Origin of the sequence: Aliiglaciecola litoralis, assembly GCF_039523355.1 — a bacterium.
GTDB classification, from domain to species: Bacteria; Pseudomonadota; Gammaproteobacteria; order Enterobacterales; family Alteromonadaceae; genus Aliiglaciecola; species Aliiglaciecola litoralis.
Window position 1 is genome coordinate 288,357 of record NZ_BAAAFD010000001.1, and the last position, 461,373, is coordinate 749,729.

Here is a 461,373-nt window from a genome sequence, read left to right on the forward strand (position 1 = left end):
TTAAGCTGCCAACCTTGCTCGAGTAAGGTTTCCTTAATCGGTTGCGCAGCCACATGCTGTTGATTAAAAAAGGTGAGATTATTGCCGGTTTGCATCAATTCGATTAAACGAAACGTCACCGGCTTGTGTTTTATCCAAGCCAGAAACGAATCAATATCGTTACCATTATATTGGCGCATCAAAACGCCATTAACTTTCACTTTGATACCAAGAGAAATCGCAATATCAATGCCTTGTAAAATGGTATCGAGTTTGTCGTTACCGGTAATGCTGGCAAACTGCCGAGGGTCCAGACTATCAATACTGACATTCAAAGAATTTAGTCCGGCATCAACCCAGCGGTGAATTTGCTGTGGAAGTCGATAACCATTAGTGGTCATTGCCACGTGTTTTATGCCGGGTGTTTTGGCACAAATTTCAATAATTTCAGGGAGGTCTTTACGTAACGAAGGCTCACCACCAGTAAGGCGAATTTTACTGGTGCCAAGGCGGGCAAAACCAGTACAAATTCGCTGTATTTCTTGTTGACTCAGAAAGTCACGATCAGAGTCACACTGATAGCCATCAGGTAAGCAGTATTCGCAACTAAAGTTGCACACATCAGTAATAGACAGCCGCAAATAGTGGAAGCGACGCCCAAATTTGTCTTCTAACACAATAAACACCTTTCCAAAGTCACAATTGCCAAAATGGCACTTGTGTAACGGGAGGCAAATCGGTTTCCCTTTTTACCCTGGCGACACACTTATGTCGCGGCCACACCACCCTATAAGGTTACTTAGGTGAAGAGGCTCGGAGTTTGCTAATCGCTAGTAATGTTAATAAAACTAACTAGCACCTTTGCATTTAACCTCAGTTGCCACCCAAAACGCAACAGGCGCTCGCGTATATCAGATAAAATTTAACAGGCTAACATTCTCCAAATTGTTCGTACCATTGCCAAAATTAGTATTGGCATGGATGTTGATGGTCTACTTTTAAACTCATGTATAAAGATAACGTTCAAAAGGTTAAATTTGCATACTCATCCTGCAACAAAGCGTTTAATTAGCGATTTTATCGAGCAACATCAGTTGGACAGTCAGTTTGCGACCATTGCGCTAAATTGGTTCATCCCTGTCGCTGAAACACTTTATGTGCACCATGAGCGTGCAAATAACCCGCTTTTTGTCGGGATAAACGGTTGCCAAGGTTCAGGAAAATCTACGTTAAGTCAGTTTTTGCACCAATACCTTGAGCAATGCAAAGGTTTGTCTGTTGTGAGTATGTCACTTGACGATTTTTATCTCAGCCACAGTGAACGGATGGCGTTGTCGATTAAAATTCACCCTTTACTCGCCACACGCGGTGTTCCGGGCACTCACAATACTGATTTAATTCAAACCGTATTGTCGGCTTTGAGCACGCAACAATCAGCAACCATACCAAGGTTTAACAAAGCGACCGATGATCCCTGCCCTACATCTCAGTGGCAGTCAGTCACCGGTAAAGTCGATATCGTGTTATTTGAAGGCTGGTGTTGGGGGGTATTACCTGAGCAGTCGAGTGCATTGCTGGCGCCGATGAATGATCTAGAAAAGGAACATGATCCTTTAGGTGTTTGGCGGGGTTATGTGAATCAACAAATTAAAGAGCACTATGTGCCCTTATATCAACAAATGCAGTTTTGGATGCAATTGAAAGCGCCCTCGTTTAACTGTGTTTACCGTTGGCGACTGCAGCAAGAACAAAAGTTAGTTGATGCGTTTACGCAAGATGGTGTTCTTCCTTGTGAAGCTACAAAAGGTATAATGCAAGCTCCACAAATCGCGACTTTCATTCAACATTATCAGAGATTAACCACTCATAGTCTAAACAGCATGGCAAAAACCTGTGACTTGGTTTTAGAGCTTGACGAACTACGCAACATCATTGCATCTAAGGGGCTGATATGAATAGTCAGTACCTAATTTTTACCGATATGGATGGTACCTTATTGGATCATCACACTTACAGCCATGAACCTGCTAAAAACACGTTGAAGACTTTAAAGCGGCTTCAAATACCGGTTATCCCTAACACCAGTAAAACCTTTGACGAAATGCTCGTACTCAGAGAGCAAATTGGCCTGACCGGCCCTTTTATCGTCGAAAATGGCGCCGCTATTTTTATTCCGCATGCTTTTTTTAAACACAAGCCCGCAAATACCCAATGGATAAACGAACATTGGCTACACCAATTTACGTCAAAAAGATCCCATTGGCTGAACTTGCTAAATCGTTTAGAGCATGATTTTTCAGGGCTATTTACCCATTTTGCGAATATGGATATCAATGAAATTTGCGAGGCCACAGGACTTTCTCCAGAGCAAGCCCAACGAGCAGCGAATAGGCATTACGGAGAACCTGTATTGTGGTTAGGTGACGAACGACAAAAGCAACTCTTTATTCAGGCAGTTCGAGCGATGGGGGCCTCCCCACTCATTGGTGGTCGGTTTATTCATATCTCGGGGGAATGTAATAAAGGCATCGCTATGCGATGGCTATGCAACGAATATAGACGTCAACATCCAGATAAACTATGCACCAGCATTGCATTGGGTGATGGTAACAATGATACAGCCATGCTAGATGCTGCTGATGTTGCTGTAAGAATAAAATCACCTACCCATGACTTTCCCCGCCTAAATAGGACCCAGAACACCCTTGACTCAATTTCTGAGGGACCTAAAGGATGGTCTGAAACGGTGACCCACATTTTAAATTTAACTTCATAGGAGGCGCGACATGGCTGATTTTTATCAGAACGGCATAACCACGACCTTACATAATTTATCTAACCGCCCAGTTGAAGAGATTGAATCCGAATTACTGACCTTTTCAAAAAAGCGTCCATTAGGCTTGCTGTTGCCATCGTTATTTTCTGAATTAGAAGGTAAAGCGATGCCGAAGATTACAGAGCAGATAAAACAGGTACCTTATCTCAATGAAATAGTCATAGGATTAGACCGTGCAGATTTAGCCCAATACAAACATGCTCTGAGGTTTTTCAAAGATTTACCACAACATCATCGCATCTTATGGAATGATGGCCCACGACTTAAAGCCTTAGATGCTGAACTCGCCAAAATGGGACTGGCGCCCAAAGAGATGGGCAAAGGCCGAAACGTGTGGTATTGCATGGGTTATATACTTGCTACTGGTCGATCAGAATCCATTGCTCTGCACGACTGTGATATTTTAACTTATGATCGTAGCTTACTCGCAAGGTTGATTTACCCGGTCGCGAACCCGCTCTTTAACTACGAGTTTTGCAAGGGTTTCTACGCACGCGTTGCCGATGGAAAAATAAACGGCAGAGTGTCTCGATTACTTGTGACTCCTTTACTTCGAGCGTTAAAGCGCACTGTTGGTAACAATGAATATTTAGAATATATGGACAGCTTCCGCTATCCATTAGCGGGGGAATTTTCGTTTCGCCGCGATGTACTCAATGACATCAGGATCCCAAGCGATTGGGGATTGGAAATCGGGGTACTATCAGAGATGCACCGTAATTACTCTCACAACCGCTTATGCCAAGTGGATATTGCAGACAATTACGATCACAAGCATCAAGATCTGTCTTTGCACAATGATCAAGGTGGCCTCTCAAAAATGTCAATTGACATCACTAAGGCATTATTTCGAAAATTAGCGACACAGGGATTTACCTTTTCTACCGAGTCATTCCGTACTCTCAAAGCCACCTACTTTCGAATCGCCTTGGATTTCATTGAAACCTACCACAATGATGCGTTAATGAATGGTCTGGTATTGGATATTCATAGTGAAGAAAAAGCCGTCGAAATGTTTGCGCAGAATATAATGAAAGCAGGTCAGAGTTTTCTAGATAATCCTATGGAGACACCCTTTATTCCGAGCTGGAACAGGGTTAGCAGTGCCATCCCTGACTTTTTAGACAGGCTTAAAGATGCCGTTGAATTGGATTACCAAGAGCACAAACAGTAAAGGAGCGGTTAATGACCCCAGTACAAACACACTTGTATGACAAAGTCTGTCACCACCTTAATGTGATCTATGATCAGGTAGACACCGCGCAGCCGTTAACCGAAGTTGCACAAACATTACTATCGAAAATGGGCTTAGATCAAGATGATGTAACTCTGCCCGCGCCGCATCAAAATCACTGGACCGAGCAAGATGTGGTATTAATCACTTACGGCGATAGTATCGTAACAGCGGATGAAGCTCCCCTTGCGACTTTGCATCAGTTTCTCAAGCAGCATGTTAATAACACCATTAACTCTGTGCACATTTTACCGTTTTTTCCGTACAGTTCAGATGACGGATTTTCGATAATGGATTACTCGACTGTCAATGAAGGATTAGGTACTTGGCATGATATCACTGCCATCGCTAGCGACTTTAGACTGATGTCTGATCTCGTCATTAACCATTGCTCATCTCGAAGTGCATGGTTCAACAACTTCACCAAATCTGAGGGCGTGGGTAGTGATTTTTTCTTTACGGTAGACCCTAGCTTTGACACTTCTCAGGTTATTCGGCCTCGCACGTCCGAGTTAATCAGAGCAACGGAAACGGCGCAGGGCGAGCAACACGTATGGTGCACGTTCAGCCACGATCAGGTGGATTTTGATTTTCGCAACTCTAAGGTGCTTGAGAGTTTTATTTCAATCATTCGACAATATTTAGATAACGGTGTACGTCTGTTTCGTTTGGATGCGATTGCTTTTTTATGGAAACAATCCGGCACCAGCTGTATCAACCTCGAGCAAACTCATGAGGTCGTTCGCTTGCTACGCACGCTTATCGAATGTGCTCAACCCGATGCAATTATTATCACCGAAACCAATATACCCAATCGAGAAAACCTTACCTACTTTGGCAATGCCAATGAAGCGCACGCGATCTATAACTTTTCATTACCACCATTGTTAGTTAACACGCTCATTACCGGAGATTGCGAATATTTAAAAAACTGGCAAATGCGAATGCCACCGGCCCAAAACGGCACGACCTATTTTAACTTCATAGCGTCACACGATGGCATTGGTTTGCGTCCTGCTGAAGGCTTATTAGATGAGCGTGAATTAAATACCTTGCTCAATACCATGCAATCATTCGGCGGTTTGGTATCTTGGCGATCAACCCCTGATAAGAAGCAAAAGCCCTATGAAGTGAATATTACGCTGTTTGACGCACTACAAGGCACGGTCAAAGGTCCAGACAAATGGGGCATAGAAAGATTTATGTGTGCCCACGAAATTATGCTGGCGATGGAGGGTATCCCAGGTATCTATATTCATAGCTTGTTGGCTACCAGCAACGATTACGAAAAAGTAAAAAACACCAGTCAAAACCGATCCATTAATCGTCATCGCTGGGATCATTTAAAATTAACTGAGCAACTATCTGACAAACGCAGCCAACACAGTAGAGTATTAACCAAGCTTAATGCCATTCTCGCCATTCGTATCAAACAAAAAGCCTTTCATCCCAATGCAACCCAATTTACCTTGCAGTTAGGTTCAGGCATTTTTGGCTTTTGGCGACAAAGTATCGACCGTAAACAAAGTATATTTTGTATTAGCAATGTCGCCGATATTGAACAGCAGATATATTTATCCGATATTAATTTAATCAGTACTCATGATTGGTGGGATTTGCTTAGCCAAGAGCCCATTAACATGGACCAGCCATATTTAACACTGACGCCCTATCAAAGCGTTTGGATAAGTAACCTGAACTGAAGAACACTTATAGTCCTTCAGTTCAGGTTAAGTTATCAATCGTGCGACTAGTCTCGCACAAGGTTGCTCAAATACCTCAAAATTCAATTTTTCGCCTAATGTTGCGAAATGGCTTCACTCTAACCTCCTGATTATTCTTTAAAAAAATTCATTGTGCCGATTTGCGTAGGCGAATGCCCACACATTTCATGCCTTTTAGGATGTTAAACCCACAACCGGTTACGCATAACTGATACAACTCTCTTTAACTCATTGTTTACAAATGATTTTTCAATCTTGGCACGCTAAGTGTAATAGCCATGGTATGCGACCTTTTAATTTGTTGCATCAAGTGTGATTTACCGGTTCTTTCTGGTAGAGAAAAAACCTTAAACGACAATAAATGGAGAAACAAAATGAAAAAGACAATCTTAGTAAGTGCATTGCTTTTAGCTGCTAGCTCAACTTTTGCTCAAGAAGATAAATTAGCTATTCTTGATGTTGACGCAGATGGACGTATCAGTGTTGAAGAAGCCGCCAGTGATCCCGCACTTTCTGCCATGTTCGCTGAATTAGATGTTAACAAAGACGGTTACCTAACAGCCAACGAACTCGCTGAATCATAAAAACAGAAACCTCGATGAATTGAAAACACCCGCTCTTGCGGGTGTTTTACTGTGTAAAGCCCAATAATAAAAGTCACTCGATGAAGATAATGCTATTTATACCTGCAAGCTGCTCCCCTCTCTCGTAAATCACGAAACCCTCCATTCTTTCATGCTAATTTTTTTAACCCTGTATCACAGGTCTACTACTTACCTAATCCAATATAACGAGGCATAATAGTGACTTAATAAATCAATTGCCCCACACAAGGAATGGTTAGTATGTTCAGAATTTCTCTCATATTGGTGTTTATTAGTTGCTTGGTAATCCAAGAAAGTTTTGCGGCACCGGTGTGGAAAGTAACTAAAGCTAACCGCACAGTTTATATCGGGGGCACGGTTCACATTTTGCGTGAAAACGACTTTCCGTTACCCAATGCTTTTGAAATTGCCTATCAACAGTCAGATGAATTGGTGTTTGAGACAGACATATCGGTGTTTGGCTCTCCTGAGTTCCAACAGTTAACCATGCAATACATGCTGCGCAAAGATGGCAAAACCCTCAGCGATATCCTTTCTAAAGAAACTTATCAGGCGCTTGAGAAGCATCTGCAGGCGCGTAGTTTAGATATCCAAAATTTTGCAACCTTTACGCCAGGATTTATAACCATTTCATTGTCATTGATGGAGCTTCGTATGTTAGGTGCTACTAGCGAAGGTGTGGATGCGTTTTACGAGCAAAAAGCCCGCCATGACAGCAAATCAATATCCTGGCTAGAAGAGCCTGAACAGCAATTGTTGTTTTTATCTCAGATCGGCAAAGGCAATGAGGATGAAGTAATTTCTCATACCTTAAGTGATATTGGTTCGTTGCCAGATTACATGACTGATATGATGGAAGCTTGGCGGAGCGGTGATCGCAATGCGCTGCGCAAAATCGGTATAGAGAGTCTACAACAAGATTACCCTAAGGTTTATCAACGCCTGATAGTCGATAGAAACGAAGATTGGTTACCCAATATCGAAGCCTTGTTTGATGATGCCGAGACCGAATTCGTGTTAGTTGGCACATTACACCTTATTGGCGAAGATGGTGTGTTAACACATTTAGCTAATAAAGGTTATTTAGTTGAAGCATTAGAAAATTGATAAAGGAATACCACTGCGTGGCAAAAACCCCCTCTAATAATCCAAGCTTGATGCCGCTATCACAAGCGGTCTTGGCAATGACCACTAATTGTGACTCAATCACCGAAACCGATAGAGTCGCAACCATAGACGCTTTTGGCAGAGTTTTGGCGGCGCCTGTATTATCCAATATCAATGTACCGCCGTTTGATAATTCCGCTATGGACGGCTATGCCTTTGATGCGCAGCAAATGGTTTATCAAGGTACTTCATTTGCTTTATGTGGGAGTGCACTGGCTGGGCGACCATATACTGGCACTGTCCCTACAGGCAGTTGCGTCAGGATCACCACAGGTGCGACCCTACCTGAGGGCACCAATACAGTGATGATGCAAGAAAATGTCAAGGTCACGGATCAGCGCATCACCCTCAATAACGATGTCATGCCAGGCAATAGTGTTAGAAAAGCAGGAGAAGACATTGCCATTGGTGAGCAGATCATCGCCGCTGGAAAAAAATTAACGGCGGCAGATTTAGCACTATTGGCTTCAGTTGGTGTTGCACAGGTTAATGTCGTGCGAAAAATAAAGGTCGCCATTATTGCTACCGGTGACGAGTTAATCGAACCAGGTAAAGCTCTTGAGTTTGGCCAAATCTACGAAAGCAATCGTTACGCATTGCACGGTCTATTGAGTCAGCATAGTGTCGAAATTCAACATTGTGGGATCGTCGAAGACAATCTAGAAGACATTCAAAACGCATTGTTGAAAGCTGCACAAAGCGCAGATGTGCTCCTAACCTGTGGCGGTGTTTCGGTTGGTGATGCGGATTTCGTCAAGCAAGTATTGGCTAGAATTGGGCAAATAGACTTCTGGAAAGTGGCGATCAAACCAGGAAAGCCTTTTGCTTTTGGTAAAATCGGAAACGCTATTTTTTGTGGTCTGCCCGGCAATCCTGTGTCGTCATACGTGACCTTTGAACAACTGGTGGTGCCTTTGCTCAATAAATTACAGGGTATCCCAGTCAACAATGAGATAAGCCTAATCGCTAAGTGTTCCACCCCTGTTTACAAACGTCCCGGTAGAGCAGATTTCCAACGTGGTGTTGTGACCCAAGATGAACAAGGCACTTTGTGGGTAACACCACACGCGAAACAAGGTTCAGGGGTGATGACGTCTATCGCGAATGCAAATTGCTACCTGTTGCTCGAACAAGATCAAGGTAACTTGCCCGTTGGAGCTGACGTTAGGATAGAGTTGTTTTGACCTTGTTTAAAATTGAACTCAAAAATTTGGTTCGCTTAGCCTGGCCATTGTTAATAGCGCAGGTCACACAAACGTTAATGGGTGTCTCTGACACGATCATGGCAGGACGTTTTTCAGCTGTCGATATGGCGGCGGTGGCGATTGGTTTTAGTATTACTTTCCCTTTACTAAGTTTTATACAGGGACTTGCCATGGCAATCCCGCCTATCGTCTCGAATTACGATGGCGCTGGCAAAACGGCAAAAATTAGCGAGGCAACACAGCAAGCGGCCTATCTTATTTTGCCTTGTACAATCATGGTTGTATTAGTCAGTCTGTTCGTGCCCTATTGGTTTTCACTCATCGACATGGAAGAATCACTGCGTAAAATCACCGTCGATTATGTGCTATTTATTTTGTATTCATCACCTGCGTTTGCTGCTTATCAAGTGTTGCGGAATTATTGTGAAGGTTTAGGTAAAACCAAGCCCACCATGGTGATCATGGGAGTGGGATTATTGGTTAATATTCCAGCTAATTATCTTTTGATTTACGGTAAATTAGGCTTACCTGCGATGGGCGGAGTTGGTTGTGGTGTCGCTACAGCACTAGTCTATATCGCCATGATGATTGCTACGGCCTTGTACGTACATCTCTCTCCTACACTACGAAAATATGGTTTGTTCACACAGCTCTTCTCCCCTCAATTAAAACAAATTATGGTGATTGCCAAATTAGGGACTCCGATCGCTTTAACCATTTTGTTCGAAGTGACCTTATTTGGCGTAGTTGCGTTGTTATTGTCTCCATTAGGCGCATTTACAGTAGCAGCACACCAAATTGCGTTGAACTTTTCGTCATTGATGTTTATGTTTCCATTGAGTTTGGGTATGGCAACGTCAATTCGAGTAGGCTACTTTTTAGGCCGCGAAGATCTTGCCGGCGCCAAAGTGGCTACCTTAACAGCCATAGCGCTTGGTCTTTGCATTGCTGTTATCACCGCTGGATTAACCATATTTGGCAGTACTCACATTACCGAATTGTATACCACTGATCCCGTGGTCAGAGATTTGGCCATAAGTTTAATGACACTCGCTGCCATGTTTCAGTTATCAGATTCAGTGCAAGCTATCTCTGCAGGTGCGTTAAGAGGTTACAAAGACACCAATGCCATGTTCATTATTACGTTTTTAGCCTACTGGGGCGTAGGATTACCCACAGGTGTCATATTGGCCCTAACGGACTGGATCGTGTCTCCTTTAGGTGCTCCGGGTTTCTGGATAGGATTTATCTGTGGATTAACCAGTGCTGCGGTTATGCTTGGCTTAAGACTACGTTTTATACAGCAACGCCTTGCTTAACACTTTAATATATAACCTGATGAGGTTTGAATGAAATTAGTTGGAATTGCAATCAGAGAGCGCAATCAAGCGCCGATGAAAACTAGAGAAGAAGCCATAGTTACCCTATCTGAAGGCGTGGTTGGAGACTTTAAGCGTCGTCCAGGTAAACGCCAAGTTACCGTATTAAGCCTGCAACAATGGCAACACGCCTGTGCAGAACTGGAAACTACGTTACCCTGGACGACCCGCAGGGCAAATTTGTTAGTCAATGATATTGAGTTCACCGCGCAAATGGTTGGTAAAACATTGAAGATTGGTGATCTTGAGTTGTTGATTACCGCTGAAACCGAACCCTGTCACAAAATGGACCAACAATGTCAGGGGTTAAGAGCGGCATTAACGCCGGATTGGCGAGGGGGAGTCTGTTGTAAAGTGATTGCTGGTGGAGAAATAAGATTAGGTGACGCACTCACATTAATTTAAGCGCGCCACTTGTCGATCGTTAAAGGCTGAATTACCGGTCAACGCAGTAATAAATCGCTATTTATTTTGCTAAAGACTTAGCACCCTCTACTGCTGCTTTTGCCAACGCAGTTATTCTATCCCAATCCCCAGATTCAACCGCATCATCAGGTGCTAACCAAGAGCCACCGGCACACTGCACGTTTGGCAAAGCCAAATAATCTAAATAATTATTAGGTCCGATCCCCCCAGTAGGACAAAAGGTGACATCAGGAAAAGGACCGCCAATGGATTTTAGCGCTTTAATCCCGCCAGACGCTTCAGCAGGGAAGAATTTAAAATGGGTGTAACCCAAATCAAGACCGTTCATTAACTCTGAAATCGACGAAATACCCGGGATCAGTGCAATGGAACAACGCTTACCGGCCTCTAAAAGGCTGGTTGTTTGTCCTGGGCTAATCGCAAATTTTGCCCCAGCCGCTTCAACTTGTTTTAATTGCGCCTCATTGGTCACCGTACCCGCACCAATCATTGCCTCAGGAACTTCGTCAGCTATTTTTTTTATGGCTTCAAGAGCGACCTCAGTGCGCAGTGTCACCTCAAGAACATTGATCCCCCCTTTCATAAGGGCCTTAGCTAAAGGGACGGCATGAGCAACATCATTGATCACTAATACGGGCACCACAGGACCTTGTTTAAAGACGGTTTCAGAGCTTACTTTCCAATTCGAAGACATGATGTTAATCCTTATGATTTTGTTCTAGATAGGCGGCTGCGCCAATCAAGCCATGGTCAGGCTCAGTAATAATGAATGTGGGAATAGTGGCAACATAGTGGCTAAAACGCCCTTTGTCCTCGAAACGAGCACGAAAGTCACTGTTTTGGATAAAGTCGACAAAACGCGCGGCTATTCCACCGCCGATATAGACTCCGCCTGCAGTGCCTAAATTCAACGCTAAATTGCCTGCAAAGCTGCCCATTATTTTGCAGAACTGTTGCAAGGTTGCTAGACACAACTCGCATTCCTGATCGACCGCTTTTTGGGTTATTTGCGCGGGCTGTGTCAGTGTCGCTGGCAATTGTCGATGATCAGCTAACCCTTGATATATATGTAATATGCCGCGACCAGAAAGCACTTCTTCGGCAGAGACATGCCCTAATTTTTTCTTTAAGAAGTGCCATATGGCAAATTCATTTTCATCTTGCGGCGCAAAATCTACGTGACCACCTTCGCCATCAAGTGCTTTCCAGCCTTTGTCAGTGAAAGTAAGATGATCAACGCCCAACCCCGTACCCGGGCCAAACACGGCTATATTGGCTTTTTCTTTAACCGTGCCAGTACCGATTTGAATTTTTTGTTCGTCACCCAAAACCGGCAGCGAATGTGCCACAGAAGTAAAATCATTGATCACTCCGAGCCAATCAAGACCCAATGCTGCAGTGAGTTTTTCGATAGAAAACTCCCAAGAATGATTGGTCATTTTGACCCAATCACCTGACACTGGACAGGCAATGGCGATACATCCGTAACTAAAGCTCACATCGGGATAGTGACTAAAATAATGCTTGATAGCTTCTTCGATAGTGGCGAAATCATTACACAGATACTTTTTGATGTGCGACAGTGAAGAACTGCCCTCGATTTGAGCAATTCTTATATTGGTGCCGCCCACATCAGCGACGAATCTAGCTGTCATGTTGGTTCCCCTGACCAGCGAACAAGGAACAAGCGCCCTGCTCTGCGCCCGTCAGTGAATTACGCATGCCCGCGAACATCTCGCGTCCCATGCCAACTTGATGCTTGTCAGTCTGGGCTATTTTGGCTTTACGCTTCGCGAGTACTTCACTGTCGACATGCAAACACATTTCACCGGTTTCTGTGTTAATTTCTATAATGTCGCCGCTTTGTACTTTGGCGAGCAAGCCGCCATGATAGGCCTCAGGTGTAACATGGATTGCAGCAGGTACTTTACCCGATGCCCCAGACATACGGCCATCAGTGACCAAAGCCACTTTATAGCCTTTGTCTTGCAGAACCCCTAAAGGTGGGGTCAAACTGTGTAGTTCTGGCATGCCTATCGCTGCCGGACCTTGGAAGCGAACAACCACGACACAATCCTTATCTAACTCGCCGGCCTTAAAGGCATCAGACAGTTCAAATTGATCTTCAAATACCACTGCAGGTGCTTTGATACGACAGTGAGTTTCGCGCAGTGCAGATGTTTTCATTACCGCACGGCCTAAATTACCGTGTAGCACTGAAAGGCCGCCATCAGGTTTGAACGGTTTAGCCACAGATGCTACAACCTCAGTATCGTAACTTTCTTGAGGGCCATCGACCCAAGTTAGTTCACCGTCTTTAATCTTCGGCTCTTGTGTATAACGCTCTAAACCGTCTCCACAGATGGTTTTAACATCATTGTGTAACAATCCGGCATTCAACAGCTCTCTAAATAGCAACGACATACCACCGGCAGCAGTAAAGTGATTGATATCGGCAGAGCCATTAGGGTAGATACGCGTCAACAAGGGTACGGCGTCAGAGATATCTGAAAAGTCGTCCCAATTTATTTCATAACCTGCGGCTCGCGCCACTGCCACTAAATGCATGGTGTGATTGGTTGAGCCACCAGTTGCTAACAGCCCTACTAAGCCATTAACAATGGATTTAGCATCGACAATGTGACCTATGGGCGTGTAGTTATCGCCTAAATCTGTTAAACGGGTTACCTGTCGTGCTGCCGCTTTAGTCAGCTCATCACGCAACACCGTACCTGGATTCACAAAAGAGGAACCGGGTAAGTGTAGTCCCATAATCTCGACCACCAATTGGTTACTATTAGCGGTACCATAAAAAGTACAAGTACCCGCAGAGTGATAACTTTTTGATTCCGCTTCGAGTAATTCTTCGCGCCCTACTTTACCCTGAGCATAAGCTTGACGGACTCGTGCCTTTTCTTTGTTCGGTAAGCCAGAGGGCATAGGACCTGCAGGAACAAACACCGTAGGTAGGTGACCAAAACTCAAAGAGCCTATCAACAAGCCAGGCACGATTTTATCGCAGATACCCAACATCAAGGCACCATCAAACATATTGTGTGATAAGCCAACGGCAGCGGATAATGCGATGACATCACGACTCATCAAGCTTAGATCCATACCTGGATTACCCTGCGTCACGCCATCACACATGGCTGGCACGCCGCCAGCGAATTGAGCGACACCGCCGCAGTCTTTTATTGCTTGTTTGAGAATAGCCGGATACTGCTCATAAGGCTGATGCGCAGACAACATATCGTTATATGAAGACACTATAGCAATATTAGATTTCGTGAGGCTGGTAAGATCACTCTTCTCTTCAGTGCTACAAGCTGCAAAACCGTGAGCAAGGTTACCGCAAGACAATACCCCACGATGTGGGCCCTGACGTCGCGCAGTATCAATTTTTTCAAGATATTGCTTACGAGACTGACGACTTCGCTCGATTATCCGTTCGGTTACTTCATTGATCACAGAATTCATATCTTTCTCCTAAGGTGCCCACATTAGTTCGACGTCTGTTTGATTGATTACAGCGCGAATTGGCATTTCCAATGGGTCATCGTTTTTAAGTGCTTCACTAAGTACCGCTTTTTTTGCCTCACCGGTTAGATGCAGAAACACTTTTTTACTTTGCAATAAGCGTTTAAGCGTCAATGACATACGTTGGTTTGGCGCGGTTGTAGGGGTTACCGCAATGTAATCACTGGGCTCCTGCGTATCTAACCCTTGTTTAATTTGCTCTGAGCAGGGAAATAAAGACGCGGTATGCCCGTCTTCACCCATGCCTAAAATCAGAACATCAAAGGGCGTTCTCATTTTTTCTAACTGCTGATTTAACTCTTCAACAGCGTTGTTAGCATCACTTGCTGAGGTTTTGAGCCCATAAAAATTAGCCCGATTGGCTTCATTGATGAGCAGTTCACGCTTTACCATAGCTTCGTTGCTTGCTGCGTCGTCCTGATCAACCCAGCGCTCATCTGCTAGTGTTATGTCTACGTTCTGCCAGTCAATTGGTTGTTTGGATAATTGATTGAACATAGCGGCCGGAGTGCGCCCGCCTGACACGACTAAACTAGCTCTACCGTTTTGTTGGATACCCTGTGACAAACGCTGGGCAACATCTTTAGAAAACGCCTTATTTAGCGCTTCAACAGAATCAAAATTGGTTTCAATTAACGCCATTATTTTTTTCCTAAACGTGATTCATACCAAGCGCGGTTATCTCTGGCTAATAAAGCAATTGAGGCTACTGGTCCCCAAGTACCCGCCTGATAAGGCTCTGGTGTGTCATTGTTGGCATCCCATGCTTTAAATATTCCATCGACCCAAGACCATGCTTGCTCTACTTCATCACGTCTGACAAATAACGCCTGATTACCTCTCATTACTTCGAGCAGTAATTTTTCATAGGCATCGGCAATACGTTCATCTTTGAAGGTTTCAGAAAAACTCAAGTTAAGTTTAGACTTTTGTAAATCCATTGAGCCGCTGCTGGTTAACCCAGGCACTTTATTCATAACCGTCACTTCTACGCCCTCATCAGGCTGCAGTCGGATAGTCAATTTGTTAGGAGGTAACTGAGCAAAGCTCTCTCCAAACAAATTATGCGGCTGGCGTTTAAAGAAGATATTAACTTCGCTAGTTTTACTCGGTAATCGCTTACCTGTTCGAAGATAAAAAGGAACGCCTGCCCAGCGCCAATTATCGATATGTACTTTTAACGCCACAAAACTTTCAGTCTGTGATTCGGTATTAGCTCCCTCTTCTTCAAGGTAGCCAGGAACTTCTTTACCTTTAACAAAACCACTCACATATTGGCCTCGAACGGTATCACTTTGCACGTTTGAAGAGGTGATACGTCTTAGCGCTTTTAATACTTTGAGCTTTTCATCACGAATACTGTCAGCATCAAGTACCGCAGGTGGCTCCATCGCGATCAAAGTAAGAATTTGCAACAAATGGTTTTGCACCATGTCTCGCATTTGTCCAGCTTCGTCAAAATAGCCCCAACGACCTTCAATGCCGACAGATTCAGCGACCGAGATTTGAACATGATCGATACAATTATGATCCCAGTTGGTGGCAAAGATAGAATTAGCAAAACGCAAAGCCACCAAGTTGAGTACCGTCTCTTTGCCTAGATAATGATCGATACGATATATTTGTTTTTCCGAGAAGAATTCAGCCACCTGATCATTAATCACTTTTGATGAAGCTAAATCATGGCCGATTGGTTTTTCCAACACCACGCGAACGCTATGATCAATAATGCCTGCGCTATTTAAACCTCTACATATGTCACCAAAAATTGATGGCGGTGTGGCTAAATAGCACACCATTGTGCGTGACTTGTCCACATGGTCTTTGAATACTTGATAACTTTTTTCATCTTTCATATCGACACAAACATAGTCTAGTTTTTCAGAAAACCGTTTCCATGTGTCGAGACACAAGGTTTCGCCACCAAATTCTTCAATGTTTTGTTTTACTTGCTTTTTATAAGCAGCATTCGTTATATCTTGTCGTGCCACACCAATTACGCGTGACTCTTCATGAAGCAAATTTGCTTTTTCCAACTGAAATAAAGAAGGGAGTAGTTTGCGACGAGCTAGGTCCCCTTTTGTGCCAAATAGGACGAAGTCGCAAGGTTCGGATGTCTTTTCCAACGCCATTTTATTAACCTATATTGTGAAGAAAGATAATTAGTTAAATGTAATTACACCAAACTAATTTCGTTCTATTATGACAATTGTGCTAAAATTTAACACTTAATGTAGTAAAATTACAACTTTTTAAGTAAGTCTTACTTTAAGATTGTTAACGGTTATTTTGCTAAAGCAACAAAAAGTACTGGCTAAATTGTTAAAAAGTTACAACAATTGCTGTCTCAAGCAAAATAATAGACTAATAAAGTCTGTCAACGCGAGTTGATTTAAAAACAAAAAGATTTTTGCAACTATGAATATCCTTGAAAAAATTACTCAACACAAAGCTGCTTTTAGCAAATCAGAACGAAAAGTTGCAGAGGTTATCTTAGATAATCCTCAAACAGCAATCCACTCTAGTATTGCGACTTTGGCAAAGATGTCTGATGTTAGTGAACCTACCGTCAACCGCTTTTGTCGGCGGCTTGATACTAAAGGGTTCCCTGACTTTAAGTTACATTTAGCGCAGAGCCTGGCCAACGGAACCCCATACGTTAACAGGCATGTAGAAGAACACGACGGTCCTGAGGAATACACCAAAAAGATATTTGAATCGACGATGGCATCTTTGGAAGTGGCGAGACAATCTATCGATATCAATACCATTAACCGTGTTGTAGATTTGCTTACCCAAGCCCAGAAAATTTCATTTTTTGGACTAGGCGCCTCCGCATCTGTGGCACATGATGCATTGAATAAGTTCTTTCGCTTTAATGTTCCAGTTGTTTATTTTGAAGATATTCTAATGCAGCGTATGAGCTGTATGAATAGCAACGAAGATGACGTTGTGGTGTTAATCTCGCATACTGGGCGCACTAAGAGCCTAGTTGAGATAGCACACATAGCACGAGCCAATGACGCGACTGTTGTTGGGATCACATCTAAAAACAGCCCGCTAGCGAAAGAGTGCAACTTAGTGTTATCGCTTGAAGTGCCTGAAGATACAGACATGTATATGCCAATGGCTTCACGCATCGCTCAACTAACCTTGATCGATATATTGGCAACCGGTTTTACCTTGCGTCGCGGTGGCAAGTTCAGAGAAAATTTGAAGCGAGTAAAGGATACACTGCGTGGTTCTCGCTTCGAAAAGCCCACAGACTGAAACAATAAATGTGAATTAATTTGTTAAATTAATTCACATTTTCCGGCCAATGAACTAATATTTTGTAATAAAATTACAAAATGGTGTGTTCACGAACAGAATTACGACTGTTTTTACAGATTACAGTATGAGTTTTTTCGTTGTCTCACTGTGCATTCATCAACTTATCCGGATAACCACCTATGTTACGACGCACAAAAATTCTCGCTACGCTAGGACCCGCAACAAATACACCTAAAATGATTGAAGGTATCATTAACGCTGGCGCTAACGTAGTTCGGATGAATTTCTCTCATGGCAGTGCTGAAGATCACATAAATCGCGCGAAAATAGTTCGCGAAACGGCGAAAAAGCTAGGTAAGTATGTCGCCATATTGGGTGATCTACAGGGACCTAAAATTCGAGTTTCAAAATTTATCAATGGTTCAATCAAACTTAATATTGGTGACCCATTTATTTTGGACGCTGAGATGGGTAAAGAAGACGGTACCCAGCAGGCCGTAGGCATAGATTATAAAGCCCTGCCCGATGATGTTCATGCTGGAGACTTGTTACTGTTAGATGATGGACGTATTCAACTGCGTGTTGAACGAGTCGAAAACAGACAGGTGCACACGACCGTTACGGTGGGCGGTAAATTATCTAATAACAAAGGTATTAATCGTCTTGGTGGCGGTTTATCCGCAGAAGCGCTTACGGAAAAAGACAAAGAAGATATTAAAACCGCCGCATTGATGGGCGTTGATTACTTAGCGGTTTCCTTCCCGCGTAGTGGTGAAGATCTTCACTATGCTCGTAAACTGGCAGTCGCTGCTGGTTGTAATGCGCTTATTTGTGCCAAAGTCGAACGAGCAGAGACGGTCGCTAGCGATGCTGCCATAGACGACATCATTGAAGCATCAGACGCGGTTATGGTTGCTAGAGGAGACTTAGGTGTCGAGATAGGCGATGCCGAATTAGTGGGCGTTCAGAAAAAGCTTATTGCAAGGTCCCGTCAATTAAATCGAGTCGTGATCACAGCAACACAAATGATGGAATCGATGATCAATAGTCCTATGCCGACGCGGGCAGAAGTAATGGACGTAGCCAACGCCGTGCTCGATGGTACCGATGCAGTTATGTTATCGGCTGAAACCGCAGCAGGCGATTACCCAATCGAAACGGTCGAAGCAATGGCCCGGGTTTGTGAAGGTGCCGAAACACACCCGAGTGTAAAAATTTCCAAACATCGCGTCGATGAGAAGTTCACCAATATCGGCGAAACTATCGCTTTGTCTGCAGTGTATGCCGCAAATCACTTGCCATCAGTAAAGGCCTTAATTGCATTGACTGAAAGCGGAAAAACATCAAAATTAATGTCACGGATCACCACGGCTTTACCTATTTACGCGATGTCTAGACATGAGTCGACACTCAACACTATGGCATTATTTCGCGGTGTTAAACCGGTCTATTTTGACTCTAGGGGCAGTAAGCCGGGTCAATTAAAGCACGATGTGATTGAGGTATTAAAAGAAAAAGGCATAGTGGAAAGCGGTGACGTATTAGTCATGACCTATGGTGACGAAATGGAAACCATCGGCTCAACCAATGCTTGTAAAATCGTTACCGTGCCCTAATTACTAGGTTAGAAAACTAAATCCGTAACCAAGCCAACAATACAGCATTGTTGGCTTTTTTATTGTTAACTATCAATTAAATGAGTATTTATCCTATCTATAGTCTTGTATTCATCTAGAAAACTCTTGTTTTCCTCCGATTGTCGCTAAGCTTAGAACACCTATTACAAGTAAACAGAGAACTTCTATGTTAAGCACTCAATTTGATGTCATTGTCTATGGCGCGAGCGGATTTACCGGTCAACTGGTCGTCGAATATCTTTCCCAACATTACCCTAATAGTAAGTCACTGAAGTGGGCTATGGCGGGAAGAAGCGTTGAAAAGCTGCAACAGATCAAGCAGCAATACCAAGTGGATGAATCCATCGAACTGGTAGTCGCAGATGCCGAAGATATAGACAGCTTAAAATCAATGGTAGCCAGTACCAAGGTTGTACTTACTACCGTTGGACCATATCAGCTCTATGGCAATGAATTAGTAGAGCTTTGTGCAACTATGGGGACCGATTATGTTGACCTGTGTGGGGAGCCTGCGTGGATGCATGAGATGATCAGCAAGCATCAAAAGGCAGCCCAACAAAGTGGCGCTCGGATCGTCTTCTCTTGCGGTTTTGATTCGATTCCCTTTGATCTTGGGGTGTATTATTTACAGCAACAAGCAAAACAGCAATTTGGCCATCCTTTCGAGCGCGTCAAAGGCCGAGTTAGAGCGATGAAAGGCACCTTTTCAGGCGGTACCGCAGCCAGTCTAAAAGCCACAATGAAAGCGGCACATCAAGATCCCGCGGTAATGAGAGTGTTATTAAACCCTTTTTCTTTAACTGAAGGTGTCGAAGGGCCTGCTCAACCTCATGGTAATAAGCCGCTCTACGAAAAAGAATTTAATAGCTGGTCTGCGCCCTTTATCATGGCCGCCATCAATACTCGTAACATTCACCGTTCAAATTACCTACTAGGCCATGAATACGGTGAGAACTTTGTTTATGACGAAATGATATTTACCGGTCCAGGCGATGAAGGTGAAGCAGCAGCCAATGCAGTTGCCAATGATAAAAGTATGTCTGGCGATAAAGGACCAAAACCTGGCGAAGGTCCTAGTAAGGAAGAGCGCGAAGCAGGATTTTTCGATATTATTTTTCATGGTTCAGAAAATGGCAGAACACTAACGGTATCGGTTAAAGGCGTTATGGACCCTGGTTATGGTACAACCTCTAAAATGATTGCTGAGTCTGCAATATCTCTAGTTCAAGACAACTTAGCTACCAAAGGTGGAATTTGGACCTCTGCGCCTGCGATGGGTAATAAATTGATAGATAGGTTAATTGCCAGAGCTGGCATGTCTTTTACCCTAGAGTAGAGTGTGCTTGTTTCAAATACACTTGGGAGTTTGGGAGATCCTCGATCAAGAGACCTCGAGGATGACAGTAAATTTAGACCTCGAGGATGACAGTAAATTTGGACCTCGAGGATGACAGTAAATTTGGACCTCGAGGAAGACAGCGTATTCGGTCATCCCCACAGGTCCTTAGTGGGGATCTCATCAATAGTCTGTTGGTTAACTAGCAGCCGCTTAAATCCGAGAAATAATGCGTACTTAGCATTCGTTGGTTACTCGTTGATGCGAGAATCAGGCTCAAGTACCCAGCAACGTGGATTATGATCAAAGCCAATATGTTGGTAATACTCGTTGGCTGCAGGGGCTGCAAGCAAAATAAGCTTACATTTGGGACCAAGCTGCGCTTGCGTGAGACTTTGCAGACGTTTACCAATACCCGATTTTTGATGTGTTAGGCTCACCGCCAGATCTGACAAATAACAGGCGTAATGAAAATCGGTAATACTTCGAGCAAGTCCTACAAGCTTATCATCATACCAAGCACTGACAATCAGATTACTGTTGCTAATCATACCCTGCATACACTCTCTATCTTCAATTGGACGACGTTCCGCCAAATTTGACGCTTGCAACAATTCCACAAACTGTTCGGTGCTTATCGTTTGATTAATTTTATATTCGATATTCATGTGTTTCTTTAGCCCCCACATAACGGCTATAAAGATTGTCTTTAATTGATTGAATTTATAGTTCAGTTACTTTACTAATCTTGTCGCTTGCGCGTTCTAAATGAATGAAATGGGATGGATACTAAATAAGAAATAATTAACATCATTATGAATGCATTAATCACCGCGTCTAAGGTAAAAGGATCAATCTCATCATACACAAAATAGTCAATCAACGGTGTAATGAACGGAACCACTATGGTGGGGATTAGAATCGCCCAAATGCGTTTATGGATCCAATAGTGAAATCCTGCTGAGATTGCCGTAAGCACCAAGATAACCAATAGAAACACGATTAATTCATTCATATACACTCCCTATCCTCTTGAAACTAAGACTTTACTTGGTAATGCAAGCAGCGCGAACCAGTGGAAGAAAGCCGCCATAAGCCATTCGATTAGCATCAAACCCAGAATTTGAAGACGCAACTAAATCTTCCATTCGTGGGTCTGCCGCGACCTTAGCGTTAGCGAGATCACGTGCTTCACGTGACTCAAACACTACCCATCCAAAGACGACAGTATCCGTTTTTTTAGCTGCAACAAGATCTGAAAACGAACGAGTTCCTTGCAACATCATGTCATCACCAACATATTCTCGATAGTCGAGTGCGCCATGCTCTTTCCATATCTGTGCAACCGTTTCAGAAAGTTGCTTGTAGTCATCCAGACGGTCGCTTGGAATGGGAAGTACGAATCCATCAATGTAATCTGCCATGGGTGTCCTTATTGTGATATTTAGAACTGTTATTTGCAGTGGGTTAAAGAATTAACTCTCTGGCGGTGCAAAATGCGCAAAGGCTTCTTCACCTGTCATTTCTTTGGTTTTATTTCCGAAATGATAGTAAGAAGGTTTGGCTTCAATAAATATTTGGTGGTCAAACACCAAGGGAATCTCGGTATCGAATAAGCCTACCGGCATAATGTGTTGATTGGCTTCTTTTAAACGATAATACAAATGGCTTCCACATTTGTTGCAAAATGCCCGTTCAGCCCATTCGGATGAATCAAATACCGCAATATTGTGTTGCCCGTTAAATGACACTTCAGTTCCGCAATCAAGTGCCAGCAATGGCCCTCCCGTCCACTTCTTACACATGTCGCAATGACAAGCCCCTACCTCATTACTGATGTTCTTGACCAGAACCTTCACTGCACCGCACAGACAACTGCCTTTTCCTTCACGCATATCGGTCATGATTGACTCCTTAATTTAATAAAACTTTTTTAATTGTAGCGTAATAATTTGTTAAAAACGCTTGACCGAATGACCTAATTAAAGTGTTCAAACACCCATCAGGTTAACCAACAGATTTGCATCGACTACTGACGAAAATACCAAAGCGCGATAATGACTAAAGTGAGATAAAATAAAAATAGACCTACGCTTGATACTGCAGTGTTGTTGGCAACACCTTGTTGCGAAATGCGGTGTTCGTTGTCCTCATATTGATTAAATTTATCAAAATCAATAGCGCTAACATTAAGCGGGGAGCCAGTATAAAGCTTGATATCACTTGCACCGGCACCAAGTGCAAGTTCTCTAAATGCGCGCTTTTCAATCATTGTAAGGCCACCTTCGATTTTTTCCATAGGGTGAAGTATGACTTTCGGTTTAGGCCGCCAAAATCCAATATTACTGAGCTTTCTAAACGCATGCTGGAGCAATTTTTCAGCGATATAAAAATCATTAAACAGTACTCTTGGATGAGAAAAGGGGTTAATTGCTATCTCGTTGCGTTGTAGTGACTGGCTCGCATTTTTGCCGATGCCAGAGATTGTTTTTTTACCCTTATCAGATGTTTGAATAACAACCATAGGGGAATCATCGAAACATTGATTGTTGGTTATGTCGGTAACTTTTATCCTATTTTCCCAGATTTGTACGTAAAACACCGAAGCAAATCGAGACATAATACTGCTTAACATCCACAACTCCTTTAGCAACTAACACTTTTAAGTAACAAAAAACATGACGGTTTTGTACAACAATTCAGTATTTAACCGCGGCTTAAGTTTATTATCTTTACCCGACTCAGCTTTTCTCATTGTCGGGCAGATCATTACAGATAGAGCAGTTTATATTTTTGCGGAAATTATAGACACGCCTCAGTGCAAATACAGTCAACGATAGAGTTGACCATAGGAGGCCAAACTCGATTGACTCTTCAAGCGAGCTCCCTTTTAGATATTGCACACTTGCAAACAAGGCAAATAGAAGCGGTAACGCCACACTATACTGAATAATCCATTTCTTTATTGGCATCATTGACCTCCCTTACTAAATATAAATTACATACTTTGAAAAATGGCTAGTGACTAAACTCCTGCACTCACGATGAGTGCGAGCAAGCCATCTAATTGGCGTAATTAAATTTGATTATTCTATGATTCAACGCGTTACCATGTATGGCTCGACGACCAAGAACCACCCTTTGTTCGCCATACACTCCACCATAAACGCAAACCTAATATCTTTATTGGGAGTGTGATGATCTATGTAACGGGTCATACTCTGTCTTTTACACGCGGAAAAGTCATATTCCGCGACTTTTAGATCACTGACGGCAGAAGGCGTACCAAGTTTTCGAGTCCACGCGGTGATATAGCCGAAATAACTGAAATGTTGTTGATGAGAGAATTGAATTTCAGTTTTATTTTGCGGTTTAGTAGCGCAGCCAACAATAACTGAGGTTAAAAACAGTACGATGCATATTCTCAAAATATTGAGGCCGCCTTCCGCAAAATAACTGGCTAAAACAGTGAACTATAATGAACTAAGGCTGCTCATCCACAGCGAACTCTTTTAAGCCCATTAACTCCAAAACTCAAAATAGTCACTGCTATTACGGGTAGGTGCTGGCATAGGTTCCACTGTTGGCGTTCCTAAATACAAGAAGCCGACAATTTCGTCTTTTTCTTGAAGATAAAAGGCACATTTCACATCTTCGTTTTGTGAATAACTTCCGGTGCGCCATACACCACCGTAGCCTTGTGCCAGTGCGGCCATTTGCATAGCCTGTACAGCACAAGATGCAGAGGCCACTTGTTCAACCCAAGGCACCTTGGGGTGTTCTTTATAGTTGGCAATCGCTACGATCACCATAGGCGCTCGCAGTGGAAGCTGCGGAGCTCGCTCTATTTGCTTCTCATCCATGTCAGCGTTGACTGCCGCTTCTTCAAAAATTTCGCCTAATTTAACCAGCCCTCGCCCCTGACAAACAATAAACTTCCAAGGAGTAAGGCAGGCGTGGTCAGGCGCCCTAAGCGCGGCTTGCATAATATTTTCTAACTCTTCACCCTGCGGCGCTGGACCTGTTAAGCGAGGCTGAGAACGACGGTTCAATAACAAATCTAATGCTTGCATGACGCTGTACTTTTAATAATTAACAATGCCCAAAGTATGCAAAGATAACAGCCACTGTGCAACCGTAAACTTAGTCACACCAAAGATTTTCTATAGGTCTATTTATGTTGTTTTATCCATTTATCAATATAATGATCGACACTGGTATAACGACCGCCTCCCGTGAAAAGCAGTACCAGTAACATAATGAAATAGGTCGCTGCGAACTCAATACCATTTTTCAAAATCGTAATAGCACCATTTTCCGTTAACCAACTGTAATTGCCATATTCCCTTAGCAATGACTTGGCCGCATCCTTACGCTCATTAGCCCCTTCAATGAGATCCATTCGCCACTCCCATGGCACGGTTAAGGTGCTTTCAGGTAAGGTATGCCAACCATACTGCCAATGCGCCGTGACTGCGGCTACGAGCATAGTTAGCATCAAAGGTAGCGCGATAAAACGCGTCGCTAAGCCAAATAACAGCAACCATCCCCCTATTAACTCCGTACCTCCTGCCAGTGCCGTCATCAATTCAGGAAAAGGTAAGCCCAGTCCCCAGTCAGGGCTGCCAAAATAAGCGGCAGTGTCGTCAAAAGCGGCTAATTTTCCATATCCTGCCTTGATAAAAATGGGCGCTAAATATACACGCAACAATAAGGGAGCTATTCCCTCAATCGCTTGAATTTTGCTAAAAACCTGTTGAATGGAGTGGAGTTTGGTGGCTAACGTCATCATTTACTCTGTATTGGTTACTTTTATCGATAGAAAGACATTTAACGTAAATCATTTCAAAAAATCGTGAGTTTGCATTTTTACTGATGCAACTGACTTTAGCGCCTAACCACCTAATCAAAAAATCTTGCAACTAGAGGCTTACTCCACCAAACGTAAAAAGCCCCGTAAACAGACCGCAGCACGCGATAACAACAATACTATTTTTTAAGTTAGGTAAAGAAGGGAAACTGCTTTATTCATAAAAAATTACATTTGAATATTAGCTATATTTTTGAAATTAGTTAGGATACCCAATGAAATTAATTCAGGTGAGTAGGTAGTATGGCAAATGGAACCAGTTGGACTAAATCCTTTTTTGTTGGGATTTGGAAAGTTCTCAATTTCTGTCGCAAAGTATTTTTTAATATCATTTTCATTATTTTAGCCATTGGCTTAATCGCAGTCTTAATGAAAGACGATGGCAAAGTAATAGTGCCGGATAGCGCCGCATTGGTGCTGAACATCGAAGGTGAGATCGTCATAGAAAAAACCTATGTTGATCCCTTCGATGCCTTTCTTCAACAAGCATTTGATTCAGAAGACGAAAATCCAGAAGTGCTGCTTCGTGATATTTTGTTTGTATTGGAAAATGCTAAGCATGATAAGCGAATCAAATCATTGGTTTTACATTTAGAAGGCATGCACAACGCCGGCATGGATAAGTTGAAACAAGTTGCAACCGCTATTGATAGTTTTAAACAAAGTGGTAAGCCCGTTTATGCCATAGGTGATTACTATACCCAAAGCCAATATTATCTGGCCAGCAAAGCAGATAACATTTACCTTAATCCAATGGGCCGAATGATGTTTGATGGCTATGGACGTTATGGCCCGTACTTTAAATCAGCATTAGAGAAGCTGAAAGTCAGTACTCATGTATTTAAAGTGGGCACCTATAAATCTGCAGTGGAGCCTTTTATTCGTGATGACATGTCTGAAGAGGCCAAAGAAGCAAACAAAGCGTGGTTAACCAGTTTATGGCAATTATATAAGCAAGATGTCGCAGCGCAAAGAAACCTTCCAATCGATAGTTTCGACGAAGATGTTGATGTTTTCCTTACTAAATTTGCGCAAGTTGACGGTGATTTCGCAGCCTATGCATTAGAAAATGGCTGGGTAGACGCTCTGAAAACACGAGAGCAGATCCGTGTGCAGATGATTGACGAAGTCGGTGAAGACTCCTCTACAAATAGTTTTCAACAAATCTCCTTAGCAAGTTATTTACGCGTGGTTAAAACGCCTTTTGACTTGGCGCCAGAAAATACGGATAAGGTTGCCATTGTAGTTGCTAAAGGCACTATCCTAAACGGTACTCAAAAAGCCGGGCAAATCGGTGGAGACAGCACTGCGGTGCTGCTAAGAAAAGCGCGCCTTGATGATAAAGTGAAAGCCGTGGTGTTACATATCGACACCCCTGGGGGCAGTGCTTCCGCCTCTGAGGTGATCAGGCAAGAAATAGAAAACCTCAAGGCGGCCAACAAACCCGTGGTAGCCTTGATGAGCACATACGCGGCATCTGGCGGCTATTGGATTGCGGCAAGTGCAGATCAAATCTGGGCTGCACCTAGCACCATCACCGGCTCAATAGGCGTCTTTGGTATGTTCATGACCTATGAAAATACCTTGGATTATCTGGGCATTAACACTGACGGTGTTGGCACCACAGATTTCGCGGGGTTAAGTCCTGCGAGAAAGTTAGATCCGCGCATCGGACAAATCATTCAAATGAGTGTTGAAAATAGCTACGATCAGTTTCTTAATCTAGTGGCTCAAGCGCGCAATATGACCGCGAGTAAGGTGGATAGTATCGCTCAAGGTCGAGTTTGGATAGGCAGCACGGCTCAAGAATTAGGTCTTGTCGATAACTTGGGATATCTTGACGATGCGGTCAATGCCGCGGCTAAACTCGCCAGTTTAGAGACCTTTGATACTAAATATATAGAGCGCGATCTCAGTCCGGCAGATAAGTTTTGGAAGGAGTTTTTTGGACAAGCGGCGGTGACATTTGGTAAAGCTAGCTTTGCCCAAAGTGATTCAAGATTAATGAGTCTGGTCAAACAGTTAGTCCAAGATTTTGATGCAGTGGCTCGATTCAATGATCCAAGAGGCACGTATGCGCATTGCTTAGTTTGTGAAATTTACTAACACCTAGAGGCGCAGTGGCATTGTTGTCACTGCGCTCCAATTCGTCCCGGCAATGACTCACCTATTTTATGCTCAGTAAAGAACACCAGCGGTTAGCGCAACAACGATTAGCGGATTGCATATCGGCCGCCGAAGGTTTTTTCGGTCGCCAGTTTAACTCCCCTGCACTGTTGTTTAATCAACGAGGCAAAATCGCAGGCACGGCTCACTTACAAAAGAATCTAATCAAGCTCAATGCGGTACTTATGGCCGATAACTTAGATCAATTCTGCCAAGCCGTTATCCCTCACGAAGTTGCCCACATATTGGTTTTTCAACTGTACGGACGGGTAAAACCTCATGGCAAAGAATGGCAAGGGATAATGACAGGTGTGTTTGGATTAGAGCCAAAGGTTAGGCACCAAATGGATGTTACTAAAACACAAGGGAAAACGTTCGACTATCACTGTCGTTGTGGAACAATGAAACTGAGTATTCGTCGACACAACAAAATCGTGCGAAAACAACAAACCTACTTATGTCGCCAATGTAATCACGTGTTACACCAAGTCGAAAACAATAACTAAAACCATTGCTTGGTAAATACTTTATCTAATTCATTGAACGCCGTTTTCAGCAAGATTGCTAACTCTTTATAGCGTGGAATTGAACGCTGTTGTGAGACCACCACGCCTTCGAGACGCATTTTATGTTGAATTTCTTGATACCAAGCTCGCATTGCAGGAGGTAGGGTTTGCTTAGAACGGTAGCCCAACCACATTAATCCCTGTAATGGTAAGCTAAGAAAGAACGCCCCCACTGCGATAGCTTGTGGGATGAAGTGCTCGCCATTGAAGTTAACTAAAGCAAACACACTCAATACCGCAACAGGCGGCATAACGGAGATCGAAAATTTAGTCGCACTGATCACTCTCCCTTCGGGAAAAAGCGAGTTGAGTTCCTTTTTCATTGGCCAAATTTTCATATAATCTTGACCATCTCTAAAAATGTCGGTGATAGTTTGTGACATGACCCACCTTCTAAAGCTTTCAATACAACAGACACTAAGACTAATCTTTTTTGCCCCAATTTGCCAAAACCAATTAGCTATATAGTGTAAGTAAATATACCCTATCGCGTTCTAATAGATCACAATATTGATCGACTCAGCGCTAAATAGACTATTAAAATCATAGCTAACTTGGTGTTACGCATTTTTCGTATCGATCAATGAATAAATTATACAGTGAAACATTGAAACTTTAATAATCAACCCAATGTTTAGAAAAACTAAAATTTACTATAGAGCTGCCGTCGGCGGCGAGCTCAATGTCGAAATCAAATGGAGTAAAAAATGTCAGAAACCAGACACGTTCGTCTTTTAATTTTGGGTTCAGGTCCAGCGGGTTATTCAGCAGCGGTTTATGCAGCCAGAGCGAACCTTAATCCAGTGTTAGTGACTGGCATCCAGCAAGGTGGTCAGCTTACCACCACCACTGAAGTAGAAAATTGGCCAGGTGACCCTGAAGGTCTTACTGGTCCAGACCTCATGATTAGAATGCAAAAGCATGCTGAAAAATTCGACACTGAGATTGTATTTGACCACATTAATGAAACCGATTTATCGAAAAGACCTTTTACCCTAAAAGGTGACAACGGTACTTACACCTGTGATGCATTGATTATTGCAACAGGTGCGTCGGCGAAATACTTAGGCATGGAATCTGAAACTGCGTTCATGGGTAAAGGGGTTTCTGCCTGTGCTACCTGTGATGGTTTCTTTTACCGCAATCAAAAAGTCGCCGTGGTGGGTGGTGGAAACACCGCCGTTGAAGAAGCGTTGTATTTATCTAACATCGCCTCTGAGGTACATGTTATTCACCGTAGGGAAACCTTTAGATCGGAAAAAATCTTGTCCGACCGTTTGTTTGAAAAAGCCAAGAACGGCAACGTTGTGATGCATTTAAATAAAACCTTGGATGAAGTTCTCGGCGACGAGATGGGCGTAACAGGTATCCGTATTAAAGATACCGAATCTGCCGACACGGAAAACCTCGATATCATGGGATTATTCATCGCCATTGGTCACAAACCCAATACCGATATTTTTGCTGGTGAACTGGAAATGAAAGATGGCTATATCAAGATCCAAAGCGGCTTAGAAGGCAATGCCACACAAACCAGTGTTAAAGGCGTTTTTGCCGCGGGGGATGTGTGTGACCATATCTATCGTCAGGCAATCACGTCAGCAGGTACAGGCTGTATGGCAGCGCTTGATGCAGAAAAATATTTGGATGCATTAGGCGAGTAATTTAACCACAGTGACCGGAGGAGGTTAAAAGCCAAATAGGGCTTTGTACTTCCTCATACTGGCCGTTGTGAGCATAGGACAGTATGATTTCACTACCCAAACTAGACGCTAAAATCGCGTTTCCAAATACAGAGCAAGCGCTGGGTGATCCCAACGGTTTGCTCGCCTTTGGCGGTGATTTATCGGTTAATCGTCTACTGCATGCTTATCAACTCGGTATTTTCCCTTGGTTCAGCGCAGGTGAGCCAATCTTATGGTGGTCACCTGATCCGAGGGGAGTCATCTATTTAGACGATTACTCTTCTAGCAAAAGTCTTAACAAATACATTCGTAAAACCAAACCTAAAGTGACTATCAATCACAGTTTTAACGAAGTGATACAGCAGTGCGCCATGATCCCAAGGACAGACAGCGGCACTTGGATAACCAAACACATGATCGAAGCTTACCAACAACTGCATATTGACGGACATGCTCATTCGGTGGAAGTGTGGGAGCAAGATGAACTTGTGGGAGGTTTGTATGGTGTTTTTGTCAAAAATACTTTTTGCGGTGAGTCCATGTTTAGCCTGCAAAGCAATGCCTCAAAAGTTGCGTTACATTATTTAATCGCATTTTTGAAACAGTATGATGTGCCTTGGATTGACTGTCAGATGCAGAACCCGCATCTACAATCCCTGGGCTGTGTAACCCTCCCCCGAATTGAATTTACTCACGCTTTGGCACAACAGCAAAATAACGATGCGATTTGTTGGGAACCGGCGGTGATTTCCTGATGAACATGAAATTTGGTATCACCCAAGCCTTCGATTGTAGCTATTTAGACAATCAACAAGAGCAGCTTTTAGTGTTTGTGGGAGAATCTAATCAGTGTTCGGCGTCACAGTACAATTTATTATTAGATGCTGGTTTTCGACGCAGTGGTGATCAGGTTTATCGTCCTCATTGCGCAAATTGTAATGCCTGTCATTCTATTCGCGTGATCAGCAATCAATTTACGCCGAGCAAAAGCCAACGACGTATTATTAACAAAAACCAAGATATTCAAGTTTTTACCAGCACCACAGACAAACCTGAATACTTTCCTATTTACCAAAGTTATATCAATCAACGCCATCAAAATGGATCGATGTTTCCCGCATCTCGGCATCAATATGATGGATTCATTAATTGCGACTGGCTGGACTCGCTGTTTATCGAATTTTATCATGATGACAAATTGATTGGTGTGGCGGTTACCGATGTCTTACCAGATGCACTTTCGGCTTTGTACACCTTTTTTCTGCCCGAATACGAGCATCGTTCACTGGGGATTTATGCGATTATTCAGCAAATTGAGCAAGCCAAACAACAAAACAAACCGTTTTTATATTTGGGATATCAAATCGATGCCTGTCAAAAAATGCGCTATAAAGCTAATTTTTACCCACATCAGCGCTTTATTAACCTTAAATGGCAATTAATATCGAAAAAAACAAGATAGTTCCTTTACACTGGCGCGCTTATTGGGCAAAATCTGCGCGGCATTTTTTATACTTATTTGAGGTAAACAACTTACATGGCGAAAGAAGACTGTATTGAAATGGAAGGCACTGTGTTGGACACACTTCCAAATACTATGTTCCGTGTTGAATTAGAAAACGGGCACGTCGTCACTGCGCACATTTCTGGTAAAATGCGCAAGAACTACATTCGAATTTTGACTGGCGACAAGGTTACAGTTGAGATGACTCCTTATGATTTATCAAAAGGTCGTATCATCTATCGCGCCAGGTAATTTTCAGGTAGGCGAACTATGAATAAAAAAGCCCAGCATTGCTGGGCTTTTCTTTATGTCTAACACACCAATGAATGATTACACTTTACTGGCCTGTTTATCTTTGGCATTGGTATAGTCGAAATGCAGCTTTTTCTTTTTCATGGTGATTTTGACACTACCGCCATTTACCAATTCACCAAACAAGAGCTCATTGGCAAGTTCCTTTTTAATATGTTCTTGCATCACTCTGGCCATAGGTCGTGCACCCATTGAGCGATCATAACCTTTTTCAGACAGCCAGGCCCTTGCGGCTTTGTCGATTTCCAGTGATACGCCTTTATTATCCAGCTGCACTTGAAGCTCAACAATAAATTTATCGACCACTTGCAAGATAACGTCCGTTTCTAAATGGTTGAACCAAATAGTGGCATCAAGGCGGTTTCTAAATTCAGGCGTGAACACTTTATTAATTTCGCTTAATGCATCGGTGCTGTGATCTTGTTGCTTAAAGCCAATAGACTTGCGCACGGTTTCCTGTACGCCAGCATTAGTGGTCATTACCAGTACCACATTACGAAAATCCACTTTGCGTCCGTTGTTGTCGGTCAAGGTACCATGATCCATGACCTGCAATAGAATGTTATAGATATCACTGTGCGCTTTTTCTATCTCATCCAACAGTACGACGCTGTAGGGGTTTTTGATAACAGCATCCGTTAACATGCCGCCTTGATCAAAACCTACATAGCCTGGGGGCGCGCCAATAAGTCGACTCACTGCATGACGCTCCATGTATTCAGACATATCGAATCGTACCAACTCTACGCCCATGATCTTAGCGAGCTGTTGAGTCACTTCGGTTTTACCAACGCCCGTTGGACCTGCAAACATGAAGTTGCCTATCGGTTTGGTTTCATTGCCTAAGCCGGAACGAGAGAGGCGAATCGCATCGGATAAGGTTTCGATTGCTTGGTCTTGACCAAACACCACCAGTTTCAAATCACGAGTAAGGTTTTTGAGGGTTTCTTTATCTGTAGCAGATACCGATTTCTCTGGGATCCTCGCCATCTTGGCAATAATGTGCTCAATATCACCGACACCAATTGTCTTGCGACGTTTGGAAACCGGAAGAAGCCTCTGAGACGCTCCAGCTTCGTCGATCACGTCAATGGCCTTATCAGGCAAGTGACGTTCATTAATGTATTTAGCTGATAACTCTGAGGCCGCTTTAATCGCTTGATTAGTGAATCGAACACTGTGGTGTTTTTCATAGCGACTTTTCAGTCCCATTAAAATTTTAGTGGTATCAGCAACACTAGGTTCAAGGACATCTATTTTTTGGAAGCGACGTGCCAACGCTCGGTCTTTTTCAAAAATACCTTGGTATTCTTGATAGGTGGTTGACCCTATACAACGTAATTCGCCACTGCTTAACTTGGGTTTAAGTAAATTTGACGCATCCATTACGCCACCAGATGCAGCTCCGGCGCCAATGATGGTATGAATTTCATCAATAAATAATATGGCGTCATCGTCTTTGCTCAGTTCTTTCAAAATACCCTTCAAGCGTTTTTCAAAATCACCTCGATATTTTGTACCCGCTAACAGACCACCTAGATCCAAAGAGTAAACGGTTGAATTAGCGATAACCTCTGGCACTTCTTCATTAACAATTCGATACGCTAACCCTTCAGCAATGGCTGTTTTACCAACCCCTGCTTCGCCGACTAATAACGGATTATTTTTGCGGCGGCGACATAAAATTTGAATCGTACGTTCAAGCTCAGCATCACGACCAATCAACGGGTCGATTTTGCCTTCTTTAGCTAACACATTGAGATTGCTCGAATACTTATCTAGCACCGAGGTGTTTTCTTCACTTTCTGTGGTTTCTTCGGGATGTTCTAAACTGCCTTCATCGTCGTTTTTACTGACACCATGAGAAATAAAATTGACCACGTCTAACCGGGTCACATCGGCTTTTTTAAGAATATATACGGCTTGCGACTCTTGCTCACTGAAGATCGCGACTAAAACATTTGCCCCAGTCACTTCATCTTTGCCAGAAGATTGCACATGAAATACTGCCCGTTGCAGTACGCGCTGAAATCCTAACGTCGGCTGAGTTTCACGATCGCCTATTTGATCTTCAAGTAATTGTGGGGTGGTATCTTTGACGAAGTCGATAAGTTCTGCCTTGATCGACTCAATATTGGCACCACAGGCTTTTAACGCCTCTCTGGCGGCTTTATTATCAACTAGTGCTAACAATAGATGTTCTACTGTCATAAACTCGTGACGATGCTCTCTAGCGAATATAAACGCTTCGTTAAGGGTCTGCTCTAAATCTTTATTCAACATACCTATACCCTCATATCTATTTGGTTAACACTAAGCTTGCTCCATTGAGCACATCAATGGATGTTGATGCTTCCTAGCGTATTGATTAACTTGCATCACTTTTGTTTCAGCTATCTGTGCAGTATACACCCCACACACAGCTTTGCCTCGGTAGTGAACCGTAAGCATAATCTGATTAGCCTTTTCTGCGTCAACATTAAAAAAGCGCATCAACACTTCAATGACAAAATCCATTGGTGTGTAATCATCGTTATTCAGCAAAACCTTGTACATTGGCGGTGGCTGAACTTTCTTTTTCACCGCTTCTAGATACTTATCGTGATCTATGCTGATGGTATTATCTTTGCTCATAATGAAATAATAGTGCCGTTTTAATAGAAATTGTGGCGTTTTTATCAATTTTTGTCGATTAAATTAAATTGACCTTGACATTACTAGGTTAAAATATCTACATTTTACGTAAGACAAAACGTTGAGTAGTCGATTTGTCCCGTTCTTACAATTACATTGTGGGGACTCTGAAGTGTCAGTTCAAGGGATTAAGAGGAAGCAGAAGTATGGCGATTGGAAAAGTCAAATGGTTTAACAACGCAAAAGGGTTTGGATTCATTATCCCTGATGATGGTGGCGAGGACATATTTGCCCACTACTCCACTATTAAAATGGATGGTTATCGTTCGCTTAAAGCTGGTCAGGAAGTGACTTATGAAGTACAGCAGGGACCGAAAGGTCTGCATGCTGAAAACATTGATATTAGTGATGAGCCTGAAAGATAGTTAAACTCGACTTACTACGTTTTAATAAAAAAGCAGGCTCATTAGCCTGCTTTTTTAATGTCTCATATTCCGTGAACACCTGGTGTTCACGGAATAATATTGCCAAACGCTTAATTTAAAATTTTATTTAAGGTTTCGCTTGGACACATTGCTTTAGTGGCGAGCGCATCAACGGGGTAGTAGTAGCCACCAATTTCTGTCGGTTTCGACTGAGTCGCATCAATTTCGGCAATAATCTGCTGTTCATTATCACTCAGGTTTTGGAACACCGGCTTAAATTCTGCAGCGAGTTGCGTATCATCAGTTTGATTTGCCAACCCCTCAGCCCAATATAACGCCAAATAAAAATGACTACCACGGTTGTCAAGTTGGCCCGCTTTACGCAGTGGCGATTTGCCATTGTTTAATAGCTTCTCGGTTGCCGTGTCCAAAGTTTTAGCCAGTATTTTCGCTTTGGCATTGTCATTTTTGATCGCGAGATCTTCAAGTGACACTGCCAGCGCTAAGAACTCACCAAGTGAATCCCAACGTAAGTGACCTTCTTCAACAAACTGTTGAACATGTTTAGGCGCAGATCCGCCAGCACCGGTTTCAAAAAGTCCGCCACCGGCCATCAAAGGAACTATAGATAGCATTTTGGCGCTGGTACCCAATTCCAAAATAGGGAATAAATCGGTCAAATAGTCACGCAACACATTTCCGGTTACCGAAATGGTATCCAATCCTCGGATCGCACGCTCCATGGTGTAACGGATCGCTCTGACTGGAGACATTATTTCGATTTGCAAACCGCTGGTGTCATGATCTTTAAGGTATTGAGTGACCTTATTAATCAACTGCACGTCGTGAGCACGTTCGTCATCTAACCAGAAAATGGCAGGCATGCCAGATTGTCTGGCGCGAGTTACAGCCAGTTTTACCCAATCACGAATCGGAGCGTCTTTAGCCTGGCACATGCGCCAGATATCACCTTCTTCGACATCATGCTCAATCAGAACATTACCGTCTTGGTCGATTATCTGTACTTTACCATCCGCTTGCATCTCAAACGTTTTGTCGTGCGAGCCGTACTCTTCGGCTTTTTGCGCCATCAGTCCAACATTAGGCACGGTTCCCATAGTGGTAGGATCGAATGCGCCATGGGTCTTACAGAAGTTGATCACTTCTTGATAGATGGTTGCATAGGTACTTTCAGGGATCACCGCTTTAGTATCCTGAGGCTTTCCATCTGGCCCCCACATTTGACCTGAACTTCTGATCATTGCAGGCATTGATGCATCAACAATGACATCACTGGGCACGTGCAAATTAGAAATACCCTTGTCGGAATTAACCATCGCCAAGGGCGGGCGATCTTGATAACACTTATTAATATCGCGCTCAATTTCAGAGCGTTGAGACGCAGGCAAGCTAGAAATTTTATCGTAAACACTGCCTAAGCCATTGTTTGGGTTCACCCCCAACTCATCAAACAGGCTTTGATATTTCTTAAACAGATCTTTGTAGAACACTTTGACACAGTGTCCAAATACAATGGGATGCGACACTTTCATCATGGTCGCTTTAACATGTAATGAGAACAACACACCGCTGTTTTTAGCGTCTTCAATTTGTTCTTCGAAGAATTGACATAAAGCTTTTTTGCTCATGAACATGCCGTCAATAACTTCACCGGCAAGCAAATCAACGCGCGATTTTAACGTGGTTTTCTTACCCGTTTTGTCAAAGAATTCAATACTAACGTGACCAGCCTTTTCAACTGTGACTGACTTTTCACCAGAATAGAAATCGCCACCACGCATGTGTGCCACATGAGTCCGCGATGCTTGGCTCCACTCGCCCATTGAATGCGGGTGTTTCTTCGCGTAGTTTTTAACCGCAGTCGGTGCGCGGCGGTCTGAATTGCCTTCACGTAGTACCGGGTTAACCGCACTACCTAGGGTTTTGCCATAACGCGCTTTGACATCTTTTTCTTCATCTGTTTGCGGGTTTTCGGGATATTCAGGTAGATTAAACCCTTTACTTTGTAATTCTTTGATCGCCGCTTTCAACTGAGGGATTGACGCGCTGATGTTTGGAAGCTTGATAATATTGGTATCTGGAGATTGAGTAAGGTCACCTAAGATTGATAAAGCGTCTGGCACTTTTTGCTCATCTGTTAGGTAGTCAGGAAAATTGGCTAGAATTCTCGCTGCGAGCGAAATATCACTGGTCTCTACTTCAATGCCAGCCGCCGCAGAAAATTTCTTAACGATGGGCAACAACGAATACGTTGCCAGTGCCGGAGCTTCATCTGTTTTAGTGTAAATTATTTTAGACTTGGATGTAGTCATTATATACCTCAGTAGTGGCGCAATCGCGCCTGGTTAGTCCTAATCGCATTGGAAGCGGCCATGAGCCATTGATGAGCTCGCACCATCACACTTTGGGTTAATGTCACAGCAGATTTTAGTCAATCCTTTCAACTTCACCAGCAATTTTTCGAATTACATTAATTATCAATAATATATGGGGTAAACTTGCATTACCAGTACTCGTCAGAGCAAAATTGCACGCAATTGAAACTTATGAAGCATAACCAAACCGCGAAAAACAAAATAACTGCGCAAGAAACACGTGTTGTGTTATTCAATAAGCCTTTTAACGTACTTACCCAGTTTACCGATCAAGCGGGTCGAAAAACACTGAAAGACTTTATCGATATTCCAGGTGTTTATGCCGCTGGTCGATTGGATAGAGACAGTGAAGGACTATTGGTGTTGACCAATGATGGAAAACTTCAACATAAATTAGCCGATCCTAAGCATAAAACCACAAAGACCTATTGGGTGCAGGTTGATGGTCAAATAACGCCTCAGGCAATAGCGCAACTTGCCGCTGGCGTTGAGCTCAAAGATGGCATGACCTTACCGGCAAAAGTATCCGAAATAGCCGAACCTCAGGTATGGCAACGTGATCCACCGGTGCGGTTTCGCGCCAATATACCCACTTCATGGATATCGTTAACCATCAGCGAAGGTAGAAATAGACAAGTAAGGCGAATGACCGCGGCAGTCGGCTTCCCTACTCTCAGACTGATCCGATACCGTATAGGTAGCTGGACCATCGATGGCATCACCAACGGGGAATACCGACTTTTAAATAAACGGTAAGCGCCCGTTTAATTGTATTTTGTTTAAGACTTGCATGTTCCACTAAAGTGTTTATTTTGCTAGACTTAGCCGCCCTTTTGCCAGTGAGATTAATTCAGCAATATGTCTGTCACATCAAGTACATCTGATTCACAAAACGCTAACAAAAAAGTCATCGTTGGGATGTCTGGAGGCGTTGATTCTTCTGTGGCCACTTATTTGTTATTGCAACAAGGTTATCAGGTCGAAGGTCTTTTCATGAAAAACTGGGAAGAAGATGACGACGATGAATATTGTGCCGCAGCAGAAGATTTAGCCGATGCTCAAGCTGTCGCCGACAAATTGGGTATTGAACTGCACACGATTAATTTTGCAGCCGAGTATTGGGACAACGTGTTTGAATACTTTTTAGATGAGTATCGTGCCGGGCGAACGCCCAATCCCGACATCATGTGTAACAAAGAAATCAAATTCAAAGCCTTTTTAGAATTTGCTGCCGAAGATCTCGGCGCGGATTACATCGCCACGGGTCATTATGTTCGTCGTGCTTATCAAGACGGTCATTGGAAAATGTTACGTGGTCAAGATGACAATAAAGATCAAAGTTACTTTCTCTATACGCTGGGTGAACATCACATTGCCAAAACGTTGTTTCCGGTAGGTGAGATTGAAAAGCCCAAAGTGCGCGAGATTGCCCAACAACAACAATTGATCACCCACGATAAAAAAGACAGTACTGGCATCTGTTTTATTGGTGAACGTAAATTTAAAGATTTCTTATCACGCTATCTTCCGGCGCAACCGGGTAAAATTGAAACGGCCGAAGGCGTTGAAATTGGCGATCATGAAGGACTTATGTTTCATACCCTAGGCCAACGTAAAGGTTTGCACATTGGTGGCATGAAAGAATACGGTGACGAGCCTTGGTATGTGGTTGATAAAGATGTGAAACGCAATGTCTTAATCGTCGGCCAAGGAGCGGATCACCCTGCCCTTTACTCTAAAGGCTTAGTTGCTAACCAATTACATTGGGTTGATAGAACTGGACCTACAGCAGATTTGCGGTGTACGGTAAAAACCCGTTATCGCCAACAAGACATCGACTGCACTTTAACACCTGAGGCAGACGGTACCGTCAAGGTTATTTTTGACCTCCCACAAAAAGCCGTTACCCCCGGTCAATCCGCTGTTTTTTATAACGGCGAAGTTTGTTTGGGTGGCGGCATTATTGAACATTACTTACGCTGAGAATATGGATAACGAATCTGAAAAAAGCATTGCCTTAGCAGGTGTCTGTCAGGCTGCAGCATTAGTGCAATTATACGCAAGAAAAGGACAAGCTCCTGAAACGGCATTTGCGGCTAGCTTGGGTAGTATTATTAACACCAATCCAGCGAGCACCTTAGAGGTATTTGGCACCCTAGCCGATATAGAGCTAGGCATGTCAACTTTGGTTAGCCAATTGGGTAACACACCACTGGAAAAAGATGCCGAAATTACGCGCTATGTTGCCAGCATATTGGGTCTGGAACGCAAGCTAAGCAGACAGTCAGCGAAAATGAATGAACTGGGAGAGCGCATTTCTCAGGTGAACAGGCAATTGGCTCATTTTGATTTATTTGATGAACAAATGATCCAAAACCTTGCCAGTATCTACGTTGATGTCATTAGTCCTGTAGGTCCTAAAATTCAAGTGGCGGGACTGCCTGCCATGCTGCAACAAAACGCGAACCAACACCGAGTTAGAGCCCTACTGCTCGCCGGTGTACGTGCTGCTGTGCTGTGGCGTCAACTGGGCGGGCAACGTCGACAAATTCTATTTGGTCGCAGAAAAATTGTTGCCAACACTCAGGCTTTACAACAACTTATTCATCAATTTTAATAGGAGCGTTTTCATGGAATTGTCTGCATTGACTGCAGTGTCACCCGTAGATGGCCGCTACGGCGAAAAAAGCAAAGCACTAAGGCATTATTTCAGCGAATACGGTTTGCTTAAATACCGCGTATTGGTTGAAGTTCGTTGGTTGCAAAAATTAGCATCGACACCGCAAATAACAGAAGTTCCTGCATTTTCTCCTGACGCAATCCAAAAGCTCGATCAAATTGCCGCTAACTTCAGTGAGCAAGATGCCCTGCGGATTAAGGAGATTGAACGCACTACTAATCACGATGTGAAAGCGGTCGAGTACTTTTTAAAAGAACAAGTGGCAGATCATAGTGAATTACATGCGGTCAATGAATTCATTCACTTTGCATGTACCTCTGAAGACATCAATAACCTATCCCACGCACTGATGCTTAATGAAGCAAGAGAGCAAGTTTTACTGCCTTATTGCGACAAGTTAATCAGTGAAACCAAGCGTTTGGCGATTGATTATCAGCACATTGCCATGATGGCAAGAACTCACGGCCAGCCTGCGTCTCCTACCACTATGGGCAAGGAAATGGCGAATGTGATGCAACGCTTAGCACGTCAACGTCAACAAATTGCCGATGTTAACATTATGGGCAAAATAAACGGCGCTGTGGGCAATTACAACGCGCACATATCGGCTTACCCAGATGTTGACTGGGATGCCTTTTCAGAGTCGTTCGTTACCAGTCTAGGTATTCATTGGAATCAATTTACCACTCAAATTGAGCCCCATGATTATATTGCTGAGCTGTTCGATGCCATCGCAAGATTCAACACCATTTTGATCGATTTTGATAGGGATGTGTGGGGCTATATTGCGTTGGGACATTTCAAACAGCGCACCGTTGCTGGCGAGATTGGCTCATCGACCATGCCACACAAAGTCAACCCAATTGACTTTGAAAACTCTGAAGGAAATTTGGGCTTATCAAACGCTATGTTGCAGCACCTTGCAAGTAAATTACCGGTTTCAAGGTGGCAACGGGATTTGACCGACTCCACGGTATTAAGAAATCTCGGTGTGGGTATGGGGTATGCAGTGATCGCCTATGAATCTACGCTAAAAGGGATCAGTAAATTAGAAGTCAATGAACAAAGCTTGCTTGATGAGTTGAATAACAATTGGGAATTACTCGCCGAGCCTATTCAAACCGTAATGCGTCGCTACGGGATTGAAAAACCCTATGAAAAGTTAAAGGATCTCACCCGCGGTAAAAAAGTCAATCAGGATGCTATCGCGCAGTTTATTGACAACTTAGAGCTGCCTGAAAACGTTAAGCAGCAATTGAAACAGCTCTCCCCAGCCAATTATATTGGCGATGCCATCGAACTTGTCGAGCAACTAAAATAGCGCCCCATTCACTTTACAATAGTGAATAGTTAAGTGCATACGCAGTTATTGCGTATGCACTATGCTCGACGCATGTTGCAGCGCTGTTGTACGACTCTCTGTAAGGTGCTCATGCCCAATCAATTCATCGATTCCCATGCGGGACAGCTTTTCTTTTGTCGCTTTGGACTGCACGACAATAAACACTTCCTTTTTCAATTCCACGGCTTCTTTTATCGCATTCTCAATCGACAGTGAAATTGTATCGTCAAGCATCGAGACGTCAGACAAATCGATAATAAATACTTTGTGATCGGCAATTTGCGCATGTTCTCGGCTTAATGCTTTGGCAACGCCAAAAATCATCGGGCCACTCAAATACACCATGAGTATCTGCCCCTGGGATTCGCGAATGAGTTGTTTTTGTTGCTTGGTTAGCGGGGTTTTATCATCCATGTCGCTGATGGCTTTGATGTTCTTTTCTTGGGTACGGCTGAGCTTGTCGATAGTGATCAGGTTTGCGATAAACACCCCCACCCCAACTGCCACGATCAGATCCACAAATACCGTTAATAACATTACCGCAAACATCACGCCCGTGGATTGAATGGATACCCGATGAGAACGTTTGATGAAACTCCAATCGAGTATATTCATGCCAACCCGAATGGCTATACCCGCTAGCACCGCTAGGGGTATTTGCTCAATTAACTGAGACGCACCAAATACCGCAACGATTAGGAATACAACACGAAATACGCCAGAAAAGGCCGATTTGGCGCCACTTTGAATGTTCACTACCGTGCCCATTGTTGCCCCGGCCCCCGGTAAACCACCGAACAGGCCAGAAAATATATTACCGATCCCTTGACCGATAAGCTCTTTGTCGGATTTGTGTTCGGTGCGAGTAAGGTTATCAGCAATAACAGACGTTAACATTGAATCAATACAGCCAAGCATGCCCAACACCATGCCTTCAATCAGCATTGTTTGTAGTTGCGCACTCGAAAATTCAGGCAGTACAATCGACGGTAAACCAATATTTATTGCCCCGATGCGTTGTATCTCAAACGACGAAAAAAACCAAACCGAAACCAAAGAGACAAGGATTAATGCAATTAAATGTGGCGGAATAACTCGTGTAAATCGCTTCGGCGTAAACAGCAGAATAATCAGCGTAAACACACCCAAAAATAATTCTACTGGATGCCAGTTTTGAAGAATTGAATCAAGCGAAGAAAGTGTTCCCACTACCCCTCCGGGTGGGGCTGCAGAACCGGTAAATGGCGCTAATTGAATTATGATTAATATCAAGCCAATACCTGACATAAACCCCGATATCACGCTATATGGCATTTGGGTAATATAGCGTCCTAACTTGAGCGCGCCAAAGAGGATTTGAAACAAACCGGCCAGCATCACAACAGTGAAGGCCATTGCCTTACCATTTTCTGGATTTTCACCAATCAAAGTGGTCATGACCGTCGCCATCACGACTGTCATCGGTCCAGTAGGCTCAGATATTAAGGTGGAAGTACCACCGAAGATTGCTGCAAACAAGCCAACTAATAAGGCACCATAAATCCCCGCTTCGGCACCAGCACCTGACGCCACACCAAAGGTCAGTGCCATTGGTAGAGAAACGATAGCGGCGGTCATGCCACCAAGTAGATCACCGCGTAAAGAAGCTCGATTAAATTGATTAAATAATGCCACGAAAAATCCAACCAAAATAAAGTTAAAAGTTGGGACGCTTTATACTGATAATGTCTTTATAAGGCAACCAAGAACTGACCTTACCAGTGGTATGCTCAACATCAGCGCTACTTACGCCATCATTCCCCCATCAACAACCACTGTGGTTCCAGTCGTGTAGCTGGATGCATCTGAGACTAAATACAATACCGTTCCAGCCATTTCGTCAGGATCTGCGACACGGCCAAGTGGGATAATTTTAAGCGCTTTTTTAAGAATATTTTCATTGCTGGTTAACGCCGATGCAAATTTAGTATCCGTTAAACCAGGCAACAACGCGTTGCAGCGAATATTAAGACTACCGCACTCTTTCGCAAAGGCTTTGGTCATGCTGATGACGGCAGCTTTGGTTATTGAGTAGATACCTTGCATGTCGCCGGGCGAGAGTCCATTGACCGAGGCTGTATTTAAGATCACCCCACCACCTTGTTGTTTCATCATTTTGCCTGCCGCAATTGACATAAAGAAGTAACCGCGCACATTGACGTCGACCGTTTTTTCGTAAGCTGCCAGGTCAGTATCTAAAATATGGCCAAAGAAAGGATTTGCAGCGGCGTTATTGACCAAAATATCGAGACGCCCAAATTGCGCTTGAATGTGCGCAAAAGTCGATTCAATCTGAGCAAGTTCACCGACATGACAGGCCAGAGCGTGAGCCTTACCGCCGTCATCTCTTATACTTTTAGCAACGGCTTCACAGCCATCAATTTTGCGACTTGAAACGATAACTTCCGCGCCATAGGCGGCCAATAATCTAGCAATTGATTCACCAATACCGCGGCTGGCACCTGTCACCAAGGCAATTTTACCGGTTAAGTCGAATAGATTTTTGTTCATATTACCTCCTTTGCTCAAGCCGTTAATCCGCCATCTAACACCACTGAATGGCCGGTCATAAAACTTGATTCGTCGCTACACAACCATGCTATCGCGCTGGCAATTTCTTCGGGTTTACCTAATCGTTTCATTGGATTAGCAGCCACTAATGTCGCCTTTTGTTTGTCATTCATCTGTGACATGACGTGTTCCACCATGGGGGTTTGGACAAAACTAGGACATACCGCATTTACTCTTATATTTGACTTTGCATACTCAATAGCAACTGATTTGGTTAGCCCAATCACACCGTGTTTTGAAGCACCATAAGCAGATATAGAGGGTGCTCCAGAGGTACCGGCAACGGACGCCAAATTGATAATATGGCCGCCACCGCTTTCCATCATATTGGTTAATAGTTGCTTCATGCAGTACCACACGCCGGTTAGGTTAACGGCGATATTTCGATGGTAGTCTTCATCGGGCACTTCAAGCATGCGCGCTGGGGTGTGATCCACGCCGGCATTATTCAAACCCACATCAATGTTACCAAAAGTCGCAATTGCCGCATGATAAAAGGTCTCTACCGATTCGACATTTGTCACATCGAGCTCATGAAAGGAAACGGTGAGTCCTTGCTCTAATAACGATGCTGCTAACGCTAAACCAGCCTGTTCATTAAGATCACCAAAGAATACTTTGGCATTTCGCGCCGCTAATAGCCTCACAGTGTGCTCACCGATACCAGAGGCGCCACCGGTGATCACAATGTGTTTTTCTGTTACGTCCGCGGCAATCATGATGTGTGATCCACTTTAATCACCAACTTGCCAAAGTTTTCACCGCGGAACAGCATAAGTAAGGTATCGGGAAAAGTCGCTAACCCTTCAACAACGTGTTCTTTAGCAATCAGTTTACCCTGTGCAATCCAGCCCGCCATTTCAGCCGCGGCTTTGGGATAATCCTTGATGTTATCGAATACCACGATCCCTTCCATTCGCGCACGGTTTACCAACAGTGAAAGATAGTTGGAAGGGCCTTTTACTGGCATTGTGTTGTTGTATTGGCTTATTGCGCCACACACCACAATACGCGCTTTCATATTTATTTTGCTGAGCACATCATCAAGAATATCACCACCTACGTTATCAAAGTAAACATCAACACCATTGGGACAGGTCGCCTTTAAGCCTTTTTTAACATCTTGGTTTTTATAATCAATCGCCCCGTCAAAACCCAGTTGTTCGATTAAATATTGACACTTTTCAGTACCGCCGGCGATACCAACAACGTGGCACCCCTTTAATTTTGCTATCTGCCCTACCACAGTGCCCACTGCTCCCGCCGCTCCGGATACCACGACGGTTTCGCCTGCTTTTGGTTGTCCCGTATTAAGCAGCCCAAAGTAAGCCGTCATACCTGGCATACCTAGCACACCTAAATAGCGCTCAAGGGGAGCGAGTTTAGGATCTACTTTGTGCACACCTTTGGTGTCGATCACCGCAAAATCACAAACGCCAAATCCACCAGACACAAAGTCGCCAACGGCAAAATTAGGATCACTGGATTCCAATACTTCGCCCACGCCGCCAGCTCGCATCACCTCTCCAATAGCAACCGGTGGTATATATGACCTTCCCTCGTTCATCCAGCCTCGCATTGCCGGATCAAGTGAGATGTACAGTACTTTTACTTTAATCTGACCGACTGAAAGTGGCGGCAAATCAGTTTCCACATAATCCCAATTATCAGCGGTAGGCGTACCTACAGGTCGTGATGCGAGTAAAAATTGTCTACTTTTCATGTTCCTTTCCTTTTAAAACCAGTCTGCTTGCATGCCACTGCAACTGTCATCAAGTTCGTTCAGTAAAGAGATATCCCGTTGAATAAGAGGAAGCTCCCAATGTATGTAATATTTGGCGGCTTGAATTTTGCCTAAATAATAGTGTTTATCTGCCTGTTCGCAATGTTGTAAGGCAGCCTCCGCAACATTTGCTTGTCGGATCCAAATCCAACTGATCACAATGCTAGAGAAAATGTTCATAAAACACTGGGCATTGGCCAGCAAAGTAGGCTGGTCTTCACTGTGCAATCCCTTAGCGAGCTTCGGGATAAGTCCTTGCAATTCGTTTAAGTAAGGAGACAACGCTGTCACTAATGGTAAACAAAACTCGCCATCAGCCTTGCTGAAGTCCTGCTGCATACGATGTTGCAGTGTGCGCAATCCTGCCCCATTTGCTTGCCACAATTTTCGCGTCAGTAAATCCAAAGCTTGAATCCCATTTGTTCCTTCATGAATCGGATTGAGCCTATTGTCTCGCCAACATTGCTCTACTGGATATTCACGGGTGTATCCAGCGCCACCTAACACCTGAATGGCTAAATCGTTAGCTTTAACCCCAAACTCAGAAGGCCATGCTTTAACCACTGGCGTTAATAAATCGAGCAATTCTTCTGTACTGCGCTTTTCATCTTCAGCGTTCAAGGTGTTAATGTCATCAACTAATCTGGCTGCGTATAGACATAATGAGATTGCCCCTTCGACATACGACTTTTGCGCAAGCAACATGCGCTTAACATCGCCATGATTAATAATCTCAGTCGCCGCATCAGTGGGTGAATTGTGAGGAGGTAGCCGCCCTTGCGTGCGCTCTTTTGCGTATGCTAATGAATATTGATAACCACTGTATCCAATCATTGCGGCGCCAAACCCCACACCGATACGTGCCTCATTCATCATTAAAAACATATAGCGCAAACCTTGATGAGGTTCGCCAACTAAATAGCCATAACAATCGTCGTTCTCTCCAAATGTCAGCGCCGTTGATGTGGTACCTCGATAGCCCAGTTTATGGATGAGACCAGCTAAGGCTACGTCATTCTTCGTCTTTGGGTTACCCTGTTCATCCAATCGGTATTTGGGTACGACAAACAAAGAAATGCCTTTTACTCCGGCTGGCGCCCCTTGTATTTTAGCCAGCACTAAATGCACAATATTTTCAGACAATTGGTGCTCCCCACCAGAGATATAAAGCTTACTGCCTTTCAGTCGGTAACTGCCATCATCAGCAGGTGTAGCCTGAGTGCGAATATCGGCGAGTGATGAGCCTGCGTGAGGTTCAGTTAAGGCCATTGTGCCGGTAAATTCGCCACTTAACATTCGCGGCATAAATTGTTCGACTAACGTTGGTGAAGCAAAATTTCGGATCACATTGGCTGCCGCTACGGTCAAAAAAGGATAGCCTGCTGTAGATGGGTTAGCGGCCATGAAAAAGCCTGAACAGGCCATCATGATACTTTCTGGAAGCTGCATACCACCTTCATCAAAATCGTAGCGACCGGCCATAAAACCAGCGGCAGAATAAGCATCAAAGGCATGCTTAACTTCTTCAATCATGTGGACATTTTGACCATCATATGTCGGCTCTTGACTGTCCGCTTTGGCATTATGATTTGCAAACTTTTCAGTAGCGATCTTATCTGCTGTATTCAAAATGGCATCAAAGGTGTCTTTACTATGTTCCGAAAACCGCTCGCGGGCGAGTAAGGCTTCTGTATCTAAAACCTCATACAGTTGAAAAGGTAATTCTTTGGGGTTAATCAGTGGTTGGATCATCGACAAAGCCTTCAGCAATTAGATTAATACAGGTTTAGGATCACATATTTATACCTGACCGCTAATTGTCTCTATCGACATTATAATGGTGAATATCGCCACCCATTCATAACTGTGATAACCTCCAAACACTGTTCTTTATTGGTCGGTTATATTCTATGCATGTGGTGACAATTTTAGGCTTTGATCAGGCATACGCCAGTGCCATTACAGGCGCCTTAGATTTGTTTGCATTAGCAGGCGTGACTTGGCAACGAATGCAAGGTCAAGCGCCACAGCAAATATTCAAAGTACAATTGGCTTCAATCGGCAATAAGCCAATTGAATGTATCAATCATGTCACCATTCAAAGTCAATTGGCGATTGAAAATGTTGACCATACTGATATTTTGATTGTCCCCACTATAGGCGGCAAGCCTGAAGAAGTGCTCAGCAACAATCGCAATTTATTGCCTTTTATCCAACATTTTTATGACACCGGAGCTGATATTGCTAGCAATTGCAGTGGTGCATTTTTTCTTGCCGAATCAGGCATTTTGGATAATAAACAAGCCACAACCCATTGGGGATATGCTGAATTGTTTGAACAGCGCTACCCTTGTGTGGCACTCAATTCTAACCAGTTGATTACCCAAGATGGCTCGATATACTGCTCTGGTGGTGGCATGGCTTGGTTTGATCTAACCTTGCTTTTAATTGAGCGTTATTGTGGCCATGATGTTGCCAGTAACACCGCAAAAGCGCATGTGATGGATTTATCAAGAGGCAGTCAGGCGGCTTATGCACAACTACGGAGTAAAAAATATCATCAAGATCAGGAAGTGTTGTTACTGCAAGAATGGTTAGAAAATCATTACTCACAAGCTATCACATTGGCGCAATTGGCTAAACGCGTAAGTATGACCCCTCGCACGCTTTTGCGCAGATTTAAAGCCGCTACTGAACAAACGCCTTTTGCCTATTTACAGTCGATAAGGGTGGAAGCCGCGAAAAAGATACTAGAGACTCAGAGCGTCTCATTGGAAGCGATGACTAACGCGGTGGGTTATGAAGATCTCAGTTCCTTTACCCGCTTATTCAAGTCCGTCACGGGATTATCGCCTAGTCAATATCGTAAAAAATTCATTCGATAATGCATTTTAGATTTTAAACTGTGTCAACTTTGTTAAGATACACAAGTTAGTGTAAAAACGATAATCGACAACACTAATCTGGACCTTTAAAAGGTTTGATATAGGACACATACACGGTGCTCACTTCCCCACGATGAGAAGTAGCACTGACAACACACATACGATCCAAACTTTATCGGTGAAACTATGACAACGTTTAACAAAGCCGCGCTAGCGATATGCATTAGTACCGCACTGTGTGGGCAAACCGCCTTTGCACAAGAGTCTGCCACTCCACAAAACAAAGATCGTGGATTAGAGCAAATTACAGTTACCGCACAAAAAAGAACGCAAAGTATCCAAGAAGTTCCGATTTCGATTGCCACGCTAAGTGGTGAGCGATTCGAAAGCATGTTTGCAGGTGGAGAAGATATTCTTGCTCTGGCGGTGCGTGTTCCTGGTTTATATGCAGAAACATCCAATGGTCGTGTTGCTCCTCGATTCTATATTCGTGGTCTGGGGAATACCGACTTTGATTTGGCCGCATCACAGCCTGTCTCTATTGTGATGGATGATGTCGTTAAAGAAAACGTAATTTTAAAGAGCTTCCCACTATTTGATGTTCAACAAGTAGAAGTTATCCGTGGTCCTCAAGGCACCTTGTTTGGTCGTAACACCACCGCTGGGATCATAAAATTTGATTCTGTAAAACCTTCTGACGATTTTGATGCTTATGTCAAATTAGGGGTAGGTAACCTAGGTACACTGAATTTTGAAGCTGCAGTGGGCGGTGAATTGGCGGATAATCTTTCAGGTCGATTCTCAGTTTTATCTCAAGATAGAGATGATTGGATTGACAATGCCTACACAGGTGAAAACGACGCCATGGGTGGCTTTGATGAAAAAGCGTGGCGTGGTCAATTATTATTTGCTCCAAGCGACGACTTTTCAGCACTGTTAAATGTGCATGGTCGTGAACTAGACGGCACAGCCTCAATGTTCAGAGCGAACGTGTTTACCAAGGGCAGCAACAACCTCAACGGCAATTTTGACCGTGATGTGGTTTATTATGATGGAGACCTCCAAGGTGACGGTCCTGATAACAACCCTCAATCATACGAAAACTATGGCGCTTCATTGAAATTGGAGTTCGGTCTGGACGGTATGTCGTTGACCAGTATTACCGCCATTGAACAAGCAGAAGGTTCTAGTTTAGGTGATATCGATGGTGGTGTTGTGCTTAATGAGCCTGCTGACATCAATGGTGATGGCAGTCTAGAGACAACCTTCCCTGGTAACATCGCGTTCCCTGCTGTGACCCAAGATAATCTAGATGATTTAGAGCAATTCACACAAGAAATTCGATTAGCCAGTGAAACCGGCGATGCCATGAGTTGGCAAGTAGGTTATTTTTACTACGACTCTTCGTTCAATGTGACCAGCATCGATGGTTTCTTTGGTGCTACAACAGTATTCCATGAAAACACAACTTGGGCAGTATTTGGTCAAACATCCTATGACGTTAATGACAAATTAAATATTACTGGTGGACTACGTTACACCTACGACGAAAAAAGTCTCATGGTGGGTGAACAAAACGTAGATGGATTTGCCTTGGTAATTGGCGCTGCGTCGGTTCAGGATTACGAAGATATCAACGTTGACGATGGACAAGTTAGTTGGGAATTAAGCGCAAATTATAAATTAGACGCTGATACCTCTGTATTTGCCCGTTTGGCCAATGGCTTTAGAGCGCAGACAATTCAAGGTCGTGATGTCGCCTTTGAAGGTAATCCTTCGGTAGCAGAAGCGGAAACCATTAACTCGTTTGAATTGGGTTTTAAATCAGACTTACTTGATGACACTTTACGCTTAAATGCAGCTATGTTCTATTACCAAATCGACGACGTACAATTCTCGGCTATCGGTGGTGGTGCTAACAATACTGCTCTGGTAAATGCGGATAAAGGTGTAGGCTACGGGTTCGAAATTGACGCTGAGTATTTAGTCAATGAATTCGTTACTCTGACAGCCGGATATAGCTACAACAATACCGAGATTCAAGACGATACACTTACCGTATTGCCTTGTGGCAGCAATCCTGACTTTGCATTTACAGGAAACTGCACAGTCAATGATCCACGTCCGGATGGATACCGCGCGGTTATCGATGGTAACCCTTTCCCACAAGCACCTGAAACCATCTTCAACTTCACTGCGCGCTATGCAACTCCAGTTGGCGATGATGGAGAATTCTTCGTATTTACCGATTGGGCATTCCAAGGTGAGACCAGCTTGTTTTTGTACGACTCAATTGAATATACCGTCGACGATAACTTCGAAGGTGGGCTACGAATTGGTTACGAAAACTATGCACACAATTACAGCATTGCCTTTTTCGGTCGTAATATAACCGATGAAGAAAATGTCAAAGGTGGTGTCGATTTCAATAACCTAACCGGTATCGTCAATCAACCTCGCATCTTCGGCATTGAGGCGAAAGTTAGCTTCTACTAATCCTAGAAACTCCCCCACTGCCAAGCGAAATCGCGTGTGCAGTGATGACATATCAAAGGCTGGGAAATTATTCTCAGCCTTTTTTTATGTTTAAAAAACATACCCAAATATAACTTCGAGGCTTTGTTATTCGAATCGATGAAATGCATCCTAAACTTAAGAAAAAAGCCCCGTCCAGCAAAACCCAAACAGGTTATCTACGCTTGCTTTGTGGTGCAAATAACATTTAACTATTGTATGTTTATTGCACACAACATCACTTTAATTAACAGTGATGGCCAAGCAGGGTGTTGTGGAAATAGCCAAAAATAATAAAGGAGTCATTATGGTGTCTTACTCAAGCACCCAAGCTAGACGGTCTTTTCTTAAGCATTTAGGCGCAGGTGCGGCCTTGATTAGTGCGCTTCCATTAAGCGCGATGGCAACGACAGGTAACGCCACTATCTTGCCATTTCGCCAAGGTGCTAAGTCGTTATCACTGCATTTCAATGAAAACTCATTGGGCATGTCTCCCAAGGCTTTATCTGCAGCGCAACGTGCTGTAGCGCTTTTGGGTAACCGTTACCCTGATGATGCTTATGATAATTTCAAATTAAAACTCGCTAAACATCATCAAATCGCTCCTGATCAACTGCTCTTTGGCAATGGCTCTACTGAGGTTATCCAAGCTGTGGTAACTCACATGGCACAACAAAATGCAGTGGTAATAGAGCCTACACCTACATTTGGAGCTTTACGTTTTTATGCCCAAGCTGAAAACCTAAAGGTGATCCAAATTCCTCTAGTAAAACATTTCGAAATGGACATAACTGCGTTAAAAAAAGCGGCTTCTGCGGTTAAAGGGCCCGTGCTGATTAATTTGTGTAATCCGAACAATCCGACTGGCAACATCGTGCATCATCAGGTGTTAACCGAATGGATCACATCAGCTCCCGAACACCACGTTTTTTTACTCGATGAAGCTTATTACGATTACGCAAAAAACCATCCCCATTATCGCAGCGGCTTAGAGCTTATCAAAAAAGACATGGATAACGTTGTGATTAGTCGTACTTTTTCAAAGGTCCATGGCATGGCTGGCATGCGGATCGGCTATGGCATTGCCACTCGTAACATGGCTACTCAGATCAATCCCTTTGCGGCTCGCTTTAATTTAAATATAGGCGGATTAGCAGCCGCCGATGCAGCCCTTGACGATAAAACCTTCTATCAGCAGAGTCTAGAAGCTAATGCACAATCAAAACGCCTTCTCACTCAAACCTTGCTGGAATTAGAGTTGCCCTATGTTGATAGTCATACCAATTTTGTGTTGCATAAAATTAATACACCACTGGCTGAATATAGCAGACGCATGGGCCGCAATGGCATACGAGTGGGTCGAAAAATGACTGAAAATGATCATTGGAATCGCATTTCTTTGGGCACACCTGATGAAATGCTAGCATTTTGTAAAACCCTGCGCGCGTTTAGACAGCACAAATGGGTCTAATTAACCTAAAACCTGGATAGTTAACCTGAACTCTGGATAATAAGGACCCTTCAATAACGCCCTTTTTCGCTTATCTGACTTTACGTTTTCGCACGTAAAAGACTAGCTATTACGTGCGAAAACTCGCCTTGATAATCACAAAAATTGCATCATTGATGTGCTTTTATGATTCGTTTTTACTTATTCTTACTAACACCTTGAAATACATATGTAATATCTAGTTGCTCGACACATCTTATTTTTCAGCTAAGGTTAATAATATTTAAACCCTAATCCACATATAAAAAATCCCGCCGAAGCGGGATTTTGTATATCAATTCTATACGCTTATTTTCGCGAATAACGCACCAAGCCGATCAACCCAACGAGCATTAGTAATGCCGTGGGTACATTGGGAATGGTCACTTGGGTATTATCGATAAAACCGATAGTGACATAGCCGCCAAACGCCCAAACGGTATTGTTAAAATCAAATGCTAAAGATTCACCGTCAAAACCTAAATCGGTATTTTCAACACCTGTCACATTTGAAATAACAGTAAATGCGACTTCATCAAACAGTCCAGCTAAGAAAGTAAGATCTAAATACTCTCCCGCTTCTGCAAAGAATACGTCTCCACCGATATTTTCAATTTGGACCGTATTTGCACCAATTCCAACTTCAAACCGATCACTACCCATTAACTGTAATAAAAACTCTTCAGAGTTATCTACGACCGTAGTAGTGCTAGCATCACAATTGTATATAAACGACGGTTCAATACTGCAGGAAACATCCGTTCCGATAAAGGATGCATGAGCATTGATGCTCATGAACGCAATACACACCGCACTTAACCACTTTTTCATTACTACCTCGATAGACTAATTCCCACGGTTGCCACAATAGCAAATTATCAACATTTATCCCAGCATGAAAATGTATACCTATGTATAAATCATTGTTATTTCTCCCCTATTTGTTACTTGGTTGCAAGACCTTTAATGCGCTGAACGTCTTTACTCACCTGTGATGGGTCGAACATGCACTTTGTTATAAAAATGTAAATCGATTTGCTTTGCTAAATAGTGTTTAGCATTGTTTCATCTATACTAAGGATAGGATTTAGTCCTAATTGAGGCTATTCGATATAGGTTTGCAACCGCTCAATCTCAATTAAGGCTCAAAATATATAGTCATACTCAGGATCTGAATCGGCCCCATAATTGCTATAACGTTAGTTGGGCCTTCAATATCGCAGATGAGTCTGAGTAAAACAGGGAACACAAAAGCGAAAATGCCCGTATGAGTGCAAAACCTGCTGAATATCAAGATAAATGCCCACTTATGGTGAAACTAAATACACTATATTATGTAATTTTATTACATAAAATATTCACACGCAGGAGGTAACTGCTGTATAATTGAGCAATTACTGTAATTTAAATACCTTTTAACCGCCTTTTAGGAGGACCCATGAGCTTCAAAAAACTTTATCTTAAATCTAAACCTGTATGCAAAGTAACCTTTAAACTTTCCAAAGAGGAAGCTAAAAACGCTGAAAAAGTGCGTGTCATTGGTGACTTCAACGATTGGGATTTATCATCAGCGCCGATGAAAAAATTAAAAAATGGCAGTTTTTCAGCGACAGTCGAACTTCCAAAAGATGCTGAATACCAGTTCCGTTATTTACTGGATGATGAAAAGTGGGAAAATGATTGGAATGCTGACGCCTATGTTACTTCCCCTGTATCTTTTGACGATAATTCAGTGGTTGCGGTATAAGCATTATTGAGGTGCTAACGAACTCGCATAAACAAAAAAGGCAGCATAAATTTGCTGCCTTTTCATTTCTATCCAGCCCTTACAAAGCGGCTTCAAGCTGCGGAAGAATGTCAAACAAATCTCCCACCAGGCCGTAGTCAGCGACTTGGAAAATGGGGGCTTCTTCGTCTTTGTTGATTGCGACAATAATTTTCGAATCTTTCATGCCCGCCAAATGTTGTATTGCACCGGAGATCCCCACAGCGATATATAACTGCGGAGCGACAATTTTACCGGTTTGCCCCACTTGCATATCGTTTGGCACAAAACCAGCGTCTACTGCAGCGCGTGACGCTCCAATGGCAGCACCTAGCTTATCAGCGATACCTTCAAGCAACGCAAAGTTCTCGCCATTCCCCATACCACGACCACCAGAGATTATAACTTCAGCAGCGGTCAGTTCTGGTCTTTCTGATTTTGTCAGCTCAGCACTGACAAACGCTGAATTTTCTAATGGTTTAGTAATATCACAGTTAACAACGTCGGCAGCGCCGTTTTCTTCTGCCGCATCAAAAGCAGACGCTCGCACTGTAATAACTTTCTTAGTATCGCTGCTTTGCACAGTGGCAATTGCATTACCAGCATAAATAGGACGTACAAAGGTATCTGCAGATTCAACTGCAATCACATCGGAAATTTGCGCTACATCTAATAACGCCGCAACACGGGGCATGAAGTTTTTACCCGTGGTAGTTGCTGCCGCTGCGATATGGGAATAATCGCCAGCAAGTTCAACCACAAGCGCGCTGATGTTTTCCGCTAATTGATGTTCATAATCGGCATGATCTGCAAGCAAAACTTTACTTACACCGTCAATTTTTGCCGCCTGAGCTGCCACTTCTGAACAGCCACTTCCCGCCACAAGTATGTGAACGTCTGAAGCCAACTTGCTGGCCGCAGTGACCAATTTATGAGTCTCAGACTTTAAATGCTGATTGTCATGCTCCGCATAGATTAAAACTGCCATTAGATCACCTTCGCTTCTGATTTTAATTTCTCTACAAGTTCAGCAACATCTGCTACTTTTACGCCACCTTTACGTTGTGCTGGCGGTTCGACTTTGAGTGTTTTGACATTTGAGGTTAAGTTGACGCCATAATCGGCCGCGGCTTTAACATCCAAAGGTTTGCGTTTCGCTTTCATGATGTTAGGCAAGGTTGCATAACGCGGCTCATTCAAGCGCAAGTCAGTGGTGATAACCGCTGGCATTGAAAGTGATACCGTTTGCAAGCCACCGTCGATTTCGCGGGTAACCTGCACTTTGCCGTCTGCAACTTCAACAACAGAGGCAAAGGTTCCTTGCGGCATGCCTGTTAGCGCAGCTAGCATCTGTCCTGTTTGATTATTATCAGAATCAATACTTTGCTTACCAAGGATAACCAGTCCAGGTTGCTCTTCAGCAACGACTTTGCTCAATAATTTTGCTACTTGCAATGAATCTAAAGAGTCCGCCGTATCAATTTGTAAACCGCGATCAGCACCTAAGGCAAGCGCGGTACGTATTTGTTCCTGACAGGCTTTGTCACCTATAGAGACCACTACGATTTCAGTGGCGATGCCTTTTTCTTTTAATCTCACCGCTTCTTCCACTGCAATTTCGCAAAACGGGTTAATTGACATCTTGGTATTGGTTAAATCAACAGCCGTGTTATCTGCCTTCACACGCACTTTAACGTTGTAATCGATGGCGCGTTTTACCGGCACTAAAATTTTCATATTTACCTCTATCGGATAGTAAGTGTCGATGACAAAAAGCGATCTCGTTGAGGTCACTTTTGTAGGGTGGCGTAAATTTACTGGGTGTTGACGTAAGCGTCAACCAACACAACGCAACTGATATTTTTTTATGCGCCAACATTTGTCTACGGATCATACGTTATAAAATCCATTTAAGGTTAGTTTTTTGTGTGGTAGGGTTGGCAAAATTTTATGATTATCCGGCATCTTAGGCAATTCGCTTGTACCAAGTTTATAGCGCACTACAATATTGTTTTATATACTATTTTCAGTAGTTTATTAGTGGTTATAATGGGGTTAAAAAAATTCGAACCGTCTATATAAACTATGAATGTATATATAGCTTTATGGTAAGTGTCAGTGATAGTTGTTGTAACGTTTATTTCTTTAATTAATAGATCACTATAAGGGGAGAAACCTGTGGAACGCGAATCGATGGAATTTGATGTAGTAGTAGTCGGTGCAGGACCCGCCGGGCTCTCAACCGCATGTAGAATCATGCAACTGGCGCAACAAAATGAACAAGAATTAATGGTATGCGTGGTTGAAAAAGGGTCAGAAGTTGGCGCACATATTCTCTCTGGAGCCGTATTTGAACCTAGAGCGTTAGACGAACTCTTCCCTGATTGGAAAGAAAAAGGCGCGCCATTAAATACGCCTGTGACCGAAGACCATATTTACTATTTAAACAATGAAACATCGGCGCGCAAGTTGCCAAACGCCATCACGCCAAAAACAATGCACAATAAAGGTAATTACATTGTCAGTATGGGCAATGTATGCCGCTGGCTTGCGCAACAAGCTGAAGAACTAGGAGTCGAAGTATTCCCAGGATTTGCCGCGGCAGATGTGATCTATAATGAAGATGGCAGTGTGGGTGGCATACTTACTGGCGATATGGGCATCAGCGAATCGGGTGAACACAAAGATAGCTATATGCCAGGTATGGAATTACGAGCAAAATATACCGTCTTTGCTGAAGGCTGTCGTGGTCATCTAGGCAAGCAATTAATCGAAAAATATGCGTTAGATGCAGACAAATCTCCACAGCATTACGGCATTGGTTTTAAAGAAATCTGGGATATTGATCCTGCCAAGCATCAAGAAGGCTTAGTCGTGCATACTGCCGGTTGGCCGCTGTCTAAAGAAACCGGTGGCAGTTATCTTTATCACGCAGAAAACAATCAAGTATTAGTGGGTATCATTATTGATTTGAATTACAAAAACCCGCATTTAAGCCCATTTGATGAGTTTCAGCGTATGAAACACCATCCGGTATTCAAACAATATCTTGAAGGTGGCAAGCGGGTTTCTTATGGCGCGCGAGCAATTGCCAAGGGTGGCTACAACGCACTTCCTAAAATGACCTTCCCTGGCGGCATCATGGTCGGTTGCGATGCAGGCACACTTAATTTTGCCAAGATAAAAGGCAACCACACCGCAATGAAGTCTGGCATGTTGGCAGCTGAAGTCATTGTTGATGCCATTAAAGCTGATAAGGTGGCGGCAGACTTAACTGATTACGCTCATAAATTTGAGCAATCATGGTTGTTCGATGAATTGTACAGTTCTAGAAACTTTGGTGCAGCGTTACATAAATTTGGGACATTCTGGGGAGGAGCATACAATACCTTCGAGCAGAATATCCTCGGTGGTCGAGCAATGATGACACTAAAAGATGAATCAACCGACCATGAGTCTTTAGAATTAGCCAATAAACATGTCAAAATTGATTACCCCAAACCTGATGGTGTGTTGAGTTTCGACAAATTAACTTCGGTGTTTTTGTCAAATACCAATCATGAAGAAGATCAGCCTTGTCATTTAACCTTGCGTGATCCTGCTGTGCCTATTCAGGTCAATCTGGCTAAGTATGACGAACCAGCTCAACGATATTGTCCCGCCGGAGTGTATGAAATCATTGATGATCCGAATGGCAACAAGTGCTTGCAAATTAACGCTCAGAACTGCGTTCACTGTAAGACCTGTGATATCAAAGATCCAACCCAGAATATTGTCTGGGTGGCGCCCGAAGGCGCTGGTGGTCCAAATTATCCAAACATGTAATAAGGTACTAATCAGCTGGTGTGAATAATCGCCACACCAGCTGGCTTTTTAGTTAAATTGGATAACCTATGACACAACTTAATTACCAATTAACATCACAAGATCCATCCAAACCTTATTTGATTTTACTGCATGGATTATTTGGCAACTTAGATAATCTTGCCATGGTGCGCCGTGAATTTGTCGATTCTCACAATGTATTGAGTGTGGATTTGCCCGATCATGGCAAATCCATGCGATCCACGGAATTCTCGTTTCAACACTATGCGCACTCCATCGTCAGTTTAATAGATGAATTGAGTATTGATAAATCGCAAATACTAGGCCATTCTCTGGGTGGTAAAGTGGCAATGCAAGTTGCCTTACAGTTTCCCCATAGAGTAGAAAAGTTAGTGGTAGCCGACATAGCACCAGTTGCTTATTCGCCGCGACATCATAATGTGTTTAGTGCGCTTAACTCGGTTGATCTGAACACCCTAACCTCGCGCACTGAGGCCACCGAGATTCTCTCTAAACATCTTAAAGAACCTGGCGTAAGTCAATTTTTATTGAAAGGTCTAACGCAAGTGGACGGTAAATGGCAATGGCAATTTAACTTGGCCATGCTGGAACGAGACTATGCACAGCTTTCTCAAGCGATCGACACTCAGCCTCCCTTCATGTCCCCTACTTTATTTGTTAAAGGTGGAAAGTCAGACTATATCTTAGCGGAACATCGAGATGCCATTATGGCATTATTCCCCAACAGTCAGGCAAAAATCATTGGTTCTGCGGGCCATTGGTTACATGCAGAGAAACCACAGATATTTAATCGTTTGGTCAGTGAATTCTTAGCGAATACGTAAATCAAAGCCCTATATTTGGCTGCTAACTTAGGTCAGATCGGCGTCTTCTTTGATCACTTTGCTAAATCTCTAGGTATAAAACACCGAATCCCTACATTGTGGATTCGCTTAGAAGGTGTTTTGTGCTATATTCTGCGCGTTTTTGTGAACTGAGGGGTAATTGTGTTTAGCGACTATTATGAGCAAATCGAAGCCATAGTGCTTAATTTAACACTTCTCGTATTGTTCGCAGTGATGGGATACGCAATCCACGATGTTTTAAAGAAGAACGATGTCCCTATGGTGGGTCGTGCAGTAGTATATTTAGTATTGTTTCTGGGAGCAGCCGGTTTTCTCGCGAAAGGATTAATTCAAATCTTTTATGAAAGCAGCGGTGTCTAACAAGCCCCAGAACGAGATTTTTAAAGGTAAGGAATAAAACAATGGCAAGTGTAGGTTTGTTTTTTGGTAGCGATACGGGTAACACAGAGCACGTCGCCAAGATGATCCAGAAAGAATTGGGTAAAAACCTTATTGATGTGCATGATATTGCCAAAAGTAGCAAAGAAGAAATTGCTGAATTCGATTTACTTCTTTTCGGTATTCCCACTTGGTATTACGGTGAAGCCCAATGTGACTGGGATGACTTTTTCCCAGAGTTAGAAGAAATTGATTTTACTGATAAATTAGTTGCGATATTTGGCTGTGGTGATCAAGAAGATTATGCCGAGTATTTCCTTGATGCAATGGGCATGGTCAGAGATATCGTTGAAACGCGTGGCGCTATCCTAGTTGGTCAGTGGCCAACCGAAGGATATGACTTCGAAGCATCAAAAGGCATGGCCGATGAAAACCACTTTGTCGGTTTAGGTATCGATGAAGATCGTCAGCCTGAATTAACTGAAAAACGCGTTAAAGACTGGTGTAAGCAAATTCACGAAGAGTTATGTTTGGCTGAATTAGCCTAAAGATCACTTGCATTAAATAACCGGTGGAACACCATCAAAAAACATGGTTTCACCGGTATTCTTAGCTATCACAAAAGGTTAAGTGAATAAGTCGCTATTTCAACTTCTCAGATAAACAAGGATCACACAGCATGAAAAACACGTTGTTTCAGTTTTTAGCGGGTTGTTTTTTTACGGCAATATCACTTAGCACACAAGCCTCTGACACGGTCGAACATTCACCGTTAGCAGACTTAAAGAATTATCAAGTGAATACAGCTCGAATGGTGAGTTCAGGACTTCCAAATCGGCAGCATTTTGAAACCCTTAAGTCTCAAGGGGTAACGCACGTAATAGACTTAATTCCTGGCGACAGAGCCGATGAAATTGCCATGATGGAAGCATTAGGGCTTGGCTATCACAATGTACAAGTGGATTGGGAAAACCCTACCCTAGCCAATTTTGACGATTACGTGTTGTCGATGCAACAAAGCCTCAGTAAAGACGGGAAAACCTTGACTCATTGTCGTTTAAATTGGCGGGGAGCCGTATTTACCTATTTATATCGCGTAACGCAACTTAATGAGTCTGAGCAAAGTGCTAGACAAGACATGTTAGCGATCTGGCAGCCCAATGAAACATGGCAGGCATTTATTGACCAAGTGAAGGCCAAATACCAACAACACTAACCTTCAATCCTTAGCCGTGTTAGATGCAGAAAAACACCCAATGAAGCGATAAGCAAAGCGGTACTGCAAATTATCGCGACGGGATAATATAAGTTTCCAGCAAGGTCTAGTTGGCTATACTTAATAACCATGATCAATCCCTCCAAAGATAACGCGATACACACGGTGCCAATAAACCGAGGGAGGGTTCTTCTTAAGCTAACAACGGCATCTTCATCTTCCTCTTTGCCTGAGTACTCCTTGTTAATAACCAATGCTAGTTCAAACACCGCCAACGCGATGATTCCGGTATTAATACTGCGTAAGAATATCTGCATGATATCCTCACCACCGGTCAGCCCTACATAAAGCGTACTGATTAATGAGGCAATAATGGCGATTGCCAATCCAAAGAAAATAAAAGTAAACAACTTGGCAAAGGCAGTGCGTACCAAAGAATTGATTCGATTATTCATAATTTCCTAATCGTAGTTCAGTATGACTTAGCTATAGCTGTGCTTAAAACAATGCTAAGCGCGAATGGCCTAGTAATGCAAAACTCAGCAAATCACCCTTGCGATTGCTGAGCATCAGAATAGCGATCATTTAGATTTACAGGGTAAATCGACTCACGGCTTTCTTCATTTCAATCATGAGTTGATCTAGCTCTTTAGTGGCTTGAGTGGAGCTATGTGTGGTATCTGCACTTTTCTCAGCTAACTCGACAATACTTTCCAGACTGTTAGCCACATTTTCAAACAAACTGTCTTGTTCAAGGGTCACAGAAACGATCTCTTGATTCATTTTGCGCAAGCTACTAATGGTTTCGCCAATCTCAGCCACTTGCTGATTGACCTCTTGAATTTGCTGTTCACTTTGTTTGGCATATTCACTGCCTACACTAATGGCTTTAACCGCTTGCTCGGCATCAGACTGCAAGGTCGCAATCATAGATTCAATTTCTTCAGTTGAATTGTGCGTTCGGTTTGCTAGGGTGCGAACTTCATCGGCAACCACTGCGAAGCCTCTGCCTTGCTCTCCGGCTCTAGCGGCTTCGATAGCGGCATTGAGAGCCAACAAATTAGTTTGCTCAGCAATGGTTTTGATCACATCTAAAATAGTCCCGATCTTTTTACTATTTTCATCGAGACGATTAATGATCGCTGATGATTGCTCAGCTTGTTCTGCTTGTTCAGAAATTTGTTTGTGGGTTTTTTTCACCAATGTGGTTACTTGCGCACTTTGCTCGCTGACTGATTGTAGATGCTGCATACCAATTTGAATTTGTTCTGTATTGCGCTTACTTGCCACCCTGATTGAATGCGTGTCGGTAGCGGTTGCACTGACCTTCTCTTTTTGTTGTTCAACTTGCATTAATGTCTGATTACCCAGTCGAGCACTGGTTTCAGTGGCTAACTCTAAAGCCGACTCCTGAGTATGAATCTGACTAACCACATTATGTAAGCTTTCAGTTAATCGATTGACGTTTTCCGCCAACACCGCAAATTCATCATCATTAGTGGAATAGGCTTTGTGGGTCAAATCGCCGCTACTGATGATCGCTAAGCTACGATTTATCCTGGTGATTGGCTTGGCGATACTGCGAGCAGCTACCCCACCCAACACGATGGCTATTACCAAGGCAATGATCGCGATCACGACCCCTTTTAAAATATTCGATTGGACGGTATCAATAATGTCATTTTGACCGCTTAGGGTATCGTCGTTAACCTTAGAAAATACCTGAGCAAACTCTTCAATCGCAGTGTTAAGTTGAGTCGCTGCCACTTGATGATGTTCTTTGGCCTCTATAATCAGCGAAATCTTTCTTGTCTGTAATTCAAACAATCCACCAGGTTGAGAAAGTCCATCTGACAACAGTTTAAACTGTTCATTAAAAGAAGCGACATAACCATCTGTCTCAATGGTTTCGGCCAGGCGATTAATGTAATCCAAATCAACTTGGATATTACTCATCACAAACTCAATATCACCTTTGATTGTTTCGCTTAACTCGCTGTCGGTCACATTGGTGTATTCTTTTAAAGAGTTAATGATATTAGTGATTTTATTGTCGACGTTTAGTCCAGAGCCTATTAAGGTTTCCAAATAGGGGTCGTCACTTTCTAAAAACGACAAATCTAGCATGAGAGCACTGCCCTCATCTGCAATTGCGAGTAATTCCGACGCCTTTGCTTTGATCTGTATATCGAGTTCTAATTGGGTCAATCTCGCTTGGTACATCAACTGAGATTGTTCAATGTATTGCTCTGCCCCCAGCGCGCCTTGTTTAAACGCCGTGTTGTTTTGACTGATAATCTTATTCAATCCAGCCAAGTTTTCAGTGAACTGAGCGGATAACTCATCGAAGGTTTGTTTATTCGTAGCCAAGCCCGCTAACGAATCATCATAGTACCCATTGGTTGATACGCGTGCTAGCGATAGGATCCCCGTTTGGACTTGCAACATCTTTGCCTGAACAGGCATTTTCTGTTGCACCACACTTTGCGCTGAGTCGCGTATTTCTGCTAATCCCCAATAAGAAATCACATTGGTGATGATGATGATACAACCAAAAAATGCAAAACCAGCGATTATTCGATTGACTACATTGTTCAAATTCATACTAAATTCCGAGTTCGAGTTAATCCTTTATCGTCAACATACCAAAAATAATGAGCAAAAACAGAGAGTAAATGTCGATCAACTTCCAGAGTATAGAGTAAGTCTATTGTGACTAAAACGCCAGTTTAACAAATACCTTCAATTCTTTTAAAACTGCACGTTCTTTGGCCATTAAGTGCTCAGGCTTTGATCATTTAGCGAAGTGAATGCCACTGATACCCCGCTAGACCTTTCAAATTAAAATTACTTCCCTATAATAAGGTCAACTATTTATTGTCAGATATGAAGATGGACCAAAATAAAGAACTTAAGAAAGCCGGACTCAAAATCACTCTGCCTCGACTCAAGATCCTCGAAATTCTTCAAGAGCCTAGCAATCAGCATATAAGTGCTGAAGATGTGTACAAACTTTTGATTGAACAAGGCGAGGAAATAGGTTTAGCGACGGTTTACCGCGTATTAAACCAGTTTGACGATGCGGGCATTCTTAACCGGCACCACTTTGAAGGTGGTAAATCGGTTTTTGAGATGAGCCATAAAAAGCACCACGATCATCTCGTCTGCCTAAAATGCGGAAAAGTCATTGAATTTGAAGATCCGGTGATTGAAACCCGACAAGATGAAGTGGCCCAACAAAACAATATGAAGCTTACCCACCACAGTTTATATCTTTATGGTGAGTGTACCCTTGAAGACTGTGAAGAAGACACCGAGTAATTACCGCTAGCGGGCAAAGTGACTCAGTCACTTTGCCCTATTCTCCTTGATAATCGTTTTGGCATACGAGTAACCAGTTCATAGCCAATAGTGTCAGCATATTTGGCCACTTCATTGGCATTAAGATTTTTTCCCCAAAGCTCTACACTGGAACCAATCTCTACATTTTCTAAATCTGTTACATCCACAGTTATCATATCCATAGACACTCGCCCGCAAAGCTGCGCGCGTTGACCATTCACTAATACGGGTGTGCCAGACTTGGCATTGCGCGGATAACCATCACCATATCCAACCGCGATAGTCGCAATTGTAGAGGCACGTTTAGCTGTCCAAGTATTGCCATACCCGACGCTTTGTTGGGCTTGGATTTGACGTAACGCTATCACCTTTGACGTTAGCGTCATTACCGGTTGCAGGGGTTCAATCAGGTCCTTAGGTTCGGCAAAGGGAGACAAGCCATAGAGCATGATCCCAGGTCGGTTCCAATCGCCATGGCTGTTAGGCCAAGCTTGCACTGCCGCAGAGTTGGCAATGCTGACGGTAACAGGCTGTGAACTGATTTGTTGGATCTGCTTAACACATCGGTTAAATATACCAAGCTGCTCTTGAGTTGCTATATTTTTAACCTCATCCGCTACTGACAAATGCGTCATTAGGACTATCTGATTGACGCTTTGGCTAGCAGAGAGGTCATCAAACACGCTGGCTACATCACTTTCATTAAACCCTAAACGATGCATGCCTGTATCAACTTTCAACCAAACAGTAAGACCTTTTTGTTGTTGCAATTGGGCGAGCATGTCAACCTGCTCACGGTTATGCATAACCACATCAAAGCCTTGTATTACGGCACATTCTAACTCTTGTTGGGAAAAGCACCCTTCTAGCAACAAAATCGGAATTCGGATCCCTGCCATCCGAAGTTCCATCGCCTCTTCGATACTTGAAACAGCGAACATGGCCACCTGAGACTGCAACGCCTGAGCTATGTCAATCGCACCATGGCCATAGGCATCGGCTTTGATAACCGCTACCGTTTTACTGTTTGGAGCGAGCGATTGTGCAATGCGACAGTTGTGTTTGAGTGCGTCTAAATCGATGAGAATTTCCGTTGGCCGGCTCATATACTGTGTCATTACCCTTGTTTAAATAGCATTGTGGTTGTTTGATCTTCAATAGCTAAATTTGAGTCGATCAAATAATTGTTGTGCGATATCACACCACTTTCCTTTAGCACCATTCCCTACAGCGACACCATCAAGCGTCACCACAGCACTGACTTGTTTACTCGAACTTGTCAGCCAAATTTCATCAGCAGTCCGTGCATCGCTGAGCAATATGGGCTTTTGCACAACCTCAATTTGTGTGTGTTTAGTTAACATATCAATCAGCATGGCGCGAGTAACACCGGGCAAAATTTGATTATCTAAAGGTGGGGTAAATACACGCCCCTTTTTCACCACAAACACATTACTGGTTGAGCCCTCAGTTAACTGCTGCTGAGCATTGTACAACAAGGTTTCATCTACGTGTAAGCGTTGCGCGTGCTGAAAATGCAAAACATTGGCTAATAACGAAGTCGCTTTTATATGACAATTGCGCCATCGCTGATCCAGTTGTGTCATAACCTGTAGCTCAGGGCTATCAACAGCAGCTAAATAAGCAGAGCTGGCCATTGCCTGACACATGACAAATATGGTGGGGCTGATATCTTGCGAAAATCCATGTTGCCTGATGCGATCGGTTCCCCGACTCACCTGAATATACACGCTGACATCTTTTGCTTGATTGCGCTTCATTAACGATTCGATTATGTCTTGCCACTGTTGATAGGACCAATCAAGTGAGATACTAATACTGTCCAGCCCAGCTCGTAATCGTTGAATATGCAATTCAAAACCGATTAGTTTGCCCGCTTGGCAAGGGATAACTTCATAGATGCCATCACCAAATAAAAAACCTCGATCCAGTGGTGAGATCCTTGCCTTTTGCTTATTTAGAAACTGGCCGTTCAAATAGACGGTGTCATTAGCCATTGTGCTCCTTCCCCTCCTCAAACCATCGTTTAAGTCGAGCATGGTGTAACGATAAAATATTATGCGCGTCTTGAATGTCTATCGGTTCAAATGACACTGTAACGCCAGCAGCACTCTGTGCCAGTGCATCACAATCGAGTGACAATATACTACCAATTTTAGGATAGCCCCCCACTGTCTGTCGATCGTTGAGCATAATTATCGGTAGCCCTTGCGGTGGAATTTGCACTGCACCGCGTGTGATCCCTTCTGAATACAATGAGCGCGAGGGCGCAATTATAGCATCGCCTTCTAACCTCACTGCCATGCGACTTGATTGTGCAGAGACCGTAAAAGTGCGGCTAAAAAGCTGTTGTAACTGAACAGCGCTAAAGTCATCGATTTGATATCCCTTTATTACTCTTAAGCTAAGATGCGTAGACGTTTTCTCACTAACTTCTTTGGGGATTGTTCGATTAACCGACGCTAAGGAATGGTTGGAAAACGGCAATTGGTCACCATCGGCCAGCTTAGTCCCTTTACCATCTAATCCGCCTAGTCCATCTCGAGTGACAGTAGTGCAACTACCAAACACTTGCTGAACGTTAAATCCGCCGGCAATCGCCAGGTAACTTCTCAGACCAAATCTGTTTTCGGCTATACACACCTTGTCACCCGCTCTTAACCTGTGACTTTGCCGCACATTCATAGTGTGTTGATTGATCTTCAACACAGACACCCCACCGGTAAGTGCGATAGTACAAGGCTGACTGGTAGTAAAAACAACGTCACTTGCGAGTATTTCTACACTCGCTAAAATTGTCTGATTACCCACTAGCCAATTTGCCCACAAGCAACTGCTTTGATCCATAGGGCCACCTTGAGTCACGCCGATGTTTTGGAACCCTTGCCGACCTTTGTCAACAACAAGCGATAGCACACCTGCACGAATAAATGTCAGCATCACATCGTTCCCTCGTTTTCACGCAACAAGGAATGATACTGTTGACTATCAATCGGGCTAAATTTAACCAAATCCCCTACGGTAAAAAGACAAGCAGGTTGTTTGTTAGGATCAAATAATGAAATCGGACATAAACCAAGGATGTTCCAACCGCCGGGTGACTCATTGGGATAAATTGCCGTTTGCCTATCTGCGATCGCAACGGCCCCCTTAGGCACCACTTTTCGCGGGGAATCTAATCTTGGGGTGGCAATCTTTGGATCGGTCTCCCCCATAAAGGCAAAACCCGGAGCAAAGCCTAAGCTAAAAACGCGATATGTGACATCACAGTGAAGCGTGATCACGTCATTGACACTGATCTCATTATGCATCGCGATACGAGCCAGATCGTTGTCTTGTGGTAATTCATAACAAACCGGCAAGGCTATTACCTTGTTCTCATCATTTGTCAGTTTATGGTTTCCTTGCGATGCGATTTGACCGCAAAGTTTAATCCGTTGTTGCATTTGGTAGTGATCCGTTTGAGTAAGATCAAATACCACTAACAACGATTGATAAGCAGGAATTAATTCAAGGATTTCATTAATTTGCTGCGCTAGAAGCGCCTCGCTAAGGGCAGTAATGGCTTGATTATTCTGCAGCAACGAATAGCTCTGACTATACACAATCAATGCATTTTCACTGGCTATCTGTATGTTAAAGCTCACGGCTGCTTTGCGTTGGCTGAATTGACTTTTGGCAATAACTGGCGAATTTGGCGAACCGCATCCAAAGCGTGCACCGAATCACCGTGCACACATACGGTATCAATGCTCAGGGTCAGTCGTTTTCCAGTTTGGCTTATTACAGTACCGTTGTTGATCATTCCTTGTACCTGCTGCAATGTTTCAGCTAAATTTAGCACCGCATGTGGCTCTCGACGAGAGAGTAATTGACCGTCATCGCGATAACGTCGATCAGCAAAAGCCTCAAACAGTAGTTTTATGCCATATTGCTTAGCAATATTCTGCAACGGTTGAGTTTGCGGCAGTGCTTGGATCACCAATGGCAAATCAATCGAATAGTCAGCTATCGCTTTAACCACAGATTCGAAAAGCGTCATATCCCTCATCATGTCATTGTATAGCGCGCCATGAGGTTTTACGTAATCCAATGTCTTTCCTTGTACCTTTGACATGCCTTCAAGTGCAGCAATTTGATAATGCAACATAGGGATCAGTTCTTGTTGAGTAAACGCCATATGTCTACGCCCAAAGCCCTGTCTATCGGGATAGGAAGGATGCGCACCGATACTGACATCACATTGCTTAGCCCAACGAATTGCACTTTGCAGGACAGACGGATCACCGGCATGGTACCCACAGGCAATATTGGCCATATCAATGTGCGGCATGATGTCTTGATCGTGAGGCATCTGCCATGTGCCAAAACCTTCCCCCAAGTCGCAATTAAGTTTTATCAAGCGCTTATAGCTCCCGCTTTTTTCAGATACAATGGCGTAATCATTGTATTTGTTGAAAGTGTATTCTGTCACTAGTTTACGCATTTCAAATAAAAAGTCAGGCCTATGCTAAAAATTGGAAAAATTAATCATCTCGAAGTAGTAGATGAACTACCGTTTGGATTTTACTTAGACTCAGGGCAACAAGAACGTATCTTGCTACCCACCTCATCCGCGCCTAAAGACTGCGAGATAGGACAGTTCTTAGATGTGTTTGTTTATCACGATAGTGAGGATCGGATCATCGCCACCACCAAGACCCCCTTGGCTTTAGTGGATGAAGTGGCGGTGCTACGGGTTAAAAGCTTAACCAGTGTCGGCACTTTTATGGATTGGGGTTTAGAGAAAGACCTGTTAGTGCCTTTTAGCGAACAAGAAAAACCGATGTCAGAAGGCGTTAACTACGTTGTCTATGTTTTTCAAGATCCTGAAACTTCTCGCTTAGCCGCATCAACCAAATTGAAAGACTTTCTTAGCGAAGATGGACATGATTTAAAAGCAGGTAAAGCTGTCGAACTCATCATCGCTGGCCGCACCGACATGGGTTATAAGGCCGTAGTGGATGGTACTCATCTTGGTTTGTTGTTTAAAGACGAAGTGTTTAAAACCATCCGAGTTGGTGATAAAACGCAAGGCTTTATTAAGCGCATTCGCGACGATGGCAAAATTGATTTATGTTTTCAGTTTCACAGTCAACGAGCTAGAAAGTCTTTATCAGATCAAATCATAGAAGATTTAAAAGCCCACGGTGGTATTTCCACGTTGACCGATAAAAGCTCACCACAAGATATCTCACAGCGTTTTGGCGTGAGTAAAAACGAGTACAAAAAAGCCCTAGGCGCCTTGTTTAAACAAAAACGCATCCTATTGGCCAAAGACAAAATTTCGTTGTTGGAAGAGTAAGTAATAATAAAGGAGTTTCCATGAAAGCAACCGTGACCTGGCAACAGGATCTAAAGTTTGAGTGCACCACTGAATCAGGTAAATCGTTAGTACTTGATGGCAATGGTGAAGGTATGTCACCGATGGAATCGGTGTTGTTAAGTGTGGGAGCTTGCTCGTCTGTGGATGTGGTGGAAATTATGAAAAAAGCCCGTCAACCGCTTGAGCATTGTCATTGTGAGCTAACCGCTAAGCGTGCTGAAGATGCCCCCAGAGTATTTACCGACATTCATGCTGTGTATGTGGTTAAGGGAGACAACATCAGCGAGAAACACTTGGCGCGAGCAGTACAATTATCTTGTGAGAAATATTGCTCGGTGATGTTGATGCTCAATGCAAAGGTCAATATCACCACCGACTATCGAATCGAATGAAATTAAAAGAGTCCATGTATCAGTTGCCATTTTGCTTTTGATACATGGACTTATTGTATGAATAACGCTGTTAACGTTTAACTATTCGCTGATAGTTGCTGCTTTGCTTAGGTTAACCTCTGTTGTGTCCTGTTCAGCTAACGCTTGGATATCTCGCACATTCTTTTGTACGGTAACTGCAGCAAAAAGAGCTAGCGTATAAGCCATGCCAAAGAATCCTTTTTCGCTTAATAATAAGTCTGCGTTGATCAAGCCAATAACTAACATCGCTATTGCGATAGCAGATGATCCCCATGATAAAATTCCGTAAAGTGCTGAGGTGGCAATTCCTTCCGCTTTGTCACGGATCGTTTTTTGCAGTGATACCATCGAAAACAAACCATAAAGTAACGTTATTAAGTAATAGCCTTTTTCATTTAGCTCCATTGGAGCATTGAACAGCCCTATGCCATAAGCGCCTGCACCTATTAACAAAGCGGCAATCGCTGCTAGGCTAAATGATTTGGTTGGCCCTTGAATCTGAATTGATGGTGTTTGTTGCATGTCCATAATATTCTCACTTATCTTAGTTTGTTTTCTTAAAGCTTGGTGATTAACAGCATATTGATTGTTGTAACACCTAATTAAAAATAATGTTTTATTACGCTTTTCTCGATGAATTAACCTAATAGGTCAACTAAAGTGATTGAATTTCACCTTTACTGTTTAATGTCAAAAACTCATCTGCCAATTGGTTTTTCTGTAAGTATTTTCCGATAGTGGTAAATGTGGTGGTGTAGACCTTTCCTTTGTGATCCTTAGTGGTCACGTCATCCATCAGCATCGATCCAAACATTAATTTAACACGGCTGGTGTTAACTCGTTGTGGACTGAAATGCGCGGCAGCATTGGCTTTCAAACGTGCAATATCTAAAGTGTCATAGATAGCTGCATTGATTAAATCCAAAGTGTATTCGGTACAGTTTTGAAACTGAGAATTAAACGGGTTCGCTATCACCGAATACTTTGGATTGTGGAGTGCTTGATCATTACCCGCAGCAATCAGCGCAATCAATTTCTGTTGGAGTTGAGTATCTGGAATTACAATCCCTGCTTTAAGCTCATGGGCTCCCCAAAAGAAATCAACAGGATAGTCAACCACCAGTTCACTTTTGTCTGGGCTACCCGCAGTTTGATACAAGTTATGGATCGCATAACCTTGCAGCACTTCACCGCTATTCAAGGTAATATTTGAATACACAGCGATAGCGGTATGGGTAAACATAATACCGTCGGGTAGATCTTTTTCAGGCCGTCCCATTCTGGCAATAATAAAAGCTCGCGCACCTTTGGAGGCCGCATATTTTTCTACATCTTTGGCAAACTTAATAATTTCTGCAGGCTCATGCTGAGGTTCAGCCTGACTTTGGCTACCAGCCCAAGCATTAGGAACAGCGAGGATGACAAAGATAATAATTAAACGTAATTTCATTGGTTAATTTCCCTATCGTTAATTACAGGAAAAGCCGCTGCGACGCAGCGACTTACTTTTCATCCTGTTGTTGCTTTACCACTTGATTCGGAGCCGGATCAGCGGTGATGGTACGCTCAGTGATCACTAAGGTATGCTGGTGACTATGGCTGCTGGCATGTGAAGCTTGTGCACTGTCAGCCATGGATGTACCCACTTCAGATATTACAGAACCAGCTACAACACTGGTACCAGCTACTACGATAACAGGTACAGCGACAGCAGCACTTGCCACTGTAGCGGTTGACGCAAGCCCTTCTGAGGCAGCAAGTGCAGAGTGTTTACTCGCTTGCCCACTGTGATTAACAGAATCTTGAGCAAATACGCTGGTAGAGCCTACTGATAGCAAAATGAATAGTGCTTTAGTATATGGTTTCATTGTTCTTCCTCGTTGGTTGCGAACGAGATGAAGATTAAATCCAGGTATACTTACTGTAAACATCATTCGATGATGTATACTAATTTTGTACGTATGGTTTATTTTTTTAATACTATCGAGGTATTTATGAGTCAAATTGGTCAGGTGGCAACTACCTTAAAGGGCTTACTTAAGCAGCAGCAACTCACCTATAAAAGTCTGGCCGAAAAACTGTCAATGAGTGAAGCCAATGTTAAACGTATTTTTTCGACCAATAGCTTCACCTTAGAACGACTTGAAGAGATATGCACAATATTGAGTATCAGCCTTACTGATTTGTTTTATCTTTGCCAACAGAACACTGAAAAACTAACCCAACTGACTGAAGAGCAAGAAAATCAACTATTAGCCAATCCCAAATTACTGTTAGTTGCAGTATGTGTACGAGACAGTTGGACTTATAAAGAAATCATCGAACACTACGACATTGATCAATTCGAATGCACACGACTATTAGCCAAATTAGACAAGTTGAAGATTATTAATTTGTTGCCGAATAATCGCTACAAACTGTTAATCGCACAAGACTTCAGATGGATCCCCAAGGGCCCGCTAGAAAAATTTATGGAGCAAGAAGTCATGGTGAAGTTTATGGCACCTAAAAAGGATGAAAAATGGAATTTCCGACTTTACATACGTGGGCGGTATTCTCAGTCTTCGGTAGAGATCATCCAACGCAAGCTCAACCAACTAACAAAAGAAGCCTCAGCACTTAATCAAGAAGATGCCTCGTTGCCACTAAGCAAACGAGAGCACATGGGTATTTTAATGGCCATGCGTCCTTGGGAGCCGTCCTTGTTCGAAAATATGCGTCGTAAACCCAATCTCTAAACTAGACACCCACTTTAAAGTCCAGTTTTACTGAGACACCCACATTAAGAATGGTTAAACAGCCATTTTGTTCTATGCTTTAGGGCAATCAAACAACCAAGGATGGTCTGTTATGCCCCAACCACGTAAAAACCAAATCAGTTTAATTGATACTCCTTACTACCACTGTGTTTCACGCTGTGTTCGTCGCTCTTTTTTGTGCGGTGAAGATAGCCTGACGGGACAAAGCTTTGAGCATCGCCGGGCGTGGGTGGAAAAACGTTTGTTATTTTTAGCGTCAGTGTTCGCCATTGATATTTGTGCGTATGCGGTGATGAGTAATCATACCCATGTGGTGCTGTGTGTGGATAAAGAAACCGCGGATAGCTGGTCGATGACTGAGGTGATTAGGCGTTGGCACCAGTTGTATCAAGGTACTTTGTTGAGCCAACAATATCACAAAGGCGAGCCGCTCAGTGATGCTGAGCTTGTAAGTCTTGAGCAAACGGTGAACATTTACCGTCAACGCTTATACGACATCAGTTGGCTGATGCGCAATCTGAACGAGCACATCGCCCGTGAGGCGAACAAAGAAGATGACTGTACGGGGCGATTTTGGGAAGGACGCTTTAAATCTCAAGCCTTGTTAGATGAAAGTGCGCTAGTAGCCTGTATGGCCTATGTCGACTTAAACCCCATACGAGCCAACATGAGCAGCACACCTGAAACCTCAAAGCACACCAGTATTCAAAGGCGTATTCACGCGCTTATCAAGGGTGAACAACCCCGCACCTTAATGCGGTTTATAGGCAATCACAAAAAAGACATGCCCAATGGTATCGCGTATAGCCTAATTGATTACTGTGAACTGATTGAGAGCACGGGCAAGTGTATTCGTCAGGATAAAGCCGGTCATATCAAGTCGCAACACAGCTCCATTCTAAACAGTCTTGGTCTTAATGCAGAGCAGTGGTTAACCCTAACGACCGAGTTTGAACAACACTTTTACACCGCCGTAGGTAGTGAACACATGCTTCAACAATTCAAACAACACACAAAGCATCAACGCATACGAGGGATGGCAAAGGCCAGAGCCTTATTGCAACACGCCTAGAAACAATCCACTCCAAAATAAACCCCCATCAACTCAATGTTGCTAAATCTGGCTGCTTGCTATTTGAGAATTAAGGCGATTTTCAACATACATCTCAACCAAAATATAAAAACAGCCATTCTAAGCGGGATTTAAGGCGTAGAAACGTCATTAATTTCTATTTAGCAGAGAAGTTGGGGATTCTAATATAAAAGTGAGTGTCTATTTTATTAAAGTGGGTGTCTACCATTTTGTTCTAACATTAACCGCTGTTTTGTCGAAAGGTTTCTTAGTTATTTGCATGAAAAAGAATTAGTTGGTTGGAAGAGATCCTCTCGAGCAACATGTGTAGATAATACTGAAAGAAGCATGATTACGCGTTAAAAATTCAGTATGGCACTTTGAGAATATGGAATGTCATAAAAAGATCGCTTTTATCGTGCCACCTTCGCTCGTTGTTCAGGGGTCAGTAAGTTCAAATAATCTTGGTCAATTTGCAATTGTGGATTGGCTGTTTTTTGCAATAACAAATAGTCGATTAAATCCTGTTGTAACGATGCGATTTTGAGCCGTTGTTGTTCATCAGGTGCTGATAGCAGTTGTAGACGTTTAAGTTTGTCTGCAACATCTAGTAAATAGCTACTTTGAAGTGGAGCAGTTTGGGATTGTTGCAGTCGTGCACCTGTGACCACTATTTCCGTCATTGCTATTTGGTCATCCGCATTTGTCTGCGCATCCAACAGTACCTGCACATTAGATTGCATGCTCATTTCTAACCCCTGCATCAATTCATCTTCATTGCTGACAAGTCTAGGTTCAATCTTAGTTAAATTATCAATTTGAAACTCTTCAGGATTGATGTCCAATTCAGCATTCTGGATCGCCTTGGCTGCTAATTCTTGCGCTTCTTGTTCCGCATAGTTCGATTTTTGAGGCTCGCTAATTTCCGATTCGGCAACCTCTTGTTGTTTAAAGTCTTTTAATTCCGGTGCCATCCTTAAGAATTCTTGTTGTTGACTAGTTTGTTGCCTTTGTGCTGCTGATGCTTTGGTCTCCAGCACGGCCCTTTTTCTAGCGGCAGATTCATCTAAAGTAGCTTGGTCCGCTATGGCATAAGAATCAGCGGGAATGAAATCAGGTTGAGCTTGCTTAAGATCAAACTGCCCATATTGGGTGTAGACTATGACACTAACAAAAATGACTGACGCTGCGATAGAAGTCGGCCATTGCCACTTACGCCATTGGCTCGGGCTACTATCAGGTGCCAATGAACGCTGCTTAACCTGCAATTCAGCCAAAGCTAAGATGGCCTCATCGGTAGATTTGCAGGGCTGCTCATCAGATAACTGCGCGTAAACTTGACTTAGTTTAGCTTGTTCAAGTTGTTCGCTTGTTGTTTGGTTATCATTACTCATTGTGCATAACCTGATTTTCAGTCAGTCCTAATTTAAACCGTAAACAATCTGCCAACTGCTGAGATGCATAACGCAAACGGCTTTTGGTCGCTTCACGAGATGCACACACCACCTGCGCAATTTGCGCGGCTGTCATGTTGGCATCTTCTTTTAATACAAATACTTCTAATAAATGCACTGGCAGCTTATTCAAGCATGATTTCATTGCTTGTCGATTTCGTTGGCTTTCATACTCAGCATCGACAGCACTACTGCCAATGATATGGTTGCACGCTACTTCAGATTCAAGCTCTGCTGTGTCTTCCACTACACGGTTATAAACCTTTAAGTGACGTACGTGATCAATGACTTTATTGCGAGCTATGGTAAACAGCCAAGTCGTAAACTTAGCCGTAGGCTGAAATCCTTTACCATGCGTAATCACTTGGCTCCACACTTCTTGTTGCAGATCCTCAGCTAAAACTGCGTCTCGCGTTTGACGTAACAGGTAGCGAAAGGTTGCCGCTTTGTGACGCTGATACAACACAGAAAACGCCCTCACCTCCCCTTGTACATACCGGGCTAACAGCGCTTCATCCTGTTCCACGTCTGTGTATATTGGTGGTTCTGTCTCACTCAATCTAGCGGCCTCATTAACCCTTGTCACTAACCTAAGCGCTAGGTTTGGGCGCTTAGGACCATTAAAATAGACAACCTGCACTTTATATTGGTTGGAGCGTTTTAGTCATTCGAATCAAACTAACAAACTCTGCTCGATAGCCATAATCATCTAGACCTTTGTTTTGATTGGCAAGTGTTAGTATCGAATCAAGGTCGAATTTGCTTGAATATTGGCTATTTTTCAGAATCTGAGCAAAGCCAACCACCGCAGTTGCAAATTTAAAGTCGCTATTTTGTTGAGCAAACTCCGTTATTTGAGACTGTGCAACGGCATGGCTAATTAATTGACTGGTATCGGAATCAATGGGTTTGTATCTAAGCTTAACAAATGCCAATTCATCGCCTGCGGATTTCGAAGGTGTAGCCTGTGCTTGATAGCGCAACGGGTCAACTTGGGTTGCACTGCCTTGCAATACCAATTCATAAAATGCCGTTACTGTATGACCTGCTCCAATTTCACCAGCATCCACCTTATCATTATTAAAGTCTTCACTATTGAGGGCGCGATTGTCATAACCAATCAGTCGGTATTCAGCCACAGTATCAGGGTTAAACTCAACCTGAATTTTAACGTCTCGTGCGACCGACTGTAAGGTTGCCTCTAATTCTTCAACCAACACTTTGCGCGCCTCGCTAAGGCTATCGATGTAGGCATAGTTGCCATTGCCTTTATTCGCTAATTGTTCCATTAAGTGATCATTGAAGTTACCTTGTCCAAAACCTAAAGTGGTCAATTCAATACCTTTTGAACGTTGTCGTTCAACCAATTCAATCAGTTGATTGTGATCAACCATGCCCACATTAAAGTCACCGTCGGTGGCGAGAATAACGCGATTTACGCCGCCTTTTTGAAACGATTGAGCTGCCAACTTATAGGCCAATTCAATCCCCTGCCCGCCATTGGTTGAGCCACCGGCCGAAAGTTGTAACAAAGCCTGTTCAATTTTAACTTTGTTGTTGCCCGATGTCGGCTCAAGCACCACACCTGAAGCCCCGGCATAGACAACTATAGCGACACGATCATTCTCGCTAAGCTGTTGAGTTAACATACTTAACGCCCGCTTAACTAAAGGCAGTTTGTCTGAGGAATTCATCGAGCCTGAAACATCCAACAAAAACACTAGGTTCTTGGCAGTACTACTAGATGCTTCAGGTTTAGGTGCTTTTATGCCAATTCGCATCAACACACGATGTTTATCCCACGGTGATACCGCTAACTGAGTATCGATTGCAAAGGGATGGCTATTATCTGGTGCCAATTGATATTGATAGTCAAAATAATTCACCAACTCTTCGATACGCACCGCATCCGCTGGCGGCAAATAGCCTTGGTTAAGCATTCGCCTTACATTGCTGTAGCTGGCCGTATCAACATCAATGGAAAAGGTTGATAGTGGATTGGTATGGGGGGTGAACACGCCATTTTCTGGGGTGTGGTGGTATTGCTCGGTGTAGGTTGGATTATCATGCATCCTAGCTGCTGGAGCCATTAGAGTGGGTGTCTCGATAAGCTTATTAAAAGTGGGTGTCTCAATAAGATCGGACGCTAAGCTCTGAGCAATCTCACCTTGGCTACTTTGCTGCTTAGCTATCTTTGCTCCGGTCACTACAATCATATGTTGTTCAGATTCACGTCTTTGTCTTTCTTGATTATTCCTTTGTGTAACCAATTGTTGCGCCTGTTGCTTTGCTTCGTCGCTTTCTTGTCTGGCTTGCTCATTGGATGTTGAACAGCCACCTATCACAGCCATGGCTAACAGCCCTAGAACAAGCTGTTTGCGCTTTGCAAACGCGAATTTAACGGCGTCGGATTGCGGAGTTGTTGTGATCAATTTAGCTTTCATGATTTTGCCTTTTTGTTGATTGTTTATCCTTACCAACGGCCTAACTCAACAAAAGGGTTATTTATTTTTAAGCCACCAACTAAGACCAGTCACAGCCAGTAACATTTGAACTAAGAAATAGCGTAATTCACCAATTATACTGGCCAAATAAAATAACGCACCTCACCGACAACCGCTAACGTATTGTTTTTATGAAATATTTACGACTGGCACAGTGAATGCAATAGATAGTAAAAATAACTAACCATTACTGGGAATTAATCATGGACAACTACAGCAGACCGCTAACTTATTCTTCTGTCACATCAAAATGGAAACTTGTTGGAAGCGCATTGCTACTGGCCAGTACATTGCATTTAGCTGGATGCGGTCAGGCTGATGCCAGTAAACACGAGCAAGCCAAAACAGAAAAAGCCGAAGTGCTACCCATTCCTGTGGAAGTGCAATCTGTCGCTAAAGGAAGTATTTCATCCAACTACACCACGACCGCGGTGCTTGAAGCCAAAGAAGAGGCTTTTGTAGTGGCCAGGGCATCTGGCATTATCGAGCAAATTTTGGTCGAAGAAGGTGATTATGTTGAAAAAGGTCAGGTACTCGCCAAACTAGAACCTGAACGTTATCAGTTAAACCTTAGACGTGCGACCGCAGACTTGGAGGGTATCAAGAAAGAGCTCGACAAGGTCAATAAAGTATACAGTCAAAAGCTAGTCAGTGATGACACCTACGATAAGCTTACAGCCCAATATGAATCTGCTAAAGCTACTTTATCGCTCGCCCAACTCGATCTAAAAGAAGCCACTATCGTTGCACCTATCAGTGGCTATATTGCTGAACGAAATGCCAAAGTGGGAAATTTAACCGAGTCTTTTCAACGCGAACGCATGTTCCACATTGTGCAGCAAAAAGAGCTTTATGGGATTGTACATTTACCTGAAAAAGAACTGGCGAAAGTCCACAATGAGCAATCTGCGAAATTGATCGTCACAGCGTTAGGCGACAAGCAAATTGATGCTTTTGTAGAGCGCATCAGTCCAGTCATTGACCCCAAAACCGGTACCTTTAAAGTGACTTTACGCGTGCCCAACCCTGATAACCTGTTAAAGTCCGGCATGTTTACGCAGGTAAATCTTAATTACGATACTCATTCACTCGCCACCTTATTACCGCGCAAAGCATTGCTGGCGATTGACGATAAAACCAATGTGTTTGTGGTCAATGAGTCAGGTATAGCAAACAAAATCACCATTAAAACAGGTTACCAAGAAGGTGATTTCATTGAGGTACTCGAAGGCTTAATGGGCGACGAAAAAGTGGTTATCACCGGTCATCACAATCTTAAAGACAATGCCTTAGTCGATGTAGTCAACGGCTAGTTGGGGAATCAATCATGAATTTAATTGATATCGCCGTAAAGCGGCCGGTTACTGTATGGATGTTTACCTTAGCAGTGTTGTTGTTTGGATTTGTATCATTATCACGATTATCGCTAAACCTGTTACCAGAACTATCCTACCCTACGCTAACGATCCGTACTGATTATGTTGGCGCAGCTCCCGGAGAAGTCGAACAATTAGTCAGTAAACCGATAGAAGAAGCCGTAGGGGTAGTAAAAGGCGTACGCTCTGTTACATCAGCCTCAAAAGCCGAACAGTCTGACGTGGTACTGGAGTTTGATTGGGGCACAGAAATGGATATGGCCAGTTTGGAGGTGCGCGAAAAACTCGACGTACTGATGCTGCCCTTAGATGTTAAACGTCCTTTGCTACTGCGCTTTAACCCCAGTCTAGATCCGATCATGCGCTTTGGCTTAGGCGCATCAAACACAGGGGGAAGTTCTGAGGTTAGCGATGAGGTGAATGTCGGCAATATGAAGCGGGTTCGTACTTATGCCGAAGAAGATATCAAACGCAAGTTAGAATCCGTCGAAGGGGTCGCTTCGGTGCGCATCGGCGGTGGACTTGAAAACGAAGTTCATATTTTAATTGATCAACAACGCGCCAGCCAGTTGAACATCTCCCTAGCAGAAATCATCAAACGAGTTAAAGATGAAAACGTCAATGCCTCTGGTGGTCGCGTAGAAGACGGTTCGCAAGAGTATCTGGTCAGAACGATCAATCAATTTCAATCACTAGACGATATGCGTGACTTATATATCGCCACTCGTGAAGGGCGACACATCCGTCTCAAAGATCTGGCACAAGTGATAGATACATACAAAGAACGCAACGCCATCACCCGTTTCGACAGTTTAGAAGGGGTTGAAATTGCGATTTATAAAGAAGGTGACGCCAACACAGTGAATGTCGCCAATGCCGTAAAACAACGCTTGCAAAACATCGATGAGAGTTTACCTTCGGGGTACCAATTACAGATGGTTTACGACCAATCGTTGTTTATTGCTAGTGCCATCAACGAAGTAAAAACGGCTGCCATTATTGGTGGTGTGCTGGCGATGTTTATTTTGTACTTTTTCCTTAAAAATATCTGGCCTACACTGATCATTTCAATCTCTATCCCAGTGTCCATCATTGCCACCTTTAATCTTATGTACAGCTATGATATCAGTTTAAATATCATGAGCTTAGGGGGCATTGCACTAGCAATTGGTTTGCTCGTAGACAATAGTATTGTGGTATTAGAAAACATTGATCGCCACAAACAAAATAACGTCAAACCGGTGCAAGCAGCCTCAGCCGGAACCGCCGAAGTTTCCATGGCAATTGTCGCTTCTACGTTGACAACCATGGCGGTCTTTTTTCCGCTGGTTTTTGTTGATGGGATCGCGGGACAATTGTTTAGTGATCAGGCCCTCACTGTCACCTTTGCATTGGCAGCTTCTCTGGTAGTCGCACTGACGCTGATACCCATGCTTGCTGCGCGAGAAAAGTCAAGCCAAGCCGACAAACCGCTCGATTTAGGCCCCGTTTCTCAACGCACAAAACCTAAGAGCAAAGCAGGCCTTGCACTGCATTATGCGGTGTTACCTTTTAGCTGGCTGATTAGGGGCGTTTTCTATTATCTACCGTTGTTTATCAGTACATTACTACTAGCCAGTTTTAGCGTTCTGTCAAAGTCATTACAGTGGCTATTTAAACCGATACTCTGGGTATTTGACAAATCCTATCAATGGCTATCAAAAATTTATTTTAAATTATTAACCATCGCTTTACAGGCCCGCTTATTGATAGTGGCTGCAATCGTTTCGGTTTCACTGCTATCGATACTGGTATTACCTAGATTAGGTATGGAATTGATACCGCCGATGGCGCAAGGTGAATTCAACGTAGAAGTTACCTTACCCACAGGGTCGCGTTTAGAGAATACCGACAAAGTGATAGCTGAGTTGGCGCACTTCACCCAACAACAAGCGGGTGTCAAACGCACCTATTCTTTGGCTGGAACCGGAAGCTTGATGAATGCATCACCTGCGCAAGGTGGTGATCATTGGGGTAAATTAAATGTGGTGATGGTGCCAAATTCTACCCCTGAACAAGAACAACAAGTGATGCAAGCAATGCGCACTTATTTAGATAAGCAAGCTGGGGTGCAAAGTAAGTTTGGCACACCTGAACTATTTAGTTTTTCAACGCCTGTTGAGATCCAGATTGCAGGTTACGATTTGGCCATGCTTAAACGTTACGGTGACAAACTCGCAAGCGAATTGTCGAATAACCCTCGTTTTGCTGATGTAAAAAGCTCATTGCAACAAGGTAATCCCGAATTAAAGATTTTGTTCGATCATCAAAAACTTGCTCAATTGGGCTTAAATGCACCAGACGTTTCTAAGCTAATCGCAGCCAAAGTCGGCGGTGAAGTCGCCAGCAAATTCAGTGTCGATGATCGCAAAGTCGATATCTTAGTGCGTAACCAAGAAGATCAACGCAACTCAATTGAAGATATTGGCAATATCGATGTGAATCCAGGCATGCGTCCATCAATTCCATTATCTGCAGTCGCAAATATTGATATGTCCGTAGGGCCGAGCGAAATTACCCGTGTTGGCCAACAACGGGTGGTATTAGTTACCGCGAATCTAAGCTACGGTGATTTAGGTATCGCGGTCACTGAAGCCCAACAAGCAATCGACAATATAAAGCTTCCTATTGGCTTAAAAGCCAAAGTGGCAGGGCAATCAGAAGAAATGGATGCCAGTTTTGAATCGTTGTATTTGGCACTGGCCTTGGCGATTTTTATGGTTTATTTAGTGATGGCCTCACAATTTGAATCACTGCTACATCCATTTTTAATTCTATTCACTGTACCCATGGCCTGTGCAGGCTCGATTTACGGACTGTTCTTAACGGGCACTAATCTTAGTGTAGTCGTGTTTATTGGACTTATTATGCTGGCTGGAATTGTGGTCAATAACGCCATCGTATTAATTGATCGGATTAATCAGCTGCGCGCTAAAGGAGTGCAAAAAACCGCGGCTATAATTGAAGCTGCTCACAGCCGCTTGCGTCCGATTCTAATGACCACACTCACCACTGTGCTTGGTCTACTGCCGATGGCTATTGGTTTGGGCGATGGTGCAGAGATCCGCACCCCAATGGCAATTACCGTAATCTTCGGTTTGCTATTTGCCACCCTACTCACGCTGTTTTTGATCCCCGTATTATACAGTTTGTTTGATCGCAAAGTATTTCAAAACGAGCCGCAAACGGCACAACAGTTAGCGAATTCGGAGATAGTGTATGGATAAGTTCGCCCATGCAGGAGCGGCGTTAGCCGCCTTTGCAATTCGCCGTCCGGTAACCATTTCCATGCTGTTCTTTTCTTTGCTGATAATGGGGTTAGGAGCAAGTCGCTTATTACCATTGGAAAAATTCCCAGGTATTGATTTCCCTGAGATATATATTCAAGTGCCGTACAAAGATTCAACCCCAGCAGAAATAGATAAGATGATCACCCGTCCGGTTGAAGAAGCACTGGCGACTATGTCAGGTATCAAGCGACTGCGCTCGGTATCAAATGAAAACAATGCTGAGATCCAAATTCGCTTTGACTGGGATGCCAATATCAAAGCGAAAAGCATTGAAGCACGTGAGAAAATTGACGCTATCCGACACTTGTTACCTGATGATGTAGAAAGGGTAATGGTGTTTAAGTTTAACCTTAAAGACATGCCGGTATTTCAGCTGCGCTTGTCAAGTGATCGCGATATCTCAAACTCATACGATTTATTAGAGCGCAGTTTAAAAATGCCGATTGAGCGTATCCAAGGGGTTTCAAAAGTCGAGCTCTATGGCGTGTTAAAAAAACAAATATCGATTCGCTTAGATCCAGATCGCATTGCGGCGCTGCACATTGATATTAATAGCCTATCAAAAACCCTAAACGACGCTAACTTTTCCATGACCGCTGGGCAGTTTTTTGACTTAGAACAGAAAATCACTATCAATCCAGTAGGCGAATTTCGCAGTAAACAAGAAATAGCCGACCTCATCGTCACCCGCAACGTACGCCTTAGCGATATCGCTGAAATCAACTACGAAACACCCCGTCCAACCGAAGGCCGACATTTAGATAAAACCCACGCCATTGGATTAAATGTGTTTCGTGAATCCGGAGCAAACCTAGTCCAAGTGTCTGAAGCGGTTATGGCCCATATCGAAGAAGTGCGCGCTAGTTCAGAGTTTAACGGTATCAACCTGTTTATCATGCAAGATGAAGCCAATAGCGTAACCACTTCTTTGCAAGATCTGCTAAATTCAGGAATGATTGGTGCGCTGCTATCGATCATCGTTTTATATTTATTTTTACGCAACCTAGCCACTACGTTAGTGGTCGTTTTGTCTGTGCCCTTTGCCATCTGTATCACCCTAGCTTGCATGTATTTCTTGGGTTATACGCTGAATATTCTCTCCTTAATGGGCCTGATGTTAGCGGTTGGCATGCTAGTTGATAATGCGGTGGTGGTGACTGAAAGCATTTTTCAAGAGCGAGAACACACCGCCGACCCAATAGAGGCAACGAAAAAAGGCGTTGCTTTGGTTAGCTTAGCGGTAATTGCCGGTACAGCCACAACGGCAATTGTATTTTTACCTAACATAGTTGGCGTAAAAGCCGAGCTAACCGTGTTTCTTGAGCATGTTGCGGTGTCTATTTGTATTTCGCTGTTTGCATCCTTGTTATTGGCACAAACCCTAATCCCACTGCTTGCCACTAAATTGAAAATTAAAGCTAAACCTAAACAGCTTAAGCCGAGCAAATTAACCGCTTTGTATGAGCGCATTTTACGTTGGACACTGGCACACCAAGGTAAAACCGCACTCATTGCCATCGCTATTTTACTCAGCACCGCAGTGCCATTGTCGATGCTTAAAAGCCATGAAGACAACAACGGCAATCAAGGTCGAATCTGGCTAAATTACGATATTCAAGGTAATTACAGCCTCAAAGAAGTCGAAAAAGCAGTCAGCAAGATGGAAGACTACCTGTATGCCAATCAACAGGAATTTCATATTAAACAGGTATACAGCTACTTTACCGCAGGGTTTGCCGTTTCGGGGATCACGATGGAAGAAGATTTGCCCATTACCGTATCTGAATTGAAAAAGAAAATTCGCGATGGATTCCCAACCTTTGTGCGAGCCAAGCCTTCCTTTCAATGGGACCAGGGCTCTGATGGTGGCGTTCGCGTCACATTATTTGGGCAATCCTCTGAGAATCTGATGCGCATTGCCGACCAAATTGTGCCCATCTTAAGCAGCGTTGATGGCTTAGCCGATGTAAAAGCCGACGTAGATGGACTGAATTATGAATTGCAAATCAACATCGATCGACAAAAGGCATTTCGTTTTGGCCTAAATAGCAATGATATTGCTGCGGTGGTAAGCACTGCTCTGCGTGGTGCCAATCTGCGCACATTTAGAAATGACAGTGAGGGCGAGATTGCTATACGCCTGATGTATGACGAGTCGTTGCAAAGCTCAATGGAAAAATTAAAAAACCTCACAATTTCGCGAACCCAAGGACAGAACGTGACGCTTGATATGGTGGCTAAGATGCAAATAAAGCCACGGTTATCTCAAATTCAACGTTACGCCAGACAAACCTCGTTGAGTATCGGCGCCAATTTAGAGGATGAGTTAACCGTAGAAGAAGCGAAAGAGCGCATCGAGTCCATCATGCAAAACATTACATTACCCAATGGTTATTCATGGTCATTGGCAGGTAGTTTCCAGCGCCAAGACGAGGACGAAGCCATCATGCTTACGAATATGATGTTAGCGATCATCATGATTTATATTGTGATGGCGGCGTTATTCGAATCGTTACTGCTACCAACGGCGGTGCTGACGTCGCTGATCTTTTCATTTACCGGTGTGTATTGGGCATTTTTATTAACCGGGAATCCCATGACGGTAATGGGCATGATCGGCATGCTCATTCTAATGGGTATTGTAGTGAACAATGGCATTGTGCTGGTGGATCGGATCAATCAACTGGTTAACACGGGTTTGAAAGTGCACGACGCTATTATCCAAGGTTGCTTAACCCGTATAAGGCCCATTCTTATGACTGTACTCACCACCGTGCTAGGGTTGGTTCCTTTGGCCGTAGGAGATGTCAATATTGGCGGGGATGGACCTCCCTATTCACCGATGGCTATAGCGATTATTGGAGGATTACTATTCAGTACGCTCACCAGCTTATTTTTAGTGCCGCTGACCTATTTGTTGCTGCTCAAACTACGGCGCAACACGCAAGATATGCTGTCTAATAGTAAGTTGTTGGTATCACGCATCATTCGCACGTGAATATAGAAAAAATCATAGAAGATGACGAGTTTATACTGAGGAATAACGCAACGGATGATAAATCATCCGTTGCCGCTTAGACGCTAATTTTTATCGAATATCTTTTAGCTTGGCCCGTAAGAAATCCAATGCCGATTGTTCTCTGGCATCAACATCACCATCCGCGTTAGCAATATCTTCGGCCAATTTTAACGCATTTTCCTTCATCCAAGGATCGGATAATAACGACGAACGATGGGCTAAAAAGTCCTCGACTTCCGATGCTGCAATAGCGTGATCAATTTTACTTTCTAATGTTTTGTAATAGTCCATTTTAGCAACGTCACTATCCCAATCTAAGGATTTTAACCAGTCTTGCATATAAACCAGCTCAGACTCTTCTACGACATCGTCAATTTTCACGAACATAAGACCGATATCAAACAGTGCTTGTCTTTGTATTTGATCCTTGCATTGCCCCATGTCCAGCGCTTGAAGAAAATTTTCAAATCGCATTTTATGCACTCCAACGTGTTTTTATGATTAATCTACCGTATCCTAGTCCAAAGTCCTAGTCCATGCTAATTCAATATGTCAATTCCAATAAAAAGTCTCTCTCCAGCCCAATGTTACATTGGCTTAATTAACCCTAAGAGCCCAACGAATGTAGGGGCAGTTTTACGTGCGGCTGGCTGCTATGGTGCGAGTAGAATAAATTATACGGGGCAAAGATATGATAATGCGCGGCGATTTAGCACAGACACCAAACACGCTAGCCAGCATATCCCATTGCAGCGAGTTGAAGACGTATTCGATAACATTGACGACTCTGTTAGGAAGGTGGCAATCGAGTTAGTTGAGGGGGCAGTTCCATTACCACACTATCAACATCACGATGCGACTATGTATGTGTTTGGCCCTGAAGACGGAACCATCCCACAAAGCGTGTTAGATAGATGCGATGATATTTTGTATGTACCGACTAAAGGGTGTATGAACCTTGCTGCTACGGTAAATGTTTTACTATATGACCGCATGGCAAAATCTACCGACACGCAATATTGCGACAGTGTTATTCGTGCTAGCAGAGACACTAACAATCGTACAGCTGTGGCCAAAACCAAACGTTCGGATTAACGAAACATTCACAAATAAAATACGGACTTCTATTGTCATCGTAACTCAACCATGTATAAATTAGATTTCCGTCTATAATCAGGTAGTTAATGTGCCTGCCTAAATCAGGGCAGATATACAGCAAGAGGAAAGCTAATAATGTCAGATGATACTCGTATCCCCCGCAGTTCAGAGAATGATCACACCAGAGAAATGGCTGCCAAACGTCGAGAGTTTATACAGCAAAAAACTGGAGCTGACCTGAAATACACGGGTGAATACAGCATTGATCCAAGTGTTTTACCCGGTAATGTGGAAAACTTTATCGGCATAGTGCAAATGCCAGTTGGTGTTGCAGGACCAGTACAGATAAATGGTGAACATGCAAACGGACAGTTTTACGTCCCATTAGCGACCACAGAAGGTACCTTGGTTGCCAGTTACAGTCGCGGAATGCGTGTAATCAATGAATGTGGTGGGGTAAAAACCACGGTAGTCGAAGGCTGGATGCAAAGAGCCCCCGCTTTTATTTTCAATGATGCCAGAGAAGCCAGAGACTTTGGTGAGTGGGTTACTGAGAATTTCGACAAAATCAAAGAACAAGCAGAGTCCACTACCAGCGTTGGTAAACTTGAGCATATTCAGCAATGGTCTGTATCAAAAACCCGTTATTTACGATTTAACTACACTACTGGCGATGCAGCAGGTCAAAACATGGTCGGCAAGGCCACTTTGGTAGCTTGTGAATGGATTAAAGCTAACTCCCCTATTCCCTGTATGTACTTGTTGTCGGGCAACATGGATACCGATAAAAAGCACTCGCACTTAAATATGCTGCATTCCCGTGGTAAGCGGGTCATTGCGGAAATTGTGTTGAAAAAAGAAGTGCTTGCTCGCGTAATGAAAGTCGACACTAAAATATTGGCAGGCGCAACCGTACTGGCTAACACAGGCGCGCTCATGGCCGGAGCTGCCTACAACGGCCCCCATTCAGCCAATGGTATCGCGTCGCTTTATATTGCAACGGGTCAGGATGAAGCTAACGTAGTGGAGTCTCATGCTGGGATGCTATCTCACCAATTGTTAGACAACGGTGACTTCTATATTTCCGTGACCTTACCTTCACTGATTGTCGCGACTTTTGGCGGTGGTACTGGATTGCCCACGCAAAACGAGTGTTTACAAATGCTCGGTTGTGTTGGTAAGGGCAAAGCTAATAAATTCGCTGAAATTGTTGCCGCAACCGTATTGGCCGGTGATATTTCATTAGCTTGTGCGGTTATCGCTGGGCACTGGGTAAGTAGCCACGACAAAATGGGCCGCAACCGCTAGACGGTTATCAAAGGTTTAATAATAGTCATTAAAAAACCCGCAAAAGCGGGTTTTTTATTGCGCCAAGCCAAATACCTAGGCACTGATTGTCACCGGAACGCCGTTTAGTACAGCATTGCCTGACAACTCATCTAGCACCATCTCATCGGTAAGCTCATTAACACTTACCCCTGCTTGTTGTTTAGCGTGTTGCCACCCGACTCCTTCTTTATCGTGTCCCCAGCCGTGGGGAACGGCTATCACCCCTTGCATGATTTTTTCTGTGACTTCCGCGGATATTTTTATTTGTCCTACCCGAGAGGTGATGGTCATGAGTGAGCCATTTGCAATACCGTGTCTATCGGCATCAAAAGGATGTATCTGTGCCGTACATAGGCGGCTATCCTTAGTCATTCTGCGGCTATTATGTGACCACGAATTGTTGGTTTTCAAATGTCTTCGGCCAATCAATAATAACGATTCACTTTGATCAATGGGTTCAAAAAAGTACTGTTCAACCCGCTCTATATCAGGCATGAAATAGTCAAAGCCCAGATCAATTTTTTTATCCGAATGATATATCGCCTCTGGCAATTGGGCTTGTAAAGGCCCTAAATCAATGCCAGGTGGAGTGGCAATGAGTTTATCAATAGACAAACTGTGTTCACCTTTGCCATAACGTCCAGAAGTGAGCAAGTCATCTACCACACCCAGTGGTGTTTTTTGTCGCAATGCTTGATACAACTCCGTGTTATTGCCTCTTTTGGCTTCCAGCTTTTCAGCGAGCGCTAAATATATTTGCCAATCGGTGCGTTTATTTTCGCTCAATGGAAATACCGCCGGCGAAAACTTAGCGAAATTTCGGACCGCAAATTTATGAAATACAAGATCGTAATGATCTCGTTCCAAGGCTGTCACAGGAGGCAATATCACGTCAGCATGGCGAGTACTTTCAGTGACATAAAAATCCACAGCCACCATAAATTCTAAACTTTCAAAAGCACGATCTAACTGCGGCCCATTAGGGGTAGTTAACACTGGGTTTCCTGCTCCTAACACCATGGCTTTTATTTGCCCCTCTCCCTCGGTAAGGATTTCTTCGGCTAATGCTGATACGGGATACTCACCGCCAAAAGACGGTAATCCTCGAACCCGAGTTTTGCCCTTACCAATGCTACCTCGCCCTGAATGAGGCAGATAATCCGCGGCGGGCTGAGTAAACATCATACCGCCTGCTTTATCTAAATTATCGGTTAACATATTGAATAACATGATCAGGTACTGATTGAGAGTACCAAAACGCTGCACACTGGCTCCCATGCGTCCATAGCATACCGCAGAATTGGCAGTCGCAAATTCTCGTACCATTCTTTCGATATCTACGGCACTGATGCCAACGTGATCAGCGACACGGCTAGGTGGATACGCTTTTACATAATCAGCGACTTGGTGTAGATCTGATGTAAACTCAGCTAACCGCTCTACTTTGGATAATCCTTGAGCAAACAGACTGTTGATCATGGCCAGCAATAACAGTGCGTCTGTTGCCGGTTTGATAAAGTGATGTTCGCTGCTTATATCTGCAGTTTCAGACCTTTTAGGGTCTATTACCACCACTTTACCGCCTCTTTGCTGGATCGCTTTAAGCCGTTTTTTAACATAAGGCACTGTCATGATACTGCCATTAGAGGCCAACGGATTACCGCCGATGATCATGAAATAATCGGTGTGATCAATATCAGGTACAGGAATTTGATTTTGGTGCCCAAACAATTGTCGACTAACAATATGATGCGGCAGTTGATCCACTGAGGTTGCAGAATAGCGATTGAACGACTTTAATGCTTTGTAAAAGTAAGGGCCAAAAAGTATTGCACCAAAATTATGCGCATTCGGATTACCTAGATAGATCCCCACTGGATTATGTGAATAACGGTTTTGGATATCGTGCAATTTCTCCACGGTAAAATCGAGCGCTTCATCCCAAGAGATAGGTTGCCACTTGCCCGCCACTTTTTTAACTGGTTGACGAAGTCGATCAGGATCATCATATAACTCTTTTAAGGTCGCCGCTTTAGGACACACGTGACCTTGACTAAACGGGTTTTGCTTATCACCCACAATGGCAGTGATGTTATCGCCTTCAGTCGTTACCTCAATGCCACACATTGCCTCACACAAGGTGCAGGTAGAGTGATGCTTTTTCATAATGTTATCTTTAAGTCGCGTTTACTGTAGTGCAACGTTAGCCAACAAGGCGTTTATACACAAGTATCACGATTTGTTATTGGCGCTCGTAAAATCTTTTTTCGATTAGATTAAACCTTTTACTCTCTCCTTTCGACTTACTCTGTGATTGTTCACATATTTCAGGGTAAAAGAATGCAAATTGAAGATACCAGCGGTCAAGATGTGGTGTTAGTCAAAACGAAAAATCGAACGCCGTTACTGGTGACCATAGGAGTACTCATTGTTGGGTTGATCGGATATTTCAGCTTAGCCCCAGCGTTAAGTAATTGGTCAAACTCAGATCAATCCGTGTCGGCACAACGATTACGCCTAGCCACCGTGGAAAAAGGCGACTTGGTCAGGGACTTGTCCGTACAAGGCCGAGTGGTAGCTTCTGTTAGCCCGCGTCTTTATAGCCCGGCGCAAGGTACTATCACGTTTGAAGTAGACGCTGGAGACTCAGTCACCATCGGACAGGTATTAGCGAGAATCGACAGCCCTGAACTTACCAACGAATTAAAACAGGAAGAATCCAGTTTACAGCGCTCGAAGATGGAATTAGATCGAGAAAAAATACAAGCCAAGAAACAAGCGCTGGAAAATCAAAAAGCGGTGGATTTAGCCCAAGTTGCCTTAACAGCCGCCGATCGTGAAAAACGTCGAGCGGATAAAGCCTATCAAAGTCACTCCATCAGCCAAATAGATTTTGAAAAAGCCCAAGATGATTTGGAGAATGCCAATTTAGTGCATCGACATGCAGTAACAGACGCAGAGCTCAATCAAGAAAGCCTCGCCTTTGAGATCCAAACCAAACAACTGCAATTAGAGCGTCAAGCCCTGCTGGTAGATGAGCTCTCACGCAAAGTCGATGAACTGGTGATGCGCTCGCCAGTAAATGGCATAGTCGGTAATCTCGCCGTTCAACAAAAAAATCAAGTCACCCAAAATCAACCTATCTTGTCGGTTGTTGATTTATCTGAATTTGAATTAGAAGTCGATATTCCGGAAAGCTATGCCGATGATTTAGCCATTGGCATGCAAGCTGAAGTCTTTCTCAATGGCGAAACGCACTTAGCCACTCTGGTCACTATCTCACCTGAAATTGAGAACAATCAAGTGATTGGTAGAGTGCGCTTTGCCACCCATAACCAAGCCGGTGAAGTCTTATCGCAACCCACCGGCTTGCGCCAAAATCAACGCTTAACTACACGGATTCTAATGGAAAACAAAGCCAATGTGCTGCTAGTCCAACGCGGTCAATTCCTCGACAGTGGCAGCGGCAGATTGGCCTATGTAGTGCGTGATGGTATGGCTCATAAAACCACCATTACGACCGGAGCCAGAAGCTTATCCAGTGTCGAGATTGTCAGTGGCCTTAACGTTGGTGACAGCATCGTCATCTCAAGTACCGAGCAATTTAACGGCGCAGATAAAATTTTAATAACCAATTAAAAAAGGTCGCGCCAGGCGCCACCGCAACAATAAGGAAGAACCATGCTAATCATGCAAGACGTTAAGAAAATATTTCGAACTGACCTGATAGAAACTCATGCACTCAGGGATTTCAACTTACAAGTCACCGAAGGGGAATTTGTTGCGGTTACTGGCCCGTCAGGCTCAGGTAAAACTACATTTTTGAACATTGCTGGCTTGTTGGAGACTTTTGAAGGCGGCCGCTATGAGCTAGACGGTCAAGATGTCAGTCATCTAAACGATAAGAAACGAAGTCAATTGAGAAACGAAAAGATCGGTTTTATTTTTCAAAGTTTTAATCTGATCCCGGATCTGAATCTGTTTGATAACGTCGACGTGCCGTTGCGCTATCGTGGTTTCAATGCCAGTGAACGCAAAAAACGCATAGAAGAAAGTCTAGAACGAGTCGGCCTAGCTAATCGCATGAAGCACCTGCCCTCGCAGTTATCTGGTGGTCAACAACAGCGGGTTGCCATCGCCCGCGCATTAGCCGGTGATCCACGTTTTCTGCTAGCCGATGAGCCTACCGGTAATTTGGACACTAAAATGGCCTTAAGTGTGCTGGAGCTCCTCAAAGATATAAACCGCAATGGCACCACTATTGTAATGGTGACTCACGATCCCGGCTTAGCGCAACAAGCGCAGCGCAATATTTATGTGCGTGATGGTAAAGTTAGTGAAATGGGTGATGTAGTTGAGTTAGATCAGGCCGCCAACGGCTAAGGAGAGCGGTATGTTTACCTATTATCTGCGCCTTGCGTTCAATAGCATTAAACGCAATCCCATTTTGAGTGCCTTGATGATCACCGCCATTGCTTTGGGAATAGGCGCCAGTATGACCACCATTACGGTCAATTATCTGATGTCATCCAATCCCATACCGCATAAGAGTGAACAACTTTATTATGTGCAGCTAGACAGCTGGAGCCCTTACGAGGCGGCCAATGATCAAAATGAGCCACCGGATCAAATCACTTGGACCGATGCCACTAATTTGATGAAGGCCAAACAAGCCTTTCGACAATCCGCCATGGCCTCCACGGGCGGTGTAATAGAGCCGGCAGGCCAAGATGAAAAGCCATTTATGGCCAGTATCAGATTGGCATTTTCAGACTTTTTTCACCTGTTTGATACGCCCTTTTTGTACGGTAGCGGCTGGTCTGACAGCGCCGATAGTAATCGCGAATACGTCGTGGTCATCAGCAAAGCCACTAATGAGCGTTTATTTGGCGGGGAAAATTCCATTGGCCGCACGGTACGTGTCGTCGGTAAAAACTTTCGTGTTGTCGGAGTATTGGATGAATGGGTTTTAGTGCCACGTTTTTATGACGTGACCACGGGTCCTTTTCACGAGACCGAAGAAGTCTTTATGCCGTTTTACATGAAACAGGAATTGGAATTAACCAATGGCGGCAATACCAACTGTTGGAAATCCCCCGAGGGCGAAGGGTTCATGGCATTTCTGCAGTCTGAATGTGTTAACTATCAGATGTGGGTAGAACTGCGAAATGATGATGAACGCGCCCAATACATGGATTTTTTAAATAACTATGTCACTGAACAAAAAGCCCTTGGACGATTCGCTCGCCCGCTTAACAATCGTTTATCCAATGTCATGCAGTGGATGGAAAACCAAGAAGTGGTTGCCGATGACGCGCAAATTATGATGTGGGTGTCTTTTATGTTTTTGCTGGTGTGTTTACTCAATACCATAGGCTTATTGCTGGCCAAATTTACCGGCAAAGCGGCCGAAATTGGTTTGCGGCGCGCTGTTGGGGCATCTAAAACAGACTTATTTAATCAACATATCGTCGAAACTGCCATCATCGGTGTAGTCGGAGGCATATTAGGCTTAGGACTGGCCTATTTGTGCCTAGAGGGAATTAAGTCCTTGTACGGCGAATTTGTGCAAAACCTAGTGGGACTGGATCTGGTTATGGTGGCCTGCGCGATTGGTTTAGCCATTGTGTCGAGTATTCTTGCTGGGCTATACCCCACATGGCGTGCGTGCAACATCGCTCCTGCCAGTCAACTGAAAAGCCAATAAGGAGAGCGTTATGAGTCAATGGGAAATCGGACCGATATTTCGCGCGATGATGCGCAACAAAGTGGGCGCTGTGCTGATCGCGATTCAAATAGCGATGACTATGACCATAGTGGTAAATTCTATTTTTATTATTAACCAGCGCGCGGCGTTAATGGAACGACATAGTGGTATAGATGAAGCCAATAGCTTTTATCTCACCAGCACCGGTTTTGGTGAAAACTTTGATCCCAAATCAACCACTCAAAATGATTTAGCGCTTATTCGCAGCACACCAGGTGTTGTTGATGCCATTCAGATCAATGCCATCCCCACTACAGGTAGTGGTTGGTCAATGAGTTTCCAAGTTGAACCAGGTGAAGACAAGCAAGACGAAGGTGCCGCTATATACATGGTTGACGAGCATGGGGTTAACGCTCTGGATGTAAACGTCATCGCTGGTGAAAACTTCAACGCTAACGATATTCGCTGGCGACCAAAAAGTAGCCGTAATTGGCCAGATATAGTGTTAATTACCAAAGCCATGGCCCAATCGTTGTTCCCCGATACGCCATGGCAAGAAACCGTAGGTAAAACCATTTATATCAGTCAAACTGAGCCCATGATCATCAAAGGAATAGTGGATCAAATCCAAGCGCCTTGGGTTGGATGGGACGATTTAGAACATGTGGTTATGACCCCTGAAATTACTCAATTTTCATCGACTCGCTATTTCATTCGTGCCGAGCCTGGTCAACGTGATCGCTTAATGCCGCTGATTGAAGAGGCTTTGGCCAGTTCTAATAAGCAAAGGATCATCAGAGGATTACACAGTATTGAAGAGACCCGCGAGCGCAGTTATCGCGGCGATGCGGCTATGATAAAAATCTTATCCACCATCATGGTAGTGCTCACCATAGTGACCGGATTAGGTATAGTTGGGCTTGCTAGCTTTAGCGTTAATCGCCGCAAAAAGCAGATTGGGACGCGTCGTGCATTGGGTGCTAGCCAAGGTGCCATAGTGCGTTACTTTATGCTTGAAAACTTCTTAATCAGTACCGTGGGGGTGGTGATAGGCGCGGCACTAACAGTGGGATTAAATATGCTTTTGGTGAATCTGTTTGGCCTTAATGCCATCGACTGGTATTACATTCCATCGGGCATGCTAGTGTTGTGGTTGGTTGGACAGATTGCCGTATTGGGTCCGGCCAAGCGCGCGGCGAACATCCCGCCAGCATTGGCAACGCGTACCGTTTAACTCTTGTGTCTGATGCTCAAGGATGAGCATCTACTAAGACAGCGCAACCGATTTCACCTGTACAAACATCTCTTGCTCTTTTTTAAGCGCCAAATGCGCAAACGACTTATCGGTAATTTGACCTAACAAAAATGTCTCACCAACCGCAATTTTCAGTATCGTTTTGCCCTTCCCTGCATGACGAAAATCAACGATTTTTGCAGGCAAAATATTCAAAATGCTACTATCTGTTTGTTTACTCAATGTGACGCTGACATCTTTGGCTTTGATCACTAAGTTAACCGTGGTATTGATGGCACTTGGCACAAGACTTACCCAGATTATCCCTGCTTGCGTGTCGATCTGGGTAATATGGTGGTGTTTGTCGTGAGCGATGATCTTCCCATGCAATGCACTTTTTGCATCCTCTTCTAATGCCAAAGGGTGAGATAAATCGGTTAATACCTGTTGGGTTGCTCCTTGACCGATACAACGACCGTTATCAAGCAACACCAATTGACTGCAAAGGCGCGCGACTTCAAGCTTGGAATGGGTGACATAAATCACCGGTATCGGCACTTGCCTGAGCAGCGCTTCAAACGTCAACATGAATTCAGATTTCAGTGAATCATCGAGTGATGCCAAGGGTTCATCCATCAACAACAATTGCGGATCCGCGGCGAGTGCTCGGACGATGGCAACCCGCTGCTGTTCGCCACCTGAAAGCGTTTGAGGAGCGCGTTTGAGGAGCGAGCGTAACTGTAAGGTGTCGATGAAATCCTCGACCGGAAAGGCAGAATTGGCGGGTTTTGTTGAAAATCGTCTGGCATAGTAGATATTTTGCTCAACGCTCATGTGCTCAAACAAACTAGGCTGTTGAAAAACCATGGCTAATTTGCGCTCGTGAGCGGGTAAGAACCGTCCCTTATCTTGCCAAACTTGAGCGTTAAAGCGTACCTTCGCACCGTCAATCTCGTCCAATCCGGCGATCACTCTTAGTAAGGTGGACTTACCCACTCCTGAAGGACCAAACACGGCGGTCACGCCTCGATTTGCTAGATTTAAATCGAGATCAATTGCACAATTATCAAATGTTTGACAAAAACTTACCTGTAAGCTCATTGCACACCTAATCGAAACCGTTTGTTGGCTGCATAAACGGCCAATAAGAGAACAAAGGAAATTACTAACAAGGTCCCTGCCAACCAATGTGCTTGAGCATATTGCAATGACTCAACATGATCATAAATCGCAATAGACACCACTTGGGTCTCATTAGGAATGTTACCGCCAATCATCAAAACCACACCAAACTCGCCCATGGTATGTGCAAACCCAAGCACTGAAGCACTAATTAAACCAGGCTTTAAGAGGGGTAAGGTGATGCTGTAAAAACGTTGAAACGGTGACGCGCCTAAGGTTGCCGCCACTTCAAGTGGCCGAGACTGTATCGATGAAAAACCATTTTGCAATGGCTGAATGACAAAAGGTAACGAATAAATACAGGAGCCTAGCACCAAGCCCGAGAAACTAAACACCAAGTTATCCACTCCGACAGTCGCTAACATACCGCCCACAATCCCATTGGGACTTAACAATACAAGTAGATAGAAACCTAAGACTGTCGGTGGTAACACCAACGGCATGGCCACAAATGCTTCAACCACAAATTTAAAGCGCCAGCGTGATTTAGCCAACCAATATGCTACCGGCAGGCATAAAACCAGCAGGATCAGGGTTGACACTGTTGCCAGTTTAAATGTCAGCCATAGCGCATTTAGATCAGCTTGAGATAACATCAAGGTAGCCTATAGCCCAGTTGCGCAATGCGCTGTTGGGCACGAGCCGATTTTAAATAATGGATAAAACTCAAGGTATTTTGCTCAACGTTTAAGTGTACCGCCTGCTGTTCGATGGCGGGATAACTGTCGGTATCTAAAACAGAGTAATCTGCGCTTGCCAATCTCTTCAAATCAGACAAAGCAACGAAGCCTATTTGGGCGTGTCCAGATTGTACGAATTGCAACGTTTGGGCGACATTTTCTCCGCGCACCATCTTTTGTTTTATCGCGTCAGTCCATTGCCCCTGAGATGTAAGCCATTGCTGAGCCGCTAGACCATAAGGCGCAATCTTAGGGTTCGCTATGGCAATTCGCACTATATTATCAAGCGCTAACATTGAAACATTAAAGCTGTTCGGCTGGATATTCGGATGCCAAACAACCAATTGACCAATGGCGTAGGTAAAACGACCATGGCCAATTCCCGATTGCGCTAAACGCTCAGGGCGCTCCTTATCTGCAGAAAGGAATACATCATAGGGTGCACCATTGACAATTTGTGCGTAAAGCTTGCCCGATGATGCACTGCTTATAACTAATTGAATATCGTGCTTTGCTTCAAAGTCAGCTTTTAGCTGCTTCAAGGTTGTGGAAAAATTACTCGCAACAGCCACATGCACTGACTCCATCGCTTTAACATTAGCAACCAAGAGTGCTGATATTACCGTGACTGATGCGATTAGCCTTTTTACAAAAGGGCTTACTAATGTGTTACGCAACGCAGTTCCCTGAATGGAAAACCTACCAAGGAAGTACTTCCCCGTTGGCATGCCAAAATGTGCCACTATTTTCAATATTAAGATCGCTGATCCGCGCAACTAGCCTTGCCGCAGCGTCTGTCGATGAAATGTCGCCGCCATAACTGACCATTTCGGTTTGCACATACCCTGGATGCAAGAGCGCTACCGCGATCCCTTGTTTCTTAAGGTCATTCGCCATAGATTTACCTGCGGCATTAAGCGCCGCTTTGGACATGCGATAACCATAATAACCACCAGAGGTATTATCTTCCATTGAGCCCATACGACTCGTAATGTGGGCCACTTTACTGCCTTGTGAAAGCTGCCCCAGTAAACATTGTGTCACCAACAACGGTCCCAGTGCGTTCACTCTAAATTGATGTTCAATTGTATGCGGGTCCCACTCATCCAAACTATCTCGACCTAACACGCCAGCGTTGTTAATTAACACGTCTATTTTAACGGATTTTAGCGACGCCAATGCAGATGGCAAGGATTCAGGGTTGCCCACATCAACTTTCTTAATCACCTTTGCCGTTGTACTGTCAAGTTCATCAGAGCTGTTTCGACACAAGGCATACACCTCCCAATTTTGTGCAAGGTAGTGTTTGGTTAATTCAAGACCAATTCCTCGATTTGCTCCGGTGATCACAGCGACAGGCATTATTCATCTCCTTGGTTAAGTGTTGCTATTAGTCTCTCAAGATCTTCAGGTGTATCAATTCCCGTTGGCGGCGCAGCTTGTGCAATATCCACATGAATACGTTCTCCGTGCCACAACACGCGCAGCTGCTCCAAGGATTCTATTTGTTCCAAACCTGAAGGAGACATGTTCACATATTGTTTTATAAAACCGGCACGATAAGCATAAATACCAATATGTCGTAGATAAAAGTCGCCAATTTCGTCGATCGTGTCTGCATCCATAAATCGTGAGCGATCATACGGGATAGGCGAACGAGAAAAATACAACGCGTAGCCCATTTTATCCGTTACCACTTTTACCACGTTAGGATTAAATGCATCTTCAACATCGTCTATCTTCACTGCCAGAGTCGCCATTTCTGCTTGTTTGTAATTAAACAAATTCTCGGCGACTTGACGAATATTTTGCGCTGGAATAAAAGGCTCATCACCTTGCACATTCACCACCAGTTCGTGTGCTAATAGGCCTTCTACATCCACAACTTCAGCCAAACGTTCTGTACCTGACTCATGATGTGCTGCAGTCATACAATAATTGCCGCCAAAATCGGTGACCGTTTTGGCAATTCGAGCATCATCGGTAGCCACAATGACCCGTGAAGCACCTGCTTCTAGCGCTCTTTCATACACGTGTTGCACCATGGGTTTGCCATTGATGTCCGCTAACATTTTACCGGGAAAACGAGTGGATGCGTAACGAGCTGGGATAATAACAGTAAACTTCATGGTAATTACTTAGGTATATTTTCGAGATCGGAGGCTGACAGCTCCCTAGCTTCGTTTTCGAGCATCACCGGAATATTGTCTTTTATCGGATAGGCGAGTCGGTCAAAGCGACAGATAAGTTCGGATTCTTTACTTTGATATTGCAGCGCACCTTTACACACTGGACAAGCCAAAATTTCCAGCAGTTTTTTATCGAAGGCCATAATTATTCTTTTTCCTTATTAAGGGTATCGAGTCGTTGTTTTAACGCCATTAAAAACGTATCAGGAAGCGTTGCTCTTATGGGCAAAAACCACCAATCTTCATGCGCAATTGCGCGACATTTTACCGCGTCTTTTTCAGTCATTACCACTGTCCCGTCAGGAATATCTTGCGCTTTAAACTGATAATGGTCAATAAAGGACAAACGTTGTTTCAACGTCACATTGTGGTGGTCAAGCAAACTAAAAAATCGCTCTGGATTACCAATGGCCGCGACTGCTGTCGCTTCACTTAAGTCACTTAACGGCATGCTTTGATTGACATTTTTCACGTTGATTAAATCATCGGGCTCGATTTCCATCAACACTTCGTCTTTTCCAGCTGGACCACCATTATTAACCACAAAATCGACCGATTTAACTCGACCTTCAGATTCTCTTAGCGGCCCCATGGGTAACAGCCAACGGTTGCCGTAACGACGGCTACCATCGACTACAACAATTTCAATATCTCGCTGCAATGCATAGTGTTGTAGGCCATCATCACAAAGAATAATATTGCATTGATATTTATCCTTCAGATACTTGGCTCCTCGGGTACGTTTAGGGTCGACTACCACGGGACAACTAACACGCTGTTTAATTAAAATAGGCTCATCGCCCACTTTTGCAACGTCACTTTGTGAGTCAACACCGGCAGGATAAAAAGAAGACTTGCCGCCATAACCGCGGCTGAGAATGCCGGGTTTATAGCCCTGCTCGACCAACCAGTTCGCCAAATACACTACCAGCGGTGTTTTGCCATTACCACCTACAGAAATATTACCGACAATAATGACGGGCACATCAACACGCCAGCTTTTAAGCCAGCCATTACGATAGCCAATGCGCCTGATTGATGATAAACACCAAAACACCCACATAAGCGGAAACAATAGCCACTTTAAAATAATAAATGTAGGTGTTGGTTGGTACCACACCTTCTCAATAAGGGTCACTTACTCTTTTATCCCTTCACTAAATTGCAATTTGTGCAACTGGGCATAAGCACCATCTTGTTGCAGTAATGTTTTATGATCGCCACTTTCGATAATCTCACCTTGTTCAATCACCAAAATTTTATCGGCATTTTCAATTGTCGATAACCGATGGGCAACCACAATACTGGTGCGTCCTCGTTGCAGTTTTTCTAACGCATCTTGGATCAAGCGTTCTGACTCAGTATCCAATGCTGATGTTGCTTCGTCTAGGATCAGAATAGGCGCATCTAAATATATCGCTCGGGCGATAGCAATACGTTGCCTTTGACCACCAGACAAATTAGCGCCATCTTCGCCAATTACAAAATCATAACCATCGGGATAGAGATCAACAAACTCATCGACATGAGCAATTTTAGCTGCTTCGATGATTTTTTCACGGTTAACATGTTTAGACGCATAAGCAATATTATTGGCGATTGTGTCATTAAATAAAATGACATGTTGCGATACCAAGGCAAATTGTTTTCGCAAGTTTTGTAATTTAATGTCTTGAATGGGTATGCCATCCAGCCGTATTTGGCCTTGTTGGTTATTGTAAAAACGGGTCAACAAACTGGATATAGTTGATTTCCCACTACCAGAGCGCCCAACTAATGCCAACGTCTGTCCCACTTCGGCAGTAAAACTGATATTTTTTAATGCTGGGCTAGCAGAGTTAGGATACGAAAAGGTCACATCATCAAATTCAATTTTACCCGCCAGTCGCTCTACTTGCGTGTCACCGGTATCTTTCTCAATTTGTTGATCCAATACCTCAAACACACTGGCACAGGCCGCCATACCACGTTGAAACTCGCTATTAACCGTCGTCAGTTCCTTTAACGGTTTTAGCAGCATGGTCATACAGACCACCACAGTCGTGAAAATGCCAGGCGTTAACTCTTCGACCATGTAGGGCAAACTTGCTATATACAAGACCACGGCAAGTGCAATAGATGCCAACACTTGAATTGAGGCAACGCTGAGGATCCTAGCAACAATCAATTTCATGTTTTGCTGACGATTATGATTGTTTTTTTGATTAAAGCGGTTTTTTTCCTGACTTTGACCGCCGAACATTAAAACAACTTTATGACCTTTTATGACTTGTTCAACCGATGACGTGAGATTGCCCATTGATTGCTGAATGCTTTTGCTGACTTGACGAAATCGTTTGCTGACCACAGAAACAATTACCGCAACCACGGGACCGATAAGTAGAAATACTAGCGATAACTGCCACGAGTAATAAAACATCACAATCAGCAGGCCAATCACGAAGGCACCTTCGCGCACTAACGTGAGCAACGCTTTACTGGCAGCGGCAGAGACTTGTTCGGTATCGTAAATCACTTTTGAAATAAGCCCGCCTGAGGCGTGATTGTTATGGTATTCCACTGGCAAATAAACATACTTTTCAAACAGCTCTTGGCGCATATTCATCACAACCTTGGTACCGATCCATGACAAGGTGTAGCTGCCCATAAAACTGCACACGCCCCGAAGAATAAAGATTGGGACGACAAAGAATGCGGCTATGCGCAAATTTTCGTAATTCTGTTTGCCTAAACTATCATCAATAATTGGCTGTAATTGAGAAAAAACCCACGCATCCACCGAGGCATAACCAATCATTCCTATTATTGCCACCACAAATGCCAATTTAAAATCTTTAAGATAGACTGAAAATCGCCGAAATAATGGCTGTGTGGGAATGCTTTCATTCATGCTTTGGATCACTTCCTAATTAAGTATGTTTATCATTGTAACTGTTCCCGAGAAATTCCCCAACTATCAAAGACCTAATAAATTAGTGCCACAAATATCGGTTGTACCAGGTTGGCAGCATATTTTGTCGAAAACGATCGGTTTCAATTTGTTTGCGCTCAGGGTCAAACACAAACGATATTTGCCCTGACGAGGCAGTCGAATAGAGTGTAACATCTGACATCACAAAACGGGTGACAACCGGTTGACGTGGAAAGTCCCAGCGATTTAAGAACCCTTGACTAAAGACCGCGAATTGCGGTTTAACTGCGTCAATGAAATCCTGTGATGACGAGGTATTGCTGCCATGATGAGCTGCAATAAGTACATCGGCTTTGAGCAGTTTACGATCAGTTTTAACCAAGCGTTTTTCCACATCCCCTGAAATATCCCCTGTCAATAAGACGGCGTGTTGACCATCACTGATACGAAGCACACAAGAATTGTCATTTCCGCGTCCCTCACTTTCAGCTGGCGGCCAAAGGGCTTCAATGTGCAATGCTTGCCAATTCAGTTGCCACCCCCTACGACAAATATCTTGGTTAGATGCAAAGTGAATCACCTTGATACCTTGTAACACATTGGCCAAGCTACCCGCATGATCACTGTCAAAGTGACTAATTATGAGCCAATCAATGTGTTCTAGCCCTTGGTGTTGCAAAAACGGCAATAACACCGCATCGGCCATATTAAAGCCACTGGGAAACCGATTCCCCACATCATACACAATCGCCTTACCCTGTGTTTCAAGCACATAAGCCGATCCTTGACCGACATCAAGCACATGTAACTGCCATTTTGAATTTTGCGATACCAGCGCATAAGAAAGTAAAGGTAAGACTAACAGGCTTGAACACAGTTTTTTGCGCAAGCTAATAGGCATACACCATAGGACGATTGCAGCCAAACTCCACGCCCACACAATAACCGGTATACCGGGAAGTTGCACACTGGCAAGCGCTGAGTTTTGGCTATCAGGCAAGGCGTTTAAACAACTTTCCAATAGCCAATCTATCCACTCAAATACTACACCGGCTGCGCTTCGATCAATCAACATTATTAAGGCCGCTAATAGACACAGAGGTACTAGACAAAAGGTAACTATTGGGATCGCGATCAAGTTTACGATTGGAGAATGAAAGGAAATGAATGCAAATTGTGATGCCACTAATGGCAACATCAAAAGACTTAACATTAACTGCAAAATGCACATTGCTTTAACGGCTATCAGCACAGGCGTCACTATTGCACTAATCTGCGTTTGTTTCGATAACGCATTATGGTTATGACTAGGCCAGCGCCACAGAATAAATCCAATCGCGGTGATAGCACCGAAACTTAACCAAAAACTAAGACTGAGTACGCTCATAGGTTGGACCAATAAAAAGCCACCCAAACTCAGCAACACAAAATGTGCAGGATTAACCACTCGTTGTAACAAGATCAGGACACTGAGCAGCAACAACATCAACCATGCTCTGACTGTCGGCAAACTAAACCCCGCAAGGTAGGCATAATACCAAGTGACGCCAACTACCATGGCCAACATTAATGACCGGTAGTTATAAGCCTGTGATAGCGCCATCGTTCGACTAACTAACCACAAAAGACAGCGACCTATTAACAGGGTAAGTAATGCCACAACCCCTAGATGCAAACCGGATATCGCAACTAGATGGGCGATGCCATTAGTTTGAATCAAATTCCACTGCTGGGTTGAGAAATGTGATTTATCGCCAAAGGTTAACGCTGCAATCCACGCATTGTGCTTGAGCGGCAAAGAATACAAATGGCTTAACCAGATTTGACGTTGAGAAACAACTGGATGCGCTGTAGTTAAACTCGCTGACTTTACGTAGCCTGTTGCCACTATCCGTTGAGAAATCAACCATTGTTGATAACGAAAGCCGCCTTGATTAGCCAATCCATGGATCGGCTTTAATTTCACCGTAAAAGTGGCGGACATGCCTTGCTTTGGCATCCACGTTGGCATTCTCCAGCTCAGTCGAATACGTGGCGAAGTCAAAACAGTTCTGCCATCAATAGAGGTTACCGCGAGATTAAAACGTGGATTATTCCCGTCAGTGACCACCGTCTCTATAACACCTGTAACCTGACGGATTTTAACGATTTCATCATGCGGGAGTTGCCAATTCACCTGCCAATGACCTACACTCGCCATCCAGACCACGCCTATCAGTAAACCTGAACACCAGGGTCCGTAACGGCAAGGGTAAATTAATATGGCAAGCGGCGCTAACACGAGAAGCCAAAAGGGATGGGGCAGTATAGGCCAGACCACTGACGATAAAGCGGCAGTTACAAAACTGGCAAGCCATTTGGATTGGTTCCCGTGTATAATGTTCAGCAATTCCTTTGCCTCAACAGTAGTAATAATGTCGGTAATGTATGTTAAAACAGATTATTAAACGCTTTTTACCTGATCACCAAACGATCAAACGTCAAAAAGCCCTAAAAATGTTCGGAACTGTACTTCACGACCCCAATTTATGGCATTTGAATCGAAAATCTGCCTCAGGCGCTTTCGGTATAGGACTATTTTTCGCTTGGTGGCCAGTTCCTTTCCAAATGTGGTTAGCCGCTGCGTTCTCTATCCCTCTTCGCGTTAACCTACCTTTATCCGTTGCGACTGTGTGGATCACCAACCCATTCACCATGCCACCGATGTTTTATGGTGCCTACCTGCTAGGTACGACTATTTTAGGAGCACCTGAACAACATTTTAAGTTTGAACTGAGCTGGGGATGGGTGGTGCAAAGTATGGGTACTATCGGTCCTGCATTTTTATTGGGGTGTGCTATTTGCTCTGTGGTATTCGCACTGGTGGGTTATTTTGGCCTCAATGCCATGTGGCGCTATTCGGTAAGCGAAGCTTGGCGAAAACGACAAGAACGCTATAAGCAACAGCAATCATAAAATCCCTATTTAGAAATATTAAGCGGGATAACGTTGGTTCATTACCTCTAGGTCTGTTTGAATAATTTGTTCAAGAACGGCCATATCAATGTCAGCTAACTTATTGATATATAAACATGCTTTACTAGTTTTATGTTTGCCTAATGAGGTTAACAAATGGGGATGCTCTGACATCCCTGCCCCCACATAAATACTCAGATTCTGTTTACGCGGTGAAAAGCCCGAGCGAAGAAACGTTTGTTGCGAACCATTAGCAAGCGCATAGGTGTAAGTGCCAAAACCGATGATACTGTCGCCCCAGATTACAGCGGGTTGCCCGGTGACATTTGCAAACAGATTAAGTAGCACTAAGGCATCATCTTTTCGTCTGCTATTTTTGACTCGATCAATAAAATCCAAGACCGACTTATCAGTAGGTTGGGTTTTTAATTCTGTCATTTTCACACCCGTTTCGACGCTGATTGGGGATTTTGCCGACTATTTTGCCTAACAGTCGACACCATCATAGTTACTTATCGGCCATACATTGTTATTAACCACTATGTATAACCGCACTCAAACCTTTATTTAATTAAAACTGAATCATCAGCGCTTAGGTGTTTTGATGAGATTCAATCAACGCAATCATCGCCTGCTCATCAAGAATTTCAATTCCCAAATCTTGTGCTTTAGTTAATTTCGAACCGGCTTTTTCACCTGCTACTAAATAATCTGTTTTGGCCGACACACTACCTGAAACTTGGGCCCCAAGCGCTTGTAGTCTTGCTTTTGCGTCATTTCGTGACCAGGTTTCTAAGGTGCCCGTTAACACAAATGTTTGTCCTAACAAGGGCTGTTGGTCTTCACTAGGCTTCTCAATGTCAGGCCAATTCAAGCCAACGGCAACTAAATCGTTAATGACATCCAGATTATGTTGTTCGTGGAAAAAATTAAAAGCGTGTTGCGCCACAATCACCCCCACATCTTTAACCTCTTGCAAATCCTCTAAACTTGCCGATTTTAGCGCATCGAGTGATCTGAAATGCATCGCTAAATTAAGCGCGGTTGTCTCTCCCACTTCCCTTATCCCAAGTGCGAATAAAAACTTGGGTAACGTGGTTTGTTTCGCATCCATCAACGCATTAACTAAATTGGCTGCCGATTTTTCCCCCATCCGTTCCATATTCGATAATTGAGATACGTCTAATCTGAAGAAATCAGCCGGACTACTCACCATGCCTTGGTCAACTAATTGCTCGACTAACTTATCGCCTAAACCATCAATATCCATGGCTTTACGTGATGCAAAGTGTTTCATTGCTTCTTTGCGCTGTGCCGCACAAAACAATCCTGCACTACAGCGAACGACCACCTCGCCCTCAACTTGTTCTACTGCGGATTGACACACTGGACATTGCTTAGGAAACACAATGTCTTGTGCATCTTGTGGACGTTGTTGAAGCACAACAGACACGACTTGAGGGATCACATCCCCTGCGCGTCTCACGATCACCGTATCGCGCTTTTTAACACCTAAGCGATTAATTTCATCTTGATTGTGTAAGGTCGCGTTGGATACCGTCACACCACCAACAAACACCGGCTCTAGCCGAGCTACCGGTGTTATTGCCCCCGTCCTACCCACCTGAAATTCAACATCAAGTAGTTGGGTCATTTGTTCCTGGGCAGGAAATTTTTGTGCGATTGCCCAACGAGGTGCTCGTGATACAAAGCCTAATTGGTTTTGCAAATCGATGCTGTCAATTTTAAATACCACCCCATCTATCTCATAACTCAACTGAGAACGAGCTTCGCCGATTTTTGCAAAATAGGCGTGGCATTCATCAATACCTTTTGCCGTTGAGGCTTCTTTACAGATCGGCAGTCCCCACTCGCTCAGTTGCATTAATCGTTGACTATGACTATTGGCCATTGCCGTTATCTCGCCTTCAACTAATCCCATGGAATAGGCATAGAATAACAACGGCCGCGAAGCAGATATCTTAGGGTCGAGCTGTCTTAGGCTGCCGGCCGCGGCATTACGAGGATTGGCAAAGACTTTTTTACCCGCTTCTTTTTGGCTGAGATTCAGCTGCTCAAACCCCTGTTTAGGCATGAATACTTCACCTCGCACTTCAAGTCGTGCAGGGAAGTCATTGCCGCGCAGGCTCAAAGGTACGTTGGCGATGGTTTTGACATTGTTGGTAATATTCTCCCCGACACGGCCATCGCCACGAGTAGCCGCTTGTACCAATTGACCTTGTTCATACAAAATACTGACTGCTAAACCATCTAGTTTAGGCTCACAACTGTAGTCTAGGCTCACCTGCTGATTTAGGCGGTCTTGAATTCGTTTATCAAATGCCTTTAATTCCTCGTCATCAAACGCATTATCAAGCGACAACATGGGTACCTGATGTTCTACCTGAGTAAAGGCGCGAAGTGCTTCGCCCCCAACTTTTTGACTAGGGGAGTCATGTTCAACTAACTCAGGATGATCGTTTTCAATGGCTAGCAATTCGCGCATTAAGCGATCATATTCAGCATCCGGTACGCTAGGATCATCTAGCACATAGTATTGATAATTGTATTCATTGATCTGAGCGCGAAGCTGCTGTAATTGCTCTTTGATATTGACGGCTTGGGTCATAGAGAAAACCTGTGGAACTTAATATGCGGAAGTTAAAGGGAGTCAATTCGACTCCCTTGATTCATTTAGTATAGTGACTTATCGAGCAATCATCCGTTTTCGTTCAAACTCGCGAATTTTTTCAACATATTGTTGCAAACTCTGTTTGGTCAAGGCACTGCGACGTCCATCGAGCACTTGGGCGGAGAATTCTTCCGCGATTTTTCGAGCGGCATTGTGCATCATATTGAACACTTGATGGGGATCACCTTCAATTGGCAGCATCATAAATAAAGACACGCCTAAGGTACTGAAGTTTTCCAAATTATCGATATCAAACACGCCAGGTTTAAGCATATTGGCTAAACTAAACAACACCGGCCCTTTGCCATTGCTATTGACATGCCGGTGGAATATATCCTGATCGCCAAATTTAAAGCCAAGCGTCAGTAACATCGGCAGTAACGCTGCTCCTTGAATGGGGTTATCGTCGCTAGCCCTGACATTCAACACTAAGACTTCTTGAGCTGGCGCGGCCTGCTCGGCCGCTTGCGTCGATGCTTTGTTAACATCAGCGGCGGTGTTTTCATTTGTAGGTCTGGACTCTGAAGGCTCATCAAAATCAATTCGCATCTGATCTTCGCCAATTTTAGGCTCTCTGCGTTTACGTGATTTTGGTTTGGCCTCGGCTTTACGCTTGACAAAATTGCGGGCTTGTTCAGCCAGACTCACCTTAGACGACTCTTCGGCCATTTCTGGCTCAGCAATGCTGGTCGCACGCAAGGTATCTGACTCGACCGTGTTTTTGCTATCGGTATTTGTTAGTGTTTGCGACGCATGCGTATCGCCGATTGCGCCCATGGATGATGACGCATCGGCTTGCTTGTGCGGCGCATTTGGTTGCTGTGGATTAGCAGAGCTGGTTGCTGCTCCAACAGTTTCGCTCTTTTGGTCGTCGCCGGTTTTTAATAAAAACGGCGGAGGTTCCGGAATATTATGTAATTCACCATCGGCTTGGGTCGCCGTTCTACTGCGCATGGCATGTACTTGCTGCGCGGCATACTCAGGCTTTGGCTGGGTTACCACCGATGAATAAATTTTCGGTTTCGACACTGGTGCTGGTATGGCTTGGTCTTCTTTGAGCAGCGCTTCGGCATCTTTAGATAAATCCGTTTCTGAACTCGCTTGCACCTCTTGGCTTTTTGCTTCCAGATCAGAATCGCCAGCGCTATCGTCATTGGCATTTGGCGCACTAGCAACAACGCGCACAGCGCCTAAGCCAAGATCATCAAAATTTTCACCGGCACTGACACGTGGTTCTACTTTGTTATCTTTTGATTGTGGGTCGATGATTAGGACATCGTCATCTAAGTCCACGTCCTCAGCATCATCAAAATCGTCCTGCCAATCGGCAGTTTCCAGATTGGCGTGTCTGGATTCTTTTGAATTTTTACGCACACTCCACATGCCGTGCAACAGAATGCCGACAATCGCGATTGCGCCTATGACTAAAAATGCTAGTCGTAATTCTTCCATATTACCGTTACTACCCTTTTTTATTATGCTTGAGCAATGGCGACGGCTTCTTCCACATCCACTGAAACCATCCGTGAAACGCCTGGTTCAGCCATAGTAACACCAGTTAGGTGCTTAGCCATCTCCATTGCTATTTTGTTATGGGTGATATAAATAAACTGCACTGTTTTAGACATCTCTGACACTAATTTACAGAAACGTCCGACGTTTGCATCATCCAATGGTGCATCCACTTCATCTAATAAACAAAATGGTGCAGGATTCAGTCTAAAAATAGCAAAGACTAATGATAAAGCGGTTAACGCCTTTTCTCCACCAGAAAGAAGGTGAATTGTGCTATTTTTCTTTCCAGGAGGCCTCGCCATAATAGTCACACCTGTTTCGAGTAAATCTTCACCGGTAAGTTCCAAATAAGCAGAACCGCCGCCAAACACCTTGGGAAATAATTCTTTCAGATCCTGATTGACCCTGTCATAAGTATCCTTAAACCTTGAACGTGTTTCTTTGTCTATTTTTCGAATAGCTGACTCAAGCGTATCCAGTGCAGCAACAAGATCATCATTTTGAGCATCCAGATGTTGTTTACGTTGCGACTGTATTTCATATTCTTCAACGGCAGCGAGATTGACCGCCCCCAATCGAGAAATCGACGCAGCTGTATTTTCCAACTGTTGCTGCCAACTAACCTCATCGGTTTGCTCTGGCAAACTTGCCAAAATGGTTTTTAAGCTGAGATTTTGTTCATCCAGCTGCTCCAGTGTGCTGTTGGCTCTAACCCGATAGCCTTCACACTCCAATTTGCTGCTTTGCAATTCAGTGCGCATCTGTTGAATTTTTTCAGTTACGCCTTGTTGGCCTTTTTCTGCATTCGTCAGTAACTCTTGCACTTCCGCTAATTGCTCACTCACCGATGTCTGCTGTATTTCCAGCTGCGCTCGTTGTTCCAACAATTCAGCTAATCGTGACGCTTGTTGCTCAAAGGGCTCGGACAATTGCGCTTTTTCAGCCTCTAGTTGATGTTTTCGAGCTGCTAAGGATTGTAGCATTTGTTGAGTGCGTTTAGCGGTTTCAACCAGCGCATGATACTGGCTTTTAACATCTTGCAGGGTAAGCGCCAACTGGTGAGATTCGGCGGTATATTGTTCGACTTTGTGCTTCATTTCACTGTCTTTTTGCTGCCATGCTACTTTTTTAGTTTCAAACTCCTGCTGTTTACCCTGCATTTCCTCAAGTCGTAATTCCAACTCTTGCACTTGCTCAGCGAGTTGTTCTGACTGCATACGTTCATCTTCTAAAAGCTGCGTTTGTCTAGCGAGTTCTTCACTGAGTTTTGTCTGGCGCACAAGGGTTTGTTGATGCTGCATTTCCAACAAATTTAATTGGTTCTGCTGCTGGGTAAGAGCTTGCTCTGCCTGTTTGTAATCGGCTTGGCAACTTGCAACCACGCCTTCACTTTTTGTTATTTGCTGTTCGAGTTGCGCTAGGGGGTGTTCAATTTGTTGTTCTAATTGCGCGATTTGTTGCTGCTTTGACGCGGCAAGTTGTGACATAGTCGCGGCGCGTTCAATCAAACCATTTTCAGATGATTGCCCTCCCCAATCAATCCAGTCAGCGCCCAAACAGTCACCATTTTTGGTGACAATTTGTTGGTTGTCTTTTAATTTTGGCAACAAGCTGACGGCCTCTGCCCAGTCATCGGCAATCAAGGTCGCAGTAAACCAAGCTGGCACGCGATCGTTTACTATTTTTTCTGCTAATGATCCTTTCGGCTTAACTGCGCTCATATGCGCTTCAATGAGCACTTTACCGGTGAGTTCAACCTCTTCGAACTGAGTAAGGCTTGCCTGTTTGATCCACAATCCCTGTTGCCAACCACGGGTCGCTGCTGCTACCGCTTTTTCCCAACCAGGAGCAACTTGCAACACCTTCCAAACCGGTGCAAATTCAAGGTTTTGCGATTGTAAATAATCAGACAATGTATCCTGACTGGGAGCCCCTGCCTGCAAACTTTCTAACGCCGCTAATTGTGCACTCAATTTTTGGATTTCACCTTTTGCCTCAAATTGGCGTTGGTTCAAAGACGTTTTTAACTTCAGCTGGTCACGCAGTTTTTGTTGTTCCGACTCAAGATGTTGTTTGGCATGGGTAAATCGCCCTTTAGCTTGCGCCACTTGATGTTCAAGGCTATCAATTTGCTGGGCCAATACATCTTGCTCTAACTCACCTTGCTCTTGTTGGATCTCTGAAATCCGCTGCTGGGTGCGCATTTGCATATTCACGGTTGCTTGAATTTGGCTGTGGCAGCTTTGTACTTGCTGTTTGCAAAGTTGATATTGCTGGTCGTGCTCGCGCCACTGACTGTCTAATTCCAACATGGCTTGTTGAATATCATAAGAAGCTTCCTGCGCCACAAGCAATTGCGCCTGTAGTGTTTCCATCTGCGGTTCACCGGCAGCTAAGCGCTCAGCCAATTCTTTTAAACGTTGCTCTTCTTGTTTTTCAAACTCCTGAGAATCTTTCTGAGACGAGATGACCTCGGTCAACTCTTGCTCTATTTGCGATTCACGTTGTTTTGCATGCAGTCGGTTTTGTTCGAGTTTGGTTATTTCGGTTCCCACGGTGAACATTTGATGCTGCACATCAGAAAGCTGCTGCTTAAGGTTTTGCTGCTGCTCTTTATATAAAGTAATGCCCTTTTCATCGCCGCGCTGTTGCGCAACAAAGGCTTCGATATCGTTTTCTTGTTGTTGGATCTGAGATTCCAGTTGCGCTAAGTGCTCACTGTGTTTTAACCAACGAATAGCGGCCAGTTCGGCTTTTAAGCGACGTTCTTTAGCTTTTAAGTCTTTGTATTTGCGCGCCGCTGTTGCCTGGCGCTGTAGTTTCTCAATTTGTTGGCCTAATTCGGCTCGCACATCTTCGAGTCGTTCCAGATTGTCGTTTGTATGGCGAATTCGATTTTCAGTTTCTCGACGACGCTCTTTGTATTTAGAAATACCGGCCGCTTCTTCAATAAACACGCGCAGTTCTTGGGGCTTAGACTCGATTAAGCGTGAAATCATCCCTTGCTCGATGATCGCATAACTGCGTGGCCCCAAGCCAGTACCAAGAAAGATATCGGTCACATCTCTGCGCCGACACTTAGTAGCATTCAGATAGTAATTAGATTGCGCATCACGGGTGACAACGCGCTTTACCGACAATTCAGCGTAATTGGCGAACTCCCCTTGTATACGACCTGAGCTGTTATCAAACACCAATTCAACGCTACATTGCGATACAGGCTTGCGTGCTGTAGAGCCATTAAAAATGACATCGGTCATAGCATCACCACGCAAATTTTTAGCCGAACTTTCCCCTAACACCCACCTAACAGCGTCAATGACATTGGATTTGCCACAGCCATTCGGGCCGACTATGGCAGTCATGTCATCAGGAAAAGGAATATTGGTAGGATCCACAAAAGATTTGAATCCCGCCAAACGGATTTTTTTTAAGCGCATGTTGCCGACAAGGTAATGTTCTTATAATTTGTATTGAATGTACCAAATGTCATCAAGTGTAACAATTGGCGATTTGTAAAGCTTCATCACTAAGTGATAATGTTGCCCACAATATCGCAGCACTTGCCGCGACACAGGCACTGAATTAACCATACTCTATAGGGGATCCTCAACACAATGCAAAGCAATACCGGCGCAGGTTATTTTTTCCAAGGGTTTAGTCTCATTCGTACCAAAGGACTGAAGCGATTTGTATTTATTCCGTTAGCGATAAATCTGATTTTATTTTCTATTGCACTGTATTTTCTGGTCGGGCAAATAGAGGGAGGCATTGCCTATATCATCAATCTGATCCCGGATTGGGAATGGTTAGCATGGTTTAAACAAGGGATAACCTTTATTCTTTGGCCTTTGGCGGTGATCAGTATATTGCTGGTTTTTGCGCTTGTCTTTGGTACTTTGGCCAACTGGATTGCGGCGCCATTTAACGGGCTATTGGCAGAAAAAGTGGAGTTACACCTGACAGGGCAAAGTTTAGGTGACACTGGTTTGCTTGATGTGTTTAAAGACCTCCCACGGACGTTAGGGCGAGAGTTAGCAAAGCTGGGATATTACATTCCACGGGCCATCGGTTTTTTGCTGTTGTTTTTCCTTCTACCCGTCATTGGTCAGGTTTTATGGTTTTTGTTTTCAGCTTGGATGATGGCGATTCAATACTGTGATTACCCGTTTGATAATCATAAAATTGGCTTTAAAAAAATGCGTTACACCTTAAATCAGAGTCAAGGTCATAGTTTTTCATTTGGTATACTGGTTAGCGTATTTTCGATGATCCCAATCATCAACTTTCTGGTGATGCCAGTGGCCATCTGTGGTGCTACGTCAATGTGGGTACACGAATTACGCCACAAAGTACCCGCATAGACACATCTTATTCTTCCGTTCAGGTTATCTAACATCACTCCCCCAGTAAACTAAGGCTTGTGAGCAAGCTTTAGTTTGCTGGGCGTCCAGCACTAGGTTGAATTGCACTAGCACAGACATTCGTTGTTAAACAATAGACTCATTGTAGCTTACAAAAAAAGACTCAAATTCTTCGGCTGGCAACGCTTGGCTAAAGAGATAGCCCTGCATCACAAAACACTGGTTTTCTGTCAAAAAATGGGACTGTGTTTCGTTTTCGACCCCTTCGGCCACAACTAATATATCGAGTGTTTGTGCCAATTGAATGATTGCTTTAACAATGACTTTATCATGTGGGTTGTTGTCCAAGTTACGCACAAATGAACGATCAATTTTAATGATATCCACTGGTAACTGCTGTAAATAGCGCAACGATGAATAGCCGGTGCCAAAATCGTCCAGCGTAATACTAAAGCCAGCCAATTTGATCTTCTTTAACCGTGCGACTAAATCTTCATGACTGTCTTGTAGTGTGCTTTCGGTCACTTCGATTCGAATCGCGTTATTAGATAACCCCCCTTCTTTCATTAAATTCTCAATTAAATCAAAAGTATGCTGCTGATAGAATTGATTGCTTGAGATATTTATCGACAGTGGAATGGTCAAATCCCATTGCTTAGACCAGATGTTTAAATGCTCTATAGCGTGGCGCAACACTTGTTCAAACACATCTTGAAGTAGCCCGGTTTTGGTCGCGATTGGAATAAATTCCATGGCTTCCAGTACGCCACGTTGGGGGTGACGCCATCTAGCCAAACATTCGATGCCCACAACGGATTTTGACTGTTGGTCAATAACCGGCTGGAAAAACGGTTCAAATTGATGTTCGGCTAATCCCACTTCTAATTCTCGTTCGATTAATCGAATATCTTGCAGTTCCTGATTCAACGCATCACTAAAGTAACAATAATGATTGCCACCTTGATGTTTAGCCCGATACATTGCAGCATCAGCTTGTTGCAACAACACCTCAGCACTATCGCCATTATCGGGATAAATGCTGATGCCGATACTGCAACCAACATTCATCACATTAGCACCACTTTTTACTGGCTTTTTAATCTCTCGAATAAGCTTTTCAGTTACCTTAGCGACGGTTTCAGAATCTTTTATATTATTCATGATCACCGCAAACTCATCACCGCCCATTCGCGCCACTATGTCACTTTTACGCAATGACTTTTGCAAACGCTCTGAGATAGTGCACAGCAATGCGTCGCCAACGTCATGCCCCATTGAGTCATTGACTATTTTAAACTTATCTAAATCGATGAATAGTGTGGCAAAGCGCATGCCCAACCGTTGCGATTGGCTAATTTCATGGTCAAAAAGTTGGCTAAATAAAGATCGGTTAGCAAGTCCAGTTAAGCTGTCTTTGTACGCCAGTTTCGCTAAGGTTTCATTACTTTGGATCTGATCATAACTTGGATTTAGCTTTACTAATAAACAGTGATTTTGGTCTTCAAGATCAATCAGTGACAGCTCAATGGCACATAATTGCAATTGGTTATTTGCTTTGGCGATCCCCACCAAACCACTCCACTGTGTCTGTGTGGCTAGCTTGAACACATGCTGCCACTGAAAATCTCCGGCTTCATGCAGCATTAAATAATCATGAATTCTATCATCACAAGCGATCGCTGGTGTATTAGGGAACAACGCATTAAAGGCTGGATTAGTAAAATGAAAGTGGCCGTCGAGATCAATTAATGCGATAGGATCGTTGAGATATTGATAGGCTGTCTTCAAGTGCGACAATTGTATCGGTACTGACATGTTGGTTTCTCAATTGATTTTATTATTATTTTTTAACACGTCCGTGTGATGCTTATTCTCAATCAAAAACCGTGGTTTTCCAATAGCAATCGACACAATATCGTTAAACGTCTGTTTTATAACAGATAATTATTGTATCTATGCCACCAGTATTGAGCTCGTTGAGTTTCCCCCCGAGCATCAGACCACTGAGCAAAGTTTACATAGACGGGGGTTAAGCCATCTGAATACACGAGCCTGTCACGCCATATCCTTAAATACACATCAGGCACTTCTCCAATGTCATGATGCTCTAAAAAGGTTATCTCAGAAACCGGTTTAAACGCGCGAGTACCTACGTTTTGACAGGTTAGTGTTTCGGTGAGCTGTAAATTAGGTGATTCTTGCAGGTAAGGCGCAAAGTGCGTGTCTTTGATATCCGGCGGCTGTGATTCAAAAACCAGATTAGGGGCCTGTTGTTGTGCACAGAATTGGGCTGCCATTAAAGACGAAATCGGGTATTCGTCGACAAAACCAGCAAAGTGGGCAAACTCATGGACAAAAACATCATAATCATCCTGTAAATCCAGATACATTAAACCATTGTGCACGTTTGCTATGCCATTTTGACCAATGACGATGACATGCGTAAATGCAATGTCTGTACTGAGTTCCATTAAAGGTTCTATGCGACAGCTCATACGAGTATTAGGATCGTTACTGCAATCCAAAGCGCTAAACTCCAACCACAGCGGCGGATTTATGCATACCGGAAAGTCGTTAAAGCGAGGATCTTGTGAAAATTGATTTGCTAACTGCAGCGCTTGAGAGACACCTTGGATAGTGGATGCCACCATTTGTAATTTGACAGAACAACTTTGCTGATAACCCGATATAGCAGCGCTTGCCACTAAATTTGCGTTGGACTGTTCGAGCATTACAAGGGCTTGTTTAACTTTAGCCATGTCGGCATATTTCTCGGCACGCAAATAATCCAGTGCTGCAGCCGAGCCTTGTTGCTGCCACAGATAATCAGCGTAAACCAATGCAAGCTTTTCATCGTAATTCGCCGCTTCAGTTAACCAGGTTTGCGCGACAGCCGTGGCATCAAGTGCTGATGCTAAGTGGTAGCTTGCCAATATCGATTGAACGTGGCCTTGCTCCGCTACCTTAGTCAATAACCTCAAACGACGTTGTGGATCATCAATCATAAGTGCATATTGAAATTGACTATTTAAATGGCCACGATCTGCTAGTTTTGAAAAAAGTTGCCTTCTATACTGCGCATCGTCTACTAAGGTCACCAATTGATACGCTTGCTCAATACTCAGCAACTCGATACTTAACGCCAACCAATGGTGATTTTGCCTTGCAATAACTTGTTGTTGCAACAACGCCAAGGCCATGGCGTTATTTTGTTTAGCCGCTTGAAACAGCATAGGAAATGGATTCACAACCTGTTGCGCCTGTGCAACGAGGCGAGCAGGATAAGTGCAGCGGTCACCGGATAATAGCAGGATCAGTACTATTAAAACGGTGCCGATGATCATTCTCATTTTTGATGACCTATAATGCTAGGAATTATCAGCGTATTGATTGCGCAACATATCGATTTCAATCCGCGAGTATCGATGTTCTACATACTCATAAACATTGGTGCTCAATACCATCTTGAAATAGTTGAGCGCCATTCCTTTCTCACCGCGTTTACCATAGTGTTTGCCCATATAGAAATAGACCTCGCACATGCGTTGATTCAATTCATTGACGTTCTTGACGCCATTTACAAATTCATTCAACAAGCTACCTCGACTAATATTACCCAAGTAAAAATCAACAATAATGCTCGCCCAATTATTTGGGTCAAGGTGCGCTCTATTTTGTTTTAATTGTTCGATGGCCAAAGTAGCATCGACTTCTCGTTGTGCTAAGTAAAGCCAAAGTGCTGCGAAAGGGTTGGCCTTGTCTTTCTCATAAAAGCGTGTCAAATCATCGACCGCAAGTTCATTACGCTGACCATAATAAAGTGCAATGCCACGGTTCAACAATGCAAAGTCTAAACTGGGATTGATTTCTAATGCTGAATCAAAGGACTCATAGGCTTCATTAAAATCCATTTGCTGGGTGTAATGAATGCCGATGGAATTATACGCTTCAGCCATATCCGGCTTTAATTCTTTGGCGCGACTGAAATCGTATTGAGCTAAGCCTGCCAACCCTAAACTGTCATAGTGGGTACCGCGCAGGAATAACAGTTCAGCTCGCTCTTCGTTGCTGAGCGACGCCTGCCCCAAAATTTGATTGTATCTTGCCACAGCTAACTGGGAACGAAAGTTCATTGGCTGAGGTTCGGGGATAAGTATACTTTCAACTTTCGAATTCAATGAAGAAGCTGGATAAATAGTACAGCCCGTTGTCGCTAACAGGGTACAAAGTAAGAAGAAATGGACGCGAATGTTCATAATAATAGTGACAATGCTTAAAGTAGAAAAATGTAAAAAACGCAGACTAGGGTCATCATTCCTTGTTGAGGCTACTAAACGAGCCTGCTAGCTTGCTCGACAAGTCGTATAAACAATGAGCAACAGCCTCATTTGGACTCGAATTAGGGTCGCTTATTTACTCGTAAAAGTAAAGAAATTGCCCAAACTGGCATTGAAAATCAGGATTCACTTGAAAAGTAAGTCGTTTTTGTCGCAAACTGTTCGGCCGTTTTGAATCTTGGAGTTCTTTTTGGACAACACAATGCTGAAATTGTTGCAAGCAGCGCAACAATCACAAAAGAATGCTTATGCCCCCTACTCTTCTTTTCAGGTTGGCTCTGCTATTTTGACAGACTCGGATCACATTTTTACTGGATGTAACGTGGAAAACGTTGCCTACCCCTTGGGGCAATGCGCTGAAGCCAGTGCTATTTCTGCGATGATAAACGCGGGAAGCAAAAAAATACAAAAGATTTTAATCGCCAGCCCCAACGAAGAATATTGCCCTCCCTGTGGCGGCTGCCGGCAAAAAATCAAAGAGTTTTCAGATCAGAACACGCAAATTATCATGGCCAACAATCAAGGGAAGACAAAGTCGGTCACGATAGCCGAGCTGTTGCCGCTAGCATTTGATATGCCAGAGTAGCCGCTTCGTTTTTATCACACTTGGCAATGACGCCTAGTCAATGAAAAGCACGGTGGCGCTCGTTGAATAACGTCTAGTTTTTCAACACGTAACCTAAAACTGTACGGCTTCAACATATCGGATAGTTGGTTATCTGATAAGCTTAAGTAACTCAAGCAATGGCAAAGGAATGCTTATGCTAAAATCCCTCTACAGCCGCATCGCCTTTATGGGCATTACCACAAATGGTCATGACAATATCAGTCAAATTAAGATAATCAATTGCCTGGCGTTGATGATTATACTGATGTTGTTGGCGCAAATTCCGCTGATCATGGTATTTTGGCAATTCGCTGGATTGGTGGTTGCCTTGGTTTGCAGCCTACATATTTTACTATTTATAGCCGTGCCAGTTCTCAATCGCCTAGGACATTTCCATAGTGCCAGAAGCCTGCTGACCTTGGGTTACATCAGCTTTATTGGATTTTCCAGCATTGCTTGGCAGATAAACTTGCACTTCCAGTATTTTTTCATTATCGCGCTCTTTGTTAGCCCGTTTTTGTACCGGGCTTGGGAGAAACCATCAAAAGTACTGAGTATTTCAATGTACCTCCTCAGTTTTGGCGCCATCGAGTGGTATTGGTTAAGCTCTGCCGATATAATATCCAAGGGTTCACAACCCCTGTTGCTGTCTGTCTCCAACCATTTCTTTTTATTTATCGCGGCGATCCTCGCTAGCCAATTGATTTACACTAACCACCGCCAACTTCAAACTAAAACGGAGTTGCAAAAACGTCGACTTGAAAATCTTTTACAGCAAACCTTACCGGCCCCCATTATCAACGAACTAAGCCAACGCAGTGCGAACAAATTGACCTCCTTACCGATAGAGCAACACTGCGGCTGTGTGCTGTTTGCCGATATGCAACGTTACACAGAGCTTTGTGCGCAAAAAAGTAGCGCTGAAGTAATGTGCCTATTGAAAGACTTTTTTCAAGCGATGGATGATATAAGCCGACGTTGGGGGCTAGAAAAAATTAAAACTAACGGTGATCAATATATTGCAACCAGCGGTGTACTGGCACCGGTTGAGTTACCCGCTTTACCGTGTTGCCAAGCGGCTATTGAAATGTTGAAACGCACTGCGCAACTTTCTAACAAAGCTGGCGTTGAACTGCACCTTAGAATAGGCATTGCAAGCGGCGAAATCACTTCAGGCTTTGTTGGTAGTCATGCGACGAGTTTCGATATTTGGGGCGAAACTGTCAATTTGGCATCTCGATTAGAAAGTCACGGCCAAGCAGATAATATTCAGGTTTGTAAAGCAACTTACGCACAGTGCAGGCCGTATTTTCAATTCCATTCGCAAGGCAAGATAAAATTAAAAGGACTTGGTACACTTAGCGCATTTAGGTTGCAAATAAACTGAGCCTTTGGCGTCATATTAGGAAATTTAAATTTGAACAGTTACGTTCTTTCAATGATGAACAAACAAGAGTTTGTTGAGTACTATTGGCAAAAAAAACCGTTGGTGATCCGCCAAGCTTTTCAAAATTTTGTCGACCCAATTGATCAACATGAATTAGCTGGTTTAGCCCAAGAGGCCGACATTGATTCGCGTATCATTACCAACCATCAAAGTCGTTGGACCGTTTCTCACGGTCCATTTGAAGATTTTAGCCCGCATTGTGTGGGAGCTTGGACATTATTAGTACAGGCTGTTGATTGCTATAGTGAGCAGGCTAAAGCTCTGTTGGACAGCTTCGACTTTATTCCTAAATGGCGGGTAGATGACCTTATGGTGAGTTTTTCTACTGCTGGGGCTGGCGTGGGTCCACACCTCGACCAATACGATGTGTTTATCGTTCAAGGGACAGGGTCAAGACGCTGGCAAGTGGGCGAAAAGAAAGATTATAAAACGATTGTTCCAACCAAAGACTTAAAACAAACCGAGCCTTTTGAGCCGATCATCGATGAGGTTTTACTGCCAGGCGATATGATCTATATCCCTCCGGGTTTTCCGCATAATGGTGTGGCGTTAGAAGAGTGTTTGAATTATTCAATTGGATTTAGAGCCCCAACCCAACGTGAGCTGCTTTGCGCGCTTGCTGATTACGCGCAAGATTTCGAACTTTTCGAGACACGGTATAGCGATCCGAATCTACAACTACGAGACAACCAATTCGAAATTAACTTACATGAAAAGCAACAGTTCAAAGAACTTTTGTTACAAATGATCAATTCCTCACAATTTGATGATTTTATCGGCCACTTTCTCAGTGAGCCTGTTTCAAGCGGTGAATATGATGCTGAATTTGAAGAAAATTATTCAACTGAAACGGTAGCTAATATGCTTGCAGAAGGCACCCAGTTTGTTGCGCAATCCGATGCCCAAATAGTCCAATCAAAAGTCAAATTAGGTGATAAATATCAATATGTTACTTGGATAAACCAGCATAAACTTATAGTCAACGACAGGGATATTGACGACTTCAATGAAATGCTTACAGCCCCCTTGCTTGATAAAAATCAGAAAATTTATCACCAAAATGGTTTATTTTTTGTCCAAACATTGTCTAGACTTATAAGTACAGGGGGATTTATCCCTGTGTAAAAACACACTTTGAGGAGTCTGATAGTGACGTTTACTGTAAGAAACGTCGACTGGAAAAACGCAAAACATAAGCTCAGCGAGCTAAGAGAAAAGGTATTTGTTTACGAGTGGCGCATTCCTAAAGAATGCGAATTCGATCAACACGACTACGATGCATCTCACGTACTTGTGCTTGACGAACGGCAACAACCGATTGCGACAGGACGTTTAACCCACAAAGGAGAAATTGGTCGCATCGCGGTTGTACCAGAACACCGCAAACCAGCTGTATACCAAGCGCTCTTTCATGCACTTATTAATAAGGCGAACCTAATTGGTCTGCAAAAGGTATTTGTGCAGTGTGAGCTAGACGGAGTTGAATATTACCAGCATCAAGGATTTGAACCGGTCGGTGCCGTGTATATGGATGCCGGTATAGCCAGACAAAAAATGGCATGCTGTACATCCGATTTCTCTCTTAATAGAGTAGAATTAACCCATTAAAAACAGCACTTAAGTGCTGTTTTTTTTTGCAAAATAACTCGATAAATTATACCTAATTGCTCGACACATCTAATCCCGAGTTCAGGTTAATTTATTCAGGTTTGCCACCTTGAACTTCTTGCCAAAGCTCTTTTTGGTTATAAATTCGATACAAACCTTCCGCTCTAGTAACCAGTAGGTCGATATAATCTTGTTGGGCTTTATCCAAATCAGTTCCTTTAGATAAATTTTCCGCTTTTAATTGCCACATGAGTGAAAAGTGACGAATTGCATCTCGGGCCGTTTTTTCATTTTCATAGGCAATGAAATCACAAGGCACATCGCCACTTATTACCCAATAATACTTTTTTTCTAACGATTTAATTTTCCACACAGCTACAAAAGGCGCTAAATAGCGGCTTTCTTCGGTGATAACAGAATCAAAAATTACGCCATTTTCAGCCAGATGCTTATTTGCACGTTGAAACTGCTCTCTTACCCAAGTCGTTAATTGTTCTTGGCTCATTGGTGTTGTTTGTTGTGTCATATCGATCCTTTATCTAATGTTTTGTGTTGCTGGCCGTCACGAGTTGCAATAACGCCTGCACTGGATGTTTGGGTTTGTTTCCGGCGAAACGAGCTACCTGACTTCGACAAGAATACCCTGTAGCAAGCACAGTTTCCGCTGCCGTATTGTCAATGACCGATTGCCAGCTCAACTGATATATACCTTGTGAGTTCTGATAATTATTAAGTTCATGCCCATAGGTGCCAGCCATGCCACAGCAACCAACGGCAATAGGATTAAGCGTTGCACCAAAGTGTGCAAATATGTTCTTCCACTGTTCGTCATTGGCAGGTACTGCGGTTTTTTCAGTGCAATGCGAAAGCAAAGAATAAGTTGGGTTTGATGCTGTTTGTTTCACTAATATTTGCTGCAAATTTGCCGGCAGTTTTTGTTCAACAAGCCATTCATTTACTAATTTTACGGTAAAATCGCCGCGTTTTTCGCCTAAGGCCTTGTTATATTCATCGCGGTAGCAAAGCACTAATGAGCCATCAACTCCGATCATCGGAATATTCAATTCGCTGACTTGATTAAGAAACTCGGCAGTATTAGCGCAAGTTTTTGCAAAACGCGCTAAAAACCCTTTCACATGCTGTGCTTTACCATTGGGCTTAAAGGGCAACACCACTGGGTTATAGTGCAAATTTTGCAGCAAATTCACTAAATCATCGACTAGCTCAGCCTCGTAAAAGCTGGTGAATGGGTCTTGCACAATTAACACTGTGTTACGCTTTTGCTGCTCATTCAATGCGCGTAGCGCGGACATATTAAATGGCATTACCGAACGCTTAGCCAATCGTTTGCTCAGCGGCGGACTTGACAGCAGTGGCGCATCAACGTAACCAATCGTCGATTTGAGCAAGCCCTTGAACCATTTTTGGTTTTGGAAAAAATTAACAAAATCAGGCATCTTAGCCATGATTGGCGCCATGGATTCTATATTTGCGACTAGATGATCTTTAGCCGGACGCAAATAACGTTGATAGTAAATCGCTAAAAAGCGTGAGCGGAAACTGGGGACATCGACATTAACCGGGCATTGGTTGGCACACGCCTTACATGCTAAACACCCTTCCATGACTTCCAAGACTTCATGGGAAAAGTCAGTGTTCTTATGTTTGAAACGGGTGTTTTGCAGACGCTCGAACCAAGATGCGCTGGATTGCCCTTTCTCTAAATCAATCACATCAATATTTTGCTTGCTCAGGAGTCGCAACCACTCTCTGATCATACCCGCGCGTCCCTTGGGGCTATGCCGTCTGTCTCGGGTTATCTTACTTGAGGGGCACATGGGTGAACTAGTATCATAGTTGTAGCATAAGCCATTGCCATTGCAGCTCATCGCTGGCTCAAAGGAATTCCTAACTTGAATTGGAATTTGCGCATCAAAATCCCCGCGCTTCGGATCGGAGACTTTAACCAACTGCTGGTTGGAATCAATTGGCGTACAAATTTTACCCGGGTTCATTTTGTTGAGTGGGTCAAACGCAGCCTTGATTTTGCGTAACTCGGTAAACAATTCTTCGCCGAAAAAGGCTGGGCCAAACTCACTGCGGTAACCCTTTCCATGTTCGCCCCACATTAAACCGCCGTAGCGGGCCACCAAGGCAACCACTTCGTGAGAAATCTGCTGCATGATCTGCTGCTGATTCGGATCACACATATCCAGTGCAGGACGTACATGCAAAACACCCGCGTCAACATGCCCGAACATACCGTAGTCCAAGCCTTTAGCGTCTAGTAGAGCGCGAAACTCCATAATAAAGTCGGCTAAGTTTTCGGGAGGAACGGCTGTGTCTTCAGCGAAGGCGATAGGTTTCTTCCAGCCTTTCGCTTTACCCAGCAACCCCACGGCCTTTTTACGCATTGCATAAATTCGGCTTATGTCTTTTTTGTCGTAGGTTAATTGAAATCCGATCACGCCATGCTCACCCTTTTCAGCGGCATTTTGAAGGGACACACTTAACTGATTAATTTTTTGTTCGATTTCAGCCTGATCATTACTGTTGTATTCGACCATATTCAAGCCCAACACATCCTTATTGGGCACATCTTGAATAAGGTCTTTTACCGAGTGCCAAACAATATCCTGTTTAGCTAAGTTCAACACTTTACTGTCAACTGTCTCAACCGAGGTTGCTTGCGCCGCGACCATATGCGGGGCGTGTCGTAGCGCTGATTCAAAGGAATCGTACTTGATGTTGACCAGTGCGGTATGTTTGGCAATGGGGGTAATATTGAGTTTTGCTTCGGCGACAAAGACTAAGGAACCCTCAGATCCTGCAATGATGCGGCTGACATCAAGCTGTTTAAGATCATCCGATACCGTGTGTTCCAAATCATAACCAGTTAGGAAACGATTGAGTCGTGGGAATTTTTGTAAAATTTGCTGACGTTTATTAACGCAGGTGGCGACTAACTGCCGATAAATTCCCGCTAACTTTGCTGGCGTATCATCAGATGCAAGCAATTGTTCGATTGCGGCTGGGTGACTGCGCAGCACTGTGCCGTCAACTAAAACACTGGTTAATGCTAAAATGTGATCACTGGTTTTTCCATAGACCAGTGAACCTTGACCTGAGGCATCGGTACTGATCATGCCACCAATAGTCGCGCGGTTACTGGTGGATAAATCGGGGGCGAAGAAGAATCCCAGTGGTCGTAACGCATCATTTAACTGATCTTTTACAACCCCAGCCTGCACTCTTACCCAAGCCTGTTCAGTGTTAATCTCCAGGATCTGATTCATATGTCGTGACACATCGACAACTATGCCGTTGGTTAACGACTGTCCATTAGTACCCGTGCCACCGCCTCTAGCACTAAATTTCACCTCGTCATACCCTGACGCTATTTTACCTATCAGGATAAGATCATCGAGCGAGCGCGGAAAAATCACGGCTTGCGGAAGTGCTTGATAAATTGAGTTGTCCGTAGCCACTGCCAATCGGCTCGAATAGCTGTGTTCAATCTCGCCATGAAAATCAGCGCGCGTTAATGCATCAAGAAATGCTTGGTAATGAGTTTCCAGAATTGATTGGGGGTCGAGATTGGGTAACATTGTCACTGCTTGAAGTTTAAATTTAGCTGGGGATTATACCTGCTAGCGGGGGCAAAATGCCAAAATGATTCAATATATTTAATACATCTTACACATATTATCGACGCTTTAGTTTCACTCTTGCAACACACTTAGCCATGCTGGCATGATTTCTTGATAATAGGCCATGGATGCATTGACTAATTGCTCTCTGTCAGCAACATTGACCATTTGTGATGGTAACCAAGGATCATTGGACAGATATTCGACCAAAAAGCGGCCGATAGCAAAGCTACGGACAAGTATGTCTTGGTCTTTCATTTCTTTGATCTTATGTTGCTCGTCAGTAATAAAGGTAAGCGCCTCTTGATAAAACGTATTAAGTTTGGCGGTTGGCCATGCTTTCATAAACTTATCTTGGCGGGTGACGGATAAGTCCGACAAGGTGCCCATAATAAAATCACTTTGCCCTGTTACTTTCTCAAAATGAAACACAACTTCGCTGTTTAAATCGGTTAAATTGTTTGGTCTAACCCAACCAATGGAGGGTAAATGGGCAAGGCCCAAAAGCTCCGCTTTGCGTGACAATCTGCGCATGATGGTCGGTGAAAACTTATGTTCACCTAGATTAAGTAAAAACCAATCGCCCTTCCAGCTGATGCTACGGTGACGAATATCTAACCAAAAGCGCGGTAATCGGAAAGGCTGTTTTAAACTGGCGAGAGTATAGCGACCGCTTTCGCGAATTAATTTGCCTTGTTTGGTTTGCCGAGATAACGCCATGCGAACCGAGGCTTCGGTGATTTCAAGACGATTCGCAACAACTAGCAGCTGTTTTGCACTTAAATTCGTTAAGTCATCAATCTGGAACCCTTTGATTGCACTCAATAATTCCAAGACTTTCTTGTCTGCACTATCGGCTTTTAGTTTTTCCAATGCAATATCGTAATTGATCAACATAACAAATCTATTTTCATTCATTCATTTGTTGTTATATAGTAAGTGAAGATACATGTCACTTACTGACTTGGGAAATCATTTTGCTCCGACTGGCTGAATACGTATCCTCTGAAGAAATAAAAGATTTGTGTCAAACATCCGATGCATGGGGATGGTATCGCGTTTCAATTAATTATGCATTGATTTCCTTAGCTTTTTCATTGTTTATTATCACTCCTAATTTACTAACATTATTACTTGGCAGTTGGTTAATGGGGGGCCGCATTTTGGGGGTAGCGGTACTGGCTCACGATGCAAGTCACGGCAGCTTATTTCGTTCTGCGAAGCTAAACAAAATTGTTGGGCGTTGGTTACTGGGAGGTTTCGTATTTGTCGATTTTGATGAATTTAAAGCCAGCCACCTTGCCCACCATCAGCTCGCGGGCACAGTTCAAGATCCTGATCGCTTGTTTGTGCAAGGTTATCCCGCCACGCCGAATAGTATGCTACGCAAACTTTTACGTGATGTAACCGGGGTCAACGGAGTAAAAGAACTGCTCTATCAGATTAAAACCTCTAATTGGCAAAAACGTTTGCGCAACCTCGTGATCCACAGTGTGGCATTGTCATTATTAATTGCCTTTCAAGCACCTTGGGCATATGCGATATTTTGGCTAGCTTACTTATTTACCTATCCGCTACTTAGCCGCATGAGGATTATGGGAGAGCATGGCAACGTCTCTGACAGTCTAAAGTTGGACCCTAGGCTAAACACGCGAACTACCTATGCCAACTTTCTGGAAAAATTAATGTTGGCACCAAATCAGGTCAATTATCACTTGGAACATCATATTCATCAAAATATTCCGGCTCACAATTTAGCTAAGGCTCATAGGCTGTTTAAAGATCGCGGTATGTACCTTGATTTTGACTGTATCGAGCAAAACTATTGGGCAGTTCTCAAACGCAATATCAGTAAATCCCACGGAAAATCAAACCTAAAGCGCCACGCTGCGTCATCTATCAGTGAAGTCTAATCAGCGTAAGGTCGCCGTTACTTTTCCTCGTTTAATATAGTTCACATACTTTGTTACAAGCTGACACAACTCTAGACATTGATTCACCCTATACTTATCACTAAGTATAAAAAATATGGAAATTGTCATGCGCTGGATTTTACTTTGCTTAATGATCGTTGCCGCTATCGGTTGCTACTTGATTGGTAGTGCAACAGGGATGGTTGTATTGATTATTTTAGGTGTGTGTATTGAATTGGCTTTTTGGATTGGCATTTTGAATACTAAACGCAAAAAAACGGAGAATAATGTTTGAAAACAATTCGCATAATTATCGGCGCAACCTTGGTATTACTGGGCATAGTCCTAGCCATACTTCCAGGCTCAATTCTGTTTCTGCTTGCTGGCTTAGTAGTTCTAAGTATTGATTTCCCCATTGCTAGAGTGTGGCTAAAAAAATGTCAGTCGGCCATGGCCATAGGAGCAAGAAAACTAGATCGTTTAATGCTTAAAAGACGCCTAAGACGCTACTAGTCGTTGTTTAAATAATTGATATAAAAAAATATTTATAAACAAGATAGCTTCCTAAACCGTTCTAAGCAAAAAAAGGCGAATACTGAGTATTCGCCTTTTTGCGGTCACTAATACAAATCTTAGCTACCGTGCTTTTCGCCTAGGTACAACCATGTTTCAACCACAGTGTCAGGGTTAAGCGAGACACTATCAATGCCCTGCTCTACTAACCATGCAGCTAAATCTTCATGATCTGAAGGACCTTGGCCACAGATGCCAACGTACTTACCACGCTTCTTAGCGGCCTTTATCGCCATGCTTAATAATGCTTTTACCGCAGGGTCCCGCTCATCGAACAGATGCGCAATCAAACCTGAATCTCGGTCTAGGCCCAAGGTAAGCTGAGTAAGATCGTTTGATCCGATAGAGAAACCATCGAAGATATCCAGGAACTGATCAGCCAATAACGCGTTAGATGGCAGTTCGCACATCATGATCACTCTTAAACCATTTTCGCCTTTTACCAAACCTTGCTCGGCGAGCAGTTCAATGACTTTTTCGCCTTCACCTAAGGTACGTACAAAGGGGATCATGATTTCTACGTTAGTCAGATCCATCTTGTTGCGAACACGTTTAATGGCTTCACATTCAAGGGCAAAACATTCACGGAAGTCATCAGAAATGTAGCGACTAGCACCACGGAATCCCAACATAGGATTCTCTTCATCTGGCTCATATTGATATCCGCCGACCAAATTAAAGTATTCATTGGATTTGAAGTCAGACATGCGCACAATCACTTTCTCAGGAGAAAATGCAGCTGCAATTGTCGAGATCCCTTCAACCAATTTTTCAATGTAGAATTCGACTGGCGAAGCATAACCGGAGATCATCTCCGAGATTTCTTCTTTTAACTCATCAGGCTGATTGTCGAAATCCAGTAGTGCTTTTGGATGTACGCCAATCATGCGGTTGATGATGAACTCCAAGCGCGCTAGACCCACACCTTTGTGTGGCAAACGAGCAAAATCGAAGGCACGATCTGGGTTACCCACGTTCATCATGACTTTAAGCGGAATATCAGGCATTGAATCAATTCGAGAAGTCACAACATCAAAGTCTAACTGAGCGTCGTAAACGTAACCGGTGTCACCTTCAGCACAAGAAACGGTAATGTTGTCTCCGGTTTCAATTGAGTGTGTTGCGTTGCCACATCCTACTACCGCTGGTATCCCTAACTCTCGGGCAATGATAGCCGCATGACAGGTTCTACCGCCGCGATTGGTGACAATAGCAGAGGCTTTTTTCATGATCGGTTCCCAATCAGGATCCGTCATATCCGTTACCAGTACATCACCTGGTTGGATCTTGCCCATCTCATCAATAGAGCCAAGCACTTTGGCAACACCAGCACCAATTTTGTGACCTATAGCGCGTCCTTCAGTAACAACCTTGGCTTTACCTTTTAACTGGAAATTCTCAATAACTTGAATATCTTCGCGAGAGCGAACCGTTTCAGGACGAGCTTGTACGATGTAAAGTTTTCCATCAGTACCATCTTTGGCCCATTCAATGTCCATTGGACGTTGATAATGTTTTTCGATGATTTGCGCTTGACGTGCTAAGTCCATGATTTCTTCATCATTGATAGAAAAATCCATGCTTTGCGACTTATCCACATCTACGATTTCGACTTGTTTGCCATGCGCTAAATCATCTGAGTAAATCATTTTGATTAATTTACTGCCTAAATTGCGTCGTACGATCGCAGGTTTGTTTTTATTTAAGGTTGGTTTATGGACATAAAACTCGTCGGGATTGACCGCTCCTTGAACAACCATCTCACCTAAGCCGTAGGATGAGGTGATAAAGACAACATCCTCAAAGCCAGACTCAGTATCGATGGTGAACATAACACCAGAGGAAGCAACATCACTGCGGACCATGCGCTGTATGCCGGCAGACAATGCCACACCTTTGTGGTCATACCCTTGGTGTACGCGATAGGAAATTGCACGGTCATTAAATAGAGATGCGAAAACGTGTTTGATTGCTACCATCACGTTATCGTACCCCTTCACATTTAAGAAGGTTTCTTGTTGTCCGGCAAAAGACGCATCCGGCATATCCTCTGCCGTCGCTGAAGAGCGGACTGCAAAGGAAGCATTATCACCCGCATCGCCTTGCAACTTATCAAATGCCGTTTTAATTGCCTCTTCTAATGCTGCTGGGAAAGGCGTTTCAATAACCCAGTTACGAATGTTCTCGCCTGCTTGATTCAATGCAGCAACGTCGTCAACATCTAGGTTATCTAACACCTCATGAATGCGCGCTTCAAGCCCACTTTGTTCTAGAAATTCGTTAAACGCATCCGCCGTAGTGGCAAACCCTCCTGGTACTTGTACTCCTGCACTAGCAAGATTTGAAATCATTTCCCCAAGTGATGCGTTTTTACCGCCAACGCGATCTACATCACTCATGCCTAATTGCTCATACCAAAGTACATATTCTTGCACTACGTTTATCCTCATAATTGTAGTCAGCTGTTCGCTCAAATAAGCGTATATTTTTTCCGACTTAGCCAAACTGAATTTTATAACTAAAAATAAAAACCGTGATTAACCGCGTCGTTTTGTGCAAAGTAAGTCTTCAGATGGGTGCGAAACTGTTATTTGTGTTCACCTTCTGGCTTTTTGCGTCAGGGATTTTAGAATGGGGCAAAGATGAAAGTAAAATTTAATTTAATTCTGTAATTAAATTACAACATTGTTAAGGAAATGTAGTGCGCTCAGCTTTTTATATATCAGACGGTACAGCCATTACCGCAGAAGTATTTGGCCACGCTTTACTGTCACTTTTCACGGTAGAATTCAAACATCAAACGGTTCCTTTCGTAGAAACTGAACAACAGGCCAAAGATGTGCTCAACAAGATTTCTGAAAGTTTTCAGGAAAGCGGTCAACGTCCATTGGTGTTTTACACCATCGTTAACACTGAAATCAGAAAGATGATTTCCAAGTCTGTGGGGATCAATTATAACTTCCTAGATCAGTTTGTCGCTCCTTTGGAAAAAGCCCTGGGTGTTTATTCCATGCCGGAAAAACATCGCACCCACAGTATTCATGAGAAAACCTATGACATCCGAATTGATGCAGTGAATTACGCCTTAGCCAATGACGACGGTTCTAATATCAAAGATTACAATGAAGCGGATATTATTCTATGTGGTGTGTCTCGTTCCGGTAAAACCCCCACTAGCCTGTACTTGGCCTTACAGTACGGTATTAAAGCTGCAAACTACCCTTTTACCGAAGAAGACATGGGTGACGTATTGAAGCTTCCTCCTGCCTTAAAACGATTTAAGAAGAAGTTGTTTGGCTTAACCATCATGGCAGAGCGGTTACATCAAATTCGTTCTGAACGGCGCGCCAACAGTCGCTATGCATCTATGCAACAGTGTCGTATGGAGCTACGTGAGGTTGAAAACTTGTATCGAAAAGAAAAAATACCTTTTCTCAATAGTACCAAATTCTCGATTGAAGAAATGTCGGCAAAAATACTTGCTCAAACGGGATTACAAAGACGCAAATACTAATTACTGTTGGTCGTCACGAATTGTGTAAATAATGTCTTCATTTATCCTTATCAATACCATAAGATGTTGTTGTTTAGGTTGTTTTTATGGTTGAAAACACCTCAAATGCGCACATAAATTGCTTAGTTAGTATTCTGCATCTAAGCTTGTGTAAAGGTGTGAGTGAAAAGTTAAATGAAAACCATAAATAAGGTGACAATGACAGACAACGAAAAGGCCCTTGGACTTATCAATCTTTTCACCCACCCCGTGATTGTGGTGAACAAAGATTGTCAATTGGTTGCTGTAAACACGACGTTTGAGCAAGACACTGAATTGTCTGAAAACCTAGATTCGTTATTAACCAAGCTCACTCCTTTAATTTCCAGCCAAGAAGAATTAGTTTACTGGCAAAAAGGCGGTCGCGAAAAGTGTCTGACAAGGATGCCAATGCATGACGAGTTGTGCATGATTAAAATTGCCAACTCGAAACCGCTTGCACTAGCGAAGCGTTATCACAACCTCGTTAATGCCATTAATCAGATGTCAGATGCCATTATTATCATCGACCATCATTTCAAAATAGACCTCATTAACGATCAGTTTATTGAAATGTTCCCGTTTGTAACGAAACATCACCAAGGCAAGCTGAGTGCATTTGAATTAATTGAAAAAATAGCGAATTTTCTGAGCCCAAATGATCCCGTTTATGAGCGCAAGATTTTTCGTTTTTTACGTTTCAAATTGTCTAACCATCACGAATGTAATCTGGCTTTTTCTCTACCAAATGGCGAGTTTTTTTCTTATCGCGATAACTTGACCCACGGCAATGAGCGCAGTGGATTATGTATCAATGAATCACAATTTAAAGAGTTAAACGAACAATTAGAAAGTGCGTTTAACGAAGCCACAGAACTGAGTGACGCGAAAAGTAATTTTATGGCGGCAATGAGCCACGAAGTGCGCACACCACTTAACGCAATCATTGGCTTGGTTGATTTATGCATGCTAGAGCCAACCTTGCAAAAACATGAATACATCAAGCGCATGCGCAGCAGTGCTACTGCTCTATTACACTTAGTTAATGATGTGTTGGACTTTACCAAGTTCGATGCGAATAAAGTTCAGTTAACCCTCGTCAATATTCAATTAAGAGAGTTCTGTGAAAAAGTGATCGACAGCTTTGCAGGGCAAGCGCAATCTAAGAATACTGCACTGATGTTATTTGTTGATCCCAATTTGCCCCAATACGTGATTGCAGATGATGTGAGATTGAGCCAAATTCTCTACAATCTCATTAGTAATGGCCTTAAATTTAACAACAATTCGGCCCCTGAGCTTTGGTTACATGTTTCGCAGGACAGTTTAACCGGCTACACTCGTTTTAGTGTCAAAGACAATGGTATTGGTATTAAAAAGTCTCAACAAACCTCTATTTTTGACCGTTTCTCCCAAGCTAACCACAACATACATCGCCAGTACGGCGGGACGGGGATTGGCCTGAGTCTGTGTCAAAAAATATGCAATATGATGGAAGGCGATATTTATGTAAAAAGCCAAGAGGGAGAAGGCTCTGAGTTTATCGTGCAACTGCCACTGCAAAGTAGTGGTGAATCTGAAATCTCAAAAATTGATTTTGCTAAATTGGCCAATAAAACGCTGATCACTAACGATCGCACCTTCTATCAAGTCATGGAGCTGTATTCCCAGTCATTAAAATTTGAAATTACCTATGTAAAAGAAGTTCCTGGATCTTTGTCTCCCGACGCTATTCTGTGCATTGACAAGACGTTAATTGACGACCCCGCGATGCTAACTCACTATTCAGCGGAACAAGTTGTGTTACTGATGGATGCTTTAATAGAAGGTGCTTGCGAAGAATTTCGAAAAATCCACCGCACGCCAGTAAGACTGAAGCAAATTTTAAAATTAGTCCAATCACCAGATCCTTTAACAACAAGCAATACCAGCCAACAACCAGCTGACGATCTCATTAAAGTAAATCAACGAGTGCTGGTAGTTGAAGATAATAGCGATAATATGTTTGTATTGAAAAAACAATTCCAAACCTTAGGAATAGACGCAAGCTTTGCACTAACTCCCGAGGATGCGGTTATATTTTTCGAACAACAAAAATTTGATATTGTCATTAGTGACTTTCAAATGCCAGCCGTTAGCGGTGCAGAATTGTTAAAAATTCTCAGAGAAACCGAGAAGTTCGAAGAGCGCCCCCCTGCATTAATGGTGATATTGACGGCAGACAAGACCAAGCGCTGCACTGAAGCCTGTTTTGCCGCAGGTGCGAATAGGATCATGATGAAACCTATGACGGTTGATGAGCTTGTTAGCCTAATGAACGATAATGCCGAAACCGCGAAACGAAACCAGCAGTTAAACATGGAAAATAAAGCGAAGAAGCAAGATGCCGATTTAAAGCCTTATTATTTCGAGGACACCGATATACAAAGTGAATTGGAAGATGAGGGTATTTTTTACGCAGATAATATAGGTATACTTGAGGATGCAACAGATTCTGAGCAGATAATGCAGATAGAATGTTTGCGCTCTATCTTAGGCTATACAGATGAGCACGAAGAACACCAATATTTGCAAGGTTTTGCGCAAAGCCTGCTTGAAAGTGCAAAAGATATGGAACGGGCATACCTCGCTCGAGACATCAAAACTTTAGGAAAACTCGTTCATAGCCTGAAAAGTAGCGCCTTAATAATAGGGGCGTCACAACTTAGTCAGCAATGTGAAATTTTGGAGACTATCTGTTCACAAAGCGACATAGACATGCAGCAAATAAACACCAGTTGGCAGCAAACCCTGAAAAACATTGAGCAACTGATTAACCACATTGGCGAGTACTGTTCTAATGACAGCTGATAAAACCAGCAATATTGTTTTATTTGAAACCAGTCCTGAGGCTGATGCACTGGTATTGGAAATCCTCAAGAAGCATGCCCTTTCGGTGATCGTGTGTACCGAGTTAAAAGAAGTTTGTCGTTTGTTGGTTGATAAGTCTGAAAAAGTCTTTTTAATGACCGGTGACACCTTAGAGAAAAGCTTACACCCCTACTACCGCTCGCTAGATGCGGTTAAGAGTTATGATATATGTGAGCATCGCGTGGTGAGCCTAATTCCTAGGCAAAGCGAGCCTCAAGCCTATGAAGCCTACAAAGCTAGAATCATTGACGATTATATGGTTTCTAGACCAATTTACGAAATGCATCGTATCGTTATGATATGCGAGCATTTGTTAATTGAGTTAGGCGTAAATAACCTTTCTGCAGAACAGTTCAACGCCAAACCGATTAAACAAGTAAATCTACAAGACGAAATTTTAGAAGAGATCGTAAAGCAAGGGATGGCGCGTAAAGATGAAATTCAGCACGCATTTGAAGACAGCATCATAGAAATAGATAATGCTTTGGAATCAGCTGCGCAAAAAGTGCAGAATAATCAACCCGTTAAGCTGGATATTGAGAAGCTAAAAGAAACACTTGCCAGTATTCGCTCAAATGAAATTAGGCCTGAATTGATTAGGCTACAAGAAAAAGCCATAAAATTGCTTTCTCAGTCGCTCAATATTCAACAACAAGAAGAGCCTGTTGCGGAAGCCAGTGCAACAGCGGAAGACAAACCTGCGAAACCAAAACCTAAAGAAACCTATGCGTTCAATCGATTGTACCAACAGAATGTCGATCCCGATGCATTGCTAAAAGAAGCAGAACAAATCCCCACTATTTTATTAGTTGAAGATGATGTAATAAGTGTCCATTTAACCCGAAAGTTACTGGGAACTTATAAGTTTAATATTGAAACCGTGGCTAATGGTCGGCAAGCCTATGCCTGCTTAACGAGCAAAAAGTATGACCTTGTGTTAATGGACATTAGCTTGCCAGATACCAATGGCATATACATTGTGGATCAAGCGACAAATGGTGATAGTCTGAACAAAGAAACACCGATCATTATGTTGTCAGGCAATAAGAGTAAATCAATTATAAGTAAAGCCTTAGAGCGCGGTGCTAAAGGCTATGTGATAAAACCTCTGAATAAAACGACGGTTGACAAACTTATCGCTAAATACTTTAAAAACCGAGTCACGGCTAGTTAACGTTTCCCCTTAAGCGTAAGTCTATTACCTTGGTTTAATACTAAGAGTAATTATCAATCTGTTACCTTAGTTTAATACTAAGAGTAATTATCAATCTGTCACCTTGATAACAACGAGGGACGACTTCCACACATTATTTTGTCTAAGGTTATTTGCGCTTGTTTTGGGTTATCAGTATCACCCGGCTCAAGCATTTCACAATGATCATCAACCATTTGCTGTATGGTCACCGGATAGTATTTGCAATCATCTGGACGGTCTTCATAGATAGCACAGCTATAACGAGCAACGTTAGGCTCTTTGCGTAACCAAGGGCAGACCGATAATTGATGACCGGTTTGCGGATGCATCCATATCCTGCCATTTTTAACGTATTCGCTGACTTCAGGACGAAACAACGACCACATTTCAATTTCCTGCTGAGTTGCCGACAACCCGCCGTCACTGTACTTGGTGCAACATATTCCACAGGAGTTACATGCTTGCATAATCGTTACTCGATTCAGCGCAGAAAAGCGGCATTACCTGCGCTTCTTCTTGCCACCGGTTAGGTTTTTCTGCTCTTTTAAGTCACGTTTTGTCGGCGTCGCAGAGCCATCTTTAAATTTTTGTTTTTTGGCGGCTTTTTCAGCGTCCTTTTTAGCTTGCGCTGCTGCAACCTCCTGCTCTTCCACTTCCACCATTTGTGGCGACTCAAGGGTAATTTGGCCTAACTGGCCTGAGCGAAGTTCATTAATCAGCACTTCACAAATTTTATGTAAATTCACTCTCCCACCGGCACGTAAAGCCCCTCTTTTGGCGGCAGCAGCCTCTAAGAAAGCCAATTCAGTATCCGGTAACTCATCCAAGCCAAATCGTTCTTGCATTAATTTGGGATAGGCTTTGATCAAATAGTCTGCGGTAAAAAAGCCCACATCTTCGTAATCCATTGCGGTATCTTTAATTGCACCCGATGCGGCCAGCCGGTAACTACTATTTGGGTTTTCAATTTTAGGCCACAGGATCCCGGGCGTATCAAACAACACGATTCCACTGCCTAAATTGATCCGTTGTTGAGATTTGGTCACCGCTGGGACATTGCCGGTTTGGGCAATTACCCTGTCAGCTAAGGTGTTTATTAGGGTTGATTTACCGACATTGGGAATGCCCACAATCATGGTGTTGATCGACTTTATGCTGGCGTCTTTATCAGGCAGCATCTTGCGACACAAATCGACAATCTGTTTAATTTTTGCGGGTTGTTGAGTTGTCGTCGGAAAGGTTTTAACGCCCTGTTCTTGTTCCAAATAAGTCTGCCACAGGGCAGTCATTTCTGGATCGGCTAAATCCGTTTTGCTCAGTACTTTTATACAAGGCTTGTCACCCCTTAGCTTGGCAATAGCTGGATTTTCGCTGGAATAAGGGATCCGCGCATCAAGTACTTCAATCACCAAGTCGACACTGGGTAACACTTCTTTTATTTCTTTTTGGGCTTTATGCATATGCCCGGGGTACCACTGGACCGCCATATTTTTATTTACCTTTAATTTGTCGAGATATCACCAAGTATAGATAACTGAGTGTTTAATCGTTTTAATTGTGACAAAAGCAAGCTAACGACTTTGTTCATATAGTTCATGCTTGTCTGGTTTCATCGCAGCAGACCCGTTTTAGCATGTTAAGTAGAAGATTTAACTCGGCCACCGGTGACTTTATCTGCACGCCCTTCCACCTTGGCTTTTTCCGCACGTAAACGTCTCACTTCTTTGGGATCAGCGATTAAAGGTCGATAAATTTCCACCCGATCTCCCTCACGGGGTTGATCACTCAACTTACAGGTCCGATTCCAAATGCCGACTTTGTTTTGGGTCAAATCAATTTCTGGGAAACGACGTAAAATACCTGATGTTTTAATCACATCTTCTACCGTATCACCTTGTTCTATAACCACTTTAAGCAAGGATTGTTTGTCGGGCGTGCCGTACACCACCTCAACCGTAATTTGTCGTTCGGTCATAAATACACTTCCTTCGCCCGCGCGGTAAATGCGTTTACCATGTTAGTTGCGATTGAATTGAACACCCGCCCAAACGCCATTTCAGCCAGCTTACTGGAAAAGGTAAAATCCAATTTCAATTCAATTTTACAAGCGTCATCAGACAGTTTGGTGAACAACCAGCCCCCGGATAAATGAGAAAATGGACCTTCGATTAAATTCATTTGAATTGATCGCCCACGATCAAGCTCGTTGCTCGTGGTAAACCACTGCTTTACGCCCGCTTTAGAAATTAAAATAGCGGCTTTCATAGTGTCTTCACTTTGCTCCAACACCTTTGTTTGTGCACATCCAGGCAAAAATAAAGGATAAGATTCAACATCATTAACCAGATCAAACATTGACTCGGCACTGAAGGCAACCAATGCACTTCGGTGAATACTCGCCATTCACGCTCCTAACAACCAAAAAATAACGGTGAAAGTCTATCACGATTCCCATTAATACCAAGCCTGTAGTTCTCATCTACCAAGCTCAAGCGATTAATTTACAACCCTTTTTATGGAATATATCATTTTCTACTACCGACACATTCGTTAGGCCTGATATACTGAGCATTATGAGTAAAAAGAACGCAAAATCGAACCAAAGCAATACCATTGCTTTAAATAAAAAAGCCCGCCATGAGTTTCACTTGCAAGACAAAATCGAAGCAGGTATTGAGCTACAAGGATGGGAAGTAAAAGGTATCCGTGCAGGCAAGGTCAACTTGGTTGATAGCTACGTGATTATTCACCAAGGCGAAGCTTACCTGCAAGGTTGTAAGATCACGCCACTTAATCAAGCCTCATCCCATGTGGTTTGCGATCCCGATCGGCAAAAGAAATTGCTTATTCACAAACGTGAAATTGATCGTTTAATGGGTGCTCGTGAACGCCAAGGTTATTCAATTGTGGCCACCGCCATGTATTGGAAGCAATGTTGGGTCAAAGTTGAAATTCACCTTGCCAAAGGTAAAGATTCCCATGACAAACGCGATGCCGTGAAAGACCGTGACTGGGCGCGTCAAAAAGAGCGTATGATGAAACACGCCGGATAAGTCTATTCGGCGCTTGTGTTTGTTCCGGTGCTGCAAATACGGTTAAGTCACCTCATCGGCGTAGCGTTTTCGATAGCGCTTAGTGAGTTTCGCTGAACGAAGCTGATCTACAATCAATGAATAAATCGGTGATGCATCTAACTTAACGGGTTTGCCGTCTCCTAACCTGCGTAGTTGACGCTTAACTAATGCCATATTTGCTAAACCGCTGAGGGTTTTATCTTTCCAACTTACTTGCGGGATCATTCCTACCAAACCTGGCACACGCTGCCAATGATTAGGCAGCTCGGGGTTAAACGCCAGTGCCGACGCCATGCCCACCAACGCAACCCCGGAATCCAATACTTGCTGTGCCACAGGTAATCGTTTTATGCCACCGGTGGTCATGATGGGTATCTTAGTTTCATTAGCGATTTTAGCCGCGAACTCCAAAAAATACGCTTCGCGGGCAAGTGTACGAGCATTCCCCGAACGGCCTTGCATTGCAGGCGCTTCATAACTTCCCCCCGACAATTCCACCATATCCACGTGCAAGGGCTCGAGCATTTTCACCACCGCTAATGCATCATCAACATCGAAGCCCCCTCGCTGAAAATCAGCTGAATTTAGCTTAACAGCAAGTGCAAAATCCTCACCGCATTGGCTACGAACTGATTTAACCACTTCTAATAATAATCGAGCACGGTTATCTAAACTGCCGCCCCACTCATCATCACGTTTATTGGTTAAAGGGGATAAAAACTGTGCGATGAGATAGCCGTGCGCAGCGTGAATTTCTACGCCGTCAAACCCCGCCTCTTTGGCGCGAGTGGCTGAGATAGTAAAACGCTCAATTACGTCTTTTATTTCGCTGTGGGTCATAGCTTTAGGCTTGGCAAATAAACCGCTGTGCTTGCCCATATTAAGTGCCACATCTGAAGGTGATAATACTTTGCCGCCCATCTTTTTAAACACCTGTCGGCCAGGGTGATTAAGCTGCATCCAAATTTTGGTGTTATTTTGCTTAGCCAACTCAGCTAGCTTTTTAAATGCATCTAAGTCCGAGTTTACTTCCAAAGCCACTCCACCAGGCCCCGTCATTGCCAAGTGATCAATCATCACGTTTCCAGTGATAATTAACCCCACACCACCTTTAGCCCAGGCTTCATAAAGTTTAAATAAGGCCGAATCCGGCAACTGTTCACCATTTGCGAGATTCTCTTCCATTGCCGCTTTAACTAAGCGATTTTTCAATACGCCGCCGCTTGGCAAGGTATAACTATCAAATATATTCACGCTCATGTATCAACTCAACCTCATTGACCGCCCCACTTCACTAGTGGCAACCATACTCTGTAATGCATAATAAATGGTAGCATTGCACTTAGTATTCAAGTGTTCAATGCAAAGCGTGCCCAAAATCAAAAGTACAAAAAAATAAACTAACAAGCTTGATGAGCACTCATCTGATACTTTCGATTCATTCACCTATTGAAAACTATTTTTACAACCCAATATTATATCTATCTGGGATTGTGTTATGATCACAGCGTGTTGCAGAGTTTGCACTGCAACACACATTTGGGGCTGATTTTGGATTCGACAGGAATCGGGATGCCTTAGGTGCATGCAGAGGTGCGGTTTGCCTCTTTAAAAAGCCGCAAAAAAATAGTCGCAAACGACGAAAACTACGCACTAGCAGCTTAATAACCTGTATAGGCCCTTCCACTTCAGCCGTCGTCTATTCGTGAAGGTTTGGAAGGTCATACTAATAGACTAGCGAGGGAAACTTGTCCGAGGTTGAACCGCGAAATAGTATCGGGACAGCTACGAGGAATCCTGTTTGTCGGAGTCCAAAATAGTTAAATAAATGACAAAATAAGCATGTAGTACCGACGGTTGAAGCTTTCTGGACGCGGGTTCAAGTCCCGCCAGCTCCACCAAATAAACTTAAAAAGACGTCGTATGACGTCTTTTTTTGTATCTTAACATCTCACCACCACAGGCTATCCTTTTTAATCGTTAGCAATGTTATTACTAGGCTGACAACTGGACTTCTTAATAAAGCAAACCTATGCTTCTGGGAATTATGTGAATCTAGGATGTCACTTTGAATGCTGATCTTCTACAAGGATTTTACCTCGGAGATATGCTCGTTCAGCCCTTAAAGGGTGAAGTAAAAGGAAAGTCCGGAACTCAACATTTACCTCCCAAAGCGGTGGAAGTGTTATTATGTCTGGCCTCATCATCAGGCGAGCTAGTTACTCGAGAGCACTTAATTAATGAAGTATGGGGACAAGACCAAGGCAGTCAAGAAGCGCTGAGTCATGCTATTAGTGAAATTCGCCACGTTTTCAATGATAACCGACATGATCCTATTTTTTTACAAACACTTCCCAAACGTGGCTATCGCTTATTAATCAAGCCACAAATCCAAGAACACGACCCTGCCGCTAGTGTATTTGACGTTAACAATAACGTTGACCTTATTGACATCGGATTATTTGAAAATCTCAAACAGCGCGGGATTTTTGAAACCGCTGTGGCCTACATGATTTTTGGCTGGCTATTAATTCAAATCGCAGACATTGTATTTGGACAATTACACTTTCCTGCTTGGGTAGGTACTTTCGTTACTTTGCTAGTGATCGGCGGCTTCCCCATCGCATTGATCCTGTCATGGTTTCTTGAGATCCGAATTGAGCGAACTAAACAGCAACTGCCGGCAAAGTTTAATGCGCTGAAATGGCGTATTAGCCGAACTTATATTTCTATTTTAGGTGCCTTGGGCTTAGCGGGTCTATTGGTTTTTGCATACGATCAGAACGTTGGCTTGCCAGAACCGGTTACCCCTGAAGAGATAGAATTAGCTAAATTACCACCCATTGTAGAAAATTCCTTTGCCGTTTTACCCTTTTTTAATTTAGACGGCAGCGAAAGAACGGGCGTGTTCGCCAATGGGCTAGTCGATGACGTTATCACCCGCTTGGCCATGATCCCTGGATTGAGGGTGTCTTCACGGGGTGATTCATACACACTTAATCCAAATACGTCTTCTCAACGCGTGCGCGAACGATTGCGGGTTGAAATGTATTTAGCAGGCAGCGTCGAGTTAGCAGAAGACGTAATTAAAGTGAAAGTACAAATGATTGACTCGGAAACGGGCTTTCAAGTATTGTCTCGGCAATTCGCTGGTCCTAGTGATGACTTTTTCACTATTCGCGACCAAATAACCAGTTTAACCGTCGCCAATTTGCGAGTTGCGCTGCCGCCTGATACTCGCTCAATTGCTTTGCTGGATCATTCTAAACCGACGATAGACGCTTATATTCTCTATCGTCGTGGAGTAGAAGTATCGCGTTTACCTATGTCAATTTCGAATATCAATACCGCTTTAGAGTGGTACAACCAAGCACTAATCATCGATCAGGATTATGCCGCGGCCCATGCAGGTAAGTGCGATTTGTTCGTTTCAGCATTTAGAGAGGTAAATGACATCACTTATATGCAAAAGGCTGAATCCAGTTGCGGCATTGCCCTTAACTTAAATCCAAACCTAGACGTGGTTCATACGTCTTTGGGTCGTTTGTATGCGGCATTAGGTCGTTACACTGATGCTGAAACCTCATATCAAAAAGCCTTGGCCATAGATCCCTACAGTGTTTCTTCTTTAGTTGGCTTAGGTAACGTTTACCGATTATTAAACGAACCACAAAAAGCGGAACAAAATCTTCGTAATGCCATTGGTCTTAAGCCAGGGGATCCTATCGCGTATTTTCAATTGGGCAGGTTTTTGTTCAGTTCAGGCAAATTTGCCGAGGCCGCTGAACAATATCAACATGTTGTCGCGCTGCAAGCTGATAACATGAATGCCTACAACAATCTTGGATCTGCCTACATGATGGCGGGAAAGTTTGAATTAGCCGCCCCCGCATACGAGCGTGCGCTTAGCATAGAGCCCACAAGAAATGGCTATAGTAATTTGGGACTCATGTATTACTATCTTGGAAATTTAGATGCGGCAATTTTTAATCATAACAAAGCGGTAAAACTCAGTCCCTTGGATCATTTAGCTCGATCTAATTTAGGCGATGCTCTGTATATCGCTGGACGCAAAAAACAGGCAACAGATGAGTTTAAGCAAGCAGAGGAATTAGTCCTTAACGCCCTACAAGTAAATCAAAATGATCCGTTTTTGATGATGGACTTGTCGTGGATTTACACCATGTTAGGTAAGTTAGACTTGGCCAATGTGACCATTCGCCGTGTAATAGAGTTGGCACCTGATGACCCCTATTCACATTATTACAGCGGATTAGTATCCCTTTATTCAGGAGATCGCAAAAGCGCAATTCAGGCATTGAAGCAGGCCGTGGACTTAGGTTACCCCCCGCGAATGATAGCGGTAGAACCTCATCTGAAGAGTTTACACAATGACTCGGTCTTTTTATCACTTGTAAAATTTAATGATGACATGTTTTAGTTACGCAACTGCTCACTTTTTGAACTAAGATTAACATCGTTGTTTTCAACAAGGACAAAGACAATGAATAAAATCATAATGTTAGTCATCACTTCTTTTATCCTAACCTCATGTGCCAATAATAGAAATAATTTTGCAAGAGTGACCACTTGCGATGACGATGAAAATAGCCCCGCTAGAGCTGAAATTAGTTACAAGTACAAAGTTGATTCAGAATTAGAAATGGGTATGAGGCTTAAATTTTCTGGTAAAGCTGGTAATAGGTTTGAAATCAAATTAAAGCCTAAGGGATCCGGTTCAAATGATGTCAAAGTGCACACAATCGGGGTAAGTGGGACTTTACCCAATGGTGACCCAACGGATTACACCTGGCTCAACGGTAGCGGCAGTTACAATTCGACCAGAGGGGATGGCAATAACATAGTGCTATGTGTGCCAAGCGACATCCCTGAAGATACAGTGTATAAGTTTGACGTTAAGGTAGATACTATCGGCACTATTGATCCGCGTTTTCGTGTTAGCGGACGCTAATCGCATATACAAAGTTAAAAGGAATAATGCTGTTAGAACAATACGTTTTTGCAAGCGGTCTCGTTTTTATTCAAACGCTCTAGTTGTTTTTCTAACAGCTTAATATCAGTGGCAACATTGGTTTCAGCCCAATACCAAGCAGCATTAAGGCCGAACATTTTCATCCGATAATTAAGACTTAACTAGTTACATTTATTCTGTTCTATTAATTAAGGATGAATTGAGTTCTAAAGGAAAAGCCCATGTTAAGAAACATCAAAGCAATCATGATATTAACCGTTGCCCTGTGGGGCTTTGTAGGGGCATCGCATAATTTATTAGATTGGAACGGCACCTTAGGTGCGGTGGGTGCGGCGACTTCAATGAGCACCTTTGAAGGGGGTGCAGAGAGTTGGCAAGCGACCTCTAGCCCAATTGTTATTTGGTGCGGTGCGCTATTCATTATGTTGTCAAAAATAGCTACGGGAATTTTGTGCACCTATGGCGCAATTGGCATGTGGCGTAATATTGGATCAAATCAAGTTGCTTATAATTCGGCTAAGCAAATTGCACTAACAGGATGTGGTGTTGCGATAACTATGTTGTTTTTGGGCTTTATCGTTGTTGCCGAAAGTTGGTTTGAGTTATGGCGTTCCCAAGCCATGATCGGACCGGTACTGCAATCTGCGTTTCGATATGGTGGCATGATTGGCGTAATTGCGGTGTTTGTGGCGTCAAAAGAGTGAAGTATTTGAGAAAAAGCCGCTTTTTAGCAATCAGTTCAGATGGGCCAACACACCGCTATTTAGCAGCTATTGCGGAAATGTATCTGTAAATATTGCTGTCAGTATTATTATTACGCCAGCCCATATCTTAGATGCGAGCTCTTGACCTCTTTTTAACTCTTCCTTAGCTTGGGGATTCCCAAACCGCCTAAAAATGAAAAAATACTCGATGAAAAACCAAACTGGAGGGCCGATTACCCAAAATGTTCCAATCATATAGGCCATGTCTTTATGCTCCGCGCCCCGATGCGCATTCAGCCAAACTGCGCAGCAAAAAAATCCTATGAAAACAGCAGCACCAAAAATCATCAGACCACGACCAAGGAATCGGTTGCTATATATATATGGCAAAGCTTCTTTATTACTCATATCTAGTGACTCCTAATTATCTTGACCTACATATCACCGTCAAGTTGACGCTCAGCTTCGATTGAAGATGTTACGCGAACCCATAAGAACACCGACTGTCAATATTACTATTTTCCGGATTTCACCTCGGTAATGAGATAAGACATAATCATTGAATGGCACAGATTATCTCTTCAGAACAAGTAGGAATAACAAACACTTAGGACCCATAAGGCGTTAATTCCGGTTTTAAGTATTTGAGTTCCCCCCTTTTCTTTAAGGGACATCTTGGTTGTTTACCTACAAACGACTAAGCGATCACCGCTAAATAGCCTGAGTGACAGTAGCCGTCGGCCAATCCATCACCTTCTAAATCTACCTGACACCAGTCTCCATCGGTTTTCATCACATCGACTAACTGATTGCTGCGCAAGGTAGCAACTACAGGGAAACCGGTACCTGGCCCGCCGCGCATGTTCAAACCATTACGCGCTGTGACTTGATAACGGGGTCGGTTTGACACTGTTGCAGAAGATAGTGACGTGTCATTGGGCCGCTCGGTTGTGTTGATTGGTGGGCGGCCCATACTGAGCTCTGGCGAGGGTGGCGTTGCCGTTTTTGTCCACTTTATAATATGTGCATGCATGTTTTCAGACCATGATTCGTCACCGCCTTGAGGGTATTGACCTGCTTGCAATTGCGCTAAACTGATGCCTTGCAGTTGTAAGTGAGGGGTTTCCCAACTCAGTGGCTCTAAGCCAACCTCTCTCGCCAACTCATGCAGTCGCTTCCAGTATTGCTTGCGTTTGCCTTTGTCATCCCAACTCCATTTACCATCAATATATAAGACAAAATCCCCCGCCACACCATACTGGTGATAGGAACTCCATGCTTTGGCATTGGTGACTTTATTGCCTGCTTTGGTTCGGCCTTGGGCATAAAGTTCATGTTGGCGATCAGGCGTCCTAAAGCCTTCAAATAAACGAAACGGCAGTTCTTCTGATGCAAATCGGCTTATTAGAGTTTGTATTTTTTCGCGCACCACAGGGTGCAGGTGGGAAAGTTCGGTGTCACGAGCCATGGCATTAATCCTTTTGCGTTTACGTTACTGCTCATGTGCAGCTCAAAGAGTATAGAGCACTATGGACCAAATTGAGCAATTTTTAAGCTTGCCAATGCGCCTTTACCGTATGAGTAGCTCGTCAAGTATTGGAATATTTCTCTAACAGTGAAACTCGCGATATTAAAGGATGGGAAGCATGACAAAAGGCGTTAAGTATCAGTGTTGTATTATGTTTTTCGTGGAGTTTAATAGGCCCCTGAGTCAGCAAATGACTCAAGGGCCTGTTAAGTTTAACGGTTTAGTTTAATTCGCTGTCTTTCCAGAATTTGGTGCCTTTAACAGTGGCTTGGAATGCTAAGCCACTTTCGGTAAAGGTATAAACAGTGACATCACCATAGTAGGCCTCGCCTTCTACAGAGCCGCCCTTGTCCCCCGCTTTAGCTGCAGCATCTGCATTGCCACCAAAGGTCCACCCTTTGTTGATAAAATCGGTCATTGCTTTGGCAGTGTGAAATACCATGATGATGCGATAATCTTTTACGCCTAATCCAAGCCCTACTCCCCCTTCTGCCATATTCATATAGGTCAAGGCACCAGACGCGTTATCAGTGACTACGCCATAGCCTGTGCCAGCTGCCATAAAAATCAGATTGACGTTAGCATTTGAAAAAACAGCGTATCCTGGAGCGGCGGCGATTTGTTGTCTCGTGTCCGGTTTCTTCGCATACAACTTGGTCATAACCTGCTCTTTCATGTCCAAAATATGCTGTCGTTTTTCTGATTTGGTGCCACTTCCCATCGATGCACAAGCAGTCAGGATGAAGCTTAAAAGCAAAACGGTGATACTTCTTGAATACATGGTTATTCCTTAACGGTTATTTGCAGCAATACTATGCCTGTTCATAACCATCAGCAACTAGATTAGAAGCGATTTTGTTTGAATATTCATCAGCGTTGACCAAGTAGATCGTTTTCGCACAACGAATTGAAATCACTTAAATGGTGAAATATTATTACCGTACTGGTATACAATATACTGGTGGTAAATAACCGTTTTGGGGGCGTTTTGAAAGAGCACGGTGATTACACAGTGGGTGAAAGTGGCCAGGTAGTACTACTTTCTGGGCGCGGGCCTTGGAATGATGAGACGCTCAAGCAAGGTGCTAGTGACACGAGCAAGATCATTGTCAGTGTATCTAAGCGAGGCCCATGGGGGCAGTTGAGCTATTTGAGCGGTGAAAGTCTTATGCCTCCGTCCACCTTTAAAACCTTTATTGAACGAACTCAAGAGCGCAAAAACCTTGGAATGCAAGCCTTAGCAATAGTCATCACAGATTCCGATATAGTGAATACGATTAAGGCGCAACTGACTCAAGCGTACTTACCTTTAGGTGTTACACACCAGTTTTTTAATGAAATTGATGATGCCATCACGTGGTTGCAAGGGCGTAATTTAACGCTGAGCGTATCTGAGGTTCATGAGTTTTTTCAAAAAAATGCATTTCACAAACAAAGCACCAAGTAAAATAAAGCCCCTAAAAGTACACATTAAAGCCATTATTTATAATTAAGTACCATTATCGGCACTTAAAAAATCAAATAAAACTCTATTTATTGTCCCCTTTTCGTTACTTTATTGGATTTTTGTGATTTAATGTCCTGAATATAGGCCATTGTGAAAGCTGATGTCAGTTAGTGAAATCGTAGCACAATTAGGACAGCGTCTTAAACAAGCAAGACTTAATGCTGATCTTACACAAGAAGATATTGCCGCTATGACCGGGTTATCCCGAAAGGTCATTATTCGCGCTGAAAAAGGAAAAGCCAACCTCGAAACCTTAGTGGCAATATTAATTGCCTTGGGATTGGAAAAACAACTCGACCTATTTATTCCCGCGCTGCCTCCATCGCCCGTCCAAATGGCTAAACGAAAAGCCGCTAAACGCCAACGAGCTTCCGGTAAACGCGTTGTCAAACCGGACACCTCTTCACCATGGTAATGGAGGTGATCAAAGTGCATTACCAACAACATGAGGTTGGCGCACTTAGCTACGATTCAGAGCGGCGCTTAGGCGCTTTTGAATACGATCGCAATTTCCTGCAAACGGGGATCCAGTTATCCCCTTTAAAAATGCCGCTGTCTCAACAGATATATAGTTTCCCTGAAATAGACTTTGCCGCATTTAAAGGGTTACCAGGGCTAATCGCAGACTCTTTACCTGACGATTTTGGCAATGCGGTGATGAATGCGTGGGTTGCCGCTCAAGGCAGATCCCCCGAAGATATCACTCCCCTTGAGCGACTAAGATATACCGGTAGTCGTGGTATGGGCGCACTCACCTATGCACCTGCCACTCGACTTAAAAATTTAAATGCCTCAAATCAGTTAGCGGTTGAAAGTTTAGTAGAAATTGCTCAGGAAATTATCAATCAACGCAACCAATTTACGATTTCATTATCAAATCCAGGCGCGGAAGACAAAGACGCGATGATGGCTCTGATGTCTGTGGGTATGAGTGCTGGCGGCGCTAGACCTAAAGCGGTATTGGCCTTTAATGATAATTTTACTCAAGTTCGTTCCGGACAAACCGACGCGCCTGAAGGATTCACCCATTACCTGATGAAATTTGATGGTGTGAATGAACACAACACCCAACAAGAAACTTTTGGCGATCCCATGGGATACGGGACAATGGAATACGTATATTCGTTGATCGCAACCGCATGTGGCATTGATATGATGCCCTGTCATTTGCTTAACGAAGGGCCAAGGCGGCATTTTATCACGGCACGTTTTGATCGAATTGGAAATGCAAAACGCCATGTTCAAACACTCAATGGTATTGCTCATGTCAGCTTCAAGCAGGTCGGGATTTATTCTTACGCAGAGCTATTTGACGTTGCCAGAAAGCTCAAGCTCAGTGCGCAAGAAGCAGAACAAATATTTAAACGAATGATCTTTAATGTTGTTGCGCGCAATCACGATGACCACGCGAAAAACTGGGCTTTTATGTTTGATGAAAATCAGCAGTGGCGGCTCTCCCCTGCTTACGATTTAGCCTACAGTTACAAACCAGGTAGTCGATGGGTTAACAGTCACTGGATGTCAATCAATGGTAAGCGTGACAATTTTGAGCGTGCAGACTTTTATGCTTTCTCCAAGCTCAGCCCTATTTTTAATAAACGAAAAATTGATGGCATCATCGATAATATTCTTGAGCAGGTATCGAATTGGCCTAAGCTTGCTAAACAACATCAAGTCCCTAAAACACTCATTGACGAAATTACGCGGCATCACCGACTCTCATTGTAACCTTTTTAAACCTTTAGAATCAGGTCTTAGCGTTAAGCAAAAATCAACGTTAATTAACAACAAATTAAGCGGTTATGGCTGTTAGTGCTGCGCAATTATGTTTAGACTAGATGTTGACTATCTATCACTCTAGCTAGGGACCCATTATGCGTCGTGGTTTTTTTATCCTGTTTTTTATCAGTTGGGGATTTGTTATTTGGTTAAGCATAATGGCAAGCCAGATCCACTGGTTAGCGTTTGTGTTACTGCCCATTAGTATTTTGGGACTGTATGACGTCTTTCAGACCAAGCATGCGCTGCTTAGAAACTTTCCAATTGTGGGTCACGGCCGCTGGCTCATGGAGGATATCCGTCCCTTTCTTCGCCAGTATTTCTTTGAATCAGAAACCGATGGCACGCCAATTAATCGCATGTTCCGCACGGTTATTTATCAACGGGCCAAAGGCCAATTAGATACGGTACCCTACGGCACCAAAATCGATACTCAGAAAGTAGGATACGAATGGGTAAGTCACTCTATCAGCGCCATACACCATGATGAATCAATACCTGAGCCAAGAGTTAAGGTAGGCGGGCCAGATTGCCTACAACCTTATCAAGCTAGCGTTTTTAACGTTTCAGCAATGAGTTTTGGCTCATTGAGTGGCAATGCGATAAAAGCGCTAAATCACGGCGCCAAACTGGGTCAGTTTTATCACAACACTGGCGAAGGCAGTGTCAGTCCATATCATTTAGAGCCAGGTGGTGATCTAGTATGGCAAATCGGCACAGGCTATTTTGGCTGTCGAACTAAAGAGGGGAAATTCTGCCCTGATAGTTTTGCGAAGGTTGCCTCACATGACAGCATAAAAATGATTGAAATTAAACTTTCACAAGGGGCTAAACCAGGCCACGGAGGGATCCTGCCTGCTCATAAAAATACCGCAGAGATCGCTAGAATAAGATTAGTTGAAGAAGGCACACGGGTAGACTCCCCCCCTTCTCACAATGCCTTTGCCACACCGATTGAAATGATGCAGTTCATTAAGCAACTGCGTGATCTGTCGAAGGGGAAACCCATTGGGTTTAAATTGTGTATTGGCAATAAAAGTGAGTTCATGGCTATTTGTAAAGCGATGGTTCAAACCGGTATTAAACCCGATTTCGTAACCGTTGATGGTGGCGAAGGCGGTACTGGTGCAGCCCCGTTGGAATATTCAAATTCGGTGGGCATGCCCCTTCGCGAAGCACTTGTTTATGTGTGTGATGTGCTTAAAGGGTTTAATCTTAAAAAAGATATTAAGGTGATCGCCAGCGGCAAAACCTTTACAGGCTTTCATGTGGTGCGCAATATCGCTGTCGGTGCGGATATTTGTAACAGTGCTAGAGGTATGATGATCGCTTTGGGTTGTGTGCAATCCTTAGTCTGTAACACCAACGAATGTCCCACGGGCATTGCCACCCAAGATCCCGAACTGGAAAAAGGCTTAGTAGTGGAAAACAAAGCCCAGCGGGTGGCCCGCTATCATCATGAAACCGTTCATGCGGCCCTAGATATAGTGTCATCAGCAGGCTTACGAGACCATTCGCATCTCAATCGAGGACACATTTTTAGACGTATCAGTGAAACTCAAATTAAACGATTTGATGAGATCTACCCCAGTATGGCGGTTGGTTGTTTCTTGACTGACAATTACCCAGACGAATACAAAAAAGAAATGCAGGAATCTTCTGCCGAGTGCTTTATGCCACGTGCGTATGTGGTGGAGTGCACCAGCGGATTAAAAAGTATTGCAGAAAATAGAGCTTAAAGAGGAGTTATCGTGTCATCCAAAAAACATCCTTTAAATATTGCCTTTATCGGCCTTGGCGTAATGGGCTTTCCGATGGCCGGTTATCTGGCTAACGCTGGGCATAATGTGACTGTGTATAACCGTACTTCCGCTAAAGCGGATGCCTGGTTGCAACAATATCCAGGCACTAAAGCAGACACACCTGCTGACGCCGCTCAGGACAAAGACGTCGTTTTTGCTTGTGTGGGTAACGATCACGACCTAAGACAGGTGACAATTGGCGAGCACGGTGCTTTTGCTACCATGCCAGAGTCGAGTATTTTTGTCGATCACACCACAACCTCTGCCAGTGTTGCCACTGAGTTAGCGGCGATCGCTGAGAAACGCCAAATTGGTTACATTGACGCGCCTGTATCGGGTGGACAAGCCGGTGCTGAAAAAGGTGCGCTTACGGTGATGATTGGTGGCGCAGATGCTCATTATCAAAAGATCGTTCATTTGATCCGCTGCTACGCAAAAATGCAAAAACATTTGGGCCCCGTTGGTAAAGGTCAAATGTGCAAAATGGTCAATCAGATCTGTATCGCTGGAATAGTGCAAGGATTATCCGAAGCGCTACATTTTGCTAAGCGCAATGATCTTGATACCGACGCGGTGGTCGAGGTTATCTCAAAAGGTGCTGCACAATCATGGCAAATGGATAATCGAGCCAAAACTATGAGCCAAGGAGAATTTGAGTTTGGCTTTGCGGTAGATTGGATGCGCAAAGATTTGTCAATTGTACTTGAGCAGGCTCGCACATCCGGCGCTCACCTCCCCTTAACCGCATTAGTAGATCAGTTTTACAGCCAGGTTCAAGCGCAAGGAGGTGGACGTTACGATACCTCAAGCTTGATCAGTTTATTGGAAAAACCCTCAGGTAAATAATATCAACGAGGTAGGACGGTCAACATCTGTCCTATCTCGAACATATAAGTTCCATTACTTTGCGGCATAGATCTTTGCCTAAATTGGATTCATTTACTTCATTTTGAAAACGAACTTAACCTAAGCTGATGATATCTAAGCTAATATTTTAGCCAAATACTAGTGTATTTAACTAACACGGCATCATTCCCTCACATCTGAATAATAGAAACATTATATTTTTCAATGAGATACCTAATTGGCCTAAGTTCTGCTTAGTAACAAATCTAAACAGCAATAAATACATTGCGGCTCTGTGAGCTGGCTCTAACTAAAATAACAAGAACTTAAAGGATTTTTATGCACACACTATCTACACCTCTGACAATGGCTCGTTTAATGATCCTAGGTGCAACGCTAATTAGTCTATCGGGCTGTATCATTCATATTGGCGGCGGCAGTAATGATTATGAAGGTAATAGTGTCAGCAGCGTATTTGGCGGTTTATCCGTTTCAAGTGGCAAGCAGGTTACCAATATCAGTTCTGTAAATGGCAGTATTGATCTTGAAGACAAGGTTTCGGCTCATCATGTTGACACGGTGAACGGCAGCATTGATATCGGCAATCATGTGTCGGTGCGAAGTGCCAAAACGGTCAATGGTAATATAGAAACGGGGCATCATTTTGTCAGTAAGGGAGATGTAGAAACGGTTAACGGTGACATCAGTATCCAAACCTCCTCAACAATCAACGGCAATGTAGAGACCGTTAACGGAGACATTGTTCTTGATCAGATTGAGGTTAAATCTAATGTGCAAACTCACACTGGCGATATTTCGCTAGCGCAGAATACGCAGGTCCACGGTGACATTATTTTTAATGCAAATAAGCAAAATCGTGGCGCAAAAACCATCCCAACCTTAACCATTGATAATACCTCCATTGTGCATGGTCAGATTATTCTGCATCGTCAGGTGACACTGGTCATTGAAGATGCTGAATTGTTAAGAAAAGTACAATATTACTATAAAAATGCCCAATAATATGGACTTGTGAATGCGCCGGTTTAACTCTCGTTAGAGATTTGAACGGGCGCGCCTCAATGCAGCCATTTGCTGGTAAATCAATTTACGAACCTGATTAATCCTGCCCAGCGGACGATGTTCAGCTAAGCTCTGCCAAGGGTTGAAACTGGCATTTTCGCAACGAGATAACGCCTCATCACTGCTGAAATCTTGCTGCGTAAATTCAATATCCGCCACGGTAACAAAAGGTGATACCTCTTCGTCCCACTCTACCGTTGCATCTTCAATAGGCATAGCCGTTGCGTCCGATTGCTGTTGCAACATGAATTCAAAACACACGGGCGTCTTGGTTAAATGCTTTTTCATGGCTTGGCGTAAGTAATCAGCGGAATATTCATTAGGCTCGGAACTGGTATAGTCAGAACACGGCTTAACACTGTATTTAACCGCGAGTTCATCACGACCTAAACGATATGCGGTAGTGCTCCAGTAACGAATATCAAACACACTATTAGGCCGCTCTCTTGCCTGCAACAAAATCCGTAACGCCTTAAGGTGCGAGTCAAAAGGATTGAGGAAAAAGCCAACCAGTCCATCATCATGTTGTGCCTGTATAAATTGGTAAAAGACTTCTGGAGATTGCGCAAAAAGCACCGGATAACTGTTCATTAAAAAGTCCTGCCTCCCTTGCACTCCCCACACTGGCAGACCTTGAACATCAAACACTCGCAACGACAACCCTCGCAGATCTTTTTCGCTATCATCCATGGTGCTGGCATTAGCGAATCGAGCGTATACAGGGTAACGGCGAGCGTGGGCAAACAGCCCTTGTTTGAAATGTTCAGGTATGTCGTTACGCACGGTAAAGCTGCCATTAAAACAACCTTGGGTTTTAACCTGATTGAGACGCTTTACCGGTCCACTAGGATCACGCTCTAAGCTCACTTGTGTAATTAACTTGAGCATCTCCTGCGCTAATTGCTGTTCGTTACCTTGCAGTGACTCTTGCCCCAACTGCTGGGCATCACTAAATGACGCATAGCCTAACATCAAGCAAACTGTAAACATTAGGGGGAAATGGATTGTCATTAAAGCCTCTGAATAGAATACAAAGTAGGCTAAGATTGGCTGCTTATGTACTATTTATCAAGCGCCTAGGTTTAAAACAACGCTATATGGAGAAACTATGACCATTATTATTTGCCTGATCATCGCCACCGCAATGCCGATTTTATTTAAAGCACCACTGGCCGTCGCAATGAATAAATTGGGAGGCTATGATAATCGCCATCCAAGAGCACAACAAAGCAAACTCACTGGGTTTGGCGCCAGAGCGAAAGCCGTTCATGAGAACAGTTTTGAAGCATTGATCATGTTTACACCCGGTGCTGTTACAGCAATTGCAACCGGAACCACTGGCTACTTAGCTGATACGCTAGCCATCACTTTCGTCGTGGCTAGAATGATGTATGCCTTGTGTTATTGGTTTGACATCCATGTATTGCGCAGCGCCGTGTGGTTTGTCGGTTTTGGTTGTTCAATTGGCTTGTTACTGTTGTCACTTTAAAAACCAACAATGTGATTGTTCAAAAAATAAACTAACCTATTGAGTACAGGTGCATACGTTGTGTGCCTGAGATAAGGAGATTAATATGAAATTGGTTAGAGGATTCATTTTTTGTGTAATTAGTTTACTCGCTATTCAAATCGTTCACGCAGATGATCACGAGCCGCCATTTATCGGTGGGCAGTATTGGGAAGTTACTGGGATCAAATTATCTGATGGTGCCGGATTGAAATATGCAAAATGGTTAGCCCAAGAGTGGCGCAAAGATCTTGATTTTGCCGTCTCTAAAGGGTGGCTAACAAGTTACTCGGTCATGAGTAATGTCCATGCTAGAGCGGATGAACCCGATCTGTACCTCATTCGGGTTTTCGAGAATATGGCGTCTGTTGCCGAAAACGAAAAACGCCGCGAAACCTACATGGCGTGGGTTAAGAAAAGCATGGAAAAAATGCAAAGTGAAAGTGGCGATCGCGCAGAGTACAGAACCGTCATGAGCACGTCTTTACTGCAAGAGTTGAAGTTTAGAAAATAAGCTATCTCAAAACGCGAATTTAAGGTTTTCAGATGCGGGCAGATTAACTCGATCCTTCAAGATCAATTTAATCTGCCCTTTTTACTAGGATGTTAACTGTCTTTTTTACGGTTTTTATTAAGCTTGTGCTTTTGAACCGAACGGCGCATACGACTGATGCGTACGTGATCTAGTTTATTGCGTTTCTCATCTACAAAGGTTTCGGTTTCATTGGGCAACTGCACTGACTTTCTGAGTTTATTAACATCTTCTAGTGCCAATTCAATCCAGCCACCTTGGGGTAAACGTTTCTGCAACTCAAGGCCACCATAATTAACGCGGATTAAGCGGCTGACTTGCACATCTTGCGATTCCCACAAGCGGCGCACTTCGCGATTACGGCCTTCGGCTAAGGTCACATTAAACCATTGGTTGAGACTTTCCTCGTCACCTGGTTTACGTTGAATGGTCATGAATTTTGCCACACCATCTTCTAATTCAACGCCCTTTTTCAACAAGGTGATCATCTTGTTGGTCACCTCACCAAAGACTCTCACCGCGTATTCTCGGATCACTTCATGGCGTGGGTGCATTAAGCGATTCGCTAGCTCGCCGTCATTGGTAAATAACAACAATCCACTGGTGTTGATATCCAAACGCCCAACGGCTATCCAGCGGCCATTTTTAATCACCGGCAGGCGATCAAATACGGTTGCCCTGCCCTCCGGATCTTTGCGGCTGCATAACTCACCTTCCGGTTTGTTATACATCAGTACCCGGCAAGCCGGTTTTTCTTGATCGACACTCAACAAATTGCCATCAACGCGAATTTGATCGGTGTTTTCGACGCGATCGCCTAAGGTGGCAATCTTGCCATTGACCGAAATACGCCCTTGCTCGATCCATTTTTCCATCTCGCGACGAGAGCCCTGTCCGGCATTCGCCAATACTTTTTGTAATTTTTCACTCATTAATGTAATTGCTCTTTGTTGGATCCAGAACGCGGAGTCCTATCTGCCTCTTCGGCAACAGACTGCTCTGGATTAAATAACGGTGCGTCTTGGGTTTGCGACGCTAGCTGGTCGGAAACTCCTTTCAAACGCTGTTCAACTTGTTCATCTTGCTGTTCTTGAAGCATCGCATCGCTTAGGCTTTCGATTTGCTCAATGGGTGGCAAGTCAGCCAGACTTTTCAGCGAGAAATAATTTAAAAATTCTTTGGTTGTGGCGTATAACGCCGGGCGGCCTGGCACTTCTTTGTGCCCTACCACTTTGATCCAGTCTCGTTCGGTTAAGGTTTTAATAATGTGGCTGCTCACAGCCACGCCGCGAACATCCTCAATTTCGCCTCTGGTGATTGGCTGGCGATAAGCAATTAGAGACAAGGTCTCTAACAACGCTCGCGAATATCGCGGCGCATGCTCTTGCCACAGTTTGCCTAACCACGGGCTGAGACTGTCCATAGATTGAAACCGGTAGCCTGACGCCACTTCCACCAGCTGTATTCCTCTAGGCGCGTAATCTAAAGTTAGCTCATCTAAGCACTGATCGAGCTTTTTGTTTGACACTTTCAAGCCATCTAATACTGAGGCCTGTAATTTTTCTTTAGACAAAGGTTCATCGGCAACAAATATGGCTGCTTCGACTAACTGCTTAAGTTGTTCGTTACTTATTCCTGCCACGCGTCCTCCACTACAGAGCACAATTTTACATGAATTTGACTCATCGGTTGAACCTGTACCAAGTCCACTAACCGCTCTTTAACTAATTCCAGAATAGCCAAAAACGACACCACAACGCCAGCTTTGCCTTCTTTAACGGTAAATAATTGTTCAAATTCGGTATAAGTTTGATGGTTTAACCGCTCTAAGATACGACTCATTCGCTCTCGAGTTGATAATGCTTCACGTTCAATTTGATGGTGCTCAAAGGCTTTGGCTTTTTGCATCGCACTTTGAAATGCTAACACCAGTTCTTGCAGCGCAATCTCAGGAACGATCTTGATTGGTGTGACACTGTCTGCGACTTGTGCATGGGCACTAAACAAATCGCGTTCTTGACGCGGAATGCTATCTAGGTCTTGTGCGGCTAATTTAATGATCTCATATTCTTTGAGGCGCCTGATCAAATCGGCACGAGGATCGTTTTCATCGTCTTCGTCGTCTTGGCGCTTTGGCAATAGCAATCGCGATTTTACTTCAGCTAGAATTGCCGCCATTAACAGATATTCAGCAGCCAGTTCGAGCTTTAATTCCATCATCACATCAACATATTCCATATACTGTTGCGTTATCTGTAAAACGGGTAAATTGACGATATCAAACTTTTGTTTACGGATCAGGTACAGCAGTAAATCTAGCGGTCCTTCAAAGGCTTCGAGGATCACCTCAAGCGCATCCGGTGGAATATACAAATCCTCAGGCTTTTCAATAATCGCCTCACCATTAACAAATGCTAAGGGTAAGGGTTGTTGAACGGGATGTTTAGCCTGTAGGTTTTGCTCACTCATAATGTTATCCGAACACGCTCGTATCGCCACTTCCTTGACGAATAACCACAGCGCCACCTTCGGACATATCTATCACTGAGGTGGGCTGCTCGCCCAAAAATCCGCCGTGAATAATCAGGCCCACCTGACGTTCCAATTTATCGCGGATATCATCAGGGTCAAACTCGGCTTGGCTTTCACCGGGCAAAATTAAGGTGGTCGACATCATAGGCTCACCTAACTCTTCGAGCAGTTGCAAGGCGATGACGTTGTTGGGCACACGAATACCGATGGTTTTACGTTTTGGATTTTGCAATCGTTTCGGTACTTCTTTGGTTGCTTTGAGAATAAACGTATAAGGCCCAGGCGTATTGTTTTTAATTAATCGAAATGCGGTATTGTCCACGCGGGCATATATAGACAGCTCTGACATATCACGACACATTAACGTGAAATTATGGTCTTTACCGATATCTCGTATCCGGCAAATTTGCTCAAGCGCCGATTTATCCTCCATTTGGCAACCAATCGCATATCCAGAGTCAGTAGGATAAACAATTACGCCGCCTTGGCGAATGATTTCACAGGCTTGGCGCAACAAACGCTGTTGCGGGTTGTCTGGGTGTACGTAAAAGAACTGACTCATAATATTTCGCTGTTACTCCAAGCTGTTAATTTGTGATCGGTTGCCAATCGTGCCAAACCGGCGTGAGTTTATCGGACATTTTTAGATTTTTACCTAATTCCGTCCAGCGACTGGGAAAATGGAAGTCCGAGCCCGACGACGCCAAAAGGCCGTGCTCAATACTTAATTCTTCAATGATCGCGCGTTTTGCCGGCGCTAAGTGGGGATGATTGGCTTCGATACCATCACCACCAGCCTGACTAAACTCAGCCACTAATCGACGCAACCACTTGCTGGTCATATCATAATGGCCAGGATGAGCAAGGACGGCTCGTCCACCAGCGTCATGGATCCAAGCAATGGCTTCTTGCATGGTTATCCATTCGGGTTTGACATGGGCTTTTTTTCCCTTGCCTAAATATTTTTTAAAAGCAGCCTCGTTATCACTAACTACCTGCTGTTTTACCATGGCACGTGCAAAATGGGCACGGGTTATTTGGCCCACACCGGCTAATTCCTTTGCTACCTCTAAGATACCATGCACGCCAGCTTTGGCTAATTTACTGTCAATTTTTTGCGCGCGTATTTCACGGCGCTGAGTTTGTTGTTGCAGTCGTTGCAAAAACGTTTGGTTATGATGATCGACCTTTAGTCCGATGATATGGATATCAAAGCTATGCCAAGAAGTAGATATCTCCACCCCTGAAATTATCTCAAGCGACCTTTTATACTTTTGTTGCTCTTCGATTAATGGCTGGATGCCAGCTACCGTATCATGATCGGTCAGGGCCAACACATCTACCTGCATGTTGTGCGCACGGGCAAGCAACTCTTGGGGCGTGAGTAAACCATCCGAATGATAACTATGGCAGTGCAAATCAATTTTCATGGACTTTATGTTTTTCACCTCTAACTTATAACGACTTAATTCGCGAAATTTGTACTTTTTATCGCCCTTTGTATTGACACAACTAACGATTTGTTTTCTTCTATATAGGTCAGAACATTATATGACAAACACTGACAAAGATTCAGATTAATTGAGTTTGAGGCATAACAAAGGCCTTGAGCGACGAAACAAACGGATATAGGCAGCATATGAACGCGCTAAATCAACACTCAACTAAGCAAAACTGGTGGTGGCACATCCCTAACTAACGGGCTGTGAGCGTTTGTATGTGTGCAAATTAGTAATCAGAGGCCCGTTTAACGGGCCTTTTTCGTTTCTGCCCGCGATAAATAATCAAAACGCGCCATTAATATCAATTATACAGAGACAACAAGCATGAGTTTAACGCAATTAAGCGAACAACCCGGAATAGCTGAAACCCTAGTCAAACAAGCTCCTTATGTAGCCGATCCACTTGAAGTGTATCAACAGCTGTGTGCCAATAAAGCCAATACGTTATTGCTTGAATCTGCTGAAATAGATAGTAAAGACAATCTCAAGAGCCTGATATTACTGGATGCAGCTATAAAGTTGGAATGCACAGGGCTTAATGTCACTATCGATGCGCTAAACCCGAACGGTGAATCATTATTACCCTTATTCATTGAGCACGCTCCTAACGGGGTGACCGCTACGTTAGCCGCACCTACGAAAGTCAACATGGTGTTCCCCCAGCCAGACACCGACTTAGATGAAGATGCCAGACTCAAAGCGCCGGCCGTTTTCGATGCGCTTAGGCTGTTAGTCAATCATATTCACTGCTTACGAGAGCACCCACAGAACCTGTTTCTTGGCGGCGCCTTCGCCTATGATTTGTTAGCGAGTTTCGAGTCACTTCCTGAGGTTGCGGAGAGCGAAAACAGTTGTCCTGATTTTGTCTTTTACTTAGCTCAATCACTGTTAGTTATTGACCATCAGCAACAAACAACCGAATTAGTATCCACCGTATTCAGTGGTCTCCATGTCAGTACCAGTTATTTCACTGTCAGCCAACAAATGGAGCAGATTATTACTGATTTGAGCCGCCCTACGGACTTTGCCCCCATCGAAAATCTGAATAGCTACTGTGATAAATTAACCATCGATAAAGATGATGAGGATTTTAAAAAGGATGTTCTGGATTTAAAAGAGCATATTCTGGCGGGCGATATTTTTCAGGTAGTGCCCTCGCGTACCTTTAGCCTTTCGTGCCCGGCCCCGTATTTAGCCTATGCAGAGTTAAAACGTCAAAACCCTAGCCCCTATATGTTCTTCTTACAAGATCAAGACTTTTGTATGTTTGGAGCGTCCCCCGAGTCTGCATTAAAATACGATAAACAGTCTAACCAAGTCGAAGTCTACCCGATAGCAGGCACGCGTCCTCGCGGTAAAAACCCAGATAACAGTATAAACCTCGATCTCGACAGTCGATTAGAGCTTAATCTGCGCGAAGACCAAAAAGAAAAAGCAGAACATTTAATGTTGGTCGATTTAGCTCGTAACGACGTAGCTAAAGTATCGCACCCTGGCACACGATTTGTGCGCGAGCTATTGAAAGTGGATCGTTATTCTCATGTAATGCATTTGGTATCACGTGTAGTTGGACAATTAAGAGACGATCTTGATGCTTTACATGCTTATGCGGCCTGCATGAACATGGGTACCCTAGTAGGCGCCCCCAAAGTCAGTGCGGCCAGTTTGATACGAGAAGTGGAGAAGAAACGACGTGGTAGTTACGGCGGCGCAGTGGGCTATATAAATGGCAATGGCGATATGGATACCTGTATTGTGATCCGTTCAGCCTTTGTAAAAAATCACACGGCTTATATTCAAGCAGGTGCAGGGGTAGTTTACGATTCTGATCCACAGGCCGAAGCGGACGAAACCCGCGGCAAAGCCCAAGCAGTAATCAATGCCATATTAACCTCACAAAACGCGCTTGTGGGTGGGGAGCAATAAAGATGAATGCACTAGAGAACATCAAAGTATTTTTGTTAGATAATTTTGACTCCTTCACATATAACTTAGTTGATGAGCTTCGCGGGCTAGGATTAGAGCTGGTGATTTACCGTAACTCAGTAGATGCGCAAAAGATTTTCCAGCGCATGCAAGCCGCAGCCAAAAGCCATCAGGTTTTACTACTACTATCCCCTGGGCCAGGGACGCCGTCGGATGCTGGGAGTTTATTACCCCTGCTCGAACTGGTAAAAGGCCAATTCCCGGTGCTCGGTATATGCTTAGGTCATCAGGCTATCGTAAAATCTTATGGAGGCGACGTGGTGCGGGCCAATGAAGTCATGCATGGAAAAGCATCTTATATAAACCATAATGGCAGTAGCTTATTTGATAATTTACCCAACCCTTTGCCAGTGGCACGCTATCATTCGTTGGTCGCCAGCAATACACCAGCGGAGTTACAGATCATCGCCCAATATCAGACGGTGCCAATGGCGGTGTATCATCAAGACGACAATATGTTGGGGTTTCAGTTTCACCCTGAATCAATACTGACCTCACACGGCAGTCAATTACTCAGCCAGAGTATTCGCTTTTTGACGGAAAAGGCATGACCATGGACACACTCACATTTTCATATTTAGACACCCTGTATCAAGGACAAGATTTAACCCAAGCCCAATGCCAAGCATTATTTGATCAGGTGATCAAAGGTAAGCTCGATGACATTGTCATATCATCCATGTTAACGGCGCTTAAAATCAAAGGCGAAAGCCCAGCTGAAATTGCCGGTGCTGCTGCGGCGTTAATTAACAATGCCGCGCCTTTTCCTAGGCCAGATTATGCCTTCGCCGATATCGTTGGCACGGGTGGCGATGGTCACAACACCATTAACATCTCATCCGCTGCCGCCATAGTGGCCGCCAGTTGCGGCGTAAAAGTAGCCAAACACGGGAATCGCAGTGTCTCGAGTAAGTCTGGCTCTGCCGATTTATTTCGTACTTTTGGCATGGACTTGACCATGAGCGCAGCAACAGCTCGACAATGTTTAGATGAAACTGGATTATGCTTTTTGTTTGCGCCTAACTACCATGCAGGCATTAAACACGCGATGCCCGTTAGAACCACGCTAAAAACCCGTACCCTATTCAATTTATTGGGCCCCTTGGCGAATCCCGCAAAGCCCAGCCATATGATGATTGGCGTCTATGCGCCTGAGCTTGTCAGACCGTTCGCCGAAACCCTGAAATTATTAGGTTATCAACATGCCATGGTGGTCCATGGCAGCGGTTTGGATGAACTGGCATTGCATGGCCCTTCGAAGGTAGCCGAGTTACAGGGTTCAGAGATCCATGAATACCAAGTAACCCCTGAGGACTTTGGTTTGAAGCCCTACTCCTTGGATTCGATAAAAGGAGGCGAGCCAGAAGAAAATAAAGCCTTAATCGAAAACGTGTTGCGCGGCCAAGGCGACATTGCCCATCAGTCGGCAGTGGCCATTAATACCGCAGCCTTGCTTAAACTCACCGGAATTGCCGCGGATTTCACAGAAGGCACAGCGATAGCGTTAGCGGCGATGAACGGTGGACAGGCCTACCAAACAATTTTAGCAGCAGCAAAAACCAGTCAGCGAGGAACTCACTAAGTGGCTAATGTATTAGAGAAAATTGTGCAAGATAAGCGCGCTGAGTTAGTTGAGCGTAAAAAGCAATTGCCCCTAGCATCGTTCAAAGAGCAACTAACACCATCAGATAGAAGCTTTTATGATGCTCTAAATCAACCCAACGCCGGTTATGTTTTTGAATGTAAAAAGGCATCGCCTTCAAAAGGCCTGATCAGAGAAGATTTCAACCTCGATGATATTATTGCTGCCTACGGACCTTATGCTGCTTGCATCTCGGTATTAACCGACGAAAAGTACTTTCAAGGCAAGTTTGAGTATCTTGAATATGTGCGGGCCAGAGTCACTCAGCCGGTACTCAATAAAGACTTTTTTGTGGATCCCTATCAGATTTATTTGGCTCGTCATCATCAAGCTGACGCCGTGTTGTTGATGCTCTCAGTACTTGATGATCAACAATACACTGAGTTAGCCACACTGGCCCACCAATACCAGCTAGATGTGTTGACCGAAGTCAGCAACGAGCAAGAAGTGCGTAGAGCATTAGCGTTGAAAGCCCGCATAATCGGCATCAATAATCGTGACTTACGAGATTTAAGTACCAATTTGGCCACCACTGAAAAACTAGCACCATTGATCAGTGCGGCTGAGCATGAGTGTGTGATCATTTCCGAGTCAGGAATTTATACCAATCACGATGTGCGACGTTTAGCCCCTTATGTCGATGGGTTCCTAGTGGGAAGCTCGGTTATGGCCGAGCCGGATTTGAAAATGGCGGTCAAAAAACTGATTTATGGCACTACCAAAATTTGCGGCATTACCCAAATAGATGATGCGCAAATCGTCAAAGACTCAGGGGCGTGTTATGCCGGATTGATTTTTGCTCAAAAATCACCGCGTTGCGTCTCGTTAGCTACCGCCAGCAGCATCGTAAAATCAGTGCCATTTAACTATGTCGGCGTATTCGTTAACGCAGATTCGATGCAAATAGTCCACTATGCTAATGAACTAGGCTTACATGCGGTACAATTACACGGTAATGAAAATCAGCGCTACATTGACGCATTAAGGCAAGAGCTCCCCCATGACTGTCAGATATGGAAAGCGGTGGGTGTCGAACAGCAGCTCCCCGATCTGCAATATCAGCAGGTTGATCACATATTATTAGACGCTAAAGTGGGGGCGCAATTAGGCGGTACCGGTCAGCAGTTTGATTGGCAGCTGTTATCCCAATTAGCCGCCGATAATACGATTTTTTTGGCGGGCGGGCTGAATCCAGAGAATATTGCCAGCGCTGCAGACACCGCGGTTGCAGGGCTGGATATCAATTCCGGTGTGGAGTCATCACCGGGAATAAAGAATAAACATAAAATACAGCAAACGTATCAGGCGTTACGCGCGTATTAATGCAATCAGTTATGAAAAAGAGAGCACAATGAATCATTTAGACAGTAAATTTGGCGAGTACGGCGGCATGTATGTGCCAGAGCTATTAATCCCAGCACTGGATCAGTTAGAGCAAGCCTTTATTGACGCCCAGCAAGATCCCAGCTTTCAGGATGAGTTCAATGGGTTACTAAAAGATTATGCTGGTCGCCCTACCGCGATGACATTAAGCCGTAATTTAGTCAATAACCCTAAGGTAAAGTTGTACCTAAAGCGTGAAGACCTGCTGCATGGTGGCGCACACAAAACCAATCAGGTGCTAGGACAAGCGATATTGACCAAGCGCATGGGCAAAACTGAAGTCATCGCCGAAACAGGAGCAGGACAGCACGGAGTTGCAACCGCACTGGCCTGTGCCTTGATGGGACTCAAAGCGCGGATCTACATGGGTGCCAAAGATGTTGAACGTCAAGCACCTAATGTATTTCGAATGCGTCTGATGGGCGCTGAGGTTATTCCCGTCAATGCGGGATCAGGTACACTCAAAGATGCCGTCAACGAAGCAATGCGTGACTGGTCAGCAAATTACGACAAAGCCCATTATTTATTGGGTACCGCAGCGGGTCCCCATCCCTTCCCCACCATTGTGCGCGAATTTCACCGCATGATCGGCGAAGAAACCCGAGCGCAGATAATGGAAAAAGAAGGCAGACTACCCGATGCGGTCGTGGCGTGCGTAGGCGGAGGCTCTAATGCCATTGGCATGTTCGCCGATTTCATTGATGAGCCAAGCGTCAGACTCGTTGGGGTCGAGCCCGCTGGCAAAGGGGTTCACACCCCCGATCATGGCGCGGCCATTGGTAAAGGTAGCAAAGGTATACTGCACGGCGCATACAGCTATATAATGCAAAACAGCGATGGCCAAATTGAAGAGTCGTATTCGGTCTCAGCCGGTCTTGATTACCCTGCGGTCGGGCCACAACATGCTTACCTACATGATATTGGCCGAGCAGAGTATGTGTCTGTGACAGACGATGAGGCGCTCAATGCATTTCAATTACTCGCCAGAAAAGAAGGGATCATTCCCGCACTAGAATCCGCTCACGCCCTTGCGCATGCGCTTAATATGGCTGAAGAAGCCGAGGACGGTACCATCATAGTATTGAATTTATCCGGTCGTGGAGACAAAGATTTAGCTCACGTCCACAGTATTCTAGGAGATCAAAAATGAGTCGTTATGCCAACATGTTTGCCCGCCTAGATAACTGCAATCAAGGCGCTTTTGTGCCTTTTGTGATGCTTGGCGATCCCGACAAAAAAACCTCTTTTGAAATTATTAAAACCTTGGTCGATAGCGGCGCTGATGCTCTAGAACTAGGGATACCCTATTCCGATCCCATTGCCGATGGCCCTACTATTCAACAAGCCAGCATTCGAGCGCTGGCGAACAAGATAACACCTGCTGATTGTTTTGATGTGATCAGTCAAATTCGCCAAGCTTACCCTGATATTCCCATTGGCTTGTTGCTGTATAGCAATTTAGTGATCAAAAAAGGCCTAGACGCCTTTTACCAACTTGCGGCTGATTCAGGCGTTGACTCCATATTGATTGCGGATGTACCGCTGCGCGAATCGGATCGTTTTATTCAAGTAGCTGAGACTAAAGGCGTACAACAGATTCTGATCGCACCGCCTAATGCCAGTGATGAGACCCTAAAGGAAATAGGACAAAAGTCAAAAGGCTATACCTATTTGCTTGGCCGTGCGGGAGTCACGGGGGCAGAAACAGCAGCGGCCATACCGGCAAGTGCGTTAGTGGCAAAACTAAAACAATATCAGGTTGCCCCACCGTTACTCGGGTTTGGCATTTCCAAACCTGAACAGGTCAAAGAGGCTATCAAAGCGGGAGCTGCTGGGGCAATTTCAGGATCTGCGACGGTCAACATCATTGCCCAGCATTTAGATGAACCTGAGATCATGTTAGAAAAATTAGCGAATTTCGTGGTTGATATGAAAGCCGCAACCCATAAGTAATTAGCCATTATTAGGAATTATCATGTTGTATTTGATTTATTCACAGGATGTAGAAAATAGCTTACCGCTGCGCAAAGTAGCGCGGCCCGCTCACTTGGAGCGAGTGGAGCGCTTAAAGCAACAAGGTCGTTTAGTGATTGCCGGTCCCTGCCCGGCCATTGATAGCGACGATCCCGGTGAAGCGGGCTTTACCGGTTCATTGATCATTGCCGAGTTTGATAGTCTTCACGACGCCCAGAAATGGGCCGATGAAGACCCTTACGTGCTTGGTGGAGTGTATCAAAGCGTGACCGTAAAACCGTACAAACAAGTGTTACCTTAGGGATTATTAGCCATGGCACGGATAACAATTACCAACACAGTCGATATCGACGAACAAGAATTTGAAATGACCGCCATCAGAGCACAAGGAGCCGGTGGCCAGAACGTCAATAAAGTCTCTAGTGCCATTCATCTGCGCTTTGATATTGCGGCCAGCAGTCTTCCTGAGTTTTATAAATCTCAACTACTCAACAGTAAAGACAGTCGTATTACTAACGAAGGTATCTTGATCATCAAAGCGCAAAATTATCGAACTCAAGAACAAAACCGTGAGGATGCCATAGAGCGCTTAGTGGAGATCTTGAAAAAAGCCGGTGATAAGCCCAAACCCAGACGTGCGACTCGACCAACGCGTTCCTCACAAATAAAGCGTGTGGAAAGCAAGAAGAAACAAGGCAAGACAAAGTCGATGCGCGGCAAAGTCCAAATAGAGTGATTCAATCAACTACAGTGTATTAGAAAACGGTAACCGGCTAGATTGTCCGCGCATCAAAGCCTCATGCTAATCTGCATAGTATTGCTTTCATCTTGGGTGAAAGCAGCCCTGATTATCCCCTCCCCTTATCAAGAAATCGTGTTTACTGCCGATAACTTTATTCAGGAGCAGAGGGGTTGTCATGTACAAAGTGTCACATTATTTAAAGACCAACAACATCAAGAGAGTCGCAATCATACTTGCGCTGATAATTGGTGTGAGTGCGTGTCAGCAGCTTTTTACCTTTGAGATCGTCAGGTTTGCAGATAGATCAACCTATATGGTGACCGAGCAAACCTTGCGTAGCGTAGATAGAAGCTTTTACGGCAGCTTTCATTATGGAGAATGGCGCTACAAGGGCGCACAAGCAAAGTTCGGCGAAGTGAATGCCTTTATTCAAATACCTAAGCAGTTGGATATGGACAGTTCGGTACAACAGCAATACATCATTCAAGTATTGTGTCCTGATCAAGATAACTTGGAGCTTTGGTACCAACTCAAGCACGTCAATTTACAACTGCATTTATACAGCCACAGCAAGCACAGCAGTGTTTCTGCCACCTGCTATAACCCGTTAAAAAATCAAGCAAACCGCCAAGCATAGTGTTTTAGCTTATTAAGCTGAACTAAGACTTAAGTTTAGTTCAGTTATAGTTCAGATAGACTTTCTTATGATGACCGCACGTTCAAAGAAAGGAAAATCAAAATGCTAACACTAAAACGACTCTCTTTCGCTGCGATCACCGCAACCATGACGCTAACCAGCACCTATGCCTCAGCAAATAGCTACTATGATTATGCCCGTGTAGTGAAGGCCAAGCCGGTATACCAATATGTCAAAGTTTCCCAACCGATCAAACAATGCTATCCCACTGAGCGCAGAGTGCGCCAGCAACGTAGACACCATCATGATAATGCGAGCTCGACAATTGCCGGCGCAGTGGTGGGCGGAATCATTGGCGGTGTGATTGGAGACAATCGAGAAAGTACCTTAGCCGGCGCCGTTATCGGCGGAGCAATCGGTCACTCTCAGCAACGTCATGGTCACCGTTCGCATGCCAGAACAGAGATCATAGAGCGCTGTGAAACTGTCTATGGACCAGCAAAAAAAGTCAGAAAATTAACAGGTTATAAAGTAAAATACCGTTATCAAGGGCAAGCTTATAAAACATTTATGCGCACGCATCCCGGAGATTCTGTAAAAGTGCGTGTAAGCCTATCACCGGTAGGTTACGATTAATTCGTTGCGTGATTCTCTAACATACATTAACAGGTACTAACTTTGATTAAGCAGTCATTTCGTGGATTAACAATATTGATGCTAACGTTTGCCCTACTAAGCGGGCAAGCGTCAGCGCAAGATACACGTCCGACTATCTCCCCTGCGCAAGCGGCGCAAAATGCTCAGAAACAGGTGAACGGTAGAGTGCTGCGCGTAGATCAAAGTAAAAATACCTATAGAGTCAAAGTACTGCAAAAAACTGGCAGAGTGGTTACCGTTGATGTGGACAAGCGCTCAGGTCGGGTTACCAAGCAACGAAGCAAGGACAAATAATGCGTATTTTAGTTGTAGAAGATGACAGCCGATTGCTAACCCAATTAGATCAGCTATTACAAAAAAATGGCTACAGTGTCGATTTAGCCGACGACGGACAAAAAGCCAACTTTCTGTTAGCCGAACACCCCTATGATCTCGCCATTATCGATATTGGTCTGCCGGTACTTGACGGTTTTGAAGTGATTAAACTCGCTCGAAAAAATAACGTTTCCTGTCCTATTCTGATCTTAACGGCGCGAGATCGCTGGCAAGAAAAAGTAGAAGGACTAGACGCTGGCGCAGATGATTACTTAACTAAACCATTCCATAACGAAGAACTACTAGCCCGAGCTAAGGCGCTAATACGCAGAGCGTCAGGACAAGCCAATCCACTGATAGAAAGAGGTCCTATCGTATTAGATACTACCGCCGAGGAAGTGTCGGTCAATGGTCAGTATCTAGAGCTCACCGCCTACGAATACAAAGTACTGGAATATTTACTGCTTAACCCACAAAAAATTGTCTCAAAAACCGAGTTGACCGAACACATATACGATCAAGATTTTGATCTGGATAGCAACGTAATCGAAGTCTTTGTGGGTCGCCTACGCAAAAAACTCGATCCTGAGGGAATTTACAAACCCATAGAAACCTTGCGCGGACGAGGCTATCGAATTAATCGAGAACTATGATCAGACTCTCGTTACGACTTCGCAGTTTCTTGGCCGCCGTACTGGCCTTACTGTTTTTTATTCCATTGACGGCCATCACCATTGAGCAGGCATTCACCCGCAGTCTGAGCCAATCGATGTTAGAGCAAATGAGATTACAAAGCCTCACGTTAATTTCAGAATTCGAATTTAATGACAATGCCCCTCAAATGCCGCAACAATTATTTAATGACAAGCTAAACATTCCCGGCTCAGGACTGTATGCATTTATCCAAGCGGATAATCAAATCGTCTGGCAGTCGCTCTCCACGCTCGACTGGTCGCAGCAACCTACGCTCAATGCCCCAGAGATTGGCCAAGAGGTTTTTGTTCCTGATTTCACCATTGGCACTGATTATTTCTTGTTTTCTTACACCGCTGAATTTGACAATAGCGGCAATTTCGTTCCCGTTAGCTTCTTTATCATTCAAGATAAGCGCCTTTTCGAGACAGAACAAAAAACCTTCGTTAACACGCTTTGGTATTGGCTGGGCTTTGTGGCGCTGCTGTTATTGGTACTGCTGATCATCAGTTTGAACATGGCACTTAGTCCAATTAATACCTTAATAACCCAGATAAAAAAAGCCGAAGTAGGCGATCTTGAACGCTTAGAGAAAACCTATCCACCGGAGCTGGAAAAACTAAAACACAGCATTAATCACTTGCTCGATACCGAGCAACAACAACGCAGCCGTTATAAAAACGGTTTAAGCGACTTAGCGCACAGCTTAAAAACGCCGCTAGCTGTGCTATCTGGTAACACCGAATTACCAAGCTCTGCTAGGGAGCCACTAAACCAAATCGACAGTATCATTCAACGTCAATTAAAACGTGCAGTGGCAGGCGCAGGCAGTGGCTGGGAGCAAGCCGAGTCAGTGGCGCCCGTTGCAAAGAAACTACAATCTGCCATGCACAAAGTACATGCAGATAAACACTTGAGCATCCAGCTTGATATCCTTCCTGAGTGTCTTTTTAGGGGCGATAAAACTGACTTGATGGAAATACTTGGAAATCTGATTGATAACGCCTGCAAAGCAGCTCAAAAACGCGTGCAAGTAAAGGGCTATCGTCAGGGCAAGTATTTGGTGTTACAAGTAGATGATGATGGTCCAGGCATCGCTAAACAGCATCGCGAAGCGCTACTACACCGCGGCACGCGATTGGACAGTTATCAAGAAGGACAAGGCATCGGCTTGGCCGTGGTGGCCGACCTCACCTCTGCCTATAACGGCCAACTGATCATAGATGATGCGCCGCTAGGCGGTGCATCAATCAAAGTACGTTTTATCATGGAAGAGTAAGTTGCCTATCGTAAACTAGTCTTTTGTTAGACGTGCGTTATCCCAGCTTAAATGCAATCGTTACAACATGACTGGCGCAATGCGGAGCGTCAAAATATCTACTTCGATGATCCGCAATTCCCTAAGAGAGAAATAGTTAGTGTTAGCTTCGATAAGTTAGCTTTGACAAATATTCACTATAAGTTTGTACAGGCAGCCGCCATGCTCCGTAAACAAAAAACCTCACCGAAGTGAGGTTTCAAAAACTTCGAGTTAGGCCTTCTTGCGTCGAGCATAAATAACATCGAATAACATGAACGAATAACATGGACACCCACTCTTAATTTGCGAATAACATGGACACCCACTTTTAATTTGAATACTTAGCGTTAGTGAATAACATGGACACCCACTTTTAATTTGAATACTTAGCGTTAGGAATAACATGGACACCCATCCTTAATTTGCATACTTAGGGGGGTGTCCATTTAAATCACATATCAAAAACGATGAAAAAATTAGAGTTTAAATGTTAGCAATTTATTCGCACCAGCTTACATTAACGATTCACCTAACTTTACTTGAAAATCATACTATCCTTAAGATTTTGTAGCGTAGTTAAGGTTCTTCCAATTTGTTTAGAAGTATTTGAAGCCGCCGTTATTGGATTAACTGCGTAACTCATCTCACTTTCTAACATGTAAATAAATCCTTTCTTATCGAAAATGAGCAAACCTCTAACAGAATCAAGCCGTTTATTCGTCTTTACATCCACAGTGACCGAGCCATTTGGAATATTGACGATGGCAAAATAATTTCTGCTACTACTTTCTCCTAAAAATTCTTCGTGGATAATCTCCGCTTCATTTGAAACGCTGCGGAAAAGTACGGGCATAGCGTATTCACTGATAAAAGTACGATAAGCCTGATCTCTTGTTTCTGTGGCAGTGAACATTGCAGAATCTGCTGCAGGAATCCTTACATAAGTAATGGCTTCGAGATAACCCCAATCATCAGGGAATGACACTCTGCCGCCATCGGCGTCGTTTTGGTCTTGTATTCTCAAGCCCATTGCTTTTCTTAATGGCACGCTGAAATTGTTAAGTGGAGAATAGTAATGCCCATCTTCGACTTTTCCTTTTATCGAAATCCCTGCGCAGCTAATTACCATTAAATTTAATAGCAAATAAACGAATATCCGATGTGAAGTATTCATTGAAGTCACTTTAACCTGTGGTGATTATTCTATGAGTATAATTATCCCCAAATACTTACATAGTTTTTATTTTCATATATCTTACCCTTTTAATATGATTTTAATCATTACTAAAACACCGACATCAAAGTTGAATTATCCAGTGCCTAAATAGCGAGTCTAAATACTTTAAATGTTGGTCAAAATGCAAACAAAATAAATTTATTAATGAAGAACCTTTTCGCACAGGTTGGGCTTGAAATCGTAGGTCGCTTCGTGCCAGTTGCGGATCGTCGCAAGACCAAGTTTAACTTATTAGTTATAGCAGGTTACGAAACTTTAGAAGTTAGCGGTATAAGAAGTGTATAAATGAAAAGCAGGTGGTGAGTGTATTAACAAAATTGATAGCAGCAGTGTTCACAGGATGGATGAATACAGCTCAAGCCACACTGATTTTCGATTTCGAGCTACGAGATGATACATACTTTTTATATGGTTCAATTCACGGATTAGTAGATAACTTAGCTAATCAGCAAGCGATGCATGTTTTTAATGGGGGTGTTACGGATTATGCTATTGATACGTACCCTATACGTCAAGGTGATAGCTTTACTGAAAGTTTGGCATTTTTTAAAGATAGACCAAACTATGACGGTCAATGGGCAAGTGCTAGTTCATATTGGCCTATCTATTTTGCGGATTCGGACGGTGACGCTGAGATCATATTGCGGGTGGGCGTGCTTGAACCCCATACGGCTTTGTTGGTTATATTAGCTCTTGCAGGCCTTGGGGTCTCGCGTTACAAAAAACAACTTTAACTTTCTTTCCCACTATTCCTGAATTTACCCAACGTAATCAGGGAGTAATATAGTCATTAAGAACGGCGGCTCTTTTTGGAGCCGTTTGCTTTTGCTCATAAAGCCTACGCACTTTATTCACCGCGTTAGTTATCGTTTTTTCTGCTTAGGCTAAGTCTAAGTCTGGCAGGCCAAATCTATAACAAAAAAATCGAATGTTTTAACAATCTTTCCAATAAATGTTTTATCTGGTGCCTGAGCTATTTCTAGCTTTGAAAGTGTTGATTCAATCCGCACGTAAGTGCCAGAGTGTTTTAGCTGATACAATGACGAGCTTGGCTTTTAACATGGCTTAAGGATAAGTGAATGACTGCTTAGAGGGCAACAGTGAATTTGTGGTAAGGGTGCAGAACGCCTGCTCACTCAATACGTTTGCAATAGAATTTGACTCAGCTAAACGGCTGTTGATCGCTCTCAGCCCTCATGCAAAACAAAATATGCCCTCATATTCAGAGGGCATTAAATATCGTATTTCCTAAAGAAAACTTATTAATTCTTAGTAAAAACGCAGTTATTGGAAAATTAGCTTACACCGATTTTTCTTCAACGACGGGCTCAGGCATGTCTTCGCTGTCTAGTAACATCGCAATCCACTCGGTGTCGGGATTAGATTCTAAGGCTATTTTGACGATCATGGTCAAAGGTACAGATAGCAACATACCGACTGTGCCGAGCAGCCACCCCCAGAAAATCAGAGACAAAAATACCACCAAGGTTGACAATCCAAGTCCCCTGCCTAAAAACTTCGGCTCTACCACATTGCCCATCACCGTATTGCTTACCACATAACCTAGGGCTGCTAAACCGGCAATTGCAGGGCCTAATTGCACAAAGGCCAATAGTACCGCTGGCACTGCCGCAATAATCGAACCGATATTTGGAATGTAATTAAACAGAAACGCCAGCACCGCCCACAACATGAAGTGATCGACCCCCAAAATATACAACCACACGCCAATGATCGCACCGGTGGCGATACTCACCAGCGTTTTGATCACCAAGTAATTTTTCACCGACAGTAAAAACTTGTCGATTTTTTGTATTTTCATCAACGGATCATCCAGTGCGATATGGATCTTTTTAGGCACTGACTCTGCTTCAAATAACATAAAAACAACGGTTAATAAGATCAATAGAAAGTTTGTCAGCACACCGCCTAAACTGGTAAGCAGATTGGTCGCCAAGTTCATAGCGACACCGGGATCAAGATAGGAAACCAGCATTTCGGTATTGAGCTCTAAATTAAATAGCTGCTCCAGTTTATCGGTTATCCAAACCAACTCGCTGCTTAATTGCTGTTTGTATGTTGGTAGGTTCTGCCGGAATTCAGCCATTGAATTACCCACCAGCCCAGCCATCATAAATCCAAAAATAACAATCATCAGTATAACTAGTATCACCGACAACCATCTAGGAACGCGATATTTAGAGGCCCAAGTGATGATCGGATTGCACGACATGGCAATAAACACTGACAATAAAAAAGGCACTACAATTGCGCTGGCTGATTTTATGCCCGCAAGTACAATAATCAGGCAGGCACTTACTAATAGGGCTTTAACAGCAGTGGGCGATTTAATATCCATTTAGGCTCGCATTGATAAACTAAAACGATGAGCACAAACTAGCAGATAATCATGCAATTGAAAACGTAACAGCAACGATTAAATCGCTATTCATATTATAGTTAGCTAATCTATCAACAGCGGTGATAAAACGGACTGATGAGTCTCTCTATCCCAAGGAGCTTTGAACAATGCAACATATATTAATTACCGGCGGTACAGGATTAATAGGTCGAGCGCTGATAGACAAATTGACTGGTCCGGATTATAAAATTACGGTGCTGACACGCCATCCCAAGGCGGCTAAAAGCAGCTTGCCTGCTTCGACTAAACTCATAACGAGTTTGCAAGAATTATCTAACTTAAACGATGTGGATGCGGTTATTAATTTGGCTGGCGAACCCATTGTAAACAAACGTTGGAGTACTGCGCAAAAACATAAAATTGAACAGAGCCGATTTGCCACAACCGAGTCATTGGTTAATTTAATCAACAAAAGCAACCCCCCTCCGAGTGTGTTTATCAGTGGCTCTGCCATTGGTTATTATGGCCGGCAAGATGAACACCCAATCGATGAGAGTTTCGATTCTCCGCATCCAGAATACAGCCATACATTGTGTAAAACCTGGGAAAACATTGCCTTTCAAGCTCAATCGGAGCGAACTCGGGTTTGCCTGTTGCGCACGGGGATAGTGTTATCTGGCCAAGGTGGTGCATTGAGCAAAATGGTGTTGCCATTCAAATTAGGCTTAGGCGGACCAATCGGCGATGGCAAACACATTATGTCGTGGATCCATATTGATGACATGGTCGATGGCATTTTATTTTTATTACGTCAAAAAAAATGCCAAGGGGTGTACAACTTCACCGCGCCTAATGCCGTATCCAATCGCGTATTTTCTAAAGCATTAGCCAGTGCAGTGAATCGCCCATGCGTACTATTCACGCCCAAATTGGTGTTAACACTGGCGATGGGAGAAATGGCAGATTTACTGATCTACGGACAAAATGTGGTGCCAAGACGATTGCTTGAAGACGGTTTTACTTTTATCTACACCGATATTGATGAGGCATTCAATAGCCTGTCATTGTGAGCCTAAGCTCGGCAAAGCCTTAATTTACACAAAAAAATAGCGAAGCAGCACGCTTCGCTATATGAGAATGAATGAGCGCCTTCGGCGGTTAAACCATTTTGCGCAGCAACTGACTTGTATTGAGCGTTAACAATCGCCAACAGCCCGCAGCGCCTAATATACCCACGACTAACGCGCCAACCACAGGAGCAATTATCCAGTACGCATAATGTAGTGAGCCTTCCATCTGAAAGATTTGGGTTTGTAACAGGTATAAGGTCAGTTCATTAGCTAGCGCTGCCATGGCGCCTGCCACTACTCCGATGATAACAAACTCGTATACCACGCTTGCTCTGATCAAACTGCCCTTAGCCCCCAAGGTACGTAATATCGCGAGTTCTTGTTGGCGTTCATCCATGCTTGCCTGAACTTGAGCAATGAGCACTAATGAGCCTGCGACCAACACCAAGATCAAAATAAACTCAACTGCCAAAGACACCTGATCCACGATTGCCCGCAATTGATTTATACGCGCGTCCACATCGAACAAAGTGATACTGGCGTAGGGTCGCATCAAAGTCGAAATCTTAGCTTTTTGATCCGACGGCAGATTAAAGCTGGTGATGTAGGTCGGCAAAAAAGATCCCATCACTTCTGGCTGCAGCACAAAAAAGAAATTGGGCTGCATGGTTTGCCAATTGACTTCGCGCAAACTGGTCACTTTGACATTGATCACTTCACTGCCAATATTAAACGTCAGAATATCATCTAATTTTATGTTCAACCGATCTGCAATTCGCTCTTCAACTGACACCCCAAAAGGTTCTTTCGTTGTCGAACCGTCAAACCATTTTCCGGCGACAATGCGATTGCCATTTTGCAGCGTATTACTCCAAGTTAAATTCGCTTCTCGACCTAATCCATTGCGTCCTTGTGATGGTTTATCGTCGTCTTCTTTGGTCACTTCGGTACGGATTTTTTCATCGTTAATGGCCACAAAACGCGCTCGCACCACAGGGTAAAAAACGTCTGTTTCTACGCCATTTTGAGCGAAATGATCTTGCAGTCCTGGGCGCTGACTTTCAGTGATATTACTGAGGAAATAATTCGGTGTACCTTGGGGTAATTGATCCCGCCACTGAGACACCATATCGTTACGCATAACCAACACAACCAGCAGCAGCATTATGGTTACAGAGAAACTGATCAACTGCACACTGTTACCCATTGCACGTCGTTTAATGCGCGCCCATGCCAATTGCCAAGCCCCCATTTTGCCTTGTCCAAGCTTACGACCAAGGGCAATCAAACCGTAAGTAATAGCCAAGAGTGCGCACACCAAGACAATGCCAGAGACAAACAGAATAAGGCTGATTTTGATGTTCTGACTGTAAGCCCACATGAGTAGCAAAATAGCTGAACCAGTGGCACCAAACTGCACAATTCGCGAACTCATGCCTGCGCCTAAGTCGCGTCGCAATACCCTAAGTGGAGGAACGGAAAATAACTTAAGCAGCGGATATAGAGAAAATAATACTGCGCAAATCACGCCGGTAAACACAGCAATGAATAACGGACGCCAATGCCACACGTCGAGCGACACTGCGACTTTATCCGCAATGGCACTGACCACAATCTGTTGAATGATCAAGCCTGCGATCGCACCAAGCACAATACCTAATAAGGTGATAAAGGAGATTTGATAAAGATAAACCCGTTGCACCATAGACTTGCTGGCACCCAAGGTTTTCATGATCGCCACGGGATCATAATGACGTTGACTGTAACGCTGTGCGGCCACCGCTATGGACACAGCAGCTAATACTATGGCAAGAAGACTAGCGAGCAAGAAGTATTGCTCTGCGCGTCCTACAGAGCGCCCTATGGGGGAATCATCGTCCTCGACTGACATCCAGAAATGAAGTTCACGATCAAGTTGTGGTTCCAACCACGCGTAATAATCATCCAACACAGATGACTCGCCGGTGAAAAAGTAAGTATAACTGACACGACTGCCAGGCCCGGTGATATTAGTCGCTTCAAGATCACCATAGCCGATCAATACTTTAGGGTTGCCGCCAAACACACTAAAACCAGAGTCAGGCACTTCGGTGAGCACCCGAGTTAAGGTAAACTCGCTATCCCCTACTTCTATGCTATCGCCAAGTTTCACGCCTAATGCTTGAAACAAGCGAGATTCAGCCCAAGCTTCACCTGCTGCCGGTAACTCCTCAGTCACTTGTCCTAATCCAAAGGGTTGCAACGAGGTTTTGAGTTCTCCTTTTAACGGATAGCCTTGATCTGCAGCGCGTAGATTGGTTAGCGTCATTTGCTGATTACCGAAGGCCATTGAGCGTGCATAAACCTGTTTGGTGGTGTTAAGTCCCATTTCAGTGGCTTTGGATATCCACTGTGGGTCCACCGGTTTATCGGCGTCTAACAATCTATCTGCGGCAATAAACTCTGCGGTTTGGTCAGTCAGCGCACTTTGTAATCGTTCGCTAAATAACGACAATGACAAAACCGAAGCAACTGACAATACGATGGCGAACAATATGATCGTTAATTCGCCGCGTTTAGCTTCATGTTTAAATAATCGCCAAGCTAAATTAAATGCGTTATTCATGTTAGCTTGCCTGCTGTTGCTGAGCGTCATTTGCCGAGGCGCCTGTTGACTCCTCACTAGTGATTTCAGTTAACTCACCGGCATGCATATGCAACTGCCGTTGACACTTGCTCGCCAGCTCAGGATCATGGGTGACTAATACCAGTGTCGTGTCTGACTCGCGATTCAATTCAAACAACAACTTCTCGACCTTGTCACTATTGGCGGCATCAAGATTTCCGGTGGGTTCATCGGCAAACAGTATTTTGGGTTTGGTTATAAACGCGCGGGCGATGGCTACACGCTGCTGCTCACCACCGGAAAGTTGATTCGGGTAATGGGTACCACGATGTCCCAAGCCGACTTGCTCTAAAATCTGCTGTCCCAATTGCTTAGCATTGTCTAAACCTGCGATCTCTGCTGGCAACATAATATTTTCCAACGCCGTAAGACTTTGCACCAACATAAAGCTTTGGAATATAAATCCTACTTTTTCGCCGCGCAGTCTGGCACGTTGCTCTTCGTCCATGCTATGCAGCCCTGCTCCATCAAGATAGATTTCGCCCTCACTGACCTGATCCAGACCAGCAAGCAAACTCAGCAAGGTTGATTTTCCGGAGCCTGACGCACCTACAATGGCAACTGACTCACCCGCCTTGACATTGAAGCTAATAGGCTGAAGGATCTGAAGTTGCCCTTCACTCGTATTAACTGTTTTACTGATGTGTTTGGTTTCTATCATTACATTTGGAGTCGTTGTCATAGTGCACTTATGGTTACAAAGAGACGTGTTTCGTCTATTAAAATTAATATTACTGTTTATACCGCTGATTGCTTTTTCAGATCACATATTGGCACAACAAGCCGAGAAGGAAAACCGCCCAAAAATTCTTGTGTTAGGTGACAGCCTAAGCGCTGCCTATGGATTACGCCAAGAACAAGGTTGGGTTAGTTTGTTACAAAATGCGTGGCAGCCACAAGGTATAAGCGTTGTAAACGCCGCAATAAGCGGTGAAACAACCGATGGCGGTCTTGCCAGACTACCTAGATTGCTGGAACAGCATTCACCCACGCATTTATATATCGAGTTGGGTGGAAATGATGGGTTGCAAGGGCATCCCGTGACAAAAATGCAAGCCAACATCCAATCGATGATCGATATGGCTAAGCAACAAAATATCCAAGTGGTATTGCAACAAATGCAGATCCCTAGCAATTACGGCAGGCGCTACAATCAGATGTTCACGGGTATGTATGATGATTTGGCGGCAAAAAATGGGGTACCACTTGTGCCGTTCTTTTTACAAGATATTGCACTGGATAAATCCTTGATGCAGCGTGACGGCATCCATCCTGGATTGGCAGCGCAATCGATGATTGCTGAATTTATGCAAAAGCAGTTTAAACCGATTTTAGCGGAATAATCCCAAACGAGTAAATTAACGGTAAGTTATTTCGATAGCCGATTTTTTGAGCTATATTTAAACCAACGTCATAGCAATAAGCGAGGTCAAGTAGCATGGAAATCGGCACTACAGCCAACAGTGCAGTGGCACAGGTAGCAGCAGAGCAACAGTCTAGGCAGGTGGAAAATAATTCGCGCCAGACTAATCTCGAAACACCTAGCACGCAACCTACGGCACAAAATAACCCAACACAGGATTCACGAGTTGGGTCGGTCATCAATACACAAGCGTAGATTGGGCAGTGAATACCGCTGTCAGTAAAATTAAAAGCGAATGATCATCACGGGACCTTGAGGTCCCGTTTTGCTTTTATATAGCTCAATGCAAGAATAATCTAATGAATGTTCAAGCCATTGCGCGTCGCAAATTAATGCAATATTTGGCTGCCAGTCCTTTGTTAGCCCCCCTTATTCCGGCAAAGGTTCTAGCAGCAACTCGGCTGATACAAGGTCCCGGTAAAGCTGCATTATCTGATCAATCACTGTTTAGTTTAATTCAAGATCCCTTGGTAGCGCTCGATGCGTTTGTGTTTGAAAGAATCGACAAACAAAGACTGACAACGTAATTGGCGTTGTCGTAGCTTACTACTTTTATAAAGACACTCACATTTCCAACCTTATATTTAATCAGGAGAAAAAGTATGAACATCAGAAAACATGGACTATCAATCGGTATTGAGAGAGTTGGAAGTGATTTTTTTCTTTCGTTTAAGGCGATTGGCAAGCTTACTCATGAAGATTACGAAATAATTACTCCGATGATTGACTCTGCATTAACTGGGATCAGAACGCCAAAAATAAAAGCATTGATTGACGCTACTGAGTTAGAAGGATGGGAATTAAGAGCTGCATGGGATGACTTTAAGTTAGGGTTAAAATATGGCGCTGAATTTGACAAAGTCGCAATTTTTGGAAACAAAAATTGGCCTAAAATCACTGAAAAAATTGGCTCTTGGTTTATTACCGGTGAAGTCAAATACTTTGAAAATCAGGAAGATGCATTAGATTGGTTGGATAAATAACCTAACAACGTCACTTTACATCGACATTTTGTTACCTTCTACAAACTGCCCGTTTTAGCGCTTGCTAAAGTCTGACCGCAACGTGTAATGAGAGTAACAAGGGACAGTGAGCTTTAGCACTTAACATGATCCCTGTTTGTTAAAACTTGTTCAACAAATCACAAAGCTACGGCCACAAAAAATGGAGGATATGCGAAACAGATCCTCCATTAGATATCAACCCAAGCAAATGCTCAGTTTAATTGTCAAACGACACGCCTTAAAGGTAATCAAGGGCGCTGGTAGTGGACCGTTTTATCCGTCGCGACCTTAAGGTACCTATCTCGCAGTTTAGACTGACGCGAACTCATATCGGTAATTTCGCCATTAATTAACACCATTTCAGCATTATGTGTCACTTCCAAAGGATCGCCCGACCAAATCACCACATCGGCACGTTTACCAGTCTCAATACTACCTATGCTTTCACTCACGCCATAGATTTTAGCGGGGTTAATGGTTAAAGCTGCAAGGCCTGCATCCCAAGGTAAACCGTGAGATACCGCATTACCTGCGTGTTGCTTAGCGAGTCGAATATTGTGAGTATTCATGCCAATCGCAACCGTCACGCCGGCTTCATGCAGTCGTGCCGCATTTTGCAAAGTGGCCGCAAGTTGATCAAACTCATAGGGTAAATTAGATTCAGGATTCAAAATAACCGCAATATTGGCTTGAGCCAGTTGCTTGGCTACCTTCCAGCCTTCAGTGGCTTTCAATATAACGATCTTTAACGTTGGGCGGCGTTTCTTTAGCGCAATGATTTGCAGCAAATCGGCTTGACGATGCGCTTCGATTAACAATGGCACTTCGCCTTTCACTACGCCTGCAAGCGCCTGAGCATCAGCAACGGATGTGATCCCATGCCAATCGGTTTGTGGCGTAAAGGTTTTACCCAGTGCGTAGTCGGCTTCCGCTAGAGCCTGCTCTAAGGATACCCACAAGCTTGCACGAGAGCCGCCAGTGTCATCTGCACCATTGTTGTCGACGCCTGTGGTCACAAATGCCGTCCCCTTAAGAATAGGATCAGTATTATCAGCCAAGCTAATAATCGCGCCTTGACCGCGGAAAAGCTGGGACGTATTTGCCATACTGGTTGCCGCTGAGGTGATCCCTTCAACTCGTGAAATCGCCATTAAGCTTGATGCGGGGTTAACTGCGTAACTTACGTCAAGTGCTGCGCCCGTATGCGAGATAGCAGTTGCCTCAGAACGACTATCTACTGTGCCCGCCGAAGCGCCAACTTCAACCAATCCCAATGACGTGTATGCGCCAAACAAACCCGGCGTCACCACTTTGCCTTTTGCATCAATTACCTGATATCCCGCCAAAGCAGGTGTAGGCGACATCACTTGTTGAATTTTGCCATCTTTTATCAACACAGTGGCGTTTTGCACACTACCTTGATCAGACATGGTGTGCACTGTCGCGTTAATAATAGCGATATTAGCTGCCATAACCGGCAAACAAACTAGCCCTGCAAGGGATGTAGCTAACTTTAATAAGGTTCTCATTTGCTGTCTCCTTCACCTGGTTGTCCCAATTCAAAATCACTCACCGGCCAGCTACTGGGATCATTTCGATCAAAGGCTAACGCACCGTCAATATAGACATGTACAGGTTTAGCATAGGTCGAGAATGGATCTGAGCTCCACAGCACAACATCGGCATTTTTACCCACTTCGAGCGAGCCTGTTTGTTCAAAAATACCCAATGATTTGGCAGGGTTAGCCGATAACCATTGCCATGCATCAGCTTGCGAAATGTCCAAGCCTACGCGTTTACCATCAGCCCATGCTTTGGCAGCTTCTTGATTAAGCCGTTGAATTCCTTGATCACTATCGGAGTGGACAATGGCACAAGCACCGGCTGCATGAACCATTGGAATATTTTCCTTGATGCCATCATAGGCTTCCATTTTGAATCCCCACCAATCTGCCCACATAGATGAGCAGACATTGTTTTCTGCCAATAAGTCGGCAATCTTGTAGGACTCAACCGCGTGGTGGAATGAACCAATTTGATAATTGAACTCTTTCATCACGTCAAGCATGGTGCCCATATCGTCAGCTCGGTAACAATGCATATGCACTATTATTTCACCGTCGAGCACTCCAGCCAGTGTTTCGAGTTTTAAATCTCGTTTGGGGGCTTTGGGATCTTTTCCAGCTTCGTGATCTGCATAATAGCGATCCCAATTCTGTTTATAATCCTGCGCGTCAGCCCATGCCTGGCGATAACCGGCGACATTACCCATTCGAGTGCCCGGCCCGCCCTTTTGACCATAAACACGTTTAGGGTTTTCACCACAGGCCATTTTCATGCCATAAGGTGCGCCCGGAAACTTCATATCTTGAGCCGTACGATTAGGTACGTTCTTCACTGTCACAGCACGTCCACCTACCAAGTTTGCTGATCCTGGTAGTAATTGCATACTGGTTACGCCACCGGCCAATGCCCGATTAAATCCCGGGTCTTGTGGCCAAATCGAATGCTCGGCCCAAACTTGTGCTGTCACCGGATTGGTGGCTTCGTTGCCATCAGAATGAGAGGCGGTTTCAGGCGTTGAATACACCCCAAGGTGACTGTGCACGTCAATAATACCTGGGGTTACCCACTGTCCCTTACCATTGATCACAATAGCGTTATCGGGTGCGCTTAAATCTTCCCCTAACGCTTGGATTTTTCCATCAACCATGAGAATAGCCCCTGAGTCTATTTTACCGCCAATACCATCTAATATGGTCACATTAGTGATGAGGGTCGGCTGGCTTTTCATCGGTTTGTAAGTGCTTGGGAAAGGGTCTTTATTGATCACAACAGGCGCATCTTTTGGCGATTCCGATTCGCTGCAGCCTGTCAAAAACAATCCGCCCATCACGCTAACAAGTAGCGCAGAGGTATAAGTTGGTATTTTCATTGTTTCCTGCCAAGTAGTGGTATGTTTATCTTTGTTATTTTTTCGCATTAATCGCTTAAAAATCAACGTTAAGCATACCAGTTGACGGCAGGAGTTCAATTATCGACGCTGCAGTTCCTCCCATGGGATCTGGCATTCACCTTTTGCAGTCGCAATATAAGCTGACTGGTCAGCAATGGTCACCGAAAGATCCATGGTTCTATCCACCAAACTAGCCAGGTCTGTTATGTGCGACCAATCAAATTGATAAACCTGCACGTTCAGTTGTTCTAGCTTGCTTTTTGCTTGTTGATACCACACCGATGATTTCGTATTAAAGCTATAGACTTTAACCTCGTCTGCCAATCTGGTCGCTTTTTTTATGCGTTCAGGATCAGGTTCGCCGATCTCGATCCAAAGGCTCGTTTGCTCGTCTGGTGTGCGCACCCAAATATCGGGTTCGTCAGCAGTGCTCAATCCTTTGGTTAACGCCAGATCCAGTTGCGCATTTAAGCAGTACGCTAATATCCGCGCCATCATCCTTTCCAAAGTTTCGGATGGATGCTGCGCTACGGTCAGGTTCAAGCTGTCATAATAATCTCGGTCCATATCGGACAAGGCAATGCGAAACTTGTATATAGTTGGTTTAAGCGCCACTGTGTTCTCTTATCGGCAAAGGGTTATTGGATTCAGATGCGTGCTCAGTATCTGGCTGAGCCAAGACTGCAACGATATCTTCAGAGCGCGTCATTGAGCGTATCGTTAAAAACAAACTTTGTGCTTCGCTATATTGTACTTTTAAATAACCAAGCCATTGTTTAATGCGATTGGGATAGTAACGCCCTTTGTCACCAAATATCTCGTAACCCGAGTAATCCAAGAGAAGTTGTTTCACTTGCTGCCAAGACATGGGTTGTTGGTTACCTCGAATCACTTGAGCGAGATTTGGCATCGCCAATGCTCCTCGTCCGAGCATAATATCTTGGCAATGTGATTCTAACTGACACTGTTGCGCATTGGCCTTTGTCCAAATCTCACCGTTGGCGATGATCGGAATTTGCGTATGCGCTTTGATCAAGGCAATGTGCTGCCAATACGCCGGTGGCTTATAGCCCTCAACTTTGGTGCGAGCGTGGATCGCTAAACTGTCTGCGCCCGCTTGTTCAATTGCTTGGGCATTTTCGATTGCCAATGACTTATCATCAAATCCAAGTCGCATTTTGGCAGTAACCTGATGACCTTGCGGTACTGCTTTTCTGACTGCACTGACAATGCTGTACAAGGCGTCGGGCTCTTTTAATAACACCGCCCCGCCCTTGCTTTTGTTCACGGTTTTTGCCGGACAGCCAAAATTTAAATCGACACCATGGGAGCCTAGCTCAATAGCCCTGACCGCATTTTCAGCCAACCAATCGGGCTCTTGGCCAAGTAATTGCACTTTCACCGGCACACCCGACGGCGTCAGACCTTGATTTCTAAGCTCTGGACAAAGGCGGTAATACACTTTTTGCGGTAACAGCTGGTCAACAACTCGTACGAACTCTGTCACACAGTGGTCGAAGCCCCCCACTTGCGTCAACATATCACGCATTAAATGATCAACTACCCCTTCCATCGGGGCTAAAACAATTTTCATATAAAATTAGACAAAGGTTTGAATTGGTAAATGGCCGCGAATTGTAGCAAAAATATGCCAAGGGGATCGGCTAAATTAAGCGCTTAATTAGCGGCTAGAGGTATAACTGGGCTTTCGATTTTTAACGCAGTTTAAAATATGGCGCTTTTGATCTGGGGTTGCGGCTCCCCATTGCAAAATCTCTTCTAGGGTGCGAAAGCAACCGACGCAAATATCCTCATCGTTTAAACAGCAATTACGAATACACGGCGATTCAATCAATAGGTTGCTGTCATTATTCATGGATATTCTCAAGTACCTTTACTTGCTCAACAAACGCTTTAATTTGTTCAGTACTAAACTGCGATCTAATCCGCTCACAAGACGCTGGGTGATGGGCTAAACTGACACCCGTACGATGAGCAACACTAAGGCGAATAGGACGACTTACAAACTCACCACCACAATTGGAACAGACGTTTTTTAGGATCGCATCAACGCACGTTCGACAAAATGTGCATTCGTAACTGCAAATACACGCCTCATCACTATCCGCCGGTAAATCTTTGTCACAAAGCTCATAATTTGGGCGTAGCTGCAGCATTGGACTCTCCTAAATTTAAATGATTTGGAGGTGATATTTTAGACGAGTTTTTCTCATCAATCATATCAGTCCATGCAATGCCGTATGGATCAAATTGTTGCTCGATAGTAGGTTTGATTATTGCAAAGTAAGGAGAGAGATCAAAATCTCTAGGTACAAATAAACTGTGATGGCGGGATTGGAAAAACCAACCTTTTTGTTCCTCTGGATGAGCAATTTTATCCGGCAAAATAGGATACTTAACACTTTGAAAACACTGAGCAAGCAAAGATGAGCAAATAGCCCGGGTGGGATCGCCACTCCCCAAAGTTAACATGCGCTTGCGCCAACCAACCGGTACAGGCGGGGTTTGTATCAAAAAACGGGCCAGATCAATCACATTTTTGGTGTCGTATTGATCACCAAGTTTAGTTTTGGCAAATTCAACTACAGCGTCGATGTCTACAGGTTTAAGTCCCACAGGACGACACAGACGCGTACCCTGATCACTGTAAAAACTGAGAGGTACAGTACGTACCCCTTCTACGACATCTGCTTCGAGTAATAGAATTTGGTCGCCGTTAGGAGCATCATTATCCCGTTGGTCGTTGATACACAAAGTAGCGTGAGACCAAGTTGATTGCGTTAGATATTTAATTGCGGTACTGACACGACTTACCCCATCAATCAATAAGACGTCACCTTTTCGAATCGTTTTCGCTAAGGCATGAGGCTCACACGTTGTTTTACTTTGGTAAGTAGCGCTGGGCTTTTGTAGATACTTTGCTATTTGCTTGCCCAGCCAATTCATCGGGTTCAATGACAACATCTCGATATATTGGTGAAAGTGATAATATGCAACAGCAAGCGCAGCTCTGCAAATTTACCTTCTCCAATGTCATCAACAAAGGTTAACTATTAATACTTTACCGTATCGGATCTTCATTACGCACTTGCAATTTAACGGTGAGGTAATGAGGACACCCATGTTAAGAAGCTGTTATGAGGACACCCATGTTAGTGTTATGAGGACACCCATGTTAGAGCTTTGCAGCTGAAAAGGGAGGTAATGAGGACACCCATGTTAGAGCTGTTATGAGGACACCCATGTTAGGGAGCAGTTATGAGGACACGCATCTTAGAGCTTTGAAGCTGAAAAACATGGATGTCCTCTTAAAGACCTCTTAAAACTTTGGAGTGGGTGTCCTCATATAGACTTCAAGAGTGGGTGTCCTCGTAAAGACTTCCTCTTAGAGACCTCAGGAGTGGGTGTCCTCGTTAAAACTTTATTCTTTTCTAACACCCATAAAAAAAACCGCACTGATGTGCGGTTTTTTCAATTGGCGTCCCCAAGGGGATTCGAACCCCTGTTACCGCCGTGAAAGGGCGGTGTCCTAGGCCTCTAGACGATGGGGACAGAAATTTTGTCACTAAAGCTTCGCTTTAGTAAATTTCTGTTAGGCGAAGTGAGCTCGCGAACTGAGCGACCTTACTTGTCTAACTAATCCATCTATGATTCTGTAAATCGAGCCATCTCTAAAAAGAAATAACATTAACCGTTTTACAAAAACCAACTTTTCTATCTAACTATCTACTTAATCCGCCCAGGAATGTGAATTAAGTGTTCCGTGTTACCGATTAACGGTGACCAAGTACATCCTGTACTGGTTTGTATATGGCGTCCCCAAGGGGATTCGAACCCCTGTTACCGCCGTGAAAGGGCGGTGTCCTAGGCCTCTAGACGATGGGGACAGAAACTTTGCCACTAAAGCTTCGCTTTAGTAAATTTCTGTTAGGCAAAGTGAGCTCGCGAATTGAGCGACCTTACTTGTCTAACATATCCATCTAAGTTCTTGTACAACGATTGGAGCAATATATTTCATTGTTCCTCGTCTTACACAAACTCTAAATTCTTCTTATCATTTGCTTACTGGCCTAGGGGTAGTAAACAATCCATGATATTGGTGGAGCTAGGCGGGATCGAACCGCCGACCTCTTGCATGCCATGCAAGCGCTCTCCCAGCTGAGCTATAGCCCCGTGCTTAATGTCACTAGTTGCATAGCTTTGTCGCTAGCTACCATTCCCTGACAGCGGGGCGCATTCTAGGCATCCCTCCTTTTCATGTCAACGATTTTTTTACGAATTTTCTCTGTTCGCTATATATTTAAGCGCTTTGTCGATTCGTTGTTCAACTTGGGGCTTATTTAATAGGTTTAAGGTTACGTCCAATGACGGCGAGTTACCTGACCCAGTGACAGCAACACGTAGCGGCATTCCCACTTTCCCCATGCCGACATCTAATTCTTCTGCCGTTTGGTTAATTGCATTTTGAATTGATTCTGGATTCCACTCATTTAATGCAGACAATTTGTTTTGCACTAATAAAAGCGCGTCTTTCGCAACAGGGCGTAAATGCTTTTTCGCTGCGTTGGCATCAAACTCGTCGTATTCTTGATAGAAATAGCGACTGATCTCAGCTAATTCTTTTAAGGTTTTTACTCGATCAGCTTGGATCTCAATCACCGCTTCTAAAGACGGGCCATTGCTTATATCGATTTGCTGTTGCTCAAAGTGCCATTTGGCATGTTCGGCAACTTCTGAAGCGGGTAATGATTTAATATAATGCTGGTTTAACCAAACGAGTTTATCGGTATTAAATGCCGAGGCTGACTGCCCTATCGCATCTAAATCAAATAACTCAATCATTTCATCCACAGAAAATATTTCTTGATCGCCGTGAGACCACCCTAGCCTCACTAAATAATTCAATAACGCTTGAGGCAAGTAACCGTCATCTCGATATTGCATCACGCTGACTGCGCCGTGACGTTTTGACAGTTTTTTCCCATCATCGCCTAGGATCATCGACACATGTGCGTATTCAGGCACCGGAGCACCCAGTGCTTTGAGGATATTGATTTGACGTGGCGTGTTGTTGATGTGATCTTCGCCACGCACTACGTGTGTAATGCCCATGTCCCAGTCATCCACGACGACGCAGAAATTATAAGTTGGAGTGCCGTCACTGCGTTGAATGATCAAGTCATCAAGCTCAGCGTTGTTAATTTCGATTTTGCCGCGAATATGATCATTAATAACCACAGTGCCACTCAACGGATTTTTAAAGCGAATCGCATAGGGTTGGTCCGTAGGATGGTCAGTTCTGTCTCTCCACGTTCCCGGATAACGAGGCTTCTCACCATTTTCCATTTGCTTTTCGCGAATAGCATCCAACTCATCAGATGGCATAAAGCACTTGTACGCTTTTCCTTCATCTAACAATGTTTTGATAAGCGCTTTATAGCGATCAAACCGCTGCGTTTGGTAATAAGGTCCATCGTCATGATCCAAACCTAACCATGCCATGCCTTCTAATATAGCGTCTATGGCTTCCTGAGTGGATCGTTCAATGTCCGTGTCTTCGATTCGAAGTACAAATTTGCCACCTTTGCTTTTCGCGTACAGCCAAGAGTAAAGTGCTGTTCTTGCGCCACCTACGTGTAAATAACCAGTGGGGCTAGGTGCAAATCGAGTAGTGATAGACATTAACGTGTTTCCTCAGTAAAAAATGTCGGCAGAGTTTACCAGTCACGAGGGCGGATTCAAAAGGTTTATCGGTAAAATAGGACTTAATTAAGCGTGAAAGTAAGCTTATTTTTAGCTGCAATCGAACTAACTACACTACGATTGGCTTAATTAAATGAAAAATCTGTGTTATTTTCGATTTCAATACATTGCTATTTTTCGACAACGCTGTTGTCGTTTTTTCAGCGTCAAGGATCTCGATGTTTCGTTTTTTACCTGCGCTATTATTATCAACTGTAATGTCTTTATACTCCTACGCTATGCCAAATACCGTAGGTTGGCATGCTTACCAAACAGACCACTTTGTTTTATATTCCACTAAATCTAAACAGGCTGTGGAAAAAATTCTGTATGAATTCGAAATATTCCGCGCTTCTGTTCATAACGCATTGGATTTAAAGCAGCAGAAAACCTTGGTGCCCGTCGAAATCTATATATTGGATGATCCTGCCGACTTCACTTACTTTGCACGCAACAACGCGGGTTACTTTCACGATACCGTCTATGGCCCCAAAATCGTGGTTGGCCCTGAACGATTAGATAGTTTATCTGGCCAAACAATTTTATTTCACGAGTACGTGCATTATTTGATGCGCAGCGGCTCAGGATTCCGATACCCGACTTGGTATAACGAAGGTATCGCTGAATATTACTCAACATTAGAGATTAAAGATGATCACGTTGTTGTAGGCAAAGGTACGATTAGAAAGTCATTAAATCAGGGCTCTATTGCGAACATAAACGCGACCATGCAACAAATCGGAACCCATAACATTGGCGATAACAGAAAACGTGATGAATATTATGCAGCCTCTTGGTTACTGGTTAATTTTTTCAGCTTGAGTGCGGTCAACGACTTGCCAGATTATCGCGATCAGCTGATTCAATACCTGATCGCCTTCAATCAAGGTACAAATCATGACACCGCCTTTGCCTCGTCATTTGATATTAAAATGTCTGATTTGAAATCCCAATTAAAAAAATACACACGTAAAAGACGACTTAATCTGGCAAGACTGCCGTTGCCTAGCGTTACTGTCAAAGCGATTGAAAGTGAAGTTTCACCCGCTGACATTAGTCGCGAACTGGCATTTTTAGCGAACCCAAGCTCGGATACTGGCGCTGAGTTAATGGCAAACGCAGTTAGTTTGGATGACGGGGATGCAATGGCCTATATGGCTATCAAATCAGCAGGAAGTAAAGCAGCCGTGACGCAACAATGGATAGATAAAGCGTTATTATCTGATTCGCTAAGTGCTGAAGGTCTTGCTTCAATTGCTATCGCGTATTCAACCTTAGCCAAATACTCGCCAAAGAGCTCGCCAGCGTTATTGACGCAATCTAAACAGTATTTTGAAAAAGCTCTAGCAATTCATAAATTACCGCAAATACACTTCTTTTATCCTGATGTTTTGTGGAAGCTTGGCTTACAACAACAAGCGATTGATCACATAGGCGCAGCCATTATTGCAATGCCAGCCAATATTGCGGTGAACATGAAAGCCGGTGAGTACATGGTTAGAATTAACAATTATCCCTACGCTAGACACTTTATCGGTAACGTGATTAATTGGTCAGAATCTTCGCAAGTCGCCAAAATGGCGCAAGCGTTGTTGAATTTACTGCCAAAAAAATAGCCCATTTATTAGCCAAACAACGATTTTTTCACTATGTAAGGATAGAAACTGACCAGTTAACCAATATTTTTAATTTTTCGGTTGACAGTCAAGAGCGCATATCTATAATAGCGCTCCACTTGCCAAGCACGGCAGGCAGATTTGAAGAAGGACGCTTAGCTCAGTTGGGAGAGCATCGCCCTTACAAGGCGAGGGTCACTGGTTCAAGCCCAGTAGCGTCCACCACTTCTTCAAATCACATTGTTATATATATGGACGCTTAGCTCAGTTGGGAGAGCATCGCCCTTACAAGGCGAGGGTCACTGGTTCAAGCCCAGTAGCGTCCACCACCTTCCCCATGTTTAAATTTTTGTAGCGAGTGTCACTGGTCAAGTCTTTCAGACCGAGCCAGCAGTAGCGTCCACCACTTCTTTTTATAAATCAAAATCTCCATGTTCAAATCCTTGTTGCGAGTGTCACTGGTCAAGTCTTTCAGACCGAGCCGGCAGTAGCGTCCACCACCTTTTTTTTAAACAGCTCCCCTATTCTCTTTGCCCAATATATAAATCGATATTGTTGATATAAATACAGACAGGCGCCTAAAAATGACTTTTATCTGCCATATCAGGTAACTAACCATGCGCTAAATCTAAAAAACCGCTTATCAAAATAGCCAGAAGTACGATAACCTAGTCATCTATTCGATAATACACTGGCTTATGAATCCACAAATATCCAAAGACACCAAAGTCCTGATCGTTGATGACCATGTTCTGGCTAAGGGGTACATGAAGTACTCGTTAGAAGAATTAGGGTTTTCGGATATTACCTATGTGGATAAAGCGCAGCATGCACTATCGCGAATTCGCCATGATCAATTTGACCTGATTATTTGCTCTTACAATCTCCAAAAAGATCACGATGGTTATCATTTGTACGATCAGCTCAAGCACGAAGGAGAATTAGATCCCAGTACCGCGTTTATTTTTATTAGCGCCGATACGACCTCCGATCTTGTGCACAGTATTGTCGAACTTCAGCCTGATGACTTTCTAGCGAAACCTTTTACTGTCAACGAATTAGACAAACGCCTTACTAAAGTGCTGCTGCGAAAAAAAGCGTTAAAGAAAGTTTATCGTCACATGGGGGATGGACAACTTTCTAAAGCTTTGGCTGAAGTTGAATTATTTTTATCTAACCCTAAAAACTCTGAATTCTTCCCTTTGGCCCTGAAAACGAAAGGGGAATTGCTGCTCGCCTGTGGACATCACGAACAGGCACAAGAATTTTATCAAGCCATTATCAATGTGCAGCCCTTTACTTGGGCACAATTGGGCTTGGTTAACGCGTATTTGCACCTCAACAATGATGACGAAGCAGAAAAGTTGGTGCTGGAATTGGCCTTCAAGTCAGATTCTCAGCTGGCAGCTTATGATCTGTTGTCTGCGTTACAAATAAAACAAAAAGATTTTAATGCCGCGCTGGAATGTGTAGTGATGGCAACGGAGATTTCACCGCGCAATATACGCCGGCACAAAACCGCATTGGATTTGTCGCGTATTACCCATGATTACGAAACACAATTCGAAGCGGCCAAGAAAATCGTCAAATTTGCCAAAGATTCCATTCACGACAAGCCTGAAAATTATTTAAATGTCGCGCGAGCAGGAATTGATTTCGCCATGACCGCGGACGAAAGTGAGACGTTTAAACTGCTCAAGCAAGCCAATGAATATGTAAAGCAATTTAAAGCCGCATTTCCAAAAGCTGAATTGCATGATCAAATTAAAGTCATAGACGCTCGCTTACTGTACCTGCAAGACGAAAAAGAAAATGCCAAAGCCCTGTTAGATCAACTTGCCGAAGAAAATTGGGAAACGGAAGGAATGGACGCGCTGCTCGATAAAGCCAAGGCGTTTCATGAGCTAGGTCTGTATGACAAGTCCAGTAGTATTTTGGATGTGATCGAACGTCGTTGTAAAAAAGACGATCAACAAGGCAGTTTGTTTTTACATTATGTTCGCCAAGAAAAACAAGAACGCTCAACCATAAAACAAACGCCAAGAGAGTTGAACAACTCTGCCGTGTCGTACTATAAACGCGGTGATCTTGATGATGCCTTTAGAGTATTCAGGCAGGCATTTGTGGTAATGCCTAAAAATGTCTCTATTGCGTTGAACCTGATGCAATCCATTGCTATGAATAAAGATGCGGATACCCAAGACGAAAGTACGCAACAGTTGATAAAAAATTGTATCCGTGTAATTGAAAACAGTGAATTAAACGATGAACAATTCGAACGCTATCACAAAGTCAGAGAGCTCATACAAGAACCCGTTTAATAGGCTATACTGGCGTTTTATTCTCGCTAAAAGAGCCCAAACATTCGCTATTTTATCCTTGTGAACTCGAACTAAATTGAAATCCTGATAGACTCCTCAACACTTATGTTTTTTATTGCTAGGTAGTATGCGCTCTTCACGAATTCCAGTTGATCCTAACACCCCTGTTAATTGGCGCGTTTTAAAACAACTCTGGCCATTCTTGCTGGAATTTAAACAACGTGTATTGCTTGCATTTTTATGCTTGATTGCAGCCAAAGTGGCTAGCGTGGGCTTACCCTTTGTACTGAAATATACAGTTGACGAACTCAACCTCACCACCACCGCAGAAAAAGTCATGGTCGTTCCCATCGCGCTTATCATTGCCTATGGCGCATTACGACTTGCTAATGTGCTACTTGGAGAAATACGTGACACCTTGTTTGGGCGAGTCACTGAGCGAGCAATGCGGCGAGTGGGCTTGCGGGTATTTGATCATCTGCACAAATTGGATCTCGACTTTCATTTGAATCGTCAAACCGGTGGCTTGTCCAGAGACATCGAACGCGGCACCAGCGGGATCAGTTTTTTAATGCGCTTTATGGTATTTAATATCGGCCCTACCCTGATTGAAATCGGCATGGTCGTGGGTTTGCTTTTCTATAATTACGGCGCCAGCTTCGCGCTAGTCATTCTCTCGTCTGTAATCATCTACGTGACCTTTTCAATGAAAGCGACTGACTGGCGCACCCGATTCGTCCGTGAGGTCAATTTAGCGGACTCCAGTACCAATTCTCGCGCAATCGACAGCTTACTGAATTACGAAACCGTCAAATATTTCAACAACGAAAAGTATGAATCCAATCGCTATGATACCGATTTAGCAGGATGGGAAACGGCTCGGCGTAAAAATCGCCTGTCATTGTTTGCGCTTAATAGCGGCCAAGCCTTAATTATCGCTTCCGCCATGACCGCCATGATGGCCATGGCCGCGTATGGTGTGGCCCAAGGGAAAATGACCATTGGTGACTTTGTATTGATCAATGCGTTTACCATGCAAATTTTTATGCCGCTGAATTTTTTAGGCTTTGTATATCGTGAAATCCGCGGCTCATTAGCCAACATTGAAAACTTATTTTCGTTATTAGATAAAGCCCCCAAGGTGTCAGATAAACTGGGCTCCCCTGACTTGCAAGTCAGCAAAGGGAATATTAGATTTACACAGGTGGCATTTCACTATCGCCCTGATCGCCCAATTTTAGAGGATCTTAGTTTTAGCATATCTCCGGGCGAAAAAGTCGCGGTAGTAGGAGAAAGCGGCGCTGGTAAATCGACCATAGTAAAGCTGTTGTTTCGATTTTATGATGTAACCCAAGGCAGTATTCAGATCGATGGACAAGACATCAGTGAGGTGAATCAACAATCGCTGCGCAAAGCCATTGGCATAGTTCCCCAAGATACGGTGTTGTTCAACGACAGTATTTTGGAAAATGTTCGATACGGGCGACCCGATGCCAGCGACCAAGAGGTGCAACAAGCAATCGATTTAGCCCACTTGCGTAGCTTTATTAATAGCCTACCTGATGGTGAAAATACCCAAGTGGGTGAACGTGGATTAAAGCTCTCCGGAGGCGAAAAACAACGAGTGGCTATCGCTCGTACGATTTTAAAGCGACCGCCTATTTTAGTGTTTGATGAAGCCACATCGTCACTCGATAGTCAGTCAGAAAAAGCGATCTTAGATGCCCTGAAAGAAATATCTCAAGGACACACGAGTTTGGTGATTGCCCACCGATTATCCACCATAGTCGATGCCGACAAGATAGTCGTTTTGGATGAAGGTAGGGTTATCGAACAAGGCTCTCACCAAACATTATTAGATCAACACGGTGCCTATAAAAAATTATGGGACACCCAGCAAAATAAGCGTACATAATGGACCCAATACTCTTAAAGCAAGCCATCAATCAGACCATGCCGTTTGGCAAATACGCTGGCAGGAAGCTGCTAGATCTTCCCGAACCTTATTTAGTATGGTTTAATCAAAAGGGCTTCCCGCCCGGTAAATTAGGCGAGCAATTGGCATTGATGTACGAAGTGAAATTAAATGGGCTGGAATCTATGCTAACGCCGTTGTTGGATAATAATCGCTAAAACTATTATGAGAAGTACTGCAAACATAATCGATGCACATTTGTTAGCCATTCACTGCCGAATCGGGGAAAAACTCATTCAACACCCGGAGTTGGTTTCCCTTGCCGAACAGAAACTCGAGAGTCGATTTAAAGCGGGCATGATTTATCGCAGTGTGTATTTGAATTGGTGGGCAATCATTGAAATGAAAGATGACATGTCTATGTTAGTCGCCCAAATGTGTGAAGACAGTGAAAAGATGAATAAACTGCGCCGACATTCACCTTTTACCGGCATATTGACGGCGCAAGAACGAGAAGCATTTTTCAACGATTTGGAGTCTAAACCTTAGCTGCATTTTCTTAGCTGCGTACAAGTGTTTTGGAGATCCCCGATCAAGAGACCTCGGGGAAGACGGTGTAGATTCGACCTCGGGGAAGACGGTGTAGATTCGACCTCGGGGAAGACGGTGTAGATTCGAACTCGGGGAAGACGGTGTAGATTCAAACTCGGGGAAGACGGTGTAGATTCGACCTCGGGGAAGACGGTGTAGATTCGACCTCGGGGAAGACGGTGTAGATTCGACCTCGGGGAAGACGGTGTAGATTCGAACTCGGGAAAGACGGTGTAGATTCGAACTCGGGGAAGACGGAGTAGATTCGACCTCGGGGAAGACGGTGTAGATTCGACCTCGGGGACGACAGAGAAGTCAGTCATCCCGGCAGTGTTCTTAGATGCGCGCACGCAGTGCAGGATCTTCTTAACCCCGGCTTGTACTTTACTGCTTAACGCTGTTGATGTGCCCCTTTACCAAAAAACTTTGGGATCGCAGTATGGCTTTAACTTTAGGAGTGCCAGAGGATATTAGCAAAGTCTAAGATAAACCCGCATCACTCGCCTAACATCGTCATATTCTCATCGAGCAAATGGGTCAACAGCACTTCGCCGTCCTTATTTAACTTAAAAGCTCCATAGCGAGCATCCCGAAAAACAGGCTCAAGTCCTTCTTCAAAAAAGTACGCATTAGTAGCAAATTTTACCACAGAGCCTCTGACTCGATATTGCAGCTTTCGCTGGGTTTCTAATAGCGGCTGGCCATCATCAAGTCGCACAAATTTGGCGACCTGATTTTCATCTAGCGCAACAATTACATAGCCATCATGTGCATCTAGCGCAGTGTCACTAAGTATTTGGCTAATTTGATTATCAATGTTGCTGCTGGGTTTGCCAGATAACTGGCTGCGTATCTTTCGACTTAATTGATAATCTAAGCGCATATAATCCCCTTGCATGATTGAGCGAGGATCGACCGGCGCTAGCTCTAAAACAATTTCTTCACCTTTGGTGAGATGATTTTGTTTTTGCCAAATAGAAAAGTTGATCAGCACGACAATGACAATACCAGTAACAACCACGGTCACTTTACTCAACATGCGGCTCTCCTTGGCTTGAAAGTCGTTGTTGTATAAAGGCAAGTAACACCCCTGCACCACCAAGACCAGCCAAAATGAATGACTTGTGCAGCAATGAAATATCCAACAAATAATAGTATGAGGATAAGTTCATTAAGGTCGCGAGGATACCGAGTATCAACAGCACTCTGTTTTGAATAGCAAAGCCAATGATCATGATCAGAATGCCGCAAACAATGCCATTAGCGAACAAAGTACCTGCGCCAATTAATACTAATAAGGCAATGGCAAACCATTTTTGCTCACCAGCCAGTACTAACTTTCGGTGTTTAACTAGATGATGCAGAACATACAACATCACTAAAATATTCAAGCCTTCGTCAAGCCAAGGAACCACAGTAGGCATCGAATTCTCTAGCCAGGTAGTGCCGCCAGAGGCAAACAATATTGAGGTTTTAAATTGAATCAAACCAATTACAGCGCCGTAACCTACCGCCTGCAATTTGCGAACATGCCGACTGAAAGTGAACTCGTTTAGCCATAACAGGGCAACGACCAGCAGAACAATAGCACTGTAGTAAGATGATAAATGCATTACCATCATAAATAACGAAAGACTTACTGTGGCAAAATAGGCGGACATCATTCGATGAATATAATTAGGCATTAAATAAGCTAAAATACATTGCACTATTGCCAATATAAACCAGCTAAATGACTCATCTACGGCGCTATTAAAGAACAACGCAAAAGCAACGAGTGACTGTCCCGCTAGACTCACCGCCAAACCAAGGTGTTCAACAAACTCCGAATCAGATGACACAAGTAAAAAATAAGCGCCGGTGATTAACGCGATGCCGACAATACCTAACGCCACAGGATTATCAAAAATACTCGCCATTGCCGCGGCGATAAAACCCAATATGAAGATTGCGGCCAGCCAACCACATAAGCCCATTAACGTTTTGATATACCATGGCGAGCTCACTTCTTGAGCTTTGTTAAGCTCAATATCCCCAATAAGATGTTGCTGTTTAAGCAACAACAGCAGCTGACTGGCATTTTTCATGGCAAGTCCTTCTCGAGTAAACTCTTTAACCAAAGAGTGGCATAGGTACCCGCCCCTATAGTCAATGCACACAATACAACAAAGAAAAAGCCATCATAGCTACTTGGCAAAGTCTTAATTAATAAACTATTTGCAGCAATGATCAGCGATAAACATAACCCGGACAGCATAAAGACATTCAGCGTGCGATATCGATACACGTAAAAAATGGCGATTGCCCAGATAACCCACAATGCAATTCCAATGAATTGCTCATCGAACAGGCCGATAAAAAACACCCACATCGCGAAAAAGCCACTGGCAAAGCCAATTAAGTTAATTGCCCAAGGCGTATTAAGCCACTCAAAGCGGCTTGCTGAGAACTGCCACACAGCCAAAGCCAGTGAATTTAGTACGAAGATCGCATAACTGTGATCGAGGAAGCCACCAAATGCATCGTAGAACAAGCTCACTGAAAGATTAAGCAACCCCAGCCATAATAACCACATCACATTGAAACGACTCACCAGCACCCAAGGTAAGGTCAGTACTGCCCAATTGAAAAATAATTGCCATGGATCAGCGCCAGTTTGGTACGTCTGCCCAAATAATGCCATTAAGGCGCCAACCGATAGCATGGCAACTAACAGACAACCGTTTCTGATGGTTTGATTCGTATCGTATTTGCAAAATCCAATAACTGATAAGGCGATTAGGCCTTCAACCAATCCAAACTTAGCGAAACGCCCTAACTCTTGCCAATTGGCGGCAACAAAAAAGATCACGGCAAAAGTTAAGCCTAGGATCCCCGACCAAAACAACAGTGTGTGAATAAAAGAGTGCCATTGCGATGGCCTTGGGGAAAGCTCAGCTAAATTAATAGCATTGGGCACATCACTTTCCTTGAGGTGCTGCTGCTCAATTAAATCAGCAAGCGTTTGACGCGCAGCAGTGCTTTGTGGATTTAACATCCTGCCTCCTGCGCATAGCTAACAAGTAGCAATATAAAAGTGACACAACTCAACAGAAACTCCCTTCTTTTATCACCTGAGTATTGACTCATATTTTTATGGGGTTCATCCAACTGAATGAATTAGGTTTGGCTTACCTTAACCGCAATGTTGGTTAATTTCACTCATTTTAAGCAGGTTCCGCTTTATGGAGCATATTATGGATAGGCAGGATCAAAAAAGGCGCCATTTAGGCGCCTTTTGCATATTTACGTCTTATCGAATTAACGACGTAGACCTAAACGCTTGATAAGATCTTGATAACGTTCAACGTTTTTGCCTTTCAAATAGTCTAGCAATTTACGACGTTGACTTACCATACGCAACAAACCACGACGTGAGTGGTGATCTTTCTTGTGATCAGCGAAGTGACCTTGAAGTTTGTTGATGTTATGCGTTAGCAAAGCAACTTGTACTTCAGGTGAACCTGTATCGCCTTCTTTAACGCCATATTCAGCAATAAGTGTTGCCGTTTCTTGAGTAGTTAGTGACATAATATTCTCCAAGTGAGTGAAGACTCGCCGATCACTAATTCAGCTGAGCCAAAAAGAGCGCGTATTATAGCCATGCGCCACGGTTTTTCAAGGGTTATCGTCAAATATCCTGTCTTTCTAGCATAAATCGCAGCTGACTCAATATCTCCACAACAGAAACCCTCAGTAAATTGGTAACTTATTGATTTTACTATAAGCTGTGTAAATCGAAATTTGGAGAGTATGTAAATGGCTGTTAATAACAATCGAGCGTCAAGTGTTGTGAGTTTCTTGGTTACCTTGATCATTGTATGTTCTATATTTGCGACTTGGTTAGCACAACTTCCGGCAGAAGATGAGCACTTTTACATTGGCACTGCCCCATTTTCGCTAAAAAACACCCAATCCCATATCGCTACTATTGCACAGCAAGCGCATTACACAGGCGCAAAGCCACATGCTGGTGTTAGAGACTACATTACAAATCAACTAAGGCAATTGGGATTACAGGTTGAAATTCAGTCTGAGCTGGCAACATCCTCTAAATACTTCGTCGCCAGTAAAATCCACAATATTGTCGCCAAATTACCTAACACCGCCAGCCGTGCCGATGGATTAGGTTTAGCTTTGATGAGTCATTACGATTCGGCCAACGTATCTGCGCGTGGCGCAAGCGATGCAGGTCACGGTGTTGCCATCATCATCGAAGCCATACGCACCTTAATTGAAAGTGGCGTATCACGCCAAAACGACATTTACGTGATAATCACAGACGCAGAAGAGCAGGGATTGCTGGGCGCAGAGGCGTTTATACGGGATCATCGTTGGGCGAAACATATCGGCTTAACACTCAACTTTGAAGCGCGAGGCTCGGGTGGCGTTAGTTACACTTTGTTAGAAACCAATACAGGTAACAAAGCACTTATTGACGCTTTTTCACAGGCCGATGTAAATTACCCTGCGGCGAATTCGCTGATGTATAGCATTTATAAAATGTTGCCCAATGATACCGATCTGACTGTGTTTAGGGAGCAAGGAAATATCAAAGGCTTCAACTTTGCCTTTATCGATGATCATTTTGATTACCATACCGAGCAAGATACCCTTGAGAGGTTAGACACTAACACGCTCAATCATCAAATTGATTACCTCACGGCCCTACTCCCCCATTTTGCAAACTATGATCTGACGTCATTAAACTCAGAGAGCGATCAGGTTTACTTCAATTTGGCTAGCCTTGGAATGATAGATTATCCCTTTAGTTGGGTAATACCCATGGCGGTCCTTGCAACGCTCATTTTTATTATCTTGTGTGTTGTTGGGTTAAAACGTGGCTCATTAACCCTGAAACACCTGTTTATCGGTTTGCTACCAGCGGGTCTAAGTGTCGGAATTGCCATTTTTGTGGGTGTTGGCGGATGGGCGCTACTTACGTGGCTGTACCCTCAATTCAACGATATTCCTCAAGGATTCACTTACAACGGTCATTCCATTATTGTCTCTGGCATCTTACTCACTTTGAGTCTTGGGGCTTGGCTATATCGTTGGATGATGGCCCGCTTTTCTAAAGTATCCTCCGCAAGCTGGTATGTCGCAGTCGTTCTAATCTGGTTACTGATTAACCTTGGTATTGCGCTTTATTTAACCGGAGCTGGATTTTTTATCTTAGTTAGCTTTGCCAGTCTGGCAATTTTTGCGCTGGTAATCTTTAACCGCAGTCATTCTAACCTAAGTGCAATATGCATTACCTTATTGAGTATTCCAACCTTAGTCTTACTCACCCCACAAATTCCAGTATTTGTAATTGGCTTGGGGTTGTCGAGCCTTTATATTGCCACTACTTTGAGTATGTTAGTGTTAATGACGCTTTTGCCACTGTTATTCGTACTTAAGGGGGTACGCAGTATCCAGTTATTTATGCTAGCCGGTGCCGTAATCAGCTTAATAGGCGTGGTGCAAACTGCCGATTATTCAGCCGATCGTAAAAAGCCCAGTAGCGTAAATTATGTTTACGACACGCAATCAGACCAAGCTTACTTGTTTTCCTTTAATCAACGATTGGATGAATTTAGCCTGCAGTTTTTCGAGCAGGTGGACCGCTCAAACGAAGCCTTAAAAGGGATATATCCGATAACTCGTTGGCGCTACCCTCACTATGTAAAAGCCGTTCCTGCACTCACATTACAGGCAACAAGTTATTTGGTGAAACGCAGTAGCACGGTTGATGGCAAACAAAAAGTGACCTTGACGGCCATACCAAATCGAGATTTAACAAGCTTGCAAATAAGTAGCGACAGGCCCATTCAGATAGACTCAATGCGCATCAATGATGAGGCTTTCACCGCCCAGCAAACCCAACCTAGAGCGGGATTTGTGATGCGCTATGTTGTCACGGATCGCGAGCCCGTTAAAATCGAATTGGTGTATTCCAGTGATTTACCAGCACAATTGAGGTTAATAGAAGCTTCACACGATTTCCCTGCACGTTGGCCAAAGTTCATCGGTCGCGCTGAACATATTATGCCGACGCCATTTCGACCTTCCGATCTGACCTTTATCAGTCAACCCATTTTATTTGAGTAAGTTTATTTGAGCAGGGTTGTTTGAATAGAGTTGCTTCATTCATAAAGCAGGAGGGAACTGGCGTAATCAAATGCGCGTTACTATGCGCGCACTACCACTCTTTTCGGTGCGACTTTACCGTCGTCATCAATGACACCCACACCTAGCAATAGATTATCAGCATAGACTCTCACGTGGGTCTGAGCTTCTAGTGCTGCAGCTTGTTGTGAGAAAACCGGATTGCCATTGCCAAAATAACCAGCCGAGATGGTGTCTAGGGTAAGCTCAGGTAAGCTCTTAATCGCCGAATCCATGGGTAACAACAAGGCATCTAACTCAGTAAATGAAGCATCATCGAGTAAGTCTGCTTCATTAGCATCTATCTTAGCCCGCATGTCTCTTAATGCATCAAGGGTAACTACTTTGTCAGCCGGATAATCAGTGACTTGACTACGATGTAGGCGGCTCACATAAGCCCCACAACCTAATATTTGTCCAATATCATCCACCAAAGAACGTATATAAGTGCCTTTACTGCAATGCACGATCATGTCAACTTCATCACCTTCTATGCGCTCTATGGTGAGCGAAAACAACGTAATGTCGCGGGCTTCACGAGGTACTTCAATTCCTTGTCGCGCATAAGTGTATAGGGGTTTGCCTTGATACTTTAAGGCAGAAAACATCGATGGAACTTGTTTAGATTGGCCGATAAAAGACAAACAGGTTGCGCGTATTTGTGCTTCATCACAGTCTACCGGTTTGGTTTCCACTACTTCACCGTCGGCATCAGAGGTAGTGGTGCGCACGCCTAGTTTAGCGGTCACAGAATAGGTTTTGTCCGCGTCGAGCAGAAACTGGGAAAACTTAGTCGCTTCCCCTAAACAAATAGGCAACATACCCGTGGCGAGCGGATCCAGGGCACCGGTGTGCCCCGCTTTAGCCGCATTATAAAGGCGCTTTACTTTTTGCAATGCATCATTGCTAGACAAGCCCAAGGGTTTATCCAACAAAATGATGCCGTCAATTAAACGACCTTTACGTTTACGTGCCATTAATCTTGCTCGTCCTGCTGTTGGTTTTCTTTATCGATATCACGTCCCGCCTTGAGTGCACGTTCTTTATCGTCATTCAGTGTTTGCGAGACCAATGTGGATATCCGCACACCTTCAGTGATAGAAGTATCTTCATGAAACTTCAACGCGGGTACTGCGCGCATTCTCATACGCTTAGCTAGCAAGGTACGAATAAAGCCTTTATTGTCTTCTATGATTTGCTTATACAACTTTAACTTTTCTTGGTCGTTCTCATAGAAGGTCAGGTAAATTTTGGCATGCGCCAAATCTCTTGACACTTCAACACTAGATACCGTCACCATGCCCATACGTGGGTCACGATTTTTAAATTCGTTTTGAAAAATGCTAGCTACTTCTTTGTGGACTTGTTGCCCCACTCTATCTGTGCGAGAAAATTCTCTGGCCATACTAGCTCCTCAGTCAAACTAGGATTACAGTCAAAAACGGAGGCTCAAGCCTCCGTTTTTATCGATTGATAAGAAACGGGATTAAATTTCGCGTTTCACTTCAACGGTTTCAAATACTTCGATTTGGTCGCCAACTTTTACGTCGTTGTAGTTCTTCACGCCGATACCACATTCCATACCATTTCGTACTTCTTGCACATCGTCTTTGAAGCGACGTAAAGATTCGAGCTCACCTTCGTAGATAACCACGTTTTCACGAAGTACACGAATAGGCGCGCTGCGTTTAATATTACCTTCAGTTACCATACAACCGGCGATTGCACCGATTTTGGGTGACTTAAACACATCTCGAACTTCAGCCAAACCAATGATTTGTTGTTTGAACTCAGGCGCAAGCATACCGCTCATGGCCTGTTTCACTTCATCAATCAAGTTATAGATAACGCTGTAGTAACGAAGATCAATCTCTTCTGCTTCGATAATACGTCGAGCAGTGGCATCAGCACGAACGTTGAAACCAACCACAATCGCACTAGAAGCCGCCGCTAAACTTGCATCGGTCTCGGTGATCCCACCGACACCGCTACCGACAATGTTTACTTTCACTTCATCAGTTGACAATTTAACCAGTGATTCAGAAATCGCTTCAACAGAGCCCTGCACGTCTGCTTTTAATACTACGTTCAGTTCACTGACGTCGCCAGCTTCCATGTTAGCAAACATGTTTTCAAGCTTGGCTTTTTGTTGTTTAGCTAATTTCAAGTCGCGTTGTTTGGTGTTTCGCTTGCTGGCAACTTCACGAGCTTTACGCTCGTCTTGCACCACTAGAGCATCTTCACCGGCAATAGGCACACCTGATAAACCAAGTACTTCAACCGGGGTGGAAGGTCCTGCTACATCAACTTCTTTGCCGTTTTCGTCACGCATCGCTTTCACGCGGCCGTATTCAATACCACACAACAAGATATCGCCCGCTCTTAACTCACCTTCTTGAATAAGTACTGAGGCAACTGGGCCACGTCCCTTATCTAGGCGAGATTCAATGACGATACCCTTCGCTGGACCAGTAGGAACAGCTTGTAGATCAAGTACTTCGGCTTGCAGTGTAATAGCTTCGAGTAATTCATCGATGCCCATGCCTGTTTTAGCAGACACATGTACGAATTGATGATCACCGCCCCACTCTTCTGAAATAACTTCAATCTGAGAAAGCTCGGTCTTCACACGATCTGGATCAGCTGACTCTTTATCCATTTTGTTTACCGCAACAATCAGCGGCACACCAGCAGCTTTAGCATGCTGAACAGCTTCTTTGGTCTGCGGCATTACACCATCGTCAGCAGCAACAACTAAGATAACGATGTCCGTTGCGACGGCTCCACGAGCACGCATTGCAGTAAACGCGGCGTGACCAGGAGTATCCAAAAAGGCGATACGGCCATTTTCAGTTTCAACGCTGTAAGCACCGATGTGCTGAGTAATACCACCGGCTTCGCCATCGGCAACCTTTGCAGCACGAATATAATCAAGCAGTGACGTTTTACCGTGGTCAACGTGACCCATAATAGTTACTACTGGAGCACGATTAGTCTTTTCACCAGTCGCTTTACCCGCCAACAATTCATCTTCAAGTGCATTGTCGTTTACGAGTTCATACTTGTGACCCATTTCTTCAATCACGAGCACCGCAGTGTCCTGATCCAAGACTTGGTTAATGGTAACCATTTCACCCATTTTCATCATCGTCTTGATAACTTCAGTGGCTTTAATGGCCATCTTGTTGGCAAGTTCGCCAACACTGATGGTCTCGCCTACACGGACGATACGTTCTACGGGTTGAGCTGGCATATTAAATCCATGTTTAAGGTCAGCACCGGCATTTTTCTTAGATTTCTTACGACGACGTGAGCCACGCTCTACTTGAGCATCCTCTTCATCCTCGGCTTCCTGTGCATAACGATTAGAGTGAAGGTGAACTTCTTCTTTCTCTTCTTTCTTACGACGTTCTTCTTCTTCTTTCCAACGGCGCTCATTTTCTTGGGCAAGGCGTTTTGCCTCTTCTGCCGCTTTCTTAGCGTCTTCTTCTAGCTTACGCTGAGTTTCTTCTTCTTGTTTCTTTTGAAGAAGCTCTGCTTCAGCGCGCGCTTGTTCTTGTGCCGCTTTTTCTTCCGGCGTCAGTTTGATTTCTTCTTTCTTACGTGCTTCTGCGTCTTTCTTAGCTTGTTCAATGCGAGCGGCTTTATCGGCCTCGGCCTTAGCTTTAGCTTCAGCTGCTTTTTTCGCTTTTTCTTCAGCGGCTTTTTTCGCATCCTCAGCGGCTTTGCGCTCAGCCTCAAGTTTTGCTTGTGCTTCTTCTGCTTTGCGTTTGGCTTCTTCTTCAGCCAAACGTGCTTCTTCAACGTCGGTGCGTTTCACGTACGTGCGTTTTTTACGCACTTCAACTTTAACTGCCTTCGATTTTCCAACGCTTAACGTACTGGTCGTTTTGCGCTGTAACGTCATGCGCTTAGGTCCTTCAGAACCATGTCCACCATGAGCTTTACTCAAGTGATCAAGCAATCGACGCTTCTCATCTTCGGTGATCATGTCACCGGCTTTTTTAGTTAAACCCGCGTCAGCAAATTGCTGCACTAAGCGATCAACTTGAGTGCCTATGTCGGAGGCTAGTTTTTCGATGGAGACTTCTGCCATATAGCTGTATTCCTCTTGTTGATCTTACTTATTCTTCACTAAACCAAACGATGTTACGAGCGGCCATAATTAGCTCGCCGGCTTTTTTCTCGTCTAGTTCTTCAATATCACTTATTTCATCTGTACCCTGCTCTGCAAGGCCTTCTAAATCAGTTATCCCGCGGCTAGCAAGCACGTATGCTACGTGTCTTTCCATGCCTTCAAGGTTAAGCAATTCTTCTTTAGGCTCTGCCGCTTCCAATGATTCCTCATTGGCTAGGGCTTGAGTGGTCAATGCTGCGCGAGCGCGTTCACGAAGCTCTTCAACCATATCTTCGTCGAAGCCTTCAATAGCTAACAGCTCATTCACCGGTACATACGCAATTTCTTCTATCGTACTGAAACCTTCATCAACCAATACGGTTGCAAAATCTTCATCAATGTCCAGTGCATCGATAAACACACTTAACACTTTAGAGTTTTCTTCTTCGTGTTTCTTATTGAGGTCTTCAACCGTCATGACATTTAACGTCCAACCTGTGAGTTGGCTCGCTAAGCGTACGTTTTGTCCGCTGCGTCCAATAGCTTGCGCTAGGTTGTCAGCTTCGACCGCAACGTCCATTGAATTTGCGTCTTCATCGACCACAATCGATGCCACTTCAGCAGGTGCCATAGCATTGATAACTAATTGAGCTGGATTCTCATCCCACAACACGATATCAACACGCTCGCCACCTAGTTCGCCAGAAACGGCTTGCACACGTGAACCTCGCATACCAACACAAGCACCGACAGGATCAAGACGTTTGTCATTGGTTTTCACTGCAATTTTTGCACGCGAACCAGGATCACGAGCCGCCGCTTTAATTTCTAATGTCTCTTCGGCGATTTCTGGTACCTCAATGCGGAACAATTCAACCAACATGTCAGGGTGAGTTCTGCTGATAAACAATTGTGCACCACGCGCTTCAGGACGGATGACATAAAGTAGACCACGAACACGATCACCTGGTCTGAAGGTTTCACGCGGCAACATGTCATCACGGTAGATAACGCCTTCAGCGTTGTTACCTAAATCGACAATGACATTATCGCGATTCACTTTTTTCACCGTACCGGTAACCAAATCACCAACACGGTCTTCGTATTCAGCAATCATTTGAGCACGTTCGGCTTCACGTACTTTTTGCACGATAACCTGTTTTGCCGTTTGCGTGGTGATACGGTCGAAGGTGATCGATTCGATCTGATCTTCAACAAAATCGCCGAGTTGCGCTTCTGGCTCATCAACCTGAGCAGCAGATAAGGTAATTTCTGCGTACGGGTTTTCTTGTTCCTGATCATCAGGAATAACTAGCCAGCGACGAAAAGTATCGAAATCACCGGATTCACGGTCTATTGCAACGCGTACTTCAATTTCGCCTTCATTTTTCTTTTTAGTGGCGCTGGCGATTGCAAACTCAAGTGCTTCAAAGATTTTCTCTTTGGGAACTTGTTTCTCATTTGATACGGCTTCAGCCACTAACAAAATTTCTTTATTCATTGTTGCCTCACTGATTGCTTCCTTTGAGAAGCCCTAATACAAATCTCTTTTAAAATGATGGAACTGATTTCTTCTAAAACGAAGGAACTAAGTTACCTTTTTCGATATTTGCAATAGCAAGAACATATTGCTGACCATCGATTTCCATCGTCAAATTGCCATTTTCCAATGCCAGCAGCTTGCCTTTAAAATTTCTGCGATCATCCATTGGCATTCTCAGCCTAACTGATATCACTTCACCCACACATTGCTGGTAATGTGCTTCTTTAAATAACGGTCTATCCATACCGGGTGAAGAGACTTCCAAGTTATATTCAGTATTGATGGGATCTTCCACATCCAACACTGCACTGGCTTGCAAACTCACGTCGGCACAATTGTCTACGGTAATACCATCAGCATGGTCAATATAAACTCGTAACGTAGAGTGTTTGCCTGCTCGGACAAATTCCACTCCTACAAGTTCAAAGCCCAAGGCCTCGACCGGGGCTGTTAGCATCGCTGTTAGTTTTTGTTCAAGTTGTGACAAAAATAAAGCTCCAAATACAAAAAAAGGGCGAAAAGCCCAGATACAAAAAACCAAAATTATCAACAAAAAGCCCCGTACAAGCGGGGCTTTTTTGTTTCTGGACCCTTGTCCACTTTCTCTCAACCCATGACCATCATCATGATGTTAGAAAGTGGTCGCAAGCACCTATTTAGGGTTTCAATTGAATGTACTCAAAAACAGGTAATTGTCTTGCAATTCTTTAACAAACTGAAACGTTACTATCCAAATCAGAGGGAGCCCGTCTCAAAAGATGCTGCATAGTATACGGTTCATGCTCGATTGTTGCAAGGCAAACCATGAGTGATGAACTGTTATTGTTAACTATTTCGCTTACACGCCCATATTATGTAATGCAAATCCATAAATATTGGCATATTGGTCGATTGTTGTGCTTATGGGTGTACCGGCCTAGGAGAACAACTCAATGGAGTCTGTCAACTAAATCAGCGCCAATGCCTCAGGGTAGCTAGTGGCAATTTGAATATGCCAATCTTTGGCCCTGATTGCATCACACAATGCTGTTACGCGTTCGCTGGAGGTTGGGTCGAATGGGATAATGATAGCGGTTAATTTCTCAGTGAAATTGGACTCAATATTTGATAACACGGCCAGCTCTCGGATGTCAGCAAAGGCCATGTTAACGTTTTTAGCACCTGAAAAGTCGTGTATTACAGCTTGTAATGTTCTGAATGACGTAATGAAAAGCTGATCCGAGAAAAGTGCAATGACATCTAATGCCGTCACTTCATCGCTATATTTGACATAGACATGATCACTTTTGATTTCGACTAAATACGTCACGACTCACCTTTTATTAGAGCATTCAACTCCGTTCGGTGTTTCGTCACCTCGGAGCACAAGATTAATCATAACGTATTTTAGCGGATTACGATTACAGGTTTCTCGCTGGCATCACATCATTCAGCGACTCATATTTGCCTACACTTCATTCTTACGTGCGTTTTCGCAACCACAAAACTTGAGCGCTAAAACCGACAACATAGGCAATTAAAAAGACAAGATAAAACGCTTTTAGCATGGGATCTTCAATGTGAGTCACCACAGGATCACTCACCGGTAAACGCATTAAGCCATCAGTTATCGCTGGGATCATATGAAACAACAAGGTTGCCGAGTAGCACAAAGCTTGGGCATATGGCGATAGTTTACCTAGGACTTGCGTTTTTTCTGCAATAAAACCGGCCGCTAATGCTAATAAGGTTAATATTGCCAACGCATGGGCTATATTAAACTCGCCTCTGGCATAGATCCCTAACGCTGAAGCAGCTGCCAGCAAAGTCGTTAATAGATAGATTTTACCTGTTAGATTTTGCAAACTGATCACTTTATATTTGACCAAAGTGTAAAAACCAGTTAGTAACGCAATGATCCCCATAATGGTATGAAACCATCCAAACGCTGATATTTCCGGCATAACATTTCGACTCTTAAAATTAACTTGGGCTGCAGAATAAACTGTTGCGTAAACAAATACCGCTCATTTTAATGAATACTATTCAATACGTTAGGTGAATCTATAAATTACATTAACTGATCGGTGAAACAGCTCTAGATTGCCGTGGCGCCACCATCGACAGGTAATGATATTCCAGTCGTAAAACTTGCTGAATCTGAACATAAATACAAAACCGCCGATGCCACCTCTTCTGGTTGCCCTATTCTACCAATAGGATGCATGCGGTTGATGGCGATTTCCTTTTTTGGATCACCATCTAAAGCTCGTCGATACATTTCGGTGTCAATCACTGCCGGACACACGGCATTTATTCTAATACCACTTTTGGCGTATTCAACAGCGGCGGATTTGGTTAGCCCTATCACTGCATGTTTACTTGCACTATACACACTCATAGTTGGCGCGGCCCCCAGGCCTGCAACAGATGCGGTGTTTACAATGACACCAGCTTCTGTTTTCAACATCATATTAATTTCTTGTTGCATGCATAGCCAAACACCTTTGACGTTGACATCCATTATTTTGCTATAAACAGACTCGCTACCCTCGGCAAGTTTGCAGTTTTCAATATCAACCCCGGCATTATTGAATGCAATATCCAATCGATTGAAATGAACGCGGATGAATTCGAAAAGGCGCTTTACTGAATCAATACGACTAACATCGCAAGTCTTAAATACCGCTTTATAGCCTTTTTCGCTCAGTGCTAGCGCCACTTCTTCAACGGCGGGATCATTGTCAGACAACACCACATTGGCGCCCTGGGCTGCAAAGGCTTTTGCGGTTTGCGCACCTATAGCGCCGGCCGCGCCTGTGACTAATACCACTTTGTCTTTAAATTGCATTTCGCGTTTCATCTTCATTGAATCCCAATACGTTGTTATCTTTGCAAACATAGCAATAGCTGGTTACAAACCTAATGATGATTTTGCATGAGTAGATATTGAATATCTGAATATAACTAAACCTTCACCATCAATCACTTATTAATTGACTAACAATGCAACAAGGTGTTTTACCAGCCATTCACTCTGTGCCAAACGTCGCTAATTGTGACGCCATCGTCAGTCACATAGTATCGATCGTGCATTGCAGCAGTCGCACACGCATGATTAGGAAATACATGTAATAACGTACCTACAAAAAGCAATCTAAATTGACTGGCCTGTTGTGATTGGCATTCAATAATGCCATGTTCCTGATTTGTGCTGTTTACACTAAGGCAGCGTATTTGGTTATAGTGCTCATCTGCCACAGCGCCATAGTGATAATCGACAAGTTGCGAAGCGGTGCCACGATCACGAGATAACGCCATCCAGCCCGCATCGACCAACAACCGTTGTTTTGCAGTGTGCCGCCCCATCACACTGGTAAGCACGGTCAGCGCAATATCATCAAAATGGCACACGCCTAGTCCGGCCATGACCAAATCATTAAACATAAAAACCCCAGCCCGTACTTCCGTTATCCCTTCTAAGTTTTCTGCAAACAGGGCAGTTGGCGTAGAGCCAACGCTGATCACCTCAGTGTGTATTCCTAAGTCGGTTAATCGCTGGGCACTTTTCACCGCGGCGGTGCGCTCTTGTTCAGCCATTTGGATCATTTGCTCTGGCGTTTTACAGTGATAAGAACCACCAGCATGGGTCATGATCCCAATTGGTGTAACGCCTGGTGCCGCTATTAATGCACGTCCTACAGCGAGCAGTTGGTCATCATCCCAAGGGATACCCGCCCGTTCGCCGTCACAATCTATTTCGATCAACACCTTTATATTGAGATCATGTTGCGCAGCGTATTGAGATACAAATACCACCTGTTCAATTGAATCTAGGATTATTGTAAGCTGCGCTCCTTGCTCAATTAGATTTTTAAGCCGAGGTAATTTGCTCGGTGTTATCCCTACGGCAAGCAAAATATCAGTGATGTCATGACTGAAAAAATATTCAGCTTCTTTTAACGTAGAAACCGTGATGCGCTTTTGATGCTGCGGAGCAAGCATCCTGATCACGTCAATACACTTGGCCGTTTTACCATGTGGCCTCAAACTCGCCCCAAGCCTTGCCAAGCGTTGCTCTATTGTGGTTATGTTACGCTGTACTTTGCTTCTGTTCAGCACCAGACAAGGGGTTTCAAGTTCCTTAATTTTCAACACTTAGACTCCTAGCAAGTTAACCTGAACTGAAGGATAATAAGTGCCCTTCAATGATGCGTGTTTTTGAAGTTTCGTTTTCACTGATCCTCACTAATACTTTGATATAGTTAAGTTATATATATTTGCTCGACACATCGTATCCAGATGTTCAGGTTAGTTAAATAATACTCGATGGTGAGCTTTATGTTACATATTTTAGTATCAATAAACTCAACATACTGGTCGGCAGCAAAGAACCTCTATTAGCACATACGTTAAGCCAGCTGCATAACGAATAAATGTAAAACAAACGAGGCTCCATTGAATTTATTTAGTTATTCAAATTTACATAATTTTATCTGGTTTCAAGGGATCTGGTTTGCCGCTATCTTTGGCGGAAACCAAGGTCTTTGGCTGACATTAATTGCATTTGCGATTGTTGGCCACTTTTTCTGGGTTGAGAATTGGCTCCAAGAGTTAAAACATATTCTCGCTTGCTGCGCTGTTGGTCTCACTGTAGACACCTTACTGACCTTAAACCACATTTTTGAATTTCCGGAACACGCGACAATACTGCCAATACCAATCTGGTTAATTGCTATTTGGATTGCATTTACCGGCACCTTGAAACATAGCTTAAATTATCTTGTGAAAAAACCGATTCTGATGACGTTTCTTGCCGGCCTGACAGCCCCTTTAAGTTACATCGCGGCAGCCCGCGTAGGCGTAGTCAACTTTCCATTAGGCTATCTAAACACTTTTTTAATCGTTGGCGCATCATGGATGCTCATGGTGCCGATTTTCTATTGGTTGCAAACACACTTTGATAAGAATTCAAATAAAACGGGTAACTGACAATTCGGGTTTAGTCTGCCACTACAAACTCACTGAAATTTCAATTTTAGTAATTAGACATAAAGCTAGCCTTAACTTGTGAAATTAACAGGCTAAAAATTAGCGCCTTTTACGATTGTCTATTGCTGTTTTGCATTCACGGTTTTGAAGATTGAAGACAAGCAAAACAAGCTGAATATATTCCCACACTGCTCTGACCAATTGTTAAAATTATGTTGAATAGGTGAAAACCCCTATTCCCTCTTTATTGATTAATCGCCAATCTGTCGCGGTCTTAACTTTTAGTTGTGGCGATCTCATGTTTGCCGCACCGACAGGAAACCATTATGAAAGTAATCAATAAACACAGTATCAAAGTAGGCCTTAGCCTTTTGGCGTTAAGCTGCTCCTCATTACTGAGCGCAAAAACACTTGATCCAGATTTGGCCAATACTATGCAATTGGCATCTGCTGATGCATTGCACGAAGTCATTATCAGTTTTGATGGTCAAAGTGCCGTGAGCCAAGCTCAACTAGATGCATTATCCGCAGCGGGAATTAACACCGCCATCAGCATGCGTAGCTTGCCTATCGTCGGTGCGCTAGCGACTGCTGAGCAAATTAATGCCATATATGCACGCGATGATGTGGTTTCGGTTTGGGAAAACGAACAACTAAGTTATGAAAATTATGACGCCACGGCCTTAACAGGTGTACAACAGTTGCGCAAAGATAGCACTATGCGCATTGGCGGCATCCCCTATTCTGGACGCGGTGTTGGCGTAGTGATAAACGATTCTGGTATCGATGGTAACCACGGTGATCTGAAATTCCCACAGCATGTGGTGCAAAATGTCGCGGCACAAACGAATTTGCGCAGTTGGTCAGATGTAGCTCCTATTTCGTATTTAGAAAATGTCTCAAACACGGATTTAGGCGGTGGTCACGGTACTCACGTCGCGGGAACCATTGGTGGTAATGGCGCAATGAGCCGAGGTCGTCACGCAGGTGTAGCCCCCGGTGCTGATCTGATCGGATATGGTTCAGGCGCAGGCTTGTTTATCCTCGATACTATCGGTGGTTTTGATTACGCACTGACTAACCAATACAGCTACAATATTCGGGTTATTTCTAACTCCTTCGGAAGTACCTCAGATATCGGCAACGATTTTCAGCCCGATCATCCCACCAACATTGCCACCAAAGCGTTGAGCGACAATGGCGTTATTGTGGTCTTCTCAGCAGGTAACTCCGGACGTAACGGTGAACACACAATCACCGGCAACTTTAAGAAAGCACCTTGGGTCATTGCAGTGGGTGCAGGAACTAAAGACGGAAATCTAATCGACTTTAGTTCTCGTGGCTTGCGCGATCACGGCGGAGAAGCCAATGTTGATGGTGAAGTATTTACTTGGGAAGATCGTCCGACCGTGGTGGCACCTGGTGTAGCTATTATCTCTGCTCGCGCGAGTACTTCTAGCCTACAAGCATTGAGTGCTGATGAAGATGTGCCTCTCAGCCCAGCGGAACTGCCCTACTATACGCATATGCAAGGTACTTCCATGGCAGCCCCTCATGTTGCCGGTATAGTCGCATTGATGCTAGAAGCAAACCCGTCGCTCAATTGGCGTGAAGTGAAGCAGCTCCTACAAGATACCGCAACCAATATGCCCGGTCGTGAGGCCTGGGAAGTGGGTGCGGGTTACGTGAATGCGCATGCAGCGGTGAAAGCGGCGGCAGCGATGGCTGAGTATGGCAGCGTGGTTAAAGTAAATCGTCAGTTTAATGCTAGCGCCAATGTGGTACTTCGCAATAAAGTATCAGAGCAATTAAGCTACTTACCAGCTGGCGACAACAGTGTTGAATTCAACGTTGGAGCCGATGTGTCTGTTGTGGTTGCGCAAACTTGGATGGATCGGAATGTTGGTGCAGCCGGTGAAACTGTTGCCAATACCTTAGCCATTTTATTGATTGATCCTCAAGGCAATCGTTATCGCTCAAGCACAGGCACACCGGTATTGACTAACTTTGTTGGCGTTACTGCACCAGGAATGGCTGGTACTTGGACAGTACAAGTGGTAGGCACGCAAGACGGTATTTCTAGTAGCTTTAATGGTGTTGCGGCGCCTGACACCGTAGATGTAGATGTGAAGCAATATGCGGTTGAAAATTTTGATAATTTAGCCGATGTTGCAGGCCATCCGGGTCAAAAATTTGTGGAGTATGCAGTCGCAAAACAATTGATCGACGGTACTTCTAACGGCTTTATGCCAGATGCCTTAGTCACTCGTATTGAATTGGCCGACGCTTTAAGCTTAGCTGGAAGCTTACGTCAATCTACCATGGGTGATACCCAACAGTTTAACGACGTAGCTGTTGAATTTTCAGGTGCCGCCAATGCAGCAGCACAATCTGGTGGTAGCTTGAAAGATAGATTCTTTACTCAAGACCCACTGCTACCGGCAAGTTCTAGCGACAACTTTGGCTCACATGATTTAGTGAATCGCGGCTCTTTGGCGTACAGCATGGTGCAAGCATTAGGCCTGCAATCTGACGCTCAAGCATTCGATACTAACAGCAAGGTTCAGGCCTGGGTGTTTGGAGAGCAAGTAGACGTGGCGGATAGCGATGCTATTCCTGCACAACTGCGTGGATACGTACAATTGGCACTTGATTTAGGCTTGTTGCGCGTTAATGTGAGCTTGGAGCAAGGTCCATTCGATTTAGAGCCACGCGTTATCGCAACCTTTGCACATGACAACAGTGTAACTCGTGCACAATTAGCCATGAGCTTGGTGCAATTACACGTGCAAATGGAAAAATAAATCGGTCTAAGACGTTAATCAGGTCAGTGCATATAGAGTGAGCTGATTTGTCTAAACTTACTCGACTGATCGAGTTTAGAGAACTTAAAATCCATAATCAGGCCCTCTGGTTATGGATTTTTTATATCTGCGGGAGAAGTCTTAACCTATGACCTCCCCTTTATCACTAACATTTCTTAAAGCACTTCACGGCTCCACCTTGAAAATACTGATTTAACACTTTTTTTAAAAAACACTTGCACACATTGATTACAGATGTAATTATTAAATCAAGATTACACTTGTAGGCGATAACATGATTGAACTTTCTAAAGCTGAATTTGAAGTACTAGACGCCCTTTGGATTGACTATCCAGCTACTGCCAGTCAAATTATCGATCGCTTGAGCGACGATAAACAATGGCATGAAAAAACCATCAAAACCTTGTTGGGGCGTTTAGTCAAAAAAGGCGCACTCACGTTTGAAAAAGACGGTCGTCAATATATTTACACGCCCAGCATAGACCGTGCTGACTACACCTTAAAAGAAAGCCAAAGCTTTGTAGAACGATTTTTTAGTGGCCGCATCGCGCCTTTAGTCAGTGGCTTTGCTAAGTCACAACAGCTTTCTGAGCAAGACATCAATGACTTAAAAAAGGTTATCGATGAGTGGGAAAAAGATCACAAATAAGGATGTGTTATGACACTTCAAATAGTTTTTAATTGGCTGATAGAACAGCAATTGCTGTTAAGTTTTCTATTCGCAGGGTTAATTTTACTAGAGCGATTTGGGCTACCGGCATTGGGCGCACGCTTTGTTTACAAACTGGTGTGGTTACTGCCCATTTCATTAATTGTCGCAAACCTGCCAAATTCTCTGAACCCCATGCCAATAACGACAATTACCCACTATTTAGTCACGCCTAATCAAGCTTTCAGCAGTGACTTGAACCTAAGCTGGGCATTGTTGTACCTGCTTATTACAACAACACTCATTGTGTTTGTGTTTACACTGCATTTTCGCTTTGTTAAGTCCTTGCAGTTGATGGCATTGCCAACTTCATTACCCGCCTCTGTGGATAAATCCGTTAAGGTTTACCTGAGCAACAATGTGACGACCCCGATGGTCATTGGGATCCTCAACAGTAAACTGGTATTGCCCTCTAACTATGCCTCACAATATGACAACAACAGCTTGGCGCTTATTTTAGAGCACGAACAGGTGCACATAAAACGTAAAGATAACCTCATCAACAGCGCATTATTAATCAGCACGCTTATGCTGTGGTTTAATCCACTTGCCTGGCTTGGTTACACCAGTATACGCCGTCTACAAGAGCTTACCTGTGATGAACGAGTATTGGCTAACAAAAGCGCGCAACAACATATTTTATACAGCAAAGCCTTAATTCACTGCGCCACTAATGGTTCTGCAGGCTTAATGGCTTATTCACACTACGGAGATAAAAAAACCATGTTACAACGACTCAATAATATTAAACGAAATGGCGGCCGTTCACGCTTAGCCAAGGGCTCATTATTACTTGTTGCTATGTGCATGATCGGCGGATTAGCCATGGCAAAACAGTCAGATAATGAGATGAAAAAAACCAGCAGCGTAACGCCCATCAAGCGCGCCGAGCCACTATACCCAGTGCAGGCAGCGCAGCAAGGTATCTCGGGTTCAGTGGTATTGAAATACGACATCACAGCAACTGGCAACACCAGCAATATCCGAATTGTGAGTGCCACGCCTGAAAACACCTTCGAGAAGAATGCCAAAATTGCACTTTCGCAATGGCAGTACAAACCGTCTGCTGATGGTTATAAAGATGTTCTGGTACAACTGGATTTTGCCTTAGGCAACGAAACTGAAGAGGCAGGATCGATAGAGCGATTAAAGGTTTCGCACTAAACTAACCCAGTACTATGAGACTATAAAGCAAGCGCCTTAACTGCCGCTTGCTTTGTGGTTTTAGTCAATAAATTGCAATAGTGTCAGTCCTAATTGCAACGCCTAACTTGGACTTTATGCAGTTGGCAATGCTTAAACTGACCGATTTATCACCACAATTTAAGCTAGCTTGTTATACATCACTATTAAGGAGTCTATCTCGTCTTTTTAACAGTGAGTTAATCTGTCTTGTAGTTAAATACGGAGATAATACTGATAGGTTTTCATGGTTTAAGCTCTCCAGCTTAACTTTAAATTCTGGCGTGACGATCACATCCGCTCTGCTCATCATTTTAGGTCGTTGTAGGGAAGTGTTAAACGCTCTGGTGTGATCAATAAACCACAATTGCCAATCGTCTCTGGTAAACGTTATGTTACTTTGATTTCGGTCTTCGTTGTGGATCAGATAATCAAACACATCCATCATTCGCCGTTGTCGTTGGTAATCACAAAATCCATCATATTCAATATTTTCCTTTTCCATTTTTTTATAATTAATGAGGCCGTCTATCCACACCTGAAGCGCTCCGGTAGTGCCTGACACCTCTCTTTTTACTGCCACTGGTACCAAGTTGAGCCCCATCAACCGATCTAATTTATAGGCCGCAATATCATATTGAAAGCGGTCTTCTTGGCCATTAGAAAAATTACTACGCCGGTTTTTTTTGCCGGAGTCGAAATATTTAAATACCGCATAAAGGGTTCTGCCATCTTTTTCGAGCGTGACTTTAAGGGGATTGGTGATCCCTTCTCCTAATTTACGGGTTTCAGTGATTTCCGCTGTTAATAAAAACGCTTCGACTTGTTCATCACTCATATTGTAAGGGTGGACATTGGGCCTTGATGGAACGTCACTAGGGGATACCTTCTGACCGGTTTTGGCATTGATAAAATGCCACGGAGCGCCATTTTCTGTCCTTGTATGTTTGCTAACTATTTGCGCATAGATGGGGTGCCCGCGATATACGCTGTTAAGCATGCCGGTATCCATCAAGAAGAGAGCCTGGTCAAATCGTTGTCGAACCGTATTGGCGGTCGTATGCCCTACCCACAAATGCTCAGCCTGCCATTGACTCAATACTTGCCTTAGCAGCTGTGCTTCAAATAGCGGGTGGCATATAGCATTGCCGCGATACCAATTAGGGCTGTTCATCGAATACAATAAGGCGTCCACGGTTTTCAAAAAAACTTTGGTGATTGAGTTTTGGCTGAGTTTTTGAACTAACGGATAGCGCGCAGAGAAGTCTGCAGTTGCAGCCAATCGTCCACTTTTAATCAATTTTTGCCAATTATTGGTATAAGCCCAAAGCTCACTTTTTAATTGTTGATTTAGGGTCTCCAGTGGAATATCTAAGGTCTTAACCGACAAGCCACCATGAGTGAAAACATGTTGATTAATCTTAATCACAAAAGGCAGCGAATGAAGCCAAGCGCCGTAAACACCATCAGGCATAAAGGCTTCGAGCCGTGCAAAAAAACCTTTAGGAAAGCGTTGGTTAAAACCCGTTAAAAGCTCCGCTTGCGCGATATTAGCTTGATTATCGCTAAGTTCGGAAAAATAATTAGCCCGCATCTCATCGCTTTCATCATCGGCAAACTCGCCATATTCTTGGGTGGAAATATAGCGCCAATCTCCGGTCAAATTTAGCACTTCATGATTGCCCAATAAAACATGTACTCTGCCGTTTTGTTGTAGGGCTTGTTGTTGCAACTTAATCAGCAAATCCATGATTTTTCGTGACGATGGGCCTCGGTCCATCAAGTCACCTGTGCTGACAAAGTGGCTTGCCCCACCCTGCCAATTTAGCGATTCATCAACCAAGCCAGCATGCTTGAGGATAGATACCAGCTCGGGATAAGCACCGTGTGTATCCCCCACCATAATGATATCGGCCTCAGTGTTAAAGCTAACCGGCTGTTGATTAGCTCCATAGGAACAATGTGCTAACAATGTCAGCCACACAACGGACAAAGTTTTAAGAAATAAGTAGTTCATCAGTTTTCCTAATTAGGTATTGGGCCGTAATTGACGATTAATTTGCTGCTGACTGCCAGACCATCAAAATCTTCTGCTATTACGATGATTTCTTCTCGTCCTGTACTTTCCGGTGGAGGTTTAAAAATAAAGGTACGACTGTATCGATCGAACACGATCCAGCGTGGTAAATTCTTACCAGATGCACGCTGAGCTCGAAATTTGAGCGCATCACCAATATCCGGGTCGATAAAGGTTTGTTCACTGATGGTAAATTGAGAAACAACCCCGGCTGAGATATTTAAGCCGGGAATTTCAGCCGCCATTCTTGGTGCTGAGTTGCCTAAATTTTTGCGAACTTGTTGGCGATTAAAGTCACCAATGCGCCAAGCAATGAACAGCAATAGCACGGCACATAACACGTTACTGGCAATAAAGGCACTGAGAGGTAAATCCAACCAAGTGATACCGACAAATACAAAGCCACCGTAGATCAAATCTCCGAAGCGAAAGAAAAAGGTGTCTATGGTCATTTTGCCTATGTATTTTTGATCTCGCGGCACTGGCAAGAACAACACTTGTTGAATGGTATTTTGAATTGAGTAATTGGCGCTTTTTTCACTTATCATGGCGATTTTTATGATCGCTAGCACAGGCATAAACAACATCACACCATAGCTTAGTAACATGATCAGCGGCAAAATTAAGATCGAGCCTTTTATGCCAATCCATTTGAACAATCTTGAGACCAACAATATCTGCACGAGGAATGACAGCGACGTGATCCACGTATTGTAATCAGAATAAAACTGCCCTTGTAGGGTAGTCAGGCTAAGCGAGCTTTGCATTGTCGCGACGAGATTTTCAGTATACTGCACCACCACACTCGCTAGGATAAATTCACCGGTAGAATTGACGAAGTTCAGTAGCACTACAAAGATCGCGATATAGACTAAATATTGGTTTTTAAATACCACGCTGAACCCTGCTAACCATGCATTGTCTGTGTGGCTGGGAGGCTCTTCAGATAGACTTTTTGCGTAGGAAGGAACCCATGCGACGGCCCGATTTGAAAACAGCAGTATTAAAATGAGCATCAAGGCAGCCAGCACCATGATCCCTGCCACCCCTATAAAAGGTAATAATAATCCCGTTATTCGAGCACCCACAAGGGAGCCTAAAGCCGCACCAACAGCAATAATGACAAACAACCGCTGACCACTGCGCACATTGTAAGTGTCGGCCACAAATGCCCAAAATTGCGCCAGCAACATCACGTTAAAAATGCCCAGCCACACATAGAAGATGACAGCGATATTGACTCCGCCCATTGTCAACAAAGCGAACAGCAGCAAATTAGTAATAAAAAACATCAGCAGCCTGTTAATAAAAAAGGTGCGCGAATGTTTGCTAGCATGTTTGTGATAAAAAGCAGAAAACGCCGGAACGATAAACATCAGCAGCCCGGCTTGCAATGCAGTAGCATAACTTTTCAGTTCAGCGCCACCTTGCGTTAATATCAGCGGTTCTCGAATGACTTTGAGCAAGTAAAAGCATGCCATGATCAAACAAGCATTAAGGCTTAATATAAGGCAGCTTTTTCCTTCTCCAGGTCTAACATGGCTGAAGAGGTTAAGTAACTTTTCGTACCACTGGTGGTTTTTGTTGACCAACTCCAATTTGGTCTCTACTCCTTCAGTTAACCTGTACAAATAATAGACAACAACGCTACTATCCGCAATGAAGGAGGTCGCGAAACACAAAGTCTCTGGTTTATCACCATAGGGTGCAAAGTTGACGTGCTGGTTTTTAACTATTTAAAGCAAAACACAGCTGAAAAGCGAAAGGCTAACGAGCGACAAGGACATCATTTTACGATCTTCAAAACCTGACAAAGCTCTATTTTCAAAAGTAACCGTGAATATTGAGAAATGAGCACAAAGTGCAATCAAATTAATCTAGTGTCATGGTGTAAAACCAATCAGGGGAAATCGCAATTTCAAACCATCAAAGAAAGACGATACGCATGGGAATAGGTTTGTTTTAAAACAAAAAAGGCCTCGAATAATCGAGGCCTTGAATGTGGTTGCGGGAGCAGGATTTGAACCTACGACCTTCGGGTTATGAGCCCGACGAGCTACCAGACTGCTCCATCCCGCGTCTGAAATCTGTATTGATTGGGGAGCGATGTATTTGCTGTCCCTCTCAAGTGGTGCGTATTATACATAGCCTTCTTTGCGGCGCAAGCGCTTATTTGAAATACTGCCATAAAACTTACAATTTAATGACTAAGTGGTCAATATTCCAACCAAGCGCTCAAAATACACACTATCAGCTAAACAAATCCATCTTGTTGGCCAGTTTAAAATCGAGATCACTGATGCCGTCGACATCATGGGTGGTCAATTTTACGTCGACTCGGTTGTACACATTAAACCATTCCGGATGATGATTGAGTTTTTCCGCCCAAATGGCAATTTGTGACATCCAGCCAAAAGCTCGGATAAAACTTTTAAACTTAAACGTTTTTACCAACTTGTCGCCCTCTATTTGCCACTGTTGTTCGGGCTCTTTTCCGTCATTGAGTGTCGCTAAGGCGTCGCTGATTTGTTGCGCTGAGTATTTCTCTGCCATGTTACTTAAGCTCCGTTATGTAAACTAAGATGTGCCACTAGTGTGGAAAATAATTGAGGTTAAAGAAAGTGTAGCAACGATATTAACTAAGCATGTAGGCGGAATCACTAGTTTACACAAAGATCCCCAGACAAGCTGGGGATCCATTACCGTATGGTTAAATGTCGAAAAGAGCGATTAGAACTCGATCGCTAATCTGGCATAGATTTGTCTGCCTCGGGGATCATGTACCTTGGAATCAAAGCCGGCGTTAGTAAACACCTGAGGTGGATCTTCATCGGTAATGTTGGTACCGCCAATAGTCAATACATAGGTCGCATCTGACTCGAAAATCGCTCCTAAGTCGATGTTGTATTGCGCATCAATGGTCACATGGCTATCCACTTCTTTAAAGCCTGAGGTACATGCGGCCGTGAACGTTGTGCCATCGGCACAGTTTTGATCATCATCATAACTGTCAATGTAACGCACAAACAGATTGGCAGAATGATGGTCATGTTGCCAGTTTAGGCCTAAATTGAAACGCAGCTCAGGAGTAGACACACCGATGTTGTTAAAGTTACGAGAACCAACCCCATCAATAGTGCCAGCTTGTGGATCTTCTAGATCATAAGCAGTGATATAAGTCGCGCTGATGGTTGGGGTGAAGGTACCCAAATCGCTCTCCATCTTATAACTACTGACTAAATCAAATCCTGAAGTTTCGAGCGAGCTGGCATTGACATAAGTCACGTTTACCTGCAAAAGTGGACCTGTTAGCGGGTCTCCAGCGCGCACTACTCGTTCAGGGTTTTGTGGATCAGCATTGAGTATGGCTTGGAAACTTTCTTGAATGATCAAGTCAGTAAAATCAAAACTCCAGTAATCCAGCTCAATAGACCAATCATCAATCGGCTCATAAGAAAAACCAAGGTTGTAAGCCGTTGACTCCTCGGGCACTAAGTCTTGATTACCGGAAGCGCGCGCGGCAGCAAATGCAGCCGAGCCAGTTAAGGGATCAACCATTTGATTTAAGCTAGTCGCACCGCCATCACGCTGAAAAATGGAAGGCGCTCTGAAGGAGGTTGAGATAGATCCTCGCAAGGAGAAATCCTCTGATACGCGCCATGAAAAAGCAAGTTTGGGATCAAGCGTATCGCCGGTTGTACCGCCGTAATCTTCATAGCGTAACGCAATTTGAATATCTAAATCTTCAGTAACAGGCAACGCTAACTCACCAAATACGGCGTACACGTCTTGTTCACCGTAGATATCCGGATTACCAATAACGAAAGCAAATCGATCTTGGTTAGCTAATGCATCATAATCTTGGGTTAAATCTTGATAACGGTATTGCGCCCCAAAAGCCAGTCCAGCAGCACCGCCATCCATGTCGAATAATTCCGTAGAGACGAAGGCCTCAACCACTTCTAAATTAGACACAGAATCAATTTCTTCACGAGCAGTAAACGAGTCAATCACGCTTTGCGAGTTGGGCGAGCTGGTAAATGAAGTGGCAAAAGGATTGAAGTATTCACAAGGCCCCTCGCCTGCAGTGCCAGTGACAGGATCACATCCTTGACCACCGAAGCCGCGCAAGGCATTTTGAAACTCCTGAGCCAAGGTGTCATTTACCGTGAATAAGAAATCATTACGTGCTGCGGTATAACTTAGCTCCCAGAATCCAGCTTCCAGCTCGCCAGTCAACATCGTCATAAAGCGCATGGTATCTGACTCTGTGTTGGCTGGGTCTCCTTGTCCTCCATTACCTATGGCTCGACCAAAGAAAGATACGTCTTGGCCAAACACATTATTCGGGTGAGAAGCGGGAACGGTTGGAAAAGTGAGGATCGGAAAGGTAGGTGACCCCCCGCGTTCAGCACGATTACGTGCATAGCTAACCTCCGTTATCCACTCGACATCATCGGTTAACTGCCGTGTACCCTTGAAATAAGCATTTACTCTCGTTTCGTCAGGGACGAACGAGTAGGTATTACCAAAATCAAATCCACAGAAGCCAATCTCTAAACCGGGTACTGTGCCCGATGGCGCCAACAACCGCGGATATCCGCCAAATTGCTCACAGCCAGTGGGATCGATAAAAGGCGTTGGACCAATAAAGAAGGAGCCGGGGTTACCTAGTGAGCTGGTATCATCCTGCGGGCGACTTAAGCGTCGATCAGAGGTGAACATCGGGCTTCGATTAGTATAACTTATGGCCGCCATGACACTGCCGTCATCCCCTGCTGCTCCCCATAATCCTTGCACAACGTATTCTTTATTATTGCCGTGGGCACCATCTTGGTAATCGAGAGAAACCTGTGCGCCCTCGTAATTGCGTTTAGTAATAAAGTTCACTACGCCTGCAACCGCATCGGAACCGTACAAGGCAGAAGCGCCGTCTTTAACCACTTCCATACGACCAATAGCAATCATCGGAACTAACGAGCTTGTATCGACGAAGTTCACGCCGCCGTTATTGGGTTGGGCATTGACGACCTGACGTTTGTTATTGAGTAGTACCAAGGTTGACGCGACTCCTAGTCCACGTAAATTGATATTTGAAGTGCCCGCTGTGGCATTTTGAGTAAAAGCATCTGGGGTATTTTCCGCCCCCGTGTTAATGGTCAGTGTTTGAGTGATGTCGCCGATGTTTTTCGCCCCTATGGCATCAATAGCGACGCTATCGACAACAGCCAAAGGTGATGGTGATTCAAAGTTTTCCGAACGGCGAACAAAGCTGCCTGTCACCATAATGAGTTCAACGTCGTCATTAGCCTGTTGCTCTTGCGCAACAACGTAGTGCGGCGTCGCGATAAAGTGCCCAGCCACAAGCGTTGCCAACGCACTGATTCTAGTATTCAGTTTCATAGTGTTTCCCCAAGTCAACATGGCATCTAAAGCTGACAAAAGGTCAACATCGCTTTTAATTAGTCATATCAACATTTAGTCGATTATTGTCATTGCGTATCGGACATCGAAAGCATGTATTCGAAGCCTGACTAGATGGTAGAAGTTGCGAAGGGATATGTAAATGAATTGTTATTTATAAGTAAACATCACGTTTATCAATGATAACCTAATAGTATAAATCACGAGCTAAGTAGGCCACCGCTCAATCTTAGAGCGCACGAGAATATTGCACGACCTTTACCAATGACTCTTTGGAGTATTTCAACTAGACGAGCAACATTAAAAATTGCCCAACCATCGCAGGTTTGTCACGGTTTTTAATTTCAACTTCACAATTAAATCGAAATAACAGGCCACTGTTTTTTTGTTGTTTACTGTCCAATGTCACATGGTAGCGAATACTGTCATTGACTCGCACCGGCTCTAGAAATCGTATGCTATCCATGCCGTAATTTAGTAATGTCTGCTGATCTGAATCTAATTGAATAAGTTGGTAAAACATATCCGGCATCAATGAGGTGGATAATAGTCCATGCGCAATGGTGCTCCCAAACGGGCTGCTTTTTTCACAGCGTTCAACGTCTATGTGGATCCATTGTTTATCGCCTGTGGCATCGGCAAAATCGTTTATTCGTTGTTGATCAATGTTAAACCATTGTGTGGTGCCCAGCACATCACCGTCGTTCAATTGATAAAGTAATTTAGCCATGTCGCTTTCCTATTTTCACAATTACCCACAATTTTTAAAACCTTAGCATCAATTTTACTATTAACGAAGTGAATGATATGTATAATATTCTATCACAATATCTAATAGTTGTTGGGGCTCGCCAGCCCCCATTTCGGGACCTTTGACCTTATGAATCTGAACCGTATTGATTTGAATTTATTTGCCGTTTTCGATGCGATTTACACAGCAGGAAGCTTAACCAAGGCTGCTGATGTATTGTGCATTACCCAACCGGCGGTAAGTAACTCGTTAGCCCGTTTACGGGAAATGCTGAATGATCCTTTGTTCGTAAGAACCGGGCACAGTATGACGCCAACTCCGGTTGCACAAAATATCATAGGTCCAGCCCGCGATGCCCTGAGTCTGCTGCGCAAAAGCGTTCAAGAAAGCCACACCTTTGAACCAAGCACAGCGGTTAAAACCTTTCACTTTGCGACCCGAGATCTATTAGAAGCCAGTGTCATGCCTAGATTGTTAGCGAATTTGCAAGCCAGAGCGCCTAAGATCACGGTGACTAATTATGAGATAGCCCGAAATACCGTGGTATCTGCGATGGCCAGCGGTAGTTTAGATTTTTATGCCGACGCCTCAACATTTACCGATCCACATTTATGTAAGCAGAAGATTGCCGAAGATCGCTTTGTGGTAATGGCCCGCAAAAATCACCCTGATCTACGCCAAGGAATCGATCTAGACACCTTCTTGCGCCTTGGTCATATCAATGTGTCTCACCGTAAAAGCGGAGCCGGTCCAATCGATATTGCTTTGGATAAGATTGGCAAACGGCGTAAAATAGTGATGCGAGGCCAACACTTCTTGACAGTGCCAAGCACGATTGTGAAAACGGATTTAATCGCCTGTATTCCATACCATCTGGCAAAACATTACGATCTGTCCATATATGAAATGCCTTTTAGTGTGCCTTGTGTTGAGTACTTCTTGTATTGGCATGTCAGTGCGGATCACGATCTTGCTCACATATGGATGCGTGAACAAATATTTGAAGTCGCCAAGTCATTCAATCCTCACTAGTTTTTGCCCACCCGCTACATATCGATAGGCACCTTGGCTATATCAGTCAAGGTGTATCGCCTTAAAAATTGCCATTTATTCAATCCAGTATCCCTCTAATGGTTATATTTTTGCGTACTATTTTGATTTTGAACCCCGCAAAGTTAACCGAGTATCCATTTCGTTATTAATATTTGTTCGCACACATGAGATTGACCAAAGCCCTTATTTTTATTGGTTAAGCGGCCTACAACTTAATTCAAAGCACATAGCCACCACCTGACTTAAACAGCCTTTTGGTATCATTCAGCATACCCTCGTATCAGCTTACAGATTTTATTGAACAATGAGATCCGCTTTAATCAATCCTGTCGAAACGCAGACGCAAACCAAAATTTAAACTTTAATTTAAGGACTTTAACCATGTTGAAAATAGTTAAAACCTCTATCGCAATCGCAGCTACATCTTTGTTATTTTCGGGTACAGCACAGGCTGACATTAACGTCGCTTTGCAAAACATTTGTACTATTGTGAAAACCGATGACAAGGGTGAGCTTCGTAAGAAAATGAAAAAAGTTCAATCTGACTACAGAATGAAACTAAAAGATTATTACTCAGGTGTAAGTTGTGGCGGTAACAGTCTTATCCGCACAGCGCTGCTAAATAATGCAGTTGAAACTGGCACATTGCTAGTCAAGAAAATGCCTAAAGGCGACTTGTCTTCACCTGAAGGAGACGGCAAAACACTACAAGCTTGGATAGCTGAAAATAGCCTTGACGGGTCCCCTATTACCGCCGTCATAAATGACCGTATCTAAACAGGTTTTTCTATCTAAGTGAACTGAAAAAGTTCAACATGGTAAGTAGGCAGGGCGCTGTCTACGTCCTCGGGAAACAGCCTCTTCGGAGGCTGTTTTTCGTTTTAAAATGCGCAGCTACGCAACGAACAAATGCTCATACCAAAGGTAAATGACGATATTTGAAGCTAGTATGATACCTAGCTCAAAAGTCGCTTCTTTTCGATGCAACTAAGCTCACTCTATGTTCGATGTGGATTGATGTAAGTCCCTGCTTCATCAAAGGCGAGGTTGCGATTCCAAAATAATCGTTCTGAACAGCAGTTTGAACGGCGCTAAATTCAATTTACCAAACACCAGGATTGAGATGAGATCGAGAGTTTCTATTTAAAGTCATTTACCTTGCCTTCCCTCAGCAAGGGTTCAGCACATTGGCATCAGTTGCATTGGCGACGTCAGCTAACTTCTTGCAACAAACAATGGCTAAAGCCATCAAATATTTCATCTTGGATTGCCTCAAAAGCGCAAATCAAGTTCATATTGCTCACAAAAAAATGAACATTATTCGTAATATAAAACAGTCTTTTTCACATACAAGCCACCTTCAAAAAAGATATATGCAATTGTTTTTTATAGGTATTAATGGAAACGTTTAGTTTTAACAATGGAATGGGCGCATATTGAAACACATCACTTAGTTATAATCTGACATACCTAAGTATCAGCTTATAGATTTTAGCCGATGGTGAGATAAGGTTTAATTAATCTCGTCGAAACGCAGACGCAAACCAAAATTTAAACTTTAATTTAAGGACTTTAACCATGTTGAAAATAGTTAAAACCTCTATCGCAATCGCAGCTACATCTTTGTTATTTTCGGGTACAGCACAGGCTGACATTAACGTCGCTTTACAAAACATTTGTACTATTGTGAAAACCGATGACAAGGGTGAGCTTCGTAAGAAAATGAAAAAAGTTCAATCTGACTACAGAATGAAACTAAAAGATTATTACTCAGGTGTAAGTTGTGGCGGTAACAGTCTTATCCGCACAGCGCTGCTAAATAATGCAGTTGAAACTGGCACATTGCTAGTCAAGAAAATGCCTAAAGGCGACTTGTCTTCACCTGAAGGAGACGGCAAAACACTACAAGCTTGGATAGCTGAAAATAGCCTTGACGGGTCCCCTATTACCGCCGTCATAAATGACCGTATCTAAACAGGTTTTTCTATCTAAGTGAACTGAAAAAGTTCAACATGGTAAGTAGGCAGGGCGCTGTCTACGTCCTCGGGAAACAGCCTCTTCGGAGGCTGTTTTTCGTTTTAAAATAATCATAAAAATCTAATGATTTACATCACCAAATTCCGTATAACTAGCACATGATATTTTAGCAAGCCCTTGCTTTTACTCGAAAATAGTAAAATTCATCGGCTTGCAGTCTATACTTAAGCATATTTTTTAACTCACTGTAAGTGATAGGGTCATACAACCAATGAAGCTGTTTCAGTCCATTTTTCAAAACAATCAATGGGATCCCGCATTACCAGAACAATCAAATGCAAGCTTAGTATTTGTATTTGGTGACAGAGCAATGATGCAACAGGATCCATTCAGAGGTGTTTTGTCGAATAGCTTCAGCCAGGGGGATATCGTCGGATGCAGCACCAGCGGTGAGATCCAAGGTACCGCAATTTATGACCAAAGTTTGTGTTTAACTGCGGTTGAATTTGACAGTTCAACAGTGCAAGTTGTGGATCAGGTGTTTGTACAGGGCCTAAATTCCTTTGATTTTGGTCAGCAATTAGCCACAAAATTATCCCCTCAAAATCTAAAACATGTATTTTTACTGTCAGATGGCCAATTGGTTAATGGCACAGATTTAGTTGAAGGCGTCACCAGCTCATTACCAGACGGTGTGATGGTGACGGGTGGTCTAGCCGGGGACGACGTTCGATTTAGTGAAACGGTATTGTGGCATAACCATAATGTCACCTCAGGTCTAGTCATCTTGATTGGCTTGTACGGTGAAAGTCTTGAAGTTGGTTATGGGCACATGGGCGGATGGCGTGCTTTTGGTCCACTCAGAGAAATCACTAAATCTGTAGACAACGTGCTTTATGAATTAGACGGCAAGCCGGCACTGGAACTTTATAAGGAGTTTTTAGGACCACACGCTGAAAACCTGCCCGCCTCGGCTTTATTATTTCCTCTGTCTTTACATCAAGATGATATAGATGAACCAAGAGTTAGGACTATTTTAAGCATTGACGAACAGCAAAACAGTATGCTTTTTGCTGGTAGCATGCCTGAAGGAGCCACTTGTCAATTAATGCGAGCGAATAATGAAAACCTCATTGATGGCGCCAGTGACGCCGCTGAAATTGCCCTTGAGAGTATGCCCGCATTTGCGCCTGAACTGGCTTTATTGGTTAGCTGCGTGGGCCGCAGATTAGTGCTCAATCAACGTATTGAGGACGAAGTGGAAGCGGTAAAAGAAGCCTTTCCTGACAACTGTGCGATGACTGGTTTTTATTCTTATGGAGAGATTTCCCCTTCCCTCCCCATAGGAAAATGTGGATTACATAATCAGACCATGACAATTACCTTGCTTGCAGAGAGAGAATCTTGAACACCTCACAAAACAAATTGTTACGTAGGCAATTAAAGCGCTATGCACAAGGAGAGTTGCTTGAAGCCGAACATCCGCAATTTTTAAATTTTGTGGTGGACGCCTATGTCCAATATCAACAAGAAGTGGACTTACTTGAACGCTCATTATTTATCACATCGAATGAGTTGAACGAAAGAAATTCTATGCTCAAAACTCAACTAAACGAGCTGAGTGAAACGAAGAATAAATTACAACAGTTTGTTAGTGTATTGAACGCCACCTTTGATGCTACCGGAGAAATGATCTTTGTTTATGACATTCAGGGCGTCATTGTCGCAACTAACACGATGGCGAAAACGTTTTTGCATGAACATGGTCTCAGCGCCACTGAGCACTGGAGCCAACTGCTTAACTTGTTGCGCTACCCGCAGCAGATAAAAGAAATTGCCAACACGCTAAAAGTTGACAATCTGAAGCACCTAAGTTCAACCCTAGAGTTTTGTAACGGCAAGTTCTACGAGTATCGCTCATTACCGCAACTTAAAGGTGATGAACTGATCGGCAGAGTTTGGTGTTTTAAAGACGTCACACAAGAGAAAAAAAGTGTCGAAATTATTCAACATCAAGCCTATCACGATGCGCTTACCGGTTTACCTAATCGCTCTTTATTGCTGGATAGAATTGAGCACGCCGAAACCATTGCGAAACGAAATGACAGCCAATTAGGTGTGCTATTCATTGATTTAGATAATTTCAAACGGGTCAACGACACAGAAGGTCATGATGGTGGTGACCAACTGCTGATTGAAGTAGTGCACAGGATAAAGTCCAGACTACGTGAGCAAGATACCTTATCACGGCTTGGCGGCGATGAATTTGTGATTTTGTATGAATCTATGCAAGATCCAAAAGCGGCACATGCCCTTTGTCATAGTATCCTTGAGTTATTAGCCCCGCCTTTTATCATTAACGGCCGTCAACATTATATTTCGCCAAGTATCGGCGTGGCAATGTATCCGCAAGATGATGACCAGGCAGAAGGACTCATTCGCAAAGCGGATATGGCGATGTATCAAGCCAAAGACAAGGGTAAAAACACCTATCAGTTTTATGACGCAGAGCTTGAATCTTCAGCACTTGCGCAACTACAAATTGAACGAGAGTTGCGTGACGCAATTAAGTCCAACCAGTTGTTCCCTTATTTCCAACCCAAAATTAATTTGAAAAGTAGCGAGATTGCGGGGGCTGAGTTACTAATGCGCTGGGTCAAAGAGGATGGAAGTTACATATCACCTGAGGTGTTTATTCCCATTGCTGAATCAACTGGCTTAATCAGCCAAATAGGCACGATCGCCATTTCTGCGGCGTATAAACAGTTGGAGAAATGGCGTAAAGAAGGGATCCAACATCTACACCTTGCAATCAACTTCTCCATCCTAGAGTTTCAAGACAGCGAACAGATTGCGCTATTACTTGATAAGGCGGATACGTCCAATCTAGGTGGTGAAAACATTATTATTGAGTTGACTGAATCCATATTCATGCAAGACAAAGACAAAATTAGCAAAACAATGGAGTTGTTAAAAACCCGTGGTTTTTCATTCGCACTCGATGATTTCGGTAAAGGCTACTCGTCATTTAGCTATCTACAATCCCTACCTATTCGGTATCTAAAAATAGATAAATCGTTCTTGCAAAACGTAACCACTAATAAACAAAGTGCGGCTATTGCTCGCTCTATTATTGATATTGGCCATAATTTGGAACTTGAAACCATAGCCGAAGGGATCGAAGATCAAGCAACACTAGATTATGTACGCGAAATAAATTGTGACTTGGCACAAGGATTTCATTTATATAGGCCAATGGACAGTCAAACATTTAACCAGTTGGTTATAGATAAAGGGATGACTACACTAGCTAATTGAACAAGGTGCACCTGTCACTTAAAGATAGCCCCAGTATCGGCGACAGGCCACTGAGTTAGTTGAGCAGTGTAGCCTCTGCATACTGCTTAAACATTTTGGCGAAATAAGGTGACAAGGTTCAACCCTCGTTGAGCTTGTTCTTTTGCTTGCTTATCCCAGTTTGCGTCTCGATATTGTTTCGAGGTACGCAAATAATGAATAGCACGTTTGAGCCTTAACTCATTTTTCCAATCTAACTCAACGTTCGTATCTTGTTGATAGATGGAATTCAATTGGTTCTGCAACAAAGTGATTTTTGTATCTGCTTCACTGTTTTGTCGCTGATAATTCGACTCGGCCCACGCAAACAATGAGGCAAAAGTCAGAGATAAAACTACAAAGAATACCAAAAATACTTTCATGTCATTTACTCCTACTTTTAAAGATAATAAGTTAAGAGCAAAAACAGTACCAATCAGAAACAGCCTGATCCTAAAAAGCTTTTACGCTGCAAAAAAAACAGCATAACCCATTGTTATATATTGATTTATAATAAACTCTGTAATTTTAAACTTGAATTAGTTGTTAGCAATTAATACGTTTTAAAAACTGGATGATTGAGTAATTTTTTCACATCATTGTATTAATTTACTCGACGCACCTTATCCTTCAGCTCAGGTTAATTTCACCTCTTGTTTGAATACGCGGTGATCTTTAAAACGTAAAAACCCCCAACAATTGGATTGTCCAACTATTGGGGGCTACTTATCAATCGCGTGTTATTCAACTCGCGCTTTTGACTATCCCACTAAAAAATGATCCTCAGGCATACTCATTAGATTTTCAGCGCCGGTTTCAATGGCCGATGCCAATGAGCGAGTGCGAGATAATATGCGATCAAAATAGAAACCTGCAGTTTGTAACTTAGCTTGGTAAAAGGCTTTTTCGTCACTGCCTTCATCCAGTTTTTGCTGCGCAACCACCGCCATTTTGAGCCACATGTAACCCACAATGATGTAGCCCGAGTACATTAAATAATCCACAGATGCAGCCCCTACTTCGTCTGGATTATCGGCCGCGCGCTTGGCAATTTCCTGAGTCATTTGTACCCACTCGCCAAGATGTGTTTCTATTGCATTTGACCAAGCGTTAAATTGCGCTTTGCCTCTCAAATTCATGCAGTATTCCTGCACTTCTTTGGCAAAAACTTTAAGCAATTCACCATTTGAGCCCATTATTTTACGACCGAGTAAGTCAATTGCTTGGATCCCTGTCGTGCCCTCATACATGGTGCAAATGCGGGTATCGCGAGCAAGTTGTTCCATGCCCCACTCTTTAATGTATCCGTGACCGCCATATACCTGCATTCCATAACTTGTTGTTTCTTGGGCTGTTTCTGTTAAAAATGCTTTAACAATAGGTGTAAGTAATGCCAGTTTTGCTTCTGCGACCTGCTTTTCTTCATCATTATCGCTATACAACGTCAGATCAACCATTTGCATACAATAAATAGCTAACGCTCGATTGCCCTCGCGAAACGCTTTTTGGGTAAGCAACATACGTCTCACATCCGGATGGACAATAATCGGATCTGCCGGCCCATCGGGATTCACCGGACCTTGGCTGGAGCGAAATTGCAAACGGTCTTTTGCATAGGCTAAGGCCCCTTGGAATGCCGCTTCAGTGCCAGCTAAGCCTTCAAGCCCAGTGCCAATTCGAGCTGAGTTCATAAAGGTAAACATACAATTTAAGCCACGATTAGGTTCGCCGATGAGGTACCCCTTAGCTTGATCGAAATTAATCACACAGGTGGCACTGGCCTTAATTCCCATTTTATGTTCAATTGAGCCGCAAGCAACCGCATTGCGCTCGCCTACACTGCCATCTTCATTGACGTTAAACTTCGGAATAACGAATAGTGAAATACCGCGAGTACCTTCAGGTGCATCTGGGAGGCGAGCCAATACGATATGAACAATATTATCCGAGAAATCGTGTTCACCGGCTGAGATAAAGATTTTAGTACCGGTGATACTGTAAGTGCCATCGTCGTTGGGCACAGCTTTGCTTTTTAGCATGCCCAAGTCAGAACCACAATGTGACTCAGTTAAGCACATGGTACCGGTCCAGCTTCCTTCGATAAGTGAAGGTAAAAACCGCTGTTTTTGTTCATCTGTACCATGGGCAAGAATAGTGGCGATACAACCTTGGCTTAATCCTGGGTACATTGCCCATGAGTGATTAGCCCCTGAAAACCATTCCGCAATTGACGAAGCCAATGAATAAGGTAAGCCTTGGCCACCAAACTCTTCAGGATGCGTCATTGATGGCCAACCACCTTCAACATAAGTCTGATAGGCTTCTTTGAATCCAGGTGGCGTGGTCACTTCACCGTCTTGCCATTTACAACCGATTTCATCACCTATCGCATTAATGGGAGCTAGTACATTATCGGTGAATTTTGCCGCTTCAGCACAGATTGCTTCAACCATATCGAGAGTGGCATCTTCGAAGCCCAACTTTTCATAATGTTTTTCGAAGCCGAGTAACTCATTCATGACAAACAAGGTGTCACGTACAGGAGATTTAAAATTTTGCATATTATTTACACCCTTTTACAACAAATCTAATAGACTTCAAACAAACCAGCAGCACCCATTCCGCCGCCAATACACATGGTACAAACAACGTATTTAGCGCCACGGCGCTTACCCTCAATTAATGCGTGACCGACCATACGAGCACCACTCATGCCGTAAGGGTGACCTACAGAGATAGCACCACCGTTAACATTGAGCAGTTCGTCAGGAATTCCTAGTTTTTGCTGGCAATAAAGCACCTGAACGGCAAAAGCTTCGTTGAGCTCCCACAGGCCGATATCTTGCATTTTCAATCCATGTTGCTTGAGCAACTTAGGTACCGCGAAGATAGGTCCAATGCCCATTTCATCCGGTTCGCAACCCGCAACGGCAATACCGCGATAGGCACCTAGAGGCGTTAGATTATGTTTTTCCGCCAGCTTACTGTCCATTAGCACGCTTGCTGACGCACCGTCTGATAATTGGCTGGCATTACCAGCGGTAATACAACCACCTTCGATAACGGGTTTCAGACCTTGTAACCCCTCAAGGGTAGTTTCAGCGCGATTACCTTCATCTTTTGATAAGGTCACTTCTTGGAAACTTTGCTCTTTGGTCTCTTTGTTTACGATTACCTTGGTTGCCGTCACTGGCACAATTTCGTCATCAAACTTACCAGCTTGTTGTGCAGCAGCTGTGCGCATTTGACTTTGATAGGCATATTCGTCCTGCGCTTCACGGCTGATACCGTAGCGACAGGCAACGATCTCAGCCGTTTGTAGCATCGGCATATAAATATCCTTGTGCTTAGCAACGAGCGCCTTATCAACCATTCGAAAAGTATTCATTTTGTCATTTTGAACTAAGCTAATCGAGTCTAGTCCACCGGCGACCATGATCGGCACATTATCGGTGATGATATGTTTAGCTGCAGTAGCAATAGCGTACATTCCTGAGCTGCATTGGCGATCTAAGGTCATGCCCGAAACGGACACTGGCAGCCCCCCAGCCAAGGCACCTAAACGACCAATATTCATCCCGCCAGAGCCTTGAGTTAAGGCGCTGCCAAGAATAACATCGTCGACACTGGCGGGATCGATGCCGGCACGCGAAACCGCAGCAGAAATAGCATGCCCTGCCAAACTAGGTGCTTCTAAATTGTTAAATGCACCGCGATAAGCGCGGCCTATGGGAGTACGTGCCGTGGAGACAATAACGGCTTCTTTCATAATAGTTTCCTTAAATTCTGTTGTTCAAAAACGACATTACTTTTTAAAATCGGCAAAGCCTTTACCTTGTTCGGCAAGTTTTTTCAAAAGCGGCGCAGGTTCAAACCACATCTTGCCGTAATCGCCCAACTCGTCACGATATTTACACATGGCGGCATAGACTTTATCTAAGCCTATCTCGTCGGCATATTGCATCGGTCCACCGCGATACACAGGGAATCCATAGCCATACACATAGATCACGTCAATGTCGCTGGACTTAGCCGCAATCCCTTCTTCAAGAATATGTGCTCCCTCATTTATCAGCGGAAAGATACAACGTTCTAATATTTCCTGCTCACTATGCTGACGTTGTTCAACCCCTAGCTTTTGTGCTTCTTGCTTGGCTATTGCCAATACGCTGGGATCAGGGATAGGTGTGCGGCTACCTTCTTCGTAAAGATAAATCCCCTTACCTACTTTTAGGCCCACGCGCCCCTCTTCCACTAACCGATCAGCCACCACCGCATAACTGGGATCATGAGCAATGAACGCTTGGCGTGATTGACGCACGAAATATCCAATGTCCAAGCCTGCCATATCGCCCATGGTATTTGGTCCCATTGGCATACCAAAATCGTATATCACTTTGTCTATTTGTTCAGGTGATGCGCCTTCCAGTATCAATCGATTCGATTCTCGGCCATAAGGTTCAATCATACGATTACCGACAAAGCCAAAGCACACACCAACCAATACCGCCACTTTGCGGATTTTTTTGGCCATGAGCATGCTGGTCTTGATCACATCGGCAGCGGTTTTTTCGCCTTTGACCACTTCTAATAATTTCATGACATTAGCGGGACTAAAGAAATGCAAGCCAATGACATCCTGAGGCCGTGACGTCGAGGCTGCAATTTCGTTAAGATCCAATGTTGAGGTGTTTGACGCTAAGATAGCACCGGGTTTACACACCTCATCAAGTTTCGTAAATACCTGCTTTTTAACGTCCATTTTTTCGAACACCGCTTCGATAACCAGATCAACCTCAGCCAATCCCGCGTAATCAGTGGTGCCTTGCAACAATGCCATACGATCTTCAACGTCTTGCTCTGTCAGTTTGCCTTTTTTCGCTGAGTTGCTGTAATTGCGACGAATTAGTGCAAGTCCTTTATCGAGTGCCTCTTGTTGCAGCTCTAACATCACCACTGGAATACCGGCGTTTGCAAAGTTCATTGCAATGCCCCCTCCCATGGTACCTGCACCGATAATACCCACGGTTTTGATATCTCTGGTCGGCGTCGATTTGTCAAAATCAGCGACGTGTCCGGCGGCCCTTTCAGCAAAAAAGAAATGTTGTTGGGATCTAGCCTGTGGTGATTTCATGCACTCCATGAATAGCTCACTTTCACGCTGCAAACCTTCATCTAACGGTAGAGTAACGGCCGCTTCTACTGCACGAATACAACGCTCTGGGGAGAAAAACCCGCGAGCTTGTTTGGCAATACCTTGACGATATTGCGCAAATAATTCATCGGGTGCAGTGGCGGGATCAATATCGATATCTTTAGTACGCTTTATCGGTGCGCCATTGGCAATTAGGTCATTTATAAAGTCGACACTGCTGGCCATCAACTGGCTAGGATCGTCAACCACCAAATCAAATAAACCTTTAACGCTGCTTGCTATGGCAGGTTTGCCTGACACAATCATATCTAAGGCTTTGGCCACGCCTGCAAGTCTAGGCAAGCGTTGTGTTCCTCCTGCGCCGGGTAATATTCCCAAATTAACTTCAGGCAACCCCACCTTATTTTGCGCAAACGTAATTCGGTAATGACAGGCAAGTGCAACCTCAAGGCCACCGCCAAAAGCAGGTCCATTAAGTACTGCAACTATGGGTTTGTCAGCATTTTCAATTAGCTCAAGAACAGAAGGCAGCGGTGGTTCAAAATCACCGGAGGAGAATTCACTGATATCCGCACCGCCCGAAAATAAAGACTGCTCAGAGGAAATCACAATGGCCTCTATACTGGCGTCATCTAAGGCTGCACTAATATGCTCGATTAGCCCTACTCTTACCGATTTTGACAGCGCATTTACCGGCGGGCTTTGCATTAATACGATAGCGATATTGCCTTTATTTTGACGGGTAACCGCAGCAGGTTGCACAGCGTTCATAGAGTCCTCTTTAACGTGAAAAAATAAATCCAATTGGCGATACTAGGTCAGCTACCCTAATCATCCAAATTTATTGGTTTTATTCACATTAATAAGTCAAATTGATACTTGAGTGAGTCGTTGATTTTACGCTGTTTCAGCCTAGTCAGGGGTTAGACTGCGGTTTTAGCTGGTTGACTTTAACCAGCGCTTCTGATGTTCTAGCCTTTACTTTCTATTTACACAAAATTAACAGGACAAGTGATGGAATACTTACGCACTCCAGATTCATGTTTCAGCAATCTGCCTGACTATGATTTTACCCCACACTATATCGAGGTTGATGATTTCGAAGGTGCAAGTTTAAGAATGCATTATGTGGATGAAGGGCCAAAAGACGCGCCTGTGGTGTTAATGTTACATGGTGAACCCTCATGGTCTTTTTTGTATCGCAACATGATCACACAAGTAAGCCAGCAAGGGTTTCGCGTGATCGCGCCCGATTTAATTGGCTTCGGACGATCTGACAAGCCGACCAAGCAAACGGATTATACCTATCAGCGCCATGTGGATTGGTTAAGCAACCTGATATCAATGCTAAAGCTCAACGACATTACTTTGGTATGCCAAGACTGGGGCGGCTTGCTTGGATTGCGTTTAGTGGCTGACTACCCTAACAATTTTGCTCGAGTCTGTGCCGCCAATACCTTTTTACCTACCGGCAATGAATCCTTAGGTAAGGCGTTTCATCAGTGGAAAGAATTTTCCCAGCAAGTACCAATATTTCCTGCGGGCGGCATCATCAAAGGCGCAACCACTACTGAACTTTCTGAACAGGTCATCAATGCGTATAACGCGCCCTTTCCAGATGAATCATATAAAGCCGGTGCCAGAGTATTTCCATTACTGGTTCCAGCGTCACCTCAGGATCCCGCTTCCGTGCCAAATCAGCAAGCTTGGCAGAAATTGAAACAATGGCGTAAACCGTTTTTAACGGCATTTAGTGATTCTGATCCTGTGACAGCTGGAGGGGATAAAATTTTTCAAAAACTGATCCCAGGTTGCCAAGGGCAGCAGCATACAACGATCAAAAATGCGGGGCACTTCTTACAAGAAGATCAAAGCGAAGTCTTTGCCAAGGTGGTCATTGATTTTATGCAAAACAATAAGTAGCTAACCATCCCAATTGGAGAAGCAAGTGGATCCTTTATTAGATTTTACAGGCCAAGTCGCCATGATCACCGGTGCCGCAAGCGGCTTTGGTCGATTGCTAGCTCAAGGCTTAGCGATGCGCGGCTGTAATTTGGTGATTGGCGATATCAATCCCGACGAACTCGACATTACCCTTAACTCATTACAATTAAAAAAGAATAAGGCGATTGCCGTAACTTGTGATGTGAGTGATGAATCGCAAGTGAAACACATGGTAGACACTGCCATCAGCCATTTTGACCGACTCGATATTGGCGTTAATAACGCGGGTATCGCCCATTCAATGACCCCTTTACATGAAATAGAACAACACACACTGGATAAGCAAATGGCGGTTAACGTTAATGGCGTCATGTACGGGATGAAACATCAAATCGCAGTTATGCTTAAACAAGGCGCTGGTCATATTGTTAATCTCAGTTCAATGGCTGGGATTGGCGGAGCACCGAAAGGCGCAGCATACTCAGCAGCCAAACACGCGGTAGTTGGATTAACCCGCACAGCGGCTGTGGAATATGCCAGAAAAGGGATCCGCGCCAATGCCATTTGTCCGTTTTACAGCCCAACGAATATCCTGGCCACAGACGGATTTGATTCACCTCAGAGCCAAGAGCGATTAGCCAGAGGCTGCCCCATGCGCAGATTGGCCCAGCCACAAGAGGTGGTGAATACCATGATCTTAATTTTATCGCCCGGTAACTCCTACATGAGTGGCCAAACAATTGCGATCGATGGTGCGGTAAGCGCATGGTAACAAGAACATTTAATTTATTGTGATATAGGAAAACAAGATGAACGGTTTAATGATGAATACGCAGTTGATGATTTCATCCATATTACGACACGGTGAAAAGAATTATCCCCGCCAAGAGATTGTTTCGGTAACCGTAGACAATCCGCGGCACAGATACACCTATAAAGACTTTGCTAAACGCGCCAGACAACTTGCGAATGCGCTGGAAGCCTTAGGCGCAAAGTTTGGTGACAGAATAGGCACCTTAGCGTGGAACGATTATCGTCACATGGAATTATATTATGCTGTTTCCGGTGCCGGTATGGTGTGCCACATGATTAACCCAAAACTATTTCCAGAGCAAGTCAACTACATCATCAATCATGCCGAAGATAAAATCTTATTTGTGGATGTGTTGGTGATGCCGCTCATCGAAGCGCTAAAAGATCACCTTAAAACCGTTGAAAAAATTGTAGTACTGACCACCAGCAGTAATATGCCTGAGACCAGTTTATCCAACGTACTGTGCTATGAGGATCTGTTGGCGCAATACGATGACAATTATACTTGGCCTGAATTTGACGAAAACACCGCTTGCGGTATGTGTTATACCTCTGGGACCACAGGCAACCCCAAAGGTGTTGTTTATAGTCATCGCTCTACCTTATTGCATGCTTATGCCGGCGCCCTACCCGATGCCACCAATGCCTCTAACCGTGACGTGATCATGCCCATAGTGCCCATGTTCCACGTTAATGCTTGGGGGATCCCGTATGCATCCATTATGGTGGGCGCAAAGCTAGTCATGCCAGGGCCGAAAATGGCCGATGGTGAGACCTTACACAACTTGATTGAAACCGAAAACGTCACTTATGGCTCGGGCGTGCCAACAATTTGGATGGCGTTGTTAGACTATCTCGACAAATCAAACAACAAAATCGATTCGCTCAAAGTAGCTAGTACCGGCGGTGCCGCCTGTCCTAAGGGCATCATCGAGCGATTAAAATTCGATTATCAAACCCATGTTTTACAAGGCTGGGGAATGACAGAAATGAGCCCTCTGGGGACGCTTTTCAGTCTCAAGCCGGGCATGGAGAACTTACCAGAAGATCAAATTACCGATTTACAAGCTAAGCAAGGACGCAGTGTGTTTGGTGTTGAGCTTAAAATTGTGGATGATGAAAACAACGAACTACCGTGGGATGGCGTGGCGTTTGGCGCGCTCAAAGTGAGAGGTCCTTGGATAGCCACTGGCTACTATGGTATGTCTCAAGAGCCCGGTGCTGAAGATTGTCCAGTGGACAAAGATGGTTGGCTTAATACCGGTGATGTGGCGACCATTGATCCTGAAGGATTCATGCAGATCACTGACCGAACCAAAGATGTGATCAAAACCGGTGGCGAATGGGTCAGCTCAATTGAAATTGAAAATGCTGCTGCCAGCCACCCAATGATTGCAGAAGCCGCGGCTATTGGTCGTTATCATCCTAAGTGGACAGAGAGACCACTGCTGATTGTAGTACTACATCAAGATGCTGATTTAAACGCAGAGCAAATAATTGACTATTTACGTGAGAAATTACACAAATGGTCGGTACCTGATGACGTTGTTTTTGTTGAAGAGTTGCCGCACACCGCCACCGGAAAACTAAACAAACTGGCTCTTAGACAAGATTTTAAGGATTATCAATTTAGCTAGCAAACATTTTAAAATCATAAACTTAGGAGGCTTTCAGCCTCCTTTTTATTTCTAATTGGTATCAATTTTAATACCTTAGTATCAGAGAATAGATTTTTTTTAGACCAAAGTAGGAGTTAAATAAGTGTTGTACAAAAACTAAACATCAACATCACCCTAACGGAGGAATTAACCATGTTGAAAATTGTTAAAACTTCTATCGCTATCGCTGCTGGTTCATTATTGTTCGCAGGCACTGCTCATGCTGATATTAATGCTGCCCTACAGAACATCTGTACCATTGTTAAAACTGACGATAAGGGCGAGTTGCGTAAGAAGATGAAAAAAGTCCAATCGGATTACAGAATGAAACTGAAAGACTATTACACCGGCATTAGCTGTGGTGGCAATAGCCTTATCCGTACTGCATTGCTTAACAACGCTGTTGAAACAGGCGAATTGCTGGTCAAGAAAATGCCTAAAGGCGATTTGAAAAATCCAGAAAGCGACGGCAAAACCCTACAACAATGGGTCGCTGAGAATGGGCTAGCCGATTCACCCATCGCTGCGGTGCTAAATGACCGAATTTAAACCATTTTATTAGCTCCAAACCAGATTCAAAAAACCTCCTAATTGGAGGTTTTTTATTGTTCGCTCTGCGCTATTTGGAGCTTCTCAATGACAGCGGCAATATGACTAGCTGCTTGTTGGCGTTTGCTATCATGCAAACGAGGATACTCCTCTTCCAACATTGCCAAAACCGACATCATGCCCCAATGATACCCGGTAGATAGCACCAAATAAGCAAATTCATTTTGTTTCGAGTTCGAACCTGTTGGCCCTGGATTGGCAGTCATCGTTGCCATGGTTTCAACCTGTGATCCGTACTGCTCAACATTTTCAATTTTGTTAACTTCAAAAAACAAGGCTTCGTAGGCTTCAGATTGTTGATAGGCGTGGCTATACACCAAAGCATCAAATTGCGCATATTGTTGCTGCAGTAAGACTTGAAAGGCCTGGTAGCCATTTTGTGCATGAGCCTTCAAGCCGTTGTTTCGCGCCAAAACCACATCATTAAAGGACGACCACTTCATGTCACTGGGATAGGTTACGCCCTGATTGTCAGACTCAATAATCCGCCCACCGCACAGCTCGTCGTGAATACCTGGCGATAATATATCGGCTAATTTGACCTGACGCGCATAACCTTGCCCATAGCTGGCACTGAATAATCGATACGCCACCTTGGCAACATCATCTAACACCGCCTGTTGATTAGCTTCACCAAAGCGCCCTTCATTGCTGGCAAGAAACTTCATTGCTTCACTAAATATTGGCTGATTGGCTTCATAAGACGAGATAATAGCGCTTGTGTCGTGCGTTGAACCACACAAATACACGCCTAATAACGCGTTCCAGGGTTGTCGATCGACCGACCACACATGGATCATTCCAGTGAATAGGTTGGCATGCACAAATTGCTGCGCTTCTTCGATAAGAGCATCGTGCGCAGCTATTTTATCCAATTGAGCTTGGCTGTATTGAGGTTGGTTAGCACAGCCTGAGATGAGTATTGTGACAGCAATGATAAAAACGAGGCCAACAACAAGCAAAGAGCGGGAAAAATGTTGGCTTAACTGCATGACACGCGGCCTCAAAATAGGGAGGCCGCAGTGTAGTATTTCAAGCTGTGGTGTTCAAGTTGATTTGTGCTTTTTTAAGCAGAAAAAACGTCTGAGCCCCCTGTTTATAATAACAAAGATTGCGCCTATGGTTTGAGCGCCATTTTACCTTTTACTTCGCGCCCCATAACTTTATTAAGGGCTTTTTTAGCATCAACCAGCGGTAAGGTTTCATCCACGATCACTTTGACTTTACCAGCCAAATACCACTCAATTAATTCCTGCATATTCTGTTGGAACTCTTTAGGTTGATGTTGGGTAAACGACCCCCAAAATACGCCCACAACTGAATAGCCTTTGACCAACGCTAAGTTGACGGGAAAATCAGGAATGGTGCCACCTGCAAAACCAATGACCAGCAAGCGACCATTCCACCCCATACTGCGTGAACAGGCGTGAAAGGTATCTCCGCCAACGCATTCATAAACGACATCTGCGCCCTTACCGTCGGTGACATTTTTGAGTGCGGTTTTCAGATCCTCTTTGGTATAATTGATCAGAATGTCAGCACCATTTTGCTTAGCCACCTCGAGTTTCTCCTGAGTAGAGCACACGGCGATTACTTTAGCGCCCATGGCTTTACCAATTTGCACCGCAGCTAGCCCTGTCCCGCCAGCTGCGCCTGTTACAACCAAGGTTTCTCCAGGCTGAATATTAGCGCGCTGTTTAAGTGCATGGTGCGCGGTAGCATGCGCCGTGACGAGTGCTGCAGCTTCGTTATCAGGAATGGCATCGGGAATGGGCAATACGTGAGAGGCCGGCACAGCCACTTTTTCGGCATAGCCGCCCAACATACACAGTGCAATGACTCTGCGACCAACCTTCAGGTGTGGAACTCCCTCTCCCACCTCGGCAATCACCCCGGCCACTTCACTTCCTGGAATAAACGGAAAGTCAGGTTTCATTTGATACAAGCCTTGAACCAAAAGTCCATCTGGGAAATTTACGCCACAGGCTTTGATATCGACCACAACCTGCCCTTTACCTGCTTTAGGATCGGCCACCTCTTCATAACTGAGTTTTTCGACACTGGAAAATTCTTTACACACAATTGCTTTCATTAGGTTTTCCTTATGACCCTTAGGTCTTGATCAATTCAATCGCCATTTTGGCAAGTGGTGGCACCATAGCACCCACTTTACTGGCTTGTGAGCTGGACGCATTGCCCTCTTGGGCGCGCTTGGCAACACCTTGAGCTATAGCGCCAAGGCGAAAAAAACTAAAGGCTAAATAGAAATTCCAATTAGGAATGCTATCTATTCCGGCCCGCTGACAATAACTGGCGACAAACTCCTGCTCACTTGGTATCCCCAAGGCATGGCGATCAATGTCACCGAGACCACTTGAGTGACCGATGTGCGATGGCAATCTAAGTTGCATGCACTGGTATGCCAAATCAGCTAGCGGATGGCCTAAGGTTGACAGTTCCCAATCCAATACTGCGATAATTTCCGGTTTGTTTTTGGCAAACATCAAATTATCTAATCGGTAGTCACCATGCACCAAAGCAACCCGACCATCATCAGCCGGCATGTTTTGAGTCAGCCACCTAATTAGCTCGTCCATCTCAATGATGGGCTTAATTTCAGACAATTTATATTGTCCAGACCAGCGACTTAACTGGCGCTCGAAATAATTACCCGGCTTACCATAATCAGACAGGCCCACTGCGCTGATATCAACACTGTGTAAATCGGCTAATACTTGGCTCATTTGCTGGTACATTTCGCTGCGAGTTTGGTTGTTCTTTATTTCTGGCAGGCTGCTGTCCCAGTACACTTCACCGTCGACAAATTCCATGATGTAAAACAAACTACCAATCACGCTGGGGTCTTCACACAGATGAAAGGCGTTAGCAACCGGCACCTTAGTATTTTGTAAAGCTCGTATCACCTTGAATTCACGATCTACCGCGTGCGCTGATTTGAGCAATTTACCCGGTGGCTGTTTGCGCAAAACATAGTTGCCGCTGTCTGTGGTGAGTTTAAAGGTAGGGTTGGATTGTCCACCGCTAAATTTGTTGGCAGATAATGATCCACTGAATCCATCCAAATGCTGTTGCAAATAGGTTTGCAATGCAGCCATATCGAGTTGCTGCACTGCGGGCTCTTGTTCAGACACATTGACTCCTTATCAAGGCTTATCTCCTAGCACTGGATTATGCCTTGATTGCACCGACGTGATCTTTGATCAAATTGCGCCCCAACTGCATCATGTGCACTTGATCAGGGCCATCGGCTAATTTAATGGTGCGAGCATAAGCATAGCTTGCCGAAAGTACAAAATCTTGGCTAGTACCGGCGGCTCCGTGCATTTGAATTGACTGGTCGATGACTCTGCAGGCCATATTCGGTGCGACAATTTTTATTGCCGCAATAATATCTCGCGCCACTTTATTGCCGTAACGATCCATCTGGTCTGCTGCTTTTAAGGTGAGCAGTCGCGCTTGTTCAATATCGCAATGCATTTGTGCAATAGACTCGCGAACGGACTGTTGTTTACTTAAGGGTTGGCCAAAAGCCACTCGTTGTTCAACTCGCTCGCAGGCAAGATCTAGCGCCCGCTGGGCACAGCCAATTAGGCGCATACAATGATGGATCCGCCCTGGACCTAAGCGTCCTTGGGCGATGGCAAAGCCCTCTCCCTCTCCTACTAATAAATTGGCCGCCGGTACTCGGACATTATCAAACAGTACCTCAGCATGACCCACCGGCTCATCATAATATCCCATGGCCTGCATTGGCCGTACAATAGTGACACCCGCTGTGTCCATTGGCACTAAAATCTGCGATTGCTGTCTGTGGCGGTCGGCTGTGGGGTCGGTTTTTCCCATCACCACCATGATTTTACAGTTAGTATTCATGGCCCCACTGGTATACCACTTTCGGCCATTAATCACATACTCATCGCCGTCTCTAACAATAGCGGTTTCAATATTGGTTGCATCACTGGACGCCACTGCAGGCTCTGTCATCGCAAATGCACTGCGGATCTGGCCCTTGAGCAAAGGTTCAAGCCATTTCTTTTTGTGCTCTGCGCTACCATATTTAGCTAATACTTCCATGTTGCCTGTATCGGGCGCACTGCAATTAAATACTTCGGCACTCCACAATGCCCTTCCCATAGCTTCGCACAAAGGCGCGTACTCTAGGTTTGTTAGACCAGCTCCGTAAGGCAAATACTCTTTTGGCAAGAACAAATTCCACAAGCCAGCGGCTTTTGCTTGGTCTTTTAAGTCTTCCATCATCGCAGGTGTCGCCCAGCGCTTAGGGTTGTTGTGCACGGCATCGAGATATTGCTGTTCAACAGGGTAAATGTGTTGGTCCATAAACTGATTAAGTTTATCGAGCAGCGCCTGAGTTTTAGATGAGTAGTCAAAGTGCATAAACGGGTCCAATGAAGTGAGTTGCGAAAATACTAGAGTCAATAACAGTATAAGTTTAATTAATTATACGAATACTCTTATATTAGAAATATAAATGGCTTGCTCTTATTTACCATTTAATCAGGCTGCAACACCTAACTCAGTTCAGCTCATTAACCAATCGATATTAGTTATCTAACACAACCTCACTTAACAATTACGCAACATTTTTTTTACTTTACCCCTATAAACTTGCTAAGTTAGAGATTGGTACGATGAGTTGTTGTAAATTACAACGAAATCGGCAGGCTTTATAGTCAAAAAAACAGGATGTTATCAGTACGCGAGTGCAAAAAAATAACACTAATAATATGAACCCTAGACACAGCACCACGAGAACACACTTATGAGTAAGTATTCAACTTCTACATTTAAACAAAAGCCTTTAGCGGCGCTAATTGCCCTGTCACTTGGGCTCACAGCAAATGCTGTGGTTGCCCAAGAACAGCAAGCTGCTGAAGAAGAAGAGTTTGAAGTCATTATGATCACGGCGTCAAAACGCCAAACTGGTTTGCAAGAAACGCCAATCGCCGTTAGCGTTACCAGCGCTGAAGATATTGAGCAAGCCAAGGTATTGGATATTCAAGATCTACAAACCTTGGTACCCACTTTACGGGTGACCCCATTGCAACGTTCCACCAATACCAATTTTTCTATCCGTGGTTTTGGTAATGGGACGAACAATACTGGAATTGAACCCTCTGTTGGCGTATTCATCGATGGTGTTTACCGCTCTCGTGCTGCGGCACAAATTGGTGATTTACCGAGACTTCAACAAGTTGAAGTTCTCAGCGGGCCACAAAGCACCTTGTTTGGTAAAAATGCCTCGGCCGGTGTCATCAGCGTACGTACTGAAGCGCCATCATTTGCCTATGAAGGCAAAGTTGAAGCAGGTATTGGCAACTACAACCAACGTTTACTGAAAGCCTATGTGACCAACGGAATCTCTGACACCTTGGCATTCAGCTTGTCAGGAGGGATCAATAAACGCGATGGCTACACTGAGAGTGTTGTGGGCTTGGGCGAAATTAATAATCGTGACCGTTGGAACATTCGTGGGCAAGCGCTTTATGAGCCAACAGAAGACACCACCATACGTTTCATTGCCGATTACAGCGAAATCGATGAAGCCTGCTGTACCGTTGCCGACGTCATAAATGGCCCTACGACCGCAGCGGTTAGAGCTCTAGGCGGGACAGTATTGGAAACTGATGATCCGTTCGCTTATGAATCAGCGCTTACTATCGACCCCAACAACACTGTTGAAGACGGTGGTGTATCAATGCAGATTGATGTGGACTTCGATACCTTTGCATTCACGTCAATAACCGCGTTTAGAGATAACGCATCTGACTTTTTAGTAGACGTTGATTACACCTCGCTCGATATTTTGAAAGAGCAAGGTCATACCGAGATTGATACCTTAACGCAGGAGTTTCGCTTAACCTCGACCGATGATGAAGACTTCAGTTGGATGGTCGGTGCCTTCTTCTTCCAAGAAGATGTTATAACTGGAGACACCCTACATTTTGGTAGCGACATTAGAAATTACTTTAACGCACTTGGTTTAGCGCCTCTATTGGCTGGTGCTGAAGGGGTTTATGGTTTAGATCCAGGAACATTTTTTACTGCTGGCCCGACGGTGATTTCAGAGTTCACTCAAGACAATGACGCTTATTCATTATTTGTAAGCCTCGACTACAAGATGACGGACCGCTTAACCGCCACTGTTGGGATAAGTTACACTGACGATGAGAAAAAAGTCACTATCGATTCCGAAAACACAGATAGTTTATCGGCAATTGATCTGGATAATGATTTAACCTTGTTTGGTGTACCTATGCCATTTATTCCTGATTTGGCACCGTTTATTCCAACCTTGAAAAGTGTGCAGTTTTTGCCACAACAATTGGAATTCCCTAACGCGGTTGAAAGTGGCTACAGTAATGATAGCAAAACCACCTGGAGTGTTCGCTTGGCTTATGAGCTGAATAAAAACTTCAACTTCTTTGCTACTGCCGCTACTGGTTTTAAAGCCACATCATGGAACTTATCCCGTGATACACGCCCCTTCCCTGGGGATCAAGCCGCATTAGAAGCCGCTAACCTGACCCAACCAAACCAGAACTACGGAACGCGTTATGCTGGTCCTGAAGAAGCTAAGGTGTTTGAGTTAGGGATGAAATCACGCTTTAAAGATGGTGCGTTGAACATCACTTTGTTTGATCAAACCATTGAAGGCTTCCAGTCGAGTACCTTTGTTGGCACCGGCTTTGTATTAGCTAACGCTGGACAACAATCGACCAAAGGAATTGAGTTTGACTCGGTGTATCGTCCTACCGAAAACATTAGTTTAAGCTTCGCTGGTACTATTTTGGACCCTGTGTACGACTCTTTTGAAGGTGCATCTGGTGTAGACGGCCCTATTGACTTATCCGGTGAAAAACCTGCTGGTACTCATGAACGCAGCTTTACTCTTGGTATCAAGTATGATTTCGAACTCGACAACGGAATGTTCGGTTATGTTCGTACCGACTATTTGTATGAAAGCGAGGTTAGATTGGTATCTAACTTGCCGCCGGAGATGACTCGAGCAGTGAGCACCTGGAACGCCAGTGCGGGATTGGATATGGATAACGGTGTCAGCCTACAAATCTGGGTGCGTAACTTGAATAATGACGAGTACTATATGTCAGGTTTCCCACCGCCGATTCAAGCAGGAAGCTTCGACGCTTATCCAAATCAACCTAGAACCTTCGGTGCAACCGTATCTTATATGTTCTAAAACAAAGTGAAGTCTATGCTCAACTCATGACATTGAGTTGAGCCTCTGTTAAAAGCAAAAGCTGGCATTCACCTTTGAATGCCAGCTTTTTTATTTCGAATATATCCAGATATCAAGTTATTTGAAACTTGTCTCGCTAGATTGGCGAGCCTGGTGGCATAGGTTTAATCTCAAACCCACCTTTCCATTCACCGGTTTGCATAAACCAATCAAGTTGAAGCGCCATAGCCCGGTAATGTGGGTTGCGTTTGTTATTTTTAAGCCAAGTATGCAACTTCTCAATATTAACCAGCATCATAGCTCTCGCTTCTGGCGCAAGCTCGCCTGCTTGCATTGCCTGCATGACAATGGTTAATACTACATAATCAACACGACGTTTTATTTGCGCGTTAAATTTATCTTCTGATTGTTTGATGGTCGTTGCAAAAACGGCTTCTAGTAAACTTGCAATCGTTAACTGATCTTTGTGGTGAATGGGTTGCGAAGCAATGCGGTTTAGACGCTGAGTTTGTAACAACAGCGCCATGGTATTACCTGCAGAGGCCTCTGCGGCGCTGATAGGATCAAACACCAGCCCATTGCGACCTTGAAAACTTTCTCTAGAGTTCTGCTCCCCATACACTTTAGGCGTAATAAGTGTGGTCACCGTATTTGGGATCTGTAAAAATCTCGCAGACAAGGTGTTTAGCATTGCCGTTAATGCACGTTGCTGCAGCTTATGATCCACACTGGAGATACCCTGAGGTTGTTCAAAATCGCCCTTGGATTCATATTGATAATTTACCCCACCAATCAACTTGGCCACTGCATCTAGCTGGTAACGATGCATGTAATAGATCGGCACCAACACTTCTTGTAAAGACGCCAAGGAATCCCCTTTGGGTATACTATTGATACCGAATTGATTTAACGCGGTTTTCCTAACCTCTATTAAATGTGCTAATTCCTCAAGTGGATCGGCGCCATTGTCCCACAAGTGCCCTTTGGCATTGGCAGCATGCTTAGGCCTTGCATCTGGGTCTGATTGATAGGCAAGTTTATTTTGATGAGCTTTGGCGATTAGACCACTTAGGTAATCAGCTTCCTGTTGATCTTCTGACAAGTCTTGGTAGCCATAGGCAATAGTATGATAATCCCACTCTCCCATGCCAACTGCGTAAGCATCGTCAAGACTGACTTGACCATCAACTACACTGACTTTGGGATGAGGGTAATCCATCACTGAGCCGCGGTTATCGGCACTGGCTGCAAAGTTATGGGCAATGCCAAGGGTATGCCCAACCTCGTGAGCAGATAATTGACGGATGCGCGCCAACGCCATTTGTTTTTGCGCCTCAGTGCTAACCTTGTCTGATTTAAACGGACTGGTGAGGCCCAATGCAATTAGATAATCCTGCCTGACCCGCAATGAGCCTAAGGTCACATGTCCTTTGAGTATTTCACCGGTACGCGGATCGATCACCGAGCTTCCATATGACCAACCCCGCGTCGCCCTATGTACCCACTGTATGACGTTGTATCTCACATCCATAGGATCAGCATCTGCTGGCAATGTCTTTACTTGAAACGCATTTTTATAACCGATTTTTTCAAATGCCTGATCCCACCATTTGGCGCCATCGTGCAAAGCACTTTTGATCGGTTCGGGAATACCCGGGTCAAGATAGTAAACAATGGGCTCAACGGCCTCACTTGATGCCGCGTCGGGTTGCTTTTTCTGCAATCTGTGACGGGGTATAAACTTTTGCTCCATTGGTTTATCAATGGCTACCGAATAATCTTGATAGCTCACTTTCCAATATCCTGAGTAAGGATGAAACGCTCTTGGTTGATAGTTGCTATCTGGTAAACGGATAAGTGAATGGTGTAAATTGACGCTGATACTTTCAGCAGCCGGACTCACTTGTTTAACAAATTGACCTGGCTTGCTGCCCCCGAAGGTAACCAACGCCTCAAGCTCGGTATTATCAGGAAAGGATTTACTGCGCGGTAAATAGACACCACTGCGATTTTTATCAATTGCGTAGCTACCTTGTTTCGTGTCTTGCAGTCTCACTGAAATACCATGAATATCAGAAAGCAGAAAGTCGGTGTAATCTACTAATACGACATCATTTTGTGCCGCGACAATACTAAGCCCCGCGATCACAGAATCAGCAAAGGCCTCATCTATACTGGCACGCTCGGCCATATTATCACTGCTCACTCGGTAGTCAGTGTTCAGTTGCTTAAGCAACACTTTGCTTCCAAAGCGTTCAAACTGCACCAGTCGCGTCGCACCTAACTGCCCCCGATCGAGGCCTATGTCATTTGAGCCAATACCTTGAGGTAAGCTGCTTTGAAACAAAAAAGGTGAAGCAAAATCACCAATTTCTAAAAAGACTTGGCCGGTTTCAGACTGGTAGTAAAAGGTATAGAAGCCTTTTTTGACGTCCATTCCTTGAGTAAACTCATCAATTTTAAGCGGGCTGGCAAATGCAATGCTAGAAAAGAGTATCAAACACAAACAGAAGTACTTTATCACGTCGGTCTCCATTAATTTTAGAAGCAAACAATAGCAATTAATTGTCAGCGCTGAAAGTCGCTGTTTAAGGTTAGCTAATCGAGCCAGGTTGCCAATTGTGCAAAATCACTGAAAACAATATCAGCTTGATCGGCGTAATCAGGTACGCCATTAGGTGCATACAAACAGGACAGCATCCCTGCTCTATTTGCTGCTTGTACGTCGTAAAGGTAATCTCCAATATACGCTAACCCACTCACCGGGATCTGCCATTGTTTGGCTATTTTAAGCAATGCATCTGGGTCTGGTTTAGGCAAGGCATCTTCGCGAGTAAGAACAACTTCAAAATGCTGTATGCTATCGGCCAATTTACGCTGCGCAGCTTGGCGACAATTGCGCGTCACTATTGCCATAGGGATCACATCATCAGCAATGCGTTGGACAAATTCAGCTGCACCATTTATCCATGAGGCGGTGCAGGCATCTTCAATTTCATGTTGAATGATGATGTGTAGCGCTTGTGTTCGCAATTCGTGATTTAACCCATCGACATGAGTGAGAATATCGGTATCCATCGGGCAACCCACAGCCTGTCGCAGGTACTCAAAATCTAAATTGGCGTGCATTAGCGTACCATCTAAATCAAAAATAAATCCCTTAATAGCAGCAATTTGTTTAGACATTATCCATCACTTGTAGACAATCACAGGTTAGTTAATATGCAGATTATACGGGAAACAATCGCCTTTGGATGAAAATGATATTGGCTAACCATCATTGTATTTTTATCTGATGTATTGGGGAAATACAAAATCAAGCGTACAGACTAACTGACTCAGCTAGTCTGTACAGGTAATATTCAGGTTAATTCGAGCAGCAATCGAGAGCCGTTTGATTAAAAAACCTCAATTCGGGATCAGGTTAAATTTGCTTCTGCAGTCGTGAGCCCGTGACTTTTAATGTGGTGTCTTCACCGACTTCGCCATCAGGGTCTCGGAAATTAAAGATCCTTGTTAACGTCATTTCAGATACCTTTCCATCAATATAGCCTGGTTCAAACCGCCACTTTTTCAGCGCTTTACGGATTGAACGTTTGAAATAACCTGGCACATTTTTCTCAAACTCGATGTGACTAATACGCCCATTTTTGTCGACTATAAACGACACTTTTACATCCGCTTCGACATTTCTGGCGATCGCAGTACGTGGATAATTAGGGCGGGCATTGCGAACCAACGAAGGTGCTACGATTGAGATTAACTCGGCTTGGTTCTTGACCTCATTTTTAGGTGAGGCCGCGGTAACAGCAGATAAACGCGTGTCGGACTGCTTATTGTTAACTGACGGAATGGCATACTTGCTTACTTGTCCATTATCGCTAATCACCGAAAAACGGGCTGCGTTGCTTGCTGCTAATGTCGCTGGAGTGACTTCGGTCAACTCAGCACCACCTAGTTTTGTTGCCTCATTATCAATCGATACTGCTGTAACAGCGTTAGCTTGCAAGCCAGTTTGATTGGATTGGGCACTATCAACATTGGTGTTCTTTTTCACCAGCGCTTGTGGCTCAATCGCGGTTGCTAGCGTTTCTTGTTGATCTGCAAGGCCACTATTAGCTTGTGGCTGTTGTGGGACCGCTGCGGCTTGAAGAGTTAATGCGTCTTTAGCATTAACATCAATGCTCTTTCCAGGCTTGGCACTTTGGCTAATACCAGAAATAGAGGCATTTGCTTGCTCTGCCGTAGGTTGCGTTTTGGTATTGTTGGCCGTGTCTTTTTCACCCTCGGTGTTGTTATCACTAAGTGCTTGCAAACTCTCGCTGTCTAATGTTAACAACGGTTGAGGCTCGTTTACTTCACCGTGCAAAACGTCAACAATCCGAGTCTGGTAGCCCGCATGTGCTGAAAACAACATGACTGCCATCGATATAGCCACTAAGCTGGCCAATACCATAGAATGCCAGCTACGTGACGATTTACTCGCACAATCGGTGTGCTCTATCATGCGCACAACTCGATTTTTTAAGTCACCGCCGGTAGCCGCCATCGCAAGCTGCGGAATATGATGACTGCGAATAGACTCAGCATCGGTTAGCGCAGTGGCATAGGCTTTAACATTGCCACAAGTTTGCACTGCTATGTCGTCACAACAATACTCACGCTCAATACGGATCTGCAACGAGATCCAATTCACCAAGGGATGGAAAAACAATAAAATGGATGCCAGTGTTTGGAAAAAATTTACTAGATAATCGTGACGTTTGACGTGCGCCAATTCATGCGCCAACAGCATTTCCAATTGAGCATTGCTTAGGCCACTTGCCATCGAAAATGGCACCAACACAACCGGTTTAATGAATCCCACCACCATGGGCACTTCTGCATTTAATGAAATAAGTAACTTGGTGAAGCGGTTAACTTGCAATCGTGTAAGCAGATTATCGAATATTTCACTAATCTCTTCATGGGGTTCGATTACGTTGCGTCTAGGTAACTGGTAAACATTGAATAACTCGAACATCAAATGAATACTTAAGTAAATCACCCCGACAAACCACAAAATTGCGGTACTAGAGAGCAACAAGCTCCAATCTAACCAGCTCCAAACTGGCTCTGCACTGGCGCCAACGTGTTGCGCTTGGATTAACTCAACCACTGCAGGAGATAGCTGTTCAATACTTACCACAGATACGGGTTGATACAGCCAGAAAAAAGTCGAAACCGGCACTGCCACACACAAGGCCATGGCCGCCAAAGAGATCACATAACGAAGTTCAGATTGACGTTTATTGATCGTATTAAGTGCAATATAAAGCCCAAATGCGATAACGCATCCTTGCCATAAAAAGTGTAGCAACGTTTTTGCTAAAGCACTGATGACAGGACTATCAATCAGAAATACTAACAGATCCATTATTAGTCTCCTTAACGTGTTTTCTTCTCGAGTGAATCCAATAACCCACGGATTTCAGCAATTTCGTCGGAACTGGTGGAATCTCCTAAAGCGCGTACGACCAAATCAAATTTAGAACCGCCGAATGCTTTAGCAAGCATATCCTTAATTATAGAGCTTTGCGTTTGCTCTTGACTGTAGTTCGCCGTATATACATGCGCTCGGGCGCTTTCATCACGTTTGACGAAGCCTTTTTCATGCATAATTTGGAACATTTTAAGTGTGGTTGTGTATGCGGCTTTATGGTCTGCATTCACCGCTTCATGTACTTTCCTAACGGTTGCGGGTTCGATTTTCCATAGTATTTTTAGCAGCTCTAATTCCGCAGCAGTTGGAACTGTTTTATTTTTATCCATTCTATGCTCCTGGATGACCTAAAGTCACATAGTGGTGTAGGTTTATACAAAACAGAAAAAATGAGATAAACCTAACATATGTATTATTCCCAGTGTTAGAACAATACGCTGGTAGTAACAGCATAATTGCTGTTACTACCAAAAAGCAATTAACACTTCTTCTTTAGTCGAGAACCTGTATTTCTTGAACACATATCAGCCTGCGCAGACGCATTAGACGCTTTAGATGCGTTATTCGCATTACCACTTGCCGAATCGGTAGATTTACAACCCGCCATAGCAAGCAAAGCGGTCAGACATAATAAGATAAGTTTGAATTTCATTTTTAAGGTTCCTAATTTATTAAAGGTACAAAGCAAGTGCTTTATATCTTGTCCTGAAGACTCGACGAACTTATCTACTAAAAGTATAGTAGACTTTTATAAAGTTATACGAAAACATTCGTAGCTGTCAAACCTTATTGCAAATAAACAATTAAAAAAGAAACACTTGGCAGAAGTTCTAAAGTAAAAAGTATGCTTCTTAGACTTAATTTTGTAGCTATGCCCTGACGTTTGCTCACAATATTGCACAAGGTAAAGCGGTTTTTAAACATCTCGACTATTGTGCATCACCGTAAACTCAGTAAACTTGTGCCCTTTGAAATTGTGTCTAAGGATCACCATGCTTTCATCTGCCCAACTTAACACCATGCTTACTTTGCAAGACAAAATGAATCAAAAGGTTAATCCGCAATGGTTAACTGCAGGCTATCAGTATCTTAGAGCTGCGATGATCGAGGCGGTTGAAGGTATTGAGCATCATGGTTGGAAATGGTGGAAGGCACAGCAAAAAGACTTAGCGCAATTGCAAATGGAGCTTGTCGATATTTGGCATTTTGCCCTATCCGCTATCATCATTGATTTTGATGGTGATATTCAACGATCTGCGCAAACCATTGCGGATCAACTCGCTGCAAACACCGAAAGTGTGACCTTTGACGGGGTGGAATACTTATTTCTAGAGCAAGACATATTAGATAACCTAGAGTTAATGGTTGGCCTATGCGCAGCAAAACGTTTTTCAGTTCCCTTGTTTATCAAAATTGTAGAGCAGGCTGAGATGACCTCAGATGAATTGTATCGTCAGTATGTTGGTAAAAATGTGTTAAATTTCTTCCGTCAGGATCACGGTTATAAAGAAGGCAGTTATATTAAAATCTGGCAAAATCGCGAAGACAATGAGCATTTAGTCGATGTTCTTAACCAACTGGATATCCATGCTCAAAGTTACAGTGAAGATGTATACCAAGGGCTTGCTGCGCGCTACCCCAAGGACCAATAAGGCACTAGCACGCAAAGCTTGCAGCGCTAGGTTAATCACCACAAGAGCGAAAAGCTAACACTAAAATAGGGTTAGCTTTTCATTGTCATTTACTAACCATGGAATAGCCTTGCCAGCTACAATCCACGCCGAGCCAAAAGCGATTAGCGCCGCAGCCTCAGCGACAAATACCACCGAAGTCCACCCGAAGGATTGCTGATAATCGATAAAAAGCGTCGATAACATTACTGCCATAGCGATCACCATCACCACACCACACGTTAAATAGATTTGGCTACGACGCTTTTTCTTTCCTTCTTGGTGTTTAATATCATTTCGAAAAAAAACAAAACAAAAAATCGCAAGTACCACAAAAAGAATAGAGGCTGAAACATAGTGCAATGTTCCTGTTGATGACTCGCCATAGATATCACAGACTTTTTCAAATATATCGGCATCACAGGACGTAGGGAAAACCGCCACACCTATCGCCGCAATAGCGGCAAGCTTACTCGTATACTTTTGCCAATTAGTATGTCCGTTGTACGCCCACAAAAAAGCAGCTACAACAAATAACAAGCCAACGAAAGCATCTCTGGCATTGGTGTAATAGGACGCACTAATGGATGGCAGTTCAAGTTTGGCGATCAAAGTTACTATGACGGGTATGGAAACAGCAATAATTCCCACCAGTAATCGTAACGCCCGATAGTCAAACGTTAACAGCTTGGGTGGTTCAGGATGTTCCATAATGATTCCTTTTAATCGACTCCTTATTGAAATTTAGCAGCATTCAAAATAATTGCTTAATTTTTCACCAAAAAGAATCCCCTGTGACATGATTTATTTTTTAAAAAGTGCGCGCTTTAGGTCAAACTTTAGGGCTAACTACTTTGATTTGTCGCAAACAACGGTAAAACGAATCATTAAAAACGCTCATCAGCGAAGGAGACTTACTATCCGGAGTTCAGGTTAGTTAGGCTTAAACAAAATATCAGCATAATCTCGCCAACGACCTACGCTTGATTGTGAAATAGGCTTTCTGACTTGAATCGCACTCAAGGTATCCACCACCGCGGCAGTTCGATGTTGGTCAAGGCATTGCGACTCCATTGAGGTTCCTAAATAATCCATCACTGCAATTAACTGCTCCTGTGGTGAGCTTACTAACGCTTCATAGTGAATATCGATAAGTTGACCACTGAATTGACTACGCCAATGATTAGTTAACTCTTCTGTGTAATCTGCAAATTCAGCAAACTGAGCTAGGTCACAGAAATAAGGTTCGTTATGCGCAAAATAGTTCTTAAATACAGAAAGGCTTACATCCTTCATCGACCGATTTAATATGATGACTTTAGCATTGGCGAACAGTGCGAAGATTAGTCCAACATTTTGCACATTTGCCGGTAGTTTATTGATCACATATTTGGCCGACGAATGCTTTGACAGGTAATTAATGTAGTGAGCCGCAACCTTATCACGGTCTAATTGAGCGGCCTCAGATAAACATGCTGGAAAACGGTTCTGACTGGCTTTTTCGAGCAACGGGACACACACATTACTGAGAAAAGGTTGTTCGCCAACCGTGTCTATTTGTGAGTGTCTCGCTAACATCTGTTCCAATAAGGTAGACCCTGTGCGTGGCAAGCCGACAATAAAAACTGGCGTTATTGTTTCATTTTCTGTGTTTTTAGACGTGTTCGTGCCTGCTGGAAAGTGTTCGGCGATAGAGCGATAAAAGGGTGCCAACTGTTTGGTTGCAAAATCACACAAGCTTAATTGGAACGCGTTTGCCTGACGTAAATGGTTGGCAGCTCGCTGAAAATCGCCAACACGGTCATATGCTTGCCCCAACGCATAATCTATTAGCATTTTAACCCTACCCGATGATTGTTCAGAGAGTTGCCTTAACTGCTGCCACTGTGAATCACTGAGTGGTTTATGCCACACCCTTACCCTATCTAGCCATCCATAGGCAGAAAAAAGCGCATCATCACTTGCAATCTGCTGTTCTAATAAAGACTCTGCTGATGGCACATTGCCCATACGAATATGTTGTTGGATAAGGGCGCTCAATACGGTTTTGCTTTGTGGATACTGCTTCATCGCATAGTTAAGTGACGTTAATGCATCTGCAGGCGATGATACGGCATTAAAACTATTAGCTAGCAATATCAACGCATCTTGGGGATAGGGAGATAATTGACAAGCTTGAGAAAGCAGCGTAATCGCGCGGTCATAATCGGCTAATTGAAACGCAATCTTGCCTAAACCAAGATATGCAAACGCATTTTGCGCGTTATGCTTTAGCGCTTCTAAATAGGTTTGTTTTGCCGCTTCAAGCTGTCCGGCTTGGAAATGACGTTCTGCTTTTTCAATCAACGTTTGCGTCATAAAATGTCCATACTCATCATTGGGTCCAAAAGTTTAAAGACTTGAATTTAAGGTAAAAAAAAGCCTTGTCAATGACAAGGCTTTATCACGTTACAACCTCTTAAAAGTTATAAGTCGCTTTCAAGTAGTAGAATCCGCCGTTGAATCCAAATGGAGAGGTTTCATAGAACACCCCACCCCAAGTGTTATTCGCTAGGCCGACTGAAGCTGGAATATCAATGCGTTCAGCATCTTGGTCAAAGATATTCTGAGCACCGGCAGTAAGGGTGAATTCATCATTAACGAAGTAACTCGCTTCGAAATCCACTGTCACTGCAGCGTCTGCCATCTTGGCTGTTGCGTCATAGTCAACATGTACACCTTGGTACTCGCCATAGTAATTTACGCGAGTAAAGAATGAGAATGTGTCGTATGACTGAGACCAAGTTAGCGTTGCGCGGTGATTCGGTAAGTCTTCTTCAAGACGTTTTACTTTAAAGTCACCGGTAATTTCTGAGAAACGATCCACTTCGGTCTCGTTCCAGTTATACGCTAAACTAAAGGTAGACGAACCATCGAACAGAGCGGTGCTGTAGTTTGCAACAACATCAATACCTTGTGTGGTGGTATCAAAATCGTTCGTAAAGAAACTTACTTGCGCTAGTCCATCAACGTTAGGTACGCCAGCATTTTTAAGAATTTGCTTGTCAGCATCGGTCAAATTAATCTTCTCAGATTGGCTGATACGATCAGTCACTTCGATGTTGTAATAATCGATAGTCATGAACACATCACCCAACTCGTAGATCATACCGAAGGTAAAGCTTTGTGACTCTTCTGGTTCAAGTTCAGTACCACCTAACTGCACCGAAATGGGGTTAGTTGGAGGTAACAGTGCTGAATCTACCAGTACACCACTACTTAGGTTAGTTTGAACGTTACTGACGTTCGCCTGCCCTACAGTAGGCGCTCTAAAGCCGGTACTGATTGACCCGCGCAACGATAAATCGTCAGTCGCGTGAAATTGTGCAGAGACTTTGTAGTTTGCCGTTGAACCAAAGCTATCGTAATCCTCGAAACGCACTGCGTAACCCATCAAAAACGCTTCTGTATAAGGTACTTCAGCATCGATATACAAAGCAGCGCTGCGACGAGTTGAAACACCTTGATCAGAGGGTTTGAAGCCTGGGAAACCGTTTGAACCTACGCTAAAACCTTGGTCAAATAGTGGACCATCAGTGAACGAGGCAACATCCCCTGCGATAACTTCAAATGACTCTTCACGCCATTCTAAACCACCAGCCAAGTTGATATCGTCGTATAAATCAGCGTCGATTCGTTTGACTAAATCAAAGTTAAAGGTTTTTTCAAGCTGAATGTATTTACCAGGCGAGAAATCACGAGGTGTGTCTGGGCCTAATGAAGAGTTCAGTGTATTGAAGATAAAGAACTGAGATTCACTGCGTCCAACCGCACCACTGATGTCATAAAACACCCCTTTCGCAAAGCCTTCTTTAACTTCGCCTTTAGTACCAATCGTCAGTGATGTATCTGTGATATTACCACCGAAGTTAGGCGTAAAACCTTCAGGAATTGCTAGGTTGTGTGCGAAACAGTTGGCCGCCGTTAATGAATTAAGTGCTGTTTCATCAGGCAAGCCATTGTCGCCAATTTCCACCACTGGGCAGTTCAGTTGTTGATCTAAGCCATCAAGTGAACCAACTAAGATAGTAGCAGGGGCTGCATCCCAAGCCGCTTGGCCATCTGGATCATCATCACCAGGACGGTAGCTTGGTGAGCCGTCAAGATTACGCACTATGCCGCCATACACGCCAGGACGTGTTGTCGGGTTACGATAATAGAAGCCACCACGAACGTCACGCTCAGAGTAGTTACCGAACATGTAGAATTCTTTATCGTTGCCTAAATCAACTCCCACGTTTCCGAAGATAGTGATGTCATCATTGATTTCAGGAGAACCCCAAATTTGCGCAGGGTCGGCTACGTTTAATCCAGCCGCAGCAAAAGCAGCAGCATCTGGACGCTGCACACTACGGCTAGTAGCGTCAGCATTTTTATATTGGAAACTTAAATTGGCAAAACCATCTTTTGTGAATGGCATACCAACGTTACCAGCGATTTCAGTGGTTGTACCGTCACCTTCGTAATACTCACCGTGACGAACTTGCAAGGAACCACCTTCAGAGGCGTCTTTTAGCACGAAGTTCATTACGCCAGCAATAGCATCTGAACCGTACTGTGCTGCCGCACCATCTCTCAATACTTCAACCTGTTTAAGCGCAATTGAAGGAATAACCGAGATGTCAGGGCCTTGCGCACCATCATTGATACCACCGCCTAAAAATGCAATAACTGAAGAGCGATGACGACGTTTACCATTAAGCAATACTAGGGTGCTATCGGCAGACAAACCACGCAAGTTTGCTGGGCGAACCAAGGTTGCGGCGTCACTGATTGGATTGGTGTGTACGTTCAGTGAAGGCACGGTACCTTTTAATATTTCAAGCATGTCTGAATTACCCGTTTTAGAGAGTTCTTCAGCGCCAATGATATCGATTGGTACCGGTGAGTCACCGATTGAGCGAGGTGCTGCACGGCTACCTACTACCGCTATTTTTTCTACGTCAGCATTTTTGCTCGACGAGTCCTGCGCCATGCTAGGCGCAGCATACGCAAGAGAAAAAGCAGCTGTTGCTGCTAGTCCCAAGCGAACACTTGTTGAAATTCTTGATAAGTTTTTGTTCATGTGTTGTTCCCAATTATTATATTTTTGAAGATACTCACTGGGTGCTTTGCGCACTATATTTTTAAGCCACAATACAAAGTAATCAGCAAAGGTTGCAACTTAAAGGGGCCCTAAAGCGTAGCTGAGTACCTGTATAGTTATAGTCTCTTGCCGCCTAAAAAACAACTCTATTCGTAGAAAATCTCTTTTAAAATAGCGAGTTAGCCATAGCTTGTGGAACAAAAAATTGTCCAGACTATACAAACAGCGGACCTTAATCGAATCAGTTACGGTAGATATTTGATTTAATTGAAATTTCAACACTTGGAAATTTTATCTTAATTCGGTGATTAATTAGTCATCTGCAGCTACTGAACATAAAAAAGCCCCACTATTTAGTGAGGCAAGGAGTCCAGACCATCTGGATTAAGGGGAGAGAAAAGTGTAAATAAATAATTCAATGAGTTCCATTAGAGTGCCGCAAATTATCAATACTCTAACAATGTGCACTGCTCAATAATTAAGTCATTTCGCGTAATTTTTTAGCAACTCGAAGTTTACTTTCTATGCTTGGGATATAGTGTATCGCGGCGGCATCAAAAAAGCCTTGCCATCTGTCTCAAAATACTGGCCGGATGTCGCACAAAAATAACAATATACGCTCGATATAACACCGATAAGGAAATATAAGTGCTGCAGTCACTTTTGTTAGACAATAAAAATATCAGCAAGATGGGAAGAATAAGTTGGCAAGACCGTGCTGCTGTATTTAGTTATCCCGGTGTCACATTTAGCTTCGTCACGAATGCAGAAAAAGCCTTCATCACTGCACACTGCCTCGAAGGTAAGGGGCGCATTGATGTATTTTTAGACGATAAGTTGACCAAACAATGGGTTATCACGTCAAAGCTTAAAGAGTATCAACTACTGGGAAAATTAAAGTCTCGACCGGTTTGCGTAACAATCGTCAATCGAGGTGAAACCTGGCATGGCGTTATATCTATAAGTAAACTTCATTTACAAAATGGGGACATACTTACGCCACTTCCACAGCCACAAAGAAAGTTATTAATTATTGGGGACTCAGTCACTTGCGGGGCTTTAATGACTCGTGCAACTGAGGGCATTAAAGGCCCACAACTTTCAAATGCAGCGCAATCTTACGGGATGGTAATGGCCAACATGTTGGACGCACAAGTTCATTTGATTGGATACGGTGGTAGAGGGTTAACCCGCAGCTGGGATGGAAACCCTACGGATTTACAAGCACCGGATTTTTTCGAATATGCGGTGCCACGCAATATTGAACCTATTGCCTGGAACCATCAAAATTACACAGCTGATGTGATACTCATAGCGCTAGGCACCAATGACTTTCATTTAGGGGTCCCAGATAAGGATCAGTTTATTGCAACTTACGTTAATTTTATAAAACGGCTTTTGCAACTTCATCCGCAAGCGATGATCTTTATCACCGAAGGCCCCATGCTCAACGACACCGATCCCACGATGCCATACAAAACAATTGCAACAAGCTATTTGAAACAGGTTGTATTGCAGTTTAGCTCAGCCAATGTCAGTTACATGAGTTCAACGTTTTATCCGGGAGATAACCTCGACCCTCATCCAACAGAACAACAACATCAACACATAGCAGACGATTTCGCTACACAGCTAAAAGCAATATTAGATTGGTAATCAATTTAATTGAGTTAAATCGATTATAAAAAAGATCGCACAATACCAATCCAACGGCAAATTACCTTACCTGAGATAGGCAGGCCCCAAAATCACATCTTTCATATAAATTGACTCGCTAAGGTCTTAAAACAGCTGTACCTGCGGTTGCACACTTTATATCAACTTTAAGGTGGGTGTCCAAATAAGCAATTTAAGAGTGGGTGTCCACGTAAGAGACTCCTGTTAAGGTGGGTGTCCTCATAAGAGAACTTTAAGAGTGGGTGTCCTCGTAAGAGAACTTAGCCTTTGCGCATAAAAAAAGCTGCAAATCTGCAGCTTTTCTGAGTAACGGTTGAATTACACGTCGTAGGTGGTTGAGGCGGTGTCACCGCCACGGCCGGTCCAATTGGTGTGGAAGAACTCACCTCTTGGTTTGTCTTTTCGCTCGTACGTGTGAGCACCAAAGTAATCACGCTGCGCTTGCAGCAGATTTGCAGGTAAGTTTTCGGTACGGTAGCCATCAAAATAACTCAATGCCGACGACAAACACGGTATTGCAACGCCTTGCATTGCCGCCGTTGCAATTACTTCACGCCAGCCTTGTTGAGCATCGGTCACGACTTTATTGAAATAGTCGTCTAATAATAGGTTATCTAACTTACCATGATGGTCGTAAGCCGCTTTTATATTGTCCAAAAATACTGAGCGGATAATACAACCTTCTCGCCACATCATGGCAATAGCACCATAATCGAGTTCCCACTTATACTCTTTGGCCGCTTCTTGCATTACTGAAAACCCTTGGGCGTAAGATACGATTTTAGAGGCTAACAACGCTTGGCGAAGACTCTCTAAAAATGCCGTTTTATCACCATTAAAACGAGGGCTTGGGCCAGATATCACCTTAGATGCCTGTACTCTTTGGTCCTTAATTGCCGACAGGCAGCGAGCAAATACCGCTTCACCGATAAGTGTCAGTGGAACCCCCAAATGTAACGCGGTGATCCCGGTCCATTTACCTGTGCCTTTTTGTCCAGCAGTATCTAAAATTGACTCCACTAAGGCTTCATCATTTTCTTTATATCGCAGTATTTCTGCGGTGATCTCGGTGAGGTAACTGGATAACTCAGTTTCATTCCACTGAGTAAACACATCAGCCATTTCATCGGTGGTCATGCCAAGCAAATCACGCATTAAAATGTAACCTTCACAAATGATCTGCATGTCGCCATATTCAATGCCATTGTGGACCATTTTCACAAAGTGACCGGCGCCCCCCTCTCCTACCCAATCACAACAGGGGATAGTGAGTTCGCCATTTTGATCTTTTACCTTTGCCGAGATCGCTTGGAAGATAGGTTTCACATGTGGCCAAGCCGCAGGATTCCCCCCGGGCATAATTGACGGGCCTAACAGTGCGCCTTCTTCTCCTCCAGACACACCGGTTCCAACATAAAGAAGGCCTTTTTCTGCGAGCATTGCTGTGCGTCGATTAGAATCTTCAAATTGACTATTGCCACCGTCAATAATGATGTCGCCTTGCTCAAGATGAGGAATGAGTTTTTCAATAAAATCATCTACGGGTTGGCCGGATTTTACCATCAACATGATTTTTCTAGGCGTTGCCAATGACGCCACTAAATTCTCGATTGAATCGGCTCCACGAATGCTTTTATCTTTTGCGCGCGTTGCCAAAAAATTCTCTACCTTGCTGTAGGAACGGTTGTAAGCAGTCACCGTAAAGCCTTTGCTTGCCATATTCAAAATCAGGTTCTCACCCATTACGGCCAAGCCAACCACAGCAATATCAGAGAGTGTTTTCATGTTTTTCCTCATTGAACTATGTTGTTACTCGCGAACCTTAGTTAATTCAGCTCGAGAGTTTTTAATTGCTTAATGCAACTAAAAGAAAAGTAGCGCTAATTTACATCAAATACAGGGCTTTTTACAGCTTCAACATGGAAGATTTTTACGCTTGTGCTCATAAATGCCTTTCGTTCGCTAGGCGGACAATTTGTGTACCTAATTAGTCAGGCATAACTAGACAATAGAATGCGCAGAACATAAGCTAATTACACAATTTTTGTGTCTTTGGTGTACCTATAAATGAAATTCGTTGTTTTGCTTAGTTCGCTTCTATTTTGTGTCTCAGGTTTTGCTCATATCAAGAGCTCGACTTTGTCAGAGATTGAATCTCAACTGATTACGCAAATAAATAAGCAGTTACCTGACGCTAATGCCCTGCTTGAAAAAACGGTCAACATTAACAGTGGCACAATGAATTTCGACGGTGTCGAGAAAGTGGGACGAGTTTATCAGCAGCAACTAAACGAAATTGGCTTGGAAACAAAATGGATCAAAGGCACGGCTTTTGATAGAGCAGGTCATTTAGTCGCCCATTATGGCACTCGAGGCCCCAAAATATTAATGATTGGTCATCTTGATACGGTGTTTGAAAAAGACGATGGTTTTCAGCGTTACGAGAAACGAGATAACCAAAACGTTGCGGGCCCTGGCATTACCGATATGAAAGGTGGCGACGTGATCATGATTGAAGTACTTCGGGCACTTAAACACACCGGATTACTTGAAAATATGAGCGTGCGCGTGGTCATGACTGGTGATGAAGAACGCAGCGGTCGTCCGCTGAGTGAATCTAAAAAAGCCATCATCGAAGCTGCTAAGTGGGCAGATATCGCATTGGGGTTTGAAGATGGTGACGGCAACATAGAAACCGCGGTTGTGGCCAGAAGAGGCTCGGTGAACTGGCAGTTAGATGTCACCGGTAAACCTGCTCACTCATCGCAGATATTCAGTGATGAGGTGGGCTATGGCGCAATATTCGAAGCGGCCCGTATTCTAAATAGTTTTCGAGAAAAATTATCGAACTTAGGCGATCTGACCTTTAACCCTGGCGTGATCTTAGGTGGCACTGAAGTTGAGTTTGATGAGCAGACCGCCTCAGGTAACGCGTTTGGAAAAAACAACATTGTCGCTAAAACCCTTACCGTCCGTGGTGGAATAAGAGCCTTAACACCTCAAGAATTAACCCAAGCAAAAGCGATTATGCAGCAAATTACCCAACAACATCTGTTGCACACCCAAGCCAAATTAACGATTGCCGACGGTTATCCGCCAATGGCACCGAGGCCAGGCAATTACGCACTGCTGAAGCAATACTCTGCCGTCAGCGAAGACTTAGGTTACGGTGTAGTAGAGCCGGTCAACCCAAGAAACGCGGGGGCTGCAGACATTTCGTTTGCCGCAGAACATGTGGATATGGCATTAGATGGTTTAGGTTTGATGGGCTCAGGCGGCCATACTAAAGATGAAGTGGCAGACATGAGCAGTTTTACCAAAAACATGCACAAGGCAGCACTGTTGATGTATCGACTTTCAGTGCAACAGCCCGATTAAATTAACCGCAGGCTCACAGGGCAACTGATTGACTTCAGTCAAACCAACGAGCCTTTTTCTGATCACTCTAATCTCGGTATAGATACTATGCATATTGCAGTTTTTGGCTCTGCGTTTAACCCCCCCACTTATGGGCACCAAGACGCGATAAAGACAATATTGTCTCAACACCCGCCGTTCGAAAAAGTGCTGTTAGTGCCGTCCTTCCATCACGCATTTGGTAAAACCATGTTGGCCTATGAGCAAAGAGTGTCGCTTTTAAAATGCTTTGTTCGTGAGCTAGCAGATCCACGGGTTCACGTATGTGCTGTGGAGGATAAAATCGCCGTAAAGGGTAAACCCGTTTATACCTATGATCTGTTAGATTATTTGCAACGTCAGCATTATCCGAAGGATAAACTTACCTTCGTAATTGGCCCAGATAATCTTGACAACTGGCACAAGTTCTACCGAGCAGAGGAGGTGTTAACTCGCTGGCAGCGACTCGTGGTGCCCCAGCATAAAGACATTCGTTCCACCTACGTCAGAGACGCATTAGCCAAGGGAGTGAGCATCGAGCAATGGGTACCTAAAACCGTGGCTCAATATATTCAACAACATCAACTTTATGTTTGAGCTGGACATCCGCAGGTTTGGCAATCAGCTCGTTTTGGAACGTTAAAACGCTGCCACTGCTGAGTAGCAGCATCAAATAACAACAGCGTATTGAGCAGCGGTTCGCCATAATTGACCAATATTTTAATTGCTTCAAGCGCTTGTAATGCGCCAATAACTCCCACCACCGGTGACATGACTCCCGCCTCACTGCAGGTTAAAGATTGCTCTCCAAAAAAATGGCTAACACAGGCATAACACGCCGATTGTTGAGCTGGGAGCACGCAAAACAGCTGGCCTTCCATGCGAATTGCCGCCCCTGAAACAAGTGCAGTGTTGGTTTTCCAACACAGTGTATTCAACTGATTTCGCGTGGTTAGATTATCGCTACAATCAAGTACCAGGTCGTGTTGCTGCAATCGTTCTAACAACTCTTGATCGTTGAGGCGTTGCTCTACGCAGTTAAGTTTAGTCGCTGAATTGAGCTTTGACAGTGAGTCTCTTGCCGACGCGCATTTGGAAATCCCCACATCGCTTTCGCCATGTAACACCTGACGTTGCAGATTACTGGCATCCACGAGATCATCATCGACCAAGGTCAACTCGCCAACGCCACTGGCAACTAAGTATTGTGCCGCCGCGCAACCTAAGCCACCGACGCCAATCAACAGCACCCTAGAAGCCAGTAGTTGTTCTTGTTTCTCCAAATCAAAACCAGGCAACATGATGTGGCGGCTATAGCGCATCGCTTGTTTAGGCGTTAGTTGATTGGTCATCGAGCCGTTAATCCCTGTTGCAAAGAGTGTCTATAGGCGCTAATTGCGGGCATCGCTGATAACACAAAAGAAGCGCAACAAATCAGTCCAACTCGAGCCCAAGTGGCTATGGTAAATACGTTACTATCAATAAATAAGCCGTATTCTTGGGCTAACAGATCGGCGCCCATCATTAAACCAAGCCAGACCAACCCCACCCCAATGAGACTGGCAAACACAGTAATCAACATGGCCTCAGCTTGAATAAGGACAAAAATAACCCACGGTTTGGCGCCTATTGCCCGCAGTACTGCCATTTCGTTTTTGCGCTCTCGAATAGAAGTGAGCAGCATAGTTGCTAACCCCAGCAATGACGATATGAGCACCATAATTGACACAACCAACAAGATATTTTCAAGATTACCCACCAGCTCCCACAGCTCGGTGAGCGCTACCCCAGGAATAATCGCCATCAGTGGCTCCGCTTGATATCGATTAACCACGCTCTGCATTTGTAAGCTGTGCACTTTGGACTTCAATCCCACAAAGATTGCGCTAATAGCACTGATCTCAATATCAACATCCTGCCCGCTTTCAACGCGATGCATTACCTGCTCAGCTTGTTGCTGAGACATGTGCGCCACTTCCGCCCCCTGTAAAGAAATGTGGATGGTTTTATCTATGGGTGTACCGGTAGCGGCAAGTATGCCTGATACCACAAAAGGTGCGTGATCATGATGAGAAAAACTGACACTGCCCAAACCGTGAGACAAGACGATTTTATCGCCAATTTTAAAACCAAGTTGCTTGGCAACATCCGCACCTAGCATAGCGTCAAAGGGCGACTGGAATGCCTTACCTTGGGCTAATCGCAAAGACTGTTGACTGCCATATTTAAAGTGTTCGAGGTAATCAATGGTTGTGCCCATCACTCGAAATCCTTGATAGGAATCTCCCAGTGAAATTGGAATGGCCCAATCAACACTAGTGGCATTTTGTAATGCTTTATAGCTTTGCCAACGGATACTGTTAGTCGGATTACCCATGCGAAATACGCTGTAGAGCAGTAAATTCGTTGCACCAGTCGGCGCCCCAACTATTAGATCTACCCCCGAGACCGTGCGACCGAAACTTTGCTTTGCCTGCACTCGAAGGTGTTCAACCGCAATCAACAACGTCACGCTGACCACAATAGACAACAAGGTTAGCCAAGCCGCTGCTTTTCTATTGGCTAGACTATGCAGAGCAACCTTAAGCAACATGAGAGGGTTCCGAGTTAAGGATTTGATCTAATCGAATATGCTTTTCAAAATGCTGTGCTAAACCAATATCATGACTCACAAACACCAAAGTACATTGTGTCTGTCGAACACTATCAAGTAGCAGCTGAATAAAGCCGGCTTGTGCTTGGCTATCTAACGCTGAAGTTGGCTCATCAGCAATAATAATCTCAGGCTGATTAATCAACGCCCGTAATATGGCAACTCGCTGCTGTTGCCCTACACTGAGTTGATCGGCTCGTTGTTCCAGCAGTTGTTCCGATAACTGCAACATCGACATGTTATTGCGCAGTAGCTCACGAGACTCCTTTGACACGCCTTTGCCAAAATACGCGGCTAGCTCTACATTTTGCCTGACGCTCAAATAGGGGATTAAGTTGAATTGCTGGAACACCACGCCAATATGCTGGGCACGAAACTCATCTCGCTTGGCGCTAGATAAACTGGAAAATGGTTTCTCTAATAAGGTAATGGTGCCGCTGGTTGGCGTTAAGGTGCCGCAAATAAGGTTTAGTAAGGTACTTTTGCCAGAGCCGGATTGGCCCGAAACGAATATTTTATCACCCGCATCGACTTGCCACTTTGGAATGTCAATGATGGTCGGAGTGTCTTTTTGGTAGCGAAATGTTAGCTGCTCTATGTTGAGTGCCTTTGCCCTACCCCCACTCATTTAAACTCCTCAATTCAGTTAAATTGCAAAGCACACAGCCTGCATGTAATACGCATGCAGACTATACCAATCTATTGAATGATAAGGAACTATTGCCAAATGAAAAGCTTCAATTTACCGATTTTGTCAGACTGGTTCATCCAACACTAGGGCGAGCGCCCCCATCAAGCCAGAATGACTGCCTAAACCGGGCAAGCAGATGATGTGTTCTAAGCTAAGATCATCAGGAAGCACCAAATAACCCGCTAAAGAATCCTCAGTGTATCTTAATACTTTGTCGAGCAATCCAGGTTTGGCCATCACACCGCCACCCATGACAATTTTTTCGGGACTAAAACTCACCAACAAATTATGACATAGTTTTGAAAGCACTTTGGCTTGAATATCCCAAGCTTGATGATCATCATCGAGCGTTTCGGCTGGGACACCCCAAATTTGCGACATCGCGCGCCCTGATGCCAAACCTTCAACACAATTACCGTGGAACGGACATTGTCCTTGAATCCCTTCCGGAGCAGGGATAAGCATATGTCCAAGCTCTGGATGGATCAGTCCTTTAAGACTCTTACCATTAACCACAATACCAACGCCGACACCGGTCCCGACAGTCACGTAGTTTGATACCTCTGTATCTTTTGCCGCGCCCCAGCGAGATTCTGCGATTGCTGCCGCATTAACGTCTGTATCAAATTCAATTCGGCAATCAAGCGCTTCAGCTAATATGGCCACAACAGGTGTATTTGACCAGTGTGGTTTGGGCGTTTTGGTGATGTAGCCAAAAGTTGCTGAAGACTTGCGTAAATCCACAGGACCGAAACACGCTAAGCCTAAGGCGTCAAAATCGTATCCCGCTGCTCGCTGTTTTTTAAAAAAATCAACAGTCTGCGCTAAGGTTTCTTGCGGCGTTGTGGTTGCCACGCGATGCTCAACTATAATATTTCGAGCCGCATCGACAATAGCGCAGTTGAACTTGGTTCCACCGGCTTCTATGGCCGCATAATATGCTTTCATTGAGGTTTACCTTATGCAATTAAGTTGACCAAACGTAAAGTGTAGCTTTGGGATTGACACTTTCCACTAAATATTACTGTAACGTTTAAGAAAGATCTACTATGATTGTTAACAGTTGTAAAAATGGTGTTATAATCGCCATGTTATAAGACGTTAAAATTGATTGCAAGACAGAATCTTAATCGAATCAGTTCATTAGCAAGGTTGAAACTATGAATATAGAACAAGAAAGCAAGCGCTCGTTAACTCGTATACTCGAAAGCGTCGATTTATCCGGCATTGCTAAAACTGATCGCGCGGTGTTTGAGCAGCGTCTACACAGTCATTTTCCGCGCCTATTTTCGTTGTTAATTGATATTTACGGTCATCGATACGACTTTTATTATTATGTTCAACAGCTTGTTGAGACTTTAGCTGAAGGGTATCAAGCACGACCAAAACCGTTAAAAGCAAAAGATAAAAAGCGACTCGCGGATCCTCATTGGTATCAAAGTGAAAAAATGCTGGGCATGGCCTGCTATGTTGACCTATTTGCCACCGACTTATCTAATCTCGAAGCTAAAATTCCTTACCTTGAATCATTAGGGATCACCTATCTGCATTTAATGCCGCTTTACGATGCGCCCAAAGGTGACAGCGATGGTGGCTATGCGGTGTCAGATTACCGTAAAGTGAACCAGCAACTTGGAGATATGGACGATTTAAAGCGCCTAGCCGCAGCCTTGGCTAAAAAAGATATCAGCTTGGTGCTCGATTTTGTGTTCAATCATACCTCAGACGAACATCGCTGGGCGATGGCTGCAAAACAAGGTGACAAAGAATTCCAAGACTATTATTACATGTTTGATGATCGCACCTTACCTGATCAATACGAACAAAGCCTAAGAGAAATATTTCCGCAAGTGAGACGGGGAAATTTTACTTGGAATGAAGACTCGCAAAAATGGGTTTGGACCACATTCAATAATTTCCAGTGGGATCTGAATTACTCAAATCCCGCCGTGTTTAATGCTATTACCTCAGAAATGCTATTTTTAGCCAACATTGGTTGCGAAGCGCTACGATTAGATGCACTGGCGTTTATCTGGAAAGAAATGGGCACTTCTTGCGAAAACCAAGATAAAGCGCATCGCCTAATTCAAGCATTTAACAGTTGTTTGCAAATTGCAGCACCTGCCGTTGTATTTAAATCTGAGGCTATTGTGCATCCAGATGAAGTGCTCAAGTACATCGATGAACAGGAATGCCAGTTATCTTATAATCCACTATTGATGGCGTTAATTTGGGAAAGTTTAGCCACGCGAAAAACCCAGTTATTAACGGAGTCGATGCAACGTAGCTTTGCGATTTCACCAAACTGCGCTTGGGTTAATTATGTCCGATGCCACGATGATATTGGTTGGACATTCGATGACAACGTTGCTTGGCAATTAGGCATTAACAGTCACGATCATCGCCAGTTCCTTAACCAATTTTATACCGGTCGTTTTGAAGGGAGCTTTGCTAGTGGGGTCGCCTTTGGTGAAAACCCCAGCACCGGCGACTGTAGAGTGTGCGGCTCTTTGGCATCGCTAGCGGGGCTGGAAAAGGCGATGCTTGCTGATGATAGCCAATTAATTGAGCATGCAATTGGCCGTATATTATTGGTCCATGCGGTTATTTTGGCAATTGGCGGCGTACCTTTACTGTATTCTGGCGATGAACTGGCACTAACCAATGATTACAGTTATCAACAAGATGACAGTAAAAGTCACGATGGGCGTTGGGTACACCGCATTGCAGTCACTGACAACGCAATCCAAAAATCACAGACCGGCTCTCACCCTGAAAATCAAGTGGCAAACGGACTTCAACACTTAATAAATTTACGTAAATCCTTGCCGTTGTTGGGCTCAAGTGAAACTCAAATCGTGATGACAGACAATCAGCATGTGTTTGCCTTTACTAGACGAGATGACCAAGGACAGGTTTTACTCGCTATCAATAATTTCAGCGAACACAACCAGTCAGTGGACAGCAAAATAATCGATCACATAGGTAGCCATAACGTGGTTGAATTAGTTGGCAATACAGCGCTTAGTGCTGTAAATGAATCTGTCACCTTAGCGCCTTATCAAGTGATGTGGATAACGGCTAAGGCTTAACGTAAAATATCGCTCATAATCGGCAATTAGGCTCACCGTTATAAGCTAATTGCCGTACAAAGCCAGATCGGAAAAAAATGAGCCTCACATTGGTGAGGCTAGTTTATCAATTGCGCTAATGTGTTGTTGGATAGGATCAGCTCTTGGTTGTTCCGCGCAACACCAAGCGCGTTTCTAACACCACATTTTCTTTAGGCGCTTTATCTAATAATAAGCGCGCCGCAAGCCGGCCTTTTTCAATACTTTGCTGACAAATGGTAGTCAATGGCGGCTCTGCTCGCGAAGATTCCGGAATATCATCAAAACCGGTAATTTGGACATCTTCAGGAACACGTAAATTGAGTTCTTTGGCAAGCCGTAACGCCGCTAGCGCCACTACGTCACTCATGCAAAGCAATACATTGGGCCGTGGTGTAGTTGTTAATGCTTCCCGAGCGGCAATTTCTGCATATTCCGAATCATTGATTGGTATATGCCAAACCTGTTGAGCAGCGATATCGCAACCTTGTTCTTTAGCCGCTTTTAAATAACCGTCCAATCGAGAGCGAGATATTTCCTTTGACTCCAGCTCTAAATCAGCCGTCGTTAATCGGCAAACACGATCAGATTCAATTAGCCTTATACCTAAAATCACCGGACGAACGTCTTCGCCTTGTAATACGTGCTTGGCGATGGTGTAGGCACCTTTTTCGTTATCAATATTGACTGAGGCGGTTTCATGATATTCAAAATCGACGACCACCACTGGCTTGCCGGTATTCAATATATATTCAAAGGATTCTCGGTTAATACCACCATACAATATAAAGCCATCAGGCAGTGATTCCGCGCCTCGCTGTTGCGTGGCATGCATATTACCGGATAACAACAACATGTGTTTATTACGGCTTACCAATACTTCAGCAATTCCCTGTAATAATTGATTAGCCACAGGATCGGATAAACTGTACTTCAGAGAATCCAGTAACATAACGCCAATGACTTCAGATTCGCCACGACGCAAGGTTCGAGCTGCCAAGTTAGGACCGTTGTAGCCCAATTCAGCGGCTTCTCTTAGAATACGCTCGCGCAATTTAGCTGAGAGCTGATCAGGTCGATTAAATGCATTAGAAACAGTCGCGGTAGACACACCCAAATGCGCTGATACTTGCTTAAGATTTAATTTCTTTTTGATAATCATTACTCGATGTTAAGAAATACACTTATTCCGCGTCACACTAATCCAAGCGCGAGCTTTGCTGTATATCAAACTAGGTTTATTTCAGACGCCTAATTGTCATTGTCCCTACTTAGACTCTGAATATTGTTATTTGCTGATTCAACAGTTGTTACGAGAACAAAAACGCGCCAGCCAAATTGCCTTTGGACATAGTTTACACTAAATTCAACCATCACTTAACACTATATTTTTGGTAATCATTCTGTGCAGCCTAGATTGTATATGGCGTCAGCCTTATCGGTAACAAGCTACTATTATCTCCCAACTTAAAGGGTTAAGGTGAATTATCACGATATATTCACTTTGCATTTTGCACTGGAAATTCAGTAACGCGGTATATGCATAAGACGATAAGAGTGCTGCGGGATGACGGCAATACTGTCGACTCCGAGGTCTCCCCCCTGTCATCTCCGAGGTCTCCCCCCGGTCATCTCCGAGGTCTTTTGATCGGAGATCTCGTAATACACCCTTATAGCCAAATACAAACAGGAGTTAAAAAGATCCCGCTTAAGAGCACTGCGGGATGACGACAATACTGTCGACTCCGAGGTCTCAACCCTGTCATCTCCGAGGTCTCCTCTCTGTCATCTCCGAGGTCTCCCCCCTGTCATCTCCGAGGTCTCTTGATCGGAGATCTCGCAATACACCCGTATAGCTAAATGCAAACAAATGTTAAAAAGATCCCGCACTGCGTGCGCCCCAAAAGAGCGCTGCGGGATGACAGCAATACTGTCAACTCCGAGGTCTCCTCTCTGTCATCTCCGAGGTCTCCTCTCTGTCATCTCCGAGGTCTCCTCTCTGTCATCTCCGAGGTCTCTTGATCGGAGATCTCGCAATACACCCTTATAGCCAAATACAAACAAATGTTAAGAAGATCCCGCTCAAGAGCACTGCGGGATGACGAGGATGTGTTAAAAAGATCCCGCACTGCGTGCGCCCCAAAAGAGCTTTGCGGGATGACAGCAATACTGTCATCTCTGAGGTCTCCCCTCTGTCATCTCCGAGGTCTCTTGATCGGAGATCTCGCAATACACCCTTATAGCCCAATACAAACAAATGTTAAGAAGATCCCGCTTAAGAGCGTTGCGGGATGACGGGGATGTGTTAAAAAGATCCCGCACTGCGTGCGCCCCAAAAGAGCGCTGCGGGGTAAGGCTGGCATGTTTAGGCGCTCCGCGCCGCCCAGCCGCACGACAGCAATACTGTCGACTCCGAGGTCTCCCCCCTGTCATCTCCGAGGTCTCTTGATCGGAGATCTCGCAATACACCCTTATAGCCCAATACAAACAGGAGTGAAAAAGATCCCGCACTGCGTGCGCCCCAAAAGAGCACTGCGGGGTAGGCTGGTTTGTTTAGGCGCTCCGCGCCGCCCAGCCGCACGACAGCAATACTGTCGACTCCGAGGTCTCCCCCCTGTCATCTCCGAGGTTTCTTGATCGGAGATCTCGCAATACATCCTTATAGCCAAATACAAACAGGAGTTAAAAAGATCCCGCTTAAGAGCGTTGCGGGATGACAGCAATACTGTCATCTCCGAGGTCTCTTGATCGGAGATCTCGCAATACACCCGTATAGCTCAATACAAACAAATGTTAAGAAGATCCCGCTCAAGAGCGCTGCGGGATGACGGGGATGTGTTAAAAAGATCCCGCACTGTGTGCGCCTCAAAAGAGCACTGCGGGGTAAAGCTGGTTTGTTTAGGCGCTCCGCGCCGCCCAGCCGCACGACAGCAAAAGGACGTGCTGGTTAGGTGAGTTACCATGGATGGATTCAATTTGAATTTTGTATTTTCTTGTTTTGGGTCTTGTCATTGGTAAGTACAAGCCACGACACTAAGACAAAGAAACCAACCACTGCACCTAGTATTTTATAGGATAATTGAAAGCCCAATTCATCATACATCATCCCAACGCCGATGGATAAAGCTGCTGCACCGATTTGAGCCATAAAAACGAACCCCACCAGATATATTGTCGCCGACAAGTGTGCTTCGAAAGTTGCAGAAATATATTTAAAAATGGCAACAAGCATAATAGGTAACTCAACTGCGTGAAGCAATTTCATTAATGAAATAGTGTAATTATCATCTGCGTATCCTGAACCAACTATCCGCAATGCCATGATTGCCCCCGCTAAAATTAAACCGTTTTTAGCTCCGATTCTATTAACCAAGAATGGAGCAAGGAACATGCCTAGAGCTTCAAGCAAGACTTGCAGCGAGTTTAGATAGCCGTACATAGCGTTACCTTCTTCCTTAGTAGGAAATACCGACGCAAAATAGGTCGAAAACTGCTGGTCATACACTCCATAGACAGTGGCCACGCCTATAACATAAACCGCCATGGCTAAAAATTTGTTGTTTTTGAATAGGTGCAAGGCATCCGAAATGTTTAACGCTGCAGATTCCTTGTCAAACCTTTCTTCTTCTTTATGTGACGCGGCGGGTACTACAAATGCTACACAAGTCAAAAACAATAAACCAGATAGACTTGCCAGCCAAAAATTGAGCTCTGGATTGATATTAAATATTCGACCAGTAAAGAAAGCGGCGATGGCCCACCCAATCGAGCCCCACATGCGCGCTCTTCCAAATTCAAACCCCGTCATCCGACCGACTCTATCAACGTAACTTTCGATTACCCCTACCCCCGCACTAAATGCCATGCCGAAATATACACCACCAAGCGCAGCCCCTAACCATACGTTGGTCTTTAGCAAAGGCGAATACAGGTAAATCGCGAAGGGCCCGACCAATATAAGCAGTCCGGCAATAAAGTATAATATGTGCTTTTTAAGCCCTAACTTGTCCTGTAAATAGCCGTAAATGGGTAGAACAAATAAAGCGCAAAAGGCACTTAATCCAAAAACAATGCCACGCTCTTCACCATTCAAGCCTACAAATTGTTCGAGCCAAATTGAAAAAATTGAAAAGCAAAACGACCAAGTTAAGAAAAAGGTGAGTAAAGCCCCGCTGAGTAACCAATAATTGCGCTTAGATACTTTAGTATGCATTTACTATCTCACTGTTAATTTATGTCTATCGATGGACAATGGTTATTGATAATAATAATAAATGTAGCTAACTGCAATCTGTTTGTTGCAAAAGAGTTAATATCGATTAAATATCAAGTTACTTAATTTATAAAGAAAGTGCTTAGTCAACGATGTATCGAATTGCGTGCAATGCCTTTTATCAAAGGCAGATGAGCCCATTATTTACTTATTCCATGCAATTTCAGATCGGTCATTGTCACCTCATCTGATGACATTATCTCAATCTTATCAAAGGATTGGTTTGGAAAAACTAATACAGTCATCACAGTGGAACCGCCATTGACAAAAATTTCGACGATAGAATTGTCGTACAAAATATCAATATCCATTGTCGCTTCAATATCGGTTAACGGTGCCGTTTGAATATTAGCAAAGTGGTGGTTAAAATCAGTGATGCCCGATTGTGATCTGTCGAGTATCAGTTGTCGTGATTTTAAATCTAAGGTGATGCTCAACTGCTCTTTAAGTTGATTGGAATAACGCAATTCAATTTGGCTCGTTTGAGAAGCATTAATATTAAATGTAAGTCTAGAATGATTAATTGCCGCAGTGGGTAAAGACTCACTATTAGCTAATAAAAGGGGCGATTGATGAACCACTAACTGTGGTTGCGACAACAATGTTGTAGTCTGAGCAGATAATTCACTGGCGGGCTTTGAACTCAATCTAAAGCCATGTTGAGATTTTACAAGTGATAATTCACGTGGCACTGTCATCGCGCCTCGCCATTTTTTAGTAGGCAATGAATTAGCGTAAGTCCAATTATTTACCCACCCCATAAAAAGATGTCTTCCATCGCTACGAGGTATATTTGAAAATGTCACACCAGCATAGTTGTCAGTTCCATAATCAAGCCACATAGCAGGCTCGATGCGCTCGTGAGCGGCTTCATCAGAAAATACGATATGGTCTGCCAATATATGCCCCCAGCTGCCAGTGTGATTGTCAATAATCTTTATCTGCGCAGTCTGACCAATATATTCTCTCACATCCCAACTGGCTATCGACAGCACCTCTCGATCGCTTCCTGTTTGGGATTTAACAATTTTATCGTCGATTAATAGGTTGACTGAAGTCCTCTTGGGATCGCTACCCCCACCAATATAAAAGTTGATAAAGTTATTTCGTATTTTAAATTCTTGGCTGGTTATTGAACCAACTGAGCCATCCCCCAAATGATAAGAATTTGCCAATTTCTTGCCGACAAATCCATCTACAAAATTTTGCCCCTCGTATCCTCCTGTTGTCGGCGTGTCACTAAATGCATTACCTTCGATACGCCAGTTTTCAAAACCATTTTCAAAGTTTTCAAACACCATGCCTTCCGGAAAATACGAGGGTGTGGGTTGCAAGTTTTTACTAAACTCATCGTCGAGCAGAAATCGTTCGCCGTCAAAATCACCGACAAAGTATTGCGTACCAGAACCACCGTTAGGTGCCCCCGTAATAAGACTTACAATTAGAATGTATTTGTATTCATCAGTGCCCTCTATTTTTACGCGGAGTAAATCGGGACACTCCCATACGCCACCATGACTCCCTACCCCCTCGCCAAAAGTGCTCAATGGTTGCCATTGACGAAGGTTTTTGGACGAATAAAAGCCGATATGATCCTGTTGAGCGAGCACCATGATCCAACGCTGGCTCGGTTCATGCCAAGTTACTTTAGGATCACGAAAGTCTCTGATACCTGGATTGTTTAAAACTGGGTTACCGTGAAACTTTGTCCAACTGCGTCCTTTGTCTAAGCTATAGGCGATTGCTTGTGTTTGAAAATCGTCCTTTCCTAGACCGTTTTTTATGTTGTCGTGATATGTATAGATCGCAACCATAGGGGGGGATTCGATAGAGCCAAAACCCGATGTGTTTTGCCAATCAATGACCGCACTACCGGAGAAAATGGTCCCTTGTTCATCGGGGTAGAGTGCGATGGGTAATGTTTGCCAGTCTAGCAAATTTGTACTGACAGCATGCCCCCAATGCATCGGTCCCCACACTGTCGAGTTTGGATGATATTGATAAAATAGATGATACTCACCCTCATAATAGACCATGCCATTAGGGTCGTTCATCCAATTAGCAGGCGGAGTATAATGAAATTTGGGCCGAAACTGTTCAGTAGCAGTTTCGACAATAACCTTAGTGGTGCATCCTGCAATTAATACTAGTATTGCAGCGCTTATCACATTTCGCTTCACTGAGAACATGTTAACCTTCCCGATTATTAATGACTAAAAAAGACAAATCTTCTAAAGATTTTCCTTTAGTTTCCGGCATGAGCCGCAATACAAAAATTAATTGCAAAATCATCATAAAGGCAAAAAACGAGAATACACTGCTTGCGCTAAACTGCTGCAAGACAAACGGCATCAACAATGTGATTAATGCTGCGAACACCCAGTGGGTTCCAGAGCCCAACGATTGGCCTTTGGAACGCACACTGTTAGGAAATATTTCAGCGATAAACACCCATATGACGGCACCTTGTCCGATGGCATGTGATGCTATAAACGAGAACACGAAAAATACAATAATGATTCCGCCAGCACCACTGCTAAACGCCCAAGAAACCACCGCGAGCGATGTGATATATCCTATGGAGCCAATTAACAGTAATGTTCTACGGCCAACCTTATCAATCAAAAATATCCCCAGCATTGTGAACACTAGATTGACCATACCGATGCCAGCGGTCGACAATAATGAGGAGCTGGCATCCAATCCTGCCAACTCAAACACGCGTGGTGCGTAGTAGATAATGAAATTTATTCCAGAGAGTTGATTAAAAGCAGCAAGCAAAAAAGCTAAAATTATGGGAAATTGGTAAATCTTTGAAAAAAGTGCTTCATTTTTGTGCTGTTCATGCTCAGTTTGTATTGCATTGACAATAATTTGTGCATTTTTTTCGCCAAGTTCGATTAGTACCTGATTAGCCCTATCAACATTATTTCCGTGTAAAATTAACCACCGCGGACTTTCTGGGGCTTTAAGGATAAGCAAAAAGTACACAAGCGCGGGGAGCGCTTCAATACCTAGCATTATACGCCAATCAAAATCGGACATGCCGGATATCAGGTAGTTTGATAAAAATGCGATCAATATGCCAAACACAATTTGAAATTGGTAAAGAGCAACAAGTCGGCCGCGATATTTAGCCGGAGCAATTTCTGAGATATACGCGGGTACGGCAATGGATGATATCCCTACGCCTACCCCACCTATAAATCGCATTATTGCAAAAGTATAAGGGTCTGTAGCTAGCGCGGATCCCAAGGCAGATACAAGATAAAGTAAGCCAATCAATACTAGCGTAGGTTTGCGCCCAAATTTATCACACGGATAATTCCCTGCTAGCGCTCCAAGTACGGTTCCCCATAGCGCTGATGACATGATAAACATGCCATGAAACAAAGGACTTGTTTGCCATAAATTTTGAATCGGTTGATCTGCGCCTGAAATGACAGCCGTATCAAACCCAAATAAGAAGCCGGCAACGGCTACTGATATTGACCAAAGTGCGATCTTACTCATAGTCTGCTCCAGTAACTTTGGTGTGCTTAGACCTACACCAAAATAGAGTAATGAAACATAAAAAAGCGGTGAGTTTTAGTCACCGCTTTTTAAACTCAAATCTTTGTTAATTTGGACTAAATTTGGCTTAAAAATTAAAGGTTAATGAAGCTTTCATCGTCCGGCCCAATAGTGGTCTTGCAACACCTCTATAATCACCATTTGAGAACTGAAGACCTTCAGTGACTGAACTACCTTCGGTAAATGAGTCAGCATCATTTAAGTTACTAATGTGAAACTGAAATTCCATGTCATCACTAATAGAATAAAGAAAGCCAACATTAATTTGCGTGTACTCTGGGTAAATGGTCACATTAGTATTGCCGTCTGCTGCAAATCGCTCGCTGAAATACATAACCTGACCATAAAGTGTTAACGGAATATCACCAAAGGAATAAGAGGGACGAACGTTAACTAACCATTCTGACTGACGACGTGGCCGTCTTTTATCACCACTGGAAATATCGTAACTACGTAAATCATTGATATTGTCTCCGTTAGTGTCTGTTTCAATAATACCGCTTCTGATTGCATTATCTTGTCCTTGCTCAGGATCTTGCCATACAACACTGCCTTGCAGTTTTAATCCTTCTAACCAATTAGGGCTGTAGCTACCCTCTACCTCAATACCTATATTTTCAAGACTGGTACGGAAGCTATCACGTATTTTGGGACAATTAGCGGGTGCAGGAACGGAGGCACAAGATACATTATTATCACCTGTTGCAGAAAGGTCATCTAAAGTAGCACCAAGGTTTTCTTTGGCTTCGAAATCAATGTAAAAAGCATTTGCACTTAACTCATACCCTTTGCCAGCATAACGAAGTCCACCTTCGTATTGCTTTATATTTTCGACTAAATCACCCCGTGCGATTTCACCAGTTGAAGGGTTCGTAGCAGGACCACCGAAAATGTAGTCCTCAAATCCTGGAAGGCGGAAAGAATCTGCATAACTGAAGTAAGTTGTGATGCTATCTGTCAAACGATAGTTTGCACCAAGCGTCCAGCCAAACGCATCATAGCTCTCCGAGGCAAAGCGAGGTGTACCATCTGGCACATTAACAAAGTTATCAGAAAGTGTGTCGTTTGTTGAACCTACAACTACATCAGCAGGTGTGAAATCGTTAGACGTATTCCCTGGATCGAAAGAGTTTGTAGTGACGCGATTAACATCGAGCTCTTGGTAACGGCCTCCGATATCGATTTGTAAGTCGCCGTCTAACAGTGAAATGTGATCTAACACATATAAGGCATTAGTACGCATTGTGGAATCAGCCCCCAAACCGAAAAGTGCCGGTTGATCAACCCCACCTCGTGTAATGGAAGGACCAACTTGCTGATCACTTGCGTCTACTGCATACAAATCGACTAATCGTGAACTTTCACTGATATTACTCCAAGCACTAGCAAACACTGACTGTACATTGTATGTGTAATGGCTAGTATAAAAGCCAAATGTGAGCTCATGATCTTGTTTTTCGAATGTAAAAAGTCGACTCAAACGTATGTCAGCCACTGCACTTGTTGCATCAACCTTCCCATACACGGGGATATTATGCGCTAGGATATCATCAGCACGTTCCGCTGAACTCAAATCCGTACCCGTTACCGTATCATTATAAAAGGCCTTTACAGCCACTGCGTCAGCGTATGAGTCTCCGATAACCCCATCAAATCCTTGAATTCGAGAGAATTGCTCGCTCTCTAGTTGGGTGCGCTCAGTAGGAGGATCATTGAACATGGCGTTAAACCCATTTGAGCCAGCAGTAGAGCGAACAGCGGCATGCAAGCGCCATTCATTTTCGAAGTCTTTGGTTAGCTCAACAGTAAAAATATCGAACTTAGGTTCAATTCCATCGCTAATATCCAGATTGAGCAGGCTACCATCAGGATTATATAAATTATAAAAGCTCGTTTGATACGATAAAACTTGACCATCACCAAAATCTACTCCTAAATTATTAACGCTTGAGGGAGAGATTTTGAAGGGGTCGTCAGGTGTACCTGGCGCTCGATCATTGGTTATAGAGTAAGGTATATTTTGATAAAAATTGGTCTTATCTCTAATAACATGAGCCTGAACCTTAACTTCTGTAGAGCTATCATCACTTGTATAAACAACATTACCACGAAGTTGCCCACCACTATTGCCAGTATAGCCTGGGTCGCGCATGCCTTCGGCAACGCGATAAAAACCACCGAACGCATAGGTCAGATTGTTATTAATTGGACCAGAAATGTAAAAATCGTTTCTGACATGCCCCCAGTCTCCCACTTCAAGTTTGTACGCTCCTTTGAACTCATCAGAACCTGTTCTAGTCACGTAATTTACCGCAGCCCCTAAAGCATTAGAGTAAAGCACACCTCCAGGCCCCCCCTTTACCGCTTCGACAGCAACGGTCATTAAATCTGGTTTGATAAATACGTCATTATTCATAAAGGGCGCTTCAGGTTCTTCATATACAGGTAAGCCATCTATTAGATTTGGTACATACCTATAACCGCCTGCTTGAGGTAATCCTCGAACCAGTACGTTGTTGTGAGACTCACCCGCTGTGCCGCCTTCTGGGAAGAATCCAGGGATATTTCCCAACAATTCTGCCGCCCCATTGGGGGCCAATACTTTCATGTCTTCTTCAGTAATAGTGTTTATAGAAAAGGTAGCTTCCATTTTTTGAGTATTGCGCGTTACGCCTGTCACAATAATGCGCTCTAGCCCTGAGTCATCCGCAACAGCATCCGAATTATCCTGAGCGGCAACATTTTGCGAACTGACCAGAGCAGCCGCAATTGAAATAGCAAAATAGTTTTTTCTAAACATAATATGTACCCGTTTATGTGCATTGCCTTAATGTCTATCGTAGGACATTACGCTAAAATTACATTGTGTCAACATTTTTTTTACTTTCGTGGTTATTTTTTAATCGCGGTAATTTAACGGAACGTTAATTCCCAAGGTATGTCATGGTGAATTGGTGAAAATTCAGGGAATAAACCTAGATTTAAGTTTACTTTTATTAAGCTTGAGTATTTATTGCTGAGCTTGTGTCCATCGATGCACAATCAATTTTACTATTGGAACCTAGTTTAATCTAAGGTTTTTTAACATGCTTTGCCCTAAAAGGATTAACTAAAAGTTAACACTAAGAGTTTGAGGGTCACTTGAGCGAATTACGAAGATTCCCCATATCATCAGCCAACTAAAACGGACTACTGAATTACCGTAAGCTTAATATTAACTTAGGGAAGTAAGGCGAATAAACGTGTATCTGCCTAAACGCCAAGAGTAATAGAAGAAGTCGTTCTTTTAGCCTCCAACCTGAAAAGTCAGTTCGCCTTTTAAACTTAAGCCTTATAAGGAGCGCTTAATGAATCACGCATAATTAGATCACCGCAAACTATTTCTTCACGCGGCTCAATAATTTTATCGATTGCCAATTTAGCAGCCAATTCGCCCATTCTAAAGTAAGGTAAAGATACCGTTGTCAGACGAGGTAATAAATTTTCGGCAATCAACTTATAATTGTCGTAGCCGACAATAGAGATTGTTTCTGGTATTTTGTAACCCATGCGACGAATTAACATATAAATACGCATAGCCATCTTATCGTTCCCACACAATATAGCTGTTGGCCTATCTTGTAGGGCCATAATATTGCGTAACACATCTGGAAGTTTACTAAATTCGTCATCAGAAACAGTGCATACACCTTCAATTATCAGATTTGGATCAACAGGCACATCAGCTTCCAACATCGCTTTTTCAAAACCGCGTTTTCGAAGCTGAGTCGCTCGCATTTCTTCAAACAAAGTGAGATAAGCTATTCGACGGTGGCCTGCTTGTAAAAGCGATTTAGTAGCGTCATACAGGCCTTGGCTGTCATCTGGTACTATAGTGGGGTGTCTAAGCGTTTTCTCGAAACAATTTACTAAAATGAGTGGGCAATGATTAAAACTTTGTTCGATTTTAACTTCGCGATGATACAAAGTAGCATAAATAATTGCTTGGGAACGATGGCGCCTAAAGTCATCGACTAATTTTGCAAAACTCGCCGGTTTGCCCCCAGACTCTCCAATCATTAATAACTTGCCCTGTTTTTCACATTCAGCTTGGATGCCAGCAATTATTTCAAAAGCATCGGGGGTTGTTGTAAGCTTCTCTGTGATTACACTTACTATACCTTTCTCCTGACCTCGCAACGCTTGCGCTGCCGCCGATGGGTAGTATTCTAACTCTTCCATAGCACGCAAAACATTGTCTTTGGTTTTAGCACTGACACCTTGGTAACCACTTAAAATACGCGACACTGTCTTTACTGAGACATTGGCCTTTACCGCTACGTCTTTAATTGATGCCATATTTACCCCTAGAGTGATACTCAAGCCTAAGATAATACATGAAACTGAACTTTTAGTTGACATTTATATTGCAACTAGCACTATAATGTCCAACGATAGACAGTTATTGTGTCGTTTTTTAGTTTAAACCTGTTGTTCTTACTGTCAGCCCTACTTGTTCAGTTAGAGTGACATCGGTTTTCCTAATAGCTATTTTCAAGCAGAGTGTACTTAAAATGTCGAAAAACTGTAATGCGCATTTATTACCCCCAGAGAGAAGGTGGCGCCCGAAATTCCACTTTACGACGACAAGTAACTGGATTAATGATCCAAATGGGTTGGTGTTTGTCGATGGAACATTCCATTTATTTTTCCAAATGAATCCACAGGATTGTGTTTGGGGAAACATGCACTGGGGACATGCCACGTCTCAGGATTTATTACACTGGCAGCAACACGACATAGCTCTTTACGCAGAGCCTGATGGATTGGGTTATATATATTCAGGTGGTGCGGTGATCGATAAAAACAATACTTCAGGATTTAAAGAGAACGAAAACGCTCCTATCGTAGCTACCTTCACTCACCATTCAGATAAAACCGGACAGTCGCAAAGTATTGCCGTTAGTATTGACAACGGTAACTCCTTTCAACCGTTTGAAGGCAACCCAGTCATTCCAAATCCGCAGCTCGCCGATTTTCGCGATCCCAAAGTAATTTGGCATAAAGAAAGCAGTAGTTGGGTTATGTCTCTAGCGGTCGGTGACTGCATTCATTTTTACTCTTCAGCAGATTTAAAGCAGTGGCATTTTTTGTCTGTATTCGGCAAACAACAAGGGGCTCACGATGGCGTTTGGGAATGTCCTGACTTATTTCCGTTAGAGTGTTCAAAAACGGGCGTTCGTAAATGGATACTGTTGGTTTCTATTAATCCAGGAGGCCCAAATGGCGGTTCAGCTATGCAATACTTCGTTGGCGAATTCGATGGTCATCACTTTACATCAGATGATGAACTCATTCGATGGCTTGATTATGGTACCGACTGTTACGCTGGGATCACATGGGATGGATTACAAGATTTAGATGATCAACGAATAATGGTTGCTTGGATGAGCAATTGGCAGTATGCCAACCAAACCCCCACGGCTACATGGCGTGGAGCCATGACACTTCCACGGCAGTTAACGCTCACCAATGTAAATAACCAATATCAAATCAGCCAATTGCCGGCAGCCAATTTAAATTTGCTTGCCACAGAGCAAATTACCCACACGTCCACATTGGACAAGGTGCAAAATCTTACCATTTCAGACTGTTGTGAAATAGATTTGTCGTTTGATGAGATTAGCAGTCAAAGCAAGATTAAAATCGCGCTTAAAACCAACTCTAATGAATCGTTGAACTTGTTGCTTGACCTCCCAAAACAATTAACTCAGCTAGATAGAGGAAATTGCAAATGGTCTACCGACGGTTTTCATGCGGTGATGAATGGTGACCTTCATTTGCTCGAATCGGATCGTATTGAGATTAAAATAATTCTTGATGTCTCGTCAATCGAAGTATTTATAAATCAAGGTTTAACTACGTTTACAGCTCTGTATTTTTCTGAAATGCCAATCTCAAACCTTGAAGTTAGTGGTAGCAACGTACAGCAAGTAAAGTTACGGACGCAAGTTAGCTTTCTTAATTAGGAATTAAGTATATTGTGAAGAAACACGTATGGTAAATGAATAATATTGCAAGTTTGCCTAACCTTAGGTGTGAAGGACAGCCTATGTTAGTTAGATATTTTATTTAGCTTTGGCTATTACAGTTTCTAATCTTTTGTTGATAAAAATAAGGTAGAACCTTATGTCTTTAGACCACTATGTATCTTCAGATGTCGATCCTGTCACGACATCCCCAGAGAAATACCGCCCGCATTATCACTATACTGCGAGAAAAGGTTGGCTAAGTGATCCCAATGGAATGGTCTATTTTGATGGTGAGTTTCACCTATTCTATCAACACGACGACTATGTCAACGTATTTGGTGCAATGTCTTGGGGACATGCTGTTTCTAAAGATTTGCTTCATTGGCAGGAGCTTCCAAAAGCAATAATACCTGATGAACATTTAGGGATGTGTTTCTCTGGATGCATGGTAGTTGATAAAAACAACTCCAGTGGGCTGAGTAAAAATACATTAGTTGGGTTTTACACCTCTGAACTGCCAAAACAACAACAATCAATGTTTTATAGCTTAGATAATGGGCGCACATTCCGTAAATATAATCATAACCCAGTTATCCCCAACAGTGCGGGAATGTCTAAAGATTTTCGTGATCCAAAGGTATTCTGGTATGAAGAACAGTCACTTTGGATCATGGCATTGGCGGGTCCTGAGAGAATTGAATTTTGGTCTTCGACAAATTTGATTGACTGGCAATTACAAAGCTGGTTTGGAGAGGGACATGGCGCTCACGAAGGGGAGTGGGAATGTCCAGACTTACGTTATATGCCGATTGATGGCGATAGCAATAACTGTGTATGGGTATTAATAGTAAGTGTTAATCCTGGCGGACCAAATGGCGGCAGCGGTACTCAGTATTTCATTGGTGACTTTTTAGAAGTTGACGGGAAGTTGAGATTTATCACCAAGCAGACTGATGTTAAATGGTTAGATTGGGGGTCAGATAATTACGCTGGTGTGGGTTGGACAAACTTGCAAGATTCGTCATTCGGAAATCGCGTTTTTTCCATTGGTTGGATGAATAATTGGACATACGCCTACAAAACACCAACTAACCAATGGCGTGGCACTATGACCATGATCCGAGAATTAAAACTAGAGACATTTTACGAAGAACTGGTTTTAACTTGTTGTCCGGCTCCTATTTACAAAGAATTAGTGGGCGACGAACTTGCTAATCTCGACAATGTTTCACTAAACAAACCGACAAATATAGGCTCAGATTTGTCAGCAAGCCGCATTCAAATTGACTTTGATACAACACAAACAGATCACGTATGCGTGGAATTAAGTAACACTTTAGGCCAGTTAACACGCATTGGATATTGTAAATCTGACGGTATATTTTATGTGGACAGACGCAAGAGCGGAAACCAAGATTTCGCAGAAGGCTTTTCAGGTATTCACATTGCAAAGGCGACACGCACTTACAATACAATAACAATGGATATCTTTATCGACCGATGTTCCGTTGAAGTTTTTTTCAACAACGGGGAATACGCAATGTCTGAACTGATTTTCCCAGAAGAACCATTATCCATCTTCAAGCCTGTAGCACAAAGCTCGATTAACCCAACCAATGTCAACATTCGTAAAATGCGGGAAATAACGCGACTTTAACCCACTTAAATCGTTAGCTAACAGTAGTCTTCTGGGGCTCACTTTTGTTATCTCCGAGGTCTCCCCCCTGTCATCTCCGAGGTCTCCCCCCGGTCATCTCCGAGGTCTTTTGATCGGAGATCTCGTAATACACCCTGATAGCTAAATACAAACAGGAGTTAAAAAGATCCCGCTTAAGAGCGCCGCGGGATGACGGGGATGTGTTAAAAGGATCCCGCTTAAGAGCGCTGCGGGATGACAGCAATACTGTCATCTCCGAGGTCTCCCCCCTGTCATCTCCGAGGTCTCTTGATCGGAGATCTCGCAATACACCTTTATAGCCCAATACAAACAAATGCTAAAAAGATCCCGCTTAAGAGCGTTGCGGGATGACAGCAATACTGTCATCTCCGAGGTCTCCCCCCTGTCATCTCCGAGGTCTCCTCTCTGTCATCTCCGAGGTCTCTTGATCGGAGATCTCGCAATACACCCTTATAGCCCAATACAAACAAATGTTAAGAAGATCCCGCTCAAGAGCACTGCGGGATGACAGCAATACTGTCATCTCCGAGGTCTCTTGATCGGAGATCTCGCAATACACCCTGATAGCCCAATACAAACAAATGTTAAGAAGATCCCGCTTAAGAGCGCTGCGGGATGACGGGGATGTGTTAAAAGGATCCCGCTTAAGAGCGCTGCGGGATGACAGCAATACTGTCGACTCCGAGGTCTCCCCTCTGCCATCTCCGAGGTCTCTTGATCGGAGATCTCGCAATACACCTTTATAGCCCAATACAAACAAATGCTAAAAAGATCCCGCTTAAGAGCGCCGCGGGATGACAGCAATACTGTCATCTCCGAGGTCTCTTGATCGGAGATCTCGCAATACACCTTTATAGCTAAATACAAACAGGAGTTAAAAAGATCCCGCTTAAGAGCGCCGCGGGATGACGGGGATGTGTTAAAAAGATCCCGCACTGCGTGCGCCTCAAAAGAGCGCTGCGGGATGACAGCAATACTGTCATCTCCGAAGTCTTTTGATCGGAGATCTCGCAATACACCTTGATAGCCAAATACAAACAGGAGTTAAAAAGATCCCGCACTGCGTGCGCCCCAAAAGAGCGCTGCGGGGTAAGGCTGGTATGTTTAGGCGCTCCGCGCCGCCCAGCCGCACGACAGCACAAGGACGTGCTGGCTGGGTGAGCTACCATGGATGGATTCAATTTGAGTTTTGTATTTTCTTTTTGGGAGCCGTCAGCCTAGGCGTCACCCAATGTTGCTAAATAGCGTGACAAAAACTCATCGTGGGTCAACATTTTCGACAATGGCTGTCGCTTGGCGTCGTGTATCTTTGCCATCACATTGAGTAACTCTTGGTCACCGTGCACTTTTGCTCCTGGATGATAATCTTGCGGCTGTATGCCCTGGCCTAACATCACCTGTAACCATGAAGCGTCCCTGAAAATATCGTTATTATCGTTAAATATAGCCGCAGTCTCTTTGAAGGCGTCCATTTTTTGCTGTAAACGATCAGGTATCGACATCGTGCGCATATCCCGCCAAAAGTCAGAATCATCACGTTCATTCACATGGTAATGCAAAATAATAAAATCGCGGATTGTTTCAAACTCAAGTTTCGATTCAGCATTGTACAATTGCGTCATAGCAGGCGTGATCCGCTCATTGGGGAACATTTTCAGCAAACGCACTATGCCGGATTGGATCAGATGAATACTGGTAGATTCTAGCGGTTCCAAAAAGCCACTGGAGAGCCCAATTGCAATAACATTTTTATGCCACTGTTTATCGGTGCGACCTGTCTCAAAACCTATTTTTCGCGGCTCGTCCAAGGGTTTTGAGTCAAGATGAGACATCAATGTATTCAATGCATCTTCATCTGAGATATATTTAGAACTGTAGACCATGCCATTGCCGTTTCTATGGGTCAGCGGTATTCGCCACTGCCACCCCACTTTGTGAGCAATACTGCGGGTGTAAGGCAAGGTGGAGTCGAAACGTTCTGTCGGTATCGCAAATGCGCTATCAGCGGGTAGCCAATGATCCCAACTTTCATATTCAACCCCCAAGGTCTTTCCGATCAATAGCTTTCGCATGCCCGTGCAATCTATGAATAAATCGCCTTCTATTTGTTGACCACTTTTGAGTTGCAGCGCAGTGATAAAACCTGACTCAGGGTCCACATCCACATGTTCGATTAATCCTTCTGTGCGTTTCACTCCGGCTTTTTCGGATAGTTTTCTTAAATACTGACCGTACAACGCTGAATCAAAATGGTATGCGTACTGCAAATCGTAAACTGGATTTTGAGTATTGATCTTATTAAATACGCCCTGCTCTGAGCATAAATAGTTAAGATCATAGTCCCACAAGGAATTCGTCAGTCCAGCTTGCTTTGCGCGCATCCAAAAATGTTGAAAGCCGCAAAAACCAATATTGGCACCCGGTGCACCAAAGGTATGGTAATAACTCTCTCCATCGACGCGCCAATTCTCAAATTTTATCGCCAGTTTTATGGTGGCTTTGGTTTCCCGGAGAAATTCTTTTTCATCTAATCCCAAGTACTGATTAAAAATTTGTATTGGCGGAATAGTCGCTTCACCCACACCAACGATGCCAATATCTTCAGATTCAACCAGTTCAATCTCAATTTCTTGTTGCAGCACTTTGCGCAACAAGGCTGCTGTCATCCATCCCGCCGTTCCACCGCCGGCGATCACAACTTTTTTGACAGGTTTTTGCATGGAGTAATGCCTTTTTCAATTAAATGGAAACGCGATTTCCTACTGTAAAGTCAAACAATCAAAAAGTAAAAAAAGACCCCAACAATCTTTCAATTGTTAGGGTCTTTTAAAATACATTCGAACGTTTGTATTTAGTAGAACGAGTAGTTAAAGTTCAGCAAGTAAGAAGGACCAAATTGACGACGAGTAGTAACAATGCCGTTACTGTCGATGGTTTCTTCATCTTCATCCGTTAAGTTTGTACCTTGCAATGAAATGCGCAGGCCTTGTAAATACTCAATATCAGAGTCGCCGAAGTCGTAACTGATCTGCGCATCAACCAGGGTCACACCAGAGCGCGTTGCTTCTGATATTTTGTTTGAACCACCACGCTCATAAGTCAGGAAATCCGAACGATCGGTTGCCGCAATCCTTACCTCAAACCCTTCCATTGCATAGTATGCGGTAAGTGAATAAACCTCGTCTGACTGACCGGCTATTTTAGAGCCGTTATCCAACTCTGCATCGATAAAGGTGGCTGAAGCAGCTACCCCAAATCCATCAAGGGCATCAGCAAACATATTGAAAGGTACGTTGGCGGTTAGCTCTAAACCGTTAACACTTCCTTCAAGGCCATCTTCAAAAAATGAAAAGGTACCAAAATCAGGTGGAGTAGCTAAATCACCTGCATCGTAGAATACATCTGCCGGTCCATAATTGCCTGCGACATCAATAACGCGGTCATGGAAACCGGCAATGAAATAATCAGCACCATTATTGGTTTCATCATTTCTAAAGTTAATTATCGAACTGTCACCTGAGCTCTCACGCGTCCAATTGACTAAATCTTTATAGAATAAAGAAACCGCAAAATAACCTTCATCTTCAAAGTAATGCTCATAAGCCAAGTCGAAGTTGTTCGCTTCAAGTGGGCGCAACATTGGGTTACCACCTGATTTAGACCAAGGTGAGCCATATTGCTGCACCGCAGCAAGGGTATTGGGAATAGTGATTAATTCAATGTTTTGGTCGAACTTCACAAAGCTAGATGCTTTCATTTGATCAATACGAGCACGACTGATGGTTTTGTTCGCTGCAAATCGCACAAATTTGCTGTCTGCAACTTCTAAACTCACATTTAAGCTCGGTAAAACATGACTGTAATCTGTACCAAGAGAGACATTACACGCAGCATCAACTTGACCATCATTATTGTCATCACATACGGCAAAATTAGAACCGACGATACCAATATAACCGTTTGATTGCTGATCGGTTTGTACATATTGAACACCGATATTACCGGTCACTGCCATGTCATTTAACTCAGTGTTAAAATCGACCTTGGCATAAACGGTAACGATTTCTTCTTCAATCTCAAAGGTATCACCCAAACGATCCGGCTCTAGCAAGCCAGCGTCGTTTTGAATATAAGTACCATCGTTATAGGGTGCAAACCCATCATAGGCAACAACCTGACCAAGACCAGCCCAAGTCAGATCCGCTAAACCATATACATAATTAGATGGGATTGCGGTAGATTGAGGGTACGCATTAGATGTAGCAAAGAACCCTTTATTAATTTTTTCTTTAAAGCGGTCGCTGTAATTAACGCCAGCCGTTACTTTACTGAAAATATCACCTTCTAATAAGCCTTCCACTTCAAATCTAACGGTCGTGAGTTCTTCTTTAAAATCAGCAAAGTTTAAGAAGCCATCCTGGGCATTCAAATAGGTGTACGGGTCGCCATTTGGACGCAACACATCTGTTTCAAATTGGTCTGCTAAATTTGCCAAACCACCACCCCAAACTTGAGGACCAGTCAGTTGTAACGCATTAGGATCGGAAAACGCATCAAGACCGGTAGAACCGGTAAAGAATACGCCATCTTGGCTCATTACAAATTGACGAGTACCCAATTGATCCGTATCTAGCGTCCCTGAACGTGCCAAGCCAGCGTATGATTCACCACGTAGATCTCGTTTAGTCGACTCGCTATCCGCAACATCTAATGTTGCTTTCCAATCATCATTAAGATGATATTCAACATTTAACCCCAATATTTTCAAGTCACCGTCTTTTTGAAGCGGATCAGTACGTAATACTGGGTTAGCATTGATTTGTGTACCAGTCGCGTTTACTCCAGTACCGGTCACATTAGTAGATGCGAAAGGTTCGATGAAACCACGCAATACGCCAGAGTCAGAGTAATCAATGTCAAGGTAATCAACGACAATGTCTAAGTCGTCTGTCGGACGGAACTGCAACACGGCTGACAATGTATCTCGTTCAAGCAAGGTACTGATTGACTGGGTGTCTAGACCTGTTGGCAAGAAAGCACCATCATCATTCTGAGCATAGCCCCACACACCATATTTACGTTGGTTGTTAGGAGATTCAGTTGTTGCATAAGCAACTGCTAGCCCAATAGTATCATCGGCAAATTTTTCAACAAAAGACAAAGATAACCGATGTCCTTTATTGTCAAACTCTGGGTTGTCTGAATCACTACCGCTGATTTCATACACACCATTTACTGTTAATGTTTCTTTGGCATTAAGTGGACGAACGGTTTGTAAATCAACCGTACCACCTATACCTTGAACAAGTAATGAAGCGTCGGTGGTTTTATATATAGTTGCGCCAGTCATGATTTCAGAAGGATAAAGATCATACTCCACACCACGGTTATCACCAATACCAATGAGTTCACGACCATTTAACGACGTACCAACGAAATCTTCTTTAAAACCACGAACCGAGATGCCTGAAGTACGACCACCGACGCGCTCACCGGCAAGGCCAGGCAATCGGGCTAGTGATTCAGCAATAGATGAATCAGGCAGCTTACCAATATCTTCAGCGGAGATAGCTTCAACAATAGAGCTGCTATCCATTTTAACCGCTTGGGCACGGATCAGAGAGCCACGAATACCCTGAACAGAAATTACTTCCACATCATCATTGTTTGCGGCGTTATCCTGAGCCATTGAATGGCCAGAAAACATTGCCGAAGAAACTGCAACTGAGAGTAGTGCGGGCTTAAACAGTCTTGTATTAATCATTTTGTGTGTCCTTAGTCGACCTAGTGTGGTGTATACAGTGTTGCCTTATTGTTAATAGTAATTAACATTTTTATTATATTCAAGCATTTTCTTAAATGATTAAGTAACATAAAAGGCAGCATAAACAAGCTTGCAGCTAATATAAAACAACCAAGACTTAAATGATTTAGAAAGACTCAATGAGTTTTCTCTTAACCTACAGCTACTTATTGCTCTTCCATTTACAATGAGTGGTTGATTTAAATGCATTTCCCTCAGGGTATTCTAGTAGCCATTTTTAATTGTAGCCAACTCGCCCATCAACCTGAGCCGCCATATTTAATAGCCCCAAAATAAGCAAAGATGATTTTAATCGGTAGAGCGAACGACCATTTGTACTTTTACAATGTGTACTGCAACGCCTTTTTTACGGATAAAAGAAGAGTAAAGTATTAGCACAAACGAATTTTCGTGCGAAATAGCTGGCGTATTACTAGAAAGCTCAACGCAGATAAGCGAGAAAAGGGCGTTATTGGGGGGCACTTATTATCCACAGTTCAGGTTATTAAGCTTTTTCATTGCTTTATCTTTAATTATTTTTAATTATTTATTGGTGTAGTGATTGCTGTGAACTTGGAGGTTTTGCAACTAATTTGCTAAATGTTGGCTTAAAAAGGTGCAAATTGTGGGTTTTGTAAACAACCTTAGGCGTTGAGGTTAATGGCTTTGCTCACTATCTAAGCAAACGAATAATAGGTTCGAAAAAAGGGTTGACGACCCTACCCCTAATCAGCATAATACGCGCCACTCCAAAGCGGAGTGCCCAAAAATACGTGGCTACGTAGCTCAGCTGGTTAGAGCACATCACTCATAATGATGGGGTCGCAGGTTCGAGTCCCGCCGTAGCCACCATCTTGTTGAAAGACAAGACGCTTTTTGTACGACAAAAAAGCATGCGGAAGTGGTGGAATTGGTAGACACGCTGGATTTAGGTTCCAGTGCTTCACGGCGTGAGAGTTCAAGTCTCTCCTTCCGCACCATTTTTGTTGGGGTATAGCCAAGCGGTAAGGCAGCGGGTTTTGATCCCGCCATTCGTTGGTTCAAATCCAGCTACCCCAGCCATTTTTTTCGTAACAAGTGCATTTGCACTTGTTGCCCCTTGGGGTATAGCCAAGCGGTAAGGCAGCGGGTTTTGATCCCGCCATTCGTTGGTTCAAATCCAGCTACCCCAGCCATATACCGGCCCGAGATTGTTCTCGGGCTTTTTTTTGCCTTCTTTTCAGACTTTACATACTCAAGCAATCCATTCAAACTGTTGAAACTAAATCAAAACTTTGCTGGAAGACTGCGTGATTAACGACATTGTAAATTTCATCAACGACTTACTTTGGAATCGAGGCTTGAGTGTCTTTTGGGAAAGTGAAGCGTCCCCAGATAGCTTTCACCTGCCTGTATTAGCGGTGATGTTGGTGTTTGCCGGTTTTTGGTTCACCTTTCGCTTAGGCTTTTTACAGTTTCGTCATTTTGGCCATATGTTTGGCATCATGAAAAACAGTTTTGGCAGTGATGCCTCAGGGATCAGTTCATTTGGTGCATTGTGTACCAGTTTGTCTGCCCGTGTGGGAACGGGTAACTTAGCCGGTGTTGCTGTGGCGATATCGTTAGGCGGCTCAGGTGCGATTTTCTGGATGTGGATGATTGCGCTGCTTGGCATGGCCACCGGTTTTGCTGAAAGCGTATTAGGACAACTTTATAAAGTACGTGACGTTAATGGTGAGTATCGTGGTGGCCCAGCTTATTATATTCAACAAGGGTTGAATAAGCGCTGGCTGGCCATTTTATTTTCGTTGTGCTTATTTTTAGGTTACGGCTTCATCTTCAGTGCCGTGCAAGCCAATACCATTACCGATGCGTTAAATCATGCGTATAACATCCCTACTTTCAATTCGGGATTGGTCATTATTGTACTGGCTGGCTTGATCGTAGTTGGCGGTTTGCGCGCTATCGCTCGTTTCGCCGAATGGATAGTGCCCTTTATGGCGGTGACCTATGTGGCAGTGGCATTGGTTATTACTATCATCAATTTCGATGTGGTGCCGGCGTTGTTGTATGACATTATTACCTCAGCCTTTGGACTCCAAGAAGCGGGCGCCGGTGCTTTAGGTGCAGCAATCAAAAATGGTATTCAGCGCGGTTTATATTCTAACGAAGCCGGTTCAGGCAGCGTGCCCCATGCCGCGGCAAGTGCCACACCTAACCCAAATCACCCAGTATCTCAAGGTTATGTGCAGATGCTTGGAGTGTTCATTGATACCATGATTTTATGTACCTGTACCGCTGTGGTCATTTTACTCGCTGGCGGCTCTTCAAGCGACCAAATGGAAGGAATTCGCCTTACCCAAACGGCAATGAGCAGTCACTTAGGCGATTTTGGCGGTGATTTTGTTGCCGCGGCCATCAGTTTATTTGCCTTTACATCAGTGGTTGCTAATTACGCCTACGGTGAAAGTAACCTGCACATGTTCAAACTCGACAATAAAATTGGTCGGGGTTGTTACACTGTCGGCTACTTACTCATGATACTTTGGGGATCGATGGCATCGCTGCCCAAAGTATGGGCATTAGCCGATATGGCGCTGGGATTGATGACGGTGATCAACATAATTGCCATTGTTTGGATGACCCCCACTATCGTGTCCATCAGTCAGGACTATTTTAACAAGCGCAAACAAGGTGAATTACCTGAATATCAGACCGGTGATTGTGAGATCCAAGGTGAAAGTGAAAAGGGAATTTGGGATAAATAAGTCCACTGCATAGGACAGATAAAGTATGCCATAGGGTTAGCGTTAGTTGATACCCATGGCATACTTAATTACCTGACGTTTGATAGGACCGGCTTTATCCGCCATAGCCAGCCCCATATTACGTAGTAACTTCAAGGGACCAATATCGTTGCTAAACACCGTATAAATCCCATCCATAGCGCTCATCATCAACAAATTTTGGTTGCGCCTTTTTCGCTCATAACTCGCTAAGCAGCTATGCAGTTGTGCAGGCTCGCCATTCCATGATTGCACCGCATCGAGCAGCGCGGCCACATCCTTAAAGCCAAGATTAACCCCCTGCCCGGCCAAAGGATTAATGGTATGTGCGGCATCGCCAATCAACACCGCATTACCTTTCACATATTGATTTGCGTGCATCCGCGTTAGCGGAAAACTCACGCTCTTGAGAATATCAAAATCACCTAGATGAGCAGGGAAATTGGCCTTTATTGCTGCCTTGAGTTTGCTGTTATTCAGTTTTTTCAGAGCTGATATCGTATCTGCTGAGTCATACCACACTAAGGATGCATAACCATCAAATAACGGTAAAAACGCTAATGGACCTGAAGAGCGAAATGCTTGCCAGGTAATATCTTGCTGCACCCTATCCTGCATCTGAATGTTAATGCCCAAAGCGTGTTGCTGATACTGCCAACCTTGCGTGCCTATGTGCAATTGTTGGCGCGTTCTCGACAAACCGCCATCGGCACCCACAAGCAACTTGCACTGGACGATTTCGCCGCCTTCCAATGTCAATGACACCGAATCATGCATATCAATACGGGATACCTGCTTTTGTTCGAACAAAGTCACCTTATCTAGTAATGCGACTTGTTCCAGCAGGGCTAATTGCACCAATCGGTTCTCGACGATATGACCTAAATAGGGCGCATTCACTTCATCAGCCGAAAAATGCGTAGCGGCATTTTCGTTTTCCCAAACCGACATGCGCTTGAAGGGGCACAGCCGTTTGCTCTCAATAAATTGCCAAGCATTTAACTGTTGCAGCAACGATTGGGTAAATAAATTCAATGCCGAAACGCGCATATCCGGAGGTTGCTCCGACGAGTAAGCTGGTGGCAGGTGAGTTTCCAACAATGCGACACTGCGGCCTTGCTGGGCTAAACCCACGGCAGTCGCCGCGCCGATCATGCCGCCCCCCACTACACACACATCAAACATGAAAATATCCACAAGCTATTGAATCTGGTGCATTAAATCATACTTAAAAACGCAGCTTAACATCAGTCTTTTTTAACTTTATTCAATGCATCTTCAGATGTGTGAGGTTTTCGTACAAGAATGCTGGTGTGTAAAGGCAAAAACCGTTAAAATCAGCGGTTCGATTGAGTTTTTGTAGTTCATTCAACTACGAATGGTACATGATTTGTTAACAGGGTTTAAAAACGTCATATGAGCAAGAAGTTATATATAAAAACCTGGGGCTGCCAGATGAATGAGTATGATTCAGAAAAGATGGCTGATCTGCTGGATTCCACCCATGGTTACGAATTGGCTGAAGAGGCCGAAGATGCTGACGTGATCCTGCTTAACACCTGTTCTATTCGTGAAAAAGCGCAAGAAAAAGTATTCCACCAACTCGGTCGTTGGAAAAACCTCAAGAAAGACAAACCTGAACTTATCATCGGGGTTGGCGGTTGTGTGGCCTCACAAGAAGGTGAAACCATTCGCCAGCGCGCGCCTTTTGTCGACGTGATTTTTGGTCCTCAAACCCTGCATCGCTTGCCGGAAATGATCAACCAAATCCAAGGTGGTAAAAAGTCGGTGGTTGATGTGAGTTTCCCCGAAATCGAGAAGTTCGACCGTTTACCTGAGCCAAGAGCCGATGGCCCATCTGCCTTTGTGTCAATCATGGAAGGGTGCTCAAAGTACTGTAGTTTCTGTGTTGTTCCTTACACCCGAGGTGAAGAAGTTAGTCGACCGGTCGATGATGTTCTTTTAGAGGTCGCGCAACTTGCCGAGCAAGGTGTACGTGAAGTCAATCTTTTAGGCCAGAATGTAAATGCATTCAGAGGTCCACAGTATGATGGTAGTATTTGTAATTTCGCCGAATTGCTGGAAATGATAGCTTCTATCGATGGTATTGACCGCATTCGCTATACCACCTCTCATCCGGTGGAATTTACCGACGATCTAATTGATGCCTATGCATCCATTCCAGAGCTCGTTGATCACCTGCATTTGCCAGTACAAAGTGGCTCGGACCGTATTTTGAATTTAATGAAACGGGGACACACAGCAATTGAGTACAAATCGAAAATCCGTCGCTTGAAAAAAGTGCGTCCTAACTTGTGCATGTCCTCTGATTTTATCATCGGCTTCCCTGGCGAGTCTGATGAGGACTTTGAAGCCACCATGGATTTAATCCAGGCTGTTGATTTTGATATGAGTTTTAGTTTCATCTACAGCGCGCGCCCAGGAACTCCTGCTGCAGATTTGCCAGATGACGTAACCGAGCAAACTAAAAAGCAACGCTTACAATTGCTACAAAACCGGATCAATCAACAAGCATTGCGTGTGGCTCGTAATATGCTTAATACCGAACAACGGATTTTAGTAGAAGGACCATCTAAGAAAAATCCAATGGAGTTATCCGGTCGTACTGAAAACAATCGAGTGGTCAATTTCGAAGGCACGCCCGATATGATCGGTGAATTTGTTGATGTCCTTATCACGGATGTATTTGCGAATTCCTTGCGCGGTAAAGCTGTTCGCAGAGAAGCCGATATGGGATTAAGAGTGAGCGTTACGCCACAATCTATTTTGACCAAACATGCTCCGCAGACAAACGAATTAGGGGTAACCACATTCAACCCCGCTGCGGTTAATTAATAAAGGTAAATATCTATTTTGAGTACCCTAGTAAGTAATGAAGTTTCTTTAGAGCCCTCTGACATTAAACGGCTTTCCAGCCTATGTGGGCCACTTGATGACAATATTAAGCAGATCGAACGCCGTTTAGGGGTTGAGATCACCTATCGCAACAACGATTTTAAAGTGTTAGGGGATCCGTCACAGTCCAGCGGCGCAGCTGAATTACTCAAACTTTTATATATTGAAACCCAGCCCGTTAAAGGCAAAGTTCCCATATTGGCGCCGGAACAGGTACATTTAGCCATTCAAGAAGCGAAATGCTTAGAACGTGCTGAAGCGGGTCACTATGGCAAAGAAGTTCACATTAAAACCAAGCGCGGTGTGATAAAGCCGCGCAATCCAAATCAAAGCCAATATGTGTCTAATATTGTTAACCACGATATTAGTTTTGGTGTGGGCCCTGCGGGAACGGGCAAAACATACTTAGCAGTAGCGTGCGCGGTGGATGCGCTTGAGCGTCAAGAAATTCGCCGTATATTGTTAACCCGCCCCGCGGTAGAAGCGGGTGAAAAGCTGGGATTTTTGCCGGGCGATCTATCGCAAAAGGTGGACCCTTATTTAAGACCGTTATATGACGCCCTGTTTGAAATGCTCGGTTTTGAAAAAGTCGAAAAATTAATTGAACGCAACGTGATTGAAGTCGCACCGCTTGCTTACATGCGCGGACGTACCTTAAATGACGCCTTTATAATTCTTGATGAGAGCCAAAATACCACAGTAGAACAAATGAAGATGTTCCTGACCCGTATAGGCTTTAACTCTCGCGCCGTAATCACGGGTGACATCACTCAAATTGATTTGCCCCGTGGCGTACGTTCAGGCTTACGTCATACCATTGAAGTGCTAAAAGATGTGCAGGATATTTCCTTCAACTTTTTTAATGCAAACGATGTGGTACGTCATCCGGTGGTTGCCCGTATTGTAAGAGCTTATGAAGAATTTGAAGCTGAACAGGAAAAAGTCAAAGCAGAAAAAGCGCTTGAAGCTAAAAATAATCAGTTGCGGGAAAATCCCCACAAGTGAGTGCCCTGTTAGATCTACAACTCGCTGTCGAAGACCTAGACTTGCCAACTGAAGGTGACTTTCAGACATGGTTAGATATTGCCCTTGAAGAAACCCAATCAGGCTCTCAAGAAGTCACCATACGTGTCGTCAATGAATCCGAGAGTCAGGCTTTAAATCACCAATACAGAGGTAAAGATAAGCCGACTAATGTGCTTTCCTTTCCCTTTGAAGCTCCCCCTGGAGTGACCATTGATTTACTGGGCGATTTAGTCATCTGTGCCGATGTAGTAAGAACTGAAGCACATCAACAAAACAAAAAACCACATCATCATTGGGCGCACATGGTTATTCATGGCACCTTACATTTATTGGGCTATGACCACGAAAACGATCAAGATGCTGACGCCATGGAGCAGCTTGAAGTTCGCCTTTTGTCAAAATTAGGCATTGACGACCCCTATCAAGATCATTAAAACTACTACTGACGGAACCAAAAAGACAAATTATGAGCGACGACAATCCCTACTCTACAAGCGGTTCTTCGAGTAAGAGCTGGCTAGATAAACTAGTCCAGACCTTTAACGGAGAACCGAAAAACAAAGAAGCCTTAGTCAGTATTATCACCGATGCTGAACAAAGAGAAATCATTGACCCACAAACGCGGGAAATGATTGAAGGCGTAATGGGTGTCAATGAAATGAAAGTGCGGGATATTATGATCCCCCGCGCCCAAATGATCACCATCAATATTGATCAGTCGGTAGAAGAGTTTCTGCCGGTTATGCTAGATTCAGCTCACTCCCGTTTCCCGGTAATCAATGAAGACAAAGATCATATCGAAGGCATTTTGTTAGCCAAAGATTTGTTGTCCTATGCCTTTATCCCAGGCAAAGAATTTCATTTAAAAGACGTGTTGCGTCCGGCCGTGATCGTGCCAGAGAGTAAACGTGTGGATGTGCTGCTCAAAGAATTTCGTCAACAACGCTATCACATGGCCATAGTGGTTGATGAATATGGCGGTGTGTCAGGGTTGGTCACTATTGAAGACATCTTAGAGATCATTGTCGGCGAAATAGAAGATGAGCACGACAAAGATGATAACGAGTCAGATGATATCAGACCGTTAAACACCTATACCTATTCGGTCAAAGCACTCACTCCTATCGAGGATTTTAATCAATTTTTCGAAACCCAATACGATGTTGAGCAAGCTGACACCATAGGCGGAATAGTGCTTAAAGCCTTTGGACACATGCCAATGACGGATGATGAAATCGAAATAGATGGATTGGCGTTTAAAATTACTAACTCTGACAAACGTCGATTGGTACAGCTCAAAGTGACACTTCCTAATAAGGACGATTAGGCTCTGAAAACCTCAGTACATTATTTTATTAGCCTGATATGCGGTGCATTGTTGACCTTCAGTTATGCACCGTTTTCTCTTTGGCTGATCCTGCCGCTGGCAGTCAGCGCTTTTTTTGTACTTTTAACTCACTCCTCCTCTCCGTTTAAAATTGGCTTTGCCTTCGGCCTGGGTTGGTTTGGCGCGGGCATTTCATGGGTCCACGTGAGTATCGCCGATTTTGGCGGCATTCCGTTAGCAGGCTCATTGACGCTGATGTTTTTGCTGTGCAGTTATTTAGCGTTATTTCCAGCCACATTTTGCTGGTTGCTGAAACGCTATATGCCTGTGCGAAATTGGTTATTGGCTGCGCCTTTGCTGTGGTTTTTGATCGAGTGGATACGAAGCTGGCTGTTTACTGGCTTTCCTTGGCTGTCTTTAGGTTATAGCCAGATCGACAGTCCATTGGCTGGCTGGATGCCATTAATTGGCGAAACAGGTGTCAGTGCGCTGTTAATTGCGCTGTCTATGTCCATGGCGCTTGGCGTTATGCGCAAAAATTTAACTGCGCCACTGATTATCGCGATCACTACCTTTGTAGGGGGTTGGGTACTCAGCATGCAGCAGTGGGTCAGCGTATCTAAGCAACCCATTTCGATTGCAATGGTGCAAGGAAATATCAAGCAGGAATTACGCTGGGCGCCAGAACAACAACTGCCAACCATGCAAAAGTACCAACGTATGACGGATCAACACTGGCATAATCATTTGATTATATGGCCGGAAGCCGCCGTCCCCCAATTAGAGTCAACTGCAGAATCCTTTTTGCAAAACCTTGACCAAAAAGCAGCACAAGCTGACACCGGTTTAATTACCGGCATCGTTAATTATAATTTCAACAGTCGTCAGGCATTCAATAATTTAATTGTACTGGGCAAGCGTCACATCGAAGACGTTGAAGGTCATTATAGTTACTTACATGCAAATCGATATGACAAACACCATTTGTTGCCGTTTGGCGAATTTGTTCCTTTCGAAGATTGGTTGCGTAAGCTCGGTCCGATATTCGATTTACCTATGTCTTCGTTTACCCGAGGTAACTATCTGCAAGCCAATTTGATCGCCAATGGGGTGTCGCTAGCGCCAGCAATATGTTTCGAAATAGCGTTTCCTCGGCAAATTGCCGCCAACTTAACAAAAGACACTGATTTCATTATTACTGTGAGTAATGACGCATGGTTTGGCGGCTCACATGGTCCTGATCAACACCTTGAGATCGCCAGAGCTAGAGCTAAAGAATTTGCCGTGCCGGTACTTAGAGCCACAAACAATGGGATCACCGCATTTATCGATCATCAAGGCAATATCATAAGTCGATTACCGCAATTCGAAGCGGGCGTGCTCAGCGCTGATATCTCCCCCACGAAAGGCAATACGCCTTATAGATTGATTGGCGATGGACCTTTATGGTTGCTGACCTTCGCATATGTGCTGTTTAATCTTTATCGCAGATTTAAGCCAAAAACCCAAACTTAGGGTTAAGTATTGCAAAACATCTGAAACCTTTTAATCTGGTGTTCATTTTATTTACCGGCGAATTATTATGAAAACGCTATTACTCGGCATATTGATATTGCTAATGCAGTCACCTGTCTTTGCGAAAACCACATACCTCACTGCAGCACATTTAATTGATGTCAAAAACGGTAAAACAATCAAATCCCCGTTAGTGGTGATTGAAAATGACAAAATCATTAAGGTTGTCAGTCAAGGTGAAATCACGATACCAAATAACGCTGAACATATTGATCTAGCCGGTCAAACCCTGCTTCCTGGATTAATGGACATGCATGTTCATCTTACTAGCGATGCTAATCTTCATGGCTACAAACGCTTAGCCGTTTCCCTGCCACGCAGCGCCTTATATGGGGTCAATAGTGCCAAAGCCACCTTAATGGCGGGCGTTACTACGGTACGAAATGTCGGTGCTCCAGGATTTGCTGATGTGGCTTTGCGTGATGCCATAAATGACGGAGATATAGTTGGACCTAGAATGTATGTATCAGGTCCCTCACTAGGAATAACGGGCGGACATTGTGACAACAACTTGCTTCCGGTCGAATATCAAGCAAAAGGCCAAGGAGTTGCAGACGGACCTTGGCAAGTTCGGGCGAAAGTGCGAGAAAACATCAAGTATGGCGCTGATGTTATTAAGTTTTGTGCCACTGGCGGAGTGCTGTCAAAAGGGACAAAAGTGGGTGCCCAGCAATATTCGCAAGAAGAGATGGATGCGTTAGTTGCTGAGGCGAAGTTACGCGGATTGGTTACCGCAGCGCATGCTCACGGCAATGATGGTATCAAAGCAGCGATCAAAGCTGGCGTTAGCTCAATTGAACACGCTAGTTTTCTGGACGATGAAGCGATCGCGCTGGCTAAAAAGCACGGTACCTATTTTTCGATGGATATCTACACCACCGAATATATTTTAGGCGAAGGTGAGAAAGCCGGAATTTTACAAGAAAGTTTAGATAAAGAACGGACGGTTGGCGCGCGTCAACGAGAAAGCTTTACGCAAGCAGTGAAAGCCGGCGTAAAAATGGTATTTGGCTCGGATGCAGGTGTTTACCCCCATGGTGATAATCCCAAGCAACTTTCTCGCATGGTGCGTTTTGGTATGACCGCAATGCAAGCGCTTCAGGCGGCCACGATCAACGCGGCGACCCTACTCAACAAACAACACATGATCGGCAGTATCGAAGTTGGTAAGCAGGCCGATATTATTGCCGTTAAAGGTGATCCTCTGGCCGACATTTCAACCTTAGAATCGGTCACAATGGTAATGAAAAACGGTGTTGTGTATAAAAATGAATAGTCATTTTATGGCCAATTGAGACACCCACTATAAAAATAGCAAAACTAACGTCTAGTTTTACTAAGACACCCACGTTAAAAATGGCGAAACGGCCATTTTGTTCTAAGTTTAGGGTAACCAAACAACCAAGGATGGTCTGTTATGCCTCAACCACGGAAAAACCAAATCAGTTTAATTGATACCTCTTACTACCATTGTGTTTCACGCTGTGTTCGTCGCTCTTTTTTGTGTGGTGAAGATTCTTTCACTGGACAAAGCTTTGAACATCGCCGGGCGTGGGTAGAGAAACGTTTGTTGTTTTTAGCGTCAGTGTTCGCCATTGATATTTGTGCGTATGCGGTGATGAGTAATCATACCCATGTGGTGCTGTGTGTGGATAAAGACTCCGCGGATAGCTGGTCGATGACTGAGGTGATTAGGCGTTGGCACCAGTTGTATCAAGGTACTTTGCTGAGTCAACAATATCATAAAGGCGAGCCGCTCAGTGATGCTGAGCTTGTGAGTCTGGAGCAAACGGTCACTATTTACCGTCAACGCTTATACGACATCAGTTGGCTGATGCGCAATCTGAACGAGCACATCGCCCGTGAGGCGAACAAAGAAGATGAATGTACGGGGCGGTTTTGGGAAGGACGCTTTAAATCTCAAGCCTTGTTAGATGAAAGTGCGCTAGTAGCCTGTATGGCCTATGTCGACTTAAACCCTATTCGAGCCAACATGGACAGCACTCCTGAAACCTCAAAACACACCAGTATTCAAAGGCGTATCCATGCGCTTATCAAGGGTGAACAGCCCCGCACATTAATGCGGTTTATAGGCAATCACAAAAAAGACATGCCCAAAGGTATCGCGTATAGCCTAATTGATTACTGTGAGCTGATTGAGAGCACGGGCAAGTGTATTCGTCAGGATAAAGCAGGTCATATCAAGCCGCAACACAGCTCCATTCTAAACAGTCTTGGTCTTAATGCAGAGCAGTGGTTAACCCTAACGACCGAGTTTGAACAACACTTTTACACCGCTGTAGGCAATGAACAGATGCTTCAACAATTCAAACAGCACACCAAACATCAACGCATACGAGGGATGGCAAAGGCCAGAGCCTTATTGCAACACGCCTAGAAACAATCCACTCCAAAATACCCCCCATCGGCTCAATGCAGCTAAGTTCGGCTGCCTGCCATTTGAGAAATATCAAATTTTTAGTATTCATCCCAAGTAAAAAAAAACAACCAAACCAAGCGCGTTTTAAGAGTAAGAAGCGTTATAAATTTTATAAAGCTAAGCAGCATCCGATGACAATTCGAAGATGGGTGTCTTTATTTTTCCTACTTGTATGTTTTTAAAGATGGGTGTCTTCATTAGTTTTCTAAATATGACTGTCTGCTTTATTTTGGCAAACCGACATTGCTAAATATGACTGTCTGCTTTATTTTGTTGATCCTTATTTGCAAAATTGAAATTGCCTTTATCCGGAAAAATTAATGCGAAGGCACCAGTGGATTGTATTTAAAAACAAGGAGATTAGATGTCAGAACAACTTAGCGACGAGCAGTCACAACAATTAATGGATGCGATTATAATTTCCTGTGAGGAGATGGCTCTCACCCCCGAACAAATACTGGATGGCCTCGGTCGCGCTATGCTAAGCGCAGCCGCGACTTTTGAGAAATCTAACGTCACCGTCAGTATCGAAAACTTTGGTCAATGCACAGTGTCTCTATCCTCCGCTGTTGGGGAAAACTAAACTTGTGACAAACAAAACAGATTTAAAAGTATGTGTTGTTACCGGCGGTAGTTTGGGTATAGGTGCGGCTATCTGCGAATCCTTTTCACAGCATGAATACCAGGTGATTAACCTTGATATTCAAAACGTTAGCAAGGGCTCAAAAAATATTGAGTATGTAAATTGCGATATCACTGATAGCGCCGCAGTGACGAATGCCATCTCAAACATAACTGAAAAGTACGGCCGTCTCGATGTTTTAGTTTCCAATGCAGGGGTGCATTTTTCCGGCACCATTGAGCAAACCAGCGATGAAGACTTTAAACGTGTATTCGATATTAATGTTAATGCCGCTATTACGGTGACCAAAGCGGTATTGCCACAAATGAAAGCCCAAGGTGCTGGCGTTATCTTATATATCGCCTCTGATCAGGCGCTGATTGCCAAGCCCAATTCATTTGCTTACAACCTAACTAAAGCGGCACTGGCGTCAATGGCAAAAACCACCGCCATCGATTACGCCTCTTTTAACATTAGGGCGAATGCGATTTGCCCTGGCACCATAGAAACGCCTTTATACCATCACGCGATTGACAACTATGTTGCCCGTAGCGGCGCAGATAAACAGCAAGTACATGCCGAAGAAGCGGCGTTGCAACCCTTGGGACGTTTGGGACAACCTGAAGAAGTGGCTGCTCTAGCGTATTTCTTAGCAAGCGAACAAGCCGGGTTTATTACGGGTTCATTACAGGTTATTGACGGTGGCTACACCACTCAATAGCCCCAAATAAATGACGATGTTAGATAACGAAAATAAAGAGGAAAAACCATGTTTAGCCACATTATGTTAGGTGCCAACGATATTCAGCAATCGAAGAAGTTCTATGACGCGACTCTTGGCGCTTTAGGCTATGAACCAGGTGTTATTGATGAAAAAGGCCGCTGTTTTTATTTCACTGCCAGTGGGGTTTTTGCGTTGAGTAAGCCTATTGATGGTCAGCCCGCATGTCACGGCAACGGCACCACTATCGGTTTTGCCGCTAAAACCCCTGACTTGGCTGATGCTTGGCATGCTGCGGGGTTAGCCAATGGCGGCACAGATTGTGAAGATCCTCCAGGTTTACGAGAAGGCGCAGGCAGAAAACTGTATCTTGCCTATCTACGTGATCCTAGTGGCAACAAAGTCTGTGCTTTGCATAGCGTAAAATAATAAAAATTAACAATCGGAGTCTCAACAATTGCAGGCTCCGTTTCGCCCTCAATATCTAACCAAACACGCCCCGACATGCCAACTTAGCGAAGATACGCATCAAGTCCGCAAAAAACTAATACTCCGATAAAACCTATGAACTGACTCATGAAATGTCATTGTCGATTTACTCGTTTAGCCATTTAATATCATCGATACTGTCTTTTGAGTGCCTAATACGAATTTGTTCAAAATCAAGCCATTGATTTAAAGCTTGAGGCGACACGGTTTGATTGCATATTGTAGAGTCGAGCACTTCCTCTATCCCAACCCAACAATTTTTCCCTGAATATTTTGCAGCGTAAAGACAAGCATCAGCCATCGCGACTAAGGTTAACCAGTCCGTTTCTTGTGAGGAATTGGGGCACGGCGGATAGCAAACAAACCCGATTGAGCACGTTTGATCGATAGCGGAATTATCCGCTAACAAAAACGGCATTTGGCGGACGGCTTCGAGCATTCGTTGAGCCAGTATTACGGCGTCCTTGCGATCAATAAATCGCACTATTCCTAAGAATTCTTCACCGCCCCAGCGCACCAAATAATCAGATTCTCTAAATACATTTGCCATCCTCTGAGTGAGCTGTTTAAGCACTAAATCACCCGATGCGTGACCATACTTGTCATTGATATCCTTGAAGTTATCCATATCAATCATGAACACAATAATGTCGGATTGTAGTGGTTGCTCGATTTTACCGGCGTGAAAGTCTGTGTAGGTACGGTAGCTCTTTTGCAGATCAGTATTTATGTATTGCTCCAAGAAACGTCTATTCTTAATGCCGGTAAGCTTATCTGTTAAGCTGATGGCCTCCATTTCCCGGTATGCCTGCTGCAGTTGCTTATTTTTTGCTTCTAGTTCAAGAGTGCGAAGCTGCACTTGTTCAGATAAATTAGCATTTAGCCTGCGTTGAACGTAACGACCATAAAGTAAAAAGATCAACACAAATGCGGCGATAATGCCGGAAATGATAATATTCCGCCAAAGTTCTTGTTGCTGCAAGCTTGCTTGTTGTAATGCTTTTTCTTTTTCTAGCAAGTCTATTTGCTGTTCACGACGGACAAATTCAACCTGTGCTTGGACATTGGCAATGGCATCAAGACGACGAGAGTTCATTAATTTGTCATCGAGTTGTTTCTGACGTTGCAAGGCAGCAAATGCTTCGGCCAGGGCATCATTTTTTAAATGAACTTTGACCCGTAACTTTTCAAGTCGTGCCTGATCAAATTGCTCATTAAGAACTTGCGCAAGCTCTATGCCTTTGTCTATGTGCTCCAACGCAAGTGACGTTTGATCCATTCGAAAAGCAATTTGCCCTGCCAAATGATAGGCATCCACTAACAAGCTTTTGTAGTTATTTGCAATTGCTCTAGAAATGACACCCTCAATGAGTTGTTTCGCTTCCTCCAGTTTACCTTCGGTCATTAACAACTCAGCCATTGATGCATTCGCCCAATCAATATCTCTAGGTGCCTCAATTTGAACGAACATATCACGCGCTTTTTGAATATTCTGGCGAGCGACAGCAACGTTACCCATTTGTAAGTTAACAAAACCAATCTTGTGGTAACTATATGCAATATTTTTTGCATCACCGGCGGTGAGATCCATTTTTAGTGCATCGGTAAAATAAGTTAAAGCCAGTTCGTAGTCGCCCATCACTCTACGTATATCACCTAAATTATACAATGCACTGGCAACACCAGACTGGTCATCCAATTGTCGGTTTAACTGTAATGCTTTGTGGTGTGCTTGAGAGGCTTCTTCGTACTGCCCCATCTTTTCTAAGATAACCCCCAAACCATTGTGGATACCACTAATAGCGTTTAAATCTTGTACTTGTTGATATATCTGTAACGCCAGATACATATACTCTAGTGCCAGCGGATAATTGGCTTGATATCGATGAACCATGCCCAATTGTCGATAGGATTTGGCCAATCCAATGCGATCGTCGATAGTTTGAAAGTCTTCAATAGCGTGATTTAGCCGTTCTGCAGCGCTTTCGTATTGATTACGCGCCATATTGTTGCTTGCTTGTTCATACAAAGCGCTAGCGATCATGCCTGTATTTTTGCTTTGCTGAGCCTGTTGCATAAACAGCTTGGCAAGCTGATCAGCGTTTGCCATATCCCCCTGTTTTCGAGCCTGACTCACTTGGGATTGAAGTTCACTAAGCCTGTTATCACTGAGCTGCGCATGGGCAGATTGAACGATTAAACACCCACCAAACAACCAACTTAGAAAAAATAAAAATGTACTTCCGCCAGACAATAAAAAGCTCACTATTCAATTTGATTTTGCGTTCAATAGTATACTCATTTCTTTGCGCGCTTTGGAATGGAATTCATATTACTCAATATTTTCCCAGTCGAACAATCAGTGTGTCCATGTGGGTTACCCCTCATCACGCTGCGGTGCTCAACAAATCGGCCAAAAATTAGAACTTAACCTTTCAAAAGGCTATTATTTGCAACTGTAAAATATTGGAATAAAAAGCCGTACTACTGTATAAACAGCGCGATGAAAATCCCTAAACAATTACAACCTCTAGTCGAAGACGGCCTCATTGATGAAGTGCTTTACCAATTGATGAGCGGTAAAGAAGCCACTGTGTACGTGGTAAAAAGTCAAGGCAACATTTGTTGTGCAAAAGTGTACAAAGATGCTCTGAAACGCAGCTTCAAAAAAGCCGCTCAGTACCAAGAAGGGCGAAAAGTAAAAAACAGCCGACGAGCCAGAGCAATGGAAAAAGGCTCGAACTACGGACGCAAACAGCTAGAAGATGCATGGCAAAATGCTGAAGTCGATGCCTTGTTTACCCTATCCAAGGCAGGAGTTCGCGTTCCCCAACCTTATGGTTGTTATGACGGCGTGTTATTAATGGAGTTAATCACCGATGAGCAAGGTAATGTCGCTCCGCGGTTAAACGACGTGTCGATGTCTAGCGAACAAGCAATAGAAGATCATACTCAAGTCATGTACTACGTAATGTTGATGCTTTGTGCTGGTTTAATTCATGGCGATTTGTCGGAATTTAATGTTTTAGTTGACGATTATGGCCCTGTGATCATCGATCTACCCCAGGCGGTGAATGCAGCAGCCAATAACAATGCATTTAGTATGTTACAGCGTGATGTGCGCAATATGACAGATTACTACGCCCAATACGCACCCGAACTGGCACATACTGCTTATGCTGAAGAAATGTGGACCTTATTCGAAGCGGGCGAATTAACGCCTGAAACCGAGTTAACTGGATATTTTGCAGCGCCAGAGGGGGATCCAGATGTCGATTCAGTATTAGCAGAAATCCAAGCCGCTTTTGCTGAAGAGCAAGAGCGATTAGAACGCATTAAGGATGCCGACGAGCCGGAGTAATTCTCTGGCCTTGTTGGCCGCAAAAATTAACCTCTTATAAACGATTTTTTAAGCAACCTATCCCAATCACATTTTTGGCATTGCGTAACGATGGGCTAATTCTGAGTCGTTCTTTTGCTATTTTTCACAACGAAATTATTTTTTAGTCTGCATCAACTGATTTTCCCCCTCAGTTATTTCGCTCTATCAACTGATTCCCCCCCCCAGTTATTTCGCTCTGTCAACTGATTTCCCCCCCCCAGTTATTTCGCTCTATCAACTGATTTCCCCCCCCAGTTATTTCGCTCTATCAACGGTATTACAAGCGCATTTCGCAATAAATATCGGTCAAAATAACGCCGATTTATATTCAACATTGTTAACCTTAACATTGTTTTTACATTCATTATGGGGTAGGTTTCGTTTGTCCTATTGGAATGGATCACACAAATTGCAATATAAATACAATTAAAAAAGATGTTTGCAAAAAAGGATGTTCCGCACAACTAAGCCTTAAACAACAAGTAGTTAGGACAAAATCCTATGAATAAAAATAAATTAAAACCGTTAGTTTCAGCAACATTACTCGCACTAGGCCTCTCCACCGCACACGCAGCCGATCGCTTTATCGTTCAAGTAGATAATCCAGGTAAAGGTATCGTTAAGAATTTAGCACGCCAAGCTGGCGGAACAGTTAAAGTAGAAGGTAACGGCTTTATCGCTTTTGAAATCTCAGGTAAAAGCTTGAGTGATATCAAAGGGATCATGAATAACCCCCACGTAAAATTAGTCGAAGAAGATCAAATTCGTCGTCCAATGGCGCTGTTCAATGATGATCTTGGCGACCCTATGACGCAGCAAATCACCCCTTATGCTGTATATCAATCCCAAGCGAATCAAATTGCATTTAACCCAAATGCAAACATTAAAGTCTGTGTTATTGATTCTGGTTTAGATGCATCCAACCCTGATTTTATTTGGAGTAAAATAAAAGGAGACAATGATCCTGGTACGGGTAATTGGAACGAAGCCGGCGGAGAGCACGGTACTCACGTAGCGGGAACTATAGGTGCAGCAAATAACTCCTATGGTGTAGTCGGTATGGCACCTGGCGTTGATATGCACATAATCAAGGTATTTAACGCAGCCGGCTGGGGCTACTCATCTGACCTAGCTCATGCCGCGGAATTATGTAGTGCAGCAGGCGCTAACATTATCAACATGAGCTTAGGTGGCGGTGGTGCCAATAGCACTGAAGAGAATGCGTTTGAAGCATTTAAAGCGGCCGGCGGTTTAGTTGTCGCTGCCGCAGGTAACGACGGTAATTCAGTACGTTCTTACCCAGCTGGCTACTCGGCAGTCATGATGATCGGTGCCAATGACGCAAACAATAACATTGCAAGTTTCTCTCAGTATCCTTCCTGTACTACCGGTAAAGGTAGAAGAGTTGTTACTGATGAAACGATTTGCGTAGAAGCAACCGCTGGAGGTGTTGACACCTTATCTACCTTCCCTGCTGGATTAGCCACCACGGCAAGCCTTAGCGCCGATGGTAGTGCTTTTTCCTCATCTGCAATGGAAAATACTGGCTTTGTCAGTGGCATGACCTACTTCATGGGCACAGCTGAAGCACAAGACGCTGGCGCCAATGGTAAAGTGTGTGTGATCGACCGCGGCGTAGTTTCGTTTTTCGATAAAGTGAATAACTGTGAGCAGTCAGGCGGAATCGGCGCCATTATCATCAACAATGAGCCTGGAATGCTTTATGGCACTTTGGGTGAAACCAACACCACGTCAATTCCAGCAGTAGGCGCAGCGCAAGAAGACCGCGCAGCACTAGTGGCGGCTTCTACCGCTGATATCAATATCGGCGCCAGTGATTATGGTTTCCTAAGTGGAACTTCCATGGCAACACCTGCCGTTGCCGGTGTGGCTGCGTTGGTTTGGTCAAATCACACAAGCTGTTCAGGTGAAGATATTAGAAATGCTCTTAAACAAACAGCAATGGATGGCGGTGCCAACGGTAAAGATGTGTACTTTGGTTACGGTATAGTGCAAGCAGCCGCGGCAAGCGATTACTTGACGTCTAATCCTTGTGGGGATGTAGAGCCACCTCCACCACCTCCTTCTGGCGACTTTACGTTACAAGCTAACGGATTTAAGCGCAAAGGTTTACAAAACGTGAATCTAACTTGGGAAGGTGCAACCACGTCTCAGGTAGATATTTACCGTGATGGTCAGTTAATTATGACCACTAATAATGACGGTGCTTACACTGATGAGTTAAACCGCAAAGGCGCTGGCTCATACTCTTATCAAGTATGCGAGTTGGCTTCTAGCACATGTTCTGCTACTGCTCAGGTAACTTTTTAAGCCAGATAGATATGCTTAACGTTAAAAATAGCGCCGGTCAGCTTAGTTGACTGGCGCTTTTTTTTAATTATCGTCTAAGCCCAAAATAGTTTTGATTGATTTCATCTACCCTTGATGCAAATATGTTATTGCGTTAGTACTCGAGAAAGAAAAATCGCAAAGTGGCGTAGGTAAACTGGCTAAATCCATATTTACAGATAGACTATTAGTATGAATAGTCAGTTAATTGTCCATAATCCGTGTTGCGACACGACCACGCTTTTCAAAAATAAGCTGTATTAACCATTGTCTTTTAATACAGTTGCCCCAAGAGTTACTATGTAGACGATCTAAATTATGTATAAGTGTTACACAATCTAAAAAGGATCAAATATGAAAATAAATGCTTCTGGTCACAATATCGAAATCAACAGCACCATCCGAGAAGATCTAGAGGAAAAGTTTGAAAAAATTAGCAACCGGTATTCGTCACTTATCAGTCTCGATGTCACCATTACTAAAGAGCACGGCGAATACGAAGTAGAGCTTAGAACTAATTATGAAGGCGCGGCCATCGCGGCGTCTGGAAAAGACAAAGTCATGTATCCTGCAATCAATAAAGCCGCTAAAAAGCTGGAAGCGGGCCTCGCCCATCGCAAAGGAATTTTAAAAGACAACCTGCATGAAAAACCCGTGGTCACAGCGCCTGAAATAGCCTACGAAAAAATTCAGGAAATGAAACTTCCTTGATCTTGTTAACTACAAGGAACCTTGCCATCGCTATGGTTTATAGCAAGTTTAGTTAACTAAACAACGATTAAAAAGTGTAAGAGGAGTCTTGTACTCCTCTTTTTTATTTAGCTGTAAGTGCTCAAAAAGCTTAGACTACTGACTATTAAGAGAAGCTCGCCAACTCTGCAAATCCTGTTCGGAATATTGATATTGAGCAAATAAACCTGCCACTTCTTGAGAGTCTTTAATTGCAAGAAAGCCTGTGTTCAGTAAATCTATAATGGCTTTAGATTCAGGAGAGTTTAGACTGACAGCGTGCGCCGATTTAACACCATAGGGAACGCCTATTTGTTTCAAACAATTGGAACTCCCCAACTTGCTTTGGTGGACACAATAATAATTTACCGCTGCGATAGCAAAAAAAACGTAATCGATTCTTTTTTCTTGCAACATTGAATATAGCTGCGCACGATCTTTGATGGCATAAACATGTTTAAACCCGACTTCTCTGGCCAAGCACTCCTGGACTGAATCAGCCGATACTCCGACTGATGCATTTTCAAAATCTATCTGTGATAACTCACTTATTGGATTGTTATTATCGGTGAATATTGCGGAACCGGTCAGCAATAAGGGTAACGTAAATAATCCCCATGTTTCGCGCTCTGTGGTTTTAAATGCTGGGAACACCAGATCGACTTTTGCAGTTCTAAGACGGTTCATTCCACCTTGCCAGGAAATTTGTTGTGGTACCAAGACTATCTGTTGAGATTTAGCTGCCAACTCCATCAGTTTCCAAGATACACCGTAGGCAGCTGACACCGCTACGTATTTGTCATGCTCGTCATAAACCGCAACAGAAACCTCTTTAGCTGCTAAGGACGTTAGCATCTGAATATTAAGCATCGCGATGATGATCAGTTTGAGCCAAGCGCGTAATCGTTTCATCTTCATCCAGTGATTATTTTAATACTGCGAATGAGTGATTTCATTTCAGTAAATTTAATCTTACAAGGTTGAAAGTACTTGTTCTTGTTACAGCATAATTGAAAAGGTAACACCATCCAAGCAGATACGCTTAATTCAGAAACTCAGACATACTGAGCCACAAGACTAAGATGATATTTTACGCACAATATCAACCATTTCATTAGTACGGTCATTGATCATGGCGATGGCTTCACCCGCTTGTTTGATTAACTCCATGCTGTTTTCCGAGCAACTTTGAATATCGGAAATAGACGTCACTGCAGAGTTAGTTAAACGGTTATTCTCTTGTACCATCTTTTCAATTTCACTAGTCGACGCGGACGTACGCGAGGCCAATTGCCTAACCTCATCCGCTACTACTGCAAATCCACGACCTTGTTCGCCAGCTCGGGCTGCTTCAATCGCTGCATTTAGGGCAAGTAAGTTGGTTTGATCCGCAATTTCATGAATGGTGTGTACAATTTTAGAAATCTTCTGGGACTGTTCATTCAGCTGCCCCACGTTCTCAGAAGATGATTGTAGTTCACGATTGACCTTAATCATCGAGTCAATCGCTTCGTTGATGCGCTTATCTCCTTCACTGGCTATGTCGTCGGTTTCCACGGAAGCTTTGAGCGCAAGGTCGGCAGTTTCCAACCTTTTCTCTATGGTTGCCGTTATATCAGAGGCAATTTTCATTATTTTAACCAGTTGCCCCTGACTGTTATAAACAGGGTTATAGGACGCTTCTAACCACACATCCTCCCCAGTTTTTTTTATGCGTTGGTAAAGTCCCTGTTGAAACTCGCCACGATTTAACGCCTGCCAAAAAGCGCGATGTTCTCCACCACTTGTCGGCTCTGCGGGGCAAAAAATACGATGATGCTTGCCTTGAATTTCTTCTAGTCTATAGCCCATTGTATCTAGGAAGTTTTGGTTGGCGATTAACACAGTTCCGTCCAAATTGAACTCAATGGTCGCCATGGATCGATCAAGCGAATCAACCCGTCCCTGATATTCATGCTTGAGCTCTACACTTTGGGTTATATTGGAGGCAATTTTAATAATCTTATATACCTTTTGGTGCTCATCAAACACGGGACAGTAGCTTGCTGCCAACCACACATGATTACCATTTTTATCAATACGTAAACATTCTGAACTAAACGGCTTACCGTTTGCCAAGTCTGACCAAAACACACCATATTGTTTAGACTGAACATAGTCCTCTGGACAAAAAATTCGATGTGGCTTACCTATTATTTCATCAATCGCATAATTCATGGTATTTAAGAATTTTTCATTGGCGTCTAAAATGATGCCCTCAGGACTGAATTCAATAATAGCCATCGACTTTTTAAATGCCGCTACTATGGATTCATTATCGATATCAACTGGATCTCTGACCGGTTTTGCATCACGTTTTTCAGCTCGTTTCCACCACATATTTTAGGATCCCAAATTTGGTACAGAATAAGGAAGTAGTATTTTTTTACACCAATAAAAGAATTTATTCAAATTCAAACGTTTATCTGCGACTTAATTAACATTCAATAAAATCAGACTGCACAAGTCGTCATAATGTAATCGGCAAAATAACAAGAAACTGTTACGGTTTAGGTGGAGCAATTATCTTAACAAAGACAAAATTGAAAAAAGAGAGTCAAAGTGACCACCACCATCCCCTAATAACGACGACATTATCGAAATATTGGGATAACTGCTCGAGAAATTGAATTAATGGATTGTTGATACAAAGTAAGTTAACAGCCCGTATTAATTTCCCCAATACTAGGCTCATTTCCACGACTGGAGGCACTATACGCATAGTAAACATAACAATTATCAGATGTATTGGTGCCTTTTGGCCAAAATACCACCGCACTACTTGATCCCGCCACAGTCACATCAGCGCCGATATTAAAATCGCTATCAACACACCAATCTGTAGGTGCATCACAAAGTCCGCCTGAGGTCTTCAAGGTAAAGGTTCCCTCAAGCAAATATTGCCACGCTGTTTCCCAACTATGTTCTAACTGTCCGTAGTCAAACCTGACGACGCTACCATCGGGAAACGTCACATCTTGATTTAATTTATCCTCTACACGTTTAAGTTGCGCATAACTGACAGCCATTGAGTTAGCAGACTTTACCGCACCTAATAAACCTGAAAGCGTTGCAGCTCTAGCATCTGAGCTAAAATTAACAAACTTAGGTAACGCCACAGCACTCAAAATGCCCAAAATGACAATCACAATGATTAGTTCTATTAAGGTAAACCCGTTAGCTTGTTTGCGGTAATGCATACACTTTCACTCTCAATTTGCTCGAAAAACACACCTCATCAACAAGATGATGTGCCAGATGATATTAATCCTACAGAATCAGTTTATTACCCGATAGCAACAATTGCCAGTTTTCACATGTCGTTTTACGCCATAAAGCACGCTCTTTATGCAATGCTTTATAAGACGGTGTGATAGAAACAGCGAAAAAGCCTATCTCAGTATTCTCAACCTGCTTTTTAGTCAAAGTAACATTTAATTTACATTTGCTTTAGGACTTCCTTATCGGAAATTATGGTGCAGTTCATTTAATGTACTATATTGATATCCTAAACATTCAACATGGTCCTTATAAATTGGAATTGATGCGACCTTATCAAATTGAAATTATAACGATTGATGGATATAAATTAATGGATAAAAGGAATTAGTATGAAAGTGCTGGTTTGCTTAAATATATTGCAGCTGGTTTTTATTGGCTTCATCTTAACGAAGTTGTTTAATTTAGAATCACAAATAGTCGCACAACAGACTGAGCCTTCACCTTCTATTTCTGAACACTCTCATAACGCAAATTTAGACGCTAACACATTATTCGTTGATGATGCATTAAATGAACATGCTGATTTTTTACGCGGCGTCATCCACGAGGAAATCACCGCATCGTTGAGGGAAAACCAAACAGCGAAGCTTGCGACTACCCCATCCGCAAAGCCATATGCGGCTAATCCACCGCCGGAAGTAGATCAGGAATACTTATCCGAAGTTCAGTCCGATTTTGATTACTATTTGTCAGATGGTCAGATTTCGGATCTCAACATGGCAATTTTTCAATCAAAAATAGCCAAACTAGACCAACAGAATCGTAAAGAAATGCTAAGAAAACTTGTTAGAGCACTAAATTCTGGCGAGTTAGAAGGCAGATTGTGAAACTAAGTACCAATAAAAGGAAATTAAGATGAAATCTATAACCAAATTAATGTGTTTAATCGTGTTTAGCTTGCCATTTTTAGTCCACGCTGGCTACACACAACCTGCTCCAGTAATAATTGATTTAGATAACAATATTGCCTATGGGGATATGATGACCGCTCGCTGGACCAAAGGTGATGACACCTTCATCGGCTGCGGCATTCGTCACTATCAAGGCGGGTTTGTTTTCGGCTTTTGTCAGGCACAAGATGACGATGGAGAACTGGCATATTGTCAAACCCAAGATGCGGTATTACTTGAAAGTATGAAGTCTATGGCTGACAACTCGTTTATAACGTACAGTTGGAACGATGATGGCGAATGCACTCGCATTGGATTTTCAAACCAATCGTTTTATATAAATAAAGACAATCCGTCATTTGCGAACAAAAATAAAAATAAAAATCCATAAGGTTGATTTTTGCAAAACTGAGAGGTTAACGCTGGCCTAAGAATCAAAAAATGCCGTTTGTTCGCACAAACGGCATTTTTATAAGACGCGGCTTTACAGACCCATTTTGAAATTGACTAAATGTATTCTACTTCAATGATTTCAAACTCGACCGAACCTGAGGGGGTTTGAATATTAACGATGTCATCGATTTCTTTACCAATTAATCCACGGGCAATGGGTGAGTTAACGGAAATCATATTACTTTTAATGTCTGCTTCATCATCACCGACGATCTTATAGGTGGTTTCTTCTTCGGTATTTAAATTGAGAATAGTCACAGTGGTACCAAAAATGACCTTACCGTTATTGGTCATCTTGGTGACATCAATAATTTGCGCGTTAGATAATTTGCCTTCAATGTCTTGAATACGCCCTTCACAAAAGCTTTGTTGCTCTCTGGCTGCGTGATACTCGGCATTCTCTTTTAGATCACCATGCTCACGAGCTTCTGCGATAGCCTGAATAATTTGCGGACGTTTAACCGATTTTAATTCGTTAAGTTCCGCGCGCAGCATGTCTGCGCCTTTTGCCGTCATTGGATATTGGTTCATTAATTGAAACTCGCTTGTTTTAATTTTATCTTGATGAATATGTTTGTTTGCAAACAAGAAAGTGCGCACTGTGTGCGCACTTTTTATCATTAACTTTGGCTTAGTTTACCACAACTTTTGCGTCAGTTAAGCCTTTGGTGAAGTGCTTGAACTGAAGTTACTCTTGCGCGGTCTTCCGCTTCTTGCGCGTTTACAGTGGCAAATGCCGCGTTTAAGGTAGTGGTGTAAGCTACTTTGTTAAGTAATGCTTCTCGGCGAATATACACAGAGTCGACAATCGCCTTACGGCCTTCGGTGGTATTCACGATATAGCAGTACTCACCATTTTTTATCGCATCGACAATATTAGGTCGCCCTTCAGTGAGTTTATTCACTACCGAGCAAGCAACACCAGCGTTATGTAAATGCAGAGCTGTACCTGCAGTGGCTTCCAAGGTAAATCCTTTGTCGATCATCTTTTTGGCCAATGACACAACCCGAGCTTTATCGTTTTGTCTAACCGAAATCAGTGCTTTTCCTTTGCCTGGAATAGGTGCGCCTGCGCCTAAATTAGCTTTTGCATACGCTTCTTCAAAGGTATCCCCTACTCCCATTACCTCGCCGGTTGAACGCATTTCTGGTCCTAATAGCGGATCGACACCTTGGAATTTAGCGAAGGGCAACACCACTTCTTTGACTGAATAAAACGGTGGGATAATTTCATTTAGCACATTTTGCGATGACAATGACTGCCCGACCATAGCGCGAGCACCAATTTTAGCTAACGGACGACCAGTGGCTTTTGACACAAAAGGAACCGTCCGTGCCGCTCTCGGGTTCACTTCTATCAGATACACTTCACCGTCTTTGACAGCAAACTGCGTGTTCATCAAGCCAACAACGCCTAACTCAATTGCCATATCGGTGACTTGCTTGCGCATCACATCACAGATTTCAGCACTCAGTGAATACGGCGGTAAAGAACAGGCTGAATCTCCTGAATGCACACCCGCTTGTTCGATGTGCTCCATGATCCCGCCAATCACCACATTTTCACCATCACACATGGCGTCTATATCGACTTCAATGGCATCGTCTAGGAAACGATCAAGTAACACCGGCGAATCATTGGATACTTTAACGGCTTCGTTCAAGTAGCGCTTAAGATCTTTAAGATCGTAAACAATTTCCATCGCTCTTCCGCCTAATACGTAAGACGGACGTACCACCAGCGGGAAACCAATGATCTTGGCTTGCTCCAACGCTTGCTCCATGTTTTTCACGGTCGCATTGGCTGGTTGTTTTAGATTAAGCTTGTTAACCATCTGCTGGAAGCGTTCACGATCTTCCGCTCTGTCGATGGCGTCAGGCGAGGTACCCACAATAGGTACACCTGCAGCTTCGAGTGCGCGGGCAAGTTTAAGTGGCGTTTGTCCGCCATATTGCACAATGACACCTTTGGGCTTTTCAACGCGCACGATCTCTAACACGTCTTCGAGGGTCACAGGTTCAAAATACAAGCGATCAGAGGTGTCATAGTCTGTTGACACCGTTTCAGGATTACAATTGACCATGATGGTCTCATAACCATCCTCACGCATCGCTAGCGCAGCGTGCACACAGCAATAATCAAATTCAATGCCTTGGCCAATGCGATTTGGTCCGCCACCCAAAACCATGATTTTGTCTTTGTCTGATGGATTAGCTTCACACTCTTCATCATAACAAGAGTACATATACGCAGTACTGGTAGAGAACTCAGCAGCACAGGTATCAACGCGTTTATATACCGGTTGTACATTTAATTCTCGACGCACTTCTCGCACATCGCTTTCAGCCACACTGGTTAATTCCGCCAGTCGTGCATCGGCGAAGCCTTTGCGTTTGAGCGTACGCATAAAGTCTTGATCGATCCCGGATAAACCCAGTTCGGCGACTTGGGCTTCTAAATGGATTAACTCTTCAATCTGCACCAAATACCAACGATCAATATTGGTTAAATGAAATAATTCTTCGACCGACATGCCCATCCGGATGGCATCTGCGATATACCAGATCCGCTCTGCACCAGGCTCTCGTAATTCGCGGATAATGATATTTTCAGCTTCGGGGTCGTTAATATCGATGATTGGATTTAAACCATTGGCACCAACCTCTAAGCCACGCAATGCTTTTTGCAATGACTCTTGTTGGTTGCGGCCAATTGCCATGACCTCGCCCACTGATTTCATTTGAGTAGTCAGGCGATCGTTTGCACCGGCAAATTTCTCAAAATTAAACCGTGGGATTTTAGTTACCACATAGTCGATTGCAGGCTCAAAAGACGCTGGCGTCAGGCCACCGGTGATGTCATTAGCTAATTCATCAAGGGTGTAACCCACCGCAAGCTTTGCTGCAACTTTGGCAATCGGGAAACCGGTCGCTTTAGAAGCTAATGCGGATGAGCGAGATACCCGAGGGTTCATTTCAATAATAACCATACGACCGGTTTTCGGATCAACACCGAATTGAACATTTGAACCACCGGTTTCAACGCCAATCTCACGTAACACCGCCATGGCCGCATTACGCATGATCTGATACTCTTTATCAGTCAGAGTTTGCGCCGGTGCAACGGTGATTGAATCACCGGTATGCACGCCCATAGGGTCGAAGTTTTCGATAGTACAGACAATGATGCAATTATCATTTTTGTCACGCACCACTTCCATTTCATATTCTTTCCAGCCAATTAATGATTCATCAATGAGCAATTCACTGGTTGGTGATAAGTCCAGACCGCGACGGCATATTTCGTCAAACTCGTCTTTGTTATAGGCAATACCGCCGCCGGTTCCGCCCATGGTGAATGACGGACGAATAATACACGGAAAACCAATTCGGCTGAGTACATCGTGGGCTTGTTCAATGGTATGCGCAATTTCTGCATGAGGACAGGCTAATCCGATGGATTTCATTGCTTTGTCAAAGCGCTCACGATCTTCGGCTTTGTCGATGGCATCAGCGGTAGCGCCAATCATCTCAACACCAAACTTCTGCAAGACACCGTGCTTATTCAAATCCAAAGCACAGTTCAGAGCAGTTTGACCGCCCATTGTAGGTAACACGGCGTCTGGACGTTCTTTTTCAATAATTTTGGCAACGACTTCCCAATGTATTGGCTCGATATAAGTCGCATCCGCCATTTCCGGATCCGTCATAATAGTGGCTGGATTGGAATTCACTAAAATGACACGATATCCCTCTTCTCGAAGCGCTTTACAGGCTTGCGCGCCTGAGTAATCGAATTCGCATGCCTGTCCAATGACAATTGGGCCTGCGCCCAGAATCAGTATGCTTTTTAAGTCGGTACGTTTTGGCATAGTAATCGTTTCTCTTTATCAGGCGTTACTTATTGAGTTCTGGCTTGCATTAACTCGATAAAATGATCAAATAGCGGTGCCGCATCATGAGGCCCAGGGCTTGCTTCAGGGTGACCTTGAAAACTAAACGCGGGTTTGTTTTTCAAATGAATTCCCTGCAACGACTTGTCGAATAAAGAAACATGGGTTACCTCGACGTTATCAGGTAAAGTCGTTTCATCCACGGCAAAACCATGGTTTTGACTGGTGATCATTACCACATTTCGCTGTAGATCTTTTACCGGATGGTTAGCACCATGATGGCCAAATTTCATTTTTAAGGTTTTGGCACCGTTGGCAAGCGCTAACAATTGGTGCCCTAAACAGATACCAAAAATGGGAATGTCAGTGTCTAACAGCGTTTTAATCGCATCTATCGCATAGTCGCAGGGTTCTGGATCGCCTGGACCGTTTGATAAGAAAATTCCATCAGGGTTAAGTGCGAGAACTTCTTGCGCACTCGTTTGCGCCGGAACGACCGTTAACTTACAGCCTCTGGAGACCAACATTCGTAATATGTTGTGCTTGGCACCAAAATCGTAGGCTACCACATGAAATGGTGCGTCTTGCGATCCATCTTGATAGCCGTCTTCAAGCGTCCACACTGAACCTGTCCATTGGTACTTCTGTGACGTAGAAACCACCTTAGCCAAATCCATGCCTTTTAGGCCTGGGAAGGCTTTCGCTGCTGATAGAGCTTCATCCACTGCTTTTTGACTATACTCATCAACCGTCACTATACAGCCACGCTGTGCACCTTTGTCTCTTAAAATACGCGTCAATCTTCGAGTATCGATTTCGGCGATACCCAATATATTGTTTTCTTTTAAGTAGTCACAAAGGGATTGTTGATTTCGGAAGTTACTCGCAATGAGAGGTAAGTCGCGGATGATTAGGCCTTTGGCCCATATCTGATCCGATTCAACATCCTCAGTATTAGTGCCGGTATTGCCAATATGCGGATAAGTTAGTGTAATTATTTGTTCTGCGTAAGAGGGATCTGTAAGAATCTCCTGATATCCTGTCATCGATGTATTAAAAACAACTTCACCGACAGAAACACCAGAAGCACCTATTGACGTGCCTTTGAAAACTGAACCGTCTTCGAGCACCAAAAGGGCGGAAATAGCCAAGTCAACCTCCTGAATAAGGACAACCCAAGGGAATTACGCATGCTACGCGTTAAATCCCTACAAAAACGGGCGTAAACACTTGATTTACATCCCGTTTACATTCATCACCATAAGGATTTACGTGAGTTAGAAGCCCAACATCACGAAAATTTGGCAAATTCATGAGATCATACATGGGATTCTGAAATAGGTCCAATAGAATATAGAAAATTAATAGAAATGCCTGTCTAATAGCAATTTCATGGCCAAGCACCTAAAACTATGACTTGAAGCCTAGCACATGTTCCATCGAATATAGACCAGATGGTCTGGTTTTAAGCCACTTTGCGGCACTCATCGCGCCCTTCGCAAAGGTCAAACGACTCGACGCTTTATGGGTGATTTCCAGTCGCTCACCGAGATCGGCAAATAACGCCGTATGATCGCCTACAACATCGCCGCCCCTCACGGTGGCAAAACCGATAGTGTGTTGATCTCGCTCGCCGGTATCACCTTCTCTGCCATACACTGCACATTGCCCAAGATCACGTTCAAGCTCATCAGCAATGGCTTCGCCAATGGCGACCGCCGTACCTGATGGTGCGTCTTTTTTAAACCTATGGTGTGTTTCAATAATTTCGATATCGGCGGAGTGCCCCATGACTCGGGCCGTTTGCCGCACTAGATTAAGCATCAAGTTAACACCAATACTAAAGTTCGCCGCAAACACAATAGGAATAGATTGTGCGGATTCTTGTAACAGCGACTTTAGTTCGTCGTTCAAGCCCGTGGTCCCAATCACCATCGCTTTGTTATTGTCCACACACCATTGCAGATTTTCTTTAAGTGCGGCAGGCAATGTGAAGTCAATAACCACATCAATATCGTTTTTGACACTATCTAAGTTACCTTGAACTGCAAGATTGCGCTTGCCTATACCAGCTAACTCACCGACATCCATGCCTATCCATTGAGAATCGGCACGCACCGATGCGCCCTTTAATGTTAGTTTATCATCTAGATCGCAGGCCTCTATTAGTGCCCTGCCCATTCTTCCGTTGGCACCTAGAATGCCGATCCCAATGTTCATGTTAACTGCTCTTGTTGTTTTTTCACCTTAGGATTATTGTGCAACATCTATCATATTGATGCAGTATTTAGTTCAATATAGTCAGTAATTAATCGGTAATTGTTTATCATCAAAAAACATAACAGTTGAATCCACTGCCCGATCATATAAATTAACCTCGTTGTATCAATGGTGAATAAAATGGAATTCGAAAATAACGTGTTAGTTTCCGACCAGTTGCCCGACCCGAGTATTATCAATTTTGAGTCTTTGCCGCCGCGTTATCGCACTTCAGTCATACTTAGCACAGTGGCTAGCTTTTTGATGTTTACGGTTGTAATGAGTGTGTACCGCCTTCAGCCCTTTTTTCCCGTTCCTCCGTTATTAGAGGAATTTTACTTGGCAATTCTGTTAATCCTGTTTGGGCTCACATGCCTTGTATGCTGTGTGCAATTTATCACCTTACCCTACAAACGATATTGTTTGAGGGAGCATGATTTGCACTTTGCAAGTGGTCTCGTGTTTCGAAAAATAGTTAGCCAGCCGATCCTACGTATTCAACATGTTGAATTAAAAAGAGGACCAATTGAACGTCTCTTTAACTTAGCAACGCTACAAGTATTCAGTGCTGGCGGCGCTTCCCATACTTTCGAAATACCCGGTTTAAATAAAGAGACGGCTGACCGGATCAGGTACTTTCTGTTAACTCACAAAGACACGCTACAGAATGGATAAGGTTCCGCAAGAAGGCGAAATTCAGGAGCTGGATTGGCAACGATTAGCTCCTATTGCAATATTGTATTTTGCTGCAAGTAACGTGAAAAAACTGATCAGCAATCTGATTTACCTGATCCCTGCATTTGCCATCAGCTATTCCTCAATTAAGGACAGCCCAATTACCTGGCTTGTTATACTCGCAGTCGTGCTCGGTTTTTTCGTGGTTAATGCGGCGCTTGAATACCTGTTTTTCACGTTCAAATTGAGCAGCAACAATATTGAGATCCGATCGGGAATAATCGCCAAAAAATATCTCAATTTACCCTTTTCGAGGATCCAAAACGTCACGCTAGAGCAACCGCTTTATTACCGACTGCATGATCTGGTGTGCGTTATCCTCGATACCGCCGGTTCTTCGCAACAAGAAGCGAAAATTGTCGCCCTACCCCATGCCTTTGCAAAACAACTCAAGCAGCAAGTGTTAGCGGAAAAGAACAGTCAGTCGAGTAACATTACCGGCACGCGACACAATGACAACAACGAAAGCCACCTCAACCTTGAGCAAGATCAAGAACAAGAAGTGCTGTTGAACCAACGCAGTCTGAGCGATCTCATCATCCACGGTTTTACTAACAATCGAGTTTGGATCATCATTGGTTTCTTAGCACCGTTATACGATGATATCGCCAGATATATAAGTAGCCACTTGGATTCGTTGGGGGTCGAATATCAACGTTATTTTGACACGCAGGCGCAAGCTCTTTGGCAACTTGGTTTGGCTTTCTTTGCCATAGTCGCGGGTATTTTTCTACTGGTAACCTTGGTCTCAATAATAGGTTCAATTGTTATTTTTTATGACTTTACCTTAAGTAAAATCAACGGGCGTTATGTTCGTCGTAGTGGCTTATTTACCAAACAAGAAACCACCATGCGATTGTCTAGGATCCAAGTCATCGCATTAAAACAAGACTGGTTGGATGTGCTACTCAAACGAGTGAACCTCGAGTTAAAACAAAGTAACTCAGGCACTCAAGCTGAAAACCAAGCGCAAAACAGTAGCAAAATTTTGGTGCCCTCTATTCGCCCCGATCAAGCTCTGGCGTTATTGGAAGATGCGTTTGCTATAAATGCATTACGAAAAGTACACTTTAACGCCATAAGTCGCCGTTTTATTACACGACAATGTCTAGTGTGGCTTATGCCCCTGACTGCTATTGCCGCAACCGTTGCTTTTAACCATTTTTCTTTAAATGCATTGTGGCTGGTTGTTGCAGTGTCATTATTGTTATTCATTGCCGTATGTTGCTGTTGGAAGCGTTGGGGATATGCGAAAGACAAGGATTATATTTATATTCGAAAAGGAATTTTTGGGGTCGATTATTATTGTTTCCCGATTTACAAAGTGCAACAAACTCAATACGTGCAAAGTTATTTCATGCGACGAAATGGCTTAGCAAACATGCATTTTGTGTTGGCTTCTGGTTCACTCTCGGTGCCCTTTGTTGCACAAACGACCGCCAATATTTGGTTAAACGAAACCTTGTCACATGTGAGTGAACAAAGGCGTTCTTGGATGTGAACAAATCTGAACTGGAAATACTTTTATCCCAATTTCAGGTTACTTAACCGTTACTAATGTGATTGAAAGAGAAAGCGTCATGCAAAAAGAAAATAAAATATTAGTTTGGGATTTACCTGTACGCCTTTTTCACTGGTTATTGGTTGGCGCGATAGTCGCACAATGGGTAACAGCTGAGCTGCTTGATGACGCTATGGACTGGCATTTTTACATTGGTTATTTCACTTTAGGGCTGATTTTATTTCGATTGATTTGGGGCTTTGTTGGCCCACGTTATTCAAGATTCAGCCAATTTTTAGTCTCTCCTAAAGCGTATTGGCAGTATCTGAAATCACTTCGTAACCCACAAAAACACCACTATGTAGGGCATAACCCATTAGGCGGACTCCTTGTTCCATTGGTGATAATTGTGATTGGTATACAAACTGTTAGCGGATTATTTGCGACTGATGATGTACTGCATTCAGGGCCTTATATTTCAATGGTTAGCGCTGAGGTTCAAGCACTGTTGAATGAAATTCATCACACAACTTTTGATATTATTACGGTCATTATTGTAGTTCACTTAGTCGCAATACTGTGGCATAAGTTTATTGCCAAGCATCATATTATTAAGGCGATGTTCACTGGTAAGAAACAAGGTGAGTACAACAGCGGGATCAGCTCATCAAACGTGTTGTTAGCCGTTTTAATTGCTGCCTGTATTGGGGCCGCAATTTACGCACTAATTGCACTGGCCCCGGTACCTGAAGCGTTTTATTTTTGATGTATAAACCGTTTACTTAGAGCCTATAAAGCAGACTATTCTGCTTTATAGGTATCATGACAGCCTTTACAGCTTTTCAACAGGGCGCCAATTTTACCTTTAAATGCATCGCCATCATTTTGCTGCGCCGCCACTTTCAAATCCCCTGCCGCTTGGGTTAAGTTATTAATTTTACTTTGAAAATCGGTATAGTCTTGCCAAATCACTGGAAGTGCATCCGTGTTCAGATCAAACTTACGAGTGTCTACCGAAAAGTAGTCATCCATCATCAGAGATAACTGCTCAATGCGCATGGCGTTTTTCTCAATCGTTTGCGCATCCATCGGGATCTTATCTTTGGCCATAGCCCCTAACGCCCCGACATTACTGCGGATCAATTGCAAGGTTGCTTGACGAAATTTCATCGCACTTTCAGCCTGCTTCTCCGATTGTGCTGGCTCCACTGCACTGGCCGTTAATGCCACAAAAGTCGTCATTGCGCCGAATATTACTGCTAACACTGTTTTTTTCATGCTTTCCCCAAAATTAAAAATGTATTGAGCTACACAGCCCTGTTAGTTCATATAAACAGATTTAACGTTATAGCATGGCATGGATCAAGCAGTTATTTCATAATCAGCGGCATTGACACTTTACGCTTTCGAACTTTTGAACTCCATTTTGTCGAAAAGATAATGATTTGATTGGGCTGGCGCACTGCCGTCATAACTGCATTTAACACGAAGTTCGTCGACATTTTCGAATCTTCCCGGGCTCATGTCCATTTTCTTTTCAATTCCCGGGATATTCGCATTACTTACATACACGGAAAAATTGTCTGAATCGGGCCGAACCGTTACAAACACGCGATGCTCCGCATCGTTAGGCAGAGCGCCTAGCTCCATCGGTGTGCCATTAAAGTAAAAGAGGAAAACCTTGCCATCGCCAAATCGTATGGTAAACCCGTAGGTCTCCTCTGGTGCAGAATCGGTATCTGAAGCCCAGCCAAAATGACAATCTATTATATTATTACCTTGTTTGCGTCCACTCCAGGCCATGCTGTATTTATTGTGCGATGAAGGTATGTCGATAGACTCAAACGAAAGCGAACTATTTGTTCGTTTTGCCGGCGTAATCGGCTGGATCATCAAAGTTGTACCGTATCCTAAAGACGGATTGGACGAAAACGTAACAGTCTGAATACTTAAATCTTCACCGTGAATGCGATCTTGCTTAGGATTCTCCGGCGGAAAATAGATATCGTTGTATTGACTACTAAAAGGTCCGTTAGACTGCTCGTTGAAGCCCGCACGAAATACGGTCGTACCGCAGCCGCTGACAGCAATGAGCAAAAAACATAGCAGTGTTCGCATAAAATAAGTCATGATCCGCTCCTTGTGGTAAATCTTTTTCTGCATCGGGAGTTGTTGACCCATATAGAGTTACCTTGAAATACTAAATTGAGTTGACGAGAGCTCTTTTTCAGCCTTTTAGGCTAAGAGCCAAGCCACCATGTACATCACTAATTCCTGTTATTTCGTATTGCTTGAAAAGGGCTATTTCATGCAATGTTTGTTAGATCTGTGCACCGCTTATAACCCAGCAATCAACAGGCTTTAAAATAGCGCTTGCCAAGCAGACAACGTGTTTTGGTTTCTAGCTAACGGTCGATAACATCAGAATTGGGTAAAGTACGATAAAAGCGGAAGCAGGATGCAATTTCCATATCTGGAACAACTTTGCGTGGTTCTTTCGATTCTAAAATAAGTTTAGACCAGCGCAGTTCGATGTCAATTGAGGCTAGTAATCTTACCTATGTGGTAGCTCGTTTAAATAGAGGCAGTAAAAATACCTTTAAATTCGTTTTGGCGCAAAATTCTGTGGAAACATTCAGTATCGGACTATCGTTCACTACCGCAAGGCAGCCACGCTTTGCTACGTAACCTGAACTCTAAGATAAAAAGTGCCCTTCAATAACGCCCTTTTTACGCTTATCTGCGTTGAGTCTTCTCGCAATAGGCCAGCTATTACGGACAAAAACTCGTCTTGCTAATCGCAAAATGGCATCATTGATGTGTATTTTTGAAGTTTCGTTTTAACTTATCCTCATTAACACTCTGAAATTGTTAAGTAATATTTGTTTGCTCGACACATCTTATTCTTCAGTTCAGGTTAACGATTAAAAACAGCCCTATGGTTGGAAATTTTCATCGTTCATATCTAAACTTAAATAAGCTGATCCCTTCTCTGTCTGATTAAAGCCCGATAGATATCACTTTTGCAGAAATGTGCTCGCTAAACGATCTATCGTTGGGTTAATTGGAGGATTGAAAAGATGTCACTTACTGCAAGCTCTACGTCCGAACTGAATACCGTCAATGCTATTCGTCATATTCTCAATGTAGAGCAAAACCTCTCAGGCATCGAATACTTAAAGGTACTACTGAGTAACATTGCAAAAGAGTTAGGCTTTAAATACGTCTTTATTGGACATACAAACCCTAATCGGCCAAATACGATCGAAACCGATGTCGTTTACAAGAACGGGGCGTTGCAACCTAACTTTGATTATGAGTTGATGGACACACCTTGCAAGAAAGTCATGAGTGGACAACGCGTATGTGTTCACGAAGATATGGTTTTCGAAAAATTTCCCAACGATGCTTTGCTCCAAGAAATGGGAATTCGATCTTATGCTGGCTCTCCAACGATATCACCAAGAGGAGAATTACTTGGCTTACTTGTGCTGGCCGATGACAAGCCTATGCACAATGGTGAGCAATTGAGTCCTCTTGTTGAATTTTTAGCACAACGCATTACCGCTGAGTACGAGCGTTTTAAAATAGAACATGACCTGCACACCATTATTGAGCAGCGTACTGAAGCACTAGAGTCGAGTAACGCCCATTTGCGAAGGACTATCGAAGAGCTAGAGGTAACTAAACGTGAATTGGAACAGAGAAATCATACTGATGCTCTGACGGCGGTTCACAGACGTGAGTGGTTCACTGAGCTGGCAGTTGCAGAGTTAAAAATAGCCAAGCGTAATCACTATCCTCTTGCGCTACTTTTTATCGACCTTGATCATTTCAAAAGCGTTAATGATTCTTATGGTCATGTAACGGGCGATCTGGTGCTCAAAGAGGCGGCAGCGAGAATTAGTCGTAATATTAGAGAAACTGATATTTTAGGCAGATTTGGCGGAGAAGAGTTTGTTCTACTCTCCCCTTTTGCAGACACCGAATCATCAATGTATTTGGCAGAGCGTATCAGAAATGAAATTTCCAATATCCCAATTCACACCTCGACTCGTGATATTTCTATTACGGTGAGTATTGGCATTGCGACCCTAGATAACGACGAATACGAATTGATAAGTCTTATGGAGCACGCTGACAGCGCCCTTTATCAAGCAAAGAATAGTGGTCGAAACACCTGTATATCTTACCGTGTACAGTAGCTCAAACTTGGTTTGTAATTGGCTTTTTGTTTTTCGCTAATCGATACAGTCATTGCCTAACTTACTGACGGTATAATGATACAAAATAGCTGTTAAACAAAAAGTAAGACTTTTATCCGAGCCAGTTTATCAAAGAGCACCCTGACTATAGCCATTTCATGTGCTTAACTCATAATACCTAAACAAAACAGTTAGAAGCAAAAATGATAACTAAGATCGTGAGTTCACTCATAAGAACCGCATGCTGGAAACTGATATTGCTCAGCGCCCTTTGGAGCTTCATGTCATCGGCTCAGGAGGAGCCAATGGGCAGACTATTGAGTCAGCAGGAATTGGCCGACATGTTAGTTGGATCATGTATTCAATCGACTCGAGGTTGTGATTCTGCGCCTCTAATCAAACAAGTTAACGCAGCGCTAAAGGCAGGTCAGGTGTTCAGAATGGTCTCCCCTGATGATTTTCCTGAGACCGGATTAGTCGCAGCAGTGCAAGGGCTTGGCGGAGGGGGTGCGTGGCAATACGTAACTGAACGAACAGAAAAACAACAAGTCGGCACCATTAGCCTTTCTCAACAAAACAGTTTAGTAATAGATTTGCTCAGTAACTATATGGGCAGAGAAGTCAAAGCACTGATACGCTCCGAAGCAGCAGACGCGACTTTAACGGCACTCATGGTCTCTTCAGAAAAGGGCATTCCAGTATTAGATGCGGGTATAACAGGGCGAGCAGTGCCTGAAGTGCAGCAATCAATTCCTTGGATCAATGGGATTGCTTCCATTCCCACTGCTATAGTCACCCAGTGGGGTGATGAAATAATTATCAAGCACGCCTTAGATGAATACAGAGTCGAGGACATTGGTCGCGCCATAGCGGTGGCCAGTGGCGGTGCAGCAACGATTACGATGACACCAATGTCGGGTAAAGAGCTAGAAAAAGGGATCATTGCTGGTAATCTGTCAGAAGCGATACTGCTCGGTAAGACGGTTCGTCAAGCAAAGGAAATGAGCAATGATCCCATTGACGCATTATTAAAAGTCACTAATGGCTATAAATTGTTTCAAGGAATCGTGACTAAATCAGATGAAAAAGGCGACCGCGGATTTAATTGGGTAGATGTGCAACTTACAGGAACTAAGGAGTTCGCTGGCCATAGTTATAAAATATTTGTAAAGAATGAAAACATCGTTGGCTGGCTAGATGGAAAATTGGACGCAATTTCCCCAGATTATATATATAATCTTGACCCCAAAACGGGGGAGTCGACTCCAGAGGGTGGCAGTATTGGCGGATATCCATTAACTAAAGAAGTTGTGATACTTGGTGTCGCCGCACATGCACAATGGCGCAGCGAAAAAGGTATTGCGCTGATGGGACCGCGGCACTTTGGTTTTGATTTTGACTTCATACCCATTGAAAAACTGCAACGCAACAGAGCGTTAGATTAACGCTTAGCATAGACAGATATGCTGTGCTGGATTTGAGACGACATAATTGTGTTGCGATAACGAAAGAATCTAGAATGCAGTAGTCCGCTCTTAAAGGCGGCTTTATTAAATCTTATGTGTCACGGAGAGTCTGTTGAAGCGTTTAGCTCTGGTGTGTTTCTTAGTATGTTCAATGCACGCAGTCGCGAATAAACCTGTCGAAGAAATAGCGGTTAATTTCTTCACTCTGGCTGCAAACGAAAAACGGCTAGATGGCCGAAAAATTAAAATTACAGGCTGGATAAAGTTTATTGATGCTGGCGCTGATCAATCGGTTCGATTATTTCACTCTAAATCCAGTTTAAATCTATTTAGGCGCGATCAATCAATCCTTATTCTACTGCCAGAACAAGACTATAAAGCCGCTAGTGAGTATCTCAATTTAAAGTTTGTCACGGTTTACGCCACGTATTCTGCAGCAAAGTCTATGGGTAGCTTTGGGGAGTTATTGGATGTTAAAGATATCGACATAATTGCCACTGATATTGACGGCTGATACGTGTGGGAGTGACGAGTCATTCACATAGAAATGACTAAGCATACTGGCGGGGTTGACGTGTTATACCTAGGTGAATCATAGAGATAATCACTTGAATAGCGGAATCTTTATCTTCTAGCAAAAAAAAAGCGTTCCGAAGAACGCTTTTAACACTATAAATCGCTTAGCTGGTTAGGTCGTCAAAGAACTTTTTTACCCCGTCGAAGAAACCTTTTTCCTTCGGTCGGTATTTTCTCGCCTCGTCGCCTTTACCCATTGAATTTTCAAGCTCATCGAGTAACTCTTTTTGCTTGGCGTTTAAGTTTACCGGCGTTTCAACGACAACACGGCACATCAAGTCACCGACACTGCCACTGCGTACCGATTTAACGCCTTTTCCACGCAATCTGAACATCTTGCCAGTTTGCGTTTCTGGGGTGATTTTCAGCTTAACTTTACCGTCTAAGGTCGGAACCTCAACATCTCCACCTAGCGCAGCTCGGGTAAAGCTGATGGGTACTTCGCAGTACAGGTTATTGCTGTCGCGTGTGAATATGTTGTGCTCTTTAACATGCACTTGAACGTATAAATCGCCAGGAGGAGCACCGTGTTCACCTGCTTCACCTTCGCCGGTTAGGCGAATTCGATCACCGGTATCTACACCAGCGGGCACTTTAACGGACAATGTTTTGGTTTTTTCCTTACGACCATGGCCATGACATTCATTACAAGGATCACTGATGATCTTGCCTCGTCCTGAACAGGTTGGGCATGTTTGTTGTACCGCAAAGAAGCCCTGACGCATCTGTACTTGACCATTACCATGGCAAGTAGGACAGGTTGTAGGCTTGCTACCTTTCTTAGCACCAGAGCCATCGCAAGGCTCACATTCAACTAACGTAGGTACACGTATCTCAACGCTTTTGCCTCGAACCGCCTCTTCCAAGCTAAGCTCTAAGTTATAGCGTAGATCAGATCCTTGTCGAGCGCGGGACTGGCGCCCACCACGGCCACCACCGCCAAAAATATCGCCAAACACGTCACCGAAGATATCACCAAAATCAGCACCACCGCCGCCGAAGCCAGCGCCACCTCGGTTTGGATCGACGCCTGCATGACCATATTGATCATAGGCAGCGCGCTTTTTGGAGTCGGTCAGTACTTCGTGTGCTTCTTGAACTTCTTTAAATTTTTCTTCCATTGCTTTATCACCCTTAGTTCTATCAGGGTGATATTTCATGGCAAGGCGCTTATAGGCCTTTTTTATTTCACGCTCTTCAGCACCTTTGCTGACTCCAAGCACTTCATAATAGTCTCGCTTCGACATATCGCTTGTTTATCCTCTGTGATGCCAAACACGTTAATGCTGTGCTTGAACTTGACCTTTATATATTTAAAAGGGCGCAGTAAGATAAACTTCTGCGCCCGATTTCAGACTAGAGTGCCCTATTCGAGCATTCTAACTGACTATTTTTTGTCGTCTTTGACTTCTTCGAACTCAGCGTCAACAACGTCATCTTCAGGTGCAGAACTTTGCTCACCAGAAGATTGTTCAGCCCCAGCAGCAGCACCATCGGCGGCCGCTTTAGCTTGCGCAATTTCCATTAATTTAGCAGATGCTTGAATCAATTCTTGCGTTTTCGCTTCGATTTCAGCTTTGTCTTCACTCTTCACTGCTGTTTCAAGTGCTTCAATTGCCGCTTCGATTGTGGCTTTGTCGTCTGCTGGCAAGTCATCACCGGCTTCTTCGATTTGCTTCTTGGTACCGTGGATCAAGCCGTCAGCTTGGTTACGTGCCTGCACCATTTCTTCAAATTTTGCGTCAGCGTCTTTGTTGGCTTCTGCATCGGCAACCATTTTTTCGATCTCAGCTTCACTCAAGCCAGATGAGGCTTTGATGGTGATCTTCTGCTCTTTACCTGTATCTTTGTCTTTCGCAGATACGTGCAAGATACCGTCAGCGTCAATGTCGAAGGTCACTTCGATTTGCGGTACGCCGCGTGGTGCTGGGCGAATACCTTCAAGATTAAATTGACCTAATGACTTGTTACCTTGCGCTTGTTTACGCTCACCTTGAAGTACATGAACCGTTACCGCAGATTGATTATCTTCAGCAGTAGAGAAGGTTTGTCCTTTCTTGGTTGGGATCGTTGAGTTTTTCTCAATAAGCGCGGTCATCACGCCGCCCATAGTTTCGATACCCAATGACAATGGTGTTACATCGAGTAGCAACACGTCAGTAACGTCACCGGCAAGTACACCACCTTGGATAGCAGCACCCGCTGCAACGGCTTCATCAGGGTTAACATCTTTGCGTGGCTCTTTACCGAAAAATTCAGTCACGTATTTTTGCACTAATGGCATACGTGTTTGTCCACCAACAAGGATGATGTCGTTGATGTCACTTACAGATAAGTCAGCATCAGCAAGGGCTTTTTTAACCGGCTCAAGCGTCTCTTTCACCATATCTTCAACCAAAGATTCAAGCTTAGCGCGAGACACTTTGATTGTAAGGTGCTTAGGACCAGATGCATCAGCAGTGATGTAAGGCAAATTCACTTCGGTTTGTTGTGCCGAAGACAATTCAATTTTGGCCTTCTCACCCGCTTCTTTTAGACGCTGCATGGCAAGTGGATCTTTGCGCAAGTCAACGCCTTGGTCTTTCTTGAATTCGTCAACAAGGTAGTTGATTACACGGTTATCGAAATCTTCACCACCTAAGTGAGTGTCACCGTTGGTCGCTAGTACTTCAAAAGTATGCTCACCTTCAGCTTCATCAATCTCGATGATTGAAATATCGAAGGTACCACCACCTAAGTCGTAGACGGCAACAACGCTGTCACCTTTCTTCTTGTCCATACCATAGGCGAGTGCTGCAGCCGTTGGCTCGTTGATAATACGCTTAACGTCTAGGCCTGCAATTTTTCCTGCATCTTTAGTCGCTTGACGTTGAGAGTCGTTAAAGTAAGCGGGTACGGTAATAACCGCTTCTGTTACTTTCTCGCCCAAATAATCTTCTGCTGTCTTTTTCATTTTCTTTAAGACTTCTGCAGAGATTTGCGGTGGCGCCATTTTCTCGCCTTTTACTTCAACCCATGCATCACCATTGTCAGCTTTAACAATGTTGAATGGCATAATGTCGATATCGCGCTGGACTTCTTTGTCTTCCCAACGACGACCAATTAAGCGTTTGATAGCGAACAGCGTGTTCTGTGGATTTGTCACAGCTTGACGTTTTGCTGGTGCACCAACCAATGTCTCACCGTCATTGCTAAATGCAATGATCGATGGGGTTGTGCGATCACCCTCAGCATTTTCTAAAATTTTAACCTTGTCGCCTTCTAATACCGCGACACATGAATTTGTTGTACCTAAGTCGATACCAATGATCTTACCCATTAGCGTGTCTCCATAAATTTTGTAAAACTAAAGTCTGTACCTTTTGTGGGGTTATTCTGAATTTTTTCAATACTAAAATTCAAAAAAACTCCCCAAAAAACCGTTTAAGCTTCGATATCCACGCCGCCTTCAGCCGCTCTAGACACCATCACCATGGCAGGACGCAATAGTCTGCCGTTGATCTCGTAACCTTTTTGCATCACCGCCATTACTGTGTTTGGCGGCACGTCAGCACTTTCTTGCATTGACATTGCTTGATGCAACTCTGGATTAAACGCTTCACCCTGTGGGTCAATAACCTTTAATCCGAACTTCTCAATTGTCGAAATAAAAGATTTGAGGGTAATGTCGACGCCTTCCATCATTGGCTTGATTGCTTCGTTTTCGGGATCCGATAACTGCAATGCTCGCTCTAGATTGTCTGCAACAGGCAATAACTCGCCAGCAAAACGCTCTAAAGCAAATTTCCGAGCTTTTTCAACTTCACCTTCAGCGCGGCGACGAGCATTTTCCATTTCCGCTTTAGCACGTAAAACGGAATCTCGTTGTTCTAAAACCGTGGCTTCAGATTTAGCCAAAGCCGCTTGCAATTCTGCGATCAGTGCTTGCTCTTCACTTTCACCTGCCGATTGCTGCGCTTCATTATCAAGAGTCTGCTCATTTTCTTCAGAGTGCTCTGCTTGTTGCTCATTTACGTCTTGCGGCTGCTGCTCTTTGCTCATGCCTTGCTCCATTACCTTAATTACTGCATTTGAACTGGGATTTGTTGAATTGCTTTGTTTAATGGGGTTGCTTTGTTGGGCTTCAAGGGCCAAAACAACAGTTTTTTTAAGGAATCGGCAAAAAACCCTAATTTGGACATGGTTTTTCGCTATTAACTTGGGTTTTTACGCGTTAAAGTTATTGGCTGAGCCTTTTATTACGCGAAATCTTAAAACTGATGTTAAGTGTATTTTCCGTATCAGCGGTTATTTTTTGTTATCTACTTATTTTATTTTTGATCGGTTACTTAGGTGATCGATTCTTGGATAAGTCTAAGCCTCACCCCTTTATTTATAGTCTTGCTTTGGGAGTGCACTGTACTTCTTGGGCATTTTTTGGCACTACCACACAAGCAACGCAATATGGCTGGGCATTCGTGCCGACGTATTTAGGCGTCATTTTTGTAATGCTGTTCGGTTTCACTGTGGTGAAAAAAATTGCGCGCTTATCACAGCAACATAATGTCAGTTCACTGGCCGATTTTATTGGCATGCAATACCAACACTCTATTCTATTAACGACCAGCGTCACCATTTTATGTTTCTTCGGTGTTGTTCCTTACGTCGCCTTACAGCTGGACTCAGTAGTAGATGGCTTAAAGCTGCTGACCAATGAATCCTCTACGAATATGGGTTTATATGTTGCAATGACCCTGGCGATCCTAGCGATTTTCCTTGGAGCAAGGTCATTTGAACTGGTAGGTAAAAAGCCAGGTTTGATGTTAACGATTGCCTTTGCCTCACTATTGAAACTGATCACATTAGTCAGTGTTGGGCTGTATGTGTGTTACGTGGTATTTGACGGCGTGTTTGACCTACTCGGTCAGGCGCAAACGAATCCAGCGGCCAACACAATTATCAAAGCCGAGCCTGCAGTGTGGGTTTACTTAAGTCATGTATTGTTAGGTATTTGTGCGATGTTCTGTCTACCGCGACAATTCCATGTCAACTTTGTTGAAAACAAATCTGATACCGAATTACATACTGCTCGGTGGCTTTTACCTGCTTATCTGGTGATGATGACCGCGTTTGTGCTGCCCATTGGTATCGCTGGGCACATACTTTTTTCTGAGCAGCAAGTATCGACAGATAGTTATGCGTTGGCGATCCCATTATTTGCTAATCAAACCGGTATTGCGCTGGCCAGTTTTATTGGCGGATTGGCTGCCGCAACCAGTATGGTGGTAGTCGCCTGTTTAGCGGTAGGTATCATGATCTCCAACAATCTGGTCACTCCATTGTGGTTGAAAATGCGTATCGTCAATCAGCGCCAAGACGCATTAACACCAAAGGTCATATTGTGGATCCGCCGAATTACCATTGCTTCTGTGCTGGCTGTTTCCTATTTGTATCATCGGGATGTGAGCTCTGGTACACCATTGGTCAACAGCGGTATTATCGCGATGGCCTTGCTGGCGCAAACCTTACCGATGATGCTGCTTGGCCTATATTGGTCGCGAGCCAATAGGTATGCGGCGCTGCTTGGATTATTTGTTGGTGCCACAGGATGGCTTATCTGGCTGTTATGGCCCAGTATTACCTCCAGTTATTACTTTGATCCTAAACCAACAGATTTAGATTTAGGTAAAGGATTTGTGTTCAGCTTGCTGGCAAATATATGTTGCTATGCAATCGTTGCCATGGTGCTGGCGTATAAGAATAAAAACGTTGCTTCCCCCACAGACTCAGTAACCAATAACTCGGTAAGAGTAATAAAAATAGATAGACTGTTAGCCCTCACGCAAAACGTACTTAGTGAAAAAGAAAGGCAAAGCTTAAACATTCAACCCGCATTGCTAAGCTCGCAAAGTTACGCTAGCTTGGCGCTTATCAACGATATCGAAAACGCCCTTGCTAGCAAAATTGGTGGTGCCAGTGCTCGGATACTAATTTCAGCGATATCAGAGCAAGATCAGGTGCCGCTGCCAGAACTAGTGGGATGGATGGAAGAAGCCACCCAAACATTTCAATTCAATCACGAGATATTACAATCCAGCGTTCAGCATATTCATCAAGGGATCAGCGTGATCGATCCCGATTTGAAATTAATTGCTTGGAACCAACGTTATATTGAATTATTCGACTACCCTGCTGACTTTATTAAAGCCGGATTGTCGATGCGTGAATTGTTGGAATTTAATGCCAAGCGCGGTTTGCTAGGTGGTAAACAAGATAGCCCGCAAGAAATAGAAAAGCGCATTGACTACATTCGCCAAGGTAGCTTATACAAACATGTGCGCAAGCAGCCTAACGGCAAGGTAATTGAATTGAACGGCAGTCCGCTTCCCGGTGGAGGTTATGTCACGACTTACAGTGATATATCGGAATACATTAGGATCCAAGATCAACTGGAACAGGCTAAGTCACAATTAGAACTTAGAGTTGCACAGCGCACTAAAGAGCTTAATCAATCCAATCAAGCCCTCTCCATCGCGAAATTACAAGCCGAACAAGCTAACGACAGCAAAACCAAGTTTCTTGCCGCAGCCGGCCACGATTTAATGCAGCCCTTTAATGCGGCCAGCTTGTTTGGCGAAATGATCCAACAAAAATCCACGGATCCAGAGATAAAACAACTCAGTCAATCACTAAACGACTCTCTAGTCAGCGCCGAAGAGTTACTGTCTTTGTTATTGGATATGACTAAATTAGAATCTGGCGTCTTGCAAACTCACGTTCAAGACTTTTGTATTGATGAAGTACTCAGTGGGTTGGCCAATGAGTTTGCCATCATTGCGGAACAAAAAGGTATCGAGCTGCATTATGTGAAATCGAGTTTGAGTGTGCGCTCTGATAAAACCTTATTGCGCCGGATAGTTCAGAATCTATTGTCAAATGCCGTACGTTATACCCAGCAAGGTAAAATTGTCCTAGGTTGCAAGCGACAAGCTGGCAGTTTAAAAATCAGTGTGTTGGATACCGGTCTGGGGATCTCAAATCAAGACCAAAAGCATATATTCGAAGAGTTTAAACAATTGGGTGAACAGCATACCAGCATTGGCTTAGGACTGGGTTTAACCATAGTGGATAAATTGGCCTCTTTGCTCGACCACCCTATCACGGTGAAGTCTCAATTAGGCAAAGGTAGTCACTTTTCAATCCAAGTGCCCATCGTTAAATCGATAAAAACCGCAGTCCACTTCAAGAAAGAGATGGCGCTGAATCAACTCATATTACAAGGCAAAACCATTCTTCTGGCGGAGAATGACCCGCAAACGTGCGAGGCCGTTAGCCAATTATTGACCAGTTGGGGCGCGCTTGTTATTAGCATCACTCGAGTTGAGGAAATCGAAGAGAAGATCCGAGACGTTAACATTGATTTGATGATCCTAGATTACCATTTAGATGAAAATCAAACGGGGATTGATATTGCCAATGAAGTTCGGAGAGTTGTTTCTCTACAGCGAGGTCGGCAAAACAATGCACAATCGACCATCATAGGGATCCTAAACTCATCAGATCGCAGTGACGAAATTCGCACACAAGCATTAGAAAACGAATTGCTGTTTTTGCCCAAACCACTTAAAAGCGCCGCACTAAAACGCATGTTGCGACAATCAAAAGTGGTTAGCCAAGATTAACTTTCTAAAAGTTAGTACGCTCGGTCTACCTACCCGACCGGCCCGTCATCTCCACATCGTTATCCCTGTCATCCCCACATCATTATCCCCGTCATCCCCACTTCCTTATCCCCGTCATCCCCACTTCTTATCCCCGTCATCCCCACTTCTTATCCCCTGTCATCCCCACTTCCCTATCCCCGTCATCCCCACATGTAGTTAGTGGGGATCTCGTTCAACTACACAGTGATATCATGCAGATACCCGACAAGAGCACTCGGGCATGACGGTATTTTGCGCGCTCGGGCATGACGGTGCGTTTTGCGCTCGGTTGTAACTGCCGTTAGTTCCACGTCTCGCTCCTCGTCATCCCCACATCATTATCCCTGTCATCCCCACTTCCTTATCCCCGTCATCCCCACATGTAGTTAGTGGGGATCTCGTTCAACTACACAGTGATATCATGCAGAAACCCGACAAGAGCACTCGGGCATGACGGTGCTCCTTACACTCGGGCATGACGGTGTATTTCGCATCCCTATCCCTGTCATCCCCACATGTAGTTAGTGGGGATCTCGTTCAACTACACAGAAATGCCACACAGATACCCGACAAGAGCACTCGGGCATGACGGTATTTTGCGCGCTCGGGTGACGGTGCGTTTTGCACGCTCGGGCATGACGGTGTATTTCGCATCCCTATCCCTGTCATCCCCACATGTAGTTAGTGGGGATCTCGTTCAACTACACAGTGATATCAAGCAGATACCCGACAAGAGCACTCGGGCATGACGGATTTTTCGCATCCCTATCCCTGTCATCCCCACATGTAGTTAGTGGGGATCTCGTTCAACTACACAGAAATGCCACACAGATACCCGACAAGAGCACTCGGGCATGACGGTATTTTGCGCGGTCGGGTGACGGTGCTCCTTACACTCGGGCATGATGGATTTTTCGCACTCGGATGACAGTATTTTTAAGACTGATTCATCAATTGCTTGAATAACACACCGGCTTGCGTGCGGTTGTTCAAATTTAGCTTTTTCAAAATGGCTGAACCGTGCTGTTTAATGGTAGTTTCTTTTATGCCTAGCTCATAAGCAATTTGCTTATTTAACAGACCGTCGGCCATCATTTTAAGCACCACAAATTGCTGAGGTGTGAGTTGTTCTAGATTTTTGGCAAACTCTGACTCTTCACTGGGCAATTCTGCCTTAACGCGTTCAGCAAGATGTTCGGGTAACCACTGTCTTCCGTCCAACACCTTCTCTATGGCATCGGCAATATCTTCCAACGAGCTGGATTTGGGAATAAAACCACTGGCACCAAGGTTCATGGCATTTTGAATTATCTGTAGCTTTTCCTCGCCAGAGACAATCACCACCAATACATCGGGGTGACGCAAGCGGATTTGACTTAAGCCAAATAAACCATCGTTGCCCGGCATATTCAGATCGAGGAACACCAGCTCAATATCGCTATTGGCTTGCAGCATATTAAGGGTTTCAGTCAGGCTGGCGCTTTCTTTAATATCATCATCAAGCAAGGTACTGATGGCTTGCTTAAGAGCCACACGAAATAATGGATGATCATCGGCGATAAGCGCTTTTACAGACATGGAACCACTTTTTCAAACCTAACAGAAAAGGAAGTAAAGAGCATAAAAGAGGCAATGGATAACCTCAAGTTGTTATTGTGGTAAACATAAAAAAGGGCGGCAGAGCCGCCCAAAACACAAGACACACAACACAATAGAACTTAGAAAGAGTAACCCACGGTCAAATGAACCGTTCTTGGATCACCGTAATAACCGATCAGCGTGTTATCACCACCTAAACCGGGGGTGTACTTACTGATATCACTGGGGTCGCTTGGATCAGGCGTTACAAATTGGTAGCCGCCCACAAGATATTGTTCATCGGTGAGGTTCTTACCATGTAATCCCACATTCCAATGACCATCATCGCTGTACCAAACCACACTCAAATTAAGCAGACCATAGCTTTCTTGATTCAACAAGTTATCTTGTTCAAACAAGCTATAGTCTCCGCGGTAGTAATAATTGGCATTAAATACTACATCACCACTGCCGGTTTCCATCACATAGTTCATGGCAAAATTAGCGGTGGTTTTAGGTGTATTAGAAATTGAAAAGCTATCTGCAATATTGATAGGGCCATCAACTGTTTGCTCAAGCACCTCTTCAAACTCAGGGTCGATAAAACCTAAAGCAATATCAAAGGTTAAGTTATCAGAAGCGGCATAGGTGATCTCAGCTTCCAAGCCCTTTGAATTCGATTTACCCACGTTCCCTAAAAATTGATTTAGGTCCGTTGAGCTTTCGCCCGGTAACACTGAAATGTATTGACGGTCTTTGTGGTCCAGAGCAAAAAATGTCAAGTTGGTACGCAGAGTGTCTGACCAATCGGCTTTCATCCCTACTTCGAAAGAATCTACAATTTCTGGATCAACCGCAGGCTCATTTACTGTCGCTCTAGGGTTGAAAGTACCCGATTTGAATCCTTGCGAGAAACTAGCAAATAACATCATGTCATCATTAGCTTGATACTCTAGGCCAATTCTAGGCGTAAAACGACTCCAGCTTTTTGACGCTGGCGCATCTAACGTACCATCACCATCACTATCAGAACCCAACACTTGTGGCACTAGTTGGCCATCTGGGCGCACATAACCTGGGATCCAATTGGTTTCAGGATACACGTTGTCGAATATCAAACCGTTATTAACATAGGCTTGTTTTTCTTCGTCGGTGTAACGCGCACCAAGGGTCATCGATAAGTCTTCAGACAAGTCAATTGATGCTTGTGCATAAACTGCGACGCTTTCACTGTTGTTACAACCGCTAACTTCGCGCGTTAGGCCAGGTACGCCAAATGCAGCGCGTCCGAGGAAACCTAAGATAGCTTCAAATTGCCCACAAGACTCACCGTCATAATAGTACAGGCCACTCACAAGTGAAAAACTATCGCCACCGTAAAAGGCTTGTAACTCATGCGTGGTATTTTCATCTTCGTAGATAGCAGGCACATCAAAGATATCGATGGCCGTGTTATCAAAATCAATGTTGGTCGGAGAGTAGCTTTCTCTGGATGAACCTATGTATTTCAGCGACAACGAATCCGTCACTGTCCACTGTGCCATGAAGCTAATGCCTTCCAATTCCACCAAGTTTTCAGTGGGTAAGCTAGTGTAAGAGTCATATACGCTATCTGGTACAGGCGCGTCAGTTAACACACTAGGAAGCAACCTGAAGCCACCTTTAGAATTAGAAGTATCTTTGGTTTTATCCCAGCCTAATCGGAAAAACCAATCATCTGTTGGAGTGAATTCCAATGTTAAGCGCGCAGCGGTAACGTCTTTGTTGTAGTTCTCGGTATCTTGATTTGGCACGGCAGATTGTAAAAAAGTCCCAAATCCGTCGCGGTTTAAGCTGGCAAAACCAGCACCGATGTAGAGTTTGTTATCAACCAACGGCAGTTGGCCGGTGACTTTGAGATCTTTTTGTCCGTAGCTGCCCACAGTGGCGCGGACGTTCAATGTTGGATCACCCGTCATTGCTTTGGTTACGTATTTAATCGCACCACCAATGGTATTTTTACCATATAGCGTACCTTGTGGACCGCGTAATACTTCGACTCGCTCAACATTCAACAGGTCAAGTACTGCACCTTGAGGACGTGCCACGTAAACATCGTCGATATAAATCCCGACGCCAGGCTCATAACCCCACAGCGGATCTTGTTGGCCAACACCACGAATAAAGGCGGTTAATGTTGAGTTGGTACCGCGACTGGTTTGCAAGGTCGTGTTTGGCGAGAACTGTGCGATTTCAGTGATAACCGATGCACCGATTTCTTCGAGTTTAGCCGCCCCGACAGAAGTCACCGCAATAGGCACTTCTTGTAATGTTTCCACCGTTTTACGGGCAGTCACTTCAATTTTTTCTAAGCCACCTTTTGTTTCTTGAGCCAGCAGGTTGGCAGACATACTTGATAAAGCCACTGCACAAGCTAAGGTAGATAGCTTGAATCGATGTGGATGCGCGTGTGTTTTGGTAGTTTTCATTATGGTGTCCTTTTTTACACAGTTTCGTTTTTTATATTTGTTGTGTAGAACAACTGCGGTCACAGCAAGAGAGTCATACTCTAATCGAGAACTCAACAGATTGCCTTAGTACCATAGTACTATGTCCCAGCGGACAAAAAACATGAACACTATAGGTATGATGTAATCACCTGCGGTCACAGAGTGTTTGATCATGACGTAATAACAAAGGAAAGAACATGCTCAGTCTTATTGGTTTAATTGGCGGCTTGGTGCTTCTCATTATCCTCACGATTAGAGGAATGAACCTCTTTATTGCCGCTCCACTGTGCGCTTTAATTGTTGCAATGACCAGTGGGTTACCGGTGTTTGTTGGTGAGCTAAATTTTGTCGAAACCTATATGCAAGGGTTTGCTGGCTTTGTCGCAGCATGGTTTTTTATGTTTTTGCTCGGCAGCTTGTTTGGCAAATTCATGGAAGATACGGGGGCTGCTGATGCGGTTGCTAGAGCCATTATCAATAAACTGGGTAAGCAACATGCCGTCGCGGCGGTGGTTATTGCCTGTGCCATTTTGACCTACGGCGGCGTAAGTGTGTTCGTAGTGGCCTTCTCTGTCTACCCCATGGCCCTGAGTCTTTTTAAAGACGCCGATTTACCTAGACGTTTTATCCCAGCAGCCTTAGCTTTTGGCTCGGTGACCTTTACCATGACATCCGCAGGTTCACCCGAGATCCAAAACTGGATCCCAATTAAGTACCTTGGCACCTCTCCTTTTGCAGGCTGGGAGGTCAGTTTAGTCGTGGCTATCTTTATGGCATCGTTGGGTTTTTGGTGGATAAGAAAGATGATCAACAAAGCCTTAGCTGCTGGCGAGCGCTTTGAAGTCAAAGATCATGATCCCGTTATTCCAGAGCGAGACTACCCTCATCCTATTACGGGGTTAATTCCGCTATTAGTGGTACTGGTGTTGTCATTTACCTTTCACGAATCGTTACAACAAATGGCCTTAATCATTGCCTTAGGTGGCGGTGTATTGACCTTGATGATCATTAATTATAAATACTTTCATGATATTAAAACGGCAGTAAGTTTAGGCACAACGGGCGCGTTAGTTGCCATCGGTAACACCGCTGCGGTGGTCGGTTTTGGCACTATTGCCAAATCTACCGAAGCCTTTCAACAAGCGGTTTTAGTGATGACCAGCATTCCAGGCAATGAATTAATTGGCGCAGCTATTGCGGTTAGCGTTATTGCGGGCTTAACCGGTTCAGCGTCTGGCGGCCAAGCTATTGCCCTGCCCCTTGTTGGTCCACATTATATGGATCAAGGCGTTGATCCAGAACAATTACATCGCATCGTGTCCATCTCGTCTGGCGCACTAGATTCTCTGCCACACAATGGCTACGTAGTAACCACTATCCGTGCCATTTGCCATGAAACTCACCAACGTGCTTATTGGGCCGTGGGTGCATTAACGGTTGTTATTCCGTTGTTAGGCTTGTGCTTGGCGATTGCGCTATTTAACTGGTTCTAAGGAAAAAGATTGCAAATGCATAGACTATTATTCGCCCTGTTAACCTTACTAGCACTTAGCGCAAATGCGCAGTTGTTAGTCACAAAGCAAGCTTTTAGCATGGACAACTTTGAGACCTTTGCAGGCAAAACAATCAAGCAAGTTACCGTTGGCTGGGAAAGTTATGGTGAACTCAATGCCGATAAATCCAATGTCATATTGGTAACTCACTATTTTACCGGTAACTCCCATGCGGCCGGAAAGTATCGAGCTGACGATAAGGCAAGTGGATACTGGGATGCTCTCATTGGTCCAGGAAAGGCCATTGATACTAACCGCTTCTTCGTCATCAGTGTAGATAGTTTGGCAAATCTTGGCGTTCATGATCCGTATGTGATCACCACGGGGCCGGCGTCAATCAACCCCGATACCGGCAAACCTTATGGTTTAGATTTTCCGGTTGTCACCATACGAGATTTTGTCAACGTGCAAAAAGCCGTATTGGAGTCACTCGGCATTCAACAATTGTTTGCCGTTGTTGGTCCCTCAATGGGCTCAATGCAGGCGATTGAATGGGCAGTTGCTTATCCTGAGTGGGTACAACGGATGGTATCGGTCATAGGCTCTAGCCAATCTGATGCTTGGACTACCGCTTATTTGGAGCATTGGGCGACACCGATAAAGCTTGATGCAAACTGGCAACAAGGAAATTATTACGACTCATCGGCTCCGCTCGATGGATTAGCTGCCTCATTGATGTTGATCACGCAAAATGCCTTAACACCCGCGTTTTTTAATCAAGTCGGAAGCGGTGAAATGAATTATTCAGCCCAAGAATCTTCTCCTCTTGCAGATATCAGACAATCTCACAGCATTGTTGATTGGTTGCGTTCTCGTGCTAAACAGCGCGCGACTTCGATGGATGCCAACCATTTGTTGTATTTAGTTCGTGCTTGTCAATTATTCATCGCCGGACATGGCGATAACATTGAGCATGCCCTAAATAAAATCAAAGCTAAAACCCTGTTTGTAACCGCAAGTTCAGATTTATTGTTAATGCCATATCACGCTAAAGACACCCATGCACAACTGGAGAAGCTCAACAAAAACTCACAATTGGTGGTAGTTGACGGCGATCTTGGACATCTAGAAGGGGTGGTTGGCATTGAACGCCACGCACAATCTATTCGCACATTTTTGCAAGACCAATAAGGAAATAGTCATGAAAATCATCGCCCCCCTCGCGCTTGGACTATGCAGTTTTTCAATTCATGCCGCCTTGCCAGAGCTAAATATCAATATCGACAAAATCACGGTATCTGGATTATCTAGTGGCGGATATATGGCAAACCAATTCCATTTGGCCCATTCAGACTGGGTTGATGGCGCAGCTATTCTTGCTGCCGGTCCTTACTATTGTGCACAAGGCTCAATTAGTACTGCTTTGACTTTGTGTGTGAATAAAACCAGCGATGAATTATCGTTAGAACAGCTGCAAAAGCAAATTCAAAATTATCAGCAACAGGCAAAGATAGCCTCGACAGACAATTTAAAAAACAGCCGTGTTTGGCTGTTCCACGGCACCTTGGACAGCAAAATAGTCGAGCCCGTCACTCAAGCATTATATCAACAATACAAAACCTGGGTGCCAGAAGCACAAATTCGTTACGTCGACGATAAAGCAATGGCGCATTTGCTCCCCACCACCAACTTCGGTAGTGCTTGTGACACCTCAGAGTCGCCTTTCATTGGTAATTGTAATTATGATGCTGCTGGTGAATTTTTGACGTTTTTAAAAACAGAACTCAATCCTAAGGCAACCACTTTATCAGGCAAAGTAGTGACCTTTGATCAACAACAGCTCGGCGGTAAAGACGCATCGTCATTAGCGGATTTAGGCTATGCCTATGTTCCTGCCCAATGTGCTGATAAGGAACAATGTGAAGTCCATGTTAGTTTTCACGGCTGTAATCAAAATGCCGAGGCTGTTGGCCAACAATTTGTACAGCACAATGGCTTGAACCAATGGGCTGACACCAATAATTTGGTGGTGCTCTACCCACAAACTAAGTCATCAATGATGATGCCATTAAATCCGCAAGGATGTTGGGATTGGTGGGGATATACAGGTGAGGACTACGCCACCGCGGATGGCGAACAAATCCGCGCAGTAAAAAATATGCTGTTATCAATCGCTCAACCAGCATCAAAGTAAGTCAACTAAGAGAGAAATTATGCAAAGTCGTCGAATTCTCATCACTGGTGGAGCCAGTGGTATAGGGCTGGGTATTGCTCAGCATCTGGGCTCCCAAGGTCATCACATCATCATTGCCGATATCAATCCACAGGCGTGTGAACACGCCTGTGCCAAGTTAGCAGCGCTTGGTATAACAGTTGAACATGTCCAGTTGGATGTCAGCAACGTCACTCAAATTGAGGCCCTGCCAGATAAATTGGGGGCGCCAATTGACGTTCTCATCAACAATGCAGGGGTACAACATGTGTCAAAGTTGGAGGACTTTCCAGCGCAAAAATGGCAAATGCTGATTAATATAATGTTGGTTGGCCCTGCCCTGCTATCCAAAGCATTTCTACCTGGCATGCGCGCCCAGAATTTCGGCCGTATTATCAATGTTGGCTCGTTGCATTCTATCGTCGCCTCTCCGTACAAATCCGCTTATGTCGCGGCCAAACATGGATTATTGGGCTTTGCCAAGACCTTGGCATTAGAAACAGGCGATTGTAATGTAACGGTCAATACCCTATGTCCAGCTTATGTAAAAACGCCATTGGTAGAGCAACAGATTGCGGCTCAGGCAGTTGAGAATGGTATCAGCGAGGATGATGTGATCAACAAAATCATGCTTGAACCCATGCCTAAAAAGGCGTTCATTGAGGTGGATGAATTGGCCGCCAGTGCGGAATTTTTGATCAGTGATGCGGCGCGAAATATCACCGCTCAAGCGATTGTGATAGACGGTGGTTGGACAGCAAGATAGTCGACATTGACTTTTGCTCTTGGTTTTAAGCAAAAAGCATGGTTATACTGCATTTCACTTAACGCAACCGTGATTGTCAAACAAACCCTATGCCATTTAAAACCATCGGTCTAATCGGCAAGCCTGCCCATGAAGGCGCGAACAAAAGCCTTAACGCTATTTTGCAGTTTTTAAAGCAAAAAGGCTGTCGCATTTTGGTCGAAAGCAAAGTGACCAGCATGCTGCATGGCAATGGCTTTGAGGCCGCTGATTTGGAAGAGATTGGACTTCAGGCTGACTTAGCGATTGTGGTTGGCGGTGATGGCAACATGTTAGGTGCAGCACGAATATTAGCCAAACATGATGTCGCCGTAGTGGGAGTAAACCGCGGCAACCTTGGATTCTTAACAGATATCAACCCAGATGACATTGAACGTCAATTGGAGTCTATATTCCAAGGCGAGTGTGTTCGTGAGCAACGTTTTATTTTGCAAGTTGAAGTGTACCGTGACGGCGCACAACAAAGCTCAAACTCGGCGATAAATGAAGTGGTTTTGCATCACGGTAAAGTGGCGCACATGATGGAGTTTGAGGTATATATCGATGATAACTTCGTTTTCAGTCAACGCTCGGATGGCCTGATTGTAGCAACGCCAACCGGTTCAACCGCTTACTCCTTGTCAGGTGGTGGACCAATATTGACGCCGAATCTAGATGCGGTCACGTTGGTTCCTATGTTCCCACACACACTGAGTAGTCGTCCCATTGTGGTTGATGCAAACTCGGTTATTCGCACCAAAGTCTCATTTGACAACACCGACAACTTACAAGTTAGCTGTGATAGCCACATCGCACTTACTGTGCTGCCGGGTGATGAAATACGGATCCGTAAGAACAAAGATCGGCTATCGCTCATTCACCCTAAAGATTACAACTATTTTAATGTGCTGCGCACCAAGCTCGGTTGGGGCTCAAAACTCTACTAAGCATTTGTTAATTCAACAGTAGTCAAAAACGAGACGTATTTTTCACAATTTTTACTTTACACATGAAATTTAATGTATATATTTACAGTTACTGTATATATAAACATATGTGGGCTCTATGCTACTTCATCTTTCAATCAAAAACCTCGCCGTTGTTAAAGCGCTCGATATCGATTTTAATGGCGGATTAAGTGTCATTACTGGCGAAACGGGTGCCGGAAAATCAATAGCAATTGATGCGCTGGGACTTTGCTTGGGGGATAGAGCCGATGCAGGAATGGTTAGAGCAAACAGTGATAAAGCCGATGTCTGCGCCACTTTTGACCTGAGTAAACTTAATAACGCCTCACGTTGGTTAGTTGAACATGATCTGCTCGAAGATGATGATTTGCAATCTGAACTCGTGATACGGCGGATCATTTCTGCTGAAGGTCGCTCAAAAGCCTACATCAATGGCATTGCGGTGTCGTTACAGCAACTTCGTTCACTAGGCAGCCAGTTGGTCAGTATCCACGGTCAACATGCCCATCAACAACTACTAAAAAGTGATGTACAACGAAATGTACTGGATAACTACGCAGAGCACCCCACCCTGCTTAAAAACGTTAAAACAGCCTTTAAGCGTTTGCATGATGTGGAAAAACAGCTCGAAGCACTTATGGCTGGTCAGCAACAGCGGGCGGATAGAAAAAGCTTATTAACCTACCAAGTCAAAGAGCTAAATGAGTTCAACCTTGAAGAAAACGAATTTTCTGAGTTAGAGATAGAACATAAGCGTTTGAGTAACAGCCAAGCATTACTCGAAAGCGCCCAAAAAAGTTTTTATAAGTTATTTGATGCCGACGAAAGTTGCGCGTTGAATGCAGTACAGTCAAGTATCGATATGCTAAGTGAACTCGAAGAGCACGACGCAGAGTTGTCTCCTATTGTCGCTATCCTTAACGAAGCGCTTATTAATATCGATGAAGCCTCAGGTCAGTTGCGCTCTTATACCGAGGGTTTAGAGATTGACCCTATGCGCTTGCATCACGTTGAGCAACGATTCTCTCAGGCGTTGGCTCTTGCACGTAAACACAATGTACGGCCAGAAGAGTTGTTTGAATATCACCAAGGATTGGCAAATGAGTTAAACCAATTATCGTCTGATGACGAATCACTTGATGAGCTACAACAATCGCTAGATGAATATTCAAAAGATTATATAAAGCTGGCGAGTAAACTCAGCCAATCAAGACTTAGCGCGGCTAAACGATTAGCCAAAGAAGTGGAAAAACATATTCATTCAATGAACATGGTTAACGCTAAGTTTGCAGTAGATGTCAAATTTGACGAACACGCGCACGCAAACGCTAATGGATTAGATAAAGTTCAGTTTTTAATCTCCACCAACCCTGGCATGACCGCTGATGTGTTGGACAAAGTTGTCTCGGGGGGCGAGCTTTCCAGAGTCGGATTAGCCTTGCAAGTGATCAGTGCCAATGGCAATGAAATTCCAACCATGATCTTTGATGAAGTAGACACAGGCATTAGCGGTCCTACCGCTTCTGTAGTCGGTAAATTGTTACGCAAACTAGGTCATTCTTGTCAGGTCATATGTGTGACTCACTTACCTCAAGTGGCAGCCAGTGGGCATCAACAGATGTTTGTTACCAAGTTCTCTGATAAGAAGACCACTGAAACACATATGATTTGTTTAAATGAAATTGAACGAATTGAGGAGTTAGCACGTCTACTAGCTGGAGATACCATGACTGAAACCGCATTGGCCAACGCAAAAGAACTGCTTGGAAGCTACCAGTAATACCGATTAAAGATTGATTGACCAATGCTTGGTAGGTTAGCATGCACCTCTTGAATGAGCTGAAGAAGCTTTCGAACAATTAATCTTTAACAATGAATGAGTCGATGAAGTATAAAAGTCTGTTAATAATCCTATGCACTAGTTTGTTTTTATCCGGTTGTGTCGATTGGATTTATCGTATTGACGTTCCGCAAGGAAACTTTTTGCAACAAAAGGATGTTGATCAACTGCGTATCGAAATGACCAAAGAACAAGTTATATATGTTCTTGGTAGGCCCGTAGTTCAAGACTCGTTTGATCATGACACCTGGTACTATGTCTACGAAATGAAACGCGGCATGCGCAAGCGTGGCGAAGACTTCCGTAAAGAACTCATTATTGAGTTTAAAGAAGACAGAGTGGCTAGCGTCACAGGTGATTTCGAGCTCTCAGAAGACTTCAATACGCCACTAGACGAGTAACGTCTTAGGTAAGTGTGATCTGGCAAGTAAGAAAAGCGATACGACTTGTACTTGTCAGTCACTCACTATAATTAAATACCTACGGAAGCTTTCAGTTAATCCAAGTAAATCTCTTGTCACTGGATGATGATTTTACGGTGTGATTAACAAGCTATTATTTACACGAGTTAGGCAAACTTGTGGAAAATCAAATAGACAATTGGTAGACGCATATATTTACCGCACTGGCTAAATTAAGTGAATCAATGCTGCCATTTCCCTTGATAGTAAATGCATCTGCTTTACACGCTGACAAGGCTTCACTGGGCACACCTCGTGCTTCGTTACCAAATAAGTAACATTCGTGATCAGCAAACTGCGCAGAATTTACTGGCGTTCCTTGCATATCTAAATAAGCAAATTTGTTAAATCGGTTTTGTAAGTCGCTTAACTCGACATCTTGTTCAATCGAGACATGAAAAATTGCGCCCATGCTGGCCCGCACCACTTTGGGATTGAATGGATCCACACTATTGGCACTTAGTAAAAGTCGAAAGTGACCAAACCATGCGAGGGTTCTCAATATCGTGCCTAAATTGCCCGGGTCTTGAACTTCGTGCAAGTAGATGCAGCGTTCGTTGAGCAACCGCTTTGCGGGAACTTGAGTTGCTGATAGATCTGGCAAGGGTACACAGGCAATAATACCCTGTGGCGTTTTGGTATTGCTGATCTGGCTCATTTGCTTTTGATTAATCGTGACTATGTTAGCATTCATATCTAACTGGTTTGCCCAATCTTGATATTCTTGGGTCACGTACAAAGTGGTATTGGCTAAATTGACTTGTGACTTCGCGGCTTTTTGCAACTCAAGAATAAGGTGTTCGCCTTCGACCAAATAATGGCCGAATTGTGTGCGGTATTTCTTCTGATGCAGCTTTTTAACATCATCAAGTTTCATATCAGCTAACCTTTAACGTCTTGATCTTAATAAAACAAATCGCACAACCAGCAATTTCACACAACTCGTGTTTGCTACGTCGGCTGGAGAATATATTCAATGTAATTAATCTTTTTGAAAGCAACTAATGGTAACACTTTGCAAATTTAAGTTAGACAAAAAGTTCTCTAAAAAGAGCGGTTCAGGTTAAATTAACAACTTAAACTCAGAAGGAATTTGCAAATCCAGTGGGCCAGCTTACAATAAGCGCCGTTTTAGTAATACCAATAGCAGATTCACTTTATGGCACGATCAAAAACCAGCAAGAAATGGTTAGACGAACACGTCAACGACCCATACGTAAAGAAAGCCCAAGCCGATGGCTATCGTTCTCGTGCCAGTTACAAACTGATTGAAATCAACGAAAAAGATAAGTTAATCCGCGCGGGTAATACCGTGATGGATCTCGGTTCTGCTCCTGGTGGATGGTCACAAATTGTTGCCCCTTGGGTAGGCGATAAAGGACGCGTTATCGCTTCGGATATTTTGCCTATGGACGGAATTGTTGGCGTTACCTTTATCCAAGGTGATTTCACCGAAGAAGCAGTTTACGAGCAAATACTCGAAACTTTGAATAATGAAAAAGCCGATGTGGTCATCTCTGATATGGCACCCAACATCAGCGGTGTGAATGCCGCCGATCAATACGGCTCAATTTATCTGGTGGAATTAGCCCTAGATATGGCACGTAACGTACTCAAACCCGGTGGCAGCTTTTGCGCTAAAGTGTTCCAAGGTGTGGGCTACGAAGAATATGTAAAAGATGTCAAAACGTCGTTTAATAAGGTGTTAATACGTAAACCTGCGGCTTCTCGTCCCCGTTCCCGCGAAGTTTATATCGTTGCCAAAGGGTTTAAAGGCTAGCTGCTTTTATGTTGACGCTATCGCTCTAATAAGGGCAATTTTTCCGCTACTCCGTTCCATTTATCGGCATCGGCTGGTGCGGCTTTTAACTCAGTAATATTTGGCCATTCTTGGCACAATTGCGCGTTAATTTCTAAATAATGCACTTGTTCGGCTGGCAGCTCAGTATCTTGAAAAATAGCGTCAGCTGGGCATTCAGGAACGCACAAGGCGCAGTCGATACAAATGATGGGGTCAATCACCAAAAAATTGGGCCCTTCGAAAAAAGCATCTACTGGGCAAACGGCAACACAATCCGTGTATTTACATTTAATGCAATTGTCGGTTACTACAAAGGTCATGTTGGGCTAATTAATTGAAGATTCGGCATGCTGACGCATTTTAAAGTAGCGCGGTCAAAACACAAGTTACTTTATGATTTCAGTCGCGCAATTTGCCGCTATAACTGTCTAAACAGGGCTATCTATAAAACCATAGCTGATTTAAAATACCTCGCCCTGACAGAAAGGCTGTCCGGCGATAAAAGAGTAACAATGTTATGCTGCGTTTAACCGATATTAAATTACCCCTTGATCATGATGAACAGGCACTTGAACTTGCCATTTTAACGAAACTCAATATCGATAAGAGTCAACTGATCTCCTTTGACTTATTTAAGCGCGGTTATGACGCACGTAATAATAAAAACATTCAACTTATCTATACACTCGATGTTGAAGTTAAGGACCAAACTGCACTACTACAACAATTTGAGCGCGATCCTAGGGTGCGAGTCACGCCCGATATGCGCTATAAATTTGTTGCACAAGCGCCCACAGAGCTTAAACACCGACCAGTCGTGGTTGGCCTAGGACCGTGCGGCTTATTTGCGGCTTTAATTTTAGCTCAGATGGGGTTCAAGCCCATTGTGTTAGAACGAGGCAAGGCGGTACGTGAGCGCACAAAAGACACGTTTGGCTTCTGGCGAAAACAACCTCTAAACCCTGAATCAAATGTGCAATTTGGCGAAGGTGGTGCCGGTACGTTTTCCGATGGCAAACTCTATAGTCAGGTCAAAGATCGTAAACATTATGGTCGTAAGGTATTACATGAATTTGTCGCTGCTGGTGCCCCCGAAGAGATAATGTATGTCAGCAAACCCCATATTGGCACCTTTAAGTTAGTCAATATGGTGGAAAAGATGCGCGAGCAAATAATCGCGCTTGGCGGTGAAATTCGTTTCAGCACAAGAGTCGAAAAATTGGACTTGGAAGGCGACCAAAGTAATTACAAGATCAAAGGGTTACATTTATCAGGAGACGAATACTTAAGCTGTAAGCAGGTTATACTAGCCGTTGGTCACAGTGCTCGTGATACCTTTGCATCTCTATATCAACAAGGCGTTTACATTGAAGCAAAGCCTTTTTCAGTAGGCTTTCGCATTGAACATGAGCAAAGCATGATTGATCAATGTCGCTTTGGCGATAACGCCGGAAATCCCATTTTAGGCGCTGCCGACTACAAACTGGTCCACCACTGTAAAAACGGACGAACGGTTTACAGTTTTTGTATGTGCCCAGGAGGTACCGTTGTAGCTGCAGCTTCTGAACCAGGCCGCGTAGTCACCAACGGTATGAGTCAGTATTCTCGTCACGAACGTAATGCCAATAGCGCCATTGTTGTGGGTATTACCCCGGAGCAGGATTATCCAGATCATCCATTAGCAGGGATTGAACTGCAGCGTCAACTAGAAGAACTCGCGTTTAGCGCAGGCGGTGAAAATTACCACGCGCCGGCACAGTTAATTGGCGACTTCTTGGTCGGAAAACCAAGCGCGCAGCTAGGTGACGTTTCGCCCTCTTATACGCCAGGCGTAACATTAACGGATTTAAGTAAAGTGGTGCCAGACTATGTCACTCAGGCCATTCGCGAAGCAATCCCGGCTTTTGATCGACAAATCAATGGCTTTGCCAAAGCTGACGGTTTATTAACTGGCGTAGAAACCCGTACTTCCTCCCCCATCTGTATAAAACGTGATGAAAATTATCAAAGTATCAATGTCCAAGGATTGTATCCTGCAGGCGAAGGGGCTGGCTATGCTGGCGGAATATGGTCAGCAGGGATCGATGGCATTCGGGTGGCTGAAGCCGTTGCTTTGGCAAGTCAATCTCAGATTAACGAAACACAGTAAAATAGCAAGGCTTGGCCATTCTATCGTTCAGGTTAATATGGGGTTCACGTCGGATCTGTGGCATAATCCGCCGCTAAATTTAATCCACTGCTATGCACAGCACTTTTTGTTAGGAAAATCATCTTGTTAGTTTCAGCCAATATCACCATGCAGTTTGGTGCAAAACCCCTGTTTGAAAACGTTTCAGTTAAATTCGGTGAAGGAAACCGATACGGCCTGATTGGCGCTAATGGCTGCGGTAAATCAACCTTTATGAAAATATTGGGTGGTGATTTAGAGCCCTCTGCAGGCAATATTTCAAAAGATCCGAACGAACGTATTGGTAAATTAAAACAAGACCAGTTCGCCTTTGAGCAATACTCTGTCATCGACACGGTGATCATGGGTCACGAAGAGCTATGGGCCGTTAAACAAGAACGTGATGCTATCTACGCTAATCCAGAGATGACTGAAGCAGACGGTATTCGTGCTGCTGAGTTGGAGTCAGAATTTGCCGAGATGGACGGCTACACGGCGGAATCACGCGCCGCCGAGTTACTTATTGCTGTGGGTATAGAAGAAGCCTTACATTATGGCCCGATGAGCGAAGTCGCACCGGGCTGGAAACTGCGCGTGTTATTGGCGCAAGTCTTGTTCTCCGATCCCGATATCATGCTGTTAGACGAGCCGACCAACAACTTGGATATCGACACTATCCGTTGGTTGGAAGACACGCTCAATGCGCGTAACTGCACCATGATCATCATTTCTCACGATCGTCACTTTTTAAACAGCGTCTGTACTCACATGGCAGATCTTGATTATGGTGAGTTGCGTTTGTTTCCAGGCAACTACGATGAATACATGACAGCAGCGACACAATCCAGAGAACGCTTATTGTCCGAAAACGCCAAGAAAAAAGCGCAAATTGCGGAGCTGAGAACCTTTGTTAGTCGCTTCTCAGCCAATGCGTCTAAATCGAAGCAAGCCACGTCACGGGCCAAACAAATAGATAAAATTCAGCTCGACGAAGTCAAACCGTCAAGTCGTCAGAACCCGTTTATTCGCTTTGAACAGACGAAAAAGCTACACCGCTTGGCGCTCGAAGTAGAAGGCTTGAGCAAATCATTCGAACACACGCTGTTTAAAGATTTAGATTTTATGGTTGAAGTGGGAGAACGCGTTGCCATTATCGGTCCAAATGGTGCGGGTAAAACCAGTTTGCTACGCTGTTTATATGGCGACTTAGCCGCAGATACAGGTGAGATAAAATGGTCTGAAAATGCCAATATCGGTTACTACGCCCAGGATCACGCACACGAATTTGAACAAGATATGTCATTGCTAGAATGGATGTATCAATGGGCCAATGAAGGTGATGACGAGCAGGTTATTCGTGGTACCTTAGGACGCTTGTTGTTTTCTCAAAAGGAAATAAACAAATCGGTTAAAGTCATATCGGGTGGGGAGCAAGGCCGCATGATATTTGGCAAATTGATGCTGCAGAACCCCAATATCTTGTTAATGGATGAGCCAACCAATCACTTGGATATGGAATCCATTGAATCGCTTAATTTAGCCTTAGAAAACTATCCAGGCACCTTGTTTTTTGTCAGCCACGATAGAGAATTTGTATCTTCATTGGCAACTAGGATCATGGAAATAACTGAACAAGGCATAGTGGACTTCAAAGGCAACTACGAAGACTACTTGGCCCAAAAAACACGCGCCTAGTCACTACTTTAAACATGACCACGGAGATAACATAGATGAAGCGTTTAGGCATATTTGTCGATGTACAAAATATCTACTATACCTGCCGACAGCAGCATCAAGCGTCGTTTAACTATCGTGCTCTGTGGTCTTATCTTAGTGAGCGTGGCGATATCACTGTCGCTAATGCGTATGCCATTGCCAGAAGAGACGATCAACAAATTAAGTTCCAGGATGCGCTTAGGCACATCGGCTTTAATGTCAAACTTAAACCCTTTATTCAACGTAATGACGGCACCGCAAAAGGCGACTGGGATGTGGGGATCACCATTGATATCATAGATCAAGCCCCTGTCCTTGATGAGGTCATATTGTTAAGCGGTGATGGCGATTTTGGTATGCTGCTAGAACATGTCAAAAGCAAAAACAACCTCACAACGACAGTGGTGAGCGTTCCGGCATTAACGGCTCGCTCACTGCTTGAATTTACCGACAATCACATCACCATTGACGCTGACTCTCCCTTTCTCAAGTAAGTATTCATTCGCTATTAAGAAAACTCCACATTATTACTGTACTTTCATACAGCAATAATCTACATTGATATCTCACACTAATTAAAGAGGGTTTGATATGGCGATTATCGTGAAATATGTCGTTGAGCATAATGGAGAAGAGAAGCTAGTGACAACTGATAAAAAAGCAGCTGACCAATATGACAAGATGTTGGATGTGGCCGACAACCTGGCCACGTATATCGAAGCAAAAGGCATCAAGCTTGGCAAAGACGTCACTGAAGAACTCACTATCTTGCTATCTAAGAACAAAGACGTGGTCAGTAAATTATTAAAAGGCACTGATGCAAACACCGTATTAGAGCAAGAAAAAGCCGAAGTCGTTGAGATGGATAAACGCAAAGCCTAAAAAAGCCGGTCTGTGTATACCTTGTCAGCAATAACAAAGACACAGATTAACGCTCGCGTTTAGAGTAATTTTTCGATTAAGCGATTTTAAACTGAGCTTATCTTTGCGTACACAAGAACCGAGCGCCGCTAACGCACATCAACGTGAGATTACATTGTTGAGAATTGCAAAGCGCGGCGGCATGAAGCAGAAATAAAAAAGCCAACCACTTGGTTGACTTTTTAAGGTTTGACTCTGTTTTGTGTTGCTCATTTGGTAATGAGCAACGATCGAAAACTAAGCCGATATTTTCAATTCGTCACTACTTCTTTGCCGCTTTTAAGTGATCGGCGACTAGAAATGCCATTTCTAATACTTGATCGGCATTCAGTCTAGGATCACATTGGGTTTTATACGCCTGTGCTAAATCATCATCGCTGATCTGATAAGCACCGCCCGTGCACTCTGTAACGTGCTGGCCAGTCATCTCAAGATGAATTCCCCCGGCGTGGGTCCCTTCTGCGTTATGGGCTGAGAAGAATTGCTGGATCTCGCGCAAAATATCGTCAAAGTTACGGGTTTTATAGCCGCTTGAGGCTTTTTTAGTGTTGCCGTGCATGGGATCTGAACTCCACACCACTTTTCGCCCTTCAGCTTTCACGCGACGCAACAATTTAGGTAACTTCTGTTCAAGATTGTCTGCGCCCATGCGTGTAATGAAGGTCAAACGGCCCGCTTCGTTTTGTGGGTTTAACACATCAATAAGGCGAATCAATTCATCTTCTTCCATGCTCGGCCCAATCTTGACCCCAACGGGATTATGAATGCCACGGAAAAATTCGATATGCGCATGATCTAACTGTCGAGTACGCTCGCCTATCCACACCATGTGCGCTGAACAATTATAAGGCTTCCCAGTTAGGGTGTCGGTGCGCGTCAACGCCTGCTCATAGTTGAGTAACAACGCTTCGTGAGAGGTAAACAAATGAGTTTCATGCAAAGTAGCATTATTGGCGTGATTAATTCCAATCACATCCATAAACTCCAATGTATCTTGCAGTCGATTGGCAATGTCTTCATAACGCTCACGCAGCGGATTGTTCTCTAAAAAGGTCATATTCCAGCGATTAACCTGATGCAAATCAGCTAATCCACCTTGAGCAAAGGCACGCAATAAATTCAGTGTTGATGCGCCTCTATGGTATGCCTCGATCATGCGGTTAGGATCAGGGTGTCTCGCTTCAGGGGTAAATTCAAAACTATTAATAATGTCTCCGCGGTAGCTGGGCAAAGACACACCATCAATCGTTTCCATATCGCTAGAGCGCGGTTTTGCGTATTGTCCTGCCATTCTGGCAACCTTAGTTACCGGACACTTACCGGCGTAGGTCAGGACTATTGCCATTTGCAGTATGACTTTAAAAGTATCACGGATCTTGGGGGCATTAAATTCGTTGAACGACTCGGCACAATCGCCGCCTTGCAACAAAAAACCTTTACCTTCTGCAACATCTCCTAACTGCTTGTAGAGCTGGCGCGTTTCTTGTGCAAATACCAAAGGTGGATAGTGTTGTAAGGTATTTTCAACGTTTCTCAACAATGCCTGATCTTGATAAGTGGGCTGTTGCTGGATGGGTTTTTCTCTCCAGCTATCGGGTTGCCATTGACTCACTCTGATTCCTTACTTTTACTTAAATGCGAATGGTTGAAAATAAAACTGCTATCTCTGGAAAGGTACGGGGAATAAGCGCAATGATCAATCGTTTTACGCGCTATCCTATGCCTGTATGGACTAACGCAAGATTAAACAAGCTGTTTACTGTTGCTATTTGGACGTTATATGTTTAATCAGCCCATCAGATGCGTCCTCAATAAGATCAAGCACGTATTCAAATCCTTTTTTCCCGCCATAATAGGGATCCGGAACGGTTTCTTCTTCGAAACTTGAAAAGGACATAAACATATGAATTTTATGATGGTAATCATCAGGTGATTCACTTTGCAAATGGCGCAGATTGACTTCGTCCATAGCTATGATCAAATCAAAATATTCGAAGTCCTGTTTAGTCACTTTGCGACAGGTTATACCTTCAAAACTATATCCCCGCGACTGGCCAGCTGCAACAGAGCGCTCATCTGGCGGGCTACCAGTGTGATATCCTTGTGTGCCAGCAGAATCAATTTCAATAAAAAGTCGTTGTTGATCAGCTTTATGGCGAAACACAGCCTCGGCGCTGGGGGAGCGACAAATATTGCCTAAGCACACAAACAGAACAGAACGAATTGTTTCAGCCATTAAGTTGTAACCCTATTTTTATTCTCTTATCCTACACACCATTCTAACCAGCAATGTTGCTGCGTCTAGCGATAATTTGGAAATTGAAAAAAAAATGTCAGATAAACGAATTTTAATGCTCAGTAGCTCTCGAAGTCATGATGAAGACTATCTTGAAGGAGCAAAACACCGAATTTTACCTTTTTTAGACGATATCAAGTCCGTACTTTTTGTTCCCTATGCCGGCGTGACCATGTCGTGGGATGAATACACTGACAAAGTGCAACAAGCGTTACCTGCGTTAAATGTTACCGGTATCCATACTTTTGCCGATCCCATCGAAGCAGTACAATCAGCAGACGCTATTTTAGTAGGCGGTGGTAATACTTTTAATCTCCTTTATCAATTACAGGTTCAGCAAATATTGCCTGCGATCCAAGACGTCGTGCAACGAGGTTGTCCGTACATTGGCTGGAGCGCGGGCTCTAATATTTGTGGTTTGTCGATTAAAACCACCAACGACATGCCTATTATTGAACCTCAATCTTTTGCTGCAATGGGTTTTTTACCTATCCAATTGAATCCGCATTATTCTGATTATCAACCGCCAGGACACAATGGTGAAACTCGGGCACAACGGATCACCGAGTTTTGTGTGTTAAACCCCACCACCCCAGTGGTCGGCATTCGAGAAGGCAGTGCGTTGCTTTATCAAAACGGCATTTTGTCATTAATCGGTGAACACAAAGCAGTGGTATTTTTAGGCAAGACAGTCACTGAGATTAGTAAAGATGACGATCTTGCCAACCTACTAACTCAACAGAACTAGTCTTCGAAGAGCATATTGATATTGATATAGCTATCCGGTGACTGCGACGACTTAAGGTAGGGAACGACACCTAAACAAGGCACGCCGATCAAATCATGCAGAGCATCTATGTTGCTCTGCAAATACAACATATCTGGATCAATCTGATTAGCAATCCAGCCAACCACGTTGACGCCATCATGCAACAGCGCTTGATATGTCAGCAAAGCATGATTTAAACATCCCAACTTCAAACCAACGACCAACACAACAGGGATTTGTGCGTCACGCACAAAGTCTGACAGAAACATCCCTTGACCTAAGGGTAAGCGCCAACCACCAGCGCCTTCTACAACTAATAAATCAGCGCCAAGCTCAAATAAACTCTGATAACCTCTTTGAATTTGCGACAGTTCAATCGTTTCACCACATTTTTGCGCAGCTAAGTGCGGTGCCACGGGGTCAACAAACGCAATCGGATTCACTTGCTCGTATGCCACTGACAAGGTCGCTTGTTGCTGCAAAATCTCCGCATCTTCATTGCGCAAACCATTGGCCGTTTGCTGACAGCCCGCAGATATTGGTTTGTAGCCTAAGGTCGTTTTCCCTTTAGCGTTAGCTAAGCGCAGAATACTCTGAGCGATCAAGGTCTTCCCAGCATCGGTATCGGTTGCAGTAATAAACAGTGATTGGGTCATGATGGTTTAGTCACTCTCAGAAAGCTGACATTGTAAGTTAAGGGTAATGCTTGATGATGACCAAAATTAGCGACGAACACCTTGTCCATTTGGCGGATACTCTCGCGCGTTAACATCGCCCCTCCCGTCTCTTTAGGAATTGCACTGGCTCCCACATGGCGAACACTGTTGAGCAGCGACATCGTATCGGCATGATAGGTTATATAACGCTTTTGCTGATGTTCAAGGACAAAACCCACCTGCTGGATCTCATCAACCAAATGCTGGTGATGGTAAAACGTATTGACCCGTTTTGATTCGCCAAGCGCATGCCAAACTGACTTTAGTTCATGCATAGAGCCTTCACTGAGTAATGCGATGACGCCTCTACCGCCGGGCTTGAGGACACGATAAGCTTGTTGAAAACTGTTAGATATAGGATCACACCATTGCAATACCATACTTGAAAACACGAAATCAAAATGACTATCGCCAAATGGAATTGACTCAGCATCAGCGACGCTAAAGTCTATATTCGTACTTGCAGCATTATTAATACTCGCCTGCTCTATCATCCCAGCAGATAAGTCAATGGCACACACAGATTGAAACCGTTGAGCGAGGATCTTAGTTAAACGTCCAGTACCACAACCAATATCTAGTGCTCGATTTCCTTGCATAGGTACGTTTTGTAAGGCATCAAAGCCAATATCAGCTTGCACCTGCGCAGCATGGTCGTATCGTTTGGCAGATTTACCAAATTGTTGGGCGATCCGCTGTTTTCTAGTTAATACCATATTGCTCACTGACTCTGGCTAGTGGGAGTCAATGCTAACGCTAGACCATCCACGAGTGCGTCAATATCAGCATCATGATGACTGGCGCTGAGCGTTATTCGTAAGCGATCGGTATGTTTAGACACGGTTGGATAGCGGATCGGCGAGACCCAAATTCCCAATTGTTTTAGTTTTTCACTAACTTGCGTACAGCGTTGTGGATCACCGATGATAACCGGCTGAATAGCACTATTTGATGCCATCACGGGGATCTTCGCTTGATTGCACAAGCGTTGAAAACGTGCAATGTGACTCATTAGTTTTTGTTGTTGTTGTGCGTCGGCAATTTGCTGAAAACTGACTAAGGTCGCATGTGCTAGCGCTGGCGGCATCGCCGTACTGTAGATGTAGTGCTTGGCAAAATTGATCAAATAGCTAATCAGATCATCCGAGCCTGCGATAAAAGCACCCGCAGTGCCAATGGCCTTGCCAAAGGTCCCCATCACAATCGGCACCTGATGTTGACTCAATCCACTATCTTGGATGCTACCTAATCCCGTTTTTCCCCTAACACCTATGCCATGCGCATCATCTACCATCAACCAAGCATCATGTTCGACACAACGTTGACTTATCTTAGCTAATTCGCCGTCGTCACCGTCCATACTAAATACGCCTTCAGTGGCGACCAGTGTGTCGTGTTGTTTGGCGCCTAATAGCCCATCAAGATGATCTAAATCGTTGTGCCTAAATCGACGAAACCGCGCATCACTATGCATTGCACCATCGATAAAAGAGGCATGCATAAGTTTGTCACTGATCACATCCGCATCTTTGTGCAAGAGCGCTTGCGTAATCGCTTGATTAGCGGCAAACCCTGAACTGAATAACAAGGCTCTATCTCGGTTCAATTGGTCTGCGAGATAATCTTCGAGTTGTTGATGTGACTTGGTGTGCCCGGTCACCAGCGGCGAAGAGCCACTGCCGACACCATATTCAGCAATCCCTTCAACCCAGGCCTGCATTACCTGTTGGCTTTGCCTTTGGCCTAAATAATCATTACTTGAGAAATTCAGATAATGTCGGTTTTGCACAGTGATAATTGCGCCCACAGAAGAGTCAACCATCACCGGGTTTCGTAATAAATGTTGTTGTCTACGTTGCTCTAACGAACGCGGTATAAACTCAAACGCCACTGCTTAACGCGTCGTTTCAGCAACATTAGTTGATGCTTTACTGGCATCGTAAAACAGCTCAGGTTCCGCACTTTGCTCCGACTGAATTTCCTCCAACAGCGCCGCTTCATGTGCTTCATCGGAAAACTCACGAGTTTGCTTGGAGTTGATGCCCAACTTTTTAAACAACATCACGTCTTCATGGGTTTCTGGGTTAGAGGTAGTAAGCAGTTTACAGCCGTAAAAAATAGAATTAGCGCCTGCCATAAAACACATTGCTTGCATCTGTTCGTTCATTGCTTCTCTTCCCGCAGACAGACGCACAAAGGATTTTGGCATCATGATGCGTGCCACAGCAATAGTGCGGACAAATTCGAATGGCTCTAGGTCATCGACGTTTTCCATCGGTGTGCCTTTGACTTTAACCAACATATTGATCGGCACACTTTCAGGGTGATGCTCTAAATTGGCTAATTGCATCAACAATCCAGAACGATCTGCGGCATTTTCGCCCATTCCGACTATACCACCTGAACATACGTTCATTCCCGCGTCACGCACGTTTTGCAAGGTATCCAAGCGATCTTGGTAAGTCCGTGTGGTGATCACATCACCGTAATATTCTGGGGAGGTGTCTAGATTGTGATTGTAGTAATCAAGACCCGCTTGTTTAAGTGCAATCGCCTGATCACGGGTTAACATACCTAGCGTCATGCAGGTTTCAAGTCCAAGCTTTTTAACTTCTTTCACCATATCAATCACATAGGGTAGGTCTCGGTCTTTCGGATTACGCCATGCGGCGCCCATACAAAAACGTGTTGAACCTGTGGCTTTGGCTTCTTTGGCTCTTTGAATAACTTTTTCAATTTCCAACAAGCGTTCTTTTTCCAACCCCGTGTCGTAGCGCGCGCTCTGTGGACAATATTTACAATCTTCCGGGCAGGCACCGGTTTTAATCGACAGTAAGGTGCTGACTTGCACGTAGTTAGGATCAAAATGCTGGCGATGAACGACTTGGGCTTTAAACAATAAATCGTTGAAAGGCATATCAAAAAGAGCATTTACTTGGCTTAATGTCCAATCGTGCCTAACCTTTCCTAGGGATGGTGAAACTGCTTCGCTCGTCATATATGATCCTTTACTATCTAATTTTGTTGGCTTAGTCTAAGCCGCAATCACCCATTGTCAACTCGTACCACTTCAACAGACTTACAAGTGAGCATTTTTTGAACAGCAAAGAGTTACCTAATCTCGCATTTGACCAAAAACATATCTGGCATCCTTATACATCCGCAGTCAACCCATTGCCTTGTTACGAGGTAGAGCGGGCTGAGGGTGTTATGTTGGAACTCACAGATGGTAGGCAGTTGATTGATGGAATGTCATCTTGGTGGGCAGCAATTCATGGCTATAACCACCCTCATTTAAATACAGCTGCAACTCAGCAACTGAGCAAAATGTCGCATGTGATGTTCGGTGGCTTAACCCACGCTCCGGCGATTGATTTATGTCGAAAGCTAGTCGATATGACGCCTGCTGGACTTGAACGTGTCTTTTTAGCCGACTCAGGTTCGGTTGCAGTTGAAGTTGCAATGAAAATGGCGGTGCAATATTGGGCTTGTCAGGGCAGCCCTGAAAAGCATCGCTTCATTTCACCACGTAATGGTTATCACGGTGATACTTTCGCAGCCATGTCGGTATGTGATCCCGTCAATGGCATGCACAGTCTATTTAACTCTGTGTTAAGTACGCAATTATTCGCTCCTGCGCCTCAGACTCGCTTTGATCAGCCTTGGAACGAAGACGACATTGCTCCACTTATCGAGCTGATCATCGCCCATAAACACGAAGTGGCAGCGTTGATCATTGAACCCATAGTGCAAGGTGCTGGCGGCATGCGCATATATCATCCTGAGTATCTTAAGCGCTGCCGCCAGTTATGTGATGAACACAATATCTTGTTGATCTGTGATGAAATTGCCACGGGCTTTGGCCGAACTGGTAAATTATTTGCCTGCGATCATGCACATATTAGTCCTGACATCATGTGTCTTGGCAAAGCGTTGACGGGGGGGTACCTGACACTGGCGGCAACCTTATGCAGCGAGGATGTGGCCTTAGGTGTGTGTGCCGGCGACCCCGGTGTGTTTATGCATGGACCAACCTATATGGGTAATCCTTTGGCCTGTTCAGTGGCCATTGCAAGTATCGAGTTGATTGAAAAAAACCATTGGCCAGCGCAAGTCAGCGAGATTGAAACCGTTTTAAAGCAAAACTTGCTAGCATTAAAGTCACATCCCGCGGTACAGGATACGCGCGTCTTGGGTGCCATCGGCGTCGTTGAATGTAAGCAAGCGGTTAATGTGGCGAAACTACAAAAAATCTTCGTTGAGCAAGGGGTGTGGATCCGCCCCTTTGGCAAACTGATTTACATAATGCCGCCGTTTATCATTGAGCCAGCACAGCTGATCAGGCTGATTGATGCGATTAAATTGGGATTAGATGCAATACAAGGCTCCGCAAAATGCTAAATTTGCATATCGGATAGTATCCAAATAAGTACAGTGATGCTGATCACCAGCAGGATCACCACATTAATACCAAAGTAATCGTTTTGTCGGCGATTTCGCAAACGCCGCAATACTAAAACGCAAAGGCTGAGTGATGTGCACAGACTCAACAGTATCAATAGGTAAAAACTCAACGATTGAGACCAATCTTGACGCCCATCCATCCCCCAAAATTGCTGAACTCCAGAGATGAGCTCAGGGCGTGCATAATGGAATACTACCAGTGCAGCGATAAAAACAACCCAAGCAACAATATTCAATATCAACACAATTTGATAAAATTTATCGTGACTTCGGCGAGTTTTTCGGCGATTTTCGCCTTGCCAAGGTAATTGTTCGGTCATAATGTCGCTTTAACACCTATTTTTACTTGAGTCTCTACCGTAGCCAAGTAAGATTACACACTTTGTCAAAGTAGCGGTAAACGATGACAACATAGTTACATACAATACCTACTGTAGAGCATTAACGCTATTTCATCTAGCGAGTACAATGTAGTGTCTACAGTTATAGGGTGTTTTATCAATTAAAAGAACGCAGGCACCCCCTGCAGTAGTGGAGAATATCAATGGCGCACGCCCCAGTAGTTGACGTTTTAGCTGGCAAATTTCCGATTGGAGAGAAGCTAGTTATCAAAGGTTGGGTAAGAACGAGACGAGATTCTAAGGCTGGATTGTCGTTTATCAATTTGCATGACGGAAGTTGCTTCGATGCAATTCAAGTTGTGGCACTCAATGACATCGCAAACTACGCTGACGTTCAAAAACTGACTACCGGATGCTCAATTGCGGTAACCGGAGAAGTAAAAGAGTCTCAGGGTCAAGGCCAAGCAATCGAAATTCAAGCGATTAATATCGATATTCTTGGCTGGGTTGAAAATCCAGACACCTACCCTATGTCCCCTAAGCGCCACAGCATTGAATATTTGCGCGAACATGCCCATTTACGTCCGCGCACTAACATTATCGGCGCCGTAACTCGGGTCAGAAACTGTTTGTCCCAGGCAATTCATCGCTTCTTCCACGAACAAGGTTATTTTTGGATCAGCACGCCTATTTTGACTGCTAGTGATACTGAAGGTGCTGGCGAAATGTTTCGTGTTTCGACCTTAGATATGACTAACATTCCGAAGACTGATAAAGGTGAAGTGGACTACTCCGAAGATTTCTTCGGTAAAGAGACCTACCTTACGGTTTCAGGCCAATTGAACGTTGAAACCTATTGTACCGCCCTGTCTAAGGTGTATACCTTTGGCCCTACCTTTAGAGCAGAGAATTCAAATACCAGCCGTCACTTGGCTGAATTTTGGATGATCGAGCCGGAAGTGGCTTTTGCCGATTTGTCTGATATCGCTCAGCTTGCTGAAGACTTGCTTAAATACGTGCTCAAAGCCGTGTTGGAAGAACGCGCGGATGACATGAAGTTTTTTGCACAACATGTCAATAAAGGTGCCGTGGAGCGTCTTGAAAAGGTGATTTCTCAAGATTTCGTTAGAATGAATTACACTGACGCCATTGAGATCCTAAAAAACTGCGGTAAGAAATTCGAATTCCCTGTGGAATGGGGCGTTGATTTGTCTTCTGAGCACGAACGTTACTTAGCTGAAGAGCACATTGGTGCACCGATCATTATGCAGAACTATCCTAAAGACATTAAAGCATTTTACATGCGCATTAACGATGACGGAAAAACCGTCGCAGCAATGGATGTGTTAGCCCCTGGCATTGGTGAAATCATTGGCGGTTCGCAACGTGAAGAACGTCTTGATGTCTTCGATCAGCGTTTAGAAGCCATGGGATTGGATAAAGAAGATTACAGTTGGTATAGAGACTTACGTCGTTATGGTACTGTGCCACACGCCGGTTTTGGACTGGGCTTTGAACGTCTAGTTGCCTATGTTACTGGTATGCAAAACGTGCGCGATGTGATCCCCTTCCCTCGCACACCAGGAAATGCAAACTACTAAACCAACTGCCGTTACCAAATCAAAAAAGCCATCAAAAAGATGGCTTTTTTTATGCCTAAAAATAGACATTGATGCTAACGTAACATTAGGTATTTTTAAAAATGAACACCATGTCTGAACTTCAACGCCAATTATTTTTGCAGCAACAAAACGGCAAACTGCTAAGGCAAGCGGCCGACTTTTCCTATCAATATTTACAGCAAGCACCGCAAGCACCGGCGTTTCCAAAACAAAGTGCATTGGATTTGCTCAGTGCGTTTGAGCATGACTTACCAGACAAAACCGGTGATGCAGAACATATTCTCAATCAACTGGCATTAAAAGGAGGCCCAAATACCGTGCATTACGGTGGTGGGCGCTATTACGGATTCGTCAACGGTGGCGTTTTACCCATTGGTAGAGCTGCTCGCTGGTTAGCTGATACATGGGATCAAAACGCCGCGTTGTATGTCATGTCACCTATTGCTGCAACATTAGAAGCCCAATGCGAAAAATGGCTCAAGCAGCTGTTTAATTTACCCGCAGGAACAGTCGCCGGATTAGTTACAGGCACCTCAGTTGCCAGCTTATGTGGGCTAGCAGCGGCACGCTATCGACAATTAACCCGGTTAAATTGGGATATCGAAAACCATGGTGTATTTGGTGCACCCAAACTACGTATTATACTGGGTCGGCAAACGCACGGTACCGTCATCAAAATGTTGAATTTATTAGGCTTTGGGCAACAAAATATTGAATGGATTGACTGTGATCAACAAGGCCGAATGCAGGTTGATAACCTACCGGAATTAGATGCTAGCTGTATTCTGGTGTTACAAGCTGGCAATGTCTGTACCGGCACATTTGATCATTTTAAGCAGATCATGCCAATTGCCAAAAGAGCCAACGCTTGGGTACACGTAGACGGAGCCTTTGGCTTGTGGGCTGCTGCGTCGCCTGAATTTGCTAGGCTAACAGATGGCGTAGAACACGCCAATTCATGGTCAGTGGATGGCCATAAAACCCTGAATACACCTTATGATTGTGGCATTGTATTATGCGACGACCAGCCGGCAATAACCCATGCATTGCATCAGCAAGGCTCCTATATTCAACATAGTGGTGATCGCGATAGCATGATGTTTACGCCCGATATGTCTCGCCGGGCTAGGGGCGTCGAATTGTGGGCCTGCATGGCCTATCTAGGTCGCCAAGGCATTGCTGAACTCGTCGAGTTGTTGCACCATAGAGCCTTATATTTCGCTAAAAAAATCCGTTTAGGCGGGTTCAGGGTAATTAACGATGTGGAGTTTAATCAGGTATTATTGCGCTGTGATAACGATCAGCAGACCCAACAAACGTTAGTTAACATTCAGCAATCTGGCGTTACATGGTGTGGCCCGGCAAAATGGCAAGGTGATGATGTGATCCGTGTCAGTATTTGCTCTTGGGCAACCACGGAAAATGATATCGATGTTGCGGTTGACACTTTTGTAAAAGCTCGACACAACACCTAAACCACACGAAGGACAGTATCTTAACATGGCTAGCCTCGCCCCCCACCAACAACATGAAAGCACTGTGGTGTGTCATGAATGTGAGAATAAGGTTTGCGTGCCGCAGCTAGAAAACCGCCAAAAAGCCAAATGCCCGCGCTGTGGATTTGTGCTTACTCGACACAACAATCAAGCAATTCCACGGGTGATCGCGTTTGCGCTTAGCGCGCTGATTTTTTTGGGATTTTCACTGCCCTTTGAATTTTTAGGCTTCAGCGCGAACGGGCAACAACAGTCAATTGGTATTATCTCTGGTTTAGATGTGTTGATTGAACATGACTATATGTTTCTCGCAATCATTCAAATGTTATCCATAGTGGTGTTTCCAGCGATTGTATTATTTGGCCTTCTGCTGGCTTTAGTGCCGATTCAGCTTGGCTTTCGACTTGCCAACAGCAAAAGTATATTAACCATAATATTTGCTTTGATCCCTTGGAGCATGGCAGAAATTTTTCTCATTGGTGTTTTGGTCAGTTTAATAAAAATCAGTTCAATGGCCGATATTAGTGTGGGCTTGTCGTTTTACGCTTATATCGGATTCACCCTTTGTATGAGCGCCACCTTTGTGTATACCGACAAACATCAGCTGTTTCTAACAGTAGCTGAACAAAAGTTAGGGACTCCCCCTATTCGACCATCAAACAGTATTCAACGGACATGGGCATTGTTGATCACATCAATGCTCCTATATATTCCAGCTAATCTGTTACCAATAATGAACACCCGATTTCTTGGTAGCGAAGAACCCAGTACTATTTTGGGGGGCGTGATTTTATTATGGCAGTCAGGATCCTACCCCATTGCGGCGATCATTTTTATTGCCAGTGTAGTGGTACCGGTGGGTAAGCTGGTAATACTGACTTGGCTTAATTATTCAGTGCAGCGCAATATAGATAGCAAACACAATGAACGCATTTTTTGGTATCGAGTGACTGAGTTTATTGGTCGCTGGTCAATGGTCGATGTGTTTGTTGTGGCCGTGTTGGTCAGCTTAATTCAGCTGGGTAATACCATGAGCATACTTCCTGGCCCCGCTGCGATTGCCTTTTGTGGGGTCGTTGTTTTAACCATGCTCGCAGCGATGACATTTGATACGCGTTTAATTTGGAGAAATTCGGTGGGTTCAGTATGAACGAAAGTACGACACAAAAATCAGAGCCGCAAGATGCTGTTATCGAAAATTCACAGAAGATATCGCGTATTTGGCTGATCCCATTTTTGGCCCTGTCTATTGGCATATGGATGGTGTATTACCAATGGTCTAATCAAGGCCCCCTGATTACCATTGAATTTACTTCGGCAACCGGCATAGAAGCAGATAAAACCGCCATTAAAACCAAAGATGTCAAAATTGGCATGGTGAAAAAAGTGGCACTCAAAGATGACTTAAGTGGGGTTATAGTGACCGCGCGAATTGAGCCAAATTCTGCACATTTGCTAAAAGCCGACAGTAATTTTTGGTTGGTCAGACCCCGCGTATCCCTAAGCGGCGTATCAGGTCTCAGCACACTGTTGTCAGGTCCTTATATCACAATGGAAGCCAGTGCCAAAGAAACGAACTGTGCCAAGCAGCGGTCTTGTGGAAATGGCGATCCTGTTACTCAATTTGTCGCCTTGGACAACCCGCCAGTCACTCCCGCGGGTACCCCAGGTTTACAAATTACCTTAAATAGCAACGCTGAATTCGCCTTCAAAGCCGGCGATCCGATAATTTATAAAGGACTAAAAGTCGGTGAGTTTGAAGACATTTACTTCAATTTAGAAGAGCGAATTGTATATTACAATGCGTTTATCGAGGCGCCTTATCACCGCTTAATCACTGAAAACACAAAGTTTTGGAATACCAGTGGCGTAAGGTTTGAATTAGCCGCTAACGGTATTGAAGTACAAACAGGTAGCTTGGAAACCATGCTGACCAACGGGGTCACCTTTGGTATTCCACAGGGAATGGCAGCCGGAAAACAAATTACCGAACGTGCGTATTTTGACATCTACCGTGATTACGAAAGTGCCTCAAATGAACGCTACAAGCTAGGCGTCAACTTTGTGGTATTGATCAAAGACACAATACGCGGCCTAACAGTTGGCGCACCGGTTGAATACCGAGGTCTAGAAATTGGTAAGGTGTTAGATATTAACCTGCCAAGCCCTGCCAATGACCGTTTGTTAGATGAGGGTTATGCGATCCCAATATTAATTACGATTCAACCCAGCAGAGTACAGCAACCGGATAGCCGTCAAGGCGTCGAATTCGTCAGAGCACAAATATTGCATTGGGTTGAACAAGGTCTGCGGGCATCATTAAAAATTGGCAATATATTAACCGGTGGTTTATACGTTGACCTGCAGCACTACGAAGGTCTTCCTCCCCCTCCAGCTGACACATTTTTAGGCTACGACATGATCCCCACAACCAGTGGTGAATTCGCCCAAATTACCGAAAAGGTCACTAATATGCTCGATAAGATCAATGGTATTCCTTTCGAGGATATGGCGAATAACGCGAATGCACTATTAACCACGCTCAATCAAACTGCGCTGTCATTTAAACAAACAGCCAGTTCATTAGAAGGTTTACTAAATGACGTTCAAGACCGCCAAACAACCGCCAAAATTGATCAGGCAATTGAGTCAGTTGATGCCTTACTCAAAGATTACTCCGCAGGCTCGCAAAGTCATGATGAATTGATGTCTACACTGCATACATTCCAATTAACCTTGCAGCAGCTTACACCACTGCTGCAACAACTGAACCAAACACCCAATAGTTTAATATTCGCTGATGGAACCCAACCCGTTATTGAGCCAAAAGCCAAGGAGAAAGCTAATGATTAAGACAGTTATTATCGGATTATTGTTGGTTTTAGCCGGTTGCTCAACGAAACCGGTGGCCATCCTTGACTACTATTTATTAGACAATGCTGAGCCTAAAGCCACGCATTCTAAGCAAAACATACCGAGAGTGACCATTACCATTCAAGACATTGGTCTTGCGGATTATCTCACCCAAGCTAATTTGGCAATCCAATTGGCCAGTCATCAATTGTACTATTCGAAACAACATTTATGGGCTGAGCCGCTACAAAAAGGGATCCAAAAAGCATTATTAAAAGATCTAAATGCCGCGACTTCCGAATTCGCATTTGTTAACACTCGCAGCGCTATGGCACACGCACCGGATGTAACCATTGGCATACAAGTCGATCACTTTGTTGCGACTCACGAGTCGATGGTAGTGATGGCTGGCTACTACTGGTTACAGCCCAACAATGATAAGCAAATGACCAAACAACTCACGCGTTTTCACTTCTCAAAACCACTTGAACAAGATGGATTTCCCCACTCAGTATCACAACTTAGAGTACTGATCAGTGAATTAAGCGATGAGATCCTATCTCGTGTAAAGGCGCTCGATATTGAGTAACTAGTGTTTCCAGCTGGTCAATAAATATCAGACCGGATGACTAGCTGGTTGGTAACAACTACAAGTTCGTTCTAAATCGACTGTAAAAATTACCTGCTATGGTTTTTAATTAGCGTGGATTCCAATCTAGCCAATATCAACAGCCCATCTCCAACTACAAAAAAACAAATATAATCAACTCCTTACCCTAACCGCAAGAGTAAAAACAAAGCCGTACCCCAAATTGGTCTGAACTTTGCTCCTTAGTCATTGAGTTTAATCACGCTTTAGATAAACGGCGTGTAATCACCTAAAAAGGAGAATCAAATGAATAACGATATTTTAGAAGGTAATTGGAAAGAATTAAAAGGTAAAGCCCAGCAGAAATGGGGCAAACTTACCGATGGTGATCTAGACCAAATTGAGGGTCGCAGAACCGAACTGGTCGGTAAAATCCAAAAAGCCTATGGAAAATCAAAAGAACAAGCAGAGAAGGAAGTCGATGAGCTAATGAAGAACTAGCCCCCAAAAATTATTTAGCATCGACTCATAAGGCCTGACTATTCAGTCCTTTTTCGTTTATGACCAAATATAGGGTGATCCCCCTATATTCGTTCATTAAAAGTACAGTCACTATAAGCGTGCATTGATTAAACAAGGGAAAAGATTATGTCCAACACTGTTATTAAAAAACGCACGCTGACCGCCATTGCCGCAGCGATGCTAAGCTTATCTGGTGCCGTAAAAGCAGACGCCTTAATTGGCGAACAACTATCACAGTCGTTGACAACATTAACTGACTCTCAATCCATAATGGCCGTGGTAACCTACGACCAATTAGATCCCCTCACCGAAGCGCAGCTAAGCCAAATTCTTTCTCTGGGAATTGAACAAGGTGTGCAATTTAAGTCTTTACCTATTATTGGTGTACTGGCCAACAAACAGCAAATCGATGCCCTATCAAAATTGTCTGATGTTCGTTCAATTTTCGCCAATCGAAAAATGCAGTATTTCAATGCCGATGCCAGACAAATTACCGGTGTAGCAGACCTGCAAACAACTGGTTTTGAGCAACGTAATGGCGTTAAATACACAGGTAAGGGTGTGACCATCATGGTTAACGACTCTGGAATAGATGCCGCTCATCAAGATATTTTCTTTGGTGAGACGGTGGTAGAAAACGTCCAAGCGTTGACCCATGCCTCTGCGATTAGCCTGACCGGCGTGACAGACGGAGCTACCCTGAAAGGTCAAATTAATACCGATAGCAATTCTGGTCATGGTACTCACGTTGCGGGCACCATTGCGGGCAATGGCGCCTTGTCAAATGGCAAGTATGTCGGTGCAGCTCCCGATGCAGACTTAATTGGCTACGGCTCCGGTGGTGGATTATTTCTGTTAGATACCATCGGTGGTTTCGACTTTGCGATTAATAATATCTACAGCTATAACAGCCCAATAAAAATCATCAGTAACTCGTGGGGATCTAGCGGTAAATATGAGCCAAAGGGCCCGGTTTCATTAGCGACTTACAAAGCACATAAGCTTGGAATCATCAGTGTTTTCGCGGCGGGCAATAGTGGCTCAGGAGAAGACACCAATAACCCTTATTCACAAATCCCGTGGGGCTTATCCGTAGGTGCTGGTGACAAATATGGTAAATTAGCCGACTTTTCTTCGCGCGGTTTAAAATCTGAAAGTGGTGATTTCACTATGCCCGACGGGACCACTTGGACATACGCTAACGAAGTCAGCATAGTCGCACCTGGTGTAGATATTATCTCTACCCGCGCTTCAACTAACCTAGCCGCCAATGGCGGAGATGCGGACGTAGAAGTAATAGAGCCTGAAAACTTACCTTTTTATACGATGATTTCGGGTACCTCAATGGCAACCCCTCATGTATCAGGCATTATCGCCTTAATGCTTGAAGCAAACCCAAGCCTTGATAACCTGACAATAAAACGATTGTTGCAAGAAACCGCAACCAATATGCCTGGTTATGAAAGATGGGAAGTGGGCGCAGGCTACGTCAACGCACGTGCTGCGGTTGCTGCAGCCCTTAATTTTGATAGCAATCACAGTGTGACGGTGAATAATCTCGCAAAAAAGCAGTTCAACGCGAATGCCAATATTCGCACCAGCGAGCTACAAAAAGAAATAGAGATTTTCTATACCCCTGTTGGTGAACCGGAGATCAAGTACTTTGAAGTAAGTGAAGACGCCATAGTGGTAAAAGCGTCAACTGACACCCTCGCTAATTTAACTAAATTAGTGCTTGTCGCACCAGATGGCACTGAGTACTTTGGTAATCTATCAACGCCAGTATTGACGGAAGGAATGCGCGTTTCCGCACCTGCTTCAGCGGGCACTTGGGGGATTTACGTTTATGGGTTGACCTCGTTATCAGGTGTTGAAGCTGATCCACTTGGATTAACCAATGGTCCTGGTGCCCCTGAGTTTTTCGACGTCACCGTTGGTTTTGAACTTAGTGACGGTTTTGAAGGCTTAGATGATGTTATTGATCATCCACAACAAGGGATTATCGAATTTGCGATTAACGAAAGGTTGATGGACGGCTTGAGTAGAAATCGTTTTTCTCCAGATAGCGCTTTACGTCGCAAAGACTTTGCACGTTACGCGGTCATGGGCGGTGCCGTTAGACAGTATCGCGATCTACTCAACGAAGAACGTCCAACGCTAAGCGGTGTATCGACCTTAGACAAAGCGTTTATTGAGTCAGTTTCTGTATCTGGTGGTGCGTTAAAAGATGCAACTCGTACTCAAGCCCCTATCCTTTTGCCGGTGAATGGCAGTGCCAGTCCTTTCACTAAAATGACCAAACTCGATATGGTTTATAGTTTAGTGCAGTTGCTAGGCGCTCAAAGCGCGGCTCAAAGCTTTGATCCGCAAGATGACATTGTAGTTGACTATAAAGGCCAGCAAATTGTGTTAGCGGATCAAGATAACATTGCTGATGATATGAAAGGTTATGTGCAATTAGCGATTAATTTGTCATTAATAAATGTCGTTTATGGCGTTGAACAAGGTCCGTTTGACTTGGTTCCCACTTTAACAGCGCGCTTTGAGCCAGCAACTAGCATATCAAGAGCTCATTACGCTGAGCTTGCGTCACGATTATATTTTAATTATTTACAATAACCCTTTGTAACTTATGGGGCGCTATTGATGTAGCGGCCCGAATAAGTTAAGTTGCATTTAAAATAACCAATAAAAAGGTACAAGGTAATGACACTTAAATTAACTCAAGTTTTTTATTTTTTGTGTATTGCGATGTTTTGCAGTGCATCCATTGCTCAAAGTATCACCCCGTCGAGTGTTTCGATTAATGACAATAAGTTACAAGCAAAACTTAATGTCTCCAACACTATAGAAGTGGATTTGGTCGTTGAGTTTGAAAATAGTATTGGCCTAAGTGCCGACAATATAGACATCAGCGCAACCTTAGTTGACGTTAACGCTAGCACCGTTTTAAACCGTTTAAACTCAACCGATATCAATGTGTTGCCATCATTTCCAGTGATAATCTCAATCAGTCCTAAAGCCAGTGGCGGCTTTGGTTTTGAAGGTTTGGCATCAGTAGAGATTTATACCAAGGCCGTTGACTACAACGCCGCCATGCCTGCGAGACTGTTTAGATCTCACGCCAATGGAGACTTTGAAGATATTACTTCTATGGTATCTGCGGGCAGCATCCGTGCGCGAGGCAATACTGGCAGCTTTTCAGACTTCATGATTTTGCTTGATCAACGTAGTGATGCTGAAATGTTAAATGATACGTTTACTCAGCTCAGTCAATTATTTGCTCAACACAGCGATTTAGTTACGCCTGTGTTAGCGACATCGCTTCAAACAAGCTTGGACACATTGAATAGTGCTTTATTTACTGCAAATTACAGCGCTGCGCTTGTCGCGACTGAAAGTTTAATTTCGCTAGTTGAAAATGCCAGTAACGAGCAAATGAGCACCGTGTGGCGTTCGACCAACGACTTGGTCAATATGCAAGGTGAATTATTGACTCGCCTTAAAACATTACGTTACACCCTTCGGGTCATGTAACGTCGTTTTTCGATACGTTTAAAGGAAATTTGCCGTGCCAATGCATGTTAATGTCTCACTCGATTCAGGCTGGATGGCTGAACACATTTTGTTCGAAGGGAATGACTATAGCATTGGCCGAGCAGACACTTCCGATGTACTGATCAATCATCCACAAATATCTCGGGCACACGCCACGCTCAGCGCTAATGATGATAACATTTGGTGTTTGAAAGACACCAGCAGCGCGGGATGTTTTCATCAAGGTAAACGCGTCAAGTCGCTACCTATTACCGATCTGCAAACATTGCGATTAGGTCCGGTATCTTGTCAATTTAGACACTTAAACCATCATCAATTAACCGCTTTAGACAACCAAAACATTTGGCGTCGACAGCAAACCATGCAACTGTCGAAGCAATTTACCCAATGTGAGTCGAGCACGGCATTATTGGAATCAGCACGTCAATGTCTAATGCAAACCTTGGGCTGTGAGAGAGCAGCATTGATCTTGGTTGATCAAAACAAGAACCTGCAACAATGCCTAGGCTACCAAGCATGGATGGCCGAGCACAGTTTCAGCGGTAGTAAAACGATCATTCGTCGTTGTATTGATGAACAGCGCGCTCTGGCCATTGGCAATATTCAACATCAACCCAGCTTAGCGTCTCAGCGCAGTATTGTACGTAATAACATTCAAGCTGCACTGTGCGTTCCTATCAAATCTGACTCTCAAATAATCGGCGTGCTATATGCCGATAATACTCAGGGTCGTCAATTCTTTACAGAAACCGATGTGAAATTTGTCGAGTCGTTTGCCAATATTTTATCATTGCGTTTGTTATTTCAATCTATAGAACATAATATCTCCTTAGCTTGTAATCACTAATACATAAATTGGTGAAAAATCTACTGGAGTGCTAGTTGAGCGATCACATCCAAAATCCTTCTAATGGCATTAATTTGGCAACTCAACCATTGCGATCGGCATCGCAACTTGCCAAAGACACTATACTGGTTCAGCGTTTTAGCATCATCGAGCCGCTAGGCAGTGGTGCTCAAGGCAATGTTTACCATGCCTATGATCAATTATTGGAAACAGATGTTGCGATAAAAGTGGTAGAAACCTCATTAGAGGATCCATCTCAGTTAGACGTGATCCGTAATGAAGTGCTGATAGCGCGTCAATTACAGCATCAAAATATTATTCGTATTCATGACGTATTCGAAGATCAAGGTTTGGTCTTTTTTACCATGGAACTCATTGCCGGTGTGGCCCTTATCAAGCGTCTAGAAAAGCCTATCAGCCGCGATGAATTTGAACGTTGGACACAACAATTATTCAGTGCACTAAGTGCCTGCGAAGCAGCGCTAATCAAACATGGTGATATTAAGCCCGACAACATTCTAATTGATGAGAACAACAACCTTAGACTCATCGACTTCGGCATCGGTCAGCACCACAGTGACACATTGCAAACCAGTGGTCATCAAGATTTCTCTGCCCCAGAGGTGATTTATTCGGGGCAATCCAGCGTTCAGTCAGAACTTTTTAGCGCCGGCAAAATAATTCAATTAATGCTCGCGAATGTCGACATCAACAAGATATCCATCACCGCTCGATGGTGGCAAGCCAAGCACTCGAAGTTTGCGACTCTGTTGAGTCATCCCAATCAACGAAAACGCCCATCGTTGGCCCAAGCAAACGACTTTTATCATGCTCAACATAACCGTGCTACATCCCGTTACAAGCTTGGATTATTAGGAGTAGGCGTGGCACTGTGTATCTTAGTTGTGGTGCTTTGGAAACAAATGGGAAGCTCTACGACAGAAACCTTGCCAACGGGTACGATTCAACTCGCAATCCTGCATGATCCAAACGCGCCTCTTTTAACGGGTCTTGCTGAACTCTTGGAAATGCCTCTACTTACCAATCAAAAACTAGCACTTGTGGCTGGCAATAGGCTCCAAGAAACAACTAACAACCTAGCCTTAAACCCGATTTCTGTTGCCCAAGATCGAGTCAATTTAGCCACCATGTTCAGTTTAGATGCGATGATAATACTGACCATTGATCGCATCCAAGCTGATGATTTTTTGATCCGCGCAAGCATCGCCTCGATGCCAGCAAACATCAGCATTGGCGAGCTAACCAGAAGTATCAATGCAAATACACTTGAATCGGATCTTGCTGATTTTGCCACTGCGTTGTTCGATAAACTAGAAATCCAACTTTCACAGCAATTTGATCAATCCGAAGCAGACGCTCTATTACCGAGTTTAAGTCTACTGACCTCAAATGCAGGCTCAAAAGACCAATCTGCACAGGCAACCGAGCATACATCCCTAGCAAAACTAGCCCCTAAGTATGCGGGCGCATGGTATCAAGCGGCAATGCAAGCGTGGCAACAAGGCGATATTCAAACTGCTCAAGAAAACCTGCAAACGCTTTTTGAATTACAAAGTCATTCATCCTATTGGTTGCTTAGCGGAAGACTGCTGCAAGCTGAGATGAATGATGATGTTGAGTTAGCACTGCAAGCAATTGAAAAGCTCAATGAAGGCTATCCACAACGACCTGATTTATTAGCCAAACGGGCAGAGATATACGAATGGGCAAATGAGATGCAATTAGCCCTTGCGGATTATCAACAGGCTTCTGAGTTATCTCCTAACAACGCAGACATTTTATTTAAGTTAGCGCGTCTTAAAATCCTGTCAGGAGAAACGCAAAGTGCGATTGACAATGAATTAACCCGAGCACTACTTATTTACCGGAAAAGCAAAGACGCGGCTGGCGAAGTATTGGTATTAAACGCCTTCGGCGTGGCGCATTTAAGATTGGCAGAATACGAAACAGCGGAAAAGTATTTAAAAGATGCTTTAGCACTTTTAGATCCAAAGGAACATCCACTTGAAAGAGCGAAATCGCTAGCCAATTTAGCCAATGTAGACTCCTTAAATGGCAAACACCTTGAAGCCAAAGAAGCCTTGGAAGAAGCGTCACAAATTCTTGAAGGTGTTGGCGATAAGGGACGTCAAGCACATGTTTTGGATACCCTAGGATTTATCCATGAGGAACAAGGATTATATAGTCAGGCGCTGAATTACTATAAACGTGGGTTAGATATTTTAAGTGTCGATGGCGGAAGTCGCGAACAAGCACAAAGTATGAGTAACGTGGCCTATATGCACTTTCTCATCGGTGATTATTCGCTGGCAGATATATACTGGCAACAAGCCAAAGCATTATTTAGCAAGAATAATGAACAACTTCATCTACAACGCACCAAGCAAAACATCGCTCAGCTGAGTCTTGCAAAAGGCGATCATTTAACTGCCAGCAGGACCTTAACTCAAGTATCAGCTCAGTTAGATTCAACCCAAAAACAAGAACAAATGATCAACAAGCTGTTATTTAGCTACTTAAACTTTGCCGAAGGTGCACTAAAAAGTGCGCTGAGTAACATGGCTGAGGCAGAGCGTTTGGCCAGGGACACTGAAGACGCCCGAGCATTAACGGAAGTCTACCTTTGGCATGGAGAAGTTTGTTTAAAAATCTTTGACTTGGACTGCTTGCAGACACAAATAGATAAGGCCCAAAATAGTGCCTCTAAAGCTATGATCGAACAACAAGCATTACTGAATTGGCTAACCTTTAGTTATAATGCAGAAATGTCTGAGTTAGGCTCGGATGAACCTATCGACTTCGTCGAAAAAATAAAAACCGCAAATATCCCGGTGCTCACAGAGATGAAAATACTGTTGGATATTCAAGAAAGATTGCAGCTTCCGTTAAATAGTCAGACCATGCAGAGATTAGAGCAAATTATTAAACCAATTTACTATCAGCAACACATGAATTTACTGTTTCTCAAATCGTCTCAGCCGGAAGCCAAAAAAGCGCTACGAGAGCAACTCAATTTGCATCCCAAGTATTGGCGAAACCATATATATTACCGAATATACGACGACGCCAAGGCACAGCAAAAACAACAATCACTTTCACAAGAGTGGATGATGCAACTTAATGAGGAGCAAGCTAAATTATATCGGGAGCGATATTTTGACCACCAGTAACAAAGAGCTACTGGCAGAAATTCAACGTCAACAAGCACTATTACAGGCGCGATTAAATGAAGAGCAGCATAACCTTAATATGTTGGCGAAACGTTTATGGGCGCAACAAGAATCGGAAAAAGCCAAGCTTTCAAGAGAATTGCATGACGGTGTTGGGCAACTACTCACCGGTTTAACTCGACGATTGCAAACTCTCAGCTCTACTCAACCTGAACTTTACGATCTAGCGCAGTTAGCAGAAATGGCGTTATCTGACGTGCGGCAACTGTCGCGACTGATGAGTCCTACCATATTGGATGATTTAGGACTGGTGCCTGCAATTAAGTGGTTATGTAGAAGTCTGTTTGAACACGAAAGCTGCAAATATGAATGTGAATTCGATTGCCCCTTGCCTATTCCGCAAGATATTAGTATTTTGATATTTAGAATTGTTCAAGAAGCCTTAGTCAATATCATCAAACACGCAGACGCGTCACAGGCAAAAATAATGTTGTCCTGTCATCATCAAACAATTCGCTTAGATATCATTGACAATGGGGTTGGCTTTGAGCATAAAGGTATTGAAAAAGGTATTGGCCTGAATAGTATGAAAGACAGAGCACAGGCATTTAATGCTGATTTAATTATCTACTCCAAAATCGATAAGGGTTCTAGAGTGACATTGACGGTTCAAATATGAGTATTTCCATCGTCATTGCTGACGATCATGTTCTTATGCGCCAGGGTTTAATCCAGGTCCTTAGAGCTGACCAAGACATCAATGTCATTGGCGAGTGTGGAGATGGGATTGAGTTAATAAACCAAGTCATAAAACTCTCACCTGATGTAGTGATCATGGATATTTCGATGCCACGCATGAGCGGTCTCGTTGCGATTGATAAGTTGATTGCACAACGTCCAGAAAGTCGTATTTTAGTCCTTTCTATGCACGATGAGTTGGAATATGTCGAAGCCATGCGCGACGCAGGTGCCGCCGGTTACGTATTAAAAGAGACATCCAGCGATCAACTAATAGCGGCCATTAAAGCTGTGGCTGCGGGAAAACGTGTCTTCCCTACCTCCACTGATGCTACGCAAGCGGAAGTGTCACAAACAAAGTACGTTAATCCTATCTCAGTACTCACGCGTAGAGAGCGAGAAGTATTCTTTTTGGTGACGGCGGGCAATACCAGTAAGAAAGTAGCTGAATTACTGGATATGAGTTTAAAGACTGCCGAAAATCATCGCAGTAATATCTATAAAAAATTGCAAGTTAACAGCTCTGCTGAGTTAGTCAGGTTAGCCGGAAAAGCCGGTTTGTTAGAATAGCATTCCTCCCATAAATTTTGTTCGAACTTCTTAAGGTTCCCCTGCCCCTTCGTTTGATCAGTGATGCACTTATTGAGATGACCTGCACTGGTCAGCAAAGCTAATCTTGTTCTGAATTTTGTTCTCGAATTGCAGGCAAAAAAAAGCCCCGGGAAACAGGGCAACGCTAACAAAGGAAAGGGTTAGGCTATTGGAAAATCTTACGTCTAAACAATAGTGCTAAACCAAGCACTAGCAAATATGAAGGTTGAGGCGCATCCACAACCTGAGAATTCGAATATAAGTTGAACAAAGAGTCTGAACAGGTTTCAGGGTCAAAGTAACAAGTGTCATTAACACCAACTCCATATTGGCCGGTGGCAACAAGCACATCGTCTTTGAATAACTGAAAGCCCTCATTGGCAGAATCACCAAAGATTGAATTGCTAAACTCAATTGAAAATGCATCTGGGCTGGCGAGATCATCAATATTAAAATCAATATTGTAAACAGGTCCGAATAACGAAACAGAAAGGGCGATGAGTCTGTCTTCTAACGTGTTATAGGTAAACGCGCCGTTGATTTGATGGTTATCAGTAAAGGTTAGGGTATCAAATTCATACTCAATTACCGCCGCACTCGCGATCCCTTGACTAAAAACGACTAAGAAAAAGAAACTGATTACACGACGCATTACTGACTCCCATTAAAGTGACAGTCATGTTAGCCAAACCCACTTATAGTTCCTATAGGGGGTTCCCCCTATTTTTGAAAGCTGACTTGGAAAAAGGTAGAGGTTGGGATACTAAGCCTGAACTTGAGATAAGGTGAGTCGAGTAATTCAATATTACACACACATTTCATAGAGTTAGTGAAGATAAGTAAAACGCAAATAAGCGAAAAAATGGGTTATTGATGGGTATTTATTCTCCCCACCTCAGGCTACTTTCTAGTGACGTTTTACTGAGACACCCATGTTATGAAAGATTAAATCGCCATTTTGTACTATGCTTTAGGGTAACCAAACAACCAAGGATGGTCTGTTATGCCCCAACCACGTAAAAACCAAATCAGTTTAATTGACACCCCTTACTACCATTGTGTTTCACGCTGTGTTCGTCGCTCGTTTTTGTGTGGTGAAGATAGCTTCACGGGACAAAGCTTTGAACATCGCCGGGGGTGGGTAGAGAAACGTTTGTTATTTTTAGCGTCAGTGTTCGCCATTGATATTTGTGCGTATGCGGTGATGAGCAATCATACCCATGTGGTGCTGTGTGTGGATAAAGACGTCGCAGATAGCTGGTCGATGACTGAGGTGATTAGGCGATGGCATCAGCTGTATCAAGGCACTCTGTTGAGTCAACAATATCACAAAGGTGAGCCGCTCAGTGACGCTGAGCTTGTAAGTCTGGAGCAAACGGTCACTATTTACCGTCAACGTTTATACGACATCAGTTGGCTGATGCGCAATCTGAACGAGCACATCGCCCGTGAGGCGAACAAAGAAGATGACTGTACGGGGCGATTTTGGGAAGGACGCTTTAAATCCCAAGCCTTGCTAGATGAAAGTGCACTGATAGCCTGTATGGCTTATGTGGACTTAAACCCCATTCGAGCCAACATGGACAGCACTCCTGAAACCTCAAAACACACCAGTATTCAAAGGCGTATTCACGCGCTTATCAAAGGTGAACAGCCCCGCACCTTAATGCACTTTGTAGGCAATCACAAAAAAGACATGCCTAAAGGTATCGCGTATAGCCTAATTGATTACTGTGAGCTGATTGAGAGCACGGGCAAGTGTATTCGTCAGAATAAAGCAGGTCATATCAAGCCGCAACACAGCTCCATTCTAAACAGTCTTGGTCTTAATGCAGAACAGTGGTTAACCCTAACGACCGAGTTTGAACAACACTTTTACACAGCTGTAGGCAATGAACACATGCTTCAACAATTCAAACAACACACCAAGCATCAACGCATACGAGGGATGGCAAAGGCCAGAGCCTTATTGCAACACGCCTAGAAACAATCCAATCCAAAATAAACACCCATCAACTCAATGTTGCTAAATCCGGCTGCCTGCTATTTGAGAAATAAGCCGATTTTCAGCATTAATCTAAAACTAAATATGTAAACAGCTAATTTAAGTGCGTTTTAAGACTAACAAACGCCACGAATCTTTATAAAGCTAGGTAACATTAGACTATATCTTAAAGGTGGGTGTCTTGTTTTTTGTTTTAGATTATATCTTAAAGGTGGGTGTCTTGGTTTTTATCTGAACGAGCACATCGCCCGTGAGGCGAACAAAGAAGATGACTGTACGGGGCGATTTTGGGAAGGACGCTTTAAATCCCAAGCTTTGTTAGATGAAAGTGCGCTAGTAGCCTGTATGGCCTATGTCGACTTAAACCCTATTCGAGCCAACATGGACAGCACTCCTGAAACCTCAAAACACACCAGCATTCAAAGGCGTATTCACGCGCTTATCAAAGGTGAACAGCCCCGCACCTTAATGCACTTTGTAGGCAATCACAGAAAAGAGATGCCCAAAGGTATCGCGTATAACCTAATTGATTACTGTGAGCTGATTGAGAGCACGGGCAAGTGTATTCGTCAGGATAAAGCCGGTCATATCAAGCCGCAACACAGCTCCATTCTAAACAGTCTTGGTCTTAATGCAGAACAGTGGTTAACCCTAACGACCGAGTTTGAACAACACTTTTACACAGCTGTAGGCAATGAACACATGCTTCAACAATTCAAACAACACACCAAGCATCAACGCATACGAGGGATGGCAAAGGCCAGAGCCTTATTGCAACACGCCTAGAAACAATCCAATCCAAAATAAACACCCATCAACTCAATGTTGCTAAATCCGGCTGCCTGCCATTTGAGAAATAAGCCGATTTTCAGCATATACCTCAACCAAAATATAAAAACAGCCAAACTAAGCGCGTTTTGAGACTAAGAAATGTCACGAATTTTTATAAAGCTAGGTAACATTAGATTATATGTTAAAGGTGGGTGTCTTGGTTTTTGTAAAGCTAGGTAACATTAGATTATATGTTAAAGGTGGGTGTCTTGGTTTTTTGGTTTTTTGGTTTTGAGCAGTTTTGACATACGTACAGAGAATTTTTTTAGATCCGCAATTCGCTCGAAGCTGTCTGTCCCCCCAGATATGAGCTACTGCCTGTAAATAGTAAAGAAAGTTACTATTTTCCATTAATTTAAAAGTAGCCCCCTTCCCTACATGTAACTAAACCATTGAAGCTTAACGGTGTCATCCACCCTGTTTCAATTGTAAGAGAGATTGACTGACAAGCATGTCCGCCGATTCAATACTGGTTTTCAAATCAAATCCAAATGCCAACCGATAGTAGCGCCAGGAAGAAGCACTCAATATATAACGAATATTGGCTGCAGACTTTTTGATCATATCGTTAGAGCAATGAGGATAAGACTTCTCAAGCAGTGTGATCAGCTGTAAGTAACGATCTTTGGCGGTGGTGTGTAATACGCGGTCGAATAGATCTGAGGTAAATAACACTTCGACAATACGCGGTTGGGCATCGAGCTTTTCATATAGATCAACAAGAAAACCGGATAGTAAAGATGCATCTTCGGGCAACGCAGGTAGCTCAAGTAATGCGTGTAACCTCAGTGTTAGCTCATCTAAAAAAGCATCACGGGTAGTGTAATAACGAAACATAGTTCGCTCGGAAATATTGGCATTTTCTGACACGCGCTTGAAACTCATATCGCCAATATCACACTCTTGCGCTAATTCGATTGCCGACTGCATGATCAAATCACGAGTAAAGGCCGCTTTTTTCTCTTGTAAGCTACTCACCTAGCCTCCATCAAAAATATCAATAGTCATAATGCATGACAGTTTGACACAACCATAGACTGTTGACTACACTAAATTCACAATAACAATAATTGATTAACTTTGTGAAGGGAGCAAGCAATGCAAACGAAAGCCATAATCAAACACTCTACAGACGGCGATTGGCTCAAGGTATTGGGCATGGAAATTAAATTTTTGTGCGACAGTACTGATACTAATAACCGCTATTCAAGCATGCTCAATACCGTCCCCAAAGGCACGGGCGCACCACCGCACTTTCATCCTTGGGACGAGGCGTTTTACGTATTGAAAGGTGAAATAGAACTACGACTTGACGATGATGTTCACACGCTGACCAAAGGAGACTATGCGTTAGTACCAGCCAATCGTGTACATGCTTTTACGGGGTTGTCAGAGGAGGAAGGTTTGATGATTGCGTTTGAATCGCCCAGTCATTCACATATGTTTTTCCAAGAAATCAACGACACTGTTACCAATATTCCCGAAGACTTGCACAAAATGCCCGACATCGGTAATCGTCACAAAGTCTCATTTGTATGAAATAGCCTAGTGATATCGTGCATTTATGAAAATTGCCAGTCAGCGTAACTGACTGGCAATATACTTCTACGGAATTACCCCTCTAATTGAGGTCCAGCCGAAACCAGTGCTTCACCATCTGGTACATCGGTAAATTTGGTGAAGTTACTCACAAATTGCTGAGCTAAATCAACGGCTTTCACCTGCCATTCATCCGATTGTGCATAAGTATTACGAGGATCTAATACCTGTGCGCTCACACCGTTTAGTTGGGTGGGAATGGTTAAGTTGAATATGGGTAAATTGGTCATTGGTTGTTGATCGATAGAATCATCCAATATGGCATCTATAATGGCGCGCGTATCTTTGATTGAAATACGTTTACCTGTGCCATTCCAGCCAGTATTGACTAAGTAGGCCTGAGCACCAGAATCTTGCATTCGTTTGCGCAACACCTCAGCATACTGAGTGGGATGCAAACTTAAGAATGCAGCGCCAAAACAACTAGAAAAAGTGGGTTTAGGCTCTGTGATCCCACGCTCAGTACCTGCTAATTTTGCGGTAAAGCCAGATAAGAAATAATATTCTGCTTGTTGTGCAGAAAGCTTAGCCACTGGCGGTAGTACACCAAATGCATCAGCTGTTAAAAAGATAACTTTATTGGCATGCCCTGCCCTAGAGACCGGTTTAACAATGTTATCGATATGATAAAGCGGATAAGACACTCGGGTATTTTCAGTTTTTGAATTGTCATCAAAATCAATTTTACCATTTTCACCGACCACGACATTCTCTAGCAATGCATCACGGCGAATAGCTTGATAAATATCCGGCTCATTTTCGGCACTCAGGTTAATGGTTTTGGCATAACAACCACCTTCAAAATTGAAAATACCGTTGTCGTCCCAACCGTGCTCGTCATCACCAATGAGTTGACGTTTCGGATCCGTTGATAGGGTTGTTTTACCCGTTCCGGACAATCCAAAAAAGATCGCCACGTCACCGTCTTTACCGACATTTGCACTACAATGCATAGAAGCAATACCGCGCAATGGCAAGAAGTAGTTCATCATTGAGAACATGCCCTTCTTCATTTCGCCACCGTACCAAGTACCGCCAATGATCTGAATTTTTTCGGTAAGGTTAAAGGCGACAAAATTTTCTGAATTTAAGCCTTGCTCTTGCCATTTATCGTTCACCACTTTGGCGCCATTCATCACCACAAAGTCTGGTTCGAAGGTTGCCAACTCATCGTCACTAGGACGAATAAACATGTTTTTCACAAAGTGCGCTTGCCACGCCACTTCTGTCACGAAACGTACGCACAAACGGGTATCTTCGTTAGCGCCACAGTAGGCATCGATGATGAAAAGGCGCTTGTTTGAGAGTTGTTTAGTGACTAACCCTTTGAGATGTGACCAGGTCTCAGTCGACATCGCTTTATTGTCATTTTTACCTTGATCAGACCACCAGATAGTGTCGCGAGTGGTGTCATCTAACACAATGTACTTGTCTTTAGGCGAACGGCCGGTAAAGATCCCCGTATCCACCGAGATCGCTCCTGAATCGGTCAAATGGCCTTTTTCATAACCGCTCAAACTAGGATCAGTTTCTTCAGCAAATAATTGTTCATAGCTTGGGTTATATAGGATTTCTGAGGTGTCGGTGATGCCTAAAACAGACAAATCAATGATCTTTTCCTGACCATTGTCTAGTGACTCTCGCAAAGCACTCATGTTTGTAGTTTCCTTGGTGTAGTTGGGTATAGAGGTTAATCTGTTGTTTTTATTATTGTTTTTATTTTTGCATTATTTAATTTAGATATTTAAAAAAGGCTCAATGTTAACTTTTAAATGAGCGCCCGCAGGATACCGTGGACAACAAAGTTTGTCATGTTCAAAAATCAACTTTGCACAAAGGGATCACTTATAATTTGACTGTTATTTTACGGGCTGAACGTGCAGATAAAATTTAGAGAAGTCAAAAAACACACGGATTGCACAATGATAACTCTTAGTGACACTGAGCGGTTCAGGCCAATTTTATTTTGCATCAATATTGCGTGCGACGTATGTTAAGAAGTCTTCTGGTGACTGGGGTTTTGCCCAATGGAAACCTTGACCAAACTGACAACCTAATTGAGTCAATTGCTGCAAATTTTCGTGAGTTTCTATACCTTCAGCAATAACGGTTAAATCAAGACTTTTTGCAATATTGATGATGGCAATAATAATATTTAGGTCTTGTTTTGAGTCATGTATTTTGCGCACGAAAGACTGATCAATTTTCAATGCGTCTAAGGGGTATTTACTCAGATAACCAAGGTTGGAATAACCTGTACCAAAATCGTCAATTGAGAAGCTAACACCATGCTTTTTAATGTCATTAAGTTGCGACTGGATATTTTCACCTTCGCCGAGTAACAGCGACTCGGTTAATTCCAACTCTAGGTACTTTCCTTCAAGTCCAGATTGACGTAACGCTTTTTCAACTTGTGCAGTAAGATTACCCCGCGCGAATTGAACAGATGAAAGATTTACCGCGATTTCAAAATCGACATATCCCGCTTGATGCCATGACTTGCAACGACGGCAGGCCTCCTCCAACACCCAGTCTCCTATTTCGACGATTAATCCAGTTTCTTCTGCTAATTCAATAAACTGGCCCGGCGCCATCAACCCACGTTCAGGATGCTGCCAGCGTATGAGCGCTTCTGCCCCTACCAATTTTCCAGAGCGTAAATCTACTTTGGGTTGATAAAAAAGTATGAGTTCTTGGCGCTTTAAAGCATCGCGTAAATCCTTTATCAACACAAAACGCTCTTCACTGAGACTGTTCATACTGGCATCAAAAAAACGATATAAGTTTTTGCCATCAGCTTTGGCTTTATACATCGCAATATCTGCTTTTTTACAATAACTATCAAAATCAGCGCCATCGTGTGGGGCCATAGCAATTCCGATAGAAGCAGATATTTGGATATGATAACTATCCAAAAGGATACTCTGATTTACCGCATCAAGAATTTTATTACAGGTTTTTTCAACGTCTTTTATGTGTTTAACCTCGGTCAATAAAACGATAAATTCATCTCCGCCAAATCGACTTGCAGTGTCCATACTTCGTAAACTTTTAGAAATATTTTCAGCCACTATTAGTAACACTTGATCACCCACGGTATGACCGAGAGAATCATTTATCGTTTTGAAATTATCCAAGTCGATAAACAAAAAGGCTAATTGTCCGCCATGCCGTTCAAGCAGTTTCATTTGATAGTTAAACCGATCTTGGCAAAGCGTGCGGTTTGGCAACCCCGTCAAGTCATCGTAGTGTGCCATGTATTGAGCCTTTTCCTCAGAATCCTTAAGTTTTTGATTGCCTTTTTCTAGCTTTTGTAATGCGTTGCGTAAATCATGAGAGAACGTTCTTATGCTATAGCTAGCGGCAGTTAAAATTAGAAGGACGATGACAATATTCGGAATATTGACTGGATCGTAGCCTTCATTACGCCATCCACTGATGTGGGTAAAACCAATCAACAGGGTCACGCAACAGAAGAATACGTAAAGCAAAGTAAACTCGCGACGAGAACACATCAATGCCGCAAAAAAAAGGATGGCAGGAAAAGAAATGACAGCAGGGTCACGCAACCCGGAATTTAGCATTACCGCGATTGACAATCCTACTGCGATCGACCACAGCAAAATGGATGCGGCTTTATCGACTTGATTAGAAGATAAAGAGCGCAGCGCATACAGCATCATGACATCACAACCCGCAAGGGTTAATAGCGTGGGCAGGTGGTAAGCCGTTATGTAGATTACGACTAATCCCAAATTCAAACAGACTAATGTGATATACAGCAGTTGCCGCAAACGCTTGGCGCGAAAATGGGTTATTTCATCGACTGCGGACGAATCGTCGGTTTCTGACATAGGCAATACCACTGAATCTGAAACTAAAGAATAACAGCGATATAGATCAGCAACAATAGAAGCAGATTAATTTATGAGCTCTAAGCAGTAACTTAGTTTAAATTCGATTAAATTTCTGTGCTGCTTTCTATATGCCTTTGCTTAAGCGTATTGTGATAGATATCGGCATATCTTATCGTCACCCACATGTCATCGTTTAGGTGACGACTAGGCTCATGAACTTCCGCCAGTATGGCCTTGTAAGATAGACGGTTTTATTGCTTTGGCCTGTTAGTATCATCACCGCTCTTAATGAATTACTATGAAACAATACGTTGGGTTTTCCATTATTGGATGTAAAGATGGCGAGAAGTACAAAACAGCAGGCGATTTTGTTTGTAGGAAAGCTACCATTCAAGCTAACCAGTTCACTCACTACGGCAAATCTGCATGGCAGTTCTAAATTGTTACTCATTCAAGAGCACGAATTGCCGACGCCAACGGATAGGCTTAGTTATAACGCTATTTTTCACACAAATTTTCATCAACAAACACCCCTTGACCAAACACTAGCGAAAATTGAGAACGAGTTTACAATTAGCGCCGTGTTTGGATTAAGTGAGATTGGCGTACTACCCGCAGCTTACCTGACTCAAAAAGCAGGGATAAAGGGTAATACTATCAATACCGCTTTAGCCTGCCGAAATAAGCACACAATGCGCATGGCACTATCAAAGGCAAATGTTAGCGTCCCGAAATTCCATCTTTATCAAACTCATTCAAGCCTAACTGACACTGAAAATGCGTGTGGTGAATACCCATTAATTTGTAAGCCCTTGCTTGGCTTTGCAAGTAAGGGGGTTATCCGCGCAGACAATAGAGAAGAATTGGTTAAGGCTATACGTCGAATTAATCGCGATAATGCGTTTGTTTTATCGTCGTTTTATAATTTATTTTGCCCCGAGGATGTAAATAAAGTCTTAGTAGAATCATTTGCTACGGGCAAAGAATACGCTGTGGATGGCATTGTGGTCGATGGAGAAGCGCAGATACTGCAAATAATTGACAAACCAGATGTTTCTAATGGTCCTTATTTTCCCGATTCTGTTCATATCTCTCCGGCTAACATAGATGATAACGCAAAAAACCAACTAATAATTGCCACAAAATCCAGTGTTGCTGCGGTTGGGTTAGTTAATGGACCATTTCACTTGGAAGCAAGAATCGACCAAGATATAGTAAATGTCATCGAAATAGGCGCTAGGATTGGATTCCCTCGCTTATTAAAGTTATCCACCGGTTTAGATATTGTAAAATTAACGATTGAACAACATTTTAAAGCAAAGTTAGCGGATACTATTGGGCCAACTTGTTTTGCAGGAAATCTTTGTATTAATCCTGAAACAGCGGGCTTTTTTAATGGTATCAGTAATCTTGAAACCTTAAGAAAACTACCAAATGTCGACGAAATTGTCGTGTTTGTTCAACCCGGTGATAAAGTTCACCCGCCGCCAGATAGCAGTGGCTATATAGGCTTTGCCATTGTTAAAGGGAATTCCTATGACGAGGTTGCTACAACACTTTACGAAATACGGGATACGATACAAATAGATATTAAGCAGCGTAGAATCGATTGTGATGCCAAAAATAATAACTAAGCAAGAAAAAGCAAGCTTATTACTAAGCGAGTTAAATTATTTCAGAGCCGGTAGTAAGGTCAAAGACATCTCGCATGGCCAATTGTGTTGGTTAGAGGAGTTTAATCAAATCTCAGCGGCAACGATTTTACACAATGTAAATGGGACACGCGCGTTAGCTGAGGTTGAGTGGCTTGATCGGGTTAAAACGCTGTTTAGCCGTTTAGGGGCGTCCCAATACCGGTTTTACTTAACGCAATTTGATGACTCCCACATTGAACGTCTCAAGCAATTTGGATTACAAGTAACGGTAGAATTGGGCATGCTAGGTCATTTAGAAGATATTGGGAATGCGGATTTCCATGATGCTGGTGAACTGGTACTTATTGATGATGATAGAGCACTTTCGCTAAAAAGAAAACTCTATCAAGAATGTGAAGTTGGAGCAGATGGCCACCAAATGCAAAATGGGGTGTTTGCTGATTATGAGCAAGTGAAGTGTAACTCTGGCTACATGTCTAGTTATCTGTATTATCATAATAATCGGTTGAAAGGCACGGTATCGCTTGCTTTAGAAGGTCGTTTTGCTCGATTAAAAAACCTCTATATTCACCCCAAGTATCGAGGTCAAGGAAGTGGTAAACCCTTGGTAACGGGATTGATGACAATCGCAAAAGAGCAAGGAGCAGAAGTATTTGGCACCTATGCCCTGCAAGGAGGGATATCTCAGCGACTATATTCGAGTTGCGGATTACGCCCTTGCATAAGCCAAGTGGAAGGAGTTGGACAACTGTGAATGAAAGTATCAGTAATTTTCATGCAAGCGGATATTGCATTTCTCGGGGGTTGTTTTCTCAACAAGAAATTTTTAATTTTGTTGCAGAATCACAACGACTTTGGGAGCTTTATCAATCGTCCACATCGTTTGATCTTAGGGCTGGATACAGACAAGCAAAAACCGGTAAACAGGTTCTAGAAAGGCTCGACCCTGTGGCAGACATATCACCTATTTTTGCCAACATGAATGCAGATAATCGGTTAGTGCATTTAGCTCAAGAAGCGCTTGCAGAAGAAGCTATCGTCATGAAAGAAAAATTGATATTTAAGTGGCCAGGCACATCTGGTTACGGTGTTCATCGTGACGAACCTTATTTCGCAAGCTCTGGTGCCAAAGGAAGTGAGATGATTTCCATTTCCGTTGCCTTAGACACGACGACTGAACAAAATGGCGCAATTATCCTTTACCCTGAATCTCGGCTTGCTGAATTATCTGCGCCAAAGAATGAGCCCAGAGATATCGACATTGCTAAACTAAACGAAAACCATAAATTAATGCCGTTATTAGAAGCCGGTGATGCGATTTTATTTGATGGCTTAGTGCCCCATTGCAGTGATTATAATATTAGCAATAACGCAAGACGCACCTATATGGTGACCTTTGTCCCTGCTCGTTACGCTTCAGCTCGTCAAAATTATTATCGGCAGCGCTATCAAGAAATCCTCCAAAAGCGTGTGTAACCCAGTGAGTTTCAACGTTCGAAAGTTTGATTTTGTTTTTTATATTAGGCACCTGAAAAAATAAACACAAAAAACCGCGACTTGAGCGGTTTTTTCAATATGGAGTAAAGCAAGCGATACTCTGTGCTGCCTCCATGCACTTATCCCGGCGGGCGTCTGCGCGCTACGAAGTGCTACGGACAACTAGTCGAGCTATCACTTTAACGTTGCCCTATTGATTTAATGAGCAATTCCATGCCGTGCAATAACGTTCATTAACCTTTTAGAGTGTCATTTATTAACGAAATGATCCTGATGTATCAGACACACTAGATTGATATATTTTTGTCAGCTGAATTTCAGGTGTATTTTTCAACGCTTTGCTAGGCATTTATTGGACAATCTGTTACTAATACTAAGAGGGAAATAGGCGATGTCCTAATTGAAATACGCGCGCCGTGCGCACTATTAAAATGGTTAGACAGAACAAAGGAAATCATTATGACTTCGTTAATTTCGTTAGACCGCCTCCGATTCCTGTTTAATCGTTTTGGTGAGCGCCTTTGGGTTCGTCCACTGGCGGTATGTTTACTGTCCATTGCTGCGGTCTTTGCAGCGAAGCTCATTGATGGTTTTAAGTTAGCGAACCTTGCACCCGCAGTTGCACAAGACTCTGTGGTAACCTTGCTTTCCCTTATGGCAGCCAGCATGTTGGTAATCGCCACCTTTTCAGTGGCATCTATGGTATCAGCATACGCCGCGGCAAGCAGTTCGGCGACACCTCGCTCTTTCACCCTCGTACTTTCCGACGACGTATCACAAAATGCGCTTTCTACCTTTGTCGGCGCCTTCATTTTTAGTGTAGTTGCACTCACTGCCGTGAAAAATGCTTTCTTTGACAGAGCTGGCCTCTTTGTCCTTTTTGTTCTGACTGTGATTGTATTCGCTATGGTGATAGTGACATTTGTACGTTGGGTAGACAAAATTGCGCGACTGGGCCGAATTGGCTCGACGATTGAAAAGGTAGAAAGAGCAACCGAAAGTGCTTTGATAAGAAGGTTAGATAAACCGACTCTTGGCGGTATAACAATATCGGGACCATCGGTGTCAGGGTTAGCCGTGTATGCATCTGAAATTGGTTATGTACAGCATATTGATATGGCTGCTCTTCAACGTTGGGCAGATGATGTTAACGCGCAAGTAGTGGTGTCTGCATTACCCGGCACTTTTGCTTCACCCGATCGGGTATTAGCCTACGTAAGTATTTCCTCAGGCGAACAACCGAACTTTGACAGCACTGACCTAATCAAGTCGTTCCAAATTGGAAACGACCGTACGTTCGAAGATGATCCTCGATTCGGTCTTGTCGCCTTATCTGAAATTGCCGCCAGAGCGCTCTCACCAGCGGTCAACGACCCTGGTACCGCGATAAAAGTAATTGGAACATTTGTCCGTTTATTTTCGCTTATCAACGAGCCTAGTGTTACAGGTAATCGGAATCAACCCGAATATGACCGGATAGCGGTACCAGAGATCTCGGTATCTGATATGTTCGACGACGCTTTTACATCCATTGCCCGAGATGGCGCAGGGGCGGTAGAGGTATGCGTCCGTTTACAAAAGGCTCTTAATTCCCTTGAGTCACTTGGCAATGGTGAAATTCGAAAAGCCGCTCGATATCACAGAAATTTAGCTTTAAAGCGGGCATGTAAAGTGCTTGATATCGAAGAAGACATTGCGATTGTTAGGGGTGTTGCAAACAGTGCGGAATCAACGCTGAACCAGATTTAGAAATTAAAGAATAATAGGCCTTACACATGATATCAGTACTTACCCTATGCTCAGTGTTAATCTTACTGTTGACGTTACTTCCTCTTTCTCGTCATCCGCACTGGATTATCAGAGGAATGGACTTTCCACGTCTACAATTCGCTATTTTCATCGCTGCTCTGCTCATCGCAGAGTTTATGTTCCTCAATCTACAATCGGCTTTCACTTGGCTGCTAATCTCAATCGCTACTTTGTGCCTAATTTGGCAGTTGTGGTGGATTTTGCCCTACACGTGTTTGTGGCGTAAGGAAGTTCAAAAAGCAACCAATAGTTGTTTTGAGAATCAAATAAGTATTTTGACGGCCAATGTGTTGACACCTAACCGAAAAGCTAACCGGTTAATTCAATTAGTACGAGAGCACAAGCCAGATGTACTGGTCACTTTGGAATCAGACCAGTGGTGGGAAGATCAGCTCAAAGTTCTGGAAACAGACATGCCCCACACCATAAAATGCCCGCTAGATAACCTTTACGGCATGCATATTTTTTCAAGGTTACCTTTAGATGAACAGGAAATCTCTTTCTTGGTCGAGAAAGATGTCCCCTCCATACACACAACGATTAAGTTGCGCTCAGGCACTACAGTTCGCATGCATTTCGTTCACCCTGCTCCTCCTAGTCCGACTGAAAATCCAGAATCAGCTGAGCGAGACGCTGAGTTAGTAATAGTGGCTCGCAGTGTTGCCGAAAGTGATAAACCCGTCATAGTAACAGGCGATCTTAATGACGTAGCTTGGTCAGCTACAACACGGCTTTTCCGTAAAATTAGTGGCTTATTAGATCCGCGAGTAGGCCGTGGTATGTTCAACACTTTTCATGCTGACATTCCTTTTCTGCGGTGGCCATTGGATCACCTATTTCACAGCCAACATTTTACGTTAAACTCCATCAAACGATTACCTTCGATCGGTTCTGACCATTTTGCCTTACTGACTAAATTGACATTTTCTCCTATAAAAGGAGCTGGTCAAGAAGGATTAGACTCAGATGCGTCTGACCATCAATGGTCAAAAGAAATAGCTGAAGAACAAGATGTAAGTAAAGACGATGTCCCACAACCTGGAGAGTCTAAGTAAGGTGGCCTGAGCAGCCTTAACATCCGCATATCAGTCATCTAACTAAGCGCTGTGAGCGGACCGGTTTTTTGCTGGGGTTTAAACCTACCCCCAAGCGCGGCTTTGAATTGTGAATTCAATCTGTATCGCCACAAGCATTGGTTGGCAAATATGACACGCTATTGCGTAAACAATTTAAGGGATGCTTTTGACAGTCCAATGCTATGGTTGTTATGTGAGAGCTATTTATTTTTTGTGTTTTTAATAGGCATTGCATCAAGAGGCCCTACAAAACCGATATACAAAACACAAGCCTCACCTTTATGACAATATGCTGAATGGGGCAATTTGGCTGGACCATATGCATACTCCCCTGTATTTATTGTTGCCTTTTCATGATTGTCATATTTGACATCAAGAGTTCCTGAAACTAGTACCATACGCTCCTGAGAGGTGTGCAAGTGATGAGGTATTTCAAAGTCACCAATCACCTTAAAGTAGATATCCAGGTTATTATCGGCAGGGTTGCCTTGCAAGACGGCAATTTCGCAGCCTTTAGGTATGAAGTCTGGACATGGGCCCCATTTAAGTGCTTCATCCTTATGAGAGATAACCAAAGGTTTTTCTTCCGCATTTAGATACCCGCACATGAATAATAAAACTAAGGTTAGAAATAATGGAGTGATATTCATTTTTTGATGCCTATTTTAGTTATCAAATTGAACTGTAATTTCACATAACAGTGAAATGATTTGGCTCCAAATAACCGCAGATTGATTTATGTGCCAATACCTCGTTAATTATAGCTTTAGAAAATGTTGGTAGAAAAAGACATTATTGCGTTAATTTGCACTTAATACCCCGCTCTAATAAAAATAAGGACCGGTCGATGTGTGAAGAATCTCATCGAGAGAATGGTACTAATCTCGGAGATAGGTCAACCCGACACAGCTCATCCAGAGCTCAAGTTACAAAAAAGTATACAACCACTGATGTTCATCAGCGCATCTTCTAGCCCTCAGCTGTTTGTTCATCATTACCCTGCTGGCGTTTGATCACAAAATACACTGCATACAAAATAACGGCTGCAACTAAGGATGACAAGGCAATGCCGGAGGGCTCTTTAATCATCTCTAACGCACCTTTGCCAAAAAACATCGCACTGAGACTTAAGGGCGCAATACCTATCGCTGAGCCAATGGCGTATTTGACAATATTCAACTTCATGGTGCCACAAATCATGCTGGTAATCGTAAATGGCGGCGTGGGTGCAAGCCTTAAGGCCATCACAGCCCAGGCCCCTTTGTCGTCTAACTTGGACTTGATTTTATCAATATTGTTTTCAACTTTTTTACCGAAAAAGCTGGTGTCGATCAGTCTGCCTACGCCATAACCACTAAGGCTTGCTAATAAGAACCCAGGGAAGACAATCAACAAGCTGACCCAGATATTAAAGACTAAACTCACTGCAAACGCGATTAACGGAATCGGCACAAGTAACGCGCCGCCAACCGTAAACACAGCTAAAAATATCAGCGCGGTTGAAAAGGATTCAGGCACCTCATTGGTCACTTCAGTGATTTTATCGATGGACAAATAATCTCGCAGCGGAGTTAAAAAATACAAACCTGCTATGACACAAATGACCACTGCTACTATTGCGATTTTTTTGTAATTCATGCTGTTTTCGCCGCCTTATTAACTAACCATTTAAAGATATTTCTGTGCACTGTTAAATAAAATAGATATTCTGGGTGCCATTGCACTCCTAGCACCACATCACTGCCTTTTTTCTCGAGTACCTGAGTGATCCCTGCTTCTTCCTTGGCTGTCACTTCCAAATCGTCGGCGGGCTTGCCAACTGCTTGAGAATGAATAGCATTAACTTCGATAGGATCGTCCCCCGCTATTTCAGCGATCAACGAATCATCTTGAGTATAAATAACGGTTTTACGAGCAAATGGACTGCGTATTCGCATCTTGTTTTTTAGCAAAGGTAAGGTCGATTCATACATGGTGCCGCCTAAACTGGCGTTCAGCAGTTGATGGCCTCGGCAAATGCCCAAAATGGGCTTTTTGTTGACTAGTGCATAGTCAATAAATTGCATTTCCATTTCGTCACGGTCTTTATCGTAAACCGGCTTTGACCAACCAGTAAAAAACTCCATGGGATAAAATAGGTTTTCTTTAAAGCGTAAAAATAAAGAGCGTTCTACTTCAGGCGCGTCTTCTTGTTCAAAATTGTCTGGATGAATATTGGAGCCACCACCAATGATGATGCCGTCATAATCCAGCTTACCGTCAAACTTTTCTGGCGTAACTCGCACAGCTTTGCCGCCAGCTAACTTCACGCTTAACGCGGTAAATAGCCAAGCAGTGGTGCCGCCTGTATTAGGGCCTGTGACTGCAATATCAGGCTTGGGGTTTGACTTCATAAATAATCTTTTCCGTTTGTTTATTCGCTCGTTTGAGATGTGTCGATAGGAGCCGTCTGCGTGTTGTTCAGTAAATAACACGGCTGCCATTTAACCGTTTGTTTTAAGGTTAAAGCAGCTTCTATGCCAAGCCTTGGATGATTGGCCGTTTTACATGTTTCCAAAAATATCCATCTCTGAAACCTAAATAGCATTGGCATGTGCATTGCTTTTACTTGGATAAAATTGAGACTAAATTTCAATCAACCCAAGATGGGAGATACTGAGATGAAAACGACCGTAATTGGACTTTTTAATAATACAAAACAAGTGAGTGCTAGCATTCACCAATTAGAAAGCATGGGGTTAAACGCCCAGCAGATGAGCTTGATCACAGCAGACAACATTGATAAAGACTCTTTTGAGATCACCACCAACACCAAACTTCCCGAAGCAGTTGGCACCGGTGCGGCAGCAGGTGGTGCGCTAGGCTTGATAGTGGGAGGACTTGCAGCAGTAGGCTCTGTTGCCACGGGTGGTGTAGGATTATTAGCATCAGGCCCCATAGTTGCAGCCTTAACCGGCGGCGCCTTTGGTGCAGGCGGCGGAGGCATGCTTGGCGCAGTATTGGGCACGGTCATGCCGGATAGTGAGCAACAAAAAATAATCGATGAATTAGAAAAAAATGGCGCCTTGCTTTGTGTCGAATGTACTGAGCAAGAAGTAAGCAAAGTTAGTCACCTGCTCAAGACCCAAAACGCAACCAAGGTAGAGACGGTCAACCATGCCGAGTTAGAAAAGATAAAGGGCCACTGATTAACTAAATTCAAAGTCGCAGCGTGTTTCAGTTGAAAGCGTTAGATAATAGTTAACATAGTAAACTCTCTAAAGAGAGCGTATGGGAGTATAAATATGAGTACTCTAAGCACCTCGTGTGCCTAAAAATATTTCACCCTTTTGTAAGTTTTACAGTTGCGGATGTGCAGCGCTTAGAGTCGCGCAGATATTAAATCGCCCCTGCCTCACATTGTTCGATGGTCGCTCACATTCTTACAATATGACTCAATTTTTTCGTTTTAAAACGCGGCTTATTTGACCTACAACAAAGCTTCGGAAGAATAAAGTATTTGCTCATGGGTTACCCCTTAGTAAGAGTCCGAATTTCATTTACAGTCATTTTAAAGCTTTTAGGGAACATGAAATAAAATGTGCTTATATAAATAACTGATCCAGCCATTATTGCTGATATTAATAATAAATAAGGATTAGTTAAATATTGGGTAAAAAAGGATAAGTAGAAGGACACAACTCCAAACATGATTAAACCAGCAACTATTGCTGGATATAAACTTTTAAATAAAATAAAGAACGAAACGTTAACAACTCTAGCAAAGTAAAAATAGTGGATTGGTATCATTATAAAACTTACGGCAATATTCGTTAAAACCAAGTATAAAATACCGTATTGAACAGCTATAAGACTTGCCAACACTCTAATCAAAAATCCTACTTTCACAACCTTATAAATCAACTGAGGTTGACCATTTGCAATGAAAAAGCTATTCATAAACCAAGCAAAAACAAGTGCCAATACTTCAAAACCAAATAAGGACATCAAAAGAACGGATTCCTGCCATTTACTTCCCAGAATTCCCACTAAGAAAACGTCTGAAATTGCAGATAGCCCAAGGAATATTGGAATAATAAAAACAGCGACCAATGACGCTAATCGGTAGCAAACAGTGGCGTGATTATCTTGTGAACGAGACAACGTGTTAACCAAAACTTTATTAATCTGCCCCAACGTGAGGTGTTGAATTTCCATATAAGGCCGCTTAGCTAAAGATAGTAGAGCAAAAAAATTAGCGCCTAGAAAAGAAGCAACCATAATTTGGTTAGCTCGATCAGTAGTAAAAGTTAAAAACTGGGATAAGAATAAAGGCTTGATAAACGTATACATTTCCTTTAATTCATATTTATCTATTCGAAAACGAGGAAGGAACTGAGCATTTATCACTAACAATGTAGACAGTAAAAAAGAATGAATTAAACGACCAAAAATAATAGACCATTCTTCAAAGCCATAGACTGCAAACATCACAGCTGATATACCCGATATAAAAGAGCTCGCGACCGTGATTTTGGCAATAATATGATAATTAAACTCACGTTGTATTTTCGAATCGGCAACGATACTGAAGGAATTAATGATTAAAATAGGACAAAGTGCCAATAAATAGTGAGTTTGAGTTCCTTGATATTCATGGCTAAAAACATAATTACTTGCAACAATTAGTGCTATAAAAATACAAACTAAGATAAATGATGCAGTAAAACTTGAGTTTGCTTTGGCGCTTGTAAACTCTTTTGTTTTCAATAAATAAGCATTAAAACCTACCGTACTAAATACAAAAAAGATATCAAGTAGAAAGAGTGCGATGGCTAATTTACCAAAAGTATTCACGTCCAATATTCTTGCTAAATAAAAAAACAAAAGAATATTTATAACTTGTGAAAATATTAGGGAGCCTGAGCTCCATAACACACCCATGGTACTTTTTTTCTTCACTTTATTTTCACTTTACATTAGGACCTTTGTTCATTACTCAATATAAAAACGGATAATCTATCGCTTAGGTTTTTGCCTCCCGTTAATGGAAAACGGTCTATAGTCAATCCAAAGTATTCGTTCAAGCCAACCAAGGGCAAGTTTTTCGCCACAATAAATAAACATAAAACAACCAGAGTCGGTGCCCGTTATCTTTCACTCCAGACAAATGTTGATGATAAAGGGCTTTGAGCGCATCAATATTTATGAATTGAGATTCGCTCCCTTCAAGCAGCTCAATAAACTGTAACCCCATATCGCCACGAAACCATTCACCGATGGGCACGGCAAAACCTTGTTTACGCCGTTTCCAAATGTTTTCAGGTAACAGATCTCGGAACGCTTCATACAGAATTGGTTTATTCGTTTTCCATGAAAGCTGCCACTCCAACGGAAAAGAAAAGGCTAACTCAACAACTTTTTGATCCATGAAAGGCGCTCTTGTTTCTAGGGAGTGACTCATAGATGCCCGATCTACTTTGGTATGAATATCTTGAGGTAAGTAAATATGAGCATCATTGAACATCATTGCAACAACTTCGTTTGGTTTGGCATCCTCAATTAATCGGTCATCATGATGACCAATTGAAGATAGCCCCGGTAACAAATCATTGAACTGATGCTCGGTAAAAAAACGTGCACTCACAAAGGGGGTTTCGGATCCTTGGCGATCAACAACATCAAGAAACATATGCGCTTTTTTTAACAAACTGCCACTATGGTGTGCCGAAGGTTCTGGCATCAATCGAATCATCCTCGCGACTTGCTGCTGCAATAGTTTAGGTAATTTTTTATAGTGATTGATGAGTGCTCTCGCTTTATAACGCTGATAACCACAAAATAATTCATCTCCACCATCACCGGAGAGCGCAACCTTTACATGCTGAGAGGCAAGCTCAGCTACTTTTGAGGTAGGTAAAATAGAAGAATCGAAAAAAGGTTGACCAATATGAACACCAAGTAGCTTTTCAATGTCTTCCCGTGAAAAGCTTTCTAAAACATATTCGTAAAGATCAGTTTTTAGATGCTCTGATACTTGACGTGCATATTTACGCTCATCATAGCTTTTAGAATCAAACCCTACCGTGAAAGTCTTGAAACCTTCTATATGATGTCTAGAACCTAATGCGGTAATTATTGAAGAGTCCACCCCACCCGAGAGGAAACTACCAACATCTACGTCACTAACTAGTCGACGTTTTACAGAATAATCCAATGCATTTCTCAAGTCTTCAACCGCATTGCTCTTAGTTCCTTGGTATTTACTAACTTTAAGCCGCCAATACGGTTCTTCTGCGGCTTTGACTCCTGGGGTCCAACGTAATATATGGCCGGGCTTTACTTCTTTTACCTGTTCATAAGCAGTAAAACCAGGTAAGTAGAAACCGTACCGAAAATAATCTGCGGTACTGGATAAATCTTCCGTCCATTTATCGTCAGACAAAACGGATAACGCTGGTAATTCTGAGCAACATGAGAAAGTATCAATAGTATCTTGATAATATAGGGGTTTTTTTCCCATTCTATCGCGACCTAGAAATAGAACGCCGTCTTGTTCATCCCAAAAAACAAAGCCCCACATCCCTTCAAGCTGCTCAAGGTATTTCACACCAAATAACACGAGCCCAGCGAGCAAGACCTCTGTATCGCCGTTTGTTTTGAACGACCACAAGTTTTGAAGCTTTTCTCGTTGTTCCTTATAATTATAAATTTCACCATTAAACGCCAAAGAATAGCGCCCACAAGGACTTAACATTGGCTGTTGGCTTGCGTCTAAATCAATAATCGATAGTCGTGTATGCCCGATAAATCCATTCGCTAATGGTGCAAAGCAGCTTGAGTCAGGGCCTCTGTGAGCCAGTTTTTCGAGTGAAGTCTTAATTTTTGATTGCAAAACTTGCTTTTCAGCACGCTTATTCCATATAAAGCTTACGCCACACATTTTGCATTCTCGATACAAGAAATCAGCAACTTTTGATACTTTTCACCGGTAGACTCCCAACTCAATCCATTAATTATAATAAATTTTCGTGCTGAACCGGCTAAACGCTTTCTTACTAAATTGTCGTTTATTAATTCTGTTAATTTTTCGGCCAAATCAATTGGATTTCCGGTTTCGAACAGAACACCGTTTTCAGTATCAGTGATTAACTCCCGATTGGCATCAATGTGGCTGGCAACAATGGGTAAGCCTGAAGCCATTGCTTCTAATAAAACATTCGCCCTCCCCTCTGAGTAACTGGCAAAAACAAAAATAGTCGAACTTTCTAAATAGGTTGCAATTTGCTCGTTAGGAACTGAGCCTATAAAATTCACACTTTCGGCTATTCCCAGCCTTTCAGCTTGTTCTTTCAATCTATTCTTGTCGGGCCCATCTCCAATAATATTGAAAGCAAAAGGTACACGACGTTGGTGAAGAATCGAACAGGCCTCTAAGATATCTTGCACACCTTTTTTCGGATTCAAATTTCCTACTGTAGTTAATACGGGTATCGAGGAATCAATAGAACGCGCAGAGTTAAGATCGAGATATTCACCATCTACTCCATTAGAAATTACTACAAACTTATGCTGGTACTTAGGGTAATTAGCTGATAACAACTGATAAAAACGCTCACTTACGCAGACGACTTTAGAACTCAATTTAATCGCCATATGCAGTATCAAACTTTTTTCACCCTTGGATTGATTAGGATGAACATCGCTTCCTCGTAACACCGTTATTACTGGCACACCGAATAATCTAGCCGCTAAGCCAGCGAGAAGACCGTTGACTGACCAGTTTGCGAGTACAGCATCTTTATTTCGACAATGGATTATACATTGGAAAAGCATGCTAAAAATAAGGGGCAACAATAATGTCCATGCAAAAAAGCTGCTTTTTAAAGCTACTGGTATTCCTCCGGGACCATGCGCTAGCTTTTGCATGCGCAGAGGCGCGTATCTAGCTACTTTTATATTGCTATCAACAACAGTGTTGTCATCTGCTGGAGTTACTACTGTAATGCGAGCAAATTTACTGAGCTGTACCGCCAGCTTCTTTACAAAAACCCCGCTAACTGAACCTTTTCTTAGAGGGTACGAAGTTGTTACTACAAGTATGTCCATTTTTTACTACTACTTCATTTAAGTATTTTTCTAATTCCTATTGCGCGATATAGCAATGTAGGTGCTCAGATGCATTTAGTTGAAACTCAGCTCCTCACGCTTTAGAAGAATAAACCACAAAACTAACTTATTCAACGAGGCCTAATATCGTCACGTTCAGAGTTATAGAACAGACAATTACTAAAGACCATGAGAGCAAAAAATAAGGGGGGTTAGCATTACACCGGTAATAGAATATTACATAAACTCGACTGGAATTAAGAAACCCGCTAAAGCAGTGCTTTGGCCCGGCTTAATTGGTCCTTATTGAACCTTAATTTGGGGGAAAGAGAGGGATGTCCTCAGGTACATCCATGCACCTGACCCTTCGGGCGCCTACGGCGGTACAAATTGTTCCAGACAATTTGTCGAACCGCGAGGCTTCTCACCCTCTCTCTATTTTTCTTCGAATGCTAAATGCAAAAAAACCGCAACTTGTGCGGGTTTTTCTTATTTGGCGGAGAGAGAGGGATGTCCTCAGGTACATCCATGTACCTGACCCTTCGGGCGCCTGCGGCGGTACAAATTGTTCCAGACAATTAGTCGAACCGCGAGGCTTCTCACCCTCTCTCTATTTTTCTTCGAATGCTAAATGCAAAAAACCCGCTACTTGTGCGGGTTTTTCTTATTTGGCGGAGAGAGAGGGATGTCCTCAGGTACATCCATGTACCTGACCCTTCGGGCGCCTGCGGCGGTACAAATTGTTCCAGACAATTAGTCGAACCGCGAGGCTTCTCACCCTCTCTCTATTTTTCTTCGAATGCTATATGCAAAAAACCCGCTACTTGTGCGGGTTTTTCTTATTTGGCGGAGAGAGAGGGATTCGAACCCTCGTTAGGTTTAACCCTAAACACACTTTCCAGGCGTGCGCCTTCAGCCACTCAGCCACCTCTCCGAAACTTTCTACTAACTTTGTCTTTCGCCCTTCGCTAAAAAATACATGCTTGGCGAGCGCGGCGTATAGTAGGTAATTCCCCGATACGAATCAAGCCGAAAAAGCCATAATCCTATAATAATCTTTGTTTTAGCTATTAGCGTTGGCTTGCGCTTTTAACTGTGCTGAAAAATCCAGCATTCGATTTAGGGGGATCAGTGCTTTTTCACGTAAATCATCAGCAACATGGATCTCATGGCCAGAACCATCATTTAACGCATCGTAAATCGCTTTTAAGCCGTTCATTGCCATCCAAGGACAATGAGCACAACTTTTACAGGTTGCGCCGTTACCGCCGGTTGGCGCTTCAAGAAACGTCTTGTTTGGCGCCAGTTGCTGCATTTTATAGAAAATGCCTCTGTCGGTCGCCACGATGAACTTCTCATTCGGTAAGTCCTGCGACGCTTTTATTAACTGCGAAGTTGAGCCAACGGCATCGGCCATCTCAACCACACTTGCTGGTGACTCAGGATGCACTAGCACCGCCGCATCAGGGTGCAGATGCTTCATGTCACGTAGTGCTTTGGCAGAAAATTCGTCATGAACAATACATTCACCTTGCCACATCAGCATATCGGCGCCGGTTTGCTTGGCAATATACGCACCTAAATGACGATCCGGTCCCCAAATAATTTTCTTACCTTGAGCATCAAGATGATCGACAATTTCCAAAGCAATACTGGATGTCACTACCCAATCAGCTCTGGCTTTAACGGCAGCTGATGTATTGGCATAGACCACGACAGTGTGATCCGGATGCTCATCGCAAAACGCACTGAACTGATCAATTGGACAGCCTAAATCTAGTGAGCAAGTCGCTTCTAAGGTAGGCATCAATACGGTTTTTTCAGGACTGAGTATTTTGGCGGTTTCGCCCATGAACTTAACGCCAGCAACAATCAGCGTTTGCGCGTCACAATCTCGTCCGTAGCGTGCCATTTCAAGGGAGTCGGAAATAAAACCGCCCGTTTCTTCGGTCAATGCTTGGATCTCGGGATCGGTGTAGTAATGCGCCACCAATGCAGCGTTACGCTCAACCAACAAACGTTTTATCTCTTGGGTATAAAACGTCTGCTTTGCCGTCGACAAAACCGCGGGTTTTGCGGGGAACGGATAATCAATCGAATCAATGCGATTCACCTGCGTCATGCTACATCTCTTGTAAACAGGATTTAAACGTCCGAGTATTATACCCTAGCCAATCGAAGTTTAAAAACGAGCAAGCTAAAAACCTCGCTTATTTTGCTGTTTTAAACCAAATAACCATCGTGTTAGCGGGGTTCTTCGCACTATTTCGTAGCCGATTAGGCAAGTTAACACCGTTGAGCCAAGAATCAGGGGAAATTCTATCGCGGCTGGCAGAGCAAATTCTTTTAAATTCCACGCAACGACGATGATCACCGTTTGGTGAAACATATACCAAGGCAGTATCGCTTTGTTAGCGTATAGCAAAAATGGCGTGGGTTTAGTTAAGTAAGCTCCAGCAAATCCGATAAGCGCGAATATCCATGCCCAATGATTTGCGGTAAAGAAAATGCCATATAGCATTTGTACCGCAAAAGAGTCCTCATATTGAGCGGCTAGCCAAGGAAAACCGCCATTTCTGTCGGCCACAATGAAGCTATATCCAAGCAGCGCAATGCCTAACAACCAACTGCGCTTGGCGATAACGTATTGCCACCAAGTGTCGACTCGCGCGAACGTATACCCGGTAATGAACACCAAGAAATATTTGCTGTGATTATACCAATCATCCACAAGGGCATGTGTCACAGGATAGCTTTGGGCTAACCAATACCAACAACCAATCAGTGCCAAACAAAGTAACCCAAACATCACGGCAAAGGGAATTCGCGGCCCGATTGAAGCGATAAATCGATCCAGCACTTGATGACTCAAAATGACAATCACGCTGTAAACCCACAAATAAGGTAAAAACCATAAGTGATTCCAGGTCAATAATCCGATAGGAGAATGATGATCACGCAATAGTGATGTATTGGGATTGATATATTCCAACCAAAATGACAAAACGCCCGGTGTGATTAGGTTTTGACTGATGGCTTCCACATAGACCTGTGGAAATACGATGACAAACATGCCAAATATTAACGGAACCAATAATCGGTTGGTTCTAAGCTTTAATAAGGTCATGTTTGAATAACGCTTGACCACCAAAGACAACGCCATCGCACTGATAAAAAACAACAGTGACATCCGCCACCTGTTGGTTAAGATCATGAGTTCTTGCAACCAAGCAAAGGTATGCTCACTTTTAATGTGCCACCCCCAATCCTGCACGTAATACATACCAATGTGGTACAGGATGAGTAATAAAAAAGCTAAAGTGCGTAACCAATCCACATCGTATCGTCGCGAATCTTGAATTTCTAACATGTTAATTTTACCTCTGTATATCCATTTAGCTTGTGATAGATTTACCTCTCACACGGCACGTTTAAAGTGCTTGATAGGTAAAAGGCCATAATTAGGGATAACAGGTGGATTCTGGGGATAAAAAGATTATAAATGTGTTCGATCGTTTTGATCAGCACCGAGGATTCTATACATATGCGTTAATAGCGCTGTATTTATTTATCAATAACAGCATCAATGCCTCTAGTGTGTGGATGGAGGAGAATCGAGACGGCCATCCCAATATACAACTTTGGGAGCCCTATGTATGGGAGTACTCCAGCGCACTGGCGATACTGTTGATCCTTCCGCTGTTTTTCCTGCTGTTTCGCAAAATGCCATTGACCTTTAACCAACTGCCCAAGCAAATTGCCGTGCACCTTTTGGCATCTATTCTATTTAGCTTGGCCCATGTAGGGTTAATGGTCGCCATGCGTGAAGGGGTTTATTGGTTTATGGGGGAAGATTATCAGTTTTCACCTTGGCTTAGAGAGATTTGGTACGAATATCGAAAGGACGCTTGGGGCTATGTTTTCTGGCTATTCGTCTATCACGTTGCAACGGCGCTATACAAGCGTCTCAAAGGAGAAGCCAGTTTAGTAGGTCAGCAAGGTAATTTGGACGAAGCAGATAGGCAAACACAAACGACCAACAGGGATGACGGCAAATCCCCTGCCCCTGACTTTTTGCTCGTCAAAAAACTGGATAAAGAATTCTTAGTTAAAGTATCCGACATTGAATGGTTAGAAAGTGCAGGCAACTATGTCAATTTGCACAAAGCTGGCCGTATCTATCCCCTCAGAGGCACGCTTAGCGACACCATTGACAGATTAGCACCATCAGGATTTAGTCGCTTACATCGCAGCTACGGCGTTAATTTAGCCTTTATTGATAATATCCAGTATCAGCCGAGTGGAGACGGCATAGTGACATTACTTTCGGGTCAAGAATTAACGATTTCAAGACGCTATAAAGACGATCTCAAATCGCGCTTATAGCGCTGCGGGGATGGCACCTGCCCTCTGCGTCATCCTACTATCTTCTGCGTCTTCCCCACATGTTGTTAGTGGGGATCTCATGAACAGGTTGACGTAGTTAACTTCATACAGGAGTTCAGAAGGTCCCCGCCCAAGAGCACTGCGGGGATGACAAGTATTCTTCGTCATCCCCATTATCTTCTGCGTCATCCCCACATGTTGTTAGTGGGGATCTCATGAACAGGTTGACGTAGTTAACTACATACAGGAGTTCAGAAGGTCCCCGCTCAAGAGCACTGCGGGGATGACGACTATTTGATGAGCATGCGGGATGACACGTATTCTGCGTCATCCCCACATGTTGTTAGTGGGGATCTCATGAACAGGTTGACGTAGTTAACTACATACAGGAGTTCAGAAGGTCCCCGCCCAAGAGCACTGCGGGGATGACAAGTATTCTTCGTCATCCCCACTATCTTCTTCGTCATCCCCACATGTTGTTAGTGGGGATCTCATGAACAGGTTGACGTAGTTAACTACAAACAGGAGTTCAGAAGGTCCCCGCCCAAGAGCGCTGCGGGGATGACGACTATTTGATGAGCGTTGCGGGGATGACACGTATTCTTCGTCATCCCCATTATCTTCTTCGTCATCCCCACATGTTGTTAGTGGGGATCTCATGAACAGGTTGAGGTAGTTTATTTCCACGACAAGATCATAGTGTATTTAAAGTATTGAAGTTTGGATTGGTTTCGAAAGTATTTAAGAAGATGGTGGGTCGTGCTGGATTCGAACCAGCGACCAATTGATTAAAAGTCAACTGCTCTACCAACTGAGCTAACGACCCATCTAATTGAAGCTTTATTACTCCCAGCAATGTTGTGCTGGCCTATTCTTTTAAAATAGCATTTTGGACATCATGTCCTGTCACTTTTCAGCCAGAAGCTTACTTAGTTAATTGAAAATGGTGGGTCGTGCTGGATTCGAACCAGCGACCAATTGATTAAAAGTCAACTGCTCTACCAACTGAGCTAACGACCCTTTTCAATTCCGTTACAGTCCTGCTGCAACGGCGGCATATAATACCCAAATATCTTTGTTGCGCAACCTAAAAGTGGAGTTTATTTCAAACTAATTGCGTTTTTGCGGAAAAACTAAACAAGGTTAAACATTGATTAACTAATGATTAACCTTAATGTTCAATAAAGGACCAATTAATTCATTGCCTTGAGTCTAGCATCTGCCAGTCTGCTGGATGAAGAATCGGGGTATTCCGTCATAACTTGTTGGAAAAGTTGTTTGGCCTTGGCCAAATTGTCTCGTCTTTGCTCAACTACACCTAATTTAAACAATGCATCGGCACGTTTAGATGAGTCTGGATAACGTTTCACCAACGTTTCAAACTGCTCCCCTGCACTCACCCATTCTTGCTTGTTGAACAACAGTTGGCCTAACCAATAATGTGCATTAGGTGCATAGCTAGAGTTTGGATACGTTTTAAGGAACGACTGAAATTGAGGAATAGCTAAATCGTATTGCTTGTCCCTTAAAATCAGATTAACCGCTTTATCGTACGCATCGCTTTCGCTCAAATCTGCAGTCTGTGTTGCAACAATCGCTCCGGTGGCAGGTTGTTGTGCTGAATTCGCGTTACCAGCGACCGCTGTAGGTGTGGTTGTCGTTGGCGAACTGACCGATTCAATTCTGCGATCAATTTCTAAATACAATTCACGCTGTCGCTCGAGTACTTTTTCCAGTTGATGATTATGCAGCTCTAAGGTACCGCGCATTTCTTGCACATCACTTTGCATTTCATCCAATTGTTGCTGGAGTCGATGCTGCATGTCTGTACGAGACTCAAGCACGCGTTCGATAGTTTCTAATCGTCTTTCTAATGAGCTGTCATTTACGTCTGTCACAGGCGCAGGAGCCGCATTTGCTGCGGCTCCGAACACTAGCATTAGACTAATCGCTAACTTGTGATTAATCATGGATACTCAATCTTATTGATAAACTAAAACGCCACGGCGATTTTGAGCAAATGCAGACTCAGTTGTACCAGTTGCTACAGGCTTTTCTTCACCGTAAGACACGATACTGATTTGCGATGAGCTTACACCAGCGTTTAGAAGATATGTTTCAACTGACTTAGCACGACGCTCACCCAAAGCAATGTTGTACTCTGGCGTGCCACGACGGTCACAGTGCCCTTCGATCACAATAGATTGACCTGGGTTGCTAGCTAAGAAGTTAGCATGTGCGCGTAAAGTGCTGGACGCTGACGAGCTAAGATTAGAGGTATCGAAATCGAAATAAACCACTGAATCTTGAACCAAGCTTTCCATTTGATTACGCATTTCGCGCTTTCTCATTTCTTCTTGTTCACGTGCTTGAGTTAGCGCTTGTGCTTCAGCCGCACGCTTAGCTTCCATATCTTTTTGAGCTTGCATTTCTGCTTGCTGCTTAAGTTGCTCTTCGCTTGGACCCTCAGGAGTTGATGAACATGCCATCATGGTCACCACTGGCACTGCGATCAATATACCTTTGAATACTTTTTTAAGTTGCATTTTCATTAATCCTTATCTTTTTCGATATCTTTATTAATTATTATCGTTGTACTACAAAAATGGTGACCAGCTAGGTGACTTAACCTGCCCGTCTGACACCGGCAATCTTGCCTTAAACCTTCCATCAAGTGACACTAATGATAATACCTGCTTTCCGTCATGCAAGGTACTGTAAATAATCATACTGCCATTTGGCGCAATACTCGGCGATTCATCAAGAAACGTCTTGGTTAACACTAACATATCACCTGAGTCTACACCCTGTTTTGCAATATGATAGTTTCCGCGAGTCCGATTCACCATTACCATTTGGTTTCCGTCTGGCGTGTAAGTTCCCCCCAGATTCATTTCCCCCTCAAACGTAATGCGTCGAGTCTTGCCTGATGCTAAATTTACTCGATAAATCTGAGGTTTACCACCCCGTTCTGAACTAAAAATCAAATGTTTACCGTCTGGTGACCAACTCGGTTCGGTATCAATCGCTCGATTTCGGGTAATTTGACGTAACCGTTTGCTGGCCAACTCCATCACATACACCTCGGGGTTGCCATCTTTTGATAACACCATGGCCAATTGTTTGCCGTCCGGTGAAAACGCTGGTGCACTGTTTATGCCAGAGAAATCGGTGATCAAGGTCCGGCTAGAGGTGTAGATATCTTGGATAAATATTTGCGAACGCTTATTTTCAAAAGACACATACGCCAATTTTCGTCCATCAGGAGACCAAGAGGGAGACATTAAAGGTTCGTTAGAGCGCAATAATATTGACTCGTTTTCACCGTCATAATCTGCCACTACTAAATGGAAAGGCTTTCCGTCGGGATCAGAATCACGCACAATGACATAGGCGATTTGGGTTAGAAACGCTCCTTTTTCACCGGTCAATTTTTCGTAAACAATGTCACTTATTCGGTGTGCGTATTTGCGAAACTCATCGCTGCGGATAACGACACTCCACTCATCCAGGATATGATCTCGATTACTGACTAAGCGTCCGTCATTCATGACTTGAGTTTGGCCACCGGTAATTTGCCCACGGATCACGTCAATCAATTGCAAAGTCACCTTAAACTCATCTGCACTTTGTTGTTGCAAATGACCAATTAGTATTGCTTCTGCTCCCGCATTTGCCCAACCACTGTAGTCAACTTCATTGTCGTTTTTAGGGTGTTGTGGCAGTTGTTCTTCGCGTAACGCATAAAACTTGCCGCTGCGGGTTAAATCTGCCGCGACTACAGCATCCAAGCTACTTGGTGGCAAACTACCTGGAGACACATGAAAAGGCACTATGCCTATCGGCCGAGCGTTGTTAACACCTTCGGTGATGACAATTTCTAGGGTCGCTGTGCTACCAAAAGAAACAGTTGCCAACATGATAATTGTTAAAAAGGTCTTTATTTTTTTCATTATTCTCACAGTTTAAATAAGAAAGTTATATCTTTAAGTTCATTGTATACACTGGGGTCTTTTGACATGGGCATTTCCCCCGCCCGCCTTACAGCTTGCTCACCGGAAACACACACATTTTTATCACCACCAAGGGATCGTACCGAAATCACAAACCCTGTCGAGGACAAACGAATTTGTATTCGACATGTTTTACCAATCATGGAATCGTCTTTGTACCAGTTTTGTATAATTCTAGCTTCGATCATCGCCTGATACTTTTGTGTTTCCGTCAGCACGTACTGCTGGCGTTGTCGGGCTCGAAGACTAAGTTCGGCCTGTTCCGCTTGCAATTGCTCCTGCATCAATCGCTCCATTTCTTTACGTTCTTGCTCTTTGCGTTGCGCTTCTTGCTTGGCGCGTTGTTCAGCTTCACGTTTTTGTTGCGCTTTACGTTCTCGCTCTTCAGCAGCTCTGCGCTCCAGTTCCCGTTGCTGGCGCTGTTCTTCTTCTTTTTTCGCCTGCTCGCGGCGCTTAACTTCTGCCACTCGTTTGCGTTCTTGCTCTTGCTTGCGCTTAATGGCTTCTTCTTTGCGACGCTGTTCGTCACGTTGCTGTTGCAATATTTTGTCACGCTCAGCTTGTTTTTTGTCTTCAATTCGTTGCAGCTGATCATTGATGGTTTTTGCGTCCACCACCACAGCTTCAATCGGCGTGAAATTTGGCATCGGCGCATGGACGGGTATTACCGGTGATGAAAAATTCATACTCACTAATAACAAGCCGCCAATCAGCACATGCAAGCCAATTGAAATGAACACCTCAGGACCGAACTTAAGCATCAATATTCCTACTGCTCAGGTGACTCAGTCATCAGGCCTACCGAAGGCACACCCGCGCGTTGCAACAACACCATTAATTGCACCACGTTATTATAGGGCACGGCACCATCACCCTTGACGACGACTGGCGTATTGGGCTCTTTCTTAATTTGTTGTGCAACGATCACAGCCAAGTCAGCCGCTGACATCGGGGTTTCTTGGTTATCACCTACGTTAATAAAGTATTCACCTGCTGCGTTGACGGAGGCAATGATTGGCGGTTGCGCTTCTTCTGACAATGACTCAGCTTGCGCTTTGGGCAAATCTACTTTCACCCCTTGAGTGACCAAAGGAGCGGTCACCATAAAAATAATCAATAGCACTAACATCACGTCAATGTAGGGCACTACGTTGATTTCAGATACGGGACGACGTCGCTTTCTTTCGTACATAAAACGTCCTACGCGCTTTCAGTGCGTTGAGCCAATGTCTGGCGATGCAAGATGCTTGAGAACTCTTCCATAAAGTTACCATAGCTGTTTTCGAGCTTTTCAACCTGATTGCTAAATCGGTTATAAGCAATGACCGCCGGAATAGCGGCAAACAAACCCATGGCGGTAGCGATTAGCGCTTCGGCGATACCTGGCGCGACCATGGCCAAAGTAGCCTGTTGGACTTCGCCAAGGGCAATGAACGAATTCATAATCCCCCAAACCGTACCGAATAAACCGATGTAAGGACTGATGGAGCCGGCTGTGGCCAAAAAGGATAGATTGGCTTCCAGATGATCGACTTCCCGAGACAGGGACACTCGCATCGCGCGATAGGTGCCATCCATAATAGCCTCTGAAGACCCGACATTGGCTTTACGAAGACGCATATATTCTTTGAAGCCAGCACAAAATAAACTCGCCATCCCATGCACACTTTGTCGTGCAGATAACTCTTGATAGAGTTTATTTAGATCTACTCCAGACCAAAACTTATCTTCAAATTTTTTGGTTTCACTCTTGGCATTTCTAAGTATTTTTGCGCGCTGGAAAATAAAGGCCCAAGACACTACCGAAATACCCAAAAGCAATAACATAACCAATTGGACCAACAGACTTGCTTGTAAAAACAAGTCGAAGAAAGACAGATTAGATGACACGTGAAATTTCCCCTAAAATACGACTCGGTATTGCCACTGGTTTCATTTTATTAAGATCAACACAGGCTACCCGAATTTGCGCCTTTACCAAACATATATTGCTGGCATTTATTATTGTTTGTTGGAATATCATGCTAGCACGTTTTATCTCAATTAATTCACTGTTAATTGTCAGTAAATCATCGAATTTCGCCGCTGCAATATTATCCATTTCCACCCGTTTGACGACAAAACCGATAGATTGTTCCAATAAAGTATGTTGTTCAATGCCAAAACTTCTCAACCACTCTGTTCTAGCGCGCTCTAAGAACTTAAGATAATTCGCGTAATACACGATCCCACCAGCGTCGGTATCTTCATAATACACACGCACAGTAAAAGGTGTTATAGGTTGTTGCATACGTTTATTCCTCAACAGAATGTGTCCACTCACGCTCATTTTCAAGATGAATTCGATAGCTTGCATAACTATGTGCTGAATTGCCGCGATCTTAACGGACAACCACTGAAAACCAGCATTTCTTTCGTGTTATTTAATCAAACATGCATTTTCCACGCATAAAGCGTCAAAATCAAAGGTATTCACACAAGTATTTTTCATTAAACGCGTGTTCAAAAATGCAACAGGGAAATTCACATAAAGCTCCCACGCCTGTTAACATAAGGATTACAAAATCACACTTCAAGCGGGACATTCAATAATCATTAGATTTTCTAATCTGAAAATAAATTTTTTTCAGTTGTCGTAAGATTAAAAATGACTAGAATACGCATCGTTCTCTGGACTGGCGCGAAGATTCGTTCTAAGCGATAGTCAGATTATGTGGTCAATCATTTATTGACAGATTTGTTCCCTGGAATTTTCCTTCCAACACTTGTTGCTTTGCCCGCGAATTTCGCGGGCTTTTTTTTGTCTGCAATTTAGTCTTGAAATAAAGTGGATAGTGCCCGAGTTCAGGTTAATTACTTACTTTGGGGCGGTGTAATCTCTTGAGAAATGCAAGAAAGCGCGTTGCGATGCGATCCGGCCCCGAGGGGTACGTTGCAGAAATCCTTGCTGGATCAAAAATGGTTCAATCACATCTTCAATCGTGTCTTTTTCCTCGCCGATTGCCGCAGCAAGATTGTCCAATCCAACGGGCCCGCCCATAAACTTGTCAATGATAGTCAATAACAGTTTGCGATCCATATAATCAAAGCCTTCCTTGTCGACATCGAGCATATCTAACGCTTGCGAGGAAATATCTTGTGTAATATCACCATCGGCACGGATCTCGGCAAAATCTCGTACTCTACGTAACAACCGATTAGAAATTCGCGGTGTACCTCGGGAACGTTTGGCTATTTCAACCGCGCCCTGCTCATCCAGTTTCAAATTCAAATAACTTGCCGACCGTTTCACGATTTGCGTGAGATCACGTAAATTATAAAATTCGAGTCGCTGGACGATGCCAAAACGATCGCGCAACGGCGAGGTCAATGACCCTGCACGGGTAGTAGCCCCAATAAGTGTAAAAGGTGGTAGTTCCAATTTGATCGATCGAGCGGCGGGTCCTTCTCCAATCATGATATCAAGTTGATAATCTTCCATGGCGGGATAAAGGATTTCTTCGACTACTGGACTCAAACGATGTATTTCGTCAATAAAAAGCACATCATGCTCTTCAAGGTTAGTTAGCAAAGCAGCCAAATCGCCAGCTTTTTCCAACACCGGCCCGGAAGTTGTTTTGATATTGACACCCATCTCGTTGGCGACAATATTAGCAAGCGTGGTTTTACCTAATCCAGGAGGACCAAATATTAATAAGTGATCTAGCGCGTCTTGTCGTTTGCGTGCAGCCTGAATAAATATATCCATTTGCTCACACACGTGATCCTGGCCAGTATAATCAGCCAAAAGTTTCGGACGTATCGCTCTGTCGACGGCTTCGTCTTCATTGCTAGCGGTGGGTTGTATCAGTCGATCAGCTTCTATCATGAAATTGTCGTTAGTCTTTTAATAGTGTTTTTTTATACAGTAAAATACTAGCAGTGTACAGCCTAGCGTATTGATAACTTGAAAACTACGCCATGGAGCGCAAAGCTTCGCGGATCAGTGTCTCGCTTGAGGCACCTTCTTGATATACCGCATTCACGACTTTTGCCGCTTGAGCAGGTTTATAACCTAATGCGACCAGTGCACTCAATGCATCTTCTTTGACGTCATTGTTAGCCACTAAAGTTGATCCATCAGTTTGAACTGACATAGCTGGAAGATGGGTACTGCTGTCACCTTGCTCTGCAAGTTTCTTCAAGCGATCACGCATTTCTATCACTAAGCGCTCGGCGGTTTTTTTACCGACGCCGGGTAATTTTACTAAACCAGTATAATCGTCATGACTCACGCACTGGATAAATTGTGCGGCAGACATGCCCGATAAGATGGTCAAGGCTAATTTAGGCCCCACGCCATTCACTTTAATCAGTTCTCGAAACAAGGCGCGCTCCGATTTATCGGCAAAGCCGAATAACAATTGGGCATCTTCGCGCACCACAAAATGGATATAGACGGTGGCTTGCTGACCAACCTCGGGTAATTGATAAAAACTGGTCATCGGGAGTTGCACTTCATAACCCACACCGCCGGCATCTATCAATATCTCAGGCGGTTGTTTTTCGATAAGTTGACCGCGTATTAAACCAATCATCAATTTGTCCTTTTGTCGTGCTTGTCTGGGTTATTTATAGTGGGTGTCCACACTATTTATGGTGACTGTCCACGTTAATTACGATGACTAATTACGATGACTGTCCTCGTTATTTACAGTGGGTGTCCTCGTTATTTGCGGTGACTGTCCACGTTATTTGCGATGACTGTCCACGTTAATTACAGTGGGTGTCCTCGTTATTTACGGTGACTGTCCTCGTTATTTACGGTGACTGTCCACGTTATTTGCGATGACTGTCCACGTTATTTACGGTGGGTGTCCACGTTATTTACGGTGGGTGTCCTCGTTATTTACGGTGACTGTCCACGTTATTTGCGATGACTGTCCTCGTTAATTACGGTGGGTGTCCACGTTATTTACGTTATTTACAGTGGGTGTCCACGTTAATTAGTGACTGTCCACGTTATTTACGGTGGGTGTCCACGTTATTTACGTTATTTATTATTTGCGTAATCGGCCACGCACCGTTTTGCTCGCTTGCCCCGCAAGTTTAATTAAACTTTGTTGAGTGTGGCCGTGACACAATGCCACAGCCAGTGCATCTGCAGCGTCTGCCTGAGGCGTTGCTGATAGTTTCAACAAATAGGTTACCATGTGCTGAACCTGCGTTTTTTCCGCGGACCCCTTGCCCACGACACTTTGTTTGATTTGTCTGGCAGAAAACTCCGACACCGGCAGTTCGGCATTGGTTGCGGCCACAATTGCAGCGCCCCGTGCCTGTCCTAACTTCAGTGCTGAGTCTGGGTTTTTGGCCATAAACACTTGCTCAATAGCAAAAAACTGCGGCTGAAACTGTAAAATAATCTCAGTCACGCCTTTATAGATTTGATTCAGACGTGAGGCCAGTTCATCACCTTGGACTCGAATACAACCGCTGCCGAGATAACTAAAGGTATTACCTTGCTGTTTAATTACCCCATAACCTGTAATTCTTGACCCCGGATCAATGCCTAGAATAATTGACATTAGTTACCCTTATTATCCGGCACAAACTGCGCGATGGCTTGCTGATTAGAAGGAGACCAAGCTTTGTCGATAGCCGAAGCTTTATCCAACCAAATATAACTTGTATGTTCGGTAAGAATAATTCGCTCATCCCCTTTAACCTGCCAAGCAAACACGTATTCGGTGTTAATCTTGTTTCCCGGCGGATAGCGATGTTGCCAGGCTTCACGGATAACGTACTGATTGGTGCTGCGGCAGTCTACGAGTTCCAATCCACCAGCTTGAATATCGATGCCAGTCTCTTCTTTGACTTCTCTAATAGCGGTTTGCATGGCGTCCTCATCAACCTCTAAGGTTCCGGTAACACTTTGCCAGAAATTAGCATCATCTTGGCGTTGCAAAAGCAACACCCGATTATCCTGATCGTAGATCACAATCAGGGCTGATTCTGGACGCCTAAAGGCCATTCTAATCCGCTTTTTTCTCGATCACCGTGGCGATGGATAATTCTTTAAGCTGATCTGGATTAGCTGCACTTGGCGCATCGGTTAACGGACAGGCTGCGGTGGTCGTTTTGGGGAACGCCATCACATCTCGAATCGACGTAGCTCCGGTCATTAACATCACTAATCGGTCTAAGCCAAAAGCAAGACCAGCATGCGGTGGCGCACCAAATTTGAGTGCTTCTAGCAGAAATCCGAACTTGAGTTGTGCTTCATCATCTGAAATACCCAACAACTTAAACACTTGCGATTGCATCTGTTGATCGTGGATACGAACCGAGCCACCACCTAATTCGACGCCATTGAGAACCATGTCGTAGGCATTTGAAATCGCCGTTGCTGGATTTTCAGCTAGCTCCTGTGGTGTCATATCACGTGGCGCGGTAAAGGGATGATGTAGTGCGTGAAAATGCCCATCTACTTCTTCGAACATAGGGAAATCGACAACCCAAAGCGGTTTCCACTCACCTTCTAGCAGATCCAAGTCTTCACCTAACTTCAAGCGCAACGCCCCCATGGCTTCGGTAACGACATTGGCACTGTCCGCACCGAATAAAATAATATCGCCACTTTGTGCACCAGTACGGTTAACAATCCCCATTGCCACTTCTTCGCCTAGGAACTTGAGAATTGGCGATTGAATACCTTCAACGCCTTTATCGAGATCATTGACTTTCATCCAAGCCAAGCCTTTAGCGCCGTAAATTCCGACAAAGCTACCGTAATCATCAATATTCTTACGTGACAAGGTTGCACCACCAGGAACTTTGATAACGGCTACGCGACCTTTAGGATCATTGGCCGGACCTGCAAACACTTTAAATTCAACGTCTTTGACTAAGTCAGCTACATCAACCAATTCTAGCGGGTTACGTAGATCTGGTTTGTCACTGCCATAGCGACGCATCGCATCAGCAAAGGTCATGTGCGGGAATTCGCCTAGATCGACGTTTAGCATTTTCTGGAACAGATCGCGTATCAAACCTTCCGTGATCTTCATTACCCCAGAAGCATCTAGAAAGGTGGTTTCGATATCGATTTGAGTAAATTCAGGTTGTCTGTCGGCGCGTAAGTCTTCATCTCGGAAGCACTTCACAATTTGGTAATAGCGATCCATACCCGACATCATCAGCAATTGTTTAAACAGTTGCGGAGATTGCGGCAAAGCAAAAAATTCGCCTTTGTGAGTGCGGCTAGGCACTAAGTAATCTCGAGCACCCTCTGGGGTTGCCTTGGTAAGAATTGGCGTTTCGATATCTAAAAATCCATCTGCTTCAAGGTATTGACGAACGGCGCTGGTTACCTTTGCTCGAAATTTAATACGGTCGCTCATGATAGGACGACGCAAATCCAAATATCGATACTTTAAGCGCTGTTCTTCAGAGTTTTCTTGATTCCAATCCAGTGGCAATGCGGGTGATTTATTTAACACCGTCAAGGCCTTACCGAGGATTTCTATTTCGCCAGTAGACATATCTTTATTGACTTGCCCTGCAGGCCGCGCTCTTACAAGACCGGTAATTTGCACACAAAACTCGCTGCGCACGCTATTGGCAAGTTCAAATAGTTCGTTTAGGTCGGGATCATACACCACTTGAACAATGCCCTCGCGGTCACGAAGGTCTAAAAAGATAACGCCGCCCAAATCACGTCGCTTATTCACCCAGCCACAAAGAGTGACTTCTTGTCCAATAAAACTTGCGTTAATGTTGCCGCAGTAGTCTGTACGCATGTATAGCCTCGATTCCTCGTACTGCGAATCTTATCGCGACGAGTTTAAAATAGTGGTTAATTTGAAAGCCGCATAGTATAAACAAATCCTTAATAAAGGACACTGTTGATACATAGATTTGTGTAAAAACTGCTGCCTAGCACTTAATAGAAAACAAAGATTAATCGGAAACCTGAAAATGCAATTCCCTCACCTGCCGCTCAAATTCGGTTGCCCCATGTGGAGTCACCCAAAATGGTTTGGGACCTTAGTCCCTTCAACAACCCCAAAAGCATCAGGATTAAACGCCTATGCGCGTTTTTTTAATAGCGTCGAAGGCAATACCAGTTTTTATCAGCTGCCCAATGAATCTTCGGTTCAAAACTGGCGTGAGCAGGTCCCGGCGGATTTTTCTTTCACCTTTAAGTTTCCCCGAGAAATTAGTCACGCTGCTGATATTAACTCCCAAGTTGAACTTTTACGCAGCAGTTATCAACGTTTTGGTATGTTTGAAGAACAACTAGGTTGCTTGATGTTACAACTGCCACCAGGTTTTTCTGCGCGGCGCGCGAAGGAATTAGAGCACTTTGTTGGTCAACTACCAAAAGAATTTCACTATGCAATTGAAATGCGGCACCTAGATTGGTTCGATAAAGGGCAAAACGAGCGTTGGTTAAATCGTCTGTTGGAAAGCCACGGCGTGAACCGCGTTATTCTTGATACGCGCGGATTGTTCGCGTGTAAAACACCGCAAGATACCTTAGTCATGGAAGTGCAAACCAAAAAGCCCAAACTCCCTACTCACGCAGTGGCCACATCCAATCGCCCGATAGTTCGCTTTGTTGGCCACCCGACTTTGGCTAAGAATCGCGAGTTTCTTGCACCTTGGGTTGATAAAATTGCTCAGTGGCTGGCGCAAGATTTGCAGCCGTATGTGTTTTTTCACATGCCCGACAACGCCCAAGCGCCGTGGCTAGCAGCATTGTTTTTTGAAGAGTTAAAAATCGCTCATCCAGAGCTGCTAACATCTGGGCTCGATATTCCAGTAATAGGAAATCAACAACTGAGTATTTTTTAATACTTCAATTGATAGCTGCGAAACCGCCATCAGGCGGTTTCAGGTTTAAAATCGCTAGAATGCAAGTCGTGCTTTTTCATTAACTTATGCATATCAGTGCGATTTCGACCGGCTAATTCGGCTGCACGAGTAACATTGCCATCGGTCATTTTCAGTAATTTAAGGAGATAGTTTTGTTCGAATGCGTCTCGCGCTTCAGTCAAAGTGGGCCATTTTTGCTCTGATGCAGACAGTGCCTGCTCAACCAAATGCGTCGCAATGACAGACGTTTGAGTCAGGGCCACACACTGTTCAACGACATTAACCAGCTGTCTTACGTTACCTGGCCATGGCGCTGTTGCTAATAGTTGCATGGCGTCATCTGAGAATCGACTTACATCTACGTTGTGACGTTCCGCACTTTTAGCAAGTAGATAACGTGCCAACAGAGGAATATCTTCAGAACGTTCTCGCAAAGAGGGCAAGGTAAGGTTAACCACATTAAGGCGGTAATACAGATCTTCACGGAAGTTTTGTGCGTGCATTTCTTTGGTCAGATCTTTGTGAGTTGCTGAAATCACTCGCACGTTAACAGGGATCTGTTTGCTACTGCCCACCGGGCGGATTTGTTGCTCTTGCAATGCTCTCAATAACTTAACTTGCAATGAAACTGGCATATCGCCAATTTCGTCTAAAAAGAGTGTCCCGCCATCGGCTTCGCGAAACAGACCTTGATGCTCATTTACCGCGCCGGTAAATGCACCTTTAGCGTGACCGAACAACTCTGATTCCAATAGATTTTCGGGTAAAGCGCCACAGTTGATCGCAACAAAAGGCTTGGCATTGCGATGGCTGGCTTTGTGTAACGCCTTGGCAAGTAATTCTTTACCTGTGCCGCTTGCGCCACTTATCAGCACACTCACGTCTCGTTGAGCTACTCTGAATGCTTGATCTAACAGTTGCTCCATTTGCATAGAGCGCGTGATGATTTCCTCACTCCAAGCGCCTTTTTGCGCACCATGGCTTTGGCTGACCGCTTTCGCAAGTAAGTTTCGCAATGCTTCGTGATCGATCGGCTTGGTCAGAAATCCAAACACTCCTCTTTGCGTTGCCTCAACGGCATCTTGAATAGTGCCGTGGGCAGTCATTAAGATCACGGGGATGTCTCTGCGCAACGCGACTATTTCTTCGAACAAACTCAAGCCATCTAAGCCTGGCATACGTAAGTCACTAAGCACCACGTCAAAACTTTGCGTGTTGAGTTGCTTTAAAGCTTCTTTTCCGCCTTCAGCGGTATCAACCTGATATCCTTCGCCTTGCAATCTAATTGTCATCAAGCGTAATAAATTCTCATCATCATCCACCAACAAAATGCGTGGTAAACTGCTTTGATCAGATTTGCTCATTGACTAATCCCCTCTCTTTTTTCCATCATTGAAGCCTCTATTTTTAACAACTGGTCGATTTGTTGTTGTTGCTCTTGAAGTCGCTGTCGTTGTTCATCGAGCTCTTTAGATTGGTTGGTATTGATCTGCGATAAAATGGTCAACGCAGACTCAAACTCGAGCATTTCCTGACTAGGCTTATAAACCAAAACCGATAACAAAGAACGCATTGAAGACGTCAAATGGGGCATCAATTCATCAGCCCAACTTTGTGCTCTCAACCTCGCCTGATAGGGCGTTCCTCGACTTTGGCTTAGGAATATTTTGCGCAATTTGCTGGTAGCATTCTCACCTAACTCATCGATTAGTGTCCGCCGCTTAGGCCAAGACAACGCATCCACTTCAACCCAATATTGCAACCAATAATCCAAGTCGCAGTTATTATCCATTGTGATGGATGAGCTCTGCTCATCAACCCAGCACAAGCGTTCACTGTTGGCAGTTTCTGCCGTTTTGTTTTGTTCAACGTCGGTGTTGATTAAAGACTCGATCAAAGCACAACCAGATACACTCCAAACCGCTATTATCACTGTTAAAACACGTACTATCATATCGTCGAGTCCTCGGCGGGCAAGATGACCCGCATACATACATCTGCATAATCAACATCGACGATTTCAACACTGCCATGCATCATTCGTGCACAATCGGCAACGATGGATAAACCCAAACCAGAACCTATGACTCTGTCATTGCGTCTATGCTCTCCACGTTTAAAGGGTTCGAACAGCATTTTTCGTTGCTCTAGAGGGATTTTTCGACCACGATTTGCGACATCCAAAATTAACATATCTCTTTGTTTATAAAGCTTTATATCAATCGGCCTACCGATAGTTCCGTGGGCCAGTGCATTAGACAGTAAGTTATCAATAATGCGTCTAAACAAGTTGGGATCTACGTGCATAAAAGGCACCTGTATATCAGTGCTTACAGCATTGCTATTTTGCTTAATAGCCAGTGCATTATCGGTTAAGGCTGCGCTAAATAACCTGTTCATGTCTGTTTTTTCATACACAGGCTTAGCCTGTTGCAATAACAGGTTGTAGTCAAGTAATTGCTCAATTAACAGGTTCAGTCTCTCAGTGCTACTGGTGAGTAAGCTAACGACTTCTTTTTGTTGTGCATTAAGCGGACCTACTACACTTTCGGATAATAGCGAACAACCTTCTTTGATGCTCGCCAAGGGGGTTTTCAGTTCGTGTGACGCATGCCTTAGCAGCGCGTGTCTCAAGTGCTCTAATTGGTTTAGTCGATCCGCTAATCTATGTAATTTGTGTTCGACTTCGATCAATTCTTTGGGGCCCGACGTCGATATTTTGGGAAGGCTTTCTGATTGCGCAGCAATTTCCTTAATCACACGCTCAATTTTGGCGACGGGTGCAAGTATCAACTGGGTTGCAAAAACAATCAGAATCAACGAGAAGGTGACTAATAACGCCGTCAACCAGGCTTGGGTTTGTTGCACTGAGTCGACATAATCCCTTTGCTGTTGAATGCGATTGTCCAACAATGTATCTACTTGTTGGTGTAACTCTGCAATCGAACGACGAAATTCCGCAAGCTGCGCATCAAGAAGCAACTGGTCCTCAATTTCAGTGTTCATTAAGAACCACTGAATCCGTCCTTCTAGTGCCTCACAGATAAATGCTTCGGTGAGCTCTTGGCAGACAATAATGCGCTTTTCTTGCAATCTCGTTAGGTAATTATCAGAAAGTTGCTTGAGCTCGTCTTTTTTAATGACATGGTATTGCCGAATGAGCCTTTCAGCATCAATAGCGATATTTTCCATATCACCAACTTGCCGAGCCATGTTGACTGAAAATTGCGCTTCGCTTGCCGCAATTTGCGCCATTTTAGTCAATGTACTTTGACTGTGCCAAAGCAATACGGCTAACGGAACCAGCGCAATTAAAAAACTGATCAGCGTAAGTTGTCTTAATGACCCAATTTGCATTTTCAACCCTTGGAAAACTGCTAGCAAGTTGAAAGTATCCTATGACCGTGATTGAATTGAAACTATTGAAAGCTAATCAATCGCTAAAAAGCAATGATTTGCTGTGGTACAGATGAAGAGCCTGTCCGGTTGCCCCATTATGCCTGTTTTTCTTTATTCGCCATTATTTGTGACTCTGCTAATTCTTGAGCACTGATTTTTCCATCACCATCAGTGTCAATTTTACCAAAAGAAGCCAATAAAACGGGGTCGGCTACCGCTTCTCGTATACTGATCATGCCGTCTTCATCTAGATCCATTTGAGTCAAGATGTCAGATTGCGCCATTGAATTGAAACTAACGAAAACATGAAAAGCGCCAGCGGTAAAAATGAGACATCCCATCGCAATTGATTTTTTCATACAACAATCTCCTTTTGAACATTAGGGAAAATATGGCATCCGTGCCGTGTAATGCGACTTTCGCATTCAGAAGAGCTTACAGTTAGGTGCAAACGCCATCGCAGCCTATAACAAGGTGTTATTGCAAGCTTTCTTCATTGTGTCGTCCTTACTTAGCCGTAGGAACCAGTACAGCTAGTCACAATTACAGTGAGACTAATACACTAACCATGCCATTTTTAAAGTTATTATAATTATCAAACAGTTAGCCATATTGGTAAGCAAAAACACGGCCGTTTAAACGCTCAACTGTCTCCGATTAGAAACACCAACCCGTTGATTTAGTGTATGTGTAATGTTTTCAGATACTTAGCCTGTATTCATTTACTGACAACCACACGGAATCGTGCCATCTAGGGTGCTTCGGTAACCTTTAATTTAGCTTGAATAAATTCACTATGAGGCAAATGCAGCAAGTCTGATATACGACGAATGAGGTGAGTTTCATGCACATCAATATGCTCGTCCGCAAACGCTATTTTCCAAAGTGACTCAAGGATTGCTCGTTTTTCTTCAGCGTTACAATGTTGATTGATGACTGACGTAAACTGATGAAAATCTACGGCGTGGTCCGCGTGTTTTTTTGATGAGGATAAAAGTTGATCTTTCTCAATCTCGCTCAATGAGAATTCGGTTTCTATGATATTTTCAAAGGTGTCCTGCTCGGCTTGTTTAACCGTATGATCCGCTCGCATAACTTCGTATAAAAGAACCGCAGTAGCTAACTCAACCGTATGCGTTTGAGTGGGTTGGTGGGATTGCTGTAATTGTTCTTGAAACCAAGCGGATAAGCTTTTAAACATATGACCTCACACTTTTTCATTGGGATAACGGGGAGCCACCAGATGCGATACAGTAAGCCAGTTCAAAGGAGTCTCTGCAATCGAACTTAAGATAACATCTCGAAATCTTCCGACAAACAACATTTAACGATTAAAAACGACTATATGTTGCAAATCAAGTTTGATACCAATGGACTCACCTAGAGTATGATCATGATGGCTAGGCGCTAAACAAAGTACCTTTTGGATCTTAGGATCAGGCAGTTGTAGTTCGTATAAAATATGTGCGCCACGAAAAGACTTGGCGACTACCTTTGCCGAAAATGGACTCATATCATCGTGAATAATATCATCTGGCCTTACCAATACATCCACTTCTGTGCCCACGGTAAAGTTGTATTTTGCCGGCAAAACAAATTCAGCCAAGGTGGTGGTTAAATATTTATCTTCGCGGATGATAGCAGGAATGAAAACGCCTTCACCGATGAAGTCGGCGACAAATCGCGTGGCTGGTCGGTGATATAGATCATAGGCACTGCCCCATTGATGGATCGCGCCTTGATGCATCACGCCAATCACATCTGCCATGGCAAAAGCCTCTTGCTGATCATGTGTGACCATTAATGCTGTCGTTTGTTCATGATTCAATATTTGTCGCACATCTTTAGCTAACTCATCGCGTAAATCAGCATCTAGATTGGCAAAGGGTTCATCCATTAATAGTAGTTGCGGCTTTGGTGCCATCGCTCTGGCAAGCGCAACTCGCTGTTTTTGACCACCGGATAATTGATGCGGAAACTTATCCTCCGTACCTTGTAAACTTACCAGTTCAACTAATTCGTTAACCCGATCGCGCTGTTGTTGATGACTTAAATGAGATAAGCCAAAGGTTATATTTTGCGCGACAGATAAGTGGGGAAACAACGCGAAATCTTGGAAAACCACGGCTATGTTGCGCTTTTCTGGCACTAACGTGAAATGCTCGCTACTCAGTATATTGCCGGTCACAGTGATTTCGCCGTTTTTAATCGGCTCAAATCCCGCTATTGCGCGTAAAATAGAAGTTTTACCGCAGCCTGAAGGCCCAAGCAAACAGCCAATTTGGCCTTTTTTCAAGTGTAAACTGGTGTGGTTTACAGCTTGGGTTTTATCATAGAATACGTCTATATTAGTTACATCAAGCATGTTTATCCATCGCTCTAGATAGAAGGATCACCGGCAGCAAACCTGCCAACACTATTGCCAATGCTGGCAAGGCCGCATCAATAAGACGCTCATCGGAAGCATATTGAAATGCACTTACCGCAAGCGTATCAAAGTTAAATGGCCGAAGTATTAATGTTGCCGGAAGCTCTTTAAGTACATCAACAAAAACCAACAGCGCAGCACTTAAAATACTCGCTCGCATGATAGGTAAATGCACTCGCCAAAGTACCTGTCTTGGGGAAGCACCTAAACAACGCGCAGCTTCATCCATAGCGGGCGTAACTCTGCCTAGTCCCGCTTCGACACTTTGTAATGCAACCGCTAAAAAGCGCACTGTGTATGCCAGGATCAAGGCAAACACTGTGCCCGAGAATATCAAACCAGGTGTGAGATTAAATAGTAAGGCGGTAATTTGATTAAATTGATGATCTGCCCAACTTAACGGCACCAGTACCCCAACCGCAATGACGGTTCCTGGGATCGCATACCCAAGGCTGACTCCTTGAACTTGCCAAGTCATCATCGGTGTAGGGCTAAGTCGCTTGGCAAATCCATATAAAAGCGCAATCAATACCACTAAGCATGCAGTGACTGCTGCTAGCCAAAACGAATTCCACATTAAGGTAAAAAATGCGCTATCCAAACCCATTTCGGTATAGCTTAACGCCCAAATCAACAATTGCCCGACGGGCAAAATAAAGCCAAAAAATGGAACGGTAAGGCACAAGAGAAACATCAATACTGACCGACTAAGGCTGAGCTTTTTACGCATTATGGGCTGATGTGATTGACCACTTTGATAATAACGAATTTGTCGGCGAGACCACTTTTCTAATAACAAAACCACTAACACAAAGGTGCACAACAATGCGGCCAATTGAGACGCGGCAAGCTGATTATCTAAACCAAACCAAGTACGAAAAATACCGGTTGTGAAAGTGCTCACACCAAAATACTGCACAGTACCATAATCCGCAAACGCTTCCATCATGGCCAGTGCTGACCCGGTCAGGAGCGCAGGACGAGCAAGCGGCCACGCAACTTTGCGAAAATAGTTAAACGACGACACGCCTAAGCTACCGCTCGCCTCTTTAAGATTTCTTGACTGTTCGGTAAATGCTGTTCGAGCTAAAATATACACATAGGGATAGAGAACCAGCACCATGACGCTAACAGCACCGCCCAAAGAGCGTATTTCAGGAAACCAGTATTGGCCGTAAGATAATTGAAAGTAGTCTCGAAGCGCTGTTTGTACAGGACCTGCAAAATCTAAAAGACCAGTGTAGGTATAGGCAATAATATAAGCTGGCATAGCCAGCGGCAAAATGAACAACCACTGTAAAAGTCGTCGTCCCCAAAACTCATACTTAACAACACACCATGCCAAAGTGGTTCCTATAATTAAACAGCCAATACCCACGCTAAAAGCCAAAATAAGGGAATTAAACACATAATCAGATAGCACGGTTTGGGCTAGATGTTGCCAGATTTGTAACTGTGGTGTTGACCAACTCGCAAACACCACGATCACAGGCAATGCCAGTAAAGAACTTACCAGCATCATACTTACATTGAGCCGCGTGGGCATGAATCGCCGCAATGACATTGCGGCAATATTAAAATGTGACAATTATTTCCAGCCAGCTCTATCCATCAATTTCACGGCATCGGCGTTAAGTTCACCAACTTTTTCAAGTGGCACAACTTCACTTTTAAATTGGCCCATGTCTGTTAGAACTTGACTCCAAGCCACGCCATCACGCACTGGATATTCATGGTTCACTTCGGCATACCACGACTGACTCTTCTCGCTCAATAAGAAGTCCAATAATTGCTTAGCTGCTTCTGTGTTGGGTGCATATTGCATTAATGCCGCGCCAGAGATGTTCACATGTGTGCCACGATTGTCTTGATTTGGCCATAAGACTTTGACCTGTTCGGCCACTTTCACTTCCGCTGGATCGTTGCTTTCTAGCATACCCGCTAAATAATACGTATTGGCAATAGCATACTGGCATTGACCTGCAACCATTGCTTTAATCTGATCTCTATCTCCCCCTTTAGGCGGTCTTGCAAAATTGCGCACTAGACCTTTGACAAACTGTTCGGTTGACTCCGCACCTAACTGATGAATACGAGCAGATAGCATTGATTGATTGTAGATATTAGATGAAGATCGCACGCACACTTTGCCGTTTAAATCAGGCTTTGCGAGTGTTTCATAATCTATTTGTTGAGTTGCTTGTTGCGACCCTTTGATGACCATGATTGGACGCGCCCTCATAGTCAAAGCAAACCAATGTCCTTGCGTATCGCGAAGCGCGCTAGGGACCACATTTTTAACCGTGTCTGAGGTATAGCCTTGAGTTAATCCCAGCTGTTTTGCTCTAACCAAGCGACCAGCATCGGTGGTCAACAATATATCTGCAGGGCTGAATTTCCCTTCACTTTTGATGCGGCTTATCAATGCATCAGCGTTTCCGGTGATTAAGTTCACTTGAATACCGGTTTGTTTTGCAAAGTCATCCAGTGCAGGTTTGATCAGGGCTTCTTTACGCGCAGAATACACGTTAACTTCTGCTGCGTTGACCATACATGCAGATATTGAAATTGCCGCAATTACGAAAAATTTTACTGTCTTTATCATAGCCATAACGGATTAGTGAATTGTAGCCAAATCTTAACGCTATTGATAATAATTCTCAATAGCAATTAGAAATTTGAATGTAAGATTGGATCTGAATTAGGTGGATGCTCTGAATTGAGAGCCATTTAGCAGGTCAAATATCTACCACTTTGAGGCTTATTCCTCTGTCTCGTACATATAGTAATGACTTGAATGCATACCCAGAGACTCGTATGTGCGTTGGGCTATCAAGTTATCTTTTTCAACGTATAAACGGAAGCCACAGACGCCACTCGTTTCGCTAGCAAGTTCTTTAACCTTGTTATATAAGCCTGCATAAACACCTGTGCGGCGATTTTGCGGTTTAACATAAACACTTTGGATCCACCAAAACTGGCTGTTGCGCCAATCACTCCATTCATAGGTCACCATTAAACTGCCGGCGATTTGTTTATCTTGTAGCTCAGCGACCAAGTAAAATCCTTTATTGCTGTCTTCAAGCAATGCCCTCACCCCTGCGGTAAGGGTTTGCTGATCCAGCTGCTTGTTTTCTGTTTCCATTGCCATTGCTTGATTAAACTCAACCAATGCCGTTAAGTCTTGTTGTTCAGCCCGTCTAATATTCACGTAATTTACTCAAATGTTTAAATGGAAGGTGGCCTTCGCGACCGTACCGCCCTCATAATATGTTAAGTCGCTACATAGTTCACGAATCAGCGGAAGGCCGCGGCCAAATGCTTCGTTATCATTGCTAACGGCTATATGTTCGTAATCAAAACCGTCACCAGAATCACTCACGGTGACGGTGAGCGTATGTGTTGTTGGTTCAAATTGCACTTTAATACTAATGTGGCCTTGCTCTAATACAGCCAACCGTTCAACGCGCTGCTCAAAGTACTCAAAAAAGCCATCGGTGGTTCTTTTTACGGTTGAATCTAAACGTAAGATCCCATGATCAAGCGAATTATTAAACAGCTCACTCAATACGGTTGATAGATCGGAACGAACACTCTGCATGCCCAGTTGACTGCACACCATCACCACTAACTCGAATGTGGGATCAAAGGATTTTAGCTTCTCCACATCCATCTCCACCACAATTTCAAAAGGCAATTGGGTTACGGAATATTCAGGTTTTAGCTCATCTAGACTCTGACAGGTATAAGATACGAAAGTGATATCATCGAGCTGTTGTGCTTTGCCTCGAAATTTTTCAACTTTATGGCTGATGTCCTCAACTGGAATACTTGGGTCCTCGGACAACCAATGCATTACCGCTTCTTCGCCTAGCATCTCTTCTTCGATGTTAGTTAATTCAATCACCCCATCAGAGTAGCCAATCATTCGATCGCCAAAATTAGCATCATGATGTTCTACATTTTCTTCAAACTCATGCGGCTCTAAAATACCCAGTGCCATGTGTTGTGAACAAAAACGTTTGGTAACTTCCCCTTCTTTGGAAATTACGGTGAGATCAGGCATACCGCCATTCCACACACTAAATTGTCGACCGCTACTAGAAATTTCGGTTAGGACCGCAGCAAAAAACATATCACCGGGCAATAATGACAACAAAGTATGGTTTATCGTGGAGGCCATCTCGGCCACTGACAATCCTTTTTCAGCCATTGCTTGGAATGCTTTGGCGACCGGTAATGCACCTATTGCCGAGGCGAGACCGTGACCCGTAAAATCCCCCATCAAAAAATACATGCCGCCTGATGGGCTGGGTTCAACAAGAAATAGATCACCATTAAAATTACTTGCTGGTGCTAATCTATAATCAAAAAAATGGGCAACAGATTTGTTAATATTTAACGCATTCGCGAAAATATGCTCGACAATGGCATGCTCTCTTTCAACACCATTACGAAAATAATTTAATTCTTTGTTTTGAACATAGGCACGTTTGCTTAACAAGCGGGTTCTGGCATGTGCTCGAATCTTGGCAGTAAGTATGATTTTGTCAAAAGGTTTGGAGGTAAAGTCGTCCCCACCGACCTCTAGACATCGAGCTAAAGCAACTTGGTCGTCCATGGCCGTGATGAAAATTATGGGTAAGTAGATATCACCCGCCATTTTTTTCAAAAGCGGGGCTATTTCATAGCCATCTGTGTCGGGCATGATCACATCAAGCAGGATCAGGTCTGGCTTGATTTTTTTCGCTAGTTGCAGTGCTTCACGACCGGTTTCCGCTTCAAAACAATCGGTGTAACCAGCTTCCTCCAACATGTGGATAAGTAAGAATCGGTTCAGCGATTCGTCATCGATAACCAGAATTCGCACGGGAAATGCTCGGCTTAGCTCATATCAAATTTTTTGTCGAAGCGGGATATTTTGAGGATCTTGGCCACTTGTGGACGACTATGAACGATTCTAAACTGACCGATTCTGTCAGCCATGGTTTTTTGCATATTCAGCAGCATGCCTAAAGCAGAACTATCCATATATTCAGTATTCGCCAGGTCGACTACTATCGTATCTACCGAATCTGGTACATTTAAATAAGCGTCCCGAAAATCCTGAACTTTACCAAAATCAAATTTCTCTTCCATGTGAATTGTCAAGATTTTCTCATCTGTGGAAAGTTGGGTTTCCAAGCTCATTGATTTCTCCATCATTTGTTTATCATTCAATCTGTTATACTTTGGCACATAAGGGATTTTTGGCAACCATTTTTATCAATGATGGGCAAAAAACTAGCTAAGATTGATGTGATTTGACAAATTATTATATTGAACACTATTTCAATCAAGTTTATGTGCGGTATTATCCCATACATGACTAATCGATTCGTAGCATATCTTAACCATTATGAACGATAACAATCTTGTATATAGCACGGGCCTTGGACGAATAAATGCAGCAAAGCCAGAGCCAAAGCGCGCAGCGTCAAAAGACGGGATCGTCAGGATCCGACGTGAAACCAAAGGCAGGAAAGGAAAAGGCGTAACCTTAGTAGATGGGTTGGACTTGAGCCCTGATGAGCTGAAAAAGCTGTGTACCGATCTAAAAAAGATGTGTGGCACTGGAGGTGCGGTTAAACAGGGAGTGATTGAGATACAGGGCGACAACAGGGAAAAGATCAAACTAAAATTAGAAGCTAGCGGCTTTAAGGTTAAATTGGCAGGGGGATAAGCAAACCTCTCTCCATGCGCGGCTGTTTCACATTAACTAGGAAACCTTATGAACCATATTCCACTGTCTGAACTCAACGTATTGCTAATAGAACCCTCTGATACGCAACGTAAAATTATTACCTCATTACTGATTAAAGAAAAAGTCGGCGAGGTAGATGCAGTTTCGACGCTGGAAGAAGCTAAAGCAGCACTACAAGCTCACGGCAGTGATGTAGTGGTAAGCGCGATGTATTTTGCCGATGGCACAGGCATCGATTTACTTAAGCACATTAAAAGCAATGAAGAAACCGCATCGATTCCCTTTATGTTGGTGAGTAGCGAAAACCGAGTTGTTAAATTAGAAGAATTTAAACAAGCAGGTGTTGCAGCAATATTGCCCAAACCTTTCAAACCCGTACATTTATCCCGTGCTCTCAATGCCACATTGGATTTGATTAACACCGAAGAGCTCGATCTTGATACCTTTGATATTCAAGCCGTACGCGTGTTATTGGTTGACGATAGCAAACTTGCCAGAAATCACATCAGGCGTGTTTTAGAAGGCATGGGACTAAAGCACATTCAGGAAGCTGAAAATGGCGCAATGGCCCTTACCTATTTAAAAGACGATACCTTTAATTTGGTTGTCACTGACTACAACATGCCAGAAATGGACGGACGTGAGCTTTCCGAATTCATTCGCTTTAACCCACAAACCTCGCACATCCCGATTATTATGGTGACCTCAGAAGCCGCAGACAGTGCACATATGGCAAATATTCAGCAAACTGGGGTTAACGCCTTGTGTGACAAACCATTCGAAGCCAATGAAGTGCGTCGAATGCTCGCAACCTTACTGGGCAGTTAAGGCACTATCGAGCTTCTCTGACCACCAGAAAAAACCGGCTTTTGTGCCCGTATTAGCGGGTAGGCGGTATTTTTTCAACTAATGATTGACAAGCTAGGCTCGAATTTATAGATTCAAGTCATGTATCAAGTACCCAACGCACTGTTTATGTTTTTTACGCCCCCATAATGGAGGTCAGCGTTGAGTGTCTAACACTTCCGCAAAACCTCCTACTACTGGAGGTTTTGTGCTTTTAAAGCGATGAAAGTGAGCAAAATGTCGACTCAGGAATTACAACAATTAAGAGAAAAAATAACGGCTTTAGACAGTGAGTTATTGAGCCTATTGGCGCAACGACAGCAATTCACTAATAGTGTCGCAGAAACTAAAATTCGTAATCACATACCGGTTCGCGATCACACTCGTGAAGAGCAATTACTGATCCGCTTAATTAAAAAAGGTCAGGAATACGGACTCGATCCTCACTATGTGACGCAAATATTTCACGTCATCATAGAAGACTCGGTGCTAAACCAACAAGCCCTGTTGGCTGATAGAGCTAATCCGGGCAGCAGCTTACCGTTAAATCGAGTTGCCTTTCTAGGTGATCGCGGTTCATACAGTTATTTAGCAACCCAAAAATATTTTTCTAGACGCCCGGGCGAATTGATGGAAATTGGTTGTAAAAGCTTTTCTGAGATCATCAAAAAAGTGGAAACCAACGAAGCTGACTATGCGGTTTTGCCGATTGAAAATACCTCTTCAGGCAGTATCAACGAAGTCTATGATCAGCTGCAGCACACTAGCCTATCTGTTATCGGTGAATTAACCCATCCAATAAAACATGCAATGTTGGTTGGAGCTGACACTGAGCTAAGTCACATTCGCACACTCTATGCACACCCACAGGTTTTTGCCCAATGCAGTCACTTTTTGGCTGAGCTTGGCAATGTCGAAGTTAAACCTTGCGACAGTACCTCAGCTGCGATGATTACGGTCAATGAGTTGGCCAGCAAGTCCGTAGCCGCTATAGGCAGCGAAGCAGGCGGTGCCTTATATGGCTTAACGGCAATAAAATCCAATTTAGCCAATCAGAAAGAAAATCACAGCCGTTTTATTGTGGTTGCCCGAAACGCGGTAAAAGTGCCTTTGCAGGTTCCGGCTAAAACGGCATTGGTAATGTCTACGGTACAAAAGCCCGGTGCTTTGGTAGAAGCTTTGTTAGTGCTCAAAAATAACAATATCAATATGACCAAGCTTGAATCACGCCCTATCACTGGCAACCCGTGGGAAGAAATGTTTTACATTGATGTAGAAGGCAACGTGCAAGATGGGCCTATGCAACAGGCGCTAGAGGAATTACAGGCGACCACCCGTTATTTCAAAGTTCTTGGCTGTTACCCCAGTGAAGAAATTAGCCCTACTAAAGTCGCTGCCGTTAACGCGCTTGCTGATTAAATCTGCATCTTAGCTGTTATTGCGATTTCAGTACTCGGTCATCGTCGGCTTTGAGTAACAGTTTTTTGCTACTTACCAAACATTGTTTGGCGTAGGGCCCAAACCAGTGGCCAATGGTGAAAAACTGTTTAACAAATTCACCTTTGTTACCCGTTTCGAGCAATTCCAGTGCACAATCGAAGCGGTCTCGAAAACGTTTCAATAAATTGATACTTTCAGCGTTATTAAAAATGATATCGGCATAAAGCTCTGGATCTTGGGCAAATAGCCTGCCCACCATCGCAAGCTCCAAGCGATAAATTGGGGAACTAAAGGCCACTAATAGCTCAAGATCGGGATCTTCACCGGCTAAATGAGCACCATAAACAAAACTACTAAAGTGCCGCATGACTTGAATAAATGCCATTGCATCATCGTGTTGCTTGGCACTGCTGGTTTGCACTATCGCTCCCCATACTCGTATTTGTTCCACTAACCATTGGTAGCTTTGGGCTTGCCTTCCCTCGCACACCACAACTACCTGTTTCACTAAACTAACAATATCCGGACCAAACATGGGATGCAGCCCTACTACTGGACCGCTGTGATATTTTAACATCGCATCTAACGGTTTTTGTTTGGTACTGGTGACATCGGCTAACACGCAATGCTTGGGCAGCATGGGGGCTAATTTTTCGATTATGGATTCGGTCATTTTGATCGGTACAGCAACTAAAACTAAATCGCTGTCTGCCAAGATATTTTGCGCATTGTCCCAATCATGTTGCTCAAGAATGTCCACTGAGTATCCACTGCGTGAGAACATATCAACAAATATGCGCCCCAAGGCACCTCGGCCACCTACGACTATGATCTTTTTTACTTGCGGGGCGACGCACAAATACTGACTATTTTGGGTTTGATAAGACTCGCGCATTATACGCCGCAATAAATCTTCGATGAGGCTAGCGGAAACCCCTTTATTTTCAGCTTCCTCTCGCCGTTTAGCGATTAATTCAGCTTCGCGACTGGGCACGTAAATGGGCATGCCCGTACGACTTTTATATTCTCCAACTTGGGTAGTCAGCTTGGCGCGTTTTGCTAAAATATCTACCAACTGGCTATCTAGACAATCGATTTGCTGGCGCAATTCGTCCAAGGAGAGTGGCGTTTCGGGCATAGTAATACCTTATGCTGAATCTTTTAATTTATTGAGGCGCATTGGCAATACAGTGATGAGTTTTTCTCTGGATTGATTGATCAAGTCATCGGTGTCTTGCCAGTTAATACAACCGTCTGTAATAGATACGCCATAGTCTAGCTCATCTAAACGTTTTCCGTCACTGGATTGATTACCTGCGTTCAAATGACTTTCTAGCATGATACCAATGATAGACTGGTTGCCCTCGAGTATTTGATTGACCACATTTTTCGCCACTAACGGTTGACGACGATAGTCTTTACTCGAATTGGCATGGCTACAATCGACTACCAATCCAGCAGAAAGATTGGCTTTACTCAATTCAACTTCACAGTCTGACACACAAACCGAATCATAATTTGGTTGTTTGCCACCGCGCAAAATGATGTGTCCATCAGGATTACCCTGAGTTTTGATCACGCTCACCTGACCAATTTTATTAATGCCCATAAAGCTGTGACCGGAGGCGGCTGATTGCAGTGCGTTGATGGCGTTACCTAGACTCCCATCGGTACCGTTTTTAAATCCTACAGGCATTGACAGACCACTTGCCATTTCACGGTGAGTTTGTGATTCTGAGGTTCTTGCGCCTATCGCAGACCAACTAAACAACTCAGCCAAATATTGTGGACTAATGGGATCAAGTGCTTCGGTGGCAATCGGAAGCTCTAATTCTGCCAACCAAATCAGCAACTCTCTGGCTTTTCGCAATCCAGCTTCAATATCGAACGTGCCGTCAAGATGGGGATCATTGATAAGGCCCTTCCACCCTACTGTGGTACGTGGCTTTTCAAAGTAGACTCGCATAACAATATATAAAGTATCCTTACATGACTCATGCAGCTCTTTTAATTTCAGCGCATATTCCTTGGCTGACTCAATATCGTGTATCGAACATGGACCTGCGATAACCAGCAACCGATGATCTCGTCGATGAATGATATCGGCGATGACCTGACGCGACGCTTCTATCACTTTTAAGGCCTTATCATTTACTGGCAACTCTTTTGCCAGTTGTTCTGGCGTAATAATGACTTGTTCGGAACTAACGTGAACGTTATTAACGGGATCTTTAAGCATACTTCTCTCTAATTGGATAACAATCGACTGCGACACGACGGGATATGCCCAGACAATTGTAAATTATATGTTACAGTTAAAATAAACCTTTTTACAGCGGCTGACTTGACTTTTTACCAGCCTTTAAAGTCAGTTACAACAAGTATATTAATTCATTTAATTTAGGTTAAAAAATAAGCTAAAACTCGACGTTCTAGCCTCTATGGTTTATTTTTAAAGGGGAACGGAAACACGCAGATAGGAATCAATGCCATGTCGGAGAAACCACCAAGGGATATTGTCACAAAGGTGACGATTGCTGGAGTATTGTTTCTCATTTTTGGTCTAATGATATCTCCTGTTAATGCTTCCTTAAATAGCATTGCAGAGCCATTTACCGACAAACTCGCTGATAAGCTAATTAAGGCAAATGATTCGCTAGCGTTAATACAAACTGAGGCACCTCTCCCGTCACAGCTAAATATTCAGTTAGCCATATTGAGCAACAGTCAACGCACTAACAATAACTGGCAGGCCCATTTGGCAACGTCATTCGCTACGTTATTACTAAAACGAGCGTTTCCATACCAACTAGTACCAAGATTAACGATAACCTTGCCAGCCACTATTGTTAGCAAACCAGCTCAAATTCAGCAAATCGAATTACACACCCAAACAGGCGCATTACGCATTCATGGATTAATTTTCGCGCTGGCATTACTGATAATAATAGTCACCTCTATTGGTTTAACTCTGTTGTTTGTCAATCGTGGGAGCAAGCAACTAAATAGCAGCATGTGGCAATTGTTAGAGCATTCCCGTAATCCAATAATTATCTTAGACAAAGAAAATCGCTCAACCTATCACAATCGGGCTGCACAACAGTTGCTGGCCAGTTTGAATATCGAACAAACTAACACAAAAAGCCTGCTACCAAATAATTTGCAAAGAATGCAATCAGTACTGCTCGATAATTCAAAACCCTATCTGGTTTTCGAGTACGCATTAGGCAATAAGTTAGTAGAATGCGAATTATATTGGCTTAATAAATCAGCTAATTGGTATTTGTATCTTCAAGATATTACGGTACGCAAAAACACAGAATTAAAAGTGCAATTTCAGGCTTATCATCACCCTCAAACCAGCCTGGAAAATCAATACCGATTTAATGAGGTTGTTGCGCAATGGGTTAAACTCGGCGAGCCATTTACTCATGGTCAAATCGAAATTCGCTCTTTTAGTCGGCTACTGGCAGACAATGCCTTTAACAAAAGCCAGCAAGTCATTATGGAATTAGCCGCGGTGTTAGATAAGGTCTGCCATGACATGCCAGATAATATCAGGCTGTTCCATATTGGAGATAAGAACTTTGCGGTGCTCATCCCCAAAACAGAATGTGAAGAAACCGTGGCTGATCTGGTCACTAGTATCAATAAGGCAATTAAATTTACTCAGTTTACCGATCAGCACCATGTAGAGCTGGATTTTGGATTCGCAAGTTTTCCCAAAGATGGCGATAACTTAGAAGCCATCAAACGCAATACCCGTATCGCACTTGATACCTCGGCAAGTTTAGCGCATTCAGACTATCTCATTTTTGATGACCAACTCGGTGAAACCATCGCCCGGCAAAATACACTTCATATTGCAATGCGCAAAGCACTTGAAGCGCAACATTTTCAACTCTACTTTCAACCACAATTGTCACTACTCAAAAACAACATCATTGGGGCAGAAGTGCTTCTTCGCTGGCAACTCGATGGACAATGGATCCAACCCGCCGAGCTTATTCCCTTGGCTGAACGCTCAGGGTTCATTTTGCAACTGGGAGATTGGATCCTCGCTCAAGCATGTATCAAAGCTCAGCACTTAGTTAAGTTGGGCTATACGGAGCTGGTCACCGCAGTGAACATTTCTCCTAAACAGTTTACTGCGCCAAACTTCGTCGATAAAGTCGTTGCCGCACTTAGCGATAGTGGTTTACCGGCTCATAATTTAGAGTTAGAGATCACCGAAGGCGTCTTGTTTAACAACGATTACGGTACATTAGATTCTCTGCAAAAATTAAGAAAAATGGGAGTGAAGTTAGCTATCGACGACTTTGGTACTGGCTATTCGAGTTTAAGCTACTTAAAAGACTTCCCGATTGATAAGATAAAGATCGACCAGTCGTTTGTTCGCAACATGCACACCGATCCTGCGGATCAATCAATTGTCAGAACCATAGTGAATTTAGGCAAAAACCTCGGCATCACGTTGATTGCCGAAGGGGTGGAAAACCAATCACAATTGGATAGTCTGAAAAGCATAGGCTGCGATGAAATTCAGGGCTATTGGTACAGTAAACCCTTAGAAGAAGATTTTTTTGTCGACTTCTTGCATCAAAAACAACCTTTACCCTAAGTAAGACACTTACAAGCGCAAGCATCTTCAGGTTAGGTTCAATTTAATGCTTTCTTCAACAGATTAAACGCCATCTGCAGTTCTTGGCTTTGTTGCACAGTGCCGCCTTTGTCAGGATGGCATTGGTGCTGAAGGTTTCGGTATTGCGCTTTAAGTTGTTTTAAATCATAGCTTTCAGGTAACGAAAACAGGGCCAATGCACGTCGTTTATCATCGTCATTTACGGGGCTAAATCGATCCATACTTTTCCAGAAAGAATCAATTAACTTATCCACATCTTGCTTCTGAGTATTATCAAAGTGAGTCCAATCCAAGTAGTAAGCACGCATGGGGTCGTCTTGCATTAACGCCTGTTTGCTGAGCTCATGTTCCGATTCTGAAAGCGAAATACCGGTAGCATGGATGGTTAACACACCAAGTCCGCGTGCAAAGCATCTATCTTGCAACATATAAAGGTGATGAAATAACACAAAGTGGCATTGGAACAATGCTAATGATTCACGCAAAGCTTCGGGTGCCAATAACCAGTATGGCTCCCGTTGCAACAGGCCAATCAAATTGTACTCGCTAAGCGACTGTCGCTGTATTACGAATATTTCTTCTAGTGCTTCTAATAGCTCGGGTTTAACTGACATATTCAGCAGTTAAGGTGAAAGCTAGCGAAATTCTTACTCCTCTCTTAGCCTGCGGGATAAACATAACTAGCTTGTATTCCAAGTGGAATTCCTAATGCCCAATAACCTAATAGAAATAGCGTCCATAAAATCAAAATGGTAATGGTAAACGGTAGCATCATCGACAATAACGTCCCTATCCCCGTTGATCTCACATAACGTTGGCAATAGACCACCACTAACGGAAAATAGGGCATTAAAGGAGTGATAATATTCGACGAAGAATCCCCTAACCGATAAGCCGCCTGAGTTAGATCAGGAGAGATGTTCAGTTGCATTAGCATGGGCACAAATATAGGTCCGAGCAAGGCCCATTTTGCTGAGGATGAGCCTACAAATAAATTGACGAACGCGGTTAAGAAGATGATTCCGACAATAGTTACCATGCTTGGAAGCGCAAGAGATTTAAGCAATTGAGCGCCTTCAATAGCAAGCAAAGCACCCAAGTTAGACTTACCAAAAGCGTCGATAAATAACGCACAGAAAAAAGCCATCACAATATAATAACTCATGCCTTGCATGGCCTTGGTCATGGTATCAATCATGTCTTTGGTACTGGAAAAAGTGCCTGACATAAAGCCATAAACAACACCAGGCAGCAGGAACAGTAAGAATATCAAGGGCACAATAGATTGCATTACGGGTGCGGCAAAGGAGGTAAGCTGACCATCAGGCGCACGCATTGGAGACGATTCAGGCAATAAAATCGCAACCAAGGCAACAATGCCTGCTAGCATGGTTAGAGATGCATAGCGAAGCGCTTTTGCTTGCCTTTGTGTTAACTCATCAAACTTAGGGATCTCAGCAGGATCACCGTCAACCTCAACGTCCTTTAAGCGTGGCTCAACGACTTTGTCAGTTAAATACCAACCTATACCGACAATGAGCAGAGTGGATGCCGAATTAAAAAACCAATTGTTGAGCGGATTGATTTGAATCGCTGGATCAATTAATTGCGCTGCACTTTGGGTAAAACTTTGCAACAGTGGATCGATGGCGCTTGGAATGAAGTTGGCACAAAACCCACCGCTTACCCCCGCAAACGCGGCAGCAATACCAGCCAATGGGTGTCGCCCCATGGCATAGAAAATCACCCCTGCTAGCGGGATCACTAACACATAACCCGCATCGGTGGCGGTATGGCTTATGATAGCAACTAGCACAACCATAGGCGTCAACATAGACTTTGGCGTGCGGTCCAAAATACGCTTTAGTCCTGCACTGATGAACCCAGAGTGTTCGGCAACGCCAACACCTAGCATGGCCACAAGTACCACACCTAAGGGCGCAAATCCGGTGAAAATAGTCACCATTCTAGACAAGAAATCCGCGAGGTTTTCGCCAGTTAACAGATTGTTGACTACCACAGCCTCACCATTTCTGGGGTCTATCGCAGAAAACGTAAAGTTTGAGAAAATGGCGGAAAGGATCCACACGGTAAACAAACAAAATGCAAAAATGATAGCCGGATCGGGTAGTTTATTACCTACTCTTTCTACTTTATCAAGGGCACGCATTGTCCAGCTAGACTGAGACGCCATACTAACTCCATAATGATTTAATCAGACAGAAACTATCTTGCCATAGCCTGTTAGGTTGAGTAAAGATTAGGTAACCTCCGTTTAAGTTAGGCGTCAACATTAAACCATTCGAAACCGCGTCCTAATGCTCCTTAAGCTGTCTTCAATACGAAAATTTAATGGCTAGAAAATGGGCTAAGCATTGAAGCTTAAATTTCAGTTAATGGGTACTGCTGGCACGCCGGCAACAACGACATCAGCCTCGACATTTTTGGTGACGACTGCCCCTGCCCCTATAACAGCATTATTACCGATAGTCACACCGGGCAATATTTTCGCTCCCATGCCAACCCACACATTATTTCCAATGGTAATTGGATGGGCTATCTCAATGCCTTTTCGACGTTTTTGGGGATCTAGCGGGTGCGTCGCCGTTGAGATCAACACGCCAGGGGCAAGTAAAACATCATCACCAATGGACACCGGCGCGGCATCTAAAATCACACAGCCATGATTTGCGTAAAAGCCTTTGCCGATAGAGATATTGTAGCCATAGTCACAATAGAATTGCGGCTCAATCCAAAAGTACCGAGATTGTCCAAATAAGCCTTTGAGCAATTTCATTCCCGCTTTAACATCTGTCGGCGGCAATTGATTAAATTGATGACAAATTGTTTTGGCGTGCATGCGCTCTTGTTGCAATTGCTTGTTACTGGGAAAGTACTCTTGTTCAGTCAGCATCTTCATTTTTTCTTCAGAATCAATCACTCTCTTATTTTTCCTATCTCAGCTTGGTGATGGTTGAGCTCATTGTTAAGCTTTGGACTCGCTAGCCTCACTTTGTAGAAGCTATCAATTTACTAAGCCCTTGGCTTTTGCCTCTTGCCATGCCATTTCATAGTTGCTCAACTTTAGATGCATTGCCGACTGTTGATGAGCAGCGCGCTGCGATTCACTATCAAAGGGCCCTTTGCCACACAGATTGCAATGATCCGGTAGGTGTTTAATCGATTGCTTTAATTGTGATTGTAACTCAGCGGGCGGATTTGTACCCCACACATAGGTCGTTGACTGGGTGCTTTTAACCACTTTGTCTCTATCCACATTTCGCAATTGATATCGTGGAAAATCCTCTATGTTAAAAGGCATTTCACCAAGGTAGTGGGCGTTTTGTTTATCGTATAAATTCTCAATATTCCAGTGGCTATAAGGTTTTACATTTTTCGACGTGATATAAGCTAACCCTGCACCAGATGGATCGCAAAAGTAGTTGAAGCTCTGATCTAAAAATTGACACAGTAGTTGCCGATTCAAAACATTGTTACCAAGGTGTCGATTGTGCTCGTAGGCTTGCAGATTTCTGTATTGCGGGATCAGTGGAAACTGAAAGATAATGAGATCAAATTGTTGCCTTAGCTTGGTGCTGAAGCTATCTGGATTGGTAACGTCAAGCCCAAAAAACAAGGGGATACTATAACGTTGTAAAGAGGTGATGGCATTAATAGCGTATTTGCAGTTTAAGGTGTCTTTTTCATCGAGAACGCTAGCACTCAGATGTTCGATGCCCTGATCTTTGAACAGGCTGAGTGAAAACGAGAGATCACCATCACCAATGGTAAGCACTCGCCAGTTTTTGTCTAGATACACAGTTCTTTAACAACAGTAGGATTAACAGGGGCACAGAATAACACTGCAGCCCCTGAGTAAAAAGGCTAGCCTTTTAATGGCAGCACACGTAATTCTACACGTCTGTTTTGCTGACGACCTTGCGCAGTATCATTTGATGCCACGGGTTGAGATTCACCAAAGCCAAGGGTTTGTAGTCGAGCTGAAGCAGTGCCAGTTGATTCAAGGTAAGCCGCAACACTATTAGCACGCTGAGTGGACAGTGTTTGGTTATAGTCTGCGTCACCTACCGAGTCAGTATGGCCCTCGATACTTAGCTTGGTTTTTTCATAGCGGTTTAATACTTTAGCAACATCATTCAATACCGGGTAAAAATCAGTCACTATGTTAGCTTTACCTGTGGCGAAGGTAATATTGCCAGGAATAGACAATCTAATAGTGTCCCCTTCTCGATACACCTCCACACCACTGTTGCTCAACTCCTTTCGAAATTCCTCTTCTTGTTTATCCATGTAGGCACCAATTGCACCGCCAGCAAGTGCGCCCAAGGCCGCCCCCCAGACGTAACGACTTTTATCGTTATCGCCTGTACCTTTACCTGCGATTGCACCTATAACAGCGCCTATTCCAGCTCCTTTTTGCGTATTGCTGGCGTTACTAGCGCAACCAGATACGATAAGAAACGACACAGAAAGAGCCACAATTGATTTTTTCATATACATCTCCATTTACCTAAAAACCGTTCAATGCGTATTTTCTTAATTCAAAAAAATACCGTACTTAGTACTAGTCTAAGCACAAAGCATGCCGAATGAATTTATCTAAGTCGGATGCCCCATCCCCTTTATTGTAAAGGGATATAAGAGTGAGGTTGCTGTAAGCCAAACAAATTGAAAAATTGAGCAGGTGTATTTTACGGGTGGGATTGAAAATATTGGACAGTTTCGTTACGGCATAAAAAAATCGATAAACACGGTTTATCGATTTTTATATTTAAAGATGGCGGCTGACTAATCTACAGCGTAAACCATTTACTTGCGGCTTCGTAACCTCAAGCCCAATAGACCAGCTACAAATAGCAATAAAGTCGCAGGTGCCGGAATACCATTAGGATCACCCGGATCATTTTGAGAGCGACCGAAGCGGAGATCATCAAACCCTAAAATATCGCTTGTGGCATTAAAAGTAACACTTGAGATCAGCTGACCGAAGTCAATAAAACCAATAAACGCACCGCCACCACCGGTAGACGACGGCATATTGATAATTTGCTGAGATAGTGAGCCATCGACATACTCTATGGTTTGTTGTGGTACAAGATCGGTTTGTAAACCATTAACAAAAAAGCCAAAGGCATCAACTGGATTTACAAATGTAAAAGTGACAGAACCACCTACAACTTCACGCCAGAAAGAACCGCCAGCAGTGGTATTAAAACCACATAAGGATCCACAATTAGTATTAACAGTCGTACCGCCAGTGATGGTCAAATTTGCTGGAATGGCAGACTCAAAATCATATACACCTATATTTCCTGTGACATTGAGAAAATCAGCAGCTGCCGCATTGGAATTAACCATTTGTGCAATGGAGCTTACAGCATCATCTGCACCAATATAAGTAATTGGCGCAGCAAAAGCGGCAGAGCTCATTATTACTAGAGTACTACCTAAAACTACGTTTCTAATCTTTTTTATCATGACTTATATCCTTGAAGGTCATTAATTTGAATTGTAGTAGCAATTTATACTGCAATGGTTGCCACACTTTAGGAAAGCATAAAATAAGCCAGAATAAGAATCATAGATTAATCAGCAAGTTAAAATTCAATCGATTATTTTTTGAACAGGTACGTAAAAAAAGCTGACACTTTATCCCCTGCTAATTTCAATCAATAGTGAATAATGCACAGCACGAATACGAAAAATACGGAGAAATGAGTAACTATGTTTCAAGTTGGCTTACACCTAGTCATGTAATGGCCATGAAATTTGCTGAGTTAATAGTACCGATATACTGGAATATTAAAAATGCATAAAAAAACCCGCTTTCGCGGGTTTTCACAAGTTAACAATAACGCAATAATTAAAATCTTAGTTAAGCTTCTCTGTGATACGTGCAGACTTACCTGAACGTTCACGAAGATAATAAAGCTTAGCTCGACGTACCGCACCACGACGTTTCACTTCAATAGAAGCGACAGCAGGGCTGTGTGTTTGGAAAACACGTTCAACACCTTCGCCGTTAGAGATCTTACGTACAGTGAATGCAGAGTGTAGGCCACGGTTACGCTTAGCGATTACAACGCCTTCGTAAGCCTGAAGACGCTCTTTGTCGCCTTCTTTAACTCGTACTTTAACAATAACTGTGTCGCCCGGGCCGAAGACCGGAAGATCAGTTTTTAACTGTTCTTGTTCAATTTTCTTGATGATATCTTGATTGATTTTTCTCATCATATCCTCTCATCCTAGATTAACTGTCATCTTGCTGCGACAGCGATTTTTGAAACGCGTCCAAAAGTCGCTGTTGCTCCTCAGTCAGAGCTAGGTCATTTAACAATTCAGGGCGTCGTTGCCAGGTTCTACCTAACGACTGTTGTAACCGCCACTGCCTGATTTTTTGGTGATTACCGCTTAACAACACCTCGGGAACATTGCGACCATTTAAGCTCTCAGGCCGAGTGTAATGGGGACAATCTAATAAACCATCAGTGAACGAATCCTGTTCTGCTGAAAGTTCGTGTCCTAACACACCTGGCACAAATCGCGAAATCGCATCCATTAACACCATCGTTGGAAGCTCACCGCCGCTCAGTACATAATCGCCAATCGACCATTCCTCGTCGATTTCAGCTTGTATGACTCGTTCGTCGATACCTTCATAACGTCCGGCAACAAAAATTAAACTGTCATTTTCAGACAATTGCTTTACGCCGGCCTGGTCTAACTTTTTACCCTGAGGTGACAAGTAAATCACCTTAGTTTTTTTTCCTGCCGCTAATTTAGCTGCATGAATTGCGTCTGTTAATGGCTGAACCATCATCAGCATACCTGGGCCACCGCCGTAAGGACGGTCATCCACAGTGCGATGTTTGTCGTGGGTAAAGTCTCTAGGATTAAAAAACTCAACGTCCAACAATCTGTTCTTCACCGCTCGCCCTGTGACTCCTTGCTGTGTAAAACTGTCAAACATTTCTGGAAACAGACTTACTACACCAAACCAACGTGTTGCACTTACGTCAGACGTGTGCTCCGCCATTAGTGGGTTCATTAAAACCCGGGATCCCAATCAACTGTGATTGTTCTGCCTTGTATGTCGACCTTCTTAATTACTTGCTCTCGCAAAAAGGGCAACATACGTTCTTTTTGACCAAAAGCGTCCTTTGACTTGGCTTTGACTAACATGACGTCATTCGCACCCGTTTCAAACAACTCTTTTACCACACCCAAGTCATAGCCACCTTCGGTGACAACTTGCATGCCTACTAGATCGCGCCAATAATAATCGTCGTCGGCCAGTTCAGGTAGCTGTTCAGCATTTATTGAAATCTCTAGATTTTTGATGCTTTCCACATCATCTCGAGTCTCAACCCCAACCAGTTTCGCGACCACGCCCTTATTGTGGGTTTTCCAGTGATCAACGGTGTACGGTTTTTTGTCTTGGCCCAAAAGCCAAGGCGAATAATCGAAAACACCTTGTATTTCATCAGTATAGGTAGTGATTTTGACCCAACCTTTAACACCGTAAGGTGCGCCGATTTTGCCAATCACTACTGTGTCAGACGCTAGACTCATCTATACCTCAATCTTATTAAAGCAGTGCTTATGCAGCTGCTTTTTGTGCATCTTTAACCAAGCGAGCAACGCGCTCAGACAGACTTGCGCCATGTCCTACCCAATGCTCAACACGCTCAAGATCTAAACGCAAACGCTCTGCTTGACCTTGTGCAGTTGGGTTGAAAAAGCCAATGTTCTCAATGAACTTGCCGTTACGTGCACGACGACTGTCAGCAACCACTACTTGATAAAATGGACGCTTTTTAGCGCCACCACGCTGTAAACGAATAGTAACCATATAAATGCCTCAAACTCGTAATAGCGTTACTGTTAACTTGTTTGCCCTGCTCTTCGATACCAAAGCACCGAAAATCAAGGCCGCGAGATTATACGGGTTTACCGCTAGTTTGCAAGTAATAAAGGAGCTAAAAACAGGACTAGGTGAATATTATTCGACACACTTTCCGCTGAAATAAACACAGCATAAATAGAGTGAAGCGTAGACTCGCTGGATAATCTAATAAGGCCAATACTCAGATCCCCCCTTTTTTAGCTTTTTTAATCAGCTCAGGGACGAAAGTTGATACCAATACAGGGTTGTTTACTATCGCCACAAACGTTGGCAAAGGCGCTAAACATCAGGCGCTTATTTTCTATGTTCAAAGAAGCGCCTATGTTGCAAATACGATTGCAGGTTGTTGACTATCTTTGCGGTTTAAAAATCGCAAACCCAACAATAACGCCTGTAAGTTTATTGTCTGGCCTCAGTAATTAAGCTAGGGCACTGCCAAATCCTCTGAGTTAGGAAGTTGTTTTATTTGCCATTAACTGCTTGTATTCTTTATCAATAATAGCCCTAACTTTTTCTTGAGATACGGGCTTCGTTGTATAATCGTCCATTCCGGATTCTAAGCAACGTTCTTTGTCTCCATCCATCGCGTTTGCGGTCATGGCCACAATGGTGATGTTCTTGTATAACTCTCCCGCTTCACCAGCCCTAATTTTTCTGGTTGCTTCATAGCCATCCATTACTGGCATTTGACAATCCATAAATACCAAATCGAATTTGCGAGTACCTTTTTTCTCAGAATCTTTAAGCATTCGCAGTAATTCAGAGCCATTAACCGCAGTTGAAAAACTCTCAACGTTGTCTTCTAACATGCATTCAATCACGGCCTGATTGATTTCATTATCTTCAGCAATCAAAATATTCAGCGGGTATAATTCGTTATCTTTAGTAATATCTTGCAGAGTTTGATCGATTTCACCCGCTCCAACTTTGCTAAGTGCTGCAAATAAATCCAACGGAGAAACCGGTTTATCGATATAACCGGTTATATCGAGCCCAGAGGATCTAAATCGTTCATCAGAATCGTAATCAATTACCCACAATCCTTTTAGCCGAGATAACGATTTAATAAAGTCTTCCAAATCCTTAGATTTTTTGCCTTTAATCAAATCTGCGTCAAGTAATATCAAATCAATTCTTGACGACATAACAGGAGATTGTTGAACAACTTCTTCTATCGAAGTACAAGTCATAAAGGCATAATTTGCTTTGTTCAGATATGAGCTGTACACCTCTGCGGCAGACGGATTAGCGCTAATTAACAGCACGGAGGTCTCACTGTGATCCGTTTTGTAGTAATTTTCCAGCGTGAAGGTGCCTTTATCTTCGGCTGGTGTGTCGGGTAGTTCAATTGGAATGGTAAAACAAAACTTACTTCCTACGCCTTCTCGACTCTCCACGTTGATATCACCGCCCATCAATTGGGTTAATTGACGACAAATAGCTAATCCCAAACCAGTTCCACCGTATTCGCGGGTGGTACTGGAATCTGCTTGTGTGAAAGGAGTAAACAAACTTTCAATTTTATTTTGAGGAATGCCGATGCCTGTATCTTGGATACAACACTTAAACTCATAAGCTCCGGTGGGGTTACTTGTTACGCTCGCAATCACCCTGACTTCACCTTTAGCAGTAAATTTCACCGCATTACTGATGAGATTACTGATCACTTGTCGAATTCGACTGGGGTCACCGATTAATATTTCCACATCGATATTTTTGCAATCCAGAAACAGTTCTACTTTGCGGTCGATGTGATAGAAAGAGAATGCTTTTACAATGTCGCTAAGCAAGTGAATCATGTTGAAAGGTACTTTTTCAATATCCAGCTTGCCCGCTTCCACCTTAGAAAAATCAATAATATCGTTAATAACGGTCAGTAATGATGCGGCGCTTTTTTGGGCTATATTAAGCCTTTTTTCTTGTTCAACATTATTTTCATTTTTGATGGCCAAATTTAACATGCCCATCAGCCCATTAATGGGAGTTCTAATCTCATGGCTCATACATGCTAAGAAATTGCGTTTGGCGATATTAGCTGATTCAGCTTTTTCTAGTGCCAATTCTAACTGATAGGCAGTAGGAATACGGACCATGGCTTTGCGGTTAACCAACAGCACCAATGCGGTCGCCACAGACACAATCGCGGTAATAGATTTTGCAACGCCATGCCAGCCATAGGAGCCATGCCAAATAGTATAAATTGCAATCAAGTGGGTAATACCACACATTAAAATGAAGGCTGCGAACAACATAAAAATGCCTTTAAATTTAATGTCTTTGCGTGCTCTTACAACCATAACCAGCACCACTGGAATAGAGAAATAGGCGACAGCAATTAATAGATCCGATATTACATTGACCCATAAAATACTCGGCAACCATGCATAGCAGTGGCCATGTGGCATATAATCATTACTGAAAAACTGTAATAGCTGATCCATTAAAAACCTCACCCTTTTGTTTCTAAAACAGATGTTTAAGTATTAATAGCCACCGCTTAAAAAGCAAACACAAACTTCAATGTCGAGTATAGTCAAATTAAAGCAAAGGTGGCTTTTGCATGACATTTCAACGGGGGTAATGGCATAGGTTGGATCAAGCAATATCGTTCAGTGAACTCGCTATTTCAGACTAAATAAAAGCGACTATCCATGAAAACAGCGCTAATAAGCTACGGCAAAGGTGTTTTTTTATAACGCCTCGAAAACTAACTTATTGGATAAAGCCCGATTTATAAATCAAAGGTAAGCGGTAGCGCGCAATTTGGAATATATACAGTGGAAAAATAAGTCGCACTTCTGATTTACGAAAATGTAGCGGTGAATATTTTGCAAGACAAACTCAACTCGCGAAATTGTAATGGTTCATTATCATTCCAATTATTGAGATTTTTTCACCGTTGCAAATTTTTGATATAGCAACATTGAAGCGCACGAAGCCATTGTGCTTGTCACCACGAAGGCAAACAAATGGGATTCAGCTAAAAAGCCTGTAAAAAACCAAAATAACCCTAGAAAAGTAAAAATCACCAGTGAAAAGCCATACAATTTTAACATGTTTACCTCTTAATTGAAGATGCCTTAGCACCTTCATGATCGATTAATTTCGCTTATGCAACATTGCCAGTGTAGAAGACGCTATCGAAGCAGCGGCTAAGACGCCTATCCCGACAGGATTAGAAACGGCAAGCGCCATACCTAAAAAAGCGGTAGCCGCCCCAACTGAGACGGCCCACTCTGCAGTTCCACCGCCAGTAATAGCGTTTATCTCACTGTTATCTAGTATTTGAAGTCCTTTTTGATGCTGATTATTAATCATAGGTAATTTCCTTTTATTTGAATGTTCAGTTCTGCACGCAGTGCAGAATTAAATTATTGATTCAGAAAGTGGTTTTGTCACCTGTACTGAGGTACAGGTTTTCAATTTAATTAACCTGAGTTGCGAATAAAATTTCTCGAGGAATTGATAATAGCTATCTATTTCAGAAAGTTAGTGAGAATTAATCATAACCGAAACTTAAAAAACATTTATCAATGGTGCAAACTTTAGCGACTAACAAGGCGAGTTTTAGTATGTAAAAGCTAGTCGATTGCTAGAAAACTCAACGCAGAAAACTGAAAACGGGTTTATTGAAGGACACAGATTATTCGAGATTCAGCTTAACTCAATATAGAAGGAAATTATTGAAGCAAGAATCGTTCTATGGATTTAAGACGCAGAAAGAATTTGAATGAACGGGCAAAGTGAATATTATCGTGTATTGATATGACGATTATTCGTCACCTAACAATCTTGTTCACTGCGCCCTAGTAATATCAATTGATTTCTAGCGAATAAAACGACCTCTACTGATTAACAACAGCACAAGCCCCATTAACATCAATACAGAAGGCTCGGATACCCTCGTCATTTGGCCGCGGATCTCACCACTGGGGGAAAATTGAGTATGAAAATTGATGTAGATATTACCCGCCATAAGCTCATCGGCTAACAGATCAGTTAATGGGTTATTCGTATCGTCAAAGCGCCAATCTCCCATTATTGTACCTGATGTGGTTCCTAAAAATTCAAACAGATCGGTGTCAAATAAGTGAACAACACCACCATTCACACCTGGAGGTGCATTATGAAAATGCCCACCACCAGCAGCATCGATGATTGGAGCATTTAAATCCATATAATCAATCTGATAAGTCAATATGTAAGCTCCAACCGTGCCGGTTAACTCCGCCATCGCCATCCCAGACGCTGAAGTTGAAACCGCAGGGACTTCCTGATCACCGCTTAAATCGGCCATGAATATCATACCCGCGCTGGCAAAGTGCGACACAGCGGTAAAACAGATAATCAATACACTTTGGACTAGAGTTTTAGTTTTCATTCGAGATTCTCAAATAAAGTAAGTAGTATTTACTCAAGCAATATTCCGGCCATTTAATTTACCCAAAGTTATCAACTGGTTACAAATTGACCAATTTGGATGTGTAAGAATAGCTGACACTTAAATCTGAGTCAGTGAAAAAATTCAGAGATGAAAACCCAATTAGGCAAGCTCGATTACTTAAACACCATGACTTTCGAGTCTCTAACCTTCGACTGGTTTTTTAACTTGTAATTAACCTAAAAAGGGTTACTGATTTTCTCGTGAGTTTTTTGGCCGGTTAAACGACGATGAGGGGGCATTGGTTAGAATTGAGTTTTTCGATTTGCTTGGCTCTGCCAAACGCAGCTTTTTAACGACGTCATTTTACTGCAAAAGCAGACTATCGATTTATTCACAACCTGTTGATTGTTAGAAAAACAAATCGACAACTAAGCCTATTCGAAAATTGCAATTACTCAAGATTTCGGCCAGAGCGTTGAATAATAAAACACTCTTTTTAGCAAAATGTCACATATCATCGACTCTGGCCCGCAGGTTTACGACCGTTTAAAATTACTCTACTTTTTCAAAGAGTAAATTCCTCACTCTACCATTGGTCATTTTCATCAGACTAAATTCGCCGCTTTCATTTTGCGTAAATGTAATTTCCCCCAGATACCAACGACCTGCGTTAAAGCTGTGTTTTTCTTTTGGGGTTAACTTAAAATCACCATGTCTTATGTGTTTGATCATGAGATTTTCATCCTCTAATTCGATTACGTAGAAGGTTTCTAATTCTTCACTGAAATAGCGGCCTGTATACTGGGTTAATTGTTTTGTGTCAGGTTGCCAACCACGTAACCTTTTCATGGGCATGCCCCCATTTTGGTGTAATGTCCCGTGATTGATCTTGCCCTCGACTGCACTTTCGAATTGAATTTTAATGTCCATGTCATTCATATCAACTCGAAACAAAAGCTCCCCCAGAGGTAGCAATTTCCGCTTTGGACGATTTTCTAATTGGGCAAATAGAACACGTTGCTCAAATGAAATAACAAGCTCAGGACCGTTTTCGATAGACCATTTTCCTATTACAGCGTGAGCCACTTCCTCAGGGATTGTCGAGTTGGCGTGAGATGCTGTTTCTGATTTTTCACTGTCTTGCTTTGTATGCTCTGTCATATGCTGTGCAAAAAATAACTCTGCGGCTGTGTCGCTAATAAATCCTGGCTGAAAACTGGCAATATTGCCTAACACAATCACTCCAGATTCTATTTCAGGGTAATAAGCCAACATGGTTCTAAACCCTGCGTCTGCGCCGCCATGTGAGATTTTGCGCAAACCATTGTGTTTTCCAATGGAAAGTCCTAAGGCGTATTTAATGGTTTCGCCGTTATTCAGCACACCTTGCACCTGCATTGCTTTAATCACCTCAGGGCCACCTACTTTAGCGGTATGAAAATTATGCAACCATAGTGCTAAATCTTCAGCGGTGGTAAACAGGCTAGTTGCGCCACTGTTGGCATAGCTTAAAACAGATTTTGACAAGCCTTCCTCGGTGTTTTGATATGAATATGCACGACCTTTAACGATGCGTTCGTGGTTATCGTATATCTGAGTTGAATTCATGCCCAAAGGTTTAAAAACATTGCTTTGCATCCATTTGGCAAAAGGCTCTCCGCTCACTTTACTCACTACTTCTGATAAAAGTAGATAACCGGTATTACTATATAAAAACTCGTCTCCAGGCGTGAAGTTAAGTTCCTGCTGGCGATAGATTAAAGCTAATAAGTCTTGCTGGCGGATAACATCATCCATTTGTCCACCACTCATTGCCCATAAGTTCCAATGATCCCGCAAGCCACTGGTATGATTTAATAAATGACGTAACGTAATTTTTTGTCCAAAGTCAGGTAACTGTGGTAAGTACTGATGAACATCGTCATCTATTGATAACTTCCCTTGCTCTGCCAACATAGCGATAGCAAAAGCGGTAAACTGCTTTGAAACCGAGGCCATGTGGTAAGGCGTAGCAATGGTATTTGCAATGTCGTACTCAACATTCGCCATGCCATAACCTTTGGAATACGCAATTTTACCTTTACGCACTATTGCCACTACACCGCCTGGCGTGCCGTCACCATAAATGCCCATCAGTTGATCAATCTTGCCTTCTGGTGTTGTCGCTATAGGTTCTGAATACGTAATTTGAAGTGAATATTTGCCTTCACTTTGTTTAAACGGGGATATTTTTAATAGATATTTACCCGCCACGTCACTTTCAAAATGAAAAACTTCGCTGCCCGTGGCCGGTCCATCAAAAGAATCGATCTCTTTGCCTGTGGGATCAATGATGGTAACGATTAAGTCAACGCCAATTTGCATGGCTTCACCACGAATAAATTGGTCTTTGGGCAAGGTGAAAGAGTAAAGATGGTTATCACCGGTTTTTAATTGGTTGAGGATGACGTTATCTTTTTGTAGTTCAGTAGGCTGGGCTTCAGTGATCGCCCATACTTGAAAACTAAGTATTAGCTGTAAAACTAAAATGGATAATCCTGTGATCAATTTATTAGGTTTCATGTGTTACGTCCCTATTAATTCCAGCTCAGCATTGTTTAGAAGCAGAGTGGGAAAGCTGTTTTACCAGTCACTACTATGCAGTAATGACTTAGTTTACTGCAAGTAAATCGCTGCGTTGATTACAAAATTTAATGTTAAAAATTGTTACTTTTCAGTTAGATGAAATATTTTTAATAGCTAATGACTTGGCCTAATGCCAAAGCCGAACTGGGTAAATGTTGCTTGCTAAATTAGCCAAATACGGGCTAGTGTTTTTTGTCAGCTAAGGCTTTTAGTTGTTTCGCAATGCCTACAAATTTTTCGGTTGTTCGAATATAATTTTTGTGGGTTCCTTCGAGCCTTTGCAGCCAGTCGCTCATTAAGGCCTGCATCAAGGGTTCGGCTTGTATACAGGTAAAATCGTAATGGCTGGAGATTAATTCTTGGGGTAAAGGCGCGTTGTCTGCTAAAGGCTGTATTCCATTGATAAGGGTGCTACGATTTAACTGCGGGATAAGTTCATCAATTCCTTCACGCAGAAACCCGTAGTATGTTTCTAACATTTGTAGGCTATATCGCGCATTTAGCAATTGTGTGCGCTGCGCGGGGTCAGCGATAAAACCCATCTTTCCAGCCGAAATCATTTCATCTAACACGGCTGGGTCTTTGGGAGGGGGAATAGCAAAAAAACCACTTTCCATTAACCGGTTAGCACGTTGTTGATCGCACACCGAATCTGCTCGCAGCATAGACGTTAAATCAATGCCATTTCGAAGGAATTTTTCATACTGATTGCTTTGTTTTTTACGTGTGTCACTTAGCGCTGCGTATTCGATGGCCAGACGATCATGATAAGCAGCAGCTTCGGCATTTTGGGCTCGCTAAGGTGACCACAGGTAAGCGAATCAAGCTTCGCTCACCTGTAGCGTTATTTTACACAAGCCATTAACGCTTGGGTGGGAACATGCCTCCCATACCACCAGGGCCGCCCATTCCGCCGGGAGGCATCATGCCTTTCATATTACGCATCATTTTTTTCATGCCGCCACCGGACATTTTTTTCATCATCTTTTGCATTTGCATGAACTGCTTTAACAAGCGGTTGACGTCTTGGATTTGAGTGCCTGAGCCTGCGGCAATACGTTTTTTACGCGAGCCTTTGATCACGTCGGGACGTTGTCTTTCGCCAGGCGTCATGGAATTGATGATCGCTTCCATTTGATTAAATTGCTTATCGTTGGCTTTATCTTTGATTTGCGCTGTCATGTTGCCCATTCCCGGCATTTTATCCATCAGCCCCATCATGCCGCCCATATTGCGCATTTGCTCTAGTTGCTCTTTAAAGTCTTGAAGATCAAAACCTTTACCTTTTTGCACTTTGGCAGCCAGCTTCTGGGCTTTGTCTTTATCTACTTTACGCTCGACTTCTTCGATGAGGCTCAGCACATCGCCCATGCCAAGGATGCGCGACGCGATCCGTTCGGGATGGAAGGGTTCTAATGCATCGAGTTTTTCGCCCATACCAATAAATTTAATCGGTTTGCCAGTAATATGACGCACAGACAACGCGGCCCCACCTCGAGCATCACCATCGGTTTTGGTCAGTATCACACCGGTCAACGGTAAGGCTTCATTGAACGCTTTGGCAGTGTTAGCCGCGTCTTGACCTGTCATGGCATCCACCACAAACAAGGTTTCAATTGGGTTTACTGCTTCATGCAGGGCTTTGATTTCGCCCATCATTTCACCGTCGATATGCAAACGGCCTGCAGTATCAATTAGCAGTACATCAAAAAATTGTTTTTTAGCATGGTCAATAGCAGCTTGCGCGATGTCCAGCGGACGCTGCAAACTACTTGACGGATAAAAGCCAACATCCAATTCTTCAGCAAGGGTTTGCAGTTGCTTGATCGCCGCAGGTCGGTATACATCGGCACTCACAACCAGTACTTTTTTCTTTTCACGTTCTTTTAAGTACTTAGCTAGCTTACCCACACTGGTGGTTTTACCAGCACCTTGTAAACCTGCCATCAAAACAACCGCAGGTGGTTGCGCGGCCAAATTCAACGATTCATTGGCGACGCCCATGACGCTTTCAAGTTCAGATTGAACAATTTTGATAAACACCTGACCGGGCTTAAGACTTTTGGTTACTTCTGTACCAACTGCGCGTTCCTTAACTTGTGCAACAAAGTCACGAACCACTGGCAAAGCAACATCAGCTTCTAGCAGGGCCATACGCACTTCGCGCAAGGTATCTTTGATGTTGTCTTCTGTCAGTCTTCCTTTGCCGCTAATATCGCGCAGGGTTTTGCCTAAGCGTTCTGTGAGGTTTTCAAACATAATTGATCTGGTCCATAGGTGTTATTAGCCGAGATTATACCCAATGTGGATACATATAAGAACCATGTTGAACAATTCAAGTCGTTATTTTTAGTTGATACTGAATCAAGCAACAGATACTTTATGCTCAGCTAACTAATCTGATCAAATTCTCCAAGTTCAATTAAAAGGTTTTGGCACTGTGTTAATACAAATCGTCTGCGTTTTCTTATATATACTTGCTGCGGGCTGGGTGGGCTCTCGTTTATTCCATCATCAAGGGCCAAACCCCAAGCTCATGGCAATCCCTGCATTCCTGGCGTTGACGGCTCATCTGTACTTGCTCTTTGAGGGCATGATACAAGGCGAAGGCACTAACATGAGCATCATGAATGTCGCCTCACTGATCGCCTGGTTGGTAACCTTCACCATGACATTGGCGTCTTTCTCGTTTGCTACTGCTATTTTGATGCCCGTGGTCTTTGGCTTTGCCGCATTGATAGTGTTACTTAGCGCTGTGATTCCAGATGTGCACATGATGCAAATTGCCCTGAAGCCGGCACTTATCATTCATATTACGTTAGCCTTGCTGGCATATGGCTGCTTAAGCATTGCGGTGCTTTATGCCGTCCAACTCGCCTACATCAATAGTCGTTTAAAACACAAAAAAATGTCATTGATGCATTCGTCATTGCCGCCGTTAATGACAGTCGAAACCATATTCTTCAAATTATTAATTACCGGTACCGTGCTATTAACCTTATCGTTGCTGAGTGGATTCGTATTTTTAGACAATATGCTTGGCACAGAGCAAGCGCACAAAACCATCTTATCGGTCATTGCTTGGTTAGTATTTTGTATCACTGCGATGGGTCACCAAAAATGGGGATGGCGAGGTAGACCTGTTATTACCGCTACATTCATTGGTGCGTTTTTATTGACCTTAGCCTATTTTGGTAGTCGCTTCGTGCGCGACGTGTTACTGGGATAACCCGCATTGCCCAAAAATAATGTGTAAATTGGACTTGAATAGTAACTCGTAAGCACATACATTCACTGTTGAGCCACAACACAGGAACCACCTAGTTGGACGACATATCGACGAGTACGTTACTCATCACACTCGCCATTCTTATTCTATTGTCTGCGTATTTTTCAAGTTCAGAAACGGGCTTGATGTCTATAAACAGGTATCGACTCAAACACCTTGAAAACGAGGGGCATAAGGGCGCCTTGCGGGTTCAAAAGCTGATTGCCCGTCCGGATCGTTTAATTGGGCTCATTTTGATCGGCAACAATCTGGTCAATATAGGCGCAACCACGGTGGCCACCATCATATGTGTGCGCCTGTATGGTGATATTTGGGGGCCGGTGGTCGTCACCGTAGGGTTAACCCTGATCATTCTGATTTTTGCCGAAGTCACGCCCAAAACCTTAGCGGCTTTGTACCCAGAAAAAGTATCCTTTGCCAGCTCATTTATCTTGTTACCGCTACTAACCTTATTTTACCCCTTTGTGTATTTTATCAATGGCATCACCAACGGTATTTTAGTGTTGTTGCGAATTAGCCCATTGAATGACGATGGCCAAAATCTCAGTCGTGAAGAATTAAGAACAGTGGTGCATGAAGCTGGCGCTATGATCCCACAGAAACACCAAGATATGTTAGTTGGAATACTTGATTTAGAAAAAGTCACCGCCGAAGATATCATGGTACCGCGCAGTGATATTGTGTCTATCGACATTAACGATGATTGGAAAGATATACAGCGACAATTGGTAAACGCACAGCACACTCGGGTTTTGTTGTACCGAGACTCTATCGATGATGCAGTGGGGTTTGTCCACATGCGCGATGCCTTGCGTTTGTTATCCAAGGATCAATTTACCAAAGCCAGCTTGCTCAGAGCCGTTAGAGAAATTTATTTCACCCCTGAGTCGACCCCGCTGCATACCTTAATGTATCAATTTCAAGCGGCCAAAGAGCGCATAGGGTTAGTAGTAGATGAATACGGTGATATTCAAGGGTTAGTTACCTTAGAAGACATTTTAGAAGAAATCATTGGCGACTTTACGACCAGCATAGTGCCCGACCACTCAAAAGAAGCGCACGTTCAGCAAGATGGCAGTGTACTTGTTGATGGCAGTGCTAACTTACGTGAATTAAATAAAGAAATGGACTGGAACTTCCCTACTGAAGGTCCAAAAACACTAAATGGTTTGATATTAGAACATCTCGAAGATATTCCAGATGCAAATATCAGTGTCAGAATCCATGGCTATCCGATTGAAATTATCGAAATTAAAGACAATATGATTAAATCGGTAAGGGTACTTCCCACCTATTACAGCATGCCCAACGAAGAGGACAACTAACGTCCTTTTCGTAACTCTTAGCTAAGTTGAAAATATGCAACGCGAATTAGCGTAACGATAGCGGTGCCCAAATAGCAGTGCGCAAAGACATCACCTTTTGGGAGTTAGTCTTGGTTATTCAACCGCGCCTTTCCCCTGTTCTGCCTGAGCGGCTCGATTAGCCCTTATGCGCGCTTTCACCTGCTCAACACGCTCGTTCAGACCTGACAGACGAGCATAGATATCCTCCAACTCATCATCATGGGTCAACTCTGATTTTTCTACGTGTTTTTGCAATACCTGCTGAAGATATGCAGGCAAGGTGTTGCTCGACATAGGCCTCTCCTCTCGCAGTTTTTATCGGAAAATCCGCGTAAAACTAAAGAGAAAAATCGCTAGGTTCGATAGTGCCCAGAATTCATTAGATATTTTTTGTCAG

Annotated in this window: 396 protein-coding genes, 13 tRNA genes, 1 other RNA gene, 1 pseudogene and 1 riboswitch (1 of these 412 cut by a window edge); of the genes and pseudogenes, 189 read left to right on the top strand and 222 right to left on the bottom strand. The window is 43.7% G+C overall.

Features of this window, described 5'->3' with window-relative positions; all coding sequences use genetic code 11:
* Positions 1 to 656, bottom strand: partial view of a GTP 3',8-cyclase MoaA gene (moaA, locus tag ABD036_RS01335; protein WP_343855833.1) — the 5' portion only. 313 nt of this gene lie to the left of the window's left edge; the window shows 656 of its 969 coding nt (coding positions 1-656); it begins with the start codon at positions 654 to 656; its stop codon lies beyond the left edge, outside the window.
* Positions 647 to 810: riboswitch (molybdenum cofactor riboswitch) on the bottom strand. Its footprint overlaps the gene before it by 10 nt.
* A gap of 206 nt (positions 811 to 1,016) precedes the next feature.
* Between moaA and ABD036_RS01340 the strand changes: the two genes are divergently transcribed.
* The 9 genes from ABD036_RS01340 (at position 1,017) to ABD036_RS01380 (ending at position 10,534) form a co-directional block, all read left to right on the top strand.
* Positions 1,017 to 1,934: a kinase gene (locus ABD036_RS01340; protein WP_343855835.1), complete on the top strand. Its 918-nt coding sequence runs from the start codon at positions 1,017 to 1,019 to the stop codon at positions 1,932 to 1,934.
* Complete coding sequence (locus ABD036_RS01345) at positions 1,931 to 2,755, top strand: HAD-IIB family hydrolase (RefSeq protein WP_343855837.1); 825 nt, start codon at positions 1,931 to 1,933, stop codon at positions 2,753 to 2,755. Before ABD036_RS01340 ends, ABD036_RS01345 begins: the two co-directional genes overlap by 4 nt.
* A 10-nt stretch (positions 2,756 to 2,765) precedes the next feature.
* On the top strand, positions 2,766 to 3,989 hold the full coding sequence (locus ABD036_RS01350; protein WP_343855839.1) for a glycosyltransferase family protein: 1,224 nt from the start codon (positions 2,766 to 2,768) through the stop codon (positions 3,987 to 3,989).
* Positions 3,990 to 4,000: 11 nt separating this feature from the next.
* The gene (locus ABD036_RS01355) at positions 4,001 to 5,752 is read left to right on the top strand and encodes a sugar phosphorylase (protein WP_343855841.1); all 1,752 of its coding nucleotides are present in this window, start codon (positions 4,001 to 4,003) and stop codon (positions 5,750 to 5,752) included.
* 395 nt (positions 5,753 to 6,147) lie between these two features.
* Positions 6,148 to 6,357: an EF-hand domain-containing protein gene (locus ABD036_RS01360; protein ID WP_343855843.1), complete on the top strand. Its 210-nt coding sequence runs from the start codon at positions 6,148 to 6,150 to the stop codon at positions 6,355 to 6,357.
* Positions 6,358 to 6,618: 261 nt separating this feature from the next.
* Positions 6,619 to 7,485 (top strand): TraB/GumN family protein, encoded by an 867-nt coding sequence (locus tag ABD036_RS01365; RefSeq protein ID WP_343855845.1) that lies wholly within the window; start codon positions 6,619 to 6,621, stop codon positions 7,483 to 7,485.
* 17 nt (positions 7,486 to 7,502) lie between these two features.
* Positions 7,503 to 8,729 (top strand): molybdopterin molybdotransferase MoeA, encoded by a 1,227-nt coding sequence (moeA, locus tag ABD036_RS01370; RefSeq protein ID WP_343855847.1) that lies wholly within the window; start codon positions 7,503 to 7,505, stop codon positions 8,727 to 8,729.
* Positions 8,726 to 10,069 carry an MATE family efflux transporter gene (locus ABD036_RS01375; protein ID WP_343855849.1) on the top strand — a complete coding sequence of 448 codons (1,344 nt, stop codon included), beginning with the start codon at positions 8,726 to 8,728 and terminating at the stop codon, positions 10,067 to 10,069. Before moeA ends, ABD036_RS01375 begins: the two co-directional genes overlap by 4 nt.
* A 30-nt stretch (positions 10,070 to 10,099) precedes the next feature.
* Complete coding sequence (locus tag ABD036_RS01380; protein WP_343855851.1) at positions 10,100 to 10,534, top strand: MOSC domain-containing protein; 435 nt, start codon at positions 10,100 to 10,102, stop codon at positions 10,532 to 10,534.
* 61 nt (positions 10,535 to 10,595) lie between these two features.
* On the opposite strand, the gene ABD036_RS01385 is transcribed toward ABD036_RS01380, so the two are convergent.
* From ABD036_RS01385 to zwf, 5 genes are read right to left on the bottom strand one after another with little or no spacing between them, the layout of a single operon-like run.
* Positions 10,596 to 11,249 carry a bifunctional 4-hydroxy-2-oxoglutarate aldolase/2-dehydro-3-deoxy-phosphogluconate aldolase gene (locus tag ABD036_RS01385; RefSeq protein WP_343855853.1) on the bottom strand — a complete coding sequence of 218 codons (654 nt, stop codon included), beginning with the start codon at positions 11,247 to 11,249 and terminating at the stop codon, positions 10,596 to 10,598.
* A gap of 4 nt (positions 11,250 to 11,253) precedes the next feature.
* Positions 11,254 to 12,210 carry a glucokinase gene (locus ABD036_RS01390; RefSeq protein ID WP_343855856.1) on the bottom strand — a complete coding sequence of 319 codons (957 nt, stop codon included), beginning with the start codon at positions 12,208 to 12,210 and terminating at the stop codon, positions 11,254 to 11,256.
* The gene (edd, locus tag ABD036_RS01395) at positions 12,200 to 14,035 is read right to left on the bottom strand and encodes a phosphogluconate dehydratase (RefSeq protein ID WP_343855858.1); all 1,836 of its coding nucleotides are present in this window, start codon (positions 14,033 to 14,035) and stop codon (positions 12,200 to 12,202) included. The genes ABD036_RS01390 and edd overlap by 11 nt, the downstream gene beginning before the upstream one ends.
* Positions 14,036 to 14,044: 9 nt before the next feature.
* Positions 14,045 to 14,737 carry a 6-phosphogluconolactonase gene (gene pgl / locus ABD036_RS01400; protein ID WP_343855861.1) on the bottom strand — a complete coding sequence of 231 codons (693 nt, stop codon included), beginning with the start codon at positions 14,735 to 14,737 and terminating at the stop codon, positions 14,045 to 14,047.
* On the bottom strand, positions 14,737 to 16,227 hold the full coding sequence (gene zwf, locus ABD036_RS01405) for a glucose-6-phosphate dehydrogenase (protein WP_343855863.1): 1,491 nt from the start codon (positions 16,225 to 16,227) through the stop codon (positions 14,737 to 14,739). The genes pgl and zwf overlap by 1 nt, the downstream gene beginning before the upstream one ends.
* A gap of 286 nt (positions 16,228 to 16,513) precedes the next feature.
* Here zwf and ABD036_RS01410 point away from each other — a divergent pair, with 286 nt between their 5' ends.
* From ABD036_RS01410 to ABD036_RS01420, 3 genes are all read left to right on the top strand, one after another.
* Positions 16,514 to 17,365 (top strand): MurR/RpiR family transcriptional regulator, encoded by an 852-nt coding sequence (locus ABD036_RS01410; protein WP_343855864.1) that lies wholly within the window; start codon positions 16,514 to 16,516, stop codon positions 17,363 to 17,365.
* A gap of 182 nt (positions 17,366 to 17,547) precedes the next feature.
* The gene (gene pyk, locus ABD036_RS01415) at positions 17,548 to 18,984 is read left to right on the top strand and encodes a pyruvate kinase (protein WP_343855866.1); all 1,437 of its coding nucleotides are present in this window, start codon (positions 17,548 to 17,550) and stop codon (positions 18,982 to 18,984) included.
* A 187-nt stretch (positions 18,985 to 19,171) separates the two neighbouring features.
* Complete coding sequence (locus ABD036_RS01420) at positions 19,172 to 20,341, top strand: saccharopine dehydrogenase family protein (RefSeq protein WP_343855868.1); 1,170 nt, start codon at positions 19,172 to 19,174, stop codon at positions 20,339 to 20,341.
* Between the two features lie 251 nt (positions 20,342 to 20,592).
* On the opposite strand, the gene ABD036_RS01425 is transcribed toward ABD036_RS01420, so the two are convergent.
* The 8 genes from ABD036_RS01425 to ABD036_RS01460 form a co-directional block, all read right to left on the bottom strand.
* Positions 20,593 to 21,009 (bottom strand): GNAT family N-acetyltransferase, encoded by a 417-nt coding sequence (locus ABD036_RS01425; RefSeq protein WP_343855870.1) that lies wholly within the window; start codon positions 21,007 to 21,009, stop codon positions 20,593 to 20,595.
* Positions 21,010 to 21,083: 74 nt separating this feature from the next.
* Entirely contained in the window at positions 21,084 to 21,356 is a 273-nt protein-coding gene (locus tag ABD036_RS01430) for a hypothetical protein (protein WP_343855872.1), read from the bottom strand.
* A gap of 31 nt (positions 21,357 to 21,387) precedes the next feature.
* Positions 21,388 to 21,765, bottom strand: a complete 378-nt coding sequence (locus ABD036_RS01435) for a DUF1428 domain-containing protein (protein WP_343855874.1) — start codon at positions 21,763 to 21,765, stop codon at positions 21,388 to 21,390.
* Between the two features lie 51 nt (positions 21,766 to 21,816).
* A complete protein-coding gene (locus ABD036_RS01440; protein ID WP_343855876.1) occupies positions 21,817 to 22,245 on the bottom strand; it encodes a GFA family protein in 429 nt (142 codons plus the stop codon).
* A 125-nt stretch (positions 22,246 to 22,370) separates the two neighbouring features.
* Positions 22,371 to 22,865, bottom strand: coding sequence for a rod shape-determining protein MreB (locus ABD036_RS01445; protein WP_343855877.1), 495 nt, complete (start codon positions 22,863 to 22,865; stop codon positions 22,371 to 22,373).
* Positions 22,866 to 23,439: 574 nt separating this feature from the next.
* Entirely contained in the window at positions 23,440 to 23,769 is a 330-nt protein-coding gene (locus ABD036_RS01450) for a hypothetical protein (RefSeq protein ID WP_343855879.1), read from the bottom strand.
* Positions 23,770 to 23,862: 93 nt separating this feature from the next.
* Positions 23,863 to 24,414 carry an NAD(P)H nitroreductase gene (locus ABD036_RS01455; protein WP_343855881.1) on the bottom strand — a complete coding sequence of 184 codons (552 nt, stop codon included), beginning with the start codon at positions 24,412 to 24,414 and terminating at the stop codon, positions 23,863 to 23,865.
* A gap of 98 nt (positions 24,415 to 24,512) precedes the next feature.
* The gene (locus ABD036_RS01460) at positions 24,513 to 25,130 is read right to left on the bottom strand and encodes an HvfX family Cu-binding RiPP maturation protein (protein WP_343856540.1); all 618 of its coding nucleotides are present in this window, start codon (positions 25,128 to 25,130) and stop codon (positions 24,513 to 24,515) included.
* 324 nt (positions 25,131 to 25,454) lie between these two features.
* On the opposite strand from ABD036_RS01460, the gene sppA reads away from it, so the two are divergent.
* Together sppA and ABD036_RS01470 are read left to right on the top strand one after the other, a co-directional pair.
* Positions 25,455 to 27,317, top strand: coding sequence for a signal peptide peptidase SppA (sppA, locus tag ABD036_RS01465; RefSeq protein ID WP_343855882.1), 1,863 nt, complete (start codon positions 25,455 to 25,457; stop codon positions 27,315 to 27,317).
* A 68-nt stretch (positions 27,318 to 27,385) separates the two neighbouring features.
* Positions 27,386 to 27,883 (top strand): SprT family zinc-dependent metalloprotease, encoded by a 498-nt coding sequence (locus tag ABD036_RS01470; RefSeq protein ID WP_343855884.1) that lies wholly within the window; start codon positions 27,386 to 27,388, stop codon positions 27,881 to 27,883.
* Here the strand turns inward: ABD036_RS01470 and yfbV are convergent.
* A complete protein-coding gene (gene yfbV / locus ABD036_RS01475; protein ID WP_343855885.1) occupies positions 27,880 to 28,326 on the bottom strand; it encodes a terminus macrodomain insulation protein YfbV in 447 nt (148 codons plus the stop codon). The genes ABD036_RS01470 and yfbV overlap by 4 nt on opposite strands.
* A gap of 324 nt (positions 28,327 to 28,650) precedes the next feature.
* Between yfbV and trxB the strand changes: the two genes are divergently transcribed.
* The 4 genes from trxB to infA all read left to right on the top strand — a co-directional run bounded on the left by trxB (position 28,651) and on the right by infA (position 31,384).
* On the top strand, positions 28,651 to 29,607 hold the full coding sequence (gene trxB, locus ABD036_RS01480) for a thioredoxin-disulfide reductase (RefSeq protein ID WP_343855887.1): 957 nt from the start codon (positions 28,651 to 28,653) through the stop codon (positions 29,605 to 29,607).
* An 83-nt stretch (positions 29,608 to 29,690) separates the two neighbouring features.
* Entirely contained in the window at positions 29,691 to 30,383 is a 693-nt protein-coding gene (gene aat / locus ABD036_RS01485; RefSeq protein ID WP_343855889.1) for a leucyl/phenylalanyl-tRNA--protein transferase, read from the top strand.
* Between the two features lie 5 nt (positions 30,384 to 30,388).
* Positions 30,389 to 31,090, top strand: coding sequence for an arginyltransferase (locus ABD036_RS01490; protein ID WP_343856543.1), 702 nt, complete (start codon positions 30,389 to 30,391; stop codon positions 31,088 to 31,090).
* A 75-nt stretch (positions 31,091 to 31,165) separates the two neighbouring features.
* On the top strand, positions 31,166 to 31,384 hold the full coding sequence (gene infA / locus ABD036_RS01495; protein ID WP_006010397.1) for a translation initiation factor IF-1: 219 nt from the start codon (positions 31,166 to 31,168) through the stop codon (positions 31,382 to 31,384).
* A gap of 78 nt (positions 31,385 to 31,462) precedes the next feature.
* Here infA and clpA read toward each other — a convergent pair whose 3' ends face one another.
* Together clpA and clpS are read right to left on the bottom strand one after the other, a co-directional pair.
* Positions 31,463 to 33,727 carry an ATP-dependent Clp protease ATP-binding subunit ClpA gene (clpA, locus tag ABD036_RS01500; protein ID WP_343855890.1) on the bottom strand — a complete coding sequence of 755 codons (2,265 nt, stop codon included), beginning with the start codon at positions 33,725 to 33,727 and terminating at the stop codon, positions 31,463 to 31,465.
* Between the two features lie 30 nt (positions 33,728 to 33,757).
* Positions 33,758 to 34,078 carry an ATP-dependent Clp protease adapter ClpS gene (gene clpS / locus ABD036_RS01505; RefSeq protein WP_343855891.1) on the bottom strand — a complete coding sequence of 107 codons (321 nt, stop codon included), beginning with the start codon at positions 34,076 to 34,078 and terminating at the stop codon, positions 33,758 to 33,760.
* Between the two features lie 206 nt (positions 34,079 to 34,284).
* Between clpS and cspD the strand changes: the two genes are divergently transcribed.
* Positions 34,285 to 34,503 (top strand): cold shock domain-containing protein CspD, encoded by a 219-nt coding sequence (gene cspD, locus ABD036_RS01510; RefSeq protein WP_343855892.1) that lies wholly within the window; start codon positions 34,285 to 34,287, stop codon positions 34,501 to 34,503.
* Positions 34,504 to 34,613: 110 nt separating this feature from the next.
* Here the strand turns inward: cspD and ABD036_RS01515 are convergent, their stop codons facing one another.
* Positions 34,614 to 36,836, bottom strand: coding sequence for an NADP-dependent isocitrate dehydrogenase (locus ABD036_RS01515; RefSeq protein WP_343855893.1), 2,223 nt, complete (start codon positions 36,834 to 36,836; stop codon positions 34,614 to 34,616).
* 234 nt (positions 36,837 to 37,070) lie between these two features.
* Between ABD036_RS01515 and ABD036_RS01520 the strand changes: the two genes are divergently transcribed.
* The 4 genes from ABD036_RS01520 to purB all read left to right on the top strand — a co-directional run bounded on the left by ABD036_RS01520 (position 37,071) and on the right by purB (position 40,900).
* Positions 37,071 to 37,655, top strand: a complete 585-nt coding sequence (locus ABD036_RS01520; protein ID WP_343855895.1) for an rRNA large subunit pseudouridine synthase E — start codon at positions 37,071 to 37,073, stop codon at positions 37,653 to 37,655.
* Positions 37,656 to 37,757: 102 nt separating this feature from the next.
* Entirely contained in the window at positions 37,758 to 38,882 is a 1,125-nt protein-coding gene (gene mnmA, locus ABD036_RS01525; protein WP_343855898.1) for a tRNA 2-thiouridine(34) synthase MnmA, read from the top strand.
* Positions 38,883 to 38,886: 4 nt separating this feature from the next.
* Complete coding sequence (hflD, locus tag ABD036_RS01530; protein ID WP_343856545.1) at positions 38,887 to 39,516, top strand: high frequency lysogenization protein HflD; 630 nt, start codon at positions 38,887 to 38,889, stop codon at positions 39,514 to 39,516.
* 13 nt (positions 39,517 to 39,529) lie between these two features.
* Entirely contained in the window at positions 39,530 to 40,900 is a 1,371-nt protein-coding gene (gene purB / locus ABD036_RS01535; protein WP_343855900.1) for an adenylosuccinate lyase, read from the top strand.
* Between the two features lie 45 nt (positions 40,901 to 40,945).
* Here purB and ABD036_RS01540 read toward each other — a convergent pair whose 3' ends face one another.
* The 5 genes from ABD036_RS01540 to ABD036_RS01560 all read right to left on the bottom strand — a co-directional run bounded on the left by ABD036_RS01540 (position 40,946) and on the right by ABD036_RS01560 (position 47,066).
* Positions 40,946 to 42,595: a SulP family inorganic anion transporter gene (locus ABD036_RS01540; RefSeq protein ID WP_343855902.1), complete on the bottom strand. Its 1,650-nt coding sequence runs from the start codon at positions 42,593 to 42,595 to the stop codon at positions 40,946 to 40,948.
* A gap of 111 nt (positions 42,596 to 42,706) precedes the next feature.
* Positions 42,707 to 43,471, bottom strand: a complete 765-nt coding sequence (locus ABD036_RS01545) for an SDR family oxidoreductase (RefSeq protein WP_343855903.1) — start codon at positions 43,469 to 43,471, stop codon at positions 42,707 to 42,709.
* A 14-nt stretch (positions 43,472 to 43,485) separates the two neighbouring features.
* Positions 43,486 to 44,250 carry an SDR family NAD(P)-dependent oxidoreductase gene (locus ABD036_RS01550; protein ID WP_343855904.1) on the bottom strand — a complete coding sequence of 255 codons (765 nt, stop codon included), beginning with the start codon at positions 44,248 to 44,250 and terminating at the stop codon, positions 43,486 to 43,488.
* Complete coding sequence (locus tag ABD036_RS01555) at positions 44,247 to 45,254, bottom strand: NADP-dependent oxidoreductase (RefSeq protein WP_343855906.1); 1,008 nt, start codon at positions 45,252 to 45,254, stop codon at positions 44,247 to 44,249. Before ABD036_RS01555 ends, ABD036_RS01550 begins: the two co-directional genes overlap by 4 nt.
* Positions 45,255 to 45,266: 12 nt before the next feature.
* Positions 45,267 to 47,066, bottom strand: a complete 1,800-nt coding sequence (locus tag ABD036_RS01560) for an acyl-CoA dehydrogenase (RefSeq protein WP_343855907.1) — start codon at positions 47,064 to 47,066, stop codon at positions 45,267 to 45,269.
* 158 nt (positions 47,067 to 47,224) lie between these two features.
* Here ABD036_RS01560 and ABD036_RS01565 point away from each other — a divergent pair, with 158 nt between their 5' ends.
* The 3 genes from ABD036_RS01565 to ABD036_RS01575 all read left to right on the top strand — a co-directional run bounded on the left by ABD036_RS01565 (position 47,225) and on the right by ABD036_RS01575 (position 52,184).
* Positions 47,225 to 48,199 (top strand): GlxA family transcriptional regulator, encoded by a 975-nt coding sequence (locus ABD036_RS01565; protein WP_343855908.1) that lies wholly within the window; start codon positions 47,225 to 47,227, stop codon positions 48,197 to 48,199.
* 186 nt (positions 48,200 to 48,385) lie between these two features.
* A complete protein-coding gene (locus ABD036_RS01570) occupies positions 48,386 to 50,695 on the top strand; it encodes a TonB-dependent receptor (protein WP_343855909.1) in 2,310 nt (769 codons plus the stop codon).
* Between the two features lie 325 nt (positions 50,696 to 51,020).
* Positions 51,021 to 52,184: a pyridoxal phosphate-dependent aminotransferase gene (locus tag ABD036_RS01575; RefSeq protein ID WP_343855911.1), complete on the top strand. Its 1,164-nt coding sequence runs from the start codon at positions 51,021 to 51,023 to the stop codon at positions 52,182 to 52,184.
* Between the two features lie 327 nt (positions 52,185 to 52,511).
* Here the strand turns inward: ABD036_RS01575 and ABD036_RS01580 are convergent, their stop codons facing one another.
* Entirely contained in the window at positions 52,512 to 53,033 is a 522-nt protein-coding gene (locus ABD036_RS01580) for a hypothetical protein (RefSeq protein ID WP_343855912.1), read from the bottom strand.
* Between the two features lie 607 nt (positions 53,034 to 53,640).
* Between ABD036_RS01580 and ABD036_RS01585 the strand changes: the two genes are divergently transcribed.
* On the top strand, positions 53,641 to 53,949 hold the full coding sequence (locus ABD036_RS01585; RefSeq protein ID WP_343855913.1) for an isoamylase early set domain-containing protein: 309 nt from the start codon (positions 53,641 to 53,643) through the stop codon (positions 53,947 to 53,949).
* Between the two features lie 79 nt (positions 53,950 to 54,028).
* Here ABD036_RS01585 and ABD036_RS01590 read toward each other — a convergent pair whose 3' ends face one another.
* Positions 54,029 to 54,955: an electron transfer flavoprotein subunit alpha/FixB family protein gene (locus tag ABD036_RS01590; RefSeq protein WP_343855914.1), complete on the bottom strand. Its 927-nt coding sequence runs from the start codon at positions 54,953 to 54,955 to the stop codon at positions 54,029 to 54,031.
* Positions 54,955 to 55,704 carry an electron transfer flavoprotein subunit beta/FixA family protein gene (locus tag ABD036_RS01595; protein WP_343855915.1) on the bottom strand — a complete coding sequence of 250 codons (750 nt, stop codon included), beginning with the start codon at positions 55,702 to 55,704 and terminating at the stop codon, positions 54,955 to 54,957. Before ABD036_RS01595 ends, ABD036_RS01590 begins: the two co-directional genes overlap by 1 nt.
* 441 nt (positions 55,705 to 56,145) lie before the next feature.
* On the opposite strand from ABD036_RS01595, the gene ABD036_RS01600 reads away from it, so the two are divergent.
* The 5 genes from ABD036_RS01600 to ABD036_RS01620 all read left to right on the top strand — a co-directional run bounded on the left by ABD036_RS01600 (position 56,146) and on the right by ABD036_RS01620 (position 60,252).
* Entirely contained in the window at positions 56,146 to 57,792 is a 1,647-nt protein-coding gene (locus ABD036_RS01600; RefSeq protein WP_343855917.1) for an electron transfer flavoprotein-ubiquinone oxidoreductase, read from the top strand.
* 68 nt (positions 57,793 to 57,860) lie between these two features.
* Positions 57,861 to 58,637 carry an alpha/beta fold hydrolase gene (locus ABD036_RS01605; RefSeq protein ID WP_343855918.1) on the top strand — a complete coding sequence of 259 codons (777 nt, stop codon included), beginning with the start codon at positions 57,861 to 57,863 and terminating at the stop codon, positions 58,635 to 58,637.
* A 162-nt stretch (positions 58,638 to 58,799) separates the two neighbouring features.
* Entirely contained in the window at positions 58,800 to 59,018 is a 219-nt protein-coding gene (locus ABD036_RS01610) for a DUF2788 domain-containing protein (protein WP_343855919.1), read from the top strand.
* Between the two features lie 41 nt (positions 59,019 to 59,059).
* Entirely contained in the window at positions 59,060 to 59,584 is a 525-nt protein-coding gene (gene fldA / locus ABD036_RS01615; protein ID WP_343855921.1) for a flavodoxin FldA, read from the top strand.
* Positions 59,585 to 59,715: 131 nt separating this feature from the next.
* Complete coding sequence (locus tag ABD036_RS01620; RefSeq protein WP_343855924.1) at positions 59,716 to 60,252, top strand: protein tyrosine phosphatase family protein; 537 nt, start codon at positions 59,716 to 59,718, stop codon at positions 60,250 to 60,252.
* Here the strand turns inward: ABD036_RS01620 and ABD036_RS01625 are convergent.
* Positions 60,249 to 60,707 carry a hypothetical protein gene (locus ABD036_RS01625; protein WP_343855925.1) on the bottom strand — a complete coding sequence of 153 codons (459 nt, stop codon included), beginning with the start codon at positions 60,705 to 60,707 and terminating at the stop codon, positions 60,249 to 60,251. The genes ABD036_RS01620 and ABD036_RS01625 overlap by 4 nt on opposite strands.
* Before the next feature lie 136 nt (positions 60,708 to 60,843).
* Complete coding sequence (locus tag ABD036_RS01630) at positions 60,844 to 62,856, bottom strand: methyl-accepting chemotaxis protein (protein ID WP_343855927.1); 2,013 nt, start codon at positions 62,854 to 62,856, stop codon at positions 60,844 to 60,846.
* A gap of 288 nt (positions 62,857 to 63,144) precedes the next feature.
* On the opposite strand from ABD036_RS01630, the gene fur reads away from it, so the two are divergent.
* Positions 63,145 to 63,573, top strand: coding sequence for a ferric iron uptake transcriptional regulator (gene fur, locus ABD036_RS01635; RefSeq protein ID WP_343855929.1), 429 nt, complete (start codon positions 63,145 to 63,147; stop codon positions 63,571 to 63,573).
* Between the two features lie 23 nt (positions 63,574 to 63,596).
* Here the strand turns inward: fur and alr are convergent, their stop codons facing one another.
* Genes alr through ABD036_RS01660 form a run of 5 tightly spaced genes read right to left on the bottom strand, consistent with a single transcriptional unit; the run spans position 63,597 to position 68,014 of the window.
* Entirely contained in the window at positions 63,597 to 64,712 is a 1,116-nt protein-coding gene (gene alr, locus ABD036_RS01640; RefSeq protein ID WP_343855931.1) for an alanine racemase, read from the bottom strand.
* A gap of 36 nt (positions 64,713 to 64,748) precedes the next feature.
* Positions 64,749 to 65,612 carry an aminotransferase class IV gene (locus ABD036_RS01645; RefSeq protein WP_343855933.1) on the bottom strand — a complete coding sequence of 288 codons (864 nt, stop codon included), beginning with the start codon at positions 65,610 to 65,612 and terminating at the stop codon, positions 64,749 to 64,751.
* Positions 65,605 to 66,555, bottom strand: coding sequence for a 5-oxoprolinase subunit C family protein (locus ABD036_RS01650; protein WP_343855934.1), 951 nt, complete (start codon positions 66,553 to 66,555; stop codon positions 65,605 to 65,607). Before ABD036_RS01650 ends, ABD036_RS01645 begins: the two co-directional genes overlap by 8 nt.
* Positions 66,555 to 67,262, bottom strand: coding sequence for a 5-oxoprolinase subunit PxpB (gene pxpB / locus ABD036_RS01655; protein WP_343855936.1), 708 nt, complete (start codon positions 67,260 to 67,262; stop codon positions 66,555 to 66,557). The genes ABD036_RS01650 and pxpB overlap by 1 nt, the downstream gene beginning before the upstream one ends.
* Complete coding sequence (locus ABD036_RS01660; RefSeq protein WP_343856546.1) at positions 67,259 to 68,014, bottom strand: 5-oxoprolinase subunit PxpA; 756 nt, start codon at positions 68,012 to 68,014, stop codon at positions 67,259 to 67,261. The genes pxpB and ABD036_RS01660 overlap by 4 nt, the downstream gene beginning before the upstream one ends.
* A gap of 108 nt (positions 68,015 to 68,122) precedes the next feature.
* On the opposite strand from ABD036_RS01660, the gene ABD036_RS01665 reads away from it, so the two are divergent.
* Positions 68,123 to 68,959, top strand: coding sequence for a CvfB family protein (locus tag ABD036_RS01665; RefSeq protein ID WP_343855938.1), 837 nt, complete (start codon positions 68,123 to 68,125; stop codon positions 68,957 to 68,959).
* Between the two features lie 20 nt (positions 68,960 to 68,979).
* Positions 68,980 to 69,372 carry an OsmC family protein gene (locus ABD036_RS01670; RefSeq protein WP_343855939.1) on the top strand — a complete coding sequence of 131 codons (393 nt, stop codon included), beginning with the start codon at positions 68,980 to 68,982 and terminating at the stop codon, positions 69,370 to 69,372.
* An 81-nt stretch (positions 69,373 to 69,453) separates the two neighbouring features.
* Here the strand turns inward: ABD036_RS01670 and yiaA are convergent, their stop codons facing one another.
* The 3 genes from yiaA to ABD036_RS01685 all read right to left on the bottom strand — a co-directional run bounded on the left by yiaA (position 69,454) and on the right by ABD036_RS01685 (position 71,261).
* The gene (gene yiaA / locus ABD036_RS01675; protein WP_343856547.1) at positions 69,454 to 69,897 is read right to left on the bottom strand and encodes an inner membrane protein YiaA; all 444 of its coding nucleotides are present in this window, start codon (positions 69,895 to 69,897) and stop codon (positions 69,454 to 69,456) included.
* Between the two features lie 151 nt (positions 69,898 to 70,048).
* The gene (locus tag ABD036_RS01680) at positions 70,049 to 70,843 is read right to left on the bottom strand and encodes a DUF2145 domain-containing protein (RefSeq protein WP_343855941.1); all 795 of its coding nucleotides are present in this window, start codon (positions 70,841 to 70,843) and stop codon (positions 70,049 to 70,051) included.
* 52 nt (positions 70,844 to 70,895) lie between these two features.
* Entirely contained in the window at positions 70,896 to 71,261 is a 366-nt protein-coding gene (locus tag ABD036_RS01685; protein ID WP_343855942.1) for a hypothetical protein, read from the bottom strand.
* Positions 71,262 to 71,387: 126 nt separating this feature from the next.
* Here ABD036_RS01685 and ABD036_RS01690 point away from each other — a divergent pair, with 126 nt between their 5' ends.
* Both ABD036_RS01690 and ABD036_RS01695 read left to right on the top strand, forming a co-directional pair.
* Complete coding sequence (locus ABD036_RS01690) at positions 71,388 to 72,131, top strand: helix-turn-helix domain-containing protein (protein ID WP_343855943.1); 744 nt, start codon at positions 71,388 to 71,390, stop codon at positions 72,129 to 72,131.
* A gap of 112 nt (positions 72,132 to 72,243) precedes the next feature.
* The gene (locus ABD036_RS01695) at positions 72,244 to 73,224 is read left to right on the top strand and encodes a transposase (RefSeq protein WP_343855945.1); all 981 of its coding nucleotides are present in this window, start codon (positions 72,244 to 72,246) and stop codon (positions 73,222 to 73,224) included.
* A gap of 413 nt (positions 73,225 to 73,637) precedes the next feature.
* Here the strand turns inward: ABD036_RS01695 and ABD036_RS01700 are convergent, their stop codons facing one another.
* The 3 genes from ABD036_RS01700 to ABD036_RS01710 form a co-directional block, all read right to left on the bottom strand.
* Positions 73,638 to 74,618, bottom strand: coding sequence for a hypothetical protein (locus ABD036_RS01700; protein WP_343855946.1), 981 nt, complete (start codon positions 74,616 to 74,618; stop codon positions 73,638 to 73,640).
* Positions 74,611 to 75,237, bottom strand: coding sequence for a sigma-70 family RNA polymerase sigma factor (locus ABD036_RS01705; protein WP_343855958.1), 627 nt, complete (start codon positions 75,235 to 75,237; stop codon positions 74,611 to 74,613). Before ABD036_RS01705 ends, ABD036_RS01700 begins: the two co-directional genes overlap by 8 nt.
* Before the next feature lie 82 nt (positions 75,238 to 75,319).
* Complete coding sequence (locus tag ABD036_RS01710) at positions 75,320 to 77,122, bottom strand: YfbK domain-containing protein (RefSeq protein ID WP_343855960.1); 1,803 nt, start codon at positions 77,120 to 77,122, stop codon at positions 75,320 to 75,322.
* A gap of 263 nt (positions 77,123 to 77,385) precedes the next feature.
* On the opposite strand from ABD036_RS01710, the gene ABD036_RS01715 reads away from it, so the two are divergent.
* The 3 genes from ABD036_RS01715 to ABD036_RS01725 are packed head-to-tail and all read left to right on the top strand — an operon-like array spanning position 77,386 to position 84,885.
* On the top strand, positions 77,386 to 78,495 hold the full coding sequence (locus ABD036_RS01715) for an efflux RND transporter periplasmic adaptor subunit (RefSeq protein WP_343855963.1): 1,110 nt from the start codon (positions 77,386 to 77,388) through the stop codon (positions 78,493 to 78,495).
* A gap of 14 nt (positions 78,496 to 78,509) precedes the next feature.
* On the top strand, positions 78,510 to 81,824 hold the full coding sequence (locus tag ABD036_RS01720; protein ID WP_343855965.1) for an efflux RND transporter permease subunit: 3,315 nt from the start codon (positions 78,510 to 78,512) through the stop codon (positions 81,822 to 81,824).
* Positions 81,817 to 84,885, top strand: a complete 3,069-nt coding sequence (locus ABD036_RS01725) for an efflux RND transporter permease subunit (protein ID WP_343855968.1) — start codon at positions 81,817 to 81,819, stop codon at positions 84,883 to 84,885. Before ABD036_RS01720 ends, ABD036_RS01725 begins: the two co-directional genes overlap by 8 nt.
* 90 nt (positions 84,886 to 84,975) lie before the next feature.
* Here ABD036_RS01725 and ABD036_RS01730 read toward each other — a convergent pair whose 3' ends face one another.
* Complete coding sequence (locus tag ABD036_RS01730; protein WP_343855969.1) at positions 84,976 to 85,380, bottom strand: TerB family tellurite resistance protein; 405 nt, start codon at positions 85,378 to 85,380, stop codon at positions 84,976 to 84,978.
* 75 nt (positions 85,381 to 85,455) lie between these two features.
* On the opposite strand from ABD036_RS01730, the gene ABD036_RS01735 reads away from it, so the two are divergent.
* On the top strand, positions 85,456 to 86,001 hold the full coding sequence (locus tag ABD036_RS01735) for an RNA methyltransferase (RefSeq protein ID WP_343855971.1): 546 nt from the start codon (positions 85,456 to 85,458) through the stop codon (positions 85,999 to 86,001).
* A gap of 138 nt (positions 86,002 to 86,139) precedes the next feature.
* Complete coding sequence (locus ABD036_RS01740; RefSeq protein WP_343855973.1) at positions 86,140 to 87,312, top strand: hydroxymethylglutaryl-CoA reductase; 1,173 nt, start codon at positions 86,140 to 86,142, stop codon at positions 87,310 to 87,312.
* 75 nt (positions 87,313 to 87,387) lie between these two features.
* Here ABD036_RS01740 and ABD036_RS01745 read toward each other — a convergent pair whose 3' ends face one another.
* A complete protein-coding gene (locus ABD036_RS01745; RefSeq protein WP_343855975.1) occupies positions 87,388 to 89,499 on the bottom strand; it encodes a molybdopterin-dependent oxidoreductase in 2,112 nt (703 codons plus the stop codon).
* A 174-nt stretch (positions 89,500 to 89,673) separates the two neighbouring features.
* On the opposite strand from ABD036_RS01745, the gene ABD036_RS01750 reads away from it, so the two are divergent.
* The 4 genes from ABD036_RS01750 to ABD036_RS01765 are packed head-to-tail and all read left to right on the top strand — an operon-like array spanning position 89,674 to position 94,274.
* Positions 89,674 to 90,972, top strand: coding sequence for an efflux RND transporter periplasmic adaptor subunit (locus ABD036_RS01750; RefSeq protein ID WP_343855978.1), 1,299 nt, complete (start codon positions 89,674 to 89,676; stop codon positions 90,970 to 90,972).
* A 42-nt stretch (positions 90,973 to 91,014) separates the two neighbouring features.
* Positions 91,015 to 91,716 carry an ABC transporter ATP-binding protein gene (locus ABD036_RS01755; RefSeq protein WP_343855979.1) on the top strand — a complete coding sequence of 234 codons (702 nt, stop codon included), beginning with the start codon at positions 91,015 to 91,017 and terminating at the stop codon, positions 91,714 to 91,716.
* A 10-nt stretch (positions 91,717 to 91,726) separates the two neighbouring features.
* Positions 91,727 to 93,040 carry an ABC transporter permease gene (locus tag ABD036_RS01760; RefSeq protein ID WP_343855981.1) on the top strand — a complete coding sequence of 438 codons (1,314 nt, stop codon included), beginning with the start codon at positions 91,727 to 91,729 and terminating at the stop codon, positions 93,038 to 93,040.
* Positions 93,041 to 93,050: 10 nt separating this feature from the next.
* Positions 93,051 to 94,274: an ABC transporter permease gene (locus ABD036_RS01765; RefSeq protein ID WP_343855982.1), complete on the top strand. Its 1,224-nt coding sequence runs from the start codon at positions 93,051 to 93,053 to the stop codon at positions 94,272 to 94,274.
* Between the two features lie 33 nt (positions 94,275 to 94,307).
* Here the strand turns inward: ABD036_RS01765 and modC are convergent, their stop codons facing one another.
* The 9 genes from modC to ABD036_RS01810 form a co-directional block, all read right to left on the bottom strand.
* Positions 94,308 to 95,375, bottom strand: a complete 1,068-nt coding sequence (gene modC, locus ABD036_RS01770) for a molybdenum ABC transporter ATP-binding protein (protein WP_343855983.1) — start codon at positions 95,373 to 95,375, stop codon at positions 94,308 to 94,310.
* A complete protein-coding gene (modB, locus tag ABD036_RS01775; RefSeq protein ID WP_343855985.1) occupies positions 95,372 to 96,052 on the bottom strand; it encodes a molybdate ABC transporter permease subunit in 681 nt (226 codons plus the stop codon). The genes modC and modB overlap by 4 nt, the downstream gene beginning before the upstream one ends.
* Positions 96,052 to 96,813, bottom strand: a complete 762-nt coding sequence (modA, locus tag ABD036_RS01780; protein WP_343855986.1) for a molybdate ABC transporter substrate-binding protein — start codon at positions 96,811 to 96,813, stop codon at positions 96,052 to 96,054. The genes modB and modA overlap by 1 nt, the downstream gene beginning before the upstream one ends.
* A 22-nt stretch (positions 96,814 to 96,835) precedes the next feature.
* Positions 96,836 to 97,498 (bottom strand): SDR family oxidoreductase, encoded by a 663-nt coding sequence (locus ABD036_RS01785; RefSeq protein ID WP_343855987.1) that lies wholly within the window; start codon positions 97,496 to 97,498, stop codon positions 96,836 to 96,838.
* On the bottom strand, positions 97,498 to 98,265 hold the full coding sequence (gene kdsB / locus ABD036_RS01790) for a 3-deoxy-manno-octulosonate cytidylyltransferase (RefSeq protein ID WP_343855989.1): 768 nt from the start codon (positions 98,263 to 98,265) through the stop codon (positions 97,498 to 97,500). The genes ABD036_RS01785 and kdsB overlap by 1 nt, the downstream gene beginning before the upstream one ends.
* 5 nt (positions 98,266 to 98,270) lie before the next feature.
* Positions 98,271 to 98,468 carry a Trm112 family protein gene (locus tag ABD036_RS01795; RefSeq protein WP_343855990.1) on the bottom strand — a complete coding sequence of 66 codons (198 nt, stop codon included), beginning with the start codon at positions 98,466 to 98,468 and terminating at the stop codon, positions 98,271 to 98,273.
* A gap of 2 nt (positions 98,469 to 98,470) precedes the next feature.
* A complete protein-coding gene (lpxK, locus tag ABD036_RS01800; RefSeq protein ID WP_343855991.1) occupies positions 98,471 to 99,463 on the bottom strand; it encodes a tetraacyldisaccharide 4'-kinase in 993 nt (330 codons plus the stop codon).
* The gene (msbA, locus tag ABD036_RS01805) at positions 99,464 to 101,215 is read right to left on the bottom strand and encodes a lipid A export permease/ATP-binding protein MsbA (protein WP_343855993.1); all 1,752 of its coding nucleotides are present in this window, start codon (positions 101,213 to 101,215) and stop codon (positions 99,464 to 99,466) included.
* 82 nt (positions 101,216 to 101,297) lie between these two features.
* On the bottom strand, positions 101,298 to 103,556 hold the full coding sequence (locus ABD036_RS01810; protein ID WP_343856548.1) for a DNA internalization-related competence protein ComEC/Rec2: 2,259 nt from the start codon (positions 103,554 to 103,556) through the stop codon (positions 101,298 to 101,300).
* Between the two features lie 107 nt (positions 103,557 to 103,663).
* Between ABD036_RS01810 and ABD036_RS01815 the strand changes: the two genes are divergently transcribed.
* A complete protein-coding gene (locus ABD036_RS01815; RefSeq protein WP_343855995.1) occupies positions 103,664 to 104,191 on the top strand; it encodes a DUF2062 domain-containing protein in 528 nt (175 codons plus the stop codon).
* A gap of 18 nt (positions 104,192 to 104,209) precedes the next feature.
* On the opposite strand, the gene ABD036_RS01820 is transcribed toward ABD036_RS01815, so the two are convergent.
* The 4 genes from ABD036_RS01820 to smc all read right to left on the bottom strand — a co-directional run bounded on the left by ABD036_RS01820 (position 104,210) and on the right by smc (position 111,838).
* Positions 104,210 to 104,629 (bottom strand): DUF1801 domain-containing protein, encoded by a 420-nt coding sequence (locus ABD036_RS01820; protein WP_343855997.1) that lies wholly within the window; start codon positions 104,627 to 104,629, stop codon positions 104,210 to 104,212.
* A gap of 154 nt (positions 104,630 to 104,783) precedes the next feature.
* Complete coding sequence (gene ligA / locus ABD036_RS01825) at positions 104,784 to 106,820, bottom strand: NAD-dependent DNA ligase LigA (protein ID WP_343855998.1); 2,037 nt, start codon at positions 106,818 to 106,820, stop codon at positions 104,784 to 104,786.
* A gap of 78 nt (positions 106,821 to 106,898) precedes the next feature.
* On the bottom strand, positions 106,899 to 108,335 hold the full coding sequence (gene zipA, locus ABD036_RS01830) for a cell division protein ZipA (protein WP_343856000.1): 1,437 nt from the start codon (positions 108,333 to 108,335) through the stop codon (positions 106,899 to 106,901).
* A 23-nt stretch (positions 108,336 to 108,358) separates the two neighbouring features.
* Positions 108,359 to 111,838, bottom strand: a complete 3,480-nt coding sequence (gene smc, locus ABD036_RS01835; RefSeq protein ID WP_343856002.1) for a chromosome segregation protein SMC — start codon at positions 111,836 to 111,838, stop codon at positions 108,359 to 108,361.
* A 177-nt stretch (positions 111,839 to 112,015) separates the two neighbouring features.
* On the opposite strand from smc, the gene cysZ reads away from it, so the two are divergent.
* Positions 112,016 to 112,762: a sulfate transporter CysZ gene (gene cysZ / locus ABD036_RS01840; RefSeq protein ID WP_343856004.1), complete on the top strand. Its 747-nt coding sequence runs from the start codon at positions 112,016 to 112,018 to the stop codon at positions 112,760 to 112,762.
* Positions 112,763 to 112,888: 126 nt separating this feature from the next.
* Here the strand turns inward: cysZ and ABD036_RS01845 are convergent, their stop codons facing one another.
* From ABD036_RS01845 to nlpI, 3 genes are all read right to left on the bottom strand, one after another.
* Positions 112,889 to 114,577: a putative bifunctional diguanylate cyclase/phosphodiesterase gene (locus ABD036_RS01845; RefSeq protein WP_343856005.1), complete on the bottom strand. Its 1,689-nt coding sequence runs from the start codon at positions 114,575 to 114,577 to the stop codon at positions 112,889 to 112,891.
* A 116-nt stretch (positions 114,578 to 114,693) separates the two neighbouring features.
* Entirely contained in the window at positions 114,694 to 116,112 is a 1,419-nt protein-coding gene (locus tag ABD036_RS01850; protein WP_343856007.1) for an SEL1-like repeat protein, read from the bottom strand.
* A gap of 18 nt (positions 116,113 to 116,130) precedes the next feature.
* Positions 116,131 to 117,018 carry a lipoprotein NlpI gene (gene nlpI / locus ABD036_RS01855; RefSeq protein ID WP_343856009.1) on the bottom strand — a complete coding sequence of 296 codons (888 nt, stop codon included), beginning with the start codon at positions 117,016 to 117,018 and terminating at the stop codon, positions 116,131 to 116,133.
* Positions 117,019 to 117,301: 283 nt separating this feature from the next.
* On the opposite strand from nlpI, the gene cdd reads away from it, so the two are divergent.
* The 4 genes from cdd (at position 117,302) to ABD036_RS01875 (ending at position 120,761) form a co-directional block, all read left to right on the top strand.
* Positions 117,302 to 117,685, top strand: coding sequence for a cytidine deaminase (gene cdd, locus ABD036_RS01860; protein WP_343856010.1), 384 nt, complete (start codon positions 117,302 to 117,304; stop codon positions 117,683 to 117,685).
* 175 nt (positions 117,686 to 117,860) lie between these two features.
* Positions 117,861 to 119,093 carry an adenylate/guanylate cyclase domain-containing protein gene (locus tag ABD036_RS01865; RefSeq protein WP_343856011.1) on the top strand — a complete coding sequence of 411 codons (1,233 nt, stop codon included), beginning with the start codon at positions 117,861 to 117,863 and terminating at the stop codon, positions 119,091 to 119,093.
* A 30-nt stretch (positions 119,094 to 119,123) separates the two neighbouring features.
* Positions 119,124 to 120,278, top strand: a complete 1,155-nt coding sequence (locus ABD036_RS01870; RefSeq protein WP_343856013.1) for a cupin domain-containing protein — start codon at positions 119,124 to 119,126, stop codon at positions 120,276 to 120,278.
* A 24-nt stretch (positions 120,279 to 120,302) separates the two neighbouring features.
* Positions 120,303 to 120,761 (top strand): GNAT family N-acetyltransferase, encoded by a 459-nt coding sequence (locus tag ABD036_RS01875; RefSeq protein WP_343856015.1) that lies wholly within the window; start codon positions 120,303 to 120,305, stop codon positions 120,759 to 120,761.
* A 91-nt stretch (positions 120,762 to 120,852) separates the two neighbouring features.
* On the opposite strand, the gene ABD036_RS01880 is transcribed toward ABD036_RS01875, so the two are convergent.
* From ABD036_RS01880 to ABD036_RS01890, 3 genes are all read right to left on the bottom strand, one after another.
* On the bottom strand, positions 120,853 to 121,287 hold the full coding sequence (locus tag ABD036_RS01880) for a DUF4826 family protein (protein WP_343856016.1): 435 nt from the start codon (positions 121,285 to 121,287) through the stop codon (positions 120,853 to 120,855).
* Between the two features lie 13 nt (positions 121,288 to 121,300).
* Complete coding sequence (gene ydiJ / locus ABD036_RS01885; RefSeq protein WP_343856018.1) at positions 121,301 to 124,369, bottom strand: D-2-hydroxyglutarate dehydrogenase YdiJ; 3,069 nt, start codon at positions 124,367 to 124,369, stop codon at positions 121,301 to 121,303.
* A gap of 114 nt (positions 124,370 to 124,483) precedes the next feature.
* Positions 124,484 to 125,308: a hypothetical protein gene (locus ABD036_RS01890; RefSeq protein ID WP_343856019.1), complete on the bottom strand. Its 825-nt coding sequence runs from the start codon at positions 125,306 to 125,308 to the stop codon at positions 124,484 to 124,486.
* An 80-nt stretch (positions 125,309 to 125,388) separates the two neighbouring features.
* Here ABD036_RS01890 and ABD036_RS01895 point away from each other — a divergent pair, with 80 nt between their 5' ends.
* The 3 genes from ABD036_RS01895 to ABD036_RS01905 all read left to right on the top strand — a co-directional run bounded on the left by ABD036_RS01895 (position 125,389) and on the right by ABD036_RS01905 (position 126,837).
* On the top strand, positions 125,389 to 126,324 hold the full coding sequence (locus ABD036_RS01895) for a fatty acid desaturase family protein (protein ID WP_343856020.1): 936 nt from the start codon (positions 125,389 to 125,391) through the stop codon (positions 126,322 to 126,324).
* Between the two features lie 127 nt (positions 126,325 to 126,451).
* Positions 126,452 to 126,619 carry a hypothetical protein gene (locus ABD036_RS01900; protein ID WP_343856021.1) on the top strand — a complete coding sequence of 56 codons (168 nt, stop codon included), beginning with the start codon at positions 126,452 to 126,454 and terminating at the stop codon, positions 126,617 to 126,619.
* Positions 126,616 to 126,837 carry a PGPGW domain-containing protein gene (locus ABD036_RS01905; RefSeq protein ID WP_343856023.1) on the top strand — a complete coding sequence of 74 codons (222 nt, stop codon included), beginning with the start codon at positions 126,616 to 126,618 and terminating at the stop codon, positions 126,835 to 126,837. Before ABD036_RS01900 ends, ABD036_RS01905 begins: the two co-directional genes overlap by 4 nt.
* 119 nt (positions 126,838 to 126,956) lie before the next feature.
* Here the strand turns inward: ABD036_RS01905 and ppsA are convergent, their stop codons facing one another.
* Positions 126,957 to 129,332, bottom strand: a complete 2,376-nt coding sequence (gene ppsA / locus ABD036_RS01910) for a phosphoenolpyruvate synthase (RefSeq protein WP_343856024.1) — start codon at positions 129,330 to 129,332, stop codon at positions 126,957 to 126,959.
* 266 nt (positions 129,333 to 129,598) lie between these two features.
* Here ppsA and ppsR point away from each other — a divergent pair, with 266 nt between their 5' ends.
* The 3 genes from ppsR (at position 129,599) to ABD036_RS01925 (ending at position 134,513) form a co-directional block, all read left to right on the top strand.
* Complete coding sequence (gene ppsR / locus ABD036_RS01915) at positions 129,599 to 130,411, top strand: posphoenolpyruvate synthetase regulatory kinase/phosphorylase PpsR (protein WP_343856026.1); 813 nt, start codon at positions 129,599 to 129,601, stop codon at positions 130,409 to 130,411.
* Between the two features lie 174 nt (positions 130,412 to 130,585).
* Positions 130,586 to 133,279 carry an ATP-binding protein gene (locus tag ABD036_RS01920; RefSeq protein WP_343856029.1) on the top strand — a complete coding sequence of 898 codons (2,694 nt, stop codon included), beginning with the start codon at positions 130,586 to 130,588 and terminating at the stop codon, positions 133,277 to 133,279.
* The gene (locus ABD036_RS01925; RefSeq protein ID WP_343856030.1) at positions 133,269 to 134,513 is read left to right on the top strand and encodes a response regulator; all 1,245 of its coding nucleotides are present in this window, start codon (positions 133,269 to 133,271) and stop codon (positions 134,511 to 134,513) included. Before ABD036_RS01920 ends, ABD036_RS01925 begins: the two co-directional genes overlap by 11 nt.
* Before the next feature lie 98 nt (positions 134,514 to 134,611).
* Here ABD036_RS01925 and ABD036_RS01930 read toward each other — a convergent pair whose 3' ends face one another.
* The 4 genes from ABD036_RS01930 to ABD036_RS01945 all read right to left on the bottom strand — a co-directional run bounded on the left by ABD036_RS01930 (position 134,612) and on the right by ABD036_RS01945 (position 136,937).
* Positions 134,612 to 135,001 carry a YkgJ family cysteine cluster protein gene (locus tag ABD036_RS01930; protein ID WP_343856031.1) on the bottom strand — a complete coding sequence of 130 codons (390 nt, stop codon included), beginning with the start codon at positions 134,999 to 135,001 and terminating at the stop codon, positions 134,612 to 134,614.
* A 33-nt stretch (positions 135,002 to 135,034) separates the two neighbouring features.
* Positions 135,035 to 136,021, bottom strand: a complete 987-nt coding sequence (gene ylqF, locus ABD036_RS01935; RefSeq protein WP_343856032.1) for a ribosome biogenesis GTPase YlqF — start codon at positions 136,019 to 136,021, stop codon at positions 135,035 to 135,037.
* Positions 136,022 to 136,170: 149 nt separating this feature from the next.
* Entirely contained in the window at positions 136,171 to 136,509 is a 339-nt protein-coding gene (locus tag ABD036_RS01940; protein WP_343856034.1) for an RnfH family protein, read from the bottom strand.
* Positions 136,506 to 136,937, bottom strand: a complete 432-nt coding sequence (locus ABD036_RS01945) for a type II toxin-antitoxin system RatA family toxin (protein WP_343856035.1) — start codon at positions 136,935 to 136,937, stop codon at positions 136,506 to 136,508. The genes ABD036_RS01940 and ABD036_RS01945 overlap by 4 nt, the downstream gene beginning before the upstream one ends.
* Before the next feature lie 170 nt (positions 136,938 to 137,107).
* Here ABD036_RS01945 and smpB point away from each other — a divergent pair, with 170 nt between their 5' ends.
* Complete coding sequence (gene smpB / locus ABD036_RS01950) at positions 137,108 to 137,587, top strand: SsrA-binding protein SmpB (protein WP_343856036.1); 480 nt, start codon at positions 137,108 to 137,110, stop codon at positions 137,585 to 137,587.
* 42 nt (positions 137,588 to 137,629) lie between these two features.
* Here the strand turns inward: smpB and ABD036_RS01955 are convergent, their stop codons facing one another.
* Positions 137,630 to 138,868: an NADH:flavin oxidoreductase/NADH oxidase family protein gene (locus tag ABD036_RS01955; RefSeq protein ID WP_343856038.1), complete on the bottom strand. Its 1,239-nt coding sequence runs from the start codon at positions 138,866 to 138,868 to the stop codon at positions 137,630 to 137,632.
* A gap of 281 nt (positions 138,869 to 139,149) precedes the next feature.
* Here ABD036_RS01955 and ssrA point away from each other — a divergent pair.
* The 3 genes from ssrA to ABD036_RS01970 all read left to right on the top strand — a co-directional run bounded on the left by ssrA (position 139,150) and on the right by ABD036_RS01970 (position 142,580).
* Positions 139,150 to 139,509: a transfer-messenger RNA gene (gene ssrA, locus ABD036_RS01960) on the top strand.
* A 167-nt stretch (positions 139,510 to 139,676) separates the two neighbouring features.
* Positions 139,677 to 142,049 (top strand): tetratricopeptide repeat protein, encoded by a 2,373-nt coding sequence (locus tag ABD036_RS01965; protein ID WP_343856039.1) that lies wholly within the window; start codon positions 139,677 to 139,679, stop codon positions 142,047 to 142,049.
* 63 nt (positions 142,050 to 142,112) lie between these two features.
* Positions 142,113 to 142,580 (top strand): hypothetical protein, encoded by a 468-nt coding sequence (locus tag ABD036_RS01970; protein ID WP_343856040.1) that lies wholly within the window; start codon positions 142,113 to 142,115, stop codon positions 142,578 to 142,580.
* Positions 142,581 to 142,612: 32 nt separating this feature from the next.
* On the opposite strand, the gene ABD036_RS01975 is transcribed toward ABD036_RS01970, so the two are convergent.
* Complete coding sequence (locus ABD036_RS01975; protein WP_343856041.1) at positions 142,613 to 142,738, bottom strand: hypothetical protein; 126 nt, start codon at positions 142,736 to 142,738, stop codon at positions 142,613 to 142,615.
* 84 nt (positions 142,739 to 142,822) lie between these two features.
* Between ABD036_RS01975 and ABD036_RS01980 the strand changes: the two genes are divergently transcribed.
* Entirely contained in the window at positions 142,823 to 143,305 is a 483-nt protein-coding gene (locus ABD036_RS01980; RefSeq protein WP_343856043.1) for a DUF2165 family protein, read from the top strand.
* A gap of 66 nt (positions 143,306 to 143,371) precedes the next feature.
* On the opposite strand, the gene ABD036_RS01985 is transcribed toward ABD036_RS01980, so the two are convergent.
* The 3 genes from ABD036_RS01985 to ABD036_RS01995 form a co-directional block, all read right to left on the bottom strand.
* Positions 143,372 to 143,713 (bottom strand): hypothetical protein, encoded by a 342-nt coding sequence (locus ABD036_RS01985; protein ID WP_343856044.1) that lies wholly within the window; start codon positions 143,711 to 143,713, stop codon positions 143,372 to 143,374.
* A gap of 289 nt (positions 143,714 to 144,002) precedes the next feature.
* A complete protein-coding gene (locus ABD036_RS01990; RefSeq protein ID WP_343856045.1) occupies positions 144,003 to 144,773 on the bottom strand; it encodes an SH3 domain-containing protein in 771 nt (256 codons plus the stop codon).
* A gap of 280 nt (positions 144,774 to 145,053) precedes the next feature.
* Complete coding sequence (locus tag ABD036_RS01995) at positions 145,054 to 145,614, bottom strand: lipid-binding SYLF domain-containing protein (RefSeq protein WP_343856046.1); 561 nt, start codon at positions 145,612 to 145,614, stop codon at positions 145,054 to 145,056.
* A 207-nt stretch (positions 145,615 to 145,821) separates the two neighbouring features.
* Between ABD036_RS01995 and ABD036_RS02000 the strand changes: the two genes are divergently transcribed.
* From ABD036_RS02000 to ABD036_RS02025, 6 genes are all read left to right on the top strand, one after another.
* A complete protein-coding gene (locus tag ABD036_RS02000) occupies positions 145,822 to 146,280 on the top strand; it encodes a hypothetical protein (RefSeq protein ID WP_343856048.1) in 459 nt (152 codons plus the stop codon).
* A gap of 160 nt (positions 146,281 to 146,440) precedes the next feature.
* Positions 146,441 to 146,755 (top strand): helix-turn-helix transcriptional regulator, encoded by a 315-nt coding sequence (locus tag ABD036_RS02005; protein ID WP_343856049.1) that lies wholly within the window; start codon positions 146,441 to 146,443, stop codon positions 146,753 to 146,755.
* On the top strand, positions 146,755 to 148,068 hold the full coding sequence (locus tag ABD036_RS02010; RefSeq protein WP_343856550.1) for a type II toxin-antitoxin system HipA family toxin: 1,314 nt from the start codon (positions 146,755 to 146,757) through the stop codon (positions 148,066 to 148,068). The genes ABD036_RS02005 and ABD036_RS02010 overlap by 1 nt, the downstream gene beginning before the upstream one ends.
* Before the next feature lie 146 nt (positions 148,069 to 148,214).
* Positions 148,215 to 149,858: an FMN-binding glutamate synthase family protein gene (locus ABD036_RS02015; RefSeq protein ID WP_343856050.1), complete on the top strand. Its 1,644-nt coding sequence runs from the start codon at positions 148,215 to 148,217 to the stop codon at positions 149,856 to 149,858.
* 12 nt (positions 149,859 to 149,870) lie between these two features.
* Complete coding sequence (locus tag ABD036_RS02020; RefSeq protein WP_343856051.1) at positions 149,871 to 150,767, top strand: NAD(P)-dependent oxidoreductase; 897 nt, start codon at positions 149,871 to 149,873, stop codon at positions 150,765 to 150,767.
* 339 nt (positions 150,768 to 151,106) lie between these two features.
* Positions 151,107 to 151,790 (top strand): DUF4097 family beta strand repeat-containing protein, encoded by a 684-nt coding sequence (locus tag ABD036_RS02025; protein ID WP_343856052.1) that lies wholly within the window; start codon positions 151,107 to 151,109, stop codon positions 151,788 to 151,790.
* A gap of 33 nt (positions 151,791 to 151,823) precedes the next feature.
* On the opposite strand, the gene ABD036_RS02030 is transcribed toward ABD036_RS02025, so the two are convergent.
* On the bottom strand, positions 151,824 to 152,861 hold the full coding sequence (locus ABD036_RS02030) for a catalase (RefSeq protein WP_343856053.1): 1,038 nt from the start codon (positions 152,859 to 152,861) through the stop codon (positions 151,824 to 151,826).
* Positions 152,862 to 152,958: 97 nt separating this feature from the next.
* Between ABD036_RS02030 and ABD036_RS02035 the strand changes: the two genes are divergently transcribed.
* Together ABD036_RS02035 and ABD036_RS02040 are read left to right on the top strand one after the other, a co-directional pair.
* A complete protein-coding gene (locus ABD036_RS02035) occupies positions 152,959 to 153,339 on the top strand; it encodes an MAPEG family protein (protein WP_343856054.1) in 381 nt (126 codons plus the stop codon).
* Positions 153,340 to 153,424: 85 nt separating this feature from the next.
* Positions 153,425 to 153,871: a hypothetical protein gene (locus ABD036_RS02040; RefSeq protein ID WP_343856055.1), complete on the top strand. Its 447-nt coding sequence runs from the start codon at positions 153,425 to 153,427 to the stop codon at positions 153,869 to 153,871.
* A 92-nt stretch (positions 153,872 to 153,963) separates the two neighbouring features.
* On the opposite strand, the gene rluB is transcribed toward ABD036_RS02040, so the two are convergent.
* The 5 genes from rluB to ABD036_RS02065 are packed head-to-tail and all read right to left on the bottom strand — an operon-like array spanning position 153,964 to position 157,851.
* Positions 153,964 to 154,821 (bottom strand): 23S rRNA pseudouridine(2605) synthase RluB, encoded by an 858-nt coding sequence (gene rluB / locus ABD036_RS02045; protein ID WP_343856056.1) that lies wholly within the window; start codon positions 154,819 to 154,821, stop codon positions 153,964 to 153,966.
* Positions 154,821 to 155,531, bottom strand: coding sequence for an SMC-Scp complex subunit ScpB (gene scpB / locus ABD036_RS02050; RefSeq protein ID WP_343856057.1), 711 nt, complete (start codon positions 155,529 to 155,531; stop codon positions 154,821 to 154,823). The genes rluB and scpB overlap by 1 nt, the downstream gene beginning before the upstream one ends.
* Complete coding sequence (locus ABD036_RS02055) at positions 155,519 to 156,358, bottom strand: segregation and condensation protein A (RefSeq protein ID WP_343856059.1); 840 nt, start codon at positions 156,356 to 156,358, stop codon at positions 155,519 to 155,521. The genes scpB and ABD036_RS02055 overlap by 13 nt, the downstream gene beginning before the upstream one ends.
* Before the next feature lie 4 nt (positions 156,359 to 156,362).
* Entirely contained in the window at positions 156,363 to 156,983 is a 621-nt protein-coding gene (locus ABD036_RS02060; RefSeq protein ID WP_343856062.1) for an L-threonylcarbamoyladenylate synthase, read from the bottom strand.
* Between the two features lie 25 nt (positions 156,984 to 157,008).
* Positions 157,009 to 157,851 (bottom strand): PHP domain-containing protein, encoded by an 843-nt coding sequence (locus ABD036_RS02065; protein WP_343856063.1) that lies wholly within the window; start codon positions 157,849 to 157,851, stop codon positions 157,009 to 157,011.
* Between the two features lie 396 nt (positions 157,852 to 158,247).
* On the opposite strand from ABD036_RS02065, the gene ABD036_RS02070 reads away from it, so the two are divergent.
* From ABD036_RS02070 to ABD036_RS02130, 13 genes are all read left to right on the top strand, one after another.
* The gene (locus ABD036_RS02070) at positions 158,248 to 159,849 is read left to right on the top strand and encodes an anthranilate synthase component 1 (protein WP_343856064.1); all 1,602 of its coding nucleotides are present in this window, start codon (positions 158,248 to 158,250) and stop codon (positions 159,847 to 159,849) included.
* 2 nt (positions 159,850 to 159,851) lie between these two features.
* A complete protein-coding gene (locus ABD036_RS02075; RefSeq protein ID WP_343856065.1) occupies positions 159,852 to 160,460 on the top strand; it encodes an aminodeoxychorismate/anthranilate synthase component II in 609 nt (202 codons plus the stop codon).
* 2 nt (positions 160,461 to 160,462) lie between these two features.
* Positions 160,463 to 161,491, top strand: a complete 1,029-nt coding sequence (trpD, locus tag ABD036_RS02080; protein ID WP_343856068.1) for an anthranilate phosphoribosyltransferase — start codon at positions 160,463 to 160,465, stop codon at positions 161,489 to 161,491.
* The gene (gene trpCF / locus ABD036_RS02085; protein ID WP_343856069.1) at positions 161,492 to 162,874 is read left to right on the top strand and encodes a bifunctional indole-3-glycerol-phosphate synthase TrpC/phosphoribosylanthranilate isomerase TrpF; all 1,383 of its coding nucleotides are present in this window, start codon (positions 161,492 to 161,494) and stop codon (positions 162,872 to 162,874) included.
* 28 nt (positions 162,875 to 162,902) lie between these two features.
* The gene (gene trpB / locus ABD036_RS02090) at positions 162,903 to 164,084 is read left to right on the top strand and encodes a tryptophan synthase subunit beta (protein ID WP_343856070.1); all 1,182 of its coding nucleotides are present in this window, start codon (positions 162,903 to 162,905) and stop codon (positions 164,082 to 164,084) included.
* Complete coding sequence (trpA, locus tag ABD036_RS02095) at positions 164,081 to 164,887, top strand: tryptophan synthase subunit alpha (RefSeq protein WP_343856071.1); 807 nt, start codon at positions 164,081 to 164,083, stop codon at positions 164,885 to 164,887. Before trpB ends, trpA begins: the two co-directional genes overlap by 4 nt.
* A 22-nt stretch (positions 164,888 to 164,909) precedes the next feature.
* Positions 164,910 to 165,209, top strand: coding sequence for a YciI family protein (locus ABD036_RS02100; RefSeq protein WP_343856072.1), 300 nt, complete (start codon positions 164,910 to 164,912; stop codon positions 165,207 to 165,209).
* A gap of 12 nt (positions 165,210 to 165,221) precedes the next feature.
* A complete protein-coding gene (gene arfB / locus ABD036_RS02105; RefSeq protein WP_343856073.1) occupies positions 165,222 to 165,644 on the top strand; it encodes an alternative ribosome rescue aminoacyl-tRNA hydrolase ArfB in 423 nt (140 codons plus the stop codon).
* Positions 165,645 to 165,825: 181 nt separating this feature from the next.
* A complete protein-coding gene (locus tag ABD036_RS02110) occupies positions 165,826 to 166,287 on the top strand; it encodes a hypothetical protein (protein WP_343856075.1) in 462 nt (153 codons plus the stop codon).
* Positions 166,288 to 166,389: 102 nt separating this feature from the next.
* Complete coding sequence (locus tag ABD036_RS02115) at positions 166,390 to 166,923, top strand: glycine zipper 2TM domain-containing protein (protein ID WP_343856076.1); 534 nt, start codon at positions 166,390 to 166,392, stop codon at positions 166,921 to 166,923.
* A gap of 42 nt (positions 166,924 to 166,965) precedes the next feature.
* Positions 166,966 to 167,238, top strand: a complete 273-nt coding sequence (locus ABD036_RS02120) for a PepSY domain-containing protein (RefSeq protein WP_425542534.1) — start codon at positions 166,966 to 166,968, stop codon at positions 167,236 to 167,238.
* A complete protein-coding gene (locus ABD036_RS02125; RefSeq protein WP_343856078.1) occupies positions 167,238 to 167,912 on the top strand; it encodes a response regulator transcription factor in 675 nt (224 codons plus the stop codon). The genes ABD036_RS02120 and ABD036_RS02125 overlap by 1 nt, the downstream gene beginning before the upstream one ends.
* Positions 167,909 to 169,231, top strand: coding sequence for an ATP-binding protein (locus ABD036_RS02130; RefSeq protein WP_343856080.1), 1,323 nt, complete (start codon positions 167,909 to 167,911; stop codon positions 169,229 to 169,231). The genes ABD036_RS02125 and ABD036_RS02130 overlap by 4 nt, the downstream gene beginning before the upstream one ends.
* Before the next feature lie 556 nt (positions 169,232 to 169,787).
* On the opposite strand, the gene ABD036_RS02135 is transcribed toward ABD036_RS02130, so the two are convergent.
* Positions 169,788 to 170,426 (bottom strand): hypothetical protein, encoded by a 639-nt coding sequence (locus tag ABD036_RS02135; protein ID WP_343856082.1) that lies wholly within the window; start codon positions 170,424 to 170,426, stop codon positions 169,788 to 169,790.
* 362 nt (positions 170,427 to 170,788) lie between these two features.
* Between ABD036_RS02135 and ABD036_RS02140 the strand changes: the two genes are divergently transcribed.
* Positions 170,789 to 171,223 carry a hypothetical protein gene (locus tag ABD036_RS02140; protein ID WP_343856083.1) on the top strand — a complete coding sequence of 145 codons (435 nt, stop codon included), beginning with the start codon at positions 170,789 to 170,791 and terminating at the stop codon, positions 171,221 to 171,223.
* Positions 171,224 to 171,789: 566 nt separating this feature from the next.
* Here the strand turns inward: ABD036_RS02140 and ABD036_RS02145 are convergent.
* On the bottom strand, positions 171,790 to 172,848 hold the full coding sequence (locus tag ABD036_RS02145) for an AI-2E family transporter (protein ID WP_343856085.1): 1,059 nt from the start codon (positions 172,846 to 172,848) through the stop codon (positions 171,790 to 171,792).
* A 170-nt stretch (positions 172,849 to 173,018) separates the two neighbouring features.
* Here ABD036_RS02145 and ABD036_RS02150 point away from each other — a divergent pair, with 170 nt between their 5' ends.
* Positions 173,019 to 173,921, top strand: coding sequence for a TIGR01777 family oxidoreductase (locus ABD036_RS02150; RefSeq protein WP_343856087.1), 903 nt, complete (start codon positions 173,019 to 173,021; stop codon positions 173,919 to 173,921).
* Between the two features lie 88 nt (positions 173,922 to 174,009).
* Here ABD036_RS02150 and ABD036_RS02155 read toward each other — a convergent pair whose 3' ends face one another.
* The gene (locus ABD036_RS02155; RefSeq protein ID WP_343856088.1) at positions 174,010 to 176,526 is read right to left on the bottom strand and encodes an ABC transporter permease; all 2,517 of its coding nucleotides are present in this window, start codon (positions 176,524 to 176,526) and stop codon (positions 174,010 to 174,012) included.
* 1 nt (position 176,527) lies between these two features.
* On the bottom strand, positions 176,528 to 177,268 hold the full coding sequence (locus ABD036_RS02160; protein WP_425542535.1) for an ABC transporter ATP-binding protein: 741 nt from the start codon (positions 177,266 to 177,268) through the stop codon (positions 176,528 to 176,530).
* A gap of 1 nt (position 177,269) precedes the next feature.
* Between ABD036_RS02160 and ABD036_RS02165 the strand changes: the two genes are divergently transcribed.
* The 4 genes from ABD036_RS02165 to ABD036_RS02180 all read left to right on the top strand — a co-directional run bounded on the left by ABD036_RS02165 (position 177,270) and on the right by ABD036_RS02180 (position 178,992).
* Positions 177,270 to 177,929 (top strand): arylesterase, encoded by a 660-nt coding sequence (locus tag ABD036_RS02165; protein ID WP_343856090.1) that lies wholly within the window; start codon positions 177,270 to 177,272, stop codon positions 177,927 to 177,929.
* A 95-nt stretch (positions 177,930 to 178,024) separates the two neighbouring features.
* Positions 178,025 to 178,204 carry a hypothetical protein gene (locus tag ABD036_RS02170; RefSeq protein ID WP_343856091.1) on the top strand — a complete coding sequence of 60 codons (180 nt, stop codon included), beginning with the start codon at positions 178,025 to 178,027 and terminating at the stop codon, positions 178,202 to 178,204.
* A gap of 104 nt (positions 178,205 to 178,308) precedes the next feature.
* The gene (locus ABD036_RS02175; RefSeq protein ID WP_343856092.1) at positions 178,309 to 178,536 is read left to right on the top strand and encodes a hypothetical protein; all 228 of its coding nucleotides are present in this window, start codon (positions 178,309 to 178,311) and stop codon (positions 178,534 to 178,536) included.
* A 75-nt stretch (positions 178,537 to 178,611) separates the two neighbouring features.
* The gene (locus ABD036_RS02180) at positions 178,612 to 178,992 is read left to right on the top strand and encodes a SpoIIAA family protein (protein WP_343856093.1); all 381 of its coding nucleotides are present in this window, start codon (positions 178,612 to 178,614) and stop codon (positions 178,990 to 178,992) included.
* A gap of 269 nt (positions 178,993 to 179,261) precedes the next feature.
* Here the strand turns inward: ABD036_RS02180 and ABD036_RS02185 are convergent, their stop codons facing one another.
* The 11 genes from ABD036_RS02185 to gltX form a co-directional block, all read right to left on the bottom strand.
* Positions 179,262 to 180,542, bottom strand: a complete 1,281-nt coding sequence (locus ABD036_RS02185) for an amidohydrolase family protein (protein ID WP_343856094.1) — start codon at positions 180,540 to 180,542, stop codon at positions 179,262 to 179,264.
* Positions 180,539 to 181,948 carry an amidohydrolase gene (locus tag ABD036_RS02190; protein ID WP_343856095.1) on the bottom strand — a complete coding sequence of 470 codons (1,410 nt, stop codon included), beginning with the start codon at positions 181,946 to 181,948 and terminating at the stop codon, positions 180,539 to 180,541. The genes ABD036_RS02185 and ABD036_RS02190 overlap by 4 nt, the downstream gene beginning before the upstream one ends.
* A gap of 99 nt (positions 181,949 to 182,047) precedes the next feature.
* Positions 182,048 to 182,584, bottom strand: a complete 537-nt coding sequence (locus tag ABD036_RS02195; RefSeq protein ID WP_343856097.1) for a YaeQ family protein — start codon at positions 182,582 to 182,584, stop codon at positions 182,048 to 182,050.
* A complete protein-coding gene (gene dusC / locus ABD036_RS02200; RefSeq protein ID WP_343856099.1) occupies positions 182,574 to 183,563 on the bottom strand; it encodes a tRNA dihydrouridine(16) synthase DusC in 990 nt (329 codons plus the stop codon). The genes ABD036_RS02195 and dusC overlap by 11 nt, the downstream gene beginning before the upstream one ends.
* A gap of 87 nt (positions 183,564 to 183,650) precedes the next feature.
* On the bottom strand, positions 183,651 to 183,845 hold the full coding sequence (locus ABD036_RS02205) for a DUF1289 domain-containing protein (RefSeq protein ID WP_343856101.1): 195 nt from the start codon (positions 183,843 to 183,845) through the stop codon (positions 183,651 to 183,653).
* A complete protein-coding gene (locus tag ABD036_RS02210; RefSeq protein WP_343856103.1) occupies positions 183,838 to 184,146 on the bottom strand; it encodes a DUF1272 domain-containing protein in 309 nt (102 codons plus the stop codon). Before ABD036_RS02210 ends, ABD036_RS02205 begins: the two co-directional genes overlap by 8 nt.
* Positions 184,121 to 184,954 carry a C40 family peptidase gene (locus tag ABD036_RS02215; protein ID WP_343856107.1) on the bottom strand — a complete coding sequence of 278 codons (834 nt, stop codon included), beginning with the start codon at positions 184,952 to 184,954 and terminating at the stop codon, positions 184,121 to 184,123. Before ABD036_RS02215 ends, ABD036_RS02210 begins: the two co-directional genes overlap by 26 nt.
* 512 nt (positions 184,955 to 185,466) lie before the next feature.
* Positions 185,467 to 185,542 (bottom strand) — tRNA-Glu (locus tag ABD036_RS02220).
* A gap of 259 nt (positions 185,543 to 185,801) precedes the next feature.
* Positions 185,802 to 185,877, bottom strand: a tRNA-Glu gene (locus tag ABD036_RS02225).
* Between the two features lie 210 nt (positions 185,878 to 186,087).
* Positions 186,088 to 186,163: transfer RNA gene (locus ABD036_RS02230), tRNA-Ala, on the bottom strand.
* A 99-nt stretch (positions 186,164 to 186,262) separates the two neighbouring features.
* Positions 186,263 to 187,672 (bottom strand): glutamate--tRNA ligase, encoded by a 1,410-nt coding sequence (gene gltX, locus ABD036_RS02235; protein WP_343856109.1) that lies wholly within the window; start codon positions 187,670 to 187,672, stop codon positions 186,263 to 186,265.
* Positions 187,673 to 187,911: 239 nt separating this feature from the next.
* Here gltX and ABD036_RS02240 point away from each other — a divergent pair, with 239 nt between their 5' ends.
* The 7 genes from ABD036_RS02240 to ABD036_RS02270 all read left to right on the top strand — a co-directional run bounded on the left by ABD036_RS02240 (position 187,912) and on the right by ABD036_RS02270 (position 194,133).
* A complete protein-coding gene (locus ABD036_RS02240) occupies positions 187,912 to 189,348 on the top strand; it encodes a hypothetical protein (RefSeq protein ID WP_343856111.1) in 1,437 nt (478 codons plus the stop codon).
* Positions 189,349 to 189,497: 149 nt separating this feature from the next.
* Positions 189,498 to 189,573, top strand: a tRNA-Val gene (locus tag ABD036_RS02245).
* Between the two features lie 28 nt (positions 189,574 to 189,601).
* Positions 189,602 to 189,677, top strand: a tRNA-Val gene (locus ABD036_RS02250).
* Positions 189,678 to 190,046: 369 nt separating this feature from the next.
* A complete protein-coding gene (locus ABD036_RS02255; RefSeq protein WP_343856113.1) occupies positions 190,047 to 191,669 on the top strand; it encodes a response regulator in 1,623 nt (540 codons plus the stop codon).
* 127 nt (positions 191,670 to 191,796) lie between these two features.
* The gene (locus tag ABD036_RS02260; protein WP_343856114.1) at positions 191,797 to 193,584 is read left to right on the top strand and encodes an ABCB family ABC transporter ATP-binding protein/permease; all 1,788 of its coding nucleotides are present in this window, start codon (positions 191,797 to 191,799) and stop codon (positions 193,582 to 193,584) included.
* A complete protein-coding gene (locus ABD036_RS02265; RefSeq protein ID WP_343856115.1) occupies positions 193,584 to 193,802 on the top strand; it encodes a DUF3820 family protein in 219 nt (72 codons plus the stop codon). Before ABD036_RS02260 ends, ABD036_RS02265 begins: the two co-directional genes overlap by 1 nt.
* Positions 193,803 to 193,809: 7 nt before the next feature.
* A complete protein-coding gene (locus tag ABD036_RS02270; RefSeq protein ID WP_343856117.1) occupies positions 193,810 to 194,133 on the top strand; it encodes a hypothetical protein in 324 nt (107 codons plus the stop codon).
* Positions 194,134 to 194,671: 538 nt separating this feature from the next.
* On the opposite strand, the gene ABD036_RS02275 is transcribed toward ABD036_RS02270, so the two are convergent.
* From ABD036_RS02275 to rpsO, 4 genes are all read right to left on the bottom strand, one after another.
* Positions 194,672 to 195,214, bottom strand: a complete 543-nt coding sequence (locus tag ABD036_RS02275) for a GDYXXLXY domain-containing protein (RefSeq protein ID WP_343856119.1) — start codon at positions 195,212 to 195,214, stop codon at positions 194,672 to 194,674.
* The gene (locus tag ABD036_RS02280) at positions 195,204 to 196,262 is read right to left on the bottom strand and encodes a DUF4401 domain-containing protein (protein ID WP_343856120.1); all 1,059 of its coding nucleotides are present in this window, start codon (positions 196,260 to 196,262) and stop codon (positions 195,204 to 195,206) included. Before ABD036_RS02280 ends, ABD036_RS02275 begins: the two co-directional genes overlap by 11 nt.
* Positions 196,259 to 197,212: a DUF2157 domain-containing protein gene (locus ABD036_RS02285; RefSeq protein ID WP_343856121.1), complete on the bottom strand. Its 954-nt coding sequence runs from the start codon at positions 197,210 to 197,212 to the stop codon at positions 196,259 to 196,261. Before ABD036_RS02285 ends, ABD036_RS02280 begins: the two co-directional genes overlap by 4 nt.
* Positions 197,213 to 197,475: 263 nt before the next feature.
* On the bottom strand, positions 197,476 to 197,745 hold the full coding sequence (rpsO, locus tag ABD036_RS02290; protein ID WP_343856124.1) for a 30S ribosomal protein S15: 270 nt from the start codon (positions 197,743 to 197,745) through the stop codon (positions 197,476 to 197,478).
* A gap of 228 nt (positions 197,746 to 197,973) precedes the next feature.
* Here rpsO and ABD036_RS02295 point away from each other — a divergent pair, with 228 nt between their 5' ends.
* Positions 197,974 to 200,307, top strand: a complete 2,334-nt coding sequence (locus ABD036_RS02295; RefSeq protein ID WP_343856126.1) for a M20/M25/M40 family metallo-hydrolase — start codon at positions 197,974 to 197,976, stop codon at positions 200,305 to 200,307.
* Positions 200,308 to 200,387: 80 nt separating this feature from the next.
* Here the strand turns inward: ABD036_RS02295 and truB are convergent, their stop codons facing one another.
* From truB to ABD036_RS02340, 9 genes are all read right to left on the bottom strand, one after another.
* The gene (truB, locus tag ABD036_RS02300; protein ID WP_343856127.1) at positions 200,388 to 201,341 is read right to left on the bottom strand and encodes a tRNA pseudouridine(55) synthase TruB; all 954 of its coding nucleotides are present in this window, start codon (positions 201,339 to 201,341) and stop codon (positions 200,388 to 200,390) included.
* Positions 201,341 to 201,769: a 30S ribosome-binding factor RbfA gene (gene rbfA, locus ABD036_RS02305; RefSeq protein WP_343856129.1), complete on the bottom strand. Its 429-nt coding sequence runs from the start codon at positions 201,767 to 201,769 to the stop codon at positions 201,341 to 201,343. The genes truB and rbfA overlap by 1 nt, the downstream gene beginning before the upstream one ends.
* An 81-nt stretch (positions 201,770 to 201,850) precedes the next feature.
* Entirely contained in the window at positions 201,851 to 204,460 is a 2,610-nt protein-coding gene (gene infB, locus ABD036_RS02310) for a translation initiation factor IF-2 (RefSeq protein WP_343856130.1), read from the bottom strand.
* A 28-nt stretch (positions 204,461 to 204,488) separates the two neighbouring features.
* Complete coding sequence (nusA, locus tag ABD036_RS02315; protein ID WP_343856131.1) at positions 204,489 to 205,982, bottom strand: transcription termination factor NusA; 1,494 nt, start codon at positions 205,980 to 205,982, stop codon at positions 204,489 to 204,491.
* Between the two features lie 73 nt (positions 205,983 to 206,055).
* The gene (gene rimP, locus ABD036_RS02320; protein ID WP_343856132.1) at positions 206,056 to 206,511 is read right to left on the bottom strand and encodes a ribosome maturation factor RimP; all 456 of its coding nucleotides are present in this window, start codon (positions 206,509 to 206,511) and stop codon (positions 206,056 to 206,058) included.
* 459 nt (positions 206,512 to 206,970) lie between these two features.
* Entirely contained in the window at positions 206,971 to 207,333 is a 363-nt protein-coding gene (locus tag ABD036_RS02325) for a hypothetical protein (protein WP_343856134.1), read from the bottom strand.
* 151 nt (positions 207,334 to 207,484) lie between these two features.
* The gene (locus ABD036_RS02330) at positions 207,485 to 207,967 is read right to left on the bottom strand and encodes a hypothetical protein (protein ID WP_343856135.1); all 483 of its coding nucleotides are present in this window, start codon (positions 207,965 to 207,967) and stop codon (positions 207,485 to 207,487) included.
* 134 nt (positions 207,968 to 208,101) lie between these two features.
* Positions 208,102 to 208,872: an SDR family oxidoreductase gene (locus tag ABD036_RS02335; RefSeq protein WP_343856136.1), complete on the bottom strand. Its 771-nt coding sequence runs from the start codon at positions 208,870 to 208,872 to the stop codon at positions 208,102 to 208,104.
* 152 nt (positions 208,873 to 209,024) lie between these two features.
* Complete coding sequence (locus tag ABD036_RS02340) at positions 209,025 to 210,161, bottom strand: alanine racemase (protein ID WP_343856137.1); 1,137 nt, start codon at positions 210,159 to 210,161, stop codon at positions 209,025 to 209,027.
* 300 nt (positions 210,162 to 210,461) lie between these two features.
* Here ABD036_RS02340 and ABD036_RS02345 point away from each other — a divergent pair, with 300 nt between their 5' ends.
* From ABD036_RS02345 to ABD036_RS02360, 4 genes are all read left to right on the top strand, one after another.
* Positions 210,462 to 210,995 (top strand): DUF2878 domain-containing protein, encoded by a 534-nt coding sequence (locus ABD036_RS02345; protein ID WP_343856139.1) that lies wholly within the window; start codon positions 210,462 to 210,464, stop codon positions 210,993 to 210,995.
* Positions 210,996 to 211,321: 326 nt separating this feature from the next.
* Positions 211,322 to 213,799 carry a S8 family serine peptidase gene (locus ABD036_RS02350; protein WP_343856140.1) on the top strand — a complete coding sequence of 826 codons (2,478 nt, stop codon included), beginning with the start codon at positions 211,322 to 211,324 and terminating at the stop codon, positions 213,797 to 213,799.
* Positions 213,800 to 214,094: 295 nt separating this feature from the next.
* Positions 214,095 to 214,469: a BlaI/MecI/CopY family transcriptional regulator gene (locus tag ABD036_RS02355; RefSeq protein ID WP_343856141.1), complete on the top strand. Its 375-nt coding sequence runs from the start codon at positions 214,095 to 214,097 to the stop codon at positions 214,467 to 214,469.
* Between the two features lie 9 nt (positions 214,470 to 214,478).
* Complete coding sequence (locus tag ABD036_RS02360; protein WP_343856144.1) at positions 214,479 to 215,693, top strand: M56 family metallopeptidase; 1,215 nt, start codon at positions 214,479 to 214,481, stop codon at positions 215,691 to 215,693.
* Between the two features lie 172 nt (positions 215,694 to 215,865).
* On the opposite strand, the gene ABD036_RS02365 is transcribed toward ABD036_RS02360, so the two are convergent.
* The 6 genes from ABD036_RS02365 to ABD036_RS02390 all read right to left on the bottom strand — a co-directional run bounded on the left by ABD036_RS02365 (position 215,866) and on the right by ABD036_RS02390 (position 223,942).
* Entirely contained in the window at positions 215,866 to 217,728 is a 1,863-nt protein-coding gene (locus tag ABD036_RS02365; protein ID WP_343856145.1) for a metallophosphoesterase, read from the bottom strand.
* 8 nt (positions 217,729 to 217,736) lie between these two features.
* Positions 217,737 to 219,269, bottom strand: coding sequence for an ATP translocase (locus ABD036_RS02370; RefSeq protein ID WP_343856146.1), 1,533 nt, complete (start codon positions 219,267 to 219,269; stop codon positions 217,737 to 217,739).
* Positions 219,270 to 219,790: 521 nt separating this feature from the next.
* Positions 219,791 to 219,867: transfer RNA gene (locus ABD036_RS02375), tRNA-Met, on the bottom strand.
* 171 nt (positions 219,868 to 220,038) lie between these two features.
* Positions 220,039 to 220,341, bottom strand: coding sequence for a 4a-hydroxytetrahydrobiopterin dehydratase (locus tag ABD036_RS02380; protein WP_343856147.1), 303 nt, complete (start codon positions 220,339 to 220,341; stop codon positions 220,039 to 220,041).
* Positions 220,342 to 220,518: 177 nt separating this feature from the next.
* On the bottom strand, positions 220,519 to 223,191 hold the full coding sequence (locus tag ABD036_RS02385) for a TonB-dependent receptor domain-containing protein (protein WP_343856149.1): 2,673 nt from the start codon (positions 223,189 to 223,191) through the stop codon (positions 220,519 to 220,521).
* Positions 223,192 to 223,498: 307 nt separating this feature from the next.
* A complete protein-coding gene (locus tag ABD036_RS02390) occupies positions 223,499 to 223,942 on the bottom strand; it encodes a MaoC family dehydratase (protein WP_343856150.1) in 444 nt (147 codons plus the stop codon).
* Between the two features lie 150 nt (positions 223,943 to 224,092).
* Between ABD036_RS02390 and ABD036_RS02395 the strand changes: the two genes are divergently transcribed.
* The 5 genes from ABD036_RS02395 to ABD036_RS02415 all read left to right on the top strand — a co-directional run bounded on the left by ABD036_RS02395 (position 224,093) and on the right by ABD036_RS02415 (position 230,311).
* Positions 224,093 to 224,995, top strand: coding sequence for a LysR family transcriptional regulator (locus tag ABD036_RS02395; RefSeq protein WP_343856151.1), 903 nt, complete (start codon positions 224,093 to 224,095; stop codon positions 224,993 to 224,995).
* Positions 224,996 to 225,397: 402 nt separating this feature from the next.
* A complete protein-coding gene (locus ABD036_RS02400; RefSeq protein ID WP_343856152.1) occupies positions 225,398 to 225,793 on the top strand; it encodes a DUF3718 domain-containing protein in 396 nt (131 codons plus the stop codon).
* Positions 225,794 to 226,594: 801 nt separating this feature from the next.
* Entirely contained in the window at positions 226,595 to 226,990 is a 396-nt protein-coding gene (locus ABD036_RS02405; RefSeq protein ID WP_343856152.1) for a DUF3718 domain-containing protein, read from the top strand.
* A gap of 274 nt (positions 226,991 to 227,264) precedes the next feature.
* Entirely contained in the window at positions 227,265 to 228,401 is a 1,137-nt protein-coding gene (locus ABD036_RS02410; protein WP_343856154.1) for an FIST signal transduction protein, read from the top strand.
* On the top strand, positions 228,398 to 230,311 hold the full coding sequence (locus tag ABD036_RS02415; protein ID WP_343856155.1) for a putative bifunctional diguanylate cyclase/phosphodiesterase: 1,914 nt from the start codon (positions 228,398 to 228,400) through the stop codon (positions 230,309 to 230,311). The genes ABD036_RS02410 and ABD036_RS02415 overlap by 4 nt, the downstream gene beginning before the upstream one ends.
* A gap of 86 nt (positions 230,312 to 230,397) precedes the next feature.
* On the opposite strand, the gene ABD036_RS02420 is transcribed toward ABD036_RS02415, so the two are convergent.
* From ABD036_RS02420 to ABD036_RS02435, 4 genes are all read right to left on the bottom strand, one after another.
* Positions 230,398 to 230,712: a hypothetical protein gene (locus tag ABD036_RS02420; RefSeq protein ID WP_343856156.1), complete on the bottom strand. Its 315-nt coding sequence runs from the start codon at positions 230,710 to 230,712 to the stop codon at positions 230,398 to 230,400.
* A gap of 378 nt (positions 230,713 to 231,090) precedes the next feature.
* On the bottom strand, positions 231,091 to 232,890 hold the full coding sequence (locus ABD036_RS02425) for an acyl-CoA dehydrogenase C-terminal domain-containing protein (protein WP_343856157.1): 1,800 nt from the start codon (positions 232,888 to 232,890) through the stop codon (positions 231,091 to 231,093).
* 26 nt (positions 232,891 to 232,916) lie between these two features.
* Complete coding sequence (locus ABD036_RS02430; protein ID WP_343856158.1) at positions 232,917 to 234,098, bottom strand: acetyl-CoA C-acyltransferase; 1,182 nt, start codon at positions 234,096 to 234,098, stop codon at positions 232,917 to 232,919.
* A gap of 36 nt (positions 234,099 to 234,134) precedes the next feature.
* Positions 234,135 to 236,255 carry a 3-hydroxyacyl-CoA dehydrogenase NAD-binding domain-containing protein gene (locus ABD036_RS02435; protein ID WP_343856160.1) on the bottom strand — a complete coding sequence of 707 codons (2,121 nt, stop codon included), beginning with the start codon at positions 236,253 to 236,255 and terminating at the stop codon, positions 234,135 to 234,137.
* 243 nt (positions 236,256 to 236,498) lie between these two features.
* On the opposite strand from ABD036_RS02435, the gene ABD036_RS02440 reads away from it, so the two are divergent.
* From ABD036_RS02440 to ABD036_RS02455, 4 genes are all read left to right on the top strand, one after another.
* Positions 236,499 to 237,407 carry a haloalkane dehalogenase gene (locus tag ABD036_RS02440; RefSeq protein ID WP_343856161.1) on the top strand — a complete coding sequence of 303 codons (909 nt, stop codon included), beginning with the start codon at positions 236,499 to 236,501 and terminating at the stop codon, positions 237,405 to 237,407.
* A 25-nt stretch (positions 237,408 to 237,432) separates the two neighbouring features.
* The gene (locus tag ABD036_RS02445) at positions 237,433 to 238,200 is read left to right on the top strand and encodes an SDR family NAD(P)-dependent oxidoreductase (RefSeq protein ID WP_343856162.1); all 768 of its coding nucleotides are present in this window, start codon (positions 237,433 to 237,435) and stop codon (positions 238,198 to 238,200) included.
* Between the two features lie 37 nt (positions 238,201 to 238,237).
* Entirely contained in the window at positions 238,238 to 239,878 is a 1,641-nt protein-coding gene (locus ABD036_RS02450; protein ID WP_343856164.1) for a long-chain fatty acid--CoA ligase, read from the top strand.
* Between the two features lie 174 nt (positions 239,879 to 240,052).
* Positions 240,053 to 240,448, top strand: coding sequence for a DUF3718 domain-containing protein (locus ABD036_RS02455; RefSeq protein WP_343856166.1), 396 nt, complete (start codon positions 240,053 to 240,055; stop codon positions 240,446 to 240,448).
* A 53-nt stretch (positions 240,449 to 240,501) separates the two neighbouring features.
* Here the strand turns inward: ABD036_RS02455 and ABD036_RS02460 are convergent, their stop codons facing one another.
* The 4 genes from ABD036_RS02460 to ABD036_RS02475 all read right to left on the bottom strand — a co-directional run bounded on the left by ABD036_RS02460 (position 240,502) and on the right by ABD036_RS02475 (position 244,924).
* Positions 240,502 to 241,500: a hypothetical protein gene (locus tag ABD036_RS02460; RefSeq protein WP_343856167.1), complete on the bottom strand. Its 999-nt coding sequence runs from the start codon at positions 241,498 to 241,500 to the stop codon at positions 240,502 to 240,504.
* 125 nt (positions 241,501 to 241,625) lie between these two features.
* Positions 241,626 to 242,600, bottom strand: coding sequence for an NADPH:quinone oxidoreductase family protein (locus ABD036_RS02465; protein WP_343856168.1), 975 nt, complete (start codon positions 242,598 to 242,600; stop codon positions 241,626 to 241,628).
* 19 nt (positions 242,601 to 242,619) lie between these two features.
* A complete protein-coding gene (locus tag ABD036_RS02470) occupies positions 242,620 to 243,624 on the bottom strand; it encodes a phosphotransferase family protein (RefSeq protein WP_343856553.1) in 1,005 nt (334 codons plus the stop codon).
* Between the two features lie 73 nt (positions 243,625 to 243,697).
* On the bottom strand, positions 243,698 to 244,924 hold the full coding sequence (locus tag ABD036_RS02475; protein WP_343856171.1) for an acyl-CoA dehydrogenase family protein: 1,227 nt from the start codon (positions 244,922 to 244,924) through the stop codon (positions 243,698 to 243,700).
* Positions 244,925 to 245,309: 385 nt separating this feature from the next.
* On the opposite strand from ABD036_RS02475, the gene ABD036_RS02480 reads away from it, so the two are divergent.
* Positions 245,310 to 247,748, top strand: a complete 2,439-nt coding sequence (locus ABD036_RS02480) for a TonB-dependent receptor (protein WP_343856172.1) — start codon at positions 245,310 to 245,312, stop codon at positions 247,746 to 247,748.
* Between the two features lie 136 nt (positions 247,749 to 247,884).
* Here ABD036_RS02480 and ABD036_RS02485 read toward each other — a convergent pair whose 3' ends face one another.
* The 5 genes from ABD036_RS02485 to ABD036_RS02505 form a co-directional block, all read right to left on the bottom strand.
* Positions 247,885 to 250,284: a zinc-dependent metalloprotease gene (locus ABD036_RS02485; RefSeq protein ID WP_425542541.1), complete on the bottom strand. Its 2,400-nt coding sequence runs from the start codon at positions 250,282 to 250,284 to the stop codon at positions 247,885 to 247,887.
* A 62-nt stretch (positions 250,285 to 250,346) separates the two neighbouring features.
* Entirely contained in the window at positions 250,347 to 250,934 is a 588-nt protein-coding gene (locus tag ABD036_RS02490) for an HAD family hydrolase (RefSeq protein WP_343856173.1), read from the bottom strand.
* Positions 250,935 to 251,172: 238 nt separating this feature from the next.
* A complete protein-coding gene (locus ABD036_RS02495; RefSeq protein ID WP_343856174.1) occupies positions 251,173 to 253,164 on the bottom strand; it encodes a TonB family protein in 1,992 nt (663 codons plus the stop codon).
* 11 nt (positions 253,165 to 253,175) lie between these two features.
* Positions 253,176 to 253,559, bottom strand: a complete 384-nt coding sequence (locus ABD036_RS02500) for a BlaI/MecI/CopY family transcriptional regulator (protein ID WP_343856176.1) — start codon at positions 253,557 to 253,559, stop codon at positions 253,176 to 253,178.
* Between the two features lie 149 nt (positions 253,560 to 253,708).
* Positions 253,709 to 253,882, bottom strand: coding sequence for a hypothetical protein (locus tag ABD036_RS02505; RefSeq protein ID WP_343856178.1), 174 nt, complete (start codon positions 253,880 to 253,882; stop codon positions 253,709 to 253,711).
* A 340-nt stretch (positions 253,883 to 254,222) separates the two neighbouring features.
* Between ABD036_RS02505 and ABD036_RS02510 the strand changes: the two genes are divergently transcribed.
* Complete coding sequence (locus ABD036_RS02510; RefSeq protein ID WP_343856180.1) at positions 254,223 to 254,882, top strand: dUTP diphosphatase; 660 nt, start codon at positions 254,223 to 254,225, stop codon at positions 254,880 to 254,882.
* 60 nt (positions 254,883 to 254,942) lie between these two features.
* Here ABD036_RS02510 and ABD036_RS02515 read toward each other — a convergent pair whose 3' ends face one another.
* The 3 genes from ABD036_RS02515 to ABD036_RS02525 form a co-directional block, all read right to left on the bottom strand.
* Positions 254,943 to 255,611 carry a DUF998 domain-containing protein gene (locus tag ABD036_RS02515; RefSeq protein ID WP_343856182.1) on the bottom strand — a complete coding sequence of 223 codons (669 nt, stop codon included), beginning with the start codon at positions 255,609 to 255,611 and terminating at the stop codon, positions 254,943 to 254,945.
* A gap of 222 nt (positions 255,612 to 255,833) precedes the next feature.
* Complete coding sequence (locus ABD036_RS02520) at positions 255,834 to 257,258, bottom strand: tetratricopeptide repeat-containing sulfotransferase family protein (protein ID WP_343856183.1); 1,425 nt, start codon at positions 257,256 to 257,258, stop codon at positions 255,834 to 255,836.
* A gap of 100 nt (positions 257,259 to 257,358) precedes the next feature.
* On the bottom strand, positions 257,359 to 260,004 hold the full coding sequence (locus tag ABD036_RS02525) for a TonB-dependent receptor plug domain-containing protein (protein ID WP_343856185.1): 2,646 nt from the start codon (positions 260,002 to 260,004) through the stop codon (positions 257,359 to 257,361).
* A 669-nt stretch (positions 260,005 to 260,673) separates the two neighbouring features.
* Between ABD036_RS02525 and ABD036_RS02530 the strand changes: the two genes are divergently transcribed.
* Entirely contained in the window at positions 260,674 to 261,681 is a 1,008-nt protein-coding gene (locus ABD036_RS02530) for an SGNH/GDSL hydrolase family protein (RefSeq protein ID WP_343856186.1), read from the top strand.
* Between the two features lie 339 nt (positions 261,682 to 262,020).
* On the opposite strand, the gene gnd is transcribed toward ABD036_RS02530, so the two are convergent.
* Positions 262,021 to 263,487, bottom strand: a complete 1,467-nt coding sequence (gnd, locus tag ABD036_RS02535; protein ID WP_343856189.1) for a decarboxylating NADP(+)-dependent phosphogluconate dehydrogenase — start codon at positions 263,485 to 263,487, stop codon at positions 262,021 to 262,023.
* Positions 263,488 to 263,769: 282 nt separating this feature from the next.
* On the opposite strand from gnd, the gene ABD036_RS02540 reads away from it, so the two are divergent.
* Both ABD036_RS02540 and ABD036_RS02545 read left to right on the top strand, forming a co-directional pair.
* Positions 263,770 to 265,080, top strand: coding sequence for a M20/M25/M40 family metallo-hydrolase (locus ABD036_RS02540; protein ID WP_343856191.1), 1,311 nt, complete (start codon positions 263,770 to 263,772; stop codon positions 265,078 to 265,080).
* An 87-nt stretch (positions 265,081 to 265,167) separates the two neighbouring features.
* Complete coding sequence (locus ABD036_RS02545) at positions 265,168 to 265,695, top strand: nicotinate-nicotinamide nucleotide adenylyltransferase (RefSeq protein WP_343856192.1); 528 nt, start codon at positions 265,168 to 265,170, stop codon at positions 265,693 to 265,695.
* Here the strand turns inward: ABD036_RS02545 and moeB are convergent.
* From moeB to ABD036_RS02565, 4 genes are all read right to left on the bottom strand, one after another.
* Positions 265,686 to 266,450, bottom strand: coding sequence for a molybdopterin-synthase adenylyltransferase MoeB (moeB, locus tag ABD036_RS02550; protein WP_343856194.1), 765 nt, complete (start codon positions 266,448 to 266,450; stop codon positions 265,686 to 265,688). The two genes, ABD036_RS02545 and moeB, sit on opposite strands and share 10 nt — an antisense overlap.
* On the bottom strand, positions 266,447 to 267,691 hold the full coding sequence (locus ABD036_RS02555) for an ABC transporter permease (protein WP_343856195.1): 1,245 nt from the start codon (positions 267,689 to 267,691) through the stop codon (positions 266,447 to 266,449). Before ABD036_RS02555 ends, moeB begins: the two co-directional genes overlap by 4 nt.
* Complete coding sequence (locus ABD036_RS02560) at positions 267,681 to 268,379, bottom strand: ABC transporter ATP-binding protein (RefSeq protein ID WP_343856196.1); 699 nt, start codon at positions 268,377 to 268,379, stop codon at positions 267,681 to 267,683. Before ABD036_RS02560 ends, ABD036_RS02555 begins: the two co-directional genes overlap by 11 nt.
* Before the next feature lie 126 nt (positions 268,380 to 268,505).
* Entirely contained in the window at positions 268,506 to 269,390 is an 885-nt protein-coding gene (locus ABD036_RS02565) for an ROK family protein (RefSeq protein ID WP_343856198.1), read from the bottom strand.
* A 212-nt stretch (positions 269,391 to 269,602) separates the two neighbouring features.
* Between ABD036_RS02565 and ABD036_RS02570 the strand changes: the two genes are divergently transcribed.
* Complete coding sequence (locus ABD036_RS02570) at positions 269,603 to 271,534, top strand: alpha-amylase family glycosyl hydrolase (RefSeq protein ID WP_343856200.1); 1,932 nt, start codon at positions 269,603 to 269,605, stop codon at positions 271,532 to 271,534.
* 136 nt (positions 271,535 to 271,670) lie between these two features.
* Here the strand turns inward: ABD036_RS02570 and ABD036_RS02575 are convergent, their stop codons facing one another.
* The 6 genes from ABD036_RS02575 to ABD036_RS02600 all read right to left on the bottom strand — a co-directional run bounded on the left by ABD036_RS02575 (position 271,671) and on the right by ABD036_RS02600 (position 283,736).
* Positions 271,671 to 272,714, bottom strand: a complete 1,044-nt coding sequence (locus ABD036_RS02575; protein WP_343856202.1) for a LacI family DNA-binding transcriptional regulator — start codon at positions 272,712 to 272,714, stop codon at positions 271,671 to 271,673.
* 1,809 nt (positions 272,715 to 274,523) lie between these two features.
* Positions 274,524 to 275,765, bottom strand: coding sequence for an MFS transporter (locus ABD036_RS02580; RefSeq protein ID WP_343856205.1), 1,242 nt, complete (start codon positions 275,763 to 275,765; stop codon positions 274,524 to 274,526).
* 200 nt (positions 275,766 to 275,965) lie between these two features.
* Positions 275,966 to 278,014: a glycoside hydrolase family 32 protein gene (locus tag ABD036_RS02585; RefSeq protein WP_343856206.1), complete on the bottom strand. Its 2,049-nt coding sequence runs from the start codon at positions 278,012 to 278,014 to the stop codon at positions 275,966 to 275,968.
* Between the two features lies 1 nt (position 278,015).
* Positions 278,016 to 279,338 carry a sugar porter family MFS transporter gene (locus tag ABD036_RS02590; RefSeq protein ID WP_425542536.1) on the bottom strand — a complete coding sequence of 441 codons (1,323 nt, stop codon included), beginning with the start codon at positions 279,336 to 279,338 and terminating at the stop codon, positions 278,016 to 278,018.
* A gap of 127 nt (positions 279,339 to 279,465) precedes the next feature.
* The gene (locus tag ABD036_RS02595) at positions 279,466 to 282,198 is read right to left on the bottom strand and encodes a TonB-dependent siderophore receptor (protein ID WP_343856207.1); all 2,733 of its coding nucleotides are present in this window, start codon (positions 282,196 to 282,198) and stop codon (positions 279,466 to 279,468) included.
* 524 nt (positions 282,199 to 282,722) lie between these two features.
* Positions 282,723 to 283,736: a LacI family DNA-binding transcriptional regulator gene (locus ABD036_RS02600; protein WP_343856209.1), complete on the bottom strand. Its 1,014-nt coding sequence runs from the start codon at positions 283,734 to 283,736 to the stop codon at positions 282,723 to 282,725.
* A 215-nt stretch (positions 283,737 to 283,951) separates the two neighbouring features.
* Between ABD036_RS02600 and ABD036_RS02605 the strand changes: the two genes are divergently transcribed.
* Together ABD036_RS02605 and ABD036_RS02610 are read left to right on the top strand one after the other, a co-directional pair.
* Positions 283,952 to 285,406 (top strand): glycoside hydrolase family 32 protein, encoded by a 1,455-nt coding sequence (locus ABD036_RS02605; protein ID WP_343856211.1) that lies wholly within the window; start codon positions 283,952 to 283,954, stop codon positions 285,404 to 285,406.
* A gap of 160 nt (positions 285,407 to 285,566) precedes the next feature.
* Complete coding sequence (locus ABD036_RS02610; RefSeq protein ID WP_343856213.1) at positions 285,567 to 287,066, top strand: glycoside hydrolase family 32 protein; 1,500 nt, start codon at positions 285,567 to 285,569, stop codon at positions 287,064 to 287,066.
* A gap of 1,238 nt (positions 287,067 to 288,304) precedes the next feature.
* On the opposite strand, the gene ABD036_RS02615 is transcribed toward ABD036_RS02610, so the two are convergent.
* Together ABD036_RS02615 and ABD036_RS02620 are read right to left on the bottom strand one after the other, a co-directional pair.
* Positions 288,305 to 289,807: a tryptophan halogenase family protein gene (locus tag ABD036_RS02615; protein WP_343856215.1), complete on the bottom strand. Its 1,503-nt coding sequence runs from the start codon at positions 289,805 to 289,807 to the stop codon at positions 288,305 to 288,307.
* Between the two features lie 131 nt (positions 289,808 to 289,938).
* Positions 289,939 to 292,851 (bottom strand): TonB-dependent receptor, encoded by a 2,913-nt coding sequence (locus tag ABD036_RS02620; protein ID WP_343856217.1) that lies wholly within the window; start codon positions 292,849 to 292,851, stop codon positions 289,939 to 289,941.
* Positions 292,852 to 293,665: 814 nt separating this feature from the next.
* On the opposite strand from ABD036_RS02620, the gene ABD036_RS02625 reads away from it, so the two are divergent.
* The 5 genes from ABD036_RS02625 (at position 293,666) to ABD036_RS02645 (ending at position 295,637) form a co-directional block, all read left to right on the top strand.
* Positions 293,666 to 293,742: transfer RNA gene (locus ABD036_RS02625), tRNA-Met, on the top strand.
* Positions 293,743 to 293,785: 43 nt separating this feature from the next.
* A tRNA-Leu gene (locus ABD036_RS02630) sits at positions 293,786 to 293,870 on the top strand.
* A gap of 7 nt (positions 293,871 to 293,877) precedes the next feature.
* Positions 293,878 to 293,952: transfer RNA gene (locus tag ABD036_RS02635), tRNA-Gln, on the top strand.
* A 38-nt stretch (positions 293,953 to 293,990) separates the two neighbouring features.
* Positions 293,991 to 294,065: transfer RNA gene (locus ABD036_RS02640), tRNA-Gln, on the top strand.
* A gap of 114 nt (positions 294,066 to 294,179) precedes the next feature.
* Positions 294,180 to 295,637 (top strand): alanine/glycine:cation symporter family protein, encoded by a 1,458-nt coding sequence (locus ABD036_RS02645; RefSeq protein ID WP_343856219.1) that lies wholly within the window; start codon positions 294,180 to 294,182, stop codon positions 295,635 to 295,637.
* A gap of 42 nt (positions 295,638 to 295,679) precedes the next feature.
* Here ABD036_RS02645 and ABD036_RS02650 read toward each other — a convergent pair whose 3' ends face one another.
* Positions 295,680 to 296,840 (bottom strand): FAD-dependent oxidoreductase, encoded by a 1,161-nt coding sequence (locus tag ABD036_RS02650; protein WP_343856221.1) that lies wholly within the window; start codon positions 296,838 to 296,840, stop codon positions 295,680 to 295,682.
* 231 nt (positions 296,841 to 297,071) lie between these two features.
* Here ABD036_RS02650 and miaB point away from each other — a divergent pair, with 231 nt between their 5' ends.
* The 10 genes from miaB to ABD036_RS02700 all read left to right on the top strand — a co-directional run bounded on the left by miaB (position 297,072) and on the right by ABD036_RS02700 (position 306,711).
* Positions 297,072 to 298,511 (top strand): tRNA (N6-isopentenyl adenosine(37)-C2)-methylthiotransferase MiaB, encoded by a 1,440-nt coding sequence (miaB, locus tag ABD036_RS02655; RefSeq protein WP_343856223.1) that lies wholly within the window; start codon positions 297,072 to 297,074, stop codon positions 298,509 to 298,511.
* 18 nt (positions 298,512 to 298,529) lie between these two features.
* The gene (locus ABD036_RS02660; RefSeq protein WP_343856224.1) at positions 298,530 to 299,576 is read left to right on the top strand and encodes a PhoH family protein; all 1,047 of its coding nucleotides are present in this window, start codon (positions 298,530 to 298,532) and stop codon (positions 299,574 to 299,576) included.
* Positions 299,573 to 300,031 (top strand): rRNA maturation RNase YbeY, encoded by a 459-nt coding sequence (gene ybeY, locus ABD036_RS02665; RefSeq protein ID WP_343856227.1) that lies wholly within the window; start codon positions 299,573 to 299,575, stop codon positions 300,029 to 300,031. The genes ABD036_RS02660 and ybeY overlap by 4 nt, the downstream gene beginning before the upstream one ends.
* Before the next feature lie 32 nt (positions 300,032 to 300,063).
* Complete coding sequence (gene corC, locus ABD036_RS02670; protein ID WP_343856230.1) at positions 300,064 to 300,924, top strand: CNNM family magnesium/cobalt transport protein CorC; 861 nt, start codon at positions 300,064 to 300,066, stop codon at positions 300,922 to 300,924.
* A 51-nt stretch (positions 300,925 to 300,975) separates the two neighbouring features.
* Positions 300,976 to 302,439 carry an apolipoprotein N-acyltransferase gene (gene lnt, locus ABD036_RS02675; RefSeq protein WP_343856233.1) on the top strand — a complete coding sequence of 488 codons (1,464 nt, stop codon included), beginning with the start codon at positions 300,976 to 300,978 and terminating at the stop codon, positions 302,437 to 302,439.
* A 67-nt stretch (positions 302,440 to 302,506) separates the two neighbouring features.
* Complete coding sequence (locus ABD036_RS02680) at positions 302,507 to 303,775, top strand: Xaa-Pro dipeptidase (RefSeq protein ID WP_343856236.1); 1,269 nt, start codon at positions 302,507 to 302,509, stop codon at positions 303,773 to 303,775.
* A 141-nt stretch (positions 303,776 to 303,916) separates the two neighbouring features.
* On the top strand, positions 303,917 to 304,897 hold the full coding sequence (locus ABD036_RS02685) for a transposase (protein ID WP_343856238.1): 981 nt from the start codon (positions 303,917 to 303,919) through the stop codon (positions 304,895 to 304,897).
* Positions 304,898 to 305,303: 406 nt separating this feature from the next.
* The gene (locus tag ABD036_RS02690; RefSeq protein ID WP_343856240.1) at positions 305,304 to 305,522 is read left to right on the top strand and encodes a hypothetical protein; all 219 of its coding nucleotides are present in this window, start codon (positions 305,304 to 305,306) and stop codon (positions 305,520 to 305,522) included.
* A 4-nt stretch (positions 305,523 to 305,526) separates the two neighbouring features.
* Positions 305,527 to 306,282 (top strand): SDR family NAD(P)-dependent oxidoreductase, encoded by a 756-nt coding sequence (locus ABD036_RS02695; RefSeq protein WP_343856243.1) that lies wholly within the window; start codon positions 305,527 to 305,529, stop codon positions 306,280 to 306,282.
* 48 nt (positions 306,283 to 306,330) lie between these two features.
* Positions 306,331 to 306,711: a VOC family protein gene (locus ABD036_RS02700; protein ID WP_343856244.1), complete on the top strand. Its 381-nt coding sequence runs from the start codon at positions 306,331 to 306,333 to the stop codon at positions 306,709 to 306,711.
* 166 nt (positions 306,712 to 306,877) lie between these two features.
* Here ABD036_RS02700 and ABD036_RS02705 read toward each other — a convergent pair whose 3' ends face one another.
* Positions 306,878 to 309,037, bottom strand: a complete 2,160-nt coding sequence (locus ABD036_RS02705) for a tetratricopeptide repeat-containing diguanylate cyclase (RefSeq protein WP_343856246.1) — start codon at positions 309,035 to 309,037, stop codon at positions 306,878 to 306,880.
* A gap of 237 nt (positions 309,038 to 309,274) precedes the next feature.
* Here ABD036_RS02705 and ABD036_RS02710 point away from each other — a divergent pair, with 237 nt between their 5' ends.
* The 3 genes from ABD036_RS02710 (at position 309,275) to hpf (ending at position 313,213) form a co-directional block, all read left to right on the top strand.
* Complete coding sequence (locus ABD036_RS02710; protein WP_343856248.1) at positions 309,275 to 310,132, top strand: PA4780 family RIO1-like protein kinase; 858 nt, start codon at positions 309,275 to 309,277, stop codon at positions 310,130 to 310,132.
* A 522-nt stretch (positions 310,133 to 310,654) separates the two neighbouring features.
* Positions 310,655 to 312,484, top strand: coding sequence for a S8 family serine peptidase (locus ABD036_RS02715; protein ID WP_343856249.1), 1,830 nt, complete (start codon positions 310,655 to 310,657; stop codon positions 312,482 to 312,484).
* Between the two features lie 372 nt (positions 312,485 to 312,856).
* Positions 312,857 to 313,213 carry a ribosome hibernation-promoting factor, HPF/YfiA family gene (hpf, locus tag ABD036_RS02720; protein ID WP_343856250.1) on the top strand — a complete coding sequence of 119 codons (357 nt, stop codon included), beginning with the start codon at positions 312,857 to 312,859 and terminating at the stop codon, positions 313,211 to 313,213.
* A 135-nt stretch (positions 313,214 to 313,348) separates the two neighbouring features.
* Here hpf and ABD036_RS02725 read toward each other — a convergent pair whose 3' ends face one another.
* The 3 genes from ABD036_RS02725 to ABD036_RS02735 form a co-directional block, all read right to left on the bottom strand.
* On the bottom strand, positions 313,349 to 314,143 hold the full coding sequence (locus tag ABD036_RS02725; protein ID WP_343856252.1) for a substrate-binding periplasmic protein: 795 nt from the start codon (positions 314,141 to 314,143) through the stop codon (positions 313,349 to 313,351).
* Between the two features lie 165 nt (positions 314,144 to 314,308).
* Complete coding sequence (locus ABD036_RS02730) at positions 314,309 to 315,610, bottom strand: methyl-accepting chemotaxis protein (protein WP_343856255.1); 1,302 nt, start codon at positions 315,608 to 315,610, stop codon at positions 314,309 to 314,311.
* A gap of 317 nt (positions 315,611 to 315,927) precedes the next feature.
* Positions 315,928 to 316,470, bottom strand: coding sequence for a prepilin-type N-terminal cleavage/methylation domain-containing protein (locus ABD036_RS02735; protein WP_343856257.1), 543 nt, complete (start codon positions 316,468 to 316,470; stop codon positions 315,928 to 315,930).
* Positions 316,471 to 316,881: 411 nt separating this feature from the next.
* Here ABD036_RS02735 and ABD036_RS02740 point away from each other — a divergent pair, with 411 nt between their 5' ends.
* Together ABD036_RS02740 and ABD036_RS02745 are read left to right on the top strand one after the other, a co-directional pair.
* Positions 316,882 to 317,379 (top strand): hypothetical protein, encoded by a 498-nt coding sequence (locus ABD036_RS02740; protein WP_343856259.1) that lies wholly within the window; start codon positions 316,882 to 316,884, stop codon positions 317,377 to 317,379.
* A gap of 28 nt (positions 317,380 to 317,407) precedes the next feature.
* Entirely contained in the window at positions 317,408 to 317,833 is a 426-nt protein-coding gene (locus ABD036_RS02745) for a hypothetical protein (protein WP_343856260.1), read from the top strand.
* Positions 317,834 to 317,949: 116 nt separating this feature from the next.
* Here the strand turns inward: ABD036_RS02745 and greA are convergent, their stop codons facing one another.
* From greA to dapB, 4 genes are all read right to left on the bottom strand, one after another.
* Positions 317,950 to 318,426, bottom strand: a complete 477-nt coding sequence (gene greA, locus ABD036_RS02750; RefSeq protein ID WP_343856558.1) for a transcription elongation factor GreA — start codon at positions 318,424 to 318,426, stop codon at positions 317,950 to 317,952.
* Positions 318,427 to 318,548: 122 nt separating this feature from the next.
* Positions 318,549 to 321,767: a carbamoyl-phosphate synthase large subunit gene (carB, locus tag ABD036_RS02755; protein WP_343856262.1), complete on the bottom strand. Its 3,219-nt coding sequence runs from the start codon at positions 321,765 to 321,767 to the stop codon at positions 318,549 to 318,551.
* A 29-nt stretch (positions 321,768 to 321,796) separates the two neighbouring features.
* On the bottom strand, positions 321,797 to 322,939 hold the full coding sequence (carA, locus tag ABD036_RS02760) for a glutamine-hydrolyzing carbamoyl-phosphate synthase small subunit (protein ID WP_343856263.1): 1,143 nt from the start codon (positions 322,937 to 322,939) through the stop codon (positions 321,797 to 321,799).
* 259 nt (positions 322,940 to 323,198) lie between these two features.
* Entirely contained in the window at positions 323,199 to 324,008 is an 810-nt protein-coding gene (dapB, locus tag ABD036_RS02765) for a 4-hydroxy-tetrahydrodipicolinate reductase (protein WP_343856264.1), read from the bottom strand.
* Between the two features lie 180 nt (positions 324,009 to 324,188).
* On the opposite strand from dapB, the gene ABD036_RS02770 reads away from it, so the two are divergent.
* From ABD036_RS02770 to ABD036_RS02780, 3 genes are all read left to right on the top strand, one after another.
* On the top strand, positions 324,189 to 324,722 hold the full coding sequence (locus ABD036_RS02770; protein ID WP_343856265.1) for a PH domain-containing protein: 534 nt from the start codon (positions 324,189 to 324,191) through the stop codon (positions 324,720 to 324,722).
* Complete coding sequence (locus tag ABD036_RS02775; protein WP_343856267.1) at positions 324,715 to 326,283, top strand: PH domain-containing protein; 1,569 nt, start codon at positions 324,715 to 324,717, stop codon at positions 326,281 to 326,283. Before ABD036_RS02770 ends, ABD036_RS02775 begins: the two co-directional genes overlap by 8 nt.
* 79 nt (positions 326,284 to 326,362) lie before the next feature.
* Positions 326,363 to 327,049, top strand: a complete 687-nt coding sequence (locus ABD036_RS02780) for a cytochrome b/b6 domain-containing protein (RefSeq protein ID WP_343856268.1) — start codon at positions 326,363 to 326,365, stop codon at positions 327,047 to 327,049.
* Positions 327,050 to 327,084: 35 nt separating this feature from the next.
* Here the strand turns inward: ABD036_RS02780 and ABD036_RS02785 are convergent, their stop codons facing one another.
* Together ABD036_RS02785 and ABD036_RS02790 are read right to left on the bottom strand one after the other, a co-directional pair.
* Complete coding sequence (locus ABD036_RS02785) at positions 327,085 to 327,561, bottom strand: c-type cytochrome (protein WP_343856269.1); 477 nt, start codon at positions 327,559 to 327,561, stop codon at positions 327,085 to 327,087.
* A 120-nt stretch (positions 327,562 to 327,681) separates the two neighbouring features.
* A complete protein-coding gene (locus ABD036_RS02790; protein ID WP_343856271.1) occupies positions 327,682 to 328,413 on the bottom strand; it encodes a hypothetical protein in 732 nt (243 codons plus the stop codon).
* 950 nt (positions 328,414 to 329,363) lie between these two features.
* Here ABD036_RS02790 and ABD036_RS02795 point away from each other — a divergent pair.
* The 3 genes from ABD036_RS02795 to ABD036_RS02805 all read left to right on the top strand — a co-directional run bounded on the left by ABD036_RS02795 (position 329,364) and on the right by ABD036_RS02805 (position 332,468).
* The gene (locus ABD036_RS02795; protein WP_343856273.1) at positions 329,364 to 330,488 is read left to right on the top strand and encodes a sensor domain-containing diguanylate cyclase; all 1,125 of its coding nucleotides are present in this window, start codon (positions 329,364 to 329,366) and stop codon (positions 330,486 to 330,488) included.
* A 305-nt stretch (positions 330,489 to 330,793) separates the two neighbouring features.
* Positions 330,794 to 331,933 (top strand): S-methyl thiohydantoin desulfurase family protein, encoded by a 1,140-nt coding sequence (locus ABD036_RS02800; RefSeq protein ID WP_343856275.1) that lies wholly within the window; start codon positions 330,794 to 330,796, stop codon positions 331,931 to 331,933.
* Positions 331,934 to 332,066: 133 nt separating this feature from the next.
* Complete coding sequence (locus tag ABD036_RS02805; protein WP_343856277.1) at positions 332,067 to 332,468, top strand: hypothetical protein; 402 nt, start codon at positions 332,067 to 332,069, stop codon at positions 332,466 to 332,468.
* 166 nt (positions 332,469 to 332,634) lie between these two features.
* Here ABD036_RS02805 and dnaJ read toward each other — a convergent pair whose 3' ends face one another.
* From dnaJ to grpE, 3 genes are all read right to left on the bottom strand, one after another.
* A complete protein-coding gene (gene dnaJ / locus ABD036_RS02810) occupies positions 332,635 to 333,777 on the bottom strand; it encodes a molecular chaperone DnaJ (RefSeq protein WP_343856279.1) in 1,143 nt (380 codons plus the stop codon).
* A 140-nt stretch (positions 333,778 to 333,917) separates the two neighbouring features.
* Positions 333,918 to 335,849 (bottom strand): molecular chaperone DnaK, encoded by a 1,932-nt coding sequence (gene dnaK, locus ABD036_RS02815; RefSeq protein WP_343856281.1) that lies wholly within the window; start codon positions 335,847 to 335,849, stop codon positions 333,918 to 333,920.
* Between the two features lie 104 nt (positions 335,850 to 335,953).
* Positions 335,954 to 336,571, bottom strand: a complete 618-nt coding sequence (gene grpE / locus ABD036_RS02820) for a nucleotide exchange factor GrpE (protein WP_343856283.1) — start codon at positions 336,569 to 336,571, stop codon at positions 335,954 to 335,956.
* A gap of 302 nt (positions 336,572 to 336,873) precedes the next feature.
* Here grpE and ABD036_RS02825 point away from each other — a divergent pair, with 302 nt between their 5' ends.
* Complete coding sequence (locus ABD036_RS02825; RefSeq protein WP_343856284.1) at positions 336,874 to 340,191, top strand: PAS domain-containing hybrid sensor histidine kinase/response regulator; 3,318 nt, start codon at positions 336,874 to 336,876, stop codon at positions 340,189 to 340,191.
* Between the two features lie 957 nt (positions 340,192 to 341,148).
* On the opposite strand, the gene ABD036_RS02830 is transcribed toward ABD036_RS02825, so the two are convergent.
* Together ABD036_RS02830 and ABD036_RS02835 are read right to left on the bottom strand one after the other, a co-directional pair.
* Positions 341,149 to 341,790, bottom strand: coding sequence for a response regulator (locus ABD036_RS02830; RefSeq protein WP_343856285.1), 642 nt, complete (start codon positions 341,788 to 341,790; stop codon positions 341,149 to 341,151).
* Positions 341,791 to 341,930: 140 nt separating this feature from the next.
* Positions 341,931 to 344,258 (bottom strand): TonB-dependent receptor, encoded by a 2,328-nt coding sequence (locus tag ABD036_RS02835; protein WP_425542537.1) that lies wholly within the window; start codon positions 344,256 to 344,258, stop codon positions 341,931 to 341,933.
* A 218-nt stretch (positions 344,259 to 344,476) separates the two neighbouring features.
* On the opposite strand from ABD036_RS02835, the gene ABD036_RS02840 reads away from it, so the two are divergent.
* The 7 genes from ABD036_RS02840 (at position 344,477) to ABD036_RS02870 (ending at position 351,977) form a co-directional block, all read left to right on the top strand.
* Entirely contained in the window at positions 344,477 to 345,772 is a 1,296-nt protein-coding gene (locus tag ABD036_RS02840; protein ID WP_343856287.1) for a GntP family permease, read from the top strand.
* Between the two features lie 15 nt (positions 345,773 to 345,787).
* Positions 345,788 to 346,963 (top strand): E22 family MetX-like putative esterase, encoded by a 1,176-nt coding sequence (locus tag ABD036_RS02845; protein WP_343856288.1) that lies wholly within the window; start codon positions 345,788 to 345,790, stop codon positions 346,961 to 346,963.
* Between the two features lie 10 nt (positions 346,964 to 346,973).
* Complete coding sequence (locus tag ABD036_RS02850) at positions 346,974 to 347,966, top strand: extracellular catalytic domain type 2 short-chain-length polyhydroxyalkanoate depolymerase (protein WP_343856289.1); 993 nt, start codon at positions 346,974 to 346,976, stop codon at positions 347,964 to 347,966.
* A gap of 19 nt (positions 347,967 to 347,985) precedes the next feature.
* A complete protein-coding gene (locus tag ABD036_RS02855) occupies positions 347,986 to 348,750 on the top strand; it encodes a 3-hydroxybutyrate dehydrogenase (RefSeq protein WP_343856291.1) in 765 nt (254 codons plus the stop codon).
* 89 nt (positions 348,751 to 348,839) lie between these two features.
* Positions 348,840 to 349,715 carry an NAD(+) kinase gene (nadK, locus tag ABD036_RS02860; protein WP_343856292.1) on the top strand — a complete coding sequence of 292 codons (876 nt, stop codon included), beginning with the start codon at positions 348,840 to 348,842 and terminating at the stop codon, positions 349,713 to 349,715.
* A gap of 118 nt (positions 349,716 to 349,833) precedes the next feature.
* Positions 349,834 to 351,516, top strand: coding sequence for a DNA repair protein RecN (recN, locus tag ABD036_RS02865; protein WP_343856293.1), 1,683 nt, complete (start codon positions 349,834 to 349,836; stop codon positions 351,514 to 351,516).
* Positions 351,517 to 351,620: 104 nt separating this feature from the next.
* Positions 351,621 to 351,977 carry an outer membrane protein assembly factor BamE gene (locus ABD036_RS02870; RefSeq protein ID WP_343856294.1) on the top strand — a complete coding sequence of 119 codons (357 nt, stop codon included), beginning with the start codon at positions 351,621 to 351,623 and terminating at the stop codon, positions 351,975 to 351,977.
* 187 nt (positions 351,978 to 352,164) lie between these two features.
* On the opposite strand, the gene ABD036_RS02875 is transcribed toward ABD036_RS02870, so the two are convergent.
* Complete coding sequence (locus tag ABD036_RS02875) at positions 352,165 to 352,914, bottom strand: TrmH family RNA methyltransferase (RefSeq protein WP_343856296.1); 750 nt, start codon at positions 352,912 to 352,914, stop codon at positions 352,165 to 352,167.
* A 282-nt stretch (positions 352,915 to 353,196) separates the two neighbouring features.
* Between ABD036_RS02875 and rlmE the strand changes: the two genes are divergently transcribed.
* The gene (rlmE, locus tag ABD036_RS02880; RefSeq protein WP_343856297.1) at positions 353,197 to 353,817 is read left to right on the top strand and encodes a 23S rRNA (uridine(2552)-2'-O)-methyltransferase RlmE; all 621 of its coding nucleotides are present in this window, start codon (positions 353,197 to 353,199) and stop codon (positions 353,815 to 353,817) included.
* Between the two features lie 17 nt (positions 353,818 to 353,834).
* Here rlmE and fdxA read toward each other — a convergent pair whose 3' ends face one another.
* Complete coding sequence (gene fdxA, locus ABD036_RS02885) at positions 353,835 to 354,158, bottom strand: ferredoxin FdxA (protein WP_343856298.1); 324 nt, start codon at positions 354,156 to 354,158, stop codon at positions 353,835 to 353,837.
* Between the two features lie 197 nt (positions 354,159 to 354,355).
* Here fdxA and ABD036_RS02890 point away from each other — a divergent pair, with 197 nt between their 5' ends.
* The 4 genes from ABD036_RS02890 (at position 354,356) to ABD036_RS02905 (ending at position 358,603) form a co-directional block, all read left to right on the top strand.
* On the top strand, positions 354,356 to 355,987 hold the full coding sequence (locus ABD036_RS02890) for an NAD(P)/FAD-dependent oxidoreductase (protein ID WP_343856300.1): 1,632 nt from the start codon (positions 354,356 to 354,358) through the stop codon (positions 355,985 to 355,987).
* Positions 355,988 to 356,110: 123 nt separating this feature from the next.
* Positions 356,111 to 357,700 carry an ABC-F family ATPase gene (locus ABD036_RS02895; RefSeq protein WP_343856301.1) on the top strand — a complete coding sequence of 530 codons (1,590 nt, stop codon included), beginning with the start codon at positions 356,111 to 356,113 and terminating at the stop codon, positions 357,698 to 357,700.
* Between the two features lie 35 nt (positions 357,701 to 357,735).
* Complete coding sequence (locus tag ABD036_RS02900; RefSeq protein WP_343856302.1) at positions 357,736 to 358,215, top strand: LabA-like NYN domain-containing protein; 480 nt, start codon at positions 357,736 to 357,738, stop codon at positions 358,213 to 358,215.
* 97 nt (positions 358,216 to 358,312) lie between these two features.
* Entirely contained in the window at positions 358,313 to 358,603 is a 291-nt protein-coding gene (locus tag ABD036_RS02905) for a YebG family protein (protein ID WP_343856305.1), read from the top strand.
* Between the two features lie 301 nt (positions 358,604 to 358,904).
* Here ABD036_RS02905 and ABD036_RS02910 read toward each other — a convergent pair whose 3' ends face one another.
* Together ABD036_RS02910 and ABD036_RS02915 are read right to left on the bottom strand one after the other, a co-directional pair.
* A complete protein-coding gene (locus ABD036_RS02910; protein ID WP_343856306.1) occupies positions 358,905 to 360,254 on the bottom strand; it encodes a class II 3-deoxy-7-phosphoheptulonate synthase in 1,350 nt (449 codons plus the stop codon).
* Positions 360,255 to 360,407: 153 nt separating this feature from the next.
* A complete protein-coding gene (locus ABD036_RS02915) occupies positions 360,408 to 360,878 on the bottom strand; it encodes a low molecular weight protein-tyrosine-phosphatase (protein ID WP_343856307.1) in 471 nt (156 codons plus the stop codon).
* Positions 360,879 to 360,972: 94 nt separating this feature from the next.
* Here ABD036_RS02915 and pepE point away from each other — a divergent pair, with 94 nt between their 5' ends.
* Positions 360,973 to 361,686 (top strand): dipeptidase PepE, encoded by a 714-nt coding sequence (gene pepE / locus ABD036_RS02920; protein WP_343856308.1) that lies wholly within the window; start codon positions 360,973 to 360,975, stop codon positions 361,684 to 361,686.
* Here pepE and bioD read toward each other — a convergent pair.
* Genes bioD through bioB form a run of 4 tightly spaced genes read right to left on the bottom strand, consistent with a single transcriptional unit; the run spans position 361,683 to position 365,421 of the window.
* Positions 361,683 to 362,363 carry a dethiobiotin synthase gene (gene bioD / locus ABD036_RS02925; RefSeq protein ID WP_343856310.1) on the bottom strand — a complete coding sequence of 227 codons (681 nt, stop codon included), beginning with the start codon at positions 362,361 to 362,363 and terminating at the stop codon, positions 361,683 to 361,685. The genes pepE and bioD overlap by 4 nt on opposite strands.
* Positions 362,360 to 363,139, bottom strand: coding sequence for a methyltransferase domain-containing protein (locus tag ABD036_RS02930; protein ID WP_343856312.1), 780 nt, complete (start codon positions 363,137 to 363,139; stop codon positions 362,360 to 362,362). The genes bioD and ABD036_RS02930 overlap by 4 nt, the downstream gene beginning before the upstream one ends.
* A 5-nt stretch (positions 363,140 to 363,144) precedes the next feature.
* Entirely contained in the window at positions 363,145 to 364,314 is a 1,170-nt protein-coding gene (locus tag ABD036_RS02935; RefSeq protein ID WP_343856314.1) for an aminotransferase class I/II-fold pyridoxal phosphate-dependent enzyme, read from the bottom strand.
* A 3-nt stretch (positions 364,315 to 364,317) separates the two neighbouring features.
* Positions 364,318 to 365,421 carry a biotin synthase BioB gene (bioB, locus tag ABD036_RS02940; RefSeq protein WP_343856315.1) on the bottom strand — a complete coding sequence of 368 codons (1,104 nt, stop codon included), beginning with the start codon at positions 365,419 to 365,421 and terminating at the stop codon, positions 364,318 to 364,320.
* A gap of 98 nt (positions 365,422 to 365,519) precedes the next feature.
* Here bioB and bioA point away from each other — a divergent pair, with 98 nt between their 5' ends.
* Positions 365,520 to 366,824 carry an adenosylmethionine--8-amino-7-oxononanoate transaminase gene (gene bioA, locus ABD036_RS02945; RefSeq protein ID WP_343856317.1) on the top strand — a complete coding sequence of 435 codons (1,305 nt, stop codon included), beginning with the start codon at positions 365,520 to 365,522 and terminating at the stop codon, positions 366,822 to 366,824.
* Here bioA and ABD036_RS02950 read toward each other — a convergent pair.
* Entirely contained in the window at positions 366,821 to 367,207 is a 387-nt protein-coding gene (locus ABD036_RS02950) for a hypothetical protein (protein WP_343856319.1), read from the bottom strand. The genes bioA and ABD036_RS02950 overlap by 4 nt on opposite strands.
* A 224-nt stretch (positions 367,208 to 367,431) precedes the next feature.
* Here ABD036_RS02950 and asnS point away from each other — a divergent pair, with 224 nt between their 5' ends.
* The 12 genes from asnS to ABD036_RS03010 all read left to right on the top strand — a co-directional run bounded on the left by asnS (position 367,432) and on the right by ABD036_RS03010 (position 383,214).
* Positions 367,432 to 368,829, top strand: a complete 1,398-nt coding sequence (gene asnS, locus ABD036_RS02955) for an asparagine--tRNA ligase (protein ID WP_343856321.1) — start codon at positions 367,432 to 367,434, stop codon at positions 368,827 to 368,829.
* Between the two features lie 110 nt (positions 368,830 to 368,939).
* A complete protein-coding gene (locus ABD036_RS02960) occupies positions 368,940 to 370,325 on the top strand; it encodes a pyridoxal phosphate-dependent decarboxylase family protein (protein ID WP_343856322.1) in 1,386 nt (461 codons plus the stop codon).
* A 25-nt stretch (positions 370,326 to 370,350) separates the two neighbouring features.
* Positions 370,351 to 371,496, top strand: a complete 1,146-nt coding sequence (locus ABD036_RS02965) for a paraquat-inducible protein A (protein WP_343856324.1) — start codon at positions 370,351 to 370,353, stop codon at positions 371,494 to 371,496.
* A complete protein-coding gene (gene pqiB / locus ABD036_RS02970; RefSeq protein WP_343856325.1) occupies positions 371,493 to 373,199 on the top strand; it encodes an intermembrane transport protein PqiB in 1,707 nt (568 codons plus the stop codon). The genes ABD036_RS02965 and pqiB overlap by 4 nt, the downstream gene beginning before the upstream one ends.
* Positions 373,192 to 373,788 carry a PqiC family protein gene (locus tag ABD036_RS02975; RefSeq protein WP_343856326.1) on the top strand — a complete coding sequence of 199 codons (597 nt, stop codon included), beginning with the start codon at positions 373,192 to 373,194 and terminating at the stop codon, positions 373,786 to 373,788. Before pqiB ends, ABD036_RS02975 begins: the two co-directional genes overlap by 8 nt.
* A 306-nt stretch (positions 373,789 to 374,094) precedes the next feature.
* A complete protein-coding gene (locus tag ABD036_RS02980) occupies positions 374,095 to 374,289 on the top strand; it encodes a CsbD family protein (protein ID WP_343856327.1) in 195 nt (64 codons plus the stop codon).
* Between the two features lie 147 nt (positions 374,290 to 374,436).
* A complete protein-coding gene (locus ABD036_RS02985) occupies positions 374,437 to 376,929 on the top strand; it encodes a S8 family peptidase (RefSeq protein WP_425542538.1) in 2,493 nt (830 codons plus the stop codon).
* An 87-nt stretch (positions 376,930 to 377,016) separates the two neighbouring features.
* Complete coding sequence (locus ABD036_RS02990) at positions 377,017 to 377,847, top strand: DUF6689 family protein (RefSeq protein WP_343856329.1); 831 nt, start codon at positions 377,017 to 377,019, stop codon at positions 377,845 to 377,847.
* A gap of 40 nt (positions 377,848 to 377,887) precedes the next feature.
* The gene (locus tag ABD036_RS02995; protein WP_343856563.1) at positions 377,888 to 378,715 is read left to right on the top strand and encodes a GAF domain-containing protein; all 828 of its coding nucleotides are present in this window, start codon (positions 377,888 to 377,890) and stop codon (positions 378,713 to 378,715) included.
* A gap of 35 nt (positions 378,716 to 378,750) precedes the next feature.
* Complete coding sequence (locus ABD036_RS03000; RefSeq protein ID WP_343856330.1) at positions 378,751 to 381,906, top strand: protein kinase domain-containing protein; 3,156 nt, start codon at positions 378,751 to 378,753, stop codon at positions 381,904 to 381,906.
* A complete protein-coding gene (locus ABD036_RS03005) occupies positions 381,893 to 382,585 on the top strand; it encodes a sensor histidine kinase (protein WP_343856332.1) in 693 nt (230 codons plus the stop codon). The genes ABD036_RS03000 and ABD036_RS03005 overlap by 14 nt, the downstream gene beginning before the upstream one ends.
* Positions 382,582 to 383,214: a response regulator gene (locus ABD036_RS03010; protein WP_343856334.1), complete on the top strand. Its 633-nt coding sequence runs from the start codon at positions 382,582 to 382,584 to the stop codon at positions 383,212 to 383,214. Before ABD036_RS03005 ends, ABD036_RS03010 begins: the two co-directional genes overlap by 4 nt.
* 187 nt (positions 383,215 to 383,401) lie before the next feature.
* Here the strand turns inward: ABD036_RS03010 and ABD036_RS03015 are convergent, their stop codons facing one another.
* Positions 383,402 to 383,887, bottom strand: a complete 486-nt coding sequence (locus ABD036_RS03015; protein WP_343856336.1) for a hypothetical protein — start codon at positions 383,885 to 383,887, stop codon at positions 383,402 to 383,404.
* 351 nt (positions 383,888 to 384,238) lie between these two features.
* Here ABD036_RS03015 and ABD036_RS03020 point away from each other — a divergent pair, with 351 nt between their 5' ends.
* Both ABD036_RS03020 and ABD036_RS03025 read left to right on the top strand, forming a co-directional pair.
* Complete coding sequence (locus ABD036_RS03020; protein ID WP_343856337.1) at positions 384,239 to 385,219, top strand: transposase; 981 nt, start codon at positions 384,239 to 384,241, stop codon at positions 385,217 to 385,219.
* A gap of 252 nt (positions 385,220 to 385,471) precedes the next feature.
* Positions 385,472 to 386,026, top strand: a pseudogene (locus ABD036_RS03025) (transposase); the annotation flags it as partial.
* Between the two features lie 453 nt (positions 386,027 to 386,479).
* On the opposite strand, the gene ABD036_RS03030 reads toward ABD036_RS03025, so the two are convergent.
* Positions 386,480 to 387,049: a TetR/AcrR family transcriptional regulator gene (locus tag ABD036_RS03030; protein WP_343856338.1), complete on the bottom strand. Its 570-nt coding sequence runs from the start codon at positions 387,047 to 387,049 to the stop codon at positions 386,480 to 386,482.
* Between the two features lie 120 nt (positions 387,050 to 387,169).
* Here ABD036_RS03030 and ABD036_RS03035 point away from each other — a divergent pair, with 120 nt between their 5' ends.
* Positions 387,170 to 387,610, top strand: a complete 441-nt coding sequence (locus ABD036_RS03035; RefSeq protein ID WP_343856339.1) for a cupin domain-containing protein — start codon at positions 387,170 to 387,172, stop codon at positions 387,608 to 387,610.
* 74 nt (positions 387,611 to 387,684) lie between these two features.
* Here ABD036_RS03035 and pckA read toward each other — a convergent pair whose 3' ends face one another.
* Both pckA and ABD036_RS03045 read right to left on the bottom strand, forming a co-directional pair.
* Entirely contained in the window at positions 387,685 to 389,325 is a 1,641-nt protein-coding gene (gene pckA, locus ABD036_RS03040) for a phosphoenolpyruvate carboxykinase (ATP) (RefSeq protein ID WP_343856340.1), read from the bottom strand.
* 306 nt (positions 389,326 to 389,631) lie between these two features.
* Complete coding sequence (locus ABD036_RS03045; RefSeq protein ID WP_343856341.1) at positions 389,632 to 391,524, bottom strand: putative bifunctional diguanylate cyclase/phosphodiesterase; 1,893 nt, start codon at positions 391,522 to 391,524, stop codon at positions 389,632 to 389,634.
* Positions 391,525 to 391,865: 341 nt separating this feature from the next.
* Here ABD036_RS03045 and ABD036_RS03050 point away from each other — a divergent pair, with 341 nt between their 5' ends.
* From ABD036_RS03050 to ABD036_RS03070, 5 genes are all read left to right on the top strand, one after another.
* Complete coding sequence (locus tag ABD036_RS03050; RefSeq protein ID WP_343856342.1) at positions 391,866 to 393,161, top strand: ATP-grasp domain-containing protein; 1,296 nt, start codon at positions 391,866 to 391,868, stop codon at positions 393,159 to 393,161.
* Positions 393,142 to 393,936, top strand: a complete 795-nt coding sequence (locus ABD036_RS03055) for a GNAT family N-acetyltransferase (RefSeq protein ID WP_343856344.1) — start codon at positions 393,142 to 393,144, stop codon at positions 393,934 to 393,936. The genes ABD036_RS03050 and ABD036_RS03055 overlap by 20 nt, the downstream gene beginning before the upstream one ends.
* Positions 393,933 to 394,658, top strand: a complete 726-nt coding sequence (locus tag ABD036_RS03060; RefSeq protein WP_343856346.1) for a phytanoyl-CoA dioxygenase family protein — start codon at positions 393,933 to 393,935, stop codon at positions 394,656 to 394,658. The genes ABD036_RS03055 and ABD036_RS03060 overlap by 4 nt, the downstream gene beginning before the upstream one ends.
* A gap of 480 nt (positions 394,659 to 395,138) precedes the next feature.
* On the top strand, positions 395,139 to 396,428 hold the full coding sequence (locus ABD036_RS03065) for a DUF2254 domain-containing protein (protein ID WP_343856347.1): 1,290 nt from the start codon (positions 395,139 to 395,141) through the stop codon (positions 396,426 to 396,428).
* Between the two features lie 116 nt (positions 396,429 to 396,544).
* On the top strand, positions 396,545 to 397,543 hold the full coding sequence (locus ABD036_RS03070) for an endonuclease/exonuclease/phosphatase family protein (RefSeq protein WP_343856350.1): 999 nt from the start codon (positions 396,545 to 396,547) through the stop codon (positions 397,541 to 397,543).
* Positions 397,544 to 397,764: 221 nt separating this feature from the next.
* On the opposite strand, the gene ABD036_RS03075 is transcribed toward ABD036_RS03070, so the two are convergent.
* The 3 genes from ABD036_RS03075 to ABD036_RS03085 all read right to left on the bottom strand — a co-directional run bounded on the left by ABD036_RS03075 (position 397,765) and on the right by ABD036_RS03085 (position 399,957).
* Positions 397,765 to 398,214 carry a cupin domain-containing protein gene (locus ABD036_RS03075; RefSeq protein WP_343856353.1) on the bottom strand — a complete coding sequence of 150 codons (450 nt, stop codon included), beginning with the start codon at positions 398,212 to 398,214 and terminating at the stop codon, positions 397,765 to 397,767.
* Positions 398,215 to 398,533: 319 nt separating this feature from the next.
* Positions 398,534 to 399,202 (bottom strand): TVP38/TMEM64 family protein, encoded by a 669-nt coding sequence (locus ABD036_RS03080; RefSeq protein ID WP_343856355.1) that lies wholly within the window; start codon positions 399,200 to 399,202, stop codon positions 398,534 to 398,536.
* Positions 399,199 to 399,957, bottom strand: a complete 759-nt coding sequence (locus tag ABD036_RS03085; RefSeq protein WP_343856357.1) for a gamma-glutamyl-gamma-aminobutyrate hydrolase family protein — start codon at positions 399,955 to 399,957, stop codon at positions 399,199 to 399,201. Before ABD036_RS03085 ends, ABD036_RS03080 begins: the two co-directional genes overlap by 4 nt.
* A gap of 267 nt (positions 399,958 to 400,224) precedes the next feature.
* Between ABD036_RS03085 and ABD036_RS03090 the strand changes: the two genes are divergently transcribed.
* A complete protein-coding gene (locus ABD036_RS03090; RefSeq protein WP_343856359.1) occupies positions 400,225 to 400,752 on the top strand; it encodes a general stress protein in 528 nt (175 codons plus the stop codon).
* Positions 400,753 to 401,074: 322 nt separating this feature from the next.
* On the opposite strand, the gene ABD036_RS03095 is transcribed toward ABD036_RS03090, so the two are convergent.
* The 6 genes from ABD036_RS03095 to ABD036_RS03120 all read right to left on the bottom strand — a co-directional run bounded on the left by ABD036_RS03095 (position 401,075) and on the right by ABD036_RS03120 (position 409,022).
* On the bottom strand, positions 401,075 to 402,505 hold the full coding sequence (locus ABD036_RS03095; protein ID WP_343856361.1) for an oligosaccharide flippase family protein: 1,431 nt from the start codon (positions 402,503 to 402,505) through the stop codon (positions 401,075 to 401,077).
* Positions 402,506 to 402,626: 121 nt separating this feature from the next.
* Positions 402,627 to 404,486: an asparagine synthase (glutamine-hydrolyzing) gene (gene asnB / locus ABD036_RS03100; protein ID WP_343856364.1), complete on the bottom strand. Its 1,860-nt coding sequence runs from the start codon at positions 404,484 to 404,486 to the stop codon at positions 402,627 to 402,629.
* On the bottom strand, positions 404,474 to 405,652 hold the full coding sequence (locus ABD036_RS03105; RefSeq protein ID WP_343856365.1) for a glycosyltransferase: 1,179 nt from the start codon (positions 405,650 to 405,652) through the stop codon (positions 404,474 to 404,476). The genes asnB and ABD036_RS03105 overlap by 13 nt, the downstream gene beginning before the upstream one ends.
* A gap of 844 nt (positions 405,653 to 406,496) precedes the next feature.
* Positions 406,497 to 406,586 (bottom strand) — tRNA-Ser (locus ABD036_RS03110).
* Positions 406,587 to 406,715: 129 nt separating this feature from the next.
* Complete coding sequence (nadA, locus tag ABD036_RS03115) at positions 406,716 to 407,774, bottom strand: quinolinate synthase NadA (protein WP_343856367.1); 1,059 nt, start codon at positions 407,772 to 407,774, stop codon at positions 406,716 to 406,718.
* 75 nt (positions 407,775 to 407,849) lie between these two features.
* Positions 407,850 to 409,022, bottom strand: a complete 1,173-nt coding sequence (locus ABD036_RS03120; protein ID WP_343856370.1) for an acyltransferase family protein — start codon at positions 409,020 to 409,022, stop codon at positions 407,850 to 407,852.
* A gap of 104 nt (positions 409,023 to 409,126) precedes the next feature.
* Between ABD036_RS03120 and ABD036_RS03125 the strand changes: the two genes are divergently transcribed.
* Positions 409,127 to 410,038, top strand: a complete 912-nt coding sequence (locus ABD036_RS03125; protein ID WP_343856371.1) for a LytR/AlgR family response regulator transcription factor — start codon at positions 409,127 to 409,129, stop codon at positions 410,036 to 410,038.
* A gap of 750 nt (positions 410,039 to 410,788) precedes the next feature.
* Here ABD036_RS03125 and ABD036_RS03130 read toward each other — a convergent pair.
* The 14 genes from ABD036_RS03130 to aspS all read right to left on the bottom strand — a co-directional run bounded on the left by ABD036_RS03130 (position 410,789) and on the right by aspS (position 421,829).
* Positions 410,789 to 410,864, bottom strand: a tRNA-Lys gene (locus ABD036_RS03130).
* Between the two features lie 118 nt (positions 410,865 to 410,982).
* Positions 410,983 to 411,058: transfer RNA gene (locus ABD036_RS03135), tRNA-Lys, on the bottom strand.
* Between the two features lie 173 nt (positions 411,059 to 411,231).
* On the bottom strand, positions 411,232 to 412,008 hold the full coding sequence (gene ybgF / locus ABD036_RS03140) for a tol-pal system protein YbgF (RefSeq protein ID WP_343856372.1): 777 nt from the start codon (positions 412,006 to 412,008) through the stop codon (positions 411,232 to 411,234).
* Positions 412,009 to 412,020: 12 nt separating this feature from the next.
* Positions 412,021 to 412,584, bottom strand: coding sequence for a peptidoglycan-associated lipoprotein Pal (gene pal, locus ABD036_RS03145; RefSeq protein WP_343856373.1), 564 nt, complete (start codon positions 412,582 to 412,584; stop codon positions 412,021 to 412,023).
* Positions 412,585 to 412,635: 51 nt separating this feature from the next.
* On the bottom strand, positions 412,636 to 413,991 hold the full coding sequence (gene tolB / locus ABD036_RS03150; RefSeq protein WP_343856374.1) for a Tol-Pal system beta propeller repeat protein TolB: 1,356 nt from the start codon (positions 413,989 to 413,991) through the stop codon (positions 412,636 to 412,638).
* Between the two features lie 5 nt (positions 413,992 to 413,996).
* Positions 413,997 to 414,812 carry a cell envelope integrity protein TolA gene (gene tolA / locus ABD036_RS03155; protein WP_343856375.1) on the bottom strand — a complete coding sequence of 272 codons (816 nt, stop codon included), beginning with the start codon at positions 414,810 to 414,812 and terminating at the stop codon, positions 413,997 to 413,999.
* Positions 414,813 to 414,820: 8 nt separating this feature from the next.
* Entirely contained in the window at positions 414,821 to 415,243 is a 423-nt protein-coding gene (gene tolR / locus ABD036_RS03160) for a protein TolR (protein WP_343856376.1), read from the bottom strand.
* Positions 415,244 to 415,251: 8 nt separating this feature from the next.
* Entirely contained in the window at positions 415,252 to 415,941 is a 690-nt protein-coding gene (tolQ, locus tag ABD036_RS03165; RefSeq protein WP_343856377.1) for a protein TolQ, read from the bottom strand.
* Positions 415,931 to 416,341 carry a tol-pal system-associated acyl-CoA thioesterase gene (gene ybgC / locus ABD036_RS03170; protein WP_343856378.1) on the bottom strand — a complete coding sequence of 137 codons (411 nt, stop codon included), beginning with the start codon at positions 416,339 to 416,341 and terminating at the stop codon, positions 415,931 to 415,933. Before ybgC ends, tolQ begins: the two co-directional genes overlap by 11 nt.
* A 567-nt stretch (positions 416,342 to 416,908) precedes the next feature.
* Positions 416,909 to 417,919 (bottom strand): Holliday junction branch migration DNA helicase RuvB, encoded by a 1,011-nt coding sequence (ruvB, locus tag ABD036_RS03175; protein ID WP_343856379.1) that lies wholly within the window; start codon positions 417,917 to 417,919, stop codon positions 416,909 to 416,911.
* An 85-nt stretch (positions 417,920 to 418,004) separates the two neighbouring features.
* Complete coding sequence (ruvA, locus tag ABD036_RS03180) at positions 418,005 to 418,628, bottom strand: Holliday junction branch migration protein RuvA (RefSeq protein ID WP_343856380.1); 624 nt, start codon at positions 418,626 to 418,628, stop codon at positions 418,005 to 418,007.
* A gap of 462 nt (positions 418,629 to 419,090) precedes the next feature.
* Entirely contained in the window at positions 419,091 to 419,615 is a 525-nt protein-coding gene (ruvC, locus tag ABD036_RS03185; protein WP_343856381.1) for a crossover junction endodeoxyribonuclease RuvC, read from the bottom strand.
* Entirely contained in the window at positions 419,615 to 420,061 is a 447-nt protein-coding gene (gene nudB / locus ABD036_RS03190) for a dihydroneopterin triphosphate diphosphatase (protein ID WP_343856382.1), read from the bottom strand. Before nudB ends, ruvC begins: the two co-directional genes overlap by 1 nt.
* 1 nt (position 420,062) lies before the next feature.
* Complete coding sequence (aspS, locus tag ABD036_RS03195) at positions 420,063 to 421,829, bottom strand: aspartate--tRNA ligase (RefSeq protein WP_343856383.1); 1,767 nt, start codon at positions 421,827 to 421,829, stop codon at positions 420,063 to 420,065.
* A 178-nt stretch (positions 421,830 to 422,007) separates the two neighbouring features.
* On the opposite strand from aspS, the gene ABD036_RS03200 reads away from it, so the two are divergent.
* Positions 422,008 to 422,886, top strand: coding sequence for a DUF72 domain-containing protein (locus ABD036_RS03200; RefSeq protein ID WP_343856385.1), 879 nt, complete (start codon positions 422,008 to 422,010; stop codon positions 422,884 to 422,886).
* Between the two features lie 29 nt (positions 422,887 to 422,915).
* Here ABD036_RS03200 and ABD036_RS03205 read toward each other — a convergent pair whose 3' ends face one another.
* From ABD036_RS03205 to ABD036_RS03255, 11 genes are all read right to left on the bottom strand, one after another.
* Positions 422,916 to 424,271, bottom strand: a complete 1,356-nt coding sequence (locus ABD036_RS03205; RefSeq protein ID WP_343856387.1) for a sigma 54-interacting transcriptional regulator — start codon at positions 424,269 to 424,271, stop codon at positions 422,916 to 422,918.
* Positions 424,268 to 424,861, bottom strand: a complete 594-nt coding sequence (locus ABD036_RS03210) for a hypothetical protein (protein ID WP_343856388.1) — start codon at positions 424,859 to 424,861, stop codon at positions 424,268 to 424,270. The genes ABD036_RS03205 and ABD036_RS03210 overlap by 4 nt, the downstream gene beginning before the upstream one ends.
* Positions 424,858 to 426,264 carry a sensor histidine kinase gene (locus ABD036_RS03215; protein WP_343856391.1) on the bottom strand — a complete coding sequence of 469 codons (1,407 nt, stop codon included), beginning with the start codon at positions 426,262 to 426,264 and terminating at the stop codon, positions 424,858 to 424,860. The genes ABD036_RS03210 and ABD036_RS03215 overlap by 4 nt, the downstream gene beginning before the upstream one ends.
* A gap of 137 nt (positions 426,265 to 426,401) precedes the next feature.
* Positions 426,402 to 426,665 carry an EF-hand domain-containing protein gene (locus ABD036_RS03220; protein WP_343856392.1) on the bottom strand — a complete coding sequence of 88 codons (264 nt, stop codon included), beginning with the start codon at positions 426,663 to 426,665 and terminating at the stop codon, positions 426,402 to 426,404.
* Between the two features lie 392 nt (positions 426,666 to 427,057).
* Positions 427,058 to 427,507: a tellurite resistance TerB family protein gene (locus ABD036_RS03225; protein ID WP_343856395.1), complete on the bottom strand. Its 450-nt coding sequence runs from the start codon at positions 427,505 to 427,507 to the stop codon at positions 427,058 to 427,060.
* A 123-nt stretch (positions 427,508 to 427,630) separates the two neighbouring features.
* Complete coding sequence (locus ABD036_RS03230; RefSeq protein ID WP_343856397.1) at positions 427,631 to 428,671, bottom strand: ABC transporter ATP-binding protein; 1,041 nt, start codon at positions 428,669 to 428,671, stop codon at positions 427,631 to 427,633.
* The gene (locus tag ABD036_RS03235; protein ID WP_343856565.1) at positions 428,664 to 430,280 is read right to left on the bottom strand and encodes an ABC transporter permease; all 1,617 of its coding nucleotides are present in this window, start codon (positions 430,278 to 430,280) and stop codon (positions 428,664 to 428,666) included. The genes ABD036_RS03230 and ABD036_RS03235 overlap by 8 nt, the downstream gene beginning before the upstream one ends.
* A 42-nt stretch (positions 430,281 to 430,322) precedes the next feature.
* Positions 430,323 to 431,339, bottom strand: a complete 1,017-nt coding sequence (locus ABD036_RS03240) for an extracellular solute-binding protein (protein WP_343856398.1) — start codon at positions 431,337 to 431,339, stop codon at positions 430,323 to 430,325.
* Between the two features lie 156 nt (positions 431,340 to 431,495).
* On the bottom strand, positions 431,496 to 431,945 hold the full coding sequence (locus ABD036_RS03245) for a GNAT family N-acetyltransferase (protein ID WP_343856400.1): 450 nt from the start codon (positions 431,943 to 431,945) through the stop codon (positions 431,496 to 431,498).
* A 9-nt stretch (positions 431,946 to 431,954) separates the two neighbouring features.
* Positions 431,955 to 433,604: an ATP-binding SpoIIE family protein phosphatase gene (locus tag ABD036_RS03250; protein WP_343856402.1), complete on the bottom strand. Its 1,650-nt coding sequence runs from the start codon at positions 433,602 to 433,604 to the stop codon at positions 431,955 to 431,957.
* Between the two features lie 14 nt (positions 433,605 to 433,618).
* Positions 433,619 to 433,924, bottom strand: coding sequence for an STAS domain-containing protein (locus ABD036_RS03255; RefSeq protein WP_343856403.1), 306 nt, complete (start codon positions 433,922 to 433,924; stop codon positions 433,619 to 433,621).
* Positions 433,925 to 434,132: 208 nt separating this feature from the next.
* Between ABD036_RS03255 and yciH the strand changes: the two genes are divergently transcribed.
* The 3 genes from yciH to pheA all read left to right on the top strand — a co-directional run bounded on the left by yciH (position 434,133) and on the right by pheA (position 436,742).
* The gene (gene yciH / locus ABD036_RS03260; protein WP_343856404.1) at positions 434,133 to 434,456 is read left to right on the top strand and encodes a stress response translation initiation inhibitor YciH; all 324 of its coding nucleotides are present in this window, start codon (positions 434,133 to 434,135) and stop codon (positions 434,454 to 434,456) included.
* A gap of 48 nt (positions 434,457 to 434,504) precedes the next feature.
* Positions 434,505 to 435,305: a response regulator gene (locus ABD036_RS03265; RefSeq protein WP_343856405.1), complete on the top strand. Its 801-nt coding sequence runs from the start codon at positions 434,505 to 434,507 to the stop codon at positions 435,303 to 435,305.
* 255 nt (positions 435,306 to 435,560) lie between these two features.
* Positions 435,561 to 436,742: a prephenate dehydratase gene (gene pheA / locus ABD036_RS03270; protein WP_343856406.1), complete on the top strand. Its 1,182-nt coding sequence runs from the start codon at positions 435,561 to 435,563 to the stop codon at positions 436,740 to 436,742.
* 16 nt (positions 436,743 to 436,758) lie between these two features.
* On the opposite strand, the gene tyrA is transcribed toward pheA, so the two are convergent.
* Positions 436,759 to 437,901, bottom strand: a complete 1,143-nt coding sequence (gene tyrA, locus ABD036_RS03275; RefSeq protein ID WP_343856408.1) for a bifunctional chorismate mutase/prephenate dehydrogenase — start codon at positions 437,899 to 437,901, stop codon at positions 436,759 to 436,761.
* A gap of 9 nt (positions 437,902 to 437,910) precedes the next feature.
* Positions 437,911 to 439,002, bottom strand: coding sequence for a 3-deoxy-7-phosphoheptulonate synthase (locus ABD036_RS03280; protein ID WP_343856409.1), 1,092 nt, complete (start codon positions 439,000 to 439,002; stop codon positions 437,911 to 437,913).
* A 252-nt stretch (positions 439,003 to 439,254) separates the two neighbouring features.
* On the opposite strand from ABD036_RS03280, the gene ABD036_RS03285 reads away from it, so the two are divergent.
* Entirely contained in the window at positions 439,255 to 441,384 is a 2,130-nt protein-coding gene (locus tag ABD036_RS03285) for a sensor domain-containing protein (RefSeq protein ID WP_343856410.1), read from the top strand.
* A 38-nt stretch (positions 441,385 to 441,422) separates the two neighbouring features.
* On the opposite strand, the gene ABD036_RS03290 is transcribed toward ABD036_RS03285, so the two are convergent.
* The 17 genes from ABD036_RS03290 to ffh all read right to left on the bottom strand — a co-directional run bounded on the left by ABD036_RS03290 (position 441,423) and on the right by ffh (position 458,600).
* Positions 441,423 to 442,019, bottom strand: coding sequence for a DNA-J related domain-containing protein (locus ABD036_RS03290; RefSeq protein ID WP_343856412.1), 597 nt, complete (start codon positions 442,017 to 442,019; stop codon positions 441,423 to 441,425).
* 44 nt (positions 442,020 to 442,063) lie between these two features.
* On the bottom strand, positions 442,064 to 443,599 hold the full coding sequence (locus ABD036_RS03295) for an AbgT family transporter (RefSeq protein WP_343856413.1): 1,536 nt from the start codon (positions 443,597 to 443,599) through the stop codon (positions 442,064 to 442,066).
* A gap of 195 nt (positions 443,600 to 443,794) precedes the next feature.
* Entirely contained in the window at positions 443,795 to 444,346 is a 552-nt protein-coding gene (locus tag ABD036_RS03300; protein ID WP_343856414.1) for a sugar O-acetyltransferase, read from the bottom strand.
* 84 nt (positions 444,347 to 444,430) lie between these two features.
* The gene (locus ABD036_RS03305; RefSeq protein ID WP_343856416.1) at positions 444,431 to 445,225 is read right to left on the bottom strand and encodes a Rossmann-like fold-containing protein; all 795 of its coding nucleotides are present in this window, start codon (positions 445,223 to 445,225) and stop codon (positions 444,431 to 444,433) included.
* Between the two features lie 65 nt (positions 445,226 to 445,290).
* Positions 445,291 to 445,920 carry a YiaD family glycine zipper/OmpA-like lipoprotein gene (locus ABD036_RS03310; RefSeq protein WP_343856418.1) on the bottom strand — a complete coding sequence of 210 codons (630 nt, stop codon included), beginning with the start codon at positions 445,918 to 445,920 and terminating at the stop codon, positions 445,291 to 445,293.
* Between the two features lie 315 nt (positions 445,921 to 446,235).
* A complete protein-coding gene (locus tag ABD036_RS03315) occupies positions 446,236 to 446,904 on the bottom strand; it encodes a PEP-CTERM sorting domain-containing protein (RefSeq protein ID WP_343856420.1) in 669 nt (222 codons plus the stop codon).
* 393 nt (positions 446,905 to 447,297) lie between these two features.
* A complete protein-coding gene (gene rplS, locus ABD036_RS03320) occupies positions 447,298 to 447,657 on the bottom strand; it encodes a 50S ribosomal protein L19 (RefSeq protein WP_343856566.1) in 360 nt (119 codons plus the stop codon).
* Positions 447,658 to 447,676: 19 nt separating this feature from the next.
* The gene (trmD, locus tag ABD036_RS03325; RefSeq protein WP_343856422.1) at positions 447,677 to 448,462 is read right to left on the bottom strand and encodes a tRNA (guanosine(37)-N1)-methyltransferase TrmD; all 786 of its coding nucleotides are present in this window, start codon (positions 448,460 to 448,462) and stop codon (positions 447,677 to 447,679) included.
* Between the two features lie 11 nt (positions 448,463 to 448,473).
* Positions 448,474 to 448,998: a ribosome maturation factor RimM gene (gene rimM, locus ABD036_RS03330; RefSeq protein WP_343856423.1), complete on the bottom strand. Its 525-nt coding sequence runs from the start codon at positions 448,996 to 448,998 to the stop codon at positions 448,474 to 448,476.
* Positions 448,999 to 449,026: 28 nt separating this feature from the next.
* The gene (rpsP, locus tag ABD036_RS03335; RefSeq protein WP_343856424.1) at positions 449,027 to 449,278 is read right to left on the bottom strand and encodes a 30S ribosomal protein S16; all 252 of its coding nucleotides are present in this window, start codon (positions 449,276 to 449,278) and stop codon (positions 449,027 to 449,029) included.
* Between the two features lie 503 nt (positions 449,279 to 449,781).
* The gene (locus ABD036_RS03340; protein ID WP_343856425.1) at positions 449,782 to 451,773 is read right to left on the bottom strand and encodes an ATP-binding protein; all 1,992 of its coding nucleotides are present in this window, start codon (positions 451,771 to 451,773) and stop codon (positions 449,782 to 449,784) included.
* A gap of 438 nt (positions 451,774 to 452,211) precedes the next feature.
* Positions 452,212 to 452,388, bottom strand: a complete 177-nt coding sequence (locus tag ABD036_RS03345; protein WP_343856426.1) for a hypothetical protein — start codon at positions 452,386 to 452,388, stop codon at positions 452,212 to 452,214.
* A gap of 43 nt (positions 452,389 to 452,431) precedes the next feature.
* The gene (locus ABD036_RS03350; RefSeq protein WP_343856428.1) at positions 452,432 to 452,650 is read right to left on the bottom strand and encodes a hypothetical protein; all 219 of its coding nucleotides are present in this window, start codon (positions 452,648 to 452,650) and stop codon (positions 452,432 to 452,434) included.
* 508 nt (positions 452,651 to 453,158) lie between these two features.
* Positions 453,159 to 453,713, bottom strand: a complete 555-nt coding sequence (locus ABD036_RS03355) for a CHRD domain-containing protein (RefSeq protein WP_343856430.1) — start codon at positions 453,711 to 453,713, stop codon at positions 453,159 to 453,161.
* 555 nt (positions 453,714 to 454,268) lie between these two features.
* A complete protein-coding gene (locus ABD036_RS03360; protein ID WP_343856431.1) occupies positions 454,269 to 456,278 on the bottom strand; it encodes a serine hydrolase domain-containing protein in 2,010 nt (669 codons plus the stop codon).
* Positions 456,279 to 456,523: 245 nt separating this feature from the next.
* Positions 456,524 to 457,006 carry a hypothetical protein gene (locus ABD036_RS03365; protein WP_343856432.1) on the bottom strand — a complete coding sequence of 161 codons (483 nt, stop codon included), beginning with the start codon at positions 457,004 to 457,006 and terminating at the stop codon, positions 456,524 to 456,526.
* Between the two features lie 196 nt (positions 457,007 to 457,202).
* Positions 457,203 to 458,600: a signal recognition particle protein gene (gene ffh / locus ABD036_RS03370; protein WP_343856435.1), complete on the bottom strand. Its 1,398-nt coding sequence runs from the start codon at positions 458,598 to 458,600 to the stop codon at positions 457,203 to 457,205.
* Between the two features lie 181 nt (positions 458,601 to 458,781).
* Here ffh and ABD036_RS03375 point away from each other — a divergent pair, with 181 nt between their 5' ends.
* A complete protein-coding gene (locus tag ABD036_RS03375; RefSeq protein WP_343856437.1) occupies positions 458,782 to 459,570 on the top strand; it encodes a cytochrome C assembly family protein in 789 nt (262 codons plus the stop codon).
* A gap of 95 nt (positions 459,571 to 459,665) precedes the next feature.
* On the top strand, positions 459,666 to 460,955 hold the full coding sequence (locus ABD036_RS03380; protein ID WP_343856439.1) for an HlyC/CorC family transporter: 1,290 nt from the start codon (positions 459,666 to 459,668) through the stop codon (positions 460,953 to 460,955).
* 114 nt (positions 460,956 to 461,069) lie between these two features.
* On the opposite strand, the gene ABD036_RS03385 is transcribed toward ABD036_RS03380, so the two are convergent.
* Entirely contained in the window at positions 461,070 to 461,270 is a 201-nt protein-coding gene (locus ABD036_RS03385) for a hypothetical protein (RefSeq protein ID WP_343856441.1), read from the bottom strand.
* Between the last annotated feature and the right edge of the window lie 103 nt (positions 461,271 to 461,373).

Excerpts from the sequence above, each read along its gene's own strand:
- ABD036_RS01345 (WP_343855837.1), top strand. The coding sequence starts at position 1,931 with ATGAATAGTCAGTACCTAATTTTTACCGATATGGATGGTACCTTATTG.
- ABD036_RS01350 (WP_343855839.1), top strand. The coding sequence starts at position 2,766 with ATGGCTGATTTTTATCAGAACGGCATAACCACGACCTTACATAATTTA.
- ABD036_RS01355 (WP_343855841.1), top strand. The coding sequence starts at position 4,001 with ATGACCCCAGTACAAACACACTTGTATGACAAAGTCTGTCACCACCTT.
- ABD036_RS01360 (WP_343855843.1), top strand. The coding sequence starts at position 6,148 with ATGAAAAAGACAATCTTAGTAAGTGCATTGCTTTTAGCTGCTAGCTCA.
- ABD036_RS01365 (WP_343855845.1), top strand. The coding sequence starts at position 6,619 with ATGTTCAGAATTTCTCTCATATTGGTGTTTATTAGTTGCTTGGTAATC.
- ABD036_RS01380 (WP_343855851.1), top strand. The coding sequence starts at position 10,100 with ATGAAATTAGTTGGAATTGCAATCAGAGAGCGCAATCAAGCGCCGATG.
- ABD036_RS01385 (WP_343855853.1), bottom strand. The coding sequence starts at position 11,249 with ATGTCTTCGAATTGGAAAGTAAGCTCTGAAACCGTCTTTAAACAAGGT.
- ABD036_RS01390 (WP_343855856.1), bottom strand. The coding sequence starts at position 12,210 with ATGACAGCTAGATTCGTCGCTGATGTGGGCGGCACCAATATAAGAATT.
- edd (WP_343855858.1), bottom strand. The coding sequence starts at position 14,035 with ATGAATTCTGTGATCAATGAAGTAACCGAACGGATAATCGAGCGAAGT.
- pgl (WP_343855861.1), bottom strand. The coding sequence starts at position 14,737 with ATGGCGTTAATTGAAACCAATTTTGATTCTGTTGAAGCGCTAAATAAG.
- zwf (WP_343855863.1), bottom strand. The coding sequence starts at position 16,227 with ATGGCGTTGGAAAAGACATCCGAACCTTGCGACTTCGTCCTATTTGGC.
- ABD036_RS01410 (WP_343855864.1), top strand. The coding sequence starts at position 16,514 with ATGAATATCCTTGAAAAAATTACTCAACACAAAGCTGCTTTTAGCAAA.
- pyk (WP_343855866.1), top strand. The coding sequence starts at position 17,548 with ATGTTACGACGCACAAAAATTCTCGCTACGCTAGGACCCGCAACAAAT.
- ABD036_RS01420 (WP_343855868.1), top strand. The coding sequence starts at position 19,172 with ATGTTAAGCACTCAATTTGATGTCATTGTCTATGGCGCGAGCGGATTT.
- ABD036_RS01425 (WP_343855870.1), bottom strand. The coding sequence starts at position 21,009 with ATGAATATCGAATATAAAATTAATCAAACGATAAGCACCGAACAGTTT.
- ABD036_RS01430 (WP_343855872.1), bottom strand. The coding sequence starts at position 21,356 with ATGAATGAATTAATCGTGTTTCTATTGGTTATCTTGGTGCTTACGGCA.
- ABD036_RS01435 (WP_343855874.1), bottom strand. The coding sequence starts at position 21,765 with ATGGCAGATTACATTGATGGATTCGTACTTCCCATTCCAAGCGACCGT.
- ABD036_RS01440 (WP_343855876.1), bottom strand. The coding sequence starts at position 22,245 with ATGACCGATATGCGTGAAGGAAAAGGCAGTTGTCTGTGCGGTGCAGTG.
- ABD036_RS01445 (WP_343855877.1), bottom strand. The coding sequence starts at position 22,865 with ATGGTTGTTATTCAAACATCTGATAAGGGTAAAAAAACAATCTCTGGC.
- ABD036_RS01455 (WP_343855881.1), bottom strand. The coding sequence starts at position 24,414 with ATGCAAGCATTAGATTTGTTATTGAACCGTCGTTCTCAGCCTCGCTTA.
- ABD036_RS01460 (WP_343856540.1), bottom strand. The coding sequence starts at position 25,130 with ATGACGTTAGCCACCAAACTCCACTCCATTCAACAGGTTTTTAGCAAA.
- sppA (WP_343855882.1), top strand. The coding sequence starts at position 25,455 with ATGGCAAATGGAACCAGTTGGACTAAATCCTTTTTTGTTGGGATTTGG.
- ABD036_RS01470 (WP_343855884.1), top strand. The coding sequence starts at position 27,386 with ATGCTCAGTAAAGAACACCAGCGGTTAGCGCAACAACGATTAGCGGAT.
- yfbV (WP_343855885.1), bottom strand. The coding sequence starts at position 28,326 with ATGTCACAAACTATCACCGACATTTTTAGAGATGGTCAAGATTATATG.
- trxB (WP_343855887.1), top strand. The coding sequence starts at position 28,651 with ATGTCAGAAACCAGACACGTTCGTCTTTTAATTTTGGGTTCAGGTCCA.
- aat (WP_343855889.1), top strand. The coding sequence starts at position 29,691 with ATGATTTCACTACCCAAACTAGACGCTAAAATCGCGTTTCCAAATACA.
- ABD036_RS01490 (WP_343856543.1), top strand. The coding sequence starts at position 30,389 with ATGAAATTTGGTATCACCCAAGCCTTCGATTGTAGCTATTTAGACAAT.
- infA (WP_006010397.1), top strand. The coding sequence starts at position 31,166 with ATGGCGAAAGAAGACTGTATTGAAATGGAAGGCACTGTGTTGGACACA.
- clpA (WP_343855890.1), bottom strand. The coding sequence starts at position 33,727 with ATGTTGAATAAAGATTTAGAGCAGACCCTTAACGAAGCGTTTATATTC.
- clpS (WP_343855891.1), bottom strand. The coding sequence starts at position 34,078 with ATGAGCAAAGATAATACCATCAGCATAGATCACGATAAGTATCTAGAA.
- cspD (WP_343855892.1), top strand. The coding sequence starts at position 34,285 with ATGGCGATTGGAAAAGTCAAATGGTTTAACAACGCAAAAGGGTTTGGA.
- ABD036_RS01515 (WP_343855893.1), bottom strand. The coding sequence starts at position 36,836 with ATGACTACATCCAAGTCTAAAATAATTTACACTAAAACAGATGAAGCT.
- ABD036_RS01520 (WP_343855895.1), top strand. The coding sequence starts at position 37,071 with ATGAAGCATAACCAAACCGCGAAAAACAAAATAACTGCGCAAGAAACA.
- mnmA (WP_343855898.1), top strand. The coding sequence starts at position 37,758 with ATGTCTGTCACATCAAGTACATCTGATTCACAAAACGCTAACAAAAAA.
- hflD (WP_343856545.1), top strand. The coding sequence starts at position 38,887 with ATGGATAACGAATCTGAAAAAAGCATTGCCTTAGCAGGTGTCTGTCAG.
- purB (WP_343855900.1), top strand. The coding sequence starts at position 39,530 with ATGGAATTGTCTGCATTGACTGCAGTGTCACCCGTAGATGGCCGCTAC.
- ABD036_RS01545 (WP_343855903.1), bottom strand. The coding sequence starts at position 43,471 with ATGAACAAAAATCTATTCGACTTAACCGGTAAAATTGCCTTGGTGACA.
- ABD036_RS01550 (WP_343855904.1), bottom strand. The coding sequence starts at position 44,250 with ATGATTGCCGCGGACGTAACAGAAAAACACATTGTGATCACCGGTGGC.
- ABD036_RS01555 (WP_343855906.1), bottom strand. The coding sequence starts at position 45,254 with ATGAAAAGTAGACAATTTTTACTCGCATCACGACCTGTAGGTACGCCT.
- ABD036_RS01560 (WP_343855907.1), bottom strand. The coding sequence starts at position 47,066 with ATGATCCAACCACTGATTAACCCCAAAGAATTACCTTTTCAACTGTAT.
- ABD036_RS01565 (WP_343855908.1), top strand. The coding sequence starts at position 47,225 with ATGCATGTGGTGACAATTTTAGGCTTTGATCAGGCATACGCCAGTGCC.
- ABD036_RS01570 (WP_343855909.1), top strand. The coding sequence starts at position 48,386 with ATGACAACGTTTAACAAAGCCGCGCTAGCGATATGCATTAGTACCGCA.
- ABD036_RS01575 (WP_343855911.1), top strand. The coding sequence starts at position 51,021 with ATGGTGTCTTACTCAAGCACCCAAGCTAGACGGTCTTTTCTTAAGCAT.
- ABD036_RS01580 (WP_343855912.1), bottom strand. The coding sequence starts at position 53,033 with ATGAAAAAGTGGTTAAGTGCGGTGTGTATTGCGTTCATGAGCATCAAT.
- ABD036_RS01585 (WP_343855913.1), top strand. The coding sequence starts at position 53,641 with ATGAGCTTCAAAAAACTTTATCTTAAATCTAAACCTGTATGCAAAGTA.
- ABD036_RS01590 (WP_343855914.1), bottom strand. The coding sequence starts at position 54,955 with ATGGCAGTTTTAATCTATGCGGAGCATGACAATCAGCATTTAAAGTCT.
- ABD036_RS01595 (WP_343855915.1), bottom strand. The coding sequence starts at position 55,704 with ATGAAAATTTTAGTGCCGGTAAAACGCGCCATCGATTACAACGTTAAA.
- ABD036_RS01605 (WP_343855918.1), top strand. The coding sequence starts at position 57,861 with ATGACACAACTTAATTACCAATTAACATCACAAGATCCATCCAAACCT.
- fldA (WP_343855921.1), top strand. The coding sequence starts at position 59,060 with ATGGCAAGTGTAGGTTTGTTTTTTGGTAGCGATACGGGTAACACAGAG.
- ABD036_RS01620 (WP_343855924.1), top strand. The coding sequence starts at position 59,716 with ATGAAAAACACGTTGTTTCAGTTTTTAGCGGGTTGTTTTTTTACGGCA.
- ABD036_RS01625 (WP_343855925.1), bottom strand. The coding sequence starts at position 60,707 with ATGAATAATCGAATCAATTCTTTGGTACGCACTGCCTTTGCCAAGTTG.
- ABD036_RS01630 (WP_343855927.1), bottom strand. The coding sequence starts at position 62,856 with ATGAATTTGAACAATGTAGTCAATCGAATAATCGCTGGTTTTGCATTT.
- fur (WP_343855929.1), top strand. The coding sequence starts at position 63,145 with ATGGACCAAAATAAAGAACTTAAGAAAGCCGGACTCAAAATCACTCTG.
- alr (WP_343855931.1), bottom strand. The coding sequence starts at position 64,712 with ATGACACAGTATATGAGCCGGCCAACGGAAATTCTCATCGATTTAGAC.
- ABD036_RS01645 (WP_343855933.1), bottom strand. The coding sequence starts at position 65,612 with ATGGCTAATGACACCGTCTATTTGAACGGCCAGTTTCTAAATAAGCAA.
- ABD036_RS01650 (WP_343855934.1), bottom strand. The coding sequence starts at position 66,555 with ATGCTGACATTTATTCGTGCAGGTGTGCTATCGCTTGTTGTTGACAAA.
- ABD036_RS01665 (WP_343855938.1), top strand. The coding sequence starts at position 68,123 with ATGCTAAAAATTGGAAAAATTAATCATCTCGAAGTAGTAGATGAACTA.
- ABD036_RS01670 (WP_343855939.1), top strand. The coding sequence starts at position 68,980 with ATGAAAGCAACCGTGACCTGGCAACAGGATCTAAAGTTTGAGTGCACC.
- ABD036_RS01680 (WP_343855941.1), bottom strand. The coding sequence starts at position 70,843 with ATGAAATTACGTTTAATTATTATCTTTGTCATCCTCGCTGTTCCTAAT.
- ABD036_RS01685 (WP_343855942.1), bottom strand. The coding sequence starts at position 71,261 with ATGAAACCATATACTAAAGCACTATTCATTTTGCTATCAGTAGGCTCT.
- ABD036_RS01690 (WP_343855943.1), top strand. The coding sequence starts at position 71,388 with ATGAGTCAAATTGGTCAGGTGGCAACTACCTTAAAGGGCTTACTTAAG.
- ABD036_RS01695 (WP_343855945.1), top strand. The coding sequence starts at position 72,244 with ATGCCCCAACCACGTAAAAACCAAATCAGTTTAATTGATACTCCTTAC.
- ABD036_RS01700 (WP_343855946.1), bottom strand. The coding sequence starts at position 74,618 with ATGAGTAATGATAACCAAACAACAAGCGAACAACTTGAACAAGCTAAA.
- ABD036_RS01710 (WP_343855960.1), bottom strand. The coding sequence starts at position 77,122 with ATGAAAGCTAAATTGATCACAACAACTCCGCAATCCGACGCCGTTAAA.
- ABD036_RS01715 (WP_343855963.1), top strand. The coding sequence starts at position 77,386 with ATGGACAACTACAGCAGACCGCTAACTTATTCTTCTGTCACATCAAAA.
- ABD036_RS01720 (WP_343855965.1), top strand. The coding sequence starts at position 78,510 with ATGAATTTAATTGATATCGCCGTAAAGCGGCCGGTTACTGTATGGATG.
- ABD036_RS01725 (WP_343855968.1), top strand. The coding sequence starts at position 81,817 with ATGGATAAGTTCGCCCATGCAGGAGCGGCGTTAGCCGCCTTTGCAATT.
- ABD036_RS01730 (WP_343855969.1), bottom strand. The coding sequence starts at position 85,380 with ATGCGATTTGAAAATTTTCTTCAAGCGCTGGACATGGGGCAATGCAAG.
- ABD036_RS01735 (WP_343855971.1), top strand. The coding sequence starts at position 85,456 with ATGTCAATTCCAATAAAAAGTCTCTCTCCAGCCCAATGTTACATTGGC.
- ABD036_RS01740 (WP_343855973.1), top strand. The coding sequence starts at position 86,140 with ATGTCAGATGATACTCGTATCCCCCGCAGTTCAGAGAATGATCACACC.
- ABD036_RS01745 (WP_343855975.1), bottom strand. The coding sequence starts at position 89,499 with ATGAAAAAGCATCACTCTACCTGCACCTTGTGTGAGGCAATGTGTGGC.
- ABD036_RS01750 (WP_343855978.1), top strand. The coding sequence starts at position 89,674 with ATGCAAATTGAAGATACCAGCGGTCAAGATGTGGTGTTAGTCAAAACG.
- ABD036_RS01755 (WP_343855979.1), top strand. The coding sequence starts at position 91,015 with ATGCTAATCATGCAAGACGTTAAGAAAATATTTCGAACTGACCTGATA.
- ABD036_RS01760 (WP_343855981.1), top strand. The coding sequence starts at position 91,727 with ATGTTTACCTATTATCTGCGCCTTGCGTTCAATAGCATTAAACGCAAT.
- ABD036_RS01765 (WP_343855982.1), top strand. The coding sequence starts at position 93,051 with ATGAGTCAATGGGAAATCGGACCGATATTTCGCGCGATGATGCGCAAC.
- modC (WP_343855983.1), bottom strand. The coding sequence starts at position 95,375 with ATGAGCTTACAGGTAAGTTTTTGTCAAACATTTGATAATTGTGCAATT.
- modB (WP_343855985.1), bottom strand. The coding sequence starts at position 96,052 with ATGTTATCTCAAGCTGATCTAAATGCGCTATGGCTGACATTTAAACTG.
- ABD036_RS01785 (WP_343855987.1), bottom strand. The coding sequence starts at position 97,498 with ATGCCTGTCGCTGTGATCACCGGAGCAAATCGAGGAATTGGTCTTGAA.
- kdsB (WP_343855989.1), bottom strand. The coding sequence starts at position 98,265 with ATGAAGTTTACTGTTATTATCCCAGCTCGTTACGCATCCACTCGTTTT.
- ABD036_RS01795 (WP_343855990.1), bottom strand. The coding sequence starts at position 98,468 with ATGGCCTTCGATAAAAAACTGCTGGAAATTTTGGCTTGTCCAGTGTGT.
- msbA (WP_343855993.1), bottom strand. The coding sequence starts at position 101,215 with ATGAATGAAAGCATTCCCACACAGCCATTATTTCGGCGATTTTCAGTC.
- ABD036_RS01815 (WP_343855995.1), top strand. The coding sequence starts at position 103,664 with ATGTTAAAACAGATTATTAAACGCTTTTTACCTGATCACCAAACGATC.
- ABD036_RS01820 (WP_343855997.1), bottom strand. The coding sequence starts at position 104,629 with ATGACAGAATTAAAAACCCAACCTACTGATAAGTCGGTCTTGGATTTT.
- ligA (WP_343855998.1), bottom strand. The coding sequence starts at position 106,820 with ATGACCCAAGCCGTCAATATCAAAGAGCAATTACAGCAGCTTCGCGCT.
- zipA (WP_343856000.1), bottom strand. The coding sequence starts at position 108,335 with ATGGAAGAATTACGACTAGCATTTTTAGTCATAGGCGCAATCGCGATT.
- smc (WP_343856002.1), bottom strand. The coding sequence starts at position 111,838 with ATGCGCTTAAAAAAAATCCGTTTGGCGGGATTCAAATCTTTTGTGGAT.
- cysZ (WP_343856004.1), top strand. The coding sequence starts at position 112,016 with ATGCAAAGCAATACCGGCGCAGGTTATTTTTTCCAAGGGTTTAGTCTC.
- ABD036_RS01845 (WP_343856005.1), bottom strand. The coding sequence starts at position 114,577 with ATGTCAGTACCGATACAATTGTCGCACTTGAAGACAGCCTATCAATAT.
- ABD036_RS01850 (WP_343856007.1), bottom strand. The coding sequence starts at position 116,112 with ATGAGAATGATCATCGGCACCGTTTTAATAGTACTGATCCTGCTATTA.
- nlpI (WP_343856009.1), bottom strand. The coding sequence starts at position 117,018 with ATGAACATTCGCGTCCATTTCTTCTTACTTTGTACCCTGTTAGCGACA.
- cdd (WP_343856010.1), top strand. The coding sequence starts at position 117,302 with ATGCTGAAATTGTTGCAAGCAGCGCAACAATCACAAAAGAATGCTTAT.
- ABD036_RS01865 (WP_343856011.1), top strand. The coding sequence starts at position 117,861 with ATGCTAAAATCCCTCTACAGCCGCATCGCCTTTATGGGCATTACCACA.
- ABD036_RS01880 (WP_343856016.1), bottom strand. The coding sequence starts at position 121,287 with ATGACACAACAAACAACACCAATGAGCCAAGAACAATTAACGACTTGG.
- ydiJ (WP_343856018.1), bottom strand. The coding sequence starts at position 124,369 with ATGTTACCCAATCTCGACCCCCAATCAATTCTGGAAACTCATTACCAA.
- ABD036_RS01890 (WP_343856019.1), bottom strand. The coding sequence starts at position 125,308 with ATGTTGATCAATTACGATATTGCATTGGAAAAACTAAAAGCCGATAGT.
- ABD036_RS01900 (WP_343856021.1), top strand. The coding sequence starts at position 126,452 with ATGCGCTGGATTTTACTTTGCTTAATGATCGTTGCCGCTATCGGTTGC.
- ABD036_RS01920 (WP_343856029.1), top strand. The coding sequence starts at position 130,586 with ATGAAAACCATAAATAAGGTGACAATGACAGACAACGAAAAGGCCCTT.
- ABD036_RS01925 (WP_343856030.1), top strand. The coding sequence starts at position 133,269 with ATGACAGCTGATAAAACCAGCAATATTGTTTTATTTGAAACCAGTCCT.
- ABD036_RS01930 (WP_343856031.1), bottom strand. The coding sequence starts at position 135,001 with ATGCAAGCATGTAACTCCTGTGGAATATGTTGCACCAAGTACAGTGAC.
- ylqF (WP_343856032.1), bottom strand. The coding sequence starts at position 136,021 with ATGGCGGTCCAGTGGTACCCCGGGCATATGCATAAAGCCCAAAAAGAA.
- ABD036_RS01940 (WP_343856034.1), bottom strand. The coding sequence starts at position 136,509 with ATGACCGAACGACAAATTACGGTTGAGGTGGTGTACGGCACGCCCGAC.
- ABD036_RS01945 (WP_343856035.1), bottom strand. The coding sequence starts at position 136,937 with ATGGCGAGTATTCACCGAAGTGCATTGGTTGCCTTCAGTGCCGAGTCA.
- smpB (WP_343856036.1), top strand. The coding sequence starts at position 137,108 with ATGAGTAAAAAGAACGCAAAATCGAACCAAAGCAATACCATTGCTTTA.
- ABD036_RS01955 (WP_343856038.1), bottom strand. The coding sequence starts at position 138,868 with ATGAGCGTGAATATATTTGATAGTTATACCTTGCCAAGCGGCGGCGTA.
- ABD036_RS01970 (WP_343856040.1), top strand. The coding sequence starts at position 142,113 with ATGAATAAAATCATAATGTTAGTCATCACTTCTTTTATCCTAACCTCA.
- ABD036_RS01975 (WP_343856041.1), bottom strand. The coding sequence starts at position 142,738 with ATGTTCGGCCTTAATGCTGCTTGGTATTGGGCTGAAACCAATGTTGCC.
- ABD036_RS01980 (WP_343856043.1), top strand. The coding sequence starts at position 142,823 with ATGTTAAGAAACATCAAAGCAATCATGATATTAACCGTTGCCCTGTGG.
- ABD036_RS01985 (WP_343856044.1), bottom strand. The coding sequence starts at position 143,713 with ATGAGTAATAAAGAAGCTTTGCCATATATATATAGCAACCGATTCCTT.
- ABD036_RS01990 (WP_343856045.1), bottom strand. The coding sequence starts at position 144,773 with ATGGCTCGTGACACCGAACTTTCCCACCTGCACCCTGTGGTGCGCGAA.
- ABD036_RS01995 (WP_343856046.1), bottom strand. The coding sequence starts at position 145,614 with ATGTATTCAAGAAGTATCACCGTTTTGCTTTTAAGCTTCATCCTGACT.
- ABD036_RS02005 (WP_343856049.1), top strand. The coding sequence starts at position 146,441 with ATGTCAGTTAGTGAAATCGTAGCACAATTAGGACAGCGTCTTAAACAA.
- ABD036_RS02010 (WP_343856550.1), top strand. The coding sequence starts at position 146,755 with ATGGAGGTGATCAAAGTGCATTACCAACAACATGAGGTTGGCGCACTT.
- ABD036_RS02015 (WP_343856050.1), top strand. The coding sequence starts at position 148,215 with ATGCGTCGTGGTTTTTTTATCCTGTTTTTTATCAGTTGGGGATTTGTT.
- ABD036_RS02025 (WP_343856052.1), top strand. The coding sequence starts at position 151,107 with ATGCACACACTATCTACACCTCTGACAATGGCTCGTTTAATGATCCTA.
- ABD036_RS02030 (WP_343856053.1), bottom strand. The coding sequence starts at position 152,861 with ATGACAATCCATTTCCCCCTAATGTTTACAGTTTGCTTGATGTTAGGC.
- ABD036_RS02035 (WP_343856054.1), top strand. The coding sequence starts at position 152,959 with ATGACCATTATTATTTGCCTGATCATCGCCACCGCAATGCCGATTTTA.
- ABD036_RS02040 (WP_343856055.1), top strand. The coding sequence starts at position 153,425 with ATGAAATTGGTTAGAGGATTCATTTTTTGTGTAATTAGTTTACTCGCT.
- rluB (WP_343856056.1), bottom strand. The coding sequence starts at position 154,821 with ATGAGTGAAAAATTACAAAAAGTATTGGCGAATGCCGGACAGGGCTCT.
- ABD036_RS02055 (WP_343856059.1), bottom strand. The coding sequence starts at position 156,358 with ATGAGTGAGCAAAACCTACAGGCTAAACATCCCGTTCAACAACCCTTA.
- ABD036_RS02060 (WP_343856062.1), bottom strand. The coding sequence starts at position 156,983 with ATGAGTCAGTTCTTTTACGTACACCCAGACAACCCGCAACAGCGTTTG.
- ABD036_RS02065 (WP_343856063.1), bottom strand. The coding sequence starts at position 157,851 with ATGAAAATTGATTTGCACTGCCATAGTTATCATTCGGATGGTTTACTC.
- ABD036_RS02070 (WP_343856064.1), top strand. The coding sequence starts at position 158,248 with ATGAGTTTAACGCAATTAAGCGAACAACCCGGAATAGCTGAAACCCTA.
- ABD036_RS02075 (WP_343856065.1), top strand. The coding sequence starts at position 159,852 with ATGAATGCACTAGAGAACATCAAAGTATTTTTGTTAGATAATTTTGAC.
- trpD (WP_343856068.1), top strand. The coding sequence starts at position 160,463 with ATGGACACACTCACATTTTCATATTTAGACACCCTGTATCAAGGACAA.
- trpB (WP_343856070.1), top strand. The coding sequence starts at position 162,903 with ATGAATCATTTAGACAGTAAATTTGGCGAGTACGGCGGCATGTATGTG.
- trpA (WP_343856071.1), top strand. The coding sequence starts at position 164,081 with ATGAGTCGTTATGCCAACATGTTTGCCCGCCTAGATAACTGCAATCAA.
- ABD036_RS02100 (WP_343856072.1), top strand. The coding sequence starts at position 164,910 with ATGTTGTATTTGATTTATTCACAGGATGTAGAAAATAGCTTACCGCTG.
- arfB (WP_343856073.1), top strand. The coding sequence starts at position 165,222 with ATGGCACGGATAACAATTACCAACACAGTCGATATCGACGAACAAGAA.
- ABD036_RS02110 (WP_343856075.1), top strand. The coding sequence starts at position 165,826 with ATGTACAAAGTGTCACATTATTTAAAGACCAACAACATCAAGAGAGTC.
- ABD036_RS02115 (WP_343856076.1), top strand. The coding sequence starts at position 166,390 with ATGCTAACACTAAAACGACTCTCTTTCGCTGCGATCACCGCAACCATG.
- ABD036_RS02125 (WP_343856078.1), top strand. The coding sequence starts at position 167,238 with ATGCGTATTTTAGTTGTAGAAGATGACAGCCGATTGCTAACCCAATTA.
- ABD036_RS02130 (WP_343856080.1), top strand. The coding sequence starts at position 167,909 with ATGATCAGACTCTCGTTACGACTTCGCAGTTTCTTGGCCGCCGTACTG.
- ABD036_RS02135 (WP_343856082.1), bottom strand. The coding sequence starts at position 170,426 with ATGAATACTTCACATCGGATATTCGTTTATTTGCTATTAAATTTAATG.
- ABD036_RS02145 (WP_343856085.1), bottom strand. The coding sequence starts at position 172,848 with ATGGATATTAAATCGCCCACTGCTGTTAAAGCCCTATTAGTAAGTGCC.
- ABD036_RS02150 (WP_343856087.1), top strand. The coding sequence starts at position 173,019 with ATGCAACATATATTAATTACCGGCGGTACAGGATTAATAGGTCGAGCG.
- ABD036_RS02155 (WP_343856088.1), bottom strand. The coding sequence starts at position 176,526 with ATGAATAACGCATTTAATTTAGCTTGGCGATTATTTAAACATGAAGCT.
- ABD036_RS02160 (WP_425542535.1), bottom strand. The coding sequence starts at position 177,268 with ATGACAACGACTCCAAATGTAATGATAGAAACCAAACACATCAGTAAA.
- ABD036_RS02170 (WP_343856091.1), top strand. The coding sequence starts at position 178,025 with ATGGAAATCGGCACTACAGCCAACAGTGCAGTGGCACAGGTAGCAGCA.
- ABD036_RS02175 (WP_343856092.1), top strand. The coding sequence starts at position 178,309 with ATGAATGTTCAAGCCATTGCGCGTCGCAAATTAATGCAATATTTGGCT.
- ABD036_RS02180 (WP_343856093.1), top strand. The coding sequence starts at position 178,612 with ATGAACATCAGAAAACATGGACTATCAATCGGTATTGAGAGAGTTGGA.
- ABD036_RS02185 (WP_343856094.1), bottom strand. The coding sequence starts at position 180,542 with ATGAGAACCTTATTAAAGTTAGCTACATCCCTTGCAGGGCTAGTTTGT.
- ABD036_RS02190 (WP_343856095.1), bottom strand. The coding sequence starts at position 181,948 with ATGAAAATACCAACTTATACCTCTGCGCTACTTGTTAGCGTGATGGGC.
- dusC (WP_343856099.1), bottom strand. The coding sequence starts at position 183,563 with ATGAAAATTGTTTTAGCCCCGATGGAAGGGGTAGTTGATCATTTAATG.
- ABD036_RS02205 (WP_343856101.1), bottom strand. The coding sequence starts at position 183,845 with ATGAATAATGACAGCAACCTATTGATTGAATCGCCGTGTATTCGTAAT.
- ABD036_RS02210 (WP_343856103.1), bottom strand. The coding sequence starts at position 184,146 with ATGCTGCAGCTACGCCCAAATTATGAGCTTTGTGACAAAGATTTACCG.
- ABD036_RS02215 (WP_343856107.1), bottom strand. The coding sequence starts at position 184,954 with ATGTTGTCATTGAACCCGATGAATTGGCTGGGCAAGCAAATAGCAAAG.
- gltX (WP_343856109.1), bottom strand. The coding sequence starts at position 187,672 with ATGTCTATCACTACTCGATTTGCACCTAGCCCCACTGGTTATTTACAC.
- ABD036_RS02240 (WP_343856111.1), top strand. The coding sequence starts at position 187,912 with ATGTTTCGTTTTTTACCTGCGCTATTATTATCAACTGTAATGTCTTTA.
- ABD036_RS02255 (WP_343856113.1), top strand. The coding sequence starts at position 190,047 with ATGAATCCACAAATATCCAAAGACACCAAAGTCCTGATCGTTGATGAC.
- ABD036_RS02260 (WP_343856114.1), top strand. The coding sequence starts at position 191,797 with ATGCGCTCTTCACGAATTCCAGTTGATCCTAACACCCCTGTTAATTGG.
- ABD036_RS02265 (WP_343856115.1), top strand. The coding sequence starts at position 193,584 with ATGGACCCAATACTCTTAAAGCAAGCCATCAATCAGACCATGCCGTTT.
- ABD036_RS02270 (WP_343856117.1), top strand. The coding sequence starts at position 193,810 with ATGAGAAGTACTGCAAACATAATCGATGCACATTTGTTAGCCATTCAC.
- ABD036_RS02275 (WP_343856119.1), bottom strand. The coding sequence starts at position 195,214 with ATGTTGAGTAAAGTGACCGTGGTTGTTACTGGTATTGTCATTGTCGTG.
- ABD036_RS02280 (WP_343856120.1), bottom strand. The coding sequence starts at position 196,262 with ATGAAAAATGCCAGTCAGCTGCTGTTGTTGCTTAAACAGCAACATCTT.
- ABD036_RS02285 (WP_343856121.1), bottom strand. The coding sequence starts at position 197,212 with ATGTTAAATCCACAAAGCACTGCTGCGCGTCAAACGCTTGCTGATTTA.
- rpsO (WP_343856124.1), bottom strand. The coding sequence starts at position 197,745 with ATGTCACTAACTACTCAAGAAACGGCAACACTTATTGCTGAATATGGC.
- ABD036_RS02295 (WP_343856126.1), top strand. The coding sequence starts at position 197,974 with ATGGCTGTTAATAACAATCGAGCGTCAAGTGTTGTGAGTTTCTTGGTT.
- truB (WP_343856127.1), bottom strand. The coding sequence starts at position 201,341 with ATGGCACGTAAACGTAAAGGTCGTTTAATTGACGGCATCATTTTGTTG.
- rbfA (WP_343856129.1), bottom strand. The coding sequence starts at position 201,769 with ATGGCCAGAGAATTTTCTCGCACAGATAGAGTGGGGCAACAAGTCCAC.
- infB (WP_343856130.1), bottom strand. The coding sequence starts at position 204,460 with ATGGCAGAAGTCTCCATCGAAAAACTAGCCTCCGACATAGGCACTCAA.
- nusA (WP_343856131.1), bottom strand. The coding sequence starts at position 205,982 with ATGAATAAAGAAATTTTGTTAGTGGCTGAAGCCGTATCAAATGAGAAA.
- ABD036_RS02330 (WP_343856135.1), bottom strand. The coding sequence starts at position 207,967 with ATGCCGGAAATATCAGCGTTTGGATGGTTTCATACCATTATGGGGATC.
- ABD036_RS02335 (WP_343856136.1), bottom strand. The coding sequence starts at position 208,872 with ATGAAGATGAAACGCGAAATGCAATTTAAAGACAAAGTGGTATTAGTC.
- ABD036_RS02350 (WP_343856140.1), top strand. The coding sequence starts at position 211,322 with ATGAAAGTAATCAATAAACACAGTATCAAAGTAGGCCTTAGCCTTTTG.
- ABD036_RS02355 (WP_343856141.1), top strand. The coding sequence starts at position 214,095 with ATGATTGAACTTTCTAAAGCTGAATTTGAAGTACTAGACGCCCTTTGG.
- ABD036_RS02360 (WP_343856144.1), top strand. The coding sequence starts at position 214,479 with ATGACACTTCAAATAGTTTTTAATTGGCTGATAGAACAGCAATTGCTG.
- ABD036_RS02365 (WP_343856145.1), bottom strand. The coding sequence starts at position 217,728 with ATGAACTACTTATTTCTTAAAACTTTGTCCGTTGTGTGGCTGACATTG.
- ABD036_RS02370 (WP_343856146.1), bottom strand. The coding sequence starts at position 219,269 with ATGGCATGCTTTTACTTGCTCAAAGTCATTCGAGAACCGCTGATATTA.
- ABD036_RS02380 (WP_343856147.1), bottom strand. The coding sequence starts at position 220,341 with ATGGCAGAGAAATACTCAGCGCAACAAATCAGCGACGCCTTAGCGACA.
- ABD036_RS02385 (WP_343856149.1), bottom strand. The coding sequence starts at position 223,191 with ATGAAACTGAATACTAGAATCAGTGCGTTGGCAACGCTTGTGGCTGGG.
- ABD036_RS02390 (WP_343856150.1), bottom strand. The coding sequence starts at position 223,942 with ATGGCTAAATTACTTTATCAATTGAACGACGGTGATGTGCTGGGCACC.
- ABD036_RS02395 (WP_343856151.1), top strand. The coding sequence starts at position 224,093 with ATGAATCTGAACCGTATTGATTTGAATTTATTTGCCGTTTTCGATGCG.
- ABD036_RS02400 (WP_343856152.1), top strand. The coding sequence starts at position 225,398 with ATGTTGAAAATAGTTAAAACCTCTATCGCAATCGCAGCTACATCTTTG.
- ABD036_RS02405 (WP_343856152.1), top strand. The coding sequence starts at position 226,595 with ATGTTGAAAATAGTTAAAACCTCTATCGCAATCGCAGCTACATCTTTG.
- ABD036_RS02410 (WP_343856154.1), top strand. The coding sequence starts at position 227,265 with ATGAAGCTGTTTCAGTCCATTTTTCAAAACAATCAATGGGATCCCGCA.
- ABD036_RS02420 (WP_343856156.1), bottom strand. The coding sequence starts at position 230,712 with ATGAAAGTATTTTTGGTATTCTTTGTAGTTTTATCTCTGACTTTTGCC.
- ABD036_RS02425 (WP_343856157.1), bottom strand. The coding sequence starts at position 232,890 with ATGCAAAATTTTAAATCTCCTGTACGTGACACCTTGTTTGTCATGAAT.
- ABD036_RS02430 (WP_343856158.1), bottom strand. The coding sequence starts at position 234,098 with ATGAAAGAAGCCGTTATTGTCTCCACGGCACGTACTCCCATAGGCCGC.
- ABD036_RS02435 (WP_343856160.1), bottom strand. The coding sequence starts at position 236,255 with ATGAACGCTGTGCAACCTGCTGCGGTTACCCGTCAAAATAAAGGCAAT.
- ABD036_RS02440 (WP_343856161.1), top strand. The coding sequence starts at position 236,499 with ATGGAATACTTACGCACTCCAGATTCATGTTTCAGCAATCTGCCTGAC.
- ABD036_RS02450 (WP_343856164.1), top strand. The coding sequence starts at position 238,238 with ATGAACGGTTTAATGATGAATACGCAGTTGATGATTTCATCCATATTA.
- ABD036_RS02455 (WP_343856166.1), top strand. The coding sequence starts at position 240,053 with ATGTTGAAAATTGTTAAAACTTCTATCGCTATCGCTGCTGGTTCATTA.
- ABD036_RS02460 (WP_343856167.1), bottom strand. The coding sequence starts at position 241,500 with ATGCAGTTAAGCCAACATTTTTCCCGCTCTTTGCTTGTTGTTGGCCTC.
- ABD036_RS02465 (WP_343856168.1), bottom strand. The coding sequence starts at position 242,600 with ATGAAAGCAATTGTGTGTAAAGAATTTTCCAGTGTCGAAAAACTCAGT.
- ABD036_RS02470 (WP_343856553.1), bottom strand. The coding sequence starts at position 243,624 with ATGGCTGCATTGCAAACCTATTTGCAACAGCATTTGGATGGATTCAGT.
- ABD036_RS02475 (WP_343856171.1), bottom strand. The coding sequence starts at position 244,924 with ATGCACTTTGACTACTCATCTAAAACTCAGGCGCTGCTCGATAAACTT.
- ABD036_RS02480 (WP_343856172.1), top strand. The coding sequence starts at position 245,310 with ATGAGTAAGTATTCAACTTCTACATTTAAACAAAAGCCTTTAGCGGCG.
- ABD036_RS02485 (WP_425542541.1), bottom strand. The coding sequence starts at position 250,284 with ATGGAGACCGACGTGATAAAGTACTTCTGTTTGTGTTTGATACTCTTT.
- ABD036_RS02490 (WP_343856173.1), bottom strand. The coding sequence starts at position 250,934 with ATGTCTAAACAAATTGCTGCTATTAAGGGATTTATTTTTGATTTAGAT.
- ABD036_RS02495 (WP_343856174.1), bottom strand. The coding sequence starts at position 253,164 with ATGGATCTGTTAGTATTTCTGATTGATAGTCCTGTCATCAGTGCTTTA.
- ABD036_RS02500 (WP_343856176.1), bottom strand. The coding sequence starts at position 253,559 with ATGGATAAAAATAAAACAGTTCCAACTGCTGCGGAATTAGAGCTGCTA.
- ABD036_RS02505 (WP_343856178.1), bottom strand. The coding sequence starts at position 253,882 with ATGAAATTCAAACTTATCTTATTATGTCTGACCGCTTTGCTTGCTATG.
- ABD036_RS02510 (WP_343856180.1), top strand. The coding sequence starts at position 254,223 with ATGCTTTCATCTGCCCAACTTAACACCATGCTTACTTTGCAAGACAAA.
- ABD036_RS02515 (WP_343856182.1), bottom strand. The coding sequence starts at position 255,611 with ATGGAACATCCTGAACCACCCAAGCTGTTAACGTTTGACTATCGGGCG.
- ABD036_RS02520 (WP_343856183.1), bottom strand. The coding sequence starts at position 257,258 with ATGACGCAAACGTTGATTGAAAAAGCAGAACGTCATTTCCAAGCCGGA.
- ABD036_RS02525 (WP_343856185.1), bottom strand. The coding sequence starts at position 260,004 with ATGAACAAAAACTTATCAAGAATTTCAACAAGTGTTCGCTTGGGACTA.
- gnd (WP_343856189.1), bottom strand. The coding sequence starts at position 263,487 with ATGAAAACACTCTCTGATATTGCTGTGGTTGGCTTGGCCGTAATGGGT.
- ABD036_RS02540 (WP_343856191.1), top strand. The coding sequence starts at position 263,770 with ATGAAATTCGTTGTTTTGCTTAGTTCGCTTCTATTTTGTGTCTCAGGT.
- ABD036_RS02545 (WP_343856192.1), top strand. The coding sequence starts at position 265,168 with ATGCATATTGCAGTTTTTGGCTCTGCGTTTAACCCCCCCACTTATGGG.
- moeB (WP_343856194.1), bottom strand. The coding sequence starts at position 266,450 with ATGACCAATCAACTAACGCCTAAACAAGCGATGCGCTATAGCCGCCAC.
- ABD036_RS02555 (WP_343856195.1), bottom strand. The coding sequence starts at position 267,691 with ATGTTGCTTAAGGTTGCTCTGCATAGTCTAGCCAATAGAAAAGCAGCG.
- ABD036_RS02560 (WP_343856196.1), bottom strand. The coding sequence starts at position 268,379 with ATGAGTGGGGGTAGGGCAAAGGCACTCAACATAGAGCAGCTAACATTT.
- ABD036_RS02565 (WP_343856198.1), bottom strand. The coding sequence starts at position 269,390 with ATGAAAGCATATTATGCGGCCATAGAAGCCGGTGGAACCAAGTTCAAC.
- ABD036_RS02570 (WP_343856200.1), top strand. The coding sequence starts at position 269,603 with ATGAATATAGAACAAGAAAGCAAGCGCTCGTTAACTCGTATACTCGAA.
- ABD036_RS02575 (WP_343856202.1), bottom strand. The coding sequence starts at position 272,714 with ATGATTATCAAAAAGAAATTAAATCTTAAGCAAGTATCAGCGCATTTG.
- ABD036_RS02580 (WP_343856205.1), bottom strand. The coding sequence starts at position 275,765 with ATGCATACTAAAGTATCTAAGCGCAATTATTGGTTACTCAGCGGGGCT.
- ABD036_RS02585 (WP_343856206.1), bottom strand. The coding sequence starts at position 278,014 with ATGTTCTCAGTGAAGCGAAATGTGATAAGCGCTGCAATACTAGTATTA.
- ABD036_RS02590 (WP_425542536.1), bottom strand. The coding sequence starts at position 279,338 with ATGAGTAAGATCGCACTTTGGTCAATATCAGTAGCCGTTGCCGGCTTC.
- ABD036_RS02595 (WP_343856207.1), bottom strand. The coding sequence starts at position 282,198 with ATGTTTAGAAAAAACTATTTTGCTATTTCAATTGCGGCTGCTCTGGTC.
- ABD036_RS02600 (WP_343856209.1), bottom strand. The coding sequence starts at position 283,736 with ATGGCATCAATTAAAGACGTAGCGGTAAAGGCCAATGTCTCAGTAAAG.
- ABD036_RS02605 (WP_343856211.1), top strand. The coding sequence starts at position 283,952 with ATGTCGAAAAACTGTAATGCGCATTTATTACCCCCAGAGAGAAGGTGG.
- ABD036_RS02610 (WP_343856213.1), top strand. The coding sequence starts at position 285,567 with ATGTCTTTAGACCACTATGTATCTTCAGATGTCGATCCTGTCACGACA.
- ABD036_RS02615 (WP_343856215.1), bottom strand. The coding sequence starts at position 289,807 with ATGCAAAAACCTGTCAAAAAAGTTGTGATCGCCGGCGGTGGAACGGCG.
- ABD036_RS02620 (WP_343856217.1), bottom strand. The coding sequence starts at position 292,851 with ATGATTAATACAAGACTGTTTAAGCCCGCACTACTCTCAGTTGCAGTT.
- ABD036_RS02650 (WP_343856221.1), bottom strand. The coding sequence starts at position 296,840 with ATGTTTGATGTGTGTGTAGTGGGGGGCGGCATGATCGGCGCGGCGACT.
- miaB (WP_343856223.1), top strand. The coding sequence starts at position 297,072 with ATGAGCAAGAAGTTATATATAAAAACCTGGGGCTGCCAGATGAATGAG.
- corC (WP_343856230.1), top strand. The coding sequence starts at position 300,064 with ATGAGCGACGACAATCCCTACTCTACAAGCGGTTCTTCGAGTAAGAGC.
- ABD036_RS02680 (WP_343856236.1), top strand. The coding sequence starts at position 302,507 with ATGAAAACGCTATTACTCGGCATATTGATATTGCTAATGCAGTCACCT.
- ABD036_RS02685 (WP_343856238.1), top strand. The coding sequence starts at position 303,917 with ATGCCTCAACCACGGAAAAACCAAATCAGTTTAATTGATACCTCTTAC.
- ABD036_RS02690 (WP_343856240.1), top strand. The coding sequence starts at position 305,304 with ATGTCAGAACAACTTAGCGACGAGCAGTCACAACAATTAATGGATGCG.
- ABD036_RS02700 (WP_343856244.1), top strand. The coding sequence starts at position 306,331 with ATGTTTAGCCACATTATGTTAGGTGCCAACGATATTCAGCAATCGAAG.
- ABD036_RS02710 (WP_343856248.1), top strand. The coding sequence starts at position 309,275 with ATGAAAATCCCTAAACAATTACAACCTCTAGTCGAAGACGGCCTCATT.
- ABD036_RS02715 (WP_343856249.1), top strand. The coding sequence starts at position 310,655 with ATGAATAAAAATAAATTAAAACCGTTAGTTTCAGCAACATTACTCGCA.
- hpf (WP_343856250.1), top strand. The coding sequence starts at position 312,857 with ATGAAAATAAATGCTTCTGGTCACAATATCGAAATCAACAGCACCATC.
- ABD036_RS02725 (WP_343856252.1), bottom strand. The coding sequence starts at position 314,143 with ATGAAACGATTACGCGCTTGGCTCAAACTGATCATCATCGCGATGCTT.
- ABD036_RS02730 (WP_343856255.1), bottom strand. The coding sequence starts at position 315,610 with ATGTGGTGGAAACGAGCTGAAAAACGTGATGCAAAACCGGTCAGAGAT.
- ABD036_RS02735 (WP_343856257.1), bottom strand. The coding sequence starts at position 316,470 with ATGCATTACCGCAAACAAGCTAACGGGTTTACCTTAATAGAACTAATC.
- ABD036_RS02740 (WP_343856259.1), top strand. The coding sequence starts at position 316,882 with ATGAAAGTGCTGGTTTGCTTAAATATATTGCAGCTGGTTTTTATTGGC.
- ABD036_RS02745 (WP_343856260.1), top strand. The coding sequence starts at position 317,408 with ATGAAATCTATAACCAAATTAATGTGTTTAATCGTGTTTAGCTTGCCA.
- greA (WP_343856558.1), bottom strand. The coding sequence starts at position 318,426 with ATGAACCAATATCCAATGACGGCAAAAGGCGCAGACATGCTGCGCGCG.
- carB (WP_343856262.1), bottom strand. The coding sequence starts at position 321,767 with ATGCCAAAACGTACCGACTTAAAAAGCATACTGATTCTGGGCGCAGGC.
- dapB (WP_343856264.1), bottom strand. The coding sequence starts at position 324,008 with ATGAACATTGGGATCGGCATTCTAGGTGCCAACGGAAGAATGGGCAGG.
- ABD036_RS02770 (WP_343856265.1), top strand. The coding sequence starts at position 324,189 with ATGGAATTCGAAAATAACGTGTTAGTTTCCGACCAGTTGCCCGACCCG.
- ABD036_RS02775 (WP_343856267.1), top strand. The coding sequence starts at position 324,715 with ATGGATAAGGTTCCGCAAGAAGGCGAAATTCAGGAGCTGGATTGGCAA.
- ABD036_RS02780 (WP_343856268.1), top strand. The coding sequence starts at position 326,363 with ATGCAAAAAGAAAATAAAATATTAGTTTGGGATTTACCTGTACGCCTT.
- ABD036_RS02785 (WP_343856269.1), bottom strand. The coding sequence starts at position 327,561 with ATGAAAAAAACAGTGTTAGCAGTAATATTCGGCGCAATGACGACTTTT.
- ABD036_RS02790 (WP_343856271.1), bottom strand. The coding sequence starts at position 328,413 with ATGACTTATTTTATGCGAACACTGCTATGTTTTTTGCTCATTGCTGTC.
- ABD036_RS02795 (WP_343856273.1), top strand. The coding sequence starts at position 329,364 with ATGTCACTTACTGCAAGCTCTACGTCCGAACTGAATACCGTCAATGCT.
- ABD036_RS02800 (WP_343856275.1), top strand. The coding sequence starts at position 330,794 with ATGGGCAGACTATTGAGTCAGCAGGAATTGGCCGACATGTTAGTTGGA.
- dnaJ (WP_343856279.1), bottom strand. The coding sequence starts at position 333,777 with ATGTCGAAGCGAGACTATTATGAAGTGCTTGGAGTCAGCAAAGGTGCT.
- dnaK (WP_343856281.1), bottom strand. The coding sequence starts at position 335,849 with ATGGGTAAGATCATTGGTATCGACTTAGGTACAACAAATTCATGTGTC.
- grpE (WP_343856283.1), bottom strand. The coding sequence starts at position 336,571 with ATGAGCAAAGAGCAGCAGCCGCAAGACGTAAATGAGCAACAAGCAGAG.
- ABD036_RS02830 (WP_343856285.1), bottom strand. The coding sequence starts at position 341,790 with ATGTCTGTAAAAGCGCTTATCGCCGATGATCATCCATTATTTCGTGTG.
- ABD036_RS02835 (WP_425542537.1), bottom strand. The coding sequence starts at position 344,258 with ATGAAAACTACCAAAACACACGCGCATCCACATCGATTCAAGCTATCT.
- ABD036_RS02840 (WP_343856287.1), top strand. The coding sequence starts at position 344,477 with ATGCTCAGTCTTATTGGTTTAATTGGCGGCTTGGTGCTTCTCATTATC.
- ABD036_RS02845 (WP_343856288.1), top strand. The coding sequence starts at position 345,788 with ATGCATAGACTATTATTCGCCCTGTTAACCTTACTAGCACTTAGCGCA.
- ABD036_RS02850 (WP_343856289.1), top strand. The coding sequence starts at position 346,974 with ATGAAAATCATCGCCCCCCTCGCGCTTGGACTATGCAGTTTTTCAATT.
- ABD036_RS02855 (WP_343856291.1), top strand. The coding sequence starts at position 347,986 with ATGCAAAGTCGTCGAATTCTCATCACTGGTGGAGCCAGTGGTATAGGG.
- nadK (WP_343856292.1), top strand. The coding sequence starts at position 348,840 with ATGCCATTTAAAACCATCGGTCTAATCGGCAAGCCTGCCCATGAAGGC.
- recN (WP_343856293.1), top strand. The coding sequence starts at position 349,834 with ATGCTACTTCATCTTTCAATCAAAAACCTCGCCGTTGTTAAAGCGCTC.
- ABD036_RS02870 (WP_343856294.1), top strand. The coding sequence starts at position 351,621 with ATGAAGTATAAAAGTCTGTTAATAATCCTATGCACTAGTTTGTTTTTA.
- ABD036_RS02875 (WP_343856296.1), bottom strand. The coding sequence starts at position 352,914 with ATGAAACTTGATGATGTTAAAAAGCTGCATCAGAAGAAATACCGCACA.
- rlmE (WP_343856297.1), top strand. The coding sequence starts at position 353,197 with ATGGCACGATCAAAAACCAGCAAGAAATGGTTAGACGAACACGTCAAC.
- fdxA (WP_343856298.1), bottom strand. The coding sequence starts at position 354,158 with ATGACCTTTGTAGTAACCGACAATTGCATTAAATGTAAATACACGGAT.
- ABD036_RS02890 (WP_343856300.1), top strand. The coding sequence starts at position 354,356 with ATGCTGCGTTTAACCGATATTAAATTACCCCTTGATCATGATGAACAG.
- ABD036_RS02900 (WP_343856302.1), top strand. The coding sequence starts at position 357,736 with ATGAAGCGTTTAGGCATATTTGTCGATGTACAAAATATCTACTATACC.
- ABD036_RS02905 (WP_343856305.1), top strand. The coding sequence starts at position 358,313 with ATGGCGATTATCGTGAAATATGTCGTTGAGCATAATGGAGAAGAGAAG.
- ABD036_RS02915 (WP_343856307.1), bottom strand. The coding sequence starts at position 360,878 with ATGGCTGAAACAATTCGTTCTGTTCTGTTTGTGTGCTTAGGCAATATT.
- pepE (WP_343856308.1), top strand. The coding sequence starts at position 360,973 with ATGTCAGATAAACGAATTTTAATGCTCAGTAGCTCTCGAAGTCATGAT.
- bioD (WP_343856310.1), bottom strand. The coding sequence starts at position 362,363 with ATGACCCAATCACTGTTTATTACTGCAACCGATACCGATGCTGGGAAG.
- ABD036_RS02930 (WP_343856312.1), bottom strand. The coding sequence starts at position 363,139 with ATGGTATTAACTAGAAAACAGCGGATCGCCCAACAATTTGGTAAATCT.
- bioB (WP_343856315.1), bottom strand. The coding sequence starts at position 365,421 with ATGACGAGCGAAGCAGTTTCACCATCCCTAGGAAAGGTTAGGCACGAT.
- ABD036_RS02950 (WP_343856319.1), bottom strand. The coding sequence starts at position 367,207 with ATGACCGAACAATTACCTTGGCAAGGCGAAAATCGCCGAAAAACTCGC.
- asnS (WP_343856321.1), top strand. The coding sequence starts at position 367,432 with ATGGCGCACGCCCCAGTAGTTGACGTTTTAGCTGGCAAATTTCCGATT.
- ABD036_RS02960 (WP_343856322.1), top strand. The coding sequence starts at position 368,940 with ATGTCTGAACTTCAACGCCAATTATTTTTGCAGCAACAAAACGGCAAA.
- ABD036_RS02965 (WP_343856324.1), top strand. The coding sequence starts at position 370,351 with ATGGCTAGCCTCGCCCCCCACCAACAACATGAAAGCACTGTGGTGTGT.
- pqiB (WP_343856325.1), top strand. The coding sequence starts at position 371,493 with ATGAACGAAAGTACGACACAAAAATCAGAGCCGCAAGATGCTGTTATC.
- ABD036_RS02975 (WP_343856326.1), top strand. The coding sequence starts at position 373,192 with ATGATTAAGACAGTTATTATCGGATTATTGTTGGTTTTAGCCGGTTGC.
- ABD036_RS02980 (WP_343856327.1), top strand. The coding sequence starts at position 374,095 with ATGAATAACGATATTTTAGAAGGTAATTGGAAAGAATTAAAAGGTAAA.
- ABD036_RS02985 (WP_425542538.1), top strand. The coding sequence starts at position 374,437 with ATGTCCAACACTGTTATTAAAAAACGCACGCTGACCGCCATTGCCGCA.
- ABD036_RS02990 (WP_343856329.1), top strand. The coding sequence starts at position 377,017 with ATGACACTTAAATTAACTCAAGTTTTTTATTTTTTGTGTATTGCGATG.
- ABD036_RS02995 (WP_343856563.1), top strand. The coding sequence starts at position 377,888 with ATGCATGTTAATGTCTCACTCGATTCAGGCTGGATGGCTGAACACATT.
- ABD036_RS03010 (WP_343856334.1), top strand. The coding sequence starts at position 382,582 with ATGAGTATTTCCATCGTCATTGCTGACGATCATGTTCTTATGCGCCAG.
- ABD036_RS03015 (WP_343856336.1), bottom strand. The coding sequence starts at position 383,887 with ATGCGTCGTGTAATCAGTTTCTTTTTCTTAGTCGTTTTTAGTCAAGGG.
- ABD036_RS03020 (WP_343856337.1), top strand. The coding sequence starts at position 384,239 with ATGCCCCAACCACGTAAAAACCAAATCAGTTTAATTGACACCCCTTAC.
- ABD036_RS03035 (WP_343856339.1), top strand. The coding sequence starts at position 387,170 with ATGCAAACGAAAGCCATAATCAAACACTCTACAGACGGCGATTGGCTC.
- pckA (WP_343856340.1), bottom strand. The coding sequence starts at position 389,325 with ATGAGTGCTTTGCGAGAGTCACTAGACAATGGTCAGGAAAAGATCATT.
- ABD036_RS03045 (WP_343856341.1), bottom strand. The coding sequence starts at position 391,524 with ATGTCAGAAACCGACGATTCGTCCGCAGTCGATGAAATAACCCATTTT.
- ABD036_RS03050 (WP_343856342.1), top strand. The coding sequence starts at position 391,866 with ATGGCGAGAAGTACAAAACAGCAGGCGATTTTGTTTGTAGGAAAGCTA.
- ABD036_RS03055 (WP_343856344.1), top strand. The coding sequence starts at position 393,142 with ATGCCAAAAATAATAACTAAGCAAGAAAAAGCAAGCTTATTACTAAGC.
- ABD036_RS03065 (WP_343856347.1), top strand. The coding sequence starts at position 395,139 with ATGACTTCGTTAATTTCGTTAGACCGCCTCCGATTCCTGTTTAATCGT.
- ABD036_RS03070 (WP_343856350.1), top strand. The coding sequence starts at position 396,545 with ATGGACTTTCCACGTCTACAATTCGCTATTTTCATCGCTGCTCTGCTC.
- ABD036_RS03075 (WP_343856353.1), bottom strand. The coding sequence starts at position 398,214 with ATGAATATCACTCCATTATTTCTAACCTTAGTTTTATTATTCATGTGC.
- ABD036_RS03080 (WP_343856355.1), bottom strand. The coding sequence starts at position 399,202 with ATGAATTACAAAAAAATCGCAATAGTAGCAGTGGTCATTTGTGTCATA.
- ABD036_RS03085 (WP_343856357.1), bottom strand. The coding sequence starts at position 399,957 with ATGAAGTCAAACCCCAAGCCTGATATTGCAGTCACAGGCCCTAATACA.
- ABD036_RS03090 (WP_343856359.1), top strand. The coding sequence starts at position 400,225 with ATGAAAACGACCGTAATTGGACTTTTTAATAATACAAAACAAGTGAGT.
- asnB (WP_343856364.1), bottom strand. The coding sequence starts at position 404,486 with ATGTGTGGCGTAAGCTTTATATGGAATAAGCGTGCTGAAAAGCAAGTT.
- ABD036_RS03105 (WP_343856365.1), bottom strand. The coding sequence starts at position 405,652 with ATGGACATACTTGTAGTAACAACTTCGTACCCTCTAAGAAAAGGTTCA.
- nadA (WP_343856367.1), bottom strand. The coding sequence starts at position 407,774 with ATGACGCAGGTGAATCGCATTGATTCGATTGATTATCCGTTCCCCGCA.
- ABD036_RS03120 (WP_343856370.1), bottom strand. The coding sequence starts at position 409,022 with ATGTTAGAAATTCAAGATTCGCGACGATACGATGTGGATTGGTTACGC.
- ybgF (WP_343856372.1), bottom strand. The coding sequence starts at position 412,008 with ATGATTAATCACAAGTTAGCGATTAGTCTAATGCTAGTGTTCGGAGCC.
- pal (WP_343856373.1), bottom strand. The coding sequence starts at position 412,584 with ATGCAACTTAAAAAAGTATTCAAAGGTATATTGATCGCAGTGCCAGTG.
- tolB (WP_343856374.1), bottom strand. The coding sequence starts at position 413,991 with ATGAAAAAAATAAAGACCTTTTTAACAATTATCATGTTGGCAACTGTT.
- tolA (WP_343856375.1), bottom strand. The coding sequence starts at position 414,812 with ATGCTTAAGTTCGGTCCTGAGGTGTTCATTTCAATTGGCTTGCATGTG.
- tolR (WP_343856376.1), bottom strand. The coding sequence starts at position 415,243 with ATGTACGAAAGAAAGCGACGTCGTCCCGTATCTGAAATCAACGTAGTG.
- ybgC (WP_343856378.1), bottom strand. The coding sequence starts at position 416,341 with ATGCAACAACCTATAACACCTTTTACTGTGCGTGTGTATTATGAAGAT.
- ruvB (WP_343856379.1), bottom strand. The coding sequence starts at position 417,919 with ATGATAGAAGCTGATCGACTGATACAACCCACCGCTAGCAATGAAGAC.
- ruvA (WP_343856380.1), bottom strand. The coding sequence starts at position 418,628 with ATGATTGGTTTAATACGCGGTCAACTTATCGAAAAACAACCGCCTGAG.
- ruvC (WP_343856381.1), bottom strand. The coding sequence starts at position 419,615 with ATGTCAATTATTCTAGGCATTGATCCGGGGTCAAGAATTACAGGTTAT.
- nudB (WP_343856382.1), bottom strand. The coding sequence starts at position 420,061 with ATGGCCTTTAGGCGTCCAGAATCAGCCCTGATTGTGATCTACGATCAG.
- aspS (WP_343856383.1), bottom strand. The coding sequence starts at position 421,829 with ATGCGTACAGACTACTGCGGCAACATTAACGCAAGTTTTATTGGACAA.
- ABD036_RS03200 (WP_343856385.1), top strand. The coding sequence starts at position 422,008 with ATGCAATTCCCTCACCTGCCGCTCAAATTCGGTTGCCCCATGTGGAGT.
- ABD036_RS03205 (WP_343856387.1), bottom strand. The coding sequence starts at position 424,271 with ATGAGCAAATCTGATCAAAGCAGTTTACCACGCATTTTGTTGGTGGAT.
- ABD036_RS03210 (WP_343856388.1), bottom strand. The coding sequence starts at position 424,861 with ATGATAGTACGTGTTTTAACAGTGATAATAGCGGTTTGGAGTGTATCT.
- ABD036_RS03215 (WP_343856391.1), bottom strand. The coding sequence starts at position 426,264 with ATGCAAATTGGGTCATTAAGACAACTTACGCTGATCAGTTTTTTAATT.
- ABD036_RS03220 (WP_343856392.1), bottom strand. The coding sequence starts at position 426,665 with ATGAAAAAATCAATTGCGATGGGATGTCTCATTTTTACCGCTGGCGCT.
- ABD036_RS03225 (WP_343856395.1), bottom strand. The coding sequence starts at position 427,507 with ATGTTTAAAAGCTTATCCGCTTGGTTTCAAGAACAATTACAGCAATCC.
- ABD036_RS03230 (WP_343856397.1), bottom strand. The coding sequence starts at position 428,671 with ATGCTTGATGTAACTAATATAGACGTATTCTATGATAAAACCCAAGCT.
- ABD036_RS03235 (WP_343856565.1), bottom strand. The coding sequence starts at position 430,280 with ATGCCCACGCGGCTCAATGTAAGTATGATGCTGGTAAGTTCTTTACTG.
- ABD036_RS03240 (WP_343856398.1), bottom strand. The coding sequence starts at position 431,339 with ATGATAAAGACAGTAAAATTTTTCGTAATTGCGGCAATTTCAATATCT.
- ABD036_RS03255 (WP_343856403.1), bottom strand. The coding sequence starts at position 433,924 with ATGAGCTTGGAAACCCAACTTTCCACAGATGAGAAAATCTTGACAATT.
- yciH (WP_343856404.1), top strand. The coding sequence starts at position 434,133 with ATGAACGATAACAATCTTGTATATAGCACGGGCCTTGGACGAATAAAT.
- ABD036_RS03265 (WP_343856405.1), top strand. The coding sequence starts at position 434,505 with ATGAACCATATTCCACTGTCTGAACTCAACGTATTGCTAATAGAACCC.
- pheA (WP_343856406.1), top strand. The coding sequence starts at position 435,561 with ATGTCGACTCAGGAATTACAACAATTAAGAGAAAAAATAACGGCTTTA.
- tyrA (WP_343856408.1), bottom strand. The coding sequence starts at position 437,901 with ATGCCCGAAACGCCACTCTCCTTGGACGAATTGCGCCAGCAAATCGAT.
- ABD036_RS03280 (WP_343856409.1), bottom strand. The coding sequence starts at position 439,002 with ATGCTTAAAGATCCCGTTAATAACGTTCACGTTAGTTCCGAACAAGTC.
- ABD036_RS03285 (WP_343856410.1), top strand. The coding sequence starts at position 439,255 with ATGTCGGAGAAACCACCAAGGGATATTGTCACAAAGGTGACGATTGCT.
- ABD036_RS03290 (WP_343856412.1), bottom strand. The coding sequence starts at position 442,019 with ATGTCAGTTAAACCCGAGCTATTAGAAGCACTAGAAGAAATATTCGTA.
- ABD036_RS03295 (WP_343856413.1), bottom strand. The coding sequence starts at position 443,599 with ATGGCGTCTCAGTCTAGCTGGACAATGCGTGCCCTTGATAAAGTAGAA.
- ABD036_RS03310 (WP_343856418.1), bottom strand. The coding sequence starts at position 445,920 with ATGAAAAAATCAATTGTGGCTCTTTCTGTGTCGTTTCTTATCGTATCT.
- ABD036_RS03315 (WP_343856420.1), bottom strand. The coding sequence starts at position 446,904 with ATGATAAAAAAGATTAGAAACGTAGTTTTAGGTAGTACTCTAGTAATA.
- rplS (WP_343856566.1), bottom strand. The coding sequence starts at position 447,657 with ATGAGAAAAATCAATCAAGATATCATCAAGAAAATTGAACAAGAACAG.
- trmD (WP_343856422.1), bottom strand. The coding sequence starts at position 448,462 with ATGGCGGAGCACACGTCTGACGTAAGTGCAACACGTTGGTTTGGTGTA.
- rimM (WP_343856423.1), bottom strand. The coding sequence starts at position 448,998 with ATGAGTCTAGCGTCTGACACAGTAGTGATTGGCAAAATCGGCGCACCT.
- rpsP (WP_343856424.1), bottom strand. The coding sequence starts at position 449,278 with ATGGTTACTATTCGTTTACAGCGTGGTGGCGCTAAAAAGCGTCCATTT.
- ABD036_RS03340 (WP_343856425.1), bottom strand. The coding sequence starts at position 451,773 with ATGGATCAGCTATTACAGTTTTTCAGTAATGATTATATGCCACATGGC.
- ABD036_RS03345 (WP_343856426.1), bottom strand. The coding sequence starts at position 452,388 with ATGTTAAAATTGTATGGCTTTTCACTGGTGATTTTTACTTTTCTAGGG.
- ABD036_RS03350 (WP_343856428.1), bottom strand. The coding sequence starts at position 452,650 with ATGATTAATAATCAGCATCAAAAAGGACTTCAAATACTAGATAACAGT.
- ABD036_RS03355 (WP_343856430.1), bottom strand. The coding sequence starts at position 453,713 with ATGAAAACTAAAACTCTAGTCCAAAGTGTATTGATTATCTGTTTTACC.
- ABD036_RS03360 (WP_343856431.1), bottom strand. The coding sequence starts at position 456,278 with ATGAAACCTAATAAATTGATCACAGGATTATCCATTTTAGTTTTACAG.
- ABD036_RS03365 (WP_343856432.1), bottom strand. The coding sequence starts at position 457,006 with ATGCTGCGAGCAGATTCGGTGTGCGATCAACAACGTGCTAACCGGTTA.
- ffh (WP_343856435.1), bottom strand. The coding sequence starts at position 458,600 with ATGTTTGAAAACCTCACAGAACGCTTAGGCAAAACCCTGCGCGATATT.
- ABD036_RS03385 (WP_343856441.1), bottom strand. The coding sequence starts at position 461,270 with ATGTCGAGCAACACCTTGCCTGCATATCTTCAGCAGGTATTGCAAAAA.